Here is a 459,685-nt window from a genome sequence, read left to right as displayed (position 1 = left end):
CGGGGGCGCGGGCGTCGGGCCCGTGCGGGCGCTCGCGGAGGACCTGGTCGCGCGCGGTCACGACGTCGTCGTCGTGCACCGCGCCCGGTCCCGGGCGGACCTCGGCCTCGGCCACGAGCTCGCCGACGCGCCGCTCACGTACCTGCCCGTCGTGGGCCGCCGGGCCGACCTCGGGTACGACCCCCTGGGCCCGGGGCGGCTCGACGCCCTGGTCCCCGACATCGCGTCGCGCGACGTGTTCGTGTGCGGTCCGCCCGCGATGGTCGCCACCGTCGAGGACTCGGCACGCCGCGCGGGCGTGCCGCGGTCCGCCGTCCACCACGAGGAGCTGAGCCTGTCATGACCGGACGCCGCTGGAGAGGGACGATCGTCTACGCGGGCAGCGTGCTCGCGCTCGGGGCCGCCGCGCTCGCGCGGTACGGCGGGGTGCCGGGCCTCGCCGGGGACGGGTCCGCGACGTCGGCTGGTCCCGCCGCCGTCGTCGCGGGGTCGGAGCCCGTGACCCCCACGACCCCGACGCCGGCCCCCTCCACCGCGGGCTCGACGGACCCGGGCACGTCCCCGGCGAGCCCGGGCACCGGCACGCCCGACCCGACGCGGGCGACCGTGACGGGGTCGGTCGTCCAGACGCGGTACGGGCCGGTGCAGGTCGCGGTGACGTTCACCGGGACGCACCTCGACGCGGTGCAGACCGTGCGGTCGCCCAGCGGGGGAGAGAGCTCCCAGATCTCCGCGCGCGCCACGCCGCTGCTCGCGCAGGAGGCCGTGCGGGCGCAGTCCGCGCGCATCGACACCGTCTCCGGGGCGACCTACACCTCCGAGGGCTACCGCGAGTCCCTCCAGGCCGCGATCGACGCGCGGGGCTGACGGTGCGCCGGACGGAGACGGTCATGGGGCTGCCGATGTCGCTGGACCTGCGCGCGCCCGACGACGAGCGTGCGCAGGCTGCCGCCCGCGCGGCGTTCGCGGTGCTCCACGCCGCGGACGCGCGGTTCAGCGGGCGACGCGCGGACAGCGAGCTGTCCCGCCACCGGCGCGGGCTCGTCGCGCGCCCCTCCCGGGACCTGCGCGAGGTGCTCGACCTCGCGGAGGCCGCGCGCGTCGCGAGCGGTGGCGCGTTCGACGTGCACCGGCCGGACGGCACGCTCGACACCGACGGCGTCGTCAAGGGCTGGGCCGCGCAGCGCGCGGTGGACCGGCTCGTCGCCGCGGGGTTCTCCGACCTGTGCCTCAACGCCGGCGGGGACGTCGCCGTCCGTGGCGGGCCGGAGCCCGGCCGGCCCTGGGTGGTGGGCGTGCGCTCCCCGGCGCGCGTGGACGGGCTCGTGGCGCGGGTCGAGCTGCACGACGGCGCGGTGGCGACGTCGGGGACGTACGAGCGCGGTCTCCACGTGTGGGACGGGCGCACGGGTGCCGCCGCGCGCGGGCTCCTGTCGGCGACCGTCGTCGCGCCCGACCTCACGACCGCCGACGTCCTCGCGACGAGCGTCCTCGCGCTGGGCGAGGAGGGGGTCGCGTGGGCGGTGGACCAGGGGGCCGCCCTCGTGCTCGCCGTCCTCCCGGACGGGACTGTCGTCAGCGACGGGCCGGCGGGCCGAGCGGCAGCGTGAGCACGAGACGGGCCCCGTGCGGTGCGTCGGGGCGGTTCGTCGCCTCCACGGTGCCCGCGTGCTGGGCCGCGACCTCCGCGACGAGCGCGAGCCCCAGCCCGTAGTGGCGGCGCCCGCCCTCGTCGGGTGCCGGCCCGGGGCGGCGCGAGGCGAAGCGTGCGAACAGGTCGCCGGCGTCCTCGCCCAGCCCGGGTCCGTCGTCGTCGACGAGCGCCTGCGCGGCCGACCCGGCGCGCCGCACCGTGACGACGACCTCGTGCGTCGCGTGGTCGACCGCGTTGTCCACGAGCGCGGTGAGCGCGCGGCGCAGCGCGGCCGGCGCCCCCGCGACCGTGAGGTCGTCCGTCCCCGCGCGCCGCAGCGCGACGGAGCGCGACGCCGCGCGCGCCTCGGCCGAGCGCACGACGGCGTCGGCCAGCGCCGCGAGGTCGACGGGTACGAGGTCCACGGACCGCGTGTCCGCGGCCGTCAGCAGGTCGTCGAGCACGTCGCTGAGCGCGGCCGTGTCCTCGAGGAGCCCGTCGACGTCGCGCGCCACCTGCTCCGCCGTCCCCGGGCCCGGTCGTTCGAGCCGGCGACGCAGGAGCTGCGCGCGCGTCGAGAGCAGGGTGAGGGGGGTCCGCAGCTCGTGGCTCGCGTCCGCCACGAAGCGCCGCTGCATCGCGAGGGCCTGCGCCGTGGGGAGGACGGCGCGACGCCCGAGCCACCAGCCCCCGACGGTGGCGAGCACGACCCCGACGGCCGTCGCGACACCGAGCGCGAGGAGGAGGCGCGCCAGCTCCTCGCGCGTCTCGGACGGGTCGAGGACGGCCTGGACGACGCCGTCCCGACGCTCCACCGTGAGCACCTCGAACGTGCCTGCCGAGGTCGTCACCCGCTCCCGCGCGCTCGTCCCCGTGCGTGCCACCTGCTCGACGAGACCGAGGTCGGGCAGGCCGGCCGGCATCCCGGGCGACGCGTCGACACCGCGCGGCGAGGCCACGGCGACCCAGATCCCTGGGCCCGCGTCGGTGACCTCGTCGGCCGACGCCGCCGACTCGAGCCGACGGTCGTCCGCCTCGCCGAGCGCGCGAGCCACCACGGCGAGGACGACCGCCGCCACCACGAGCAGGCTCACGAGCACGAGGAGACCCGTCTGCACCGCGAGGCGCCGGCTCGTGCGCCGCAGGAGGTCGCGCTCCGCGCCCGTGATCACAGTGCGCCCCACCGGTACCCCAGCCCGCGCACGGTCGTGACCGCGCGGCGGCCGAGCTTGCGGCGCAGGTAGTACACGTAGGTGTCCACGACCCCCGGGTCGGACGCCTCGGGGAACACGCGCTCCAGCAGCTCGTCCCGGCCGAAGACCTGGTGCGGGTGCCGGGCGAGGACCTCGGCGAGCGCGGCCTCGCGCGCCGAGAGGTCGGCGGTCGTGCCTGCGTCCGTCGTCACGCGGCGGGTCCCGAGGTCGAGCGTGCCGCCCGGGAGGCGGATCGCGCCCGCCGCCGGGGACGCCTGGCCCCGCCGGCGCAGCGCGCGCAGCCGCGCCAGCAGCTCGTCGACGTCGAACGGCTTCCCCACGTAGTCCTCGGCCCCGGCGTCGAGGCCGGCCACACGGTCGGCCGGGTTGCCGAGCGCCGACAGCACGAGCGCGGGCGCCGTGACGCCGCGCGAGCGCAGCCGGGCGAGCAGGTCGAGCCCCTCGACGGCGGGCAGGCCACGGTCGAGGAGCAGCAGGTCGTACTCGCGCGTGAGGCCGAGGTGGAGCCCGCGCTGGCCGTCGTGCGCGACCTCGACGGCGTAGCCCTCGCTCCCGAGGAGCTCCACGAGCATGTCCGCGAGCATGCGGTCGTCCTCGACCACGAGGACCCGTGCCTCGACTGTCATGCGGTTCCGCCTCGTCTCCCGGACGTGTCCATTCTGACCGCCGGGCGGTCGGGCACAACTGCGGCCGACGCACCGCCGCCCGCCCGGAGCGGGTCCTCACGGACGGTCGCGACGTGCGACAGTGTTCCGGGCGTTCGAGCACAGGACGCCCGTCGTCGAGCCGAGAGGCGTCTTGTGGTCGCGTCCTCCGCACCCTCCGACCCCGCGCGCGCCGCCCTCGCACCGGCCGAGGCGGAGCGCCTCGCCGCCGCGCTCGAGCGGCGCGCGATGTCTGCGAGCGAGGTCTCGTTCACCATCGCGGACGCCCGCGCCCCGGGGGTGCCTCTGGTCTGGGTCAACCCGGCGTTCACGGCGACCACCGGCTACGCCGCGGACGAGGTGCTCGGCACCAACTGTCGGTTCCTCCAGGGCCCGGGTACCGACCGCGACGCGGTCGCGAGGATCCGGGCCGCGGTCGACGGCGGCACCACGGCGGGCGAGACGCTGCTCAACTACCGCAAGGACGGCACGCCGTTCTGGAACCAGCTCACCCTCTCGCCCGTGCACGACGAGCTCGGCACCCTCACGCACTTCGTGGGCGTCCAGGCCGACGTCACCGCCCGGGTCGAGACAGAGAGGTCGCGCGAGGCGGCGCTCGACGCCGCGATCTCCGCGAACCATCGGCTGGCCACGACCACCCGGATCGTCGAGCGCCTCGGCGAGCTGCTCGGCACGGAGGACGTGCTCGCCGAGGCGGCACAGGCCGTGGCCGAGGTGTTCTCGTGCTGGGCGGTCGTCGTGACGTACCCGGGTGGGCGCTCGCGCACCGACGTCGCGTCGCACGACCCGGCGCTCGCCGATGCCGCCCGGCGCCTGTCCCGGACACCGGGCTGGGCGGACCGCTCGCTCGCGGCGGTCGACGTGCTCGGGGGCGGCGCGCGGTTCGCGCGACCGTTCGACGTCACGCCCGACCTCGTCTCGCCGCACGCGGACGAGGAGGAGCTCGCCGCCATGCACGAGCTCGGGCTCGGCTCCGCGATGTCCGTCGGGCTGCGGGCCCGCGGCCGGATCGTCGGCGTGCTCGCCGTGGTCAGCGCGCAGCCCGGGTTCTTCGAGGACGAGGACGCCGTGATGTTCGAGGACCTCGGCCACCGGATCGGCCTCCTGCTCGACAACGCGCGGCTCTACGAGCGCGAGCGCGACGCCGCGCACACCCTGCAGGAGCGCATGCTGCCGCGGCTCGGATCCCTCGACGGGCTGGACGTGGCCGTGGTCTACCGGCCCGCGGGAGGTGGGTCGTCCGTGGGAGCCGCGGCGGTCGGCGGCGACTGGTTCGAGGCGATCGAGCTGCCCGACGGCCGCGTGCTGCTCGTGGTCGGGGACGTCGTCGGGCACGACATGCACGCCGCCGCCGCGATGGGTCAGATTCGGTCGGCGCTCCTCACCGTCGCGGCGGACGGCACGACGCCCGAGGAGGTCGTCGAGCGCCTGGACGGGCTCGTGAAGCGCTTCGGCCTCGCGGACGTCGCGACGTGCGTCGTCGCGACGCTCGGGCCGCCCGACGCGGACGGCGGGCGCGAGCTCGTCTACTGCCGGGCCGGCCACCCGCCGCCCCTGCTCCGCACGCCCGACGGCGCCGTCCGCCCGCTCGACGAGTCGCTCACCACGCCGATCGGGGTCGTCACGCCCCGGCCCGTCACGGCCGCCCGGCTGCGACCGCGTGCCGGGAGCGTGCTCGTGCTGTACACCGACGGCCTCGTGGAGTCCCGCGCCCGGGGCCAGCGCGAGGGCGTCGCGGAGCTCGCGCGGGCCCTCGGCCGCGCCCCGGCGGACGCGGACGCTGCCGCCGTCCGGGACCACTTGCTCGACCAGGCCGGGGGCCGTAGCGACGAGGACGACACGTGCCTGCTCGTCGTCCGCCTGCCACGCGGGGACGAGGCCGCGGCATCCGACGGTGGTGCGCCGCCCCACCCCTGAGCGGCGGGCGCTACGGACCCTCGGCGAGCGGCCCCCGCAGCCGCGCCCGGTCGTCCTCGGTCCCGCCCCGGAGCCGACGCGCGAGCGTGTCGCGCCAGCGCGCGGGGAGCGTCGGGAGCGCGGCGAGCGCCGCGGCGGCCGGGAGGTCGTCGCGGTCGAGGTTCATCACCCGGTTGACCTCCCGCACCGTCGCGCTCCGGGCCGGCCGGTCGACGACGACGGCAGTCGCGCCCGCCCGCACCGTGCCGGGCGTGAGCACGCGCAGGTACCAGCCCGTGCGACCCGACGCCTGGACCCGGTCCGGCAGGTCGACGAGGCCGTGGACCGCCGCGAGCTTGTAGCAGGGGCGGCGCGGCATGCTCACCTGGAGGGTCGCCGTCCCGAGCGTGAGCACGTCGCCCAGCAGCAGGTCGTCCTCGGTGAGCCCGCGCGTCAGGAGGTTCTCCCCGAACGCGCCGGGCGGGAGGTCCGCGCCGAGCTCGTCGCGCCACGCCGCGTAGTGCTCGACCGGGTACACGCACACGGCCTTCTCGGGGCCGCCGTGCACGCGCCGGTCGGCCTGCGCGTCGCCTTCCAGCCCTTCCGTCTCCACCGCGACGGGGCCGAGGCGCGGCCGCTTGCGGAACGCCGTCGGCACGTCGCGCCCGCGGTGGGCCACCGTGCCCACCCCGCCGGTGCGCACCTCCAGCACGACGGCGCTCGCGGGCCGCGAGGCGGGCGCGGGGGATCGCGGGTCGCCAGGGCGGGACGGTGCGGCAGGGCGGGACGGTGCGGCGGGGCGGGACGGCACGGTGGCTCCTCTCAGGCGGCGCGGCGCAGGCCGAGGGCGGGGAAGTCGACGGGGACGGCGAGCGCGACGTTGACGTAGTTGGTGAACAGGTTGAGCGCGACGTGCGCGACGACCTCGACCACCTGCTCGTCGGTCCATCCCGCGTCGCGCACCGCCTGGACGTCCTGCGCGGTCACGTGACCGCGCTCGTCCACGAGGGCGAGCGCGAAGCGCAGCAGCGCCTCGACGCGCGGGTCGGACGCGGTGCCGTCCTGCGCGGCGGTGAGGTCGTCGCGCGCGACGCCGGCCTTGCGCCCGAGCGCGGTGTGGGCGGCGAGGCAGTACTCGCACGCGTTCCGGTTCGCGACGGCGACGGCGATCTGCTCGCCGACGGCCGCGCCGAGCGTGCCGGTGCCGAGGGCGCCGAACGCACCCCACATGCTCTGCAGGGCGGCGGGCGAGTTCGCGACCGCCCGGAACATCGCCGGGACGCCGCCGAACGCGGCACGGATCTGGTCGAGCCCGTCGGCGACGGGGCCGGTGGCGGACTCGGGGCTGACGAGGGGGACACGGGACACGGGGATCTCCTCCGGGTGCGGGGACGCCGGTCCCGGGCGGGACCGACGCCGTCCAGCCTGGTCGGTCGCGTCGGACGATGGGGAACGAATCGTCCTCGAAACGTGTCCGATCGTCTGGCATCCTGGGGCGATGGCTCCCGTCGACCGGCTCTCGCACCTGCTCGAGCGGTTCCGCGTGCGGACGCACCTCTTCCACACCGGGCCGCTGTGCGGCGTCACGACGTTCGACGCGCGGCCCGGGCGCGGGTTCCTGCACGTGCTCCGGCGGGGCGAGATGGACATGACCCACGTCGGCGCGGACGGCCGGGTCGAGCGCCGCAGCGTCGACCGCCCGAGCCTGCTCTTCTACCCCCGCCCGCTCGACCACGCGTTCCACAACGCGCCCACCGAGGACTCCGACTTCGCGTGCGCGACGCTCGACGTCGAGGGCGGCGCCACCCACCCCCTCGTGCGCACGCTGCCGCCCGTGCTCGTGCTGCCGCTCGCCGACGTGGCGGGCCTCGAGCCCGCGCTCGACCTGCTCTTCCGCGAGATCGACGACGTCCGCTGCGGCCGTCGCGTCCTCGCCGACCGGCTCTTCGAGGTCGTGCTCGTGCAGCTCTTCCGGTGGATCCTCGACCACGCCGACGACCTCGCGCTCCCGCCGGGGCTGCTCCCCGGCCTCGCCGACGAGCGCCTCGCGCCCGTGCTCGTCGCGGTGCACGAGGCGCCGGGGGAGCCGTGGACGCTCGCGTCGATGGCGCGCACGGCGCACCTGTCCCGGAGCGCGTTCGCCGCCCGGTTCACCGCCGTCGTGGGGCAGCCGCCCGGCGACTACGTGACCGGCTGGCGCCTCACCGTCGCGCAGGACCGGCTCCGGGCGGGCGCCTCCGTGAGCCGGACCGCGACCGAGCTCGGCTACGCGACGCCCGCCGCGTTCTCGCGCGCGTTCAGCCACCGCGTCGGCCGCTCGCCGCGCGCGTGGTTGGCCGAGCGCGCGGACCCGGCGGCGGCGTCCGTGGCATCCTGACGCGGTGCGGTCGAAGGCGCGGGGCGAACGGTGCGGACCGAACCGAGGCGGGTCGAGCCGGTGCGCGTCGAGCCGGTGAGCGAGGACGTCCTCGTAGACCGGGTCGTCGAGCGCGTGCTCGCCGTCGGGCGTGAGCAGCCCCGGGCGGTCCGCCTCCTCGTCGACGGCCACCCCTCCACGCGGCCCGAGGACCTCGCGGATCGTCTGGTCGCGCCGCTGCGCGCGGCGGGTCGGCCGGTCGCGCGCGTGCGCGTGCAGGACTTCTGGCGTTCCGCGTCGCTGCGCCTCGAGCGCGGGCGCGAGGATCCCGACGCGCTCCTCGACGAGTGGGTCGACGTGGCCGGGCTCCGGCGGGAGGTGCTCGACGCCGTCGGGCCGGGCGGGTCCGGCCGCTACCTGCCGAGCCTGCGCGACCCCGCGACGAGCCGGTCGACCCGCGCCGCGTACGTCGAGGCCGAGCCGGGCCTCGTCGTCGTGCTCGACGGCGCGCTCTGCCTGGGGCTCGGCCTCGCGCTCGACCTCACCGTGCACCTCGCCCTGCGCCCCGCGACGCTCGCGCGCCGCACCGCGCCCGACGCGGCGTGGACGCTCGCCGCCTACGGCCGGTACGCGCAGGAGGTCCGTCCCGAGGACGTGGCGGACGTCGTCGTGCGGGTCGACGACCCGCGGCACCCGGCGCTCGTCGTCCGCTGAGTGGCCGTGGCCATGGCCGTGGCTGCGGGTGCGGCGGGCCGGAGCGGGCGCGGTCAGCGGGGGAGGTGCGTCTCGACGAGCTCGACGATCGCCGGGTCGTCGGGCAGGGTGCGCGGCCGGAACCGGTGCACCTCGCCGCCCGGCAGGACGAGGAACTTCTCGAAGTTCCACGTGACGCGCCCCGCCGTGCCGTCCGCGTCGGGCGTCTTCTTGAGCTCCGCGTAGAGCGGGTGCGCGTGGCGGCCGTTGACGCGCACGCGGTCCACCACGGGGAACGTGACGCCGTACGTGAGCGAGCAGAACTCCTGGATCGCCTCGTTGCTCCCGAGCTCCTGCAGGAACTGGTTGCTGGGGAACCCGATCACGGTGAACCCGCGGTCGCGGTACTTCTCCTGCATCGCCTCGAGCGTCGCGTACTGCGGCGCGAGCCCGCACCGCGACGCGACGTTGACGACCAGCACGACGTCGTCCGCGTGCTCGCGCAGGGTGTGCGTCGTCCCGTCCATGGCGTCGAACGGGATGTCGTACAGGCTCATGGGACCTCCTCGGGCGAGGCGCCGGCGCGTCCGGGCCCGTCCCATCCTCGCACCGCGGGTGTGACGTCGTGCGGAACCGGTCCCGACCCCCGGTCGAGCGCGCGCGAGCCTGCCCGTGGCGTGCTGAAGTATGTGCGCGATGCCAGCAGCCGAGAGAAGGGACGCCTCCATGCGCCCGTGGACCCCGAAGACCGACATGGTGCGCCGGTTGTACGTCGCAGGCCGGGAGGCGACGAGCCCGGCCGAGGCGCTCCGGATGTCCCCGCAGGAGCTCGCGGAGGAGTTCGACCGCTGGCTCGAGGGCGTCCGCGCCGCGCGCGAGCAGTAGGAGCGGCGGAATCTCGGTGGCCTCCCGCGCCCGCGCGGGACAGACTCGGGGCATGACGACGCGGCTGCCGGACGACGGCCCGGGCCACGGACACGACGGGGGACCGGACGACGGCCCCGACACCACCTCGCCCGTGACCCGGGCGGTGGTCGGCGTGGTCGTGGGCATCGCGATCTTCGCGTTCGTCGGCGTCGTGGGGTACTTCGCCGTCGTGACGGTCGGGATGCGGTCGTGGGCCGACCAGCGGGGCGCCTCCGCCGAGCGGTCGGTCGCGAGCGCCCCGGCGAGCACCTCGGCCGGCGCCGGGACCGGGCGCGAGACGACGCTCGACGCGTCGAACGAGGCGTACCGCCAGCGCCAGGGCACGCCCGAGCGCGACGCCGAGGCGGCCCGCTCGGTGCCCGCCGTCCGCGCCGCGCTCGACCCGGTCGCGGACGGCTCGGCGGTCGACGCCGACGAGGTCGCGGCGGCGCTCGCCGCCGCGGGGTTCGAGACCGTGCAGGTCGTGGGCACGACGGCGTCCGGCGAGGTCGCGACGACCGTCGGCGTGGGCGTCGCCGTCCCGGGCGGCTGCGTGTTCGGGGGCGTCGCGCCCGACGCCGTGACCCTCGAGGCCGGCGGCCCGATCGCGGACGGTGGCTGCCTGGAGATGCCGGCGCACTGAGGCCCCTCGCACCGGGCGCCCGCGGCCGCGCGCCCGGCCCGGGTGGTCCGGGAGGTCGCCGCGCGGGTCGATCTCGCGACCTGCGGCTCCACCTGGGTACGGTCAGCGGGGCGGGCGACGGAGCCCGCACGGCTGACGGAGGGTGAGAGATGCGGATCGAGGGCGCGGTCGCGCTGGTGACGGGCGGGGCGTCGGGCCTCGGGCGCGCGACGGCGGAGGGCCTGGTGGCTGCCGGCGCGCGCGTCGTGCTGGCCGACCTGGCGTCGTCCGACGGCGCGGCGGTCGCCGCGGGGCTCGGCGACGCGGCGCGGTTCGTCCCCACGGACGTGACGAGCGAGGACGACGTCGCGCGGGCCCTGGACGCCGCGGACGCCCTGGGTGGGGCGCGCGTCGTCGTGAGCTGCGCCGGGATCGTGCTCGCGCAGCGGGTCCTCGGCCGGTCCGGGGTGCACGCGCTCGACGCGTTCCGCCGCGTCGTCGACGTCAACCTCGTCGGCACGTTCAACGTCGTCCGGCTCGCGGCGGAGCGCATGCTCGCCCTCGACCCGCTCGGTCCCGACGGTCCCGACCCCGACGGCGAGGAGCGCGGCGTCGTCGTGCAGACGGCGTCGGTCGCGGCGTTCGACGGCCAGGTCGGGCAGGCGGCCTACGCCGCGTCCAAGGCCGGGGTCGCCGGCCTCACGCTGCCGCTCGCGCGCGACCTCGCCCAGCACCGGATCCGCGTCATGACGATCGCGCCCGGGATCTTCCGCACCCCGATGATGGCGTCGCTCCCCGAGGCGGCGCAGGAGTCGCTCGGGGCGCAGGTGCCGCACCCGAGCCGGCTCGGGCGCCCGGAGGAGTACGCGCACCTCGTGCGCGCGATCGTGGAGAACCCGATGCTCAACGGCGAGGTGGTCCGCCTCGACGGCGCCATCCGCATGGCGCCGCGCTGAGCCGCAGGACCGCCGGGGGCCACGGGCCGCCCGACGCCGACAGGACCCCGGGCTCGCGCCCGGAGGAGAGGAGAGGGACGATGCCGCCGTACACGACGGCGACCGACTTCCGGGCCGACCTGCTCGCCCGCGCGACGGCGGCCCAGCGCCGCGCGTCCGCCCGGAGCTTCCCGGGCGACGGCGGCTCCGTCGCCGGGGTGCGCATGGGCGACGTGTTCGTGCTCGCGAAGAACGCCCTCGACCTGCCGGTCGACCAGATCGAGCTGCTGCTCGAGGACCGGATCCACGAGGTGCGGGCCGGCGGGTGCTCGATCATGGGCAAGGCGGCGACCGCCCGGCGCGTGACGGTCGAGCGGCACGCGGAGCTCGTGGAGCTCTTCCTGCGCCGGCACGACCGCATCGACACGTGGGACCTCGTGGACCTCACCGCGTCCCAGGTGCTGGGGACGTGGCTGCTCGACCGCCCGCGCGACGTGCTCGACGACCTGGCGCGCGCGCCCGACTGGCCGCGCCGTCGCTCCGCCGTCGTCGCGACGGCGGCGTTCCTGCGGCGCGGCCAGGTCGACGACACGTTCCGGCTGTCCGCGGTGCTGCTCGACGACCCGGAGCCGTACGTCCAGAAGGGCGTCGGCTGGATGCTCCGGCACGCGGGCGACGTCGAGCCCGAGCGGCTGCGGGCGTTCCTCGAGGAGCGGGCCGCCACGATGTCGCGCGACGTGCTGCGTGCCGCCGTCGAGAAGCTGCCGCCCGCGGAGCGCAAGGAGTGGCTCGCGCGCTGAGCGCCGGGGTCGCCCTCAGCCCCGGGACGGCACCCGGCCGCAGCAGGGCTCGAGGATCCGCAGCCCTTCGCGGCGGGAGAACCAGACCGTGAGCACGGCGGTGGCGCTGCCGAGGAGCGCGAGGTCGACGAGCAGCACGAGCGGCTCGATCGCGCCCTGCTCCATCGACGAGGCGCTGAAGGGTGCGAGGAGGAACAGGAAGAGGTTGTTGGCGACGTGCACGAGCACGGCCAGCTCGAGCCCGCCCGTCTTCCAGACGAGGAACCCGGTGCAGAGCGCGAACGCCGCGATGCCGATCTGCCCCACCCCGTCGTACCCGTGGCCGACGACGAAGAACGGGACGGGCAGGACGATCCCCCACACGGGCGAGCGCAGCCAGGTGCCGAGCATCTGCTGGGGCAGGCCGCGGAACGCGTACTCCTCGGCGGCGCACTGCAGCGGCCCGAGGAGGAGGATGCACCCCAGGCTCACCAGAAGGGCCGGGGTCACGGTGGGGGTCGCCAGGTCGGACGGCGGCCGGAGCAGGAACCCGCCCACGGTGACGACGCCGTAGAGCGGCACGACGAGCGGCACCGCGCTGCCGACGAGCCCCCACCGGAACCGTCCGGCGACCGAGTGGATCGTGCCGCGGCGTCGACCGCCCCAGCGCACGCCGAGCACGACGGCGGGCAGCAGGAGCGCGATGAGCCCGAGGCCGATCGCCCAGTCCAGCGGGTTGAGCGGGTCGGAGAAGTCGTCGGACGGCGTCGGCAGCCCGGGCCGGTAGGGCACCAGCACGGCGTAGGCGACCGCGACGACGGCGACCGGGGCGAGGAAGGCGAGGTAGAGGAGCGCCGTCGCGCCGAACGTGGTGAGCGGGGTCCACCACCGTGCGGGGCGAAGGTCGACGTGCGCCGCCCGGTGGTAGGCGAAGGTGGTCGCGGTCGTGCTGTCGAGCGTGGGCTGGGACACGGGACCGATGAGCGGCGCGCCGGGCACGGGTGCCGTCGGGACGGGACTCTCGTCGAGCGAGGGGTGCATGCGTCGAGCCTGGTCGGGCGGCTCGGGCCGCGGTATCGGTCATCGGTCTGATTTCCCGTCCTCAGCCGGGGCGCCGGGCTCGTCGGTGCCTACAGTGCTCCGGTGAGCATGTTCGCGCAGCGCCCGGCGTGGCGTCGGGTCCTCCGCGAGACCGGCCTCCTGGCCGCGGTCGCCCTGTCGGGTGCCCTGCTGTTCCTCGGCAACTTCGCGCTCAGCGTCGACACGCCGGGCGCGCAGGACGATCCCGTGCGGTTCGCCGCGCTCCTGTTCCTCGACCTCGCGTTCGGGGTCGCCGCGTGGGTCGTCGTGCTCTGGCGCCGCAGCGCGCCCTTCCTCGTCGCCCTGCTGCTCGCCGTGCTCGCCGTCGTCTCGACGGCGGCGGTGCCGGCGGCCCTCTTCGCGTTCGGGTCGCTCGCCACCCGGCGCCGGGTGCGCGAGCTGGCGCCGGTCGCGGCGGTCTGGCTCGTCGGCGTCCTGGCGGTGGCCGCCCTGGGGATCGACCTGGTCGGCGTGGCGCTGCCGTGGTGGGAGGTCGTGGCCGCGGTGGGCGCGACCGCCGTCGTCCTCGCCGTCGCGCTCGCCGCGGGCATCGCCGTCGGCGCACGGCGGGAGCTCGTCGCCACCCTGCACGAGCGGGTCCGGCTGACCGCGGAGGAGCAGCGCCTCGGCGAGGAGCGCGCGCGCCACCAGGAGCGCACGCAGATCGCCCGGGAGATGCACGACGCCCTCGCACACCGCCTCTCGGTGACCGCGATGCACGCGAGCGTCCTGCGGCACCGGACGGACCTCGACGCCGCGGACCGGGACGAGGCCGTCGCCGCCCTGCACGACAGCAGCCGTCAGGCGCTCGCCGACCTGCGCGAGCTCCTCACCTACGCGCGGGGCCCGAGCCGGTCGGACGACGACCGGCCCCAGCCGACCCTGGACCGGCTCGACGAGCTCGTGGCCGAGACGCCGCTCGCCCGGACGGACTGCGCCGTCGACCTCGAGCGCCTGCCCCCGACCGTCAGCCGGCACTCGTTCCGGATCGTCCAGGAGTGCCTGACCAACGCCCGGCGGCACGCCCCCGGGCAGCGCGTCGACGTCGCCATCAGCGGCGCTCCCGGCCGCGAGCTGGCGATCGTCGTGCGCAACGCTCTCGCGGGCCCGCGGGAGGGTGCGCCCCGACCGGGCCTCGGCGTCATCGGGATGCAGGAACGGGCGCGGGCCGTGGGCGGGTCCGTCAGCGTCCGCCCGGGCGTCGACGAGCACGTGGTGTCGGTGACGATCCCCTGGCCCGCCGCGTGAGCCGCCCGTCGCCCGACGTCGTCCGGGTGGTCACCGTCGACGACCAGCCGGAGGTCCGCTCGGCGCTGCGCCTGATGCTCGGCGGCGAGCCCGACATCGCCGTGGTGGGCGAGGCGGTCGACGGGGACCACGCGCGCGACGTCATCGAGGCCTGCCGGCCCGACGTCGTGCTCATGGACCTGCGCATGCCGCGCTGCGACGGGCTGGTCGCGACGGCGCGCGAGACCGCGCTCCGGCCGGAGACGGCGATCATCGTCCTGACGACCTTCGACACGGACCACCACGTCGTCCGTGCCCTGCGTGCCGGGGCGTGCGGGTTCCTCCTCAAGGACGCGCCGCCCGACGAGCTCGCCCACGCCGTCCGCGCGGCGGCCCAGGGACGGCCCGTCCTCGCGCCCGCGGTGCTGCGGCGGGTGATGACCCTCGCGGCCGAGAACACCCGGCCGCCGGACGCCGCCGCGGTCGACGCCCTCGCGACGCTCTCCCCGCGCGAGCGCGAGATCGCGCGCGCCCTCGCCCGGGGGATGTCGAACGCGGAGATCTGCGCGGCGCTGTTCATCTCGCTCGCCACCGTGAAGACGCACGTCAGCCGGGTGATCGCCAAGCTCGGCGTGGAGTCGCGCACCCAGGTCGCCGCCCTCGTGCTGCGGAACGACCCGGAGCACGGATGACCGCGGCGGGGGTTCCCGCGGCGGACCGGGCGGCGTACGGTGAGCGCACGCGGTCCGGGCATCCTGGCAAGAATCTCCCTTTTGCCTCTCTGCTGTGAAAGTTTGTGCCACACTGGCCCCGTGAGCAGCAGCACGCCCGGGGGGCCGTGGGTCGTCGGGCTCGACGTCGGGGGGTCGGGGAGCCGCCTCCTCGCCCGTCGCCTGCCCGCCGCGGCAGGGTCCGGTGCGGGTACGGACGACGTCGCGCTGTCCGGCCGACCGGTCGCGATCGGGCCGACGGGGAGCGACGCCGCGGACGTCGTGCGTGACCTCCTCGACGCCCTCCGTGCCGCGGTCCCCGCTCTCGCCGCGGACGGCGTCGCCGCGGCCGCGGTCGGTGCGACCGGCCTCGCGTCCCTCGTGCGCGACCCCGCCGAGCTGCACGCCGCGTTGCGCACGGGCCTGCCTCCCGCCGCGGGCCCCGCGGTCGACGGCGACCCGTCCGTCCGGCCCGGCCCGCGCACCGCCGTCGCGGCCGACGCGCTCACCGCGCACCTCGGCGCGCTGGGCGGCCGTCCCGGCGCCGTCGTGGCGGTCGGCACCGGGGCGATCGCGCTCGGCACCGACCTGCGGACCGTGTGGCACCGCGTCGACGGGTGGGGCCACCTGCTCGGCGACCTGGGCTCCGGGTCGTGGATCGGCGCGCAGGGGCTGCGGGCCGCGGTCGCCGCGCACGACGGCCGCGACTCCGGCGGCTCGCCGGCGCTGCTCGCCGCCGCCGTCGCGCGGTTCGGCCCGGTGCCGTCGTGGCCCGGGCAGCTCTACACGCGCCCCGACCGCGCCCAGGTGCTCGCGTCGTTCACGCCCGACGTCGCGGCCGCGGCCCGTGCGGACGACACCGTCGCGCGGCAGGTCCTCGCGGGCGCCGGGACCCACCTCGCGACGACGCTCGCCGCCGCGCTCGTCGACGACGTCCCGCCGCTCGCCGCCGCGACCGGCGGGGTGCTGGGGATCGGCCCGCTGCTGACGGACGCGTTCCGGGCGCGGCTCGCCGTGCTGCGGCCGGACGTCGCGCTCGTCGACCCTGCGGGCACGCCGCTCGACGGCGCGCTGCACCTCGCCGCGCGCCTCGCGACCGAGCCGGGCTCCGTCGTCGAGCACGCGCCCTGGCTCACGCTCGGCGACCACGCCGCGCCACCGACCGCCGTGCCACCGACCGCCGCGCCACCGACCGCCCTGCCGCCGGGCGCGCCCGGCACCGCCCCGCACCCGACCACCGCCGAGGAGACCCCATGACCGCCGACGGCCTCGTCCGCATCCGCCAGGCCCTGCCGAGCCTGCGGCCCGCCGAGGCGCGCATCGCCGAGGCCGTGCTCGCCGACCCGGCGGCCGTCGTGGGCAAGACGATCACGGAGCTCGCCGCGCTCGTCGGGACGTCGCAGGCGACGGTCGTGCGGTTCTGCCGCGCGGTCGGGTACGCCGGGTACCCGGAGTTCCGCATCGACCTCGCGCAGGCGACGAGCCGCCGCGCCGTCGAGCAGGAGCGCGCGAACGTCGCGCACGGCGAGATCGACCCCGACGACACGCTGCACGACGTCGTCACGAAGATCGCGTTCCACGAGGCGCGCACCATCGAGGAGACGGCGCGCATGCTCGACCTCGACGCGCTGGAGCAGGTCACCGCCGCGGTCGCGCAGGCGACGCGGATCGACCTGTTCGGTGTCGGGTCGAGCGGGCTCACGGCGCAGGACCTCGCGCAGAAGCTCCAGCGCATCGGGCTGCTGTGCTTCGCGTCGCCGGACCCGCACGTCCAGCTCCAGTCCGCCGCGCTCCTGGCCGAGGGCGCCGTCGCCGTCGGCGTCTCGCACAGCGGGCTCACCGTCGAGACGAACGACGCCCTGCGCATCGCGCGCGACCGCGGCGCGACGACCGTCGCCGTGACGAACTTCCCCGAGTCGCCGCTCGTCGAGCACGCGGACCTCGTGCTCACCACGACGGCGCGCGAGACGCAGTTCCGGTCCGGCGCCCTGTCGAGCCGCATCGCGCAGCTCGCGCTCGTCGACTTCCTGTTCGTGCGCGTCGCACAGCGCCTGTACGACCGCACGACCGCGAACCTGCGCGCGACGTACGAGGCCGTGCAGCCCCACCGCCTCGGCTACGACCGCCGGACGCGCCCGTGACCGCCGTCGAGACGCCCGGCCTCGAGCTGCGCACGGACCTCCTGACGCGGGTCGCGCAGGCGCACGACGCGTCGCACTACCTCCTGCGGCCCGAGGTCGTCGTGCGCGCGCACGACCGCGACGGCGTCGTCGCCGCGATGCGCGAGGCGTCCCGCCGCGGGCTGCCGGTGACGTTCCGCTCCGGCGGCACGAGCCTGTCCGGCCAGGCGTCGGGCGCGGGCGTGCTCGTCGACACGCGCACGCGCTTCACCCGGGTCGAGGTGCTCGACGGCGGCGAGCGCGTGCGCTGCGAGCCCGGCGCGACGCTGCGGCTCGTCAACGCGCACCTGCTGCGGCACGGGCGCCGGCTCGGCCCGGACCCGGCGAGCGAGATCGCGTGCACGATCGGCGGGGTCGTGGCGAACAACTCGTCGGGCATGTCGTCGGGGACGGCGCGGACCGCGTACCGGACGGTCGAGGCGATGACGGTCGTGCTCGCGAGCGGGACGGTCGTCGACACGGGCGCGCCCGACGCCGACGCGCGCCTGCGCGCCGCCGAGCCCGCGATCCACCGCGGTCTCGCGGAGCTGCGCGACCGCGTGCGGGGCAGCGCGGCGGCGCGCGCGGAGATCGAGCGCCAGTTCTCGATGAAGAACACGATGGGCTACTCCGTCAACGCGTTCCTCGACCACGACGAGCCCGTGAAGATCCTCGAGCACCTGCTCGTCGGGAGCGAGGGCACGCTCGGCTGGGTCGCCGACGTGACGTTCCGGACGGTGCCGCTCCTCGCGCACGCCGCGACGACCCTCCTCGTGCTCGACTCGCTGGAGCACGCCACGGACGCGCTCGTGCCGCTCGTCGCGTCGGGCGCGGAGGCGATCGAGCTGCTCGACGCGGCGTCGCTCCGCGTCGCCGCGGCGGACCCGGCCGCCGATCCCTCGATGCGCTCGCTGGCCTCCGGGGCGGGCATCCACCGGCAGACCGCGCTCCTCGTCGAGTACCGCGCGGCGACCCCCGACGGTCTCGCGCCCTTCCAGGAGGCGGCGCGCGACGTCGTCGGCTCGCTCGCCGGCTTCCTGGCCGTCCCCGCCACGGTGACGACCGACGCCGCGACGCGCGAGCGCCTGTGGCGCGTGCGCAAGGGCCTGTACACCGCCGTCGCGGGCGCGCGGCCCGCGGGCAGCACCGCGCTGCTCGAGGACGTGGCCGTCCCCGTCGCCGACCTCACCGCGACGGTGCGGGACCTCGGCGCGCTCTTCGAGCGCCGGGGCTACGGCGACGCGGTGACGTTCGGGCACGCCAAGGACGGCAACCTGCACTTCATGATCACGCCGCGCCTCGGCGACCGCGCCGAGCTCGACCGGTACGCGGCGTTCAGCGACGACCTCGTCGACCTCGTGCTCGGCCACGGCGGAACGCTCAAGGCCGAGCACGGCACCGGCCGCATCATGGCGCCGTTCGTGCGGCGCCAGTACGGCGACGAGCTCTACGCCGTCATGCGCGAGGTCAAGCGGCTGCTCGACCCGCACGGCCTGCTCAACCCGGGCGTCGTGCTCACCGACGACGACCACGAGCACCTGCGGAACCTCAAGGTCGAGTCGTCGGCGGGCGGGGACGACGCGGCGCTCGTCGACCGCTGCGTCGAGTGCGGGTACTGCGAGCCGGGCTGCCCGTCGCGCACCGTGACGACCACGCCGCGCCAGCGGATCGCGCTGCTCAAGGAGATGGCCGCCGCGCCGCCCGCCGAGCGGCGCGAGCTCGAGCGGCAGTACGCCTACCAGGGCGTCGCGACGTGCGCCGCGGACTCGCTCTGCGTCGAGGCGTGCCCCGTGGGCATCGACACGGGCGTCGTCATGAAGGGCCACCGCGCGCGGTCGCAGCCGCGGCTCGTGCAGCGCGGGGGAGCGGCCGCCGCCGAGCACTGGGGGACCGTGGTCACGGGCCTGCGCGCCGCGCTCGGCGTCGTCGAAGCGCTCCCGACGCCGCTGGTGCGCGTCGCGTCCGACGTCGCCCGCGGGGTCGTCGGGACGGACGTCGTGCCGCGCGTCGACGCCGACCTGCCCGGTCCCGGGCCGCGCCGCGGGACCACGGCCGTCGTGGCCGACGGCGGCGACGCCTCCGCGCGCGCGGTGCTGTTCGCGTCGTGCATGGGCGAGCTCTTCGCGCCCGCCGGGGCCGGCCTGCCCGGGGGCGCGTGCGGCAGGGACGGCGCGGGCCGCCCGGTCGGGGCCGAGGCCGCGTTCCGGGCGCTGTGCGAGCGGGCGGGCGTCGGGCTCGTGGTCCCCGACGGGATCGGCGGGCTGTGCTGCGGCACCCCGTGGTCGTCCAAGGGCCTGCCCGACGGCGCGGCCGCCATGGCCCGCAAGGTCGTGGACGCGCTGTGGGTCGCCACGCGCGAGGGCGAGCTGCCGGTCGTGTGCGACGCGTCGAGCTGCACCCACGGCCTCGCCGAGACGGCGCGCCACCTCACCGGGACGGACCCGCGCGACGAGCAGGCGCGCGACCGGTTCGCCCGCCTGCGGGTCGTCGACGCCGTGACGTTCGTGCGCACCGACGTGCTGCCCGGCCTCGCGGCGCGCGGGGTCGACGTCGCGCGGGCGGGGGACGTCGTCGTGCACCCGACGTGCGCGACCGTGCACCTGGGCGCCGTGGACGACCTGCGGGCCGTGGCGGAGGCCGTCGCCGAGCGCGCCACCGTGCCGACGGCCTGGGGCTGCTGCGGGTTCGCGGGCGACCGGGGGATGCTGCACCCCGAGCTCACCGCGGGCGCGACGCGCGCCGAGGCGGACGAGGTCGCGCACCGCGCCGGCACGCTCCCCGAGGGGCGCTTCGACGCGTACGTGTCGAGCAACCGGACGTGCGAGATGGGCATGTCGCGCGCCACGGGCGAGGACTACGTCCACGTGCTCGAGCTCCTCGAGGCGGCCACGCGCCCCGGCGCTACCGTCTGAGCCGCGCGCGGTCGCGCCTCGGTCGGCGCGCTCGGCGCGGTCGCTGCGACGCGGGGAGGCGGCAGACCGCTCGTCGTGGTGCATAGGGAGAGCTGACCGGTGGACGCCACCGCCGGCACGCCCCCAGGAGGACGACCGGATGGACGGCATCACCGCGATCGCGCAGCGCGTGGCTGCCATCGAGGCGACCCTCAGCCCCGCCCGCGCCGTCGACGTCCGCACCGTCGACGCCCGCGCCGCGGACGCGGTCGCGAGCGGCTCCGGCGCGCGCTTCGACGAGCTCCTCAGCACGGTGCTGGCGGGCTCGACCGGCACCGGCAGCACCCCGGTGGCGGGCGCGACCGGTCCCGACCGGACGCGCACGGTCGACGGCGTCCCCGGCGACCTCGCGGCCTACGGCAACGGGAAGATCCCCCGGACCGCCCTGCAGGAGGTCGGGACGACCGGCCACCGCCTCTGGGCGCCCGCGGGCCAGGCGCTCGAGGGCCTGCTCGCCGAGGCGGCGCGCGACGGCGTCCGCATCGGCATCACGGACTCCTACCGGTCCTACGACGCGCAGGTCGACGTCGCCGCGCGCAAGGGCCTGTACTCCCAGGGCGGGCTCGCCGCCGAGCCGGGGACCAGCCCGCACGGCTGGGGCATCGCGGTCGACCTCGACCTGGACGACCGGGCCCAGGCGTGGATGCGCACCAACGGCGGCCGCTTCGGCTTCGTCGAGGACACCCCGCGCGAACCGTGGCACTGGGTGTACCGGTCCTGACCACCGCGGTCGCGACCTTGTGCGGTAGGCGTCGCAACAACCGCTCGGCCGCGGTCGCGACCTCGAGCCGCCACGCTGGGGGTCTGGTCGGCGGTCACCGGGCCGGCAGCCCCGACCGTGCTCGCAGGTCGTCACCGGACGTCGTCGCGCCCTCGGCGGCGGCGCGACGGGCCCCGTCGACGTCGTCGAGCACGCAGGGCTCGGACAGCCAGAACAGCGTCTCGCGCAGCGACTCGAGGTTGTCCCCGGCCATCAGCACCGCGGCACCGCGCCCCTGCCGGGTGATCCGCATGATCTGTAGCTCTTGCTCGGCCTCGTCCACCAGGGCCGACAGCCTGTCCCTCGCCTCGCTCAGAGCTACCGACTTCATGCGCTCATACTGTCCGGACTACGAGCCTGTGAATAGCCTCATTCTTGCCAAAGAGGCACCCCCTTCTTCCCGTGCTCGCGGCCTTCTCGGCCCACGGGACGCCGGGAGGCCCGCGCAGCGGGCGTGCAGGCCGTCGGCCTCGACGTGCTCGACGGCGGATCGTTGGCGGGATCTCTGCGCGCTCGAGGTCAGTTCCCGAACCCGACAGCGCAGTCAGGATTCGGCTGCGTTCCTGCCTGTAGTCCGTGCATCGGCGGACTTTCGACTTTTGATTGACACCCGACAGAAGCCTCGTAGGATGACGACCGAGTGGTAGGTGAATTTCACCCGACCGCTACGGCCCGACCGCCTCCGCGCGTGCCCCGGTGCACGTGGTGGCACTCTCCGTCCGCACGACGACGTGCGGGGGGATCGCGCTCGACGACGAGACGAGGAGGACCACCGGGCAGGGGGCGCGCAGCCCTCCCACCAGCACAGACAGACCGAGCCGCCCTGATTCCGTCGTTGGCGCGACGGGGGCGACCCGGTCCGGATGACCCCTCACAGGCGACTGAACCTCACAGGAGCGGCATCAGATGAAGGATATCGACCGGCGTACGCGCCGGAACCGGCGGGTGACCGCGGCTCTGGCCGCCGGCGCCCTCGCGCTCACGGGCCTGGGCGCGGCGACGGCACCCGCCGTCGCGCACGACGGCGTCGACCACGGCGCGGAACCGGGCGCCGAGGCGGCGCTCGACTGGTCCAACTACGAGCGCGTGCTGCTGACGAAGGACGTGGGCGAGCCCATCGACCTCGCGATCCTCCCGGACTCGCGCGTCCTGCACACGGCCCGCAACGGCGACGTGCGGCTCACGGACCCGGCGACGGGCGTCACGCGCGTGGTCACGACGCTCGACGTCTACGCGAACTCGGAGGACGGCCTCCAGGGCGTCGCGCTCGACCCGGAGTTCGAGGACAACGGGTGGGTCTACCTCGTCTACGCGCCGCGCGACGCGGACGGCGACGGTGTCGCGGACACCCCGACGGGCAACGCGCCCAACTCGCTCCCGGCGGGCGAGGACGAGAGCTACTGGGACCGCTGGGTGGGCGTGAACCGCCTCGCGCGGTTCCAGTGGACGGGCGACACGATCGACCTCGCGAGCGAGCAGGTGATCCTCGACGTCGAGGTGCAGCGCGGCCAGTGCTGCCACGTCGGGGCGGACATCGACTTCGACGGCGACGGCAACCTCTACCTCACGACGGGCGACAACACGCCCGCGAGCACCCCGGGCGCGAACGGCTTCGCGCCGAACAACGACGCCCCCGGCATGAACCCCGGCTTCGACTCGCGTCGTGGCGCGGGGAGCACGAACGACCTGCGAGGCAAGATCCTGCGGATCCACGTCGAGGACGACGGCTCGTACTCGATCCCCGAGGGCAACCTGTTCGCGCCGGGCACCGAGGGCACGCGCCCCGAGATCTTCGTCATGGGCGTGCGCAACCCGTTCCGGTTCGAGGTCGACCCGGAGACGAACTCGCTCTCCTGGGGCGACTACGGCCCCGACGCGACGAAGGCGGTCGCGGAGACCGCGGGCCGCGGGCCCATGGGCCTCGTGGAGTGGAACGTCGTCTCGCTCGACGACCCGCACAACGCCGGCTGGCCCTACGTCCAGGGCGACAACTTCGCCTACAACGACTGGGACTTCGCGACGAGCACCCCGGGGGAGTTCTTCGACCCCGAGAACCTCGTCAACGACTCCCGCTGGAACACGGGCCTGCGCGAGCTGCCGCCGGCCCGCGCCGCGACGCTCTGGTACGGCGACAACCCGGGCGACCAGCCGTGGGACGAGCTCGTGAACTTCGGCTCCGGCTCCGGCCAGGCGCCGATGGGCGGCCCCGTCTACCACTACGACGCCGACAACCCGTCGACCACGAAGCTCCCCGAGTACTGGGACCGCAAGGCGTTCTTCGGCGAGTTCTCGCAGGACTACCTCGCCGCGTTCACGGTCGACTGGGAGGCGTTCGACGTGACGCACATCGAGGACTTCCTGCCGAACGCCGCGCTCGCCGCGGCGGGCCAGCCGCCGCACGACAACCCGATGGACCTCGAGTTCGGTCCCGACGGCTCGCTCTACGTGCTCGACTACGGCGACGGCTTCTTCCGCGCCAACCCCGACGCAGGCCTGTACCGGATCGACTACGCCGAGGGCAACAAGGCGCCCCAGGCGCGCTTCACCGCGACGCCCACGTCGTCGTCGCAGGCGCCGCTCGAGGTGACGTTCGACGCGTCGACGTCGTCCGACCCCGAGGGCGACGACCTCACCTACGCGTGGGACGTGGACGGGGACGGCACGTTCGACGCCGAGGGCGTCCGGACGACGCACACGTACACGGAGATCGGCGCGTACACCGCGCGCCTGCGCGTCACGGACGCGTCGGGCAAGTTCTCCCTCACGTCGCGCGTCATCTCCGTCGGGAACCAGGCGCCCGAGGTCACGATCGAGTACCCGGCCGACGGCGCGTTCTTCGACTGGGGCCAGGCCGTCCCGTACAAGGTGACCACGACCGACGCCGAGGACGACCTCGGCGGCGGCGAGGCGCCGACGCCGCACCTCACGTCGGGCGACCAGATCGGCGAGTGGCTCGCGGACGCGATCGGGCACGACGTCCTCGTCGAGACGCTCGGGGTCGACGCCGAGACGCTGGGCGAGGCCTCCGGCTTCACCCTCGACGAGCTCGTCGCGATCTCCGGCGGCGCCGTCACCGCGCAGATGGTGGCGGACGTGCTCGAGGCGTACGCCGCCGCGTTCGACGACCCGCAGGCGGGCTCGGGCACCGTGTGCTCGCGCGTCGCGTGGACGTACGGCCTCGGGCACGACGAGCACGCGCACCCCGAGTCCACGGGCACGGGCTGCACGGGCGCGTGGCGCACCGACCCCAACTCGCCCGAGCACGGCCCGGGCGCGCTCCTGTACGGGGCGGTCGTCGTCACGTACACCGACGCGGGCCACAACGGCCTCCCGCCGGCCACGGGCGAGGCGACGCTGCGCCTCAACCCGAAGGAGCAGCAGGGCGAGCACGCGATCGGGCGAGAGGGCGTCGAGGTGTTCGCCGACGCGACCGCACGGGGTGGCAACGCCGTCCGCGGGCTCGGCGCGGGCGACTTCCTGCGGTACGACCCGGTGAGCTTCGCCGGGATCGATGGCGCCGTGGTCCGCGCGAGCGGCGGCGGCGAGCTCGAGCTCCGCTGGGGCGCGGCCGACGCCGAGCCGTTCGCGACCGCCGTCGTCCCCGCGGGCGAGGGCTGGCAGGACGTGGAGATCACGTTCGACGCCCCCGAGGGATCGGGCACGCTGTTCGTGACGTCGTCCGACGAGCTCGCGGTGGACGCGATCACCATGGTGGGCGCGGGCGCGGCGGACGTCACCGCCCCGACCGTCGCGCACACGCTCGCGCCGGAGGCGCCCACGGGCGTCGGCGGCGTGTTCAACGAGCCGGTGCGGTTCTCCGTGCAGGCCACCGACGACGGCGCGGTCGCGAGCGTGCAGTACTCGCGCGACGCGGGCGCGACGTGGACGAACCTCGCGGCGAACCAGCAGTACGGCGTGACGTTCTCGCAGGACGGCGCGTACGACCTGCTCTACCGCGCGACCGACACGGGCGGCAACGTCTCCGAGGCCGGCGCGGTGTCGTTCACGATCGACCTCGACGCCCCGGACGAGCCGACGGTCGCCTCGGCCACGACGGTCTCCGTCGGCGCCGCGCGCGTCTCCTACGGCGCGCCGGGCGAGGCCGTCGTCACGGTCACGGGCGAGGGCGGCACGCCCACGGGCGAGGTCGTGCTCACCACGGGCGAGACCGAGGTCGGGCGCGGGACGCTCGCGGACGGCACGGCGACGATCGCGATCGACCCGTCGCTCGCCGTCGGGACGCACACCCTCACCGCGACGTACGGCGCCGACGGCGTCTACACGGCGTCGGCGGGGACCGTGCGCCTCACGGTGGCCCAGGCCCGGTCGACCACGACGGGCAGCGTGGCGCCGAACCCGGTGAAGCCCGCCGTCGCGGCGAAGGCGACGCTCCACGTGGAGTCGTCGACCGGCGTCGTGCCCACGGGCGACGTGCAGGTGACGGTGCGCAAGAACAACGGCACCGTCGCGTCGCTCACCGGGACGCTCGACGCGGCGGGGGACGTCGTCGTGACGCTCCCCAAGCTCGCGGCGACCGGCACCTACCAGGTGCAGGCCCGCTACCAGGGGTCCGCCGGGGTCGCGCCCAGCACGGTGAACCTCACCCTCACGGTCCGCAGCTGACCGTCCCACCGGTGGCCCGGGCGACCCGCCCGGGCCACCGGCCCCCAGGCGTCCCCGGGTGCGGTCCCGGGGCGGCTCACCTCGAAGGAGAGACATGAGTTCACACCACCACCCGACGGTCTCGGCCAAGCCGATGACCCGTCGCAACCTGCTCAAGGCGCTCGCGGCGTCGTCGGTCGCCGTGGGCGTGGGGGCCGCCCTCGGTCCGTCGGCGGCGAACGCGCTCGGCGGCGCCCTCCCGACGGCGGTCGCGCCGTCCGGCGGGCGCAACCGGCTCGTGCCGGTGAACCGCATCGGCATCCAGCTCTACACCGTGCGGGACAAGGTCAGCTCGCTCGGGTTCCGGGCCGTGTTCGAGGAGCTCGCCGACATCGGCTACTCCGAGATCGAGTTCGCGGGCTACACGCAGGGGAGCGTCGGCGCGATCACCGTGCCGGAGATCCGGCAGCTGCTCGACGACAACGGCCTGCGGGCCGTCGGCGCGCACGTCAACCTCACCCCGGCGAACATCGACGCCGAGATCGAGAAGGCGCTCGCGCTCGGCATGCCGCACCTCGGCCAGGGCGGCCCCATCGCGGGCGGCTACGGCGGCCCCATCCCCAAGGCGCAGTGGCTCCAGGCCTGCGAGACCTGGAACCAGATGGGCGAGAAGGCCCGCGCGGCGGGCCTCAAGCTCTACTCGCACAACCACGCCCAGGAGTGGGCGTTCACCAGCGACGACCCGAACCAGCGCGTCTACGACCTGCTGTGGGACAACCTCGACCCCGAGCTCGTGTTCTTCGAGATGGACGTCTACTGGGCCTACGTGGGCCGCCACCTGTACCCCGGGTTCGAACCGATCGACTACGTCACGCGCGACCCGCGCCGCTTCCCGATCCTGCACCTCAAGGACGGCAAGACGAACGAGTCCAGCGGCAACGGCTACGACATCATCGAGTTCGGCGCCGGCGACATCCCCTACCAGGCGTTCCTCTCCCAGCTCCGCGACCGAGGGCAGCGGTTCGGGCTGTACGAGCAGGACAACGCGGCGACCGTGGCCGAGCCCGGCAACGCCCTCAACTCCCTGGGCAACGCCCGCCGCAGCTACGGCGAGATCTCCTCGCTCCGCGGCTGACGCGGACCGACCACACCTGACAAGGAGCATCACATGAAGTGGAAGTGGAAGGTCCCGGCCGCCGCGCTGCTCGCGGTGGCCACGGCCACGGCGGTCGCGCCCGCGGCGCAGGCCGCCGACGTCGAGTGCACGACCGACCTCGGCGACCGGACCGTCAGCGGCGACCTCGTCGTCCCCGGGGGCGCGGACTGCGTCCTCGGTGGCGCGACCGTCGAGGGCGACGTCGTGGTCCAGCCGGGCGGCTGGCTCGACGCGACGTCCGTGACCGTGGGGGGCGACGTCGTCGCGACCGACGCGTACGGCGTGCTGCTCGACGGCACGAGCGTCGCCGGGGACGTCAGCGTCTACTCGGCGGGCACCCGGAACGGGTTCCTGTACCTCAACGACCTCACCGTCGGGGGCGACGTCGCGGCCGGGGGTGTGGACGTCGAGATCAGCGACTCGACCGTCTCCGGCGGGCTGCTCACGCAGGAGGCGAGCTACGTCGACCTGCTGCGCACGTCCGTGCGCGGCGACGCGACGCTCGACGGCTCCGCGTTCGGCGTGACGGTCGCGGGCGCCGTGGTCGGGGGCACGCTCACCGTGAGCAACGGTGCGCGCGACCTGCTCGTCGGCGCGACGGCGTCCGGCGAGGCCGACGAGTGGGGCAACGCGGTCGCGGGCGACCTCGTGCTCAGCGGCAACGCCGGCAACCTGCGGGTCGCGGGCACGGCGGTCCAGGGCACGATCCGCGCGACGGGCAACGACCCGGCCGCCGTCTTCGGGCCCGGGAACACCGCGGGCGGCGTCGAGGGAGACCACACCGGTGAGGAGCCGGGGGCTGCGCCCGAGGGCGACCAGGCCGTGGCCGTCACCGTGCCGCAGCAGTCCGGGGGCGAGCTCACGTGGTCGCTCGAGGGCTCGTCGCGCCTCGTCGACCTCGGCGTCGCCGACGAGGAGCTCAGCTACTACCAGGCCCAGGGCCAGCTCGTCCCCGTGCGCGTGCAGGACACGCGCGCGGGCGACCCGGCGTGGTCGGTCACCGGCCAGGTGTCCGACTTCACGGCGGGCGGCCAGACGGTCGACGGCAAGCACCTCGGCTGGACGCCGGGCGTCATCGAGAACGGCGGCGACGCGGTCGCCGGCGCCCCGGTCGCGTCCGGGTTCGACGAGGGCGAGGGCCTCAAGCAGGCACGCACCCTCGCGCGGGCCGACGAGGGCCACGCGCGCGGCGCGTCCGTGGTCGGCGCCGAGCTCGACCTCAAGATGCCGCTCGACACCCCGCGCGGCACCTACACCGCGACGATCACGCTCACCGCACTGGGCTGATCCCGCGGGACACCGCAGCCCGGCCCGGCACGGGTCGGGCGACCGGTCGGCCACCACGCACGCCGTGGTGGCCGGCCGGTCCGGCGGCTCTCGTCCGAGCCGCCCCACCTGCACCGACGAAGGACCGAGCGCATGACCCACCGCCGCACCTCTCCCGCCCCCGCGTCCCGCGCCCTGCGCGCGCTCGCCGGGCCCCTGCTCGCGCTCGCGCTGACCGCCGCGCCCGCCGCCGCCGCGCTCCCGGGGGACGCCGCGGCCCCCGGCCACGTCGCGCCCGCCGCGCGGACTGCCGTCGCGACCGACGACGCCCCCGCGCCCGACCCGGAGCAGACCGTGCAGTGGGGCGTGCGTCCGGGAGACACCGCCCAGGGCGTCGACCGGCCCAACTTCGCGTACTCGCTCGCGCCCGGCGGCTCCCTGCGCGACAGCCTCGTCGTCTCGAACCACGGCGACACCCCGCTCGCGCTCGCCGTCTACGCCGCCGACGGCTTCCTCACCGACGACGGCACGCTCGACCTCCTGCCCGCGGGCGAGGAGTCGACCGCGCTCGGGTCGTGGATCGCCCTCGACCAGGCCGAGGTCGAGATCCCTCCGCAGGAGCGCGTCGAGGTCCCCTTCACCGTCACCGTGCCCGACGACGCGACCCCGGGAGACTACGCCGCCGGAGTCGTGTCGTCCCTCGTCGTGGTCGCCGAGGACGGCGTCACGACCGACCGGCGGCTCGGCTCGCGCGTGCACCTGCGGGTCCAGGGCGAGCTCGCCCCGGCGCTCGCGGTCGACGACGTGCGGCTCGCCTACGACGGCACGCTCAACCCGTTCGCGCCCGGCAGCGCGACCGTCACGTTCACCGTGACGAACGAGGGCAACGCGCGCGTCGCGCCGGCGACCGCCGTCCGCGTCTCCGGCCCGTTCGGGCTCGGCGCGACGTCCGCGACCGACGTCGACGTGCCCGAGCTGCTCCCCGGCTCGTCCGTCGAGCGGACCGTCGAGGTCGACGGCGTCTGGCCGCTCGGGCGCGAGGTTGCGACGCTGACGGTCGGCGGCGAGGTCGTGCCGCTGCCCGGGACGGTGCCCGACCCGGAGGTCGTCGTGCCGGGCGTCGTCGCGACCGCCACCACCTGGGCCGTGCCGTGGGTCGCGCTCGGCCTCCTCGCCCTCGTGGCGCTGGTCGTCGTCTGGCGCGTCCGCGCGCGGCGCCGGGCGCGGACCGCCCAGCAGCGCGCGGTCGACGCCGCCGTCGCCGCCGCGCTCGCCGAGCGTGCCGCGGGTGGGGCGGACGAGGCGCGGGCCGAGGACTCCCCGACCGACCCCGACGCCGTGGGCAGCCCGGCACCGGACCACGACCCCGTGGCGAGACCTGCGCCGTGAGGTGACCGGGCCGGAGCGACGGTGGTGGAGACGGCGTCACCTGGCGTGGCTGAGCGGCGCGGCGCCTTCGATACGGTGCGGGGGTGCAGCTCGAGTGGACACAACCGTTCCGGTGGGGCCTCCTCCTGGCTTTCGACGAGCAGGAGTCCTTCGACCTCCCCCCGGACCTCGGCGACGAGGCGATCGCTTCGTCACCTTCCTGCCTGGCGGTGCCGGTGCTCCATGCCGCCGACGTCGACGTCTCGGACGACTGGCCCGAGGACGTAGATCCTCCGACGGCGACGGTCACCGTGACCGTCGTCGTCGGTGAGCCCTTGCCCACGGGGGCCGCGGAGTTCGACGGACAGCTCAGCTGCCCGTCCGGGCGCCTCGCGATCGGGGACGCCGAGAACGAGCGCACCCTCGACGTCCCCCGAGGGCCGCTGCGTGTACAGGTCGACCGAGAGCCCGCTGAGTACGCGAGCCACGTGACGATGCGCATCGCCGCCCTGGAGCCGGACTGACGCCGGGGAACCTCGGCTCGAGTCCGTGGAGCGGTACCAGGCCCCGCGCCTGAGCGACCCCACCACGCGCGACGCGGGCTCAGCCTTCCGGCCGCGTGACGTCGTCGTGCGGGACGAGCACCTGCACCCCCGGCCGGTCGAGGACGGTCGTCGTCGTGGCGTCGAGGGTCTGCCAGGTCTCGTCGCTGAACCCGTTGCCGGTCGACCGCACGAGCACGGCGGACGACCCCGACGTCAGGTAGCGCAGCGCCTCCTCCTGCCACGCGAGGTTCCGACGGCGCGGCACCGGCTCGCCGGCGGCGTCCCGCGCGCCGTGGTCGTACGAGTACCCCGACAGGTCCACGGGGAGCTCGCAGCCGCGCTCGAGGTCGCGGCTCAGCACGTCGAGGACGGCGAGGACCCCGGGGGAGTCGGCGCGGACGCAGCCGTCGTCGGGGAGCGCCGCCGCCACCTCGGCCGTCGGGAACGGGGCGAGGCGCGGCGCGGTCTGCACCGCGGCCACGAGGAGGGCCGTGGCGCCGATGCTCAGGAGCGCCCCCGCCGCGACCCTGCCCGGGCGGGGCAGGAGCGAGCACGCGGCGGCCAGGACGAGGACCAGCGCCGGTGCCGAGAACGCCGCGTACTGCGGGTACGCGGACGGCGAGAGCAGCAGGACGCCCACCTGCACCGCGAGCAGCACGACCCACAGCCGCCCGCGCCGCCCGACCCACGCCGCGACCGCGGCGACCGTCGCCAGCGCCAGCACGGTCCACGCCACCACGAGCTGCTCCTGCTCCGGCACGAGGTCGCGCAGGCCGCCCGTCCCCGTGAGCCACACGAGCCGCTGCTCGAGGTCCGTCGTCGCCGGGGGCCGGGTGAGCTGGTCGAGCACGACCATGCGGACCATGTCCGACCCCGCGGCGAGGAGGAACGGGCCGAGCACCGCCACCAGCGCGACGACGGCGCCCGCGGCCGCGCGGGCCGCGGTGCGCCACCCGGCGACGACCAGCAGCCAGAGGAGCACGACGAGCAGCGGCACGACGCCCCAGATCTTGACCGTCGCACCGAGCGCGAGGACGGCACCGCCCGCCCAGAGCCACGGGCGCTCGCGGCCGGTGCCCTCCTGGCGCCGGTCCAGGCCGCGGAGCAGCAGCACGACCCCGCCGAGCAGGCACAGGGAGCCGAGGGGTTCGAGGAGGGTGAGCCGCTCGGCCCACGCCGCGGCGTACGACAGCGCGTAGAGGACGCCGCCCACGACGGCCGCCGTCGTGCCCCACCGGCGCGCCACGCGCGTCACGAGCACGGCGTTGGCCGCGCCGACGAGCATGATGCCGACGCGCGCTGCGACCAGGGCGTGGTCGTCGCTCGTCCACGTGGTGAGCGCCGCGAAGGGCGTCAGGGCGAGCGTCGAGCCGGGCGGGTGCAGCAGGAGGAAGTCGCGGTAGGGCACGCGGCCGTGCACGAGCGCCACCGCGGCCGAGAAGTACACGCCGTCGTCGTAGCCGCGGTACCCGCCGATCCCGGCCGAGCCGCCGACGAGGTGCCACCGCACGAGGAACGCCAGGCCCGCCACGACGGCGGCCACGACCCACCCCCACCGCGCGGCAGCGGGCGCTCGGCGCGGGGCACGGGCTGCCAGGCTCACACCCGCCAGTGTGCGCCGGGGCCGCGGCGGGCGCGCGACGCGTCCCCCTAGCGGGACCCGACCGGGCGCTCCCGGCCGGGCTCCGGCAGGTCGTCGGCCGGGGCGGGCACCGCCGGGCGCGGCAGGGGCCGGACCTGGCCCGCGACCGCGAGGGACAGCACCGTCGCGGCGCAGATCACGAGGAGCGCGTGGCGGGCCCCGACGCCGTCGACCAGCAGGCCGAGCAGCGGGGGAGCGCTCAGCATCGCGACCGTGGAGAACGACGTCGCGACCGCGACGCGGGGTGCGGCGTGCGCGGGATCGTCGGACGCCGCGGCGATCGCGACGGGGTTCGCGAGCGCGGCACCGCAGCCCCACAGGACGATGCCGACCCACGCGAGCGGGAGCGTGGGCGCGAGGCCGAACACGAGGAGCCCGACGAGCGCCGAGGCGCCCGACGCCCGGAGCACGGCGACGCGACCGAACCGGTCGATGAGCCCGGTGCCCGCGAACCGGAACACCGTCATCGCGCCGACGAACGTCCCGTACGCCACCGCGCCGAGCGCCTCGCGCACGTCGAACCCGTCGACCACGGCGATCGACAGCCAGTTGCCCGCCGAGCCCTCGGAGAGCGACGACGCGAGCAGCACGAGCCCGATGAGGAGGGTGCGCGGCTCGCGCCACGCGGCGAGCGCCGCGCGGACGCCCGCGCCGCGCCGGGGTGCGGGGGCGCCGTCGGCCGCCGCCGTGCGCGCCGCGGCCCGCTCGGGCGCGATCGCCGTCGCGGGCGCGATGAGGAGCGCGCGGGCGGCCGTGACGACGAGCGTGACGACGACGACCTGCGTGGCGATGCCCACGTGCGCCCACGAGAACGCGGCGGCGACGAGCGCCCCGCACGCCGCCCCGATCGAGAAGGCCGCGTGGAAGTGGGGGAGGATCGCACGCCCGACGTGCTGCTCCACCGACGCCGCGCAGATGTTGATGGGGACGTTGGTCAGCGCGCCGCACATGCCGTTGAGGAACGCGCCCGCCGCGAACACGCCGACGCTGCCGGTCGCCGTGCCGAGCGCGACGAGGCCGAACCCGACGACGTTCGCGGACGTCGCGACGACGAGCGTCGTGCGGCTGCCGAAGCGCGCGACGACCGCGCCCGTCACGACGACGGCCGTGAGGGTGCCGACCCCGCCCACGACGAGCAGCGCGCCGAGCTGGCCCGAGCTCAGCCCGAGCGCCTCGCGCACCGACGGCAGGCGGCTCATCCACGACGTGCCGACGACGCCGAACAGCGCGAACTGCACCATGAGCGCCCACCGCGCGCGCGAGACCACGGCGCGGTCCGTCAGGGCGCGCGCCGTCCCGGAAACCGGAGGGTTTGTTGACACTTGCCCGAGTCTACGGAGCGAGCGGGCCCCCGGGCCTCCGTTTTCCGCGGCGGCGACCCGTCAGAGGCGGACGGTCCCCGCGACGCACGTGACGCTCGACCCGCCGACCCAGACGGTCCCGGCGCCGTCGCGCTCGACGTGCACGCGCCCCGCCCGGCCGAGCGCGGCGCCCTGGGCGGCGACGTAGCGCCCGGGGAGGCGCCCGTCGCGCGTGAGCCACTGCCCGACGACGGCGTTGAGGCTCCCGGTGACCGGGTCCTCGGGGATGCCCATGGCGAGCGCGAACCCGCGCACCTCGACGGCGGTGCCGTCGGGGCCGCCGTCGTCCCCGTGCAGGCCGGCGACGCCCACCGAGAGGTCGGGGTGCTCCGCGCGCAGCCGGGTCCAGTCGGGCGTCAGCCCCGCGACGCGCGCGGCGGAGTCGAGCAGGACGACGCGCCAGCCCGGACCGTTGTCGAGCACGCGGTGGTCGAGGACGGCCTCGTCGGGGACGCCGAGCGCGGCGACGATCGCCGCGAGGTCCTCGGCCGGGACCGGCTCGTCGGCCAGCAGCGCGGGCGCGGCGAACGCGAGCCGCTCCGTGCCCTCCTCGCGCCGGATCGTCACGAGCCCGACGCCGCACTCCTGCACGACGACGTCCCCCGCGCGCGGGCTGCCGCCCGCCTCGAGCCACGCGTGGCACGACCCGAGCGTCGGGTGGCCCGCGAACGGCAGCTCGCCCGCCGGGGTGAAGATCCGCAGGCGGTAGTCGGCGCCGCCTGCGGCGCCGTCGGGCGTGGGCGGCAGGAGGAACGTCGTCTCGGAGAGGTTGGTCCAGCGCGCGAAGGCGGCCATCTGCTCGTCCGTGAGGCCGACGGCGTCGAGCACGACCGCGACGGGGTTCCCGAGGGTCGGCGTGCGGGTGAAGACGTCGACCTGGGCGAACGGGCGGGACGCGGTCCGGTCGGCGATGTCTCCGTGGCGTGCGGTCATGCCGTGAGCGTACGTCCCCGCTGATGGGAGCACTTTTGTCGACGGTGCGACGGAAGTTGTAGACACATCGATAGAACGGGGGCTAGCCTGTCCAGCGTTGTCATCGACGGGGCCAGGCAGGGGTTACGCTCCGTGGACTCGTAGTCCGACCGAGTAAGGAGCAACGATGCTCGAACGCACCAGCCTGCCGGTGTCCCGCCGGATCAGGTACCGACGCGGCGCGGCCGCCCTCACCCTCGGCGCCCTGGTCGTCGCGGGCTGGGCCGTCCCCGCCGCGGCAGAGCTCCCCGAGCAGGAGCCCGGCGTCACGCTGCGGACCTTCCAGCTCGCGCAGAACCCCGGCGGGGTCTGCACCCTGAAGTCCGGGCAGACGCCCAACGTCGACAAGCTCATGCCGACCATCGACTGGTCCACGGCCGAGCAGTTCGGCGCCGAGGACAACTTCATCTCGCAGGTGAGCGCGAACCTGCACGTCCCGGCGGACGGCCAGTACCAGTTCCGCGTGACCAACGACGACGGCGCGCTCGTCTACATCGACGGCCAGCTCGTCCTCGAGAACGACGGCCCCAACGACTCGACCTCCGTCGAGGGCAGCGCGACGCTCACCGCGGGCGTGCACGACCTGCGGGTCGACTACTACGAGGGCAGCGACAAGCAGCGCCTCACGCTCGCGTGGAAGACGCCGGGCAGCTCCTCCTTCCAGGTGATCCCGACCTCGGCGCTCAGCACCGAGGCCGGCGTCGTGCGCGTGACCGCGCCCGGCTACAAGTACTGCGAGGGCGCGACCGACACGGCCGGCGACGGCCTGCGGCTCGACTCCGTCAACCCCAACTACGAGCTCGTCGACCTGCGCCCCGCGGGCTTCGAGCCCAAGGTCTCCGGCCTGGCGTTCACGCCGGACGAGCAGCTCGCCGTCGTGACCACGGGCGAGGTCAGCTCCGGCGGCTGGCGCCCCGACCCGGTGTCCGGCGAGGTGTACTTCCTCGACGGCGTCACCACGGCCGACGGCCCCGAGGACGTCACGGCGACGCTCGTCGCGGACGAGCTCCTCAACCCCATGGGCATCGAGGTCGTCGAGGACTCGATCTTCGTCTCGGAGCGGTACCAGCTCACGCAGCTCACCGACCCCGACGGCGACGGCTTCTACGACACGCACACGAAGATCGCGGAGTGGCCCGACGGCGGCAACTTCCACGAGTTCGCGTTCGGCCTGATCCACGACGAGGACTACTTCTACGTCAACCTCTCCGTGGCCATCAACAACGGCGGCGCCACGACGAACCCGCAGCCCGCGGCCAACCGCGGCACGTCGATCAAGATCGACCGCGAGACGGGCGAGGTGAGCTACGTCGCGGGCGGCCTCCGCACGCCGAACGGCATCGGCTTCGGCCCCGAGGGCGAGATCTTCGCGACGGACAACCAGGGTGCCTGGCTGCCGTCGAACAAGCTCATCCACATCCAGCAGGACAAGTTCTACAACCACTACACGAACCCGGCCGGGCCGTTCGACTCGAACCCCGTCGCCCCGCCGGCCGTGTGGCTGCCGCAGAACGAGATCGCCAACTCCCCGGGCAACCCGATCCTCGTCGAGGACGGCGAGTTCGCGGGCCAGATGCTGCTCGGCGACGTCACGTACGGCGGCATCCAGCGCGCGTTCCTCGAGAAGGTCGACGGCGAGTTCCAGGGTGCGGTCTTCCGCCACACCGCGGGCCTCGAGGTCGGCGTGAACCGCGTCATCTACGGCCCCGACGGCGCGCTCTACGCCGGCGGCACCGGTGAGGGCGGCAACTGGGGCGAGTCCGGCAAGCTCCGGTTCGGCCTCCAGAAGCTCGTCCCCGTCAACGAGGACTCCTTCGACATGAAGGAGATGCGCGTGGTCGAGGGCGGCTTCGAGATCGAGTACACCGACCCGGTCTCCGACGAGGTCGTCGAGAACCTCGCCGACGCGTACCAGATCAAGCAGTGGCGCTACGTGCCGACGCAGCAGTACGGCGGCCCGAAGGTCGACGAGCAGCCGCTCTTCGTCACGGACGCCCAGGTGTCCGAGGACCGCACGACCGTCACGCTGAAGATCGACGGTCTCAAGCCCGGCCACGTCGTCTACGTCCGGTCCCCGCGCCCGTTCGCCTCGGCCGACGGCGCGGAGCTCCTCAGCACCGAGGCCTGGTACACGCTCAACTCGCTGCCCGGCTACGTCGCCCCGGCCGACCGTGGCTGGTACGAGGCGGAGCTGGCCCAGCCCCTCGGCGGCTCGAGCATCGGCTCGGACCACAGCAACTACTCCGGCTCCGGCTTCGCCGCGGGCATGACGAGCGTCGGCTCCGGCCGCACGTTCTCCGTGACCGTCCCCGAGGCGGGCACCTACCCGGTGAACGTGCGCTACGCCAACGGCATCCACCCGTACACCGAGCTGCGGTCCAAGAACGTCTCGCTCCACGTGAACGGCCAGGACCTCGGCCAGTGGAACTTCCCGACCACGGGGAGCTGGAAGGACTGGGGCGTGCAGACGCGCGACCTCGAGCTCCAGGCCGGCACGAACACCGTCACGCTCGCGTACGAGACGGGCGACCAGGGCAACATCAACATCGACGTGCTCTCGATCGGCGAGAACCCGGACATCTGCACCCCGGGCGAGGTCGAGGACGGCTACACCGCCCTCTTCGACGGCACCCTCGCGAGCCTCCAGGAGGGCTGGCGCATGGCCGGTCCGGGTGGCTTCGGCCGCCAGGAGGACTGCTCGATCCAGGGCGCGGGCGGCATGGGCCTGCTCTGGTACAACCAGGAGCTCGGTGACAGCTACAGCCTGAAGCTCGACTGGAAGCTCCTCAAGGACGACAACGGCGGCGTGTTCGTCGGGTTCCCGAACCCGGGCGACGACCCGTGGGTGGCCGTCAACAAGGGCTACGAGATCCAGATCGACGCGACCGACGCCGCCGACCGCACCACGGGTGCCATCTACACGTTCCAGGGTGCCGACGCCGCGGCCGTCGAGGCCTCGCTCAAGCCGGTCGGCCAGTGGAACGCGTACGACATCCGCGTCGAGGGCGACCGCATCCGGGTCTACCTCAACGACGTGCTGGTCAACGACTTCACGAGCAGCGACCCGGCCCGCCTGGTCAACAGCTTCGTGGGGATCCAGAACCACGGCAACGGCGAGATGGTCAACTACCGGAACATCCGGTTCAAGGAGCTGACCGACGAGCCCGTCGAGGAGCTCGCGATCTCGACGACGGTCCAGACCCGCTGCCTCGCGGGCAAGGTCTACGTCGCGGTCCGTGCCACGAACGACGACACGGTGCCGGCGGACGTCACGCTCACGACGCCGTTCGGGACGAAGACGGTGACCGGCGTCCAGCCGGGTGCCTCCGCGTACCAGTCGTTCGCGACGCGTGCCACGTCGGTCGAGGCCGGCGTCGCGCAGGTCTCCGCGACCGGTGACGGCCGGACGTTCGAGGCGGACGCCGCCTACGAGGCCGTCAGCTGCGGCTGAGCCGATGACCCGGGGCGGGCGGCGTGAGCCGTCCGCCCCGGGTCGCACCGGGCGGGGGCGGCGGCACGAGCCGCCCCCGCCCGACCCGTCTCGTCCGGCGCCCGGCAGGGCGTCCCCGCAGGGCGGAGCGCGGTCCGACGGCGCTCCCACCCTCGCGTAGGGTGCTCACGTCCGCGCGCTGCCGCACGGACGCACCGCACGAACGTCGTGGGCGAGCCGGCCGAGGCCGACCCCACGACTCCCCGACGAGTTCCCGACGAGGGGAGCACCCATGACGCTCGGACGCCTCCTGCACCGGACCGGACGGTTCGCCGCCCGCCGCCGGGGCGTGGTCCTCGCCGTCTGGGCCGTCCTCCTCGTCGCGGGCGCCGTGCTCGGCGGGGCGGTCTTCGACAAGACCTCCGACGTCGACCCCGCCCCGCCGGGCAGCGCGTCCGCCCTCGCGGCGGAACGCCTCGAGGAGCTCGCCCCCGAGGGGGAGACCGTCGTCGCGGTGCTGTCCGGCCGCGACCACTTCTCCGCCGACCTCCTCGCTCAGGCGAGCGAGGTCATGCACGGCATCCGCGCGATGCCCGGCGTCGTGGAGCTCTCCGACGCCTACACCGGCGGCGGGCTCATCGCCGACGACGCGCAGGGCTCGCTCGTCGTCGTCGAGCTCGACCCCGCGCTGTCCGACGACGAGGCGCTCGCCCTCGCGCACCGCGTCGCCGACGCGCTGCACACCGTCGACACCCCCGAGGTGCTCGTGGGCGGTGCGCTGCTCGCGGAGGAGGCGTTCGTCGAGCAGGCGATCACCGACGCCGCGGTGGGCGAGGGGATCGCGATCGCGGTGCTCCTCGTCGTGCTCGTCGTCGTCCTCGGCGGCCTGCGGGCCGGCCTGGTCCCGCTGCTCTCCGCGCTCGCCGCGATCGCGGTCGCGCTGCTCGTGCTCAGCGGGCTGCTCGGCGTGGTGCCCGTCAACGAGTTCGCCGTGAACGTCGTGACGCTGCTCGGTCTCGGCCTCACGGTCGACTACTCGCTGCTCGTGCTCGCGCGCTTCCGCGAGGAGCGCGCCGCGTCCCCGGGCCTCCCGCTCGACGAGCTCGTCGGGCGCACGCTCGCGACCGCCGGCCGCGCCGTGCTCGCCTCCGGCCTCGCGGTCGCCATCTCGCTCGCCGGGCTCCTCCTGCTCGGTGACTCCCTGCTCTCCGGCATGGCGGTGGGCGGCGCGATCGTCGTGCTCGTCGCGACCGCCGCCGGGCTCACGCTCGTCCCCGCGCTCGTCGCGACGTGGCACCGCGCGATCCCCGCGCCGGGCGCGCGCACCTGGTCCCACCCGTGGACGGGCCGCGGCGGCGCCGGCACGCTCGGCCGGCTCGCGCGCACCGCGCAGCGCCACGCCGTGCTCGTCACGCTCGGCGCGACGGCGCTCCTGCTCGCGCTCGCCGTGCCCCTCGGCTCGCTCACGCTCGGCAGCTCGGAGGTCCGCTCGCTGCCCGCCGACGCCGAGGCGCGCCTCGCCGCCGACGCCACCATCTCCCGCTTCGCCGACCTCGGCGTCGCGCCCGTCACCGTGCTCGTGGAGGGCCCGGTCGACGACCCGGCGGTGCCCGACCTCCTCGACCGGGCCGCCGCCCTGCCCGGTGTCGAGGACGCCATGCAGGACACCGGCTACCCGCCCGAGGTCACCGTCGTCGACCTCACGCCCGACGTCGGCCCGGGCGGTGACGCGACGGCCCAGGAGGCGCAGGACCTCGTGCACGCCGTGCGCGCCCTCGACACCGACCTGGAGGTGCGGGTCGCCGGACCGGCCGCCGAGGTCGTCGACACCCAGGAGCACCTCGCGCAGCGGCTCCCGCTCGCCGCCGGGGTCGTGGTGCTCGCGACCTTCGTGCTGCTCTTCCTGCTCACCGGCTCGCTCGTGGTGCCGCTCAAGGCCCTCGTGCTCAACCTCCTCACGCTCGCGGCGACGCTCGGCGTCCTCGTCTCCGTGTTCCAGCACGGCGTCGGCGCCTCGCTCCTCGGGTTCGAGCCGTGGGGTGCGCTCGACGTCACCACGCCCCTGCTCGTCGGCATGCTCGTGTTCGGCCTCTCCACCGACTACGAGGTGTTCCTCCTGTCTCGCACCGCGGAGGAGTGGCGCGCCCGCCCGCCCGGCGAGGACCCGCGCGTTGCGAACGACCGGGCCGTGCTCCGCGGCATCACCGCGTCCGGCCCGGTCGTCACGACGGCGGCCGTCGCCATCGGCATCGTGTTCCTCGGCTTCGCGGCGGGCGAGCTCGTCGCGATGAAGGAGGTCGGCGTCGGCATGGCCGTCGCCGTGCTCCTCGACGTCACCGTCGTGCGCGGGCTGCTGCTGCCCGCGACGATGACGCTCCTGGGCCGGTGGAACTGGTGGCCCTCCTGGCGCGGGGGAGAGCCCGGGCCTTTAGAGGGGGAGCCCGGGTCCGCCGAGGGAGAGCCCGGGTCCGCCGAGGGAGAGCCTGGGTCCGCCGAGGTAGAGCCGCGGTCGGTCACACGTCGCGCATGACCTCGGTGACGAAGCGCGCGGAGCGCTCGCGGAGGCCGTCGACGCGGAGCTCGACGAACAGCTCGCGCATCGACTCGTCGTCGCCCATCTCGGTGCGGGTGGGCGCCCGGCGGACGTTCTGCGAGCAGAGGAACTGCGTGCAGATGAGGGTGCCGACGGTGTTGCCGCGGCGCCCGGCGGCCCCGGCGCGGCGCGCCACGTAGAGGCTGACGTCGTCCGTCACGACGACGTCCTCGCACCACGCGCACACCGCGCGCTTGCGCCGTCCGCCCGTCTTGGCGTCGGTCGAGCGCAGCAGGACGCCGCGCGGCTCGTCGTCGACCTCCACGACGGCGTACGCGAGGAGCGGGGCCTTGCGGTCGCGCCACCCGAGGTAGTCGAGGCGGTCCCAGTCGAGCGTGTCGAGGTCGGGGAGGGTCGCCTGCGCGGCCTCGCGCTTGGACGCGTTGACGAACGACGCGCGGATCTGCTTCTCGGTCAGGGGGTTCATGGGTTCGCTGCTTCCGTGTCAGGACGGTCCGCGGCCCGGCGGGCGTGCACGACGACGCGTGCTCGCCCGGGCGCACGACGGCGCCGCCGGGGGCGGGGAGGACGGCGTGCCCGCAGCCGTCGCGTCATGACCGGCGCGGCCGGGCGACGACGGGGTCGTCGGACGGCGGTGCGCCACGGAGCGAGGCGGGCGTCGGGGACGACGGCCCGCGGCCCGGTGGTCTCAGCGGGTGACGGTGCGGGGGAAGAGGGCGCCCGAGCAGGCCGCCATGGCCACCTCGCAGCCTGCGGTGCCGTGCATCCGCGTCTCCTCGTCCCGTGCGGCGCGCCGTCGGCGCGATCCTGATCCGTGGTCGTGCCCGTCCGGCACGACGGACGGCTGCCCACGGCAACCGTCACCCTCGATGGTGCGCCTCGGCACCCGCCGCCGTCAACGTGATTGCCGCCCGGGTCGCCGCGTACCCCCGGCGCGACGGCCGACGCCGTCCCTCAGGACGTCGCCCAGACGCCCAGCTCGTTGCCGCTCGGGTCGAGGAAGTGGAACCGACGGCCGCCGGGGAACTCGTACGGGCCCTCGACCACCTCGCCGCCCGCGTCCCGCACGGCGGCGAGCGTCGCGTCGAGGTCCTCGGAGAACAGCAGGACGAACGGACCGCCGCGGGTCACGTCGCCCGACTCGGCCAGGCGCAGACCGCCCGCCTCGTCCGCGCCGGACTCCGCCGCCGTGCGGATCCCGGCGTACCCGGGGCCGTAGGGGACGAACTCCCAGCCGAAGGCCGCGCCGTAGAACGCCTGCGCGGCGGCGAGGTCGGTCACGGGGAGCTCGACGTAGTCGAACGAGTGGTGGATGCCGTGCGCGTGGGTGCTCATGCACCCATCGTGACGCGGGCCACCCACGGTCGGCGCGCGGGCCGCTCGCCGGCACCACCGCGGCGGGTGGCTCCCCGGTGACCTTCGGCCCCACCCGGGTGACGAAGTGCCGGGCCCGGCGAGCGGGTCGCCCGGCCAGACTCGGAGGTTCCGCCGTCCACCGTCCGGGAGGAACTCCGTGCCCGTCGCCCTGCCGTCCCCGTCCGAGACCGCCGCACCCGCCGGGGAGCGGCTGGTGTTCGTGGAGGTGGTGGTGCCGTCCGGGGTGTTCTGGGCGGGGGAGGCGCGGAGCGTGACGGTCCCGGCGGCGTCGGGCACGCTGGGCATCCTGCCGCGGCACCAGCCGGTCGCGGCGTCGCTCATGGCGGGCCGGGTGCGTCTGCGCACCCCGGACCGCCCGACGGCCGAGCTGCGGATCGGGGGCGGGTTCCTCGTCGTCGACCAGGACGAGGTGACGATCCTCGCCGACGACGCGACATGGGTGCGCGCTCGGTAGCCCGCTACGCGGGGTCGGTCGTCGTCCCGAGCTGCACGACGACGACCCGGTGCCCGTCGGGGTCGTGGACGTGCGCGAACCGGTCGCCGGTCTCGGCGTCGGCGTCGGGCCCGACGAACGGCTCGACCCCGGCCGCGGCGAGGCGTGCGAGGGTCGCGTCGAGGTCGTCGACGTAGAGCACGAGGTTGGGCAGGCCGTGGCACACGAGCGGGGCGCCGCCCTCGGGGAGCGGCACGAGCCACAGGCCGGGCTCGTCGACGCGTCCGGGGCCGACGTGGAGCAGGGGGAACCCCTCGGTCTCTCCCTGGAACAACGTGCGGAAGCCGAACCCGTCGGCCCAGAACGCGGCGCTCGCGTCGAGGTCGCGGCAGAGCAGGACCGTGCGCCCGATCGTCGTCGTCATGCGACGAGCCTAGGGCGCACCGCCGACGCTGCGCCGCGTGGGGCCGGCCTCCCGGGGCGCGCCCGCGCCGTCGGGCATACCGTGGACGGCATGGCGACCGACGGCGGCATCCGCAGGACGATCAGCGACCTCGTGGCGCAGGAGCGCGAGCTCCGCGAGCAGCTCGCGCAGGGTGAGATCACCGGGGGCGAGGAGCACGAGCGGCTCCGCGCGATCGAGGTCGAGCTCGACCAGTGCTGGGACCTGCTGCGCCAGCGCGGCGCCGCGCGCGAGTTCGGCGGCGACCCCGATGCGGCGACCGTGCGAGACCCCGGTACGGTGGAGAACTACCTGGACTGATCGCCGACGGCGACGTCCGGCTCCCGTTCCGACCTCAGAAGGAGAACCCCATGACCACGTCCAGCGAGCAGGCGGCGCACAGCCCCCTCCCCACCGGGACCGAAGGGCGCGACATCCCCGGTCACGCGGGCGCGGTCGCACGGTTCGTCGTGGCGTTCGCGCTGTTCGTCGGCGGGCTCGTGCTCATGGGGTCGGGCATGTCCGGCGTCGACGGCGGTGTGTGGCTCTTCGTGGGCGGCCTCGCGGCGGCGACGCTCGCCTTCGCCCTCCCGATGGCGGGCACGGGCACGACCGAGCGCTGACACCCTCGACACGGAGGCCGGGTCCTGACGGGACCCGGCCTCCGGCGTCTCCGGGGTCAGCCGAGCGTGGCCCGGACGGCCTTCGCCGCGGTGACGAGGTGCTCGAGCGACGGCACGGTCTCCTCGTAGCGGCGGGTCTTCAGGCCGCAGTCGGGGTTGACCCAGACGACGCGCGGGTCGATCGACTTCACGGCGAGCTCCAGCAGCTCGGTGACCTCCTCCGTCGAGGGCACGCGCGGGCTGTGGATGTCGTAGACGCCCGGCCCGATGCCGCGCGAGTACCCGGCGTCGCGCAGCTCCGGCACGATCTCCATGCGCGAGCGCGCCGCCTCGACCGACGTCACGTCGGCGTCGAGGCCGTCGATCGCGCCGATGACCTCGCCGAACTCCGAGTAGCACAGGTGCGTGTGGATCTGCGTCGCCGCCTCCACGCCCGACGTCGCGAGCCGGAACGACCCGACGGACCAGTCGAGGTACGCCGGCTGGTCCGCGCGGCGCAGCGGCAGGAGCTCGCGCAGCGCGGGCTCGTCGACCTGGACGATCCCGATGCCGGCGGCCTCGAGGTCCGCGATCTCGTCGCGCAGCGCGAGGCCCACCTGGTTCGCCGTGTCGCCGAGAGGCTGGTCGTCGCGCACGAACGACCACGCGAGGATCGTCACGGGCCCGGTGAGCATGCCCTTGACGGGCTTCTCGGTGAGCGACGCCGTGTACGCGGACCACTCGACCGTGATCGGCGCGGGCCGCGTCACGTCGCCCCACAGGATCGGCGGGCGCACGCAGCGCGACCCGTACGACTGCACCCAGCCGTTCGCCGTGACCGCGAACCCGTCGAGGTGCTCCGCGAAGTACTGCACCATGTCGTTGCGCTCGGGCTCGCCGTGCACGAGGACGTCGAGGCCCAGCTCCTCCTGGATCGCGACGACGCGCGCGATCTCCTCACGCATCGCGGTCGTGTAGTCCGCGTCCGACAGCTCGCCCTTCGTCCACAGCGCGCGGGCGCGGCGGATCTCCGGCGTCTGCGGGAACGAGCCGATCGTCGTCGTGGGCAGCGGCGGCAGGTTCAGGCGCTCCTGCTGCGCGGCCGCACGCTCGGCGTAGTCACCGCGCGCGAAGTCCGCGTCGGTCAGCGCGGCCGCACGCTCCCGCACCGCGGGCACGACGACGCCGCTCGCCTCCGCGCGCGACGCCACCGCCGCGCGGGACGCCTCGATCTCCTCCGCGACGGCGTCGCGACCCTCGGTCAGCGCGCGGGCGAGCGTCGCGACCTCGCCGACCTTCTGGTCCGCGAACGCGAGCCAGTCGCGCAGGCGCGGGTCGAGCGTCGTGCCCGACGCCGTGCCGGGCTCGGCGAACGTCTCGTCCTCGACGTCGTGCGGCACGTGCAGCAGCGACGTCGACGTGCCGACGGCGACCGCGCCCGCACCGAGGCTGCGCGCGGCGGTCAGCGTGTCGAGCTTTGCCGAGAGGTCGGCGCGCCACACGTTGTGCCCGTCGATCGCGCCGACGACGAGCGTCTTCGTCAGGAGGTCGTCGTAGGGCGAGTCCGGAAGGTCCGCACGGACGGCGTCGATCGCGATCGCTTCGACGTCCGTGCCCGCGAGGGTCGCCAGGAAGTCGAAGGTCGCGCCGTCGCCGTCCGGCGACGTCTCCAGCCCGCCGAACGGCGTGGCGACGAGGATCGCGGGCCGCGCGTCCTGCGCCGAACCAGGGGTTGCCGCCGGGTTTGCGGACGAGGCCGCCGAAGACCCCGGGCTCGGCACCGGGCGGAGGTCGGTCGCGAGGGCGCGGTACGCGGACCCCACGGCGGCGGCGAGCTCGGTGAACGGCACGTCGACCGAGTCGGTGACGAGGATCGGCTCGTCGAGCTGGACCCACGGCGCCCCCGCCGCGGCGAGCGCGCGCAGCAGGTCGGCGTAGGCGGCGACGACGTCGTCGAGGCGGTCGAGCGGCGAGTACCCGGCGGGCGCGTCGTCCGCGGCCTTGGACAGCGCGAGGAACGTGACCGGCCCGACGACGACGGGCCGCGTCACGACGCCGGCCTCCTTCGCCTCGACGAACTCGCGCGCGACGCGGTCGTCGACGAAGCGGATCGGGGTGTCCGGGCCGATCTCGGGGACCAGGTAGTGGTAGTTCGTGTCGAACCACTTGGTCATCTCGAGCGGGGCGTCGTCCCCCTGGCCGCGCGCCACGGTGAAGTAGCCCGCGAGGTCGAGGCGGCCCGCGTCGTCGGTCAGCGACGCGAACCGCGACGGGACCGCCCCGAGGGAGGCGGCGACGTCGAGCACCTGGTCGTAGAAGGAGAACGAGCCGGGGACGGACGCGTCGTCGGCGCCGAGGCCGAGGTCGACGAGCCGGCGGACGGTCGCGAGGCGCAGCTCGCGGGCCGTGGCCTCGAGCTCCTCGGCCGAGGTCTTGCCGGCCCAGAACGCCTCGACGGCCTTCTTCAGCTCGCGGCGGCGACCGATGCGCGGGTAGCCGAGCACGGTGCCGGCGGGGAAACCGACCGGGTTCTGGGTAGGGGAGTGTACGGAAGTGGCCATGATCGAAACCTCTTGCTGGTCCGGAGGACCGGTCAGACGGGCGCGCCGTGCGTGGCGGCGCTCGTCGTGGGCAGGGAGGTGCCGGTGACCCACGGCCCGCTGGCCAGGTCCGGGACGAGCGGGGCGGCGGCGGCGCTGGCGCCGCCCCCGGTCCCGCCCGACCCGCCGCCGAGGTGGACACCCTCGAGCAGGTCAAGAGCGGCGCGGTGCTTGTTGAACGTGTACACGTGCAGACCGGGCGTGCCCGCGTCGAGGACGCGCTGCGCGAGGTCGACCGAGTACGCGATCCCGTAGGCGTGCTGCGCCTCCGGGTCGGGCAGGGCGTCGAGCGCGTCCAGCAGGTGCTGGGGCGCGCGCACGCCCGTGAGCTCCTCGACGCGACGGAGCCGCGCGGGCTCCGTCGTGGGCAGCAGCCCGGCGAGGATGGGGATCGTCACGCCGGCCGCACGGGCCTCGGCGACGAAGTCGGTGTACGACGACGCGTCGTAGAAGAGCTGCGTGATCGCGAAGCTCGCGCCGGCCTGCTGCTTCTGCCAGAGGCGGCGCACCTCCTGGGCGCGCGTCGTGCCGGCGGCGGGGTTGCCGTCGCAGAACGTCGCGACGGCGATCGTCAGCGGCCGGGCTGCGCCGCGCAGCGCGACGGCGGGGTCGGACGCGCAGCGCGACGCCTCGACCTCGCGCAGCAGCGCGACGAGCTCGGTCGACGACCGGACGCCGTCGGGCGCGGGCTGCCAGTCCGGCTGGTCGCGCGGCGGGTCGCCCCGCAGCGCGAGGAAGCTCCGCACGCCCTCGTCGAGGAAGTCGGTGATGACCGACTCCACGTCCTCGCGCGACGCCCCGACGCACGTGAGGTGTGCGATCGGCAGCACGGGCGTGCCCTGGAGCAGGCGTCCGACGACCTGGCGCGCGGTCGCGCGGTCGGTGCCCGCGGCGCCGTACGTCACGGACACGAAGTCGGGGTGCGTCGCGACGAGACGGCGTGCCGTCTCCCAGAACTTCGGGGCCGCGTCCGGTCGGCGCGGGGGCATGAGCTCGAACGACACCGTCGGCCGAGGACGGCCCGGACGGTGCGCGAAGGATGCCTCTGAGGTCATGCGTCACTCCATCGACCCTGGCGTTAGCACCTTTGTCCTCGGGAGGCTTCCGTCGGCGGGTTGCTGCGGTGTCGTCGAGCCAGGACTCTCGACCGCTCTGGATGGTTGGCACGATCCTACGACCCATCCGACATGCGGTCGAGAGCGCCCGCCAGGTGAGATGCGGAGGGATCGGCCGGAGGCGTAGCGGCGCCCCGCGCTACGGATCTCAGGCTCTCTACGCTACGAATTTCAGGTTTCCTACGCTACAGATTTCAGGTGCTCGAGCGAGGTCCCAGACACCGACCATGGCGACGGGTCGTCGTCGGCCTTGCAGGTCTCAGGCCCTCCGGCGCTCGGGCACGTGCAGGCGGCGGAGGAACCGGTCGGTGCGCAGCGGCGGCCCGCGCCGGTCGAGGAGCGACACGACGACGACGGTCGCCGTCGCGAGCGGGATGGTCCAGGCGGCGGGCTGGGCGAGCAGGGCGCGCACGACGCCAGGGACGCCGTCGGCCGTGCCGCCGGACGGGCTCCCGTACCCCGCGGCGACGAGCGCGGACGACGCGAGCAGCGCCGTCGCGCACAGGACGGCCCCCACGACCATGCCCGCCACCGCGCCCCGCGCGGTGAGGCCGCGCCACCACACGCCGAGCAGGATGACGGGGGACAGGGCCGACGCCGCGAAGACGAACACCGTCCCGACGCTCGTCACGAGGCCCTGCGGGATGGTGACGAGCGCGAACGCGAGCGGGATGAGCGTGCACGCGACCGCGGACCAGCGGAAGGACCGCACGGTGCCGCCGAACAGGTCCTGGCTCACGACGCCCGCCAGCGCCACCACGAGCCCCGACGACGTCCCGAGGAACGCGGCGAACGCCCCGGCGACGACGAGCGCGGCGAGCAGCTCGCCGCCGAGCCCGGGCACGAGGCGGGTCGGCAGCGTGAGGACGACCGTGTCCGCGACCCCGGGCGCCGCGAGGTCGGGCGCGACGACCCGCGCCACGAGCCCGAGCGTGCTCGACACCATGTAGAACACGCTGATCATGACGAGCACGACGACGGTCGTGCGGCGGGCCGAGCCGCCGTCGGGCGAGGTGTAGAAGCGCACGAGGACGTGCGGCAGGCCGGTCGTGCCGAGCAGGAGGGCGAGCAGGAGCGAGACGGTGGCGTACGCGTCGAGGCCGCCCGGCCCGGCCTCGTGGGGGAACACGGCGGCGGGGTCGAACGTGACGACGGCGCCGCCGGGCTCGAACGCCCCGCCGAGCGCCATGAGCACGAAGACGAGCGGCACCGCGAGCGCGGTGAGCTTGACCCAGAACTGGAACGCCTGGACGAACGTGATGGAGCGCATCCCGCCCGCGGCGACGACGGCGCTCACCACGACCGCGATCCCCACCGAGCCGACCCACGGCGGCACCGCGGCCACGCTCGTGATGACGAGCGCCGCCCCGTGGAGCTGCGGCACCACGTACAGCCACCCGATGACGAGCACGAGCACGCTCGTCACGCGGCGCGCGACCACGGAGTCGAGCCGGGCGTGCACGAAGTCGGGGATCGTGTACGCGCCGCTGCGCCGCAGGGGGCCCGCGACGAACAGCAGGACGAGCAGGTAGCCCGCCGCGTACCCCACGGGGAACCAGAACGCCTCCGCGCCGGACAGCAGCACGAGGCCCGAGAGCCCGAGGAACGTGCCCGCGGACAGGTACTCGCCGCTGATCGCCGACGCGTTCCAGACCGGCCGCACGGTGCGCGACGCGACGAAGAAGTCGCTCGTGGTGCGCGAGATCCGCAGGCCGTAGAACCCGATGAGCCCGGTCGCGAGCAGGAGCAGCGCGATCGCGACGAGGGGCAGCGCGCTGGTCACGGCGCACCGCCGTCGTCGGGACCGGGCTCGTCGGGCCCGCCCGCGCCCTCGGCGAGCGCGCGGTACCGGCGCTCGTTGCGCGCCGCCGCGACCGCGAACACGACCGCGAACGCGACGATCACCGGGTAGAAGCCGTACGCGTGCACGAGCCACGGCAGCGGCACGCCGAGCAGCACGACGTCGTCCAGCGCGGGCACGCCGCTCATCGTCACCGTGAGCAGCGTGACGACCGCGAGGAACGACGCCACGCACGCCAGCCCGAGCCGGAGCTGGGCCCGCACGAGCCCGCGCGTGTAGGCGGTCGCGGCGTCGTCCGGCTCGCCGGAGCGTGCCGTGCCCGACGGCGCCCCACCCCCCGGGACGGCGCCCTCACCGGGGCCGGGGCGAGGGCCGGGGCGCGCCGCGGGGAGGTCGGTGGACCGGACGCGCACGCGCGCGTCCCGACGCGGGTCGGTGCCCGTCACGGCGCGCCCCGGTGCGGCCCGAGGAGCGCCTCGCGCACGGCGGGCACCATGCGGCGGCTCACCGGGACCTCGTGCCCGGCGACGACGAGCGCGGGCTGCGCCCCGCCGAACCGCGCCGCGGTCACGGCCGCGCGGTCCACGAGGTACGACCGGTGCACGCGCAGGAATCCCGCGGGCGCCCACCGCTCCTCGAGATCGGAGAGCGGCTCGCGCACGAGGAACTGCTCGGTGTCCGTCACGAGCCGGGAGTAGTCGCCCTGCGCCTGCACCCACCGCACCGCGCTGCGCCGGACGAGCCGCGTCGTCGTGCCGACCGTCACGACGAGCGTCTCCTCGGCCGGGGCCGCACCGCCCGCCGGGTCGCCGGCAACCGGCGGTGGAGCGGCGGCGCTCGCGGACGGTGCCGCCGCGTCGGTCGCGGGGGTGCGCCCCGCCGCGGTGCGCTCCGCGACCCGTTCGACGACGCGGTCGACCGCGCGCGTGAGCCGCTCGCGCCGCACGGGCTTGAGCACGTAGTCGACGGCCTCGACGTCGAACGCCTCCAGGGCGCGCGCCTCGTCGGCGGTGACGAACACGACCGCCGGGCGGTCGGCGAACCGCGAGAGCGCGCGGGCGAGGTCGAGGCCGGTCAGCCCCGGCATGTGGATGTCGAGGAACGCCGCGTCCACCGTGCGCGACGAGAGCTCGCGCAGCGCCTCGGACCCGCTCGCGACCCCGCGCACGGTGCGCACGCGCGGGTCGCGGCGGAGCAGGGCCACGAGCTCGTCGAGCACGGGCCGCTCGTCGTCGGCGACGAGCACGTCCAGCCCGACGGCGTCGCCCGCCCCGCCGGGGAGACCGCCGGCCGGAGCCGGGTCCGGGGTGGTCACGGCACGCTCACCTCCGTCTCGTGCAGCGGCTGCGACCGCGGGACGCGCAGCCGCACGAGCGTGCCCGAGCCGGGCGCGGTCTCGATGTCGAGCGCGTGGTCGTCGCCGTAGAGCTGGCGGACGCGCGTGTCGACGTTGCGCAGGCCCACGTGCGTCGTGTCGCGCGACGTGAGGAGCTCACGCACGACGGCCGGGTCCATGCCGACGCCGTCGTCCTCGACCGTGATCTCCGTCTGGGTGCCCTCGTCGCGCGCGGTGATGACGATCGTGCCGCCGTGCTCGCGCGGCTCCAGGCCGTGGCGCACCGCGTTCTCGACGAGGGGCTGCACGGAGAGGAAGGGGATGACGGCCGTCAGCGACTCCGGCGCGATCTGCAGGGTGACGGCGAGGCGCTCGCCGAACCGGGCGCGCTCGAGCTCGACGTAGGAGTGGATCGAGCGCAGCTCGTCGGCGAGGGTCGTGAAGTCGCCGCGCCCGCGGAACGAGTAGCGCGTGAAGTCGGCGAAGTCGAGCACGAGGTCGCGCGCCCGCTCGGGGTCGGTGCTGATGAACGACGCGATGGCGCCGAGCGCGTTGTAGACGAAGTGCGGGCTGATCTGGGCGCGCAGCGCGCGGAGCTCGGCTTGCGCGAGCGCCGTGCGCGACGCCTCCAGCTCGGCGAGCTCGAGCTGCGCCGCGCACCACTGCGCCACCTCGCCCGTCGCGCGCACGAGCGGCGGCCGCACGGTGTCGGCGAACGCGACGACGACGCCGGCGACGCGCCCGCCCGCGACGACGGGCGCCCCGACGGCGTCCTCGACGTCGCCGCTCTCGACGTGGCGCCGCCCCGTGGCGAGGACGCGCTCGGCGACGCGCCGCGCGTCGGGCTCGAGCGTCGAGCTCCCGTCGAGGGCGACCGCCCCGTCCGCCGTGACGACGGCGAGCGCGTCGGCGCCGAGGAGCTGGCGCAGGGAGCGGGCCGCGCGGCCGACGTCGTCGCCGTCGAGCCCGTCGCGCAGGTGCGTCGCGGCGCGCGACGCGAGGTGGAGGGTGCGGAACGTCGCCCGGTCGGAGTCGCTCCCGAGCTCGCGCGACCCGCGCGCGAGCCGCCAGGCGAGCACGAGCCCGAGGGTGAGCAGGACGCCCACGACGAGACCGGCGGCGGCGCCGGCGAACACGGGCCCGGACATGCAGTGATCGTATCCAGCGCGGCGTCACCCGCCCCGGTGGGCAGGTAAGGTTAGGCGACCCTATCCCACGACGGAGGAACCTCCTGTGCCGATCTCCCGGACCACGTCGAGCCCGCGCGTGCGCCGCAGCGTCACCACCACCGCCCTCGTGCTCGCCGCGACCCTCCTCGCGGCGTGCTCGTCCGACCCCGAGCCCGCGGCGACCGGCGCGCCGGCGCCGGACGACACCGCGACGGGGTACGCCGTCGAGCACGCGCGGGGTACCGCCGAGCTCGACGCGGCGCCGCAGCGCGTCGTGACGCTCGAGCCCGTCGAGACGGACACCGCCGTCGCGCTCGGCGTCGTCCCCGTGGGCGCCGCCGTGCTGAGCGTCGAGGCGGGCGTGCCCGCGTACCTCGGCGAGGAGGCGCAGGCGATCGAGGTCGTCGGCACCGTGCCCGAGCCGAACCTGGAGGCCATCGCGGCGCTCGAGCCGGACCTCATCCTCGGTACGGAGTCGCGCCACTCCGACCTGTACGACCAGCTCGCGAGCGTCGCGCCGACCGTCTTCATGGCGACCCAGACCGACCCGTGGCAGGAGAACGTGCTCCTCGTCGGGCGCGCGCTCGGCCGGGAGTCGGACGCCCAGGCCCTGCTCGACGCCTACGACGCGCGGTGCGCCCAGCTCCAGGAGGACTACGACGTCTCCGGCGCGGCGCAGCTCCTGCGTCCGCGCGACGGCATCGTGTCCGCGTACGGGCCGCGGTCGTTCGCGGGCAGCACGCTCGAGTGCGTCGGGTTCACGACGCCGGAGCAGGAGTGGGGCGAGGACATCTCCGTGGACCTGTCCCCGGAGCGCGTGACCGAGGCCGCCGCCGACCTCGTGCTCGTCTCGGCCGCCGACCCCGACGACGCGTCCGCGGTGCCCGCGGAGATCCCGCTCAACGCCGCGTCGTTCCCCGACGTGCGCGTCGTGGACCAGTCCTCCTGGATCAGCGGCGTCGGGCCGCTCGGCGGGCAGGCCGTGCTCGACGACGTCGAGCGCTTCCTGCAGGACCGTGCCGGCTCCTGACGCGGCGGCCGGGCCTCCGGCGACCGCCGGGAGCCCGGCCGGGTGCCGGTTCCACCGGTCGCCCAACGTGCTCTTCCCGACGAGGGTCGCGCGCGTGCACGACGTCGGCCCGCGCCTCGTGCGCGTGACGCTCGCCGGGCCGGACCTGGTCGGGTGCGCCGACGTCGGGCTCGACCAGCGCGTGAAGATCCTGCTGCCGGGGCCAGGCGCGGACCGCCTCGCGCGCCGGGCGCGCCTCGCGGACGAGAGCACGTGGCGCCACGAGTGGTCCGCGCTCGACGACGACGAGCGCCCCGTCATGCGCTCGTACACGCCCGTGGCCGTCCGGCCGGAGGTCGCCGAGGTCGACCTCGACCTGTACCTGCACGAGCCCGCGGGCCCGGCGAGCGCCTGGGCGCGGCGGGCGGCGGTCGGGGACCGCGTCCTGCTGTCCGCGCCGCACGCGCGGTACGGCGTGACCGACCACGGCACGCAGTGGGACCCGGGGCCCGCCGTCGGGCACGTGCTCCTCGTCGCGGACGAGACGTCCGCGCCCGCGGTGCGCGGGATCCTCGCGAGCCTCGGCCCCGACGTCCGGGCGCACGTGCTCGTCGAGGCCGACGACCCGGCGGACGCCCCGCTCGGTGACGTGCCCGCGACCGTGCACGTCGAGCGCGTGCCCCGCGCGCGACGCCGGGGCGCCGAGCGGGCGGTGCTGGGCGCCGTCCGCGACTGGGTCGCGGAGCACGGCCGGTCCGCGGCCTCTGCGGGTGACGGCTTCTACGCGTGGTGCGCGACGGAGAGCGCCACGGTCGCGCGCGTCCGGGCCGAGCTCGTGGCGGCGGGCGTGGCGCGGTCGCGCGTGCACGCCCAGGGCTACTGGCACGACCGCGCCCGGCCGGACGCGTCGGTCAGACGAGGAACGCGACCATGACGACGAACGCGACCAGGAAGAACAGCAGCACGCCGACCCCGACGAGCAGGCCCAGCGCGACCGGGTGCGCCTGACGCCACGGCACGAGCCGGGGGTCCATCGCCCGCAGCTGCACGGGAGTGACCGGCTGGTGGACCGGGTTGAGGGGGACGCCGCGGTGCGCGAGGTCGAGCGCGACGGCCGAGAGCTGGTCGCGGTCCCACATCTGCCCGACGAGCAGGGCGAGGCGCTTCGTCGGCCCCACGACGATGAGGTGGTGCGTCGGCGTCATGCCCCCGAACCCCATGCTGTCGACCGTGACGACGCGCTCGATCTCGGCCACCGTGAACCGCCGCGGTCGGCCCCAGCCCTGGACCGTCACCGACCCGTCGCCGAACGTGACGCGGGAGCGGTCGGTGAAGCGGCGCGCGAGCACGTACGTCAGCGGGATCATCGCGAGCACGACGCACGCGTACCCGAGCGCGAGGGCGAGGTTGCGCGTGCTGATCCCCAGGGAGACCGCCGTGAGCCCGAGGATCGGCACGAGGACCGCGGCGAACGTGAGGTTGGCGCGCACCACGCGGCGCTTGGCGTCGTCGTGCAAGGTCAGCTCCGTCACGGGCGGCATCGTCCCACGGCACCGCGCCCTCGCGCGGGGCGGCCCGCCCGGGCGGTGCAAGGTTCGCCCACCGGGCGACACGATCGAGACATGACCCGACGACGTCCCCTGCCCAGGACGACGGCCCTCCCGGTGCTCGCCGTGGCGCTCCTCGCGTCGTGCGCCGGGCCGGGCGCCGACGCGCCCCTCCGCCCGGGGGAGACGGCCGGGCCGGCGCCGACGACGGCCGCACCCTTGCCCGACGGCACGGCGCCCGCCACCGCGGGCGACCTGGTCGGCCGCTGGCAGCCCGGGACCGACTACGTGACGGACCCGCACGTCGTCCTCGCGGAGGACGGCTCGTGGACCGGGACCGACGGGTGCAACGTCGCGGACGGCACCTGGCGAGTCGGCGCCGAGGGGCGCCTGGTCGTCACCTCGGGCGGGCACACCGAGATCGGCTGCGAGGGCGAGCCGGTGCCGGATCTCCTGGCCCGCTCCTCCCGCGCCGGGCTCGACGGTGCCGTGCTCGTGCTGGTCGACCACGACGGCGTCGAGCTCGCGCGGCTGGAACGGGGCTGACTCTCGTACCGCCCGTCCTGGGCTACCGGTAGGCGTCGGCCCGGTAGGCCATCCGCATCACGGTGACCAGACGCTGGTCGTCGTCGATGCGGACCAGGACGCGGAACCCGATCCCGACGTACCCGGCGCGCTGGCCGGCGAGCTCGGCCCCGAGCGCCTTCGTCACCCGGTAGGGGTTCGACGCGAGTGGTTGTCGCAGAAGTGAATCACGGCATCGGCAGGCGTGGCGGGAGCGGGTGGAGCGTGCGGCCGGTGGGCTCACGCGCACCTCTCACCGACCATCGGCGTCGGTCACCGACGCGAGGCCAGCTGCTCGCGCACCTCGGCGAGGCGCAGGCTGCGGCCCCGCGCCACCGCCCCCTCGGCCTCGGCCATCTCGGCCGCGTGGTCAGGGTCGGACAGCCATGCCAGAGCCTCCATGAGCGTCGCGAGGTCTTCCGACGCGATCAGCACCGCCGCCGCCTTCCCGTGACGGGTGATCGTCACCGGTTGGTGGGTGCTCTCCACCTCGTCGACCAGGGCGGAGAGGTTGGTCGTCGCTTTGCTCAGGGGGTATGTCCGCACCCCTGGATTCTCGGTGATCTGCCGACTCGACGTCTCGCCCGAGAGCGAGACGGGGATCGTCATGCCCGGGTAGGTAAGGGTGCTCAGGAGCCGCGGAACAGGCGCTTGCGCGACCGCGGGTGGCCGGGGGAGCCGGCCGGCAGGTCGTAGGCGCTCGTCCACACCGGGACGTCGTCGGGCGGGAGCGCACCGGCGCGGACCGCGGCCTCGTGCAGGTGCCGCGCGACGGCGCCGAAGCTCTCGCGGCACGAGAGCTGGCCCTCGACCAGGGAGAGCGTGACGACGGTGCGGTGCGCGGCGCCGTCGGGCTGGACCGTAGCGACGCCCCGCCCGTGCGAGAAGAACGCCGCCGCACGCGGGGTGACGAGGCGGAGCACGTCGAGGTCGTCGAGGAAGAACGCGCGGGCCGCGCCCCCGACCTCCCACAACGACGCGCCCTCGCGGTGCGCGACGTCGGACGCCCGGCGCTTCCAGCGCAGCGCGCCGAACGCGGCGGCGACCCACCTGGCCGCCGTCACGGGGTCGGTGGCGAGCACGAGGGTGCACGCGGAGAACGTGCCCCGCGGCGGGTCGGACGTGATGCGGGCGGGAGGGCGGGCCACGCCCGTCACCGTGGCCCGCGGAGGTCGGGCCCCTCGCCGAGGGCGGCGAGCGCCCGCAGCAGGACGTCGTGACCGGACCGTGCGGCCCCGGGCAGCCAGGCGGCGAAGACCGCGCCGAACGCGAGCGGGAGGAGCGCGACGAGCCACGGGACCCCGTTCTGGTAGACGGCGCCCAGGGTTGCGATCCCGGCGGCCGCGGCGAGCCAGATCGCCACCAGCACGAGGTCCAGCCCGCTCGGGGCGACCGTCCCGCGCACGCGGACGCCGTCGGGCTCCTCGGTGAGCCGGGCGCGCAGCACGCTGTGCCCGCTCGCGTGCGCGCCGGGGGCCCAGCGGCGGGCGACGAGCACGTCGTCGCGCACGCGGACCCGGACCTCCTGCCCGCGGCGGGGCAGCTCCGCGGCGCGCTGCCGGACGTCGGCGACGGAGACCCGCGGCAGGAGCAGGTCGAGGGGGACGCGGAGCACGGCGCCGAGCCTAGGCCGTCAGCAGCAGCGCGACCCCGGGTTGGCGTCCTGCTCGGCGTGCCGCATGCGCCAGAACTCGCGCTCGGTCATGACGACGCCCCCCGGGTGCACCGCGCGCTGGTGCGCGGCGTAGGTCGCGTACGCGTCGTCGCCCATCACCTGCCGCACGTACCAGCGGACGTGGGCCGCGCCGTCGTGCACGCGGGCCGCCGCGGTGCGGAGCCCCGCCACGACGGTCGCACGGACCGTCGTGGCGGGACCCTGCGTCCCGTGCCGCACCGTCACCGGTGCCCCGTCGCGGCAGGGCGCTTCTCGGGCGGCAGCGCCGCCCACTCCTTCTGGATCGCCTTCTCGGCCTTCGTCGCGAACAGGTCGGCCGGGGCGAACCGGCGCGACGCGACGGGCGGGTCCTCGTGGTTGGCGCCGCCGCCGTCGCGCAGCGCCTTCGCGGTCACGAGGACCGACGCGACGATGACGACGATCGCGAGGACGACGAACACGATCGAGAGCGTGCCCTGGACGAACGTGTTGCGGACGACCGCCTCCATCGCCTCGACCGAGCCGGCGGTGCCGAACGACGTCTCGCCGGCGGCGAGCGCGTCCTTGAACGCGTTGTGGTTGGCCCAGTACCCGACCGCGGGGACGGGGGAGAAGATCTTCTCGATCGACGCCCAGATGGTGATGACCGCGGTGAACGCGAGCGGCGCCGCCACGATCCACAGCCAGCGCTGGTAGCTGCGCCCGCGCTTGGCGACGATCGCCAGCACGACGGCGAGCGCGATGGCCGCGAGGAGCTGGTTCGCGATGCCGAACAGCGGGAAGAACGTGTTGATCCCGCCGAGGGGGTCGGTCACGCCGAGGTAGAGGATGCTGCCCCACCCGGCGACCATGATCGCGGTGCACAACCACACGCCCGGCCGCCACGTGACGTCGCGGAACTTCGGCGACACGTTGCCGAGGGTGTCCTGGAGCATGAATCGCGCGACGCGCGTGCCGGCGTCGACGGCGGTGAGGATGAACAGCGCCTCGAACATGATGGCGAAGTGGTACCAGAAGCCCATCATCGCGGTGCCGCCCACGAGCTGCTGCATGATGTGCGCGAGGCCGAGCGCGAGCGTCGGGGCGCCGCCCGTCCGGGACACGATCGACGGCTCCCCGACGGCCTCCGCGGTCGACGTGAGCATGTCCGGCGTGAGGTTGACGCCCATGAGGCCGAGCCCGTTGACGAACGCGACCGCGCCCTCGACCGTGCCGCCCGTGGCGGCGGCGGACGAGTTCATCGCGAAGTAGATGCCGCGGTCGATGGAGATCGCGGCGACGAGCGCCATGATCGCGACGAACGACTCCATGAGCATGCCGCCGTAGCCGATGAAGCGCGTCTGGCGCTCCTTCTCGACGAGCTTCGGCGTCGTGCCCGACGCGATGAGCGCGTGGAAGCCGGACAGCGCGCCGCACGCGATCGTGACGAAGAGGAACGGGAACAACGCCCCGGACACGACCGGGCCCGTCTCGCCGCTCGCGAACTCGCTGATCGCGGGCACCGTGATCTCGGGCCGCACGACGATCACCGCGACCGCGAGGACGACGATGACGCCGACCTTCATGAACGTCGAGAGGTAGTCGCGGGGCGCGAGCAGGAGCCACACGGGCAGGACGGCGGCGACGAAGCCGTACACGATGACGCCGACCGCGATGGTCGTGCGGTCGAGGTGGAAGAGCTCGGCGCCCCACGCGGTGTCCGCGATCCAGCCGCCGCCGACGATCGCGGCGAGCAGCAGCACGAAGCCGATGACCGAGACCTCGGTGATCTTCCCGGGCCGGATGTACCGCAGGTACACGCCCATGAACAGCGCGATGGGGATCGTCATCGACACGGAGAACACGCCCCACGGGCTCTCGCCGAGCGCGTTGACGACGACGAGCGCGAGGATCGCGACGATGATGATCATGATGAGCAGCGACGCGACGATCGCGGCGGTGCCGCCCACGCGGCCGAGCTCCTGGCGCGCCATCTGGCCGATGGTCCGCCCGCCGCGGCGCATGGAGAAGAACAGGACGAGGTAGTCCTGCACCGCGCCGGCGAGCACGACGCCGACGATGATCCAGATCGTGCCGGGCAGGTAGCCCATCTGCGCGGCGAGCACGGGACCGACGAGCGGGCCCGCGCCGGCGATCGCGGCGAAGTGGTGACCGAACAGCACGTGCCGGTCGGTCGGGACGTAGTCCTTGCCGTCCTCGCGGGCCTCGGCGGGCGTGGCGCGGCGGTCGTCGGGGCGCGTGATGTAGCGCTCGATGACCTTGGAGTAGAAGCGGTACCCGATGAGGTACGTGCACACGGCGGCGAACACGAACCAGATCGCGTTCACGGTCTCGCCGCGGACGACCGCGAGCATGACCCACGCGATGCCGCCGAGCAGGGAGATCGCGGCCCACAGGGCGATCTTCTGCGGCGTCCAGCGGGTGCGCGTCTGTGCCCCGGGAAGTTCCTCGGGCACCGCGGTGGGGGGCAGGGACGGGTCCGGCACGATCTCCGGGTCGTCGTCCGCGGCGTTCCGCGCCGCGCGGGTGTCTGTCGTCATCGAGCCTCTCCAGGGTCGCGTCGTTGCGGTCCGACCACGGAAGGCTAGGAACCGCGGCGGACCGTGATCCACGTCACGGCGGCGGGCGGTCGAGGTGTGCGACGAACGGTGGTCGGTGTGCGACGAACGGCGCGTTCGTCGCGCGTGGTGGCGCTCGTCGCGCTGTCCTGGGCACGTGCCGCCGGGCGGGCGACGCCGCCGCGCGGACCCCTGAGCGGAGGGCTAGTGTCCTGCCGTGGCCGACGACGGCGCGGAGGGCAAGGGCAGCAGGTCGTTGCGGGAGACCGTGACGGTCGTGCTGCTCGCCGTGACGGCCGTGCTCACCGCGTGGAGCGGGTTCGAGGCGAGCAAGTGGGGCGGCGAGATGTCGATCGCGTTCTCGCGCGCGTCGACCCAGCGCATCGAGGCGTCGACGCAGCGCGCGCACGCCGACACCGCCCGGTCGATCGACCTGCAGGTCTTCAGCCTGTGGCTGGAGGCGTACGCGACCGGGGACACGGAGCTGGAGGAGTTCACGCGCGCGCGGTTCACCGACCACTTCCGGCCCGCGTTCGACGAGTGGCTCGCGTCCCGCCCGCTGCAGAACCCCGCGGCGGCGCCGAGCCCGTTCGCGCTCGACACGTACGTCCCGCCGGGAGAGGTCGAGGCCGCCGCGGCGGACGAGCGGGCCGACGCCCTCTTCGCGCAGGCGCTCGTGAACAACCAGCGGGGCGACAACTACACCCTCACGACCGTGCTCTTCGCGCTCGTGCTGTTCTTCGGGGCGTTCGCCGGCCGGTTCCGCTCCGAGCGCGCCTCGTGGGCGATGGTCGGGCTCGCGTGCGTGGTGCTCGTCGTGGGCGTGGGTTTCCTCCTCACCTTCCCCAAGATCGTCTGACGCCCTCGGCCGTGGCCCGCGCCGCCTCGTAGCCTGGGGCGGTGCAGACGCTGACGACGCCCCGACTGACCCTCCGCCCCTGGCAGCCCGACGACGCCGACGCCGTCCTCGACATCTACTCCCGCTGGGACGTGATGCGGTACGTCGGGACGACGCCGCGCGTCCTGGAGCACCGGGACGAGGCGCTCGCGCGCGTCGCCGCGTGGGCCGAGGTCGACGACGGCACGCACGGCGTCTGGGCGGTCGTCCCGCGCGAGGACGACGGTGCCGGTCTGCCGGACGGCGCACCCGTCGGGACGATCCTGCTCAAGTCGATCCCGGCGTCGGGCACGGGCGAGCCGCTGCAGCCGTCGGGCGACACGGAGATCGGGTGGCACTTCCACCCCGCCGCGTGGGGCCGCGGGTACGCGTCGGAGGCGGCCTCGGCCGTCCTCGCGCACGCGTTCGCGCGGGGCCTCGACCGGGTCGTCGCCGTGACGCACCCCGACAACGCGGCGTCCCAGGCGGTGTGCCGACGGATCGGCATGACCCCCCGCGGCAGGACCGACGCGTACTACGGCGTGACGTGCGAGCTGTTCGACGTCACCGCGGCGGAGGGGGCACGGGCGGCCCGACCCGCGTGAGGCGGCGGACCGCACCGAGGACGTCGACGTCGTCGTGCGGCTCGGTGTCGAGCGCGCGGTGGATCGTCATGCCCTCGATGAACGCGTCGAGCACGCGGCATGTCGCGGGGTCGAAGTGGCGGCCCAGCGCGGCGCGGCTGCGACGCATCCAGTCGTTGGTGAGCGTCCGGTAGGCCGGGTCCCGCGCCGCGAGCGTGTAGAGCTCGTGCGACAGGACGAGGTCGCGCTGCGTCGCGAAGACGTCGTGCGTGATGAGCGTCGTGACGGCCTGGACGGCCTCCTCGGGCGTGCGCGCGTCGCCCATGCGGCGCTCGAACTGCGCGGCGGCCTCGCGCGTGAACCGGCCGAACGCCTCGCGCAGCAGGTCGTCCATCCCGGCGAAGTGGTACGTCATGGAGCCGAGCGGGACGTCGGCCGCCGCCGCGACGCGCCGGTGCGAGGTCCCTTCGACCCCGTGCTCCGCGATCACGTCGAGGCACGCGTCGATGATGCGGTCGCGGCGCTCCGGGTCGTGGCGGCGCGCGCGGCCCGTCGGGCCGGGAGGCGCGGGGGTCTCGGTCACGGGTCAGATGTTCTCGCGGATCACGCGCGCCGGGTTGCCGACGGCCACGACGTTCGCGGGCAGGTCGCGCGTGACGACGGACCCCGCGCCCACGACGGTGTTGTCGCCGATCGTCACGCCCGGGCACACGATGACGCCGCCGCCGAGCCACACGTTGTCGCCGAGCGTGATGGGCTCGGCGGCCTCGAGCTTGTCGCGCCGCGGCTGGGGGTCGACGGGGTGCGTGGGGGTGAGGAGCTGGACGTTCGGCCCGAGGAGGCAGTCGTCGCCGATGGTGATCGCCGCGACGTCGAGCGCGGTGAGCCCGGAGTTGACGAACGTCCGGTCGCCGAGGTGCACGTTGCTGCCGAAGTCCACCGCGAGCGGGGGCTTCACCGACGCGCCCTCGCCGAGCGAGCCGAGCAGGTCCGTGAGGATCGCGCGGGCGCCGTCGTCGTCGCCGTCGAGCACCGCCCGGTGGTAGGCGTCGACGAGGCGCAGGCCGCGCTGGACGCCGCGCGCGATCTCCGGGTCGTCGGCGACGTAGAGGTCGCCCGCGGCCATGCGCTCGTAGCTGGTGCGGTCGTCGCCGGCGAAGTAGTCGGTGGTCATGCGCTGGTCTCCTGGTACTCGAGGGTGCGGTCGTGGGGGGAGGGGTGGTGCGGCGAGCTGGTGGCGCGGCGCGGTGCGAGGACGCCGGCGAGCAGCACGACGACGACGCCCGCGAGCGGGAGCACGAGCAGGCCGGTCCGCAGGCTCGTGGCGTCGGCGACGAGCCCGACGATCGGCGGCGACAGGAGGAACCCGAGCCGCATGAGCCACGAGACGAGCGTGAGGCCCGTGCCCGCGCGCAGCCCGGAGAGCTCGTCCGCCTGCTGCATCGCGGCCGGGACGAGGGTCGCGACGCCGAACCCGGCGGCGGCGAACCCGGCGATCGTGCCTGGCACGGAGGGGAACGCGAGCGCGAGGCCCGTGCCGAGCGCGACGAGCGCGCCCCCGGTCCGGGCGACGGCGCGCTGACCGAAGCGGTCCACGAGGCGGTCCCCGACGAGGCGCCCGACGAACTGGGCGCCGACGAGCGCGACGAAGCCGGCGGCGGCGAGCGTCGCGGGGGCGCCGAGCGACCCGGACAGGTAGACCGCGGCCCACGTGCTGCCCGCGTCCTCGACGAGGGTGCCCGCGACGGCGACGGCGACGAGCACGAGCGCGGCGAGGACGGCGGCCGTGCGGCCCCGGGACGCGCGCGCGAGGGCCGCTCCGGCCCCCGCGGGCTCCGCGCTCGCCGGGGCGCCTGCTGCCGCACCCGCCTCGGCCTCGGCCGGGACGGCGTCGGGCGCCTCGCCGTCGAGCCCAGGCAGGCACCAGCGCAGCGCGACGAGCGCGACCACCGCGAAGAGCGCGCCCGTGATCGCGAGGTGGACGCCGAGGGGCAGGCCGAGCGCGATGGCGGCGGCCGCCATGCCGCCGCCCACGACGGCGCCGACCGACCACAGCGCGTGGAAGCCGTTGATGATCGAGCGGCCGTACCGGCGCTGCACGCGCAGGCCGTGCGCGTTCTGCGCGACGTCGGTGAACGCGTCCATCGCCCCCGCCGCGAACAGCGCGACGACGAGCAGCGGCAGGGCAGGCGCCAGGCCCGCGAGCAGCAGCCCGGCCGCGGTGAGCACGGTGCCGGCGACGGCGACGCGCGCCGACCCGAACCGGCGGACGAGCGCCGCGGCGGCGAGCCCGGCGGTGATGGCCCCCGCGGGGAACGCCGCGACGGCGAGCCCGTACGTGGCGTTGCCCAGGTCGAGCCCGGCCTTGATCTCGGGGTACCGCGGCACGAGGTTCGCGAACAGCGCGCCGTTGGTGAGGAACAGCGCGGCGACGGCGACCCGCGCACGCCGGACGTCCGGCGCCGGGCCCGCGAGGATGGGGGGCGGCATGCGGACGATCGTACACACGATGTGTACGCCCGTACACATCCCCGCGGGGTCGGGGCCGTGGTCTGCGCCTAGGCTGGCGGGCATGGACACCGAGGAGCGACTGGCCGTCTTCATCGACTACGAGAACCTCGCGCTCGGGGCGCGCGAGCACCTGGGCGGCATGACGTTCGACTTCGGCCCGATCGCCGACGCGCTCGCCGTGCGCGGGCGCGTCGTCGTGCGGCGGGCGTACGCGGACTGGTCGTACTTCGACGAGGACCGCCGCTCGCTCACGCGCCACCAGGTCGAGCTCATCGAGATGCCCCAGCGCATGGGGGCGTCCCGCAAGAACGCCGCCGACATCAAGATGGTCGTCGACGCGATCGAGATGGCGTTCGAGCGCGACTACATCTCGACGTTCGTCATGTGCACGGGGGACAGCGACTTCTCCCCGCTCGTCCACAAGCTGCGTGAGCTGAACAAGCGCGTCATCGGCGTGGGCGTCGAGAAGTCGACGTCCCGCCTCCTGCCGCCCGCGTGCGACGAGTTCCTCTTCTACGACCGGCTCGAGGGTGTCGACGTCCCCGACGAGCCGGAGCCCCGCTCGGTCCGCGGTGGGCGCGCCGGGGCGACGTCGGGCGGCGCGAAGGCGAAGCGCACCGGCGGACGCACGTCCGGGCGCCGCAAGGCGACCGAGATCGCCGAGCCGGAGGTCGAGACCCCGGCCGCGGCGGCGCTCGCGGAGCTGGGCGAGGCCGTCGGGCGCTCGTCGCGCCGGGGCGAGCCCGTCGTGACCGAGAACGCCGAGGTCGACGGCGAGACGACGCCCGTCGAGCAGCCGACCGACGAGCCCGCGCTCGTCGCGACGACTCCGGAGGCCGACGACGACGCGCCGTCGGGCGAGGACGTCCCGATGGAGGTGCGCGTCGCGCAGACGCTGGCCGACCTCGAGGCGTCCACGAGCGGTCCGGTCACCGCGTCGGTGCTCAAGCGCACGCTGCTGCGCAAGGACCCGACGTTCAGCGAGGCGGACTACGGGTTCCGCAACTTCGGCGAGTTCCTGCGGTTCCTCGCCGACCGGAGCTTCGTGGAGCTCGCGCCCGGCCCCGCGACGGGCGACCCGGAGGTGTCGCTGCCCGCGCAGGGCGACACGGACCAGGCGTTCGCGCTCGTGCGCGACGTGGTCCGCGAGGAGGGCGGCTCGACGGTCCTGTCCGGGCTGAAGAACGCGATCCGCAAGAAGCGCCCCGACTTCAGCGAGAAGGCGCTCGGCTACCGCGGGTTCCTGCAGTTCTGCAAGGCGGCGCAGGCCGCCGGCGCCGTCGACCTCGCCTGGGACGACGACGCCGACGACTACCGCGTGACGGTCGCCTGACGCTCACTCGGCCGTGGCGCCGGGCGCCGGGGACCACCCCGGCGCCCGGCGCGGCGCCCGCTCCCGCGTGGCGCGTCGCGGTCAGCGACCGACGAAGGCGAGCAGCGCCTCGTTGACCTCGGCCGCGTGCGTGACGAGCAGGCCGTGGGGAGCACCCTCGACCTCGACGTACTCGGCGTCCGGCACGAGCTGGCGGAAACGGCGCCCGGTCGCGTCGATCGGGAGGATGTTGTCCTTCGTGCCGTGCAGGATCAGCGTCGGCTTGCCGGCCGCGCGGACGGCCTCGACGTCGGCGCGGAAGTCCTCGATCCAGGTCGGCACGACCGCGTACGCGGCGACGGGCGCGGAGCCGATCGCGGTGATCCAGCTCGCGTGCACGGCGTCCTCGCTGATGCGGGTCCCGAGGTTCTCGTCGAGGTTGTAGAAGTCCTTGTAGAACTGCGTGTACCAGGCGTAGCGGTCGGAGCGCGCGGCCTCGACGATGCCGTCGAACACGGACTGCGGGACGCCCTCCGGGTTGTCGTCGCGCTGGACGAGGAAGGGCTCGAGCGAGGCGAGGAACGCGAGCTTGGCGACGCGCTCGTGGCCGTGGTTCTTCACGTAGCGGGCGAGCTCGCCGGTGCCCATGGAGAAGCCGACGAGGATCACGTCGCGCAGGTCGAGGGTCTCCAGGACGGTGTCGAGGTCGGCCGCGAACGTGTCGTAGTCGTAGCCGCTGCCGACCTTGCTCGACGCGCCGAACCCGCGGCGGTCGTACGTGATGACGCGGTGGCCGGCGTCGAGCAGCTCGCGCTTCTGCAGCTCCCAGCTGTGGCCGTCGAGGGGGTAGCCGTGGATGAGGACGACCGGCTGCCCGGCGCCCTGGTCCTCGTAGTAGAGCTCGATGTCGGTGGAGTTCTCCTGCCCGACGGTGATGTACCCCATGGTCGTGCCCCTTTCGCGAGGTCGGGAGAACGGTCGTTCTCTCGTTGGTCGCTACACTAGAGAACGATGGTTCTCCGCGCAAGCGGTACGACGTGAACAGGAGATGAGCGATGCTCGACGACGCGAGCGCCCGCGCGGCCGTGGTGGCCGCGGCCGACCGGCTGTTCTACGCCCAGGGCGTGCAGGCCGTCGGTATGGACGCCGTCCGTGCGGAGGCCGGGGTGTCGCTCAAGCGCATCTACTCGCTCTTCCCGTCCAAGGACGACCTCGTCGTGGCGGTGCTGCGCCAGCGCACCCGGCGGTGGGACGACGGGATCGCCCAGGCCGCCGCGGGGGTCGCCACGCCCCGGGAGCGGCTGCTCGCCGTGTTCGACTTCCTCGACGCGTGGTTCCGCGAGGACGGCTTCCGCGGCTGCGCGTTCATCAACTCGTTCGGCGAGCTCGGCGCGACGTCGCCCGGGGTCGCCGCCGCGGTGCGCGAGCACAAGGAGTCGTTCCAGCAGTACGCGCGCGACGTCGTGCGCGAGGCAGGTCTGCCCGACGACGTCGCGCTCCAGGTCGTGCTGCTCGCCGAGGGGGCGCAGACGACGGCGGCCATCACGCAGGACCTCGACGTCGCGCGCCAGGCGCGCCGGGCGGCCGAGGCGATCCTCGACGCGGCGGTCCCCGCGACCGCCTGACGCCCCGGGCGCTTCCACCGGCGCCGGGCGCCGGGCCCCGTGCGCGAGGTCGGGGGGAGAGAAGATGGGAGCGATCCCACGACACGCCGAGAGAGCGCTTGCTCGGCGTGTTCGCGCCGCCGTAGGGTCGCGGACGGAGGGCCGAGGAACGGCCCCCGCCCGGTGCAGAGTCGCGCCGAGAGCATGTCCCGCACCGTGGCGAGACGCAGGCGGCACCGCCGCCGGACCTGGAGGAACGATGGACCTCGCACGTCACCGCTCCCTGACCCCGCCCCGCACCCCGACCGGGCGCCGACCACGCGCCCGGCGGCGCCTCGCGAGCGCGCTCGTCGCCGCGCTCACGGCCGCCGCGGCAGCGCTCGCCGTCACCGTGCCCGCGACGTCGGCCGCCGCCGCACCCGGCGACCTCCTGTGGTCCGACGAGTTCGACGGCGCGGCGGGCTCGGCGCCGAACCCCGCCGTCTGGAACCACGAGACCGGCGCGCACGGGTGGGGCAACGCCGAGCTCCAGAACTACACGGCCTCGCGCGCCAACTCCGCGCTCGACGGCCAGGGCAACCTCGTCATCACCGCGCGCCGCGAGGGCGACGGGTCGTACACGTCGGCGCGCATGACGACCCAGGGGAAGTACCAGCCGCAGTACGGGCGCATCGAGGCGCGCATCCAGATCCCGCGGGGCCAGGGGATCTGGCCGGCGTTCTGGATGCTCGGCGGGAGCTTCCCCGGGACGCCGTGGCCGTCGTCGGGCGAGATCGACATCATGGAGAACGTCGGGTTCGAGCCGCACCGCGTGCACGGCACGGTGCACGGCCCGGGGTACTCCGGCGGCTCCGGCATCACGGGCATGTACCAGCACCCGCAGGGCTGGTCGTTCGCGGACACGTTCCACACGTTCGCGGTCGACTGGAAGCCGGGGGAGATCACGTGGTTCGTCGACGGCCAGCAGTTCCACCGCGTCACGCGCGCGAGCGTCGGCGCGAACGCCTGGGTGTTCGACCAGCCGTTCTTCCTCATCCTCAACGTCGCGGTCGGCGGGCAGTGGCCGGGCTACCCCGACGGCACGACCCAGCTCCCGCAGCAGATGAAGGTCGACTACGTGCGCGTCTACGACAACGGCTCGGGCTCGTCGAACCCGGGGAACCCCGGCACCGGCCTGCCCACGGGGACCGGCGCGGTGCGTGCCGCGAACGGCATGTGCATCGACGTCCCGTGGGCGGACCCGACCGACGGCAACCCGGTGCAGATCGTCACGTGCAGCGGCAACGCCGCGCAGACCTGGACGCGCGGCTCCGACGGGACCGTCCGCGCGCTCGGCAAGTGCCTCGACGTGCGCGACGGCTCGACGACGCGCGGCGCCGCCGTGCAGGTGTGGACGTGCAACGGGACCGGCGCGCAGAAGTGGGCGTACGACGCGGGGAGCAAGGCGCTGCGCAACCCGCAGTCCGGGCTCTGCCTCGACGCCACGGGCGGCGCGCCCCTGCACGACGGCCAGCGGCTGCAGACCTGGACGTGCAACGGCACCACCGCCCAGCAGTGGACGCTCTGACACCCGGCTGATCCGGCGACCGCGGCGACCGGCCGCGTGGGCGGGGCACCCCGGGGTGCGTCACCCGCGCGCGGTCGCCGCGTCGTCGGGCGGGTCGACGCGCGGGCCCGGCTCGCCCTGCTCGCCCGGTCCGGGCGGGCGGCCGCCCGGCTCGCGCGGCCCGAGCCTGCTCGCGACCATCGGCAGCACGATCACCGACAGCACGCCCGCGCCGACGAGCGCCGCCCCGACCTGCGACGTCATGGCGCCCTGCTCGACCGCGATCTCCGTGAGCGCGACGAGCAGCGGCAGCGCGGTCGCCGCGTAGAGCGCGGTCTGGACGCGCTCGACCGACGGCAGCTCGCGCCGGAACCACAGGAGCACCGGGCCGCCCCGCACGACCACCATGAGCGCGAAGAACGTCAGCGGCAGCAGCGGGGACGCGACGATGGAGTCGATGTCCAGGCCCATGCCGGAGCTCACGAAGAACACCGGCACGAACACGCCCCACGCGACCGCGTCGAGCTTCTTCTCCAGCGCCTCGACGTCGCCGGGCGCCCAGCGTCGCAGCACCATGCCGCCGACGAACGCGCCCAGCACCGCGTCGAACCCGAGGCCCGCGGCGAGCGCGAGCAGCACGACGAGCAGCAGCACCGTGAGGCGCAGCGTGCTCTGGCCGGTCCCGTGCTCCGCCGCGCTGAAGAGGCGGTCGCCGCCGAGGGCCTTGAGGCGCCCCAGCCGACCCGGCAGCGCGGACAGCGCGACCGCGACGACCGCGAACAGGACGAGCAGGATCGCCGCGACCCCGCTCTCGCGCGTCCCGAGCAGCACGGCCATGGCGACGATCGGGCCGAGCTCGCCCACCGCCCCGACCACGAGCACCGCGCGGCCGAGCCGCGAGCCGAGCTGACCGCCGTCGCGCAGGATGGGGAGCACCACGCCGAGCGCCGTCGTCGTGAGCGCGATCGCCCCCGCCGCGACGGCGTGCGGCGAGTCGTGGCCCACGATCGCGAGGACGAGCACGGCGCCGACGACGAGCGACGTCAGCCACGCCGCTCCGGCCCGCCGACCGACGCGCTCGCGCAGGAGGCTCGGCTCGAGCTCGTACCCGGCCAGGAGGAAGAGGAAGCCCATGCCGAGGTCCGAGAGGAGCGTGACGTCGTCGGGCGTGGCGAGGTCGAGCGCGGACGGCCCGACGAGGATGCCGCCCAGCAGCAGCACGACGACCTGCGGGACGCGCGACCGCACGGGCATGAGGCCCGTGAGCAGCGGCGCCACCAGGGCGACGACGAACACCGGCACGAGCGGGGCGTAGACGTTCACGGACGGCTCCCGGTGGTCGGCGGCGGCGAGCACCAGGATGGCGCAGCGGCCGAGGTCGCGCGCGGGAAGCGGCGGGCGCATCTTGACGGCGGTCGCGGCCCGGCCTAGCGTCGGCCGGGCCGCGTGACGCGCGGCACCTGGATCGGCAGACAGGACCACTGAGCCGGCGCACCGTGGCGCCGGAGCCGCGCCCCGGTGAGCGACGAGCCACCAGGAGGCACCATGACCAGCACCGACGCAGCGACCAGGACGTGGGTCCGCGACCCGCTCGGCGTGTTCACCGCCGACGACTCCCCGGGCGCCCCGGACGCGCGCGGCGGCCTCGTCGTCGAGGGCGGGGTGATCGTCGAGCTCGTCGCGGACGGCGCGCAGCCGTCCGCTCCCGTCCACGAGACGTTCGACGCGTCGCAGCACGTGCTCACGCCGGGCCTGATCAACACGCACCACCACTTCTACCAGACGCTCACGCGGGCCTGGGGGCCGGTCGCCGACGCCCCGCTCTTCCCCTGGCTGCAGCGCCTCTACCCGGTCTGGGCGCGCCTCACGCCGCGCGACCACGAGCTCGCGACGACCGTCGCCCTCGCCGAGCTCCTGCTCTCCGGCTGCACGACGGCGGCCGACCACCACTACGTCTTCCCCGCCGGTCTCGACGACGCGATCGACCTCCAGGTCGCGGCGGTCCGACGGCTCGGGATGCGCGCGACCCTCACGCGCGGCTCCATGACGCTCGGCCAGGACGACGGCGGCCTGCCGCCGCAGTCGGTCGTCCAGGACCTCGACACGATCCTCGCGGACTCGCGGCGGCTCGTGGACACGTACCACGAGCGGGGCGCCGGGGCGCAGGTGCAGATCGCGTTCGCGCCCTGCTCGCCGTTCTCCGTGACGACCGACGCGATGCGCGAGAGCGCCGCGCTCGCGGAGGAGCTCGACGTCCGCCTGCACACGCACCTCGCCGAGACGGTCGACGAGGAGGACTTCTGCCGCGAGCGCTTCGGGATGCGCACGGTCGACTACCTGGAGTCCGTCGGCTGGCTCACGGACCGCGCCTGGCTCGGCCACGGCATCCACCTCGACGACGACGAGGTGCGCCGCCTCGGGGCGGCGGGGACCGGCGTCGCGCACTGCCCGACGTCGAACATGCGCCTCGCGTCCGGCATCGCCCGGGCAGCGGAGCTGGAGGACGCGGGCGCGCCGGTCGGTCTCGGGGTCGACGGCTCGGCGTCGAACGACGCCTCGACGATGATCCTCGAGGCGCGCCAGGCGCTCTACCTCCAGCGCCTCCGGTACGGCGCCGACATCCCCGTGACGCGTGCGCTCGGCTGGGGCACTCGGGGCTCGGCGCGCGTGCTGGGGCGGGACGACGTCGGCGTGCTCGCGGTGGGCAAGCAGGCCGACCTCGCGCTGTGGCGGCTCGACGAGCTGCGCTTCTCGGGCGCCCACGACCCGGTCGCCGCGCTCCTGCTGTGCGGCGCCGACCGCGCGGACCGCGTCATGGTGGGCGGCGCGTGGCGCGTCGTCGACGGCGCGATCCCCGGGCTCGACCTCGGCGCCCTGGCGGCCGAGCACTCGGCGGCGGCCCGGCGCCTCGTCGCGGGGTGAGCCGCGGCCGGCGGGGACGGATCGGGCCGACGCCCGGGCGTCCCCGCCGGCTCAGAGCTCGCGGTAGTAGTGGACGACGGGCAGGGCGGTGAAGCCGCTCGACTCGTACAGGGCGCGCGCGGCGCCGTGGCCCGGGTCGCCGCCGGTCCAGACGTTGGCGTAGGCGCACCCGGCGTCGCGCATGAGCGCGAGGGCGGCCTCCACGAGCCGGCGGCCGATGCCGTCGCCCTGCACGTCGGGGTCGACGGCGATGATCTCCAGGTCGGCGGTGCGGGCGCCCTCCGGCGCGGGCTCGCCGAGCACCGTGGTGGCGAACCCGACGACCCGGCCGTCGCGCTCCGCGACGACCGTCGTCGCGGGGTGCTTCTCGCACGCGCCCCGCACCTCCGCCGCCTGGCTGCGGCGCCAGTCGGGGTAGGCGAGGTCGTAGAGGCGCTCCCCGAGGATCTCGCGCCAGGAGGCGAACGCGTCCTCCCACGCGCGCAGCGACAGCGCGACGACCGCGTCGAGGTCGGCGGGGCGGTAGGGCCGCAGGGTCGTGGTCACCGGTGGAGCGTAGGGAGGACGCGCGACGTGGTGCCAGCGCTTTGCCGCGTCGCGCGGGCGGCGTCACGGGTGACGTCGGGCGGGCGATGTCGGACGGTCGCGACCGTCCCCGCTGGCCACGCACGAGTTGGAGGGCGGGACTTGACACAGGTCACACGAGGCGTTCGAATAGTGGAAGTAGTTTTCCGCCAAGCGGAACGATAGCTGACGAGGAGGTCCGCTATGAATGCGCGAGCCACGAGGGCCACGGACGGCGCCGAACGGCGTCCGGTACGCCCCGAGGACGAGCGGCTGCCCATCGGGTCGACGTTCGGGTACGGGTTCCAGCACGTGCTCACGATGTACGGCGGCATCATCGCCCCGCCGCTCATCGTGGGGAGCGCCGCGGGCCTGACCGGCGCCGAGATCGGGATGCTCGTCGCGGCGTCCCTCTTCATCGGCGGCCTCGCGACGATCCTGCAGACGGTGGGCATCCCCTTCTTCGGGTCCCAGCTGCCGCTGGTCCAGGGCGTGTCCTTCGCGGGCGTGTCCACGATGGTCGCGATCGTCAACGGCGGCGGAGGGATCCCGGGCGTCCTGGGCGCGGTGCTCGTCGCCTCCGTGATCGGCCTGCTCATCACGCCCTTCTTCGCGCAGATCATCCGGTTCTTCCCACCCGTGGTGACGGGCGTCGTCATCACGACGATCGGGCTCACGCTCATGCCCGTCGCGGCCAACTGGGCGATGGGCGGCAACGCGAGCGCGCCCGACTACGGCTCGGTGAGCAACATCGGCCTCGCCGCGCTGACGTTCGCGATCGTCATCCTGCTGTCCAAGGTCGGCAGCGGCACGATCTCGCGCCTGTCGATCCTCATCGCGATCGTCGTCGGGACGCTCATCGCCCTCGCGCTCGGCAAGGCCGACTTCTCCGGCGTGGGCGACGGCTCCGTCGCCGCGTTCCCGTCGTTCCTCGGCTTCGGGGCGCCGACGTTCGAGATCGCCGCGATCATCTCCATGCTCATCGTCATCCTCGTGACCCTCACCGAGACGACGGCCGACATCATCGCCGTCGGCGAGATCGTCGGCACCAAGGTGAACCGCAAGCGCATCGCGGACGGCCTCCGGGCCGACATGGCGTCGTCCATCGTGTCGCCGTTCTTCGGCTCCTTCACGCAGTCGGCGTTCGCGCAGAACGTCGGCCTCGTGGCCATCACGGGCGTGAAGTCGCGGTTCGTCGTGGGGGCGGGCGGCGCGATCCTCGTGATCCTCGGCCTGCTGCCGGTCCTCGGCCGCGTCGTCGCCGCGGTGCCGACGCCGGTCCTCGGCGGTGCGGGCGTCGTCCTGTTCGGCTCGGTCGCGGCGTCGGGCATCCGCACGCTCGCCAAGGTCGACTACTCGCGCCCGATGAACCTCATCATCGTGGCGGCGTCGATCTCGTTCGGCATGATCCCCATCGCCAAGCCCGACTTCTACGACCAGTTCCCCACCTGGTTCGGGATCATCTTCCACTCGGGCATCAGCTCGGCCGCGGTCATGGCGATCCTGCTCAACCTGCTCTTCAACCACCTGAAGTTCGGCACGCCGCCCGACCCGTCGGTGTTCGCCGCCGGGGCGGAGCACGGTGCGAACGCCGTGGACGACGAGGACCTCGACGACCTCCAGGACGACGGCGTCCTCAACGGCTCGACGCGCCGACCGGTCGCCGTCGACGCCTCGGCGCCGACGCCCGACGCCCCGGCACCGGACGGCGACGGACGGCAGACCGGCACCGCCGCCGGAGCGGGCGAGCGCGCCGAAGACCCGGCCGCACCGGGCGACGGCACCGCCGCGCCGCGCCAGCACGCCGTCGCCCCGCTCCCGCGGACCGCGACCCCGTAGCGACGGCACAGCGTCGTGCCCGACGCCGCCCCGCACCCCGAGCGTCCCTCACGCCGGGTGCGGGGCGTCGTCGCGCCCGGGCCGTGTAGCGTCGTGGGTCGGCGTCGAGCACGGCGTCCCGACCCCGACCGCAGGACCGCACCATGAGCACCCCCACGCCCGAACGCCCGGCACCGTCCGCGAGCGGGGCCCCGGCCGAGACCCGGCCGTCGACGACCGACCCGACCGGCGACCCGACCGTCGACCGCGGCGCCGACCCGAGCGCCGACCCTGGCGCCGACCACCTGGGCAGCGGGCTGCGCACGCGGCACCTGACGATGATGGGCCTCGGCTCCGCGATCGGCGCCGGGCTGTTCCTCGGCTCCGGCGTCGGGATCGCCACCGCCGGCCCGGCCGTGCTCGTGTCGTACGCGATCGCGGGCGTCGTCGTCATCCTCGTGATGCGGATGCTCGCCGAGATGGCGAGCGCGCGCCCCGCGAGCGGGTCGTTCTCCGTCTACGCGGAGGAGGCGCTCGGGCCGTGGGCCGGGTTCCTGCTCGGCTGGCTGTACTGGTTCATGCTCGTCATGGTGCTCGGCGCCGAGATCACCGGGGCCGCGCGCATCGTCACCGGCTGGTACCCCGACGTGCCGCAGTGGGGCGTCGCGCTCGCCGTGGTCGTCGTGTTCGCCGTGATCAACCTGTGGGGCGTGCGGCAGTTCGGCGAGCTCGAGTTCTGGTTCGCGTTCGTCAAGGTCGCGGCGATCGTCGGGTTCCTCGTCGTCGGCGTGCTGCTCGTGCTCGGCCTGCTGCCCGGGACGGAGCCCGTCGGCACGTCGAACCTGCTCGGCCAGGGCGGCTTCGCCCCGGAGGGATGGGGCGGCATCGCAGCGGGGCTGCTCGTCGTCGTCTTCGCGTTCGGCGGCATCGAGATCGTCACGATCGCCGCGGCCGAGGCGCGCGAGCCGCGCACGGCCGTCGCGCGGGCGACGCGCAGCATCGTGTGGCGGATCCTCGTGTTCTACCTGGGCTCGGTCGCGATCATGGTGCTCGTGCTCCCGTGGGACTCGCCCCTGCTCGCCGAGAGCCCGTTCGTCGCGGTGCTCGACCTCGCCGGGCTGCCGGGCGCGGCCCGCGTCATGGAGGTCGTCGTCGTGGTCGCGCTGCTCTCGGCGTTCAACGCGAACGTCTACGGCACGTCGCGCATGGCGTACTCGCTGGCGGGGCGGGGCGACGGTCCGCGCGCGCTGCGGCGCGTGTCGCGGCGCGACGTCCCCTGGGTGTCGGTGCTCGTCTCCGTGTTCTTCGCGCTCGTCGCGGTCGGGCTGAACTGGCTCCTGCCGGAGGCGCTGCTGGGCATCCTGCTCAACGCCGTGGGCGCCGCGCTGCTCGTCGTGTGGGTCCTCGTCGCGGTCTCGCAGCTGCGGCTCCGCCGCCGGATCGAGTCGCAGGCCCGCGCGTCGGGCGAGCCGATGACGCTGCGCATGTGGGGCTTCCCGTGGCTCACGTGGGCGGTGCTCGTGGGTCTCGCGGCGCTCGCCGTCCTCATGCTGACCGACGCCGCCGCGCGCGCCCAGCTCGTGTCCACCGCGGGTCTCGTGGCCGTGATCCTCGGCGTGTACCTCGTCACCCGGCGGGGCCGGACGCGGCGCGGTGCGGCGGCGGGGGCGCGCGCCGACGGGTGAGCCGTCGTCCACGGCGTGCACGGACGTGCGCCCCGGACGGTGCACAATGAACGGATGACCTATCGCGTCCTGAGGCTCATCCTGTCGCTGCTCGCCTACGTGCTGCTGCGGCCCCAGGTGACAGGACGCAACAACATCCCCCGCCACGGTGCGGTGATCCTCGCGAGCAACCACCTGTCGTTCATCGACTCGCTGCTCATCCCGATCGTCGCGCCGCGGCACGTGACGTTCCTCGCCAAGGCCGAGTACTTCACGGGCCGCGGGATCAAGGGCCGCCTGTCGCGGTGGTTCTTCACGACGATCGGCATGATCCCCGTCCAGCGCGACGACCCGCGCGCCGGGCAGCGCTCGCTCGAGGACGCGCTCGAGGTGCTCCAGCGCGGCGGCGCGTTCGGGATCTACCCCGAGGGCACGCGCTCGCGCGACGGCAAGCTGCACCCGGGCCGCACGGGCGTCGCGTGGCTCGCGCTCGCCGGGCACGCGCCCGTCGTCCCCGTCGCCGTGCGCGGCACGGACAAGGTCCAGCCGGTCGGCAAGCGGATCCCGCGCCTGCACCGCGTCGAGGTGCACTTCGGCAAGCCCATCGACCCGCAGCGCCAGATCACGGCCGGGACCAAGCCGGCGCAGGCGCGGCGCGAGCTCACGGACGAGGTCATGGCGTCGATCCACCGCATGAGCGGCCAGGACCTCGCGGCCTGACGGCGGTCAGCCGCCGATCGAGCTCAGCCCGAACGCCGTCGCGAACCCGAGCACCGTGACGAGCCCGGTGACCGGTCCGCCGAACTCCGTCGCCTCGGGGATCATCGTGTCGACGAGCATGGTGAGCAGCGCGCCCGCGGCGAACGCCTGGGTGACCGCCACGACGGCGGGCGACGCGCCGTCGAGCGCGAGGTAGCCGATCCCGGCCGCGAGCGCCGAGACGAGCGTCGTCGACCCCCACAGCACCCACAGCCGCGACGGCTTCGTGCCGGCCTTGAGCAGCCCCGCCGTCGCCGACATCGCCTCCGGCAGGTTGGACACGAAGACGGCGGCGAGGATCGCGACGCTCACCCCGCTGCCCCCGATGAGCGTCGCGCCGAGCACCACGGACTCGGGGATGCCGTCGAGCACGGTGCCGAGCGCGATCGCCGCGCCCCCGGTGCCGCCCGCGGCCTGGACCGACTCCTTCTGCACGCCCGTGGAGCGCTTGCGGCCCTCGCCGCCCATCCGGTCGATGATCCGGTCGCCGACGAAGAACGTCAGCGCCCCGCCCGCGAGACCCGCGAGCAGGACGAGCCCGCTCGCGCGGGTCGACGCGTCCTCCACGAGGTCGTAGGCGACCGCGCTGATGAGCACGCCCGAGCCGAACGCCATGACGAGCCCGACGAGCCGCTGGCCCGGCGGGCGCCAGAAGACGAGCGCGGCCCCGAGGAGCAGCGACGACGCCCCGACGAGGCCCCACCAGAACCCGATCACGCTCCCATTGGACCAGCGGGCGTGCCGGGGCGCGCGGCGTCGCGCACGTCGCGGTTCCCCCGTCGAGGGGATGTGCCGCGCGGGCGGCGCGGTGAGACTGGGGGCCATGACGACCGACGCGCGCCCGCCGCGAGGGTGGGGACGGGTGCTCGCCCCGCTGCGCAGCACGGCCACCGTGCGCGCCGGGGTGCTCCTCGTGGTCGGCGGCGTCGTCGCCGGGGCGTACGTGGTGCTCGTCGCGGGGTTCGTGCAGATGTTCGCGTCCCTCCAGACGCCGCGCGTCGCGACGGTCGTCCTGGCGCTCGTGACGGCGGTCCTCGCGAGCACGCCCCCGTTCCTCGCGCCCGTGCGCACGCTCGAGATCGCGGCGGCGCGGACGTTCCTCGACGTCGACGTGCCGCTCCCCGCGGCCGGTGCCGCCCCGCCGGGCGCGGCGACGCGCTGGCGGGCCGCGGCCTGGTACGCGCTGCACCTGGCCCTCGGTGCCGCGGTCGTGGTGGTGGTGCTGTTCGGGGTCCCGGTCGCGACGCAGCTCGTGCTGTCCGCGACGGGCGTCGAGCCGGTGCTGCTCGCCGACTGGCGACCGTGGGAGGCGCTGCCCGCGTGGACGTGGCTGCTCACCGCGGTGCTCGTGCTGCTCGCCGTCCCGTACGTCGTGGTGCTCGCGCGCGCCGTGCTGCGCCAGGCGGCCCTGCCGCTGCTCGGCCCGGACCAGACGGAGCAGATCGCGGAGCTCGAGGCGGCCGCGGACCGTGCGGCCGAGCGGGGCCGGCTCGCGCGTGAGCTGCACGACTCGGTCGGCCACGCCCTGACCGTCACGACGCTCCAGGCGGCCGCGGCGGCACGCCTGCTGGACTCCGACCCGCCCGCGGCACGTCGTGCGCTCGCCGCGATCGAGGAGACGGGCCGCAGCGCGATGGCGGACCTCGACCACGTGCTCGGCCTCCTGCGCGCGGACGTCCCGGGGGCGCCGCCCCGCGCCCCGGCCCGCACGCTCGCCGACCTCGACGCCCTGCTCGACGACGCGCGCGGCACGGGCGCCGACGTGCGGCTCGCGCGGGGCGGCGCCGCGCTGCCCGACGTCCCGCGCGCCGTGTCGCAGGAGGCGTACCGCGTCGTGCAGGAAGCGCTGACCAACGCGCTGCGCCACGCGCCCGGCGAGCCCGTCGCCGTCGAGGTGGCTCCCGGCCCCGGTGACGCGCTGGTCGTGGAGGTGCGCAACCCGCTCGGGGCGGGGACACGGCGTCGGGCGCCCGACGGCGGCGCGCGCGAGCACCGCGGCCTCGCGGGCATGCGCGAGCGGGCCCACCTGCTGCGCGGGGACGTCGCGGCCGGTCCCGCGCCCGACGGCGGCGCCTGGGTCGTGCGCGCGACGTTCCCGCGCGCGGGGTCGCCGCGATGAGCGCGAGCCCGGGCCGGAGCGGTCCTGTGACGGAGACGGTCCGCGTGGTGCTCGTCGACGACGAGCCGCTCGTGCGCGCGGGGCTGCGCGTCATCCTCGACGCGGAGCCGGACCTGGAGGTCGTCGGCGAGGGGGGAGACGGCGCGGAGGTGCCGGGCGTCGTCGCGCGGGCGCGGCCCGACGTCGTGCTCATGGACGTGCGGATGCCGCGCGTCGACGGGATCGCGGCGACGCGGGCGCTGCTCGCGCGCGACGGCGCACCGCGCGTCCTCGTGCTCACGACCTTCGAGAACGACGACCACGTGCTCGACGCGCTCCGGGCCGGAGCGCACGGGTTCCTGCTCAAGCGCGCTCGCCCGGAGGAGGTCGCGCAGGCGGTGCGCGTCGTCGCGCGCGGCGAGTCGCTGCTCTTTCCCGACGCCGTGCGACGCCTCGCGACGGCGCACCCGCCCACGGGCGACGCGCTGCGGAGCGCGCGCCTCACCGAGCGCGAGGGGGAGGTGCTGCGGCTGGTTGCGCAGGGGCCGTCGAACGCGGAGGTCGCGGCCGAGCTCTACCTCGGCGTCGAGACCGTGCGCACGCACGTGGGCAACGTCCTCGCCAAGCTCGGCGTCCGGGACCGCACGCAGGCCGTGGTGCGCGCCTACGAGTCAGGGTTCGTGCGGGCGGGCTGACGCGCGCGCCGACCGCACCGGTGCGACGATCGCGCCATGGACCTCTCCGTGCTCACCCGCCCCGCCCCGCCCGTGCCGCCCGTCGCGACGGTCGCACGCGTCGCGCTGGGGCTCGCCCTGGTCGGGGCCGGGATCAGCCACCTCACGGTCGCGCGCGAGGAGTTCCAGGCGCAGGTCCCGTCCTGGTTCCCCGTGGACGACGACGTGACGGTGCTCGCGTCGGGCGCCGTCGAGATCGCGCTCGGCGGGTCGCTCGTCGTGCTGTCCCGGTGGCGCGTCGCCGTCGGGCTCGTCGCTGCCGCGTTCTTCGTGGTGATCTTCCCGGGGAACGTCGGGCAGTGGCTCGAGCACCAGGACGGGTTCGGGCTCGACACCGACGCCAAGCGGTTCGGGCGCCTGTTCTTCCAGCCCGTGCTCGTGGCGTGGGCGCTGTGGTCCACGGGCGCCCTCCGGGCGCTGCGTCGGGCGCGCCCGCGCGACTGAGCCCCTGACGCGCCGGCCGGCCGCTGCCGGACCGGTCGCGCCGGAGCGCGGTCACCCGCGCGGGGGAGCGGGCTCGCCGTGCCGGGGGATCCGCCGCCGGGCGGGGTCCGGGAGCGTCGAGGCATGAGCACCTCGACACCGCACCCGCCCCTGTCCGACCGCACGCCGGCACCCGCGCCGTCGGCCGACGACCACCGACCGTCCACCCGCGGCGGACCACCCGCCCGTCCCGGGCGGCCGTCCCGTGGCCGCTGGGTCGCCCCCGCCGCAGCGGCGTGGTGGACCCTCGGCGGCGTCGTCGCGCTCGTCGTCACCCTGACCGGCGGCACGCTCGCGGTCGGCGCCGCGAACGACCTGTCGTTCGGCGCCCTGAGCGGCGTCCCGGGCGCGGCCCTCACGCCCTGGGTCGCGGTCCTCGCGCTCGTCGGCGCGGCCACCGCGCTGCGCGCGTGGCTCGGAGCCCGGCGCGGTCCCGTCGCCCGGACCGACCGCGCGGTGACCGTCGCGGCGACCGCGGTCGTCTCGGCCGGGGTGCTCGCCCTCACCGACGCGTCGATCCTCGCCCGGCTCGGGTACCTTCCGGTCACGCTCGTCATGGCGCCGTTCGACCCCGTGATCCGCGCCGCGTTCGAGGACTTCCTCGGCGCCGGGCCGCTCACGCAGCTCGCGCTCCTCGGCGGCGGCGCCCTGCTCGTCGCCTCGACGTGGCGGTTCGTGCGCCGCGGGGCCGGGGCGTGCGCGTCCTGCGGGCGGCGCCACGACGGGCACGACCCGGCGTGGACCACGCCCGCCGCCGCGGCGCGCTGGGGCCGGACCGCCGCGCTCGTCGCCGCCGCGATCCCCACCTTCTACGCGGTCACGCGCATCGCCTGGGTGCTCGGCATCCCGCTCGGCTTCTCGCCCGACGACGTCGCGCAGCTCGCCGGGGACGACGGCTGGGTCGCGGCGCTCGGGCTGGGCGGCTTCGCGCTCGTCGGCGCGGTGCTCACGCTCGGCCTGTTCCAGCGCTGGGGCGAGGTCTTCCCGCGCTGGACGGTCGGGCTCGCGGGCCGCCGCGTGCCGGTCGGGCTCGCGGTGGTCCCCGCGACGGTCGTCGCGGTCGCGGTGCTCCCCGCGGGGCTCTCGCTCATCGTCCTCGGGTTCGGCGAGAGCCGGCTGGCCCTGACGGCGGACTCGTGGGGCGCCGTCGGGCCGACGCTCCTGTGGCCGGTCTGGTCGCTCGCGCTCGGCGCGGCGACCTACGCCTACTGGCTCCGCCGCCGTGGCGCGTGCCGGGTGTGCGCGCGCGGCTGAGCCGGGCGGCGTTGGCCTGGAGCGCGCACCAGGACCCAGAATCAGGAGCGGGTACCGATCGCGCAGAGAGAGGCTCCGCATGTCCGACACGCTCACGCCGCAGGCCGCCGCCGCCCGAGCAGGCGTCAGCCTCGACATGCTCCGCTACTACGAGCGGGAGGGGCTCATCGGGCCGATCGCCCGGACCGCCGGCGGGCACCGGGCCTACGACGGGGACGACCTGTTCTGGATCGGGCTGGTGACGTGCCTCCGCGACGCCGGGCTGGGCATCTCCGAGCTGCGCGAGTTCACGTCGCTCCTGCGCCGCGAGGGGAGCCCCGCGGACCGCGTCGCGTTCCTCCAGGGCCATCGTCGGGAGCTGCACGAGCGCAGGGCGCGGATCGACCTCGCGCTCGGCGTGCTCGACGAGAAGATCGCGTACTACCGCGAGCAGGCGGGAGAGGCCCCGGGGCCGAGCGTCGAGGGGGAGCCGGCTCCGCCGTCGCGCACCGCTTGACCTGGAGCGCGCTCCAGCATCGAGCATCGGGGCATGACCGCACAGCAGAACGCCCCCCAGATCGTCCTCGGGACCATGGACCACGGCACGCGCGTGGAGCAGACCACCGCGTTCCGGCTGCTCGACCGCTTCGTCGAGGCCGGCGGCCACTGGCTCGACACCGCCAACTGCTACGCCTTCTGGACCGACCCGAGCGGGCTGGGCGGCGCCAGCGAGCGCGTGCTCGGTGCGTGGCTGCGGGCGAACCCGGGGGCGCGCTCGGCCGTCGGGCTCGCGACCAAGGTCCGTCAGGACCCGCTCGTCGCGCACGCGTGGCCCGAGAGCGCGGAGGGGCTCTCCGCGTCCGCCGTCCGGGCCGGGCTCGACGGGAGCCTCGAGCGCCTCGGCGTCGACCACGTCGACCTGCTGTGGGCGCACGCGGAGGACCGCACGGTCGACCTCGGCGAGACCGTCGCCGCGTTCGGGGAGGCGGTGGCCGAGGGGCGTGCCACCCGGATCGGCGCGGCCAACCACGCGTCGTGGCGGGTGCAGCAGGCGCGTGACCTCGCGCGTCGGCAGGGCGTGGCCGCGTGGTCGGCGCTGCAGCTCCGGCACTCCCTCGTGCAGCCCCGCCCGGGCACGACGGTCCCGGAGGCGGGCCACAAGCTCCTGGCCCCGGACGACCTCGACCACGCCCGCACGGAAGGGCTCGACCTGTGGTGCTACACGCCCCTGATGATGGGCGGGTACACCCGCGCGGACCGCCCGTTCTCCGCGGGCTACGCCCACCCCGGGACCGAGCGCGTGCTCCGCGTGCTCGACGAGGTCGCCCGGGAGACCGGCGCGACGCCGAACCAGGTCGTCCTGGCCTGGCTGATGAGCCAGGGGATCTCGCCCATCGTCGGGGCGAGCAGGATCGAGCAGGTCGACGAGGCGATGGCCGCGCGCGACGTCACGCTGTCCCCGAGCCAGCTGGACCGCTTCGCCGACGCCCGCTGACCGCTCACGCTCGCTGACCGCCGCCGCAGACACCCCCGGTGCGGTGACGACTCCGAGCCTGCTCCCCGTCGAGCACGACCTTGTTGTCGGCATCGGCCTGGTGACGACAGCAAGGTCGTGCTCGACGGGGCTGCTGCGGCTCGGCGGGGCTACTGCGGCTCGACCGGGCCGTCCTGGCCGGCCACGAGGTTGCCGCAGCTCGTCTCCTGCGCCGTCGTGACGACCGGGTCGTCGGCGGCGGCGCCCTGCGCGACCGTCTCCTCCTCGCCGTTCGTCGCGACCTTCGCGCCCGTGTCGAGGTCGACGAAGGTGCGCGACACCGTGAAGGTGGAGCCGTCGTCGGGCACGGCGTTCAAGCCCGCGAGGCGCAGCGCGCCGTCGACCTCGGTGCAGCCGACGCCCGTGCCGAAGCCCGTGAAGCCCTTGTCGAACGTGTAGGGCTCGTCCTGCGCGTTCTGCGTCGGCGTCAGGGCGCAGTCGGCGGCCGAGAGCAGCAGGACCTCGCGGCCGGTGTCGACGAGCGCGATCGGCGCGGTCCCGTCGCCCGCCGCGACGAGCTGGACGATCGCGCTCGCGGGCTGCGGGCTCGCCGACTCGACGGGTGCGGAGAACGTGGCGCCGGACGCCGTCGTGATGCCGAACGTGCGGTCCGCGCCGCCGGTGAGCCACGCCGTGTCCGGGCGGCCGTCGCCGTCGACGTCGACGATCTCGTGCGTGCCCGCCCCGGCGGGGACGCCGTCGCCGGTGGCGGGGCACCCCTCGGCGGCGGGGGTCGAGGCGCCGTCGGTGGGCGACGCCGCGTCGGTGGGGGACGGGCTCGCGGGAGCGCTGGTCGACGGCGCGGGCGTCTCGAGGGCGGGGCCGTCGTCGGTCGGGCGGTTGACCAGCCACACGACGAGCGCGATCACCAGCACCGCGACGACCGTGACGACGATCCACGGCCACGTGCGGCGCGTCGGCGCGGGCTCGGGGTCGGGCGTGGGGAAAGGGCCTCCGGGCGTGGTCATGTCCTCAGGCAACCACTCCCGCCGGGGCGCGGCATCCGGAACCGCGGAGGACCGACGGCACCGGTCTCAGCGACGCAGGACCTGGGCGAGCGAGCGGGTGAGCGCGTCGCCGTCGGGCCCGTGCGCCGTCGGGACGCCCCCGACGTCGCCCGGCAGGCTGCCGGGCGCGGGCAGCGGCGAGCCGTGCGCGAGGACCTGCTGTGCGGGCGTCAGCTCGCGGATCGCGACGGCCGCGACGTGGCCCGGGTGGCGTCGCGCGGCGCGCGCGTAGATGTCGGGGTCGTGCTGGCCGTCGTCGCCGATCAGGAGCCAGTCGACGTCGGGCAGCTCGCGGAACAGCCGGTCGAGCGACGTGTCCTTGTGCTCCGGGCCGCTGCGGAACCAGCCCGTGTTCGTGGGGCCCCAGTCGGTGAGCAGCAGCGGGCCGGGCGGGAAGCCGTGGCGCTGGAGGAAGCGTCGCAGGTTGGCGGCGGTGTTCCACGCGCCCGTCGACACGTAGACGAACGGGGTGCCGGGCCGCGACGTCGCGATGCCGCGGTACAGCGCCGCCATGCCCGGCACCGGCACACGGGCGCTCGAGTGCCGCACGAACGTGTTCCACGCCGCGATGAACGGGCGCGGGACGGCGGTCACCATCGCGGTGTCGTCGATGTCCGAGACGACGCCGAGCCGGCGCCCGTCGGCCACGACGAACACCCTGCCGGTCGCCGTCGCGCCCGCCGACGTCCGGAACGAGACGTCGTGCCAGCCCGGCGCGAGGTCGACGTCGATCACCCGGTCGAGGTAGCCGCCGCGGTCGGACACGAGGTCGACCGTCGTGCTGCCCACCCGCACGCGGACCTCCTCGCGCGGGGCCGGGGCGGTGAAGAAGTAGCGCCAGCCGCGGCGGTCCGCGGACTCGCGCTCGTGCAGCGCCGGGTCGAACGCGGGGCTCGCGAGCAGCACCCGGCCCAGCACGCGCACGCGGCGCGGGCTCCCGTAGCCGGCGAACGGCTCGACGCGCGGGCGCCACCCGCGGGCCTTCTGGAAGCGGGAGACGACGGCGCGCCACCGGTCCTCGAGCCGCGCGGCCCGGTGGGGGCGCTGGCTCGGGGTGGGCTCGCTCGTGACGGTCGGTACGGGTGCGGTCTGTGGCATGGCTCGCGGCGCTGTCCTCGGTCGGGGGTGGCGGGTCCAACCCTGTCACAGCCTGCCCACGCGCGCGGGGTGTCGCTCGGGGCGGCGGTCGTCGCTCGGGACGGCGGCCGTCGCCGACGAGCGCGTGCGGGCCCGGCGGGCCGTGCCTAGCGTGGCCGCGTGAGCGACGAGACCTCCCGGAATCCTGCGGACCTGCCCGGCCGTCCCGTGCCCGACGGCGTGAGCGACGCGACCGTCGAGGCGCTCGGTGCCCTGAGCGAGGCGCTCGAGACGACGGAACGCGCGCGCGGGCACCTCTACACGTTCCACCAGCTCACCGGCGAGGCGGACCTCGCCCTCGGCGACGCGGCCGAGAAGCTGCGCGCCGCAGGGCACGCCGAGGTCGCGGACCGCATCGAGACGGACCTCGTGGGCCGCAACGTCGTCCCCGGCCGCTGGACGTTCCAGCTCGTCGAGGAGTACGACGACGGCTACTGGTCGGCGTTCCGCGAGCACGAGCGCGCCGCGCGCGACGAGCTCGCGGGCGGCGCGCGGCACCTCTTCGAGGCCAGGATGAAGCAGGACCGGCGCACGGTGGGCCGCCCCGGTCACGAGGCCGGCCCCGACGACGTGCGGTGAGGTCCCGCCGGTCGGCGCAGGTCCCCTGCTGGCGCCACCGATGAGTCCGGGCGCGCTCGTCGGTCCCAGGGGCAGGACCGACGAGAGGACCGCCATGACCACCGCCGACCAGCCGGCCGCCCGACCCGCCGCCCCCGACGCACCGGAGCGCACCCTCGTCCCCGGCTTCAGCTCTCCCGGCGCAAGCCCCGTCCCGTGGGAGACGGTGCGTGGCGCGCTCGAACGGGCCGAGATCTCGTGGATCTCGACCGTGCGGCCCGACGGGCGCCCGCACGTCACGCCGCTCATGACGGTGGTCGCCGACGGCCGCCTCCACGTGACCACCGGGCCCGACGAGCGCAAGGCCCGCAACCTCGCCGAGAACGCACGCGTCGTCCTCACGACCGGGACGAACGCCTACGAGGACGCGCTCGACGTCGTCGTCGAGGGCACCGCCGCGCGTGTCACCGACGCCGCCGCGCTGCACCGCCTCGCCGAGCGGTGGCGCTGCAAGTACGGCGACGACTGGACGTTCGACGTCGGGGACGGCGTTTTCCTCCACGACGGCGACCCGGCGCTCGTCTTCGCCGTGCGGCCCGAGGTTGTGTTCGCGTACGAGCGCACGTCCGAGCACGCGGCGATGCGGTGGCGGTTCGACGCGAGCGACGGCCGGGCGGTGCACGCCGTCAGTGGCGAGGATCCCGGATCGCCGCGGTGAAGAGCGGCCAGCCGGTGTCGTCGGCGGACACCGAGAAGACGTAGGGCCGGTCCACGCGGAAGGAGATGCTCTCCGCCACGCCAGACGCTGCGTCCTCGGCCACACCGATCTCGGTGACGGCCGCCGCGACGGTGCCCTCGGCGTCGACCTGGAGGAGCGCCTGCTGCCAAGCCTGCGAGACGTAGAGCTTGTCGTCGCTGATGCCGCGGAGGTTCGGCGGCGTGACCGAGTCGAGGAGCCCGCCCAGCCCGGCGGCGGAGAGCGCGGGCCGGAAGTCCAGCGGGTCGTCGGCGGGGACGTCGAGCGTCGGCAGGGTCAGCGCGACCGTCTGCCCGGGTGCCGCGGCCAGCGCCTCCCGCAGCGCGAGGAGCTGCTCCGGCGTGACGGACGCCGGATCGACTCCCTCGGGCGGCAGCACGACGTCGGCGTGGAACCCCTCGACGTACGGCAGCCGGACCGCGCGCCACCCGTCGTCCTCGGCGTACGCCCACGTCTCCGTGAGCCGCAGCGACTCCACGTCCACCGTGTCGCCGCCCCGGAGCGTGAAGGGCGACGGCGCCGTGTCGCTCACGTCGAACGGTGCCTTCCACCGGGCGGCGAACAGGACCGCGTTCTGGAGCACGAGGCGCAGGTAGATGTCGGGCTCGATGGCGCTCTCCTCGATCAGCCCGCCCGTGTGGAACCGGAGCCACTCGCTGAGCGGCACGATGCCCGACGACGTCCCGAGGTCCGTGTGCAGCACCCCGGCGCCGTACCCGGCCGCGAGCGACTCGAGGTAGGGCTCGTGGACCTCGGCCTCGTCGTCGAGCACGATCTGGTTCGCGACGTGCACGAGCGGCTTCTCCGGCAGATCGTCCGCCCGGACCTGCGCCGGGTCGCCGTCGTAGGCCTCGAGCGACGCGAGGAGGGCGTTGACCGCGTCCGTCCGCTCCTGGCCGGACGCGCCGAGCGCGTCGTCGAGAGCGAGCGCTATGTCGCCCCGCGCGCCCTCGGCCAGCATCGAGAGCGCGACCACGGCGCTCGCGGGCGACACCACCACGTTCCCCTCGGGCGGTGCCGCGGCGAGCATCGTCAGGCCGAGCCGTTCGGTCGCGTCGACCACGCGCGGCGTGGCACCGGCGTCGGCCACGCGCACGACGTCCCGCGCGGTGTCGGCGGTGGCGACGGGCAGGCCCGGGTCCGCCGGCGCGCCGCCCGCGCACGCCGTGAGCGCGGCCAGCGCTGCCGTCGTCGCCAGGGCGGTCAGCGTGCGCCGCGGCGGGCTCGGCTCCCGGTGCGGTCCTGCGGTCGTCGTCGTCATCGATCCCCCCGGCCGTCGGGGGCGGCGCGCTCGCCGCCCTCTCTCCGACTGTGTCGGCGGGAGCGCGATCCTTGCGCAGCGGTACCGCTGCGGCTCTGACGCGCTCCGCCCCGGTCAGTCGACCGCGGGCCCGAAGCGCTCGGTCTTGATCCGCGCCGGGTCGTGGCCGAGCGCCACGAGCTGCCGTGCGACGGCCTCGACGAACCCCGTCGGCCCGCACACGAAGCACGCGGGGTCGATCTCGGGCGGCCAGCCCCACGCGGCGAGCTCGCGCCGCTCGACGCGGCCGGGCCCGCGCATCGAGCCGAGCGGGGTCGAACGGGTGTGGACGACGTGGACGTCGAGCCCGTCGTGCGCGGCGGCGAGGCGGCCGAGGTCGTCGACGTAGAGCTCGTCCTCCGGCCGCCGCACCGAGTACACGAGCCGGAACGGCGTGCGGTCGCCGGCGTCGCGCCGGGTGCGGAGCATCGCCATGAGCGGGACGAGGCCCGAGCCGCCGGCCGCGAGCAGCACGGGCGTCCCGGCGTCGCGCTCCGGCGACCAGACGAACCACCCGCCGACCGGCCCGCGCAGCTCGATCGCGTCGCCCACCGCGAACACGTCGGTGAGGTAGGTCGAGACCTCGCCGCCGGGGACCCGCTGGACGGTGACCTCGACGCGCGCGGGGGCGCCGCCGTCGGGCACCGTGCCGTCCCGCGGGACGGCGGGCGGACCGCCCGGGGAGGGGTCGTCGTCGGGCAGGGGGGTGCGCGTCGCGGCGCTGCCGATCGAGTAGCTGCGCTCGGCGGTGTAGCCGTCGGGCGCGGTGAGGCGCAGGTCGACGTGCTGGCCGGCGAGGTGGCCGGGCCACGCGGGGACCTCGAGGACGAGCGTCCGCGCGGACGGGCTCTCGGCCCACGCGTCGACGAGCGTCGCGACCTGCCAGCGCGACGGCGTCGCGTACCGCGCGCCGAGGCGGACGGGCGCCTCAGTCACCCTGGTACCTCTGCTCGCGCCACGGGTCGCCGAGGTCGTGGTAGCCGAGCCGCTCCCAGAAGCCCTGGCGGTCCATGGGCATGAGGGTGATGCTGTTGACCCACTTCGCCGACTTCCAGAAGTACAGGTGCGGCACGAGGAGCCGCGCGGGGCCGCCGTGCACGGGGTGCAGCGGGGCGCCGTCGAACGTGTGCACGACCCACGCCTTGCCGCCGAGCAGCTCGGCGACCGGGAGGTTCGTCGTGTAGCCGCCGTAGCAGCCGATCATCGCGAAGTCGGCCGTGGACTCGACCTCGCCGAGGAGCGTGTCGAGCGAGACGCCGCGCCAGGACGTGCCGAACTTCGACCAGCGGGTGACGCAGTGGATGTCGACGGTCGGCTCGTCCTGGGGGAGCGCCAGGAGCTCGGCCCACGACCAGGATCGGGTCACGCCGGTCTCGGTGGTGACGTCGAAGCGCCAGGTCGCGGTGTCGACGCGCGGTGTGGGCCCTGCCGAGAGCACGGGGAACCCGGTCTCGACGTACTGGCCCGGCGGGAGCGCCACGCCCTGCGGGCGTGGCCGGCCCTGGAAGCCGGGGGTGAGGGTGCTCATGGCTCACGGTAGGCGCGGCCCGCCAGGCCGCGCCAGGGGTCAGGCGTCCGCGTCGCCCGGCGGCGGTGCGGCGACGAGGCGCACGACGGCGTCGCGCAGCCACGCGCGGTACCGCTCGCGCGACCAGCCCGCACCGGCCGCGAAGTGCGTCCAGCCCTCCGGCGCGAGGAGGTAGGACAGGGTCTCGGCGGCCTCGTCCCGCGGCGCGCGCAGCCGGAACCCGTGGTCCGCGAGCACGTCGACGCTCGCGCGCAGGTCCGCGCGACGGCGGTCGAGGAGCGCCGCGAGCTCGGCGGCGACGGCCTCGTCGGAGCGGGCCGCCGACGTGAACGCCGACCACAGGGCCGCGACGCGCTCGTTCGCCGCCGCCACGAGCGCGACGAGCCCGTCGAGGAAGGCCTCGGGGTCGGTGGTCCCGGCGACGGCGCGGCCCTCGGGCCGGGCGGCGAGCGACTCCTGGCCCTCGGACCCCGCGAACGTCACCTCGAAGGCCGCGAGGAGCAGGGCGCGCTTGGGCCCGTGCGCCTTGACGGTCTCGAGCGACACGCCCGCCCGCTCGGCGACGCGCGCGAGGGTCGTGCGCTCGTAGCCGCGCTCGGTGAGCTCCTCGGCCGCTGCGCGCACGACGCGCTCGCGGGTGCGCGCGGCCTGCTCGGCGCGGAGGTCGGACGTGTAGGCGCGGGGGACCACTATTGACTACCCCTCTAGGGTGATGAATACTCCTAACGGTTACCGATCTTCTCACACGCCGCCTCCCCCTCGGCGTCCTCGCGCGGACGGCCCGGTCCCCGCGCCCTTCCCGTCCGACCGGCGCGTCCCGCGCCGCCCGAGAGAGGCACACCGATGGCCACCGTCCTGCTCTGCTCCACCCCCGTGCACGCTCACGTCACCCCGCTGCTCGCGGTCACGCGCGCGCTCGTCGCGCACGGCCACGAGGTCCGGTTTCTCACCGGCGCACGCTTCGCCGCGGCCGTGGAGGCGGCCGGCGCCGAGCACGTGCCGCTGCCCGCCGCCGCCGACTTCGACGACCGCGACCTCGCGGCCGCCTTCCCGGGCCGCGCGGGCCGCACCGGTCTCGACGCGATCCGGCACGACATGCTCGAGATCTTCGTCCGGCCGGGCGCCGCGCAGCACCGCGCCGTCGTCGACGCCCTCTCCGCGCGCCCGGCCGACGTCGTGCTCGTCGAGCCCCTGTTCCTCGGCGCGATGGCGCTCGTCGCCACCCCGGCCGACCGGCGCCCTCCCGTGCTCGCGCTGGGCATCTTCCCGCTCGGGCTGAAGAGCGACCTCACCGCACCGTTCGGCCTCGGCGTGCTGCCCGCGCGCGGGCCGCTCGGGGTGCTGCGCAACCGAGCGCTGCACCGGTTCGTCGAGGGGGTCGCGTTCGCCGCGCCGCAGCGCGCCGCGCAGGAGATGGTGCGCGCGACCGGCGCCACCCCCAGCGACACCTTCTTCCTGGGCTGGCCCGCCGACGCGGACGCCGTCGTGCAGCTCACCGTCCCCGAGCTCGAGTACCCGCGGCCCGACGTCGTCACGCCCGTCCGGTTCGTCGGCCCGCCGCGACCCGCCGCCGCGCACGGCGACCTCCCCGCCTGGTGGGACGACCTCGGCACGCGCCGCCCCGTCGTCCACGTCACGCAGGGCACGGTCGCGAACGAGGACCCGCACCAGCTCCTCGTCCCGACCCTGCGCGCGCTCGCGGACGAGGACGTGCTCGTCGTCGCCGCCACCGGCGGGCGGCCCGTCGAGACGCTCGGCACGCTGCCCGCCAACGCGCGCGCCGCCGAGTACCTCCCGTACGACGCGCTGCTCCCGCGCACGTCGGTCCTCGTGACGAACGGCGGCTACGGCGGCGTGCACCACGCGCTGCGGCACGGCGTGCCCGTCGTCGTCGCCGGGAAGACGGAGGACAAGGCGGAGGTCGCGGCCCGCGTCGCGTGGACCGGGACGGGCGTACGGCTGCGGACCAGCACGCCGCGACCCGCCCAGATACGACGCGCGGTGCGCCGCCTGCTCGACGACCCCGCGTACACCCGGGCCGCCGCGCGCCTCGGCGAGCGCATCGCCGTCGCGCCGGGGGAGGACGGCGTCGTCGCGGTCGTGGAGGAGGTCGTCGCCCGGCGCGCCGCGCCCCGTGCCGCACGCTGACGGGGGAGGAGGATCGGGGGATGCCCAGCGACCTGCTCATGCGCATCCATGGCCCCGAGTTCCGCGCCATGTCCGAGCGCGTGCTGGAGGCGACCGCGCTCACCTCGCGGCTCAACGTGCTCCCGTTCGACGACGAGGACGGCAGGGCCCGGCTCCTCGAGCAGATCCTCGGGCGGCCGCTGCCCCCGCGCACGACGATCTACCCGCCGTTCTTCACCGACCACGGCCTGCACCTCGACCTCGGTGAGCGGGTCTTCGTCAACCAGAACTGCACGTTCCTCGACTACGCCGGCATCCGGCTCGCCGACCGCGTGCTGGTCGCACCGCGGGTCACGTTCGTCACCGTCGGGCACCCCGTCGACACCGACGACCGCAAGGTCTGGCTCACCGGCGGCCCGATCGACGTCCACGAGAACGTGTGGATCGGCGCGGGCGCGACCATCCTGCCCGGCGTGACCATCGGTCGCGACGCCGTCGTCGCCGCGGGCGCCGTCGTCACCGACGACGTCCCGCCGCGCAGCCTCGTGACCGGGCCGCGGGCGGACGTCCGCCGCACCTGGTGAGGGGCCGCCGGCTCAGCACTCGACCACGTTGACCGCAAGGCCGCCCGTCGAGGTCTCCTTGTACTTGGTCGACATGTCGACGCCCGTCTGGCGCATGGTCTCGATGACGGTGTCCAGCGAGACGACGTGCGAGCCGTCGCCCTGGAGCGCGAGGCGCGCGGCGGAGACGGCGGTGCACGCGGCGATGGCGTTGCGCTCGATGCACGGGACCTGGACGAGCCCCCCGACGGGGTCGCACGTGAGGCCGAGGTTGTGCTCCATCGCGATCTCGGCCGCGTTCTCGACCTGGGCGGGCGTCCCGCCGAGCACCGCGCAGACGGCGCCGGCGGCCATGGAGCAGGCCGACCCGACCTCGCCCTGGCACCCGGCCTCCGCGCCGGAGATGGACGCGTTGCGCTTGTACAGCGCGCCGATGGCGGCGGCGGTGAGCAGGTACGTGCGCATCGCCCGACGACGGCGGGCCGGGTCGGCGGCGACGTCCGGGTGCGTGCGCAGGAAGTGCCGCCCGACGGCCGGGATGATCCCGGCGGCGCCGTTCGTCGGGGCGGTCACGACGCGCCGCCCGTCGGCGTTCTCCTCGTTGACGGCCATCGCGAAGGCCTGGAGCCACTCGATCGTCGTGTCGGCGCCGCGCTCGTCGGCCAGCTCGAGGCGCTCGCGCTGCGCGCGGGCCCGACGCCGGACCTTGAGCCGCCCGGGCAGGACGCCGTCGCGCTCCAGCCCGGCGTCGACGCACGCGCTCATCGTGTCCCAGATGCGGTCGACGCCCGCCTCGACCTCGGCGACCGGGCGCAGGGCGGTCTCGTTGGCCCACGCGACCGCGGCGATGGACGTCCGCTCGCGCTCGCACACCGCGAGGAGCTCGGCCGCGTTGGCGAACGGGAACGGCACGCCGGCCGGCTCGGTCCGCGGGTCGATCGCCTCGCCCGCGAGCTCGGCCCCGACCTGGGCGGCCTCGTTCGCGGCCGCTGCCTCGAGCTCGGCCGCGGTGAGGACGAACCCGCCGCCGACGGAGTAGTACGCCTCCTCGGCGACCGTCGTGCCGTCGGCGTCGAGCGCGGTGAAGCGCATCCCGTTGGGGTGACCGGGCATGCGCGTCAGCGGCGCGAGGCGCACGTCGTCGCTGGTCATGGTGATGCGGTGGCGGCCCAGGAGCGTGACGGGCGCGCCGTCGCCGAGCTTCTCCCACGACCCGGGCACGCGCGCCGGGTCGCACGTCTCGGGGTCGAGGCCGAGCAGCCCCGCGACGACGGCGTCCGGCGTCCCGTGGCCGACGCCCGTCGCGCCGAGCGAGCCGCACAGCACGACCCGCAGCCCGGCCACGGTGCCGAGCGTGTCGTCCGCGGCCAGGGTCGTGACGAACGCCTTCGCCGCGCGCATCGGCCCGACGGTGTGCGAGCTCGACGGGCCGACGCCGACGGAGAACAGGTCGAGGACCGAGACGTAGGCGCTCATGCCCACCATGGTCGCACCTCGTCCACGATGCGGGCGGATTTTGCTATAGCGAATCGGTCACGAGCCCGCGGGCTCAGTCCGGCTCAGGACGACCGGGCAGGTCGCGAGGTGGTCGTCCACCAGGCCGCACGCCTGCATGGCCGCGTACGCCGTCGTGGGCCCGACGAACCGGAAGCCGTGCTTCTTGAGCGCCTTCGACAGGGCGACCGACTCCGGGCTCGTGCTCGGGACGTCGCCCCACGTGGCGGGCCGGCCGGAGCGCGCGGGCGGCGCGAACGACCACACCAGCTCGTCGAGCGAGCCACCGCCGGCCTGCAGCGCGAGGAGCGCCCGCGCGTTGTCGATCGTCGCCGTGATCTTCTGGCGGTTGCGGATGATGCGGGCGTCCGCCAGGAGCCGCTCGACGTCGGGCTCGTCGAACGCCGCGACCGCCTCGGGCTCGAACCCCGCGAACACCTCGCGGAAGGCCGGTCGCTTGCGCAGCACCGTGATCCAGGACAGCCCGGACTGGAAGCCCTCGAGGACCAGGCGCTCGAACAGCGCGGTGTCCCCGTGCACCGGCACCCCCCACTCGGTGTCGTGGTACTCCTCGTAGAGCGTGTCCCCGTCGCCGAAGCAGCGGGCGCCGGGGCGCGGCGCGGGCGGCGCGTCGTCGGGCACGGCGAGCGGGGTGGACGCGTCGGTCTCGGTCGTCATGCGCCCCACTCTGCCGCCTCCCGCCGACAGTCACGCGGCCCCTGTGGACGGCGCGCGTCCGGGCGCGCGCGCCGAGGAACCTGTGGTCAGGCGTCAGCCGGGGGCAGCGCGACCTCGGCGATCGCGCGCAGCGCGTCGAGGTGCGCGCGCAGAGCGGCGGCGCCGGTGGGCGTGAGGCGCACCCAGGTGCGCGTGCGTCGTCCGGCACGCTCCTTGCTGATCTCGACGTACCCGGCGTCCTCGAGCACCGTGAGCTGCTTCGACAGGGTCGAGTCGGACAGCTCGATGGTGTCGCGCAGGGTCCGGAAGTCCGCCTTCTCGACGCCCGAGAGCGCGGCGACGACGGAGAGGCGCACGGGGGAGTGGATCACCTCGTCGAGCGTGTGGCGCGGGTGGTGGTCGACGGCGGAGCCGTCGCCCGCGGTGGGACGGTGCGTCGTCACGCCGTCACCGCCGCGTCCCGCCGGGCGGGCCGCCACGCCGCGACGAGCAGCGGGACGGCGCTCACGAGAGCCGCGGGCACCCAGTACGCCACGGAGCCGGGCCACACCACCAGCCCGGCGACGAGCACGGCCCCGTAGACCACGGCCCAGGACACGGCGCCGACGGCGATCCGGCGTCGCGTGCCGACGGCCAGGGCACCCTGCCGGGCGGCCCACGTGGCGCCGACGGTGACGAGCGCGACCCAGGCAGCCATCCCGGCGACGAAGCCGACGCGCCCGCCGAGCCCGATCGCGAGCACCAGCCCGACGCTCGCGACGGCCCACCCCGTGAGGTAGAGCCGGACCCACCGCCACCCGCGCGCCCGGGTGGCGGTGGCGAGGCGGTCGGCACGGTCGAGAGCGGCTGCCGCGTCGAGGGGTGCGGTGCGGGTCGTGTCGTCGGTGCTCATGGGTGCCATCGAAGCATCTACTTTCCATCATGGCAAGTGGTTTCCATGGGGACCTCTCCCTATCGTGCACGTCACCGGTCCCGTGCACACTGGTCCCGGCCGTGCCCCGCCCCGGGCCGCACGACGCCGTCGTCCCGAACGCCGTCCCCGAGGAGCACCCATGTCCGACGCCCTGGCCGCGCTCGCCGCCGCCGTCGCGGCAGCGCCCACGAGCGCGCCCCTGCGCGTGCACTACGCGAGCCTCCTGCTCGCCGCGGGGCGTCCCGTCGAGGCGCTCGAGCAGGCGAGCGCCGGGCTGCGGATCGACCCCGCCGACGGCGAGGCGCTGCGGCTCGTGCAGGAGGCGGCCGCGTCCGCCGCGGCGGCGTCGCGACCGGCGGGCGCCGCGCCCGGGCAGGCGCCGGGGGACCCCGCGCCGTCCGGCGACCCTGCGCCGTCCGGCGACCCTGCGCCGTCCGACCACCCGGCGCCGCCGGACCACCCAGGGCAGGGCGCTCCCGCCGGGCCGGGGAGCCCGGCGTCGGGCATCGACTGGGACCGGCTGGAGGACGAGCTCGACGTGCGCGTCCCGCCGCCCTTCGTCGAGGAGCCTGCGGTCGGCCCCACGGGCCCCGCCCCCGCCGACCCGAGCCCGGCACCCGAGCAGGGCCACACCGCCCCCGCACCCGGGGGCGGGCAGCCGTTCCTCGTGCCTGCGCGCGACGACGCTCCCGACGACGGGTCGGGCCTGCTCGAGGTCTCGCGCGAGACGGTGACGCTCGCGGACGTCGGCGGACTGGAGCCGGTGAAGAAGCGCATCCGCGAGGCCTTCTTGGAGCCGATGCGCCACCAGGCCATCGCGCAGGCGTTCGGCAAGTCGCTGCGCGGCGGCCTGCTGCTCTACGGGCCGCCCGGCACCGGCAAGACGTACATGGCGCGCGCGGTCGCGGGCGAGCTCGGCGCGCGGTTCCTCACGGTGACGCTCGCGGACATCCTCGACAAGTACATCGGGGAGAGCGAGCAGAACCTCCACGCCCTGTTCCAGCGGGCGCGGCAGCTCGCGCCGGCCGTCCTGTTCCTCGACGAGGTCGACGCGATCGGCGGCAGGCGCGCGCAGTACTCCGGCTCGTCGGGCATGCGGACGGTCGTCAACCAGCTCCTCCAGGAGATGGACGGCATCGGCTCCGACAACGACGGCCTGTTCGTGCTCGGCGCGACCAATCACCCGTGGGACGTCGACACCGCGCTCCTGCGCCCGGGCCGGTTCGACCGCGTCGTGCTCGTCCTGCCGCCCGACGAGCCCGCGCGCGAGGCCATCCTGCGCCACCACCTCGCGGGGCGGCCCGTCGCCGGGATCGACCTGGGCGCCGTCGTGCGGCGCACCGAAGGGTTCTCCGGCGCGGACCTGGAGCACCTGGCGGCCACGGCGGCCGAGAAGGCGATGATGGACTCGATCGCGTCCGGCCAGGTGCGACCCGTCACGATGGCCGACATGGAGTCGGCGCTCGCGGACGTGCGGCCGTCCACGACGGCGTGGCTCCAGTCCGCGCGCAACGTCGTGACGTTCGCGAACAATGACGGCCGCTACGACGAGCTCGCCGCGTACCTGCGCGCGCGGCGCATGCTCTGAGACGGCGAGGCTGCCGACGGTGACCACGACCACCGACCCGCGCGCCGTCGGCGCGCGCGTCGAGATGCTCGTCCAGATGGGGCGGCCCGAGCGCGCGCTCGACGAGGTCGACGAGGCGCTCGCGACCGTCCCCGACGACCCGCGGCTCCTCCTCGCCGCCGCGTGGGTGCGGCTGCACCTCCAGCGCTCCGCCGACGCGCTGCCCCTCCTGGAGCAGGTGGTCGCCGCCCAGCCCGCGGCCGATGGCGCGCTCTACCTGCTGTCGGTCGCGCGCCAGAACACCGGTGACGTCCCGGGCGCGCGCGACGCCGCACGCCGCGCGCTCGAGCTCGACCCCGACGACGCGCGGTACCACCTCCAGCTCGCCGACGCCCTCCTCTCGGGGCGCGTGCGCGGCGCCGACCGGCGGCTCGCGCGCGAGCGCATCGCCTCGGCGCTCGAGCTCGCACCCGAGGCCCCGGACCGGCTCGCGCAGGCCGCCCGCCTGTGGTCGCGCCTCGGGGACGACGACCGGGCGCGCGCCCTGGTGCGGCAGGGGCTCGCCGTCGCGCCGGAGCACGAGGACCTCCTCTACCTCGACGCGGCCCTCGCGCTCGACGCGAGCCGCAGCGCCCAGGGGTACAGCGGCGTCCTCGCCATGAACCCCGAGCACGCCGAGGCCGGGTACCTGCTGCACCTCAGCGTGTGGCAGCAGGTGCTGCGGCTCGTCGAGATGCCGGTCCTGCTCGTCGGGGCGGTCGCCCTCGTCGTCGCCTTCGCGATGAGCGACGCCCACGTGGGCAGCGTGCCGGTCTGGGGGGTCGTCGTGCTCCTGTGGACGGGCGTGACCGCGCTGCGCGTCCTGCCCGTCCTGCTCCAGGTCCCGCGCGGGCTGCTGCGCCGCACCCTGCGCCGGACCCCGTTCCGCGGCGGCACCGTCGTGGCGATCGCCGTCGGGTGGGCGGGCGTCCTCGCGGGCCTCGCCCTGCTCTACGTCGTGCGCGACGCCGTCGCCGTCCGCTGGTTCCTCGTCGGGCTCGGGGTGGTGCTCGCCCTGACGACCGTGACCTCGGCCGTGCTGCACGCGGCGATGTTCACGCAGGCGCGCGAGCTCGGGTACCTGCCGCCCGGGACGGCGGGAGCCGCGCGGATCGCGGCCCTGCGCGCGAGCCTGCGGGGCGCGGTCGTGCGCCGCGTCGTCGTCCTCGGGATCGTCGCGGTCGTCGTCGGGAGCATCGGCCCGGGCGCGGTCGCGCGCGAGGACGCCCGGCCCGTGGCGGCGCTGGCCGCGGTGGCGTACGTGCTGCCGCTCGTCGTCGGGACGTGGGCCGCGTGGCGCGTCGCGGCCCGGCAGCGCGCGGTGTCCGACGAGCGCCCGCCCGTGAGCACGGCCGCCGCGGTCCGCGCGGGGCTGGGCGGCGCCGTCCTCGTCCTCGCCACGGTCCTGCTGCTGCTCGCCGAGGCGGCCGCGCTCGCCGCGCTGCCCGTCGCCCCCGACGAGCACGACGCCGACGGTCGCTACGTCCAGGAGGAGCGCGCCCCGCGCGACCCGGGCTCGGCGGTGCAGGAGTGCACCGGGCGCCCCGCCGCGCGCCTCGCGTGCCTCCAGGAGAACGACCGGGTCCGCCAGGAGGAGCTCCAGGAGCGGATGGGCGAGCTCGACGTCCCGACGATCGACGTCCCCACGTTCGACGTGCCGGACCTCCCGGATCTCTCGGATCTCCAGGCGCCGGGCTCCACGGGGCAGCAGGCGCCCTGATCCCGGCGCGCCGGGCGGTGCCGGGCCCGCGGCCGTGCGGGTGACCGCGGGCGGTGCGACCGTGGCCGCGTGGCAGGACTCGTGGAGACGCTCTCTCGACCCGTCGGCGCGGCGCTCGCGGCCATGACCGGCACGGTCGCGCGCGTGCGCGAGGGCCGCCCGATGCACGCGCGCGGGGTCGTGCTCCGCGGCACGCTCGTCGTCGCGGAGGACGAGGCGGGCGCGGCCAGCGTCCCGCAGGGCCGCACGCCCGTCACGGTGCGCGTGTCCCTCGGGGTCGGCCTCCCGCGCGGGCTCCCGGACGTCGTCGGGATCGCCGTGCGCTGGACCGACGACGGCGTGCCCCAGGACGTCCTGTTCGCCTCCTCGGGGAGGGGGCGGCTCACGCGCTTCCTCCTCGTGCCGCGCCGTGCGCTCCTGGGCGGGTGGCTGTCGACGCTCATGCCGCTGCGGTCGCCGCACGGTCCCTGCGTGCTCGCCCTGCGGCCCGACCACGACGCGACGCGGGTCGTCGGCACGCCGGTGCTGGAGGTGCTCGAGGCGACCCCGCTCGGCGTCTGGCACCGGTTCGGCGCGATCGAGCTGCACGGCCCCGAGACGGGTTCCGCGCACGACGGCGACGACCCCGAGATCCGTTTCGACCCCACCGGTCACGCGCCGCACCACCTCGGCACGTACGGCTGGGAGGACGCGCTGCGCGCTCGCGGCTACGCGGCAGCGCGCCGCGGCGGCGGGCCGGAACCCGGTAGCGAGAGAAGGGCGGCGGCCCCGGAGTCCTGTCCACCGGGACCGCCGCCCGCGAGGGCGGCGCCGTCGACGTGAGGCCGCCCCCGAGTCGAGGGCCGGGCGGCGAGAGCGCCGCCCGGCCGTGCGCGCCGGTCCGTCAGACCGCCGCGAGCCGACGGCGCAGCCCGAGCCCGACGCCCGCGACGCCCGCGAGCACGGACCCGCCGACCAGCGCCGACATGCCGAGCGACACCCGTCCGACGGGGCTGTTCTCGACGCTGTCCTTGAGCTCCGTCGTGCCGTCGGAGAGGGTGCTCGTGCCGTCCGCGAGCGTGGCCGCGCCGTCGGCGATGCGGGTGCTGCCGTCGTGCAGGTCGGACGCGCCGTCGGCGAGGGTCGTCGTGCCGGCGTGCAGCGTCGCGGAGCCCTCGGCCAGCGCCGCGTTGCCCGCGGCGAGGGTCGTCGCGCCCGTCGAGAGGGTCGTGAGCCCGCTCTGCAGGCGCAGCGTCCCGTCCTCCAGCCGCGTGGTCCCGGCGAACAGGTCGCCCGCGCCCGTGCGCAGCCGCACCGTGCCGGCGGAGAGGTCGCTCGCGCCCGTCGCGGCCTTCGCCGTCCCGGCCTTGAGGTCGGCGGCGCCGGACGCGAGCTCCGACGCGCCTGCGGCGAGCTCGGAGGTCTTGGTGGCGAGCTGGGCGTTGCCGCCGGCGACCCGGGAGGCGCCGTCGGCCAGGCGAGCCGTGCCCTCGGCGAGCGCTGCCGAGGCGTCGGCGGCGTCGGTGTTCCCGGCGGCGAGACGGGCGGCGCCGTCTGCCGACGCCGCGTTCCCGGCGGCCAAGGTCGTCGCGCCGCCCGACACCTTCGCGGCGCCGTCGGCGAGGGCGCGGGTCGCCCCGGCGAGCGAGGCGTTGCCGGCCGAGACCGTGCTCGCGCCAGCAGCGAGAGCGTCGGCCCCTCCGGAGAGCTGCGCCGTCCCGGCGGCGAGGCTCTGTGCCCCGCCGGAGACTGCGGCGGCGCCGGTGGCGAGCCCGGCCGCGCCCTCCGCGAGCCGCGTCGCGCCCGCGTCCGCCTCCTGGGCGCCGGTGGACACCCGTGCGGCTCCGGTGCTGAGGTCCCGAAGACCCGCCTCGAGCCGGGCCGCTCCCGCCGCGGCGCCGGAGTCGCCCGCGAGCCCGTCGCGCAGGGCGGACGCGCCGGCGACGAGCCCTCCTGCGCCGGCGTCGACCCGCGCCGCGCCGTCGCGCACCGAGCCCGCCGCGCCCGCGAGCGCGTCGAGCTTCGCCTTGAGGGCCGGGTCGTCGGTCGCCGCGGCCAGCCCCTGGAGCTGTGCGGCGAGGGAGTCCGCTCCCGCGTGGACCTGGTCGGCGCCCTCGGCCACGGAACGCGTCCCGTCGGCCAGGCGGACGGCGCCGTCGCGAGCCGTGGACAGTCCCGCCGCGAGTCCGGTCGCGCCGTCCCGGAGCTGGACGGACGCCGCCGCGACCTGCTGCGCGCCCGGCGCCAGGAGCGCCGTGCCGGCCTGCAACGAGCTCGCTCCGGCGGACAGCTGCTCGGCGCCCGCCGCGACCGTCGCCGCGCCCGGTGCGAGCGAGCCGGCGCCCCGGGCGGTGGCGGCGACGCCGTCGCGCAGGGTCGACGCGCCCGCCGAGACGCTGCTCGCCCCGGTTGCGAGATCGCGCGCGCCGGACGCGGCGCCGGTGAGGCCCGTGGTGACCGTCGACGCGCCGTCCGCGACGGTGCTCGCCCCGACGGCGAGCCGTGCCGTGCCGTCGGCGAGGTCGGACGCGCCGGTGGCGAGCGCCGAGGTGCCCTCGGCGAGCAGCCCGGCACCCTGCGCGGCCGTCGCGTTCCCGGCGAAGAGCTCGGCCGCGCCGTCCTTCAGGGTGCCCGCACCCGCCGCGATCTGGGACGCGCCGTCGGCGGCACGGGCGTTCCCCGCGGCGAGGCGTGCCGCCCCGGAGTCGAGGTCCTTGCTGCCCGCGGCGAGCCGGGCCGCGCCGCTCGCGGCGTCGCCCGCCCCGGCGGCGAGGCGTGCCGCCCCGGCGTTGAGCTCGTCCGCCCCGGCGGCGAGCTCGGTCGCGCCGTCCAGCGCGGTGGCGCCGCCCGTGGCGAGCTGGGTGGCGCCGTCGGACGCCTTCCGCGCCCCGGCGGAGAGGTCGCCCGCGCCGGCCTCGAGGTCGCCCGCGCCGGCGGCGAGACGCTGCGCGCCGGCCTGGGCCTCGGTCGTGCCGTCGGCGAGGGTCGCGGCGCCCGCGTCGAGCTCGGCGGCGCCGTCGTCGAGGCGGGTCGCGCCGTCGGCGACCTTGCCGTTGTACACGAGGAGGAACGCGACCAGGCCGGCGACCGCGAGGGCCAGCACGGCGAGCGCGACGGAGGTGAGGACCGTGTGCGTGCGTGACGGTCGGAGAGCGTGCTGCGTCATCTGTCGTCCTTCCTCACGCCCGGCGTCGTCGCGGGGCGGTCGGCACGAGGGGAGAGCTGCGGGAGAGGCGGGTACCGGTCTGCTCGGCGCGGGAGTGCGCCGGTGCGCCCGCCACCGTTGGCGGGACGTGGAGTAGCAGGTAGATCCCCAGCGACGCTAGCAACGCCCCGGACACCACGGACAGCGAGTACTAGGTACTTTCGCCGTCACGATTCGGTCACGGGCCCGAAGTATCAGGTACTCCGTGCGCGAGTCCGTCGCTCGGAGCAACGGCCGCCCGTCCGGGGCGCCGGAGACGAGCTCGAGCGCTGCCGTCCGGAGCGGGAGCCGCGCCGCTCCTGAGGCGATCTCGGCGCTCATCGGCGAAGGTAGGGCGGTGCTTGACGACGCGCCCGACCAGCGCGGCTCGACGGTGACGCTCCGGACGGCTGCTGGGACCGGGGCGGAGCGGGGGTCTGGCAGAAGGGGAAGAGGAACAGCACGGAGCGCAGTACGCCGACCGGCGTGTCGTCCTGCCCGGGCACGGCGCGGAAGACCGACGCCGAGCCCGGGACCACCGTCGACGGCTCCGGAGCCCGTCCGCGAGCAGGTGCGGTGATCCGGTGAGGGCGTCGTCACGCGCGGCGCGGTGGGCCGCCGGCCTCACGACCGTGGTCGTCCCGCTGACGGGGGCGGGGTGCTCGTTCCAGAGCTCCGAGGAGGGGGCCGCGGAGCAGGTGGTCACGACCTTCTTCGACCGCCTCGTCGACGGCGACGCCACGGGAGCGGGCGAGCTGCTGAGCGATCCGTCGGTCCTCAGCCCGGTCGCGCTCGACGACGCGGTCTACGCCGAGGCGGTGCGCCCCGTCGAGGCCCGCGTCACCTCCGTGACCGGGTCCGGCCCGGAGTCCTCGGTGGACGTCGAGTACCGGCTCGACGGCGAGGAGGAGACGCGCACCCTCGTGGTCGGCACGGAGACCGTCGGAGGGGAGCCGAGGGTCGCGCTCTGGTCCGACCACGGGCTCCCGGTCGTCCATCCGGGCGTCCCGGTGGAGATCGTGGTCGAGGGGTCGGGCGCGTTCGACCTCGCGACGTCGGGGCCCCTGCGGCTGCTTCCCGGGATCTACGACCTCGAGCTCGCCGGGCCGCAGGACCTCACGACGATCGATCCCGACGGCGGCGACAGCGAGCCGTTCACGGTGGAGTTCCCCGTGGACCCCGACGCGATCCAGCCTCCTCCGGGAGCGGAGCTGCGCTCGCAGATGCTGCACGTCGACCCGGTGCTCCGCGCCGAGGTGGCCACCGAGGCCGAGGCGCGCATCGACGAGCTGCTCGCCTCGTGCACCGCCGCCGGGCTCACGGGCGACGCCTGCCCGCAGAGCGTCGCGGACGGGATCTTCCGCGGGTACGCAGGGGTGGACGTGGCGTCCGCCGTCTGGGCCCAGGACGAGCCGCTCGACCTCGTGACCGGGGAGGAGTTGCGCGCGTCCGCCCCGTACACGGTGAGTGCTCGATGGCCGCAGGGCCCGCTGGAGGTCACCGTGAGGGTCGAGGGCACGGTGCTGCGTGACCCGTCCGGCGCCGTCGTCGTCGAGCTCGACTGAGGCGTCCCTCCCGCCGGGGGGTCGGTCGAACGGCGGACGGGGGCTTCGCCCGAGCGGTGTACGTGCCGACGGAAGATCGGCCAGGAGAGGGCATCGCCCGGCACCCGGGTCTCCCTAGGTTCGGTGGCGTCATCGTCACCGACCCCGAGGGGGGAGCATGATCGAAGCACGCGGCCTGACCAAGAGGTACGGGCCCAAGACCGCGGTGGACGGCATCTCGTTCACCGTGCGTCCCGGGACCGTGACCGGCTTCCTGGGCCCCAACGGCGCGGGCAAGTCCACGACCATGCGCATGATCATGGGCCTGGACCGCCCCACCGCCGGGACCGTCACCGTCAACGGGCGCCCCTACGCCCAGCACCGCTCACCGCTGACCGAGGTCGGCGCGCTGCTGGACGCCAAGGCCGTGCACACCGGCCGCTCGGCCTACAACCACCTGCTCGCGATGGCCGCCACCCACGGCATCCCGACCCAGCGCGTGGACGAGGTCATCGAGATGACCGGCCTGCAGCCGGTCGCCAAGAAGCGGGTGGGCGGCTTCTCCCTCGGCATGGGCCAGCGCCTGGGCATCGCGTCCGCGCTGCTGGGCGACCCCAAGACCCTCATCCTGGACGAGCCCGTCAACGGCCTGGACCCCGAGGGCGTGCTGTGGGTGCGCAACCTCGCGCGCTACCTCGCCTCCGAGGGCCGCACCGTCTTCCTGTCGAGCCACCTCATGAGCGAGGTCGCCCTCACCGCCGACCACATCATCGTCATCGGCAAGGGCCGCATCCTGGCGGACGCCGCCGTCGAGGACGTCGTCGACGGCGGCACCCGGCGCAGCGTCCGGGTCCGTACCCCGCACGCCACGCGGCTCGCCGAGCTGTTGACGCAGGACGGCGCGACGGTCACCTCGGACGAACCCGGCCTGCTCCAGGTGGAGGGTGCCGAGGCGCCGGGGATCGGCGAGCTCGCCGCGGCGTCGGGCGTCGTGCTCCACGAGCTCACGCCGGAGACGTCCACGCTCGAGGAGGCGTACATGCGGCTCACCGCCGACGCGGTCGAGTACCGCACCGAGCCCGCGACCGCCGCGGCCGATCCCGACGACACGGTTCGTCCCACCGCTCTCGAAGGAGCCCGACGATGACCACGGCCACGTTCTCCGCCCCGGCTCCCGCGACGACCCTCCGCACGACGGCCCGCCTCTCGTTCGGCCGCGTGCTGCGGTCGGAATGGGTCAAGTTCCGCTCCGTGCGCTCCACCTGGTGGACGATGGGCTCGACCGTGGTCGTCATGATGCTGTTCGGCGTCGTCATGGCCGCGTCCCTGAACTTCGCGGCTGACCGGCCCGAGCAGGCGGGCGAGCTCGGCAGCGTCTCGACGGTGCAGGCGCTCGTGCTCGGGTACATCTTCGCGCAGCTCGCGCTCGCGGTGCTGGGTGCGCTGAGCATGACCACCGAGTACTCCACGGGCATGATCCGGTCGACCTTCAGCGCCGTCCCCGCACGGCTCCCGGCGTTCTGGGCCAAGGTCGTCGTCGTGGCGGCGGTGTCGCTCGTCGTGGCGGTCGTCGGGCTGGCGGCGTCCTACCTGGTGACCGCGCCCCTGCTGGCGGGCAACGACCTCGTGCCCGACCTCGGCGACCGGGTCGTGCAGCGGGTGCTGCTCGCGTGCGCGGGCTACCTCACGTGCGTCGCGGTCCTGGCCGTCGCGGTGGGGGCGATCCTGCGGCACCCGGCGGGCACCATCTTCACGCTCGCCACGCTGCTCTTCGTGGTGCCGATGATCACGGAGTTCGTGCCCCACGACGGGGTCCAGGACGTCGTCCGGTTCCTGCCCATGAACCTCGGCACCGCCATGATGGCCGTCACCGCGGCGGACGCCGGCCGGGTCGAGGTCCTGACGCCCGGTGCCGCGGCCCTCGCCCTGGGGGTCTGGACCGTGGTGCCGCTCGCCGTGGCGGCCCTGCTCCTGCGGCGTCGCGACGTCTGACCGGCGTCGCGTCCGACCGGCGTCGCGGCTGACCGGCGTCGGCCGGGGTCAGTGGCGGTCGTTCGGCATGAGGGCCCACAGGACCAGGTACGCGATGACCTGGGGGCCCGGGAGCAGGATCGAGACCGCGGCGACGATGCGGACGACGGTCGGGTCCCAGCCGAACCGGCGGGCGATCCCGGCGCACACGCCGGCGATCATCCGGCCGTGGCGCGGTCGGGACAGCGTCGGGCGGTACGCGGCGGTGGAGGCGTCTGAGGTGCTCATGCCTCGACGGTACGAGCGTCCCGGGCGCCCCGGTATCCGGAGGTCCCCCGACCCGACCCTGATCCTCGGGGCGGTGACCCCGAGGGTCGGGGCTCAGCGGGCGAGGGCGGCCTGGAACGCCGCGAGCGTCCGCGGCGTCGCGAGGGCGAACGTCACGGCCGCGACGCCCGGCCCGGGGCGCGATCCGTCCCGGTCCCGGGCTGCCGCCGGGTCGGCGGGCTCGTCGAAGAGGTCGGGTGCGGACCAGCCGCGGACGGCGTCCACCGCCACGCGGGCGACCTCCTCGACGTCCCAGCCGTACGCGCCCGCGCTGATCGCGGGGAAGGCGACGGTCGTGGCGCCGAGGTCGTCCGCGACGTCGAGCGAGCGGGCGAAGCACGACGCGAGGAGCGCGGGGTCCGTCTCGCCGCGGTAGCGGTTCGGCCCGACGGTGTGCACGACCCAGCGGGCGGGGAGGTCGTAGGCGTCGGTGGCGACGGCGTCGCCCACGGGCAGGCCGTCGGGGAGGGTCGTGCGCCGGAGCCGACGGCACTCCTCCAGGAGCCGCGGCCCGGCCGCGGCGTGGATCGCGCCGTCCACCCCGCCGCCGCCCAGCAGCGACGAGTTCGCGGCGTTGACGATCGCGTCGACGTCGAGCGTCGTGATGTCGGCGAGGCGTGCGTCGAGGTCCATCGCTCCATCGTGCCCGGGGACGGGTTGCTCGCCGTCGACCACGGGGTCCGTGGCGGCCTGGCCGGCTTTCTCGACGGCGACCTCGTGCTCGGCGATCCCGGTCAGTCGCGCGAGACCACGACGCTCGAGCTGTGCCCGCCGAACCCGAACGCGTCGACGAGTGCGTGCCGGGCCGACGTCGTGGCCGCCTCCCGGACGACGTCGAGGTCGATCGCGGGGTCGAGGGTGTCGACGTTGAGCGTGGGCGGGACGCGCCCGTCGCGCAGGGCGAGGAGCGCGACGAGGACGCCCAGCGCGCCCGACGCACCGAGGAGGTGGCCCGTCGCGCCCTTCGTGCTCGTGACGGGCGGCGGCATCCCGAGTGCCGCGCGCAGCGCGTCCGCCTCGTTGACGTCCCCGACGGGGGTCGCCGTCGCGTGCGCGTGGACGAGCCCCACGTCCTCGGGGGCGAGGCCCGCCGACCGCAGCGCCATCGTGATGGTGCGGGCCTGGTTCTCGGGGTCGCCGCCGACGATGTCGTACGCGTCCGACGTCAGCGCCGCACCCGAGACGACGCCGTGCACGACCGCCCCGCGGGCCCGGGCGTGGTCCTCGCGCTCGAGCACGAGGAGCGTCGAGCCCTCACCCATGACGAACCCGTCCCGATCCACGTCGAACGGCCGGGACGCGCGCTCCGGCTCGTCGTTGCGCGTCGACATGGCGCGGGCCGCGGCGAAGGCCGCGAGCGAGAACGGCTGGACGCCCGCCTCGACGCCCCCGCACACGACGACGTCCGCCGAGCCGGAGAGGATCATCTCGCGACCCATCGTGATCGCCTCCGAGCCCGCCGCGCACGCGCTGATCGGGGCGCGCGCACCGGCCTTGGCGCCGAGGTCGATCGACAGCCACGCGGCCGGCCCGTTGGCCATGAGCATCGTGACGGTGTGCGGGGAGACGCGCCGGTGGCCCTGCTCGTGCAGGACGCGCGACTGGTCGAGCGTCGTCGCGATCCCGCCGTTCGCGGAGCCGACGACGACGGCGAGACGCGTCGGGTCGACGTCGGGCGACCCGGCGGACGCCCACGCCTCCCGGCCCGCGACGAGCGTGAGCTGCTCCGCCCGGTCGGTACGACGTCGCTCCCGGACGGAGAGCCCCTCGGCGAAGGCGTCGTCGACGCGCGCGGCGATGCGCACGGGCAGGTCGGCCGCCCACTCGTCGTCGATCGCCCGCACGCCCGGCTTCCCGCGCAGCAGCGCGTCCCACGTCTCGGGGGCGGAGCGCCCGACCGGGGTCACCGCCCCGTACCCGCTGACGACGACTCGTGTCATGGTGTGCCCCTTGCAGCCGAGTCGCCGAGAACGGCGACGGGTGTGGTCGATGGGTCTTATTCCAAGTCATCGCAGCGGCCTTTGTCGCCCTCGCAGCTGTGACGGTGCGCACGCCCACGCCCACGCTTACGCCCACGTCCGGACCCACGAGATGCCCGCGGTCGACGCCGTGAACCTCTACCCCTCGCCCACGCGGCGCCTCGCCGCGGGAGGCCGCGCTGCCGTGAGGCGGCGGGTCAGTCCGCGTCGAGCCCGAGCACCCGGCACGCGTTCCCCGCGTAGAGCGCCGGCAGGAGGTGCGCCGGGAGGTCGGCTCCCGAGATGGCCCACCGACCCTGCGGCGGCACGGGGTCACCGGGGGAGTAGGCGAAGTGCTCGTCGGCCGTCTCGAGGAACCGGAAGTGCGTCTCGAGCTGCTCACGCGACAACGGGAACGCGTCGGTGCCGAACAGGACCCGGTCCGGGAAGTCCTCGACGAGCCGACGGAAGCGTCGCGGCTGCCGCCCGAGCTCGCCCAGCCTGCCCGCGATGTCGACGACGAGGTTCGGTGCGGCCCGCAGGAGCCGCGAGACGTGATCCAGGTCCTCGGCGACGCAGCCGACGTGCGCGCCGACGTAGGTGGTCCCCGGAGTCGCGGCGAGCAGACGTCCGAACGCGTCGAGCAGGTGCTCGAACGACGGAAAGCGGGAGCGGTCGGCGAACGACCACGACGGTTGCGCGGTGAGCTCGTCGACGCGTTCGTTGTACCGGTCCGGCGGGTCGAAGAACGCCTTCGGGTCGGCGACGTGGATCAGGACGGGCAGCCCGAGCTCGCCCGCGAGCGCGAGCGTCTCGACGACACGAGGGTCGTCGGGCGCGACGAGCGCGCCGTCGGGGCCGGTGACGGTCAGGCCGAGGTTCTTCCACACCTTGAGGCCGCGCGCCCCGCGCGCCGCGGCGTCGCGGAGCTGCCGCTGCACCTCGCGCTCGCCCCCCACGTGGGCGAGCGCCGTCCAGTCGACCTGGCAGAACGTGAGGAAACGGCCCGGGTGCGCGCGGTCGTACCGGTCGAGGTTGGCCTCGAGCTCGTCGTCCCACAGGCCGTCGAGGTTCACGACCGCGCGCACGTTCGTGCGGTCCAGCAGGTCGAGCAACGCGGGGACGTCGGGCGCGCACCAGTCGGCGGTGAGCCAGCGGCCCAGGTGGTTGTGGACGTCGACGGCGGGCACCGCGGCCCGGGGGACGTCGGTCCGGGGGAGCCGCACGCGAGCGCGGGGCTCCCAGTCGACGAGCCGCAGGTCGGGTGCGGGCGGCGCCGGGGGCGGGCCGGCGAGGTGGAGGGGATCGATCACGTCACGAGCATCGGTCGTCCACGCCCAGATTTCGCGGATGTTACGCGAATCGATCATCCAGAGTGAGCGAACAGGCCATTCTGCGTGACTATCGCGCAGATGCTGAGCAGGATCTCTCGCATCGGGTCCGCACCTCGCGGCACCTGACCACCGCTGGACCGGGGTCACGGCCCCGCCGACGACAGGACAAGCACGTGAGCCCGAGCACCGTCACCGAGCGAGAGATCCACAGCCAGCCCGAGGTGTGGGCCGAGGCCCTCGCGGGCGGGCCCACCACCGGCTCCGTGCTCGGCGCACCCGGCGAGCGCGTCCTCGTACTCGGGTGCGGGACGAGCGCGTTCGTCGCCGAGGCGATCGCCGTCCTCCGGGAGGACGCCGGCCTCGGCGAGACCGATGCCGCGTACGCGTCGGAGTGGCACCCGACGCGTCCCTACGACCGTGTCGTCGTCATCAGCCGCTCCGGGACCACGAGCGAGTGCCTCGAAGCGCTCGCGGCCGTCCCCTCCGGGACGCGCACCGCCGCGGTCGTCGGTGTCGCCGGAACGCCCGTCGCCCTCGCGGCGGACGACGTGCTCGTGCTCGACCTCGCCGACGAGGAGTCGGTGGTCCAGACGCGGTTCCCGACCACCGTGCTCGCCGTCGCCCGCCAGGCGTTCGGGGAGAACCTCTCCGGCCTCGTCGCGCAGGCCGAGCAGGCGCTCGCGGCACCGCTTCCCGTCGATCCGGGCGCGTTCGAGCACTTCGTGTTCCTCGGCCGTTCGTGGGCCTACGGCCTCGCGCAGGAGGCGGCGCTGAAGATCCGTGAGGCCGCGCAGGCGTGGTCCGAGTCCTACCCGGCGCTCGACTACCGGCACGGACCGGTCGCCGTCGCGACCGACGCGACGCTCGTGACCCTGCTCGGCGACGACGACCCGGCGCTCGCCGAGGACGTCCGGCGCACCGGCGCGACCGTCGTGCACCTCGACGGGGACCCGCTCGTCCAGCTCGTGCAGTGCCAGCGCCTCGCGGTCGCCCTCGCCACCGACCGCGGCCTCGACGCGGACGCGCCGCGACACCTCACCCGCTCCGTCGTCCTCGGCTGAGGGCGACCCGAGACAGCCCGTCACCGACGGGGTCGCAGTACCCGGACACTCGACGAAGAGACCGCCCAAGAGACAAGGCCGACAATGTTCCGTCATCCCACCCGCCGCCGTCCCGACCGTCCTCTCACCGTGGCCCGGGGAGCCGCCGGAGCGGTCGTCGTCTCCGGCGCGCTGCTGCTCGCGGCGTGCTCGTCCGGGACGCAGGGCGCCACGACCCTCGACCCCGAGGCCGACGTCACGCTCACGTGGTGGACCGGCCAGGCAGACCAGGCCCAGACCATCCTCACGGGCCTCGCCGAGGAGTTCGAGGAACTCCACCCCAACGTGACGATCGAGGTGTCCTCGGGCGCGCCGTCGACGGAGGACCTGCTGCAGAAGCTGTCGTCCTCGTTCGCGGGAGGCACCTACCCGGACATCTCCTACGCGTTCGGCTCCTGGGCGAGCGAGCTCGCCGAGTCGGAGCGCACGCTCGACATCACCGACGAGGTGAGTGACCCCGACGTCGGCTGGGACGAGTTCTCCGGGGCCGCCCGCGCCACCGCCCAGCCGGACGGCGAGACGACGATCGGCTTCCCGGCCGTCGTGGACAACCTCTCCCTCCTGTACAACAAGACGGTATTCGACGCCGCCGGCGTGGACTACCCGACCGAGGACTGGACCTGGGACGACTTCCGCGCCGCCGCGAAGGAGCTCACGGACCCCGCGACGAGCACGTACGGCTACGCCTACGGTGTCTCCGGCTCCGAGGAGACGACGTGGCAGTTCTGGCCGCACCTGTGGCAGCGGGGCGGGGAGGTCCTCGACGACTCCGGCACGACCGCGACGTTCGACTCCGACGCCGGCGTGGACGCGTTGACGTTCCTGCGCGACATGGCCGTCGAGGACGGGTCGGTCTACCTCGACCAGACCGACACCAAGTTCACGCAGATCTTCGCGAGCGACCAGATCGGCATGGTCACGTCAGGGCCGTGGACGCTGTACGACCTCCAGGTCGCGGGCACGCAGTACGGCGTCGTCCCGCTGCCGGCCTACGACGACGAGCACACGACGATCTCCGGGGCCGACCTCTGGGTCCTGTTCGACCACCAGGACGCGAACCGCGAGCACTGGTCGTACGAGTTCACGAAGTGGCTGACCGACCCCGAGCAGGACGTGCGCTGGAACGTCGTCTACGGCAACCTCCCGCTGCGCGAGAGCGAGATCGGCTCACCGGAGTTCCAGGCACAGGTCGAGGCGATGCCCGGCCTGGACGTCATGGCGCAGAACAGCGAGAACGCGACGATCCCTCGCCCGACCGTGCCGGGGTACGTCAACCTCTCCGAGGCGGTCGGCACAGCGGTCTCGGAGGTCCTCCAGGGCAAGGGAGAACCGCGCGAGGCGCTCGAGCGGGCCGCCGACCGGTCGGACGAAGCGCTGGCGGACCAGTGACGACGACGATCGCGCCCACCCCCGTCCGGCGGCCCCCGCGGCGCCGCCGGACGGGGGAGGCGCTCGCCGGGTGGGGCTTCGTCACCCCCGCGACGCTCCTCGTCGTCGGCCTGTCGATCTTCCCCGCGGTCTGGGCGTTCCTGCTGTCGTTGCAGGACTGGAACGGCTTCTCCACGCCGGAGCCGGTGGGCGTGGACAACTACCGCCGCATGCTGACCGACGCCGAGCTGGGCGCCGCCGTCGGGCACACGCTCCTGTACACCGCGCTGTTCGTCCCGGCGTCGCTCTTCCTCGGGCTCGGCCTCGCGGTCGCGCTCAACCGCCGACTCGTCCTGGTCGGGGTCTACCGCACCCTCGTGTTCCTGCCGTTCGTGGTCTCCGCAGCGGCCACCGGCATCCTCACGACCTACCTGTTCAACCCGCAGTTCGGGTTCGTGAACAACGTGCTGCGCGTCCTCGGCCTCCCCCAGCAGGGCTGGCTCGAGAACCCGTCGCAGGCGATGGTCGTCATCACGATCATGTCGTTGTGGGGGCAGGCCGCGTTCACGACCGTCATCTACCTCGCCGCGCTCCAGGACATCCCGGTCGAGCTCGCGGAGGCCGCCCGCGTGGACGGCGCGAACCGGTGGCAGTCGTTCTGGCACGTGACGTTCCCCCAGCTCGCCCCGGTCACGGTGTTCGTCGCCATCTGGCAGACGATCCAGGCGATCCAGCTCTTCGACCTCGTCTACACGACGACGCGCGGCGGCCCGCTCGGCTCGACCGAGACGATCGTGTACTACCTGTGGAAGGCGGCGTTCAAGGAGCTCGAGTTCGGGTACGCCTCCGCCGTGGCGTACGGGCTGTTCGCCGTGACCCTGCTCATCACCATCGCCGTGACGCTCTACTCCCGCCGCACGAAGGTTGGTGGACTCTGATGCCGACGACCGCTCCCGGCCCTGCCGCTCAGGCCGCGGCGCCCGGCGGACCGCAGGCGGCGCCCGCCGGCGCCCCGGACGGTCCGCTCCTGGCCACCATCACGGCCACCCCCGCGCCGCGGCGCCGGCGTCGGCGCGCATGGCTGTGGCACCTGCTGCTCGTGCCCGTCGCCGCGCTGTTCGCGACGCCGTTCGTGCAGATGTTCCTCACGTCGCTCACGCCCGAGGCGGAGATCAACCGTTTCCCTCCGCGGTTCTGGCCCTCGCAGCTCACGCTCGACGGCTACGTCAAGCTCTTCACCGAGACGGACCTGCTGCGCTGGACGACGAACACCGTCCTCGTCTCGGTCGTCGCCGTCGCGTCGCACATCGTCCTGTGCTCGCTCGCCGGGTACGGGTTCGCGCGCCTGAAGTTCCCGGGCCGCACGTTCGGGTTCCTCGCGATCATGGCGACGATCATGATCCCGACCCAGCTCCTCATGGTGCCCACGTACGTCCTCTTCGCGCGCATCGGCATCATCGACACGCTCGCCGCCGCGATGGTCCCGTGGCTCGCGTCGGCCTTCGGGATCTTCCTCATGCGCCAGTTCTTCCTGTCGCTCCCGCCCGAGCTCGAGGAGGCGGCCGTCCTCGACGGGTGCTCGCGGCTCTCCACGTTCTGGCGGATCATCCTCCCGCTCGCGCGGCCCGCGCTCGCGACGCTCGCGATCTTCACGCTGCTCGGCTCGTGGAACGACCTCGTCTGGCCGCTCATCGCGATCAACGACCCGTCGTCCTTCACGCTCCAGCTCGGGATCACGAACTTCCAGGGCGCGCGCCGGACCGACTGGTCGCTGCTCATGGCGAGCAACGTCGTCGCGACCCTCCCGCTGGTGCTGTTCTTCCTGTTCGCCCAGCGCCAGTTCATCGCCACCATGACCTTCACGGGAGTCAAGGGATGACCACGCCCCACGCCCTGCCGGCAGCAGCCGACCGGACCGCTGCACGACCCGTCGTCGTGGTCGGGGACGCGAACGTCGACCTCGTGCTGCGCGGCGACGTGATCCCGCGATTCGGCCAGGCCGAGCAGCTCGCCGACTCCGGCGACCTCGTCCTCGGTGGCTCGGCCAGCATCGCGGCCGCCGGCGTCGCGCGCCTCGGAGTGCCGACGCGGCTCGTCGCGCGCGTCGGTGCGGACGCCTTCGGGACCTTCACCCTCGACGCGCTGCGCGCTGCCGGGGTGGACGTGTCCGCGGTCGAGGTCTCCCACGACGAGCCGACAGGGCTCTCGGTCGTCCTCTCCACGCCGGACGACCGGGCGATCCTCACGGTCGCGGGCACGATCCCGACCCTCACCGGCTCCCACGCGCTCGCCGTGCTCGACGGCTGGGACGGGCCGCCCGGCGTCGTGCACGTCGCGTCGTACTTCCTCCAGCCGCGTCTCGCCGCGGACCTGCCCGCAGTCCTGGCGTCTGCTCGTGCGCGCGGGTGGACCACGAGCCTCGACACGAACTGGGACCCTGCCGAGCGCTGGACCGGGCTCGCGGACCTGCTGCCCCACGTGGACGTGCTGCTGCCGAACCGCAACGAGCTGCGCGCAGTCGCGGGCGCGCTCGGCGCAGGTCCGCGCGACGCGCCGAGCACCGGCGACCCCGACGTCGCGCTCGCCCGGGCGGTCGCCGCGCGCGGCCCCCGCGTCGTGGTCAAGGACGGCGCGCGCGGCGGGTGGTCCGTGGGACCGGCGGGAGCCGCCGTGCACGCCCCGGGGCTCGCCGTGGACGTGGTCGACACGACCGGCGCCGGAGACAGCTTCGACGCCGGCTACCTCGCGGCCCTCGCGCACGGGATCGAGGACGAGGCCGAGCGGGTGCGCTGGGCGGCCTGCGCCGGCTCGTTGTCGACGCTCGGCCCGGGGGGCACCGGGGCGCAGGCCACGCTGGCCGCGCTGCGGGCCGCGCTCGCATGATCTCCGCGCTCGCCCTCAGCCCGTCGCTCGACGTCACGTACGTCGTCGACGCCCTCGAGGGGATCCAGCGCCCGCGCGAGGTCCGTCGCGTCGGCGGGGGGAAGGCGCTCAACGCGGTCCGCGCCGCAGCGTCGCTCGGTGCCCGCACGACCGCCGTCGCGGTCCTCGCCGGAGGGTCGGGCGAGGACGTCGCGGCGGGGGCGAGAGCCGACGGCGTGGACCTGCGCGTCGTGCCGGGAGAGCACCCGACGCGCACGTGCGTCTCGGTGCTGGCCGCGGCGACCGGTGCGCTCACCGAGATCTACGAGCGTGCCGTCCCGGTGGGGGCGGGCACGCTCGACCGTGCCGTCGGGCTCGCGCTCGACCTCGCCGCGCGCCAGGGCGGGTGGTGGCTGCTGTCCGGCGGGCTCCCCGGCACCATCGCGCCGAGCGTGGTCGGCACCGTCGTCGGTCGGCTGCGGGCGGCGGGTGCCCGCGTCGCCGTGGACAGCCACGGTCCGGCGCTCGCGGGAGCCGTGGGGGAGGGGCCGGACCTGGTCAAGGTGAACCGGGTCGAGGCGGCAGAGCTGCTGGGCGTCCCCGCGGACACCCCGGGTGCGGGGCTCGTCACCGGGCTCCGCGACCGGTCGCGCGGACTCGTGGTCGTCACGGACGGCGCGGAGGGGGCGTGGGCGAGCGACGGCACGAGCGTGCTGCGCGTCCGGCTCGAGGGCCACGTCGGCCGCTTCCCGGTGGGGAGCGGCGACTCCTTCCTGGGCGGGATGCTCGTCGCGCTCGACGGCGGGGCGTCCCTCGCCGAGGCGGTGGCGCTCGGTGCCGCCGCGGGCACGGCCAACGCCCAGGTCCCCGGTGCGGCAGTCCTCGACGCGGCCCTGGCTCGCCGTCTCGTCGGCGAGGCCGCGGTCGAGACCGTGGCGCTCCCGGTGCCCTAGAACCCTGCGGGGTCAGCGCGGTGCGGCCGGTCCCTCGGCCGGCCGCACCGCGGCGACCGGACCGTCGTCGGCCACGACCTGGACGTCGACGCCGGCAGCCGCGATCGCGTCGAGGGCCGCCGGGTCGGCGGACGAGTCCGTCACGAGCACGTCGATCTCCTCGAGATCCGCCATCTTGGCGAGCGTCACGCGCCCCACCTTCGACCCGTCCGCGACCACGACGACGCGCTCGGCGTGCGCGACCATCGCGTGGTTGGTGCGCGCCTCGGTCTCGTCGTGCGTCGTCGCACCGCCGCGCACGCTGATGCCGTCGGTGCCCAGGAACGCCGTGCCGACGTTGATCGCGTTGAACGTGTGCTCGGCGAGCACGCCGACGGCCTCAAGCGAGCTCGACCGGACGAACCCACCCGTCATGATGACCTGCAGGTTGCTGCGCGCGGCGAGCTCGGTCGCCGTCGTCAGGGCGTTCGTGGCGATCGCGAGGTCGGGTCGCGTCGCGAGGGCGCGCGCGACGGCGGCCGCCGTCGTGCCGCCGCTGATCGCGACGGAGTAGCGCCCCGGCGGGAGCAGCCCGGCGGCGTGCTGGGCGATGCGCAGCTTCGCCTCGCGGAACCGGGAGTCGCGCAGCAGCACCGGGACCTCCGTCGTGGGGTCGAGGGCACGCACCCCGCCGTGCGTGCGCAGCACCAGGCCCTGCTCCTCCATGTCCGCGAGGTCGCGCCGCATCGTGGCCGAGGAGACGCCGAGCTCACGGACCAGCTCCGTGAGGCGCGCCGTGCCGTGCTCGTTGACGTACGTGAGCGCCCGCATCATGCGGTCGCTGCGCTTGTGGGAGATCGCGCGGGGCGCGGCGTCCGGTGCGACAGGCATGCGCTTCCTTCCGGCGGTTGCTGGGTGAAGTGTGGGTCTCTCTCTCCCGGACGAGGCAAATCGCTCAATCAGAGTGAGTGTTATCGGCGGAATCTGATCGTATTCTTGCACAGTGCGCTCGACGACGCCGAGGATCGTCGACATGGTCAGCATCGCGTTCGTCGGCGCCGGGAGCGTCGTCTTCACCCGCCAGCTCGTCGCCGACATCCTGCGCTACCCGGAGCTCGCCGACGCGCGCCTCGTGCTGCACGACATCGACCCCGAGCGGCTCCGCGTCGCCGAGGGCACCGCGCGTCAGGTGAGCCGCCAGCTCGGGGCGTCGGCCACCGTCGAGGCGTACGCCGACCGTCGCCGGGCTCTCGACGGGGTCGACTTCGTCGTCAACATGATCCAGGTCGGCGGCATCGACGCGACGTTGAAGGACCTCGAGATCCCCGCGCGCCACGGCCTGCGCCAGACCATCGGCGACACGACCGGCGTCGGTGGCGTGTTCCGCGCGCTGCGTACGTTCCCGGTGCTCGAGGGCGTCGCGACCGACATGCGCGAGCTGTGCCCGCAGGCATGGCTGCTCAACTACACGAACCCGATGGCGATGAACGTGTGGTGGGTCTCCACCGTCGCTCCCGACCTCAAGGTCGCCGGGCTCTGCCACTCCGTCTACTGGACCGCCCACGACCTCGCAGAGCTCGTGGGCGTCCCGGTGGGGGAGACGCGGTACCGTGCCGCGGGCGTCAACCACCAGGCGTGGCTGCTCGAGTGGGACCACGAGGGCGAGTCGCTGTACCCCCGGCTGCGCGAGACGATCCGCCGCGACCCCGGGCTCGAGCGTCGCGTCCGGGTCGAGATCTTCCGCCGGCTCGGCTACTACCCGACGGAGACGAGCGAGCACTCCTCCGAGTACGTGTCGTGGTTCCTCCGCTCCGACGAGCAGATCGAGCGCTACCGCCTGCAGCCGCTCGAGTACGTCGGCATCAGCCGGGGGAACGTCGCGGAGTTCGAGGCGGCGCGGCGCGCGCTCGCCGCCGGCGAGGACCTCGCGCTCGAGGACGGCGCGAGCGAGTACGCGCCCCAGATCATCCACTCCCTCGTGACCGGCACGCGGCGCGAGGTGCACGTCAACGTCCCCAACCACGGCCTGGTCGACAACCTGCCCCAGGATGCGGTCGTCGAGGTCCCGGCGGAGGTCGACGGCGACGGCCTGCGCCCCGTGCCGATGGGCTCGCTCCCGGCACAGTGCGCGGCGCTCAACCAGCCGTACGTCTCCGTCGCGGCGCTGACCGTCGAGGCGGCGCGCACCGGCGACCCCCGGCTCGTGCGCCAGGCCGTGCTCATGGACCCGAACGCGTCCTCGACCCTGACGCCCGCGCAGATCTGGGCCCTGTGCGACGAGCTCGTCAGCGCGCACGGCGACCTGCTCCCCGAGCCGCTGCGCGCCCTCGTGCCGGCGGGTGCGCTGTGACCCTGGCCGCGACGGGCAACCTCGTCGCTGCGGCGGCCCGCGACGGCGGCGCCGTGCTCGCGTTCAACGTCATCACGCTCGAGCACGCCGAGGGCATCGTCGCCGGCCTCGAGGGCGCCGGGGCTCCCGGCATCCTGCAGATCAGCGAGAACGCCGTCCGCTACCACGAGGGCCGCATGACGGCGCTGGTCGCGGCCTGCCGCGAGATCGCCGTCGCGGCACGCGTCCCCGTCTCGCTGCACCTCGACCACGTCCAGGACGTCGACCTCGCGCGCCAGGTCGTCGACCAGGCGTGGCGACTCGGGATCACGTCGATCATGGTCGACGCCGCCCACCTCGACTACGCGGACAACGTCGCCACGACCCGCGACCTCACCCGGTCCGCGCACGACACCACGCTGTGGGTCGAGGCCGAGCTCGGCGAGATCGGCGGCAAGGACGGTGCGCACGCGCCCGGCGTGCGCACCGACCCCCACGAGGCTGTGTCGTTCGTCGCCGCGACCGGCGTCGACGGGCTCGCAGTCGCCGTCGGCAGCTCCCACGCGATGACGAGCGCGACCGCGGAGCTCGACCTCGACCTCGTCGAGCGGATCGCCGCCGAGGTACCCGTCCCGCTGGTGCTGCACGGGTCGTCCGGTGTCCCTGCCGCGATGTTGCGCGACGCCGTCGCACGCGGGATCCGCAAGATCAACGTCGGGACCGCGCTCAATGTCGGCTACACGCGTCAGGTGCGAGACTTCCTCGACGCGCACGACGCCGTCACCGACCCCCGCACGTACCTCGCACCGGCGCGGGGAGCCGTGCGCGACGCCGTCGACCGGCTCTGCACGCAGGTGTTCGCCTGACACCACGAATCGTCCGGCATCTCCTGATCGGCACCCCCACCATGGCGCGCGGGCAGCGTGTCACGACGAGAGGAACGAGCACATGAGACGAACGACGACCGGCCTGGCACTCGGCTCGGCGCTGGTGCTGGCCGCGTGCGCGGGCAGCCCCGCCGTCGGTGGCACGAGCCCCGTCCCGGACACGCCCCGCGCGGCCGGGACCGACGCGTCGGCCGCGGCGGCGGTCGAACTGCCGCCCACGAGCGGGATCCTCGACTACCAGCTCGGTGGTGCGTACGACGACGTCGATGCCGGTTCCGGTCCGGTGACCCCCGACGTCGTGGTGCGCGACGCGACGGCGACGCCGCTCTCCGGCGCGTACAACGTCTGCTACGTGAACGGCTTCCAGACGCAGCCCGACGACGCCGCCCTGTGGCGCACGCACGAGGACCTGCTGCTGCACGACGCCGACGGCGTGCTCGTCGTCGACCCGGACTGGCCGGACGAGTTCGTGCTCGACCCGTCGTCCGCGGCGCAGCGCGAGGGGATCCTCGACATCCTGGGTCCGGTGGTCACCGGCTGCGCGGACGACGGGTTCGACGCGGTCGAGATCGACAACCTCGATACCTGGACCCGTTTCGCCGAGATCGACGAGGCCGGCGCGCACGCGCTCGCCACGGCGTACGTGGACCTCGCTCACGACGCCGGGCTCGCGATCGCGCAGAAGAACGCCGCGGAGATCACGCAGGTCGCGCACGACGACCTCGGGTTCGACTTCGCCGTCACGGAGGAGTGCGCCGTCTGGGACGAGTGCGCCGCGTACACCGGCGTGTACGGCGACCACGTGCTCCAGGTCGAGTACCCGGGCCCGCTCGCGGCCGAGGGACTCACCTTCGCCGACGCGTGCGCCCTGCCCGACCGTGCGCCGCTCACGGTGCTGCGCGACCTCTACCTGGTCCGACCGGACACCGACGTCAGCGGCTTCGACCCGGTCGAGGAGACCGGCGAGCCGTACTCGTACGTGTTCGCGACCTGCTGACACGGGGCGGCGGGCGGTGCCCACGCCGTTCGCCGCGTCGCGTCACCAGCCGTCGGGCGTGAGGAGCTTGCGGATGCGCTTCTCGCTCACCGGGCCGTCGGTGCCGAGCTGCTGTGCGAACAGCGACACGCGCAGCTCCTCGATCAGCCACCGCACCTCGGCCAGGTCGGCGGCGCGGACCGGGTCGGCCGGGCCCTGGGCGTACGCGGCGCGGGCGCGCTGGTAGGCGTCCTCGACGTCGTGCACGCGCCACGCGAGCTCGGCGTCGCGGTTCGGGTTCGACTGCGCCTTCTCCAGCCGGTACGACCCCGCCCGCAGGTAGCGCGTCAGGTGCGGCAGGCGTCGGGGCGGGGTCTGCGAGACGAAGCCGTCGTGGATGAGGCCCGCCGCCTGGTCGCGCAGGTCGGTGAGCGTGTTGAGCAGCGCGAGACTGTTCGACGCGCGGATCTCCGCGTCGAGGTTGCGCGACGCGGTGAGCGCGGCGACCACGTGCCCGACCACCTGGTGCACGTGCTCCTCCAGGTGCGCGCGGACGAACGTGCGCGCGGCCGCGTAGGCCTCGGCGTCGCGGACCGTCGCCGCGTCCGGCTGCCCGCTGCCGCCGCTCGTCAGCGCGATCACCGCGGCGAGCTGCAGGTCCGCGACGAGCGCGTCCGTGTTCCGGTACGGGCTGGCCGCCAACGTGAGCGACTGCGTCCCGTTCCACCGGCTCGTGATGCGCCCGGTCTGCAGCGCCGTCTCCGTCAGCAGCAGACGCCGCACGCCCCGCGCGTGCTCCCGCGCCTGCGCGGTCGCGTCGGCCAGCACGCGCAGCGCGACCGGCTTCCCCTTCGCGTCCTGCTCCTCGACGACCGCCGGATACCCGCGCACCACGACCCCGCCCCCGAGGTCGGTCGACACCGTCGCGGGCAGCCGCCCGTCGGTGAGGTCGTCGGGCCAGGTGGTCAGGTCGGTGCGTTCGCTGACGAGCGTGGCCGTGGCGGGGTCCGAGGGCGGCGGGTCGCCTTGCCGTGGCGAATCGGACGCCGAGGGTGACCCTGCGCCGTCCTGCGCCGTGACCTGTTCGCGGCGCGTCGGCGAGCCGGACGCGGAGGCGGGGGAGGGGGCGTCGGATGCGAAGGGCGTGGCGGGCCTGGCGGGAGCGCCGTGAGGAACGAGCGGCGCGGATGGTAGCCCGAGCACCGACGCCCCCTCCCCCGCCGGACCCGACCCCGGGACCGGCGCACCCGACCCCGAGACCGACGCACCCGACCCGGGAACCGATCCCGAAGCGGCCTCACGAAGAGCAGCACCCACCGCTCCCTTGACCGCCGCGCGGACCGCGGCCTGGTTCTGCGCGGCGAGACGGCGCTGGAGCGCAAGAAGGTCCTTCGACTCGTCGAGCACGACGGAGCCGCCGCGCCCGCGGGTGTCCTCGACCCGGAACGTCATGCGTAGGTGCGCGGGCAGGCGCGCCTCCTGCTCGGGACCCCACGCGTCGTCGGGGATGACGACGTCGCGCAGCGCCCGGACGGCGCGCGTGAACGCGACGTGGAACGGCTCGGCCATGTCGCCCGCGCGGGCCATGTCCTCCCAGGCGGGCGTGTGCTCGCGGAGCCAGGCGACGACGTCGCGCGCGACGTCCGGTGCCGGCACGAGCTGGACGCGGACCGGCTTGGGCAGCGAGCGGATCGTCGCCGTGGCGAGCTCGTCGAGCAGGCCCGGCACCATCCAGTCGAAGCCGTCGGGGACGACGCGGTTGAGCACGGAGATCGGGACGTGCACGGTCACGCCGTCGGCCTCGGTCCCGGGCTGGAACTGGTACGTGAGCGGGAGCGTCAGCTCGCCCTGCGGCCAGGTCTCGGGGAACTGCGACGTGTCGACCTGCTCGGCGTCGGGCACGAGCTGTTCGAGCGTGAAGGTGAGCAGGTCGGGGTCGCGGCGCTGCGCCGTCTTCCACCAGCGGTCGAAGTGCGCGGCGGACACGACGTCGTCGGGCACGCGCTCGTCGTAGAAGTCGAACAGCACGTCGTCGTCGACGACGAGCCCGCGCTGGCGCGAGCGCGCCTCGAGCTCCTCCGCCTCGGCCAGGAGCTTGCGGTTGTCGTGGAAGAACCGGTGGTGGGTCGTCCACTCGCCCTGCACGAGCGCGTGCCGTACGAACATCTCGCGCGCGGCCTCGGGGTCGACCTTCGCGTAGAGGACCTTGCGGTCCGCGACGATCGGCACGCCGTACAGCAGCACCTTCTCGGTCGCGATCGCCGCGCCGCGCTTGGTCGACCAGTGGGGCTCGGAGTACGTGCGCCGCGCGAGGTCGCCCGCGAGGCCCTCGGCCCACTCGGGCTGGATCCGGGCGACGTCGCGCGCCCACAGCCGCGACGTCTCGACGAGCTCGCCCGCCATGATCCACGCCGGCGGCTTCTTGCTCAGCGGCGAGCCGGGGAAGATCGCGAACCGCGCGCCGCGCGCGCCGGTGTACTCGTTGCGGGCCTGCTTCTGCGCGCGCCGCAGCGCCTTGGCGCGGGCCTCGCCCTTGAGGTGCGCGACCGACGACGCCTTCACCTCGCCCGTGTCCTGCATCCCGATCTGCGACAGCAGGCCGGACAGGAGCGCCTTGTGGATCGTGTCCCCGTCCCAGGCGCGCTTGTAGGCCTGGGTGTCGGGGGTTGCGTCGGGGGCGGTGGTCGGGTCCGCGGCGGCTGCCCCCGAGGTGCTCGGGCTACCATCCGCGCCGCTCGTCCCTCGCGTCGCTCCCGCCAGGCCCGCCACGCCCTTCGCATCCTCGGGCGCAGCCGCCGCTCGTCCTGGACCTCGCCGCCCGTCGTCACCGGCCGCGCCGCGTGCGCGCGGCTTGTACGACATGTCGATGCCGAGGGGCTTGGACATCTCGCGGAGCTGGGCGACGACGTCCTGCCACTCGCGGATGCGCAGGAAGTTGAGGTACTCGGCCTTGCACAGGCGGCGGAAGGCCGACGACGAGAGCTCGTGCTGCTGCTCGCGGACGTACTCCCAGACGTTGAGGTAGGTGAGGAAGTCGGAGTGCGGGTCGGTGAAGCGCGCGTGCGCCTGGTCGGCCTGGGCGCGGACCTCGGCGGGGCGCTCGCGCGGGTCCTGGATCGACATGACGGCGGCGATGATCGCGACCTCGCGCGCGACGCCGAGCCTCGAGCCCTCCCAGATCATGCGGGCGAGGCGCGGGTCCATGGGGAGCTGCGCGAGGACGCGCCCGACCTCGGTGAGGCGCGTGACGCCGTCGGACGTGGCGAGGGCGCCGAGCTCGGTGAGGAGCTGGACGCCGTCGCGCACGGCGCGCGTGTCCGGGGGCTCGACGAACGGGAAGCGCGCGACCTCGTCGGGGGTCTCGACGACGCCGACGGAGATCATCTGGAGCAGCACCGACGCGAGGGAGGTGCGCAGGATCTCCGGCTCGGTGAACTCCGGCCGGGAGAGGAAGTCGTCCTCGGAGTAGAGGCGCACCGCGATGCCGTCGGCGACGCGCCCGGAGCGGCCGGAGCGCTGGTTCGCGCTCGCCTGCGAGACGGGCTCGATGGGCAGGCGCTGGACCTTCGTCGCCTTGGAGTAGCGCGAGATGCGGGCCGTGCCAGGGTCGACGACGTAGTGGATCCCGGGCACGGTGAGCGACGTCTCGGCGACGTTCGTCGCGAGCACGATGCGTCGCGAGGAGTGCGCCTGGAACACGCGGTGCTGCTCGGCCGACGACAGCCGCGCGTACAGCGGCAGGATCTCGACGCGCTGCGGGTGCTTCGGGTCGGTGACGCGGTCCTTGAGGTGGCCGGTGAGCGCGTCGGCGGCGTCGTGGATCTCGCGCTCGCCGGAGAGGAACACGAGGATGTCGCCCGGTCCCTCGCGCATGAGCTCGTCGCACGCGTCGACGATGCCGGTCACGAGGTCCTTCTCCTCGGCGCCCGAGCGGCCCTTCGCCTTCGTGCCGCTGCCGGGGGACAGCGGCCGGTACCGGATCTCGACCGGGTAGGTGCGGCCGGACACCTCGACGACGGGCGCGGCGTCGGGCAGCGCGTCGACCACGTACTCCGGCGCGCCGCCGAGCTGGGCGAGGTGCGCGGGGGAGAAGTGCTGCGCGAAGCGCTCGGAGTCGATCGTCGCCGACGTGATGATCAGCTTGAGGTCGGGGCGGCGCGGCAGGAGCCGCGCGAGGTAGCCGAGCAGGAAGTCGATGTTGAGGGACCGCTCGTGCGCCTCGTCGACGATGATCGTGTCGTACGCGAGGAGCTCCGGGTCGCGCTGGATCTGCGCGAGCAGGATGCCGTCCGTCATGACCTTGACGAGAGTGTCCTCGCTGGAGGTGTCGGTGAACCGCACCTGGTACCCGACGACGCCGCCCAGCTCCGTGCCGAGCTCCTCCGCGATGCGCTCGGCGACCGTGCGCGCGGCGATGCGGCGGGGCTGGGTGTGCCCGACCTGACCCGAGCGGCCTCGGCCGAGCTCGAGCGCGATCTTGGGGAGCTGCGTCGTCTTCCCGGAGCCCGTCTCGCCCGCCACGATGACGACCTGGTGGTCGCGGATCGCGGCGGCGATGTCCGCGCGTCGGGCGCTGACCGGAAGCTGCTCGGGGTACGTGATGGGCGGGACCGTCACGTTAGCGCGCGCCTGCGCGGCCCGGTCGAGCTGCGCGCGGCTCACCTGCCGCGGGCCCGACGTCGTCCGCTCGCCCCGCCCGCGACGCGTCGGCTCCGTGGTCGTCGAGGTGCCCGACGCCGTCCGCTCGCCTCGCCCGCGCCCGCGGCGGTTCCCGCGGCGTCGGCGACCCTCGCGCGGGGTGCCCTCGGCGGCGCCGTCCCGCTGGGGAGGGCGCGCGTCAGGTTGGTTCGCTGCGGGCTCGGTACTCACGACGGTCCATTCTCTCAACCTCTCGCAACTTCATTGCTCTCGAGGAGGGGCCGACCCTGGCGCATCGTGCTGTCATTTTGCTAGCGTCGTACGTGGGAGGTGGTTCAGGTGGCGACGCTGACGATCCGAGGGCTCGACGACGACGTGCGCGAACGGCTGCGGGCGCGGGCGGCGGAGCACGGGCGGTCCATGGAGGCGGAGGTGCGCGAGATCCTCACCTCCGCGGTGACAGCCCCCAGCGGGCTGGAACGGGGGCTGGGCACCTTCATCCACAGGTCGTTCGCCGACGCCGGTCTGGCGGTCGAGCTCGACCTCCCCGCGCGCTCAGAGCACGGCCGGGTCGTCGACCTCTCCGACGAACCGGGCACGCCGGACCGGGAGACCGCGGACACGTGATCGTCCTCGACACGAACGTGGTGTCCGAGGTGATCCGCCCGGTGCCCGAGGCGCGCGTGCTCCGCTGGCTCGACGCGCAGGCTCCGCAGGCGCTGTCGATCACGGCGGTCACCGTCGGCGAGATCGTCCACGGGGTGGCGCGGCTCCCCGAAGGGCGGCGCCGTGACCGCCTCGCCGCGCTCGTCGAGGAGCACGTCACCACGACCTTCGCGGGCCGGGTGCTCCCGTACGACGCCGACGCCGCGCGCGTCGGGGGCACCCTCCTGGCGCTCCGCGAGCGAGCGGGGCGGCCGATGAGCCTGGCCGACGCGCAGATCGCCGCGATCTGCCGCGTGCACGACGCGACGCTCGCGACGCGCAACGTCCGTGACTTCGCCGCTACCGGAGTGGACGTCGTCGACCCGTGGGACCCCGGCACGACCTGACTGACGCGGGAGCCCGCGACCGGTTCGGGTCACGGCGGGGTCGCGCGGGCGTAGCGGGTCGCCAGGGTGCGCACGTGGTCGACGAGGGCCGGCGGCTCCGTCACGTGGAAGTCCAGGCCGAGCATCCCGACCCACACCGCGACGACCTCGACGCTGTCGCCGCCGGTGACGAGGACGCAGCGGTCGTCGGCGAGCGGTTCGACCGTGCCGACCGTCGGGTTGATGCGTCGCAGGACCTCGTCGGCGGGTGCGTCGACGACGATCCGGGCGTGCACGGCCCAGCCGGCGCGCGCGACCTCGCGCACGACGAAGTCGGTCAGGTCGCCGGGGAAGTCCACCGGCGCGAACCGCCGCCCGCCTGGCACGCGCAGCACGAGCCAGTCGACGCGGTAGGGAGCCCACGCGCCCGTCGCCGGGTCGCGGGCCACGAGGAACCAGCGGCGCTGCCACGCGACGAGGCGGTACGGCTCCAGCTCGAGCGGCTGGTCGCGGTAGAAGCAGCGCAGGCCCTGGTGGTCGCGCACGGCGTCGGCCAGCGCGGTGAGCGTGTCCGGGTCGACGACCGGGTCCTCGACGTTCGAGTCCGTGTTCGCGGGGCCGGCGGCGCTCGCGGACCGGAGCGCGGCGAGACGACGGCGCAGGCGGTCCGGCATGACCTGCTCCAGCTTGGCGAGCGCGGACGCCCCGGACTCCTCGAAGCCCGCCGTGCCGGTCGCGGCCCGCAGCCCGACGGCGACCGCGACGGCCTCGGCGTCGTCGAGCAGGAGCGGGGGCAGCCGCGCCCCGGCGCCGAGCCGGTACCGGCCGCCCGGGCCGCGCACCGCGTCGACGGGGTAGCCGAGCTCGCGCAGGCGGGCGACGTCGTTGCGGACCGTGCGGTCGCTGACGTCGAGGCGCTCGGCGAGCTCGGCGCCCGACCAGTCGGGGCGCGACTGGAGCAGGCCGAGCAGCATGAGCATGCGGGCCGAGGTGGAGGCCACGGGTCCCTCCTGGGGTCGACGGACGACGCGGGAGAACTCCTCAGAGCACCGCCAGAATAACGGAAGGAAGCGTTCCTGAAGCCTTCCTAGAGTCGGGAGCAGAGCAGGGCACGAGGCCCCGCCCGACCGAGGAGACCACCATGACCGCGTCGCACCTCTCCCCGTCCCTCGAGCACCACCCGTTCTCCGTCGCCGTCCCGCAGGCCGACCTCGACGACCTCCGGTCGCGCCTCGAACGGACCCGGTTCGCGCCCGCCGCCCCCGGGGACTCCTGGGACTACGGGACGCCCGAGTCCTACCTGCGCGACATGGTCGGGCGCTGGACGGCGTTCGACTGGAGGGCCGTCGAGGACCGGGCCAACACGTACCCGGGCTTCCGCACCGAGATCGACGGCCAGCCGATCCACTACCTCCACGTGCGCTCCCGGCACGACGCCGCGACGCCCCTGCTGCTCGCGCACACCTACCCGGGCTCGTTCCTCGACTTCCTCGACATGATCGACCCGCTCGTCGACCCCGTCGCGCACGGCGGCCGCCCCGAGGATGCGTTCCACCTCGTCATCCCCTCCATGCCGGGCTTCGGGTTCTCCACCCCGGTGGTCGGGGACACGGACTGGACGATGGCGCGCGTCGCCCGCGCCTACGACGTCCTCATGCGCGACCTCGGGTACGACTCCTACGGGATCCACGGCAGCGACGGCGGCGCGATGGTCGGCCGCGAGCTCGCGGTCCTCGACCCCAAGGGTTTCCTCGGCGCCCACGTGCTCCAGCTCTTCTCCTTCCCGTCGGGCGCTCCCGGCGAGATGGACGGCCTCGGCGCGAAGGAGCTCGCCGCGCTCGGGCACCTCCAGTGGTTCCAGTCCGTGGGCGCCTACAACACGATGAACGCGTCGCGGCCGCAGACGATGGCCGCGGGCCTCGCCGACTCGCCCGTCGCCGTCCTCGCCTACCACGAGCTGTTCGAGAGCTTCGGTAACGGGACGAGCCTCGTGAGCGCCGACCAGGTGCTCGCCCAGGCGACGCTCTACTGGCTGACCAACTCCTACGCGACCGCCGCCCGCTACCACTACGCGGAGCAGCGCTCGGGCGCCGAGCCGGTCGTGAGCCGGGGCCGGATCGGCGTGGCCGTCTTCGCCGACGACTTCCAGACGATCCGCGCGTTCGCCGAGCGCGACAACGCCCGGATCGAGCACTGGTCCGAGCACCCGCGCGGTGGTCACTACGCGGCGCTCGAGGTCCCGCTCGACGTCGTCGCCGACCTCCGGGTCTTCTTCGCCTGACGCCCGGGACGGTCGAGGACGGGGTGCCGCGCGCTCGACCACGACGTCGCCGTCGTCATCCGGCCGATGACGACGGCGACGTCGTGCTCGGCGCAGAATGGGGCGGTGTTCTCCCGACCCGTGACCCGCCTCGACCTCGTCCCGCGCCGCGTCCGCGTGCACGCCGTCCGGGAGACGTCCGGCGCGCTGCGCCGCCTCACCTTCCGCGACGCCGCCCCGGGCGAGGCCTCGCTCGAGACGCTGCGCGTGCCCGGCCCCGACGACCACGTCAAGGTGTTCCTCCCGGACCCGGCCACCGGCGTCCTGCACGCCCCGACGCTCACGGACGACGGCGCCCTCCAGCGCCCGACGGGCGTCGTCTCGATCTCCCGCGAGCTGACCGTCCGGGCGACGCAGACCGTCGACGGGGTTCCCGAGGTCGACGTCGACTGGGTGCTCCACGGCGGTACCGACCCGGGCGCGCCGCCCACCGGCGAGGGCGGCCCGGCGTCGGCCTGGGCGGCACGGGCGACGGTGGGCGACGAGGTCGTGCTCGCCGGCCCGACGACGAGCCGCGCCGTGCCGGACGGCGTCGGGCGGCTCCTGCTCGTGGGGGACGAGTCGGGCCTCCCGGCGCTCGCGCGCTGGGTGGAGGCGATCGGGGCCGACGTGCCGGTGACCGCGATCGTGGAGATCGGCGACGACGTCGACGAGGCGTTCGTCGAGGACGAGCTCGGGCGCGCGACGACCGAGCTCCTCTACCGCACCGACGGGCCGGGACAGCTCGCCGAGGCCGTCCGCGCGCTCGGCCCGCTCGACGCCGACGAGTACGTGTTCGCCGCGGGCGAGGCGACCGACCTCGTCGCGGTCCGCCGCGCGCTGCGCGGCTCCGGGGCGCGGCCCGACCAGCTCGCCGTCCACGGCTACTGGCGCCGCGGCGTCGTCAACCTCGACCCCGAGGCGCCCCTGGACCCGACCGACCCGGACTGACCGCTCGCCCGTGGGTCAGTCGCCGTGCAGGACGTCGACGGCGAGCCCTCGCCCGGCGACGGCGAGCCGCGAGTCGTTCGTCCACAAGGCTGTGCACCCGTGGACCTGCGCGGCAGCGAGGTGCAGCGCGTCGGGCGTCCGGAGCGACGAGGAGGCGCGCAGGCGTGCAGCCCGCTCGAAGGCCGTGGCATCGAGAGGAAGCTCGACGAACAGGTCGAGCGCGCCCCGGTACCGGTCCTCGAGCTCCGGGTCCCCGGACCGCAGCGGTGCCACGAGGCACTCGAGCCGGACGAGCGGGCTGATCGCGAACTCCTCGTGCCCGTGCCGGGCCAGCAGCTCACGCACGTGCGGGCCGCGCTCGGCGTCCTCGACCAGGTAGATGACGAGGCACGTGTCGAGGTAGATCACTCCCAGCCCTCGCGCGCGGCCTCGATGTCGGCGTCGATCTGGCTCGCCGAGCGGGCGGTTCGTCGCGACGGCGGGTGGTCGTCGAGCCACTCGACGATCGCCGCCCCGGTCCCGTGCGCGAGGTCGGCCCGGACCGGCACGAGCCGCACGAGCGGGACACCACGGCGCGCGATGACCACGTCCTCGCCGGCCGCGGCACGGCTGACGAGCTGGGAGAGGTTGTTCTTGGCCTCGAGCACGTTGACCTGCATCGCCGCTCCTCGGGTCGGTCGTCCTGGCCAGGATACCTGGCCAGTGTGCTCCGCGGAAGTCTCGCGAGGGTCGTGAGGCCCATCCCGCGGCCGTCTGCGGGCGGCGTAACGGGCTGCAGGCGGGCCGACGGCGCGCCACAGTGGGCCCATGACCCGACTCCTCGTGCTCGGCGGTTCCGACTTCGTGGGGCGCGCCGTCGTCGACGACGCCCTGGCCCGCAGCTGGGACGTCACCGTCCTCAACCGCGGCACCACGCCCGTGCCCGACGGCGTCCGGCAGCTCGTGGGCGACCGCACCCGGCCCGACGGCCTGGACGCGTTGCTCGCGGACGACGTCCCGCAGAAGTGGGACGTCGTCGTCGACACGTGGTCCTGGGCGCCCGCGGCGGCGCGCGACGCCGCCCGGCTCCTCGCCGGCCGGGTGCCCGGCGACGACCGGTACGTCTACGTGTCGTCGCGCTCGGTGTACCCGTTCCCGCGGCCGCGCGGAGCCGACGAGACGTCGGAGCTCGTCGACGGCGACCCGGACGACACGACGTCTGACGACTACGCGCGCGCCAAGCGCGGCGCCGAGATAGCCGTGACCGACGCGCTCGGCGACCGGGCGATCCTGCTGCGCGCGGGCCTGATCCTCGGGCCGCGCGAGAACGTGGGCCGCCTGCCGTGGTGGCTGCGGCGCGTCGCCCGCGGCGGCCCGGTGCTCGCCCCCGGGCCCGCCGACCTGCCGCTGCAGTACGTCGACGCGCGCGACCTCGCCGCGTTCGCGCTCGACGCGGCGCTCGCGGGCGCCTCCGGGCCGGTCGACGTCGTCAGCGCGCCCGGGCACACGACCATGGGCGAGCTGCTCGGGGCGTGCGTCGACGCGACCGCCGCCGACGCGGCGGCGGCAGGCAACCCGCCCGCCGAGCTCGTGTGGGTCGACCCGGAGGTCGTCCTCGCGGCCGGGATCGAGCCGTGGACCCAGCTCCCGGTCTGGCTGCCTCCGGGCGAGCTGCACGACGCGCTGCACGGCTCCGACACGTCGCGCGCGGCGGCGCTCGGCCTGCGCCCGCGCGACGTGCGCGAGACGGTGCGCGACACCTGGGCGTGGCTCCGCGCCCTCGATGCCGCGGGAGACGCGACGCCGCAACGCACGGACCGCCCCGCCGTCGGCCTCCCGCCGGACCTCGAGGCCGCCGCGCTCCGCGCCGCCGGCCGCGGCTGACCCGCCGACGCGCTGACCCGCTGACCCGCTGACCCGCTGACCCGCTGACCCGCTGACCCGCTGACCCGCCGACCCGCCGACCCGCCGACCCGCCGACCAGCCGCCGTCGAGCACGAGCCTGCCCGCAGCCGAACACGACGTTGCTGTCGTTCTCGCCCCGATGGCGACAGCAACGTCGTGTTCGGCGAGGGGGTTGGGTCGGTTCGGTGGGTGTCAGTGCTCCGCGAGGAGCTCGCGGACGCGCGGGATCACCTGCGTGCCGTAGAGCTCGATGCTGCGCAGCATCGTCGAGTGGGGGAGCGTGCCGGTCGAGTACTTGAGGTCGAACCGGCCCGCGCCGAGCAGGCGGACGGTGCGGGCGATCTTGCGGGCCACGGTCTCGGGCGAGCCGACGTAGAGCGAGCCGTCGCGCACGTCGTGGGCGAACCGTCCGCGATGGTAGGCGGGCCAGCCGCGCTCGCGCCCGATGCGGTTGTTCATCGCCGCGAAGTGCTCGTAGACCTCCTCCTGCGCCTGCTCGTCGGTCTCGGCGACGTGGCCCGGCGAGTGCACGCCGATCGGCAGCACGGGCGTGCCGAGCTCCTCGACGGCGCGGTGGTAGAGGTCCACGTAGGGACGGAACCGCTCGGGCTCGCCGCCGATGATCGCGAGCATGAGCCCCAGCCCGTGCCGCGCGGTCCGCACGACCGACTCGGGCGAGCCGCCGACACCGACCCACGTGCGCAGGCGCCCGCTCTCGGTCTTGGGCCAGACCTCCTGGTCGGCGAGCCCGGCGCGCGTCGTGCCCGACCACGTGACCGGGCCCTCGTCGAGCAGATGGACGAACAGGTCGAGCTTCTCCTCGAACAGCACCTCGTAGTCGGCGAGGTCGTAGCCGAACAGCGGGAACGACTCGATGAACGACCCACGCCCCAGGATGACCTCCGCGCGCCCGCCGGACAGCGCGTCGAGCGTCGAGAACCGCTCGAAGACGCGCACCGGGTCGTCGGAGCTGAGCACGGTCACTGCGGAGCCGAGGCGGATGCGCGACGTCCGCGTCGCGATCCCGGCGAGCACCACCTCGGGCGCGCTGATGGCGAAGTCCGCGCGGTGGTGCTCCCCGACGCCGAAGAAGTCGACGCCGACCTGGTCCGCGAGCTCCGCCTCCTCGACGACGTCGCGGATGGTGCGAGCGCCGCTGAGGAGCACGCCGTCCGCCCCGGCGGTCACGTCGCCGAAGGTGTCGAGCCCGAGCTCGACCGTCGCGGGGTCCGGTGCGGCCGTCGCGCTCTCGGCGGGGATCGGGGAGGTCGTCTCGTCGGTCATGATCTGCTCCTGCGGTCGGGCGACCGTCGGGGGGCCGGTGCTCTCACCGGTGGCGCGGTCGTGCGCGTCTCAACCGTGCCCGGCCCGCGGATCTTCCGCGACCCGTCCGCGGGCGGCCGGCAGGGACGACGACGGCCGCCGCCCCGGGTGGGACGGCGGCCGTCGGTGCCGCGCCGGCGGACCGGCGGGGACGTCAGTACGTCGCGACGTCGCCGCTCGCGACGAGCGCCGCGATGGCGACGATGTAGATGATGAAGCCGATGGCGCCGAGCACGGTGAAGACGATGCTGAGGATGAGGCCCCACTTGGCGAGCTGGTTGTCGAAGCCCGCCTCCTTGCTCTTCTTGCGCGCGATCGCGCTGACGACGATGCCCGCGATCGCGAAGACGAACGCGAGGACGAAGCCGACGATGCCGAGGGTCTTGCCCGGGTCCTCGATCGGGGCCGAGTAGCCGGCGGGGGCCTGCGGAGCGGCGGGGTACTGCTGGGCCATGGTTCTTCTGCTTTCTGGTGGGGCCGACGTGGTCGAGTCCGGACGGGGCGCGGACGGGGTGCCGTCCGCGCGACTGCGGGCCTCATTGTGGGGCATGACGCATGTGCCTGAACAGGGGGAGTTCTCCCCGGTGACCGTGAAAGAAGGACATACCGGACGCAGCAGGCAGATCAACCCGCCGTCGAGTCGCTCGGGGCGTACAGGCGCAGTGCTCCGCGCCGCATGGTGAGACGGACGGTGACCGGCTCGTCGGGCGCGACGTCGTCGAGGGAGAGCGTCTCGCCGTCGTGCGCGAGCACCACGGGCGGCGACCCGGGGTGCCCGTGCTCGGTGTCGGTGTCGGGGGCGCGGTCCGCGGTGACCGCCTCGCCGTCGGGCCCGACGACCGCGCCGCGTGCGGGGAAGCGGAGCTCGAGCGCGGGGACCGACGTCGCGTCGACCACGAGGTGGCCGCGCACCCCGGGCACGCGCCGCGCGACGCGCGTCCCCGTGTCGCCCGCCGCGACCTCGAGGAACGTGCGCAGCCGGCTCGCGCGCCGCTCGGCCTGGGCCGTGCGGACGTCGAGCACGCCGTCGTCGAGGCGGTGCCGCTCGACCGGCGCGAGGCTCTGCGGGTAGTAGCGGTTCACGCCGGCGAACAGCGACCAGTACTCGCCCTCGTGCCCGTCGACCTCCATGCGCACCCGGTGCGCGCGCCGCAGCACGCGCGCCGCCGCGAGGACGGCCGCCGGCCACTTGCCGAGCCGGTGCTCGTGCTTCTCGCGCTCGGTGACGAGCTCCGGGTAGACACCGGCCGAGAAGGTGTTGAGCACGGTGCGGGGCGGTCCGTCGACCCCGTCGACCTCGAGGTCCGCGACGTCGATCGTCACGCCCGAGCCCGTCCGCACCGCCTCGATCGTCGCGCGCATCGACGTGAGGTCGGCCGCGCGCGCGAAGTGGTTGAGGGTGCCGCCGGGGAGCACGGCGAGCGGGAGGTCGTGCGCGCGCGCCGCCGCGGCCGCGGTCGACACCGTGCCGTCACCACCGCTGATGCCGAGCGCGCGGGCGCCGTACGCGACGGCGTCGTCGTACAGACGGCGCAGGTCGTCGCCCTCGGCGAGCACGTGGAGGTCGGCGCGGGGAAGTCCGTCGCGGACCGCCGCGAGCGGGTCCTCCTTGAGCAGCCGGCCCGAGCCCGCCGCCGGGTTGACGACGACGAAGAGGCCCGCGCCGTCGTCGAGCGCGGGGACGTCCGCGGGCGGCCCCGCCGGGACGTCGGGGCGCTGCTCGGCACGGCCGGGGACGAGCACCCGACCCGCGAGCGCGACCCCGACGCCCAGCGCCGCGCCCGCGGCGACGTCCGAGAACCAGTGCGAGCCCGTGTGCAGGCGCGAGTACAGGACGGCCCCGGCGAGCGGCGTGAGCGCCAGCCCGACCGTCGGCCACTCGATGGCGACGCCCGTGACGAACGCGGCGGCCGACGCCGAGTGGCCCGACGGGAACGAGGGCGACGTCGGCGGGTCCGCCACGCGCCGCCACAGGGGAAGGCCGTCGAGCGACGGGCGCACGCCCCCGAACACGGTCTTGCCGACGACGTTCGCGAGGACGCTCGACACGAGCAGCGAGCCGTAGCCGCGCAGGGCGGCATCGCGCCCGCGCCGCCCGGTGGCGGCGATCCCGACCGCGGCCCCGGCCCACAGCACGCTGTGGTCGGCCCACGTCGAGAGCCGCGAGAGCGCGGTGTCGGCCGCGGCCCCCAGCGCGCGGCGGTTCGTCCAGCGGTTCACCGCGCGGTCGAGGCGGGCGACGCCGGGGAGCGCCTCGTGCGGCTTGACGATCCCGGTGACACGAGGCATCTCGCCATCGTAGGAAGGGCGGTCGAGGACCGCGCGGCGACGCCGCCCCGGGACCCCGCCTGGGCCGGGTGGTCTGGCTCAGGCCCCCGCGCGGCTCGTCTCGCCGCGGAGCGTGTCGATGTGCGCCTGCAGGCGCTCCAGCGCGACGGCGACGCCCTCGCCCGCGTCGTGCGCGAGGTTCGTCACGTGGCGGAGCTGGGCGGACGCCGCGTCGAGCGCGACCTGGGCGTCGGCGAGCGCGACGGCGGCGCGACCGTCGGCAGCCTCGTCGTCGTCGGTCGCGCGCTCGAGCGCGGAGCGGGCCTCGTCCGTCGCGGCCTGGACCGACTCGACGGCGTCGAGCACGTCGTTGCGGAGCACGGGGTGCAGGGCGGGGAGCTGGGCGTGCACGCGGTCGAGGTCGTTCCCGATGGTCTCCGTCTGGACCTGCGCGTCGGCGATGAGCTGCTGGACCTCGGCGGCGCTCGCCGTCGAGCACATCGGCAGCATCATGGACAGCGCGAGCAGGCTCGCCGCGGCGAACCGGGCAGACGTGCGCGTGCGCTGCGGCGTCGTGGGCTCGCTCGTCCTCGCTGACATGGCGACAAGTCTCCCGGGCGAACCTGAGAAGCACCAGGGAATCGAGGGCGAATTCATGGAGATTTCGCACACAGCGCACGCAGGAGGCGTGGTCCGGCGGCCCGGACCGGGTTCCGGTCCGCCGGAGCCTACGGTCAGACGCGCGCGAGCCGACGGCGTCGGGCCGCCGCGACGCGCGTCCCGACGAGCCCGTGCCGCGGGCTGAACAGGTAGGCGAGCGCGAACGCCACGCCCAGCGCGACGACGACCGTCCCGCCCGACGCCGTGTCGAGGTAGTAGCTGACGTAGATGCCCACGACCCCGCACACCGCCGCGACGAGCGGCGAGATCCACAGCATCCGCGAGAAGCGGTCGGTGAGGAGGTACGCCGTCGCGCCGGGCGTGATGAGCAGCGCGACGACGAGGACCACGCCGACGGCCTGGAGCGCGACGACGACCGTCAGCGCGAGCAGGCCGAGCAGCAGCGCGCCGAGCCGTCGGGGCGAGAGCCCGATCGCGTGCGCGTGCGTCGGGTCGAACGCGTAGAGCGTGAGGTCGCGCCGCTTGAGCACGACGACCGCGAGCGTCACCGCGCCGAGCGCCAGCACCTGGAGCAGGTCCGCGCGCGACACCCCGAGCAGGTTGCCGAAGAGGATGTGATTGAGGTCCGTCTGGCTCGGCGTCACGGAGATGAGGACGAGCCCGAGCGCGAAGAGCGTCGTGAACACGACCCCGATCGCGGCGTCCTCCTTGACGCGCGACGTGTCGCGCACCGCGCCGATGAGCAGCACCGCGAGCAGCCCGAAGACGAGCGCGCCGAGTGCGAACGGCGCCCCCACCACGTACGCGAGCACGACGCCGGGCAGCACGGCGTGCGAGACGGCGTCGCCCATGAGGGACCAGCCCACGAGCACGAGCCAGCACGACAGCACGCCGCACACGATCCCGGCGGTCACCGTGACGGCGAGCGCGGTGCGCAGGAACTCGAACGACAGGGGCTCGAGGAGGGTGGCGAGGAGGTCGGTCACGGGGCCACCTCCACGCCGAACGCGAGCGCGAGGTTCTCGGGCCGCAGGACCTCCGCGGGCGTCGAGTGCAGCAGGACGCGGCGGTGGAGCAGCACCGCCTCGTCGGCGAGCTCGGGCAGCGCGTGCAGGTCGTGGGTCGAGACGAGGACGGTCGCCCCGCCGGCCGCGAGCTCGCGCAGCAGCGTGGTGATCGTCGCCTCCGTGCGCTTGTCCACGCCGGCGAACGGCTCGTCGAGCAGGAGGATCGTCGCGCCCTGCGCGAGCCCCCGGGCGACGAACGCGCGCTTGCGCTGCCCGCCCGAGAGCGCGCCGATCTGCCGGTCGGCCAGGTCGGTGAGCTCGACGCGCGCGAGCGCGCGCTCGACCGCCTCCCGGTCCGCGGGCCGCGTGCGCCGCGTGAAGCCCTGGTAGCCGTACCGGCCCGTCATGACGACGTCGCGCACGCTCAGCGGGAACGCCCAGTCGACGTCCTCGCTCTGCGGCACGTACCCCACCGCCTGGGCGCGCCGGGCGCGCGCGGGGGGTGCGCCGTCGACCAGGACGGTGCCGCGGTCCGGCCGGACCATGCCCATGACCGCCTTGAACAGCGTCGACTTGCCCGAGCCGTTCATGCCGACGAGCCCGCACACCGTCCCGCGCCCGCTCGACGCCCCGAGCGTGAGCGTCGCGCCGTCGAGCGCGAGGACGTCGCCGTAGTGGACGGTGAGGTCGCGCACGTCGATCGCGGGCGTGCCCGACGGCGCCCGCCCGCCCCCGCTCACGCGTCACCGCCCGCGGTGGTGCCGGTGAGGCCCGCGACGATGGTCTCGGTGTCGTGGCGCAGGAGGTCGAGATAGGTCGGCACGGGGCCGTCGGGCGCGGAGAGGGAGTCGACGTAGAGCGTCCCGCCGAACGCCGCGCCGGACTCGCGCGCGACCTGCTGCATCGCGTCGTCGGAGACGGTGGACTCGCAGAACACGGCCGGGACGTCGTGCTGCTCGACGAACTCGATCGCGCCGACGACCGACTGCGGCGTCGCCTGCTGCTCGGCGTTGACCGCCCACAGGTACTTCTCCGCGAGCCCGGCGTCGCGCGCGAGGTAGGGGAACGCGCCCTCGCAGGTAACGAGTGCGCGGTGGCCCTCGGGCAGCGCGTCGAGCGCCGTCGTGAGCTCGTCGTGCACGGCGGCGAGCTCGGCGGAGTAGGCCGCGGCGTTCGCCGCGTAGTCGTCGGCGTGGGCCGGGTCGAGCTCCGCGAAGGCGTCGGCCATGTTCTGCACGTAGACCTGCGCGTTCACGGGCGACATCCAGGCGTGCGGGTTCTCCTTGCCCTGGTACTCCTCGGCGGTGTCGTCGCCGAGCGCGATGGGCTCGACGCCCTCGCTCACGACGACGTGCGGCACGTCGAGCCCGTCGACGAACCGCCCGAACCACGCCTCGAGCCCCATGCCGTTGTCGAGGATGAGGTCGGCGTCCGCCGCCTTGCGGACGTCGCCGGGCGTCGGCTCGTAGCCGTGGATCTCCGCCCCGACCTTCGTGATCGACTCGACGCGCAGGTGGTCGTCCGCCACGTTCTCCGCCATGTCGGCGAGCACGGTGAACGTCGTGAGCACGACGGGCCGGCCGTCGTCGGGCGGGGTCGCCCCCGCGTCCGTGGCGCTCGAGCAGCCGCTCAGCGTCGCCGCGGCGAGGAGCGCGACGGCTGCGGCAGCGCGGGATGCGGACCTCCGCGTCGAAAAGTTCGGCATACCGAAAAATCTAGTCGGCACGTCGGCCGCACGCAACGCCGCTTCCACCCCGGTCCGCCGAGGTAGAGCCCAGGTCCCGCGAGGTAGAGCCCCGGTCCCGCGAGGTAGAGCCCTGGTTCAGCGAGGGGGAAGACCAGGGCTCTACCTCGCCAGACCACGGCTCTATCTCGGCAGACCGGGGCTCTACCTCGGGGCGGTCGGGCCCGCCGGGCGGGTCGGGGTGGTGCGGGCGCCGAGACGGCGGCTCACCTCGGCGGCGGCGCGCCCGACGGCGGCGGCGAGCTCCGCGCGGCGGGCGGGCGGGGCGTCGTCGGCCCAGAAGGTGAGGGCGATGCCGGCAACGGGGAGCCCGGTGTGGTCGACGGCCGCGTGCGCGACGGACGCGAGGCCCGGGGTGACCTCGCCGTCCTCCTCCGCCCAGCCGCGCCGTCGGACGCCGCGCAGCACCTCGCGCAGGGCGCCGAGGGTCTGCGGCCCGACGCCGGTGCGGTCGGCGAACGCCGCGGCGCCGGGGAAGAGGGCGCGGACCTGGGCCGCAGGCAGGCCGGCGAGGACGGCGCGCCCGCTCGCGGTGAGGTGCGCGGGGAGGCGCACGTCGACGTCGGTCACGAGCGTGGGGCGGCGCGGCGCGCGCTGCTCGACGAGGTAGAGGACCTCGCGCCCGTTGAGGACGGCGAGGTGCGCGCTCTCGCCGGTCGACTCGACGAGGCGCGCGACGACGGGCCGCGCGAGCCGCGCGAGGGGCGCCTGCCGCGCGTACGCCGACCCGAGCGCGAGCGACGCCGTCCCGAGCCCGTAGCGGTGCTCTTCGGGCAGGTGGGTCACGAACCCCTCGTCGACGAGGACGGACAGCAGGTGGTAGACGGTCGAGCGGGGCAGCCCGAGACCCTGCGCGACGGCGGCCGCGGGCGACGGGCCCGCCTGCGCGGCGAGGAACGCGAGCACGCGCACGGCCTGGCGCGCGGCGGGGACGTCGCTCGGCATGGAGGCCACGGTAGGCCCGTGGCACGATCGAGGCGTGACGACGACGCCCGACGACCAGCGCCTGCGCGACCTCGCGCGCCTGCGGCGCGTGCGCGACCGGATCGACCGCGAGTACGCGCAGCCGCTCGACGTCACGGCGCTCGCGGCCGGCGTGCACGTGTCGGCCGGGCACCTGAGCCGTGAGTTCAAGGCGGCGTACGGGGAGTCGGTCTACGCGTACCTCATGACGCGGCGGATCGAGCGCGCGAAGGCGCTGCTGCGTCGCGGCGACCTGAGCGTCACGGACGTGTGCTTCGCGGTGGGGTGCTCGTCCCTGGGGACGTTCAGCACGCGCTTCACCGAGCTCGTCGGCGTGCCGCCGAGCGTGTACCGACGGCGTGCGGCCGAGTCCGACGCCGGGTCCCCGGCTCCCGCGGAGTCGCGGACGGCCGCGGCGGCGGGCACCGCGCACGGCGCTGCACCGGGCGCGCTGTCGGGCACGGCGTCCGCCGCCGACGCGGATGCCGTCCCCGGCGCGGAGCGGCTGGACGGGCTGCCGGCGTGCGTCGCGCGACGCGTCACGCGACCGGTCAGGAATCGAGAAGCGCAGGCCGGGCGGCGGTCCTAGCGTCGTTCTCATGAACCTCACCATCAACTCCAGCTTCCTGCCCCAGACCGACCCCGACGCGTCGCTCGCGTTCTACCGCGACGTGCTCGGCTTCGAGGTCCGCAACGACGTCGGCTACGAGGGGATGCGGTGGATCACCGTGGGCCCCGCCGACCAGCCGGACACCGCGATCGTGCTGCACCCGCCGGCCGCGACCCCGGGCCTCAACGACGACGACAAGCGCGCCCTCCTGGAGATCGTGGCCAAGGGCGCGTACTTCGGCGTCAACCTCGCGACGCCCGACGTCGACGAGACGTTCGCCCGGATCGAGGCCGCGGGGGCAGAGGTCGTGCAGGAGCCGATCGACCAGCCCTACGGCGTGCGCGACTGCGCGTTCCGCGACCCGGCGGGCAACGAGATCCGCATCCAGCAGCGCTCCTGACCTCCGCACCGCCGCGGTCCCGTCCCGCCGCCCTGTCCTGCGCCGCCGTCACGCACGGCGCGATGAGTCCCGACCGCCCGGCCGGTCCTCACCCCGGGACGTCCACGCACCGCACCCAACCTCGCGCCGACCGACCGGCTCTCCGGCAGACTCTCCCCGGGCTGCCGGGAGCGGGCGGTCGGCGCCGTCGACCGGTCGTCCGACCGCGCGACGAGGCTCGACGACGAGGAGACACGCATGAGCACGGCCACGACGACGGGAACCCCGACCTCGGAGCGCCAGGACCCCGACGCGCACGACGTCATCCGGGTCGAGGGGGCGCGGGCGAACAACCTGCAGGACGTGAGCGTCGAGATCCCCAAGCGGCGTCTCACGGTGTTCACGGGCGTCTCCGGGTCGGGCAAGAGCTCGCTCGTGTTCGACACCGTCGCGGCCGAGTCGCAGCGCCTCATCAACGAGACCTACCCGGCGTTCCTCCAGGGCTTCATGCCCACGCTGGACCGCCCCGACGTCGACGTGCTCGAAGGGCTCACGACGGCGATCGTCGTGGACCAGGAGCGGCTGGGCGCCAACCCGCGCTCCACGGTGGGCACGGTGACCGACGCGAACGCGATCCTGCGGGTGCTGTTCAGCCGGTTCGGCGAGCCGCAGGTCGGGCCGCCCACGGCGTTCTCCTTCAACATCCCCGCGCGCAAGGCGAGCGGCATCATGACGTCCGCCACCGGCGAGAAGACGATCGTCCGCAACGCGATCTACCACGGTGGCATGTGCCCGCGGTGCGAGGGCCGCGGGTCCGTCTCCGACCTCGACCTCACGGAGATCTTCGACGACTCGAAGTCCTTGCTCGACGGCGCGATCAAGGTCCCGGGGTACACCGCCGACGGGTGGATGGTGCGCGGGTTCGCCGAGTCGGGGTTCTTCCCGGGCGACCGGCCCATCCGCGAGTTCACCGACCAGCAGATGCAGGACTTCCTCTACAAGGAGCCCACCAAGATCAAGGCGATGGGGATCAACGTCACCTACGAGGGCCTCATCCCCAAGATCCAAAAGTCGATGTTCTCCAAGGATGTCGACTCGCTCCAGCCGCACGTCCGCGCGTTCGTCGAGCGCGCGGCGACGTTCGCGCCGTGCCCCGACTGCGGTGGCACGCGTTTGTCGGAGTCGGCGCGCTCGTCGAAGATCCGCGGGGTCAACATCGCCGACCTGTGCGCGATGCAGATCACCGACCTCGCCGCGTGGATCCGTGACCTGGACGACCCGCACATGGCGCCCGTCGTCAACGCCCTCGGCGAGAACCTCGCGTCGTTCGTCGAGCTCGGGCTGGGTTACCTCAGCCTCGACCGGCCGTCGGGCACGCTCTCGGGCGGCGAGTCGCAGCGCATCAAGATGCTGCGCCACCTCGGGTCGTCGCTCACCGACGTCACCTACGTCTTCGACGAGCCGACCATCGGCCTGCACCCGCACGACATCGACCGCATGAACGGCCTCCTGCTCCAGCTGCGCGACAAGGGCAACACGGTCCTCGTCGTCGAGCACAAGCCGGAGACGATCGTCGTCGCGGACCACGTCGTCGACCTCGGCCCCGGTGCTGGCACGGCGGGCGGCCGGGTGACGTTCGAGGGCACGGTCGAGGGGCTGCGGGCGAGCGATACCGTCACCGGGCGCCACCTCGACGACCGCGCGACGCTCAAGGAGGAGGTGCGCTCGCCGTCGGGCGCGCTGGAGATCCGCGGCGCGGGCGCGCACAACCTGCAGGACGTGGACGTCGACATCCCGCTCGGGGTGCTCGTCGTGCTGACCGGGGTGGCCGGGTCGGGCAAGAGCTCGCTCGTCGAGGGGTCGGTGTCGCGGCGCGAGGGCGTCGTGACGATCGACCAGAGCGCGGTGCGGGGGTCGCGCCGGAGCAACCCCGCGACCTACACGGGCCTGCTGGAGCCGATCCGCAAGGCGTTCGCCAAAGCCAACGGCGTCAAGCCCGCCCTCTTCAGCGCGAACTCCGAGGGCGCGTGCCCCGAGTGCAAGGGCGCGGGCGTCATCTACACCGAGCTCGGCTTCATGGAGACCGTCTCGACCCCGTGCGAGGACTGCGGCGGACGCCGGTTCCAGGCCGCGGTGCTCGACTACACGCTCGGCGGGCTGAACATCGCCGACGTGCTCGACCTCCCGGTCGCGAAGGCGCGCGCGTTCTTCTCGTCCGGCGAGGGGAAGGTGCCGGCCGCCGCGGCGATCCTCGAGCGCCTCGACGACGTCGGTCTCGGGTACGTGAGCCTCGGCCAGCCGCTCACGACGCTGTCCGGCGGCGAGCGCCAGCGCCTCAAGCTCGCGACCCACCTCGGCGACAAGGGCGGCGTGATCGTGCTCGACGAGCCGACGACCGGCCTCCACCTCGCCGACGTGCAGAATCTCCTCGGGCTCCTCGACCGGATCGTCGACGCGGGCAAGTCCGTCATCGTCATCGAGCACCACCAGGCGGTCATGGCGCACGCGGACTGGATCATCGACCTCGGCCCCGGCGCCGGGCACGACGGCGGTCGCGTCGTCTTCGAGGGCACCCCGGCCGACCTCGTGGCGGCGAGGTCCACCCTCACGGCCGAGCACCTAGCGACCTACGTGAACGCCTGACCCGCTGCCACCCCGCCGCCGCCCGACCCTCCCGCCCCCTTCCCACGTCGCCCGGTGCCGAACAGGTGATCGTGGCGCGTCCCGGGCAGCTGACGCGCCACGACCGCCTGCTCGGCTCGCCGGGATGGCCTGGTCGGCGGCGGCGTCGGCGGCGGCGGCGTCGGTAGCTGCGGTAGAGGGCCGGCTTCTGCGGTCGGGGAGGGGACATGGACGGTTGTCTGGGATCCCAGACTGAACCCGTCCCCGCGGGCTCCCGTCATAGCGGGGCGCGGTGTGTCCTGGGGGCATGGCAGCGACGACGCACTCCCCGGCCGTCTCCGACCACGCCCGCGCCGCGCGCGTCGTCGTCGTGGGCGACGGCCCGCTGACGATCGACGACGTGGTCGACGTCGCGCGGCACGGCGCGCGCGTCCGGCTCGCGGACGCGGCGGTCGAGGCGATGGCGGCGAGCCGCGCCGTCGTCGAGGGGCTCGCGGACGACGACCGCCCGCACTACGGCGTCTCGACCGGGTTCGGGGCGCTCGCGCGGCGCCACATCCCGGTCGAGCGGCGCGCGCAGCTCCAGCTGAGCCTCGTGCGGTCGCACGCGGCGGGGTCGGGGCCGGAGGTCGAGCGCGAGGTCGTGCGGGCGCTCCAGCTCCTGCGGCTCGCGACCCTGGCGACCGGGCGCACCGGGGCGCGCCCCGTCGTCGCGCAGACGTACGCCGCGATGCTCGACGCCGGGATCACCCCGGTGGTGCGGGAGTTCGGCTCGCTCGGCTGCTCGGGCGACCTCGCGCCCCTCGCGCACGTGGCGCTCGCCACGCTCGGCGAGGGCGAGGTCCGGGACGCGACGGGAGCCCTCGTACCCGCCGCGGACGCGCTCGCCGCGGCCGGGATCGCGCCGCTCGCTCTGCGCGAGAAGGAGGGCCTCGCGCTCATCAACGGCACCGACGGCATGCTCGGCATGCTCGCCCTCGCTCTGCACGACCTGCGGTCCCTGCTCACGACGGCCGACGTCGCGGCCGCGGCGAGCGTCGAGGCGCTGCTCGGCTCGGACGCGCCGTTCGCGGCCGACCTCGTGGCGATGCGGCCGCACCCCGGCCAGGCGGCGTCGGCGGCGAACCTGCGCGCGCTGCTCGACGGCTCGCCCGTCGTGGCGAGCCACCGCACGCTCGACGCCGACGGCCGGCCCGAGTGCACGCGCGTGCAGGACGCTTACTCGCTGCGGTGCGCGCCCCAGGTGCACGGCGCCGCGCGCGACACGCTCGACCACGCGACCGCCGTCGCGCGCCGGGAGCTCGCGGCGGCGATCGACAACCCGGTCGTCACGGTGGACGGGCGCGTCGAGTCGAACGGCAACTTCCACGGGGCCCCGGTCGCGTACGTGCTCGACTTCCTCGCGATCGCGGCGGCCGACGTCGCGAGCATGAGCGAGCGCCGCACGGACCGGTTCCTCGACAAGGCCCGCAACGAGGGCCTGCCGCCGTTCCTCGCCGACGACCCGGGCGTCGACTCCGGCCTGATGATCGCGCAGTACACGGCGGCGGGGATCGTCTCGGAGCTCAAGCGGCTCGCGGTGCCGTCGAGCGTCGACTCGATCCCGTCGTCGGCCATGCAGGAGGACCACGTGTCCATGGGCTGGGCCGGGGCGCGCAAGCTCCGCCGTGCCGTCGACGGGCTGGGCCGCGTCCTCGCGATCGAGCTGCTCGCCGCGACGCGCGCCCTCGACCTCCGCTGCGACGCCGGGTCCCTGCACCCCGCGCGGGGGACCGGCGCCGTCCGCGACCTCGTGCGCACGGCCGCCGCGGGACCCGGACCGGACCGCTACCTCGCGCCCGAGATCGAGGCCGTGACCCACCTCGTCGCGACGGGTGCCGTGACCGCGGCGGCGAGCGCCGCCGTCGGGCACCTGGCCTGAGACCCACCCGACCCGAAGGAGCGAGACGACCATGGCCCACGAGCCGACCCACCGCCTCGGCACGCCCGTCCCCGTCCGCGCCCCGCGCGGCACGACCCTCACCGCGCGGTCGTGGCAGACCGAGGCGCCGCTGCGGATGCTCATGAACAACCTCGACCCCGAGGTCGCGGAGCGGCCCGACGACCTCGTCGTCTACGGCGGCACCGGCCGGGCGGCACGCGACTGGCCGAGCTACCACGCGATCGTCCGCACGCTCACGACGCTCGCGGACGACGAGACGCTCCTCGTGCAGTCGGGCAAGCCGGTCGGGGTGCTGCGGACGCACGAGTGGGCGCCGCGCGTGCTGCTCGCGAACTCGAACCTCGTGGGGGACTGGGCGACGTGGCCCGAGTTCCGCCGGCTCGAGGCGACGGGCCTGACGATGTACGGGCAGATGACGGCGGGGTCGTGGATCTACATCGGCGCGCAGGGCATCCTCCAGGGCACGTACGAGACGCTCGCCGCGGTCGCCGCGAAGCGATTCGGGGGCTCGCTCGCCGGCACGCTCACCCTCACCGGCGGGTGCGGCGGGATGGGCGGCGCGCAGCCGCTCGCGGTGACGCTCAACGGCGGCGCGTGCCTCGTGGTCGACGTCGACCGGTCGCGCCTCGACCGGCGCGTGCGCGAGCGGTACCTCGACGTCGTCGCCGACGACCTCGACGCCGCGGTCCGGCTCGTCGAGGACGCGCGGCGCGAGCGCCGGGCGCTGTCGGTGGGGGTCGAGGGGAACAGCGCGACGGTCGTGCCGGAGCTGCTGCGACGCGGGGTCGAGGTCGACGTCGTCACGGACCAGACGTCGGCGCACGACCCGTTGTCGTACCTGCCGGTCGGGGTGGACCTCGCGGACTGGGCCGACTACGCCGCCGCGAAGCCCGACGAGCTCACCGACCGCGCGCGCGAGTCCATGGCCCGGCACGTGGAGGGCATGGTCGGGTTCCTCGACGCGGGCGCCGAGGTGTTCGACTACGGCAACTCGATCCGCGACGAGGCGCGTCGCGGCGGCTACGACCGCGCGTTCGACTTCCCGGGGTTCGTGCCCGCGTACATCCGGCCGCTGTTCGCGCAGGGCAAGGGCCCGTTCCGGTGGGCCGCGCTCTCGGGCGACCCGCGCGACATCGCCGCGACCGACGCCGCCGTGCTCGACCTGTTCGACGACGACCACCTCCACCGCTGGATCCGCGCCGCCCAGGAGCGCGTCGCGTTCCAGGGCCTGCCCGCGCGCATCTGCTGGCTCGGGCACGGCGAGCGCGACCGCGCGGGCCTCGCGTTCAACGACCTCGTCGCCTCGGGCGTGGTGCGCGCTCCGGTCGTCATCGGCCGCGACCATCTCGACGCCGGGTCGGTCGCGTCCCCGTACCGCGAGACGGAGGCCATGGCCGACGGCTCCGACGCGATCGCCGACTGGCCGCTGCTCAACGCGCTCACGGCCGCGTCGTCGGGCGCGACGTGGGTCTCGATCCACCAGGGCGGCGGCGTCGGCATGGGCCGCTCGATCCACGCGGGCCAGGTGTCCGTCGCCGACGGCACGCCGCTCGCCGCGGCCAAGCTCGCGCGCGTGCTCTCGAACGACCCGGGCCTCGGGGTGCTGCGCCACGTCGACGCCGGGTACGACGACGCGGTCGTCGCCGCCGAGCGCGGCGGGCTCCGCGTCCCCGCGCGGGAGACGCCGTGACGGGTCGCCGCGCGGCGGGCACGTCCTCGGTGCCCGGGTCGACCCTCGTCACCGGCATCGGGGAGCTGACGACCAACGCCCCGGGCGGTCCCGGCACGCGCGACGGCGACCCGACCGGCCTGGTGACGGACGCCGTCGTGCTGCTCGACGGCGGCCGGGTCGCCTGGGCGGGCCCGGCCCGGGAGGCGCGGGACGCCGTCGGGCACGCGCTGGACGGACGGGAGCCGGACGTGACCGTCGACGCGGGCGGGCGCGCGGTGCTCCCCGGGTTCGTCGACTCGCACACCCACCTCGTGTTCGCGGGCGACCGCGCCGCCGAGTTCGAGGCGCGCATGGCCGGGCGCCCGTACGAGGCGGGCGGCATCCGGTCGACCGTCGCCGCGACGCGCGCCGCGTCCGACGACGTGCTCCGCGCCGGGCTGGCCCGGCACCTCGACGAGGCGGCCCGCCAGGGCACGACCACGGTCGAGGTGAAGAGCGGCTACGGCCTCACCGTCGCGGACGAGGAGCGGTCCGTGCGGCTCGCGCGCGAGGTGACGCCCGAGGTGACGTTCCTCGGGGCGCACGTCGTGCCGGTGGAGTACGCGGGCCGGGCCGACGCGTACGTCGACCTCGTGTGCGGGGAGATGCTCGCCGCGTGCGCGCCGCACGCCCGGTGGGTCGACGTGTTCTGCGAGACCGGCGCGTTCACGCCCGAGCAGTCGCGCCGCGTGCTCGTGGCCGGGGCCGCCACCGGGCTCGGCGTGCGCGTGCACGCTGGCCAGCTCGGCCCGGGGGAGGGGGTGCGCCTCGCCGTCGGGCTGGGCGCCGCCGCTGTGGACCACTGCACGTACCTCACCGACGACGACGTCGCGGCGCTCGCCGGCTCGTGGACCGACAGCGGGACGCGGCCGAACGGGACGTCGCGAGCCGTCGCCGGGACCGTCGCGACGTCGGGAGCGGGCGCCGGGACCGTCGCGACCCTTCTCCCCGGCGTCGAGTTCTCGACGCGCCAGCCCTACCCCGACGCGCGACGCCTCCTCGACGCGGGCGCCGTCGTCGCGCTCGCGAGCGACTGCAACCCCGGGTCGAGCTACACGTCGTCGATGCCGCTGTGCGTGGCGCTCGCGGTCCGCGAGATGCGGATGACCGTCGCCGAGGCCGTGTGGTCCGCCACCGCGGGCGGCGCGCTCGCGCTGCGGCGGGACGACGTCGGCCACCTCGCCCCCGGCGCCCGGGCCGACGTCGTGCTGCTCGACGCCCCGAGCCGCACCCACCTCGCCTACCGCCCGGGCGTCCCCCTGGTCGCGAAGACGTGGAAATCCGGCCACCCCCACCCCTGACCCACCCCCCTGACCCACCCGGCGTCGAACAGGTGGTCCTGGTGCGTCCGGGTCGCGTGTCGTGCCAGGACCACCTGGTGGGCCGGCCGGCACCGCCTGTTCGGCGGAGGCGCCTACGTCCGCAGCGGCTCCGCGGTCGGCGGGTGGAGGGAGAGGCCGGCCGCGAGCTCCAGGACGCAGAGGGCGGCGAGGCGGACCGTGCGGCCGTCGGGGGCGTCGGCCGTCGCGTCGACCTCGACGACGTCGGCGGAGCGGAGCCGGCCGTCGAGCGCCGCGGCCCGGACGAGGGCGCGCAGCTCCCACGCCGCGATCCCGCCGGGGGCGCTCGCGGGGCAGCCCGGGGCGACGGAGCGGTCGCACACGTCGACGTCCACGTCGAGGTGCACCGGCCCGCCCGCGGCGCCCGCGACCTCCATGGCCGCACGCATCACCTCCTCGGGCCCGCGCCGGCGCAGCTCGTCGACGTGCACGACGGTGATCCCCAGCTCGACGGCGCGGCGCGCGTACTCGGCGGAGTTCGCGAAGTCCGCGATGCCGACCTGCACGACCCGCCGCGGGTCGAGCCCCGCCTCGATGAGCCGTCGCACCGGCGACCCGTTGGACACGCCGTCGCGCAGGTCGTGGTGGGCGTCGAGCGTGACGAGGCCCGCGGTGGCGAGGTCGTCGCCCCACGCGCCGAGCGCGGTCGCGACGGTCACGGAGTTGTCGCCGCCCAGCGCGACGAGCAGCCGTGCGCGCTCCAGCGCGGTCCGGACCGCCGCGCGCGTCCGGGCCTCGCCCTCCGCGCCGTCGGGCTCGTCGACGTCGCCGAGGTCGGCGAACGTGAGCTCGGCGAGGTCGACGGGATCGGCCCGCTCTCCGAGGCCTCGGGCACCGACGCCGGCGACGGGTCGCACGCGGGCGGAGGGGCCGCCGTCGGGCAGGGGGCGGTCGGGGACGAGCGCGGGGCTGTACCGGCGCAGCGCGGCGCGCACCGCGTTGGGTGTCGCGTGGGCGCCGGTCGGCGAGAGCGACGTGCGCCAGGCCGGGACGCCGAGCAGCGCGACGTCGACGGCGTCGCCCGTCGGCCCGGGCCAGTCGCCCGCCCGGGGCCACGAGGGGTCGTGCGGGAGGGCCTGCGCGTCGTCGCTCACGGTCTCGACGCTAGCGGCCCGACGGCGGCCCCGCCCTGCGCGGACGGCACCCTAGTCGCGCGCCGCGTGCACGACGGCGACGGGGTGCGTCGCGTGGTGCAGCACCTCCTGGCTCACGGAGCCGAGGAGCATGCCGCGCAGGTCGCCGCGGCCGCGCGACCCGACGACGGTCAGCGCGGCCCCCGCCGCGGCCTCCCGGAGGGCGACGGACGGCTCGCGGTCGACGACGAACGTCTCGACGAGGACGTCGTCGTGCTCCGCGGTGCGCACGCGCGCGAGCGCGGCCTCCACGGTGCGCGACGCCTCGGCGCGCGCGTCCCGCTCGGCGGCGGTGTAGAACGCGGGGTTCTCCTCCCACAGCGGCCCGGCGGGCAGGCGCCAGGCGCACACCGCGACGACGCGGGAGCGCGTGCGCGCGGCCTCGTCGAGCGCGAACCGGAGCGCGGCGTCGCCGTGCACGGACCCGTCGACGCCGACCACGACGTCGGTCGTGCGCTCCACGTGGTCCACGGACGGCGGCACCACGACGACCGGCACCGGCGCGCGGGCGGCCAGCCGGGTCCCCACGGACCCGAAGAACATCGACCCGACGGACCCGAGCCCGCGCGACCCCACGACGACGAGGTCCGCGTCCTTGGCCTCGTCGAGCAGCGCCTCCGAGGGCGGGCCGGAGCGCAGCAGCGTCCGCACGGGCACCGACGCGTCCACGCGTGCGGCGCGCTCGGCGGCGGCCGAGAGGATGGGGCCGGCGATCTCGCCGAGCTCCTCGACGCTCGGGTAGTACGCGCCGCCGACGAACGGCGTCGCGACGACGGGCACGTACGCGACGTGCAGCACGCGCAGCTCCGCGCCCCGACGTGCCGCCTCGTGCACCGCCCAGTCCAGGGCCTTGCCGCTCGTCGTGCTGCCGTCCACACCGACCAGCACGACCTGCTGCGTCGATCCGCTCACCATGACCACCTCGGTCCTGTCGTCCCCTTCGTGGCGGTCGTCCCGCCACCTGCCACACCTCCTGGATACCGCGCGCGGGCGGTCCGCCGCACCCGGCGACCGCCCCCGACGCGCGGGACGCTCGGCACGACCCACCGGGACGAAGGTCCCGCACCCGCGGCGCCACGGGCGGGCGCGCGCGAGAATCCCCCTCCGACCGGCTACGTTGAGGGCATGGGCTCTCCCCACCCGATCCGCGTGTTCCTGCTCGACGACCACGAGGTGGTCCGCCGCGGCGTCGCCGCTCTGCTCGAGGCCGCCGGTGACATCACCGTCGTCGGCGAGGCCGGCACCGCCGCCTCCGCGCTCGCCCGCATCAAGGCGACGCGTCCCGACGTCGCGATCCTCGACGTGCGCCTGCCCGACGGCTCGGGCGTCGAGGTGTGCCGCGAGGTGCGCTCCGAGCTGCCCGAGGTCGGCTGCCTCATGCTCACGTCCTTCGCCGACGACGAGGCGCTGTTCCAGGCCGTCCTCGCCGGGGCGTCGGGGTACGTCCTCAAGCAGATCCACGGGTCCGACCTCGTCGGCGCGGTCCGCACGGTCGCGGCGGGCGGGTCGCTGCTCGACCCGGCGAGCACCGCGCGCGTGCTGGAGCGCCTGCGGCACGCCGCGGACGAGACGCCGGACCGCCTCGAGGGCCTGTCCCAGCAGGAGCGCCAGATCGTCGCGCTCATCGGCGAGGGCCTGACGAACCGCGAGATCGGCAAGCGCCTCTACCTCGCGGAGAAGACGGTCAAGAACTACGTCTCCCACGTCCTCGCGACGCTCGGCCTGCAGCGCCGCACCCAGGTCGCGGTCCTCGCGACCGAGATGCGCCAGGAGGAGGCGTCCCGCCAGGGCGCCCCGGGCGCGGGCGGTCCCACCGGGGACCGGCAGCACGGTGGCCCGGCGCAGCGTCCCTGACGGCGGGCCCGACCCGCAGGGCGGGACGGGGCCCGAGGGCTCGCCCGCGCACGGTCCGGGGACCGACGCCCACGGACCGGGCGACCGCGCGGCGTCGGGACCTTCGGCACTCCCGGATCTGACACCGCGGCGCGACGATGTGGAGATGGACACAGTCGAGCGGACCGGGACAGGGGCACCGGTGGGGAGCGGGGGGCTCGCGACGGCCGAGCGCCCGCGCGCCTCGGCAGGGCTCGCGGAGCTCACGCCGGAGGAGAGCTACGCGCTCCTCGCGACCGTCCCCGTGGGCAGGATCGTCTACACCGACCACGCGCTGCCGGCGATCCAGCCGGTGAACTTCGTGCTCGACGGCCCGGACGTCGTGTTCCGGACCGCGGAGGGCTCGAAGCTCGCGGTGGCCGCCAGCCGCGCCGTCGTGGCGTTCGAGGTCGACTCGTTCGACGCCGACGCCCGCTCCGGGTGGTCCGTCGTGCTCGTCGGCCGCACGTTCGAGGTCACGGAGCCGGTGGAGCGCGCGCGGCTGCTCGCGCTGCCGCTCGTGACCTTCGTGCCCGGCGCGCGCGACCGCGTCATCAAGGTCGTGCCGCGCATCGTTACGGGGCGGCGGATACTGCGCTGACGCCGGGTGCGCGCACTACGCTCGCTGGGTGACCCCGACGACGACCGAGGTGCGCACCGCGACGCCCGCGGACTGGCCGGGCATCTGGCGGGCGCTCAAGCCCGTGTTCCGCGCGGGGGAGACGTACACGTATCCGCGCGACATCACCGAGGCCGACGCTCGGGCCGCGTGGCTCGACGCCCCAGGGGCGCGCGTCCTCGTGGCCGTCCCGGCGGAGGACGGCGCCCGCGGCACCGTGCTCGGCACGGCGAAGTACCTGCCCAACCACCCCGGTGCCGGGGCGCACGTCGCGAACGCGAGCTTCGTCGTCGGGCCCGTCGGCGCCGGGCGTGGCGTCGGCCGGGCGCTCGCGCGCGCCGTGCTCGACGGTGCGCGCGCCGACGGCTACCGGGCGATGCAGTTCAACGCGGTCGTGGAGACGAACGAGCGGGCAGTCCGGCTCTGGGAGTCGCTGGGGTTCACGATCCTCGCGACCGTCCCCGAGGCGTTCGACCACCCGGTGCACGGGCTCGTCGGCCTGCACGTCATGCACCGGACGCTCTGAGCACCCGGCCCGGCGGGCCGCGCGACGGGCGCGTCAGCCGAGCGGCACCCACCACTCGAGGCGCGTGCCGCCGTCGGGCCGGGCGGTCGCGGTGCTGGACCCGCCGAGCGCGGCGGCGCGCGCCTGCATGTTCCGCAGGCCGGAGCGCCGGCCGCCGGGCTGGATGCCCACGCCGTCGTCGGTGACCGTGAGGCGCGCCTCGTGCGCGGTCACGGCCAGGTGCACGACGACGCGGCTCGCCTGCGCGTGCCGGGCCACGTTGGTCAGGGCCTCGCCGAGCACGACGACGAGCTGGTCCGCGACCTCGGCCGGCAGGCTCGGGCCGCCGTCGGTGACGCCCGCGCCCGACCCCTCGGCCGCCACCTCGACGTCGACCTCGGGCGCGAACCCGAGCACGGTCGTCGCGGCCTCGGCCTGCGCGCGGAACCGGTCCTCGATCGAGGGCGCGTCCGGGTCCGTGGCCGTGTGCAGCGCGAAGATCGTGGACCGGATCTGCCGGATCGTCTCGTCGAGGTCGGAGACGGTCTCCTCGATGCGCGTGCGCGCGTTCGGGTCGCTGACGAGCGGCTGCACGCTCATGAGCGTCATGGCCGACGCGAAGAGGCGCTGGATGACGACGTCGTGCAGGTCGCGCGCGATCCGGTCGCGGTCCTCCAGGACGCCGACCTGCTTCGCCCGGCCGTAGAGCCGCGCGTTCTCGATGGCGACGCCCGCGGCGGCGGCGAGCGCGACCACGGCCGCCTCGTCCTCCGCGGTGAACTCCTCGCACCCGCCCCCGGGGACCTGCTTGTCGGTGAGGTAGAGGTTGCCGAACACCGTGTCGCGCACCCGCACCGGCACGCCGAGGAACGTGTGCATGGGCGGGTGGCCCTCGGGGAAGCCGGCCGAGCGCACGTCGTCGGCGATCTCCGGGACGCGGATGGGCGCCGGGTGGTCGATGAGCTCGCCCAGCAGACCCTCGCCGTGCGGCCAGTGGTCGATCTCGGCGACCTCGTCGTCCGAGAGGCCCAGGGGGATGAACTGCGCGAGGCGCTCGCGCCCCGAGGCGTCGAGCACCCCGAGCGCGCCGTACCGGGCGCCCGTGAGCTCCATCGCCGCGTCGACGATGCGCCGCAGCACCTGCGGCAGGTCGAGGTCGCTCGTCACCGCCACGACGGCGTCCAGCACGCGTTGCCCGGCGCTGGCCGGCAGGTCGGTCGTTCCGCTCACCCGATGCAGTCTCCCAGACCCCGGCGGTCGGGCGGCACCCGTCTCGCCCGGGGTGTGACGTGGGCGACACCGCCGCGCTATCGTGCGTCCACATCTCGGGACGTCCGACGCCGTCCTGCCGCCGGCCGCACGTCGCCGTCGTGCAGGTCCCGGACCACCGGGCCGTCGACGCAGGGGGCCGAAGGGACGCGGTGCCGCATGCCGACCACCGACCAGGGCGCGGACGTCGCCCCGCACTCCGGGGCGCCCGCCGAGGCCGCGGCGAGCGCCCTCGCGGACCTGCGGTCCGCCGTCGGGCACCTGCACCCCGACGACCCGGCCGAGCTCGTCGCGATCGCCGACGACCTGCGCGCGCTCGGCAGCCCGGCCGCCGCGGTCCCGTTCTACGAGGCGGCCGTCGAGCAGGGCGTGCCCGGGGCCGTGTACCGGCTGGGCGTCGCGCACCACGAGGCGGGCGACGCCGCGGAGGCGTTCCGCTGCTTCGAGCTCGCCGGTCTGGCGGGCGACGCGCTGGGGGCGTTCATGGCCGCGCAGGTCGCGGCGGAGCGCGGCGACCTGCACGCGGCCCGCCGCTGGTACGAGCTCGCGCAGGGTGTCGAGGGCGCGGCCGTGCGGCTCGCGCAGGTGCTCGCCGAGCTGGGGGAGCGCGACGCGGCCGACGACGTCCTCGCGGCGACGTCGGGCGAGAGCTGGGAGGCGGCGGTCGAGCTCGTGCGCAGCGGCGCGCTCGCCCCGGACGCCGCCGTCGCGCTGCTCGAGGGGTGGGCCGGGACGGGCGAGGCGCGCGTCGCGGCGACCCTCGCGGACCTCTACGTGCGCGCGGGCCGCGGGCCGGACGCCGAGGACCTGCTCGAGCAGGCGGCGCTCGCCGGCGAGCCGACGGCGCGCACGAGCCTCGGGGTGCTCCGCCTCCGGGCGGGCCGCGTCGCCGAGGCGATGGCCCTGTGGCACGAGGCGGCCGCCCAGGGCGATCCCCAGGCGGCGGAGCTGCTGGCCCGCTTCGGCTGACGCCGGGGTCGCACCGGACCGGGCGGCCGCGGGCCGGGCACGCAGAAAGGCGCCCGGCGGGCGACCGGCTCCGTCGAGCTGTCGGTCGCCCTGCCGGGCGCGGAGGGCGGGACGTGCGGGTGGTCTCCCCACCGCCCGCACGCCCCTCTTCCCCCGGGAGCGACTCCCTGCAGCGACGGCCTCAGATCGTCGCGCGGTATCGGTCGCCCCGTGGCCCGCCGCACACGGCGGGCGGTCGAACCGTCAGACCAGCCAGGCGTTGCGCTGGACGAACGGGATCCTCTTCCACGTCTTGCCGAGCCCGAGCACGCTGCCCGCCCCGAGGAGCGTGAGAGCGATGATCGTGAGCGACATCGTGATGTGGTCGTCGATGATCGGGTTGGTCACGAGCGGGAGCTCGGCCAGGTACATGAGCAGGAGCAGGAGCGTGCCGCTCACCGCGGCGATCCGCATCCCGATGCCCAGGATCAGGGCGAGCCCGATGCCGAGCAGGCCGACCATGAAGAGCACGTCGATGAACGCGTTCCCCGCGAGGCCGCTGAAGAAGCCCGAGAACGTGCCCTCGAGGTTCGACAGGAAGCCGGTGGTCGGGCTGTTCCCGTTGAGCCACGACCGCTCGGCGGGGGTGGCGAACCCGAGCCCGAACGTCTTGTCGAGGAAGGCCCAGAGGAAGTAGAACCCGATCGTGATCCGCAGGACGCCGAGGACCACCTGGGTGGGCCGCGTGGCGCGCTCCGCGAGGCTGAGGGTCTCCGGCTCGGTGCCTTCGACCGTAGGGAGCGGCGCGTTGGCGTTCCGCTCGATCGTCCCCTTCATCACTGTCCCCTCTCATCGACCCGTCCGGTGCGGTCGGGCTCCTGAGACCAAGCAAACCCCTGTGAAGGAAGGGTGGACGTCAGGCAAAAGTCGCCGGGCCCGGGGACCTAGGTCCCCGGCGCGGACGAGGGTCCGGCGATACCGGGCACGGGCCGATCGCGCGCGGCCCGTGCGGTCAGGAGCCCGACGCGTCCTCGAGGTCCGCGCGGAGCTCGTCGACCCGGGTGCGCAGGCTCTCGATCGCGTCGCGCACCGCGGCGTCGGCACCGGAGAGGGAGCCCGCGACGTCGCCCAGCTCGGTGGACGCGTCCTCGAGCGCGGCCTCGGCGTCGGCCAGGCGCTGCTCGGCCTGGGCGCGCGTCTCGTCCGTGGCGGACGCCGCCTCGTCCGCCGCGGCGCGGGCCTCGTCGGCGGCCTCCTGCGCGGACGCGACGGCCTCCTCGGCGCGGGTGCGCGTGTCGTCCGGGAGGGTGCCCAGGTCGTCCGTGAGCGACCGGACGTCCTCGCCGATCGTCTCGACCTGCGCGCCCGCGTCGTCGAGGAACTGCTGGACCTGGTCGCCTGTCAGGGTGAATTCCGGCACGCTCACCGAGCCGTCCTCGGCGCACCCGCCCAGCGCGACGGTCGCGGCGACGGCTGCCCCGAGCGCGAGGGCGCGGGACGTTGACCTGCGGTGACGTGTCGGTGAACTCATGGGGCGATTGTCCACCGCGAACATGAGACCGGGGTGAGAGCCTCGTGGAGGCGGTGTACGGTAGGCGGACGAGGGCACTGTGGCGTGCAGCACACCGATCGTGTGCGCGCGCAGCCGTGACGTCGGGCGCGACGACGCGCACATCCGGCGTGCGGGACCGCAGGCCCGTGGCAGGGCACGAAGCACGGGAGTGAGCGGTGAGCACCACGGCGGAGCACGAGGGCGCGGACGACGCGCCCGTGACGCTCGAGCCCGCGCCCGCCGCCGCCGCGGTGGGCCCGGAGTCGTTCGGACGGCGCGCGCGGGCCGTGTCGCACGTCCTCATCTCGTCGGCGCTCGCCATCACGCTCGCCGCGGCCCTCGCCGGCAGCGCCCAACCCCGCCCGGGCGCGTCGTTCTTCGCGCAGGAGGCGACCACGGCGACCCAGGTCGCGGCGCTATCGAGCACGCTCGGGGCCGGCCTCGACGAGGGCCAGCAGCTCGACGGCGCCATCGAGGTCCTCGCGACGGCCAACGCGCTCGACGACGGCCACGTCTCCCCGCCCGTCGAGCAGGCCCGCGCCGAGCTCGGCATGCTCCTGGCCACCTACCTCGCGCAGCAGGACGCGGCCCGCCGCGTCCCCGCGCCCCTCGTGCCCGCCGGCGACCTCGACCTGGACGAGTCGCTCGACGGCGCGCAGGTCCCCGAGCTGCCGGAGCCGCTCGGCCCGGGTACGGGCGCAGGCGCCGGCGCTGGTGACGACGACACCACGACGGGCACGGACGGCGAGACCGCGGACCCCGCGACCGACCGCCCGGCGCAGCAGCCCGCGACGGTCGACGCCGCCGGGGACGCGGCGGCGGATGCGGTCCGCACCGCGGCGACGCCCACCGCGCCCTCGCCGAGCCCGACGAGCAGCCCGTCCCCCGGCGCGTCCACCGACCCCTCGCCGAGCGTCACCCCGAGCCCCGGCGGCGCGCCGAGCCCGGCGCCCGGCACGAGCACGCCCCTGGACCCGTCCGCCCCCGGCGGCACGGGATCCCCGGGAGGCCCGGGGTCCCCGGGCGACCGGACGCTGCCCGAGGACGAGGTGCCCGCGCCCGACGGGGTGGCACCCGGCGAGATCGACGGTTCCCAGGACCCGGCCGACGGCTCGGCTGACAGCGGTGACGGCGACCACGCCGAGGGCGACGACCACGTGCACGGCGACGTGACGCTGGAGGACGTCCTCGCCTCCGCGACGACGCTCGCCGAGCTGCTCGGCACCGACCTCGTGCCGGTCGGGGTCGTCCCGGCCGCCGGGGCGACGGCGCTCGCGGGCACGACCCTCGCGGAGCGGCTCGCCGAGGTCGTCGAGCGGTACGCGGGCTCGACGGCGCAGTACCAGAACGGCCGCATCCCGCCCGAGGCGCTGTGCGCGCTCGACTTCGCGCCGGGCAAGACCCTGCGCTGCGACGCCGCGGAGCAGCTCGAGGCCCTCGCCGCCGAGTTCGAGAAGGAGTTCGGGTACGCGCTGAAGATCACCGACGCGTACCGCCCGTACGACGAGCAGGTGCGCCTCAAGGCGGTCAAGCCCTACCTCGCGGCCGTGCCCGGCACGTCGCAGCACGGGTGGGGGCTCGCGATCGACGTCGGCGGGAACGTGCCGTCGGGGACGTCGCTCGAGTACGTCTGGCTCCGCACGCACGGCCCGGACTACGGCTGGGACAACCCCGCGTGGGCGCGGCCCAACGGCTCCAAGCCGGAGCCGTGGCACTTCGAGTTCTTCGCGGCAGGCAAGATGCCGACGCGGTACACGCCTGCCGAGAGCAGCGCGCCGTCCACGCCGCAGAAGCCGGCGGGGCCGAGCGCGCCCGCGCCGAAGCCGACGACCCCGCCCGCGCCGCAGCCCCCGGCACCGACGCCCACGCCGACGCCGACGCCGACGGAACCTCCGCCGACGAAGCCCACGGACCCGCCGCCGCCCACGACCGTCGCCGTCCCGGCGAACCTCGTCGGCAATCAGCAGGCCGCCGTGGAGGCAGCGCTCCAGGGCGCCGGGCTGAAGGTCAGCGTCACGACGAAGGTCGACGAGGCCGCGCCCGGGACCGTGCTGTCCGTCGCGCCGGGCTCCGGCACCCAGGTCGCACCGGGAAGCACGGTCGCGATCGTCGTCTCGTCCGGGCCGCCGCCCGAGCCCGAGCCCGAGCCGTCACCCGAGCCGACGGACCCGGCACCCGAGCCCACGGTCGCGCCGACCCAGGCCCCGACGGCCCCCGGGACGGAGCCGACCACCCCCTGAGCCGAGGGGCGTCGTCGGGCCTCGGTGGAACCGTGGGCGCGCCCGGCGCGAGGGCAGCGCCGGGAAAATGCCGTGCGTCTCCTGTGCCGACGGCGTAGCGTCGGGCGCGATGTGATCCTCACCCGCCCCGGCCGCTCCGTCCCGTCGAGCCCGTCGCCGTGGCCCCCGCCGCCCTCCGCGGCGTGCGCGCGCCACCCGGGCACCTGGTAGGTGATCACCCATGGCACGTCCCACCCCTGTCCTGCGCGCGACCGACGTCCGCGTGTCCTTCGCGGGCCGCGCGGTCCTGCGCGGCGTCGACCTCGCCGTCGACCCCGGCCATCGCACGGGTCTCGTCGGCGAGAACGGCGTCGGCAAGTCCACGCTCCTGCGGGTGCTCGCGGGCACGCTCGCGCCCGACGACGGCACGGTGAGCCGGCCCGCGGACCTCGGGTTCCTGCACCAGGAGTTCCCGTACCCGTCGACGACGACGGTCCGCGCGGTCGTCGACGACGCGCTCGCGCGCGTGCGCGGGATCGAGCGCGAGCTCGAGGAGGCGGCGCTCGCCCTCGCCGGCGACCCGGGCGGCGACCCCGTCCCCGGTGCCGAGGAGGCGTACGCGCGCGCCCTTGCGCGCGCCGAGCTCGCCGACGTCTGGGACGCCGACGCGCGGGCCGCGCGCACGCTCGCGGGTCTCGGGCTCGACGTCGAGGGGGTCGCCGGCCGCGAGGTCGGGTCGCTGTCCGGGGGCCAGCGCACGCGGCTCGGCCTCGCCGCGCTGCTCGTGCGCCAGCCCGGCGCGATGCTGCTCGACGAGCCGACGAACCATCTCGACGACGCCGCGGCGGAGTTCCTCGCCGCGGCGCTGCGCGCGCTCCCGGGCGCCGTGGTGCTCGCGAGCCACGACCGCGTGTTCCTCGACGAGGTGTGCACCGAGATCCTCGACCTCGACCCGGTCGCGGAGCCGCTCCGCGGCGCGGGCGGCGGAGACGCGGCGCGCGGCGGGGGAGCGGGGACCCTCTACGGCGGCACGTACGGCGACTACCTCGAGGCCAAGCGCGTCGAGCGCGAGCGCTGGGAGCAGCGCTTCGAGGCGGAGCAGGCCGAGCTCGCGGAGCTGCGGCGCGGCGTCGCGGTGACGGCCCGGGACGTCGCGAAGAACCGTGAGCGGGGCAACCAGGCGAAGATCCTCTACGACTTCAAGGGCGAGCGCGTGCAGGGCCAGGTCGCGCGGCGCGTGCGCAACGCGCAGCAGCGGCTCGACGCGCTCGAGCGCGACCAGGTGCGCAAGCCGCCCCCGCCCCTGCGCTTCGCCCCGCCGAGCGGGGGGACCCGCCTCGCGCCGGGCGGTGGCGACGTGGTCGCGTGGGCGCGGGGCGTCGTCGTGCACCGGCCGGGGCGCGGAGGGCCCGGGGCCGCCCCGGGCGAGCGGCCGGACCGGCTCGACATGGCGGCGTCGGGCGTCCCGTCGATCGAGGTCGCCCGGGGGAGCCGGCTGCTCGTCACCGGCGCCAACGGCGCCGGGAAGTCCACGCTGCTGCACGTGCTCGCGGGCGACCTGGTGCCCGACGCCGGCACCGTGGGCCGGGCGCGCGGGGTCCGGGTGGGGCTGCTCGAGCAGGACGTGCACCTGCACGACGACGACCGCACCCCGCGCGAGCTGCTCGCCCTCGCGCAGGGCGTGGACGCGGCGGACGCGCGCGACGCGGCCGTGGACGCGCACGGCCTCCTCGCGCCGCGCGACCTGGGCCGACGGCTCGCGGAGCTCTCCGTGGGGCAGCGCCGGCGCGTGGTGCTCGCGATGCTCGTCACGCAGGCGCCCGACGTGCTGCTCCTCGACGAGCCGACGAACCACGTGTCGCTCACCCTTGCGGGCGAGCTCATGGAGGCCGTGGAGGAGTGGCCGGGCGCCGTGGTCGTGGCGTCGCACGACCGGTGGCTGCGGCGTCGTTGGCAGGGCGACGCCGTGCACCTCGCCTGACGGCCACGCCGCGCTCGTCGGTCCGGCCGCGGGGTGGGGCGCGGGCGGGCCCGGGAGGTGGAGCACGGGGTGCGGGGTCCGGGAACGCGGTGGCCGTGCGCGGCGCGGCGTGCGTAGGGTCGGGCGGTGGACGACGACCGGACGGGCGCCTCGGTGCCCGACAACGCGTGGAAGCAGGTGGTCGCGTCGCTCGCCGACGCGGGACGGCTCGAGGTGCTCGCGCGCGTCGTGACCGAAGGGCCCGCGGAGGCGGTGCTGTCGGCCGACGAGCGCCGTCGGCTCGCGCCGCTCCTCGCCGCGGGCGTCGTGGTGCGCGAGGAGACGGGCTTCCTGCGGGCGGCGCCCGAGCGGTTCGCGGCCCTGCTCGCGACCGTGCCCACGCCGCGCCCCACGGGCCCCGACCGCTTCCTCACGGACGGACGCCTGCTGCGCATGCCGAAGCGGTGGCGCGACCGCGAGCTCGTCGTGCGGTACCTCGCGGCGCAGGTGCTCCCGCTGGAGGAGCCCGTCACCGAGCTCACGCTGACCAGGCGGCTCGCGGCGCGCGCGGCGGACCCCGTGTCGCTGCGGCGCGCGATGGTCGACGCGGGCCTCGTGCACCGCACGCGCGACGGCGCCGAGTACTGGCGCACCGTCGTGACGGAGTTCGACGACGTCTGACGGGCGGCGGCCTCGCTACGGCAGCCCGTGCGTCGGGGGCGAGGGCTAGGGTCGGTTCTCATGAGCAGCGAGCGCGCCGTGGCGGCGCTGGAGGCGTCGGGCATCGACTTCACCCTCACCCGGCACGGCCGGGTGGGGTCGCTGGAGGAGGCCGCCGCCGCGCGCGGCGTGCACCCGGCGCGCGTCCTCAAGACGATCGTCGTGCGGCGCGCGGAGGACGACTACCTGTTCGTGCTCGTCCCGGGCGACCGGCAGATCTCGTGGCCCAAGCTGCGCGCGCTGCTCGGGGTGTCGCGCCTGTCCATGCCGGACAAGGAGGTCGCGCGCGACGTCACGGGGTACGAGCGCGGCACCATCACGCCGTTCGGCGCCACGCACGCGTGGCCCGTCGTGGCGGACGTGCGCGTGGTCGCCGTGCGCGGCGAGGACGAGGTGGACGTCGCGGGCGAGGCGGCCACCCCGGAGACCCCGGGCGACGGCGACCACCTCGTCTCGATCGGCGCCGGCGAGCACGGCGTGGCCGCGACGGTCGACGGGCAGGCCCTCGTGGCGGCCCTCGGCGCCCAGGTCGCCGACGTCACCGAGCCCCTGTAGCGGGTCCGGGAACGAGCCCTGCGGCGCCGCCCGGGCTGCGCCTCAGCGTGGCGGTCACGGGGCTCCGGGAGGCGCGCGCAGGCACCGGCGCGGTCCGGGTTGTGAGGGTTCGGAGGAAGGTCGCGGTCGACCGTCGCGCGGGCTGGTGTGCGCCCCGCGCCGGGTGCAGACTCTGGGGTGCTCCGGTCACGGTCGCCTGGTCCGACCCACCGCCCGACGGTCACGGCGAGCGGCCGGACGGAGCCGTGAGGCAGGCGCAGGGAACAGGCCACCACCGCCGGACGTTGTCCGGAGGGGCGGCCGACAGCAGCAGGACGACTCGAGAGAAGCGGGAACCGTGGACACAGGCAGCGCGATCGACCGGACGAGCGGGATCGTCTACGCCCCGGCGGACGGCGGCGTGGTCGTGACGATGTGGGGCGAGGTCGACGCGGCGCTGCGCGACCGCGCGAGCGAGGCGATGTCCTACGTGCTCGACACCCGCGGGCGCGTCGTGGTGGACGTCGCCGACGTCACCTTCATCGACTCCTCGGGCATTGCGTTCATCATCCAGCTCTACATGCTCGGCGAGGAGGACGGCCGCGAGGTCGTGCTCCGCGACCCGTCGCCGAGCATCGTCGAGCTGCTCGACATGATCGGCATGGGCGGGCGCATCCCCGTCGAGCGCAGCGGCGCCTCGACGGGCCCGATCGAGGTCGTCGGCGCCGTCTGACACCCGCGCGCCCGCCGCCGCCCCGGGTCCCCGGGGCTGTGGGAGCCGGCCGGTACGGTGCGGGCATGCGCATCCTGCACACCTCCGACTGGCACCTCGGGCGCACCTTGCACGGGGTCGACCTGCTGGAGCACCAGGCCGCGCACCTCGACCACCTCGTCGAGCTGACCCGCTCCGAGGCGGTCGACGCGGTCGTCGTCGCGGGTGACGTCTACGACCGCGCGATCCCGCCGGTCGACGCCGTCTCCCTCCTCTCGGACGCGGTGACGCGGCTCGCCGAGCACGCGCACGTCGTCGTCACGCCGGGCAACCACGACTCCGCCGTCCGGCTCGGGTTCGGCGACCGCCTCCTGCGCCCGGGCGTCCACGTGCGGGCGCGCCTGGCCGACGTCGGTGCGCCCGTCGTCCTGGGCCCGCGCCCCGGTTCGACAGACGGTGACGGCTCCCCGCTGCTCGTCTACGCGCTCCCGTACCTGGACCCGGACACGGCCCGCCACGTCCTCGCGGACGCCGCGGACGCGCCGGACGCCGACGCTCCCGACGCCGAGAGGGCGGGCGGCGACCCGGTGAGGCCGCGGCCGCTCGCGCGGTCCCACGAGGCCGTCATGGGCGCAGCCCTGCGTCGGGTGGGCGCCGATCTCGCGCGGCGCCGCGCCGCGGACCCGGGGGTGCGGGCGGTCGTCGTCGGGCACGCGTTCGTCGTGGGTGGCCTGGCGTCGGACTCCGAGCGCGACATCCGCGTGGGCGGCGTGGACGCCGTCCCGGCCGCCGCGTTCGCGGGTCGCGGGGTGGACTACGTGGCGCTCGGCCACCTGCACGGGCCGCAGCGCGTCACCGTCCCGGAGGTCGGCGGCGGAGAGGTCGGGGGCGGTGTGGCGACCGTCGCCCGCTACTCGGGCTCGCCCCTCGCGTTCTCCTTCTCGGAGCTGCACCAGCGCAAGTCCACCGCGCTCGTCGACGTCCACCGGCTCCGCACGGACGCCGACGCGGCGGTCGAGCTCGTCCCCGCTCCCGTGCCGCGCCGCCTCGCGGAGGTGACCGGCTCGCTCGACGAGATGCTCGGGGAGGCGGGCGAGCCGCACGTCGACGACTGGCTGCGCGTCGTCGTGACGGACCCGGTCCGGCCCGCCGAGCTGTACGCCCGCGTCCGGTCCCGGTTCCCGCACGCGCTCCAGGTGACGCACCGCCCGCCGCGCGTCGCCGAGCGGGAGGTCGTGACCGCCGTCGGGCCGGGGCGCGACCCGCTGGACGTCGCGCGCGACTTCGTCGAGCACGTCTCCGGCCACGCCCCCAGCGACGCGGAGGTCGTCGTGCTGCGCGAGGCGTTCGAGCTCGCGCTCGCCGAGGAGCGCAGCGCCTGATGCACCTGCACTCCCTGACCTTCCAGGCGATCGGCCCGTTCGCGGGCCGCCACCACGTCGACCTCGCGGCGCTCGGCGCGTCCGGGATCTACCTCCTCGAGGGGCCGACGGGCGCGGGCAAGTCCACGATCATCGACGCGATCGTGTTCGCGCTCTACGGCAAGGTCGCCTCCGACGCCGCGAGCGACGACCGTCTCCGTTCGGCGTTCGCGGGACCGGACGTCGAGTCGTACGTCGACCTCGTACTGGAGGTCCCGGCGGGGGTCTTCCGCGTCCGGCGCACGCCCGAGTACCGCCGCCCCAAGAAGCGCGGCACCGGCACCACGACCCAGCAGGCCTCGGTGCGGCTCTGGCGGCTCGCCGAGGTGCCGCCCACCGACGCGCCGGACGCGGTCGAGGACGCCGCGGGCGAGCTGCTCTCCGCACGGCTCGACGAGGCGGGCGACGAGATCCGCCGGCTCGTGGGCCTCGACCGGCGCCAGCTCGTGCAGACGGTCGTGCTGCCGCAGGGCGAGTTCGCGACGTTCCTGCGCGCGAAGCCCGAGGACCGGGCCGTGCTGCTCCAGAAGGTCTTCGGCACGGAGCTCTACCACCGCGCCGCGGGGCGCCTGGCGGAGCTCGCGCGCGCGGCGCGCTCGCGCACGGACGCCGCGCGGCAGGGCGTCGTGGGCGCGGCGGAGCGGTTCACGGGGGCTGCCGGGCTCGGGCCCGACGACGCGCGGCGGCTGCGCGAGGCGGCGGACGACGACGACCGGCTGCGGAGGGCGGACGACGACGCCCCGGCCGCTGCGGAGGCGGCGCCGGGCGTCCACGCGCTCGCCGTCGCGCACGTCGCGCGCCTCGACACCGAGGCCGCGTCGCTGGCCGAGCGTGCGGCGGGGGCCGACGCGACGCTTATCGCCGCGCGTGAGCGGTTCGAGCACGAGCGCGCCCGGCACGACGCGCTGGAGCGGCGAGCCCGGCTGCGGGCCGACGCGGCACGCCTCGACGGGGAGGAGGCGGCGGTGGCCGAGTGTCGCCGTCGGGCGGACGCGGCGGCACGTGCCGCGGTCGTCGCTCCGGCCGCCCAGGGCCTCGCACGCGCCGAGCAGACCCTGCGCGCCGCGCTCGACCGGCTCGCGCTCGCGCGCACCGGGGCGCCCGCCGTCCTCGCCGACGCCGACCCGACGACGCTCGAGGCCCTGCGCGCCGACGTCGCGACGGCGGCCGTCCGCGTGGCGCGGCTCGTCCCGGTGGGGGCGTCGCTGCCCGCGCGCGACCGCGAGCTCGCCGACGGGCGAAAGGAGGTCGCGCAGGCGACGGAGGAGCGCGGTCGCGTGCTGGCCGAGCTCGACGCGCGTCCGGCGCGCCGCGACGCCGTGCGCGCGCGGGTCGCGTCCCTCGCCGAGGCCGCGGGCGAGCTCGGGGTGCTCCGCGAGCGGGCGGACCGCGCCCGGGCGGTCGAGGAGGCGGCGCGCCAGACGGCGGCGCTCGCGACCGAGGCGGCCGAGGCGCACGCCGAGCGGGCGCGGGCCGCGGCCCGGGCGCACGAGGCGGTGGAGCACGAGGCCCGGTTGCGGGCCGCGCGCATCGCGGGTCTGGCCGGGGAGCTCGCCGCGGGCCTCGCCGTCGGCGAGCCGTGCCCGGTGTGCGGCGGGGCCGAGCACCCGCACCCGGCGCCGCTCGCCGAGGACCACCCGGCGGTCGAGGACGTCGAGCGCGCCGAGCGGGAGCGCGCGGAGGCCGAGCGCCTGCTGCACGACGTCTCGGCCCGCGCTCAGGTGCTCGCCGAGCGGTGCGAGGCCCGTCGTCGGGACGCCGACGGCCTGACCCCGCAGGAGGCCGGGCAGCGGGTCGCGCACGCGGAGGAGCTGGTGGCCGCCGCGCGCACCGCGGAGCGTGAGCGCGCCGAGGCCGAGCGCGAGCTCGAGGAGCTGGACGCGGAGACGCGTGCGCTGGAGGCCCGGGCGGCCGGGCTCGCCGAGGCGGTCGCGGGCACGACCGCGCGGCTCCAGGAGATCGAGGCGGCCCTCGCGCGCGACCGCGCCGAGATCCGCTCCGAGCTCGACGCGGCGGGCCCGCTCGTGGAGCTCGTGGACCTGCCCGACCCGCTCGCCGACGAGGGCGGCGCGCGCAACCCCGTCGCCGTCCTCGCGGCCGCGCTGGAGGGACGGGTGCGCACGATCGACGCGCTCGCGGACGCGGGCAGCGCCGTCGCCGCCGCGCAGCGGGCGTGCGAGGAGCGTGCGGCCGACGTCGCCGCGCTCGTCGCGCGGTCGGGGTTCGTGGACGCGGCCGAGGCGCTCGCCGCGGTGCTCGACGACGCCGAGCGGCACGCGCTCTCTCAGCGCGTCGCGGAGCACGACGCGGCGCGGACCGCGACGGCGACCGGCCTCGCGGACCCGGCGCTCGCCGACCTGCCCGAGGACGTACGGGCCGACGTCGCGGGCGCGCGCGCCGCCGTCGACGAGGCAGAGGCCGTGGCCGGGGCCGCGGCGCGGCAGCACGAGCTCGTCGCCCGCCGTGCCGAGGAGGCCCGGACGGCGGCCGAGGGCGTCGGGGCGGCGGTCGACGGCTGGACCGCGGCGCGGGACGCGGCGGGACCGGTCGTGCGCATGGCGGCGCTCGCGTCGGGCACGGGCGACAACGCGCACGACCTCTCGCTCGCGACGTTCGTGCTCGTGCAGCGGTTCGAGGACGTGGTCGCTGCGGCGAACGAGCGCCTCGCCGAGATGTCGTCGGGGCGGTACGAGCTCGTGCGCAGCGCGACGCGCGAGGACGTGCGGGCGCACAAGCGCGGCCTCGCGATGAAGGTGCTCGACCACGTGACGGAGCGCGAGCGCGACCCGCGCACGCTGTCCGGCGGGGAGACGTTCTACGTGTCGCTGTGCCTCGCCCTCGGGCTCGCGGACGTCGTCACGGCCGAGGCGGGCGGCATCGAGCTCGGGACGCTGTTCGTCGACGAGGGCTTCGGCAGCCTCGACCCCGAGACGCTGGAGGCCGTCCTCGCGGCGCTCGGCCGGCTCCGCGCGGGCGGGCGCGTCGTGGGCGTCGTCTCCCACGTCGAGGCGCTCAAGCAGTCCGTCGCGGAGCGCGTCGAGGTCCGCCGCCTCCCCGGCGGCGGCAGCACGCTCAGCGTGCGGGCCTGACCAGGGCTGCGCCGTCCGTCAGGACCGAGGGCGCGGTCCTGGTGACGGCGCGCACACGCGGTCGACGAGCTCGGTCACGGCAGCCCGCAACGGTCCCGGCGGCGCGCCCGCGTCGAGCGCGAGGGCGGCGCGGTCGAACGCCGCGGACAGCAGGAGCGTCAGCGCGTCGAGACGTTCCTCGTCCGCGAGGTCTCGTGCGACGTCGTCGCCCGCGCCGGAGCCATTGCTCGCGCTGCCCCCGCCGGGCTGGGCGCCGAGCGCCGCGCCGAGCCCTTCCCGCAGGGTGCGGCGCGCGTGGCGGGCGTCGAGCGCGTCGGCCTCTGCGGGGCCGAGCACGGCGGGTGCATCGACGAGGAGGAGCCGCGTGCGGCCGGGTTCACCCATCGCGTCGAGGTAGGCGCGCGCACCCTCCACGAGCATCGCGCGGGCGTCCGGGGCGTCCGGGGCGTCCGGGGCGTCCGGGGCGTCCGGGCCGTCCGGGCCGTATGGGGTGTCCGGCGTGTCCGGTCGTTCCGCGGCTGCCGTGCCGGGATCCGCGGCGGTGCGCTCCTCGATCTCCCGGGCGACCGCTTCCGCCTCGGCCTCGGCGACGGCGCGGAAGAGGTCCTGCTTGTCGGCGTAGTGGTGGTACAGCGCGCCGCGCGTGACGTGCGCGGCGGCGGCGATCTGGGGCGTCGACGTCGCGGCGTACCCGGCGCGGACGAAGAGGTCGCGCGCGGCCGCGACCAGGGCCGCGCGGGTCGCGTGGGTGCGTTCGGCGTTGGTCCGGCGGCGCTCTTGCATACCGACAGACTGTAGGCCATCCTCGATACATACAGCCTGTTGGTTTCTGCGACCACCCGGTCGCCGACGACGAGGAGAAGACCGTGCGCATCACGAGCTGGTACCCGGTGCTCATGACCGGCGACGTCGCAGGGACCGTCGCGTTCTACCGCGACCACCTGGACTTCCGGCCGCTCTTCACGAGCGACTGGTACGTCCACCTCCAGTCCGCGCACGACGCGTCGGTGAACCTCGCCGTGCTCGACGGCGACCACGAGACGATCCCGGAGAGCGGCCGGGGTCGCGCGGGCGGGCTCCTGCTCAACCTCGAGGTCGAGGACGTCGATGCCGTGCACGCGCGCCTCGTCGCCGCGGGACTGCCGATCCTGCGCTCGCTGCGCGACGAGGCGTTCGGGCAGCGGCACTTCATCACTGCCGACCCGAACGGGGTGCTCGTGGACGTCATCACGCCCATCCCGCCGACGGGGGAGTTCGTCGAGCAGTACGAGGAGTCCGCCCTCCCGACGGCATAGCCGGCGCGCGCGTCCCCGAAGGTCGCTTGGGGGTTGGGGCTTGGGGCTTGGGGCTCGAGGGCTGGGGTTCACGGTTCAGGGCTGAGAGGCGCAGGACCCCCGGCGCGGGGCGCAGGTTTGCCGCTCACGGCTCGGCCGGACGGGACGGGATGTCACGAACCGGCCCCGTGTCCGTCCCTCTTCGAGGAGCAGTGCGACGCCCCGCCGTCGTCGCGTCCTCTCCCGGGAACGGCCGCGTCCGGCGGCGTCGTCCGGGAGCCGTCGAAGGAGAGCAGCAATGTCAGCAGCATCGTCCCCGCTCGAGCGCGAGCTGCGGCGCATGGAGGTCATCGCGCGCCGGGAGCAGCTCCGTCTCGTCGGCCGCGTCGCCCCGCGCGTGGCGGAGCGCCGCCGCTGGGCCGACGCACCGCGCCGCCAGTCCCCGGCCACCGCCGCCCGCTAGCGGCGGTCGGGGCTCGCGGCCCGGAGAGTCCGGCGGCTCGCCACCGTGCGCGGTCGCGAGCGCGCGCACGTCAGGCCGGTGCGCCGAGGCCCGCGAGCTCGCGCGCCCGGAGCAGCACGTCGTCGAGCATCTGCGGGGTGAGCCGGCCGGTGAACGTGTTCTGCTGGCTCACGTGGAAGCACCCCAGCAGGGTGAGGGTCTGCTCCGGGGGCGGGGGGCCGCCGTCGGGCACGACGCCGGGGAGGGACGCCCCCGGAGTGGGGCGAGGGGTGGCCCGGCGCAGCGTCACCTCCGCACCGTGCGCGAACCGGGGCCGCGGACGCGGCACCGCCCAGCCCTGCTCGGCGAGCGTCGAGAGCAGCGCCTGCCACCCGAAGCCGCCGAGGACGACGGCGACCCGCACCGTCGCGCCCAGCAGCTCGACCTCGCGCGCGAGGTACGGGCCGCAGCGGCGGCGTTCCTCCGGAGTCGGCTTGTTGTCCGGGGGCGCGCACCGCACCGGCGCGGTGACGCGGATCCCGGTGAGGCGGAGGCCGTCGTCGGCGGAGACCGACGTCGCCTGGTTGGCCAGGCCCGTGCGGTGCATGGCGGCGAAGAGGAAGTCGCCGCTGCGATCGCCCGTGAACATGCGTCCTGTGCGGTTGGCCCCGTGCGCGGCGGGCGCGAGCCCGACGACGACGATCCCCGCCTGCTCGTCACCGAACCCGGGGACGGGGCGGGCCCAGTAGTCGTCGTCGCGGAACGATGCCCGCTTGACGTGGGCGACGTGCTCGCGCCAGGCCACGAGTCGCGGGCACGCCCGGCACTCGACGAGGTGGGCGTCCAGCGCCGCGAGCGTCGGCGCCGTCCGGGCCGCGAGCGGGTAGGCGGGGTCGTCGGGCGTCACCCGCCCATCCTGCCCGGACCCCCACCCGCCCGCGTCTCGTCTGCCCAGCACGGGATCGGCGACCGACATCCGCGAGATCCGGTCGCCGATCCCGTGCTCAGCGGGCGGTAGGGCCGTGGTCGGCCGTCAGGTCTGGCGGTTCGTCGGCGCCGTCGCGCCGGCGAGCGCCGCGTTGTCGTGGGGAACGTCGGCAGCCGAGACGGCGCCGTCGTGGGGCGCGTCGGCGGACGGGAGGGTAGGCCCGTCGGGAGCGTCCGGGAGGTCTGTGGCCGGGGCGGGGACAGCGACGGCGGGGTCGGGCGTGCCGAGGGAGCCCGCGGCGTCGGCCGGGAGCGGTGCGCCGAACGTGTGCCGCAGGCCGAGCAGCACGGCCCCCGCGACCACGACGACGCCGAACATCACCGCGGCCATGGTCACCGGCGGTGACCCGCCGAGCAGGCCGGTCACCGGCGCGACGACCGCCCCGACGCCGAACTGGAACGCGCCGATGAGGGCCGCGGCGCTGCCGGCGCGGTGCGCGTTGCGCTCGAGCGCGATGGCCGGGACGGACGGCATGACGAAGCCCGCGGTGCCCAGCGTGAGCACGATGAGCGGGACGAGCCACGCGAGCCCGCCACCGGCGAGCGCGGCGACGAGGAGCCCGCCCGAGAGGACGAACCCGGCCGCGACCGCACCCTGGAGGATGCGCTCGGGCGTGACGCGCCCGACGAGCGCGCCGTTGATCTGGCTGCCCGCCGTCACGGCCACCGCGCCCACGCCGAAGACGATCGCGTACTGCTGCGCGGACATCCCGTAGAAGTCCTGGAACACGAACGTCGACGCGGAGATGTACGTGAACATCGCGGCCATGTAGAAGCCGGCGATGAGCGCGAGACCGATGAACGACCAGTCCCCGAGGAGCGAGCCGTACGAGCGCAGGGCCGCGACCGTGCCGCCGCTGCGGCGGCGTTCGACGGGCAGCGTCTCGCGCAGCCGCAGGAGCACGAGCACGAAGAGCACGGCCCCCACGACGGCGAGCGCGACGAACATGCCGCGCCACGACCCGAGGCGCAGGAACTGCGCGCCGATGGTCGGCGCGAGGATGGGCGCGACGCCCACGACGAGCATGAGCCGCGCGATGACCTTGCCGATCTGGTAGCCCTCGAACGAGTCGCGCACGATCGCCATGGACAGCACCATCCCGGCCGCCGCGGAGAGGCCCTGGACGAACCGCAGGCCCGTGAGCGCGGCGACCGAGCCGGCGAAGACGATCCCGACGGACGCCGCCACGTACACCGCGAGGGACACCAGCAGGGGAGCGCGGCGGCCGACCGCGTCCGAGACCGACCCGATGAGGAGCTGGCCGAGGGCGAGGCCCGCGAGGGTCGCGGTGAGGGTGAGCTGGACGCGGGACTCGGTCGTGCCGAGCTCGTCCACGATGCGCGGGAACGCGGAGAGGTAGAGGTCGATCGTCAGCGGCCCGACGGCGGTGAGCGCGGACAGCAGCAGGACGAGACCGGCGCTGATGCGCCCGGTGCGGGCCGCGGGGCTCGGCGAGGGTGCGGTGCCCGGGCGGGCGGCGACGGGCGCGGTCGGCGCCGGGGTCGCGGGTGGGGTGGAGGCCATGACAGCGGCAACCACCGGTGGTGCGCCGCGTGTTCCCGCACGGCGTACGTGATCGGATGCTGAGACGTGCGGCGGGTCAGGCGCGGTCGGCCCGGGCGGCGGCAGCCCGCGCCGGGCCCGCGCGTGCTCCAGCCGGTCGTCGAGCGCGCCCGCGAGAGTGAGCGCGGCGTCGTGCAGGTGTGCGGCGCGCTCGGCGTCATCGGGCGCGCCGTCCGGCGGCTGCACGACACCGAGTCGTCGCCCTGGCGCACACTGTCGTACTGACGGCGGGGGGCGAGAGCGACGGGACCAGAGCGACAGGACGGGAGGGCGGACGGTGCACCGATCGGCGTGGTGGTGGCGCGCAGGGCTCCTGCTCGTCGTGGTCGGCGTCGGCGTGGCGGTCGTCGCGGCCGACGACGGCCTGCGCTCGGAGGTCCACGCGGCCCTGTCGAACCTGGCGCGCGCCCTCTTCTGACCAGACCGTCCCGCCGAGCACGGGGTTGCTGTCGTCCTGGGCGTCGGAGCGACAGCAACCCCGTGCTCGGCACCCCGGCGGCGCGGGCAGCGCCGGGGTCAGCCCTGGGCGTCGCGCCAGGTGATCCACTCGCGCACGAGGGACAGGTCGTAGTCGGGCCCGCTCGTGCCGACGGTGAACAGGGTCGCGCCCGCGGCGACGAGCGCGTCCGCGGACTCCGCCGGCGGCCGGGACACGGCGACCGAGCGCTCGACGAGCGCAGCGGCGTCGCGACCCACGGCCGCGCCGTGCTCGTCGAGGATCGCGCTCTTGCGCGCGAGCGTCTCCGCGTCGCCGAACGAGTGCCAGACGTCCGCGTGCTCCGCGACGACGCGCAGCGTCTTGCGCTCGCCGCCTCCGCCGACGAGCACCGGGATGTCCCGGGTCGGCGTCGGGTTCGAGGCTGCCCAGCGGGCCTTGATGCGCGGGAGCGCCGCGGCGAGGTCGGCGATGCGGCCGCCCGCGGTGCCGAACTCGTACCCGAACCGGTCGTAGTCCTTCTCGAACCAGCCCGCCCCGATCCCGAGGATCAGACGACCGCCGCTGATGTGGTCGACCGTCCGCGCCATGTCGGCGAGGAGGTCCGGGTTGCGGTAGCTGTTGCACGTGACGAGGGCGCCGATCTCGACGCGCTCGGTCTGCTCGGCCCACGCCCCGAGCATGGTCCAGCACTCGAAGTGCTTGCCGTCGGGGTCGCCCGTGAGCGGGAAGAAGTGGTCCCAGTTGAAGATGACGTCGACGCCCAGGTCCTCCGCGCGCAGCACGGCGTCGCGAACCTGGGCGTAGTCGGCGTGCTGCGGCTGGAGCTGGACGCCGATGCGGAAGGGGTGCCGAGGAGAGGTCATGCTCGGAATCTACGTCCGGGCCGAGAACGACGACACCCCGCGTCGAGCACGACCTCGTCGGCGCCACGAGCGTCAGAACGACGGCAAGGTCGTGGTCGGCGGACCTAGGGTGGGGCGCATGAAGCGACTGGTGGGCCTGCTCGTGACGCTCGTGGTGCTCGTGGCGGTCGCCGTCGTGGCCGACCGGGTGGCGGTGCGCGCCACCGAGCGCGGGGCGGTCACGGCGTTCGAGCAGCAGGCGGACGACGTGTCCGGAGCCCAGATCGACATCACCGGCTTCCCGTTCCTCACGCAGCTCGTGCGCGGCTCGCTGACGCACGTCACGGGCTCCGCGGACTCCGCGTCGTTCGGCGGCTACGCGATCTCCGACCTCCAGGTCGAGGCCGACGGCGTGAGCACGTCGGAGCCGTACCGGATCGCGTCGGGCACGGCGTCGGGCGTCATCGCGGCGGAGTCGCTGCAGCAGGTGGTCGCCGAGCAGAGCGGTCTCGACGTCGACGTCACCGCGACCGGCGGCGTGCTCTCCCTGGGCTTCGAGCTGCTGGGCACCACGATCACGGTCGACGTGACGCCGCGCGTGTCCGGGCCGGCCGAGCTCGCCGTCGACGTCGTCGCGGTCCGCACCGGCCTCGGCACGATCTCGGTCGACGACCTGCCGTCCGGGCTCTCGGGCGCGCTGTCCGACCTGCGCGTCCCGCTCGACCTGCCCGACGGCGTCGCGCTCGACTCCGTGTCCGCCGTCGAGGGAGGCGTGCGCGTCGCGGTGACGGGGACCGACGTCGTCGCCGCGGACCTGGTGGCCTCGTGACCGGGGCAGCGCGACCGTCGTGACCGGGGCGGGGTCGTGAGCACCGAGGCGGTCGACGGGCGCCGCGTCCTCGCGGCGCGCCTCGCCGCGCACCGGCTCCGCTCGCCCGACCTGCCCGACGTGCCGACCGCCGTCGGGCACCTCGTGGCGGTGCAGGGGCAGGAGTTCCACCCCGCCCTGTGGGGCCTCACGCGGCGGCTGCGGCCGGACGCGCGGCCGGGTGCGGCGGGCGCGGTCGCCGCGTGCGACCGCGGGGAGGTGCTGCGCACGCACGTGCTGCGGCCCACCTGGCACCTGGTCCGGCCCGACGACGCGCGCTGGCTCCTCGAGCTCAGCGCGCCCCGCGTCCACCAGGCCAACGGGACGCTGTACCGGCAGGTGGGGACCGCCGGGCACGGGCCGGAGACCGACCTCGTCGTCGCGGCCGTGCAGGAGCGGCCCCGCACGCGCCGCGAGCTCGCGGCGCTGCTCGCCGCGCACGGCCGTCCGCTCGAGGGCATCGCGCTCGGCTACGTGCTCATGCGTGCCGAGCTCGACCGGCTGCTGGTCAGCGGGCCGCTCGACGGCAAGCAGCAGACGTACGCCGCGTTCGACGACCGCGTCCCGCCCGGCTACGGGCCGCTCGGCGAGCGGTTCGACCGGGACGCCGCGCTCGTCGAGCTGCTGCGCCGCTACCTCGCGAGCCGCGCGTACGCGACGGTCAAGGACGTCGCCCAGTGGTCGGGCTTCACGTTCACCGACGTGCGGCGCGCGCTCGACCTGCTCGACGACGAGGTCGTGGCCGTGCCCGGGGCGGGTGCGCTCGACGGGCTGACGCTCTGGCGGCTCGCGGACCCCGGCGACCGCGTGCTCGACCCCGCGCCGTTCGTCGGTGCGCTCGCGCCCGACGGCGACCCCGCCCGGCCGGTCGTCGACCTGCTGCAGAGCTACGACGAGCTCTTCCAGTCCTTCGGCGAGTCGCGCAGGGTCGTCGTGGCCGACGGCGTCGACCTCGGCGACCGGCTCGGGTCCTTCATCCATGCCGTCGCGGTCGACGGCGTCGTCGTCGGGCGGTGGCGCTGGGTCGTCGGGACACGTGACGTCGTCGTCGAGCCGCAGTGGCGCCGCGCGCCGTCGCCCGCGGAGGAGGCGGCATTCGCCGCCCAGGCGGACGCGGTCCGCGCCCACTGGGGCACGCTCCTCGCGTGACGAGCCGCCGAGCACGGGATCCGCGACCGGAACGGCCCCGGGACGGTCGCCGATCCCGTGCTCGACGGGGGCGGGCGGGCTAGAGGGTGGCAGGGTGGTGGGTGTGACGGACTTTGGCGCTCCGCGTCTCGCTAACTGGGCCGGGAACCTCACCTACGGGTCCTCCGGGGTCGCGCACCCCGCGAACCCGGAGGAGCTGGCCGACGTCGTGCGGCGGTCGGCGCGCGTCAAGGCCCTGGGGTCGCGGCACTCGTTCGGGGACGTCGCGGACACGACGGGCACGCACGTCGTCCTCGACCGGTACGACGACGGCCGCGCCCCCGTCGAGGTCGACCCCGCCTCGGGCGTCGTGTCGGTCGCGGCGGGCCTGCGGTACGGCGACGTGACGCGGCACGTCCAGGCGGCGGGGCGGGCGCTCGCGAACCTCGCGTCGCTCCCGCACATCTCGGTCGCGGGGTCGGTCGCGACGGCGACCCACGGCTCGGGCGACGCGGTCGGCTCGCTGGCGAGCGCCGTCGTCGGGCTGGAGCTGGTCACGGGCGACGGCGAGCGCCGGACGCTGCGGCGCGGCGACGCGGACCTCCCCGGCGCGGTCGTGGCGCTCGGGGCGCTGGGCGTCGTGACGCGCGTCGAGCTGGAGACGGTCCCGACGTTCGACGTGCGCCAGGACGTGCACGTCGGGCTGCCGTGGGACGCGGTGACGGCGCACTACGACGAGATCACCGCGTCGGCGTACTCGGTGAGCCTCTTCACGGACTGGGGGCCCGACGGCGTCCAGCAGGTCTGGCGCAAGTCGCGCCTCACCCCGGGGGAGGCCGGCGCGGCGCGGGCGGAGCTCTTCGGTGCGACGCCCGCCACCACGATGCTGCACCCCCTGCCCGGCATCGACCCCGTGCACTGCACGCCGCAGCTCGGCGAGCCCGGCCCGTGGAACGAGCGGCTGCCGCACTTCCGGCTCGACTTCACGCCGAGCAACGGCGCCGAGCTGCAGTCGGAGTACCTCGTGCCGCGCGCCCGGGCCCAGGAGGCGTTCGCCGCGATGCGCGACCTCGGCCCGCGCGTCACCCCGCTGCTCCAGGTGGGGGAGATCCGCACGGTCGCGCCCGACCCCGAGCCGCTGTGGCTCAGCCCGTTCGACGGCCCGGCCGTCGGCGTGCACCTCACGTGGAAGCCCGTGCCCGACGACGTCGCGCGCGTCCTGCCCGACGTCGAGGCCGCGCTCCTCCCGCTCGGCGCGCGCCCGCACTGGGGAAAGCTCTCGCACGCGCTCGTCCACGCCCCGGGCTCCGTCGCGGCGCTCTACCCGCGCGTCGACGACTTCGGCGCGCTCGCGCAGCGGTACGACCCGCAGGGCCGCTTCCTCGGCGGGTACGTCGAGCGCCTGCTCGCGGGCTGAGCGCCGCGCCCCGGCTCGCACGGTGCGCGACCGGTCGCTACGGTCGTCCGAGCACCGAGAGGCTCGCCGCCGCGCCGATCCGCACGGCACCCGCGCGGGCACGGCACGACAGAGGTACCGAGGAGAACTGTGGCAGCGACCGGCACGGCGGGCGGGGAGCCCGCGACGCAGAATCCGCGCGAGGAGTGGACCGGGCAGGTCGGCTTCATCATCGCGGCCATCGGCTCGGCGGTCGGGCTGGGGAACATCTGGCGGTTCCCCGGCGTGGCGTACGAGAACGGGGGCGGGGCGTTCCTCGTGCCGTACCTCGTCGCCCTGCTCACCGCGGGCATCCCCATCCTGTTCCTCGACTACGCGATCGGGCACCGCTTCCGCGGCTCGGCCCCGACGGCGTTCCGGCGGATCGCGCGGTGGCTCGAGGGCCTGGGCTGGTTCCAGGTGATGATCTGCTTCGTCATCGCGCTCTACTACACCGCGGTCATCGCGTGGGCCGTGAGCTTCTTCGTCTTCTCGTTCGACCTGCGCTGGGGCGACGACCCGGCCGCGTTCTTCACGGGCGACTACCTCCGGCTCGCCGACCCGGGCGTGAGCCTCGAGTTCGTCCCGGCGGTGCTCGTGCCGCTGGTCGCGGTCTGGGTCGTGACGATCGTCGTCCTCGCGCTCGGCGTGGCGAAGGGCGTGCAGCGCGCGAACACCGTGTTCCTGCCGCTGCTCGTCGTGGCGTTCGCGGTGCTCGTGGTGCGCTCGCTGTTCCTCGAAGGCGCGGCGGACGGGCTGAACGCGCTGTTCACGCCGGACTGGTCGGCGCTCGGCGACGCCAACGTGTGGATCGCCGCCTACAGCCAGATCTTCTTCTCGCTGTCGATCGCGTTCGGGATCATGGTCACGTACGCGTCCTACCGCCGGCGCCGGTCCAACCTCACGACGCCGGGGCTCGTCGTCGCGTTCTCCAACTCCTCGTTCGAGATCCTCGCCGGCATCGGCGTCTTCGCGACGCTGGGCTTCCTCGCGCACGAGCAGGGGGTCGGCGTGGGGGAGCTCGAGGGCATCAGCGGGCCGATCCTCTCGTTCGTCACGTTCCCCGCGATCGTGTCGCAGATGCCGGGCGGCCCGATCTTCGGTGCGCTGTTCTTCGGGTCCCTCGCCATGGCGGGGTTCACGTCGCTCCTGTCCATCCTCCAGGTCGTGTCCGCGGGGTTCCAGGAGAAGTTCGGCTGGACGCCGCGGCAGGCGTCCGTGCGCCTCGGCGTCGTGAGCGCGGTCATCTCGGTCCTGCTCTTCTCCACCACCACCGGCCTCGTCGCCCTCGACACCGCCGACCAGTGGGCCAACAACGTCGGCATCGTGGGGTCCGCCGTGCTCATGACCGTCCTCGTGCTGTGGGTGCTGCGGCGCGGACCGGAGCTGCGCTACCACCTCAACGCCGTCTCGACGTTCCGCCTCGGCCCCTGGTGGCAGGTGCTCGTCGCCGTGCTGGCACCGCTCGTGCTCGGCTACATGCTCGTGTCCAGGATCGTCACGCTCGTCGTCGACGGCTACGAGGGGTACCCCGCGTGGTACCTCGCGCTCGTCGGGTGGGGCGCGATCGCGTTCATGGTGCTCGCCGCGCTCGTGCTCACGGCGATGCGCTGGCGCCGCAGCCCCGACGACTTCGTCCCCTGGCCGCCGTACCCGCCGGGTGACGCCTCTGCAGGACCGGGCCGGGCGCCGTCGGGCCGCGGGACGGCCGGCCGCACGACTGCCCCGGCCGGTGCCGACGGGGAGGAGACCCGATGACCACCTCGGCCGTGATCCTGCTCGTGCTCGCGATCGTCGTCGTGTGGGGCGGGCTGCTCGTCGCGATCCTGCGACTGCGCGCCCAGCCCGAGCGGGCGGACTACCCGCCCGGGGACGAGGACGACCACCGCGAGGACGAGGCGCCCGCCGCACGCGACACGTAGCCCGCGCCGGCCGCGCCGAGGGCGGGTGCAGTTCGTCACGGTTCGGCCTCGATGTCCCCGCCGGTTTGGTGAGCGGGGCCGAACGGCCCCACACTCGTGCGCAGGTGCCGCGCACCGCCGGGTCCTCTGTTCCCCGTACGTTCCTCTGCCCTCACGGGCCGGGTGCTGACGTAACACGACGGAGACGATCGGTGTCTACGCTGCCCCTGCCCGGCCCCCACCGATCGGAGACACCATGCGTACGACCCCGCGCAAGCTCCCCCTCACCGGCCTCGTCGCGCTCGCCGCGACAAGCACCCTCCTGCTCGCCGCGTGCACCGACGCGTCCCAGACCGGGACGGACGGCAGCACGTCGGGCTCCGGTGACGAGACGTCGGCGGCGCCGTCGTTCGACCCGTCGACCGTCGAGGTCGACGACGCGGCCGCCGCGCTCCTGCCCGAGGACGTCGCGTCCGCGGGGACGCTCGTCGTCGGCTCGAACACCGAGTACGCGCCCGCCGAGTTCATCGACGCCGACGGCAAGACGCCGATCGGGTTCGACATCGACGTCATCAAGGCCGTCGGCGCGACGCTCGGGCTCGACGTCGAGGTCCAGTCGGCCGACTTCCCGGCGATCATCCCCGCGCTCGGCACCAAGTACGACGCCGGGATCTCCTCGTTCACCATCACGGAGGAGCGCATGCAGGAGGCGAACATGATCGCCTTCCTCAACGCGGGCTCCGCCTACGCGGTCGCGTCGGGCAACCCGGACGACATCGACCCCGAGAGCCTGTGCGGCGTGACCGTCGCCGTGCAGACGGGCACGGTCCAGGACGAGGACATCGCCGTGCAGAGCCAGGCGTGCACCGACGCCGGCGAGGAGAAGATCGACATCCTCCAGTACGACTCGCAGTCCGACGCCACGACGAACGTCGCGGGCGGCAAGGCGCAGGTCCTCTACGCCGACTCGCCGGTGATCGGCTACGCCGTCGAGCAGACGGGCGGCCAGCTCGAGCAGCTCGGCGACGTGTTCGACAGCGCGCCGCAGGGCGTCGTCGTCGCGAAGGACGACACGGAGCTCGCCGCCGCGATCCAGGCAGCCCTGCAGTCGCTCATGGACAGCGGCCAGCTCGAGGAGATCCTCGGGGCCTGGGGCAGCGGCGACGCGGCCCTGGAGACCGCCGAGCTCAACCCGTCCGTCGGCTGACGACCCCCTCGCCAGCCCCCGTCCGTCCCGCCGTCCCGCGGGCGCCCACCCGGCGCCCGCGGCCGGCGGCCGGGACGACCGCGCGGACGACGACGACCGCGCGGCCCGGCTCGTCCCCCGAGCCCCGACCCCCCGAGGTGCACCATGACGACCGGTAGCTCCCCCCGCGGCGCCGCCGCCGGACCGGCCGACGACCCGGTCCCCGACCGCATCCACGCCGTCCCCGTCCCGCGGCCCGGCCGGTGGATCTCCGCCGCCCTGCTGCTCGTGCTCGCCGCGATGGCGGCCAACGCCCTGCTGACGAACGAGAAGTTCCGGTGGGACGTCGTCTGGCTGTACTTCCGCGACGTGACGGTCGTGCGCGGCGTGGGCTGGACGCTCGTGCTGACGTTCGGCTCGATGCTCATCGCGATCGTCCTCGCCGTGCTCCTCGCGATCATGCGGCGCTCGGACAACCCCGTCATGCGGTCGGTGAGCTGGGGCTACATCTGGTTCTTCCGCGGCACCCCGATCTACACGCAGCTCGTGTTCTGGGGCCTCATCTCGGTGCTGTACCCGCGCCTGAGCCTCGGCATCCCGTTCGGGCCGGAGTTCTTCGAGTTCCGCACGGCGGACCTGTTCACCGCGTTCGTGTGCGCGCTCATCGGGCTCTCGCTCAACGAGGCGGCGTACCTCGCGGAGATCGTGCGCGCGGGCCTCGGGTCGGTCGACCCGGGCCAGACCGAGGCCGCGAAGGCGCTCGGCATGAAGGACGGCAAGATCCTCACGCGCATCGTGCTGCCCCAGGCCATGCGCGTGATCGTGCCGCCCACGGGCAACGAGACCATCTCCATGCTCAAGACGACGTCGCTCGTCCTCGCGGTGCCGTTCACGCTCGACCTGCAGTACTCGACGAACGCGATCGGCAACCGCCTCTTCCTGCCGATCCCGCTGCTCATGGTCGCCGCCATCTGGTACCTGCTCATCACGAGCGTCCTCATGGTCGGCCAGCACTACGTGGAGCGGTACTACGGCCGCGGGTTCGGCACGCAGGCGCCGACGCGGCGCCGCGGGCGCGGCCCGGGCGGGCGCGGCCGCAAGCCGAACCGGCAGGACCTCATCGCCGCGTCCGGCACGACGAAGGACGACCCCTTCCTGGAGGTGACCCCGTGAGCGGGACGCACGACACGGCATCCGCGGCGCCCCGGACCTCCCCGGAGGCGGGCCGCTCCACCGACGCCACCCCGATGGTGCAGGTCGAGGGCCTGCACAAGATGTTCGGCGACCTGCACGTGCTCAAGGGCGTGGACCTCGAGGTCGCGCGCGGCTCGGTGTGCGTCGTGCTCGGCCCGTCGGGCTCGGGCAAGTCGACGCTGCTGCGCTGCGTCAACGAGCTCGAGGAGATCACGGGCGGCCGCGTCCGGGTCGACGGCGAGCTCATGGGCTACCGCGAGGTCACCAAGGACGGCCGCACTCGCCTGCACCGCCTGCACCCCAAGGTCGTGGCGCGGCAGCGCTCGCGGATCGGCATGGTGTTCCAGCGCTTCAACCTGTTCCCGCACATGACGGCGCTCGAGAACGTCGCCGAGGCGCCCGTCCAGGTGCGCGGGCTGAGCAAGGCGCAGGCGCGGGCGCGCGCGTCCGAGCTCCTGGACCGCGTGGGCCTCGCGGACCGCGCCGACCACTACCCGGCGCAGCTCTCCGGCGGTCAGCAGCAGCGCGTGGCCATCGCGCGGGCCCTCGCCATGGATCCCGAGCTCATGCTGTTCGACGAGCCGACGTCGGCCCTCGACCCCGAGCTCGTCGGCGAGGTGCTGGCCGTCATGCGCGACCTCGCGCGGTCCGGCATGACGATGATGGTCGTGACCCACGAGATCGGGTTCGCGCGCGAGGTCGCCGACACCGTGGTCTTCATGGACGAGGGCGTCATCGTCGAGCAGGGCACCCCGGAGCAGGTGCTGGAGGACCCGCAGCACGAGCGCACGCGGTCGTTCCTCGCCCACGTGCTGTAGACGGCGTCCGGCACCGGCGAGGGAGCCTCACGAGACCGGCCCGGCGCCTGGGCGGACCCTCGACGGGTCGACCGCGGGCAGGCGGGTCGGTCTCGCGCTCAGCCGGCGCGGCGGCGGCGCGGGAGCGCGGGCGCCCCGTGCGTGGGCGCGAGGCGGGGCGAGAGCCCCGTGGGGCGGGCGACCGTGACCATCTCCCCGCTGAGCGCCCTGCCGAGGTGCACGAGCGGCAGCATGTTCTCGTGCTCGACCACGAGGGCGTCGTAGATCGGGGTCTCGCTGTCGGGGGTGGGAGAGGAAGATCGCGTCAGCACGCCTCCCACTGTCGGTGAGGGACGTGTGTTCCGCGACCGGAAGCGGTGACGTGTCCGTGAGGCGTTCGTGGAGACCGCCGGGTCACCAACCCCAGTCGCCCCAGTCCCAGCCGCCCCCGCCGCCGTCCCCGTCGCCGCCGTCGTTCCCGTTGCCGCCGCCGTTCCCCGGCCCGTTCCCCGGACGCTCCTCCTGCTCGCGGTCGTCCTGCTCCTTCTGGCGGTCGTCGAGCTCCTGCGAGCGCTTCGCCGCGTCCTCCTCGGCCTGCGCGACGGCCTCCTCGCGCTCGGTGAGCTGGGCCGTCGCGGCGTCGAGCTCGGCACGCTGGGCGTCGAGGTCGGCCCGCTCGGACTCGAGCTGCTCGCGCTCCGCCGCGACCTCGCTCTGCACGCGCTGCGCCTCGGCCCGCTCGCGCTGCGCCTCGCCCTGCGCCGAGAGCGTGAGGCCGATGCCCACGAGCAGGCCGACCGCGACGCCCGCGAGGCCGACCGCCGTCGGGACGAGCCAGCGCCGCCCCCGCTCCGGCGCGTGGTCGCCGTCGTCGTCGGCCGCGGGCAGGGCGAGCGGCCCCACCGGGACGACGCCGGACCGCCCGGCCCGGGCCGGGACCGTCGGGGCTGCACCCGGGGTGGCGGACGGCGTCGGGCGCGCGGCGGGCGCAGGCGTCGCCGGGCGGGCGGCCGGGCCGGGCGACGGGCGCGCGGCCGGGTCGTCGAGCATCCCGCCGAGCGCGGGCAGGATCATCGTCGAGCTCGCCACGGGGTGGTCCTCCACGGCGCCCGGGATTGGCGGGGCGGCCGGGACGGCGGCCGCGACGCGCGTCGCGTCGGCCTCGGGACCGACCGCCGGGGTCGCGCCCGACGAGCGGGCGCGCAACGACCGGCGGGTCGGCGCGCCGGACCCGACGGGCAGCGGCTCGGTGCTGTGCAGGACGGGCGCCTCCGGGGGCGGCACGGGGCCGGGGACGGGGGCGGCGTCGTCGGCCCAGAACACCCACCCGGGCGGGGGCGGCGGCCAGGACGGGTCCGGGTGCCACTCGGTCGTCGGGGTGAAGCCCGCGGGCACGGGCCACCCTGGCGGCGGGACGAAGCGCACGGCCATGGGTCCTCCTTCGGTGGCGCCCGCCGCGCGAGGGCGGGGGCGCCGGGAGCCGCGGGGCTCCCGGTCCGGCGTGGACGTGCCGCGGCGACGTCCGGCGACGACGCCCGGGCGGGACGTCCGACGGGAACAGTAGGGGAGCCGCGCCCGTCGGCACGAATCGCCGCATCCCGGGCACGGGTCGGCCGGAGAGCGGCGGGCGGGGCCGCCGGGGGCGGGCGGGCGGGCGGTGGAGTGTGGTCGGCGGGGGGCCGGTGGGTCGTCGGTGGGTGCGGCGGTGCGGGTGGGTGGTGCGGAGGGGTGGCGCGGACGCGTGGGTGGCCGCTGGTAGAACGGACGCAGACCGACGGACGGTCGGCGGCGACGGCCGTCGGCGGCCGTCCCGAACCGGAGGTGTGCGTGTTCCTCGTCGACGAGCCGGTGCTGCGGGCCGCGACCGTGGCCGACCGGGCCGGTGCCGGCGCAGCGCCACCCCGCGAGCAGGCGCTCGTGCTGTCGGCGAGCGACCTCATCGTCGCCGCGGACTGCGAGTACCGGCTCCTGTGCCGGCTCGACGAGCAGCTCGGGCGGGCGCCCCGCCGCGACGAGGGCGAGGACGCGATGCTGGCCCGCACGGCCGAGCTCGGCGCCCGGCACGAGCGCGCGGTGCTCGCGGGCTACGAGGCCGAGCACGGCCCGTTCGACCCGGCGACAGGCCGCGGCGTCGTGCACGTCGAGCCGCCGCGCGGCACCTCGTGGGACGAGCTCGTCGCCGCACAGGCGCGCACGCTCGCCGCGGTCGAGGCGGGGGCGGACGTCGTGCACCAGGCCGCCTTCTTCGACGGCGCGTTCCACGGCCGGGCCGACTTCCTCGTGCGCACCGGCACGGACGACGCGGGCGCGGCGCGCTACGCCGTCGTGGACGCCAAGCTCGCGCGCCGCGCCAAGGTCCCCGCCCTGCTCCAGCTCGCGGCCTACGGCGACCAGCTCCTCGCCGCGGGCGTCCCCGTGGACCCGGACGTCTCGCTCGTCCTCGGCACGCGCGAGCGCACGTCGCACCGCCTGGCCGACCTGCTGCCCGTCTACCGGGACCGGCGCGAGCGGCTCGTGCGCCTGACGGCCGAGCACGTCGCGCGCGAGGGCCGCGCCCCGTGGGACGACCCGGCGGTCCGCGCGTGCGGGCGCTGCGCCGACTGCCGCGCCCAGGTGGAGGCGCGCCGGGACGTGCTCCTCGTCGGGGGCGTGTACGAGGCGCAGCGCGCGGCCCTGCACGCGGCGGGGATCCGGACGATCGACGAGCTCGCCGCCGCGACCGACGATACGCCGGTCCCGGCCGGGATGAGCCGGTCGACCTTCGCGCGCGTGCGGCGCCAGGCCGGGCTCCAGCTCGGCACCGGCCCGTCCGACGGCACGGTCGTGTGGGCCGACGCGTCCGGGCCGCACGAGCTGTCGTGGCGCATCGACGACCCGGCGCCCGTGCTCGCCCTGCCGGAGCCCAGCCCGGGCGACCTCTTCTTCGACTTCGAGGGCGACCCGCTGTGGACGGACGCCGGCGGCACGAGCTGGGGGATCGACTACCTGTTCGGGTGGGTCGAGCGCCCGGCGACGCCCGAGGGCCGGCCACCGTTCCACGCCCTGTGGGCTCACGACCTCGCGGCGGAGCGGGACGCGCTCGTCGCGTTCGTCGACCATGTCAACGCGCGCCGCCGCGTCCACCCCGACCTGCACGTCTACCACTACGCCGACTACGAGCGCGCGCACCTGCTCGCGATCGCCGCGCGGCACGGCGTCTACGAGGAGGAGGTCGACGACCTCCTGCGCGACGGCGTCCTCGTCGACCTGTACGCCGTCGTGCGGCAGGCGCTGCACGTTTCCGACCGCTCGCGGTCCATCAAGAAGCTCGAGCCGCTCTACATGGGCGACGAGCTGCGCACCGGAGACGTGACCACGGGCGCCGCGTCCGTCGTCGCGTACGCCGAGTACACCGCCCTGCGCGACGCGGGCCGCAGCGAGGAGGCGGCCGAGCTCCTGCAGGGGATCGCGGACTACAACCGGTACGACTGCGTGTCGACGCTGCGCCTCGCCGCGTGGCTGCGCGAGGCGGCCGCGGGGGTCGCGGACCGTGACGTCACCGGGGATACCGCGGCCACGGCTACGGCCACCGGCACGGCCGCCACGAGCGTCGGCGCCACCACCGTCGCGGCTGCCACGACCGGTGGGGTCGACGAGACCGGGGCCGGGGAGCGCGAGCGGTCCTCCGCGGTGCTGCTGGAGGAGGAGATCCGGCAGGCCGTCGGTGAGGACCGCGCACGGCGCACCGCGGACGAGCAGGCGCTCGCGATGTACGGGGCGGCGGCCGGGTACCACCGGCGCGAGGCCAAGCCGTTCTGGCACGAGCACTACTCCCGGCTCGCGTTCCCGCCCGACGAGTGGCTGGGGCGGCGGAACGCGTTCCTCGTCGAGCAGGCCGAGGTCGTCTCGGGGTGGGAGGTCGAGCCGGGACGGCGCACGTGGTCCCGGCGCCTCGAGCTCGTCGGACGGCTGCCCGAGGGCAGCGACCTGCGCGTGGGCGTCGCCCCGTTCGTGCTCTACGACCCGCCGCTGCCGCCCTGCGCCCGGACGGCGGTCGACGGCGTGCGGGGCTGGCTCACCGGCGGGGCGATCCTCGACGCCGGGCGCCGCGCGACGCCGGCGGGCGAGCGCGACGTTCTGGTGGTGCGCGAGCAGCTCCCGACGAGCGCGGAGCCGTTCGACGCGACCCCGGTCGCGCTCACCCCGTCGCCCGGGCCGGGCACGAAGCCGCTCGAGGCCGCGACCGAGGAGGCCGCACGCCGCGCTCTCGCCGCCTGGCGAGCCACGGGCTCGCTCCCGCGGGACGCCGCGACCGACCTGCTGCTGCGCCGGCCGCCGCGCCTCGTGCCCGCCGGTCCGGCCGCGCCCGACGTCGCCCCGGGCGGAGCCGCCGCAGCCGACGGCGTCGGCAGCGTGACGGGCGGCGCGCTGCCGCCCGTCGCGGACGACGTCGTCGACGCGGTCACGGCGGCCGTCGAGCGGCTCGACGACTCGTACCTCGCGGTGCAGGGCCCGCCCGGGACGGGCAAGACGTACGTCGGCGCGCGGGTCGTGGCGCGGCTCGTCGCGCAGGGGTGGCGTGTCGGCGTCGTCGCGCAGTCCCACGCCGTGGTCGAGAACCTGCTGCGCGCGGTCGTGCTCGGCGCGGGCGTGCCGCGCGAGCTCGTCGCGAAGAAGCTCGCGACGGACGGGCCGTCGCCGCGCGCCGTGTACGCCGAGCTCGACGGCGCCCACCTCGCCGCGTTCGCGACCGAGCCGGGGCCGCGCGTCGTCGGCGGCACCGCGTGGGACTTCGCCGCCGAACGGCTGCCCGCGGGCACGCTCGACCTGCTCGTCGTCGACGAGGCGGGCCAGTTCTCGCTCGCGAGCACGGTCGCGGTCGCACGGGCGGCCCGCCGCCTGCTCCTGCTCGGCGACCCGCAGCAGCTCCCGCAGGTCAGCCAGGGCCGTCACCCGGAGCCCGTCGACCGCTCGGCGCTCGCCTGGCTCGCCGACGGCCACGGGGTGCTGCCCCCCGAGCGCGGGTACTTCCTCGCCACCACGTGGCGCCTGCACCCGGACCTCGCCGCGGCGGTCTCGACGCTCTCCTACGAGGACCGGCTGCGGGCGCACCCGCTCGCCGCGGCCCGCCGCCTCGACGGCGTCGCGCCCGGCGTGCGGCAGGTGCTCGTGGAGCACGCGGGCAGCACCGTGCGCTCGACGGAGGAGGCGGCCGAGGTCGTGCGCCAGGTCGCGGACGTCCTCGACCGGTCCTGGACGACGACGGTCGACGGCGTCGCGCACGAGCGTCCGCTCGGGCAGGGCGACGTGCTCGTCGTCGCCCCGTACAACGCGCAGGTGTGGGCGGTGCGCGGCGCTCTGCGCGACGCGGGCTACCCGGACGTCGAGGTCGGGACGGTCGACCGGTTCCAGGGCAAGGAGGCTCCGGTCGTCATCCTCACGCTCGCGGCGTCGTCCGGGCACGAGGCGTCGCGCGGGCTCGGGTTCCTGCTCTCCCGGAACCGCCTCAACGTCGCGGTCTCGCGTGCGCAGTGGAGCGCGGTCGTCGTGCGCTCGCCCGGGCTCACCGACACGCTGCCCCGCTCGGCCCGCGGTCTGGAGGAGCTCGGCGCCTTCCTGGCCCTCACGTCCTGACGGGCGGCGGTGCCCGGCCGCGGGGCCACCGGAACCGTGCACACCGGAAGCCCTCGCCGGAGCATCCGGCCGGAACCGTGCACACCGGAAGCACCCGCCGGAGCCTCCGGCCGGAACCGTCCGCACCGGAAGCACCCGCCGGAACCACGGGCCGGTGCGCGTCGTTGGTCGGGGAGTGAGCCGTACCCGGCCACGACCCCGGCGCGAGCGCACCGCTCGGCGCCCCCACCCCCGGAGGACGACCCATGGGATTCCTGGACCGGCTCCTCGGCCGCGAGCCGCGAGACGACGGCGGCGCGCCGCAGCACACGGGCCCCTACGGCGCCCAGCCCCCGACGCAGCCCGCGAACCCCTACCCGACGCAGTACCCGGCCCAGCAGCCCGCGTACGGCAGCGCCCCGCAGGACGCTCGGCCCGCGGCCGGGCAGCGTACGCCGGACCAGGTGGCGATCGACCGCTACCGCTACCTGCTGCGCACCGCCCCGCCGGACGCCGTCGAGCAGGCGCACGCCGAGGCCTTCGCGCGGCTCACGCCGGAGCAGCGCCGGCAGGTGCTCGCCGAGCTCGGCGAGCAGGTCCCGGCGGGCGAGCGGGCGACGTCGGACGCCCCGCAGGACCTCGCGCGCATGGCGACGCGGGCCGAGATGCGGCAGCCCGGGACGCTGGAGCGCACCTTCGCGGGCCGGGGCCAGGCGGGCCCCGGGTTCGGCGCGATGGTCGGGTCGAGCCTGCTGGGCACGATCGCGGGCGTCGTCATCGGGTCCGCCGTCGCGAACGCCCTGTTCGGGCCCGCGTTCGCCGACCCGAGCCAGCCCGTGGCCGAGGACGCGGCCGCCGAGGACCCGGGCGCCGGCGAGGACCCGGGTGCCGCCGAGGGCGACGCTGACGGCGGCGCCGTCGAGGCGTCGGGCGGGGAACCCGCGGGCGGTGCCGACGGCGGCTTCGACGACGGCGGCTTCGGCGGAGGTTTCGACGGCGGAGGCTTCGACGACTTCGGCGGCTTCGGCGAGTTCTGAGGCCGCCCCGCCTCGCTGCCCGGAACGCACGAGTGCCCCCGACCGGACGGTCGGGGGCACTCGAGGAACGATCGATCGGTGCGGCGAGCCGCTACCGAGGAGATCGGGTCAGACGGGGCGGATGTTCTCCGCCTGCGGGCCCTTCGGGCCCTGCGTCACGTCGAACTCGACGCGCTGGTTCTCCTCCAGCGTGCGGAAGCCCTGCGACTGGATCGCGGAGTAGTGCGCGAACACGTCGGCCGAGCCGTCCTCGGGGGCGATGAAGCCGTAGCCCTTCTCGCTGTTGAACCACTTCACGGTTCCGGTAGCCATTGTTACTCCTTCAAGAGTGTGGAAACACCCCCCGCGGGCGCAGGGGAGTACATCACGGTGTTCGTCGTCAACTCTTGGGTAACAAGGTCCGCCGGGCACCCGCCGGGTGGCGGTCACGTCGACGCGAGGACAAGCGAGGCACTGCAATCTCGGAGACAACCGTACATGGTAGGCCCCCTCTTGGCCATGGGTTGCCGCGAGCTGTTGTGCCGTCCCCCGCGGCGTCCGCGGTGGCAGGTGCGGGGAGCGCGCGGGGAGGCGCCCGGAAGGCCCCCGGACACTCCCCGTGAGGCGCCCGGAGAGCGTGACCGGGAAGCGCGTCGAGGACTCAGAACGGGACGTTCGTACCGTTCACGGAACGAAACGAGACCCTTGCGTTACGAGTCGGTAACAACTCCCTGCGTCCCACGAAACCCGATCCGCCTACGTTCGCGTCACCCAGGAACGCGGAGGCGCCCCCTCCCGCGGATTCGTGGGTCCGGAGCCCTCCGAGATGCCGCGGAGGGCTCCGGACGGCGCGACCGCGGGGAGGTTTCGTCCCCGGGTGACCTGTGTCACTATTCAGCACGCAATTCAGTGTTGAATTCAGCGATCGACCGCGGAGAGAGGCGGCTTGGCTGCCTCCGCGGGGATCAGGACCACGGAGGTTGGCATGCATCGCACAGCACGACGGGCGAGCGGGGGTGCCGCCCTGCTCCTCGCGGCCACCCTCGTCCTCACCGCCTGCGGTCCCCAGTCCCAGGGCGGCGGCGACGAGACGACCGGGACGTCGACCGAGACCGACGACGGCGGCGGCTCGGCCGACCTGAGCATCGTCCCGTCGGTCCAGATCGACATCGACGGCGCCGAGGTCGAGGCGACCGCGGCCGGCAACCCGGCGGACCCCGCCGGTGACGGCAGCGCCGAGTGCGCCGAGGGCACCTCGATCGCGGTGGCCGGAGCTCTCACGGGCCCGAACGCCGCGCTCGGACTCAACATCCAGTACGGCGCCCAGGTCGCGGTGGACGCGTTCAACGAGGCGAACCCGGGCTGCCAGGTCACGCTCAAGCCGTTCGACACCGAGGGCGACCCGCAGAAGGCGACCCAGGTCGCGCCGCAGATCGTCGGCGACGCGAGCGTGCTCGGTCTGCTCGGCCCCGCGTTCTCGGGCGAGACGGCCGCCACGGGCGACGTGTTCAACCAGGCGGGCCTGCTGTCGCTCACGGCGTCGGCGACGAACCCCGACCTCACGAAGAACGGCTGGACGAACTTCTTCCGCGGTCTCGCGAACGACGCCGTCCAGGGCCCGTCGGTCGCGAAGTACCTCGTCAACACGAAGGACTTCGGCAGCGTCTGCGTCGTGTCCGACAACTCGGACTACGGCATCGGCCTCGCGCAGCAGATCACCGAGGGCCTGGGCGACGCCGCGAACGAGGACTGCGCCGCCGAGGTGAAGACCGGCGACAAGGACTTCTCGGCCGCCGTCCAGATCATCTCCGGCGCCGACGCGGACGCCGTCTTCTACGCCGGCTACTACGCGGAGGCCGCGCCGTTCGTGCAGGGCCTGCGCGACGGCGGCGTCGACATCCCGTTCGTCTCGGCGGACGGCACGAACGACCCGCAGTTCGTCTCGCAGGCGGGCGCCGCGTCGAAGGGCGCGATCCTCTCCTGCCCGTGCGGCCCGGCCCCGGAGGACTTCGCGGCCACCTACGAGGAGACGAACGGCCAGGCGCCGGGCGTGTACTCGGTCGAGGGCTACGACCTCGCGACGATCATGCTCACGGGCATCGCCTCGGGCGTGACCGACCGTGCTGGCCTGATCGACTACGTGGCGAACTACTCCGGTGAGGGCCTGGCCCGCGCCTACGAGTGGGACGACATGGGCGAGCTCGCCTCGGCGCTCATCTGGATCTACGAGGTCCAGTAGTCCGACGACGACGGGCGCCCCGCCCCGACGTCCCCGCCCCGCGCGGGGACCGGTCGGCGGGGCGCCCGTCGTGGACCACGACCTCGTACCCCAGAGAACGAACCAGGGAGCGTCATGCCCGCTCTTGCTGACGCGCTGATGCACAGCGCGACCGCCGGCCCCCTCGTCCACCAGTCCCTCATCGACTTCAACATCGCGGGCCTCGCCCGGAACTTCTGGGGCCTCACCATCGAAGGCCTCACCTACGGCGCGATCTACGCGCTCGTCGCCGTCGGCTACACGCTCGTCTACGGCGTGCTGCGGCTCATCAACTTCGCCCACTCCGAGGTCTTCATGCTCGGCATGTTCGGGCAGTACGCGACGCTCATGCTGCTCGGCTTCTACCCGAGCGGGAACGCGTACGACAAGGGCATCGCCCTGACGGTGCTCTACCTCGGCATCGCGATGCTCGGCGGGATGCTCGTCGCGGGCGGTGCCGCCGTCGGGCTGGAACGCGTGGCGTACCGGCCGCTGCGACGGCGCGGCGCACCGGCGCTCGTCTTCCTCATCACCGCGATCGGGATGTCGTTCATCATCCAGGAGTTCGTGCACTTCGTGCTGCCGAAGCTCACGGGCGGCACGCTCGGCGGCGTCAACGCGCAGCAGCCGATCCGGCTGGTCCAGCCCGAGGTGCAGTTCACGATCGGCGGCGCGCCGGTCACGAACATCACGCTCGTCATCATCCTGTCGGCGCTGGTCCTCGCGCTCGCGACGGACATGTTCATCAACCGGACGAAGTTCGGCCGCGGCATCCGCGCCGTCGCGCAGGACCCGGTGACCGCGACCCTCATGGGCGTCTCGCGCGAGCGCGTCATCATGCTGACGTTCCTCATCGGCGGCATCCTCGCCGGTGCGGCCGCGCTGCTCTACACGCTGCGCGTGCCGAACGGGATCATCTACTCCGGCGGCTTCATTCTCGGCATCAAGGCGTTCTGCGCCGCGGTGCTCGGCGGCATCGGCAACCTGCGCGGCGCGCTGCTCGGTGGCCTGCTGCTCGGCGTCATGGAGAACTACGGCCAGGTCGTGTTCGGCACGGAGTGGCGCGACGTGGTCGCGTTCGCGCTCCTCATCATCGTCCTGATGTTCCGCCCGACGGGCATCCTCGGGGAGTCGCTGGGGAGGGCCCGCGCATGAGCACCTCGACACCTGCACCCGGCCCCGCGCCCGACGGCGGTCGCCCCACCGCGATGCCGCCCGCCGGCCGTGTCGCGACGAAGGACCGGCCGCACAGCGGAGTCGGCGACCGGCTGCGCCTGTGGTGGGACGCCCAGGCCCGGCCCACGCAGTGGGCGATCGGCGTGCCGTTCCTCCTCTTCCTGGCGCTCGTGCCGATCCTCAACATCCCGGTGCTCACCACGGTGGGCACCAACTTCGGCGGGGTGATGGCGCAGTTCGGCATGATCGCGCTCATCGCCATCGGCCTCAACGTCGTGGTGGGCCAGGCGGGCCTGCTCGACCTCGGCTACGTCGGCTTCTACGCCATCGGCGCGTACACGGTCGCGATCCTCACGAGCCCCGACAGCCCGTGGAACCAGACCGACGAGTGGCTGTCGAAGGACTGGGCGTGGCTCGCGGCGCTGCCGATCGCGGTCGCTATCACGTCGTTGTCCGGGCTGATCCTCGGCTCGCCGACGCTGCGCCTGCGCGGCGACTACCTCGCCATCGTCACGCTCGGCTTCGGCGAGATCGTCCGCCTCCTCGCGGACAACCTCGACGAGCTGACGGGCGGCGGCCAGGGCCTGCGCGGCGTCGCCTACCCCCGGGTGGGCGTCACGGAGGAGCTGCCCAACGGCGTCTTCTCCGCGGGGAACGCCGCGGGCACGCTCAACTCGGGCGTGTGGTGGTACTGGCTGAGCCTCGTGTTCATCGTCATCTCGCTGCTGCTCGTGGGGAACCTGGAGCGCTCGCGCGTCGGGCGCGCCTGGGTCGCGATCCGCGAGGACGAGGACGCGGCCGAGATCATGGGCGTCCCCACGTTCCGCTTCAAGCTGTGGGCGTTCGTCATCGGGGCGTCGATCGGCGGTGTCGCGGGCGCGCTCTACGCCGGGCAGGTCCAGTTCGTCATCCCGACGAACTTCAACGTCATCAACTCCGTGCTCTTCCTGTGCGCCGTCGTGCTCGGCGGCCAGGGGAACAAGCTCGGGGTGATCCTCGGCGCGTTCATCATCGTGTACCTGCCGAACTTCTTCCTCGGCCGCACGGAGCTGTTCGGCATCCCGATCAACGGCAACGAGATCGCGAGCTACCGGTACCTGTTCTTCGGGATCGCGCTGGTCGTGCTCATGATCTTCCGTCCGCAAGGGCTCCTCCCCGTCCGGCAGAAGCTCCTCGCCTACGGGCGCGAGCTCTACGTCGCCGCGCGACGCGCGGCGCAGGCCGTCACGCGGGGCGGGTCCGACGACGGCGCCCGCCCGGGCTCCCCGGCGGTCGCCACGGCGTCGGGCGGCTCCCGCGCGTCGCGCGCGACGGGCACGACGACCGGGACCGGCGCAGACGGCACCACGACCGGGGAGGAGACCCGATGAGCACCCACGACCCCGGCGGCATCGGCGCGGGCGGCGAGCACGGCGACGAGCACCTCGCGTCGTCGGGCCGCGCCGACTCCTCGCGTGCCGACCTGTACATGCCCGGAGCCGTCCTCGAGGAGCCGGCGGTCGTCGACGTCGCAGACGTGCGCCCCGAGCTCGCCAACCCCGAGCTCGTCGACGCGATGGTCGCGCCCGACCGCACGGTCCACGCGCGCGTCGGCGAGCCGCTGCTCCAGATGCAGAACGTCACGGTCCAGTTCGGCGGCCTCGTCGCGCTCGACGACGTGACGTTCGACATCCGGCGCGGCGAGATCCTCGGGCTCATCGGCCCGAACGGCGCGGGCAAGACGACCGCGTTCAACGCGATGACGGGCGTCTACCGGCCCACCCAGGGGCAGGTCGTCTTCGACGGCTCCCCGGTGGGCAAGCTCAAGCGCTACCGGATCACGCAGCGCGGCATCGCCCGCACGTTCCAGAACATCCGCCTGTTCAACGAGATGACGGCGCTGGAGAACGTCGTCGTCGGGTCGGACGCGCGGCACCGCACGTCGGTCCCCGGCGCGCTGCTGCGCACGCCGCGGCACCGGCGCGAGGAGCGGGACGCGATCGACCGGGCGCTCGCGCTGCTCGAGTTCGTGGGCGTCGGCGGGCGCGCGACGGAGAAGGCGCGCAACCTCTCGTACGGCGACCAGCGCCGGCTCGAGATCGCGCGGGCCCTGGCGACCGAGCCGAAGCTGCTGTGCCTCGACGAGCCGGCGGCCGGCTTCAACCCGGCGGAGAAGGAGTCCCTCATGGACCTCATCCGCCACATCCGCGACGACGGCTACACCGTGCTGCTCATCGAGCACGACATGCGCCTCGTGCGCGGGGTGACCGACCGGATCGTCGTGCTCGAGTTCGGGCGCGTCATCGCGGACGGCACGCCGGACGAGGTCACGAACGACCCCAAGGTCGTCGCGGCGTACCTCGGCGTGCCCGACGAGGAGCTGGCCGGCCCGGACGGCGTCGGGCCCGCGGCCCCCACCACCGAAGGAGGCAGCGGCCATGCCCCTGCTTGAGCTGCAGGACATGACGGTCGCCTACGGGCGCATCGAGGCCGTGCGCGGCATCTCGATCACCGTCGAGGAGGGCGAGCTCGTCACCCTCATCGGGGCCAACGGCGCCGGGAAGACCACGACGATGCGCGCCATCTCGGGCATCCGCCCGGTGGCGCGCGGCAAGGTGCTGTTCGACGGCAAGGACATCACGAAGATGAAGGCTCACCTGCGCGTGCTCGAGGGCATCGTGCAGGCGCCCGAGGGCCGCGGCATCTTCCCCGGCATGACGGTCGTCGAGAACCTGGAGATGGGCGCCTACGCGCGCACGTTCGCGTCGAAGGCCGAGCACGACGAGACGGTCGAGCGCGTCTTCGACCTCTTCCCGCGGCTCGCGGAGCGCAAGGAGCAGGTGGGCGGCACCATGTCGGGCGGCGAGCAGCAGATGCTCGCGATCGGGCGCGCGCTCATGGCCCGGCCGCGGCTGCTGCTCCTCGACGAGCCGTCGATGGGGCTCGCGCCCATGGTCATCCAGCAGATCTTCCGCATCGTGTCGGAGATCAACGCGCAGGGGACGACGGTGCTGCTCGTCGAGCAGAACGCGCAGCAGGCGCTGTCGCGCTCGCACCGCGCGTACGTGCTCGAGACGGGTGAGGTCGTGCGCAGCGGCGGCGGGCGCGAGCTGCTCGCGGACTCGAGCATCAAGGAGGCGTACCTCGGCGTCGCGTGACGGGTACGCCGTCCCGGCCGGACGCGCCTCCGGGCGGGTCCGCCCGGGTCGGGCGCGGCCGGGGGCGGTCCGGCCTGGTTAGGCGCGCCCAGGGGCGGGCCCGGCCGGGGGCGGGTCCGCCGCCGGGCGCGCTGCCCTAGGCTGGCCGCGTGCCGCTCCGACGACGTGACGCCCGGGACCGACTGACCTTCGAGCTGGTCGAGTCCGACGACGTCGACGCGGAAGACGACGCCCTCGGCGGCCCGGGCCTGGCCTCGCCGGGCGGGCCGCGCGGCGTGCCGTCCGGCGCGACGGGGGGCACGACCTGGACGCCGGGCGCGACGGCGGGCGTCCGTGCCGCCCTCGGGGCGACGGACGGTCCCGCGGGACCCGACGGCCCGCCCGGGCGTGCGTCGGCCGACGACGACCCGGCCGAGAGCGAACCGGCCGAGAGCGACCCGGCCGAGGGTGGACCGCCCCGACGGGGACGGCCTGCGGCGGTCGTCGCGGGGGTCGCGGCGGGGGTCGCGCTCGTGCTGGGCGGCATGCTCGCGGTCGACGCGTGGCAGGGCCGGGCCGACCTGGAGCGCCTGCGGGCCGCGCCCGGCGGCCTGGAGCCGCTGCCCGACGCGCCCGTCGAGCGCTGGACGGCCGACGTCGAGGTCTCCAGCGGGCTCGCGCTCCTGCCCGGGGCGGTCATGACGGTCGAGGACGGGACCGCCGTCGCCCGCTCGCTCGACGACGGGGCGGAGCGCTGGCGCGTCGACGTCGGCGCGTACGCGTCCTGCGGGGGACTGTTCTTCTGGTCGCTGCCCTTCGGCGAGCCAGCCTCCACCCTCGCGTGCGTGGCGCCGGTCGTCCCCGACGAGGATGCCTCGGGCGGCGGCGCGGAGCTGACATTCGAGCGCGAGACCGGGCGCGCCCTCGCGTCGGACTGGACGGTCACGGTGCTCGATGCGGACGGCGAGGTGCTCGGGCGCCGTGACACGACGTCCGACGGCGGCACGCCCGCCCCCGGGCCCGGCGGCACGATCCTCCGGGCCGAGCGCGTCGGCGAGGTGCCGGCGGGCGACGGCGCGGTCGTCGAGCAGGATCCGACCACCGGGGAGGTCGCCGACCTCCCCCTGGGGCGCCCCGCCGTCGTCCGCGTCGAGGACGCGCTCACGGGCGACACGCGCTGGGAGGCCGACGTGCCGTTCGTCGAAGGGTCAGGACAGTGCGTCGGCTGGACCGAGGCGGACGGGACGGAGACGATCCGGGCGGAGCTCGAGAACCTGTGGGCGGCGACCGAGACGCACCTCGTTCGTGTCGAGGGCTGCGGCGTCACGGCGTGGTTCACGCCGGGCGGCGAGCGCCTCGACGACCAGGAGAACCCGCTGGACGGAGTCGTCGCGCTCGCGGACGGCACGTACTACCGCGACCCGTCGGGGTATGCCTCCACCTGGGGCTCGGCGGCGACCGCACCGCGCGACGCGGCGCGCGCCGTCCTTGCGGCGGACGGCGCCGTGCGCTGGGAGCCGCCCGGCCCGATCCTCGTGCCGCGCTCGAGCGACGGCTCGGACGCGCCGCTCCTCGCCCGGTCCGAGGGGGAGCTCGTCGCGTTCGACGGTGACGGCAGCGAGCTGTGGCGCTCGTCGGAGGTGGTGGCGCCCGAGGCGGTGCTCGTCGCCACGCACGACACGGTCGTCGTGTCCGGGGGTTCCAGCACGGGCTGGATGACCGGGCTCGACGCGACCTCGGGGACGGTGCGCTGGTCCCTCGACCGCGAGACGGTCGAGGCCGCGGCCGGCGGGAGCGTCAGCTGGATGGACACCGCCTACACGGACGGGCGGCGCGCGATCCTGCTCGCCTACCAGGACGACGGGCGGACGGAGCTCCTCGCGATCGACCTCGCCGACGGTCACGTCGCGTGGTCCGGTGGTGTCGGGCCGGAGGAGGGCTCCTGGCCCGTTCCCCTCCAGGGCCGGCTCCTGCGGATCGGGCAGTCGGAGATCGCCCGGCTCGGTTGACGACCGGCCTACGCTGAGGGGGTGCCGCTCCGACGGGGAGACGGCGGCGACGGCCGCCGGACGTTCGAGCTCGTCGACACGGCCGGGGTCGACGACGACCTCGACCTCCTCGACGCGCCGCACCCGGTGCTGCTCGGCGGACCGCACGCCGTGCCGCGCGGCACGACCCTTCCACCGCCTCCCGGAGCGTCGGCGCCCGAGGCGTCGGGTCCGGGGGCGCTTCCGCCAGGGGCTCCGCCCGGACCGCCAGGGGCGCCGCGCGTGCCCGGCCGCCGCCGCCGGGTCGTGGCCGCGGCGGTCGCGACCGGGGTGGTCGTGCTCGTCGTCGGCGGGATGCTCGTCGTCGACGCCGCGACGAGCCGGGACGCGCAGGAGCGGCTGGAGACGGCGCGCGGCGCGGTCCGCGCGCTCGACACCGCCCCGACGGAGCAGTGGCGCGCCCCCGCCGCGGCGGACCGCGGGACGGCCTTCCTCCCGGGCCTGCTCGTCACCGTGAACGGCGACGAGGCGGTCGCGCTCGACCTCGACACGGGCGCCGAGGCGTGGCGCGTGCCGGTCGGCGGCGACGAGGCCGTGTGCGGGTCGTGGAGCCCGTGGGAGCGGTCGGCCGTGCCGTCGCGCACGGTGGTGTGCGTCGCCGGGTCGGGGGTCGCGCCGTCCTGGTACGACGTCAGCCCGCCGCCCCGGCCGGGGGAGGGCACCGCGACCGTGACGGTGCTCGACGCCCGGGGGCGGGTCGTGGGGCAGCGGCAGGCGCAGACGGCGGGGGCGCTGCTGGTCCCCGGCCCGGACGGTGGCCTCGTGCGGGCCGAGCGCGTCGGCGAGCCGGGCGAGCCGAGCGGTGCCCCTGTCGCCGTCGACCCCGGTGCGGGCGAGTCCGTCGACGGCGTCGCGGGGCGGGACGTCGTCGTGACGCTCGAGGACGCCGCCACGGGCGCGGTGCGCTGGCGGCGCGAGCTGCCGTTCCAGGACGTCCCGTGGTCGTGCACGTCGTGGGACGCCGAGACCGGCGGGGAGGACGTCGACCCGGAGCGGCTGCTGCTCGTCGCGACGGAGACCCTGGTCGACGTGGGCGGGTGCGGCGTCGCGGCGTCGTTCCTGCCGGACGGCGAGCGGCTCGACGACCCGGACGCCCCGACCGACGGCGCGGTCCCGCTCGCGGGCGGGCGGTTCCTCGTCGACGCGGACCGGCAGGGGTCGGACGGCGCGCTGCGCGCCGACCGCGTGCTCGACCCGGACGGGACGCCGCTCCTCGACGTGCCGGGCGAGGTGCTGGACCCGCAGGCGACCGACGATCCCGCTCCGGGCGTGCTCCTCGTGCGCGACGGCATCGCCCTGCGCGCCTTCGACGAGCGGGGCGCGCGCCTGTGGACGTTCGACGGCGCCCGCGTGCCCGAGGCCGTGTACGTCGTCGCGGAGGGCACGGCCGTCGTCGGGACGGCGAGCACGGTCCTGGGGCTGGACGCGCTGTCGGGCGAGCAGACGTGGTCGCGGTTCGTCGACGACCTCGCGGGCGAGCGCGGTCACGGCGCCGTGGTGACGCAGGCGTTCACCGACGGGCGGTGCGCCTTCCTCGTGCTCGTCGACCCCGCGACGGGGGCGAGCTCGCGCGTCGTGGCCCTCGAGCTGTCGTCGGGGTCGGTCGTCTGGTCGGAGGACCTCGACGGCGGCTGGGGCGGGCTCCTCCCGGTGCAGGGACGGCTCCTGCGCTGGGACGGGCAGACGGTCGCCCTCCTCGGCTGAGGTGCACCGACGCTCACGCGCTGATGTCGTCGGGCTGCGGCACTACCCTGGCGAGATGCCCGACGACCTCACGCAGCCCGCCACGCCGTCTCCTCCCGAGCCCGAGGTGGCCGAGGCGCCCGAGACGCCGCAGGCGCCCGTCGCCCCCCGTCGTCCCGCACCGCGCACGCACCACGGCGAGACGGTCGACGACGACTACGAGTGGCTTCGGGACAAGGAGTCGCCCGAGGTCGTCGCGCACCTCGAGGCCGAGAACGCGTACACCGAGGCGCGCCTCGCGCACCTCGAGCCGCTGCGCGAGCGGATCTTCGAGGAGATCAAGGCCCGCACGCTCGAGACGGACCTGTCCGTCCCGGTGCGCCAGGGCGCGCACTGGTACTACGCGCGCACGGTCGAGGGGTCGCAGTACCCGATCCGGGCCCGCGCCCCGATCGACGCGAGCCTCGGCAGCGACGCGCCGTCGGCCTGGGTGCCGCCCGTGCTGGAGCCGGGCGTGCCCGTGCCGGGCGAGCAGGTGCTCCTCGACGACAACGTCGAGGCCGAGGGCCACGAGTTCTTCTCGCTCGGGTCGTTCGACGTCTCGGCCGACGGGACGCGGCTCGCGTACGCGGTCGACGTCGTGGGCGACGAGCGCTACACGCTGCGGATCCGCGACCTGGAGTCCGGCACCGACCTCGTGGACGAGGTCCCGGGCACGTTCCCGGGCGCCGTCTTCTCCCCGGACGGGCGGTACGTGTTCTACCCGACGGTCGACGACGCGTGGCGGCCCTGGCGCGTGTGGCGCCACGAGGTGGGCACGCCCGCGACGCAGGACGTCGTCGTCTTCGAGGAGCCCGACGAGCGGTTCTGGGTCGGGGTGGGCGTCTCGCGCTCGCAGCGGTTCGTGCAGATCGACGCGGGCTCGAAGATCACGTCCGAGACGTGGCTGATCGACGCCGACGACCCGACGGGCGAGGCGCGAGTGGTCTGGCCGCGTCGCGAGGGCGTCGAGTACACGGTCGAGCACGCCGTCCTGCCGAGCACGTGGTTCCCGACCGCCGAGCACGCGGTCGGCGACCTTCCTGACGAGAATCCGGTCGCCGACCCCGTGCTCGGCGGGGCGGCGGAGCGGCGCGCGGGGGAGCAGCGGGACGTTTTGCTCGTCCTGCACAACGACGGCGCGGAGAACTTCGAGCTCGTCGTCACCGGTGTCGCCGACGTCTCCGCCGGGCCGGGCGACGCGACCGTCGTCGTGCCGCACGACCCCGCGACCCGGCTCGAGGCCGTGGACGCGTTCGCCGGGCACCTCGTCGTCTCCTACCGGCGCGACGCGCTGTCGCGGGTCGGCGTGATCGACCTCGCGAGCCCCGAGCCGCCGCGGCCCGCGGGCCTGCCCACCCCGATCCGCACGGGCGACACCCCGGCGCCCACCGCCGACCTCTGGCACGTGCACGAGGTCGCGTTCGACGAGCCGCTGTACACCGCGGCGCTGGGCGCCAACCCGGAGTGGGACCAGCCGAACGTCCGGCTGGGGTACACGAGCTTCGTCACGCCGTCGACCGTGTACGACCTGCGGGTCGAGACCGACGAGCTCACGCTGCTCAAGCAGCAGCCCGTGCTCGGCGGGCACGACGCCGCGGACTACGTGCAGCGCCGCGAGTGGGCCACGGCCGAGGACGGCACCCAGGTGCCGGTGTCGCTCGTGTGGCGGCGCGACGCCGTCGGGCTCGACGCGACGGGCACGGGCGCCGAGCCGGCGCCGCTCCTGCTGTACGGCTACGGGTCGTACGAGATCAGCATCGACCCGGGGTTCTCGATCTCGCGCCTGTCGCTGCTCGACCGGGGGGTCGTGTTCGCCGTCGCGCACGTCCGCGGCGGCGGCGAGATGGGGCGCCGCTGGTACGACGAGGGCAAGACGCTCGCCAAGCGCACCACGTTCACGGACTTCGTCGCGGTCGCGCGGCACCTCGTCGACGCGGGCTGGACGAGCCCGGAGCGGCTCGTCGCGCAGGGCGGCTCGGCGGGCGGGCTGCTCATGGGCGCGGTGACGAACCTCGCTCCCGAGCTCTTCGCGGGCGTGCTCGCGCAGGTGCCGTTCGTCGACGCGCTCACCTCGATCCTCGACCCGTCGCTCCCGCTCACGGTCGTCGAGTGGGACGAGTGGGGCGACCCGCTCCACGACCCCGACGTCTACCGGTACATGCGCACGTACACGCCCTACGAGAACGTGCCCGACGACGCGTCGCACTACCCGCGGATCCTCGCCGTGACGTCGTTCCACGACACGCGCGTGCTGTACGTCGAGCCCGCGAAGTGGGTCGCGCGCCTGCGCGCCGCGGGGGCGCCCGCGCTGCTGAAGATCGAGATGCACGCCGGGCACGGCGGGGTCTCGGGCCGCTACGAGGGCTGGCGCGAGGTCGCGTACGAGGACGCGTGGGTGCTCGACGTGCTCGGGCTGGCCGACCGGTGACGTGCCCGCGGGCATGAGGCCGCAGACGGAGGGGGAGCGATGACCGATGAGACCGTGCCGCCCGACGCGCGGACGGCGCGCGACGCGACGCCGCCCGGGAGGGCCGTGCTGCTCCTGCGCCCGGTCGGGTACCTCGCCGTCGGGCTCGTGGGGACGGCCGTCGGGCTCGCCCTCCTGGGCCTGTACCTCGCGCCCGCGGCGTACGGGCTGCTCGCGCCGCCGGCGGACCAGGAGCCCTGGGCCGAGCTCGTCGCGTCGCCCGGCGCCGAGCTCGGGCGGCTCGCGGTCGTCGCGCCGGTCGCCGTGGTGCTCGCCGGCACGGTCGCGTGGTACCTGGCGTGCGCCGTCTGGCCGCTCGCCGCGCTGGCGTTCGTGCACGCCGGGCGGGCGCTGCGGCCGTCGTCCCGGGGCGACCGGCTGTCGTTCACGAGCCGGGTCGCGCCGGGCACGACGCTCGGGCCGCCCGTGCCCGGGCCGCTCCCCGTGCCCCTCCAGCCGCAGCGGCGCTCGCCGCTCACGGACACCCTCGTGCGCTTCGCCGTCTGCGGCTGGCACCCCGACCGCCGCGAGGCCGGGGCCGCGGTCCCGGCCGGTGTCGCGTGGGTGCTCGCGAGCGCGGGGGCGTCGACGGCGCTGCCGCCCGGCTGGCGGGTCGCGCTGCTGGTTGCCGCGGTGCCGTTCGCCGCGTGGTCCGTGGTGGCCCTGCGGCGCCGATGGGACTGGCGGTTCCACCGCGAGCGCGTGCGCGCGGCGCGGCGCGAGCGGTGGCTCGAGCGGCACGCCGACGGGTACGTGATGCGCGACGGCCCGCGCGTCGTCCGGTCTCGCCCGCAGTCGGCCGAGCACCGGGCGCGCGTCGAGGCGGAGCGCGCCGAGGCGCGCGCCGCGCAGGACCGCCTCACGAGCCTGACGAGCGACGCGATCGGCGAGCGCCGCGAGGCGGTGCTCCGCGCCCGCCGCCGGCGCGAGCAAGACCAGAACGACCCCCGACACGGAGACTGACCCCGTACCAGGCCGCGAGCATGGGGTGACTGCCCGTCCGAGGTCCCGGACGGGCGGTGGCCGCATGCTCGGCGGCTGGGGGTCAGACGGTCTGGGGGCTGCCGCACTCCGCGCAGAAGCGCGCGCCCGCGGCGTTCGAGGTGCCGCACTCGCGGCACGCGGTGACCTGCGCCAGGCGCTCGCCGCACTCGGGGCAGAACTTGCCGCCGTCGACCTTCGCGGCGCACGACGGGCACCGCGTCACGGCGGCCGTCCGGAGGTCCGCGCCGCCGACGAGGTCGGTCGTGCGGAGCTGCTCCTGGACCTGGTACCGGCGGGCCTCGGCCTGGAGCTGGGCGAGCTCCTCCACCTGCTTGGGCGAGCAGCGCACGCACTGCCCGACGACGTCGTTCCAGCAGACCTCGTGGCACATCCAGTCGCCGCACCCGTGGCACTGGCGGAACGCGTCGCGCACCTCGCCGACGGCGGCGTCGAGCGCCTTGTCCTTCGCCTGCGAGTTGGTCTGGCGGTCCGCGGCCCACGACCCCGCCGCGTAGGAGAGGTCGGCGACCTTGCCCCCGAAGAACCGGCCTGCCGCCTGGACGAGGCTGCTGCCCTTCGCGACGACGTCCGTCCGGTAGGCGGAGCGGTAGCCGTTGCCGCAGCGCTCGCACCGGAACTCGAACTGGTAGCCCCCGGCGTTCGACAGATCGCGGACGTTGTCGGTGAAGGCGATGGGCGTGCTCATGGCGGGGACCTCGGTGGGCTCGTGGGGTCGGCGTCCCCGCAGGCCAGGCCCGCGGGAGGGGGAGTCATGGGGATCCTGTGACCGCTGCGATGCTACCCATCGACCCTCGCCGTCCCGACGGATCACCCGGGTGAAATCGGGCCGAAAGGCGGGCGCGCCGCGGCCGGGGGTTCAGGGCCGCACCAGGCGGAGCGGGGCGTCGGCGGTGCGGACCGTCACGGTCTGGCCCCACGAAGCGACGAGGCGGTCGTCCTCCACGCCGTCGCCGAACACGACGAGCCGGTCCGAGGCGACGGTGAGCGCGACGTCGGCCCCCTCCTCGACGACGCCCTCGGTGAGCGAGACACCCGTCGCGGGTGACGGCCACGCCTCGCGGACGAACCAGCCGAGCCGGTGCTCGGTGCGCCCCGGGGCACGCCGCCCGCCGCGGTCGTGCGCGAGCGACGCCCACCAGCCCGTCGCGCCCGTGCCCGTCGCGACGAGCACGCCCGACGACGACTGGCGCTCCTCGCCCGCCCCGCAGCGCAGCGTGTAGCGCGCGCTCTGGTGGCTGGGGTGCCCGACGAACACCTCGTTGAGCGCGGTGAGGTGCTGGCCGTCGTCGAGGTCGGCGCGGACCATGGTGAGCGCGTCGACGGGCAGGAGCGCCACCCGGTCGGGCGCGCCGCCCGGCGCCTCGGCGTCGCTCCCGAGCCCGCGCAGGAGGGTCGTCGCCGCCGCGACCGGGTGCCGCACGAGCACGCCCGCGTTCACGCCGGGCTCCGGGTCGACGCCGAGGACCGGCTGGCCGTGCAGGTACTTCGCGACGTTCGCGACGAGGCCGTCCTGCCCCACGACCACCACCACGTCCTCGGGCGCGACGAGGAACCGCGACAGGTCCGCGCGCTCGACGTCGGCGCGCGCCCAGCCCGCGGGCAGCGCGGCCACGACGGCGTCGCGCGCGGCCGTGAGGGCGTCGTGCCGCGCCTGCACCTCGGCCAGCGACCGGCCGCGCGACCGGAGGAAGAACTCCGCCTGGCCGCGCGTCCCGTGCCGGTCCAGCAGGTCGTCGAGCTCGGTGCGCCGGTGCACGACGACGGCACGTCGCCGGAGCATCGTCAGGCCGCCTTCCCGGGCGTCGCGGCGGGCGACCCGCCGTCGGGGCCGAGCCCGCGGGCCAGGGTCGACAGCACCCCGGTGAGCAGGTCGGGCGTGATGGTGAGGTTCTGCACGTCGGGCAACGACCCGGCCGCCTCGCGCAGCGCGAGCGCGAGGAGCGTGCCCTGCCCGGCGCTCGCGTACACGTCCATGCGAGCCTGCTCGGCGGCGGCCTCGGCCGCGCCGACGACGCGCACCTGCTCCGCCTTGGCGTCGGTCGCGAGCTGGGCGCGCTCGGCGGTCGCCCGGGCGTCGACGAGGGCCGCAGCCGCCTTCTCCTCGGCCTCGCGCCGCGCGTTCGCGCCCTCCTGGGCGACGAGGCGCTCGCGCCGGGTCGCGAGCTCGATCTTGCTCGCGAGCTCGTTCTCCGCGATCGCCCGCTCGCGCTCGACGGCGAGGGCCCGGCGCTCGTAGGTCGCGCGGTCGGCCTCGGCCTGCACGTGCTCGCGCGCGGGCGTCTGGAGCGCGCGCTCGACGTCCTTCTCCGGCCGCACGGCGAGCACCTGGACGCCGATGACGACGATGCCCGTCGTGGTGAGGCGCGGGTCGGTGGTCAGCGCCTCGGTGAGGACGTCGCGCACGCGCGGCACGCCGGTCGTCAGGGCGTCGGCGAGGGGCATCGCGGCGAGCGCGTCGGTGGCCCGGCTCTGCGCGAGGCGCCCGACGATGCTCGTCACCTGGTCGCGCCCCGCGGTGCTCGTCTCGCCGCTGCCCGGGTCGACCGCGAAGTCGAGGCGCTGCGAGACGGTCACCGGGTCGGCGAACCGGTACGTCACGCCGGCCTGCACGGTGACGTCCTGGTGGTCGGCGGTCACGGCGTGGAAGAAGACGGGGAGCTCCTGGTCGTCGACGGGGACCTCGGAGAGGACCGACGTCGTGGGCCGGAACCAGAACGCCTGACCGACGCCCTCGTGGGCGACCCGCCCGCGGCGCAGGTGCACGACGTGCCCGGTGGGGCTCCCGAGGAAGTGCCGCGTCCACGGATAGGTGCGGATGGTGGCCATGGTCGTCTCCGATCGGTTTTCGTCAATCTGACAATAACGAGCGTAGGCCGCTGCGGGGGTTCTCGTCAACCTGACGCGAATGTGCGACGATGGGCCCATGACCGCACCCGCCGCACCGGCCCCCGACGTCCCGCCCGGCGCGGCCCTGCTGCCCGTCACGGTCGATGTCGTCGCGCTCACCGTGCGCGACGACGCGCTGCACGTGCTCCTCGTCGAGCGCGGCGTCGAGCCGTACCGCGGCGCGCTCGCGCTCCCCGGCGGGTTCGTGCTGCCGGGCGAGCGGCTCGCCCGGGCGGCGCGCCGCGAGCTCGCCGAGGAGACGGGCGTCCGACCGCCCGGGCACCTGGAGCAGCTCCGCACCTACGGCCCGCTCGACCGCGACCCGCGCGGCCCGGTCCTCTCGGTCGCGTACCTCCTGCTCGCGCCCGAGTTCGGCGTCGTGCACGCCGGGTCCGACGCCGGGGGAGCGGCCTGGCACCCCGTCGAGCCCCTGCTCGGGGACGGGCCGGGGACCGGCCTCGCGTTCGACCACGCGCGGATCCTCGCCGACGGCGTCGAGCGGGCCCGCGCCAAGCTCGAGTACTCCGCGCTCGCGACGGCGTTCTGCCCGCCCGAGTTCACCGTCGCCGACCTGCGGCGCGTCTACGAGGCCGTCTGGGGCGTGCGGCTGGACCCGCGGAACTTCTCCCGCAAGGCCACGACGACCGCGGGCTTCCTCGAGGACACGGGCCGCACGACGTCGGGCGGGGCCGGGCGGCCCGCGGCGCTCTACCGGGCCGCGCGCCCGGCGCCGGGCCCGCAGCCGGGCGCCGGACCCGACGCCGCCGCGCCCGACCCGGACGACGCCCCGGCGAGCGTGCCCGCGGTGCTCGACCCGCCCCTCATGCGCCCGCGTCGCTGACGGCGCGGCCGGTCTCGGCATCGGTGCCCCGCACCGACGGGCCGCGCCCGGGGGAGTTCTCCCCCTCGACAGCGCCGCCCGGCTGAGTACGCTCGCGCGCATGTCGACGTACAGCTCCTGGCGCAGCGACCAGGGCAACATGCGGGCCCTGTCCGACGAGCTCGCCGCCCAGGCCGCGATGGCGCGGTCCCGCGAGGCGTCGCTCCACCGCCGCCTGCGTTCGCTCGAGGGCGACCTGTCGAGCCGCGTCGAGGTGCTGACGCGCCTCGTCAACGCGCTCATCGAGCTCGGCGAGGTCCGTGAGGAGCTCGCGCTCTTCACGCCCGCGCGCCGCGCCCGCGACGCGGCGCGCGCCCTCACGCGGGCCGTCGTCACGGGGGAGGGCGACGTGTCCCACCTGCGGAGCTCCCCGGACCTCGTGGACGTGCCCGGCTACTGGCTCGTGCCCGCCGCGCTCGCGGTCGCCGAGCTCCCCGCCGGGCGGCTCGACCGGGAGGCCGCCGAGGAGGCCCTGCTGCGCGACCGCCGTCGTGCCGCGACGTACCTCGTCGCGGTGTGCGCGCTCGTCGGGCAGCCGGGACTCGCGCGCGAGTGGGTGCCGGGGGTGCTCGACGCGCCCGTCCTGCCCGCCGCGGGCTGGGGGAGCGCCGACGGCGCCCCCGAGCCGTCGCCGGGCGCGGGCGAGGGGCCGGACGAGGTGGGCGTCACCGGGGCCGAGCGTGCGCTGTGGGTCGCGGCCGCGGCCGGTCACCTCGGCGGCGACGGGGTGGAGGTCGTGCGCCGCGCGCTCGCGGAGCGGGTCGCGCTGCTCGACGACAACGCGCGCGCCCGCTGGCGGGCCCGGCTCCTGGACGCGGCGCCGTCGCTGCCCGAGCCGCCCGCCGACGGCGCGGCCTGGGGCAGCCCCGAGGCCGCAGGGAACGCGGCCGGGGCGCGCCGTCGGGCCGCCGCCCCCGACGCGCTCCCGCTCCTGCGGTCGTGGACGGCGTGGTCGCGCGCGCTCGTGGCGGGGGAGGTCGCGGTGCCCGCGTCGGACCCCGGACCCCTCCCGACCGGTGCGCCGACGCCCGCCGTCGCACCCGTCGCCGTCGGCCCCGGTGCGTCCGGCGCCGGTGCGGCGGACTCGCCGGCCGCCGGGGGCGCGGACGACCCGGCCGGGACCCCCGAGACGCCCGGCGCGGCGCTGCTCCGCGTCCTCGCGTCGCTCGTGGACGAGGGGGCGCCCGTGGAGCGCGGGCTCCTGGACCGGGCGGCGCTGCTCGACGAGCGCGTCGGGCGAGCACCACGGGAGGACGGGCCCGGGTGGGACGCCCCGGCGGGGACGCTCGTCGACCTGCTCGTCGAGGATGCCCGCGGGACCGACCCCGGGCGCGCGGCGCTCGCGGGCCCGCTCGTCGCCGAGGAGCTCCGGGCCGCGACCCACGCGCGGGCCGCGGAGCTCGCGGCGGCGCCCGCGCCGTCGCGCGAGCTGCGCCTCGGGGGCCGCACCGTGACGGTCACGCCGACCGAGGACGGCGCCGCACCGGCCGCGACGGCCCGCGCGGAGCTCCTCGCGCAACCGGTGGACGGCGTGTCGTGGGGGGCCGTCGGCGGGACCGCCGCGGTCGCGGTGCTCGGCGTCGTGCTCGGCCTCGCCGCCTCGCCGGCGTGGTTCACGGTGGCCGTCGTCGCGGCCGGCCTCGCCGCGTGGCAGTGGTTCGCAGGGGAGCGCCGCGCGCGCGACCAGCGCGCCGACGCGCAGGCTCGCGCGGACCGGTTCGACGCCGACCTCGCCGAGGCGCGCACCGCCGTGGCCGCGTCCGCGGAGCGCGCGCGGACCCAGCGCGAGGCCGTCGCGACCGTCGTCGCGGACCTCGACGACACGCTCGCCGAGCTCGCCGCCCGAACCCCGGCCTGACGCGGGCGGACGGCCGCGCCGGGCCCGTCCGCCACGGCCGCGCCAGGGGCCGTCCGCCCCCGCTCCCGGGCCGTCCGGCCCGGGTGCGGACGGGCCCTTGCGGCGTTCGAACGAGGGCTTCGAACGCCGGATGAACTGTCGGTGAACAGTGGCGGAAGAATCCACAGGATGGTCGAGCGCGCGGCGGTCGTGACCGCACCATGGACGACGTGACCGAGACGCTCCTGCTGGTGCTCGTCGTCGTGACCGCACTGGCCTTCGACTTCACCAACGGCTTCCACGACACGGGCAACGCGATGGCCACGTCCATCGCCACCAAGGCCCTCAAGCCCAAGACCGCCGTCGCCCTCTCCGCCGTCCTCAACATGGTCGGGGCGTTCCTCTCCCTGGCCGTCGCGGCGACCATCGCGAAGGGTCTGGTCGACGCCGACGTCATCACCCTCGAGGTCGTCCTCGCGGGACTCGTGGGCGGCATCACCTGGAACCTCCTGACCTGGTTGCTCGGCATCCCGTCGAGCTCGTCGCACGCGCTCATCGGCGGCGTCGTGGGCTCCGTGCTCGCGGCCGTCGGCACGCAGGGCGTCATCTGGAGCGGCGTCGCCGCGAAGGTGCTCATCCCCGCGCTGCTCGCCCCGCTCATCGCGGTCGGCGTCGCGAGCGTCGGCACGTGGGCCGTGGCCCGCCTCACGCGCGACGTCCCCGAGGACGTCTCCACGCGGGCGTTCCGCTGGGGCCAGGTCGGCTCCGCGTCGCTCGTCTCGCTCGCGCACGGCACCAACGACGCGCAGAAGTCGATGGGCATCATCCTGCTCGCGCTCATCGCGGCGGGCGCCGTCCCGGCCGACTCGAGCGTGCCGTTCTGGGTCATCCTGTCCTGCGCGTTCTTCATGGCCCTCGGCACGTACCTGGGCGGCTGGCGGATCATCCGCACGCTCGGCAAGGGCCTCGTCGAGATCGACACCCGCCAGGGCATGGCGGCCGAGACGTCGTCCGCCGCGGTCATCCTCATGTCGGGCCTCTTCGGCTACTCGCTCTCGACGACGCACGTCGCGACCGGCTCGATCCTGGGCTCCGGCGTCGGGATGCCCGGCGCGAAGGTCCGCTGGGGCGTCGCGGGCCGCATGCTCGCCGCGTGGGGCCTCACGCTCCCGGCCGCCGGCCTCGTCGGCGCGGCCTGCTACGGCATCCAGCACGGCATCGGGGGCGCCGCCGGGACGGTCGTCGTGTTCGCGATCCTCGTCGGGTCGTCGCTGGCCATCTGGATCGCCTCGCGCCGCAAGCCCGTCGACCACACGAACGTCAACGACGCCTGGGAGGAGGGCGCGGTGGACGCCGGGCTCGAGTCCGAGGTCGTCGAGGCGCGCGAGGCCGCGCTCGAGCGTCGCCTCGACGTCGCCGACCCGTTCACCGACGCCGCGCCCGCCCCGGCGCCGACCACCCCGACCACGCCCGCCTCGCGCCAGCGCGCGGGCGTCTGACCGGCAGCCCGGAGGAGAGAACCGTGTTCGTCGAGATCGACTCGCTGCTCAAGGTCGTCGTCGCCGGCCTCGTGGTCGGCGCGGGCCTGCCCGCCCTGTTCGCCCTGGGGGTCCGGCTCGCCGCCGGGCGCGCCGTGCCCGTCGAGGTCGGCGCCCCGGACGGCCGCTTCACGTCCGACGGCCGCACCGTGCGCGTCGAGCGCGCGACCCGCCCCCGTCAGGTCGGCGCCGTCGTGTGCTTCGCCGTCGTGGTCGTCGCGATCGCCGTCGGCATCGCGTTCGTCGCGGGCGGGGGCCACTGACCCGGGACCACACGCTCCGCTGAGTGCAGGAAGAAGTCGCGGTCGGACGTCCCGACCGCGACGTCTTGCTGCACCCGGCGGGTGGGGTCAGGCGGAGTCGCGGACCACGAGGTGCGGCTCGAACAGGACCGAGCGCGCGTCGGCGTCCGGGTCGTCGATCGCGGCGAGCAGGAGCCCCGCCATCTCGGCCGCCATCTCCTCGACCGGCTGCCGGACCGTCGTGAGCGGCGGGTGGGCCTGGCGCGCGACCGTCGAGTCGTCGAAGCCGACGACGGCCACGTCCTGCGGGACGCGGCGGCCCGCCTCCTGCAGGACGAGCGACGCGCCGTCGGCCATGAGGTCGCTCGCGCCGAACACGCCGTCGACGTCCGGTCGCGCGGCGAGCAGCTCGCGCGCCGCGGCCTCCCCGCCCGCGCGCGTGAAGTCGCCCTCCACGACGAACGGCTCCGCGAGCCCGGCGGCCCGCACCGCCTCGAGGAAGCCGTCGCGGCGTCCCCGCGCGAACGGCACGTCCGACGGGCCGGCGACGGTCGCGAGGCGCGTGCGGCCGTCCGCGATCAGACGCTCGGCCGCGATCCGGCCGCCGGCGGCCTGGTCGAGGTCCACCCAGCTCACGCCGGCCGCCTCGTCGACCCCGTCGAGGTGCGTCGACAGCACGACCGGCACGGTGAGCGCGGCGAACCGTGCCGGCAGCGGGTCGCTCGCGCTCGACGTGATGAGCAGGACGCCGTCGACGTGCCCCTGCCGCACGTAGCGCACGACCTGGTCGTGCGCGGGCGGGTCCGCGGGCAGGATCGCAAGGTGGATGTCGCGCGGGCGCAGCACCTGCTGCGCGCCCGCGGTCACGCGCCCGATGTACGGGTCGGTGAACAGCCGCTCGAGGAACGGGCTCGGGGAGCGCTGCTCCGACGGCTCGGACACGACGAGCGCGACCGACCCCGTGCGCCGGGTGACGAGCGTCCGGGCGGCGAGGTTGGGGACGTAGCCCGTCTCGTCGATCGCCCGCTCGACGACCGCCACGATCGCCGGGTCCACCGTCGGCACGCCGTTGATCACGCGGGACACCGTGGCGCGGGAGACGCCCGCGACGGCCGCGACGGCCTCGAGCGTCGGGCGGGGAGCGGGGCGACGGGCAGCCATGCGGTCAGTTATACCGCCGGGCCGTGCGCTCAGCGCAGCCGCTCCTTCGCCGCGAGCACGCGCAGCACGGCCGCGTCGACCTGCGCGGCGAACGCGTCGTCGCTCGACGCGCGCTCGACGACGGCCGCCACCATGGGCTCGACGACGCTCGGGTCCGCGGACGCCAGCACCATGTCGCCGCCCGCGGCGATCGTCAGGACGGCGCGGTCCGCGGGCGACCAGGCCTGCACCTGCTGCGCGGCGGACACGTCGTCGGTGAGGACGACGCCGTCGAACCCCAGGTCGCCCCGCAGCATCCCGTCCACGACGACGGGCGAGAAGGCCGCGGGGAGCGTCCCGTCGATCTGCTGGTAGACGGCCGTGGAGGTCATGACGAACGCCGCGCCGGCCTCGATGCCCGACGCGAAGACGGCGACCGACGCGTCGTCGCGCGTGGTCACGTCGTCGGTGACCCCGGCGTCGGTGTCGGTGTTCTCGGTGACGCGGCCGAGCCCGGGGAAGTGCTTGATCGTCACGTCCACGCCCGACGCCTCCATGCCCGCGCTGAACGCGTTCGCGTGCGACGTGACCGAGTCCGGCGTGAACCCGTAGCTGCGCTGGAAGGCCCCGATCGGCGGGTTCTGCGCGGCCGTCCCCTCGGGCAGGAGGTCCATCACGGGCGCGAGGTTGAGGTTCACGCCCGCCGCGGCGAGCTCGGCGCCCCACGTGGTCGCGTCGGCCTGGAGCGTCGCCGGGTCGAGCCGGGCCTGGTCGGTCGCCGTCGGGATCTGCGAGAACCCGGGCCCGCGCAGCACCTGGACCTTCCCGCCCTCCTGGTCGGTCGCGACGAACAGCGGGGTGCCGTTCGTCGTCTCCGGGGAGACGAGCGCCGTGAAGCCCGCGACGAGGTCCGCCGTCGGGCCGGTCCCGGCCTGCGAGCGGCCCGCGAGGAACACGTTGCCCACGTGCAGGCGCGAGACGGCGTCGTAGCTCACCTGCTGCGGGTCCCGCACGTCGACCCCGACCATGAAGAGCTGCCCCACCTTCTGCTCGAGCGTCCACCCGGCCAGGGGGTCCTCGGGCGGGGTGGACGGCGTCGGCGACGTGCCCGACGGCGCCGGGTCGGCCGGGGCGGACGGCGGGCCCGACGGCGCGGTCTGCGGCGCGGGGGCGGGCCGCGTGAGGTACCAGGCGACGGCCGCCACGGCGGCGAGCGCGGTCACGACGGCGACGACGATCCAGGTGGTCCGGGCACGAGCGGTCACAGGCGACACCTCCGACGCCACGGTAGCCCGACGGCCGCGGAGGGGTGCCGTCCCGAGCAGTGCTGCGACCCCCGGGGGTTATGACCGACGTCACCGCGGGGTTCGCGTCATGATCGGCGTCCCGGCGCGTCTCCTGGGTGACATGGCGTCCTGGCTTCGCGGCCGCGGGGCGCACCCCCCCCGGAACCTGGAGCCCGGCATGACCCCTCGCCCACCCTCCCTCCGCGTCGCACCCGGACGCCTGCGCAGAGCGGTCGCGGCGCTCGTCGCCGCCGTGCTCGCCCTGGCCGGCGCCGTCGTCCTCGTCTCGGGGCCGCAGGCGCGCCCGGCCTCCGCCGCGGTCGGGTCCTGCCCCGCGCCAGGGGACATGCCGAACGTCGGCCAGACGCCCCCGCTGTTCACGGACACGAACGTCACGGTGTGGACCGGGGGGGACTACCTCGCCACGGCGAGCGCCGCGGAGTCGGAGGGGCTGCTCGTCGTCACGGGGGAGGCGACGATCGACGCCCCCGGGAACTTCAGCATCGGCGCGGTCGGCGCGGGGTCGCAGATCACGCCGCCGGACGGCGCGGTGATGCTCGCCGTCGGGGGAGGCCTGGACATCGGGGCGGAGACGAGCGTCACCGTCGGCTCGACGCTGCCGACCGGCGGCGCGGTGGACGTGGGCGCCGCGGTCACGGGCGGCGGGTCGCTCTCGACCGCCGGGACGACGCCGGGCGCGGACGCCCCGGTCACGCAGGGCATGGGCGCGGCCGCTCTCGGCGAGTGGGCCGGCTACGGCGACGTCGTCGCGGAGGCGTCGGCGACGATCGCCGGGTGGCCGGCGACCGCGGCGGGCGTCGTCGCGGGGAACCGGGTGACCTTCACCGGCGTCGGCACCGCCGACCCGCAGGTGTTCACCGTCGACGCCGCGCAGCTCGCGGGCGTCAAGGAGATCGTCTTCGCGAACGTGCCGGACGACGTCGCGATCGCGATCAACGTGACCGGCGACGCCCCGGTGAGCCTGAGCCCCAACTACTGGGAGGGCAACGGCTCGCCGTTCATCAACGACTTCAACTCCAACCCGGGCTTCGGCAACTGGGCCGCGCGCATCCTGTGGAACTTCGCGTCCACGCCGGACCTCGCGCTCGGCCGGGCCGACCAGTTCCTCGGCACGATCGTCGCGCCGGTCGCGGACGCGACGATCACGACGAGCACGAACGGCCGCGTCCTCGTGGGCGGGAACCTCACGTTCGGCGACCCGAGCGTGACCGGCGGGCTCGAGATGCACAGCTACCCGTGGATCGGGCCCGGCCCGTTCGACTGCACCGGGGGCGCGAGCTTCGCCGTGCAGAAGACCGTGACGGGCGAGGCGGCCGCGGACGTGCCCGCGGGCACGACGTTCCAGGTGGAGTACACCTACGAGCAGCCCGACGGCGTCACCGGGGGCGACACGCTCACGGTCCCGATCAGCGGAGCTCTGCTGAACGGGCCGACCCTGCCGGAGGGCACGGTCGTCACGGTCCGCGAGACGAACCTGCCGTCGGTGGCGGGCGTCGAGTGGGGCACGCCGGTGATCCGCGTGGACGGCGAGCCGCTCGGCGACCCGGCGCAGTTCACCGTCGCCGAGGGCCGCACGGTCACGGTCACCGTGGTCAACACGGCGAACGCCGGCGGCGGGACCACCGCCGCGGGCGGCTTCACGGTGGCGAAGGTCCTCGCCGGGGACGCCCTCGGCCTCGTCCCGGCGGACACCGCGTTCCTCGTCGACTGGGAGGCCACGCTGCCGCAGGGCGCGACGTACGACGGCGACCTCACCGGCACCCTGAGCGTGCTCGCGGACGGCGCCGTGGTGGCCGGGCCCGCCGACCTGCCGGTCGGTACGACGGTGACGTTCGCCGAGCGGCTGCCGCTCCCGGTGGTCGACGGCGTCGCGTGGGGCGACCCGGTCGTGAGCCCGGCGGGGCCGGTGACGGTCGTCGAGGGCGCGACGGGCGTCGCGGTGACGGTCACCAACGTCGCGGAGCCCGTCGTCGGCGGGTTCGCGGTCCGCAAGGCCGTCGAGGGCTCCGCCGCGGGCGACGTCCCCGCGAGCACCGCGTTCCTCGTCGATTGGACCGCGACCGTCCCCGCGGACGTCGCCTACGACGGCCCGACCACGGGCACGCTCACGGTGCGCGCCGACGGCACGCTCGTGAGCGGTCCGGCGGACCTGCCGGTCGGCACGGTCGTGACGCTCGCGGAGCAGCAGCCGCTGCCCGCGGTCGACGGCGTCGTGTGGGGCGTCCCGTCGTTCGATCCGGGGCCGTCGGTGACGATGGTCGAGGGCGCGGCCGTCGAGGTCACGCTGACGAACACCGCGGAGGCGGTGCAGGAGGTCGGCGGGTTCGCCGTCCAGAAGACCGTCGCGGGCGGCGCGGCCGGCGCCGTCCCGGGCGGCACGGAGTTCGTCGTCGACTGGACGGCGGAGCTCCCCGAGGGCGCCGAGTACGCGGGGGACACGCAGGGCACGCTCACGGTCCGCGCCGACGGCACGGTCGACGCGGGACCGCAGGACCTCCCGGCGGGCACCGTCGTGCGCTTCGTCGAGCGGCAGCCGCTGCCGACGGTCCCCGGGGTCGCGTGGGGCGAGCCGGTGTTCTCGCCCGCGACGGTGACCATCGGCGACGGCGACGCCGTCGCGGGCGTCGCGCTGACCAACCAGGCCGACGCGCTCGTCGGGGGCTTCTCCGTCGCGAAGACCGTCACGGGCGACCTCGCCGGGAGCGTGCCGCCGGGCACGGAGTTCTCGGTCGCGTGGTCCGCGGCGCTGCCCGCCGGGTTCACCCACGACGGCCCGCTCGCCGGGACGCTCACGGTGCGTGCCGACGGCACGGCCGTCGACGGCCCGCAGGACCTCCCGGTCGGGACGGTCGTGACGTTCACGGAGACCGACCTGCCCGAGGTGGGCGACGTCGTCTGGGGCGCGCCGGTGTTCTCGCCCGCGTCCGTCACGGTCGGTGACGGCGAGGACACGCTCGTCACGCTGACCAACACGACGCAGGACGTGGCCGCGGTCGGCGGGTTCTCCGTCGCGAAGGAGGTCGTGGGCGACCGCGCGGACCTCGTCCCCGCGGGGACGACATTCACGGTCACGTACGCGTACGAGCTCGAGGGCACGCCCGTGGGCGGCTCCGTCGAGGTCCCGGCCGACGGCACGGTCGTCGCAGGGCCGCAGAACCTCCCGGCCGGGACGGTCGTGACGTTCGGCGAGACGGACCTGCCCGCGGTCGACGGCGTCGAGTGGGGCACGCCCGTCTTCAGCCCGCCGACGCTCGTCGTCGGCGACGGGACGGACGCGCTGGTCACGGTGACGAACACGGCCGACCAGGCCGTGGGCGGTTTCTCCGTCGTGAAGGAGGTCGTGGGGGCCGCGGCGGGCTCGGTGCCGGCGAGCACCGAGTTCACCGTCCGCTACGCGTTCGACCGCGACGGCGAGCCCGTCACCGGCACGCTCACGGTGCGGGCCGACGGCCAGGTCGTCGACGGGCCGCAGGACCTTCCCGTGGGGACCGTCGTGCGGCTCACCGAGACCGACCTGCCGACGGTCCGCGGCGTCGACTGGGGCACGCCGGTGCTCACCGTCGGTGACGAGCGGGTGACCGAGGTGACGGTCGGTGCGGGCGCGCCGGTCGTCGTGACGCTGACGAACACCGCGTCGTCGGCCGGCGGCCTCGCGATCACGGGCGGGGACGTCGTCGCCGTGACGACGCTCGCGCTGCTGCTCGTCGGCACGGGCGCCGCGCTCCTCGCGGTCCGCGCTCGCCGCCGCCGCACCGCCTGACGCGCGGGGCGTCGTCGGGCCGGTGCCGGACGGACGACGGGCCGGTCACCTCCTCGCGGGGGTGACCGGCCCGTCGTCGTGCGGGGCGGGACGCGTCAGTCGTGGCCCGCGAGCGTCGCGAGCGCCTTCGTCCACAGGGCGTGGGCGCGCTCGGCGCGCTCGGCCGTCTCGATGTTGCGCTCGACGACGCGCACGAGCGTCCCGGAGTCGTCGGGCTCGAGCGTGATCGCGATGTCGTGGTAGCTCTGCGGCACGTCGGGCAGGCCCATGGTGGGCGAGAAGTGCGTGAAGTGCAGCAGGCGGGGGCGCTCGACGGCCACGACGGTGCCCCAGTCGGCGAACTCGCGGCCCATGTAGTGGCCCTCGAACGTCACGGGGCTCCCGGGCCGGAAGTCGGTCTCGATGTTCATGCCGAGCATCCAGCGGGCGCTCGGGTGCATGAGCTCGGCCCAGACGACCTGCGGGGGGCGGGCGACGTGGGTCTCGACGGTCGTGCTGTGCTCGGTCAGGGTGTGGTCGTTCACGGGTGTCTCCGGGGGCTGGGGGCTGGCTCCTGGGCCCGACGGTAGACCCTCCGGGGGGCACCGGCAGCCGGTAGGTTCGGCGCGTGACCCGACTCGTGCTCGTCCACGGCCGCGACAACCAGGGGCTCGACGCCGAGCAGCTCGACCGCACGTGGACCGAGGTCCTCGACGCGGGCCTCGCGGCGGCGGGCTCGGGCGTCGTCGTGCGCGACGCGGACACGGCGTTCGTCTACTACGGCGACACGCTCGCCGCGCTCGTCGGCGGTGCCGCGACGCCGCCGCCGGTCACCGTGCACGCGGTCGGCGCGCCGCGCGACGGGGACGCCCTTCTGTCCGCGGCCGAGGCCGCGGACGAGGCCGCGTTCGTGGCGGCCGTCGCCGAGGAGGTGCTGCGCGCCGCGGGCGCGACGGTGCCGGTGCGCCCGGAGGGTGCCGGGCCCGGTGGCGTGGAGGGAGACGTCGGCGCGTGGCTCAACCTGCTGCTGTCCGCGCTCGACCGGTCCGTGCCGGGCCTGAGCGGCGCCGTCGTCGCGCTGCTCGCGCGCGACGTCTGGGCGTACCTGCACGACGACGCCGTCCGCACGACGATCGACGACGCGCTCGCCGCCGCGATCCCGACGGACGGGCCCGCCGTCGTCGTCGCGCACTCGCTCGGGTCGGTCGTCGCCTACGCCGTGCTGCGCGAGCACCCCGACGCCGCGCGCTGGGACGTGCCGCTCCTGCTCACGCTCGGGTCCCCGCTCGCCGCCCGGGCGATCCGGGACGTCCTGGCCGCGCGCGCCCCGCTGCGCGTGCCGGCCCCCGTGCGGCGGTGGGTCGCGGCGCGCGACCCCCGGGACGCGCTCGCGCTGCACGGCCTCGGGCCGGCGGCGTTCCCGCTCGACCCGGCGTCGCCGGGGATCGAGGAGCTCGTCGTCGCGAACGCCGCGCCGGGCCACCACGCGGCGGCCGTCGTGCTCGACGGCGGGCGGCCCGCCGGCTACCTCGCCGTCCCCGAGGTCGCGCGCACCGTCGCGGACGCGCTCGACTCCTGAGAGCGTCGTCCCCGCGGGCGGGGGCGGCCCGGGTGCACGACGCCGGGCGGGCGGGCCCCCGGTCAGGAGACGCCGTGCAGACGCGCGTGCAGCGCGCGGACCTCCACCTCGAGCTCGTACGCGGGGCCACGCACGGCGACCCCGGGCGCGACGTCGCCGATCGCGAGCGGGCGCACCGGGCCCGGCGCGACGCCCCACTCCTCCAGCCACCCGACGAGCTGTGTCGTGCTCGCGGCGTAGACGACCGGGCCGAGGCCGACCCACGCGTGCGCCGCGCTGCACATCGCGCAGTGCTCGCCGGACGTGTAGACGGTCGCGTCGCGCCGCTCCTCGGGCGTCAGGTGCGCGGCGGCCCAGCGGGCGATCTCGAGCTCGGGGTGCCGGGTCGCGTCGCCGTCCTTGACGCGGTTGCGGTCCTCGAACCGCACGACCCCGTCGCGGTCGACGAGGAGGGAGCCGAACGGCTCGTCGCCGTCGTCGAGCGCCTCGCGCGCCAGCTCGACGCAGCGGCGCAGGTGCACGAGGTCGTCGGCGGTCGGCAGGGGCAGGCTCTGGTCGCTCATGGCGTCATCCTCGCCCGCTCACGACGCGACCGCGAGGGCGGCCCGCACGTCCGCGACGAACCCGTCCACGTCCCCCGGGGTCGCGTCCCACGCGCACATCCACCGCACCTCGACGCGGTCGGGCGTCTCGCCCGGCCCCCAGTCGTAGAACCGGTGCCGTTCGCGCAGGCGCGCGACCGCCGTGCGCGGGAGCGTCGCGAAGACCGCGTTGACGAGCGTGGGCTGGGTGAAGGCGAGACCCGCCGCCGGGCCCGGGGCGGCGTCGTCGGGCCCGACGGCGGCCGGCACGACGGCGTCCGCGAGCCCCGCGCGCAGCCGCGCGGCCATCGCGTTCGCGTGACGGGCGTTGCGCAGCCAGAGCTCGTCGGCGTCGGCGACCTCGTCCACCTCGGCGACGACGTCGCCGACCGGCTCGAAGAGCGCGAGGAGCTGCGCGGAGACGTAGCGCATCTTCGACGCGAGCTGCATCGTCGACTTGCGCACGAACTCCACGCCGTCGACCGCGGACGGGTCGAGCACGACGACCGCCTCGCCGAGCGCGAGCCCGTTCTTGGTGCCGCCGAACGACAGCACGTCCACGCCCGCGTCGGTCGTCAGGGCGCGCAGCGGGACGCCGAGCGCCGCGGCGGCGTTCGCGAGACGCGACCCGTCGAGGTGCACCCGCATGCCGCGGGCGTGCGCGGCGTCGGCCACCGCCCGGATCTCGTCGGCCGTGTAGAGCGTGCCGAGCTCGGTGGACTGCGTGAGCGACACGACGAGCGGCTGCGCGCGGTGCGGGTCGCCGAGGTCGCCCGCGAACCGTTCGACGGCGGCGGGCGTGAGCTTCCCGTCGGGCGCCGGCACCGTGAGCACCTTGACGCCGCCCACCCGCTCGGGGGCGCCGTTCTCGTCCGTGTTGAGGTGCGCGTGCTCGGACGCCACGACGGCGCCCCAGCGGGGGAGCGTCGCCATGAGCGCGACGACGTTCGCGCCCGTCCCCGTGAGCACGGGGTACGCGGTGGCGTCGGGCCCGAACCGCGCGCGCACGGCGTCCTGCAGGCGCGCGGTCCACGGGTCCTCGCCGTACGAGATCTCGTGCCCGGCGCTCGCGGCGGCGAGCGCGGCGAGGACGTCGGGGTGGGCGGGGGAGTAGTTGTCCGAGGCGAACGAGGTCACGTGCCCAGCGTAGGTCGGCGGGGCGGCCCGGCCGCGCGCGAGCGGGCCGGGGCGCGCCTAGCGTCGAGGAGGGACGCGGTGCGCGTCCCGTGGACCGCGCGCAGCGCGTGAAGCACGGAGGTGCAGCCATGACCACGAACCCCGACCAGCCCGGTACGGGCCCGGGCTCCCCGGCGGAGCCGACGGTGGAGCCGCCGAAGTCGCCGGGACCGCCCCCGGACCCGTCGACGCCGCCGCACGACCCGAGCCACGCCGACCCGGTCCCCGGCGGGCCGGCCGACCCGTCGCCCGACGTCCCCGACCGGCCGTCGTCCCCGGGTCGGCCCGTCGGACCCGACGAGCCGACCCACGGCTGACGCCTCGGGCTCACTCCCCGGGCTCACGCCCTGGCTGACGCCCGGTCGGCACCCGGCCGACCGACCCGCGCACGCCCCAGCCGCGCCCCCCCCCCCCCCCGCGACCCGGGCGGCGTGACGCGCAGCCAGCGGAACCCGTAGCCGTCGAGCCGCACCTCGGCGGTCCCGTCGGGCGCGGGCTCGACGTCGTCCGCGTCGAGGACGTCGACGAGGCGTGCGTCCTCCGGCAGGTCGCCCAGGGGCACCCGCACGACGAGCGGGTCCGGCGACAGGTTGTGCAGCGTCACCATCGAGGCGTCCTGCCAGGTGGTGCGCAGCGCCAGCACGGACGGCTCGGGCGAGTCGAGCACCTGCGCGTCGCCCCAGCCCAGCTCGGGGCACTCGCGGTAGCGGTGCGCGAGCATCCGCACGAACGTGAGCAGCGACTCCGGGTCCCGGCGCTGGTCGGCGACGTTGACATGCTTGGGCGCGTACCCGTCGCCCGGCAGCGGCGCCGCGAGCCGGCGCGCGGGAGCGCGGGAGAACCCGCCGTTCGGCCCCGACGTCCACTGCATGGGCGTCCGCACGGCGAGGCGCCCCGGCACGTCCAGGTTCTCGCCCATGCCGATCTCCTCGCCGTAGAACAGCACGGGCGTGCCCGGCAGCGAGAAGAGCAGCGAGTACACCATCCGCAGCCGGCGCGGGTCGCCGCCCAACATCGGGGGCAGCCGCCGTCGCAGCCCCCGCCCGTAGAGCTGCATGTCCTCCTCGGGCCCGAACGCGGCGAAGACCTCGGCGCGCTCGTCGTCCGTGAGCTTGTCGAGCGTGAGCTCGTCGTGGTTGCGCACGAACGTCGCCCACTGGGTGTCGCGGGGGATGGGCGGACGGGCCGCGAGCGACCCGGCGAGCGGGGTCGCGTCGTGCCGGGCGAGCGCCAGGTACAGCGCCTGCATCGCGTTGAAGTCGAACTGGAGCGTCAGCTCGTTGCTCGTCACCCCGCCCGGGTCGCCGTCGGTCGGGTCGCCGTCCCCGAAGTAGCGCGCCTGCTCCTCGTACGGCAGGTTGACCTCGCCCATGAGGATCGCGTCGCCCGACCGCCGCCCGACGAACGCGCGCAGCACGCGCAGCAGGTCGTGGGGGTCGTCGATCTCGTCGCCCGGGTTCGCGGCCGCGTCGGTCAGCGCGTAGGGGACGGCATCGACGCGGAAGCCGGAGATGCCGAGCTCCAGCCAGAACCCGATCGTCTTGGCGATCGCGTCCCGCACCTGCGGGTTCGCGGTGTTGAGGTCGGGCTGGTGCCGGTAGAAGCGGTGCCGGTACCACTCGCCCGACGCCTCGTCGAGCGTCCAGATGCCCTCCTCCTGGTCGGGGAAGACCACCTGGTCCTTGGTCGACGGCGGCTCGTCGGACCGCCAGACGTAGTAGTCCCGGAACGGGGACGTGGTGGACCGCCGCGCGGCGCGGAACCACGGGTGACGGTCGGACGTGTGGTTGACGACGAGGTCCACGATCACGCGGATGCCCCGGTCGCGCGCGGTCCGCACGAGCTCGACCACGTCGCCCAGGTCGCCCAGGCGCGGGTCGACGCCGAGGAAGTCGGTGATGTCGTAGCCGTCGTCGCGGTCGGCCGTCGGGTAGAACGGCATGAGCCACAGGCACGTCACCCCGAGGTCGGCCAGGTGGTCGATCCGCTGGACCAGGCCGGGGAAGTCGCCGATCCCGTCGTCGTCCCAGTCCATGAAGGTCTCGACGTCGAGGCAGTAGACGACCGCGTTCTTCCACCACAGGTCGCCGGTGTCGCGGATCCTCACGCCGCACCCCCGTCCGGCGTGGCGGCGGCGCACGCCTCGCGCAGCCGGGGCAGGAGGGTCTCGCCGGCCGCGTCGAGGAACGCGTCCTGCTGCTGCCCCACGTGGTGCAGGTACACCTCGTCGAACCCGCACGCGACCATCTCGGCGACGCGGTCCGCGAGCCGCTGGGGGTCGTGCTCGACGAGCACCGTGCCGCGCACCTCCTCCGGGCGCACGAGCTCCGCCACCGCGTCGTACTGCTCCGGGGTCTCGAGGTGCCAGTTGACGCTGGGCGGCAGGAGGTTCGAGCGCCACTGGTCGTGCGCGACGGCGAACGCGGCCTCGTCGTCGGTGCCCCACGCGACGTGCACCTGCAGCGCGAGCGGCCCGCGGCCTCCCGCGTCGCGGTACTCGCCGACGACCTGCCGCAGCGACTCGACGGGCTGGTTCACGGTGGCGAGGCCGTCGGCCCAGTCGGCGTGACGACGCGCCGTGGCGGGGGTGACGGCCGGCCCCACGAGCCGCGGCGCGACGTCGGGCAGGGACCAGACGCGCGCCCGGTCCACCGTGACGTGCCCGTGGTGCGTGACCTCCTCGCCCGCGAGGAGGGCCCGGATGACGTCGACGCACTCGCGCAGGCGGGCGTCGCGCTCGGCCTTCGTGGGCCAGCGCTCGCCCGTGACGTGCTCGTTCATCGCCTCGCCCGAGCCGAGCGCGGCCCAGAAGCGGCCCGGGAACATCGCGCCGAGCGTCGCGATCGCCTGCGCGGCGATCGCCGGGTGGTAGCGCTGGCCGGGGGCGGTGACGACGCCGAACGGCAGCGCGGTCGTCGCGAGCGCGGCGCCGAGCCACGACCACGCGAACCCGGACTCGCCCTGGCGCTCGCTCCAGGGGGCCAGGTGGTCGGAGCACATGGCGGCGTCGAAGCCGACCTGCTCGGCGCGGCGGGCCGCGGCGAGGAGGGGGCCGGGCGGGATCTGCTCGTGGGAGGCGTGGAAGCCGACGGTGACCATGGCGCCCAGTGAACCGACCCTCGCCGTGCCACGCTCGGCGAGGAGGGGGAACGGTGGAGGCTCCGTGGCCGCGCCGCGGGGCCCGGCGCGCCCGGGACTCGCGCCCGTACGCTGACGGGATGCGCCTGCTGACCTGGACGTTCGCCGTCTATCTCGCCGCCGTCCTGGTCGTGACGCTCTGGCCGTCGCCGCAGTCCACCGACGCGCCCGGCTGGGCGACGTCCACGCTCGGCTTCCTCCAGGGCCTCGGGATCCCGATCACGCTGCCGGTGCTCGAGGCGCTCGCCAACGTCGTGATGTTCGGGCCGTTCGGCGTGCTCGGCGTGCCCCTCCTGCGGGGCGCGGCCGCCCGCCGGGGTCGCGCCGTCCCGGGCGTGTGGCGCGCCGTCGGGCTCGTGACGCTCGCGGGCTGCGCCCTCTCGGTCGCGATCGAGCTCACCCAGAACCTCCTGCCCGGCCGCGTCCCGACGGTCCAGGACGTCGTCCTGAACACGGCCGGCGCGCTCCTGGGCGCCGTGCTCGTGGCCGCGGTGCTCGCGGTCGGGGCGGCGCGCCGCACGGCCGCGCCCCGCCGCTGAGCGCTCCCGAGCACTCCTGTGCGCCGCGGCGGCGCCGTCAGGCGATCGTGCCGTCGACGTAGGACCAGCGGTCGCCCTCCCGGACGAACCGGCTGACCTCGTGGAGCCGGCCGCGGTCGGCCGGGTCGGTGCGCGAGCGGTGGTGCGCGACGAACTCGACGACCCCGGTCGTGTCGAACGGGCCGCCCGCCTCGGTGCGCACGACGTCGAGGCGACGCCACTCGACGTCGTCGTCGAGGTCGAGGTCGAGGTCGGCGGGCCGGGTGGAGGGGTGCCAGGTCGCGCGCAGGTAGTCGGCGTCGCCGACGGCGAACGCGCTGTAGCGCGAGCGCATGAGCGCCTCGGCGGTCGGTGCGTGCGGGCCCGGGGCGGCGCCGTCCGGGCCGGGGCGCAGCCCGGCGTGGTACCGGCCGCAGCACGACCCGTAGGTGTCGCCGGAGAGGCACGGGCAGCGTGCGTCGTCGTCGAGGGGGTTCCCGGTCATGCGGCCGCATCCTACGGGCGGGACGTGCGGAGGCGGGCCGCGCACGACGGCGCCCGCCCACCGACCGGTGAGCGGGCGCCGTCGTGCGCGTCAGTCCTGCGGGTCCCAGGGGCCCCAGCGGTCGCCGGGCGCCTGGTTCCGGGTCCACCACTTCGCGGTGTACGTCGTGCCCTCGTACGTCACGCTGTCGCCCTTGACGTAGACGCGGCTCGGCTTCCACGCGCCGACCCCGGCGGAGTCGACCCCCGCGATCTCCTCCCACGGGCCCCACGCGTCGGCACCGGGCGTCTGGCCCTTCGTCCACCACTGCGCGCGCCACACGGCGCCGCCGTAGGTGACCGTGGTGCCGCCCGCGTACGCGGTGCCCTTCGACCAGGCCGGCGGCTCGGTGTACGTCGGCTGGGCCTGCGGGTTGAACTCGTCCGTCACGACCGACTTCGCGGCGTTCGTCACCGGGTCGTCGAGCAGCAGGACGTCGAGGCCCTGCTGGATGTCGTTCGAGATGATCGCGCCGTTGTACCAGTACGCCGACCACGAGCCGCCGAGGATCAGCCGCTCCGCGGACAGCGGGCCGCGGTCGAACCACGCGATCTCGACGGGGTTCGCCGAGTCCGTGAAGTCCCACACCGAGATGCCGCCCTGGTACCAGGCCTGGACCATGATGTCGCGGCCCGGGACGGGGATGAGCGAGCCGTTGTGCGCGACGCAGTTCTCCGTCGCGGCCTGCTCGCGCTCGATCTTGTAGTAGCTCTTGAACACGAGCTCGCCGCCCACGATGTCGTAGATGGCGTCCGCGCCCTTCTCGGGCCCGACGGTCGGGTTGCACGTCGGCGCCCCGCCCCCGCCGAGCTCGTCCGTGAAGACGACCTTGGTGCCGGCGTTGTTGAACGTCGCCGAGTGCCAGAACGCGAAGTTCGTCGTGTCCCGGACGACCTCGGTCACCACCGGGTGCGCGCGGTCGGAGATGTCGAGCAGGATGCCGTCGCCCATGCACGCGCCCGCCGCGAGGTCCTTCGACGGGTAGGTCGTGATGTCGTGGCAGCCCGACGTCGTGCTCGAGCCGTTGCCGCCCGGGTTGCCGCCGTCGGGGAAGAGGACGGGCGTCGAGACGAGCTCCGCCGCGGCGGGGTCGTCGAGCGGGATCTGCACGACCGAGATGAGGTCGTGCGGGGGCTGGCAGTCGGGGAACGCCGCGTTCGGGCTGTACGACGAGACGTAGACGAACAGCTCCTCGCCGTCCTGCGACGGCGCGAGGGAGTGCGTGTGGGAGCCGCACTGCGTCTCGACGGACGCCACGTACTCGGGCGCCGTCGGCTCGGAGATGTCGAAGACCTTGATGCCCTCCCACGACTCCTTGATCGCGGCGCTCTGGGCGACGTTCTCGCACGAGTCGTTGCTGCGCGAGGAGTCGGTGCTGAGGACGAGCAGGTCGCCGTAGACGGAGATGTCGTTCTGGGACCCGGGGCAGACGACCTGGGCGACCTGCTGCGGGGCGGTCGGGTTCGCGACGTCGTACACGGTGAAGCCGCCGTAGTTCCCGGCGAACGCGTACCGGCCCTGGAACGCGAGGTCGGTGCTGTACTGGCCCTCGGGCGCGAAGCCGCCGTTCTTCGGGATGTTGGCGACGTGCGCGAGGTTGGGGCTGCCGGCCGTCTCCCCGGGCGCCAGGACGTCGGTGGCCTGGGCGAGGGGGGCGAGGCGCTGTGCGGGGAGGTCTGCGAGCGAGGCGGCGGCCTGGTCGGTGAGCGCCGCCACCGCCTCGGGGGAGCCGTCGGACGGCTCCGCGGCGGCGGTCGTGGCGACCGCGAGGGTCGAGACGGCGAGGGTCGCCGCCAGGGACGAGGCGAGCAGGACCCGGCTCCGGTGCCGGTGCGTCTGCCGGTGCGTTCTTCGATGCACGAGGGAAACACCTCCTTGGTAGGGTGCTGCAAATTCTGGCGGGCAAATGTGATCTGGACCACTCAAACCGGGCGGTTCGCGACGATCTTTTACACGGAGGGAACAGCGCGGGTGCAGATTTTTCCCAGCCGTAACACAGCGCGGCGCAGCGCCGCGCGTGCCCTGACCTGCGGCGTCACCGCGACCGGCCTCGCGCTCGGCGCCGCGCTCGGTCTCGCCGCGTGCACGCCTGACCCGCAGCCGACGTCGACGCCGTCGAGCGTCGTCGTGCAGCCCGGGCGGCCGGGCGAGGACGCCACGACCGTCGCCCCCGAGGACTACGCGGGCGCGCCCGACGAGGGCTCGTGGAACCAGGCCGACGCCGCGTTCGTCACCGGCATGATCGAGCACCACCTCCAGGCCCTCGAGATCACCGCGCTCGCGCCCGACCGCGCCGGGTCCGACGCCGTCCGGTCGTTCGCGGAGCGCGTCACCGCCGCGCAGGGGCCCGAGGTGCACGCGCTCGCGTCGTGGCTCCAGGCGCGCGACCTCGCCGTGCCCGAGGGCGCGCAGGACGCGGGCGGGACCGGCCCGCGCGCGCCCGACGGTGGCCACGACCACGGCGACGGCACCGCCGGGATGCTCTCGGACGAGCAGCTCGCGGCGCTCGAGGCCGCGAGCGGGCCGGAGTTCGACCGCCTGTTCCTCGAGGGGATGATCCAGCACCACGAGGGCGCGCTCGCGATGGTCGACGTCGTGCTCGTCGAGGGGGAGGACCTCTTCGCGAACGAGATGGCGGCCGAGACGGCAGCCGGCCAGGGCGGCGAGATCGACCGCATGCGGGACCTCCTCGCGCAGCTCTGACCCGTCCGTCCCGGCACGGGGCACCACGCACGACGGCGGCCCGCCCCGGGGTGGGGCGGGCCGCCGTCGTGCGTGCGGGACGGGTCAGCAGGAGAGGTTGTTGCCCGTCGTCGTGCCGAGGATCTGGGCGAACCGCTGGAACGCGGCGATGCGCGACTGCACCTGCGCAGGGTTCCCGCCGTTGCACTCCATCGTGCCGTTGATCGAGCGGATGGACTCGCCGAAGCCGGCGCCCGACACGATCGCCTGGTGCCCGGACATCGAGCCCGCGCCCGACTGCGTGTTCCAGAACCACAGGCCGGTCTTCCACGCGACCGCGGAGTTCTGCTCGACGAGGTACGGGTTGTTGAGCAGGTCGATGCCGAGCGCGTCGCCCGCGGCCTTGTAGTTGTAGTTCCAGCTCAGCTGGATCGGGCCCTTGCCGTAGTAGGCGGACTGGCCCGCCGGGCAGCCGTACGGCTTCGAGGCGTCGCAGTAGTGCGGGTAGTTCGCGGTGTTGATCTCCTTGACGTACACGAGGCCGCCGGTCTCGTGGTTGACGTTGGCGAGGAACGCCGCGGCCTCGCGCTTGGCGACCTCGGTGCCGCCCGTCGTCGCGAAGCCCGGGTAGGCGGACAGCGCGTCGACGAGGCCCTGGTACGTATAGAACGGGTTCCGGTTGGGGAACATCTGGTTGAACTGCGCCTCGGAGACGACGAACCCGGTCGGGTTGCCGGGGTTCCCCGGGTTGCCGGGGTTCGTGCTGCCGCCGCAGGCGCCCTGGCTGCGCCAGACGCCCCACTCGCCGGTGGTGCCGGGCGTGTCGCCCTGGGTCCACCAGCCGGCCTTCCAGTTCTGGCCGCCGTGGGAGACGACGGCGCCGCCCGTGTACACGGCGCTCGCGCTCCAGGGGGCGGCGCACGTCGCGGCGTACGCCTGCTGCGCCGGGCCCGCGACGGACCACGAGAGCGCTCCCGCGAGCGCGAGGACGAGGCCGAGGAGCAGGGCGAGGGGGCGGGAGATCGGCCGGGCGGCGGCCGTCGTGGGCGCCGCGGGGGAGGACGACGCCGGGGCTCGCGTGTGCATCGGTGCACCTTTCGTCGGTGGTCGGGTCGCTTCGAGCCTGACCGCCGCGCGGCGTCGTGGACAACCCCCCTACGCGGAACCCCGTACCCGTGGGAGCCCGAGGTAGAGCCCTGGTCTGCCGAGGTAGAGCTGAGGTCGGGACCACGGCTCTACCTCGGCGGACCAGGGCTCTACCTCGCGGGACCAGGGCTCTACCTCGTGGTGGGGGACGAGCGTCGCGGGGGCGGCGGGGTTGACGTCCGGGTGGGGCGGGTGCGAGAGTGTCCGCCAACCCGGAAACGTTTCCAGGACTGTCGAGGTCGTCAGTCTGGAAACGTTTCCAGAACGACGGTCCTTCGACGACGAGGTGGACGACAGTGACGTCATCACGCGCCACGCTGATCCAGGTGGCACAGCGGGCCGGGGTCTCCCTGGCCTCGACCTCCCGTGCGCTGCACGGGACGGGCGCGAGCCCCGCGATGGTCGAGCGCGTGCGCGCCGCGGCCACCGAGCTGGGGTACAGCCCGGACGCCATCGGGCGCTCGCTGCGCCTCAAGAAGACGTTCCAGGTGGCGTTCGCCGTCGCGGACATCGGCAACCCCGTCTACGTCGAGATGATGACGGCGATCCACGAGGTGCTCGCTCCGCACGGCTACCGCGTCGTCGTCATGACGACGGGGGACACCACGCGGTCCACCGTCGAGCTCGTGCGCAGCCTGTCGAGCGGCTTCGTCGACGCCATGATCCTCAGCCCGCTGCGCACCGACGACGAGCTCGTCGAGGAGATCCGCGAGGCGCCGGTGCCCGTCGTCGTCATCGGCCGCACGCTCGCGGACCGCGGCATCGACTCGGTGTCCACGGACTCCGCGGGTGGGATCGGCGAGGCGGTGCGGCACCTGCTCGGTCTCGGCCGTCGCCGGATCGCGTTCCTCAACGGCCCCCTCGACACGACGCCCGGTGAGGCGCGCCAGCGCGGCTTCGACGCCGCGACGCGCGCCGCCGACTTCGACGCCGAGCGGGTCGAGGTCGCGCCCGCCCTCGACTTCACCGTCGCCGCGGGCCTCGCGACGACGCGCGCGCTGCTCGACGCCACGGACGACGACGCCCGCCCGGACGCGATCGTCGCGGCCAACGACCTCCTCGCCATCGGCGCCATCCGGGCCGTGCGCGAGCGCGGGCTCTCCGTCCCCGAGGACGTCGCGGTGACCGGCATGGACGACACGGAGATCGGCCGCGTGTTCCAGCCCTCCCTGACGAGCGTCTCGCTCGGCTCGACGGAGCGTGGGCGCGTCGCCGCGCAGCTCGTCGTGGACCTCGTCGACGGCGACGCGGAGCCCGGGCGGCACACCGCCGTCGGGCCGCGGCTCGTCGTGCGCGAGTCGACCGCCCCCGGGGGTGGTTCCCGGTGAGCGCACCGACCCTCGCGGGCGACCCCCGTCGCAGCGCCCTGCGCCCCGACCGTGGCCCGGTGCGCCGGACCGGCGGCATGGCCCGTGCCAAGCGGCGCGAGGCGATCGCGCTCGTCATGCCGTCGCTCCTGCCGATCCTCGTGCTCAGCGTCGCGCCGCTCGTCATGGGCGTCGCCCTCGCGTTCACCGACGCGCGGCTCGTGCGCCAGCCGGACTACCAGTTCGTCGGCGTCGACAACTTCGTGCGCCTCGCGGACAACTCGTTCTTCTGGGACTCGTTCCGCATCGGCATGATCTGGGCCGTCTCGGTGACGCTGCTCCAGCTCGTCGCGGCGATGGGCCTCGCGCTCCTGCTCAACTCCGGGCTCCGGCTCCAGGGGCTGACGCGCGTCCTCGCGCTCATCCCGTGGGCCATGCCGCCGGTCGTCGTGGCGATCATGTGGCAGATGATCTACTCGCCCAACGCGGGGCCGCTCAACGCGTTCCTCGGCGCCCTGGGCCTGCCGGACGACATCAACTGGCTCGCGGACTTCTCGACCGCCCTGCCCGCGGTGATCGTCGTCGGGGTGTGGGTCGGCATGCCGCAGACCACCGTGACGCTGCTCGCCGGGCTCCAGCAGATCCCGGACGAGCTCCACGAGGCCGCGGCCATGGACGGCGCGGGCGCGTGGCGCCGCTTCACCGCGGTGACGCTCCCGAGCCTGCGCCCGATCATCACCTCGATCACGTCGCTGAACTTCATCTGGAACTTCAACTCGTTCTCGCTGGTCTACGTGCTCACCGAGGGCGGCCCGGGCGGCCGGACCATGCTCCCGATGCTCTTCACGTACCTCGAGGCGTTCAAGAACCGCAACATCGGCTACGCCGCCGCGATGGGCGTCGTCCTCGTCGTCGTGGTCGTCCTCCTGCTCGCGATCTACCTGCGGTCGCAGTTCCGCTCCGAGAAGGAGAGCTGACCCGTGCGCGCACTCGTCCGCCCCGCCCAGTACGCGGCCCTGGGGTTCTACATCCTGTTCCTCGGCTTCCCGCTGCTCTGGCTGATCTCCGCCTCGCTCAAGTCCTCGGGCGAGCTCAACTCGCTCACCGTGAGCCTGATCCCGCAGGACTGGCACTGGGAGAACTACTCCCAGGCGCTGGCGCGGCAGGGCCTCGTCCGCTCGGCCTGGAACAGCGCGATCGTCGCGGTCGTGTCCACGCTGCTCGTCATCGTCATCGCGCTGCCGGCGTCGTACGTGCTCGCCCGGCTGCGGGGGAAGATCCGCGCCGCGGGCGTCGGCTGGATCCTCGTGAGCCAGGTCTTCCCGGTGATCCTCATCATCCTGCCGCTGTTCCTCATCCTGCGGACCATCGGGCTCACGGACTCGCTCGTCGGCCTCACGCTCGTCCACACCACGTACACGCTGCCGTTCGCGCTGTGGATGATGCAGGGCTACGTGAGCGCCATCCCCGTGGACCTCGAGGAGGCGGGCTCCATGGACGGCGCGAGCCGGCTCACGGTCCTGCGCACCATCGTCTTCCCGCTGCTCATGCCCGGGATCGTCGCGACCGCGATGTTCAGCTTCGTGTCCTCGTGGAACGAGTTCTTCTTCGCGCTCGTGCTGCTCCAGTCGCCCGAGAACTACACGCTGCCCATCACGCTGAAGATGTTCATCGGCGGCGAGGGCAAGGTGGCGCTCGGCCCCCTCGCCGCGGGCTCCGTGCTCGCGGCCATCCCCAGCATCGTCTTCTTCTCGATCATGCAGAAGAAGCTCACCGGCGGCCTGCTCTCGGGCGCGGTGAAGGGCTGACCGTGACCCCCTCCACGCCCGGTCCCGCCCCCAGGCTCTCTCGACCCCACCCCCACCCGAAAGGTAGAACCATGAAGACTCGTGGTGCGTCCATCGCCGCATGCCTCACGATCACGACCCTGCTCGTCGCGTCCTGCTCCAGCGGGGGCGGCAGCGGGGACGACGGCGCCGACGGCGGCACGGTGACGCTGAAGTTCCAGTCGCTGTCCGACCAGCCCGCCGCGATCGAGGCGACCGAGAAGATCGTCGCCGACTGGAACGAGGCGAACCCCGACGTCCAGGTCGAGATCGTGCCCGCCGGCTGGGACGGCATCTACGACAAGCTCATCACCCAGTTCAACGGCGGCGCCGCGCCGGACATCATCCACTACGAGGCCGCGAGCATCGTGCCGTTCGCGGTCGACGGGTACCTCGCGGACCTCTCGGAGTACATGTCCGACGAGCGCCGGGACGACATCCCCGAAGGCATCCTCGACGCCGTGACGGTCGACGACCAGGTCATCGCGTACCCGACCGAGCTGCAGTCCTACATGGTCTTCGCCAACAAGACGATGCTCGACGCGGCCGGCGTCGAGATCCCCACGGGCGAGACGATGACGTGGGACGAGCTGCGGCAGATCGCGCAGGCCACGACGAAGGACGGCGCGTACGGGCTCGGGTGGGGGCTCGCGAGCCCGACGGCCGCGTTCATGGCGATGGCCCCCGGCTTCGGCGGCGAGTACTTCGAGGGCACGGGCGCGGACGCGAGCATCACCATCGGCGAGGGCGAGATGGCCCTGCCGGAGCTCGTAGACACGATGGCGCACACCGACAGCACGGTGCTGCCGGTGACCCTCACGCAGTCCGGGTCGGAGACGCTCGCGTCGTTCTACGCCGGCGACGTCGCGATGACGATCCAGGGCTCGTTCCAGGCCGCGAACATCGCGAACGACGCGCCCGAGGGCTTCGACTGGGTCGTGCTGCCCCCGCTTGAGGGCCCCGACGGCGCCGAGCAGGCCGCGAACCCGCAGACGCTCTCGGTGAACATCGACTCCGAGCACGTCGAGGAGTCCGCGGAGTTCATCGAGTTCTTCACGCAGACGGAGAACCTCGCCGCGCTCAACGAGGCGGACGCGCTCATCCCCGCGACGACGTCGGCCCAGGAGGCCATGGCGGAGTCGCTCGGCGACGAGAACGGCTGGTCGACGATCCTCTCCTCCGGCCAGTACCTCACCTCGGCGCCCTACCTGTTCGTCGACGCGTATGCGCAGTGGAAGGACACCGTCGCGACGCCCGCGTACCAGAAGTTCCTCGCCCAGGAGATCGACGCCGACCAGCTCGCGACCGAGCTCGAGTCGGGCTGGGCCGAGATCACCAAGTAGCACTCTCGGTCGCTCGCCGCGGCACCGCGTCACGGGTCGCGGCGAGCACCGAGCAGCAGCGGCCGGGCGGCCGCGCACGCGACCGCCCGGCCGGGAACCGCGACCCCCACGGGTCGCACCGGCGCGAGGCGCCGAGACGGATCGACAGGGAGTGGATCGTGACCTGGCTGGACGACCGAGCGGTGGCAGTGATCACCGGAGCGGCGGTGGGGGACGCGCTGGGAGGCGCCACGGAGGGCTGGACGCCCGAGCAGATCGAGGAGCGCCACGGCGGCCGCGTGACGGGGATCGTGGAGCCCTGGTACCCGAACTGGCAGGACGCGCGTCCGATCGCGCCCTACCACAAGGGTGACGGGCACATCACGGACGACACCCTCATGACGCGCGCGCTCGTGGAGGTGTACGCGAAGCGCCGCGAGCACCTCGACGCGTACGCGATGGCCGAGGACCTCGTGCCCCTCATGATTGGCGAGCCGCGCTGGATCCCCGAGCTCGAGTCCACGGCCCTGCTGCTCCAGCGCGTGTTCCTCGCGGAGAAGTGGATCGTCGCGCGCCTGCACTACGGGCACGTCGACCCGCGCGAGGCCGGGGTGGGGAACGTCGTCAACTGCGGCGCCGCGATGTACGTCGCGCCCGTCGGGCTCGCGAACGCGGGCGACCCGCGCGGCGCGTACGCCGAGGCGATCGACCTGACCGGCGCGCACCAGTCGAGCTACGGCCGCGAGGCGGCGGGCGTGTTCGCGGCCATGGTCGCCGCGTCCGTCGCGCCGGGGGCCACGGTCGACGACGTCGTTCACGCCGCGCTCGACGTCGCGCACGACGGCACGGCCGCCGCGCTCCGGGCCGTCGTCGAGGCGTTCGACGGATGGACGACGGCGCCCACCACGGACGAGGAGGAGCGCGCCCTCGCGCGGCTGATCCGCGACACGGTCGCGCCGTTCGACTCCGTCGGGCCCGCGTACCGGCAGATGTCGATGGACGCGCGGCGCCCGTCGCGCACCAAGTCCATCGAGGAGCTGCCCGCGGCGCTCGGCTTCGTGCTCGGGCACCGCGGCGACTTCCGCGGCGCGGTCCTCGGCGCCGTGAACTACGGGCGCGACGCCGACTCGATCGCCGTCATGGCCGGCGCGGTGTGCGCGGGCCTCGGCGGGACCGCCGTCGTGCCGGACGAGTGGCTCGACGCGATCGAGGAGGCGAGCCGCATGGACGTCCGAGAGACCGGGCGGCTCATGGCGTCCGCCGCGCAGGACATCCTGCGGGCCGACCGCGAGCGCGCGACCGCCCGCCTGCGCGCGCTCGCCGAGCTCGGCAACGCGCCCGTCGACGGCGCGGCCCTCGCCGCGCGGGCGGGTGACCCGGCGTGAGGCTGACCTGGGCCCAGCCCGAGGACCTGCTCGCGCACGAGCTCGTCCAGGCCGCGGCGGAGGGCAAGGACCCCGCGGCGCTCGCGGACGTGCGCGAGCGCTGGGCCGCCGCGGGCGGGGACCCCGTCCCCGCGGTGAGCGGGGCCGGTCCCGTCCCCGCGGCCCCGGAGCTGCGTGCGCTCGCGCGCGACCTGCTCGTGGAGCTCGACGCGCTGCCCGCGGCGCCCGCGCCGCACGAGCCCCACGACTGGGACGCGATCCTCACCACGCTCCCGGCGGCGCCCGGCCTGCCCACCCGCCCAGGCGCCGTCGGGTCCTCCGCCGGCGCGGGGACCGGCACCGCCGACGCCGCGTACGCGGACCGCGTGCTCGGCGCGTGGACCGGGCGCGCGGCGGGCTGCCTGCTCGGCAAGCCCGTGGAGAAGATCCCGCGCGCCGGGATCGAGGAGATCCTGCGTGCCACGGGCCGGTGGCCGCTGGACCGCTGGTTCACCGCCGTCGGGCTGCCCGACGACGTCGCCGCGCGCTGGCCGTGGAACCGGCGCAGCGCCCCGACGTCGCTCGAGGAGAACATCGACGGGATGCCCGAGGACGACGACCTCAACTACCCGATCCTCGCGCTCGCCCTGCTGGAGCGGCACGGGCGCGGCTTCACGACGGACGACGTCGCGCAGCTCTGGCTCGACGCGCTGCCCGCGGGCCGCGTGTTCACGGCCGAGCGCGCCGCGTACCGCAACGTCCTCGACGCGCGGCCGGTGCCGGAGACGGCGACGCACCACAACCCGTTCCGGGAGTGGATCGGCGCGCTCATCCGCACGGACGTGCTCGGCTGGGTCTCGCCCGGCGACGTGCGCGAGGCCGCGCGCCTCGCGTGGACGGACGCGCGCCTGAGCCACACGCGCAACGGCGTGTACGGCGCGATGTGGGCGGCCGCGCTCGCGTCGGCGGCGATGGTCTGCGAGACGGTGGACGAGGTGCTCGACGCGGCCGACGCCGTCGTGCCGCCGGGCAGCCGCCTGGCCGCGGCGATCCGGCTCGGGCGGGACGCGGGCCGCGACGGCGACGCGTCCGAGGCGGGCGTGCGCGCCGGGCTCGACACGATCCACGCGGAGTACGGCGACCTGCACTGGGTGCACGTGCTCAACAACGCCGCGGTGATCGCCTACGCGCTCACCGCGGGTCGCGGCGCGGACGGCCGCGGCGACTTCGGCGCGAGCGTCGCGATCGCCGTCACCGCGGGCTGGGACACCGACTCCGCGGGGGCGACGGTCGGCGGCGTGGTGGGTGCGCTGCAGGGCGTCGAGGGCATCGGCCAGCGGTGGACGCGCCCGCTCGACGGCCACATCGCGACCTCGCTGCCCGGCGGCGAGCAGAGGATCGTGGACCTCGCGGCGCGGACGGTCGCGCTCGCGACGGTCCCGGTCGTGGTGGCCGGGGGAGCCGTGCAGGGTCCCACGGAGGAGGCGCAGGCATGAGCACGACGGCGGACGGGGAGCAGGGCGCCACGGTCCCGGGCGGGTCAGGACGGGTCGTGGTGGTCGGGTCGGCGAACGTCGACCTCGTCGTCGACGTGCCGCGGCACCCCGGCGGTGGTGAGACCATCCTCGGCGGCGAGCTGCGGCGCAACCCGGGCGGCAAGGGCGCGAACCAGGCGGTCGGCGCGGCGCGCGCGGGCGGTGCCGACACGACGTTCGTCGGCGCCCTCGGGCACGACGACGCGGCCGACCTGCTGCTCGCGTCGCTCGACCGCGGCGGCGTGCGGACCGACCTCGTCGAGCGCGTGGACGCCGCGACGGGCACCGCGCTCATCACCGTCTCGCCCGACGGCGAGAACGCGATCGTCGTCGCGCCCGGCGCGAACTCGCACGTGACGGTCGGCGCGGCGCAGGCCGAGCGGATCGCCGCGGCGGACGTCGTGCTCGCGCAGCTCGAGATCCCGCTCGACGTCGTGCGCGCCGCCGCCGCGGCGCGCCGCCCGGGCGCGCTGCTGGTCCTCAACGCGGCGCCGTCGCGCGAGCTGCCCGACGACGTCTGGGCCGCGCTCGACGTGCTCGTCGTCAACGAGCACGAGGCGGCGGACCTGGCGGGCGCCACCGACGACGCCGACCCGAGCGTGCTCGCGGGGCTGCTGCTGGAGCGCGTGCCGGCCGTCGTCGTGACGCTCGGCGGAGAGGGCAGCCTCGTCGCGGAGCGCCGCCCGGCCGGGCACCTGCTCACGACCGTCCCCGCGATCGCCGTCGAGGCGGTCGACACGACCGGCGCGGGCGACACGTTCTGCGGCGTCCTCGCCGCGGCGCTCGCGCGCGGCGCGGACCTGCCCGACGCCGCCCGGCTCGCCGCCGCCGCGGGTGCGCTCGCCGTGACCCGGCCCGGTGCGCAGGACGCCGTGCCCGACGCGGCGGACGTCGTCGCGCTCGCCGAGCACGCCGCGAACCCCGACCGACCGACCTGAGCCCGTCCGCAGCACGTCCGAGCGCGGGCCCGGCCCGCCGAGGGAAAGGCACCATGACCTACACGTTCGACCCGCTGGTCCCGCGCCCGATCGACCTGCCGACCGAGGTCGCGCTCGACGGGGCGCTCACGCCCGAGCAGTCCCTCGCGCTCGACGAGGCGAAGATCTTCGTCGGCCCGGCCGACCCCGCCGACCGCCCGGCCTGGCGCGAGCGCCTCGCCGCGTGGCGCGACGACGCGCGCCGCCGCCACGGGTACACGGGCGCGGCGTACGACCGCCCGGACGCGGCGTGGGCCGCGGGGTGCTCGACGGTCGCGCAGGTGTGGCTGTGGGACGAGCTGCTGTACTCGTTCGAGGAGCACCGGTTCACGCCCGAGCGGTTCCTCGCCGACGCGCGCGAGCGGTTCGGCGGCCTCGACGCCGTCGTGCTGTGGCACGCGTACCCCGTCATCGGGATCGACGACCGCAACCAGTGGGACTTCTACCGCGACGTCCCGGGGATCGTCGACCTCGTGCAGACGTTCCACGACGCGGGCCTGCACGTGTTCGTCGACTACAACCCGTGGGACGTCGGCACGCGCCGCGGCGACGACGACCTCACCGAGCTCGCCGCCGTCGTGCGCGAGCTCGGCGCCGACGGCGTCTTCCTCGACACGCTGAAGAAGGCCGAGCCGGAGCTCGTCGCGCGGCTCGAGGCCGCGCGCCCGGGCATCGTCCTGGAGGGCGAGTCCAAGCTCCCGGTCGAGCGCATCGAGGACCACTCGTCGTCGTGGGCGCAGTTCTTCGCCGACTCGCCCGTGCCCGGAGTGCTGCGCGCGCACTGGTACGAGCGCCGGCACATGCAGCACCACGTGCGCCGCTGGCACCGCGACCACTCCGAGGAGCTCCAGTCCGCGTGGCTCAACGGCGTCGGCGTCATGGTGTGGGAGGTCGTGTTCGGCGTGTGGGTCGGCTGGTCGCGGCGCGACGCCGCGACCGTGACGCGCCTGGTCACGGTCCAGCGCGCGGCGCGTCCGCTGCTGCTCGACGGGGAGTGGACGCCGCTGGCCGAGCTCGCACCCGAGGCCGAGGCCGCCGGGGTCTACGCGTCGCGCTGGGAGCTCGACGGCGTGACCCTGTGGACGCTCGTCAACCGCGGCGAGACGGACCACGACGGCCCGCTGCTCCCGGACGGCACGCCCGGGCGCGTGCCCGGCCGCGGCATCGCCGCGGTGCTGCACGTGGCCGACGGCGCGGCCGAGCCTGCGTGGCTGCCGCACCTGCGCGACGTGGTCGCCTCGCTCGACGAGACCGCGCCGCACGACCCCGACGCGCGGTTCCCGCACCGGCTCGCGCGACGCCTCGATGCCTCTGTCCCCACGTCCGCTCCGACCGGGGGGACGGACCCGGCCGGGCCGGGGGCCGTCGTCGGGCAGGACGCCGCCCGGGCGACGGGCGCGCCCGGGGCGGGCGCCGTCGTCGTGCCCGCGGGACCGTACGTGCTGACCGTCCGGTACCGCGCGCGCGAGACCGGGATGTACCAGGGCGCGCCGTACGTGGACGAGTGGAAGCCGCTCCCGCCGCGCCTGCACGACGTGCGGACCCTCCAGCGCGACGGCGAGCTCGCCGCCCCGGTGGCGGTGGGCCACGACGTGACGAACGCGGAGTTCGCGGAGTTCCTCGCGGCCACCGGGTACGTGCCCGCCGTCGCGCACCGCTTCCTCGCGCACTGGGTCGACGGCCGTCCCGCGCCCGGCACGGAGGACGAGCCCGTGACCTTCGTCGACCTCGACGACGCGCGCGCGTTCTGCGCGTGGCGCGGCGGGCGCCTGCCCACCGAGGACGAGTGGCAGCTCGCGGCCGAGCAGCCCGGCTGGACGCGCGGCGAGCCCGCCGTGTGGAGCTGGACGGGCTCGGAGCACTCCGACGGCCGCACGCGGTTCGTCATGCTCAAGGGCGGCAGCGACCACCGCGCCGAGGGCTCCGACTGGTACGTCGAGGGCGGGCGCCACGCGGCGGACTACGCGGTCAAGCTCCTCGTCCCGGGCCTGGGGCTCGCGCGCGGCGCGACCGTCGGGTTCCGCTGCGCGTGGGACCTCGCCGCCGACGCTACGGGGGTGGCGGCATGACGGACGCACCGCGCGTCTCGCGCGACCCGGCCGCGGGCGCGCTCGCGGGCCTGCGCGTCGTCGACGCGTCGACGCTGTTCGCCGGGCCCATGGCGGCGATGCACCTCGGCGACCTGGGCGCCGACGTCGTCAAGGTCGAGCACCCCACGAAGCCCGACCCGTCGCGCACGCACGGCGCCGCGAAGGACGGCGTGAACCTGTGGTGGAAGACGCTCGGGCGCAACAAGCGCACCGTCACCGCGAACCTCGGGAGCGACGGCGGCCGCGAGGTGTTCCTCGCTCTCGCCGCCGAGGCGGACGTCGTCGTCGAGAACTTCCGGCCCGGCACGCTCGAGCGCTGGGGCCTCGGCTACGACGAGCTGTCCGCGCGCAACCCGCGCCTCGTGCTCGCGCGCGTGAGCGGGTTCGGGCAGGTCGGGCCGTACCGCACCCGCCCCGGGTTCGGCACGCTCGCCGAGGCGATGAGCGGGTTCGCCGCGATGACCGGCGAGCCCGACGGCCCGCCGACCCTCCCGCCGTTCGGGCTCGCCGACGGCGTCGCGTCGCTCGCGACCGCGTTCGCCGTCATGGTCGCGCTGTCCACGCGCGAGCGCACCGGGCACGGGCAGGTCGTCGACACGGCGATCATCGAGCCCATCCTCGCGATGCTCGGGCCGCAGATCACGCGCTGGGACCAGCTCCGCACCGTGCAGCCGCGCACCGGCAACCGGTCCGCGAACAACGCGCCGCGCAACACCTACCGCACGCGCGACGGGCAGTGGGTCGCGGTGTCGACGTCGGCGCAGTCCATCGCCGAGCGCGTCATGCGCCTCGTGGGTCGCCCCGAGATCGTCGACGAGCCGTGGTTCGCGAGCGGCGTCGAGCGCGCGCAGCGCGCCGACCTGCTCGACGAGGCCGTCGGCGGCTGGATCGCGCAGCGCACTCGCGACGAGGTCGTCGCCGCGTTCGAGGAGGCGCAGGCCGCCGTCGCGCCGATCTACGACGCCCAGGACATCGTCGACGACCCGCAGTTCCGCGCGCTCGGCACGATCCACGAGATCGAGGACCCCGAGCTCGGCCCGATGCTCATGCAGGGCCCGCTGTTCCGCATGTCCGAGAACGACGGCGTCATCCGCTTCACCGGCCGGGCGCACGGCGCCGACACCAACGCCGTGCTCGGCGAGCTCGGGTTCTCGCCCGAGCGCGTCGCCGAGCTCCGGGCCGAGGGGGCGGTGTGACGGGCCGGGGCGACCGGCCGGGCGCCGCGCCGCCGCTGACGCTGCTGTACGTGCCCGCGGACCGCCCCGACCGGGTGGCCAAGGCGCTCGCGTCCGCGGCCGACGTCGTGCTCGTCGACCTCGAGGACGCCGTCGCGCCAGCGCGCAAGGACGAGGCGCGGGCGCACGCCGTCGCGCTGCTCGACGACACGGCCGCCGCGCGCGGCGTCCAGGTGCGGGTCAACCACCCCGCGACGCCGTGGCACGCCGCCGACGTCGCGGCCCTCGCGGGCATGCCGCTCGCCGTCGGGGCGCGTGCGCCGAAGGTCGAGTCCGCCGACGAGGTGCGCGCGCTCGCGGCGGCGCTCCCCGGGCGGGCGCTGCACCTGCTGGTCGAGTCGGCCCTCGGCGTCGAGCGCGCGTTCGAGCTCGCGACGGCGTCGCCGCAGGTCGCGTCCCTCGGGCTCGGCGAGGCCGACCTCCGCTCCGACCTGCGGGTCGACGACGAGGCCGGGCTCGCGTGGGCACGCAGCCGGGTCGTCGTCGCGGCCCGGGCGGCGGGGCTCCCGTCGCCCGCGATGTCCGCGTTCACGCACGTGCGCGACCTCGACGGGCTCGCGGCGTCGTGCCGCGCCGGGCGGTCCCTCGGGTTCTGCGGCCGCACCGCGATCCACCCCGCGCAGCTCGACACCATCCGCGACGCGTTCCTCCCGACCCCGGACGAGGTGGACCGCGCGCGCGAGGTCGTCGAGCGCGTCGGCGACGCGGCGGCGTCGGGCACGGGCGTCGTGGCGCTCGCCGACGGCACGTTCCTCGACGTCGCGATGGTCGAGCGCGCGCGCACGGTCCTCGCGCTGGCGGACCGCCGCCCACGCCACTGACGACCGCCGAGCACGGGATCTGCGACCGGATTCCCCCGAGGACGGTCGCCAACCCCGTGGTCGGCGGGTGGGGGGTAGGGGGATAGGGGGGCAGTCATCACCGGATCTCGACGAGGAGAGACCATGGACGCAGCACGACGGCCGCACCGGCGGCCCGGGAGGACGGCGGCGCTCGCCGCGCTGGCGGTGAGCGCGACGATCGGCGGGTCGGCGCTCGCGCTGCCCGCGACCGCCGCGGAGCAGGGCACGGTCGAGACGGGGCGGGTCGCGGACTCCGCGGCCGGACCGATCGACTACACGGTCTACCTGCCGCCCGGCTACGACGACGCCGCGCAGGAGTACCCGACGCTCTACCTGCTGCACGGCCGCGGCGACACGCAGGCCGCGTGGCAGCAGGTCACGGGCGACCTCGACGAGCTCATCGGGGCAGGCGAGATCCAGCCGATGGTCGTCGTCATGCCCGACGCACCGTGGAACGACCGCGGCTCCTGGTACACGGACTCCCTGTACACCGGGGACGCGACGGGCGCCGGGGCCGGCACCGCCGTCGAGACGGCGTTCACGCGCGACCTCGTCGCGCACGTCGACGCGACCTACCGCACGGTCGAGGACCGCGAGGCGCGCGCCGTCGGCGGCTACTCCATGGGCGGCGCGGGCGCGCTGCGGTTCACGCTCGCCCACCAGGACACGTTCTCCGCGGGCATCGTGCTGAGCCCCGCCGTCTACGTGCCGCAGCCGCCCGCGGACTCCTCGGCCCGCGACCACGGCGGCTACGGCGTCGGGACCGCGCCGTTCGACGCCGACCGGTACACCGAGCTCTCGTACCCGACGGCGCTCGCAGCGCTCGACCCGGCGCTCCCGGTGCACCTGTTCGTCGCCGTCGGCGACGACGAGTGGGCCAACCCCGACCCCGCCGAGGCCACGCACGACATCGACTTCGAGTCCGCGCGCCTCTACAACCAGGCGCGCCGCGTCCCGGGCGTGACGGCCGAGCTGCGCGTGCTCGACGGCGGCCACGACTGGGACGTCTGGCGGCCCGCGTTCCGCGAGGGGGTCGTCGACGTCTCGGCGCGCCTGCGCACCACGCCCGCCGCGCCGTGGGACGCCGAGCTCCTCGGCTCCGCGGGCGACGACCGCGCGGGCGGGATCGCGGCCCTGCCCGACGGCGGGACCGCCGTCGCGCTCAACCTCGCCGGTGCGTGGGACGGGTACGAGCCGACGGGCGGGCTCGACACGGTCGTCGTGCGGCGCGATGCCGACGGTGCGGAGGTCTGGCGGCACGCGGTCGCGACGGCCGCGGACGACCGCGCGTACGGCGTCGTGCCGGGCGCCGACGGCGGCGTGCTCGTCGCCGGGTACACCAAGGGCGACCTCGACGGCGCCCACGCGGGCACGACGCGCGACGACGGGTTCGTCGCGGCCGTCACCGCCGACGGCGAGCGCGCCTGGACGCTGCAGACCGGCGACCCCGCCGCGGCCGACCGTTTCTACGCCGTCGCGCCCGACGGCGCGGGCGGCGCCTACGTCGCCGGGTACACGAGCGGTGCCGTGGGCGACGCGCCGAGCGCCGGGGACAAGGACGCGCTGGTCGGGCGGGTCTCCGCGGCGGGCGAGCTGCTGTGGCTGCGCCAGGTGGGCGGGCCCGGCGAGGACAAGGCGCTCGCGGTCGCCGCCTCGCCCGACGGCGCGGTGTACGTGGGCGGGGTGTCGGGCGGCGGGATGCCCGGGGCCGAGCGCGCGGGCGCGAACGACGGCTGGGTCGCGCGCTACGGCGCGGACGGCGAGCAGGAGTGGCTGCGCGGCGTCGCGACGAGCGAGAACGACCAGGTCAACGGCCTCGTGGCGCGCTCGGACGGGTCGGTCGTCGCCGTCGGGCACACGCGCGGGGCGCTCGGAGACGGCGGCAACCTCGGTGACAACGACGTCGTCGTGCGCGCGCTCGACACCGCGGGAGAGGTCCTGTGGACGACGCAGGCCGGGACGTCGACCGACGACCGCGGCGTGACGGGCGTGCTCGGCGCCGACGACGCGGTGCTCGTCGTCGGCACGACGTACGGCGCGCTGGGCACGGCCGTCGGCGGGGTCGACGTCGTGACGTTCCCCGTCGCGGCCGACGGCACCCCGGGCGAGGCGACGCAGACCGGGTCGCGCGAGCGCGACGGCGCCGACGAGTGGGACGACGCGAACCTCTTCGCGGCCCCCGCACCCGCCGCCGACGGCCGCGACGGCGCCGCGCTGTTCACCGGGCTCACGTACGGCGCCCCCGCAGGCACGACGAACGCGGGCGCCGCCGACGTGTTCGTGGCCCGGACGCCGTGGGACGCCGTCGTGCCCGACGCCGGGGCCACCGGCCCGGCGCTCGACGTCACCGCCGAGGCGCGGTGCCTCGCGGGCAAGGCCTACGTCGCCGTGCGCGCGACGAGCACCGGGGACGCGCCCGTCGACGTCGCGCTCGCGACGCCGTACGGCACGCACGTCGTCGCGGACGTCGCCCCGGGCGCGTCGGCCTACCGGTCGTTCGCCGTCCGCGCCACGACCGTCCCCGCGGGCGAGGCGACCGCGACGGTGGACGGCCGCGCCGTCGTCGTCCCGTACGCCGCCCTCACCTGCGCCTGACTGCCCCCCCGCCCCCACCCCCCGGCCCCCACCCCCCGGCCCCCACCCCCGGCCCCCACCCCCGGCCCCCGCCCCCGGCCTCGCCCCCGCACGCAGCCGAGCACGGGGTCGGCGACCGTTTCCTCGGGATTTCGGTCGTTGACCCCGTGCTCGGCTGCGGTGGTGGGGGTGTGGGCGGGGCGGTGGAGGCGGTGGTGGTCAGCAGGTGAGGTGGTCGCCCGTGGTCGTTCCGACGATCTCGACGTAGTGCCGGAAGAGGCGGACGCGGTTGTTCATCTGGCGGGGGTTGCCGCCCTCGCACTCGAGCGGGCCGTTGATGGCGCGGATGGTCTCGGCGAAGCCGCGCTCGCCGACGATCGCGTCGTGGCACGTCATCGAGGCCGTGCCGGGCTGGGTGTTCCAGTACCAGAGCGCGGTCTGCCACGCGACGGTCGGGTCCTGCTCGACGAGCCACGGGTCGGCGAGGAGGTCGATCCCCAGCGCCTCCCCGGCCGCTCGGTAGTTGAAGTTCCAGCTCAGCTGGAGCGGACCGCGGCCGTAGTAGGCGTCCTGCCCGGCGGGGCACCCGTACGGCTGCGCGGGGTCGCAGTAGTGCGGGTAGTTCGCGGTGTTGACCTCGACGACGTGCTCCAGCCCGTGCGTCTCGTGGCTCACCTGCGCGAGGAACGCCGCGGCTTCGCGCCGGGCCACGCGGTCGCCGCCCGACGTCGCGAACGCGGGGTACGCGACCGTCGCCGCGACGAGCCCGGCGTACGTGTAGAACGGGTTCCGCTCCGGGAACATCGCGTCGAACTGCTGCTCGGTCACCACGAACGTCGTCGGTGCGGTGGTGGTCGTCGGGTCGGTCACGGGGTCCCCCCTCGTCGGCGGCGGGCCGCGACGCCGCGGCCGCGCCCACCCTACGGGATTGGTGAGGAGACCTGCGTAACCGGGGAGTGCCTCGGGAATGGCCGCCGGCCCTCGATCGACACATCCACGGAGACGCCCACGGCGCCGCCGAGCACGGGGATGGCGAGCGGATCGGCGCGGATCCGGTCGCCATCCCCGTGCTCGACGGGGTGGTGGGCGGGGCCAGGGGTCAGGGTGTCAGCGGCAGGTCGTCTCCGGGTAGGCGGCGGTCGTCTCCGTCTGGACGGCCCGTCCGTCGACGTCCTTCGTCGCGACGAGCGTGATCTCGCCCGCGTCGAGCGTCTTGCCCTTCACGGCGAGCGTCTTCTCGGCCGACTCGCCGGCGGGGACCGCCGAGAACGTGTGCTCTCCCGCGGGGGTCTGCACGTGCACGTCGATCGGCACCGTGTCGTCGTTCGTCACGGCCGCCGTCAGCCAGAGCTGCTTGCCCGCGGCCTTGCACGACGGCGTCGCGGTGCCGGAGAAGCGGACCGTCGTCGAGCCCGGCTCGGCGCCGACCGTGGCCGCCGTCGCGGACTGGTCGAACGACGCGTTGCCGAAGGTCGTGAACCAGCCCTGGGCGGTCGCGAAGTCGTCGGTGAAGGCCCGCGACAGGAGCAGCAGGAGCCGCGCCTTGACGGCCGTGAGGTCGCCGCCGGCGATGATGCCGTTGCCGCCCCCGTACGACGACCCCGACCCGGTGCGCGTCGTCGAGACGAACCAGACGCCCTTGTCGCGGACGGCGGCGGTGCGGGCCTGGCTCATCGCGGACGAGATGCCCCCCGCACCCGTCCCCGCGGTGACGATGCCCTGGACGCCCGCGTTCGCGAACGCCGTCACGGCCTCGCCGCCGGCCTGCTGGTAGGACATGAGGATCTCGACGCGCGGGAGCGTCTTCGCGTCGACCTTCGCGAGGTCGAACGGCGTGAACCACTCCTCGGTGTCGCACGCGAGCACGCGCGCCGGGGCGCGGCCGAGCGTGACGTTGTCGCCGTCGATCCAGCCGAGCACGCCGTACTCGCGCGTCTGGAACGTGTCGGTGCGGTACGAGTTCGACTTCGTGACCTCGCGGGCCGCCTGGATCTCGTCGTTGAGCATCAGCACCGTGCCGAAGCAGAACGTCTGCTGGGACGCGGCGACCTTGATCGCGTTGTAGAGGTTCGCGGGCGCGTCCGTGCCGAACACGAGGCTCGAGTCCGGCCCGGCGCCCGACCCCCACGGGCGCATCGAGCCGGACGTGACGACGGGCTTGCGCGACCGCACGGTGAGGTCGAGCCAGTACGCGAACTCCTCCTGCGTGTCCGTGCCGGTCGTGACGACGACGGCGTCCGCCGTCTCGAGCTGCTTCTCCACCTCGAGCGTGAGCGCGTGGAACTGCTCCATCGAGTAGCCGGACGAGCCGGCGTTGCCGAACTGGACGGCGGTGACGTCGGCGACCGCGTCGAGCTCGGGCCGCAGCGTGTTCAGCATGTCCTCCATGCGGTACGTGCCGGCGCGGTAGCTCGTGAACGTGTCGCGGCCGGTCGCCTTGCCGGCCATCGTGCCGCCGGTCGCGACGACGACGACCTTCGGCTTCTCCGCCGCGGCGGTCGCCGTCGCGGTCGCGTACTGCGCGGACCTGATGCCGAGCGGGTTGGCCGGTGCGGTACCGGCCGCGAGCACCGGTGCCGCGGCACCCTCGGCGCGCGCGGCGGCGGCCGACGCCCGGGAGTCGGCGACGGTGTACGCGACCGTCGCGGCGAGGGCGGCGCACGCGAGCACGAGCGCGACGACGGCCGCGACGGCGCGGCCGGACAGGGTCAGGGTGAACGTTCTCAACAGGGGGCCTTCCGTCGGGGGGAACATCTGGCCCGCCCGACGCTAGGGACCGCGTGTTGCCTGGGGATTGCCTGGGCGTAAGAAGTACGGACGTGCCGGTTGCCGCCGGAGCGGTTGACCCGCGCTCCCCACGGGTCCAGCCTGGCGGGAGGGCCGGCGTCGGTCCGGCCCGGTCAGGAGCGGTCATGGACGATCGCGACGCCGCCCTCCTGCGGGCGCACGAGCACGCCGCCGCGTGGCTCGACTCCCTCGCGACGCGCCCGGTCCCGCCCCGGGCGGGCGTCGCCGACGTCGTCGCCGCGCTCGGCACGGACCTGCCGGACGGTCCCAGCCCGGCGGCCGACGTCGTCGACCTGCTCGCCACGGCGTGCGGGCCGGGCCTCACCGCGATGCCGTCGGGCCGCTTCTACGGCATGGTCATCGGCGGCAGCCACCCGGCGGCGCTCGCGGCCGACTGGCTCACGAGCGCGTGGGACCAGAACTCCGCGCTGCGCACGGTCACCCCGGCCCACACGGCCGTCGAGGACGTGACGAGCGCGTGGCTGCTCGAGCTGCTGGGCCTGCCCGCGTCGGGCGCGGTCGGGTTCGTCACCGGCGCCACGACCGCGAACTTCACGGCGCTCGCCGCCGCGCGCGGCGAGGTGCTGCGCCGCGCGGGGTGGGACGTGCGGCGCGACGGCCTCACGGGTGCGCCGCGCGTGCGCGTGCTCGTCGGTGCCGAGCGGCACGAGTCGGTCGACCTCGCGCTGTCGTACCTCGGGCTCGGGGCGCCCGAGGTCGTCGCCGCGGACGACCAGGGCCGGGTCTCGGTCGCGGCGCTCGAGGAGGCGCTGGCCGACCCGGCCTCTACCTCGCGGGACCGGGGCTCTACCTCGCGGGACCGGGGCCCTACCCCGGCGCCCACGATCGTCGTGCTGCAGGCGGGCAACGTGCACTCCGGGGCGTTCGACCCGTTCGGCCCGGCGGTCGACGTCGCGCACCGGCACGGCGCGTGGGTGCACGTCGACGGCGCGTTCGGGCTCTTCGCCGCCGCGTCGCCGACGTACCGCCACCTCGTCGCGGGGTACGAGGGCGCGGACTCGTGGGCGACCGATGCGCACAAGACGCTCAACGTCCCGTACGACTGCGGGCTCGCGATCGTCGCGGACCCGGCGCCGCTGCGCGCCGCGATGGGCATGCACGGCGACTACCTCATCCAGAGCGAGGCGGGCGACCCGCTCGACAAGGTGCCCGAGCTCTCGCGGCGCGGTCGCGCGTTCCCCGTCTGGGCGGTGCTGCGGGCGCTCGGCCGCTCGGGCGTCGCCGACCTCGTGGACGGGTTCTGCCGCCACGCGGCGACGTTCGCCGACGCGGTGCGCGCGCTCGAGGGCGAGGTGCTGCACGACGTCGTGTTCACCCAGGTGTGCGCGGCGTTCGGCGACGACGCGCGCACGCAGGACGTCGTGCGGCGCGTGCTCGACGACGGGACCGCGTGGATGTCCGGCTCGCGCTGGCACGACCGCGCCGTGCTCCGCGTCTCCGTGAGCTCCTGGGCGACGACGGACGCCGACGTCGCGGTGAGCGTCGACGCGCTCGGCCGGGCGGTCGCCGCGGCCCGCGCCTGACGACCGGCCCCGGGCGTCGGTGCGACGCCCGGGGTCGGTGGTGCGTCAGCGCCCGCCGTGCCGGCCGAGGTCGATGCGCACGAGGTGCCCGTCGGGCGGCGTCGTCTCGTCCGCCGGGAGGGCGTTCGTCGTCGCGAGCAGGCCCTTGCCGTCCCACTCGAGGCCCGCGGGGAGCGGGACCTCGACGAGGGTGCTCGGCCCGCGCTTGCCGACCTGCGAGACCTTCCCGCCGAACAGCTCGGCGACGTAGACCGTGCCGTCGCCGGACACGGCGAGGTTGGTCGCTCCGAGGAACCCGGTGGCGAGCCGGCGCACCGCGCCGCGCCAGGGATCGACCGTGTACACCGCGCCGCGCGCCCCGAGGCTCGCGTCCTCGGGCCCGCCGGGGAGCGTCGTCACGTAGAGCACGCCGCGCGGGCCCACCTCGACGTCCGTCGGGACGGGCTCGAACCAGTACGTCTGCCCGACGACGCACGCGGGCCACCCGAGGCCCGCCGCCGCCTCGGCGGTGACGACCGCGGGCTGCGCGGGCAGCACGGCCACCGTCCGGACCCGGCCGCGGTCGCTCACCGACAGGATCGCGTTGGCGCCCGCGTCGGCGACGTACGTGGTCCCGCGGGACGACGTCGTGGCGTACGGGTGGGAGTCCGCGATCCCCGTGTACCGGGGCGGGACGGGCGACGCGGGGACCTGGGCGACGCACGCCGGGTCGGTGTCGCGCAGGCCGTAGGTCACGCCGCCGTCGGGGTTGTTCGCCTGCTCGTACGCGAACGTGTCCGCGAGCACGACGGGCGCGCCCGTCGGGTTGCCCCGCCGGTCGGTCCGCAGCGTCGACACCTCCGACGCGACCGGACCCTCCTCGCCGAGCTGCGTCTCGGTGAAGGTGATCCGACGGCCGTCGTAGGAGACGCCGCCCACCTCGCCGCCGTCGGGCGACGCGTAGAGGACGGTCGGGGTGCCGTCGCGGCCGACGGCCGTGAGCAGCCCGGGGAAGTTCTGGGTGACGTAGGTGGTGCCGCGCGGCCCGACCGCGAGGCTGAGCGGCGTGACGAGGCCGGTCGCGACGTCGGTCACGGTCGGCGGGCGCGGCGAGGGCTTGCCGCCGTGCGCGAGGGCGGGCCCCGCGACGAGCACGAGGGCGGCGGTCGCGGCGGCGACGGCGGCGGGCAGGGCGGTGCGGAGTCTTCTCATGGGTGCTCCTGGTCCGGCGGTCCCGCGGGGGCGAGGGGAGCCGGCGCGCGCTGCTGTCGGCGCGGGCGTCGCCCCGGGGACGAGGGTGAGGTGGTCGTCGGGCCGGACGACGTGGCGCGCCGGGGGCGTGCCGTGCGACCGGCGAGGCGCCGGCCGGGAGTCTGCTGTGCGTCGGCGGTGAGCACAGACCTCCGAGTGTGCACCCGCGGGCGGCGCCGGTCCACCATCGTCGCCCCGGGCGACGAGCACCCGGGGCGACGTCGGGGCCGGTGGGTCAGCCGCGGACGGCCAGGTCCACCCAGACGAGCCGGTGGTCGCTGCTCGGGAACGGGAAGACGCCGGTGAGCCGCGAGAGCGGGTCGGCCTGGACGGGCCAGAACACGCCCGCGTCGCGGACCCGCAGGTCGCGCGACGGCAGCACGTAGTCCGCGCGGAGGTTCCCGGGCGCGGTGTCGGCGAAGTCGGCGGTGTCGAGCGCGGGGTCGCCCCGGTGGGTCGCGTTCGCCCCGCCCTGGAGCGTCGCGGCCTCGACCGCGCCGGCGGACCGGGGCGCCGGGTCCTGGACCCGCCGGTGGTCGAGGAGCTGGTCGATCGCGGCGTCCACGGAGTCGCCGTCGAGCGGGTCGGCGTTCTGGTCGCCCAGGACGACGAAGCTCGCGCCCGGGCGCAGCCCGCCGCGCCGGCCCGCGTCGTCGTACACGTAGCGGGACGTCTTGCCGGGGGTCACGTAGTCCGCCCAGAACCGGATCTCGTCGTGGTTGCGGCGGCCGTTGCGGTCCTCGGGGCCGTCGAACGTGGGCGGGGTCGGGTGCGACGCGAGCACGTGGACGGTCTGCCGCCCCACGCGGACCGGGACGTCCCAGTGCGACTTGCTCGACAGCCGCACGACGTCGAGCTCCTCGGGCGTGAACCAGTCGGCGGGCGCGGGCGTCGCGGGGTCGTCCGGGAGGAGCGCTCCCGGCATGTCCTTCCACAGGAAGTGCTGGAACGTGCGGACGCCGCGCGTGTCGATCGGGTACCGCGAGAGCACGACCATGCCGTACTGCCCCTCGAACGCACCGAAGCCGAACGCGTCGTCCCCGCCGCCGACCACGCCGTCGCCGTTGAGGTCGAACCCGCTGGGCACGCCGGTGTTCGACGGCGCGACGTACGCGTAGCGGTACTCGATCGGCTCGGCGTCGCCCTGGGGGACCTCGAGGTAGTTCTCGCGGAACAGGTCGACCGCGCGCTCGTCGGGCACGTAGTCGAACTCGTTGAGCAGCACGACGTCGGGCCGCGTGCGCTGGAGCACCTCGGCGATCGTCGCGGCCTGCGGGTCGTCGGGGGTCGAGAGGTCGGCCTCGAGCTCGCCCGCGGCGGCGCGGTTGAGGCTCGCGTTGTACGTCGCGACGCGGAGCGTCCCGCGGTCGTGGCCGTGGCGGTCGCCGTGCGCGGCGGCGGGCGCGACGACGGCGCCGGCGCCCGCGACGGCGAGAGCCGCGGCGGCCGCGAGGGCGGGGACGAGCGCGGTGCGTGCTGCGCGCGGCCGGGTGCGGTGCGGGGTCGGGGTGGACGGTCTCGTGGACACGGTGGCTCCTCGTCGTCGGGGACGGTGGTCGTCGAGAGGTTCCCCGCCACCGTACGCACGGGTGCCCACGCCCGGAAGGTCGGGAAGGTGTCGCGCGGGCGAACACCCGGCGCCGGGCCGGGGTGACGATGTGGGTGCCCGGTGGGACCGTGAGACATGGACACCTCGCCGTCCCGACCCGTCCGCACCTACCCGCACGGCGTGCCCTGCTGGGTGGACACCGAGCAGCCCGACGTCGACGCCGCCCTCGCGTTCTACGGCACCCTCTTCGGGTGGGAGTTCGAGGACCGGCTCCCGCCCGGCGCGGGGGAGCGGTACGTCGTCGCCTCGCTCGGCGAGCAGGACGTCGCGGCCGTCGCGACGGGCCGCGCCGAGCCCGGGTGGATCACGTACGTCGCGGTCGACGACGTGGACGCCTCCGCGCGCGGCGTCCCGGACCTCGGGGGCGAGGTCCTCGACGGCCCGACGACGGTCGGCCCGCCGGGGCGCATGGCGACCGTGCGCGACCCCCAGGGCGCGACGTTCCGGCTGTGGGAGCCCGGCGCGCGGCTCGGCGCGCAGCGCGTCAACGAGCCGGGCACGTGGAACTTCAGCGTGCTGCGCACGCCCGACGTCGCGCGGGCCCTGCACTTCTACGGCCCGCTGCTCGGCTGGGAGGTGAGCCCGGACCTCGGGGCGGGGATGGCGCGCGTCGAGGGCTACGGCGACCACCCCGCGCGGACGGTCTACCCCGAGATCGACGCGAACCAGGGAAGCGCCCCGCCGGGGTTCCGAGACGTCGTGGCAGGCGTCCTGGAGGAGCCCGGGCCCGCGCGTCACACGGTGACGTTCGCCGTCGCGGACCGGGACGCCGCGGCCGCGGCGGCCGAGCGCGCCGGTGCGGTGGTGCTGTCCTCGGCCGACACGGGGTGGACGCGCGAGGCGGAGGTCCGCGACCCGCAGGGCGCGGTGCTCACGCTCTCGCAGTTCACGCCGCCCGAGGGTTTCTGACGGGACGGCTGCCGCCGGGCCGCGGCGGGTGCGGCATCATGACGCCGTGAACGTCGTGACGCGCAGCCCGCACGCCCAGGTCGTCGACCGTCTCCGCGCCGCGGACCTCGAGTACGGGCGCGTCGGCCCGACGGACGACCGCGGCTGGACCTTCGCCGAGGTCGACACCGAGGACGGCACGTGCGCCGACGAGGCGGACGTCCCCGCGTCGGTCGCCGAGTCCCTCGCGCGGGTCGACGCGCTCGTGCCGGCGCCGTGGGTCGTGCAGCTCGACGCGGGCTCGGACCTGCTGCCCGAGGGCGTGAGCGCGATCCTCGCCGCCCGCCCGGACGCCGTCGCGCCGCCGGTCGTCGTCACGTGGGCCCCCGCGCAGCCCGGCTCGAGCACCGACCATACGATGCGCCTCGACGGCGACCCGGGCGCCGTGCTCGCGGCCGTCGGCGCGCTCGTGGGGCTGCGCGACGCGACGACGGCCGCGGACCGGCTGCGCGCGCTCGAGCACCCCGACGACCTCCTCGAGGTGTTCGCGGCGGTCGCGGACCTGCCCGCGACGGACTCGGCTGCGCCGGACGCCGTCGTGCAGCTCGTCCGCGCCGACGCCGCGTTCGTCCGCGCCGCCGTCCGCCGGGCGGGCACGACGTGGGTGCGCGCGACCGACGAGCGCACCGTCGTCTGGATCGCCGCACGCCCCGAGGCGCCGACGCCGGGCGCGTCGGACGACGAGGCGCAGGAGGCGTTCCGCTCAGCCCTCTCGGGCGAGTTCCGCGCCCGGTCCACGATCGAGCGCGGCCTGCGCGCCGGGGAGGTCGTCGTCAGCCTGGAACGGACCGGCGGCGGCGTCGCCTGGACGCTCAGCACGCCGGGGCGCCCGTGGGTCTTCGGAAGCTGGAACGACACCTGGACGGACCTCTCGACGTCCGGCCCCGAGGGCGCGTACGAGGCCCTGGTCGAGGCGTTCGGCGCGCCGCGCGACCCGGGCCGGCTGCGCGCGCTGCTCGCCTCGTCGACCTGGCCCGGCGACCCCGTCGCCGAGCTCGCCTACCTCCTCGGGCTGCCCGCCGCGCTCGTCGAGGCCGTCGAGGACCCGGCCCGGTTCCGGCACGGCGCCGAGCGCGTCCAGCCCCTCGGCCCGACGGCGCCGCTCACCGCGACCGAGAAGGCAGCTCTCGTCGCCCGCGCGCCCCGGCGCGGCGCGGGGAGCGCGGCGTGGGACGTCGTCCTGCTGGTGCTGGGCCTCGCGCTGCTCGGCCTCGGGGCGGCGATCCTCGCGACGGACGGCGCCGTCGTCGGGTCGGACGGACCGCCCGGGTGGGACGTCGTCCCGTGGGTCGCGGGTGGCGCCCTCGTCCTCACCGGCTGGGTGCGGGCCGGGTCCGCCCGCGGGGAGCGGCGACGCTTCCTCGCCGACGCGTGAGCGCCCGTCCCCGGTCGGCTCCGACCGGGGACGGGCGACGTACCGGGCCGCTGCGCGCAGCGGCCCGGTCGATGTCAGGCGCCCCGTCAGGCTGCCCGGTCAGCGGCCGTCGAGGTGGTCGACCTCCTCGAGCAGACGCTCGCGCGTGGCCGTGTCGCGCACGAACTTCTCCACGACCTTGCGCACCGACGCCCACCGCCCGGCCTCGACGGCGTCGAGCGCCTTCGTCAGCTGGCCGGGCGGGAGGTCGAGCGCCGCGAGGCGCGAGCGCAGGCCCTCCGGCGTCACGGTCACGACGACGGTCGTCTCCGCGGTCGCCTCGCCGCCCGCGCCCCGCGCGGTCGCCGTCACCGTGTGCTCGCCGAGGGCGAGGTCCGCGGCCGGGACGACCGCCCCGTTGTCCACGGGCTCGCCGTCGACCGTCACGACCACCTCGTCCGCGTCCGTCGTGCTCGCCGCGACGACCAGCGTGCCGCCCCGCTCGACCTCGGTGCCCTCCGCGGGGCTGACGATCGTGACCGTCGGCGCGCCGGGCGCGGGCGCCTCCTGCTCGCGCGCCTGCTTCCACCCGACGAACGCCCCCGCGCGGTCGGTGATGATGCCGTCGACCCCGATCTCGGTGAGGCGCGCCCAGTCGGCCGCGGAGTTCACGGTGTACGGCATGACGGCGACGCCCGCCGCGTTGAGGTCGGCGACGACGCCCGGACGCGCGAGCAGCGCGCTCGCCGACGGGTTGTACATGACCGCCCCGAGGTCCTGCGCCACGGCGACGGGGTCGGCGTCGAGCGCGCCGCGGAGCAGCCCGCGCGGGATCTGCGGGGCGTGCTCGCGCGCGGCGCGCAGCGCGTCGACGTCGAACGACTGGAGCACCACGCGGTCCTCGAGCCCGGCCTCCACGACCATGTCGACGACGCGCTCGACCTCCGCGGACGTCTCGGGCCCCTTGATCTCCAGGAGCAGGGTCGACGACGACCCGGTCTCGAGCAGGTCGAGCAGCTGCGCGAACGACGGCAGCCGCTGCCCGGCGAACGCGGGCGAGAACCAGGACCCGGCGTCGAGCGCGGTGACCTGCTCGCCCGCCAGGACGGCGACGTCGCCCGTGCCGTCGGTCGTGCGGTCGACCGTCTGGTCGTGCAGCACGACGGGGACGCCGTCGGCCGTGGTGTGCACGTCGACCTCGACGTACTCCGCCCCCGTGCGCATCCCGGCCGCGACGGCGGCGAGCGTGTTCTCGGGTGCCACCGAGGAGTAGCCGCGGTGCGCGACGGTGACGGGCAGCTCGCCGTCGCCGCCGACGTACGACGCGGGCTCGATCTCCGTGACGGTCACGTCGTCGACGCTCACGGTCGCCCCGGCGGTGACGAAGCCGAGCGCGCCGTCGCGGGACCGGTCGATCCGCCCCTCCAGCACGGTCCGCCCGTCGAGCGCGTACGTGACGGCCGCGCCCTGCACCTCGACGGACAGGTGCACGTCGCGCCCGGTCGCGGCGTCGGTCGGCGCCGAGCCGGTGTACGGGACGTTCCAGGCGTCCGCGGCGGTGCGCTGGGCGATCTCGACGCCGTTGGGCGCCGTCGTCGTGGTGCGCAGGACCGCCTGCCACCACGGGGTGGTGCCGTCGGGCGCGACGTCGAGGATCGCGCCCGCCCAGCGCGACGCGTTGTCCACGCTCTCGAACCGGAGCGTCGCGTCGAGCCGGTAGTTCTCCGCGGCGCGGCCGAACACGATCCGCGCGGGCGACGACCCGTCGGGTGCGTCGCCGACGAGCCGGCCGTCGCGCACCTGCCAGTCGCCGAGCACGGGCGTCCAGCCCTCGGGGAGGTCGTCGCCGTCGAACGACTCGGCGAGCAGCACGTCGCCGGGTGCGGCGGCGGCCGGGGCCGCGAACGGCGCGGTCGCGGTCGTGGCCGTGGCGGCGACGAGCGTCGTCGCGAGCAGGGTCCCCGCCAGTGCGGCGGCGGTGCCGCGCACGGCGCGGCGTCGGGTGGTCGTCATCGGGTCCTCCGAGCGTCGGGTCGGTTGCCCCGGCGACCCTAGGAACGCGGCGTTGCGCTCCGGTGGACGCCGGGCGACGCCTCGGGGACGGTCAGGTGTCGGGACGCCGCCGCCCCCTCGGCATCCCCCCGAGCCTCACCCGGACGGCTCCGTCGCGCCCGTCAGGAGCCGTGCGACGTCGGACCCCGCGGCGAGCAGCGCGACGGTGCGGCGCGCGATCGCGTCGAGCCGGGCGTCGAGGGCCGCGAGGGTCGGGGCGACGTCGTCGAGCCGGCGCAGCGCCGCGATCGTCTCGCGGACCGCCGGGACCGGGTACCCGGCCGACCGCAGCGCCGCGGTGATCCGCGCCTCCCGGACGGCGGCGGGCGGGTAGGCGCGCGCACCGTGGGTCCCGGCGCGCGTCGCGACGCGCTCGGGAGCGACGAGCCCCTCGCGCTCCCAGTGGCGCAGCGTCGAGGCCCGTACGCCGAGCGCCGCGGCGAGCCCGGTGATGGTGAGGACGTCGTCCTCGTCGCCGGCCGCACCCGCGGGCACGTTCACGGACGGGCTGCCCTCGTCGGGTCCGGCCTCGCCGGTGGGCCCACCCTCCGCGCGGATCGCGAGCAGCGCGCGGCGGGCGACGAGCGCCTCGTCCCGCTCGCGCGCGAGCGTCAGGTGCAGCGCCCCCACGCGCGCTGCGGCGTCGGGCAGGGGGAGCGTGCGGACCTCGCGGAGCACCGCGCGGGCGACGACCGGGCCGACCGCCGTCGCCAGCCCCCGGTACGCACGCAGCGCCAGCACGTGCTCGTCGCCGAACGTGCGGTAGCCGTTCGGCGACCGGCCCGCGGGCGGCAGGACGCCGAGCGCCTCGAGGTCGCGCACCTGCTGGACGGACCAGCCGGTCGCGCGCGCGACGTCGGACGTGCGCAGCACCCGGGGCGTGTCGGGACCGCCGCCCGACCCCCGCGCTCGTGCACCCACGTCGCCCAACCCTCCGGAAGCACGTCAACCTCACACTGGAACCATGAGTATGGAGCAGATCCTCGCCACGGTCCGGTCGCTCGACGGCGCCCTCGTGCTCTCCCCGGGGCCGGGCAGCGCGTTCCCCGAGCTCGCGTGGGGCGACCACTTCTTCTACCACGCCCCCGACGGCGTCGTCCCGCCCGGGCAGCCGTACGGCACCGTCGTCACGAAGGACTACCCCGACGACACCGCGTCGCGCCTCGGCGTGGAAGGACGCTGGAGGGTCAACGTGCACGTCGGGCGCGCCCGGTTCCGCACGCTCCTCGGCGCCGACCCGCGCGACGGCGCGGCGTCGGAGGTGGCGGAGACCGACGTCGTCGTGCCGCACCCGGTCTACGGCGCGCTCGGCTGGGTGGCGGTCGTGGTGCCGGGCGAGCGCACGACCGCGCTCGTCCTCGACCTGCTGCGCGCGGCCCACGACGACGCCCGCGCCCGCACCGCCCGCCGCACCACCCGGTAGCGGAGACCTCCGGCGGCCCGCCGTCGACGACGGGGTTGATCCCCGCCGAGCACGGGGTTGGCGGCGTCCTTCGCCGGCAGAGCGACCACAACCCCGTGTTCGGCGGAGGTCTCTGCCGTGGGGGATCGGGCCGGGTGGCGGTCAGGCGGGGAGCGGGGTGCTCGGGCGAGCGGGGATGGGGGCGGGGCGGGCGGCGACGTGGCCGTGGCCGGCGACGTCGACCCCGACCGCGAGGAGGCGGGGGACGCCGTCGGTCACCTCGACGGTCGAGACGGACGCGTTGGGCAGCGCGACGAGGCCGGTGGGGGCGAGCGTCGCGAGCCACGCGCCGAGGGTGAGGCCGTGCCCGACGACGAGCACGTGCCGGTCCCGCGTCGCGCCCGGGCGGGACGCGTCGTCGTGTGCGGCGACGACGCGCGTGAACACCGCGCGCACGCGCGCCATGAAGTCCCGGCCCGGCTCGCCGCCGCCGACGCCCGGGTGGGTGCCCGCGAGCATGCGGGGCACGAGCTCGGCCCACGGCTCGACGGCGTCGAGCTGCGACTCCGGCCGTCGCTCGTAGGAGCCGAACGACAGCTCGCGCAGGTCGGGGTCGACCGTGAGCGGGAGGTCGGGGTGGTGCCGCAGGATCTCCATCGCCGTGAGGACCGCGCGGCCCTGCGGCGAGGAGTACGCGGCCGCGAAGTCGTGCCGCGCGAGGTGCTGCGCCGTGACGCGTACGCCCGCGCGTCCCGTGCGGGTGAGGGGGGAGTCGCACGCCCCCTGCAGGTGGCGTCGTGCGTTGAGGTAGGTCTGCCCGTGGCGTACGAGCGTGATCGTCAGGGTCATCGTCGCTGTGCCCTCTCCGGTGCGTCCCGGTCTGCTGGTCACGGCCGACGCTAGGGGAGCGGGGTGTCGGGACGACGACCGCCGGGTGACGCCGGGGTGGCGGGTGCCGGAACGCCGTCCCTCAGGAGCGCGCGGTGACCTCGTCGAGGTGCCGGGCGTCGTCGGGCCCAGGAGCGTCGTCGGCGTCGCGCGGACCCGTCTGCTCGGCGTCGGGCGCCCCCGCCTCCTCGGCGGCGCGGGCCTCCGGCTGCTCGGGCACGCGCTCCGCGGGCTCCTCGGGAGCGACGGGCGCGGGCCACGGCTCGTCGGCGACGGCCGACCCGGCGTGCGGTCGCGCGCCCGCGTGCCGGTGCGCGACCACCGCGAGCGGCGCCACGAGCACCCCGCACACCATCCCCCACGAGAGGCCCGCCTCGAGCACGGGGAGGGTGCGGCCGGCGTCGGGCAGCACGCCGCCCGCGGCGAGCGTGGAGGAGACGACGGGCACCGCCGCCGCGAGGGCCGCACCCCCGGCGCACGCGAGCCACACCCCGAGCAGCAGCGCCGCGCGGCCCTCGACCGGCGGCAGGCGTCGCGCGGCGAGCGCCGTGAGCAGCCCGACCGCGAGACCGACGCCGACGGGCAGCAGCAGGTGCACGGGGTCGGCGAGGAGCGCCGCGCGGTCGACGGCGATCCGGGCGGAGGGCAGCAGCAGGACGTCGCGCGCCACGCCCCACGGCGACTGCGGGTCCGCCGCCCCGGGGAGCGTCGTGCGCCCGACGCCCGCGGCCGCCCACAGCACGCCCGTCGCCGTGCCCGCGGCGAGCGCGGCGGGCCACGCGCGCACGCGCGTCGGCGTCCGGGTGTGCCGGGTGCCGGCCGGGTCGTCGTGGCGGTCGGTGAGGGCGCGCGCGACGGCGACCGTCACCGCCACGAGCGGGCCGTTGACGAACCCCCACCAGCCGCCGAGCGCGGTCGCGACGAACCGGGTGATCGTGTCCGCGCGCCAGGCGAGCGTGACGCCCGCGAACCAGGCCGCCGTCGCGGTGAGCGCGGACGCGAGCACGGCCGCGCCCCAGACGGCGAGGAACGCGGCCCAGCGGCCCTCGCCCGCGGGCAGGCGCCGCAGCACGAGGTGCGTGCCGAGCGCGACGACGCCGCCCGCGAGGGCGGCCGTGAGCACGGTGCTGCCCGAGACCTGCTGACCGCCCGTGACGACGCCGGTCGGGTGGGGCAGGAGCGTCCGGACGAGCCCGGCGGGCAGGGCGTGCGTCGCCCCGGCGAGCCAGTCCGCGACCCGCCCGGTGACGACCCAGAGCACCGCGGTGAGCGTCCCCGCGGCGACGACGGCGGGCACGGTCCTCGATGACGGCATCCTGCGAGGGTAGTGGCAACGCGCGGCCGCGCGGACCGCTCAGTTCCGGCGGCGGTCGCCGTCTCTACGCACGGGACCTGCCGCGACGCGCGGCGGGACGACGACACGGAGGACGTCATGAGCGAGACCACGACCCGCACCACGAGCCGCACCCTGGACGTGCCGGGAGCCGTCCTGGCCTACGACGTCCGGACCCCCGCGGCGCCGGGCGACCTGCCGCCGCTCGTCGTCATGGGCTCGCCCATGGCGGCGTCGGGGTTCGGGCAGCTCGTGGACCTGATCGACGACCGGGTGGTCGTCACGTACGACCCGCGCGGCACGGAGCGCAGCACGCTCGCCGCCGACGGCGAGGTGTCGGTCGAGCGGCACGCGGACGACCTGCACGAGGTCGTGGCCGCCCTCGGGCTGGGGCCGGTGGACGTGTTCGGGTCGAGCGGGGGCGGCGTCGTCGGGCTCTCGTGGATCGAGCGGCACCCGGAGGACGTGCGGACGTTCGTCGCGCACGAGCCGCCCATCACGCCGCTGCTGGAGGACGCCGAGACCGCGACGGCGGTGCAGGCGGACATCGTGGAGACGTACCGCCGCGAGGGCTTCGGGCCTGCGATGGCGAAGTTCGTCGCGCTCGTCAGCCACGTGGGGCCGCTGCCCGCGGACTACCTCGACCGCTCGGCGCCCGACCCGGCGATGTTCGGCTTCCCGACGGAGGACGACGGGTCGCGCGACGACCTGCTCCTCGGCCTCAACCTGGCCACCATGCCGTCGTGGGCGCCCGACGGCGACGCCCTGCGCGCGGCGACGACCCGCATCGTCCCGGCCGTGAGCGCCGCCGGGGAGGGCACGCTCGCGTGGCGGGGCGGCGCGGCCCTCGCCGCCCTCCTGGGCGTCGAGCCGGTGACGTTCCCGGGCGACCACGGCGGCTTCATGGTCAACGAGTGGTCGCCCGCGAACGACCCCGCCGCGTTCGCGGCGGCCCTGCGCGAGGCGCTCGCGGGCTGACGGCGCGCCTCGGGTCTCAGTGGAAGGCGGCGAGGGCGAGGCAGCCCAGGCCGAGGACGACGTCGAAGTACAGGCACGCCTCCGCCATCGGCCGGGGGACGACCTCGCCGCGCCGGCGGTGGACGACGTCCCAGGCGGCGTGGCCGGCCAGGGTCAGCCCTGCCACGACGAGACCGACGCCCGGGTCGACGGCGAGCGCCACCACAGCGAGGGACCCGTAGCCGAGAAGTGCGGCCGCCTGGGGGAGCGTCGGTCGTGCCGCGCCGCGCGCGACACCGATCCCGAGCAGCACGAGCGCGGTGAGCCCGATGCCGGCCCACCAGGGGATGCCCGCCACCTCGCTCGCGACCACGACGAGCGAGGCGCCGAGGATGCTCACCCAGGCGACCCAGGGGCGTCCGAGCGCTGCTGCGGCCACGTAGCAGAGCGCGGCCGCGCTCACGCCGATCGCCAGGGTGGTGCGGTCGGCCACGCCGATCGCGAGCAGCAGGACGGCGACGCCGAGGCCGAGCGCGGCGGGCCAGCGGGCCACGACGGCCCGGGCGGTGCTCGTCCCGGTGCTCGTCCCCCGCGCGGTTCCGGAGCGCGGTCCGGTGGTCTGCCGGGCGGTGCGTGGAGTGCTCATGACGTCCTCGACTCTCGTGGCGGTGCGGTCGGGTGACCGCGCTCTCCTGGGAGGACCAGCCTCACCCTGGGCTGCGGTACTCCCCGGGGGTATCGTGGACGGTGTCCGGATCCGTGGACCGGACGTCGGGAACCCGGGGGTGACGGCTCATGGCGGAGCGGTTGGTGGCGGTCGTCGGCTACGCCGGCGCGGAGCTCCTGGACATCGCGTGCGTGACCTCGACGCTCGTCCTCGCGAACCGTGTGGGCGCCGCGCCGCTCTACCGGGTGGTGCTGCTGACCCCGGGCGGGCGACCCGTCGCGTGCGACTCGGGCCTCACGCTCGCGAGCCACGGCTCCCTCCAGCGGTGGGTCGAGCCGGTCGACACGGTCGTCGTGACCGGAGGGCTCGGCCACGAGGAGGCCGGTGCCGACCCGCTCGTCGTCGCGCACGTGCGCCGGGTGGCCGCCCTGAGTCGCAGGGTCGCGTCGGTCTGCACGGGCGCGACCGTCCTCGCGGCGACGGGTCTCCTCGACGGGCGTCGTGCCACCACGCACTGGCGCTACGCCGACCGGCTCGCGCAGGAGTACCCCGCCGTCCGCGTCGACCCGGCGCCCATCTACGTGCGCGACGACAACGTCTACACGTCGGCGGGCGTGACGAGCGCGCTCGACCTCACGCTCGCGCTGGTCGAGGAGGACAACGGTCCGGAGCTCGCCCGCAGGGTGGCCCGCGCGCTCGTGACGTACCTCCAGCGTCCGGGGAACCAGGCCCAGATGAGCGTCTTCACGGCGGCCCCTCAGGTACGGGACGCATGCGTCCGGGCCGTGGTCGACCTCGTCGCCGCGCGGCTCGACGGAGACCTCTCGCTCCCCGCCCTCGCCGCCCACGCGGGCGTGAGCCAGCGCCAGCTCACGCGCCTGTTCGTCCGGCACCTCGGCCGCACGCCGGCGCGGTACGTCCGGCGAGCCCGGACCGAGGCGGCGGCCCACCTGCTCGCGTCGACCGACCGCCCGGTCACCACCGTCGCCCGCGAGTGCGGGCTGAGGTCCGCGGAGGCGCTGCGGCAGGCGTTCGCCGCGGAGTACGGCCTCGCGCCCTCGCAGTACCGGGCCGCGCACCGGCGTGCCGGGCGCCTCGCCCCGCCTGGCGGGACCGGTCCGGGAGCCGCCGGGCTCCGCGGCGCGCGCGGCGAGCAGGAGCGGCTGCCGACGTAGGGAACCCGCGCACGGCCCACCGGGCCCGTCGCGGGTACGTCCACCTACGAGGTGGCGAAGAGCGGCGCGCGGCCGGGCGGCTGCGCGGGCGGCGGGTCCTGGGTCCCGGCGAGCAGGGGCCGCTCGAAGACCGCGTGCTCGGGCGTGAGCTCGAACGGCTCGTCGCCGTGCACGACCCGCAGCCGCTCGCCGGACTCGAGGCGGTACGTGACGCCGTCGGGCCGGACCTCGACGCGCGCCCGGGCGTCGCCGTGGTGGACGGCGAGCGCGAGCCGCGTGAGCCGGGACGGGAGCCGGGGGGCGAGGCGGAGCCCGTCGTCGTCGTGCCGCAGCCCCACGATGCCCGTGACGACGGCGGTCCAGGCGCCCGCGAGCGACGCGACGTGCAGCCCGCCGTCGGTCGAGCCGCGCAGGTCGCACAGGTCGAGGAGCGCGCACTCGCGCGCGTAGTCGTACGCGAGGTCGACGTAGCCGATCTCCGCGGCGACGACCGCCTGCACGGGCGCCGAGAGCGACGAGTCGCGGACGGTCAGCGGCTCGTAGTAGTCGAAGTCGCGGCGGCGCTGCTCGGGCGTGAACTCCTCGGGCGCGGCGTGCAGGGCGAGCACGAGGTCGGCCTGCTTGACGACCTGCCGCCGGTACAGCTCGACGTAGTGCACGTGGTCGTCGAGCGGGAACCGCGCGGTGCCCCGCGACTCGAAGTCCCAGGGGGCGTGCCGCGTGAAGTCCTGCGACTGCTCCGTCACGCCGAGCTGCGCGTTGTACGGGACGACCATCCGGTCCGCCGCGCGCCGCCACTCCGCGCGCTCGTCCGGGGTCACGTCCAGCCGCGCCGCCTGCTCCGGGAACCGCTCGCACAGCTCGTCGGCCGCGCGCAGGTTCTTGCGCGCCATGAGGTTCGTGTACGTGTTGTTGTCCACGACGGCGGTGTACTCGTCGGGCCCGGTCACGCCGTCGATGCGGAAGCCGGCGGCGGTGTGGTGGCCGCGCCCGGCCCACAGCCGCGCGGTCTGCACCACGAGGTCGACGACGACGTCCCGGGCGAGCTCGTCGTCGTGCGTGGCGGCGACGTGCCGCACGGCGGCGAGCGCGACGGCCGACGAGACGTGGAACGCGGCGGTGCTCGCGGGCCAGTAGCCCGACGACTCGCGGCCGCTGATCGTGCGCCACGGGAACGCCGCGCCGGGCAGGCCGAGCTCGGCGGCCCGCTCGCACGCGTGGGGGAGGGTGGTGTGCCGCCAGCGCAGGTGCGCGGCCGCGGCGTCGGGCAGCACGTGGTCCAGCACGGGGAGTACGAACGTGTCCGAGTCCCAGAAGGCGTGGCCCGCGTAGCCGGTGCCCGTGAGGCCCTTCGCCCGCACGCCCACGCCCTTGACCCGCGCCGACGCCTGGACCACCTGGAACAGGCTGTGCCGCAGGGCCTGCTGCATCTCGTCGTCGCCGTCGAGCTCGACGTCGCCCCGGTCCCAGACCGCGGCGAGGGCGTCGGCCTGCTCGCGCTCGAGCGCGTCCCAGCCCGCGTCGACGGCCGCGGCGAGCACGGTGTGCGCGTGCGCGGGGAGCGCGTCGGCGTCGGCGCCGCCTGCGTACGCGGCGAGGACGACGACCTCCAGCCACTCGTCGGCGCGCAGGTCCACGGTGAGGACGGCGGCGCCGCCGCGGTGGTGCCAGCGCGGGCGGACGCCGTCCGCGGCGTCGACGAGGTGCGCGGTCTCGGCCGCGACGCCGCGCTCCGAGCGCACGGTGCGCTGGCGCACCGACGACCCCTCGGCGTCGTGCCGGCACGAGACGGTGACCAGCCCGGGCGCCTCGCGGCCGGGGTCCTGCCCGCCGTGGGCGCAGCCGGGCACCGGGCGCAGGGTGACGGTGACGTCGCCGTGCGCGTGCACGCGCCAGCGCGACGCGACGACCTCGCGCCGGGTGAGCGGGACGAGCCGCTCGTTGTGCAGGGTGACGCTCCCGCCCGACGGCGCGGTCCAGCGCAGCTCGCGCCGCAGCACGCCCCGGCGCAGGTCGAGCACGCGCTCGTGCGCCTCGACCGTCCCGTCGGGACCCGCGGGGTCGGCGGTCCGGACGTCGACCGGCTCCCCGTCCACGGACCAGCCGAGCCGCCACGCGTCGACGACCGGCACGAGGCGCTCCTCGACCTCGGGGTAGGCGTACGCGCGTTCCGCGTAGGTCTGCTCGAACTCCTCGTGCACGGAGGCGACGAGGGTCGAGGGGTCGTCGTCGGGGTCCGCCTCGTCGAGCGTGCCGCGGACGCCGACGTACCCGTTGGCGAGGGACAGGAGGGACGCGGCCGTGGCCGGGTCGTCGACGTCGAGGGCCGACTCCCGGACGGACCACGCGGGGAGGTCGCGAGTCACGCGGTCACTCCACCACGACGCCGTGTCGCACACCCGTCCGGGGCGTGTCCGAGCCCCGTCCAGGGCCGCTCCGGAGACAAGTGTCGATCGGCCGTGGACTTTTGCTTGTTGTCGACACAACTTTCGCCTACCTGTTGACATCCATGCACTGACTGCGGTGTCATGAACCTCGTTGCCCCTGGAACCGACCAGGGGGCCGGACGTCGGCGCAGGGGAGCCCGTCGTCCGGACCGACAGCCGGACGGTACGCACCGACGCGCACCCCGGCGGGGGCCATGGCGGCCCCGGACCTCGCCCCACGGCCGGTCTCCCACCGGCCCGGGTCGAGCCCCGCACGACCGAGCACCCTCTCGACCTTCTGCGACCGCGGGACACCCCCGCACCACCCAGTCCTGCTGCTCAGAGTCCCCCGCACCACCTCGGGGAGCCTCCGCGCGCCCGAGCGCGCCGGCACGCGGGGCGGCGACCGCCGTCCCGCCGGTCCGGCGCGCCACGGACCGCCCGGACGACCCCGTACGCCCGGAAGGAGTCCCCCATGCCCGACCCGACGACCGAGACGGCGCCGAGGCCGCTCTCGAGGCGGGCCCTGCTCGCCGGGGCCGGCGTCGTCGCTGCCAGCCCCGCCGCCGCGCTCCTGCTCGGAGCCGGCGGCAGCGTCGCCGCGGCGCCCCCCGCCGCCGCCGCGACGACCGTCACCGCAGCCACCGGCGTCCGCAAGATCACCATGTACGCCGAGCGGATCTCCGACACGCTCGTCGGCTACGGGCTCGAGCGCGGCAAGGCGACCGTCCCCGGGCCCATCCTCGAGATGTGGGAGGGCGAGACCCTCGAGATCACGCTCGTCAACACGACGGACAAGCGCCTGTCGATCCACCCGCACGGCGTGAACTACGACGTCAACAGCGACGGCAGCACGTTCAACAACTCGTTCAACGAGCCGGGCGAGACGCGGACGTACACGTGGTCGACGGTCAAGATGGCGCGCGACCGCGGCATCTGGATGCCCGGCAGCGCGGGGTACTGGCACTACCACGACCACGCGTGGGGCGAGCACGGGACGCAGGGCCTCGCCGCGGGCCTCTACGGCGCGCTCGTCGTGCGCCGGGTCGGCGACGTGCTGCCGCAGAAGCAGTTCACGATGGTCTTCAACGACATGACCATCAACAACAAGGTCGCGCCGGACACGCCGATGTTCGAGGCGAAGCTCGGCGAGCGCGTCGAGTTCATCTGCATCGGCCACGGCAACCAGCTCCACACCTTCCACCTCCACGCGCACCGCTGGGCGAACAACCGCACCGGCCTGCTCGCGGACCAGTACGACCCGAGCCAGGTCGTCGACAACCGGGACCTCAACCCGGGCGACGCTTTCGGGTTCCAGGTCGTCGCCGGGCTCGGTGTCGGACCCGGTGCGTGGATGTACCACTGCCACGTCCAGTTCCACTCCGACGGCGGCATGGCGGGCATCTTCCTCGTGCGCAACGCCGACGGCTCGATGCCGCCGGGCGCCCAGGAGTCGATCGACCGCTTCCAGGGTCACGGCAGCCACACCATGTCGGCCCCGTCCGGGGCCGCGCCGTCCGGCGCCGCCGCGACGACGAGCGCCCCGGCCACCGCCCCCGGCGGTCCGGCCGGCGGTGGCTCCGGGCCGGCCGTCGTCGACCTCACGGGGCACGCCGGCCACTGACCGTCCGCCGGTGAGGTGGGACGGGCCGCCGGCCCGTCCCGCACCAGCAGGACCCGCTCCCGGTCCGTCCGGGGGCGTCGCACCGATGACGAAGGAGTTGGAGAGTGCTTTCCAGACCATCGACACCCCCCACGAGGGGGCGCTCCCGACCGGGGGCACTACGGGCCCTGACCGTCGGCCTGACGGGCGTCGCGCTCGTCGCGGGCGCCGCCGTCCTCCCGGCGGCGGCCCAGACCGGCGCCACCGCACCGACCACCGCGATCAGCGCGGGCGGGTCCCTCGCGGCGGGGTCCGTCGCCGCCGCGCCGGCCGCCGCAGCCGCGCCCGTGCGCGTGCTCGTGTTCCACGGCGCGCCCGACGAGCAGACCGACCCCGTCGTCGACGCGACGGCGGCGCTCACCGAGATCGGGGCCGCCAACGGCTTCGAGGTCGAGGCGACGTCCGACCCGGAGATGATCAGCGCGGCGACGCTCGGCGAGTACCGCGGCGTCGTCATGCTCTCCGCGGAGGGCATCGAGCTGAGCGGCGAGCAGGAGGCCGCGCTCCAGGCGTACATCAACGGCGGCGGCGGCTTCCTCGGCGTGCGCGACGCCGCGCGCTCGCAGGAGGCCTCGAAGTGGTTCGAGGGCCTCGTCGGCGCCCGGATCAAGGGCGCGACCATGACGGCGGAGAAGGTCGCCGAGGCGACCGGCACCGGCCGCAGCCCGGCCGCCGAGACGCCGGCCAAGGCCGTCGACGGCGACCCCAACACCAAGTGGCTGACGTTCGCCCGCACGGGCCAGCTCACGCTGCGCATGGAGCAGCCCGTCGCGGTGGTGAAGTACGGCATCACGTCGGCGAACGACTCCGCGGGCCGCGACCCGAAGAACTGGAAGCTCCAGGGCTCGACCGACGGGCAGACGTGGGTCGACCTCGACACGCGCGCCGACGAGGACTTCCCGCAGCGCTTCCAGCCGCGCACGTTCGACGTCGCGAACGAGACCGCGTACGGCTGGTACCGGCTGGACGTCACCGCGAACTCCGGCGACGCCGAGGTCCAGCTCGCGGAGCTCTCGATCTACGGCCCCGACTCCGTCGAGCAGCCCGACCCGGAGATCCCGCTCGAGGAGCGCACGGTCGACCTGGTCGACCGCCAGCACCCCGCGACGGCGGACCTCCCGCTCACGTGGGACCGCGAGGACCGGTGGCTCGAATGGGCCGACGACCCGACCGGTGACGTGCACACGGTCGCGACGCTCGAGCCCGGCCCCGACGCCGGCCCGACGACCAACCCGTTCCAGCCCGTCTCGTGGTGCCGCGACTACGACGGCGGCCGGTCGTTCTTCACCGGCATGGGCGGCACGCCCGAGAGCTGGGCGGACGCGACGTTCCGCGAGCACCTGCTCGGTGCGCTCCAGTGGACGACGGGCGTGGTGCGCGGCGACTGCCAGGCGACCATCGCGTCGAACTACAAGGCCGAGCGCCTGTCCCAGGTGAACACGGCCGGCACGCTCGACCAGAACGGCGAGCAGCACGGTCTGACGATCGCGCCCGACGGCACAGTCTTCTACATCGGCCGCGGCGCCTGCCCGACCGGCCCGATCGTCCCGTGGAGCGACCCGAACGTGGGCCTCGGCTGCGGCACGATCCACCAGTGGGACCCGGAGACGGGTGAGGCGAAGCTGCTCACGACGCTCGACGTCATGGGCAACCGCGGCAGCGGCGACGAGCTGGTGAAGAACGAGGAGGGGCTGCTCGGCATCGTGCCCGACCCCGACTTCGCGACCAACCACTGGCTCTACGTGTACTGGATGCCGCACGAGAACATCGACCGCGAGCGTCGCGTCGGCTACCGGACCGTCTCGCGGTTCACCTACGACCCCGAGACGCCGACGATCGACCAGAGCACGCGCGTCGACCTGCTCGAGTGGGAGACGCAGATCCACAGCTGCTGCCACGCGGGCGGCGGCATGGCGTTCGACAGCGAGGGCAACCTCTACATCGGCTCGGGCGACAACAACTCGTCCGGCGGGTCGAACGGGTACTCCGGCAACAACTGGACGCAGGAGTTCGCGGGCATCAGCTTCCAGGACGCGCGCCGCACGTCGGGCAACACGAACGACCTCAACGGCAAGATCCTGCGGATCCACCCCGAGGACGACGGCACGTACACGATCCCCGACGACAACCTGTTCCCGGTGGGCGAGTACCCCGCGGACAAGACGCGCCCGGAGATCTACGTCATGGGCGTGCGCAACATCTCGCGCCTCCAGATCGACCCCGACACCGACTGGCTGACGGCGGCCTGGGTGGGCCCGGACGCCGGCAGCCCGAGCCCCGAGCTCGGCCCGGCGAAGTACGAGACCGCGACGATCATCACGTCCGCGGGCAACCAGGGCTGGCCCTACTGCATGGGCAACAAGCAGCCGTACCGCGACCGGAGCAACGAGGACGCGAGCGTCCTCACCGGCTGGTACGACTGCGACAACCCGAAGAACACGTCGCCCCGCAACACGGGCCTCGTGGACCTCCCGCCGGTACGGAACAACATGATCTGGTACTCGCCCTCGGGCGGCGGGCCGGTCTTCCCGGACCGCGGCAACGGCATCCCGACGTACGAGGACGACGAGGCGACCTACACCATCCCGTGGCTGCGGGGCGGCGGCCAGGCCGTCATGTCCGGTCCGACGTACCGCCAGTCGCAGGTCGACCCCGAGTCCGACGTCGCGTGGCCGTCGTACTGGGAGGGCAAGTGGTTCATCGGCGACCAGTCGAACTCGAACAACCGCGTCGCGGTGACGGTCGACCCGGAGAACCTGGACGCCCCCGTGTTCATGGAGGACCTCCGCCAGATCATCCCGGGCGGCCGCGGTGACGGGCTGCTCCAGAGCTGGATGGACGCGAAGTTCGGTCCGGACGGCGCGCTGTACCTGGTCGACTACGCGGGCGGCTTCTTCAGCCTCGACCCGAACCAGAAGCTCATGCGGATCACGTACCAGGGCGGGGCCCCGACCCCGGCCCCGGCCGCGTCCGCGACGAGCATCCAGGGCGACCCGCTCACGGTGCAGTTCACGGGTGCGCGGTCCGGCGGCGTCTCCTACCTGTGGGAGTTCGGCGACGGCAAGACCTCGCGCCAGGCCAACCCGAAGCACAAGTACCCCCGCATCGGGACCTACGAGGCCAAGCTCACCGTCACGTACGCGGACGGCTCGACGGCCACCGTCACGACCGACGGCTCGCCGTCGTGCACCCTGCCCGACGAGCGCGAGACCGTGTTCTTCGGCGACGTCGACTCCACGGTCGAGAACCTCGACCTCGGCGCCTGCACGATGAACGACCTGTTCCAGGACGAGAAGGAGTGGCGCACCCACGCCCGGTTCCTGGCGCACGTCGAGTCGGTCGCGAAGAGCCTGTACGACGACAGCCGCATCGACGAGCGCGAGCGTGCTCGCCTCGTCGACGCCGCGGCGCGGTCCCAGATCGGCGTGGACCCGGGCGGGTACCGCACGATCTTCGACGGCACGCAGGAGTCGCTGTACGACTGGTTCCAGGCACCGAGCGGCAAGTTCACGCTCGAGCCGGGCGGTTCGCTGAAGTCGAGCGGCGGCCTCGGGATGCTCTGGTACGCGGGCGAGGAGCTCGGGGACTTCTCCGTGAAGCTCCTGTACCGCGACGTCTCCGAGGGCGACCACTACGCCAACACGGGCGTGTTCACCCGGTTCCCGAACCCGAACGACCCGGGCGACGTGCCGTGCGCGGCCAACCAGTCGCCCGCGTGGGTCGCGATCTCGTGCGGTCACGAGATCCAGATCTACGACGGTCCGACGGGCGAGCCGCAGAAGACCGGCTCGGTCTACAACTTCGACCCGCTCGGCCTGAACACCGGCGGCGAGAAGCCGAAGGGCGAGTGGAACGAGTACGAGATCCGGGTGGTCGGCCAGCAGTACACGATCATCCGCAACGGCGTCGTCATCAACGAGTGGGAGAACACCCCGGGACAGCAGTCGTCCCGTGCCGGTGACCCGCCGACCGACCTGCGCCAGTTCGACAGCGGGTTCATCGGGCTCCAGAACCACGGGAACGCGGACCTCATCGAGTTCCGCGACATCCGGGTCGCGGACCTGTAGCACCGCCGGGCGGGGGCGGCCGGCCAGGCCGTCCCCGCCCGTACCCGGCAGAGCCCCCAGAACCACCCCCAGAACCTTCCCGAGACACCCCCCGAGGAGTGCACCCTCATGGAACGACGTACCAGTCCCGGCGGCGTCCGCCGCCGCGGCGCGCGGCGGTTCCTCGCCGCCACGGTCGCCGGGCTCACCGCGACGACGGTCCTCACCGTCGCGCCGGCGTCCGCGTCCCCCGCAGGGACGGCAGCGCCGTCGTCCGTCTTCTCCGTCGCCGACGCCACCGTCGCGGCCGAGCAGGTCCTCACGTGGACCGCGGACAACAGCGTGACCGACTACAAGGCCTTCCCCGCCACGGCCGAGGCGGGTCCCGCCACGATCGTGTTCGAGAACAGCATGGCGACCGGCAGCACGTTCGGAATGAGCCACACGCTCACGTTCGACACGTCGTCGCCCGGCTACAACCACGACGTGAACCTCAACATCCTCGCGAGCCCGTTCGACGCGAACGGCGGGCGGCACGAGGCCCAGGTCACCTTCACCCCGGGCAAGTACCGCTACTTCTGCGCGATCCCCGGGCACGGCGAGATGTGGGGCGAGCTCGTCGTGACCGACGGCGGCACCGGCGGCGAGGACACCACGGCCCCGTCCGTGACCGCGCTCGTCACGGGCGAGCAGGACGGCGACGGCGCCTACGTGGGCGGCGCGACCGTGACGCTCGACGCGACCGACGACGACTCCGGCGTGGCCGGGGTCGAGTACGACCTCGACGGCGCGGGCTGGCAGGCCTACACGGAGCCGTTCGTCGTCGACGCCGTCGGCACGCACACGCTCCAGTTCCGCGCGACCGACGCCGCGGGCAACACGTCCGAGGCGCAGACCGCGACCTTCACCGTCGTCGAGGGCGACGTCGAGGAGGACACGACCGCCCCGGTCGTCGAGCCCATGGTCATGGGGCAGCAGGACGAGTCCGGCGCCTACGTCGGCACGGCCGCGTTCATGCTCCACGCCACGGACGAGGGCTCGGGCGTCGCGTCCGTCGAGTACCAGGTCGACGGCGGCGCGTGGCTCCCGTACACGACCACGGTGCCGTTCACCGAGGTCGGCGAGCACACCGTGTCGTTCCGGGCGACCGACGTCGCGGGCAACGTGTCCGAGGTCGGCTCCGTGACGTTCACCGTCGTCGCCGGCGGCGGCGAGGACGACACGACCGCGCCGACCGTCACCGCCGAGGTCACCGGCACGCAGGACGGCAACGGCGCGTTCGTCGGGTCCGCCACGGCGACGCTCACCGCGACGGACGACGCGTCCGGCGTGGAGAGCGTCGAGTACGACCTCGACGGCGCCGGCTGGCAGCCGTACACCGAGCCGGTCGTCGTCGACGAACCCGGCGAGCACACGCTCGTCTACCGGGCCACCGACGTCGCGGGCAACGTCTCCGAGGAGACCGTCACCGAGTTCGTCGTCGTGGCGGAGGCCGAGGAGGACACGACGGCCCCGATCGTCGCGACCGAGCTCAGCGGCCAGCAGGACGAGGACGGCGCCTACGTCGGCTCCGCGTCCGTGCTGCTCACCGCCACGGACGACGGCTCGGGCGTCGCGACCGTCGAGTACGACCTCGACGGCACGGGCTGGACCGAGTACACCGGGGCCGTCGTCGTCGACGAGCCCGGCCGCCACACGCTCGCCTACCGCGCGACCGACGTCGCGGGGAACGTCAGCGAGCCGGCGACCGTCACGTTCGACGTCGTCGCGGGCCAGGGCGGCGACACCGTCGCCCCGACCGTCGACCACCGCGTCATGGGCGGCGACAAGAACGAGGCCGGCGAGTACCTCGACAACGTGTTCGTGCGTCTCCTCGCGAAGGACGCGGACTCCGGCGTCGCGTCGGTCGAGTACCAGCTCGACGGCGGCGAGTGGACCCCGTACGCCAAGCAGATCTCCGTGCGGACCCCCGGGTCGCACACGGTGACCTACCGCGCGACGGACGTCGCGGGCAACGTGTCCGCCCCGAAGACGGTCACGTTCGTCATCGCGGGCGGCGAGGAGCCCGGCGGCGACACCGACGGCCCCGTCGTCACGGCGGGCGTCAGCGGCAGCCGCACGCGCGACGGCGACTTCGTCGCGAGCGCGCGCGTCACCCTCACGGCGGTCGACGAGGAGTCCGGCGTGGACCGCATCGAGTTCCAGGCCAACGACGGCGCGTGGCAGCGCTACGCGGCCCCGGTCGCGTTCGCGGCCGACGGCCAGCACGTGGTCCGCTACCGCGCGGTCGACGGCGTCGGCAACGTCACGAGCGGCGAGGTGACCTTCACGGTCCTCAAGCTCGTGCGCGACCGCTGCGTCGGGTCGGACATCCGTCCGACCGTCATCATCGACGGCCACGACAGCACGGTGCAGAACTACGACGACGGCACCGGCTGCACGGTCAACGACCACGTCGCCGAGAACGACGAGTACGCGACGCACCGCGAGTTCGTCGACCACGTGAGCCTCGTGACCGAGGACCTCGTCCTCGACGGCGTCCTCGACGACGCCGAGCGGGACCTCGTCATCACGGCGGCCCAGCTGTCCGACATCGGTCGCCGCTGACAGCACCCGTCCCACCAGCACGTCCGACCGGCGAAGGCCCGGACCCGCTCCCTCCAGGAGCGGGCCCGGGCCGTCGTCGTCCCCGGGCCACCCTGAGCCCGACGGACACCCCCCGTCCGCCGGACACTCCCGGTCCGCCGGACACTCCCGGTGCGCCGAGCACGACGTTGCTGTCGCCATGGGAGGGATGCCGACGACAAGGTCGTGCTCGACCGCGCGCAGGGTCGTGCTCGGCCTGCCCCGCGGGGAGGGGCGCGCCGCGCGCCGACGGGCTGTGGGCGGGACGGCCAGGCTGCCCGACGTCGCGCGGCTGGGTCAGGCGGGCGGCTCGCCGTACACCGGGCGGACGAAGGCCAGGACGATCCCGAGCCCGCCGCGCTGGGCGAGGCGCGCGCGGTCCTCCGGGTGGTCGAGCAGGTGCCGCAGGACGCGCGCGACCGCCTCTGGGTCCGTCACGACCACGGGGTCGGGGTCCGGCCCGTGCGCGGGCCGGCCCTGGAGCAGGTCCTCGCCCTCCGCGTGGCGCGACCGCGCGCCGTCGCACAGCTCGACGCGGAGCGACGGGCGCCCCTCGCCCGGGACGACGTGGACGCGCGCGACGTCGTCCCACCGCACGACGACCCGGACCACCTCCGCGCGGCCCACCGGCAGCTCGACCTCGTGCGGCCGCAGCACGACCGCGTGCTTCGACGGCCCGCGCACGTACGCCAGCAGCCCGCCGCCGAAGGCGAGGGCGACGATGCCGATCAGGGCGGCCGCGAACCCCTCGTCGTTCCGCAGGAGCCACACCGCGAACGCCACCGCGCCGCCGCACAGCGCGAGCAGGATCAGCAGCACCGCGAGGTAGTCGACGACGGGCGTCAGGCGCTCGCGACCGCGCACCCCGCCGCGCACGGCGGTCCACACCATCGTCGGCCGGTACGGCTGCCGGGGTCGTCGGCTCCTGCTCACGGAGGACAGTCTGCCGGGTCGGCGCCGAGCACGACGTTGCTGTCGTTCTCACGGCGATACCGCCAGCAACCTCGTGCTCGGCGGCTCGGCGGCTCGTCGGTTCAGGAGCCGCCGAGGAGCATCCGCTTGGCGGCGGTGAACTCGTCGTCGGTGAGGGAGCCGGCGGCGTGCAGGCTCGCGAGCTCGGCGAGCGCCGCGGTGACGCCGTGCTGCACGGTCACCTCGGGGGTGCCCGCGCCGCGGGTCATGCGGGTCGTCGTGTACGTGGTCGTCGTCGAGGACGACGAGCGCGTGGGCGAGCCCCACGCGGGGGCGTCCGCGTCGGTCGTCGGGTCGTCGGCGACCGGTGCGTCGACGACGGTCGCGCCCGCGGCCCGGGCGGCGTCGTGCAGCGCGCGCGTGCGGTCGCGGCGGGCCTGCACCACGACCCGCTCCCCGGGCAGGCGCCAGACGACTACGGGGTCGCCGGGCTGCGGGACCTCCGACGGGAGCAGGTTCGTGACCGGGGCGAGGCGCGTGACCGTCGTCGTCAGCGCCCCGTGCCGCACGCGCACGGCGCAGTGCGCGACGCCGCCCGACTCCGTGCGGTCCGTGACCGACGCCGTCACGACCCCGGCCTCGCGCGTCGCCGCCAGGCGGTCGCGGTGGTACTGCGCGTAGAGCGGGGCGTCGTCGCGCGACCGGCGCAGCGACCGCGCGTAGCCCGCCCACATCGGGCCGAGGAAGACCCACGGGAAGATCGTCCACACGACGTTCCAGAACCACGGGAAGAAGCCGTCGTGGTCCCACGCGTTGACCGTCACGAGCCAGACGAACCCGCCCGACAGCAGCGCGAGCAGCACCCCGTTGCGGATCTTCGTCCCGACGCCCGACGGCGGCTCCATGAGCCCCTCGGGCGTGCGGGGCAGGTCCTCGACAGACTCGTCGTTGCCCACCAGCCGCAGGATGGCCTTCGGGTCCGCGGTCTTGCGCGCGAGCGCGGCGGACGGCGGCAGGGGCGATTCGTCGTGCGGGGCGGCCGGCGCCCCCGTCGTGTGGTCAGACATCACCCCGATCCTACGATCGCCCTGCCCCGCCGGAACCACCCGCCCGCCCCCCCGGTTGCCCACCCCTCTCCAGGCGAACACGGGGATGGCGACCTCTTGCGGCTGTTTCTGGTCGGCAACCCCGTGGTCGACGGGCGGTGAGGGCGTGGTCGTCAGCGGTTGGTGGTCACCGTCGTGCCGGCGGCGCGGGTCGCGGCCAGCAGCGGCTGGAGGCCGAACGCCTGGACCGGGCCTAGCGCTCCCGTCCCGTTCGTCTCGCCGGCCGCTGCTCGCGTCGCGCCCCACGCGAGGTAGTGGGCCGTGAGGTCGTAGGCGTCGGGGCCGTCGAGCCGGGCACGACGCAGCACCTTGCCCTCGGCGTCGCGCGCGACCGCGAGCACGTGCGTGCGCGACGCCGCGCGGGTCGCCTCGTCCGGACCGCCGCTCGACCCGCTGCGCGAGCGGGCGAGCCGTCGCAGGCCGTCGCCCAGCCCGGGGACGCGCAGCGCGGCCGTCGCGACCGCCGTCGCCACGGGCGCGAGCCGCACCGCGGGACCGGACACGCCCAGCGCCACCTCGACGTCGCGCAGCCCCGGCGCGAGGCCGGGGAGCGTGAACGGCTCGGTGCCGCCCGCGGTGACGCCCCGAACGCGCCGGCCGGGGCCGACGTCGAACGTGACGACGCGCGCCGCGACGCGCTCGGTCCGGAGACCGCCGTCGCGCCACGCGTACGACGGCTCGAGCGCCGTCTCCAGCGCGCTCACGCGCGTGCCTCCGCTCACGCCGCCGCCGGTGGGGAAGTAGCCGATCTCCAGGCCCACCGCGTCGGCGCCCTCCTCCTGGAGCGCGAGCGCCCCCGCGAGGTTGCCGGGCACCCAGTCGTGGCCGAACGCCGTGAGCAGCGCCGCACCCGTGCGCCGGGCGCGCGGACCCAGCTCGTCGAACACGCGCCGGATGAACGCCGGCTCGCCCGTCGAGTCGAGGTACACCGCACCCGCGTCGATCGCGGCCTCGACCGCCGGACCGCCGTGCCGCCCGAACGGGCCGACCGTCGAGATCAGCACGTCGCCCGGCCCGACCAGCGCACGCACGGTCCGCGCGTCGTCGACGTCCGCGACCGCGGTCTCGAGCGGCGTTCGCGCCGAGGTGCCCGACGACGGGCTCCCGGCCTCGAGCGAGCCCGTGGGCTCTGCGCGGTGACGGGGCGACGCGGAGGGTGCCGCCGCGGTCCGTGCCGTCGTGGCGAGGTCCGCGGCGAGCGCGTCCAGCCGGTCCGGGGACCGACCCGCGAGCACGGGCCGCGCGCCGCGGGCCACGAGCTCGTGCGCGACGAGCGTGCCCGTGTAGCCCGTCGCGCCGAGGAGCACGATGCGGCCCGTCGCCGGGGGAGGGGTCGGGGCGTCGGTCATGAGGTCACCTCTCGCCGGAACCAGGGATCCCGCGAGACTACGGAGCGGTGCCGGGGCTCGCGCGTCGGCGGGGTCGCGACCGCTGCCTGCCGTGCTCACCCGAGATCGGCGTGGTGTCCTGGCGGTATGGACCGACAGCCCGACGACCCGCGGCGCGAGGACAGGCCGCCCGACGACGGTGGACGGCCCGACGGGCCCCGGCCTGGGCTCGTCGGGGTGCTGTGGTGCGTCGTCGTCATCGTGGCGGTGCTGGTGATCGGCGTCGCGATGGGACTGCTCGACGGTCGCTGACCGTACCGGCCCGCAGTGCCTCACGGCGTGCCCTCGGTGGGGTTCGCCGCGCGCTGGGTGGACGGCGGCGCGGGGTGGCTCGCGCCCGGAGGTCAGCAGCGCCCCGCCCCGCCGACGTCGATATCGACGTCACCCTCCATGACTTCGATACTGACGTCGTCTAGGATGACTTCACTATCGACGTCATCGGAGGCGGTATGGCGGTCCGCATCGAGATCACGAGTCCCGAGCTGCTCGGCTTCGCCTTGCAGCAGGGCCGGCTGCTGCGCGGGACGAGCCAGCGGCAGCTGGCCGACCAGCTCGGCATCGGGCAGAAGTGGGTCTGGGAGATGGAGAACGGCAAGCCCGGTCTTCTCATGGAGCGCCTCTTCGCCATGCTCGACGCGACGGGCGTCCGGCTGTGGGCGGAGATCGACGAACCGGTCGGCGACGACCTCTCCGGGGCAGGCGGGGACGACGTGGAGAAGCTCGATGGCTGACCTCCGCGTCGAGCTGTACGGCCGGCTCGTCGGTCATCTGGTGGGGACGAGCTCGCGCACGTTCGACTTCAGGACGGACCGGTCCGTGCTCGAGCACTGGGCACCGGGCAGCACCGTGCTGTCGGAGTCGGTACCGCTGAGTCTCGTGGAGAACCGCGCCCGCGCGGCTCGGCGACGCAACTACTTCGCCGAGCTCCTCCCGGAAGGCCGCGTCCTGAGCGACCTCGCCGCGCGGGCGCGGCTCAGGGAGGCCGATGTCGTCGGACTGCTGGCGCGCTACGGGCGCGACGTCGCGGGCGCCGTCGAGCTCTACGACCCGGACGTGCCGGGCGAGCCACGGACGCCGCGCGCGACGCCGCTCACCGACGAGCAGGTCGGCGCGCTCCTCCGTGACACCCGTGGCATGCCGCTCGGCAACTCCCCGTACTCCGGGAAGTCCTCCCTCGCCGGGGTGCAGGACAAGATCGTGCTCGCCCTCGTCGACGACGTGTGGCACCAGGTGCACGACGGATACCCGTCGACCCACATCCTCAAGCCTCACTCCACGGCGAACCCGACGATCATCTACGACGAGGAGTACGCGACACGGATCGCCGCACGCCTGGGCCTCACGCACGGGACGCCACGGCTGCACGAGTTCGACGGCCGGACGGCGCTCGTCATCGAGCGCTTCGACCGGTCTCCCGACGCCCCGCGCGGACGCCTCCACCAGGAGGACATGAATCAGGCGCTCGGAGCACGCGGCGACGAGAAGTACCAGGAGATCGGCGGGAAGGTCAGCCTCGTCCGTATCGCGCAGGTCCTGCGGCGCGCCGCAGGTCCGACGGCGGTCGACCAGCTCCTGCGGTACGTCACCCTGACCGTCGCGGTGGGCAACCTCGACATGCACGCGAAGAACGTCTCGATGCTCCACCTCCCGGACGGCTCGGCGCGGGTGGCGCCGATGTACGACGTCGTGCCGCTGCGGCACCAGCCGACCGACGGTCGGCTGGCTCTTGCTGTGAACGGCGTCTACGTCCACAGCGCCGTCACGGCCGGGGACCTCGTCAGCGAGGGGGAGGCGTGGGGAGCGAGAGCATCGGCCGACGTCGTCCGCTCGACGCTCGACGACGTCGCCTCGGTCGTCGCGAGCGAGACGCCGGACTCGCGGGCGCAGCCAGGCTTGCGCGACGAGATCCTTGGCTTCACGCGGAATCTCCTGGCGGGGCGCCCGACGGGATAGGCGGCGGATCAGGACAGCGAGAAGATCACGCGCTCCACCGTGGCGCGGGAGAGCGTGCCCGCAGGACGCACGGCCCAGGCGTCGAGCAGCTGGAGGTACTGGTGATACGCCCATGTCTTGTCGAGCCGGAGCTGGACGCCGGCGTTGGTCGCGATCCAGTCCCGTACGCGCATGTCGAGCACGGGTGCGGCGTCGTCGCTGTCCGGTCCTGCTGTGGCCGTCGTGAAGTACAACCACTTCGTGAAGAACGCCGGCCCGAGGTACGCCACGCGACCGGGCAGGTTCCTCATCGCGTAGAAGCCGGAGAGGGCGCCCTGTGTGCGAGCGGTCCGAGCCGCTGAGCGCAGGCGCTCCAGGACCGTCGGGTCGACCGCGTCGGAACCACCCGTGAGGACGCGGGCCGTGCGGTAAGGACCATAGCCAGATGACCCGTAGCCCCAGATCATCGTGGCGACGAACGCCAGATCGGTACGGTCCGCAGCCTCAGACTTCCGTACGCTCTCGAGGACGGTGGCACGGTCAACTTGCCCAGGGAGCGAGGCGAGAAGGTCGTCGACGTCTGGCACGACCGACAGCCGCCGTGCCCACGGTTCACGCTTCCACGTCATTCCCTTCTGTGGCGGTGGGGGTGCGGACCCGTCTCCGAGGGCCTCGGCCAGATTCTCTGGCGGGGCTGGGAGGTCGTCGAGAGGGCGGAGAAGTGCGGCGTAGGGCGTCGCCGCCTCGGCGGACCTGTCGATCACCATGGGGTCACCGTAGAGGTGGTCGGTGACATCGCTCACCGAGCAGGGGGCGCCGCGCGTCGCGGACGCCGGATGCACTACGGCGAAAGGTCGATGTGCGCCCACGACAGGTCGGCGTCGCCGGCGAGCCGGAGCAGGTCCTCCTGGCGCGCCTGGCCGATGACGCTGCGGTATGCCCCGACCGTCCGGCGCAGGCGTCGGTAGCGCGACACCTCCCTCGACAGGGGCAGCGCGGGGACGTAGCGCTCGATCGTGGCGCCCCCCGGCGCGGCGCACACCCACGAGGGGAAGATCTCCGTCGCTCCATCGGGGCGGTCCTGCGCGGCAGCCGCGAAGGCGGCGGTCCACGGGTCGACCTCGCCCGACGTGAACGCGGTGTCGCCGTACCGTTGTGCGACGTTCTTGCGCACCGCGTGCCCCTTGTACCGGTGGACCCGTCCCTCGCGTTGCTCGAGGTCGACGGGGTTGCCGGGGAGATTCCAGTGCACGACGGCGTGCGAGTACGTGTGGAAGTCCAGCCCTTCCTGGCCGACGGACGTGGACGCCAGCACGAACGGCCAGAACGGTGAGTTGAAGGCCGTGCGGACGTGCTCCTCACGGATCTCCGCGCCCTCGTCCGTGGTGCCGCGTCCGAACCGCGCGGCGAAGTGCGTGCGCACCCGCCGTTCCTCGACGTGGACCTGTCCGTCGATGACGCGGATGTCGTCGAGGGACGATGTCGGCGTCCGCAGCTGCAATGCGCCGCGCAACACCTCCCCGATCCGTGCGGCGCGCTCGTACACCGTCTTGTCCACGAGGCCCTCGGACTCCACGAGGGTGTGGGCGTACTCGTCGAGCACGGCCTGGAGTCCACCGTCCGCGCAGTAGTCCAGCACGGAGCGCCAGTACGCGGTGTCGTCGCGGGTGGCGTCGGCCCGTTCTGCGTCCACGAGCGCCTGCGTCTCGGGGCGGTTGAAGAGGGAACGGAACCCGCCCCCCACCCCGAAGGCGATCTCCCGAACGTCCGCGTCCGACGCCCACCAGCCGGCGGGGGTGGCGTCCGAGGCGGAACCGACAGCCCGCCCGAGTGCGCGCAGCGCGCAGGTCCCAGGAGCGGCGAGCGCCGCGACGGTAAGCACGTCGACGAGGTCGTGGGGTCGCGCCCCGAGCTCGTCCGCACGGATCCCTTGGGCCGCCGCGACGTGCCGCTCGAACGCCCGTGCGTGCCCGGCGCCGTCCGGCTCATCAGCGTCCCCGTCGTGGCCGAGGACGTCGAAGAAGCCGTCCTGGTCGGCCCCGCGTGCGGCGTCGAGCAGGAGCGGCGCCGCCCAGTACCAGCGCTGATCGGCACCCGGACGCAGCGAGGGGTCGCCGGGTGGCAGGGAGGCGAGCATCGACTCGACGTCGGCGCGCACGGCCGCGTCGACCTCACCACGGGTCAGCCGACGTCCTGCGGCTCGTGCGTGCCGCAGCGGGTCGCCGGCGTCGGCGAACGCCACGGACGGGTAGGAGAGGAGGAACGTCGGCATGCCGTCGAGCCGGCCCTCGGAGATCCGGTACTGCAGGCGGGGCGTGGGTGCCGGGTCGCCGTACCGCCGTCGGCCGCCGCTCGCCGCGGTGGCCGCCCGACGCTCCGCCTCGTAGCTCACGACGACGGAGATCGCCTTGGGTGCGACGCTCCAGGCCGAGAACGCGAGCCGCTTGGTGAACTGCGCGAGCGCCGGGTCGGCGAACGGGCCGGCGGGCTCGTAGTACGGGAGCGACGGCGGGAGCCACGCGAGCCGCCATGCCCCGCGGTCGAGCACGTCGGTGACCAGGCCGCGCATCTTGGCGTTGCCCGGGTCGAGGCGCTCGTACGCGTCCACGACGTCGTACGGCAGCAGCCCCCGTGCGTTCGCGAGCGCCGAGGTGACGGCCGGCGCGTGCGCGGCGACGGCATCGTCGAACAGCGTCTTCACCTTGTACGTGCGCCGGTCCATGAGGTTGAGCGTGTACGGGGTCGAGCGCCAGAACTCGAGCATGTCCTGGCGCTGCGCGCCCGACGCCGCGTGCAGGGCTCGGGCGACGTCGTCGAGCGACGCGTGGTCCAGGAGGTCGCCCGCGGTGACCTCGACCCCGGGGAGCGGGCCCTCGCGCAGCATGCCGTCCTTCTCGCGCGTCGCGGCGAGTCGTTCCGTCCTGCAGATCACGCGCCGCAGCTCGTGCTCCACGGCGTCGCGCGCAGTGATCGCCCGCGCGACGGCGGACTCGTCCGTCGGCGCGAGCATCCCCTCGCGCATCGTCGCGAGCCCTGCCCGCACCGTCGCCGCGCGGTCGGCACCGGCGAGGAACTCGACCGTGCTGACGAAGTCGCGGTAGTGGTCCTCCCCGTTGGGCTCGTCGGGCAGCGTGTACATCTTGTACGGCGTCGCGGACAGCAGGAGGGTGCGCACGGCGGTACCGTCCGTGCCCGCGTACCTGACGAGGGAGTGCAGCAGCTCTGCGGCCTCGCTCTCGGCGTCGGACCGCATGAGCTCGCTGAAGCGCTGGAACTCGTCCATGACCACGAGGTCGGGCTCGAGCCGCTCGATGGCGAGCCGTGCGACGGTGGCGCGCATCGCGCCGATGATCCTCGACCGTCGGCGCGAGAGGTCCTTCGCAGGGTTCCCGCGCAGGTAGTTGAACTCCTGGACGCACTCGACCAGCTCGTCGAGGAGCTTCCCGCCGCGCGGCCCCCGGTCGCGCGAGAGCTGCTTGGCGAACTCGGCAGCGAAGTCCAGGTCGAGCTCGTGCATCCGGTGGCGTCGGAAGCGCTCGACGTCCGCGGTGAAGTTCTTGAGGCTGGAGGAGTCGCGGAAGAACTGGAGCCAGCGTCGGGGCCGCACGTCGAGGTCCTGCGACCCGCGCGCGAGCATCCAGTACATGACGACGCGCTCGAGGGCTCGCCCGCCGCCGCTCGTCACCTGGAGCGACGTCCCGGGGGTGAACGAGACGAAATTGAGCTTCTTACCGGCGAGCTCGCCCGTGACGAGCGGCATGAGGGTGAGGCGCTCCGCGTGGAGCGGCTCGTGCCCGCGGAGGGTGAGGCGGGCGAGGTTCTGGCGGGCGATCTGCTGGTTGGAGCAGATGTACACGACGTCGATCCGGTCGACGGTGTCCCACAGCTGGTCGACGGCCTTGGCGATCACGCCCTTCGCAACCAGTGTCTTGCCGAGCCCCACCTCGTCGGCGACGAGAAAGCGGTGGCTCGGGTCGGCGTCGTCCCACAGTCGCGCGTGCACGTGGTCGACGGTGCGCCGCTGGAAGTCCTTGAGATGGCGCAGGACGTCGTCGACGTCGGGCCGCTCCTGCGGGTGGGGGTCAGCGGGCACGACGCGCCTCCTCGACGACGGTCCACAGCTCGGCGAATCCCTCGGGGACCAGGTCGTCGCCGTCGGGCATCTCTGCCAGCCGGTCGACGAGCTGTGCGACGCGGTCCAAAGCCTCGTCGCCGTGCGCGACCGCGCGCACGAGCGGCTCGAACAGGTCCGGCGTCGTGCTTCCCGACATGGCCCACGACGCCCCGGTCGAGTCGCCCGCAGGACTGGCCGCGAACACTGAGGCCGCCGCAGGGTCGGCGAGGAGCAGCGCGAGGTAGCGCGCGACGTCGTCCCGGCTCCGCAGTGCGTCCCGGACCGCGGCGTGCCGGCGCTCGGCGACGTCGCCGTCCAGTCTGAGCACAAGGACGCAGCGCCGGGTCGCACGCGCATCTCCCGTCCCGGCTGTCGTCTCCACGGCGAGGAACGGCGTGACGGCACGGAGGCTCAGGCTGTCCCACGCGACGTCGGAACCTTCGTGAAGCCCGCGTGCGTGCAGGTCGGAGGGCACAGTCACCGGCCACGCGACCGTGGTGGCGCCGAGGACCGGGTCGGGCAGGCCCTGCGTCCCGACGACGAGGCGTGCCGTGGGGTCTCCGCCGCCACGGTCCGAGTCATCGACGTCCACGGCCAGGGTGGCGCGCAGCCCGGATGCCGCGAGACGCCGGTGGAAGTCGTCGATGTCGAGGACGGTGGACTCGGCGGGGTCGACGACCGGCTCAGGCGAGCGCGGCGCGAACGCAGCCAGCACCTTTTCCAGGCCGGGGACGTCCTTCGTACCGTCGAGCGTCGTGCGCACGCCGACGTCGGCGGTGCGGCCGTGCAACGCGACCGCGAGCTCGACGTTCCCGCCCCACGCCGCCGTGGTGAGGTTCGCGCTCCCGGTGACCGTCGTGCTGTCGCGACCGGAGTCCACGACGACCGTCTTGGCATGCAGACCGTCGCGAACGCGATCCGTCTCACGGACAGGACCGGCGGTCGAACGAGGGTCGCCCGGAGAGGCGTCGTTCTCGTCGGAGGACGGGTCCCGCTCGGCCGCTGACGAGAGGGTCCGGGTCGCCCAGCGGTCGAGCGGGATGGTGCCCAGGCGGTCGAACGTCTCCGCGCGGGAGACGAGCGTGCGATCGTTCGCGTCGGGGAGCCTGCGGAGCAGCCCCGCGTCGAGGAATGGACTCATCGCGAGGACGCGGTCCGCGGCGTCGGGGAACGGCCAGGGCACCGTGACACCGTCGAGGCCGAGGGGCAGGACCTCGGCGTTCCGGAACGGTGCGGGCGGAGCGAACCGCGCGTCCGCGATCGTGGCGGCGACGGACTCCACCTGCGCGGCGCGGTAATCGGGCAGCGGGGAGGTCGCCAGCGGGGGGAGAGCGCGCAGGAAGGCGCTGATCGGGCCGGGGTCGACCGGCTCCGCGACCAACTCGTCCTCGTCCAGGACGAGCACGGTGTCCCAGGACAGGTCGAACGTCAGGTTGCGGCTCAGCACGACGAACCGGTGGCGGTACGCGCCGTCGTCGTCGACGAACCGCAAGGTCCACGACTTGGGATGGAACAACCGACCCGGTGCCGGGGCCATGACCGGGTGCACGGCCCCCTCGACGAAGGTGAGCACCGAGCGGTACGACGCCGGCACGCTGATCCCGCCGGCCTGGCAGAAGACCGTCGTGAGCTCGCTGTAGCGCTGGACGGCCTCGAGCAGACCGATCGGGTCCGTCGCGGCGAGGTCGTCGCCGTCGACCTGGGCGCTCGTGTCGAGCATCGCGAAGGTCACGGGAGCCAGGAGCAGGGCGGTGAGGTCGAGCGAGAACGTCGTGGCGATCGCCGCGTCGACGCTCAGGCCGGCGGGCGGGCGGAGCGCGTCGGTGAGCAGGACGCGGGTGTCCGGAGTGAGCATCAGGCGGTGGTCCTTGCGGTGAGGAGCGCGTCGGTCGGCTGCCCACGTCGAATGGTGCTCGGAGGGTCGGGCAGACCAGACAGGAGGTCGTCGAGGAGCCGCCGTGTCACTATCCACCGATAGTCGAGCCGACCGGTTCCAGACTCGCCCTTCCACGCCTCGCGGGCCGATCTGTTCGTAAGGCGTGCGCGTTCGCCCTTGAGACGACGCTCCCGCTGGGTGACAAGGTCGCGTGCTCGCGACGAGTCCTCGACGCGGTCGCCGTCGAGCAGGAGGTCGAGCCACCCGTCGGTGAACAGGCGGGTCGGCAGAGGGATCTTGTCGTTGCGCGAGGTGAGGACGCTCCACAGCTCGCCGCGGTCCCAGCCGTCGAGGGTGCGCGTCTCGACGAGCTCCTCGTGCCAGTCGTCGAGGCGCTCGCGGTAGTGGTCGACGACGTCCGGGATGGCTGCCGCCTCGGCGACGAGCAGGTTGTAGAGGAGCGCGGCACCGTGCATCGCGAGGCTGAACCGCGTCGCGTGGTCGACGACCGTTCGAAGGCCGCGCGGCGCGCCGACCAGCGAGAGCTCCGCGGCCGAGGCGGCGTCGAGATCGACGGCGTCACGGTGCTCGAGGAGCCATCCGAGCAGCGAGCCGCGGGTCGTCGTGCGCAGCCGTTCGAGCAGGGCTTCGGCCTCCTCGGGGCGCAGGTCGAAGGTAGTCGCCCCCAGCAGATCCTCGGGAGGCTCGAGGCCCGCAAGGTCGAAGCCGGTGTCCCGCGACCCGTCACGGGCGCCGGGGTCATCCGCCTCGGTCCGGCCGTGGCTGGCGCTACGCAGGGCGGAGCCGCGGCGCAGGTGCCCGGCGATGCTCGTGTCCCACGTACGCAGCTGCCAGCGGCCGAGCGGTCCCCAGTAGACCTCGCTCGGCATGCGCTTCAGCTTCGCGCGGGCGGTCCGACCGAGGATGCCCTGGTTTCGGCCACGCCCCTCGTCGCGGTAGCCCGCGAGCAGCGACTCGATGAGCCGCACCTCCTCGGCGCGCAGGCGACGCACCGCGTCGTCCGCGGTCGAGGTGCTGCGGACGGCACGATCCACGAGCCACGGGACGAACAGCACGTACCGCAGTCGCGTGAGCAACGTCGACGTCCCGGGGAACAGCGCGTCGGAGAACGTGTCCCGGATCGAACCGATCCCCAGCTCGTCGACCGTGCCCTGCTCCTTGAACAGGTCGACGACCTCGAGCATGCGGCGGCGCTGCGCGTAGTCGGTGTCGAGCCAACCGAACGATGACGCCACGGTCTCCTCCATCTGATCTGCTCCTGGAAGGTTATGAACGGCGCGGTTCTTTCCCTAGGGCGGCTGCGGGTGAAGTTCGAGGCTGCGAGCTCACTGTGGGAGCATCGGGCCCATGATCGACTTCGGCGTCGCCGCAGAAATCGTTGCCGCTGCGGCGACCGCAGCCGCAGCAGGGTTTGCCGGCTACCAGATCTGGGAACTGCGCCGAGATCGGCGTCAGGCCCGCCAGCTAGAGACCGACGGAGTTTCGCTCGCGTGGCGCAACCTGGAGGCGCCGAGCCAGGCGCAGGTAGAACCTCGTGTATGGAAGATCGAGTTTCTCCTGACGAATCCGGGAGCGATGCCCATCAGTGACGTCCGATGCGAAGTCCACTTCGGTGACCCAGTGCGCCGTCACTGTTACGACCGCTCGATCGAACTCCCTACGAAGACCATCGTGCTTCGCGCTGACGTCCTCCCGGGAGGAGGAACGAGAGCGTGGAATCGTCGACTTGAACCCGCCCCGGGAGGTGCGCCCCCCGACAGGTGCTGGGCGACCGTGACCTTCGTCGGTGCAGATGGAGTTGCTCACCGCAACGTCTGGCCGATCTCTCACCGCGGAGAAGGCGTCACAGTGTGAGGCGAGTTGAGACACGTCTCTGATACCCGAATCGCACCTGGGCGGTCGCGCTGACCCCGTACGATGCGAGCGACCAGCGGTAGTCGACGAGCTTCCTCAAGTGGACATGCTCCCCGCCGCACGAATCCTCGTGCTGCCCAGGAGTTTGTCGTGTCCGGACCTGTCCGATACTCAGCCCGCATGCTGGCAGAGCTCGCCGCTTCCGATGTCTCTCTCGTGGAGAAGCATCTCGAAGAGCACTTCGTGCTTCAGGGGCTCGGAGTTCCGAGCGAGTCGGAGCGGCGCTCCTGGCGTCGTTCGCTGCCGGTGCTGGCACGTGACCTAGCGGACGCCGGTCTCCAGGACGTCGAAGTGATCCTCGAGTACCGTCTCCCGCTCTCATCGAAGCGCGCGGACGTGGTGCTGGCAGGAACGGATCCACAAACAGGCGACGAGTCGTACGTGGTGGTGGAGCTCAAGCAGTGGTCAACCGCGCGACTCGATGACGACATCGAGTCGCTCGTCCGAGTCGAGGGTTCACCCCGCAAGCATCACCTGCACCCCAGCGTGCAGGTCGGTGGATACGTAGAGTTTCTTCGGGACTTCACAGCTGTTCTTCATGATGACCCGCGCCGGCTATCCGGGGTTGCGTACCTGCACAACGCTCAGGACGCGCGCGTCGCGGACCTGGCCGACGCTGCGGTGACGGCGACGTACCCGCTGTTCACCGCGTCCTCGCGGGGAGCCTGGCTTGACTACCTGGTGCGCAAGCTGGCCCCCTCGAGCGGGGCCGAGGCGGCGGACCGGCTCCTTGCGTCAACCGTCCGGCCGTCGAGGCAGCTGCTCAAGGTTGCGGCAGCCGAGATCCGTGAGCGAGAGCAGTTCACACTAATTGCCGAGCAGCGAGTTGCCTACGACCTCGTGATGAAGGCGGTACAACGCGCCGCGCGAGATAACACGAAGACCGCTGTCGTGGTCTCGGGTGGACCGGGATCGGGGAAGAGCGTCATCGCGTTGTCCGTCATGGGGGAGTTGGCGCGTCGCGGCAAGACCGTCCTGCACGCCACGGGCTCGCAGAGCTTCACACAGACTTTGCGAAAGGTCGCCGGTAGGGGGTCGGCGGCCACGCAGCGCATGTTCCTGTACTTCAACAGCTTCATGGCCGCGGAGCAGAACAGTCTGGACGCACTGATCCTGGACGAGGCGCATCGGATCCGGGAGAAGTCCGTGAACCGCTATACGCCGAAGGCGATTCGCGAGCAGGCGCGCCCTCAGATCGACGAGCTGCTCGACGTGGCGCGCGTGCCGGTCTTCTTGCTGGACGAGCATCAAGTGGTGCGGCCTGGCGAGAGCGGTACGGTCGAGATCATCCGGCGTGCGGCCGAGGCGCGCGGTATCGGTGTCGAGTACGTCGACCTCTCCGACCAGTTCCGCGCTGGAGGGAGCCAGCTCTACGTCGAGTGGGTGCTCCGTCTGCTCGGCCTCATCGAAGGCGGGCCGATCCCATGGACGGGTGACGACCACTTCGAGCTGAGGACCGCGGGCTCGCCACGCGAGCTCGAAGTTGCTCTCGACGTACGTCGGGCACAGGGCCTCGGTGCGCGGATGACGGCAGGCTACGCCTGGCGGTGGAGCGACCCGACGGAGGACGGACGCCTGGTCCCCGACGTAGTCATCGGTGAGTGGTCGAAGCCATGGAACGTGAAGGGCGACAGAGCGGTCGGGGAAGCTCCTCCGGCGCCGCTGTGGGCGACGTCCCCGGGTGGTTTCGACCAGGTCGGCTGCGTCTATACCGCACAGGGTTTCGAGTACGACTGGAACGGAGTGATCCTGGGACCAGACCTCGTCTGGAGAACGGACCGGTGGGTCGCGCGGAGAGACGAGAACCGGGACCCTGCCTTCCGTTCACGCGCGCAGGTGTCCGACGCCCAGTTCGACGAGCTCGTCCGCAACGTCTACAAGGTCCTGCTGACGCGCGGGATGGTGGGAACGATCATCTACTCGACCGACCCCGAGACCCAGGAGCTCCTGGAGCGGTTGGTCTCGGGCCACGATCGACGGTGACCATACGTCGCCCCGGACGACGAGCAGTGCGCGCCCCTCGCTGCTGTTCCATCACTCTGCGAGTGCTTGGCGGATGCGACGATCGCGACGGTATCCAGCGACGTGAGGGGAGGTGTAGGCGTGCGCTCGGTCAGGGCGATGACGTGCGATATCGGAGATGCCTCGATGATCGTCACGACGCTCACTCTCGGTACCGGGGTCACCCAGACCCCCAGCGGAAGATTCTCCCTCAAGGACGAAGCGATGCGTGCGGTCGTAGAGCGCTTCCTCGACGCGCGGCACGACGAGTTCGAGGATCTCCGCCGCTTGACGGCCGGCGACCCCGACCCGGGCCAACTGTGGGAGACGAGCCTGCTCGGCTCATCCGCGATCCGTCGCCGGTGCGTATCAGTCTGTAGCCGTCGACGGGTCGATCCCGGGCTCGCCGGAGCCGATTCCCAACGCTGACGCGACTGGGCTTTTTCCAGAGCGCACGAGCAGGGCTCCGGGCTCGAAGACCCAGGAATTGAAGCAGCTCGTCGGAGAGCTCACGCGGCGGGCGCGGCGTGCTGAGGCGTCTTCTCGCTGAAGACGTGCCGCGGGCCGGCCGGTGCCCTCCATGCCGACCCTTTCAATCGGACGCACTTCACACGAGCTGGACGCTGCCCTGGTACTCGAAGTGGGTGCTCACCTGATCGGAGACGTCCACGTTCACGAGCTTGTGCGACGCGGGGGAGAACCCGGTCAGGCCGGCTGCGGTCTGGCCCGCCTGGGCGACCCTGTAGACGTATTTCAAGACGGCGTCGTTCATCGAGTGGTAGCCGTACACGGCTTCTTCGACCGCGGCGGTCAGGGGGCCCCAGTTGCTCTTCGCACCGATGGCCGCGCCGAGCAGGTGCACTGCCTGGATGCGCGGCGGGCCGGATCGCGTGCCGAGCGTCTCGGTGGCCACGGCCATCACCCGGGCGCCGAGGCTGTGGCCGATGAGCACGTAGGCGTCCGCGTCGGTGCGGGCGAGGAGGTCGGCAACGATGACGCCGGTCTTGTCGGCGCGGTTCTTCGCGACGTGCCACGGATTCTTGGCGAGGTCGGAGGCGATGAACGCCGGGGTGAACGTGCTGCCGAAGAGCTTGGCTCCTGCCTTGTTGGCAGCGGCAGCGGCACCGCGCACTGCGGTGGAAGCACCGGCCCTCCCCGCGAGTCCGATACCCATCGCACCGAAGTCCTTGAGCTCCTTGGCTCCCCAGCGCACCCGGTACACGGGGGAGTCGGGATACCGGTCGTCGACGATCTTCTTCCAGCCGCCCCACTTCTCCTGATCGCCCTCGGTGAGGAACCCGTTGGCCACAAGGACCGGTACGCCTCCCTTGCCGGGGCGCAGGAGCTCGATGCGGAACGACTTGTCCTCTCGAACGTAGGCGTTCGACACGGACGCACCCAGGGTGCCCCCGACCGCGGCACCGACCGCAGTGACGACGGCGGTGCCGCCGGCCATGCCGAGTCCGCCGGCGGCCAGGGTGCCTCCGCCGAGAAGGGCCAAGCCGTGCGACGTCGCAGCGGCGCCCGAAAGTCCGCCGAACATGCCGAGCGAGCCGATGGCCCCGCCGATGGCCGGTGCCGCGAGGAGCGCCATCGGGGCCGCCGCGGCGACACCGACAACGCTGACGGCAGCGATCTTGGAGGCCTTGCTCAGGTCGGGCTTCTCGTACTTCAGGAAGTCCTCGTAGTCGTGCAGCTCACCGAAGCTGCCCTGCGCCTTCTCGAACCCGGGGATGTCGTGCCGGTGCTCGGCGCAGTATTGGGGGACGCGGATCGCGCCACGCTCGCGGACGGCCATGTTCTCGCAGGCCGGCGCGACGCACGGCAGGGTCGGCGCCCCGCAGGACTGGCAGACGTAGACGGGCATCTGGCCGTTGGGACGATTCGACTTCCGGTGCTCGGTCTTCGTGAAGCAGGAAGAGCACCAGCCGAGCTTCGGCTGGTAGGGCGAGACGTCGTCGGCGACGTCGGCGATCCACTGCGCGACCTTCGCGTAGGCGTCGGCTCGCTTCTGCGCGGTCCTCTTGTTCTCCTCGGCCTGCTTGTGCGCGGCCTTCTGGCTCTCGCGATCGGTTGCGGCGAGCGCATCGGCGTATGACGTGGTGCGCGCCTCGTACCAGGATTTCGCGAAGGCCCACAGGTTGCTCACCAGTGCGGGATTGTCCGCGAGGACGCCGCCGCTGTCGACCGTCGGCTCGACGTCGACGACGTCGCCCTCGAGCACAAGCCGCGCGCCCTGGTCCGAGACCACCTCGACCTTGAGGCGAGTTCCTCCGACGACGTGCGCGTGAATCGATCCTGGCATGGCCGGATGATGTCACGGCCGAACCCTGCGCAGAGGTCCTGAGCGGGTGAAATCGCCAGTGCAAGCGTCGACGAGACGGTGAGTGCATCTGGGGATAGCCGCGTCGTACATGGCGCGGCCTACGCCGATCGCGCCGGCTAGGAGGAGGTCGAGAGATTCGACGGCGGTGCGGTCGGGCCGCCGTCGACGGACTGCGACACCAGCACCGCGAGCTGCACCCGGTTCGTGACGCCGAGCTTCGCGCTCGCCGCGGAGAGGTGGGTCTTGACCGTCGCTTCGCTGACGTAGAGCCGCTGCGCGATCTCGGGGTTGGACAGACCCTGCGCGACGAGTCGCGCGACGTCGAGCTCGCGCTCGGTGAGGGTCGCGACCTGCTGGGCTGCCTCCCTGCGCCCCGCCGCGCCGGGCGCGGCGGTGACCTGTGCCATGACGACGCGCGCGGCGCGGGGCGACAGCGCGCCGTCGCCGGCTGCGACGGCGCGGACGGCGGAGACGATCTCGTCGGGTGACGCGTCCTTGGCGAGGAACCCGGACGCCCCGGCGTGGACGGCGTCGAGGATGCTGGACTCGGTGTCGAACGACGTCATGGCGATGACGCCGGGCGGGTCGGGGAGCGCGCGCACGGCGCGTGTCGCCGTCACGCCGTCGACGCGGGGCATGCGCAGGTCCAGGAGCACGACGTCGGGGTGGTGCGCCTGGACGGCCGGCACGACCTGGTCGCCGTCGGCGGCCTCCGCCGCGACCTCGATGTCGTCGGGCCGCAGGATGGTCCGCAGCAGCCGTCGCACCATCGGGTCGTCGTCGACCACGAGCACCTTGATCACGCCCCGACCCTAGCGGCGCGCGCCCACGGCGCGTCCGCCGCGACCGCCGCGACCGCCGCGACCGCCGCACCGCCCGTCGCCGCGACCGCCGCACCGCCCGTCGCCGCGACCGCCGTCAGGCCGGCGCGCCGTCCTGGTGGCGCACCCACGTCTCGCGGACCTCGGTGAGGTGGTCGAGCATCGCGGCGCGGGCGCCGTCGGCGCGGTGCGCGTCGAGGTTGTCGACGATCGCGCGGTGCGCGCGCGTGACGACGTCGATCCGGCGCGGGTCGTAGGAGAACGTGGCGATGCGCGTCTCCATGAGCCCTTCGCCGAGCACGTCGTAGAGCATGACGAAGAAGTCGTTGCCGGTCGCGACGGCGAGCCCGCGGTGGAAGGCGTAGTCGTTCTTGGACGCGGCGACGATGTCGTCGGCGTGCCCGGGGAGCTGGTCGACGAGGTCGGCGAGGCCGGTGAGCGCGGCGTCGTCGATGCGTTCGGCGGCGATGCCGGCGACGGCGACCTCGAGCGTCGCGCGGACCTCGTGGAGCTGGAGGTAGGGCACGTTCGGGCCGTGGTGGAGGAACATCTGGAGCATCTGGCCGACGTCGTCGATGCTGGTGCGCCCGACGCTCAGGCCGGAGCCGGGCGTGGCGGTGACGATGCCCTTGGCGGTGAGGGCGCGCACGGCCTCGCGCACGACGGTGCGGGAGACGCCGTAGGACTCGCAGAGCTCGCGCTCGGAGGGCAGCCGGTCGCCGGGCTGGAGCTCGCGCGCGAGGATGTCGTCGCGGATCGCGTCGGCGACCTGGTCGGACAGTCGGCGCTGTCGCACGATGCCGCTCGTCGGCAGCGTCGCATCGGGCTCGGGCACCGTTCCTCCTCGGGGTGACGACCGCGCCATTCTGCCTCACGGGGGCCGCCACCTGCCCGGACGCGGTCCCGCTCACGGTCGTGAGACGGGGTTGGCTCAACTGGTATGACAGGATACAGTCACTCAACCTGCTGAGCCGAGCGTCCGACGTCGGGCACCCGTGCCGGCAGGTCTCCCCTCACCCGCACGCAGAGCAACGCGGCTTCCCAGTCGCGGGGAAAGAGCTGTTCCACGATGCGCGCCATCAGATTCGAGACGTCCGGGACCGCCCACGTGGTCGACATCCCGCGCCCGGTCCCCGGCCCCGGCGAGGTCCTCCTCGCCGTCACCTCCACGGGGGTGTGCGGCTCCGACCTGGCCGCCCTCCGCGGCACCCACCCGTTCCGCGTCCCGCCGCTGATCTCCGGCCACGAGGCCGGTGGCCGCGTCGCCGAGGTCGGCCCGGACGTCGCCGACGTGGCCGTCGGCGACCGCGTCGTCGTCGACCCGCAGCGCCCGTGCGGCACGTGCGACCTGTGCACGACGGGCGGCTACCACCTGTGCGCGAGCAAGCAGATGCTCGGCGTCGCCGAGTGGGACGGCTCGTTCGCCGAGCACGTCGTCGTGCCCGCGTACACGCTGGTCCCCGCGCCCGACGGCGTCGCGGACGAGCACCTCGCGCTCGCCGAGCCGGTCGCGGTCGCGGCCCACGCCGTCGCGCAGCTGGGGGAGCGGCGCCGCGGGCGCGCGCTCGTGCTCGGCGGCGGCACGATCGGCGCCCTCGTCGCGCGCGTCCTCGCCGACGGCGGCAGCACCGTGGTCGACGTCGTCGAGCCGCGGGAGCACGTCCACGAGGTGCTGCGCGCGGTCGGAGCGACGGGCGTCCACCTGCCCGACGCCGCGCTCGGGCCCGGCTCGTACGACGCCGTCTTCGTCGCCGCGGGCGTGCCCGCGCTCGTCGAGCGCGCGTTCGAGGCCGTCGCGCCCGGTGGGGCGATCGTCCAGGTCGCGGTGTTCAACCAGCCCGTGCCGGTCCCGGTGGGGCAGCTCCAGGTGCGCGAGATCGCCCTGCTCGGCACGGCCATGTACACGAAGGACGACTTCCGCACCGCGCTCGACGTCCTCGCGCGCCACCCCGGGCTCGCCGACGTGCTCGTGTCCCGCACGACCTCCCTGGAGGAGGGCGCCGCGATCACGACGACCATGGCCGCCGAGGGGCCGGGCGACATCGTCAAGCTGGTGATGGTCCCGTGAGCGGGGCCCGCGCCGTCCGCGGCGTCCTGTCCGGCGCCGAGCGCGCGCTGTTCGTGGTCTCGGGCGTCGCGATCACGCTCGTGAGCGCCGTCCTCGTGCTCCAGGTCTTCATGCGGTACGTGCTCAACAGCCCGACCGTGTGGTCCGAGGAGTTCGCGACGCTCGCGTTCGTCTGGTGCGTCATGACGGCGATCCCCGTCGCGGTCCGCCGCAGCGAGCACATCGCGGTGACGCTGCTCCTCGACCGGCTGCGCGGGAAGGCGCGTCGCGCGTTCGTCGCGCTCGGCTACGCGCTCTCCGCGGGCCTGTTCGGCCTCGTCGCCGTCTACGCCGCGATGATGCTCCCGACGGGCGCGCGCCAGCTCATGACCGGCCTGACCATCGCGACGGGCACGGACATCACGCTGCTCGCCATGTACGTCGTCGTGCCGATCGGCATGGGCTTCTCCTGCGTCTACGCGGTCGAGAAGCTCGTCGAGGCGCTCCGCGGCGACTTCGACACCCCCGACGACGCCGTGGAGGCGAACATCGCCGAGGCGGAGCAGCTCGTCGCGCCCACCTCCCAGGACAAGGACGTCTGACCCATGCCCCTCATCCTCGGAGGGCTCCTCCTCCTCATCCTCGTCATCGGCGCCCCGGTGGGCGTCGCCGTCGGCCTCGCCTCGTTCGCGAGCCTCGCCGCCGAGGGCGTGCCGCCCGAGGTCGGCGCCCAGCGGTTCGTCGCCGGGATGCGCTCCTTCCCGCTCCTCGCGATCCCGCTCTTCGTGCTCGCCGGGTCGCTCATGAACGCGGGCGGCGTGACCCAGCGCCTCATCGACTTCGCCTACGCGATCGTCGGCCGCATCCGCGGCGGGCTCTCGGCCGTCAACGTGCTCACCAACATCACGTTCGGCGGCATGTCCGGCTCGGCGGTCGCGGACGCGTCGTCGGTCGGCCGCCTCCTCATCCCGCAGATGCTGCGCCGCGGCTACGCGCCCGGCGACGCGGCGTCGGTCACCGCGACGGCGTCGATCGTCGCGCTCGTGCTCCCGCCGAGCATCACGATGATCATCTACGGCGTCGCCGCCGAGGTCTCGATCAGCGCGCTGTTCTTCCACGGCCTCTACATCGGCCTCGGGTTCGGCCTCGTCTACCTGGTCACGGGCTGGCTCGTCGCCCGCAAGAAGGGCTACCCGGCCGAGCGCGGCGTGGGCGCGCGCGAGCTCGTGCGCACCGCCGCCAAGGCGCTCCCGGCCCTGCTCATTCCGGTCGTCGTGCTGGGCGGCATCCGGCTCGGCGTCTTCACCGCGACGGAGGGCGGCGCGGTCGCGGTCCTCATCGCCGTGATCCTCGGGGTCGTCGTCTACCGCGAGCTGTCCTGGCAGCGGGTCGTCAAGGCGATGCGCGAGACCACGATGCTCGTCGCCGCGATCATGCTCATCATCGCCATGGCACAGGCCTACTCGTGGGCGCTCGTGACCGGCGGCACGCCGCAGATCGTCGCCGACGCCGTGCTCGGGCTCACGGACAACGTGCTCCTCATCCTCTTCGTCGCGAACGTGATCCTGCTGCTCATCGGCACGGTCGTCGAGGGCAACGCGGCGATCATCATCTTCACGCCGATCCTCCTGCCGATCGTCACCGCCGCGGGCGTCGACCCGGTCCACTTCGGGCTGATCGTGGTCATCAACCTCGCGATCGGGCTCATCACGCCGCCCGTCGGGATCAACCTGCTCATCACGAGCCGGATCGCCGGGATCTCGGCGGAACGGGCGCTGCGCGACATGCTCCCGTGGCTCGGCGTCTCGGTCGCCCTGCTGTTCCTCGTCACGTACGTCCCCGTCCTCACCGGCATGTACTAGCCGGCGCGACGGTCGACACCCGCCACCGGCACCAGCACCCCGGCGGGGAGGGCGTCCCGCGCCCTCGCCCGCCCCGCACACGAAGGAGCTTCCCGTGGGGAAGAGAACCACCGCGCCGCACCGTCGCGTCGCCGCCCTGGTCGTCGCGAGCGCGCTCGCCCTCGGCGGCTGCACGGCCACGACGACGGACACCGAGCCCGACCTGCTGCTCCGCCTCGGCCACTCGTACGGCGCCGGGAGCCTGCAGGACCGCGCCGCGAACCGGCTGTCCGAGCAGGTCGCCGACGCCTCCGACGGCCGCGTGACGATCGAGGTCTACCCCGCCTCCCAGCTCGGGAGCTGGGAGGACATGCAGGAGGGCCTGGAGTTCGGGGCGGTGGACATCGTCGTCGAGTCCGTCGGCTCGCTCGAGCGCTACACCGACCTCGCCGCGATCGAGGGCGTGCCGTTCCTCTACGAGGACGAGGACCAGTTCCTCGAGGTCTGGGACGGCCCGCTCGGCGACGAGATCATCGACGCCATCCGGGAGGACTCCGGGTTCCTGCTGCTCGGCCAGATGTACCGCGGCGGGCGCGTGCTCAACACGCAGCGTCCCGTCACCGAGCTCGCCGACGCGCGCGGCCTCAAGCTGCGCGTCCCGACCCAGCAGACCTACCTCGACACGTGGCACGCGCTCGGCGCGAGCCCCATGCCGCTCGCGCTCAGCGAGGTCTTCCCCGCGATCGAGCAGGGCGCGGTCGAGGGCCAGGAGAACCCGATCGACGTCGTGCGGTTCAACTCGTTCTACGAGGTCGCGCCGCACGTCACGCTCACCGAGCACGTGTTCGGCAACTTCCACTTCCAGGTCTGGGCCGACGCCTACGAGGGCTGGCCCGACGACCTGCGCGCGATCGTGGACGCCGAGATCGACGACGTCTCCTCCTGGTACCGCGAGACGTCGATCGCCGAGCGGCAGGAGAACGTCGACTTCCTGGTCGAGCGCGGCGTCGAGCTGCACGAGATCGACCGCGCCGAGTGGGCCGAGGCGTCGTCCGAGGTGCTCGACCACGTCGACCCCCAGGTCGTGGAGTGGGCCGAGCGCATCCGCTCGGGCGACGCGTGACGCCGTACCGCGGCCCCGAGCCGCGCCGGCGCGTCGACCGCGCCGCCCGCCACGCCCGACGACCCGACCGACCAGAGGAGACACCGATGCGCGGCGCGATCGCCGACGACTTCACCGGGGCCACCGACCTCGCCGGCAACTGGAGGGCGCGAGGTCTGCGGACCGCCGTCGTGCTGGGCGTCCCGGGCCCCGACGACCTCGCGGACCTCGCCGACCACGACGCCGTCGTGGTCGCCCTGAAGATCCGCTCCGTGCCCGCCCCCCAGGCCGTGGAGCAGGCGCGCGCGGCCTACCGCGCGCTCGCCGCGCTCGGCGTCACGCAGGTCTACGACAAGTACTGCTCGACGTTCGACTCCACGCCCGAGGGCAACATCGGGCCCGTCGCGGACGCGCTGCTGGAGGAGACCGGCGCGCGCAGCGCCGTGGTCGTCCCGGGCTTCCCGGACGCGGGCCGCACCGTCTTCCGCGGCCACCTGTTCGTGGGGGACGAGCCGCTCGACCGCAGCCCCATGAAGGACCACCCGCTCAACCCCATGTGGGACTCGCGCGTCGCGAACCTCCTCGCGGCGCAGACCGCGCACCCGGTCGCCGAGGTGCCGGTCGGCGTCGTGCGGGCCGGCGAGCAGGCGCTGCGGGGCGCGATCGTCGCGGCCGAGGCGGGCGGCGCGCGGTACGTCGTCGTCGACAGCATCGACAACGACGACCTCGCCGTCATCGCCCGCGCGACGTTCGACGCCCCGCTCGTCACGGGTGGCTCCGGGCTCGCGCTCGGCCTCGACCCGACGGGCGCGACGCTCGGCGACATCGCCGTCGTCCTGGGCCGACGCGCGGTGCTCGCGGGCAGCGCGTCGCGCGCCACCCAGGCGCAGGTCCGGGCGGCCCTGCCGCACCTGCCGCACCAGAAGGTCGACGTCGCGGCGGCGCTCGCGGACCCGGGCGCGGAGGTCGAGCGGCTCCTCGCGTGGGCGTGCGAGCGCTGGGCGGAGCAGCCCGACCGGCCGGTGCTCGTGTACTCCGTGGGCGAGCCCGACGACGTCGCGCACGGGCGTGCGGTGACCGCCGACGCCCCCGCCGTGGTCGAGCGGCTGTTCTCCGCGCTCGCGCCGCGGCTCGCGGAGGCGGGCGCGACGCAGCTCGTCGTGGCGGGCGGCGAGACGTCGGGGAGCGTCGTCCAGGGGCTCGGGGTGCACGTGCTCGAGGTCGGGCAGCTCCTGAGCCCGGGCGTGTCCTGGCTGCGCGGTCGCCGCCGCGGGGCCGACGACGTCAACCTCGTCCTCAAGTCGGGCAACTTCGGCACCGAGGACCTCTTCGTCACCGCGTGGGAGGAGCTCGCATGAGCGACCTGGTCGAGGAGCTGCTCGCCGCCGGGCGGGGTCTCGCCGCGAGCGGGATGTCGCCCGGGACGTCGGGCAACGTGTCCGTGCGCGTCGGCGACGAGGTGCGCATGAGCGCGAGCGGCACGTCCCTCGCGACCCTCACCGCCGAGCAGATGGCCCGCACGACGCTCGACGGCACCCCCGTCACCGAGGGCGACGGCCCGACGCCGCGGCCCACCAAGGAGTGGCCGCTGCACCTCGCGATGTACGCGCGCGACCCGGAGTACCGCTGCGTCGTGCACCTCCACTCGCCGAGCGCCGTCGCGGCGTCGTGCCTCGCTCCGTGGCGCGAGCACACGGCGTTCGCGCCGGTCACGCCGTACGTCGTCATGCGCGTGGGCAACGTGCCGCTCGTGCGGTACGCCGCGCCGGGCGACCCGGCGCAGGCCGAGCGCGTGCGGGGGAGCGCGCTGCGCTTCCACGGGGCCCTGCTCCAGAACCACGGGTCGATCGCTGCCGGGCGCACGGTCGCGGAGGCCGTCGACCGCGCGGTCGAGATCGAGGAGGCGGCGCGCGTCCGGCTGCTGCTCGGGGACCGGCTCGACGCGCGGCTCCTCACCGACGACGAGGTGCGCGAGCTCGTCGAGGCGTACGGGCAGCCCTGGGGCTGACGTCCGGGCGAGGATGGTCCGGTGCCGACCGACCCGCCGTACGCGCGCCCGACCGCCGACGACCTCGCCGCCGCGCGCGGCCGTGAGATCGAGGACTGGCTGCGGCCGGACCTCGACGTGCTGTTCTGCGGGATCAACCCCGGGCTGTACTCGGCGGCGGTCGGGCTGCCCTTCGCGAACCCGGGCACGCGGTTCTGGAAGGCGATGCACGAGGCGGGCTTCACCGACCGGGTGCTCGGGCCGTGGGAGCGCGACGCGTTCCTCGACGCCGGCCTGGGGATGACGAACGTCGTGCGACGGGCGACCGCGCGGGCGGACGAGCTGACGCCGGACGAGATCGTCGCGGGCGGACGCCGCCTCGTCGAGACGGCGGAGACGTACCGGCCGCGGTGGGTCGCGGTGCTCGGCCTCGGCGCGTACCGCACGGCCTTCGCGGACCGTCGCGCGGCGACCGGCCCGCTGGAGCGGCGCGTCGGCCCCGCGCGGGCGTGGCTGCTCCCGAACCCGAGCGGCCTCAACGCGCACCACACGGTCGCGACGCTCGGCGCGGCGTACGCAGAGCTGCGCGTCGCTGCGGGGCTGCCGGACCGCCGTCGGGCGTGAGCGCCGCGCGGGGCGAGCCGAGCTGTCGCCGTCCGCGCGTGCCTCGGCCGCGACATCTTACTTGTTGACTCTTGCGAGAAGTTGTTGACTTGTGTGAATCGGCCCGGGAGACTCGAGGTCCCGAGGTCGACGCCGTCCCGGGTTCTTGCCCCCTCACCGTCGAGGAGACACCCCATGAAGCTGTCCCTGTCCCGGGCGCGCACGCGTGCCACCGCTGTCACGGGTGCGCTGGTCGCGCTCGGGCTGGTGGTCTCGGGCGCCGCCGCCGCGACTGCCGCCCCGTCAGCGGCGACCGCCGCACCCACGGCAGCCTCCGCCGCCGTCGCCCCGACGATCTCCCCGGTCGTCGACGCCAACTTCCCCGACCCGGACATCCTGCTCGTCGACGGCGTCTACCACGCCTACGCGACGAACGACCAGGGCCGGAACGTGCAGCACCGCACCTCGACGGACCTGGTCACGTGGAGCGCCCCGAACGACGTCGCGCCCGACCTCGGCGCCTGGGTCAGCGAGGCGTGCACCTTCTCGCCGGGCGGCGCCACCGACCGCTGCGTCTGGGCGCCCGAGGTCGCCGCGGTCGAGGGCGGGTACGCCCTCTACTACACGGCGCGTGACGCGACGTCGCCGCGCCAGTGCATCGGCCTCTCGCTCTCCGACTCGCCCGAGGGGCCGTTCGAGCCCGTCGGCGACGACCCGTTCGTCTGCCCCAACGGCGAGGACGGCACCGAGGACCTCGGGGGAGCGATCGACGCCGGGACGTTCGTCGACGGCGACCAGCTCTACCTGCTGTGGAAGGCCGACGGGAACTGCTGCACCGGCAAGACGGCGATCATCTTCGCCCAGCCGCTGTCGCCCGACGGCACCACGCTGACCGGTCCCGCCACCGAGCTGATCCGCGTCGACACGGCGTACGAGGGCCGCGTCGTCGAGGCGCCGACCGTCGTCGAGCGCGACGGCACCTACTACCTCTTCTACTCCGCGAACGACTTCTACGGCGGCGCGTACCGCACGTCGTACGCGACGGCGTCGAGCTTGGCCGGCCCGTGGACCAAGGCGACGACGGAGCTCATGACGAGCGACCGCTTCCAGGGCGACGTGCGCGGCCCGGGCGGGCAGGACGTCGTCACCGCACCCGACGGTTCGGACGCGATCGTCTTCCACGGCTGGAACGCGGCGTTCACGTACCGCGCCATGTACGTCGCGGACCTCGAGTGGTCGGCCGACGGCGTCCCGTCCGTCCCGCAGGCGTCCGACCGCTACCAGGCCGAGGACGGCGTCGTGACGAACGCGCGCGTCGTGGCCGACGGCGGGGCGTCGGGCGGGGCGAAGGTCGGCGGCCTGGACTTCGCCGACTCCTCCGTGACGGTCGAGGTGCACGCCGACGCGGCCGGCCCGGCGCTGCTCGGTATCCGGTTCGCGAACGGCTCGCAGGACGGCTCGACGCGCGTCCCGTCCACCGGGACGCTGGCCGTTAACGGCACGGTGACGGAGACCGTCGTCTTCCCGCACACCACGTGGGGCAACTGGCAGACGTCCGAGCACCTCGTCGACCTCGTCGCCGGAACCAACACGATCACGCTGACGCGCGCGACGTTCTACACCGAGCTCGACGCGTTCGACGTCTACCCCGCGACGCGCGACCCGCGCCCGTCGGCCCCGCCGGTCATCCCGTCCGACGCGACGCGGTACGAGTTCGAGGACGGCGTCATCACGCGCGGCTCCGTCGGGAGCGCCGCCGGGGCGTCGGGCGGGCAGAAGGTCGGCGGGCTCGACTTCCTCGACAGCTCCGTCGCCCTCCAGGTCCACGCCGACGAGGCCGGTCCGTACACGCTCGGCGTGCGGTTCGCGAACGGCTCCGAGCGCGGCGGCTACACGCTCGCCTCGACGAGCACCGTCACGGTGAACGGCGCCGACGCCGGGGTCGTCACCTTCCCGCACACCACGTGGGGCAACTGGCAGTCCGTCACGCACCAGGTCGAGCTCCAGCAGGGGTGGAACACCGTCACCCTGACCAAGCTCACCTGGTACACCGAGCTCGACGCGCTCGACGTCTTCCCGGCCGAGGCGCCGCCCGTCGACCCGCAGGTCACCGTCACCGCGCAGCCCCGCTGCCTCGGCGGTACGCCCTACCTCGCCGTCCGCGCGACGAACGACGGCGACGAGACCGTCGCCGTCGCCCTCACCACCCCGCACGGCGAGCGGGCGTTCGCCCAGGTGGACCCGGGCAAGAGCGCGTACCAGTCGTTCAAGGTGCGCGGAGGGGCGCTCGAGGCGGGCGAGGCGCTCGTCGCGGTCACCGACGTCGCCGGCACGACGACGGAGGTGACGGCCGCGTACGACGCGCTCACCTGCGCGTAGCCGCCTCCTGACCCGCAGACCGCGGTGCCGCCCGGCCGATGGGCGGCACCGCGGTCGTGCGTCCGGGCCGGAGCGACAGGTTCGTGCGCCCAGGGCTGCGCCACAGGTCGAGGCGGGGGATCGTGCGGCGGTCAGGCGCGGGGGCGGTCCCACGGCAGGTGGGCCCGGACGACGAACCGGCCGTCCTCGACGCCCGCCGAGAACGTCCCGGCGAGCGCCTCGCAGCGCTCGCGCATCCCGACGATCCCGGTGCCGCTGCCGGGGACGCCCAGGGCGTCCGCGGTGAGCGCGTTGCGGACCGTGAGGTCGACGCCGTCGCCGGGCCGGGCGCGCACGTCGACGTCCGCGCGGGCGCCCGGGGCGTGCTTCATCACGTTCGTCAGCGCCTCCTGCACCACCCGGTACACCGCGCGCGTGAGCGCCGGCGGCGCGGAGTCCGCGTCCGTGACGAACACCGTCGCGGCGAGGTCGACGCCCGACGAGCGCGCCTCGTCGAGCAGCGCGGCGAGGTCGCCGAGCGCCGGGGCGGAGCCCGTGTACTGCTCCGCGCCGTCGCGCAGCGACGTGATGAGGGACCGCATCTCCTCGAGCGCGCGGTGGGCGGACGAGCGCATGGTCCGGGCGGCGTCGGCCACCTCCGGGTCCTCGGTCGTCACCTCGAGCGCCGACGCCTGCAGCGACATGACCGACAGGTTGTGCGCGACGGTGTCGTGCATCTCGCGCGCGATGAGCTCGCGCTCGTCCTGCCGCGACAGCTCGGTGCGCAGGTGGTCGGTCTGGCTGCGCAGGTCCTCCGCGTGCGTGCGCAGCGTCTCGGCGCGACGGGTCTCCACGGCGGCGGTCTGCTGGGCGACGTGCGCCTGCCCTGCGTAGCGTCGCACCAGCCCCGCGCCGAGCGACGCCGCCATCGCCAGGACGCCGATGACCACGTAGCCGACCGCCCCGAGGTACGACCTGCTGCCGTCCTCGAGCGACGTCGCGGCGAAGATCACGGCGTCGCCGTCGCGGGCAGCGTCCCGCCACAGCGACGCCGTGACGGCGAGGACGGTCGCGGCCACGCACCCGGCGACGACCCGACGCCGGTGCTCGCGGGCGAGCACGAACGGCAGCGCAAGCAGAGGCGCGAGAGCACCGACGGGCGTCAGGATCCCGGCCGCGGCCGTGGCGAGGCAGACGACGACCGGGTAGCGCGCACGCCAGACCACCGCTGCGCACACCCCGGAGAGCACGAACAGGCAGAGGAAGTAGAAGGCGAGCTGTGCCCCGGTGATGGCGTCGCCGTGCCGCATCGAGGAGAACGTGGCGCTGATCATCCCGACGCCGAAGGTCGCGGCGACCGCGCCCACGGTCCCGGCGACCGACCAGAACCGCCGGGCCCGCCCGGGGGCGGGGGCCGCCGTCGGGCGCGCGCCGCCGACGGGGTGCGGCGGCACGTGGCCGATGGGAGTGCCAGCGGCGGCCGGGGCGGTCGGCGCAGCCGGCCGGGTGGGCCCGGGATACCCGGGTGGCGGGGCGCCCGGGTGGCCGGGCGCCGGGTAGCCCGGTGGAGGCGCGGCGCCCGGCGGCACCGCGGGGCCGCCCGGCTGCTGCGGCGGGGGGTACATGCGGCGAGCATACGCACGGGCGCCGACGCCCGGCCTCCGCCGACCGGCTCGCGCGACCGGCCCGGATCTCCTCCGGTCGGCCGGCCCGGACGAGCCGGTCGGGCGATCCGCCGGACGGTGCCGCGCGGCCACGATCGTCCTCGAACGCAGCGACCACGACGCACCGAGGAGACCACGATGTCCGCACCCCACGAGGGCCAGCGCCCCGACCAGCCCGGCGCGTACCCGGCCCAGCCCGGCCCGACGCCGCCCCCGGGCCAGCCCTACTCGTCGCCCCTCGGGCCGGGCGCCCCCGGAGCAGCCGGCCCGACGCCGCACGCCCCCCACCCCGGTCAGGCGGGCTGGGCCGGTCAGCCGGGTCAGCCGGGCATCTCGGGTCAGTCGGGCTTTCCGGGGCAGCCGGGTGCGGCAGCGTTCGCGGGGCAGGCGCCGGGCGTCCCGCCGCGCAAGAGCTGGTTCGCGCGGCACAAGATCCTCACGGGCCTCGGGGTGGTCGTGATCCTCGCTGTGATCGGGGCCGCGCTCGGTGGCGGGGGAGGGGACGAGCCCCAGGCGCCGGCACCGGTCGCGGGGTCGAGCGCTCCCCAGGATCCCGCCGAGCCCGCCCCCGAGGCGCCGGACGAGCCTGCCGAGGAGCCCGCTCCGGAACCCGCGGCGGCCGTGGTCGGCACGCCGGTGCGCGACGGCAAGTTCGAGTTCACCGTGACGTCCGTGGAGACGGGGGTCCCCACCGTCGGGGACGAGTTCCTCAACGCGCAGGCGCAGGGCCAGTTCGTGCTCGTGCACGTGACGGTGACGAACATCGGCGACCAGGCGCAGATGTTCGACGGCAGCAGCCAGAAGCTCGTCGACACCGCCGGGCGCGAGCACTCCGCCGACACCAGCGCGGCGATCTACCTCGGCGACGCGAACTCGTTCCTCACCGACATCAACCCGGGCAACAGCGTCGAGGGCACCGTGGTGTTCGACGTCCCCGCCGACGCCGTGCCCGCGAGCGTGACGCTGCACGACTCCTTCTTCTCCGGTGGGGTCGAGGTGTCGCTCGGCTGAGCGCGAGGCGTCCCCTCCCGCGCCGCCGCGACGTGCCGGAGCCACGGACGGACACGGTCCCGCGCTCGCTGCACCGCCGCGCACCCCGCACCCGGACGCCGGGGGCAGGGGTGCGCGGCGGTGCGCGTCAACCGCCCGGGAGGTCGTCGGTGACCAGGCGCGACCTGGCCTCGTAGACCTGGAGCGGGTCGGCCGCGCTCGTCGTCGTCGCGGTGCCCGTGACGTCGGTCCAGTCGGGAGTGCCGGTGATCCGGAACTGCCCGGACCACGTCGTGGTCAGCGTGATCGTCACCCGGTCCGCCGGCTGGTCGTACGTGTGCGCGACGGTGTGGTGCGGGTACGCGGCGCCCGGGTCGGTTGTCGTCACCGGACCGCTCCCGTCGCCGTAGTCCCAGGTGAACGATCGCGGGGTCGCCCGGATCTGGACCGGGATGCCGAGCAGCGTCGTGTCGAGCACCTGCTCCTTGGGCTCGGTGTAGGTGATCGTCGGCACGTTGACCACGGTCCAGCCGTCCGGCGGCTGCACGACGACGGGCGACGGCGCGATGGTGAGCTGGCGGAACGCCGCCTCGGCCTCGGCGGTGAGGTCCGCCGCGCCGACGCACGAGCCGTCGTCGACGAACTCCCAGCCCGACACCGCGCTGCGCGACCCGTCGGCGGCGTTCGTCCACGTCTGGCGGAAGAGCGGGTCCATGGCGAACTCCTCCGCGGCACACTCCTGGGTGTGGTCGACCGGGGTCTGTCCGCCCGGGCATGCCTGCACCAGCCCCGGAAACGTCGTCGCGGTGTCGCCGTCGAAGCAGCGGTAGGCAGGACCTCGCCGAAACGCCTCTGTAGACGGGCTGTCGTCAGCGGAGCCAGGGGCTCGCTCTCCACCGTCTAGCGTGACATCGCGGCGCCCGTCCACCAGCACGTTGTTCTTCTGCGCATTACCACGGAGCGTTGTTTCGCTTTCTTCGACCGCGCTTGCCGCCGCCGTGGCCGCGAACTGAGCGACTCCAAGGACGGCGAAGGTAGCGAGGATGTGCCTAGACCATCTCGCGGCCACTTTCAGTCCTCAACCGTCAGTGACAGGACCCGCCAACCTGCACCGTCATGCAGCATGTCGATTTGTAGTCGGCCGTCGCTCGGACCACTCTTCTCGACGATCGTTCCGGCGCTATCGGTTCGGACGAGCGCGTCTTGCTTGAACTCGGCCGTGACCGGGTATCCGCCGATCAGTGTGTCGAGCTCGCCGACGTTGATGTTGCTGAGCGCGATTGCTGATCCTGCGTAGTCGTCTCCAGACGACGCGATCTCTGCTGCGTCAGCAGAGACGTTTGTGCAGAACTCGCATGTCTCGGTCCAGGACATCGAATCCCATTCGGTGGTGTCGCCAGTCGTCAAGACGTCGTCGTAGAGCTCGAGGAAGTACTCCGCCGCCGCAGCAGCACCCTCGGCGTCGTCGCGCTCCATGGCCGCGGGTCGTTCGGGCTTAGGCGGCCCGGTCGTGGTCGGCTCGGGTTCGGGTGTCTCCGTGACGGACGCCTCGGCCGACGTCTCGACCGGAGGTGACGGTGCGGGTTCACCCCCGCCGGTGCAGCCGGCGACCAGGCACCCGGCCGTCACGACGACGCCCAGGGCGAGCGCTCGCCGTCGGGCGTTGCTCCTCGACCGGAGCGCTCGGGCGCTCCCCACCGTTCCTGCCGGTCGTCCTCCGACCGGCGCATGACGCGCACGACTCACCAGACCCCCTGCCCGCGAACCGGGCGGCGCGGCCCGGACCGGGCGGCACCGCGCGAACGCCACGAACCTAGCGAAACGCCGCGCGAGGCGGAACCGTCCGTCCCGCCCTGTGGACGACGCGTCACGAGGTGTCCACCACGTGACCGCTCCACAGGTGCGGGTGGCGCGGCGGGCACGGCTCGGTGAACGTTGCCCGACGCCCGTCCCCGCACCCGCCCATTCCCGGACAAAACCGGCGCCGCCGCTTCCTATGCTCCGAGAGGCCGCCCACCCGTAGGACGGGTGCCGCGCCGGCCGTGACCTGCACCCTCGGACGAGCGGACCTGTGCTGTGACCACCGTTCTCACCCCGGAGTCCCCGGGCTCCTCGGGCGCGCCCCGCGGCGCCGCGCCGGGCCCCACCTCCCCGGCCACCGGGCCGGGCACGAGCCGCCCAGGCGCGCCGGGATCGCCTGCCGGCCCGACGTCGTCGGGCACCGACCGCGAGGTCCAGACGCTGCACCGCAGCCGCCTGAGCGCGCGCCGCCGTCGGCGGAACCTGCTGTGGGCGCTCCTGCTCGCGGGCCCGAACGTCCTGCTGCTGCTGGTGTTCGTCTACCGGCCGCTGCTGCAGAGCTTCTACCTCTCGACGCTCCAGTGGAACCTCGGGTCGCCGGTCGCGCGGCCGGTCGGGCTGGGCAACTACGTCGAGTGGTTCACCGCCCCGACGACGGGCCGCATCGTCACGACGACGCTCGTCTTCACGCTCGCGACCGTCGGCGGGGCGATGGTCCTCGGCCTGGGCCTGGCGCTGCTCCTCAACCGCCGCCTCAGGGGCCGCGGCGTCGCCCGGACCGTCGCGTTCGCCCCCTACGTGCTGTCGGGCTTCGCGGTCGGGATCCTGTGGCTGTTCATGTTCGACCCGCGCTACGGGCTGGTCCAGGAGCTGCTCGGCTGGGTCGGCGTCGCGTCGCCGCAGTGGTACACGCAGCGCCCGTGGCCGCTCGTGATGATCGTCGTCGTCTACCTGTGGAAGAACCTCGGGTACGTCGCCCTCATCTACCTGGCGGGCCTCCAGTCGGTGCCGCAGGACCTCAAGGACGCGGCCGCGCTCGACGGCGCGTCGTCGGCCCGGACGCTGCGCTCGATCGTCCTGCCGCTCCTCACCCCGACGACGTTCTTCCTCGTGGTGACGATGCTCCTCGCGTCGCTCCAGTCCTTCGACATCATCAAGGCGATGACGCAGGGCGGCCCGCTCGGCTCGACGACGACGCTCATGTACTCGATCTACGAGGAGAGCTTCGTCAACGGGCGCGCCGGGTACGCGTCGGCGGTCGCCACGGTCCTGTTCCTCGTGCTGCTCGCGGTGACCGCGGTGCAGATGCGGTTCGTCCAGCGGAAGGTCCACTACGCATGAGCGCCGTCGCGCCCGCCCGTCCCGAGACGGCGCCCGCCACGCCGGCCGCCCTCGCGCCCCGCCCGTCGGGCGCACCCCGTGCCCTACGCCGGGCCCTCCAGCCGGGCGGGTACCTCGCCCTGGTCCTCGCGACCGTCGTGCTCGGCGCGCCGCTGGTGTGGATGGTGCTCGCGAGCATGAAGACGCCCGCCGAGCTGTACACCGTCCCGCTGCAGTGGCTCCCGGGCAGCGTGAGCCTCGACAACTACGCGCAGGCCGCAGACTCGATCCCGCTGGGGCGCCTGCTGCTCAACAGCGTCGGGATCACGGTCGTGGGCGCGGGCCTCAAGGTCGCGCTGGGCCTCACGTGCGCGTACGCGCTCGTGTTCCTCGACTTCCCGTTCAAGAAGGTCGTGTTCGGGCTCGTCATCGCGACGCTCATGATCCCGCCGCAGATCACGATCATCCCCAACTACACGCTCGTCGCGAGCCTCGGGTGGCTCAACACCTACCAGGGCATCCTCGTGCCCGGCCTGGCGAGCGCGTTCGGGACGTTCCTGTTCCGGCAGCACTTCCTCACGCTGCCGCGCTCGATCCTCGAGGCCGCCGAGCTTGACGGCGCGGGGCACTGGCGCAAGCTCTGGCGGTTCGTCGTGCCGATGAGCACACCGACGCTCGCGGCCGTCGCGCTCGTGTCGGTCGTGACGGAGTGGAACGACTACCTGTGGCCGTTCCTCGTCATCGACCGGCCCGACAAGATGACCCTCCCCGTCGGCCTCACCCTGCTGCAGAACACCGACGGCATGACGAACTGGGGCGTCCTGCTCGCCGCGACCGTGGTCGTGACGCTGCCGATCCTCGTCGTCTTCCTCGTCCTGCAGCGCCGCCTCGTCGCGGGCCTCACCGCGGGCGCCGTCACCGGCTGACCCGCGCGCCCGCCCGGCCACCAGACTCCCCGGCCCGCCCGCAGCGGTCCGGGTTCCCCGAAGCGCACCGAGACCCGGTGCACGACCTGAAGGAGCACCTGTGTCCCACCGCACCGCACCCGGCGCGCGCCGCCGTCGGGCCCGCGCCGCCGCCACCGCCCTCACGGCGGTCACCGCCCTCGCGCTCACCGCGTGCGCCGGCCCGAGCGTGGCCGGGGCCGACGGCGCCGGCACCGCGGGCGACGACGCGGCGGCCGAGGCCGTCGACTGGTCCGCCGTCGAGCCCGCGTCCGAGATCACGTGGTGGAGCAACCACCCCGGCACGTCGCAGGAGATCGAGCAGGAGCTCATCGACCGGTTCGAGGAGGAGTCCGGCATCACGGTCAACCTCGTGACCGCGGGCGCCAACTACGACGAGGTGGCCCAGCGCTTCCAGGCCGCCTCGCAGACCGACGAGCTGCCCGACGTCGTCATCGCGTCCGACGTGTGGTGGTTCCGCTACCACCTCAACGACCAGATCCTGCCGCTCGACGACGTGCTCGAGTTCGTCGACGCCGACGCGGACGACTTCCAGCCCGCGCTCTACGCGGACTACGAGTACGACGACCAGCACTGGGCCGTGCCCTACGCGCGCTCGACGCCGCTCTTCTACTACAACAAGGACCTGTGGACGGCGGCCGGCCTGCCCGACCGCGGCCCCGAGACGTGGGCGGAGCTCGAGGAGTGGGACGCGTCGCTCAAGCCGCTCGTCCCGTCGGGCGGCTCGACGCTCGGCCTGTCCACCGGGCCGTCGTGGGGCGCGTGGTGGTTCGAGAACATGATCTGGGGCCAGGGCGGCGCGTACTCCGACGGGTTCGACCTCACGCTCGACTCGGAGGAGTCGGTCGCGGGCGGCCAGTTCCTGCACGATCTCTTCCACGAGAAGGGCGTCGCGACGCTCTCCGCGGACGACGCGATGGTCGACTTCTCGTCGGGTCTCATCGCCTCGACCATCGGCTCGACGGGCTCGCTCAAGGGCGCGCTCGACGCGGCGTCGTTCGAGGTCGGCACGGCGTACCTGCCCGACGGCCCTGACGGCGGCGGCACCCCGACCGGCGGCACCGGGCTCGCCATCCCGGCGTCGAAGTCGCCCGAGCAGCAGCTCGCCGCGGCGATGTTCCTCGCGTTCCTCACGAACACCGAGAACACCGCGTACTTCTCGCAGAACACGGGCTACATGCCGGTGCGCACGTCGGCCGTCGAGTCCGACACCATGAAGGCCATCTACGAGGCGACGCCGCAGTTCCGCACGGCCGTCGACCAGCTCGCCGACAAGGCGCGCCCGCAGGACGACGCGCGCGTCTTCATCCCGGGCGCCGACGCGCTGCTCAACGAGGCGATCGAGCAGATCGTCATCGAGGGCGCCGACCCGGCGGCCGCGTTCGAGTCCGTCGCGCCGCGCATCGAGACGGCGTACAGCGAGAACGTGGAGCCGTACCTGTGACGGCGACCGCCCTCGCGCCCACGGGCGCGGTGCCGGAGCGGGCTGCGCGCCCGCGGGTGATCGCGCACCGCGGCAACAGCTCCGTCGCGCCGCAGAACACGCTCGCCGCGTTCGAGGCGGCGTGGCGGGCCGGTGCGCACAGCATCGAGATCGACGTGCAGCTCACGGCCGACGGCGAGCCCGTCGTCATCCACGACGACACCGTGGACGCGACGACGTCCGGCAGCGGCACGGTCGCACGGCTCGACCGCGCGGCGATCCGGGCGCTCGACGCCGGGTCGTGGTTCTCCCCGGCGTTCGGCGGCCAGCGCGTGCCGACGTTCGCCGAGGTCGTCGACCTCCTCGTGCGGCGGCCGGGCACCGACCTGCTGCTCGAGCTCAAGGGCTCGTGGACGGTCGAGCAGGTGCGGCGCGTCACCGGGCCGATCAGCTTCGCGGGCATCGCCGACCGGGTCGTGGCGCAGAGCTTCTGGCCCGAGACGGTCGCCGCGTTGCGCGAGGCCGACCCGGGCCTGCGCCGCGGGCTGCTCGTCGTGGCGCTCGACGACGACGTGCTCGCGCGGTGCGCGGAGCTCGATGTCGTGACGTGCAACCCGATGGGCGCACTCCTCCTGGAGGACCCCGGCCTGGTGCAGCGCCTGCACGACGCCGGTCTCGAGGTCGCGGTCTGGACGCTCAACGAGCCCGCGCACTGGGCCGCCGCCATCGACCTCGGGGTGGACGCGATCATCACCGACCGTCCCGACCGGCTCGCGGGCTGGCTCGCGGCCCGCGGGGTCTGAGGCCCGGACCGGTCCCACCGGGGTCGCGCGCCGGACGCTCGTCGTCCGGCGCGCGGCCCCGGTCTCGCGTCTCGCTCCGTCCGTCTCCGGGAGGTCAGCGCACGACGATCGTCGTGACGACGTCGGTCACGCTAGGCCGGGGCGGCGTCGACCCGAAGCCGAACCGGACCGGCGGGACGACGTCGCGCAGGCCACCGAGCGAGCCGCCGTCCCACCGCGTCCGCGCGGCGAGGAGCGCGTGGACGTCCGTCGCGCCGTAGTGCTCGGTGCGCCCCGGCCCGGCGCTGCCCCGCGTCCGGACCCCGCGCAGCAGCACGCGCGCGACGGGGTCGGTGAGCACGGTCGCGTGCCGCGACGTCGCGACGCGGCGCGGCACCACGCGCAGCACGTGACCCAGGACGGTGCGCGGCCCGACGGCGAGCCGCGCCTCGAGCGGCCCGGCCACCACGTGCCAGCCCGGCAGACGGCCGCGGCCCGGGCGCGCACGCGCCGCGTGGCCGCCCGCGGCAGCGGGCACGGCGTGGGCCGGCTCGTCCGTGACGACGACCGGCACCAGGACGACCCGGTCGAAGCGGTAGGTCGACGCGACGAGCTCCGCGACGGGGCGCGACGGCGCGAGGAGGAGGCGCTCGCCGTCGGGCCGCTCGACCATGACGTCGGCGAACGCGCCGAACGGCGACGCGTCCCAGCGCCCGACGACGACCCGCGTCCCGGACGCCGTGCCCCAGCCCGCGATGCGGCCGCGGAACCGCAGGACGCTCGACATCCCGGCAGCGTAGGCCGCGCCTGGCGGGCACGCCCCCGTTCGGCGCGCGAGCCGTCGCGCGGGGCGGGACGCTCGGGGGAGGCGGCGACCGCCGTCGGGCAGCAGGAGGTGACCCGTGCCGAAGACGACGCGCGACGGCGACGCGAAGCAGTCCGAGATCCCCAGCACGCTGCAGCGCTCGGACGAGAAGGCGCAGCGCACGTTCGCGAAGGCCTACGACGCCGCGAGGGAGCAGTACGGCTCCGAGGAGCGCGCGCGGCGCGTGGCGTTCGCCGCGCTCAAGCACACGCACGAGAAGATCGGCGACCACTGGGAGCCGAAGGACGAGCCCGGCCCGTCCGACGAGCGCGCCGAGGAGGGCGGGCTCGACGCGAGCGCCGAGACCGCGGGCGGCGTCGACGCGAACGCGACCAAGGAGCACCTGCTCGACGTCGCGCGCCGGCTCGACGTCGACGGCCGCTCGACCATGACCAAGGACGAGCTCGTCGAGGCGATCCAGCGCGCCAACGACCGCGCGACCCGCCGCGCCCGCGGCGACTGACCCGCAGACCCCGCGACCCCACCTCTACCTCGCGTGACCGCGCCTCTACCTCGCCGAGGTAGAGCCGCGGTTCCGCGAGGTAGAGCCCCGGTTCCGCGAGGTAGAGCCGTGTTGGCTCTTCGGGGTCAGGCGGGCCGACGGCGGTGGGGGACCCGCACGCGGTCGAGGTCCTGCGCGACGGTGAGCTCGCCGTCGAACACCTCGCGGGCCTCGCGCCAGAACTCCGTCGGGTCGGGGTACCGCTGGGAGAAGTGCGTGAGGACGAGCGAGCGGACCCCCGCCTCGGCCGCGACCGTCGCGGCCTGCCGGGCCGTGAGGTGGCCCCAGCGCTCGGCCTGCTCGCGGTCGCGGTCGAGGAACGTCGACTCGATGACGAGCAGGTCGACGCCGTCCGCGAGCCGGTGCACGGCGTCGCACAGGCGCGTGTCCATGACGAACGCGAACGACTGGCCGGGCCGGGGGCCGCTCACGTCGTCGAGGGTCACGGTCCGGCCGTCGGGCGTCGTGACGCGGCCCGCGCGCTGCAGCTCGCCCACGACCGGCCCCGCGAGCCCGTGACGGGCGAGGAGCGCGGGGTCGAGCGACCGGCCGTCGGGCTCGTCGAGGCGGTAGCCCACGGCCTCGATCGTGTGGTCGAGGCGCTCGGCGCGGAGCGTGAAGCCCGGGTCGGGGCGGCCGGGGACGGGCGGGAGCACGCCGTCCGTCGTGACCGGCTGGAGCGCCAGGTGGCCGCGGCGGTAGTGGGCGCTCGCGTCGAGCAGGTGGTTCACCCACCGCTGGCCCGACGCCGGGTAGGTCACCCCGATCGTGTGCCGCACCCCGTCGCCGCTGATGCGCTGGGAGACGCCCGCGAGCCCGAGGCTGTGGTCGCCGTGCAGGTGCGTGATCGCGATGCGGGTGAGGTCGGTCGCCGACACCCCGGCGAACGTCATCTGCCGCTGGGTGCCCTCGCCGGGGTCGAAGAGGATCGCCTCGTCGTCCCAGAGCAGGACGTACCCGTTGTGGTTGCGCGTGCGGGTCGGGACCATGCTGGCCGTCCCCAGGACGACGAGCTCGCGGCGGGACATGCGCCCAGCGTGCCACGCCGCGCTCGCTGCCGGGCTCGTAGGGTGGCAGGAGACCCCGCACCCGAGAACCGGAGAACCATGCGCCTGCTCCTCGTCCGTCACGGACAGACCCCGTCCAACGTCGCCGGCCTGCTCGACACCGCCCTGCCCGGGCCGGGCCTCACCGCCCTCGGGGCGCGCCAGGCGGCGGCGATCCCGGACGCGCTCTCGGGCCGCGTGGTCGACGGCGTCGCGGTGTCCACGCTCGTGCGCACGCACCTCACGGCGGCGCCGCTCGTCGAGCACCACGGTCTGGAGCCGCTCGAGCTGGACGGCCTGCGCGAGGTCGACGCGGGCGACCTGGAGATGTCCGCCGACCACGAGGACCACGCCCTCTACCTCGAGACGGTCTTCGCGTGGGGCCGGGGCGAGCCCGACCGGCGGGTGCCCGGCGGCCCCGACGGCACCGAGTTCCTCGACCGGTACGACGACGCCCTCGCCGCCGTCGCGCGGACCGGGTGGGAGACCGCCGTCGTCGTGTCGCACGGTGCGGCGATCCGCGCGTGGGCGTGCGCGCGCGCCGCGGGCGTCGACGTCGACCGGCTCGCGTGGACCCCGCTCGCGAACACCGGGCTCGTCGAGGTCGAGGGGGACCCCGCGTCGGGCTGGCGGTTCGTCGGGCTGAGCGACGGGCCGCTGGGCGGCGCGTTCCTCGACGACCTCGTCGCGGAGGACCCGACGGGCGAGTCCGTCGACGAGGAGGAGCGCCGCGCCGCGGCGGACGACTGACCCCTACCACCCGGTCGGAATGACGCGATGATTCGATCATTGCGTCATTCCGACGCATCGCACGGATCTGGCGGTCGTCACGTTCGTGACATACGCTCGACGGATGGCCGACGCACCGCTGCCCGCGCCGAACGAGCGCGCGCTGGAGTCCGACATCGTCACGGACCTGCGCGAGCAGATGACGTACGGGTCGTACCTGCACCTCGACACGCTGCTCGCCGCGCAGGAGCCGGTGAGCGACCCGGAGCACCACGACGAGATGCTGTTCATCGTGCAGCACCAGACGACGGAGCTCTGGCTCAAGCTCGTGCTGCACGAGCTCCTGTCCGCACGCGACCTGCTCGCCGCCGACGAGCTGGGCGCCGCGCTCAAGCGCGTCGCGCGCGTCAAGCACGTGCAGCGCACGCTCACCGAGCAGTGGTCCGTGCTCGCGACCCTCACGCCGAGCGAGTACGCGCAGTTCCGCGGGTTCCTCGGGCACGCGTCGGGCTTCCAGTCGTGGCAGTACCGCGCGGTCGAGTTCCTGCTGGGTAACAAGAACGCGCGCATGCTCGACGTGTTCGACGCCGAGCCGGACGCGCGCGCGGAGCTCGCCCGCCTGCTCGCCGAGCCGAGCGTCTACGACGAGTTCCTGCGGCACCTCGCGCGGCACGGGCACGACGTCCCGCAGCGCGTCCTGGACCGCGACGTCACCGTCGCGCACACGCTCGACGACGACCTCGTCGAGGTCTTCCGGCGCATCTACGACGACCCGGAGACGTACTGGTCCGCGTACGAGACGTGCGAGGAGCTCGTCGACCTCGAGGACAACTTCCAGCTCTGGCGGTTCCGCCACATGAAGACGGTGCTGCGCATCATCGGCACCAAGCGCGGCACGGGCGGGTCGAGCGGCGTCGGCTTCCTCCAGCGCGCCCTCGACCTCACGTTCTTCCCCGAGCTGTTCGCCGTCCGCACCGAGATCGGGCGGTCGTGAGCCTCGGCCGGGCGGGCGACGGCGGCACCTGGCTGCCGCCGCTCGCGGACGCGCACGTGCACCTCGGTCTCGTCGACCCGGTCGCGGCGCGCCGCGGCGGGATCGCCGTCGTGCACGACCTCGGGTGGGTGCCCGACGTCGCGCGCACCTGGCCCGGGCGGCCCGGCTTCCCGGCGGTCGCGTTCGCGGGCGCGTTCCTCACCGCCCCCGGCGGCTACCCGTCGGACCGGTCGTGGGCGCCCGCCGGGTCCGTCGAGGAGGTCGGCTCGCCCGAGGCGGCCGTCGCCGCCGTCGATCGCCAGGTCGCCGCGGGGGCCTCGTTCGTCAAGGTCGCCCTGCACTCCGGCGCCGGCCCGGTGCCCGACGACGTCACCCTCGCCGCGCTCGTCGGCCACGCCCACGCGCGGGGCCGGGACGTCGTCGCGCACGTGGAGGGGCGCGGCATGGCGGCGCGCGCGTTCGAGGCGGGCGTCGACCGGCTGGCGCACGCCCCGTTCAGCGAGCGCCTGCCCGAGAACCTCCTGGCGGCGATGGCCACGCCCCGCCCCGCCGAGCACGACCTTCCACGCGGTCGAGCACGGGGTGACGGGCGAGATGAGCCGGATGGCGACCGTCACCCCGTGCTCGGCGGGGCGGGTAGTGGCCGGGTGCGTCAGGTGAGCCGGGTGAGCTGGGTGAGCACGCTCGACGTGCACGGGTGGGGGAGCCCGACGGCCGAGCAGGACGTCGCGATCGACAACGTGCGGCGGTTCGTCGCGCTCGGGGGGACCGTCGTCTACGGCACCGACCTCGGCAACGGCCCGCTCCCGCCCGGTGTGAACGCCCGTGAGCTGCGGGCGCTCGCGGAGGCCGGACTCGACGCGCACGCGCTCCTCGGCGCGATCGCGCACGACGGCGCCGTACCCGACACCGACGGCGCCGCGACCTGGGTCCCCGGCGACCCGCCCGACCTCGACGACCCCGACGACGTGGCCGCGTGGTTCGCGCGCGCCGTCGTCGTGGCGCGACCCGAGCCCCACGGTGCGCCGCGCGCACCCCGCACCCCGGAGGACCGGCGATGACCCACACGACCGACGCCACGACCACCGACCACGCCGCGCGGTCGGCCGCGCTCGACGCGGCGGACCCGCTCGCGCGGTTCCGCGACGCGTTCGTCGCCTCCGACGAGGTGACCGCCTACCTCGACGGGAACTCGCTCGGCCGACCGACGCGCGCGTCGGCGGAACGGCTCGCGCGGTTCGCGACCGACGTCTGGGGAGCGCGGCTCATCCGCGGCTGGGACGAGGAGTGGTACGAGCTGCCGCTGACGCTGGGCGACCGGATCGGCGCGGTGACGCTCGGCGCGGCGGCGGGCCAGACGTTCGTCGGGGACTCGACGACCGTGATCCTCTACAAGCTCGTGCGCGCCGCGCTCTCGGCGCCGCAGGTCGCGGGCCGCGACGAGATCGTGCTCGACGCCGGGAACTTCCCGACGGACCGGTACGTGCTGGAGGGCGTCGCGCGCGAGCACGGCGCGACGCTGCGGTGGATCACGCCCGACCACGACGGCGGCGTGACCCCGGAGCAGGTGGCGGAGGTTCTCTGCGACCGCACCGCGCTCGTGCTGCTCAGCCACGTCGCGTACCGGTCGGGGTACGTGAGCGACGCCGCCGCGATCACGACGCTCGCGCACGACGCCGGGGCGCTCGTCCTGTGGGACCTGTGCCACTCCGCGGGCGCGGTCCCGGTCGAGCTCGACGCGTGGGGCGTCGACCTCGCGGCGGGCTGCACGTACAAGTACCTCAACGGGGGTCCCGGCGCGCCCGCGTTCGGCTACGTGCGCGCTGACCTCCAGGGCGCGCTCACGCAGCCGATCCAGGGCTGGATGGGGAGCGCGGCGCCGTTCGAGATGGGTCCGGCGTACGCGCCGCACGACGGCGTCCGGCGCTTCCTCTCGGGGACGCCCACGATCGTCGGGATGCTCGCGATGCAGGACATGCTCGACCTCGTCGACGCGGCCGGGATGGCGGCGGTCCGCGCCAAGTCCGTCGCGCTCACCGAGCACGCGACCGCTCTCGTGGACGACCTGCTGCTCCCGCTCGGCGTCCGGTACGCGTCGCCGCGCGACCCCGAGCGCCGGGGGAGCCACGTGACCGTCGACCACGACGCGTTCGAGGCCACGCTCCCGCTGCTCTGGGAGCGCGGCGTGATCCCCGACTTCCGCCGCCCGAACGGACTGCGCCTCGGCCTGTCCCCGCTCTCGACGAGCTTCGACGAGGTGCGCGTCGGCGTCGAGGCGGTGCGCGACGCCCTGGCCGAGGTCCTCGGCGGCCGGCCGAGCGGGCCGACGGTGCCGGGCGGGGCCGGGCCCGCGTGATCCTCGACGACCTCGACTCCCGGCCCGGGAGCACGACGTCGTTGCTGCGCACCGTCGTCGGGCTGTACGTCCGGGACCTGGGCGGTGCGGTCGCGGTGGCGGACCTGGTCGACCTGCTCGGCGCGCTCGGCGTGCCGCCCGCGGGGGCGCGCAGCGCGGTCTCGCGCGTCAAGGCCAAGGGCCTGCTCGTGCCCGAGACGCTCGACGGCGGCCGCGCCGGGTACCGGCTCGCGCCCGACGCTGGGCCGATGCTCGCGCGCGGCGACCGGCGCATCTTCGGGTACCGGCAGCAGGGCGACGACGACCCGTGGTGCCTCGTGTCGTACTCGTTGCCGGAGGAACGGCGCGACGCGCGGCACCAGCTGCGCCGGCACCTCGCGTGGATCGGTGCGGGGAGCGTCGCGGACGGGCTGTGGATCACGCCCGGTCACCTCGTGGACGAGGTCGAGGAGATCCTCGTGGCGCTGGAGGTCCGGGACGCCGCGACGGTGTTCCTCGCGGGGGCGCCGCGCGTCGCGGGGTCGTTCGCGGACGCGGCGGCGCGCTGGTGGGACCTCGACCGGGTCGCGGCGCTGCACCGCACCTTCCTCGCCCGGCACGACGACGCGGGGGCCGACGGCGCCCCGTCCGCTCGAGCGGACGAGCCGCGCGACGCGTTCGCGCGGTGGGTGCGGGCCGTGGACGACTGGCGGCCGATCCCGTACGCCGACCCCGGGCTGCCGTCGGTCGCGCTGCCCGCCGACTGGCCCGGGACGGCGAGCGTCGCGCTCTTCGGCCGGCTCGGGCACGGGCTCGCGGACGCCGCGTCGCACCACGTCCGGGTCGTCGTCGGGCACCGAGGGGAGCACAGTGAGGGGATGAGCGACGTGACGCACGACCTTCCGGCCGCGGTGCGGACCCTCGTCGAGGCGACGAACGCAGGCGACACCGCCCGGTTCCCGACCGCGTTCACCGAGGACGCCGTCCTCGACGACTGGGGCCGCCGCTTCCGCGGCCGCACCGAGCTCGCGAGCTGGGACCGGACGGACAACATCGGCAAGCGCTCGCACTTCGAGGTCTCCGGGCTGCGGCCGGGGGCGACACCCGACGAGGTGCTGCTCGACCTCACGGTCTCGGGGGACGGGTACAACGGGCCGGGCACGTTCACCGTCCGCCTGCGCGACGGGCTGATCGCGAGCCTCGTCATCTCCTGACCTGGGGCCGCGCGCACGCGCAGCCTCTCGCGGATGGTCGGCAGCCCGACATGACCGACAGGTCCGGCCGCTCGTGCGCACGGTGAGGTGGGGTCGATCACACCGGAGCGACTTCACCCGCCACGCGTTCTGGACGCCCGTCCAGTCCGGCCTACGGTGAGAGGGACGGGCCGGTCCCGGTCCGTCGGGACCGACCCCTACCCCACCCGATGGAGCTGTCCGCTCGATGCTGCCCTCACGTCTGTTGCCGCAGTCAACCACTCGTTCCGGCCGACGCCGCACCGCTGCCGCAGCCGTCGTCGCGCTGGCCGGCGCCGCGCTCGTGCTGCCCGCGTCGGGCGCCGTCGCCGCCGACGCACCGGTGAACCCGTTCGACCTGGCCGGGGGGTTCAGCGTCTACGCCCGCGAGGACGCCCACCTCGGCAACCACGAGACGGAGGGCTCGGTCGCGGTCGGCGGCGAGCTGTCCGTCCGTGCCGACGGGGGCATGTACGCGATCCTCCACCAGGCGGCCGGGACTGCCGACTACACGATCCCCACCGTCGACGGCGACCCCACCCGTCTCCTCGTGGGCGGCTACGCACCGACGTCGGGGACGGTCCAGATCACGAACGGCGGTGCGCCCGCGGACCGGGGTGCAGCGCTCCAGGGCTACCTCAAGGTCGTGGGTGACGACCCGGCGTTCGGCACGTACCAGCGCGCCGACTGGGTGCGGTACCGCACGTCGCTCGACGACTCGCCCGCCGTCGACGCCACGAACCAGAAGTGGCCCGACGGCGCCGCGACGGTGGCGACGGAGCGCGGCTCCGTGGCGGCGTACGTCGAGACGGTTGCCACGGGGGCCGCCGAGGTCCGCCGGTGCCTCGCCGACCTCGTGCCGAGCGGCGCAGCGCACGTGCTCTCCGTGACGGAGGACGTCGGCGACCGCGTCGTCCTCTCGGCGCTCGAGGCCGGGCGGCCGAACGTCGTCGACTACGCGGCGATCGCGGACGCGTACACCGTGCAGTTCGCCGACGGCGTGCTCCCGTCGGCCGACGCCCCGCTCATCGTCTCCGTCCCCGCCGGGACGACCGACCTGCAGGGCTCCGTGTTCGGCGAGGCAGGCAAGGCGGCCTCGTTCGTGATGTGGGACTTGTCGCGGCTCGACGGCCCGGTCACGCTCGGCGCCGGCGGGACGCGGCTGGACGGGTCGGTGTACGCGCCGACCGCCGACCTCACGGTCGAGGCGTCCCCGCTCGACGGGCAGGTCGTGGCGCGGGACCTCACCCTGCTCGGCGGGGAGGCGCACGCCTACCTGTTCGCCGGGTCGATCCCGTGCGGCACCGTGCCCGCCGAGAGCGGCAGCCTCACGGTGACCAAGCGTGTGCTGGGCGACGCCGCCCCGGTCGTCCCCGCGGGCACCGCGTTCACCGTCGCGTACTCCGTCGACGGGTCGGCGGGCGAGCTCACGCTCCCCGTGGACGGTACGGCGACCCTCGACGACCTCCCGCTCGGCGCCGAGGTGGTGCTGGGCGAGCCCGACTTCCCCACGGTCGAGGGTGTGGAGTGGGGAGCGCCGACGTGGCAGGTCGACGGTGGCACGGTCGAGCCGGGCGACGACGGCACGGTGCGGGTGGAGGTCGCCGCGGCCGCGGACGTCGCCGTGACGCTGACCAACACCGCCGACCGGCCGCTCGAGCCCACGCCCGCGCCGACTCCGACGACTCCGACGACCCCGACCGACCCCACGGACCCGACCGTGCCCACGACGCCCGACGTGCCGGGCGCGCCCGACGCGCCGGGAGCACCGGTCGACGGTGGCACGGGTGGTCTCGCGACGACCGGCGTGCAGGCCGCCGGTGTCGCGATCGCCGCGCTCCTGCTCGTCGCGCTCGGCACGGGCGTCCTCGTCCTCCGGCGGCGCCGGGGCGCCTGAGCCGCCTTCCCCTCGTCGCAGGCCTCGACGCCGCGTCCCTTCCGGGGGCGCGGCGTCGTGCGTCTCCCGGGCCGGGCGGAGGACGGCCATCTGGCCGCCGCCGCGCGTTCACCGCGACGACGCGTGGGAGCCATCCCCGCTCCCTACTGTGACAGCGCTTCCCACCACGGGTCCGACGCCGCCACGGTGGTCCGACGGTCGTCGCCGCGCGGACCCCTGACCTGCGAAGGAATCCATGAACCCGCACGCCTCCCGGCTGCCCGGCGCGCTCGCGCGCGCGGCGGCGTCGGCGCTCGCCGTCTCGCTCGTCGGCACGGCGCTCGTCGCCGCGACCGCGACCTCGACGGCCGCCGCCGACGAGTCCCTGCTCTCGACGTCCGGCACGACCTGGCGCTACCTCGACGACAGCACGAACCCGGCGGGATCCGCCGCGGACCAGCGCGTGTGGACGACCACCGCCTTCGACGACTCCGCGTGGAAGTCCGCGACGGGCGCGTTCGGCGCGAAGCGCGGCGCAGCGACGGGGATCGGCGCCGCCTTCCCGATCACGACGCTCCTCACCCAGTACGTCGAGGGCACGACGACGGACGTCCCCACGTTCTTCTTCCGCACCGACGTGGAGCTCACCGCGGCCGACCTCGACGGCGTCCCGGCGTTCGAGGGCGAGATCGTCTACGACGACGCCGCGATCGTCTACGTGAACGGCGAGGAGGTCGTGCGCCTCGGCGACGACGACCGGAAGATCACCGAGAACCTCCAGTACCACGGCAACGGCCGCACGGACCCGGTGACGGGCACGTTCGTCGTCCCGGCCGACGCGTTCGAGCCCGGCGAGAACACGATCTCCGTCGCGCTCTACCAGGACGCGCCGACGAGCTCGGACATCTACCTCGACGTCCGCTCGCTCGTCCCGACGCACGGCGAGGTCCGCGACGTCGCCCTCAACGTCGGCGCGGACGAGACGCAGGCCAACGTCGCGTGGTTCTCGACGCTGCCCGGCGCCGGCGAGGTGCAGTGGGCCCGAGCCGACGAGACGGGCGGCGAGGTCGACTGGCGGACGGCCGCGACGTCGTCGTCCCGGAGCGGCGCGGCTGCGGACGGCGCGACGTACCACCACGCCACGCTCACCGGGCTCGTGGAGGACACGGCGTACGTGTACCGCGTGGGCAGCGCGGCGACCGGCTGGTCCGCGCCGTCGACCTTCACGACGGGCACGTTCGGGGACGAGTTCTCCGCGCTGTTCGTCGGCGACGCCCAGGTCGGGGCGAGCGGCAACGCCGCGAACGACGCGGCGCGCTGGGCCGCCAACCTCGACACCATGACCGAGCGGCACCCGGACACCGCGTTCCTCATCTCCGCGGGCGACCAGGTGGAGAACGCGGGCAGCAGCCAGCAGTACGCGGGCTTCCTCGCGCCGCGCCAGATGCGCGAGCTGCGCTTCGCCGTCCAGGACGGCAACCACGACACCGCGTCGGCGCTCTACGACCAGCACTTCGCGATGCCGAACCTCTCGACCGAGCAGCGCCGCGACTACTGGTACGCGTACAACAACGTGCTCGTCGTCGCGATCGACTCGAACGACTCGTCCACGACGCAGATCGCCGGCCACGAGGCGTTCCTGCGCGACGTGGTCGGCACGCACGGCGACGCGTACGACTGGGTCGTCGTGACGTTCCACCACTCGCTCTACAGCCAGGCGTTCCACTCGCGCGACACCGACGTGGTGCGCCTGCGCGAGGCCCTGTCGCCCGTCTTCAGCGACCTGGGCGTCGACCTCGTCCTCGCGGGCCACGACCACATCTACACGCGCTCGTACCTCATGGAGGGCGCGACGCCGGTCGTCCCGGCCGCGGCGCCGGCCGAGGGCGACGTCCTCACCCCGGACGACGGCCAGGTCCTCTACCTGACGGGCAACTCGTCGTCGGGCTCGAAGTTCTACGACTTCGACGGCGCCAAGCCGTGGACGGCGCGCTGGGAGCAGTCGCGCGAGGCCAGCTACTCCGACCTCGACGTCACGCCCACGTCGCTCACCGTCACCACCTACGCGACCGGGTCGCAGCGCGTCGTCGACCGGGTGACGCTCCAGCGCGAGGACGAGGCGGGCCCCGCGCTCGCCGTCGAGACCAGCGCCCGCTGCCTCGCGGGCACGGCGTACGTCGCGGTCCGCGCGACGAACACCGGTGACATCCCGGCCGACGTCACCCTCGCGACGCCGTTCGGCACGCGCACGGTCGCGGCGGTCGCGCCCGGCAAGGCCGCGTACCAGTCGTTCTCGACGCGGGCGGTCGCGGCCGACGCCGGGTCCGTCACCGTCACGGGCACCCTGCCCGACGGCGGCGCCTCCTCCGCCCAGGACGTCGCCTTCCCGGCGGTCTCCTGCGGCTGAGGCCGCTCGTCCTTCCGGTGGCGCGAACGCGCTGCCGGCTCAGGCGGGGTCGTCGAGCGGCTGCACGACGACCCCGCCGAACCGCGCCTCCTGCGCGCGGAGCGCGACGCCGTCGATCCAGACCCGCCCCGCGAGCACGTCGGCCGACGCGGGCGATCCGTCCGGGCGCTGCGCGGTGTACCCGCCCGTGATGGTCGCGTTCGCCAGCACGACGGGACGACCCTCCTCGTCGGTGACGTCCTGCGCGCACCACCCGCACACGTGCCGCGGGTAGCGCGGGTTCTCGCGGAGCAGCGTCCCGCACAGCGGGCAGTGCTGCACGGGGCGCGCGTCGCCGTCGGGCAGGACGAGCGCCTCGGAGCGCACGAGGCCGTCCTGGGCGGTGCGGCGCGCCAGCGCCGTGAGCACGCGGCGGTCGATCCCGGGCCAGCCGTGGACGGCGGTCGCCCACTCGTCGGGCACCGCGCGGGCGCCGTACCGCGCGCCGAGCAGGCTCCCGGCGATCGCCGCGACGGTGTCGGTGTCGCCGCCGACGGCGACCGCGGCCTGGAGCGCCGCCGCCAGGTGGTCCCGGCCCGCGAACCGCGAGCGCTCGGGCGGGGACGTCGTCGCGATCGCGCGCCACGCCGCCTGGAGCGCGGTCACCGTGAAACCGTTCTGCCGGAGGTCGGCCTCGGGCCGGGCGGACTCCGCGTCCGCGATCCGCGCCGACCAGCGCGCCGCGGACTCCGGGTCGAGCAGGTCGAGACCGGCCCGCACGTCGAGCCGCTGCTCCGTCACCGCGACGCGTACCGCCTCGGACCACAGCACGCACGACTCGGCGGCGAGCGGGTCGGTGTGCGTGAGCGACGCGACGGCGCGCGCCGCGCGGGCGGTCGCGTCCCGGTCGCCGAGCGCGACGAGACCGACGACGCCCGTCCGCATCAGCGCGCCGTTCCCCGCCGTGCGGCCGGTCGCCGCGTGCAGCGCCGCGGACGCCTCGCGCAGCCGTGCGGCGGCGGGACCCCGGCGGGCGGCGGCGTCGCGCAGGACCGCGGCCGTCTGCGTCCCGACGTCGGACGCGCCCCCGGTGCGCCACGCCTCGAACGCGGCGGCGACGTCGTCGAGCGGCGTCGCCCCGAACGCGTCGGGCACGGGGGAGAGGACGTCGTGCGCCGCCGTCACGCGCGCGACGCACACCGACATCTGCGTGTCGTCGCTCCACTCGCCCGGCGCGTACGGTCCGAGCCCGCCCCCGCGCATGACCGCGACCTCGTCCCGGTGCCCGGGCCCGGGCGGCTGCGCGAACTCGTACGGCACACCGAGCGCGTCGCCCGCCGCCTGCGCGAGCAGCACGCCCGACGCGCGGTCGAGCAGGCCGTGGTCGAGCGGGTCGAGGGGTGCCGGGCGGGGAACGGGCGTCGTCGTCACGTCGCGATCGTGCCACGATGACCGCATGACGACGCCCGACGACCTCGCCGCCCTCGTCGCCTCCGTCGAGGCGGACGAGCGCGACCTCGTGCTCCGCACGTTCACGCACGACGACGCGTGGCGGCTCGGCTGCCTCCTCGTCGAACTCGCCGACGAGCGCGACCTGCCCGTGACGATCGACGTCCGCAAGGGGCCGCAGCAGGTGTTCCACGCCGCACGCGCGGGCACGACACCCGACAACGACACCTGGGTCGAGCGCAAGGTGCGGGTCGTCGAGCGGTTCGGGGCGTCGTCGTACCTCGTGGGCCTGCGGGCCCGGGCGACGGGGACGTCGTTCAACGAGAAGCACGACCTCCCGCTCCAGGAGTACGCCGCGCACGGCGGCGCGTTCCCCGTCCGCGTGGAGGGCGTCGGGATCGTCGGCGTCGTCACCGTGTCCGGGCTCGCCCAGGGTGACGACCACGCGCTCGTCACCGAGGCCCTGCGGTCGTTCCTCGGCCGCGCGGGCGCGGCCGAGGGCTGACCACCTACTCGCAGGCCACGCCGTCGCCGTCGCGGTCGAGCTTGGGGGCGTAGCCCGGCTCGCCGCGGAGCAGCGGGGCCGCGCCGGCGGCCCGCACCGCGTCGCAGTTCTGGTAGTACGTCGACGTGCTGCCCCCGGTGTCCGCGACCCCGGCCGGGGCGCTGGGCCGGGACTGCTGGGTCGAGCGGGCCGCGGCGGCGGCCGCCTCCGCCTGGGCGACGGCCGCCTCGCGGCCCTCGACGTCGGACACCCGGGTCGCCAGGTCGGCCTCGACGGTCGCGACCGCACCCTCGCGCGCCGCGACGTCGGCCTCCGACGACTGGAGCGCCGTCGCCCGCTCGTCCAGCTCGGTCTGGGCCGCCTGCGCGGCGGCCGTCTGCTCCTCAAGCGCGGTCCGCTCGGCGTCCAGCTCGGCGCGCTCGCCCTCGACCTCGTCCTGCTCGTCGGCCGCCTGCGCGACGAGGGTCCTCGCCTCGTCCAGCGCCCGGCCGGAGCTGCCCTGCCCGACCAGGAGCCCGACGACGAACAGGGCGACGCCCGCCGCGGTCAGCAGGGCTGCCCGGCGCCCGCGTCGAGGCCGCGTGGCCCCGGCCGGCGGCGCGGCGGTCTCGTCGACCCAGAACGTCCATCCCTCCGGCGCGGACGGCCAGGCAGGGTCCGGGGCCCAGCCCGGCTCGGGGCGCCAGTCTCCGGGGGCCACGGGCCAGCCGGGAGGGGCGTTGAATCTCAGGGCGATGCGTCGTCCTCGTCTCGCGGTCACCGCGTCGACGTCGACGGGCACGACCGAAGCCCCGGGGGGCGTGACGTGAACGCTAACGTGGTGTCAGCCGCCTCGGGGAGGGCCTGACGGGGTGAAAGGGACGTCAGTCCCAGCGGATCGGGACGTCCTCGAACGTCGGCCACGTCGGGACGACGTTCACGTACAGCGACTCGAGCGACGCGTCGAGCGGGCGCGGCAGGTACACCTCGTAGCCCACCGTGCGTCCGACGCTCGTCCGCGCGAACAGCGGCTCGGTCTCGAGCTCGCGTGCCCCGCTGCCGCGGACCGGTGCGTACGAGACCAGCGCGCGGGGGTCGACGGCCGACGTGTGCAGCTCTCCTGCACCCGTCATGGCGTACACGCTGATGCGTTCCTCGTCACCGTCCACAGGGCCGAGCGGCGTGAGCTGGAGGCGCAGGCGCATGAGAGATCCGCGGACCACGATCGGCTCGATGCCGACGCGGACCTCCTCCTGGCGGCCGTCCTCGTTCGGGACGACGACCGTCTTCTCGACGACGGGCTCGGTGTCCGTCACGGGCTCCACGCGCGGGCGGTCGCCCGGCACGAGCTCCGCGGTGACGGGATCGAGCTCGTGCTCCTCGACCTCGAGGCCGCGCTCGCCCGGGGTCGTCCCGGAGTAGCGGAGCTCGACACGGCGGTTCTGGGCACGGTCGTCCGCGACGTCGTCACCGCCCTCCTCGACCTTGAGGCGCGTCTCCCCGTACCCCTGCGCCTCGAACGTGACGTCGGGTCGTACCGTCGCGGCAGCGTCGACGACGGCCTGCGCGCGCCGCTGCGAGAGGTCCATGTTGTCCGCCTCCTCGCCCACCGAGTCGGTGTGCCCGGCGACGCTCGCCGTCACACCGTCGGGCAGCTCGGCGGCGATCTCCTGCACGCGCTCGACGGCGGCCTGGGAGAGCTCGGCCGAGCCGACGTCGAACAGGACGTCGGTCTCGAGCGTGACGACCACCTCGTCCGCCTCGACCTCGACGTACTCGAGCGACGTGACGGCACCGGCGAGCTCGAACGTCGTCGCGACCCCCGGGTCGAACCGGGTCGTCGCACGGTCGAGGTCCTCCCGGGCGGGCGCGCCGCCGAGGTCGTCGAGGGTGAGCGGGTCGACGCCCGGGTCGAAGCCCTGCTCGTCCTCGCTCGCCGCGGCCGGGGTGCCGGACAGCGGACCCAGCACGAGCGCGACCGCCAGGGCACCGGCCGCCGTCGCGTGACGGCGCCTCACTCCTCGCTCTCCCAGGTCACGGGCACGTCCTCGAAGGCGGGCCAGGCGTCGTGGAGACGGACGTCCACGGTGCGGGGCTCTCCCTCCGGGCGGGGGAACCATGCCTGGTAGAGCAGCGGCCTGCCGTTGACGGTGTCCGCGGTGACGGGGTCCGTCGAGAGCTTCTGCCCGGACGCGGAGACGACGTCGTACTGCGTCAGCGCACCGACGTCGACGATCCGCGGGTTGTGGTCCTTGCCGAGCATGTCGTACACCGAGTACGTCTCGGCGGAGTCGTCGCCCGCGAAGTGCGGGGTCATGAGGACGCGGAGCTCCACCGTCGAGCCGTCCGCGACGAGGGACACGAGGCCGAGCGTGACCTCGTCCTCCGCCGACCCCGGGACCGGCAGGCGCGTCTCGAGGATCGGCTCGTACTCGGCGGCACCCACCACGACAGGAGTCGGCCCGTCCTCGGCCTCTCCCGTGCACGCACCCAGGCTGAGGGCGGCGGTGAGGCCGAGGGCGCCGACGAGGGCGCGGCGTCGCAGCGTCGACCACCGCGTGCGAGGCAGGGTCGAGCGCGGTCTCCGGAGGCTCGTCATGGCACGGAGGTTAGCCGAACACGCGGCTCCCGTCGGCCACCGGACAGGGGGAGAGGTCCCCATCCGGAGGTCGGACGGGGCCGGCACCACGAGGGTGCCGGCCCCGCCGTCCGACCGCGCAGGGGCGTGCGCGGCCGGGTAGGAGGGCCGGCGCGACGCCGGGCGTCGCGCCGGCGGTGCGGCGTCAGGCCGCGCGGGTGACCTCGATGCGCTGAGGAGCGCGGCCGGCGAACACGCCGGCGACAGTCACGGTGAGCACGCCCGCGTCGTAGGACGCGCGGACGGCGTCGGCCTCCGCCGTCTTCGGCAGGGTGACGGTGCGGCGGAACTCGCCGAACCGGACCTCGCGGACGCGGCGCGCGGCCGGGGCGACCTCGGCCGCCTCGTCGGTGCTCGTCGCGGGCTGCTCGCCCTCGGCCTGCTCGGCGTCGTCGGCCGCCTCGTCCGCCGGGGCCTCGACGACGCGCTGGTCACGACGCTCGCCGCGGACGACGAGCCGGCGACCCTCGAGCTCGACGGTGACGTCGCGCTCCGGGTCGACGCCCGGCAGGTCGAAGCGGGCGACGAGGTCGTCACCCTCGCGGTACACGTCCGCGGCGGGCGCGAAGCCCGTCGGGGCGACGCCCGCGCCGGACGGGCGCGTCCAGAGCTGGCGCACGAGCCGCTCGGTGGGGAGCGGACGGAACGGCGCCACGGTGTAGGTGCTGATCATGGTGGTCCTCCAGGTCGGTCGTGCCACGGGGGCCGTGGCGTCTGACCTGTGCAACCTTGAGCGTGCCCCGCTCAGTCCCGAGTTCGCGCACGACGAACGGGCTCAGCCGCGGCGCGCCGTCCGGCGGGCCTTGCGCGCGGACGCGGCGCGCTCCTCGGCGGCGTCCAGCCGCTCGTCGACCGCGTCGAGAGCCTCCCGCGCGGCGGACTCCGCGTCCCGCGCGTCGCTCAGGCGGGCGCGCAGCGCCTCGCGCTCGTCGGCGAGCCGTGCGAGCTCGTCCTCGACGCGCGCGAGCTCGTCCTCCACCTGCCCGACGGCGTCCCCCGCCTCGCGCGCGCGGGCGTCGGCGTCGTCGCGCTCGGCCTCCAGCCGGTCGACCTCGGCCGCGCTCTCCTCGACCTCGCGCTCGGCCGCGGCCTCGGCGTCCTCCTCGGCGCCGGCCGGGGGCTCCTCGTCGCCGTCGGTCGTCCCGCCGCTGTCCGCGTGCGCGCCCGTGCGCGCGCGCAGCTCGACGACGTCGGCCGGCTCGCCGCCCTCGTCGACGATCCCGAACCCGACGTGCTGGAGCGCCTGCGACAACCGGCCCGCCCGGACGAGCGCGCCCGCGTCCGGGTCCATGACCGCTGCCGTGAGGGTCTCCGCGAGCCGGTCGACCGCCGTCCCGGACACCGCCCGGCCCGCGATCTCGCCCGCGTCGCGGACCTCCCCGACGACGCGCTCCACCCGCTCGCGCCGCAGCCGGTCGAGCGTGCGCAGGCGGGTGCGGTCGCGGTCGGCCGTCGCGTCGCGCAGCTCGTCCCCGAGGCTCACGAGCGCGGCGACGTCGTCCGGCCGCTCGCGCGCCACCTGGTTCACGACCCACGCCGCCACCGTCGGCTTCGTGAGCCGGCCGACGCGCTCCGCACCGACCGCGTCGCCCGACGCCTTGATCCGCTTCGCGGCGGCCGTGCGCGCCACGACGAACTGCTCGAGCGGCAGCGCGAAGAGGTCGTCGACGAGCGCGTCGACGTCGACCGCGTCCTGGCCGGCCTCCTCGGTCGCGGCGCTCGTCGTCCTGCGCGTGCTCATGACGCCCAGCGTCGCACCCCGGGCTCGGGCGTGCGCCCGCTCGCGCCCTCGTGCGCGGCGAGCAGGCGCGCGAACGCCGCCTCGGTGACGACCGGGACGCCGTAGCGGCGCGCGGTGCGCGCCTTCGTCGAGAGGGAGTCGGGGTCGGCGGCGACGAGGAGCCGCGTGCGGCGTGTGACGTAGGGCCAGGGGGAGAGGCCCGCGGCGCGGACGTCGCGCTCCCAGGCCTCGCGCGTCCGCGACATGGAGCCGGTGAGCACGACCTCGTCGCCAGCGTCGAGCACGAACGCGGGCCGGGTCGGGACCGTGGCGCCCAGGACGGCGGCGCCCGGTGCTGCGGCACCCGGGGCCCCGACGTCCGCGACCGCGTCGACCAGGCGCGTCCCGAGCGCCGCCTCGACCGCTCCCGCGACGTCGTCGGCGTCGAGGCCGAGCTGTCCGGCGACCTCGTGCAGCGCCGGGTCGTCGCGCAGCGCCGCGCCGTCGTCCCGGTCGCCCGCGGCGGTCGTCCCGTCGAGCGCGTCGAGCTCGGCCCGGGCGAGCGCGGCCAGGTAGTCGCGGTGCAGGGTCTCGACCGTCGCGCGGTCGAGCCCGGCGTGCCGGGCCTCCGCGAGCAGCGCGGCCCGCTCGGCGTGCGAGACGTAGCGGTCGAGGAGCGCCTCGTCGAGCAGGCGCAGGTACGTGCTCACGTCGCGCCGCGCGTCCGCTCCCGGGGCGCCGGACGGGGACGGGTCCGGAACGGCGGGAGGGTCGGCGAGCGCCGCGAGCCAGTGCCCGCGGGCGCGGCTCGCGCCGCGCAGCACCGGCTCCGCGCCGGGCAGGGCGGCGGGCAGCGACCAGCGGACGCCGTCCGCCGCGGCGCGCGCGACGGCCCAGCACTCGTCGTCGGCCGCGACGTCGAGGTAGTACCCGAGCAGCCCCGCGGTGGCGCGCGCGTCGCCCAGGGCCGAGTGGACGCCGTCGTGCACGACGCCCACGGCCGCGCAGCACGCGGACAGCGCCCGCGAGCCCGTGAGGTAGCGGCTCGCGAGCTGCTGCGTGCACAGGCACGCGACGGGGTCGATGGCCGCGGCGATCCCGGCGCGCCCGATCTCGGCGCGCAGGAAGCGCGTGTCGAACGCCGCGTTGTGGGCGACGAGCACGCGCCCGGCGAGCAGGCGCAGGAGCGCTGGTGCGACGCGGTCGAACGTCGGGGCGAGCGCGACGTCCGCCGCGGCGATGCCGTGCACGTGCTGCGGCCCGAGGTCCCGCTCGGGGTTGACCAGGGTGGACCACTCGTCCTCGACGCGACCGGCGTCGTCCACGAGGACGACCGCGACCTCGGCGACGCGGTCGCCGAGGCGGGGGGAGAACCCCGTGGTCTCGAGGTCGACGACGGCGAATCCGGGCACGGGCACAGTCTGCCCGACGTCGCCCACGACCTGCCCCGGCGCCGCGGCCGTTACGGTCGTGTGAACTCCTCACGCTCGTGCCGCCCGGGGGTTCCGCGCACGGCCCGGGAGGCATACGCTCGCGAGCACACGAGCCTCCGCAGCGTCGCGTCTCGTGTGCGACTCGGCCGCACCCCGACACGACCGGGGGTGGTCCGCGGGGGCCACTGTCGAGGAGGATGCGTGAGACCACGAACGATCGTCCCGTCCGCAGCGGTAGCGGGCCTCGTGCTCGCGGCGCTGACCGCAGTTCCCGTCGGCGCCGAGCCTCTCGGCGCCGCGTCCGGCACGGCCGCCGGCAGCCTGCGGGCCGCCGCGGCCCCGCCCCCGCTCGAGGACCTCGTCACCGGCGACGCGGTCATGCAGAGGCTCCAGGACCTCCAGGACATCGCGGACGCCAACGGCGGCAACCGCGCGCTGGAGACGCCCGGCTACGAGGCGAGCGCCGTCTACGTCGAGGACGCCCTGCGGGCCGCGGGCTACGAGCCCGAGCGCCAGTACTTCACGTTCGAGGACCTGGAGACCGACGAGCTGTCCCTCACGGCGGCCGGCGTCGAGGTGACGTCGGACGTCTACCCGGCCGAGTTCGCGCCCGACACCCCGGACGACGGCGTCACGGGCCCGATCGTGCAGCCCGCCGACGCGCTCGTCCAGGGCTGCACCCCGGACACGTGGGACGGGGTCGCCGTGAGCGGCGCGGTCGCGCTGATCAGCCGCGGCTCGTGCCCGTTCGCCGACAAGGCGCTGTACGCGGCGCAGGCCGGTGCGGCGGCCGTGATCCTGTACAACAACACCGACGGCGCGCTGAGCCCGACCCTCGGTGCCGAGAACGACGCCTGGGTCCCGACGGTGGGCATCACGCAGGCCGCGGGCCAGCAGATCCTCGCCGCGATCGCGGGCGGCGCGGAGCCGGTCGCGACCTACGACCTGCAGACCCACGTCGAGGAGTTCGAGACGTTCAACGTGCTCGCCCAGACCCCGGGCGGACGTGACCACAACGTCGTCATGGTCGGCGCGCACCTCGACGGCGTCGAGGACGGCCCGGGCATCAACGACAACGGCTCCGGCTCCGCCGCGATCCTCGAGGTGGCGGTCCAGCTCGCGGCCGCGACCGACGGCGGCCAGGACGTCGAGAACGCCGTCCGGTTCGCGTGGTGGGGCGCCGAGGAGGTCGGCCTGCGCGGCTCGACCCACTACGTGAGCGACCTCGCCGCGAACGACCCGGCGGCGCTCGACGACATCGCGACGTACCTCAACTTCGACATGGTCGGCTCGCCGAACTACATCATCGGCGTGTACGACGCGAACGAGTCGACCTACCCGGCCCCGGTCGAGGTCCCGCCGGGCTCGGCCGAGACGGAGGCGGTGTTCACCGACTACTTCGACGGCATCGACCAGCCGTGGGTCGACACCGAGTTCTCGGGCCGCTCCGACTACCAGGCGTTCATCGAGAACGGCGTCCCGGCGTCGGGCCTGTTCACCGGCGCGGACGGCTCGAAGACGGCCGAGGAGGTCGCGATGTTCGGCGGCACCGAGGGCATCTTCTACGACCCGAACTACCACTCGCCGGCGGACACGATCGACAACGTCGACGCGACCGCGCTCGACATCATGTCGCGCGCCATCGGGCACGCCGTCGCCGCGCTGTCCGAGGACACGTTCGCGATCAACGGCGTGGGCAACCCGCGCGTCGACGCCGTCGAGGCGCAGGCGCGGTGCCTCAACGGCACGGCGTACGTCGCCGTGCGCGGCGCCAACGGCGAGGACGCCCCCGCGGACGTCCGGCTCATCACGCCGTTCGGCGAGAAGAAGTTCAGCGCCCTCGCGCCGGACAAGAACGCGTACCAGTCGTTCAGCACGCGCGCGTCGTCCGTCGCGGCGGGCACCGCGACGGTCGCGGCCTACCAGTGGCGCGGCGGCGACCCGGTGTACCAGCGGTACGACGTGTCGTACGACGCGATCGACTGCGGCTGACGCGCTGCACGCTGCGGCCGGCGCCCTGACCGGCCGGTGCACCCACGGGGCCGGGACCGTCCTCCTGCGAGGGCGGTCCCGGCCCCGTCGTGCGCGGTGCGCGGGCGGTCGGTCAGCGCTCGAGCGCCTCGAGGACCGGGGTGTCGCCCGCGGTGAAGCGGATGAACCGGCCCACGGTCGAGGGCGTGCGCAGCGCCTGGGCGACCACCATCGCGACGTCCGCGCGCGAGACGCGGGAGGCCGCGCCGTCGGGCACGTCGTCCGCGCCGTCGAGGCCGTCCGGGCCGTCGCCGACGACGCGGATCGCCCCGGTCGGGTCGTCGTCGGTGAGCGTGCCCGGCCCGAGGACGGTCCAGTCGAGGTCGGTGCCGCGCAGGTGGTCGTCGGCGGCGAGCTTGGCGTCGGCGTAGGCGAAGAAGCTCGAGTCGGGGTCGACGCCGTGGTCGGGCACCGACCCGATCCACGACACCATGACGTAGCGCGGCACCCCGGCCGCGACGGCGGCGTCCATGGTGCGGCCGGCGGCGTCGCGGTCGACGGCGTACGTCCGTTCGGGGTCCCCGCCGCCGGCGCCGGCCGACCACACGACGGCGTCGAACCCGTCGAGCGCTGCGGCGATCTCCTCGGTCGAGGCGTGCTCGACGTCGAGCAGGAGCGGCTCGCCGCCCAGGCGGCGGACGAGCGGGAGCTGTTCCTCGGCGCGCACGATCCCCGTCACGGTCGCGTCGTGGTCGACGAGGATCGGGACGAGCAGCCGGCCCACCTTGCCGTGGGCACCGACGAGGGCGATCTTCATGCGGCGGACTCCTGTCTGTGGAGGGTGAGAGTCCACCGTCCTCCGCCGTCGTCCGCGCCGCCACCCGGGGCGGCCCGGGCCCGGGTGCGCCGGGTCCCGGTCAGGGGCGCGTCACGGGCACTGCTTCGCGTTCGGGGCGGCGTCGAGCGTCACGGTCTGCGACGCGCGCACGAGGTCCCCGCCCTCCGGGTCCTGCGCGCACACCGTCCAGCCGTTGGCCGCGCCGGGCAGGGCGCCGGACCGCGCGTCGCGCGCGTCCACGACGACGACCGTCACCGCCCCGCGCTTCTCCAGGTCGGCACGCGCCTGCTTGAGCCGTGTCTCGATGAGGTTGGGCATGGAGAACGCCGGCTCGATCTCGACCGAGACCTCGACCCCGTCCGAGCTGCCCGGCTCACCGGGGCCGCCGGTCGGCTCCCCGGTCGGGTCCGGCGTCGGCTCGACGGTCGGCTCGGAGGTGGGGGTCGTCGTCGGCTGCGACGTGGGCGACGGCGACGGGCTCCCCGGGCCGCCCGGCAGCCCGTCCACGCGGCACCCGGCGAGCGCGGTCACGGCCACGACGGCGAGCACGACCGCACGTGCGCGTCGTGGTGCTCCCACGACTCGCGGCCGCGCGGCGTCGCGCGGCCCGTCGTCGTGCTTGCTGATGCTCGTCCGGTCCGTCATCGCCGACGGGTCCGTCATACGTCCTGCCACTGCACCGCCCCCGGTTGCCCCCTGAAACTGCTTGCGTGATCGAGGGTACGCGACAGGTGCCCGGTTGGCCCGCGCGCGGGCTGCCGTCGGGCGTCAGGGGCGCCCGGTGCCGGTGCGCTTCGGCGGCCGGACGGTCGGCACGTCGCCGACGATCGGGATGGGCCGACGGTGGAACGGGAAGCCGTAGCGCGTGACCAGGCCGGCGAGCGTCGTGAGGCGGTTGCGCGGCCCGATGAGCCCCATGATGTGGACGAACAGCCACGCGAGCCACGCGACGCCGCGCGTGAGCCGCAGCCTCCCGACGACCTCGGCGATGGCCGCGCGCCGGCCGATGACCGCCATGGTGCCCTTGTCGAAGTACCGCAGGGACGTCGTCGGGCGCCCGGCGAGGAGCGCCTCGATGTTCCGCGCGACCTGCTCGCCCGACTGGATCGCGGGCTGCGCGAGCTGCGGCAGCCCGGCGGGCGAGATCGCGATGTCACCCGCCGCGAACACGCCCGGCAGGCCCTCGACCTGGAGGTCGTCGCCGACGACGACGCGCCCGCCCTCGCCGCGCGGCAGGCCCCAGTCGTCGACCTCCTCGTGGGGGTGGACCCCCGCCGACCACACCGTGAGGTCGGAGCGGATGCGCGTGCCGTCGGTGAGGACGACGGCGTCGGGCAGCACCTCCGCGACCCCGGCACCCAGGTGCAGGCCGACGCCGCGACGGCGCAGCTCCTCCGCCGCGTACCGGCGCAGCTTCGGGTGGAACGACTTGAGCACCTCGCCGCCGCGCTGGACGATCTTCACCTCGAACGCGTCGCCGTGGATCTCCGGGTAGGCGGGCCGCAACCCGGCGGTGCGGAGCTCCGCGAGCGCCCCCGCGACCTCGACGCCCGTCGCGCCGCCGCCTACGACCACGACCCGCAGCCCCTCGTCCTTGCCGGGGTTCGCCGCGGCCTTCTCGAGGCGGATGAAGAGCGTGTCCCGGATCTTCATGGCCTGGGACCGCGAGTACATGGGGAACGAGTTCTCCTTGGCGCCCGGGGTGCCGAAGAAGTTGGCCGTGACGCCGTTGGCGACGACGAGGTAGTCGTAGTCGACCCACTCGTCGTTGAGGAGGCGGATGCGGCGCGCCTCGTGGTCGATGCCGACGAGGTGCTCGTGCACGACCCGCACGTTCTTCTGCTTGAGCCGCAGCCCGCGCAGGAAGTAGGTGACGTCGCCGGGGTTCAGGCCGCCCGTCGCGACCTGGTAGAGCAGCGGCTGGAACGTGTTGTAGACGCGGCGGTCCACGAGCGTCACGCGCACGGGGGCCTTCGCGAGCCCCTTGACGACGGCGAGCCCGGCGAACCCGGCGCCGACCACCACGACGTGCGGCAGGGGGGCGGCGGCTGCCGGTGCGGGGGCAGCGGTGACGGGCTCGGGCACGTGGCCTCCTCGGGGCGACGGGGTGGGAGAGCGCCGGTGCCCGCCCGACTGCGTCGCGGACGTCGCCGACGACGTGTGCCAGGTTACGGCGAACCCCGCCCCCACGCCGAACAGCCGACCCCGCCCCCGAGGCAGAGCCCTGGTCGCGCGAGGTAGACCCCTGGTCGCGCGAGGTAGAGGCGTGGTGGTGACCACGCCTCTACCTCGGCGGACCGGGGCTCTACCTCGCGCGTTCGGCGTGCGGGTGTGCGTCGCGGTCAGGGGCGGTGGTGCTCGACGTCGTCGCGGCCCAGGAGGTCCTCGCGGACGACGCGGCGCAGCACCTTGCCGATCTGCGAGCGCGGCAGCTCCGGCACGACGGCGAACGTGCGGGGCAGGGCGTACCGGGCGAGGCGCTTCTCGCCCCACTCGCGCACGGCGGCGAGGTCGACGCGCGGGGGCGAGGCGGCGTCGTCCGCGTCGTCGAGCACGACGACCGCCGCGACGTGCTCGTCGGAGCCGGACCCCGGCACGCCCACGACGGCGACGTCCCGCACGCCGGGCATCCCGCGCAGGTGCTCCTCGACCTGCGACGGGTACACCTTGAACCCGCCGGTGACGATCATCTCCTTGATGCGGTCGACGAGCGTGACGAGGCCGGCGTCGGGGCCGTCGAGGGCCACGCGCACGACGTCGCCCGTGCGCAGCCACCCGTCGTCGAGCAGCTGGTGGGCGGTCTCCTCGGGACGGTTCCAGTAGCCGCGGAACACCTGCGGGCCGCGGACGAGCAGCTCGCCGCGCACGGTGCGCACGCCGTCGTCGGACGGCTCGGACGGCTCGGCGTCGCGCAGGTCGCCGGCGTCGAGCGCGTCGGCGTCGACGACGCGGATCTCGGTGCTGGGGAACGGGAGCCCGAGGGTGCCGGGGCGGCGGTCGTCGGAGCACGGGTTGCCGAGCGAGATCGGCGACGTCTCGGTCATGCCATAACCCTCGATGAGCAGGCCGCCCGTCGCGTCCTCCCAGCGCTGCGCCGTCTCCGCGGTGATGGGCATCGCGCCGGCGAAGGCCAGGCGGATCGAGGTGAGGTCGGAGCCCGCGCCCGCGGCGTCGGCCGCGGCGGTGACGATGCGGTCGAACATGGGCGCGACGCCGGGCAGGAACGTCGCGGGCCGCCGCGCCTGGGCGGCGACGAACGCCTGCGGGTCGAACTTGGGGAACGCGACGAGGGTCGCGCCGACGCGCGCCGGCAGGGTGAGGCAGAACGTCAGGCCGAACGCGTGGAAGAAGGGCAGCACGCCGTAGACGGTCTCGGCGCCCTCCTCGAACGACGCCCACGCCTGGCCCTGAACCACGTTGGCGACGAGGTTGCGGTGCGTGAGGACCGCGCCCTTCGGGGTGCCGGTCGTGCCGCCCGTGTACTGCAGGAGGGCGACGTCGTCGGCGGCGGGGTGCGGCAGCGCCGGGGGGAGGGCCCGCGCGCGCCGGACCAGGTCGTGCCAGTCGGGCACGCCGGCCGGGAGCGGCGTGCGCAGGGCCTCGCGCTGCGCCCGGGCCCGGGCGACGGGCAGGCGCAGCGCGAGGCGGCTGCCGCGCGGCAGGTCGCGCGCGATGTCGAGCCCGACGACGCGCCGCAGCCCGGGCACGTGGGCGCGGGCCTCGAGCACGGCCGGGACCGTCTTGGTCCACACGACCGCGACGCTCGCGCCGGAGTCGGCGAGCTGGTGGGCGAGCTCGTCGGCCGTGTACGTCGGGTTGTGCTCGACCACGACGCCGCCCAGCCGCTCGACGGCGTAGAACGCGACGACGTGCGACGTCGCGTTGGGCAGCACGAGCGCGACGCGGTCGCCGCGCCGGACGCCGAGGTCGTGCAGGGCGCTCGCGGCGCGCTCGACCTGCGCCACGAGCTGCGCGTACGTGGTGGTCGCGCCGAAGAAGTCGACCGCGACGCGGTCCGGCCAGCGCTCGGCCGCGCGGTAGAGAGCGGCCGTGACCGGCTCGTCGGGGACCTCGACGTCCGTCGGGACGCCGGGGGCGTAACGGTCGGTCCACGGCCTCGTCGCCAGAGTGTTCACTACGCCACCGTAACCTACGGTTGCGTAGGTTGTGTGCGGCAGCGGTGTTGTCATCGGTCCTTCGCGTAGGCGAACAGGTCTTTCTCGTGCGTCGTCGCCAGGGCGACGGCGACGCCTGTCGCGCTACCTGCCAGCACGGACAGGACCACGCGCGCACCGAGGACCGTGCCGACCAGCAGGTCACCGTCCCGGCCGAACCACGTGAGCGAGAACGCCGTCCCGACCGCTACCGCCGGAGCGGCCCACAGAGCCGACTCCAGCAGCACGATCGTCCACAGGTCACGTCGTCGCATCCCGTCGTGAAGGGCCGTGGCGAGCTCCACTCGGCGAGCGCGCACGGCGACGAGGGCGACGACGACGGCGACCAGCCCGACGAGGAGCCCGCCGAACCGGGTGGCGCGCTCGTGGAACAGCCCAAAGCCGTCGAGCCCCGAACCCAGCGTGGAGTTGAGCTGCTGCACCTGGGGGACGTCGTCGACGCCACCACCCGGCCGGAGCACGGTGAAGAGCAGCGGGTTCAGGTCCGTGGTCATCGGCCACGCCTCGACCCAGCACTCGTCGAACGGTGCGCGGTACCCGGTGACGCTCACCGCCAGATAGCCGTACCCGTCCCGCCGGCCGTCGCGGGGGTAGGTGTAGGTGCCCGCGAGGCGAGACGACCCGGTCGTCGCGGAGAGCCGGTCGCCGAGCCCGAGGCCGAGCGTCGCGGCGGCGTCTTCGGTCAGGATCAGACCCGGCCCCCCGTCGGTCGTGGCACCGACGACGGCAGGGAACCCCGGGCTCGCGTCCGCGGCAGGCATGGGGGCGCCGGTAAGGGCGACGGCGGCGACGGACTCGTCCGGTCGGACGGTGAGCGCACCCGCCGTGTGCACTCCGGGCAGATCGCGCAACGACTCGCACCGCGCGGCGTCGACCCGGCCCGGTGCCGAGATCGTGAGAATCGACGCACCAGCGGCGCGGAACTCCGTGGCCTGCCTCTCGGCCGCGGCCACGGTCGAGATCTCAGCTCCCAGCGTGGTGAGGACCAGGACCATCAGCACCAGTGCCAGCGTGCCGCAGCGTGCCGTACCTGTGGAAGCGTTGCGCCACGCCTCGCGGAGGACCGAGCGCAGTCTCATGCGGCGGCGTGCAGCGTCAGGTCGACGTGATTCGAGCACGCGTCACGGGTCGCGGCGTCGTGCGTCGCGACGACGATGATCGTCCCGGGTGAGCGCAGCGCATCGAGCGACTCGTTGACGGTGCGGGCGGTCGGCAGGTCGAGCTGGGCGGTCGGCTCGTCCACGAGGAGGAGTCCTGGTTCCGATGCGATCGCTCGCGCCAGCATCAGGCGCTGCGCCTCCCCACCCGAGAGGCGTCGGAACTGCTGCTGCGCGACACCACCGAGCCCGAACCTGCCGAGGAGGTCAGCGGCTCGCCGATCCGCCTCCCGGGGGTGCAGCCCCCGCACGAGCAGCGGGAGCGCGACGTGGTCGTGTGCTGAGCGCCGCGGCGTCCCGTGCGGGTTCTGGAACACCCACCCGGTGCGCCCGACGCCCTCTCGCGCGACAACGCCCTCGCTGGGCGCCTCCCACCCGGCGAGCAGGCCGAGGAGGGTGCTCTTGCCCGACCCCGACGGGCCGGTCAGCGCGTAGGCGTGTCCCGGCCGCAGGTCGAGGTCGAGCCCGCGGAATAGCCACGGTCGCCCGGGGAAGCGGTGCCCGAGGCCGGAGACGGTCACGCGCACGGGGTGTCCTGTCGGGGCGACGTCTCGACGACGGTCGGCGGGATGCCGTCGAACAGCACGAACGTCTGGCCGAGCTCGGATCCCACGACCCGCACCGCGTGCGGGACGGCGCCTGTGGTCACGCAGCTGGTCCCGTCCGGTGCGGTGATCACCGCTGACGGTGGGACGACCGACACGTCCACCGGTTCTGACAACCGCAGTTGGCCGACCGGGGCCTCGTCGCCCGTACCTCCTTGCTGGAGCGAGGGCGCAGCGTCGAGCCGTGCGAGCAGCGATGGGTCGGTGACGGGGGCCTGCGGCTCGACCGCGACGTCGATCCCGTCCACGCGGAGCGTGCGCGCGCCGGCGACGAGGTCGGACGGCGCACCGTCGCGCAGCGTGACTTCGGCCAGCGTGCCGGGCGTGACGGCGAGCTCTGCTCCGGCTTCGAGTCGGCTCCCTATCGTGGCCGAGCACTCCGAGAGGGTGACCGACGGTCCGGGGATCCACAGGATGCGGGATCGCGGGACGGAGGTGAGTGCCGAGGGGGCACCGAGGTCGTCGAGGAGCGTGTTGACCGCCCGGAGCGTCTTCCTGCCGAGCGTCCCGGTGATCTCCACGGGGTGCCCCAGGCGCGTCAGCTCCTCCTGCAGCGCCCGCACGTCGTTGCCCTCGGCGCCGACCGGAAGGTCCCGCCAGAGGGGGAGCGTCGTCGCGAGCGCGACGATCGGCGCGTCGTCGAGCCAGAGCGGCGCGGTCCCGGACTCGATGGCCGAGCCGGGACGGCAGTCGAAGCGTGTGACGAGACCGCTACCGGGCGATACCAGCCCTGACTCCTCGCCGCGGGCGACGGCGAGCCGCACGGAGCGGACGTCGTCGAACGTGGCTGCCTGGACGGTGAAGGTGGTGAGGGGAGCGGGCGGTCGCAGGGCCGAAGGGACGGCCGGGGAGGCCCACGCGGCACCGAGGGCGATCCCGACGGCGACGAGAGTCAGCCCCCCGAGCACCCACAGTCCGGCCTTCGCAGGGCTGCGCTCAGCCACCGGCCAGGCCCAGGGGGTCGTCCGAGCACGTCATCAGGGCGTCCCGGAGCTCGGTCGTGAGAGCAGCGAGGTCGGAGAAGCGGCCCTCCGTGTCCGTGACATAGTCGTCTGCGGAGTAGGCGGCAGGGACGACCCCCTTGCCGACGAGGCACTCCGCCATGATGGTCGGGACGTCGAGGTTGGCCGGGTTCGACGCCATGATGTCGTGCAGCGCCCCGACCGTGTCTGCCCCCGACTCGCGCTCGCACACCTTCACCACCTCGTAGGGATCGCCTCCGTCCGGCAGGTGTGAGGCCTCATACGAGCCGTCGGGCTCGAAGCCCGAGAACGTCACGCCCTCGCCGTCGAGGCACGTACGGAACTTCTCCTCCATCTCGGCGTACTCGGCGTCGGTGATCTCCTCGTCGGCGATCGCCTGGCGGGCGAACTCGGACTCAGCGTCGGCGTAGAACGCGGCGAACTCGGCGGCGTAGGGCCCGTCGAACAGGGGAACCTCCGCCCCCGCACCCTCGGCCGCGCTCGACCCCGCGGACTGCGAGGTGCCGCACGCGACGAGGAGGGGCGAGAACGCGGCGAGTGCTGCCGCGGCGAAGAGCCGCGGGGCCTTGCATCGAGACATGATTCTCCGGTGGCTGGGCGTTCGTCGGGATCGAGCGGACCCGCGCTCCGCCGGTCGTCGCGTCAGCGTGACGACCGGCAGCGCGCGAGCTGTTCTACTTGACGTCGTAGTACGCCTTGTTCCCGAACAAGCGGACCGCGTCCCACTGTCTCGCCCACAGTCCCGCGGCAACCCAGCCGCTGCTCCGGAGGCCGTTGTCCCCGTACGTCGAGGCCTTGTGGACCCTGGAGCCGTGGTGGTAGAGCGACCAGACGTCCTTGGCGTCGGCGCCGTGGTCCCACGTGCCGCCCACGGACGGGTAGCTGATCGCCGCGCTGGCAGGGCCAGCGGCTCCGAGCGCGACACCAGCGACGAGCGTGGCGGTGATGACCGCCGTCATGATCTTTCGCACGAGATTCCCCCTTGAAGCGATAACCGTCCGAGGAAGTATCGTGCGGATGGCAGGAGTGGTGAGATATGTCCGTTATATGGACGAGCCGAGGTGGTCACCACGGGAGGTCGCCATCTTGCCGAGCGTGCGGCGCGGCTCGCTCCGACCGAAGCCCTGTCACCTCCGGTGACGCGTCAGCCCGCCAGGACGCGGTCGAGCGCCGCGCGCCCCACGGGACCCCAGCGGGCCTTGCCGCCGGGCAGTCCGCGGTCGCCGTTCTGCCCCATGAGCAGGAGGAAGAGGGCTTTCAGCGCGGCCAGACCGCGGGCACGCCGGACCGTCGCGTCGTCGGCCGGCGCGTAGGCCTCGAAGAACCGCGCCGCGGTGCCGGCGGGCAGCAGCACCCAGGCGGCGGCGAGGTCCCAGGCCGGGTCGCCCGCGAACAGGTCGCCGAAGTCGACGACGCCCGCGAGCGTCCCGGCCGCGACGACGACGTTCGCGGGGTGCAGGTCCCCGTGCACCCACACGGGCGGGCCTTCCCACGCGGGGGCGGCGACGGCGTCGGCCCAGATGGACCGGACGGCGGCGGAGTCCGCGGGGGAGACGGCGCGCAGGAAGCCCTCGAAGCCGTCCGTGACGTCGCGGGGGTGAGCGCCCCGGTCCGCGGACGACGGCGCGTCGGCGGGTGCTGCGACGTGCAGCGCCCGGAGGAATCCCGCCAGCGCGTCGGCGGCGTGCTCGCCCCGGGTGATCGTCCCGTGGTCCAGCGGCTCGCCGGGGACCCAAGTCATGACCGTCCAGTGCCGCGGGAGACGCGCCGACGGCTAGCCGTGCCGCACCGGCGTCGGCACGGGAAGCGGCAGGCGCGGCGCGAGCACGGGCAGCCACCGCCGTTCCTTGAGCTGGAGCTCCGGCGTCGGGTCCATGCGCTGCACCCGCACGGCCAGGTCGTCGCCGAGCCGCCACATCTGGTTCCCCCAGCCGCCCGCGACCTCGCGGAGCGACAGCCCGGCGAGGTCGGGGTGCTGCTCCGCGAGGGCCTCGCGGACGAGGTCGGCGGTGATCGCGGTCTCCGGGGCGCCCATGCGCGCCCACGGTACCGACGCGCCGTCGGCCGCTGCTCAGGCGGGGCGCCAGCGCGCTCCCCAGCGGCGGGTCAGGCGTCCGCCCGACGTCGCCGCGTGGGCCCGCACGCCCGCCTCCACGGCGTCCGCGACACCGTGCGCGGACGCGTCCGTGTCGGCGAGGAAGCGCACGGTGACGCGCGCCTCGCCGCGGACGACGCCGACGTCGTACGCCTCGACGGTCGCGAGGGCGCGCGCCGCGGCGGCGGCCGCGGGCAGCACGGCCTCGGGGTCGGCGCCCGGGTGCAGGAGTCCGACGGCGAGGGTCACGCGGTAGGACGGCACGGCTCAGGCCACGCCCGGCCGGGGCGCCGCGTCGCTGAGCACGGCGACGAGGAAGTCGGCGTCCGGGGTCCAGGGGCGCAGGTCCCACGTGGCGAGCGCGAGGTCGAGGTGCAGGCCGGCCTCCGTGGCGTCGGCGAGGAGCTGCTCGGGCGGGTACCCGCGACCGGTGCCGAAGCCCACGACGGCGCGACCGCCGGGCGCGAGGTGGGCGCGGAAGCGGCGCAGCACCGCCACCTCGGTGCCCGGCGCGAGGAACGTCACGACGTTGCCCGCGCATACGATCAGGTCGAACGGCTCGGTGACGCCCTCTGCGGGCAGGTCGAGCTCCGCGAGGTCGCCCACGCGCCAGTCGGGGCCCGGGTGGTCGGTGCGCGCGGCGTCGATCAGGACGGGGTCCACGTCGACGCCCACGACGGCGTGCCCGCGCGCGAACAGCTCGGCGCCCACGCGCCCCGGCCCGCAGCCCGCGTCGAGGACCCGGGAGCCGCGCGGCAGCATGGCGTCGACCAGGCGGGCCTCGCCCGCGAGGTCGGCGCCCCGGGCGGCCATGGCCCGGAAGCGTTCGACGTACCAGGTGGAGTGCGAGGGGTCGGCGGCGGTCTTCTGCTCCCAGCGCGAGGGACGGGTGGCGCTCATGCCGCCGACGCTACCCGGGCGTGGGAGAGTCGGTCCCGTGACCTTGGTCCCCACCACCCTCGGCACCACCCTCGGCATCGACCTCGGGACGAGCGGGCTCAAGCTCGTCCTCCTCGGCCGGGACGGGTCGGTCGTCGCGGAGGCCGAGGCGGCGTACGACGTCGGGCACCCGCGCCCCGGCCGCTCCGAGTCGGCCCCGGCGACCTGGACGACGGCGCTCGGCGTCGCCCTCGACGACCTCGCCGCCCGCGCGGCCGGGCTCGGCGAGGTCGCGGTGCGCGCGGTCGGCGTCGCGGGCCAGATGCACGCCGCGGTGCTCGTGGACGCGGCGGGGGACGCCGTCGTGCCGGCCGTCCTGTGGACGGACGCGCGCGCTGCCGACCGGCTCGACCGCTGGCGCGCGCTGCCCGACGCCGTGCGAGCCCCGCTCGCCAACCCCCTCGTGCCCGGGATGACCGGGCCCGTGCTCGACTGGTTCGCCGCGCACGACCCCGCGACGCTCGACCGCGCGGCGCACGTGCTGCTGCCCAAGGACGTCGTGCGCGCGTGGCTCGTCGACGACCCCGTCCTCCCCGTCGCCACGACCGACCGGTCCGACGCCGCGGGCACGCTCCTGTGGGACGTGCCCCGCGACGCCTGGGCGGCCGACGTCGTCGCGCACCTCGACCTGCCGGCCCGGCTCCTGCCGGGCGTGGCGCCGTCGGACGCCGTGGCCGGGACGACCGCCCGGCTCGCGCGGTGGTTCCCGGCGAGCGGGAGCGCGGTGCCCGTCGTGGTGGGCGGCGGGGACACCCCGGCCGCGCGGCTCGCCGTCGGGGCGCCCGGGCTGCACGTCAACCTCGGCACGGGGGCGCAGGTCATGGCCGCGCTCGACCGGCCCGAGCCCGTGCTCGACCCCCTCGTGCACACCTTCGCGGACACCGGCGCCGGCCCCGCCGCGCGGTGGTACCGCCTCGCGGCGGTGCAGAACGCGGGTCTCGCGCTCGGCTGGGCGCTGCGGGTCCTCGGGCTGGGGTGGTCCGACGGCCTCGCGCTCGCGCGGACCGTGCCCGACGGCGCGGGCGGCGTGACGTTCCTGCCGTTCCTCACCGGGGAGCGCGGCGGGGTCGCCGGTCCCGGCGCACGCGGGGCGTGGACCGGGCTGCGCGAGGACACGGGGCGGCCCGAGCTCGTGCGCGCCGCCGTCGAGGGCATGGTGTTCGCGGTCGCGGCGGCGGTCGACCTGCTCGACCCGGCGCCCGCGGCCTCGGCCGTGGCGCCCGTCGCGGGACCGCCCGTGAGCCGTCCGGAGGGCGAGCCGGGTGCGGTGGTCGTGACGGGCGGCGGGTCGCGCGACCCGCTCGTGCGCCGGCTCCTCGCCGACGCGCTCGGCCGGCCCGTCCACCGCGTCGGGCTCCGCAGCGCGACCGCGGTCGGCGCGGCGCTGCTCGCCGCGCGCGGCACGGGCGACCCGGTCGAGCCGGTCGTCGCCACGGACGAGCCGGAGCTCCCGGGCCCGGGCCGGGCGGACGTCGTCGGGCACCTCGCGCGCTGGCGGGAGGCCGCCGCGGCCCTCGCGTGACGCACCCGGGGCCGACCCTGCGAGAATCGAGGGATGTCCACCGCAGCCGCCGTGACCACCGGGACCGCACCCGTCACGGACCTCGCCTCCAGCGCCCCCACGGGCGAGATCCTCGCGGTGTGCCGCGTGCACGCCCTCCTGCCGGACGCGGGGCCCGTCGGCGTCACGGCGATCGACAAGCGTCCCGTCACGGGACCGGTGAAGGTGCGCCGGCTCGGGCTCTACGCGGACCTGCAGGCCGACCGCGCGAACCACGGCGGCGAGGAGCAGGCGGTGTACGCGTACGGGCAGGACGACGCGGACTGGTGGGCCGGCGAGCTCGGTCGCGACGTCCCGCCGGGCCTGTTCGGCGAGAACCTGCGCGTGGAGGGCATCCCGGTCACGGAGGCCGTCGTCGGCGAGCGGTGGGCCGTGGGCACCGCGCTCCTCGAGGTCACCCAGCCGCGCACGCCCTGCTCGACGTTCGCGCGCCGCCTCGGCGAGGACCGGTGGGTCAAGCGCTTCACGGTCGCGAACCGCACCGGCGCGTACCTGCGCGTCGTGCAGCACGGCGAGCTGCGCGCGGGCGACGCGGTGACGGTCTGCTACCGGCCCGAGCACGGGGTGACGCTCGCCGACTGGTTCGGCGCCTGGAACGGTCGCGGCGCGGACCCCGAGCGCGCGGCCGGGCTCGCGCGCCGCCTCCTCGCCGCCCACCTCGAGGGCGACGTCACGCTCACGGACGAGCTGCGCGCCCGCGCCGAGATCGCGGCCGGACGCCGGATCGAGGACTGAGCGTCAGCGCTCCGCGCGGGGGATGCGCGGGCCGCGACGGCCGCGGGGCGGCTCGTTCGGCGGCCACTCGCCGTCGTCGGAGCCGTCGTCGGCGGTGAAGAGCAGGTCGTGCAGGCGCACCTGGACGTTCTCGACGTCCGGCACGTCGTGGAGGTTCAGGCCGGGCTTGTCGGTCGCGTCCGAGATGACGAGGGTGCCGCAGCCGAAGATCCGGTCGATCGGACCCTTCTCGTAGTTGACGTCGTTGATCCGGTAGAGCGGGATGTCGCGGCCGGTGCGCGTGATGATCCCCGAGCGCATGGCGATGCGCTTGTTCGTCACTGTGTACTCCGTGGTGCGCCAGCGCAGCCACGGCACGAACACCCAGACCACCGCCGCGACCAGCGCGAGACCCGCCACGACCCACCGGACGACGTCGTTCGGGACGAGCAGGACCGTGACCACGACGGCGGCGACCAGCACGAGCAGCAGCACGAACGGCCAGAACAGCGCCTTGGCGTGCTCCTTGAGCTCCATGACGACGTGCTCGCCCTCGGTGAGGTGCTTCTCGCTCAGTCCCATGGGCAGCATCGTGCCACCCGCGCTACCCCTGCGCGGCCAGGTTCCAGCCCTCGACCGTGCGCAGCCCGTGCCCGTAGCCGAGGAGGCAGATCGCCGCGGTACCGAGCTCGAACCGCGCACCCAGGGTCGGGTCGAGCCCCAGCCAGACCGTCGCGAGGACGCGGAGCAGGTGGCCGTGCGCGAACAGCACCACGTCGTCGCCGTCCTGGAGCGTCGGCTCGACGCGCCCGAGCACCCGGGCGGCCCGCGCCGCCACCTGATCGAGCTCCTCGCCGTGGTGCCCGTCCGGCGCCGCGAGGACGTTCACGCCGTCGCGGAAGAGCAGCCACTCGCGCCCGAGCTGCTCGCCGACCGCGACCGACGTGCGCCCCTCGACGGGCCCGTAGTCCCACTCGGCGAGGTCGTCGTCGGTCGTGGCGGCGGGGAAGCCCGCGAGGTCGGCGGTCCGGCGCGCCCGCTCCCGGGGGCTCGTGAGCACGACGGCGGGCCGTCGCCCCCGGCGGTCGGCCCACCCCTGGAGCCACACGCCGGCCGCGACCGCCTGCTGCTCGCCGGCGACGGTGAGCGGGACGTCCAAGCGGCCCGTGTGGCGCCCGCTCGCGCTCCACTCCGTCTCGCCGTGGCGGACGAGGACGAGCTGCGGGTCGGGGGAGGGGGCGGTCGGGGTCACGGGGCGGCCTTCCTGCGCGGGGTTCCTCAGCAGGATCACCCCGGCGCGCGGACGGCGCGCGGCGACGGCCCTGCCGGGTGGTGCCGGGACCTCGGTCGACGGGCGAGGCCGGGGTCAGCCGGGGATGCCGTCGAGGCCGTTGACGGCGAGGAAGACGACGAGAGCGCCGAGCAGGACGACGGCGAACCCGGTCGCGACGAGCAGGACGGTACGGGGGCGGACGCGCACGAGGACTCCGGGCCTGGGGGACGGGCGGGCCTCCCCATTCTCGCGCAGCGCCGCGGCGGTGCGGTCCGTGGGTGCTGCGTGCCGGGGTGCGCCGGGGTGCGGCCGGCCGGGGTGGGCCAGGGTGCGGCCGTCGGGTGCGGCCCGCGTTGACACGCCCCGCGAGGCCCGGCAGGGTGGCCGGACGCGTGGTCGGAAAGACCGCGCGGACGAGGACGTCGGCGACCGCGCCGCGGCGGGACGCCGACGTGCCGGTCCGGGGGAGGAACCGCGATGGTGCACGAGACGGCGGACGGGCAGACCGCGTACGGCAGCCCGGAGTTCGACTGGTCCATCCTCACGGTGCCGACGGCGCTCGCCGTCGTGCGGGGGCAGCTCGGCTTCTCGTGGCTTGAGCTGAGCGACCGGCTCGCGACGCTGACGCAGGCGGAGCTCGAGTGGGAGCCCGGTCCGGACGCGCTGCGGGTCGTGCGGCGGGGGTCGGAGCGCACGCCGCGCACGCTCGGTGCGGGCGAGTGGGTGATGGAGTGGCCGGAGGGTCCGGACTCGCCGCAGCCGCGCACGGTGGCGTGGCTCGTCGCGCACCTCACCGAGGCGTTCTTCGAGCGCTGGGAGTGGACGTTCGGGCCGCACGAGCGGCGCCGGGACGCGGTGACCTTCTCGGGGGAGGTCGGGCCCGCCGTCGACGGGCTGCGGCACGAGGTCGAGCGGTGGCGCGCGGGCGTCGACGGCCTGCCCGAGGACGGAGCGTTCACGGTCGGGCTCGGCCAGGCGACGGAGATCGACGCGCAGGCACCGTTCGCCCACCTCGTCGCGCACATGAACCGCGAGCTCGTGCACCACGGGGCCGAGATCATGGTGCTCCAGGACCTGTACCGCGCGACGCACGGCACGGACTGATCGCCCGCCGCGGGAATCGCGCGGCCGCCCAGATGGTTGAAGCGTCACATGACCACGAACAGCCCGGCGCCGACGGACGCCGCCGCCCCCACGGTGAAGATCGACATCTGGTCCGACGTCGCGTGCCCCTGGTGCTACGTCGGCAAGCGACGCCTCGAGACGGCGCTCGGCCGCCTCGCGGAGTCGGGTGACGGACCGCAGGTCGACATCGAGTACCACTCGTTCGAGCTCGCGCCCGACACGCCCGTCGACTTCGACGGCACCGAGGTGGACTTCCTCGCCGGGCACAAGGGGATGCCGCGCGCCCAGGTCGAGCAGATGCTCGGGCAGATGACGCAGCTCGCCGCGGCCGAGGGGCTGCGCTACGACTTCGACGCGCTCCAGCACACCAAGACGCTCACGGCCCACGAGCTGCTGCACCACGCGAAGGCGCACGGCAAGCAGGTCGATATGAAGGAGCGGCTGCTCAAGGCGTACTTCGAGGAGGGCCGTCACGTCGGCCGCGTCGAGGAGCTCGCGGACCTCGCGGCGGAGGTCGGGCTCGACCGCGCGGAGGTCGTCGCGGCGCTCGAGGACGGGCGCTGGGCCGACGACGTCCAGGCCGACATCGACCAGGCGCACGCCTACGGGATCAACGGCGTGCCGTTCTTCGTGGTCGACGGGCGGTACGGCGTCTCGGGTGCGCAGGACCCGGCGGTGTTCGTCCAGGTGCTGCAGCAGGCCGTCGCGGAGCGTGACGCGGCCTGAGCCGCGGCGTCCCGGACGACATCGGGGTGCGGCGTGGAAGCGACGCATCTCACACCCGGTGCGGTGGAACTGCGACTCGGTATCACCCAGACTGGACGCAGCCCGCACCGACGCCGGCCCACACGTGCACCGGCGCCCGTGAATCCCACGAGGAGGCCTCAGATGACGGACACGACCACGAACCTCTACCACTCGATCGCGAACCCGCGCCGCACGACGCTCATGACCGTGAGTGCCGCGGACGCCGCCGCCCCGCACCGTGAGCCCGCGCCGGGCCTCACGCTCGTGGGCGCCGACGACGCCGCGGTGTGCGTCGACGGGTCGTGCGCGCTCCCCGAGTAACCGTGAGTGCCTGAGAGAGCCGCCGGAACGCCTCGTTCCGGCGGCTCTTTCCTGCACCCGGCGGGGGGCGGGGGCCGGTCAGTTGCGGCGGTGGTCCTGGATCGACAGGCGCGGGCCGCGCCGCGGGGCCTGCGCCCGGCCGGAGACCTCGAGGAGCCGCACCACGCGGTAGCGGTGCGGCGCGTACGGCGCGAGCAGCTCGAGCATGCGCTCGTCGTCGACGCGCTCGCCCACGAGCGCCCACCCGACCGCCTTGGCCAGGTGGTAGTCGCCCACGGACACGGCGTCCGGGTCGCCCAGCGCCCGCTGCGCGACCTCGGCCGCCGTCCACACGCCCACGCCGGGCACGGCCTGCAGCCGCGCGTGCGCGGCCGGCGCGCCCTGGACGTCGCGCAGGCGGTCGCACTCCTCGAGGCGCCGGGCGACGCGCGCCGCCGCGACGACCGTCCTCGCGCGGCCCGGGTCGACGTTCGCGCGGTGCCAGTCCCAGGTGGGGACGCGCGCCCAGGTGGCCGCGTCGGGCACGACGAGCATCCCGGCGTCGCCCGCGGGCCCCGGGGCGCGCTCGCCGTGCCGACGCAGGAGCCAGCTCCACGAGCGCCACGCCGCGACGGACTGCACGCGCTGCTCGAGGATCGCCGGCACGAGCGCCTCCAGCACGCGCCCCGTGCGCGGGATCCGCAGGCCGGGGCTGCGGCGGTGGGCGTCGCGCAGCACCGCGGGCGGGGCGAAGCCCGTGTCGTCGTCGTCCTCGCCGAGCAGGCGGGGCAGGCCGTCGAGCACCTCCGCGGCGCCCGGCCCCCACGCGTGCCCGACGACGTCGCACGGCCCGGTCTGCACCAGCCGGTAGGCGGCGGGCCCGCTCTCCGCGCGGGTCGTGCGCCACACGTCGCCGGACGGCGTGCGGCGGAACGTCGGGTCGTAGGGGCCCCGCGCGAGCCGGTCGAGCGTGAGGTGCAGGTCGAGCGGCCGCCCCGACCGGAAGCGACGCGCGAGCGGCGCGCCGGACTGCGCGCTCGCACCGGGTCGCGCCGGAAGCCCAGCCGGCGCGTGAGGGCCAGCCTGCGTCGCCGGGCCAGCCTGCGCCGTCGGCCCGGGCTGCGCGAGGTCGCCGACCGTGCGCTCGGCGGGCGCACGGCCCGTGCTCGGCAGGACGGTCACCCGTCCATGGTCGCACCCGCCGCCGACGCCCCGACCCCCGCCGCCCTCGCCGCTCCTCACCGCCCGGCCGTCGAGCACGACGTTGCTGGCGGCATCGGCCCGTTCGCGACAGCAGGGTCGTGCTCGACCCGGAGCAGGGTCGTGCTCGGCGGGACGGGTCAGTCGAAGAGGGTGTCCATGTCCCACGCCGGCTCGGGCGCGGCCTGACGGGGCGCGGGTGCCCCACGGTCGGCCGCGGCCGGTGCCGGCACGCGGCCCGGTGACCGGGTCGGGTCGCCGAGCTCGGGCACGAGCGTGCCGTCGAGGTCCCCGCGGCCCGCGGCCCAGTCCTGGGCGGCGAGGCCCGCGAGCTGGTCCGCGCGCTCGTTGAACGGGTCGCCCACGTGGCCGCGCACCCAGCGGAAGCGGACGGGCCCCGCGCGCTCGGCGATGACCCGGTCGATCGCCTGGACGAGCTCGAGGTTCTTCACGGGCTGGCCGCCCGCCGTCCGCCACCCCTTGCGCTTCCAGGCGACCACCCACTCGGACGCGCACTTGATCGCGTACTGCGAGTCGGACTCGATGAGCAGCGGCTCCGCGCCCGGGTGGGCGCGCACCGCCTGGAGCAGCGCCGTGAGCTCGGCGACCTGGTTGGTCCCGCTCACGGCGCCGCCGGAGTCGAACGTGCCGTCGTGGTTGATCCACGCCCACCCGATGGCTCCGCCCGGGTTGCTCAGGCACGAGCCGTCGGTGCTGACAGTGATCACAGCGCTCCTCGATCACGGACGATCCCGCCCGCCGGCTGCGGCGCGGGGAGGCGAATGCGTCGGCGCCATTGTCCCCCGCCCGGGAGGGTCGTGGTGCACGTGTCCGACGACGCCCCTCCGGGAGGCGCGCTCGGGGTCGCCTCAGGGGAGAACCGGGGGGATACCCCATGGTGCGGCGGGGCGGCGCCGTCGAGGCTGGGACGCATGGTCGCGTGGGTCGTGGAGCTGTGGGGACAGGTCGAGTCGTGGCTGCTCGCGCTCGTGGACTCGGCGTGGGCGCTCCCCGTGCTCTTCGCGACGACCGCCGGCGACGGGTTCTTCCCGCCGATCCCGGGCGAGACGGTGATCGTAATGCTCGCCGTCGCGGCCCAGTCGGGCGGCGGGGTCGCGTGGGGGATCGTGCTCGTGGTCGCCGCGCTCGGCGCCTGGTGCGGCGACCAGCTCGCCTACGCCCTGGGGCGCGCGCTCGGCACCCGTGCCCTGCCCGCCCTGCGGGGCGCGCGTGGGCGGCGCGCGGTCGAGTGGGCCACGCGGTCCCTCGACCGGCGTGGCGCGTCCGTCGTGCTCGGGGCGCGGTTCGTCCCCGTCGGGCGCACGGCCGTCAACGTGACCGCCGGCGCGGTCGGGTTCTCGCGGCGGCGGTTCATGGCGCTGTCCGCCGTCGCCTCCGCGACGTGGGCGACGTACTCCGTGGTCATCGGGACGCTCGCCGCCGCGTGGGTCGGCGACAGCCCGCTGCTCGCCGTCGTGGTGGGCGTCGTCGGGGGCATCCTGCTGGGCGTCCTCGTCGACACCGTCGTCCGGCTCCGCGCGGCGCGGCGCGAGCGGGCCCTCGCCCCGGCGACGGGACCGGTCCCCGTCCCGGCAGCCGTCGCGGCGCTCGCGGTGCCGGGCGGCGCGCCCGAGGAGACGGACCCCGCCCTCGTCCCGTGCCCCGGCGCCGGGAGCTAGGGCCCGCCAGACCCGCCCCGGGACGGCCGGGACGCACGAGGGCCCCGGCCGACGGCCGGGGCCCTCCGCTCGCTCTTGGACGCGTCGGTCAGGACACGCCGAGCAGGTCGATGACGAAGATCAGCGTCTTGCCGGACAGCCGGTGCCCGCCGCCCGCCGGGCCGTACGCGAGCTCCGGCGGCACGACGAGCTTGCGGCGCCCGCCGACCTTCATGCCCGGGATGCCCTGCTGCCAGCCCGCGATGAGGCTGCGCAGCGGGAAGTTGATCGACTCGCCGCGGTTCCACGACGCGTCGAACTCCTCGCCCGTCTCGTACTCGACGCCGAGGTAGTGCACGTTCACGGTCGCGCCGGGCGTGGCCTCGGGGCCGTCGCCCACGGTGATGTCCTCGACGACGAGCTCGGTGGGCGCGGGATCCTCCGGGGCGTCGACCTCGGGACGGGACAGTCCGTTCTCTCCAGTGGTCATGCTCCGATCCAACCACGGCGGCGGGCGCCCGGTCCGGCGTGCGGAGCCGGACGGCGCTCCGGCGCGGGGTCGAGGTTGGGGTCGTCCGCAACCCCGGTCGGGGGCGCCCCGCACGTCCCGTTCGGCGACGCGCAACACCGCGAGCCCGAAAATCGCCATCATGGAGGCATGCCCACCACACCTGAGCCGCCCTCCGGCGTGCCCGCCGACCCCGCGCGCCCGGGCGCACCCGAGGTGCCGCCGACGGCGGTGCCGCCGACCGTCGTCGGGCACCGGCCCTCCCCGCAGGAGGTGCGGCGGTGGCGCCGCTTCCTGGCCGACGAGCGCGCCGAGGCCGCGGTGTACCGGGACCTCGCGAGCCGCCGGACGGGCGAGGAGCGGGACATCCTGCTGGCGCTCGCGGAGGCGGAGCGCCGTCACGAGCAGCACTGGCTCGACCTGCTCGGCGAGGACACGGGACGGCCGCTGCGCGGCGACTGGCGCACCCGCACGCTCGGGTGGCTCGCGCGGCGCTTCGGCGGCGTGTTCGTGCTCGCGCTCGCCCAGCGGGCCGAGGCGCGCTCGACGTACGCGACCGACGCCGACGCGACGCCCCGGATGGCCGCCGACGAGCGGATCCACGAGGAGGTCGTGCGCGGCCTCGCGACGCGCGGGCGCAACCGCATGTCCGGGACGTTCCGCGCGGCGGTGTTCGGCGCGAACGACGGCCTCGTGTCGAACCTCGCGCTGATCCTCGGCATCGGCGCCTCGGGTGCGTCGAACAGCACGGTGCTGCTCTCGGGCCTCGCGGGCCTGCTCGCGGGGGCCCTCTCGATGGGCGCGGGGGAGTACGTGTCCGTGCGCTCGCAGCGCGAGCTCCTCGACGCGTCGACGCCGAGCCCGCAGGCGTCGGCGGCGCTGCCCGACCTCGACGTGGACGCGAACGAGCTCGCGCTCGTCTACCGGGCGCGCGGCATGGCGCCCGCCGAGGCCGAGGAGCACGCGGCCGACGTCCTCGCGACGTACACGCAGCAGACCGTGATCGCGCCGCCGCCCGGCATCGACGAGCACGAGACGCACGGGACCGCGATGGGGGCGGCGGTCTCGTCGTTCCTCTTCTTCGCGTCGGGTGCGCTCATCCCGGTCGTGCCGTACCTCCTCGGGATGACGGGCTTCCTCGCGGTCGGGGTCGCGGCGCTCCTCGTCGGGATCGCGCTGCTCGCGACCGGCGCGACCGTCGGCCTCCTCTCGGGGACGTCCCCGCTCACGCGGGCCCTGCGCCAGATCGCCATCGGGTTCGGCGCGGCCGCGGCCACGTACGCGCTCGGCCTGGTGTTCGGGGCAACCGTCGGGTGAAATCCGGCGCGTCGAGTGGTGAGCGTCACACTCCCGTGCCTACCGTGACCTCGGACGGGCCCCACGGCCCGCCCCTTCGCTGCACCGACGACCCACGGGGCACACGATGGACGCGACTCACGACGCGCAGGGCAGGCGCGCACCGGCCGCCCGTCGCTGGCTCGTGCGCGCGCTCGTCGCCGGTGGCGGTCTCGGTGCCGGCCTCGCGTTCGCCGTCGCGACCGCGGGCGGCGCGTCCGCCGCGGACGACCCGCTCGGACTCGGCAAGGCCCTCTCGCCCGTGACGTCCACGGTGCAGACCGTCGTCGACCCGGTCGTCCAGGACGTGGTCAAGCCCGTCGTGCGCGACGTCGTCGCACCCGTGGTCCAGCCCGTCGCCCCGGTCGTGGAGAAGGTCGTCACCCCCGCCGCCCCGGTGGTCGAGGAGGTCGCGCGGCCCGTCGCCCCGGTGGTCGAGCAGGTCGTCCAGCCGGTCGCCCCCGTGGTCGAGCAGGTCGTGGAGCCGGTGGCGCCCGTCGTGCAGCCGGTGACCGACGCCGTCGCGCCCGTGACCACGCCGGTGCTCGACGCCGTCGTGCCGGCCGCGACGCCCGTCGTCGAGGCGGTCGCCCCCGTGGTGGACCCCGTGCTCGAGACGGTCTCGCCCGCGCTCGACCCGGTGACCCCGGTCCTGGAGGCGCTGACGCCGGTCCTCGACGTCCTGGCCCCCGTGACCGACCCGGTGCTCGGCCCGATCACGGGCCCGCTCGCTCCGCTGGACCCGCTGACGCCGCTGCTTCCCGGGACCCCCGGCACGGGCACCCCCGGCGCGGACGACCCGCCGGTCGGCGTCCCGTCGACGCCGGGCGCGGTCGACCCGGGCGGCGCCGTGGCCGTGCCGTCGGCGACCGCCGTCCCCTCGCTCCCGCCCGCCGCACCGGCGGCCGCCGAGCCCAGCGCCACCACGACGGGCCGCGGCGGCCCCGAGGATGTCGCCGCAGCGCGGGACGCGCGCGCCCGGACGGCGGCGGTCGACGTCGCACCGACCGGCGCGCCGCCGGGCGCGGCGCTGCCCTCCGACGGGCCGGCCGGCCCCGGGGGCGTCCCCTCCGACGGCGGCCCCGGCACCACTCCCTCGCCCTCCGGCAGCGCGCAGCGCGCCGGGGCGGGCGGCGAGCTCGCGGCGGTCGGCAGCGGTGCCGACGCCCCCGCGCTCTCCTCCTGGACCGCCGTCGTGGACGACGCGCGGTCGAAGCACCCCTCGACCTTCTTCGAGGTTCCCGTCTCTCCTGCCTGACGTGGCTCGCGTCGCGCCCCGAGCGCGGCAGACGCGACCCGGCGCCGTCGTGCGCCAGCCACTTCTGAGCAGGAAAGAGAAACGATCATGCACACCTTCGTCCGGCGCGCGCTGCGCACAGCGCTCGTCACAGGCGGCCTCGTGGTCGTCGGGGCCGGAGCGGCCCACGCAGCGGAGGGCGACCTCCTCGGCGATCTCGGACTGGACGTGTCGGTCGAGGCTCCGCTGAGCCAGGTGACCGAGGTCCTGCCCGACGTCGCGGTCGACGTGCCCGTGCACGTCCCCGTGACCGTGTCCGACGTCGCGGTGGGCGCCCTGGGCGACGCCGCCGTCACGTCCGCGCCGGCACCGGCACCGGCTCCCGCACCTGCACCCGCGCCCGCCCCGGCGGCTCCCGCGGACGTGGACGTCGACGTGCCGGTGACGATCCCGGTGGACGTGTCCGGGGTCGCGGCCGGCGTCCTCGGTGACGCCGCGGTGACCCAGGCACCGGCCGAGCCGGCGCCCGCGCCGGAGCCTGCTCCTGCGCCGGAGCCTGCTCCTGCTACGGGGGCGGACCCGGCGGACGTCGACCTCGACGTCCCGGTGACGGTCCCGGTGGACGTGTCGGGCGTCGCTGCGGGCGTCCTGGGTGACGCCGCGGTGACCCCGGCTCCGGCGGCGCAGCCGTCGGCTCCGGCGGCCGGTGGTGGCGCCGAGGGCTCGACCGGCGAGGAGGCGGCCGGGGTGGACGTCGACGTGCCGGTGACCGTCCCGGTGAACGTGTCGGGAGTCGCTGCCGGTGTCCTGGGTGACGCGGAGGTGACGCCGGCTCCGGCGCAGCCGTCGGCTCCCGCGGCCGGTGGTGGCGCCGACGGCTCGACCGGCGAGGAGGCGTCCGGCGTGGACCTCGACGTGCCGGTGACCGTCCCGGTGGACGTGTCGGGTGTCGCCGTCGGTGTGGGCGGTGACGCCACGGTCGGCGGCGGGACGGCCGGCGAGGGTTCGGGCGACGGGACCGGCTCGACCGGCACCGACGGCTCGGGCCTGCTCGACGGCGTCCTCGGCGAGGACGGCCTCGTCGACGACCTGCTGGGCGACGGCCTCCTCGGGGGCGGTCTGCTCGGTGAGGGCGACGGCCTGCTGGACGGCGTGCTCGGCGAGGACGGCCTCGTGGACGACCTGCTCGGCGGCTCGTCGGGTGACGGTCTGCTCGACGGCGTGCTGGGCGAGGACGGGCTGCTGGGCGACGGCGGCGTGCTGGACGGCGTGCTCGGTGAGGACGGCGTCCTCGGGGCGCTGCCCGACCTGGACGTCGACCTGCCGGTGACCGTGCCCGTGACGGTCTGCGGCGTGGGTGTGGGCCTCCTGGGCGACGCCTCGGCGGGGTGCCCGACGTCCGCCGTCGTGCCGACGGACCCGACCGACCCGACGGACCCCACGGACCCGACCGACCCGACGGACCCCACGGACCCGACCGACCCGACGGACCCCACCGACCCCACCGACCCCACCGACCCCACGGGCCCCACGGGCCCGACCGGCCCGGCGGACCCGGGGACGACCGGCGGTTCGGTGACCCGGGTGCTCAACCCGGTGAGCACGGGGACGGGCACCTCGGCCGGTGCCGCGACCGGTGCGGTGACCGCCGCGTCCGGTGCCGTCACGGCGTCGGGCCCGACCGCCCTCGCCACGACGGGCGCGGGCGGTGACCTGGGTCTGCTCGTCATGGCCGGGCTGCTGACGCTGCTCGGTCTGTCGCTCCAGCGCTTCCGCCGGAAGTCCTGGGTCGCGGACCCGGACGCCTACGCCCCGGTCTTCACCGACCGGAGCTGACGTCCAGAGACGCCAGGACCGCCCGGGCAGCTGCCCGGGCGGTCCTGGCCGCGCTCGTCGCGCGCTACGCGACGGCGAAGACGAGGGCCGCGATGGCGAAGCCCATGACGCCGATGGCCGTCTCCATGACCGTCCACGTGCGGAGGGTCGTCTTGACGTCCATGTCGAAGAACCGGCCCACGAGCCAGAACCCGGAGTCGTTCACATGACTGAGCACCACCGAGCCCGCTGCCACGGCGACGACGACCGCGGCGAGCTCGATCGCGTTGAACCCGCCGGCCTCCACGGCCGGGGCGATGAGCCCTGCCGCGGTGGTCAGCGCGACGGTCGCGGAACCCTGCGCCACGCGGAGGATCGCCGCGATGAGGAACCCGGCCACGATGACGGGCAGGCCGAGGTCGCCGAGCACGTCGGCGAGCGCGTCGCCGATCCCGGTCGCGCGCAGGACGCCACCGAACATGCCGCCCGCGCCGGTGATGAGGATGACCGAGCACACCGGGCCGAGCGCCGAGTCGAGGGTCTTCTCCAGCGCCGTCCCGGAGACGCCGCGACGGCGGCCCAGGACCCAGGCGGCGACGAGCACCGTGATGAGCAGCGCGATCGGCGTCGCGCCGATGGCGCGCAGCGTCTGCACGGCGGGGTTGTCCCCGTCGACGGCTCCGGCTGCGCGCAGCGCGTCGAGGCCGGTGTTGGCGAAGATGAGTACGAGCGGGAGCAGGAGGATCGCGACGACGGTGCCGAACTTCGGCGGGTTCTCGAGCTGGTCCTCGTCGGCCTCGCCGAGGATCGCGGGGATGGGTAGCTCGATGCGGCGTCCGGCGAAGCGGCCGAACAGGTAGCTCGTGACGTACCACGTCGGGATGGCGACGACGAGGCCGAGCAGGATGACGATGCCGATGTTCGCGCCGAGGAACTCGGTCGCGGCGACGGGGCCGGGGTGCGGCGGCACGTAGATGTGCATGACGGAGAACGCACCCGCGACGGGCAGGCCGTAGAGGAGGAGCGAGCCGCCCAGCCGACGCCCGACGGAGAAGACGATCGGCAGCATGACGACGAGACCGGCGTCGAAGAAGATGGGGAAGCCGAAGATGAGGGAGGCGAGACCGAGCGCGAACGGCGCCCGCTTTTCCCCGAACTTCTCGATGAGGAAGTCCGCCATGACCTTGGCGCCGCCGCTCGTCTCGACGAGCCTGCCGAGCATGGCGCCGAGCCCGACGAGGAGCGCGACGGTCGCGAGCGTCGAGCCGAACCCGGCGGTGAGCACCTCGACGATCGACCCCGTCGGGATGCCGGCGACCACCGCCGTGAGCAGGCTGACGAGGATGAGCGCCACGAAGGCGTGCAGCTTGAGCTTGATGATGAGGAACAGCAGGATCGCGATCGCGCCGGCGGCGATGGCGAGCAGCGGTCCGGCGGTCAGGGTCTGTGTCCAGTCCTCGGGGGGCATGGTGTCTCCGTCGACGGTCGGGTCGGGTGCGTGGTGCGTGGTGCAGGGGTGAGGGTCAGGGAGGGCGGCGCGGCTCAGCGCTCGCCCGAGGCGTCGCTCAGCGCGTGCCCGAGGCGTCGCTCAGGCGGGTCCGGGCGAGGATCTCGTCCACGACCTGCTCGGGCGTGGCGGAGACGTCGAGCGTGAAGCCGGGCTCGTCGTCGGCCAGGGGCTCGAGCGTGGCGAGCTGCGACGGCAGGAGCGACGTGGGCATGAAGTGCCCGCTGCGGTGCTGCATGCGCTCGGCGAGGAGCTCGGGGGTGCCGTCGAGATGGACGAAGCACACCTCGCCGCGGGCCGTGCGCAGCAGGTCGCGATAGGTGCGCTTGAGCGCGGAGCACGTGACGACGCCGGACCGGCCGGCCTCCGCCTCGCTGCTCAGCCAGTCGCGGATCGCCTCGAGCCAGGGCCACCGGTCGTCGTCGGTGAGCGGCGTCCCGGCGCTCATCTTGTCGATGTTGGCCTGCGGGTGGAAGCGGTCGGCCTCCGCGTACTCGGTGCCGAGGCGCTGCGCGAGCAGCGTCGCGACGGTGGTCTTGCCCGAGCCGGCCACGCCCATCACGACGAGGTGCTGGGGCAGGGAGTGGTTCCCGGCGTCGTCGGGCCGGTCGGTGGAGCTGACGTCCGTGTCCATGTGTCGACTTCCGTGTCGGGTGGGGGCGTCCGGTCGGGGCGGTGCCTGGGGCCCGGCCGTCCCGGTGACGACCGTCGTGGTCGTCCTCGGCCTCCACTGTGGGGCATTGGTAGCACCTTTGGCAAGTGATTGATAGCACCATTGGCCGCCACTAGGCTGCGAGACATGGCGACGACGGTCCTGCACACCACCGTGCTCGACACTCTCGGACGTCGCATCACCAGCGGCGACGTCCCCGCGGGCACGCCGCTGACCCTGGAGTCGATCGGCTCCGAGTTCGGGGTGTCGCGCACCGTCGCGCGCGAGGTCATGCGGCTCCTCGAAGGGCTCGGGCTCGTGCGGTCGAGGCGCCGCGTCGGGATCGTCGTGCTCGGCATCGAGGACTGGAACGTGCTCGACCCGCGCGTCATCCGCTGGCGTCTCGAGGGCCCCGGCCGTGACCCGCAGCTCCGCACGCTCACCGAGCTGCGGCACGCCGTCGAGCCGCTGGCCGCCGCCGGGGCCGCGCTCCACGCCACGCCCGCCGAGCGCGCCGAGCTCGTCGCCGCGGCCGGTCGCATGCGCCTGCTCGGGGAGGCGGGCGACCTCGAGGAGTTCCTCGCGCTCGACGTCCGGTTCCACGAGATCCTGCTCCGCGCGAGCGGCAACGAGATGTTCGGCGCGCTCGCGGGCGTGGTCGCGGCCGTGCTCAGCGGTCGGACGCACCTGGGCCTCATGCCTGCCTCGCCCGTCCCCGAGGCCCTCGACCAGCACGAGGCCGTCGCGCGCGCGGTCGCGGACGGCGACCCGGAGGCCGCCGAGGCCGCGATGGCCGCGATCGTCGGCGAGGTCCGCGCCGCGCTCGACGGGGTCCCGCCCGCTCCCGCCTGAGCGGCACGCTCCGGCCCCGCCTGAGCGGCGCGTCCCGGTTCCGCGGGCTCAGCGCGGGTGCACGCGGACCTCGGCCGCCTTGACGACGAACCAGACGCGCTCGCCCGGCACCAGGCCGAGCTCGGCGACCGCGCGCGGCGTGAGGTCCGCGGCCAGCCGCGGCACGTCATGCCCGACGGCGGTCGTCGCCCCCGCGGTCAGGTCGCCCGGGTCGTCGTCCACCGCGCGTCCCCACACGCGCAGGAGCGGCCCGTGCGGCTCGACGCTCGTCACGACGACCCGGTACGCGTTGCGCGGGCTGCCCTCGGGTGTCGTGCGGTGCACGGCGACCGCGCGCGGCTCGAACACCGCCACGGCGCCGTCCCCGACCGCGAACGGCTCGTCCGCCGTCCCGTGCACGCGGACCCCCGCGCCGTCGACGGCGACGGTCACCTCGCGCGCGAGGCTCTCCCCGTCCGGGGCGACGGCGGTCGCGGTCGCGACCGGCCCTGCCGTCCCACCCGCCGGCTCGGCCGCCGCCCGCTCGCGCACCGTCCGTACCGGCTCCGGGACGGCGACGTGCGCGACGCTCCCCGCGAGCAGGTTGACGCCCGCGAGACGGGCGGCGAACCGGGACCGCGGGCGCGTGAGCACCGCGTCCACGGGCCCGTCCTCGACGACGCGGCCGCCCTCCAGCACGACGACGCGGTCCGCGAGGAGCAGCACGTCGAGCAGGTCGTGCGTCACGAGCAGGGTCGTGCGCGGGTGCTCGCGCTGCGCGTGGTGCAGCACGGTCCGGACGTGCTGCGCGACGCCGACGTCGAGCGACGCGAGCGGCTCGTCGAGCAGGAGCACGCGCGGGTCGGTCACGAGCGCCCGGGCGATCGCGACGCGCTGCGCCTGCCCGCCCGAGAGGTCGGTCGAGCGGCGCCGCGCGAGGTCCGCCGCGCCGACGCGGGCGAGCGCGTCCCGGGCCTCCTCGCGGGCACGAGCGCGGGGCACGCCCCGGGACCGGAGGCCGAACGCGACGTCGTCCTCGACCGACAGGTGCTCGAACAGCAGCGGGCGCTGGCTCAGCCACGCGAGGTGGCGACGGCGCGGTGGGAGGCGCGAGACGTCGTCGTGCCCGACGGCGACGCGCGCACCCGGGGCCTCGCCGGGCGTGAGCAGGCCCGCGACGACCTGCACGAGCGTGGACTTGCCCGCCCCGTTCTCGCCGAGCACCGCCACGACCTCGCCCGGCGCGACGGTGAGGTCCACGTCGAGCCCGCGCTCCGGCACGACGGCGCGCACGGTCAGCGCGGCCGGGGGCGTCGGGGCCGCAGGCCCGGCGGGTGCCGGGGCCCGGTTGCCCGGCGGGTCGGCCTGAAGGCCAGGGGAGACGACGGCGCGGGGGCGCGGGCCGCCGTCGGGCAGGGAGCCCCGGACGCCTCGCCGCGGGCGCGGGGCCCCGAGCGCGCGCGGCCCGTGGACGACCGCGGTGATGAGGACCGCGACCACGACGAGCACGAACGACAGCGCGACGGCGCTGTCCGGGTCCGCGCTGCGCTGGAGATAGATCTCGAGCGGCAGGGTCTGCGTGACGCCCTGGAGCGCGCCTGCGAACGTCAGGGTCGCCCCGAACTCGCCGAGGGCGCGCGCGAACGCGAGCACGGCGCCGGACAGCAGCCCCGGCAGGACGCGGGGGAGCGTGACCCGCCGCAGGACGGTCGTGGGCCGCGCGCCGAGCGTCGCGGCGACGTCCTCGAGGCGCGTGTCCTGGCTGCGCAGCGCGCCCTCCAGGCTGAGCACGAGGAACGGCAGCGCGACGAAGGTCTGCGCCAGCACGACGGCCGTCGTCGTGAACGCGACCTCGATCCCCAGCACCTCGAGGTGCCGGCCGACCAGGCCCCGGCGCCCGAACGTGTGCAGCAGCGCGATGCCGCCCACGACAGGCGGCAGCACGAGCGGCAGCAGCACGAGGGCGCGCGCGACGCGCTGCCCGGGGAACGTGGTGCGCGCGAGGACGAGCGCCATGGGCGCGCCGAGCACCACGCAGCACGCCGTCGCGGCGAGCGCCGTGCGCAGCGACAGGCCGAGCGCGTCGAGAGCCGCCGGAGAGGTCACGAGCGCCCAGAAGCCGCCGGTCCCGTCCGGCCCCGGCGCCAGCTCCACGCGCCCGACCATCGCCGCCACGGGCACGACGACGAACAGCGCGCCCAGCAGCGCGGGGACGAGGACCCAGCGTGGCAGGCCGCGCATCAGGACCCGCCGGGGCGCGCGGAGGTCACGGTGCGGAGGCGTCGGGCGCGCCGAAGCCCGCGGCGGCGAGCGCGGCCTGTCCGGCGTCGCCGGTCACGAGGTCGACCCACGCCTGCGCGAGCGCGACCTGCTCCGGGCCGGCGTCCTCGGCCGCCGCGACGAGCGCGATCGGGTAGACGTTGAGCGCGGCGCTCGTCTCGGGTGCGTCCACGACCTCGACGTCGTCGCCCGCGAGCGTCGCGTCGGTGACGTAGACGAGCCCCGCGTCGGCCTCGCCCGACGTCACCTTGCCGAGCACGTCGGTGACGCTGGCCTCCTCGCTCACGCGGTGGAGGGTCACGCCCGCGGCCGCGGCGACGGTGTCGGTCGCGCTGCCGCACGGCACCTGCGGTGCGCACACGACGACCTTGACGTCGTCGCGCTCGAGGTCGGCGAAGGTCTCGACGCCCGCGGGGTTCCCGGGCGGCGTGACGATCGTCAGCGTGTTCGTCGCGAACGCGACGGGGTCGGCCGCGTCCCCGGCGTCGACGACGCGCGCCATGGAGCGCTCGTCCGCGGACGCGAAGACGTCGGCCGGCGCGCCGGCGAGGATCTGGTCGCCCAGGTCGGACGACCCGGCGAACGACAGCGCGACGGTCACGCCGTCGTGCTCGTCCTCGAAGTCCGACGCGAGGTCGGTGAACACGTCGCGCAGCGACGCCGCGGCGAGCACGGTGAGGGTGCGGTCCTCGGCCGTCGTGCGCGCGGGGTCGGGGGCGGCGCCGTCACCGGTCCCCGCGCCCGTGGCGCACGCGGAGAGGCCGGCGACCAGGGCCGCCGCCGCGAGCGCCGCGAGAGGGCCCCGGGCGCGGCGGCGGGTCGTCGTGCGGGCGGACGCGCTCACGCGGCTCCTCCGGGGGTCTCGACGATGACGGTCGTCGCCTTGACCACCGCGACGGCGAGGCTGCCGGGCTCGAGCCGCAGCTCGCGCACGGCCTCCGTGCTCATGAGCGACACGACGCGCTGGCCGCCGCAGAGCATCTCGACCTGGGACATGACGGTGTCGCTCACGACGTCCGTCACGATCCCCACGAACCGGTTGCGCGCCGAGCGGGCGACGCCCGACGGGTCCGGCGTCGGGTGCGACTGCGCGACGGCGAACCGCGCGAGCTCCGCGCCGTCGACGACCTTGCGCCCGGCGTCGTCGGCGCTCGCGGCGAGGTCCCCGGCGCCGACCCAGCGGCGGACGGTGTCGTCGCTGACCCCGAGCAGGCTCGCGGCCTCGCGGATCCGAAAGTGCGGCATGAAGACGAGATTAGACCCGCACCTGCGGAGTGTCATGCCGGCGTCGCCGGGTGTGGCACCCTCGACGCGTGAGCGAGACGACCACCCGGGACGACGTGCGCGTCGTCGTGGAGGACCCGACGACCCCGGACGTGCTGGCGCTGCTGCAGGAGCACCTGGACGACATGTACGCGACGTCGCCGCCCGAGAGCGTGCACGCGCTCGACGTCGAGCGCCTGCGCGCGCCGGACATCACGTTCGTCACGGCGCGGTCCGCGGACGGCGGCCTCCTCGGGTGCGGCGCCCTCAAGCAGCACGACGCGACGCTGGGCGAGCTCAAGTCCATGCGCACGACGGCGGCCGCGCGGGGTCGGGGCGTCGCCGCCACGGTCCTCGCGCACCTGCTCGACGCCGCACGCGACCGCGGCCTCGACCGCGTGAGCCTGGAGACAGGCACCGAGGACTACTTCGCGGCGGCGCGACGGCTCTACGCGCGCCACGGGTTCGTGCCGTGCGAGCCGTTCGCCGACTACACCGACGACCCGAACAGCACGTACCTGACGCTCTCGCTCGCCTGACGGGCCGCCCTGCACCGGGGTAGAACCTCCGGTCGCGAGGTAGAGCCCGCCGCGCTCTACGTCGCGACCGGGGGCTCTACCTCGCGACCGTGCGGTGGCGGGGGAGCACCACGTGTCATGCGTCGAGGCGCAGGCGCGCCCCGAGCGCGACGGCGGCGACGACGGCCGCCCCGGCCACGAGGACGAGGTCCTTGAGCACGTACTGGCCCATCAGCGTCACGCCGTGGCCGAACAGCTCGCCGGCGAACAGCACGATCGGCGAGAGGATCCCGGCCAGCGCGACGGCGAGCGCGAGCAGGCCCGCGCGGAGCAGCCGGCCGGTGAGGAGCGTCAGGCCGATGAACGTCTCCAGGACCGCGGTGAGCACCACGGCCGTGGTCCCGCCCACGAGGCCGAGCGTGAGCGTCTCGACGGTCCGGGCGGCGATCGCCTCCGCCGGGCTCGCGCCGGGGAAGAACTTGAGGACGCCGAAGCCGAGGAACACGAGGCCGAGGGCGACGCGCAGGGCGGGCACGGACCAGCGGGTGAGGACGCGCGCGGTCGCGGCGACGGCGGCGTCCGCCCGGCCCGCGAGACATGCGGGCAGGAGGGCGGCGCGACGGCGGCGGGCGGGCGTGGCGTGTGCCGCCGACGGCGCGGACGGGCGGGTGGCGCGGGGACGACCGGCGGTCGTCGGGGCGGTGGTGGACATGCGGGGACCTCTTCCAGGGACGGTCGCGGTCGGGGTTGACCGCCCCGGGAAGGAGGGCGTCGCGGGGCGTCCTGTGGACGACGTCGGGCCGAATTCACCCGCCGACGCGCGTCGACCCGGGCCACCCGGACGGGCCGGCCGGCCTCCGGGGTCAGCGCGAGCGCGGGCGCTCCGAGGGGTCCCAGCCCGGGCGCGGGGCGCGCGCGGCGACCGACGCGTCGCGCGAGCGGTACACGACGTACGGGCGGAACAGGTACGGCACCGGGGCGGAAAAAGCGTGCACGAGCCGCGTGAACGGCCAGAGGATGAACAGCAGGTTCGCCGCGACGATGTGGAGCTGGAACGCCGCGGGCACGCCCGCCATGAGCTCGGGCTGCGGCTGGAGGTACCAGAGCGAGCGGAACCACGGCGAGATGGTCTGGCGGTAGTCGTACCCGAGCCCGTCGGCGAGGAGCTGCGTCTGCACCGTGGCCCACGACCCCAGCAGGATCGACGCCGCGAGGAACACGTACATCGTCTTGTCCATGCGCGTCGTCGCGCGGAAGACGGGCCCGGACGTGCGGCGGCGATAGATGAGGATGAGCAGGCCCGCGACGAGCACGACGGCCGCGACCGACCCCATGTACGTCGCGACGAAGTGGTACGCGACCTCCTGGATCCCCACCGCCTCCGTCCACGACTCCGGGATCACGAGCCCCATCAGGTGCCCGAGGATCACGAACAGCAGGCCGAAGTGGAAGAGCGGCGAGCCGAGCCGCAGCAGCCGCTTCTCGTAGAGCTCGCTGGACCGCGTCGTCCACCCGAACTTGTCGTACCGGTACCGCCAGATCGAGCCCACGACGAACACTGCGAACGTCACGTACGGGAACACGACCCACAGCAGGACCTCTCCGGTGCTCACCCCGTTCATCGCACCGCACCTCCCGTCCCGTCGGGCGCGCCCGCGCCGTACGGCTCGAGCGCGAAGGGCTCCATGCCCACGAGCTCGGCGGGCGGCCCCGCCGTCACGAGCTCGACGTACCGCTGCTGCGTGCGCTCGTCGAGCGGCGGCAGCGTGAGGCACACGGCCTCGACGACCCCGGTCCAGGGGCTGCGCGCGCTCTCGAGCGCCGTGCGCAGCACCTCGATGCCGTCGCGGTGGGACGCGAGCAGACCGGCCGCGATCGTCGCGTCGTCGCCCGTGGTCCGGGCCGAGAACTCGAGCACCGTCGGCAGGTAGTCGGGGAGCTCCGAGCCCGTGACCTCCCACCCGGCCGCGCGGTACGCCTCGACGAACGCGACGAGCGCCGTCCCGCGCCGGCGGGTGTCGCCCGCCGCGTAGTACGAGAGGTACATCGAGCACTTCCGCTTGAGGTCGAACGTCGCGACGTACCGCGCCTGGAGCTCGCGCAGGCCCGGCCCGCCCGGCGTCGTGAGCACGTCGCAGAAGTCCTCCAGGCGCTCGCGGACGGGGCCGGGCAGGCCCGGGGCGGACGCGCGGACGACGTCGACCGCGGCGACCACGTCCTCGTCGGGATAGGCGAGCAGCAGCGACGCGGCCATGTGGGCGGTGCGGCGCTGGGCGGCCGACGTCGCGACGGGCGCCAGGTGGTCGGGCTGCGGCCCCCGAGGTCGTGCCCCGGGCCGCAGCGCGGGGGTCGGGAGCAGGGAGCGCGCCCTCATCGGGTGCCCCCGTCGGGCTCGACGCCGGGACCGCTCGCGGGCGCGGGGCCGCCCGCGGGACCGGCCGTGGGACCACCCGCCGGTCCACCGGGCGGTGGGGGGCCGGGGATCGTGTCGTGCCGCGCGTCCTGGCGCCCGCCCGGCAGCGAGCCCGGGCCGCCCGGCGTGACACCGCCGGGTGCACCCGACACGTCGCCCGGCTCGGGCCCCTCGCCCGGCGGGAAGAGGCCGGGCGGTCGCCCGTTCCCGTCCCAGTTGAGGAGGTTGACGCGGCCGGGGGTCGACGGCCCGTAGGGCGAGTCCGCCGTCTGCCGCGCCTGGAGCACGTGGAAGTTCTCGACCGCGACCGGCACCGGGCTGCCCGACGTCTCGCCGAACGGGCCGCCGCCCGTGAGGCCCATGCCGCCCATCCCGGGGCCGCCGTCGTAGTCGAGGGAACATGACATTTCGTCACGGCTGCCGAGCTCGTCGAGCTCGCGCGCGATCTCGGTGTGCGCGGTCGGGATGACGTACCGGTCCTCGTACTTCGCGACGGCGAGCAGGCGGTACATCTCCTCGACCTGGGCACCGGTCATGCCGACCGCGGCCGCGGTCCGCTCGTCGGCCTCGCGGCCGAGGTTGATGTCGCGCATGTACGACCGCATGGCGGCCAGACGGCGCAGCACCCGTTCGACCGGGGCGGTGTCGCCCGCGGTGAACAGCCCCGCGAGGTACTCGAGCGGGATGCGCATCTTCGAGATCGCGGCGAACAGCGTGCGCCCGTCCTCGCCGTCGTTCCCGGAGGCGGCGACGACGTCGACGACGGGGGACAGCGGCGGGATGTACCAGACCATCGGCAGCGTGCGGTACTCGGGGTGCAGGGGCAGCGCGACCTCGTAGCGCGAGATCAGGTCCCAGATCGGCGAGCGCTGGGCGGCCGTGATCCAGTCGTCGGGGATGCCCTCGGCACGCGCGGCAGCCACGACCTCCGGGTCGTTCGGGTCGAGGAAGACGGCGCGCTGCGAGGCGAGGAGCTCGTGCTCGTCCTCGACGCTCGCGGCCTCGGTGACCTTGTCGGCGTCGTAGAGGACGAGGCCGAGGTAGCGCAGGCGCCCGACGCACGTCTCCGAGCACACGGTCGGCAGGCCGACCTCGATGCGCGGGTAGCAGAGCGTGCACTTCTCGGCCTTGCCGGTCTTGTGGTTGAAGTAGACCTTCTTGTACGGGCACCCGGTGACGCACATGCGCCAGCCCCGGCACTGGTCCTGGTCGACCAGCACGATGCCGTCCTCGGCCCGCTTGTACATGGCGCCCGACGGGCACGACGCGACGCACGCCGGGTTGAGGCAGTGCTCGCAGATGCGGGGCAGGTAGAACATGAACGTCTTGTCCAGCTCCGTGGCCACGTGCTCCGACATGTGCTGGAGCACGGGGTCGTCCTGCATGGTCGCGGTCGAGCCGCCGAGGTCGTCGTCCCAGTTCGCGGACCACGAGATGTTGATGTCACCGCCCGTGAGCAGCGACTTCGGCCGGGCGACGGGCGTGTGCTGCCCCTGCGGCGACGAGAGCAGCATGTCGTACTCGTAGGTCCACGGCTCGTAGTAGTCGTGGATCGAGGGGAGCTTCGGGTTGGAGAAGATCGTCGCGAGCTTTTTCAGGCGGCCGCCGGCGCGGAGCTTGAGCCGGCCCTTCTTCGTCCGCACCCAGCCGCCCTGCCAGCGCTCCTGGTCCTGGTAGGTGCGCGGGTACCCGAGCCCGGGACGCGTCTCGACGTTGTTGAACCACACGTACTCCACGCCCGTGCGGTTCGTCCACGCCTGCTTGCACGTCACCGAGCACGTGTGGCACCCGATGCACTTGTCGAGGTTCATGACCATCGACATCTGCGCCATCACCCGCACGACGCCACCCCCTCCCGGCCGGCCGGCCCGAGGCCGCCTGCTGCGTCCGTCCGCGTCACGAGTACCGCACCTCCTGGCTCCGGCGCCGGACGACCGTCATCTCGTCGCGCTGGTTCCCGGTCGGCCCGAGGTAGTTGAACGCGTACGACAGCTGGGCGTACCCGCCCGCGAGGTGCGTCGGCTTGAGCAGGATGCGAGTGAGCGAGTTGTGGATCCCGCCGCGCAGGCCCGACGTCTCGGCGAGCGGGACGTCGATCGTGCGGTCGGTCGCGTGGAACATGTAGACCGTGCCCTCGGGCATCCGGTGGCTGACGATCGCGCGCGCCACCACGACGCCGTTGCGGTTGTAGGCCTCGATCCACTCGTTGTCCACGACGCCGATCTTGGCCGCGTCGGCCGGGCTCATCCAGATGCCCGGCCCGCCGCGCGACAGCGACAGCATGAAGAGGTTGTCCTGGTACTCCGAGTGGATCGCCCACTTGTTGTGCGGGGTCAGGTACCGCACCGCGACCTCCGCGTGCCCGGCGGACCCCGGGTAGCCCGACGGCGAGGTGTCGCCCACGACGGGCGAGTCGCCGAACAGCCGGTGCATGTCGAGCGGCGGCCGGAAGACCGGCAGGTGCTCGCCGAGCTCGATCATCCAGTCGTGGTCGAGGTAGAAGTGCTGCCGACCCGTGAGGGTGTGCCACGGCTTGAGCCGCTCCACGTTGACGACGAACGCCGAGTACCGGCGCCCGCCGTGCTCCGAGCCCGACCACTCGGGCGAGGTGATGACCGGCGTCGGGCGGGACTGGACGTCCGGGAACGTCACGCGCTTGCCCTGCTCGCCCCGGGCGAGGTCCGCCAGGGGCGTTCCCGTGCGGCGCTCGACGTGCTCGAAGCCCTGCACGGCGAGGCGACCGTTCGTCGTGCCCGAGAGGGCGAGGATCATCTCGCACGCGTGCGTGTCGCGGTCGAGGCGCGGACGTCCGGCGGCGGGGCCGTCGGGCACGAGGCCGTTGCGCCGGCCGAGGTCCGCGACCTCCGGCCCGGGCGAGAACTGCACGCCCTTGGTCGCCATGCCCGCCTTCTCGGTGAGGGGGCCGAGCGCGGCCATGCGCGCGGCGAACGCCGGGTAGTCGCGCTCGACGACCACGAGCTTCGGCATCGTCACGCCCGGCACGAGCTCGCGCTCGGTCACGGGCTGCCCCGAGTCGGTGAGCGCGCCGTGCGGGACGGCCATCTCGTCCGGGGTGTCGTGCGCGAGCGGGGCGGCGACGAGGTCCTCCCGCACCCCGAGGTGCGTCACCGCGAGCTCGGAGACCTTCGCCGCGACGGTGTGGAAGATGTCGAAGTCCGTGCGCGTCTGCCACGGCGGGTCGATCGCCGGGTTGAACGAGTGCACGAACGGGTGCATGTCCGTCGAGGACAGGTCGTGCTTCTCGTACCAGGTCGCGGCGGGGAGCACGACGTCCGAGAACAGCGTCGTCGACGTCATCCGGAAGTCGAGCGTGACGAGCAGGTCGAGCTTGCCGCGCGGCGCCTCCTCGCGCCACGTCATCGACCGCGGGCGCCGCTCGGGGCCGGACTCCGCGGCGTTGACCGCGGCGTCCGTCCCCAGGAGGTGCTGGAGGAAGTACTCGTTGCCCTTGCCCGACGACCCGAGGATGTTCGCGCGCCACACCGTGACGACGCGCGGGAAGTTCGCCGGGTCGTCGGGGTCCTCGCACGCGAACCGGAGGTTCCCGGCCTTGAGCTCGTCGACGACGTGCTGCGCCGGCTCCTTGCCCGCCGCGCGGGCCTCGTCCACGAGGTCGAGCGGGTTGCGGTCGAACGTCGGGTAGCTCGGCATCCAGCCGCGCTGCGCGGACTCGACGAGCGTGTCCGCCGTCGTGCGCCCGGAGAACTGGCCCTGCGCGAGCGGCGACGCGAGCGCGTCCGCGGGCAGGCCGTCGTAGCGCCACTGGTCCGTCGCGAGGTACCAGAACGCGGTGCCGATCATCTGGCGCGGCGGTCGTGACCAGTCGAGGCCGCCCGCGTACTGGGCCCACCCCGTGACGGGACGGCACTTCTCCTGCCCCACGTAGTGCGCCCACCCGCCCCCGTTCACGCCCTGGCAGCCCGTGAGGGTGGTCAGCGCGAGCATCGCGCGGTAGATCGTGTCGGAGTGGAACCAGTGGTTGGTGCCCGCGCCCATGATGATCATCGAGCGCCCGCCCGAGTCGAGCGCGTTCTGCGCGAACTCGCGCCCGATGCGCGCGGCCGCCGCGGCCGGGACGCCCGTGAACCGCTCCTGCCACGCCGGGGTCGCGGGCGTCGCGTCGTCGTCGTAGCCCGCGGGCCACTCGCCCGGCAGGCCGAGCTCCGGCCGGTTCACGCCGTACTGCGCGAGCAGCAGGTCGAGCACCGTCGTGACGAGCCGCCCGCCGACGCGACGCGCCGGCACGCCGCGCACGACGACGCCCGCACCGCCCAGGTGCGCGCCCGCGTCGTCGCCCGGGGCCGGGTCGAGGTCGAACCGCGGCAGCCCGACGGCGACCGTCTCGTACGAGAGCCCGGCCGGGGTAGAGCCCTGGTCCGCCGGGGTAGAGCCGCGGTCTGCCGAGGTAGAGCCGCGGTCGGGCGACACCGGGCGGTCGGGGACCGAGTCGCGGGTGGGCGCGGCCTGCGGCGCGCCCCAGAAGACGCCGTGCGGGTCGGCGACCGAGAGCAGCGGGTCGATGTCGCCGAGGTCGAGGTTCCACCGCCCGGCGTCGGCCTCGCCGTAGCGGTGGCCGAGGCTGCCGTGCGGGACGCGCGGGGTGCCGTCCGCGTCGAGCACGACGGTCTTGAAGCGCGCGTTCGCCGAGCCGGCGTCGTCGTCGCCGGGGCGCCCGACGCCGTCGGGCAGGTCCGCCGCGGTGAGGAACTTCCCGGGCACGTACGTCGTGCCCGAGCCGTCGTCGTGCTCCTCGAGCACGACGAGGTGGGGGAGGTCCGTGAAGCGGGCCGCGTACTGCGCGAACTGCGGGGTGCGGCGCTGCGCGTAGTGCTCCGTGAGGATCACGTGGCCCATGGCCTGGGCGAGCGCGCCGTCGGTGCCCGGGTGCGGGGCGAGCCACTCGTCGGCGAACTTCGTGTTGTCCGCGTAGTCGGGCGACACGACGATCACCTTCTGACCGCGGTAGCGCGCCTCGGTCATGAAGTGGGCGTCGGGCGTGCGGGTCACGGGGACGTTCGAGCCCCACATGATGCAGTACGTCGAGTTCCACCAGTCCGCGGACTCCGGGACGTCGGTCTGGTCGCCGAACACCTGCGGGGACGCGACGGGCAGGTCGGCGTACCAGTCGTAGAACGACAGCATGGTGCCGCCGAGCAGCTGGACGAACCGCGCACCGACCCCGTGGGAGACCATCGACATGGCCGGGATCGGCGAGAACCCCGCGATGCGGTCGGGCCCGTACGCCGCGATGGTGTGCACGTGCGCGGCGGCGACAATCTCCGCCGCCTCGTCCCACGTGGCGCGCACGAGGCCGCCCTTGCCGCGCGCCGCCTTGTAGGCGCGGGCGGTCTCCGGGTCGGTCGTGACCTTGCGCCACGCGAGCACCGGGTCGCCCGTCGCGGCCCGGGCCGCGCGGTAGGCGTCGAGCAGCGCGCCGCGCACGTAGGGGTAGCGCACGCGCGTGGGGGAGTAGGTGTACCAGGAGAACGCGGCGCCGCGCGGGCAGCCGCGCGGCTCGTACTCGGGCGAGTCCGGCCCCACGGAGGGGTAGTCGGTCTGCTGCGTCTCCCACGTGATGATGCCGTCCTTGACGTACACCTTCCACGAGCACGACCCGGTGCAGTTCACGCCGTGCGTCGAGCGCACGACCTTGTCGTGGGACCAGCGGTCGCGGTAGAACACGTCGCCCTGGCGACCGCCCGTGAGGAACACCTGCCGCAGGTCGTCGGACACCTTCCCGCGCTTGAGGTGCTTGCCGAGCCGCAGCAGCGCGTCCTCGACCGGTCCCTCCGACGTCGTCGTCATGCGGCGCTCCCGCCCCCCGGGGCGGCGGGGACCACCGGGCACCACCAGGGGCGGCGCGCCGGCGGCGACGACGGCACGGACAGGTACGACATACGAGCCTCCTGGGCGAGCAGGTGCGGCGGTCGGTCCACAGCCACTATGCCCAGGTCGCCCGGATCGCGCGCGGTGAGCGCGCGCCGTGGTCCCGTCCCCGCCGGGCCGGGCCGGGCCGGGCCGGGCCGGGCTCGCTACCGTGGCGCCATGACCGCACCCACCGGACGGCCCGCGGACGCGACCGTCGCCGTCGTCACCGTGTCCGACCGCTGCTCGCGCGGCGAGGCGGAGGACCGCTCGGGACCTCTCCTCGCGGGGCTGCTCGCGGCGTCGGGCTGGGCGGTCGTCACCGACCTCGTGCCCGACGGCGTCGCCCCCGTCCGCGACGCGGTCGCCCGGGCGGTGGCCGGGGGAGCGCGCGTCGTGCTCACGACCGGGGGGACGGGCGTCGGGCCGCGTGACCTCACGCCCGAGGGCACCCGCGAGGTGCTGGCGCAGGAGGTCCCGGGCATCGCGGAGGAGCTGCGCCGCCGGGGCGCGGAGCACGTCCCCGCGGCGGTGCTGTCGCGCGGCGTCGCGGGGGTCGCGCCCGGCCCGCACGGGCGCGCGCTCGTGGTCAACCTTCCTGGCTCCTCGGGCGGGGTGCGCGACGGCTGGGCCGTCCTGGAGCCGCTCCTGCCGCACGTCCTCGCGCAGCTCGACGGCGGCGACCACTGACGACCAGCCCGTCGGGGCGCGCCGACCAGGCGGTCGCGGCGGGTCCGGGACCGTGACGAGCCAGGACCGCCTGCTCGGCACGGGGCGGGGTCAGCCGGGCGGGGTCAGCCGCCGGCGAACGGGGGGAGGACGTCCACCGTCTCGTCCGCGGCGACCGGGGTGTCGTCGCTCGCCGCGCGGACGCCTCCCACGAGGAGCGAGCAGCGCGGGAGCACGCCGGCGAGCGCCGCGTGCCGGGCGACGACGGCGGCGTGCAGCTCGCCGACCGTCGTCGCGTCGACGGTCTCGGTCTCGGTGCCGGCGGCGTCGCGCGCGCCGGCGAAGTAGCGGACGGTCGCCATCTCTCAGTCCTGCGTCTCGGCCGGGGCCGCGGTGCCGGGCAGCTCGGGCTCGGGCGTCCACGCGAGCGCGAGCTCGGTCGCCCGGTCGAGCACGTCCTGCACGCTGCGGCCCGACCCGTCGTGCGCGGCGAGCCCGGCGACGTAGCCCGCGACGAACGTCGTGAGGGGCGCGGCGGGGCGCTCGATGCCGTGCGCGGCGTCGCGCGCGAGGTCGAGGACCGCGCCGATGTCGACGACCTCCGGGTCGAGGTCGAGGTCCTGCGCGAGCGCGTCGACCCAGCGTTCGAGGTTCGTCATCGTGGCCTCCGGCCGTCGTCGGGGGTGCCGGCGGGCGGGGCGCCGGGCACCGCGGGCGCGCCTGCGGCCAGGCGGCGCTCCTGCTCGCGGGCATCCTCCCACGTGTCCACGTCGTCGGTGGCGCCCGTGTCGTCGGGGACGCCGATCGCGGGCAGGCCGGCGAGCAGGCGCCGCACCGACGCGCCGTGCACGGTCGGCAGCGCGGCGAGCGCGGCGTCGAGCGCGGCGCGCTCGTACAGGCCGACGAGCCACTGCTCCCGTCCGTCGCGCACCGCGTGCACGGCGACCTCGCCGCTCCGGCGGCGGGCGGCGGCGAGCAGCGCGGGCACCGCCTCCGCGGCCCGCGGGACGTCGCACGCGAGCACGAGCACCCAGGGGGCGCGGCCGTCGTCGGGCAGGGCGGCGAGCCCGGCCGCGATCCCGGCGACGGGCCCCCCGAACGGCGGGTCCTCGCGCGTGCGGGCGTAGCGCCCCGGGGCGGCGAGCTCGTCCGGCCCGACGACGACCGTCCGCCCCGCGCCCGCCGTCGCCGCGAGCGCGTGCTCCAGCAGCGGCCGACCCCCGACGACGAGCCCGGGCTTGGGCGTCCCGAGCCGCTCCGCCCGGCCCCCGGCCAGCACGACGGCGTCGAACGCGAGGGACGGTTCGGCACCCCGCGCGGGGATCGGCAGCTCGAGGTGCCGACCCGGCGCGTCGGGTGCCGACCCGTCGTCGGGGTGGGCCGTCACGGCTCGCGGTGCCAGTCGCCGGACTTGCCACCGGTCTTCGCGACGAGGCGGACGTCCGTGAGCTCGACGGACTTGTCGAGGCCCTTGACCATGTCGACGACCGCGAGGCCCGCGACGGCGACGGCCGTCAGCGCCTCCATCTCGACGCCCGTGCGGTCCGCGGTCCGGACGGTCGCGGTGACGTCGACGCCGTGGTCGCCCACGACGAGGTCGACGACCGCCCCGTGGACGCCGATGACGTGCGCGAGCGGCAGGAGCTCGGCCGTCCGCTTGGCGCCCGCGATCCCGGCGATGCGCGCGACGGCGAGCACGTCGCCCTTGGGGACGGTCCCGTCGCGCAGCGCGGCGACGATCTCCGGGGAGCACCGCACGGTCCCGGTCGCCGTCGCGGAGCGGACGGTCGGCTGCTTGGCGGTGACGTCGACCATCCGCGCGTGCCCGCGCTCGTCGAGGTGCGTGAAGCTCATGGCGCCACTCTCGCACGCGGCGCAGCGCACGGCGCCACGCTCGGGGTCGGCCGCGGGCTCGGGTGCGCTCGCGGCCCGCGACCGCGAGGATCGACCCATGCGCAGCTCACTCCTCGACCACGCCGAGCGCTCCGTCGAGCCCGGCAGCTTCCAGCTCCAGAACGACCGCATGCTCAAGGTCGACCTCCGCGGCACGGGCGGGTTCTTCTTCGCGAAGCAGGGCTCGATGGTCGCCTACCAGGGCGACGTCGACTTCGCGTACGAGGGCAGCGGCGGGCTCGGCAAGATGTTCAAGAAGGCGTTCACGGGCGAGGGCATGTCGCTCATGAAGGTCTCGGGCAGCGGCGACGTGTTCCTCGCGCAGGACGCGGACCAGGTCTTCGTGCTCCACCTGGAGGACGAGGGCGTGACGGTCAACGGCGCGAACGTGCTCGCGTTCGAGAGCTCGCTCGCGTGGGACATCAACCGGGTCGAGGGCGCGTCGATGCTCAGCGGCGGCCTGTTCAACACGACGTTCACCGGGACCGGGGCGCTGGCCGTCACCGCGTTCGGCACGCCCGTCGTGCTCGACGTCGACGTCCCCACCTTCGTCGACATGCAGTCCGCGGTGCTGTGGTCGACGTCGCTGCAGTCCTCGATCCGCAAGACGGCGAAGCTCGGGGCCGCGATCGGGCGCGGCTCCGGCGAGGCGTACCAGCTCGCGCTCTCGGGGCGCGGGTTCGTCGTCGTGCAGGCGTCGGAGGGCCACCCGCCGCCCCCGGCGAAGTGACCGAGGCCGGCCCCGGGTTCAGAGCAGCAGCACCTGCACGGGGTCGCCCGGCGCCACGGCCGTGACGTCGGCCCCGACGACGGCGAGCGCGTCGGCATGGGCGAGCGCGCTCAGGCGGTGCGAGCCGGAGCCGCGGGCCGTCGCGTCCTCCTCGGGGCGACGGCCCGTGGGGACGACGCGCGCGCCGTCGGGCTCGGTGTGGCGCACGAGGACGAGCTGCTCGCGCCCGGCCGGCGAGGACCACCCCGCGGCGGCGACGCGCCGGACGAGCGCGCGACCCGGGCCGGGCACGCCGCGCAGCCGGTCGACGACGGGCCGCACGAACAGCTCGAACGAGACGTACGCGCTCACGGGGTTCCCCGGGAGCGCGAGCCACGGCACGCCCCGCCAGCGCGCGAGGCCCTGCGGGCGGCCGGGCTGCATGCCGACCGCGACGAGCCGGGCGTCGGTGACCGCGTCCTGCCACGGCGTGCCCGCGCGGGTCGCGGGGTCGAGCACCTCGCGCACGACGTCGAACGCGCCCGCGCTCACCCCGCCCGTGCTGACGAGCAGGTCGGGCGGGGCGCCGTCGAACGCGTCGAGCAGCCCGTCCAGCGTCGCGCCGAGCGCGGCCGCGGAGTCGCCCACGGCCCCGCGCCGGACCACGCGCGCGCCCGCGGCCCGCGCCGACGCGGCGAGCAGGACCGAGTTGGAGTCCGGGATCCGCCCCGGCCCCGGCGTGGTGCCGGGGGCCACGAGCTCGCTGCCCGTGGAGAGCACCGCCACGCGCGGCGCGCGGTGCACGCGCACGGCCGCGTGCCCGGCGGACGCCGCGACCGAGACGTGCCGCGCGGTGAGCACGGTGCCCGCCCCGACGACGACGTCGCCGCGCCGCACGTCCTCCCCGCGGGACCGCACGTGGGTGCGCGACGCGTCGTGGACCGCGACCGTCGTCGGCCCGCTCCCGGCCGCGCCCGGCGTGAAGCGGCCGGTCGACGTGCGCTCGACGGGCACGACGGCGTCCGCCCCGGGCGGCACGGGCGCGCCCGTCATGATCCGGACCGCCTCGCCCGGTCCCAGGCCGAGGTCGAGCCCGGCCGGACCCGCGTCCCCGGCCGCGACGTCGCCCACGACGCGCAGCACCACGGGCGCCGACGGCGTCGCCCCCGCCACGTCCTGCGCGCGCACTGCGTACCCGTCCATCGCGGACGCGTCGAACGCGGGGGCGTCCAGCGCGGACACGACGTCGGCGGCCAGGACGGCCCCCACGGCGTCCTCCAGCGGGGTGTCCGCGGGCGCCGTCGGGTGGACGAGCGCGAGCGCGTCCGCGGTGTGCTGGACGATCGTCCGACTCGGGTCGCGCGTCATGCCCGCACCGTAGCCGAGCCCGGGTGCCGACCTCGGGAGGGTGGGCTACGTTGGGCACCGGAGTCATGAAGCGGCCCGAAGCCCCCCGAACCTTGGGAGGACGACATGGCCTCGATCCCCGTGACCACCCTCAGCCCCGACCAGACGGCGCCCGTGCGCCCCGCAGCGCTTGCGGAGGTGCTCGCCGTGGGCACGCACCTCCTCGTGGGGCAGTACCGCGTCGAGCTCGGCACCGGGACGTGGTGGTGGTCGGACGAGGTGTACACCATGCACGGCTGGGCGCCGGGGGACGTCCAGCCCAGCCTCGACGCGCTGCGCTCGCGCAAGCACCCGGACGACCGCGCCCGCGTGGTGCGCGCCGCCACGGAGGCGATCCGTTCCGGTCGCCCGTTCTCGTGCGCCCACCGGATCGTCGACGGGCACGGCAAGGCCCGGTCCGTCGTCGTGACGGGACAGGGCCGACGGGACGCGCGCGGTCGCGTCGTCGAGATCGCGGGGTACGTCGTCGACGTCACCCCGACGCACAAGGAGGCGCTGGAGCGCGAGTCGCAGCGCGCCGTCACGCGTGCGTTCGTCGCGCAGGCCGCCGTCGAGCAGGTCAAGGGCGTGCTCATGGCCGTGCACGGCGTCGACGACGTCGCAGCGGGCCAGCTCCTCGCGGAGGCGGCCGGCGAGGCCGGCGTCCCCGTCCAGGAGACGGCCGCGCAGGTCATGCGCGCGCTGAGCAAGGCCGGCGGGGTCGGCCCGACGGCCGAGGCGACGGTCGCGGGCGCGTTCGCCGCCGTCCGTCCGGTCGCGCGGCCCCGCGCCCACGAGGCGCAGCTCGCGCGTCGTCGGGAGCCGGCCCGCTCCTGAGCCGGACGGCCCCGCGCACGACGAGAACGCCACACGAGAAGGAGGAACGACATGACCGACGAGACCACCTTCCCGGCCCAGCAGCAGGAACCCCCGGGCCTCACCGGACGCATGGATCCGGTGCCCGACCACGGCGAGCAGTCCTACCGCGGCACCGGGCGGCTCGAGGGCCGTCGGGCGCTGATCACGGGTGGTGACTCGGGCATCGGCCGCGCCGTCGCCATCGCGTTCGCGCGCGAGGGCGCCGACGTCGCCATCGGCTACCTGCCGGAAGAGCAGGAGGACGCCGAGGAGACGGCCCGCTGGGTCCGCGAGGCGGGCCGCACGTGCGCCCTCCTGCCCGGCGACGTCACCGACGAGGCGACGGCACGGGCCCTGCCCGGACGCGCCGCGGCCGAGCTCGGCGGGCTCGACGTGCTCGTCAACAACGCCGGCTTCCAGATGGCGCGGCGCGAGTCGATCGAGGACGTCACCACCGACGAGATCGACCGGGTGCTCAAGACGAACCTCTACGCGCTGCTGTGGATCACGCAGTCGGCGCTCGAGCACCTGGGCGAGGGCGCGGCGATCGTCAACAACTCGTCCATCCAGGCCTTCCAGCCGTCGACGTCCCTGCTCGACTACGCGTCGACGAAGGCGGCGATCAACAACCTCACGGTGAACCTCGCGGCCGAGCTCGGCCCGCGCGGCATCCGCGTGAACGCCGTCGCGCCGGGACCGATCTGGACGCCGCTCCAGCCGGCCACCCAGCCCGAGGAGAAGATCGAGCAGTTCGGGAAGGACACCCCGCTGGGGCGCGCGGGCCAGCCCGCGGAGGTCGCGCCGGCGTTCGTCTTCCTCGCCTCCCCGACGGACGCGAGCTACGTCTCCGGCACCGTCCTCGGTGTCACGGGAGGCAAGCCCGTGTTCTGACGGGCCCCTCCTCGCCGGGGGAGCCGCGGACGGTGAGACCGCGGCTCGCCCGGGAGGGTCGGAGGGTGGGCGTCCGCGCCCGCCCGGGGGCGGGACCGCCGCGAGAGCGACGGCGCCCGTGAGAGGGTCACAGCCGCCACGCCTTGTGCGGGCGAGACGGCCGCCGCCTCCGCCCCGCCCCGGTGACGCCCGGGCGGGGCCTCCGACGCCGTACGTGCTCCGGCTCGCCGCGACGTAGGCTTGCGGCGGAGACAAGGAGAGCACCATGAGCACCGATCGCGGAACGAGCGGCGAGCCGACCCCGGGAGGGTCCGGAGCACCGCTGACCGAGGTCCCCGTCGTCGACCTGATGGCGGAGGAGGCGACGGTGGCGGGCCTCGTGGCGGACGCCGCCCGCGCGCTCGCCGACGAGCCCACCCTCCAGCAGACGCTCGACCGGGTGGTCGAGCTCGCGGTGGCGATGGTCGACGGCTGCGACGAGGCCGGCATCTCGCTCGTGACCCGCCGCCGCATCGAGAGCGCGGCCGTGTCCGACCCGGTCGTGGCGCGCGGGGACGCGCTCCAGTACGAGCTCGACGAGGGCCCGTGCCTCGATGCCATCCGCGAGCACGCGCTCGTGGAGTCCGGGGACGTCGCTGCGGACCCGCGCTGGCCGCGGTGGGCGCCGCGCGCGGCGGGCGAGCTCGGCGTCGGCTCCATGCTGTGCGTCCAGCTCTACACGTCCGAGAACGCGCACGGCGCGCTCAACATGTACTCCGGCTCGCGCGACGCGTTCGGCCCGGACTCCCACCACCTCGCCTCGACGTTCGCGGCCGTCGCCGCCGCGGCCATCTCGGCCGCGCGGACCGAGGAGCAGCTGCAGTCCGCCGTCCAGACCCGCACGCTCATCGGGCAGGCGCAGGGCATCATCATGGAGCGGTACTCCCTGACGCCCGGCCGCGCGTTCGCCGTGATGAGCCGCGTGTCCCAGGACGCGAACATCAAGCTCGTCGACGTCGCCCGCGAGATCGTCGAGACCCGCCGCATCCCCGGCGTCGGCGCGCCCGCGGGGGACTGAGCCCCGGCGCTCAGCCGCCGGTGGCCGGCTCGTCGGCGCACGGCGCCTCGAGCAGCGCGTCGACCCGGCGTCGGACCGACTCGTCGAGCAGCGGCCCGGCCGGCTCGGCGCCGCCGACCACGCCCTCCACGAGGCGACGGGCGAGCTCGCGGACGGGGACGTTCACGTCGTTCGAGCGCCGGCGCAGCACCTCGAACGCGTCGTCGGGTCCCGTGCGCAGCGCCGCCATGAGCACGCCCTTCGCCTGCTCGATCACCGAGCGCGACGCGTCCGCGGCCCGGATCGACGCGGTCGCCTCGCGCCGCGCGGCCTCGGCGTGCGCCGTCGTCAGGTCGACGAAGTAGCCCACCACGTGCGCCCAGGGCAGCTCCGCGCCCGGGTTCTTTCCCTGCGCCGCGACGGCGAGCGTGCGAGTAGCGCCCGTCGCGTCCACGATGCGGTGCATGGACCCGAACGGCTCCCCGGTCCGCGCGGCCTGCGCGAGCTCGCTCGCGACGCGCTCGCGGTCCTCGGGGTGCTTGTGCGACAGGACGAGGGCGGTCGTCGGCACGACCTCGCCCGGCGCGAAACCGTGCATCTCGTACACCTCGTCGGACCACCACCACGAGTCGGTCGCGATGTCCACGCGGAAGCGGCCGACCGGCTGGGGGTCACCCGGGCCGAGGGCGGCGAGGAGGTCGGCGAGAGCGGGCGGGACGACGTCGTCGGGCTCGGTGGCGTCGGAGGGCAGGGCAGCGTCCATCGATGGGGGTCCCCGGAGATCGAGCAGGACGGAGCCGATTCCTGACCCCAGCAGACTGAAGATTATCCCAGCGTCGGCGCGAGGGAGGAAACCGTGACCACCCAGGTCAGCGACGGGCGGGACGAGTCGGCCGAGGAACGGTCCGACCGGAACTGGGCAGAGCTGCTCCAGGAGCTGCGCGTCATGCAGATGGGCGTGCAGATCCTCACGGGGTTCCTCCTCACGCTGCCGTTCCAGCAGCGCTTCGGGGACCTCGACACCTTCCAGACCGACGTCTACCTCGCGCTCGTCGCGCTGGCCGTGCTGTCGACCGGCCTGTTCGTGACGCCCGTGAGCCTCCACCGGACGCTCTTCCGCCGGCACCGCAAGACGACGCTCGTGACCCTGAGCGACCGGATCGCACGGTTCGGCGTGCTCGTCCTCGCGTTCGTCGTCACGGGGACCGTGCTGCTCGTGGTCGACGTCGTCGTGAACCGCACCGCCGCCCTGTGGTCGAGCGGCAGCGCGCTCGTGCTGCTCGTCGGCCTCTGGTTCGTCCTCCCGCGCCTCGTCGCCCGCGGCACCGCGGCGTCCGACTGACCTCGCGATCGAACCGCCGTCGCGCGAGGTAAGAGGTAGAGCCCTGGTTCGTCGAAGTAGAGCCGTGGTCGCGCGAGGTAGACCCGTGGTCACGCGAGGTAGAGCCGAGGTCACGCGAGGTAGAGCCGGGGTCACGCGAGGTAGAGCCGTGGTTCGCCGAGGTAGAGCCGTGGTCCGTCGGTGAGAACGTGGTGGAGCCAGCCACCGCCCTGAGCTGCCCCCGCGCCGGTCCGGAGGGTCCGAGCGTCGCCCACTCCGGCGAGCAGGTGATCGTGGCGCGTCAGTCGACCGGGACGAGCGCAGAGCACCTGCTCGCGACGACGAGGTCCGGTGCGACGGCGCGGCAACCCCGATGGTGCGTGTGGGGCTGTGCGGTGCGAGCACACCTGACCCCGCGGGCAGTCGCTCGGGCTGGGGAGACAGAGGTGAGACGACGCCGGGCGGGGTGGGTGGTGGTGCCGCGTCGTGGCGGGCCTGGCGGGAGCCGCGAGGAACGAGCGGCGGATGGTAGACGCGGCACCACCGCCCACCCCGCCCACCCGGGGCGACCACGCGCCGTCGGGCATGACCACGGCTCTACCTCGCGCGACCCCGGCTCTACCTCGCGTGACCACGGCTCTACCTCGCGAGCGCGGGGCTCCCCCCGGGAGGCTCAGGAGGACGCGGCGGCGCGGGCCTGGACGCCCCGACGGACGGGACCGAGGGTGAACAGCAGGGTCAGCAGGGCGGTGAGGGCGAGCAGCCCGAAACCCAGGCCGTACGTGCCCTCGAGCTGGTAGACGGCGCCCATGAGCAGCGGCGGGATGAACCCGCCGAGGCCGCCCGCCGCGCCGACGAGGCCCGTGACCGCGCCGACCTTCTCGACCGGCGCGACCTTCGAGACGAGGGCGAACGTGGCGCCCGACGACGCACCGAGCGCGGCGGCGAGGCCGAGGAACGCGATCGTCCCGACCGGCACGAGCGACGGCTGGAACGCGACGACGGCGGCGAGCGCCGTCACGACGGCGAAGCATGCGACGGACACGGGCACGCCGCCGAACCGGTCGGACAGCGCGCCGCCGACAGGCCGCATGACGACGGCGAGCACGACGAACCCGGCGGTGCGGGCCGCGGCGTCGGACGCGGTGAGGTCGTAGGCGTTGACGAGGAACGTCGGCAGGTAGACGGAGAACGCGACGAACCCGCCGAACCCGACGGCGTACAGCCAGGAGAGCTGCAGGGTGGCGGGGAGACGGAACGTCGCCCAGGTGCGGGACCAGAACCCGCCGGCGGGGGCGGTCACCCGGCCGGGCGGGACGCGCAGCAGCAGCCACGACACGACGGCGAACACCGCGAGGACGGCGGCGACGAGGAGGAACGGGGCGGCGTCGCCCCACGCGTCGCGGATGCGGACGGTGGTGAACGCGGAGATCGCGGTGCCGCCCATGCCCATGCCGAAGATCCCGACGGCGGTGCCGCGCCGCGCGGGCGGGTACCACGCGTTGACGAACGGAACCCCGACGGCGAACGCGGTGCCGCCGAGACCGAGGAAGAACCCGCCGACGATCAGCCAGGCGAAGCTGTCCGCGACGAGCCCGACGAACAGCACGGGCAGGATCGTCAGCGCGCTGACCAGGGGGAACATGATGCGGGCGCCGTACCGGTCCGTGAGTGCCCCTACCGGGATGCGGCCGAGCGACCCGACGACGACCGGGACGGCCACCAGCACGGACACCTGCACGTCGGTGAGGTCGTACTGCTGCCCGTACGCCGCGCCGAGCGGGCTGATGAGCGCCCAGGCCCAGAAGTTCACCGCGAACCCGATGGTCGCGAGGACGAGCATGAGGGTCGGGGAGGTGGACGTCGTCGTCGTCGTCGCGGCGGGCCCGGCGGCCCTGCCCGCGTCCTGCTGCGCCATGGCGACTCCTGGGGGGAGGTGCCCGTCGTCGGGCACGGGGGGAGATCGTTGCGTCGAGCACCTCCACGCTAACGACGCTCCCCGCGCCGCGCGCGGGGAACCCCCCGTACCGTGGGGGCGTGCTCGACTGGCTCTTCGGGGGCGTGGCCCTGCTCAACGTGTACGCGCTCGCCCTCGTGGTGCTGCGCGCGCCGCTGTACCGCACGCGCGTGTACCGGCCGATGCTCCTCAACATCGGGCTCTCGATCGCGCCGGTGATCGTGCTGGGGCTCGTCGTCCTCGTCGACGCCGTGCTCATCGCGGGCGGCGCCCCGTCGTGGGCGGTCGTGACGTGCGCCGTCGTCGGGTTCGGCGTCTGGCTGCTGCTCTTGCCGAACGCGGGCTACCTCGTCACCGAGCTGAACTACAGCCACCGGCAGGAGGGCGAGGAGGTCCCGCTCTGGTACGACATCGTGGCCGTGCTCACGCTCGCCCTGTCCGGGGTGATGAACACGCTCGTCAACGTGTTCCTCGCGCAGGCGCTGCTCGCGATCGTGCTCTACCCGGACGACGACGCCCCGTTCCGCCGTCCCGTGTCGTGGGTCGTGGTGCTCGTCGTGCTGGCGCTCGTCTCCGTCGGGATCTACCTCGGCCGGTACGTGCGGTTCAACAGCTGGGACCTCGCCCACCCGGTCCAGTTCGTGCGCAAGCTCGTGCGCCACTTCCGGGCGCGCGGCGCCGTGCTGGACGCGCTGCTCTTCGTGCTCCTGCACACGCTGTTCTTCGCGGTCATGTACGCGATCGTCATGGGGCCGGTCACGACGCTCCTCGTGCGCGGGGCGTGACGGCCCGTGAGGTTCCGGCGACGGCCCGTGACGGCCCCGTAGGATGCGCGCCGTGACGTCGACCGCGCCGAAGGCCGCCCGGGGCGTGCCGCTGCTCCGCGCCGTCGTGGGCACGTGGCCGCGCCGCGTGGCGCTCGCCGTCGTCCTGGGGGCCGTCGTCGGCACGACGGCGGCCGGCGGCCTCGCCCGGCACGACGCCGCCGACGCGGGGCCGGCCCGGGCCGCCGCGGGGGAGCCGGTCGCCACGGGACCCTTCGACCTCACCGTGCGCTCGTGGTCCGTGACGGACGCCGTGCAGGTCTCGGCGCTCGAGGACTCCGGGGCGGACGCGTGGCTCGTCGTGGTCGTCGGCGCGCTCGACACGGACCGCGAGTCGCGCCGGCTCGACCGCACCGCGGTGACGCTCCCCGACGAGCTGCCGGGCGGCCTGGCGCTCGCGGGCGACGCGGAGCCGGACCGCCCGGACCCCACGCTCCTCGTGCGCGACGCGTCGTCGTACCCCGTGCTCTCGCCGGGCCTCGCCGACGACGTCGCGCTCCTGTGGCCCGTGTCGGTACCGGGGGAGGGCGGCGCGGTGAGCACCCCCGACGAGCCGCTGACCGTGACCGTCCCGACGTTCCGGTACCGCGACATGACGGTCGGCGGTGGCCGGCGGTGGGCCGAGACGGGCGCGGTCACGCTCGTGGACGTCCCGGCGGGGGCCGTCCCGCCCGAGATCGTCGACCCGCCCGAGACGGAGGACGGCTGGTGACCGAGGAAGCGACCGCCGTGGCGCCGGACGGGCCCGAGGCGCCGGACGGGCGCCCGCGGCGGACCGGCCGGGCCGTGACCGTGGTGCTGCTCGTCCTCGCCGTGGGGGCGGGGGCCGCGGTGTCGCGCGTCGACACGTGGTGGCCCACGCTCACGCCGACGACGTCGCGCGGCACCGTGGGCGAGGTCGTGACCGCCGGCCCGGTGCGCGTGCGGGTCGACGACGTCCGCACCGGAACGACGCTCGACGACGGGTCCGGCCCGCTGACGACCGACGGCGTCTGGGTCGTCGTGGACCTCGCGGTGTCCGGGACGACGGGCGAGGCGAGCGTCGAGGTGGTCGAGCTGCGCGACGCCGCCGGGCGGGACCACGAGGCGTCGCGCCGCGTGGGCAACCAGGTCCTCAGCACGTTCGCGGACCCGGACGTCCCGGAGGCGGGGACCGTCGCCGTCGAGGTGCCCGCGCGGGCGCTGGAGGGCGACCTCGTGCTGCGCGTGCTCACGGAGCACCAGGACGCGGACCTCGACCGTCCCCAGGCGATCGCCGAGGTCGACCTCGGCCGCGTCGCGCCGCCCGCCGCGGGGGACGCCCTGGAGACGGTGCGGCCCGCGCTCGTCCCGGGCGGGTGGGACGCGTGAGCGCCGGCTGGTGGCGGACCAACCGCTGGTGGCTGCCCGTGCTGGTCGTGGCGCTCGGCGCCCTGGGCTGGCTGACCTGGCGGTCGGACGACGTGCAGGCCTGGTGGTCGGGCGAACCGCGCGTCGCGCACGCGCCGGACGCCGACGGCTGGGCCCAGGTCGGTGACGTGCGGGCCCGGCTGCTGGGCGTCGAAGCGGTCGACGGGCTCGACGACGGGTACGGCGGCCGGATCGAGGTGCCCGACGGCTACACGCTCTGGGCGGCCGACGTGTCGTTCCGCTCCGACGCGCCGCCCGCCCCGGAGGGCGCGGAGAAGACCTTCTCGTCGTGCGCGGTGCTGCTCCGGGACACGGCCGGGCGGGAGTACGCGGCGGGGGCCTCGGCGCTCCCCGGGACGCCGTACCCCGAGGCGCCGGTCTGCACGGGCGCCGTCTCCAGCCGGAGCACGCAGCACTTCCTGACCCCGGACGACGCCGAGCCCGCCGAGGTGCGTCTCGTCGAGCCGAGCCTCCTGCCGGCGTACTGGTCGCTCCCCGTCGCGGACGTCGGCTGACCGCCGCCGTCTGCCTGCCGGTTGACATCTGGTCGTTTAATGAACATAGTTCATGATCAATAAACTTCGACGGAGGTGGTCGCCGTGGGCGTGGTGTCGTGGATGCTGGGGAACCCGTTGCCGTTGCCGGTCGCGCTCGGGGTGGACCTCGCCCTGCTCGCGCTCGTCGTCGCGGTGGGGCTGGTGTGGTCCGACGGCCGTCGGGCGGTGGTCACCGGCTCGGCGGGGCGTCGTGCCGTGCGGCACGCCGCCCTCACGAGCGCCGGCGCGGGTCTGGTCGTCGCCGCGGGGCTCCTGCTGCCCCCGGCCTACCTCGTGCTGGGCGTCGCGACGCTCGGCGCGCGCGGGACGGCGGTGCTGCCCCTCGTCGCGCTCCTCGGCGCCCTGGCCGTCCACGCGGTGGGCGAGCTGACGTGGCCTCGTCCACGGCACCGGCAGCGCGAGGCGCGCCTCGCCGTCCGGTCGGTCGCGGACGTCGCTCCCACCGTCACGCGCCGCCTCGCCTGGGCGTGGACGGCGCTGCTCGTGGTCGCCGCGGTCGCGTTCGGGCTCGTGGCGTCGGGGCCGCGCGCGGTCTCGCGCGTCGTCGGGCCGGCCGAGGCGTACACCGTCACCCCGTTCCCCGGCTGGCTGTGGACGGGGCCCGTGCTCGTCGTGGCCGCGGTGGCCCTGGTCGCTTCCGAAGCGGTGCTGCGCCTCGTCCGCTCGCGTCCCGCGGTGGAGGACGTCGGCGAGGAGTGGGACATGTGGCTGCGGCGGCGGGTCGCCCGCCGTGTCGAGCGTGCGACCCAGCTCGTGCTGGGTCTCACGCTGGGAGGGCTCGTCGCGTTCGCGGGCCTCTCGCTGCGCTGGCTCGGCCTGGGGAACGGGGACGGCGCCCGGCTCGGGCCCGGGCCGAGCGCAGGGGAGATCGTCGCCGGGAACGTCCTCCTCGCCGTCGCGGCGTGCCTCGTCCTCGTCGTCCTCGTGGCGTCGGTGTGGCCCGCGCGCGACCCGGCACCCGCCGCGCGGGCGCCGTTCGCTCCCGAGGCGGTCGCCGCGTGAGCCTCGCCGTCCGGATCGACCTCGACTCCACGACCCCGCACTACGAACAGCTCCGCGCGCAGCTCGCCGCGCTCGTCACGGCGGGCGACCTCGTGGACGGGCAGCGGCTCCCGACCGTCCGCGCGCTCGCCAACGACCTCGGCATCGCGCCGGGCACGGTCGCGCGCACCTACCGCGACCTCGAGGCCGCGGGCCTGGTCACCACCCGCCGCCGCGTCGGGACGCTCGTCACGGCGCCGCCTGCGACGCTCGACCGGGCCGCCGTCACGGAGGCGGCCGCGCGCTTCGTCCGGCTGGCGCGGGACCACGCGCTCACGGACGGGGAGATCCGCGACGTCGTCGCGGCAGCGCTGCTGGGGGACCGGCGCGAGGAGAAGGCGGGCGACGCCACCGCTCGGACCGAGGTCGAGCACCCCGTCACGTCAGGGAGCTGAGGCCGCGCCGACCGTGGTCGGCGTGCTCGGCGCCCCGGTGCCGGCGCCGGTGTCCGGCTCCCCGGCCCGCCGCGCCGCACGCCGCGTGCGCAGCGCGGACGGCAGGCCCAGGCTCGCGAGCAGCGCGTCGGCCGCGGCGGCGAGCAGGACGGTCGTGAGCACCTGCACGACGACGGTCGCGACCGTCTCCAGCGGGCCGACGATCGCACGCCACGCGACGATCCCCGGCTGGCCGACGACCGCCTGCGCGGCGGTGAGCACGACCTGCTCGGCGAGCGTGAGGAGCGCGAACGCGACGCAGAAGAGCAGCACCGCGCCCCAGCGACTGCGCCACAGCATCCCGAGGGCGCCGACGAGGCCGCCGAACCGCCGGCCCGGGTCGAGCATCAGCGCCCACGCCCGCTGGGCGCCGCTCTCGCCGAGCGTCCGGTTGAACCGGTCGACGGCGCGGGCTGTCCGGCCGGTCGCGCCGCCGTCGCCCGGCACCGCGTGGGCGGGGTCGACGACGTCGATCGCCTCCACGCCGTACACGATCGTCCCGAGCGTGAGCCACGCGAGCGGCACCACGAGCCCGGTGACGACGCCCGCGACGAGGAGGGACGTCGTCGGACCCACGGCCTCGACGAGCGGCTTGAGCGCGTCCACGCGGGCGACCACGCCGTCCCACCAGGTCGTCACCTCGACGACGACGACGCGCGTCGACCACCACTCGCGGACGCGACCGACGAGGGCCGTGACGGTGAACGCGCCGACGACGATCCACACGACCTCGCAGTAGCCCGCCGCGATGCGCACCGCGGCGGAGCGGGCGCTGCGCCGGGCGTCGTCGTCGCGCGCGGAGGCGCTGCGGTCGAGGCGCCGCGCGAGGCGTTCCAGCAGGGTGCGGGCGAGCAGCGCGCCCGCGACGACGAGCACGACGGTGAGCCCGAAGCCCTCGGGGACGGGGTTGGCGGTCTCGAACCCCGCCCCCGCCGCGAACGCGTGGTCGAGCGCGGCGGAGTCGATGTACGCCTGCCAGTCGGACGACAGCCCGCCGTAGAACTCGTAGATGACGAGGTAGGGGACGAGGACCGAGGCGATCGAGCCGAGCAGCGCCCGGACCTCGAGCCGGTCCCGCTCCGTGCGCGGCTCCCGGCGCAGGACGTGCAGCATGACGACGATGCCGACGACCGTCGCGAGCGGCGAGAAGCACAGCACCAGCAGGCCGAGCACCCCGGACGACGGCGCGACGGCGAGCGCGGCCCGCAGCGCGAGCTCGTGCAGCACCTGCGCGAGGACGGCGACCGCGACGAGCGCGGGCCAGTGCCGGGCCAGGAGCCGGCCGGCGTCGGCGAGGACGCGCAGGCCGGCGCGCAGCATCGGGTCCTGAGGGGGCGTCGGGCTCGCCGGCGGGGCGGTCACGCGCGCCAGGCTACCGGGCGGTCCGACCTCCCTCGCGCGGAGGGAGGCCGGGCCGGGCGTCAGGCACGCGAGGCGAGGCGGGCGACGACGCGCTTCGCCTCCTTGCCCGCGAAGCGGCGGGCGAGGACGCCGACGCCCGCGGCGACGGCGGCGAAGGTCACGGCCTGGACGACGCCGACCTCCTCGTCGTCGAGGTCCTTCGGGGCGTCGTGCCCGGTGACCTTGGCCCAGACGAACGTGACGAGCTTCTGGGCGGCCCAGCCCGCGGCGAAGGTCAGGGCGACGGTCCCGACCTTGAGGGCCAGGGTCTGCTCGTTCTCGTTCGTGTCGGCCACGAGGGGTTCCTCCGTCGGTCGGGGCGCCGGGCGGCGCCGGGCGTGCTCGCACGACCACCGTAGTGCGAAGTCGCCGCCCACGCGTCGCCCGGCGCGCGCACCCGGCTCAGTCGTGGCTCACCGCGTCCAGGACGGGCAGGCGCGCGGCGCGCACCGCGGGCCACACCGCGGCGACGACGCCCACGACGCCCGCGAGCACGAGCATGGCGCCGAGCTGGGCCCACGGCACGGCGAGGGTCGTGAAGCCCTGGTCCGCGAGCACCGACGGGAGCGCGGCGGCGAGGCCGGTCCCCACGGCGAGCCCGACGGCCGTGCCGAACACCGCGACGAGCACGGACTCGATGACGATCGTCGTCGCGAGCTGGGCCCGCCCGAGCCCGACGGCCCGCAGCAGCCCGATCTCGCGCGTCCGCTCTGCGACGGACAGCGCGAGCGTGTTGACGATGCCCAGCACGGCGACGAGGACGGAGAGCCCCAGCAGGGCGTACACGATCGCGAGGACCGACTCGACCTGGCCGGCGACGTCGGCGGCGAACTCGTCGGCGTCGAGCACGGACGCGACGACGTACGGCGCGACGGCGTCGGTCACCGCGGCCCGCACGGCCGCGAGGTCGGCGCCGGGCTCGGTGTCGAGGAACAGCATCTCCGTCGTCGTCGCGCCGACCGCGGCTGCCACGTCGGGCGGCAGGAGCAGGTCGACGGAGAACGCGTGCGAGTCGACCACCGCGCCGATGCGCACCTCCCGGGCCGGGAGGTCGGGCCGTGCCGGATCGGCGAGCGTCAGGACGTCGCCCAGGGCCCAGCCGTGCTCGTCGAGCGCGTCCGCCATGACGGCGGCCTCGCCCCGCGCGTACGCGGCGAGGTCGCCCTCGGTCGCGGTCGTGCGCACGGAGCGGCCGAAGCCGTCGGCGGGGAACCCGACGACGAGCTGGGGCTCGCCGTCGACGACGACCTGCCCGTACGTCGTGACGTCGACCGCCGCGACGCCGGGCACCGTGCTCACGTCGCGCGCGACCCCGTCGGGGAGGTAAGGCATCGCCGAGCGGACGACGAGGTCGGCCGCGGTCTCCTGGTCGACGATGTCCTGCACGGAGACGCGGGTGGACAGCGCGAGGACGGACGTCGTCGAGACGAGCGCCATCCCGACGACGAGCGCGCCCGCGGTGGCCGCGGTCCGCCGCGGCTGGCGCGTGACGTTGCCGCGCGCGAGGCCGCCGAGCGGGCGGACCAGCGCGACGAACGGCGCGGCGAGGACGGTCAGCACCGGGCCGACCGCGAGCGGGGCGAGGAGGAGCACCCCCGCGACGACGCCGGCCGCGCCGAGACCGAGGAGGGGCGCGCCCCCGCTGCCGACCACGGCCGCCGCGACGACGAGCCCCACGCCCGCGAGCAGCGCGAGGGTCCCGGCGACGGCGCGGGCCCGCCCCGTCCCGGTGGGCCGGACGACGTCGGCGCGCATCGCCTCCACCGGGCGCACGAGCGCGGCGTGCCGCGCGGGCAGGGCGGCGGCGAGCACCGACACGACGACGCCGACCACGAGCGGGACGGCGACCCCCGTGGTCGTGACGGGCAGCGAGCCGGAGAGCTCCATGCCGACGGCGCCGAGCCCGCTGCGGGCGAGCTCCGCGAGGCCGAACCCGGCCCCGACGCCGAGCAGCGCGCCCACGGCCCCGACGACCGCCGCCTGCCCCACCACGGAGCCGAACACCTGTCCGGGCGACGCGCCCACCGCGCGCAGGAGCGCGAGCTCGCGCGTGCGGCGTCGGACGTGCATCGAGAACGTGGTGGTGATGATGAACGTGCCGACGAACAGCGCGAGCGCGGCGAACACCAGCAGGAACGTCGAGACGAACCCGAGCTGGTCGGTGATCGCCTCGCTCGTCTCGGCGCGCAGCTCCGCCCCTGTCAGCGCCTCGGCGCCCGCCGGGAGCGCGGTCGCGACGGCGTCCCGCAGCGCCTCGGGGGAGACGCCGTCGGCCGCGTAGAGCGCGACCGACGGGACGAGGCCGTCGGGCGCGTACGTCGCGGCGGCGGTCCCGGCGTCGAGCAGGACGATCGTCGCGCCCGCCATCGGCGCGGACAGCGAGACCTCGCCGACCACGCGCACGGGCCGCACGGCGTCGCCCAGCACGACGTCGGTCGTGTCGCCCACCGCGAGGCCCGACGCCGCGAGCGTCGCCGACTCGAGCGCGACCTCGCCGCCGTCGCGGGGTGCGCGGCCGTCGACCACCTGGGGGCCGGGGTCGCGGGGGTCGTAGGCGACGCCGATGCTCGGCGCCTGGCTGCCGAGGACCGCGGTCCCGTCCGCGCCCACGAGCACCGCGGGACCGCTCATCTCGGGGAGCGCGAGCGCGACGTCGTCGCGTGCGCCGAGGTCGTGCGCCAGGTCCGCCGGGACGAGGCTGCGCGCACCGCCGACCTGGGCCGACGCCGACGTGAGCGCGTCCCCGGCGGGGGACGCGCCGCGCACGTACGCGTCCGCCTGGACCGACGAGGCGACGATGCCGTCGAACGTGGTGGCGAGCATCGCGCGCAGCGCGAACGTCCCGGTCACGAACGCGACGCCGATCGTCACCGCGAGGACCGAGAGGACGAGCTGCGCGCCGTGCGCGCGCACGCCGCGCAGCGCGATCCGGCCCATCATCGGGCGGCCGCCGTCGCCGGTGCCGGGGTGGCGTGCGCCGGGGCCGGCGCGGCGGGCGTGAGGGAGCCCAGCGTGTCGAGGACCGCCTGCGGCGTGGGGTCGTGGAGCTCGGTCACGAGGCGGCCGTCCGCGAGGAAGAGCACCCGGTGGGCGTACGACGCCGCGGTCGGGTCGTGCGTGACCATCGCGACGGACTGGCCGAGGTCGTCCACGGACGCGCGCAGGAAGCCCAGGACCTCCGCGGCGGCGCGCGAGTCGAGGTTCCCCGTCGGCTCGTCCGCGAGCACGATCGCGGGTCGCGACACCAGCGCCCGCGCGCACGCGACCCGCTGCTGCTGCCCGCCCGACAGCTCGGCGGGCCGGTGCCCCAGCCGGGGGCGCAGGCCCACGGCGTCGACCACGCGGTCGAACCACTCCCGGTCGACGGGCCGCCGGGCGATCGCGAGCGGCAGCACGATGTTCTCCTCCGCCGTGAGCGTCGGCACGAGGTTGAACGACTGGAAGACGAACCCCAGGCGCGTGCGCCGCAGGCGCGTCAGGCGCCGCTCGCTCATCGCGGAGACCGTCTCGCCGTCGACGACGACGGTCCCCGCCGTGGGAGAGTCGAGCCCCGCGAGGCAGTGCATGAGTGTCGACTTGCCCGAGCCGGACGGGCCCATGATCGCGGTCAGGCGCCCCCGCTCGAGGTCGACGTCCACGCCGTCGAGCGCACGCACCGCGGCCTCCCCGCGCCCGTACGTCCTCACCAGCCCGCGCGCGGTCGCGATCGCGGGTCGCGCAGCGCCCTGAGCGCCCTGAGCGCCCTGAGCGCCCTCAGCGCCCTCAGTGGGCGGGCCCTCGCGCGGGGTGCTCCGCTGTGCCGCACCTGTCGTCGTCACGTCCTCGTCCGTCCTCTCGTCGTGCCGCTGCGCGGGAGCGTCGTGGCTCGCCGGGCGGCGCCGTCCTGTGGTGGCCGCCGGGGCTCCCGGCGGCCGTACCGACCCTCCCGCGGCGCGCGTGCCCGCGGCATCGGGGGCGGGCCCCGAACCGCCCCTGGTCCGCGGTCGCCGGTGCTCAGGGTTCTCTCAGGGGACTCTCCGGGTGAGGGGCCGGTGTAGGCTCGCGGTGAACGACAGGGGAGCTCCTGGAGGAGCTGAGAGTGCGGACCACCGCAGACCCTCGAACCTGATCCGGTTAGCACCGGTGGAGGAAGTCGGGAATCTCGATCACCTGCTCGCGCGGTCCGTCGCGCCCACCCGGCGCGCGGCCCGTCGGGCCGGTGGACCCCTCCTGAACGTCCAGGGAGGACACATGCAGCACACGACCACCGTCGCCCGCCGCGGCCGGGCCCTCGCGACCGGCGTGGGCGCGACGCTCGCGCTCCTCGCCCTCGCGGCCTGCTCGGGGGGCGACGGCGCCGGGGGCGACGACGCGTCGTCGGGCCGCGGGGGCACGGTCACCCTGGTGACCCACGACTCCTTCGCGGTGAGCGACGACGTGCTTGCCGCGTTCGAGGAGGAGAGCGGGCTCACCGTCGAGCAGGTCGCGCCCGGCGACGGGGGCGCGCTGGTCAACCAGCTGATCCTCACGAAGGACTCGCCCCTCGGCGACGTCGTGTTCGGGATCGACAACACCTTCGCGTCGCGCGCGATCGACGAAGGCGTCCTCGAGCCGTACACGCCCGCCGACGTCTCGGAGTCCGCCGCGTCGTACGCGGTCGGGGACGGCGGCGAGCTCACCGCCGTCGACCTCGGGGACGTGTGCGTCAACGTGGACCACGGGTGGTTCGCCGACGCGGGGATCCCCGAGCCCGTGACGCTGGAGGACCTGGCGAAGCCCGAGTACCGGGACCTCCTCGTCGTGACCAACCCCGCGACGTCGTCGCCGGGCCTCGCGTTCCTCCTCGCGACCGTCGGGGCGTTCGGCGAGGACGGCTGGGAGGACTACTGGGCGGACCTGCGCGCCAACGGCGTGAAGGTCGTCGACGGCTGGTCCGACGCGTACTACGTCGACTTCTCCGGCTCGGAGGGCGCCGGCCCGCGCCCGCTCGTGCTGTCGTACTCGACGTCGCCCGCGTTCACGCTCACCCAGGACGGCTCCGCGTCGACCACGGGTGCGCTGCTCGACACGTGCTTCCGCCAGGTCGAGTACGCGGGCGTGCTCGCGAACGCGAAGAACCCCGAGGGCGCGCAGCAGCTCCTCGACTTCCTCGTGAGCGAGAGGTTCCAGGCCGACGTCGCCGACCAGATGTACATGTACCCGGCCGACGACTCCGTCGCGCTGCCCGACGGCTGGGCCGAGTTCGCACCGCTCGCCGACGAGCCCTTCGAGGTCGCGCCCGCCGACGTCTCGGCGCACCGCGACGAGTGGATCAAGGCATGGACGGCCACGGTCGTCGACTGACCCCCGGCCCACGAGCGACCACGGCTCTACCTCGCGAGGTAGAGCCGTGGTCGCGCGGGGTAGACCCGTGGTTTCCCGAGGTAGAGCCGTGGTCGCGCGAGGGAGAGCCGTGGTGAGGGGTCCGGGGGTCCGGCGGGGCGGCGTCGGGCGCGGGGTGCTGTGGGGTCTGGCGGCGGCGGTGCCGCTGGCGTTCCTCGGGGTGTTCTTCGCGTGGCCGGTCGTCACGCTCGTGGCGCGCGGGTTCGTCGGGGACGACGGCGGCCTCGACCTCTCGGGGTTCGCGGAGGTCTTCTCCGAGCCCCGCACGTGGCGGATCGTCGGCCTCACGCTCTGGCAGGCCGTGCTCGGCACGGCGCTGTCGCTGCTGCTCGGCGTTCCCGGTGCGTACGTGCTGTACCGGTGCCGGTTCCCCGGGCGGCGGGTCGTGCGCGCGCTCGTCACGGTCCCGTTCGTGCTGCCGACCGTCGTCGTCGGCGTCGCGTTCCGGTCCCTGCTCGTGCAGGGCGGCCCGCTCGGGTTCCTGCGGCTCGACGAGACGTTCGCGGCGATCGTCGTCGCGCTCGTGTTCTTCAACTACTCCGTGGTGGTGCGCACGGTCGGCGGGCTCTGGGAGCACCTCGACCCGCGCGCCGAGCAGGCCGCGCGCGCCCTCGGCGCGACGCCGTGGCGCGCGTTCCGCACCGTGACGCTCCCGGCGCTCACGCCCGCGATCACGAGCGCCGCGTCGATCGTCTTCCTCTTCTGCGCGACGGCGTTCGGCGTCGTGCTCGTGCTCGGCGGCATCCGCTACGGGACGATCGAGACGGAGATCTGGATCCAAACGACCCAGTTCCTCGACCTGCGCACCGCGGCGGTGCTGTCGGTCGTGCAGCTCGTGGTCGTCGCGGCGGCGCTCTCGGTCGCGAACCGCACGCGGGCCCGGCGCGAGCGTGCCCTGAACCTGTCGTCCTCGGCGTCGTCCGCGCACCCCATGCGCCTGTGGCGCGACGGCCGCCCGACGGGCGACCTCGCGCCCGCCGCGCTCACCGCGGCCGTGGTCGTCGTGCTCGTCGGGCTCCCGCTCGGCACGCTCGTGGTGCGCTCGTTCCGCGTCCCGGGCGGCGGCTGGGGTCTCGACAACTACGCGAACCTCGGCACCACGGGCGGGCGCAACGCCCTGTCCGTCACCGTGTGGGAGGCGGCGGGCAACTCGCTGCGCACCGCCGCGCTCGCGACCGTGCTCGCCGTCGTGATCGGCGGACTCGTGGCGCTCGTCGTGTCCCGGCGCCCGCGCTCGCGCGCGGGTCGGCGCGCGATCTCGGTGCTCGACTCGGTGTTCATGCTCCCGCTCGGGGTCTCCGCCGTGACGGTCGGGTTCGGGTTCCTCGTCACGCTCGACAGGCCGCTCGGCCTCGACGTCGACCTGCGCACGTCGGGGCTGCTGGTGCCGATCGCGCAGGCGGTCGTCGCGACGCCGCTCGTCGTGCGCACGGTCCTGCCGACGCTGCGCGCCATCGACCCGCTCCTGCGCGAGGCCGCCGCGACCCTCGGCGCCGCGCCCGGGCGCGTGTTCCGCACGGTCGACGGCCCGATCGCCGCGCGCTCGCTCGGCCTCGCCGTCGGGTTCGCGTTCGCCGTCTCGCTCGGGGAGTTCGGCGCGACGTCGTTCCTCGCCCGCCCGGACAGCGCGACCCTGCCGGTCGTGATCTTCCGGCTCATCGGGCGCCCGGGCGCCGAGAACTACGGCATGGCGCTCGCGGCGAGCGTCGTGCTCGCGCTGCTCACCGCGACCGTGATGCTGCTCGCCGAGCGGTTGCGCGGCGACCGACCCGGAGGAGAGTTCTGATGGTGCAGACCGACCCCGCCCCCGCGCCCGCGGGCACGCCGGAGCCGTCGCGCCCCGGCCCCGGCACCGGGGAGACCGCCGGGCTCGCGGTGCGCGACGTCGTCGTGCGGTACGGCGGGCGCGGCACCGGGGGAGCGCGCACCGACCCCGGCACGACGGCGGTCGCGGGCGTCACGCTCGACGTCGCGCCCGGCGAGGTGCTCGCCCTGCTCGGGCCGAGCGGCTGCGGCAAGTCGAGCCTGCTGCGCGCCGTCGCGGGGCTCGAGCCGGTCGCCGCGGGCTCCGTGGCGTGGGACGGCCGCGACCTCACGGGCGTCCCCGTGCACCGCCGCGGGTTCGGGCTCATGTTCCAGGAGGGCCAGCTCTTCCCGCACCGCGACGTCGCGGGCAACGTCGCCTACGGGATCGCGGGGCTGCCGCGCGCCGAGCGCGACGCGCGCGTGGCCGAGCTGCTCGACGTCGTCGGGCTCGCCGGGTACGAGCGGCGCGCGGTCGCGACGCTCAGCGGGGGCGAGCGCCAGCGCGTCGCGCTCGCGCGGTCGCTCGCGCCGCGCCCCCGCCTGCTCCTGCTCGACGAGCCCCTCTCCGCGCTCGACCGGGGGCTGCGCGAGCGCCTCGCGCTCGACCTGCGCGAGGCCCTGCGCGCCACCGGCACGACGGCCGTCTTCGTCACCCACGACCACGACGAGGCGTTCACCGTCGCCGACCGCGTCGCCGTCATGGACGCGGGCCGGCTCCTCCAGGTCGCGCCGCCCGAGGACCTCTGGCGCGCGCCCGGGTCGCGCCGCGTCGCGGAGTTCCTCGGCTACCAGGCGTTCGTCCCGCACGGGCCGGGGAACCTGCTCGCGGTCGGTCCGCGCGGCCTGCGGCTCGCGGGCGAGGGCGTGCCGTCGTCGGACGACGCGTGGGACGCGACCGTCGTCGGGAGCGTGTTCCGCCGCGGCGCGGTCGAGGTGACCGTCGACGTCGACCTGCCCGGCGCCGACGGCGGTGCGCCCGCCCGGCTGGTGGCGCTCGCGGGCGCCCCGTCGGTCGTCGAGCCGGGCGACCGGGTGCGGGTCGTCGTCGACCCGGCGGGGTGCGCCGTCGTGCCGGCCTGACGTCCGCGGCGGGCCGCCCGTGGCCGTGCGACGAGCGAGAGCGCCGCAGCCGACCTAGCGTCGGGGGATGGACGACGTGACGACCGGTGACCACCCCCCGGAGAAGAACGGCAGCAAGTCCGCGAAGATCCTGTACCGCCCCGTCGGCATCGTCAGCTCCGTCGTGGGCGGGCTCGTCGCCGGGCAGGTGTTCAAGCAGATCTACAAGCGGGTCTCGCCCGGCCACCGCAAGGACGCCCCGACACCCCTGCAGTCGGAGTACCCGCTCAAGGAGATCGTGCTCGCGGCACTCCTGCAGGGTGCGGTCTACGCGGTGGTGAAGGCGCTCATCGACCGCGGCGGGGCACGCGCGTTCGAGCGCTGGACGGGGGAGTGGCCCGGCGACTGACGGTCAGTCGAGGCCCGCGGCGTGGACGAGCAGCGCGACCTGCGTGCGGTTCTCCAGCCCGAGCTTGAGCAGCACGCTCGACACGTGGGCCTTGACCGTCGGGACGCTGAGGAACAGGCGCGCGGCGATGTCCGCGTTCGTCGCGCCGCGGCCGAGCTCGACCGCGACGTCGCGCTCGCGCCCGGTGAGCGCGTCGAGCGCGGCCCGGGCCCGCTCGCGCTGGCCGCCCGCGTCGGCGACCGACGTCATGAGACGCCGCGCGATCTCCGGTGACAGCACGGGCTCGCCCGTCGCGGCCGCGCGCACGGCGGCGACGATCCGCTCCGGCGGCATGTCCTTGAGCAGGTAGCCGGACGCGCCGGCGTGCAGGGCGCCGACGACCTCCTCGTCCGTGTCGAACGTCGTGAGCACGACGACGGCCGGCGCGTCCGGTCGCGCCCGCACGCGCCGCGTGGCCTCGATCCCGTCGACGCGCGGCATGCGCAGGTCCATGAGCACGACGTCGGTCGGGTGGGCGTCGAGCACGGCCGCCACCTCCGCGCCGTCGGCGGCCTCGCCGACGACCTCGATGCCGTGCGCGCCGTCGAGCATGAGGTGGAGCCCGGCGCGGACCAGCGCGTCGTCGTCGACGATCACCAGGCGGGTGCGCGCGGTGTCCGGGGGGACCGGCCCGTCGTCGTGGTGGTCGCTCCCGCGCGGGGCGCCCGCGCGCCCACCCTGCTCCGTCACGCGGCCCACGGTAGCCGGACGTCGAGCACGAACCCCGCGTCCCGCGCCCCGGCGCCGAGGGTCCCGCCGAGCAGGTCGACGCGCTCCCGCAGCCCGACCAGCCCGGTGCCGGTGCCGCCGCCCGCTCGGTCACCGACGCCGCCACCTTCCGGGCCGACACCGCCGCCGGCGCCGACGGGGACGCGGCGCGGGCCGCCGTCGGACACCGTGACCCGGACCTCGCCCGCCCGGGCCACGACGCGGAGCGTCACCGGGCCGCCCGGCGCGTGCCGCCGGGCGTTCGTCAGCCCCTCCTGCGCGACGCGGAAGGCCGCGACCGCGACCGTCGGCGGGACCTCCGCGGACCCCGTCCGCTCGTAGGTCACCTCGCCGCCCGCGTCGCGCGCCTCGACGACGAGCCGCTCGACGTCGTCGAGCGTGGGCTGCGGCGACAGCGCGTCGGCACCGCCGGGCCCGGGCTCGGCGCGCAGCACCCGCACGACGTCGCGCAGGTCGTCGAGCGCGGAGCTCACCCCCGCGCGCACCAGGCCCGCGGCACGGGCGAGCCGCTCCGGGTCGGCGTCCGGCCGGTACTCCAGCGCGCCCGCCGTGGCGGCGAGGAGCGAGAGCCGGTGCGCGAGGGTGTCGTGCATCTCGCGCGCGATCCGGGTGCGCTCGGCGACGCGCGCCTCGGTGACGCGGCGCTCCTGCTCGCGCTCGGCGCGGCGGGCGCGGTCCCGCAGCGACCACAGCAGCTGGTCGCGCGCCTGCGCGTACTGGCCCCAGCCGAGCAGGGCGGCGTGCACGGCGAGGTCGCACAGGAGCCACCAGCCGAGCGGCAGGGCCTGCGGCCGCCACAGCGCCTGCACGGCGTGGCCGAGGAACCCGGCGACCGCGACCGGGAGCGCGGTGCGCAGCGGGTACCAGCGCGCGACCTGCAGGGTCGCGACGGTCGAGGCCGGGGTCGCGGCGCCCGAGTACGCCGCGAGCGAGGCGAGGACCAGCGCGCCGACCACCGGGGCGTCGCGCGGGGTCCGCGACCACAGCAGGGGCAGCGCCGCGAGGGCGAGGACCGCGACGGCGACGTCGAGCCACGGGGCTGCGCCGGCGTCGTCCTGCGCGACGACCCCGGCGGTCGCGAGCGCCGTGAGCACCGCGACGGCGAGCCAGGCCAGCGCGACCACCCACCCGGGGACGAGCGGGCGCGTGCCGTCGCGGCGCGCGGCGGCCGTCGCGAGGACGGGGCGCCCGGCGAGGGGAGGGCAGTCGGTGGTGGTCATGCTCCGGACGCTAGGCGGCCGGTGCGCGGCCGACCACCGACCAAGGTCGGGGGTCGCCGTCCGGCAGGAGGGTCGAGGCCCGACGCCGGTCGGCCCGGCCGCCGCCCTCCGGCCGACGCGAGGCGGGCGCTCGGGCCGCGAGCGTGGGGACGTCGGCACCCGCCGACCGCGGCCCCGGCCGCACGAGAGGCGGCCCCGCCGCGCGACGAAGGAGGAACGTCATGTCCACGACACGGAGCACGTCGAGCAGCGCCTCGGACGCCACCTCGCACGTCCCGGGCCACCCCCGCGCGTCCGTGCCGGACGGGCGGACGACGCGGCGCGGCCCGCGCTGGCTCGTCCCGCCCGCCGCGGCGGTCGTCGCCGCCGTCGTGCTGCTCGTCGGGACGGCGCTCGGCGTCGACCCCGCGGTGCGCACCGCGACCGGGACGCAGACGGTCGGCGTCGTGGCGGCGGTCGTCGTGACGCTCGTCGTCGGGTACGCCGGGTGGGGCGTGCGCGCGCTGCTCGGCCGCCTGCCCTCGGGTGGCCGGCGTGCCTGGCTCGTGACGTGCGGCGTCGTGCTGCTCGTCTCCCTGCTCGGCCCGCTCGGTGCGGTGACGCCCGGTGCGGTGGCCCTGCTCGTCGTCGAGCACCTGACGGTGGGCGCCACCCTGACCCTGGGCCTGCGCCGCTGACCCGCGCCCCCACCTCGCCGCCCCGCCCCACCCCCGCCCCGTCGAACACGGGGTCGGCGACCGTTGTCCGCCGGATCTGGTCGCTGACCCCGTGTTGGGCGGGCGCTGGGGATGCGTTCGGCGTCGGGCGATGAGTTCCATGGGTCCCTACGGTCTGCCCCTCGTCGATCTCCCCAGACCGGAAGGCCGCTCATGACCGCGACGCTCGTGTCCACCCTGTTCCTCTCGCTCGACGGCGTCGCCGAGATCGACCCGGCGTGGCACTTCCCCTACTTCGACGACCACATGGCCGCGGCGGTGGACGAGGACTACCGGGACGTCGACGCGCTCCTCCTCGGGCGCGTCACGTACGACAGCTTCGCCGGCGCGTGGCCCGAGCGGGAGACCGCCGGGGACGAGGACGCGGAGTTCGCCGCGCGCCTCGGGGACCTGCGCAAGATCGTCGCGACGCGCGGCGACCAGGACCTCGGGTGGCGGCACGTCGAGCGGGTCGACGGCGACCTCGTCGACGCGGTCCGCGCCCTCAAGGAGGAGCCGGGCCTCGGCAAGGTGCTCGTCCCCGGGTCGATCTCGGTGGTCCGCCAGCTCCTTGCGGCCGGGCTGCTCGACGAGCTGCGCCTGCTCGTCCACCCCGTCGCGGCGCGCACGGGCGAGCGGCTGTTCGACGAGGGCGAGCCCGTCTACCCGCTGACGCTCCTGCGCTCGGAGACGTTCCCCACGGGCGTCGTGCGGCTCGTCTACGCCCCGGGCGAGATCCCCGGGGACGTCGGCTACGACGACGTCAAGGACAAGGTGCCGTCCGGCGACGCGTGACGCGTGACGGCGACCACCGCGACGTCGTCCTCGCGGCCCGGGTCGTCGAACGCGGCGACGACGCGCTCGCACAGGAGCGCCGGGCTCGCGCCGGCGCTCCGCCCGGCGACCTCGGCCAGCCGGTCCAGCGCGTCCACGAGCGACGCCCCGCGGCGCTCGACGAGACCGTCGGTCACGAGCACGAGGAGGTCGCCGGGGGCGAGCACGTCGTGGTGCGCGGGGCGGGACCGCGGGCTCGGCACGCCCAGCAGGCGCGAGCCCGCCTTGGCCCGGTCGACCGTGCCGTCGGCGCGCACGAGGAGCGCGGGCAGGTGGCCGGCGTCCGTCAGCTCGAGGGCACCGGTCCGGGGGTCGAGCACGCACACGCACACGGTCGCGAACTCGGGGTGGTCCTCGCGCAGCGCCGCGTTGAGCAGGTCCAGGGCGGACGCCGCGTCGTGGCCCTCGCGCAGGTAGGCGCGCAGCGTGACCCGTACCTCCGCCATCACGGTCGCCGCGCGCAGCGAGTGCCCCTGGACGTCGCCGATGACGACGGCCACGCGCCCGTCCGGGAGGTCGAACGCGTCGTAGAAGTCGCCGCCGACGTCCAGCCGGGCGTCCGACGCGTCGTAACGCGCCACGACCTCGACGCCGCCGCTCACCTGCAGCCCCGACGGCAGGAGCGCGCGCTGGAGCGCGAGCGCGATCCGGTGCTCCTCGGTGAACGTGCGCAGGTTCGACAGCGCGACCGTCGCGGCCTCCGTGAAGCGCGCGGCGGCCTCCTGCTCCTCGTCGGACAGCGGCTCGTCGCCGACCTCGATGCCCAGGCCGCCGACGAGCGCCCCCGACGCGTCGACGAGCCAGTGCGTGAACCACGCCGACGGCCCGACGCCCGCCTCGCCGAAGAGCGGCCGCCAGGGGAGGGGGACCTCGTCCGGGCCGAACACGGCGGTCGACGCCCCGGTCGGCGGGAGGACCGCCGTCGGACCACGCCCGCGGACGAGCGCGGCACCCTCCGCGGCGCAGACGGAGCGCAGCACGACCCCGGCGTCCGCGACGACCATCGAGATCACGGCGCGACCGAGGACGGCGCACGCGCCCCGGGCGGCGTGGTCGGCGACGGCCTCGGGGGAGCGCGCTTCGTGCAGGGGGACGAGCGCGTCGGTGAGCGCCTCCAGGCGGCGGGCGGTGCGCCCGGCGCCACGCTGGGCGTCGACGCGTCGGCACAGCGCGCTGATCGTCGCGAGGAACTCGTCGCGGTCGAGCGGCTCGGGCAGGTAGGCGTCCGCGCCGCCCTCCAGCCCGGCGGTGCGCGCGGCGGCGTCGACGTCGGTCGCGGAGACGTGCAGCACCGGCAGGTGCGCGGTCGCGGGGTCGCTCTTGAGGATCCGGCACACCTCGCGGCCCGAGAGGTCCGGCAGGTTCACGTCGAGCACGACGGCGTCGACCGGGGTCGTGGCGTGCGCGAGCGCGTCGCGGCCGGTCCCGGCCTCGACGACGCCGAACCCGGCCCGCCGCAGCCAGCTCGCCATGACGTACCGGTGCGCGGGCGTGTCGTCGACGACGAGCACGGTGCGGTCGGCGTTCATCGGCTGCGCACCTCGCGTCCCAGGGCCGCCACGAGGCGGTCGCGGTCGATCTCGGACTTGGCGAGGAACGGCACGTCGCCGATGCCGGACGGCGGCGGTGCGCTCGACATGAGCACGGCCGCCGTGCCCGGGTGCACGTCGCGGATCCGCGACCGCAGCGCGAGGCCGTCCGTGCCGGGCAGGCACACGTCGAGGAGCGCGACGTCGGCCGGGCCGTCGTGCAGGAGGGCGAGCGCGTGCGTGGCGTCGTGCGCGACGCTGACGCGCGACGCGGCGTCGCGGAGCATCGAGGCGACGACCGACGCGTAGGCCCGGTCGTCGTCGACGACGAGCACGTGCCCGAGCGGGGTGTCGCGCGCGGGGGCCTCCTCGGGCTCCGGGCGTGTGGCGGCGGGGGCGTCCTCGGATGCCGCCGTGAGCGACGGGAGGCGCAGCGTGAACACGCTCCCGGCGCCCGGGCGCGACGTCGCGACGAGCGTGCCGCCCAGCGCCTCCGACGTGCGGCGCGCGTACGGCAGGCCGAGGCCCGTGCCGCGGACGGTCGGCTGGAGGCGGTTGGGCACCTGGACGAACTCCTCGAACACGGCCTCCAGCTGGTCGGCCGGGATCCCGAGACCCGTGTCGCGCACGTCGAACCGCACGGCGTCCCCGTCGGCCGCGGCCCGCAGCACGACCTCGCCCTCGTCCGTGAACTTCACCGCGTTCGTCAGCAGGTTGCGCAGCACGCGGGACAGCAGCCGGCGGTCGGTGACGAGCGTGAGGCCCGGCTCGGCCGCGACCCGCAGGGAGACGCCGGACCGCACGAGCGGCAGGGTCGTGCCGCGCAGCTCGTCGAGCAGCGCCCCGAGGTCGACGGGCGTGGGCTCGACGTCGTCGTGGCCCGCCTCGGCGCGCGCCAGGTCGAGCAGCTCGTCGACGAGCGTGAGCAGCGTCGTCGCGCTCTCGCGCAGGAACCCGACCTGCTGCGTCTGGTCGGCGTCGAGGTGGGAGTCCGCCAGGAGCGAGGTGAGGCCGATGATCGAGTTCACGGGCGAGCGCAGCTCGTGGCTGACGTTCCGCAGGAAGCGGGTCTTCGCCTCGTTCGCGGCGGCGAGCTCGCGCCCGCGCTCGTCGAGCTCGGCGTACAGCGCGACGACGCCGGTGTTGGTCTCCTCGAGCTCCGCCGACAGCTGGTCGTACATCGCGAGGACGCCGCGGTTCGTCTCTTCCAGCTCCTCGTTGAAGCGCCGGAGCTCGTCCTGCTGGCGCGTCAGCTCGTCGAGCGTCCGCACGAGCTCGGCGTTCTGCACGCGCACCTCGTCGCTCGCGTCGGCGACGTGCGCGGCGGCGGTGGAGCGGCGCACGCCCGCGAGCGTCGCCTCGTCCGTGCGCGCGGTGGCGGGCAGCGCCTTGGTGAGCAGCACGCGCGTGCCCGTCGGGTCGACCTGGAGGCCGGGGACGAGCCGTCGGGCGGCCGGGACGCCGCCGTCGCTCGAGTCGCCCTCGACGAGGAACGGCGTCCCCGCGACGATCTCGGCGCGCAGCGTGGCCTGCGGCAGCCCGGGCAGGACGCCCACGACGACGTCGGCCGTGCCGGAACCGACCGCGGACCGCCCGATCTCGGACAGCGCCGTCGCGACGCGCACCTGGTCCTGCGTGTCGAGGCCGAGCAGGCGGCAGATCTCCCGCCCGGCCCGGCGCAGCGCGAGCACGTCGGAGTCCGAGCGCAGCTGGGTGATGAGGAGGGTGGTGCTCACGCGGCCTCCCGGGCGATCGGCAGCACCGCCACGCACGAGTCGTCGCGGCGCACGGCGTGGTCGCGCAGCAGGACGCCCGCGACGACGAGGGGGGAGCGGGCCGCGAGGCCCGGGTAGTCGGCGAGCGACCACCGGGCCGTCAGGCCGTCGCTGTGCAGCACGACGACGTCGCCCGGCTCGACGGGGTACGTCGTCTCGCGCAGCGGCCGGCCGCGCGTCCCGGCGATGCCGGGGTGGCTCACGAGCCCGCGCGAGCGCGCCCCGTGGACGGTCCCGGCGATGTTGCCGAGGCCTGCGTGCCGTAGCACGCCGCCCGCCGCCTGGACCACCGAGACGGCTGCGCCGCGCGTGCCGCCGAGGGCGCCGTGCACGCGCTCGAGGAGCGCGACCGCGCTCCCGGGCGGCGCGTCGAGGAAGGCCCGCACGGCAGCGCCGGAGGCCACCGCGGCGAGCGGGCCGTGGCCGAGCCCGTCGGCGACGAGGAGGCTGGGCACGCCGTCGTCGTGGCGCACCGCGAGGGCGTCGCCGCACACGTCCTGCCCGGTCATGGGGCGGGTCACACCCGTGGGCGCCGCGAGGTCGGTGGTCGCGCCGTGGGCGACGAACGTCGCCGCGATGACCGTCCCCTGGCCGGGCGACGTCCACGCGTCCCACGCCGACGCGAGGCGGGGGAGGGTGCCGAGGCCGATGCCGAGCGTGCCGCGGCTCGAGACGCCGTCGCGCATCGCCGCGGTGATGTCCCGCATGCCGGGCCCGGCGTCGACGGCGAGCACGTCGAGCGCGGCCTCGGCGCCGGTGCGCCGCACGCGGACGAGCACCGCGCCGCCCCCGGCGTGGCGGCACTGGTTGGTCGCGAGCTCGGAGACGACGAGCCCGACCTCCGCCGCGCGCTCGTCGTCGAGGCCGAGGTTCCGCGCGGCGGTGCTCGCGCCGCGACGCACGCTGCCGACCGCGGACGGGTGGTCCACGGTGTACCAGGTCCCGTCCTCGACGAGCGTGCGGCGGTCGTCCGGGCGGTCCGGCTCCGCCGAGGTCATCGGGACCAGGTCGCGATCTCGACGCGCGTGCCCGCTCCCGGCGCGGTGTCGATCGCGAAGTGCTGGACGAGGCGTCGTGACCCCGAGAGCCCGAGCCCGAGCCCGCCGCCGCTGGTCCAGCCGTCGGTGAGCGCGAGGTCGAGGTCGGGGATGCCCGGCCCCTCGTCCGAGAAGACGGCGCGGACGCCCGTCCGCGCCCCCTCCGTGACGAGCTGCACCTCGGCCTCGCCACCGCCCCCGTACACGAGGGTGTTGCGCGCGAGCTCGCTCGCCGCCGTCACGAGCTTCGTCTGGTCGACGAGCGAGAGGCGTGCCTGCTGCGCGAGCGACCGCACGAGCTGGCGCACCTTGACGACGTCGGAGTCCGTGCGGACCGGCACGCGCTCCGCGGTCGTCGGCGGCGGGGTGGTCGTGGTCACCTCTCCTCGCGCTCGGCGGCGGCGAGGAGCACGTCCTCGGCGGACCGCTCCTCGGGGGCGAGGAGCGCGAGGCCGCGCTCGACGTCCAGCGCGGTGCGGACGTCGCCGAGCGACAGGCCGAGCTCGACCATGGTGATGGCGACGGCCGGGCGCATGCCCACGACGACCGTCGTCGCGTCGAGCACGTGCGATATCCCCGCGACGGACGCGAGCATGCGGCCGATGAACGAGTCGACGATCTCCAGCCCGGAGATGTCGATGATCACGCCGCGCGCACCGGTGTCGGTGATCCGCTGGGCGAGGTCCTCCTGGAGCTGCAGCGCCGTGTCGTCCTGGAGGTCGATCTGGATCGAGACGAGGAGCGTCGAGCCGATCTTGAGGATGGGGACGCCGTCGGTCATGCGGGGAGCCCGGCCTGCCGGGTGTCGCGGCTCGCGCGCAGCGCGTCGACGAGCGCGTCGGCGAGGGTCGCCCGCGTGCGGATGTCGCCGAACTCGATGCCGAGCGCGACGATCGTCTGCGCGATCTGCGGGCGGATGCCGCTGATCGTGCACTCGGCGCCCATGAGGCGCGCCGCGACGACCGTCTTGAGCAGGTGCTGCGCGACCTGGGTGTCCACCGCGGGCACGCCCGTGATGTCGATGATCGCGTGCTCGCTGCCCGTGTCGACGAGCGTGTTGAGCAGCTTCTCCATGACGACCTGGGTGCGCGCGGAGTCGAGCGTCCCCACGAGCGGCACCGCGACGATGCCCTCCCAGAGCTTGACCACGGGCGTGGAGAGCTCGAGCAGCTGCTCGGCCTGCTCGGCGATGATCGCCTCGCGCGCGGCCGCGAACGTCTCGAACGTGAAGAGCCCGAGCTGGTCGACGAGGCGCAGCAGCGGGGTGGCGTCCGTGTCGGCACCGGTCGCGGAGTCGAGCCGGTACAGGCCCTCCTTGAGCGCGAACACGCCGATCGCGGTCTCGCGCGGCGTGAAGCCGAGGCGCGCGCGGGCGGACGACACGTCCGCGAGGATGCCCCGGAGCTGGTCGAACGCCGGCTCGGCGAGCGAGACGCCGCCGGCGCGCAGGCCCTCGAGGAGCGCGTCGAGGATCTCGCCCTGCTCGCGCTCGAGCTCGCCCCGCGAGGTGCGGCCGTGGAGCTCGTTCGCTGCAGCCTCCAGCCACGCGCTGCGCACGGCGTCCGCGTGCTCGATCAGGGTCCGAGCAAGAGTCTCGGGGGTGGCGGCGTCGGCCATCGGGGTTCCTTCCACGGTGAGAGCGACGCCGAACGGGCTCGCGGCGGTCGCGCGCCCGCCAGTGTACGCAGGGCGCGGGCGCTCGCAGCGCGGCTGTGGACGCGCGGTCGCGCGCACGACGCCACGACCTCGCGACACGTCCCCGCCGTGAGGCGGACGACACACCGCGGGACGCGGTCCGCGGAGGCGCTCGGCCCGCCTCCGTGCGCACGACCGGCCCCCCCGCGAGCCGCCCGAGCACGGTCGTCCCCGTGCCCGGGCGGGGCGCGGGCTAGCTGCGCAGGTCGAGGTAACGGTCGATGAGGGCCGCGGTGCTCGGGTCCTGCGCCGCGAGGGCGTCCTCGTCGCCCGCGACGGCCGGCGCGATCTCGAGCGCGAGCTTCTTGCCGAGCTCGACGCCCCACTGGTCGAAGCTGTCGATGCCCCACACGACGCCCTGCACGAACGTGATGTGCTCGTAGAGCGCGATGAGCTGGCCCAGGACCGACGGCGTGAGCGCGGGAGCGAGGATCGACGTCGTCGGGCGGTTGCCCGGGAACGTGCGGGCGCTCACGAGGTGCTCCGCGGTGCCCTCGGCACGGACCTCGTCCGCCGTCTTGCCGAACGCGAGCGCCTTGGTCTGGGCGAAGAAGTTCGCGAGGAACAGGCCGTGCACGTCCGCGCCGGGCTGGACCGCGCCGCCGTCGCCCACCGCGTCGACGAGGGGGTGGGCGGGGTTCGCGACCGCGATGAAGTCGGCCGGGATGAGGCGGGTGCCCTGGTGGATGAGCTGGTAGAACGCGTGCTGGCCGTTCGTGCCGGGCTCGCCCCAGAAGATCTCGCCGGTCTCCGTCGTGACCGGGGAGCCGTCCCAGCGCACGCGCTTGCCGTTCGACTCCATGGTGAGCTGCTGGAGGTAGGCCGGGAAGCGGTGCAGGTACTGCGCGTACGGGAGCACGGCGTGCGTGTGCGCGTCGAGGAAGTTCACGTACCAGACGTTGAGCAGCCCCATGAGGACCGGGACGTTGCGCTCGAACGGCGTGCGGCGCACGTGCTCGTCGATCGCGTGGAAGCCCGCGAGCAGCTCGGCGAACCGGTCCGGGCCGATCGCGATCGCGAGCGACGTGCCGATCGCGGAGTCGACGGAGTAGCGCCCGCCGACCCAGTCCCAGAACCCGAACGCGTTCGCCGGGTCGATCCCGAACGCCGCGACCTTGTCGAGCGCGGTCGAGACCGCGACGAAGTGCTGCGCGACGGCGGCCTGCCGGGACTCGTCCGTGTCCTCGATCGCGCCGACCGCCGCGAGCTCCGTCCACAGCCAGTCGCGCGCCAGGCGCGCGTTGGTCAGGGTCTCGAGCGTGCCGAACGTCTTCGACGCGACGATGAACAGCGTGGTGCGCGGGTCGAGGCCCGCCGTCTTCTCCGCGACGTCCGTCGGGTCGATGTTCGAGACGAACCGGACCTCGATGTCCTGGTGCTTGTACGGCAGCAGCGCCTCGTACGCCATGACCGGTCCGAGGTCGGAGCCGCCGATGCCGATGTTCACGACCGTGCGCACGCGCTCGCCCGTGACGCCCGTCCACTCGCCCGAGCGGACCTTGTCCGCGAACGCGTAGACCTTCGCGAGCTCGGCGTGCACGTCCGCGTCGACGTCCTGCCCGTCGACGACGAGGTGCTCGTCGTCGCCCAGCGGGGTCGGCCGGCGCAGGGCGGTGTGCAGGACGGCGCGGTCCTCCGTGACGTTGATGTGCTCGCCCGTGAACATCGCCTCGAGGCGGTCGTCGAGGTGGACCTCCTCGGCGAGGCGCACGAGCAGCTCGAGCGTCTCGTCGGTGACGAGGTTCTTCGACAGGTCGACCGTGAGGTCGGCCGCCTGGTGCGTGAGGCGGCGCGCGCGGTCCGCGTCGGCCGCGAACCAGGTGCGCAGGTCCGGCTCCACGGTGTCGCGGTGCACGGTCAGCGCGGTCCAGGACGGCGTGGTGGTGGGGTCGATCGGGGGCGGCACGGGCTGCGAGGTCATGACCACCAAACTACTGACCGACGTCGGCCCTCGCCCACCCCGACCGTCCCGCGGTCCATGGTCCGGCGGCCTGACGAACGGCGTTCGCAGGTCCCTGGACCCCGGGCGCGTGGGGGCGGGCCGCGCGACGATGGGGGTCGTGCGCCGTCGGGCGCGCACCGGGCGGCGACGCCGTCGCACGGCCCACGAGCGACGATCGGAGGAGGGACCATGGCGGAGGTCGTGCTGTTCCACCACGTGCAGGGACTGACGGAGGGCGTGCGGACGCTCGCGGAGACGCTGCGCGGCGCGGGGAACGTCGTGCACACGCCGGACCTCTTCGAGGGGCGCACGTTCGCGACCCTCGACGAGGGCATGGCCCACGTGCAGGAGCTCGGTTTCGGGACCGTGCTGGAGCGCGCCCGGGGGGCCGTGGACGGCTACGACCTCGGTGTCGTGTACGCCGGGGTCTCCCTCGGCGTCCTCCCGGCCCAGATGCTCGCCCAGACGCAGCCGGGCGCCAAGGGCGCGGTGCTGCTCGAGGCGTGCGTGCCCGTCTCCGAGTTCGGCGACGCCTGGCCCGACGCCGTGCCCGTCCAGGTGCACGGCATGGACGCGGACCCGTCGTTCGCGGGCGAGGGCGACCTCGACGCCGCGCGCGAGCTCGTGGAGTCCACGCCCGACGCCGAGCTGTTCGTCTACCCCGGCGACCGCCACCTCTTCACGGACCCGAGCCTGCCGTCGTACGAGCCGGAGGCCGCCGCGCTCGTCACCGAGCGGGTGATCCGCTTCCTCGACGGCATCCGCTGAGCGGTCGGGCCGCGGCGGCCCCCGGGGTCAGGGCGCGCTGCCGCGGTCCGGTGCGTCGAGCACGAGCTGCCACTCCGCCTCGACGCCCGTGGGCGCGAAGCCCAGCGCGACGTTGATCGCGAGCATGTGCCGGTTCTCCTCGGCGTTCCACGTGTGCACGCGACGCGACGACGGCCGGGCGCGCGCCAGCTCGTCGAGCACGGCGACCTTGACGAGCAGGCCCAGGCTGCGCCCGCGGTGCTCGCGCAGCACGAGCGTGTCCTCCTGGAACACGACCTCGGCCCGGTCGAGGGGGTACGCGACCATCGAGAACGCGGCGAGCGTGCCCGTCGCCGTGTCCTCCGCCGCGGCGACGACGTAGCCGCGGCCCCGGTCGCGGATCTCCCGGGAGAAGGTCCGGACGCGCTCCGCGTCCCACGGGTCCTCCGCGAGGTCGAGGCCCCCGCTCGGGGCGTCGGTGCTCATGCGCGTCTCGAGCACCGCGAGCTGCGCGAGCCACTCCTCGGGGACGTCGTCCGTCCACACGTGCAGGCGGTACCCGACGGCCCGCGCCGTCGCCGCTTCTCGCAGCGGGTCGAGCACGGCGGGCGGCACCGGGAGCGTGAGCACGGAGTGCCGCATCACCTGCTCGAGCGTGAAGCCGCGGTGCAGCGCGAAGGTCGTGGCGTCGTCGTGCGCCGGGACGCGCCCGCTGCCCGTGGGCGCCTCGATCGCACCCGGGCCGGGCGGCGGCTCCGGCGCGAAGGACGAGTCGGACTGGACCACGCGCCGCCCCTCGGCGCGCACGACGTCGAGCGCCGCCTCCCACAGCGCCGCGCCGACGCCGCGGCGCCGGTGCGCCGGGTCCACGCCGACGTAGACGAGCGCCGTGTGCGTGTTGCCCTGCTGCGGGAGCGCCACCATCGACCGGCCGACGACGTCCTCGGGCCGAGGCGTCGTGCCGTGCGGGGCGTCGTCGAGCACCGCGACCCACCGCAGCACGCGGCGGTAGCCGGCGCTGGCGACGGTGGACGCGACCGTCGCGGCGTCGAGCGCGAGGTCGGTGTGGCCGTGGATCGCGCGGTCGATCGCGTCGCCCACCCGGACCGTGCCGTGGACGGCCCACGCGTCGGGCGCGTCGAGGCGCCCGGGGACGGGCTCGATGCGCACGCGCCCGTCGCGGGTCGTGGGGGTGGTCGGTCCTGCGCTCACTCGGCGCCCACCGGCGTCGTCCGGCGCTGCCACGCGGCCCACACGCCCGCGGGGCGGAAGCCGAGGGCGACGTTGATCGCGAGCATGTGGTCGTTCTCCTGCGCGTTCCACGTGTGGACGCGCCGGGCGCCGGGGCGCTGCGCCGCGAGCGCGTCGAGGTTGGCGACCTTGACGAGCATCCCGAGGCGGCGCCCGCGGTGCTCGCGCAGCACGAGCGTGTCCTCCTGGATCGCGAAGTCCTCCCGGCCGCGCGGGTGGACGAGCACGGTGAACGCCGCGAGCGTGCCCGACGGCACGTGCTCCGCGGCGCACACGAGGAACGCGTCGTCGTTCTCCGCCTGCTGCTGCACCCACGTCCGCACGCGCCGCGCGTCCCACGGGTCCTCGCCGTAGTCGACGCCGCCCGTGGGCGCGTCGGTGCTCATGCGCGTGAAGAGGACCGCCACCTGGTCGGCCCAGGCCTCCGGGACCTCGTCGGTCCAGGTGTGCAGGCGGTAGTCGCTGCCCGCCGTGGCCCGGGCGTCCTCGCGGTGCGCGTCGAGGACCGCGGGCGCGACCGGGAGGTCGAGCACCGAGTGCCGCTCGACCTGCTCGAGCACGTACCCGTGGGCACGCAGGAAGCGCGGTCCGGGCGCGTCCGCGGGAACCCGGCCGGCGCCCGTCGTGGCCTCGAGCGTGCCGGGACCGGGCGGCGGCTCCTCGCCGTGGTTCGTGTCCGAGAAGAGCACGGTGCGCCCCGCGTCGAGGTTCAGCCGCTCGCCGAGCGCGAGCAGCGCGCCCCCGATGCCGCGGCCGCGCTCGGCGGGACGCACGACGACGTAGGACTCGCCCAGGTGCTCGTTGCTCGTGACCGGGCGGGTCATGAAGAGGTGCGCGACGACGTCCGCCACCGCGGGCGGGACGCCCTGCCCGTGCCACGCGGCCGCCGCGGGGGAGCGCACGACGACGAACCGGCGCTTCGTGGAGTACTCCTGGTGGGCCATGCCCGTGAAGATCTCGCGGGGCGGCAGCGCGAGGTCGTCGTAGCCGTGCACCTCGAGCTCGTGCTCGCGGCCGACGTCCGCGACGGCGAGGTAGGCCCACGCCTCGGGAGCGTCGAGCGACGCGGGGTGCGGGGCCTCGACGAGCGTGTACCCGCGCGGGAGGGAGACGTCCGGGACGGGAGGGGCGACGGCGCTCATGGGTCCAGCGTGTCCGGCGCACGGGCGGCGCGTCCACGGCAATACGCCCGGGGACGCACGGACGGCCCGGTCCCTGAGGGGACCGGGCCGTCCGGGGAAGCGGGCCGCCGGTGCGGCCGACGCCGTCAGGCGCGCTTGCGGTTGGTGAACCAGGACCAGATGAACACCACGATGATGGAGCCGATGAGCGCGAAGCCCCACGTGCCGAGGTCGAAGAACTCCTCGTTGACGTCGGTGCCGAACACCGCCGAGGCGATGAACCCGCCGAGCAGGGCGCCCACGATGCCCAGCAGGAGGGTGACGATCCAGCCGCCCTTCTGCTTGCCCGGCACGATCGCGCGGGCGATGGCACCCATGATGAGGCCGATGAGGATCCAGCCGATGATGCCCATGTCACGCTCCGTTTCCCGTAGGGACAGATCCGGCCAAAAGGACTCTTGCCCCGAATGACCTGACACCACCGTGGCACGGGCGCCCGGACCTCGCACGCCGACGGCGGTCTGCCGGGGTGCGGCCACCCCGCCGGCACCGCGCCCTGCGCGGTCTCGTAGGCTCGGAGGGTGGTGACGACCGAGGCGACGAGCGCGCGCGTCGACAGCTGGCTGTGGGCCGTCCGCGTGTTCAAGAGCCGCTCGCAGGCGACGGCCGCCGTGAAGGCGGGGCACGTGCGCGTCAACGGCGAGCGCGCGAAGCCCGCGACGAGCGTGAAGGTGAAGGACCGCGTCGTCGTGCGGGGCGGTCCGGTCGAGCGGATCCTCGTCGTCGAGAAGGTGCTCGTGAAGCGCGTGTCCGCGACCCTCGCCGCGACGGCCGTCGACGACCAGAGCCCGCCCCCGCCGCCGCGCGAGCTGACCGTGCGCGTCGCCGTCCGGGACCGCGGTGCCGGGCGCCCCACGAAGCGCGAGCGCCGCGACCTCGACCGGCTGCGGGGCCGGGGCTGACCTCGGGCTGCCGCCGACCCGCGCGACCGCGCCTCGTGCGCCCAGCCCGCCCGACGCGCAGGACGGCCGGCGGTCGCGTGCGAGCACGCGTCCGCCGGCCGTCGGCAGTGCTGTCGGGATCGCTCCCGGGATCGCTCCCGGGATCAGCAGGTCAGCAGGCTCCGAGGTCCTTCCAGACGCCCCACTGGCCGCTCTGCGACGGGTTCTCGCCCGTCGTCCACCACTTGGCCTGGTAGTTGCGGCCGGAGTAGGAGACGTTCGCCCCGCCGACGTAGGCGGCGCTCGCCGACCAGGCGGGAGCCGTGCACGTGCCGGGGTTGCCCGGGTTCCCGGGGTTGCCGGGGTTCCCGGGGTTGCCCGGGTCGGTCCCGCCGCTGCCGATCTTCAGGTCGACGCAGTTGTAGAACGCGTTGACCGTGTTCGACACGTTCCAGCGCGCGAGGATCGTGTGGTTGCCCTCGGGCAGGCCCGTCAGGGTGTGGGAGATGTTGCTGGGCGGCTGCGCGCCGTTCTGGTTGAACGTCTTGAACAGCACGCCGTCGACGAAGTACTCCCACGTGCTCGTGTTGTGCGCCGCGGTGAGCTTCCACTGGAACGTGACCGACGTGCCGGTCTGCGTGCGGGGCCAGGGCTTGCTCGAGTCGTCGAGGATGCTGAAGCCGCTGCCGCCCGAACACTGCATCGAGCCCTTGGGCGCCTCGACGGACTGGGGCTCGTACTTGATCGAGCCGCAGTCGAAGGACGTCGTGCCCTTCGCGCAGTGGTCCTGCCGGCTCGGCGGCGACGTGATCCAGCCGTGGGCGCTCGCGCTCGGCGCGACGGCCACGGGCGCGATGATCGCGACCGCGCCGACGACGGCTGCCAGGAGTACCGCTCTCAGTCTTCGCATGAGATGTCTCGCTCTCCATCCGGTGGTGCATGGGTCCTGCGGCGCGCTTCCTCGCGGGCCGCTTCTCGGATCGGGCACCTCGACGCTACGAAACGCGCGGAGAGCCGGACAATTGGGCAAAGCCCGTACGTGCTTCCGCGTACGCGCGCCGGGCGCGCCCTCGTCGCCGGGTCGGCGACGCACGACGGCGGGTGGTCTCGCCCGTCGGACGAGACCACCCGCCGTCGCGGGGTTCAGCAGGTCAGCAGGCGCCGATCAGCTTCCACGGACCCCATGCCTCGGAGCCCGGGACGTTGTTCTGCGTCCACCACTTCGCCTCGTACACGTTGCCCGCGTAGGAGACCTTCGCGCCGCCCGTGTAGGTCGACGTCGCGGCCCACGCCGGGTCCGCGCAGGTGCCCGGCGTGCCGCCGCCGGGGGTGCCGCCGCCCGGGGTGCCCGGATCGGGCGTGCCCCCGCCGGGGTTGGTGCCGTCGGCCGTGACGGTCAGGTCCACGCAGTTGTAGAACGCGTTGACCGTGTTCGACACGTTCCAGCGCGCGAGGATCGTGTGGTTGCCGAGCGGCAGGCCCTTGAGGGTGTGCGAGATGTTCTTGGGGGGCTGGACGCCGCCGCCGTCGAACGTCGCGAAGAGCTGGCCGTCGACGAAGTACTCCCACACGCTCGTGGCGTGGTTCGCCGTGAGGTTCCACTGGAACGTCACGTCGCGGCCCGTGGTCGTGCGGGGCCAGGGCTTGCTCGCGTCGTCGAGGATCGCGTAGCCGCTGCCGCCGGAGCACTTCATCGAGCCCTTGGGGGCCTCGACGGACTGCGGCTCGTACTTGATGGAACCGCAGTCGAAGGACGTGGTGCCCTTCGCGCAGTTGTCCTGCCGGCTGGGGGGAGAGGTGATCCAGCCGTGCGCCGAGGCGCTGGGGGCGATCGCGATCGGGGCGATGATCGCGGTCGCGCCCACGACGGCGGCGAGGAGCGCCGCGCGGAGTCGCTTCATCGGGGGACTCGCTTCCTAGGTCGGGGAGGGCCGACGTCGTGCGGAGCCCGCACCGTCGACCGTGACGAGGGGGACCGTAAGCAGGTGGAGGACGAGGCTCCAACGCCTACGCAGGGCCGCTCCGGAGTACGGGATGTCCCGTACGCGACGTCCTGCGGAGGGCGTCTTCGTGCGGCTGGACCGGGGTCCGCGACCCCCTCGCGACGTGCCTCGGGCATCCGTCCGGCGGGTGAAAAGTGTGGGGACTACGTAGGGCGCCGGGACGCCGGACGAGACGGCGGCCCGAGCTGGACGAGCGTCCGAGAACGAGGGCGTCGGACGACCCACGGACCCGGGCGTGGGGGCGCGCGCGAGAGCGCGTGCCGGGGTCGCGGCCCGTCAGGCGGGCGCGTCCTCCTCGCGCAGCCGCGGCTCGGTGCGCAGCGCGGGCCGGAGGCCGGACTTGTCGGCGTAGAACGCGCGCACGACGTCCATGTCGGCGCGGACGTCACCGGTGAGGTCGATCGACGGGCCGAGGCCCGTCGTCATCGTGGTGCGGTCCACGTAGCCGAGCGTGACCGGCAGGTGCGCCTCGCGCGCGATCCGGTAGAACCCCGACTTCCAGTACGACCCGGCGCCGCGCGTGCCCTCGGGCGTGACGACGAGCGAGAAGACCTCGCCCGCCTGGAGGCGGCCGACGACGTCCGCCACGACCCGGCTCGGGTCGCGCCGGTCGACGGGGATGCCGCCCAGCGCGCGCATGACCGGGCCCGCGGGACCGGCGAACAGCGTGTGCTTGCCCAGCCAGCGCACGTGGATGCCGGTGCTCCACGCGATCGCGAGCATGAGCACGAAGTCCCAGTTCGACGTGTGCGGGGCGCCGACGAGGAGCGTGGGCCGGCTCGTGTCGTACGGCTGCGAGCGCAGCCGCCACCGGCTGGTCGCCCAGAAGGCGCGGGCGAGGGCTCGGCGGATCACCACGTCACGGTACAGGGTGGGAGCGCGGGGCCGCCGTCGACAACCACAGGCAGCGCGGTTAGTCTCCGGCGGGTAGGGAACTTCCCGCCCTACCTGCTCGGCCCGGACATGTCTGCTCGACCACCCACTGCTCGACGGAGACCAGATGGACACCACTCCCGCCGGAACCCCCGCCCTCCTGCGCACCCTCAACGCGCGCGCCGTGCTCGACGTCCTCGGTACCGGCGCGCAGGTCGCCCGACCCGACGTCGTCGCGGCGACCGGCCTGTCGAAGACGACCGTCGCGCAGACCCTGCGCGCGCTCGAGGCGACGGGCGTCGTCACGGAGGCAGGGCTCGACCGGGACCGTCGCGGCCCGGCCGCGACGCTGTACCGGGTCGACCCGGACTACGCGTTCGGGCTGGGGATCGACGTCGCGCGCGACCGCGTGCGGGTCGCGCTCGTCGACGTCACGGGAGCGATCCGTGCCCGCGCCGAGCGGCGCGACGTCAGGCCGACCCCGACGGCGCGCGCCCGCGCCGCCGCCGAGCTGGCCCGCGCGTGCGTGACCGACGTCGAGGCCCGGCTGCCCGAGGGCGCGAGCGTCGAGGTGACGCGCGCCGTCGCGGCGGTGCCGTCGATCGTCAGCCCGGACCACGCGACGATCCGCCGGGTGCCGGGCTTCGAGAAGGGCGGCACGGACCTCCACGACGCGCTCGTCGACGCGCTCGGCTGCCCGGTGACGCTCGAGAACGACCTCAACCTCGCGGCGCTCGCGGAGCAGCGCGACGGCGTCGCGGCGGGGGTCCGGACCTTCGTCGTGCTGGGGCTCGGCGACGGCTTCGGGGCCGGACTCGTCCTCGACGGTCGCCTCCACCGTGGTGCGGCGGGCGGTGCGGGCGAGGTGTCCTTCCTCCCGCACCCGGGGCGGTCGCTCGGCTCGGAGACGCTCGGGGCGTCGTCGATCGCGGCCATCGCGAAGGAGAACGGCCTCCCGGACGACATCGCCGTCAAGGACCTCGTGGACCGCGCCGAGCACGGTGACGGCGCGTCGTGCGACGTGCTCGACGAGGTCGCGGAGCGCATCGGCGTCGTGGCGGCTGCGGTCGCGCTCGTCGTCGAGCCGGAGCTCTTCGTGCTCACCAACCACGCCGCACGCCCGCCGATCGCCGAGCGCGTGCAGCGGTTCCTCGGCGAGAAGCTGGCCGTGCTGCCCGTGCGGGTCGTCCCGTCCGAGCTCACGAGCGACGCCGTCGTCGTGGGGGCGGCCCGGTCCGCGAGCGACGCGCTGCGCGACGAGGTGTTCCGCGCCGCCGCGGCCCACTCCGCGCCGGGCGAGGGCGGCGACGCCGACGGCGAGCGCGCGGAGGCCGCGTCGTGACCGAGCCGGGCGGCCCGCCGTCGGACCTGGTGTCCCGGCTGGGCCTCGCGGACGACGCGCGCGCCGTGATCCTCAACGCCGACGACTACGGCATGTGCCGGGCCGCGAACCGCGCGATCTCGGAGCTGCTCCTCGCGGGGCACCTCGACTCCGCGACCGTCATGGTGCCGTGCGGCTGGGCGCCGGACGCGCTCGCGTTCGCCGCGGCCCACCCCGTCGACGTCGGCGTCCACCTCGTGCTCACGAGCGAGTGGACGCGCTACCGGTGGCGGCCCCTCACGGGGACGGGGACGTCGCTCGTCGACGACGCGGGGTACTTCCCGCGCGACGTGCGCACCGTCGAGCAGCAGGCGCGCGCCGAGGACGTCGCGGTCGAGCTCGCGGCGCAGCTCGACGCGGCGCTCGCCGCCGGGGTCGACGTCTCGCACCTGGACAACCACATGGGCTCGGTCTACGGGCTCGAGACGGGGCGCTCGTTCCTGCCGCAGGTGTTCGAGCTCGCGGCCCGGCACGGGCTGCCGTTCCGCCTGCCGCGCACGACCGACGGGATGCTCCTGCCGCCCGGCGACTTCCAGCCGCTCCTCGACGAGGCGACCGCGGCGGCCGACGCGCTCGGCGTCGTGCTCGTCGACCGCCTGTGGACGCACCCGTTCGAGCTCGCGGGCGAGGGCACGGACGACGCAGAGGCCTACGAGGATGTCCGCGACGGCTTCCTCGACCTGCTGCGCCGCGTGCCGGCCGGCGTCACCGAGATCTACCTGCACCCCATGCTCGACGACGACGAGCTCGGCGACGTCGCCGACTACGCCGCGCCGAAGCGCGGGTTCGAGCACCGCCTCCTCGCCGACCCGGCCGTCGCGGCCGTGGTCGCCGAGGAGGGCCTCGTCCGCGTCGGCTGGCGCGACCTGCGCGCGGTCCAGCGGGGCGAGCGATGAGCGCGCCGTTCGGGACGCCATCGGGCACGGTGCCGAGCGGGGGGCTGCTCGCCCGCGTGCGCGACCGCCGCCTCGTCGGCGCGGCCACGCGCGCGCAGACCGTCGCCTACGGCGCGTCCGCGTTCCCCGCGAACCTGCTGCTCCAGACGTTCTCCGCGTTCGTCGTCTACTTCTACGTCGACCACCTCGGCGTGCCCGCCGGCTGGGTCGCGGGCGCCATGGTCGCGCACGGCGTCCTCAACGCGGTGCTCAACCCGCTCGTCGGCGCGGCCTCCGACCGGCGGCGCACCCGCTGGGGCCGTCGCGTGCCGTGGATCGGGCTCGGCGTCGTGCCGCTCGTCGTCGCGTTCGCGCTCGTGTGGATGCCGCCCGCGCTGAGCCCCACCGGGCTCGTGGTGTGGTTCCTCGTCGTCGTCGCCGTGTACGACGTCGCGTACGTCGTCGTCGTGCTCAACGTCTCGGCGCTGTTCCCCGAGATCTTCCGCACGACGGCGGAGCGCGCCCGCGGGAACGCGCCGCGCCAGATGTTCGGCCTCGTCGGCATGATCCTCGGCACCGCCGGCGCCCCGCTGCTGTACGGGACGCTCGGGTGGACGTGGATGGCGCTGCTCCTCGCCGTCGTGAGCCTCGGGTTCTTCGCGTGGTCCTTCGCCGGCATGGTCGAGCGCCCCGTCGACGTCGCGGCGGTGCGCGAGCGCGAGGCCGCCGTCGGGCTCGGCGCCCAGCTGCGCTACACGTTCGCGAACCGGGCGTTCGTCACCTACGTGCTCGGCTCGCTGCTGCTGCAGAGCACCACCGCGATCGTGCTCGCCGCCGTGCCGTTCTACGTGCGCTACGTGCTCGGCGGGGCGGAGGCCGACGCGACGTTCCTCCTCGCGCCGATCTTCGTCGCGGCCATCCCGGCGATCGTCGGGTGGTCGTGGGTCGTGCGCCGCATCGGCCCGCGCTCCACGATGCTGTGGGTCGTCGCCGTGTACGGGCTCGCGACGTGCCTCTACCTCGTGCCGACCACCGTGCTCGGCGCCGCGCTCGCGGGCCTCGCCGTCGGCGTCGGCGTGGCCGGGCTCATGCAGGTGCTCGAGGTCGCGCTCGCGCAGGTCATCGACGACGACGAGCGCCGCACCGGCCTGCGCCGCGAGGGCATGTACTTCGGGGCGAACGGGTTCGTCGTGCGCGGGTCCGTGATCGTGCAGGCCGTCCTCGTCGCGGCCGTGCTCTCCGCGAGCGGGTATGTCGAGGGCGCGGGCGACGTCGTGCAGCCCGATGGCGTCGCGACGGGCGTGCGCCTCCTGCTCGGCGGCGTCCCCGTCCTCATCGCCGCGCTGGCCTTCGTGTGCTTCTGGCTCTACCCGCTGCGCGGCCGTGACCCCGAGGGCACCGACGCCGCCCTCGCCGACGCCGACGCGTCACCGACCGCCGCGGACCCCCTCCCGAGGTAGCCCCCCGCCCCGCGAGGTAGAGCCGGAGTCGCGCGAGGTAGAGGCCCGGTTGCGCGAGGTAGAGCCGTGGTCGCGCGCGAGGCGCACACGGCTCTACCTCGGCTGACCCTGGCTCTACCTCGGCGGACCCTGCCTCTACCTGGGCGGGGTGGTGGTGCCGCCGAGGGTGTGCTCGGCGACGGCGCACGGGTCGGTGCCGGCGTCGATGTCGCGGAGGTCGCACGCGACGCGGCGCATGAGGGTGCGGAAGGTGCCGCGCTCGTCGGGCGAGAGCATGTCGAGGAGCTCCTCCTCGGCATCGTGCACGGCGGCGGCCCACCCGGCGAGACGACGGCGGCCCTCGGGCGTCGCGACGACGCGGCGCGCGCGCCGGTCCGCGGGGTTCTGCTGCCGCTCGACGAGCCCGGACGCGACGAGGTCGTCGACGAGGTACGTCATGACGGTGCGGTCGATGCCGTGGTGCTCGGCGAGCGCGAGCTGCGTGGGGTGGTCGCCCTGCGCCACGGTCACGAGGACCTGGTAGCCGCGCGTGCCGTGCGGGACGTCGTCGAGCGCCTGCTCGACGGTCGCGCGGTAGGCGCGCAGCAGGACGCCGAGGTGCCAGCCGAGGTCCTGGAGGCGGCCGGGGAGCTCGGCCGGGCCGGTGGGTGCGGCGGTCGTCGCGCTCGTGCTCATCTGCTCAGGGTACCGCGGGAATGCGGTTGCACCACCTATCTGTTCTCGATATGTTCTGCTCAACAACGTATCTTGAGATCGCGAGGAGCCATGCCCGACTACGGCCACGACCTGCGCTTCGGGTCCTTCGTCACGCCCACCGCCGCGGCGCCCCAGCAGGCGGTCGCGCTCGCGCAGCTGTCCGAGGAGGTCGGCCTGGACCTCGTGACCTTCCAGGACCACCCGTACCAGGCGGCGTTCCTCGACACCTGGACCCTGCTGTCGTGGGTCGCGGCGCGCACCGAGCGCATCCGCCTCGCGGGCAACGTGCTCAACCTGCCGCTGCGCCCGCCGGCCGTGCTGGCGCGCGCCGTCGCGAGCCTCGACCGGCTGTCGGGCGGGCGCGTCGAGCTCGGCCTGGGCGCGGGCGGGTTCTGGGACCCGATCGTCGCGATGGGCGGCGAGCGCCTCACGCCGGGGCAGTCCGTCGACGCGCTCTCCGAGGGCATCGACGTCATCCGCGGGCTGTGGGACACGACGACGCGCGAGCGCCTGGAGGTGGGCGGCACGTACCACCACGTCGACGGCGCCAAGCGGGGCCCCGCCCCCGCGCACGACGTCGAGATCTGGGTCGGGGCGCTCAAGCCCCGCATGCTGCGCCTCGTCGGCGCGCAGGCCGACGGCTGGCTGCCGTCGCTCGCGTACCTGCAGAGCTTCGAGGCGCTCGCGCAGGGCAACGCGACGATCGACGCCGCCGCGCAGGAGGCGGGCCGCGACCCGCGCGCGGTGCGCCGCCTGCTCAACGTCGGCGGCCGGTTCACCGCCGACGGCGGCGCCGGGTTCCTCCAGGGGTTGCCCCGGCAGTGGGCCGAGCAGGTCGCCGAGGTGACGCTCGAGCACGGCGTGTCCACGTGGATCGTCGGCGGGGACGACCCGACGACGCTCGCCGTCGTGGGCCAGGAGGTCGCGCCTGCCGCGCGCGAGCTCGTCGCGGCGGCGCGCGGCGCGGCCGACGGCCCGGCACCGGTCGCACCGACCGACGGCGGGGCCCGCGCATGACCGACTACGGCCACCCGCTCCGGTTCGGCACGTTCGTCACGCCGTCGGCGCAGGACCCGGAGGCGACGGTCGGGCTCGCGCGCGTCGCGGAGGACGCCGGCTATGACCTCGTGACGTTCCAGGACCACCCGTACCAGCCGCGCTTCCTCGACACGTGGACGCTGCTGTCGTACGTCGCGTCCGCGACGGAGCGCATCCACGTCGCGCCCGACGTCGTCAACGTCCCGATGCGGCCGCCCGCCGTCCTGGCGCGCGCGGCGGCGAGCCTCGACCTGCTCTCCGACGGGCGCGTCGAGCTCGCCCTCGGGGCGGGGGCCTTCTGGGACGCGATGGAGGCGATGGGCACGCACCGGCTCACGCCGGGGGAGTCCGTGGACGCGCTCGCCGAGGCGATCGAGGTCATCCGGGCGATCTGGGGCGAGGACGGCGACGGTGAGCTGTTCGTCCCCGGCCGGCACCACCGGCTCGACGGCGCGACGCCCGGCCCGGGCACCACGCGCCGCATCCCGCTGTGGCTGGGCGCGCTCGGCCCGCGGATGCTGCGCCTGGTGGGGGAGAAGGCCGACGGCTGGCTCCCGTCGCTGGGCCGTGTCGGCCTGGACGGGCTGCGCGCGGGCAACGCGCGCATCGACGAGGCGGCGGCCGCCGTCGGGCGCGACCCGCGCGAGGTGACGCGGCTGCTCAACGTGTCGGGCACGTTCGAGGCGGACCCGGGAGCGTCCGGCCTCGGGGGCGCCCCCGACCTCTCCGGGCCGCCCGAGGCCTGGGTCGAGCGGCTCCTGCCGCTCGTCCTCGACGAGGGCGTCTCCACGCTGGTCCTCGCGACCGACGACGAGCGCACCACCCGCCGGTTCGCGGACGAGGTCGCGCCCGCCCTGCGCGACGCCGTCGACGCCGCGCGCGCGGAGCGGGGCACGGACACGTCGCGCGTCGTGCCGCTCGCCGTGCGGGCCGCGCGTCGCGACGGCATCGCCTACGACGACGTCCCCGCCTCGCTCGCGGAGCGCGCCGTCGAGCCGGGCGACGCCGCGTACGCGGGCGTGCGCTCGAACTACCTGCGCGGCGGCTCGCCGGGCCTCGTGCTGCGCCCGCGCGACACCGCGGAGGTCGTCGAGGCGCTCGCCTTCGCGCGCGCCCAGCCGGTGACGCGCCGGGTGCCGCTGTCCGTCCGCTCTGGCGGGCACGGGATCAGCGGGCGCTCGACGAACGACGGCGGCATCGTCCTCGACCTCGCCGCGCTCGACCAGGTGGAGGTGCTCGACGACGCCGCGCGCCTCGTGCGCGTCGGCCCCGGCGCGCGGTGGGGCGGCGTCGCGGCGGCGCTCGCGCCGCGCGGCTGGGCGATCACGTCGGGCGACTCCGGCGGCGTCGGGGTGGGCGGTCTCGCGACCGCGGGCGGCATCGGCTTCCTCGGCCGGGCGCACGGCCTGACGATCGACCACGTGCGCGCGGTCGAGGTCGTCCTCGCGGACGGCTCGGTCGTGCGCGCGAGCGACGACGAGAACACCGACCTGTTCTGGGCCGTGCGCGGCGCCGGGGCGCAGGTCGGGATCGTCACGTCGTTCGAGCTCGTCGCGGACGAGGTGTCCGCGGTGGGGTTCGCGCAGATGGTGCACGACGCGTCGGACCTCGCCGGGTTCCTCGAGCGCTGGGGCGCCACGGTGGAGGCCTCGCCGCGGGACACGACGAGCTTCCTCATCGTGGGGCGGCCGCGACCCGGGCAGCCCCTCGTCGCGCAGTCCATGACGATGGTCGACTCCGACGACCCGGACACCGTCCTCGCGCGGCTCCAGCCGTTCGCGGCGATCTCCCCGCTGCTCGCCCGGGCGACGGCGCAGATCGTGCCGTACGACGCCGTCGTCTCGGCGCCCCCGCCCGGCCCGCACGGGGGGCAGGGCGAGCCCGTGTCGCGGTCCGGGCTGCTGGAGCACCTCACGCCGGAGGCGTCGGCGCGTCTCGCGGGCCTCGTCGCGAGCGGGGACACGTACTTCTTCCAGATCCGCTCGACGGGCGGTGCGGCGTCGGACGTCCCCGCCGACGCGACCGCGTACGCGCACCGGTCCGCGAACTTCTCGGTCGTCGCGATGGGGGCGAGCCGGTCCCGTCTCGACGCGCGGTGGGACGCGCTCGCCGACGTGTTCGACGGGATGTACCTCAGCTTCGACACCGACCTGCGCACCGAGCGCGTGACGGACGCCTTCCCGCCCGCGACCCTGGAGCGGCTGCGCGAGGTCAAGCGCCGCGTGGACCCGACGAACGTCTTCCGCGACAACCTGCCCGTCCTCGGGCCGCACCCGACGGACGAGCCCGCGCCCGCCGTCGTCCCGCCGAGGTAGAGCCCCGGTCCGCCGGCGTAGAGCCCCGGTCCGCCGAGGTAGAGCTCCGGTCCGCCGAGGTAGAGGCGTGGTCACGACCACGCCTCTACCTCGCGCTACCAGGGCTCTACCTCGCGCTACCGGGGCTCTACCTGGGGGCTACCGGGGCTCTGCCCCGGGGTGGGTGCCCGACGGCGCAGCGTGAGCACCGCGTGGACGGCGAGGCCCGCGAGCACGGCCCAGAACGCGGCGCCGATCCCCGCGACGACCGTCCCGCTCGCGGCGACGAGGAACGTCACGACGGCCGCCTCGCGGCCCCGCGGCTCGGCGACCGCGCCCGCGACGGCGGCCCCGAGCGTCCCGACGAGCGCGAGCCCGGCGGCCGCCTCGACGAGCCCGGCCGGCGCGGCCGCGACCAGCGCGGCGAGGCCGGCCGAGCCGACGGCGAGCACCAGGTAGGCCCAGCCCGCGGTGTGGGCGGCGACCCAGCGCCGTCGGGGGTCGGGGTGCGCCTCGGGTCCCGCGGCGAGCGCGGCGGAGATCGCCGCGAGGTTGATCGCGTGCCCGCCGGCGGTGGCGCCCGCGAGCGTCGCGAGGCCGGTGACGGTCATGGTCTCGCGCCACGGTACGCGGTAGCCGAACGAGGCCATGACCGCGACGCCGGGGACGTTCTGCGACGCCATCGTCACCACGTAGAGCGGCACGGCGAGCCCGACGACCGCCTGCCACGACAGCGTCGGGACGGTGAGGTCGAGGCGGGGGACGGCGTCGGCCCAGGCGAGGGTGCCGCTCCCCACGGCCTCGTACCCGACGATCGCGAGCGTGACCGCGAGCGCCGCCGGCGCGGCCCAGCGCGGCGCGAACCGCAGCAGCACGAGCCACGTGAGCACGACGGGCGCGACGAGCAGCGGCGTCGTGACGAACGCCCGGACGGGCGCGAGGCACAGCGTGAGCAGCACGCCCGCGAGCATCGCCTGGGCGATCGGGGTGGGGATCGCGGCGACGAGGTCGCCGAGGCGCGGCCAGAGCGCGGTGAGCAGCACGAGCCCGCCGACGACGCAGAACGCGCCGACCGCGGCGGGCCAGCCGCCCGCGACCGCGCCCGTGCTGACGAGCAGCGCGGCCCCGGGCGTGGACCAGGCGAGCGTGAGCGGGGTGCGGTGGCGCGTCGTCAGCCAGAGGATGCCGACGGCCTGCGTCACGCACAGGGCGAGGAGCCCGGACGCGGCCTGGTCGGGCGTGGCGCCGACGGCGCGCAGGCCGGCGAGCACGACGGCGAACGAGCTCGTGAAGCCGACGAGGGCCGTGACGAGCCCGGCGAGGACGGGGCGCAGGCGCTCCGGGTCGGGTTCCATGCTGCTCCAGCGGACGTGCCGAGCCGTTCTGTTTGCGGAACGCTACCAGAGTGGCCTGGGTCACGGCCGGTAGGCTGCCGCGCGTGAGCGACGGGGGAGCGCAGGCGAGCGCAGGAGCGGGCACAGGGGCGAGCGCGGGGGCGAGCGCAGGGCCGGACGACGCCCCGGGTGGTGGTGCCCCCGCGCCGTCGGACCGCCGCGGGGACGAGACGCTCGCCGCGGTCGCCGCCCAGATCCGGGCGCTGCGGGCCGAGCGCGGGCTGTCGCTGTCGGCGCTCGCGGCGGCGGCGGGCGTCGGGAAGGGCTCGCTCTCCGAGATCGAGCACGGCGCGCGCAACCCCACGCTCGCGACGCTCTACGCGCTCGCCGGGGCGCTCGGCGTCCCGCTCGCGACGCTCCTCGCCGAGCGACCGGGCTCGGAGGTGTCGTCCGAGGGCGTCCGGGCCCGCCTCCTCGACGCCCACCACCTGCCCGACGGCACCGCCGTCGAGGTCTACCACCTGCACCTCGAGCCCTCCGCGGACCGCACGTCGCCGCCGCACGGGCCGGGCGTCGTCGAGCACCTGCTCGTGACGTCCGGCCGCGTGCGCGCGGGGCGTCGTGGCGCGGAGGCCGTGGTGACCGTGGGCGACGAGCTGCGCTGGGTGTCGGACGCCGAGCACTCCTACCGGGCGCTCGACGGGGCGCCCGTCGACGCGGTGCTCGTCATCCGCACGCTTCCGCGACGCGGCGAGCGGCCCGCTACCGCAGGCCCGGTCCCGGCGCCCACGCGCCGGACGTGAACCCCGACGGCGCGCCCGGCGACCACGGGGCCGGCGGCGGCTGCGGGGCCCGGACGAGGAACGCCTGGCGCGCCGTGAGCATGAGCTGCAGCAGCGCGCGCCGCTGCCCCTCGACGCGCCACGCCTCGACGGCGCCGCGCTCGACCCGGTCGTGGAGCAGCGCGAGCTCTGTCGCGGCCTGCTGGTAGTCGCGCATCGCGTGCGCGGCACCCGCGCCACCGGTGCGGCGGGCCCAGTCGCGCGCCTGGCGGCGCGCGGCGAGCGTCGACAGCATCGCGAGGTCGGCGGGCGTGACGAGGCCCGTCGGCACGTAGGGCACGAGCTGGCGCTGGATCGTCGCGACCGTGCGGCGTCGGTCCCGGACGAGCAGGACGACCAGCGTGACCAGCACCCCGAGCCCGGCGAGGTACGCGACCCCGAGCGCGAGCGGGCCGAAGCCGGTCGAGGCGTTCCACAGCATGTGCAGGGCGATGGCCGCGGCGAGACCGCCGAGCGGCGCGAGCACGCGGCGCGGCCCGGGCGGGCTCGTGGCCGCGCTCGCGACGCCGAGGCCCGTGAGCGCCGTGCACAGCGGGTGCAGCAGGGGGGTGACGATGGCTCGCAGCACGAACGTCGGGCCGAGCGTGCCGTCCTGCGCGGCCATGATGAAGTACGTGACGTTCTCGACCGCGGCGAACCCGAGGGCGACCATCGCGGCGTAGATCACGCCGTCGGTCCAGCCGTCGATCTCGTGGCGCCGGAACCAGAGCATCCCGAACAGCACCGCGCCCTTGAGGATCTCCTCCACGAACGGCGCCCCGAACGACGCGACGACGTACCAGCCGACCTCCTCGCCGAACAGCGGCGCGGTGAGCAGCTCCAGGCCGAGCGTGTTGAGGATGCCCGCGACGAGCGTCGCGATCCCCGCGCCCCACAGGAACGCGACGACGAGCGCGCTCGGCGGCTCGGGCTCGAGGCGGTCGAGCGCGAGCACGACGGGCACCCAGATGCCCAGCGGCACGAGCGCGAGCAGCAGCCCGACCGTGAACGTGCCCACCCCGGACAGCGCCGCGAGCACGAGGCCCACGAGCAGGCACAGGCTCGCGACGGCGATCGTCACGATGACGCCGACGCGCGCGCGGCCCGGCGGCCGGCCCTCGAGCACGGCGCGCGGGTCGAGCGGGACGGCGGCACCCGCCGGGCCCAGCGGGTGCGGAGGCTGCTGGGGCGGGGGGACGGCCGGGCCGTGCGGCGGGAAGGTCACGGGCGGTAAGGCTACGCACCCGGCGGCCGACGCGGGAAGGCGCCCGCCCGGCGCGCCGCGCGGCAACCGGGGGAGGTCGCGCCACGCGGTGGCCGGGGGGTGGGGCTACGCCGCGACGTCGTACCCGGAGCGCAGGCCGCCCCGGCGGCGGACGGTCGCGTCGTCGGGCACGATCTCGTCCGGCGGGACGACGGCGCCGGCCTCCACGAGCACCCGGCGCCCGACGCGCGCGCCGCTGCCCACCCGGGCACGGTCGCCGACGCGCGCCTCGGGGGCGATGCGGACGTTGTCGCCGACGCGGACGTCGCGGCCGAGGACGACGTCCCGGTCGATCCAGGTGCCGTCGCCGAGCCGGCAGCCGTGGCCCACCACGGCGCCCTTCTCGACGTAGGTGCCCCACCCGACGGGCACGGACTCGGGGACGCGGGCGTGGGGCGACACGAAGCCGCCGCCGGTGTGACGGTCGTAGTGCATGATCTCGCCGAAGTCGTTCTCGACCTGGACGCGGCGTGCGAGGCGGGCCACCTGACCTCCTCAAGGTCTGTCGACAGTGGTACTGGTGACATAACGACGACGAGGCGCCCAGGATTCCGACGCCGTCACCCCTCCGAGGTAGAGCCCTGGTCCCGCGGGGTAGAGCCGCGGTCCCGCGAGGTAGAGCCCTGGTCGCCGGGCCGACGGCGGAGGTCGCCCCGCCTTTCGTGCCCCGCAGGCGAGAACCGCCCGGGCGACCTCCCGCGGCGGCGCCACGGTCGCCGGGCGCGGACCGACCGCCGTCGTGCCGAGCAGGTGGATTGGGCGCGTCCTGGCCGACGGACGAGCCGGAACCGCCTGCTCGCTCTGCCGGGATGGCCTGGTCGGCCCGCCCCCGTTCCCGACGGGCGACCTGGCCGCCATGGGTGCCCGGCCGACGTCGGGCGCGGTCAGCCTGGACGCCCGCGGTGAGCCTGCGGCGTCGGGCGTGACCTCGGCTCTACCTCGCGGGACCTCGGCTCTACCTCGGCGTGACCTCGGCTCTACCTCGCGACGGCGGCGCCGTCCTGCGGGCCGATGGGTCAGACGGCGCGGGTGGTGCCGCGGACGACGAGGGTCGTGGGGAGGCGGACGTGGGGGTCGCGCGTCCGGCCCTCGACGAGGTCGACGATGAGGCGCAGGGCCTCGGTGCCCATGCGGTGGATGGGCTGGTCGACGGTCGTCAGGGGCGGGGTGGTGAGCGCGGACTCGGGCACGTTGTCGAAGCCGATGACGGAGACGTCGTCGGGCACGCGGAGGCCGAGCTCGGCGGCGACCTCCATGGTGCGGATCGCGGAGAGGTCGTTGGCGGCGAAGATCGCGGTGGGGCGCTCGGGGAGCGAGAGGAGCTCGTGCGCGGGGGAGTCCGCGAGGTCGGGGCGGTAGCCGCCGACGCGCACGAGGTCGGGGTCGAAGGCGATGCCCGCGTCGGCGAGCGCCTCGCGGTACCCCTGCTCGCGCAGGCGCGCGGACTCGAGGTCGGGGCGGCCGGCGAGGAAGCCGATGCGGCGGTGGCCGAGGTCGAGGAGGTGCTGCGTCGCGGTGCGGCCGCCGGCGAGGTTGTCGGAGTCGACGGTCGGGGGGTCGGACGGGCCGCGGTGCGGGTCGACGGCGACGACGGGGATCGAGCTGCCGCGCGCGACGACGGTGGGCGTGACGAGGATGGCGCCGTCGATGAGGGTGCCGCCGAGGCGGGACAGGGAGCGCTGCTCCCAGCCGACGCGGTCGTCGCGGCGCAGGCCGCCGGAGTAGGCGAGGAGCTCGTACCCGGTCCCGTCGACGGCCTCGGAGATGCCCTTGAGCAGCTCGGTCGAGAACGGCTCGAACTCGGCGACGAGGATCCCGATGACGTTGGTCTTGCTGCTCCGCAGGCTCCTCGCGACGATCGACGACTCGTACCCGAGGTCGTCGATGACCTGCTGGACGTGGCGGGAGGTCTCGGGCGCGACGCCGTAGCGACCGTTGATCACCTTGGAGACGGTCGCGACGGAGACGCCGGCGGTGCGCGCGACGTCGCCGATCGTGACTCTTCCCGTGGAGCGCATGGGGATGACAGTAGCCCCTGGCGAGGGCGTCCGGAGGCCCGCGCCACGTCGTGTGTAAAACGTTATCGATATCGATTGACACGACCCGGTCGCGCCTGCCAGAGTCGCTACCGGCGGCCCCACAGCGGTGGCGGCCCGGCGCGCTCGAGGCAGCGTGCGCCCCGGTGCGACTCGACGAAGAGGACGGAACGATGAAGTCTCGGAAGCTCCTGACGGCGACCGCCGTCGCCCTGGCGGGCACGCTCGTGCTCACGGCCTGCGGAGGCGGAGGCGACTCCGGCTCGGACGACGGCTCGGTCTCGATGACCTTCTGGCACAACTCCACGACCGGTGAGGGCAAGGCCTACTGGGAGGAGACGGTCGCGGCGTTCGAGGAGGCGAACCCCGGCGTCACGATCGAGATCCAGGCCATCCAGAACGAGGACATGGACGGCAAGCTCCAGACGGCCCTCAACTCGGGCGACGCGCCCGACATCTTCATGGCGCGCGGCGGCGGCAAGCTGGCCGACGTCGTGGAGGCCGGCCAGGCGATGGACCTCACCGACGCGATCGACGACACCACGCGCGAGGCCGTGGGCGACGCGGCGCTCAGCGCCTTCACGGTCGACGGCAAGGTCTACGGGATGCCGGTCTCGATCCTCCCGGGCGGCGTCTACTACAGCGAGGACCTGTTCGAGCAGGCCGGCGTGACGGCGAACCCGACGACGATCAGCGAGCTCGAGGGCGTCGTCGACCAGCTCAAGACCGCGGGCGTCGCGCCGATCGCGCTCGGCGCGAAGGACGCGTGGCCGGCCGCGCACTGGTACTACTTCTTCGCGCTGCGCGAGTGCTCGCAGGACACCATCAACACGGCGGCGAGCGAGCGCAGCTTCGACGACCCGTGCTGGCTCAAGGCCGGCGAGGACCTCCAGGCGTTCGCCGAGACGGAGCCCTTCAACCAGGGCTACCTCACGACCTCCGCGCAGCAGGGCGCGGGCTCGTCCGCGGGCCTCATCGCCAACCACCAGGCCGCGATGGAGCTCATGGGCGCGTGGAACCCCGGCGTCATCGCGTCTCTCACGCCGGACGAGAAGCCGCTCGCGGACCTGCAGTGGTTCCCGTTCCCGGCTGTCGAGGGCGGCGACGGCGAGCCCGGCGCCATGATGGGCGGCGTCGACGGCTTCTCCTGCTCGGCCCAGGCTCCCGCCGAGTGCGCGGAGTTCCTCAACTTCATCATGTCGAAGGAGTCGCAGGAGGCGTACGCCACCGCGTTCCACACCCTGCCCGCGAGCAAGGAGGCGCAGGGCGTCGTGACGGAGCCCGCGCTCGTCTCGATCCTCGAGGCCTACAACGAGGCGCCGTACGTCACCGTCTGGCTGGACACGCTGTTCGGGCAGAACGTCGGCAACGCGCTCAACACCTCCGTGGTCAACCTGCTCGCCGGCAAGGGCACGCCGCAGGACATCGTCGACACGACGAACGCCGCAGCGGCCAAGGAGTAACCGGAACCATGACCGTGTCCCAGGGCGAGACCTCGCCGAGCACGACGACGCCCGAGGACCGGGCCGGGGGCGGCGCCGGCGCCGTGGCGGGGCCGCCCCCGGCCGCCGCGGCGCGGGCCCGCCGCCCGCGCCGCGGCCGCTGGGGCCAGCGAGCCGAGATCGCGGTGCTCGCCGGGCCGGCGCTCGTCGTCTTCCTCACGTTCGTCATCGTGCCCGTGCTGATGGCGGCGTACTACGGGTTCTTCAAGTGGAAGGGCTTCGGCCCGCCGACGGACTTCGTGGGGTTCGAGAACTACCTCACGATCTTCCGCGACCCCGAGTTCCTCGCGGCGCTGCGGCACAACGGGTTCATCGTGCTCATGTCGCTCGTGCTCCAGGGCCCGGTCGCGGTGGTCGTCGCGCTCATGCTCAACCGGCGCATGCGCGGCCGCTCGGTGGTCCGCGTGCTCGTGTTCGTGCCGTACGTGGTGTCCGAGGTCATCGTCGGCACGGGGTTCAGCCTCATGCTCTCGACGACCGGCGCCGTGAACGACCTGCTGGAGAAGATCGGCCTCGGGTTCCTCGCGGTCGACTGGCTCGCCGACCCCGACGTCGCGATCTGGACCCTGCTGCTCATCATCACGTGGAAGTACATCGGCTTCGCCGTGATCCTCTTCCTCGCGGGCCTCCAGGGCATCCCCGACGAGCTGGGCGAGGCCGCCGCGATCGACGGCGCGTCCTACTGGAAGGCGCAGCGCTACGTCACGCTCCCGCTGCTGGGCCCGACGGTCCGCATCTGGGCGTTCCTGTCGATCATCGGCTCGCTCCAGCTGTTCGACCTCGTCTACATCATCTGGGGCCAGTACGTGGCCTCGACGGCGGGCACGTCGACCATGGCGACCTACATGGTCGCGAACGGCCGCAACGCGGGGAACTACGGGTACGGCAGCGCGGTCGCGGTCGTGCTGTTCCTCATCTCCCTCGCGGTGGCGCTCGTGTACCAGCGGTACGTCCTGCGCCGTGACACCGAGGGCGCGATCACGGAAGGGAAGAAGTGATGGCCACCGTCACCGCCGTACCCGCGCCCGAGCGTCCCGCCGGCGTCAAGACCCCGAAGGAGCCCCGCGGCTCCGGCATCGGACGGGGCGGCCCGCTGACCTACGTGGTCGCGTGGCTGCTCGTGGGCGTGTGCCTCGCGCCGATCGCGTACATCGTCGTCGGCGGGTTCCGCACCAACGCGCAGATCACGGCCGACCCGTCGGGCCTGCCCGACCCGTGGCAGGTCGTCAACTACGTCGAGGTCCTGTCGAGCTCGCTGTTCTGGCAGCAGCTCGGGAACTCGCTCGTCGCGGCGCTCCTCACGACGCTCGGCGTCGTGGTGCTCGGCCTCATGGCGAGCTACGTCATCGCCCGCTACTCGTTCGTGGGGCGCGGGGCGCTCTACGCGCTGTTCGCGGCGGGCCTGATGTTCCCCATGACGGTCGCGATCACGCCGCTGTACATCATGATCCGCTCGCTCGGGCTGATGAACTCCGTGGGCGGCCTCGTGCTCCCGCAGATCGCGTTCGCCCTCCCGACGACCGTCATCATCCTCGTGCCGTTCCTGCGCGCCATCCCGCGCGAGATCGAGGAGGCCGCGTCGATCGACGGCGCGAGCCGCCTCGGCTTCTTCTTCCGGATGGTCGTGCCGCTGTCCCTGCCGGGCGTCATCACCGTGGGGATCCTCGCGTTCGTCGCGAGCTGGAACAGCTACATGCTCCCGCTCTTCATCCTCAACGACGAGACGTCGTACACGCTCCCGCTGGGCGTGCAGGCGTTCGCGTCGCAGTACTCCGTGGACACCGCCCGCGTGCTCGCCTTCACCTCCCTGTCGATGATCCCCGCGCTCGTCTTCTTCTCGCTGTTCGAGCGGCGCATCGTCGGGGGCCTCACCGGCGCCGTGAAGGGCTGACCACGCCCGTCCGCACCCCGCCCCGTCCCGCGCCGCGCGCGGGACGGGGCCACCACCGAAGGAGAACGGTCCCGTGACCGACGTCGTCCCTGCCGTCCCGACGGCACCCCTCGGCAGCCCGACCCCGGGCGCCGACCCCGCGCCGACCCCGCGCCCCGCACCCCCGCAGATGCCCACGGTCTCCGAGCGCGTGCGCGCGCTCCACGCGCGCATGACCCTCGACGAGAAGCTCGCGCAGCTCGTCGGCTACTGGCTCGACCAGAACGGCACCGTCGCCCCGATGCAGTCGGAGATGACGGCCGGCCAGGCCGACGGCGGCCGGCTTGCGGAGATCACGCAGCACGGGATCGGGCACTACACGCGCGTGTACGGCACGCGCCCCGTCGACCCGGCGGAGCGGGCGGCGTGGCTGTGGGCGGAGCAGCGGCGGCTGCGGACCGGGACCCGGCTGGGGATCCCGGCGATCGTGCACGAGGAGTGCCTCACGGGTCTCGCCGCGTGGCAGGCCGCGACGTACCCGACGCCGCTCGCGTGGGGCGCGTCGTTCGACCCGGACCTCGTCGAGGAGATGGCGCGCGAGGTGGGGGAGTCGATGCGCACGCTCGGCGTCCACCAGGGCCTCGCGCCCGTGCTCGACGTCGTGCGCGACCCGCGCTGGGGGCGTGTCGACGAGTGCGTCGGCGAGGACCCGTACCTCGTGGGCACGGTCGGCACGGCGTACGTGCGCGGCCTCCAGGACGCGGGCGTGCACGCGACGCTCAAGCACTTCGTCGGGTACTCGGGCTCCCACGCGGGGCGCAACCACGCGCCCGTCAGCGCGGGGCCGCGCGAGCTCGCCGACGTCTACCTCCCGCCGTTCGAGATGGCGGTGCGCGACGGCGGTGCCCGGTCGGTCATGGCGTCGTACGTCGACGTCGACGGCGTGCCGCTGCACGCGAGCACCGAGCACCTCACCGAGGTGCTGCGCGAGCGCTGGGGGTTCGACGGCGTCGTCGTCGCCGACTACTTCGGCGTCGCGTTCCTCGAGGTGATGCACCGCGTCGCGGCCGACCGCGGCGAGGCGGCGGCGCAGGCGCTCCGGGCGGGCCTGGACGTCGAGCTGCCGACGGGCGACGCCTACCTCGCGCCGCTCGCCGAGCGCGTGCGGTCGGGCGCGCTCGACGAGGCGTGGGTCGACCGCGCCGTGCTGCGCCTGCTCACTCAGAAGGAGGAGCTCGGCCTGCTCGACCCCGGCGCCTACGCCGACGAGCCGCCGACCGCCGTCGACCTCGACACCCCGCGCCAGCGCGCCACCGCGCGCCGCCTCGCGCAGGAGTCGCTCGTGCTGCTCGCGAACGACGGCGTGCTCCCGCTCGTGCGACCCGGGGCCGACGGCGCGCCGGCCGCCCCGCGGCGCGTCGCCGTCGTCGGGCCGGACGCCGACTCGGCCGAGGCGCTCATGGGCTGCTACTCGTTCGTCAACCACGTGCTCGCGCACCACCCGGGCACCCCGGCGGGCATCGAGCTGCCGACGGTGCTCGAGTCGCTGCGCGACGCGCTCGCCGGGGCGGGCACCGACGTCACGTACGTGCGCGGGTGCGCGGTCGAGGGCGACGACGTCACGGAGATCCCGGCCGCGGTCGACGCCGCGCGGGACGCGGACGTCGCGGTCGTCGTCGTGGGCGACGAGGCCGGGCTGTTCGGGCGCGGCACCGTCGGCGAGGGCAACGACGTCGAGTCGCTCGAGCTGCCGGGCGTGCAGCGACGGCTCGTCGAGGAGGTCGTCGCGACGGGCACGCCGGTCGTGCTCGTGCTGCTCACCGGCCGCCCCTACGCGATCGGCTGGGCCCTCGACGCGGGGTCGTCGCGCGGCGGCGTCCCGGCCGCCGTCGTGCAGGGCTTCTTCCCCGGCGAGGAGGGCGGGCGCGCCGTCGCGGACGTGCTCGTCGGCGCGGTGAACCCGTCGGGGCGCCTGCCCGTGTCGCTGCCCCGCGCGGGCGGCGCGCAGCCCTACTCCTACCTCCACCCGGTGCTCGGCGGGCCGTCCGACGTGACGTCCACCGACCCGACGCCGGTGCGGCCGTTCGGGTTCGGGCTGTCGTACACGCGGTTCGCGTACGCGGACCTCGAGGTCGATGCGGCCGTGGCGGCGGGCGGGACGTTCCGCGCCGCGGTCACCGTGACCAACACGGGCGCGGTGGCGGGGGCGGACGTCGTGCAGCTCTACGCGCGCGACGTCGTGGGCTCCGTGCCGCGGCCCGTCGCGCAGCTCCTCGGGTACGCGCGCGTCGACCTCGCTCCGGGCGAGTCGCGCCGCGTGACGTTCCGCGTCCCGACGACGCGCCTCGCGTTCTCCGACCGCCGCCTCGTGCGCGTGGTCGAGCCGGGCGACGTCGAGGTGTGGGTCGGCGCGCACGCGGCGGCCGTCGACTCCGCCCCCGGAGCGGGCGATCTCGGGTCGACGACCGGCGGCGCGATCGTCAACGAGTCCGCGCCGGCCGCGCGGCACGTGGTGCCGGGCGCGGCGACCGCGCGCGCGACCCTCGCGGTCACGGGCCCCGTGCACGAGGTCACCGCCGCGGACGAGCGGCTCGTCGCCGTCGAGGTGTCCGCGCGCGTCGAGGCGGGGGAGCGCGCGTGACGCGCGTCCAGAACCCGGTGCTGCCCGGGTGCAACCCCGACCCGTCGGTGTGCCGCGTCGGTGACGACTTCTACCTCGTCACCTCGACGTTCGAGTACCTGCCCGGCCTGCCGGTGCTGCGCAGCCGCGACCTCGCGACGTGGGAGCACGTGGGGGACGTCGTCGACCGGTCGGGGCAGCTCGACTACGACGGCATCCGGTCGTCGGGCGGCCTGTTCGCCCCGACGCTGCGCCACCACGACGGCACGTTCTGGCTCGTGTGCACGCTCGTGGACCCGGACGACGACACCCGCGGCGGCAACTTCGTCATGACGGCGACCGACCCGGCCGGGCCGTGGTCCGACCCGGTGTGGCTGCGCGACGAGGACGGCGAGCGGGTCGCGGGGATCGACCCGTCGATCTTCTTCGACGACGACGGCCGCGTCTGGCTGCACGGCACGCGTCTCGCGCCCGAGCCGGAGTGGTTCCACCAGACCGAGGTGTGGGTGCGCGAGCTCGATCCCGCGACGTGCACGCTCGTGGGCCCCGAGCACGTCGTGTGGACGGGGGCCGTGCGCGGCGCCGTCTGGGCCGAGGGGCCGCACCTGTACAAGGTCGACGGCACGTACTACCTGCTCGCGGCCGAGGGCGGGACGGACTTCCACCACGCGGTGTCCGTCGCGCGCGCGTCGTCGGTCACGGGGCCGTACGAGGGCAACAAGGCCAACCCCGTGCTCACGCACCGGCACCTCGGGCGCGGCGTGGACGTCGTCGGCGTGGGCCACGCCGACCTCGTGGAGGCGCCCGACGGCTCGTGGTGGGCCGTGCTGCTCGCGATGCGCGTCTACGGCGGCTACCACTACCCGCTCGGCCGCGAGACGTTCCTCGTCCCCGTCGTGTGGGAGGACGGCTGGCCCGTCCTCGCGCCCGGCGAGGGCCGCGTGCCCGACGCCGTCGGGGTCCCGTTCGCGAGCCCGGCGCCCCGGACGGCGGTCCAGGGCGGGGCGAGCGGCGTCGTCCGCCCGGACGACCCGCGCTGGACGGCGGTGCGCGCCCTGCCGCGCGACGTCGCGACCCCGGCGGGCGAGGGCTGGGACCTCCCGGTGCGCCCGACGACGCTCGCCGAGCCGGGCGCGCCCGCGTTCCTCGGCGTGCGCCAGCAGCACCGCGACGTCGACGTGACGGTCACCGTGCAGGTCCCGGCCGCGGCGGGGGAGCGCGCGGGCGTCGTCGTGCGGCAGTCCGAGGACGACCACGTGCGGCTCCTCGTCGACGGCGGCCCGGGCGACGAGCGGCGCGTCGTCGCGGTGCACCGGCGCGGCGGCACGGACGCGGTGGTCGGGGAGACGACGGTGACCGCCGCCCCCGGGGAGCCGGTCGTCGTCGGGCTGCGCGTGCGCGGGCAGGACTACGGGCTCGTCGCCGGGCCCGCGGACGGGCCGGTCGTGGACGTCGCGACGGTCGACGGGCGCACGCTCGACAGCGCCGCCGCGGGCGGGTTCCTCGGGCTCTGGCTCGGCGTGCACGCGACGAGCGAGGGCCGCCCGAGCACGTCCGTCGTGCGCGTCGAGCGGTTCGTGTACGAGCCGGTGGCGTGACGCGTCGCCCGGGCGTGCGGGAGCGTGCGGCCGGGCTACGGTCGGGGCATGTCGAGCGAACGGACACGCACCGAGGTGGACCTGCTGGGACCGAAGGAGGTCCCGGCGGACGCCTACTACGGCGTCCACACGGTCCGCGCCATGGAGAACTTCCGCATCTCGGGGACGACGGTGAGCGACGTCCCCGAGATGGTGCGCGGCATGGTGATGGTCAAGAAGGCGTCGGCGCTCGCGAACCGTGAGCTGCGCACCATCCAGCGCGACGTCGCCGACGCGATCGTCGCCGCGTGCGACGCGATCCTGCGCGACGGGCGGTGCCTCGACCAGTTCCCGGTCGACGTGTTCCAGGGCGGCGCCGGGACGAGCGTCAACATGAACACCAACGAGGTCGTCGCGAACCTCGCGCTCGAGCTCGCCGGGTTCGAGAAGGGCCGCTACGACGTCATCAACCCCAACGACCACGTCAACCGCTCGCAGTCCACGAACGACGCCTACCCCACGGGTTTCCGCCTCGCGGTCCACGAGCTCGTCGCGCGGCTCCAGGACGAGGTGCGGCGGCTCGAGCGCGCGTTCGACGAGAAGGCGTCCGAGTTCGCCGACGTCCTGAAGATGGGGCGCACCCAGCTCCAGGACGCGGTCCCCATGAGCCTCGGCCAGGAGTTCGCCGGGTTCGCCGTCAACGTCGGCGAGGAGATCCGCCGGCTCGAGGTCGCGGGCGAGCTGCTGCTCGAGGTCAACCTCGGCGCGACCGCGATCGGCACCGGGCTGAACACCCCGCCCGGCTACCCGAAGGTCGCGACGCGCCGGCTCGCCGAGGTGAGCGGTCTGCACACCGTCCCGGCCGAGAACCTCGTCGAGGCGACCTACGACAACGGCGCCTACCTCGCCGTCCACTCCGCGCTCAAGCGGCTCGCGGCAAAGCTGTCGAAGATCTGCAACGACCTGCGGCTGCTGTCGTCGGGGCCGCGCGCGGGCCTCGGCGAGATCAACCTGCCCGAGCTCCAGGCCGGGTCGTCGATCATGCCCGCCAAGGTGAACCCCGTCATCCCCGAGGTCGTCAACCAGGTCTGCTTCAAGGTCATGGGCAACGACGTGACGATCACCCACGCCGCCGAGGCCGGGCAGCTCCAGCTCAACGTCATGGAGCCCGGGCTCGCGCAGTCGATGTTCGAGTCGCTGCACCTGCTGACCAACGCGTGCGTCGCGCTGCGCACCAAGTGCGTCACGGGCATCACGGCGAACGTCGAGGTCTGCCGCCGCCACGTGCTCGACTCCATCGGCATCGTCACGTACCTCAACGAGATCATCGGCCACCGCAACGGCGACCTCGTGGGCGCGGAGGCCGCCCGCACCGGGGCCTCCGTGCGCGACGTCGTGGTCGCGCGCGGCCTGCTCACGGCCGAGGAGGTCGACGCCGTGCTCACGACCGAGAACTTCCTGCGCCCTCGCTACACCGGCCGCTACTACGAGCCCGACGAGCGCGGCCTGCCGCCCGCGGGCGAGGAGGGCGAGTCGTCACGCGTCGTCGAGTCCGACGACGCCACCGGCGCGCCCCCGGAGCCCGAGCCCGAGTCCTGAGGCCGAGGGCGACCTGCCCGCCGTCGGGTCGGCCCGAGGGTCGATCCCGCCGCTCGGGTCGATCGCGCGGCGGAGCGGCGTCATCCCCGGACGAGGCGAGCGATCTCCGTGCCGTCCGGGCCGACGAGCACCAGCCGACCGCCGTCCAGGCCGGCACGGGCGGCCGAGGCGACGTGGCCGGGGACGCTCTCTCCCTCGCACCACATCAGGGTCTGGAGGCCCGTGGTCGCGAGCAGGCGACCGCCGTCGTCCAGGGCCCACGCGCCCCCGCCGCCGTTGCACCCGTCGGAGCCGGACCACGTCCCGTCCTCGTGGAAGACGACGTGCGGGTCGGTGGAGGAGCGCGCGGCCGGCTCCCACCGCCCGACGAGGTCCCGCACCTCGGCGGGCGCGAGGCCGCCCGGCAGCGGCGCGGGCGGGTCGAACGCCGCCCGCACGTCGTCGGTCACCTCGGGGGCCTGCGCGAAGTGCTCCGCGGCGTCGGGGATCGGGGCCGGGGCGCCGTCGACCTGGAGCCCGGCGACGACGTCGCCGTCCGCGTCGAGCAGGCGCCAGCCCTCGCCGTCGGGCTCGTAGGCGACCACCGTGCGCAGCCACGGGATCTCGGGGATCCCCGCCGCGCCGCACGCCGCCGCGGCGGCGTACGGGTCCGAGGCGACGAAGGCCCGGCCTGCCGCCTCCCAGCCGCCCTCGACGTACGCGCCGCAGTCGCCCCACAGCATGTACTGCCCGGCGTCGAGCCGCAGCCACGTGTCGGGGCCCTCGCCGTCGGCCCCCGAGACCCGCCACATCCCGACCAGCCCGACGGGGTCCGACCCGGACGCGCCCGGCGCCCCGGGGGTCGCGCCGTCGGGGGCGCCGCAGCCCGCGGCGAGACCGACCGCCAGGAGGGCGGCGATCGTCGCCGCGGACGCACGCACGGTCCGGTGTCCGCTCATACCTCGCTCGTGTCCCGGGGCCGGCGGGTCTTGCAGCCGTGCGCCGGGCGGAGCGGGACGGCGGCTACGACCGGACGCGCACGGCCCGGAGCGCGACGCCGACCGCGAGCACGACGACCCCCGCGACCACGCTCGGGACGGGCAGCGTGACGACCAGCGCGACGCACCCGAGCGCGCCGAGCACCGGGAGGACGCGCGGGTAGAGGCGGTGCGGCGCGGTCTGGCGCAGCGCCGAGAGGTTCGCGACGAGGTAGTAGACGAGCACCCCGAACGACGAGAAGCCGATCGCGCCGCGCAGGTCCGTCGTGAGCACGAGCAGCACGACCGCCGCCCCGACAGCGAGCTCCGCGCGGTGCGGCACCCGGTGCACGGGGTGCACCGCGGCGAACCAGCCCGGCAGGTCGCCGGTGCGGGCCATCGCGAGCCCCGTGCGGCTCACCCCGGCCAGGAGGGCGAGGAGCGCGCCGGCGCTCGCGGCGACCGCGCCGACGCTCACGACCGGTCCCGCCCACGACCACGACCCGGCGGCGACGGCGTCGGCGAGCGGCGCGGCGGACGTCGCGAGCCGGGCGGGCCCGAGCACGGCGAGGAGCGTGACCGCCACGACGGCGTAGAGCACGACGACGGTCCCGAGCGACACGAGGACGGCGCGCGGGATGGTGCGGCGCGGGTCGCGCACCTCCTCGCCGAGCGTCGCGACGCGCGCGTACCCGGCGAACGCGAAGAACAGCAGCCCCGCGGCCTGGAGGACGCCGTACCAGCCGCCGTGCGCGCCGTCGGCGTCGAGGACGGTGGACCATCGCGGCGTCGTCCCCGCGAGGCTCGCGACGACCGCCGTCGCGATCGCGAGCAGCGCGACCGCGACGATCCCGCGCGCGAGGCGGGCCGTGCGCGTCACGCCGCGGTAGCCGACCGCGGCGAGAAGGACGACCGCCGCGGCGGCGACGGGACGCTCCCACCCGGGCGGTGCGGCGTACGCGGCGAGGACGAGCGCCATGGCGGCGCAGCTCGCCGTCTTCCCGACGACGAAGCCCCACCCCGCGACGTAGCCCCACCAGGGGCCGAGGTGCTCGCGCCCGTACACGTACGTGCCGCCGGACGTCGGGTGCTGCGCGGCGAGCTGCGCCGACGACGTCGCGTTCGCGTACGCCACGACGGCGGCCAGGGCGAGGCCGACGAGCAGGCCCGTCCCCGCCGCAGCCGCCGCCGGGGCGAACGCCGAGAACACGCCCGCGCCGACCATGGACGCGAGCCCGACGACGACGGCGTCCGTCGTGCCGAGGCGGCGGGCGAGCGACGGCTGGCCGGGTGCGGTGGTCACCCGCACAGCGTGCCAGCACCAGGTGTCCACGAGGTGTCCGACGGCGGCCCTGCCACCCGCCCCGGGGCGTGGTCCGGAGCGTCCCCGGGAGCCGGTACAGTTCCCGCCGGTGTCCCGTTCCGGTCGTCGTCGACCGGTCCCGACGAGCGGGGGGCGACGGGCTGTGCGCTTCGGCGAGGACGGCGGTGCAGGGGTGGTCTCAGGAGGGTCCGGCGACGGGCGGTGCGCGGGGCGGACGGCGTCGCGCGCGGTGCTCGTGGGGGTGCTCGCGGGCGCGGTCGTGGTGGGGGCGCCGGGGGTCGCGAGCGCGGACCCGGGTGACGGGCTGTCGGAGACGTCGCACGTCCGCTACGAGGTGGACGGCACCGGCCCGGTCCGGGTCCGGGTGACGACGACGCTGCGCAACGAGCAGCCCGACAGCGGCCAGTACTTCTACTACTGGGACGCCTACGGCATCCCCGTGCCGGCGGGGGCGACGGACGTCACCGCGACGAGCGGCGGCGCCACCCTCCCCGTGACGCTCGAGCCGACGGAGGACCCGGCGACGAGCGCGGCGCGGGTCTCGTTCTCGCCCCTCAACTACGGGCGCGAGCGGACCGTGGAGTGGGCCTACACGATCCCGGGCGAGCCGATCCGCTCGGAGGGGTACACGCGCGTCGGGCCGGGGTACGCGACGTTCGCCGTCAGCGCCGCCGGCGACCCGGGGCAGGTCACCGTCGAGATCGTCACCCCGACGTCCATGGACTTCGACAGCACGTGGGACGGGTTCACCCCGATCCTCGACGGCACGACCCGGACGCACCGCGCGACGGAGAGCACCGACGACCTCGGCACGTGGTCGTTCGTCTCCCTCCGGGACCCGGCGCAGGTCGACACGACGACGGTCGACGCGGCCGGGACGGAGCTCGTGCTCGAGAGCTTCCCGGGCGACGCCGAGTGGAGCGCCTTCGTCGCGGAGCAGGTCGGCGCCGGGCTGCCCACGCTCGAGCGCGTCGTCGGGATGCCGTGGCCGGGGAACCTCGAGCGCATCCGCGAGGACGTGTCGCCCGAGGTGCTGGGGTACGCGTGGTTCGACCGCGGGTCCGGCGAGATCGTCATCCCCGAGGACCTCGACGCCGGGCTGCTCTTCCACGAGCTCTCGCACGCGTGGCTCGCCGGGGACCGGTTCGCGGACCGGTGGGTGTCCGAGGGCCTGGCCGAGGTCGTGGGGGAGCGCGTCGCGGCGCAGACGGGCGGCCCGACCGAGACGTTCCCGGCCCCCGCGCGCGACGCGGCCGAGGCGCTCCCGCTCGTCGCCTGGGCGGACGTCGACGTGCAGGACGGCGCCGACGCCACCGAGGAGTACGCGTACGCCGCCGCGTGGACGGCCGTCTCCGCGCTCGTGGGCGGGCTCGACGACGAGACGCTCGGGACGCTCGTCGCCGCCGCGTACGCGGGGGAGAGCGCCTACGACGCCCCCGGCGAGCCGGGCCGTCCCGGCCTGACCGACGGCCGACGCTTCCTCGACCTCGTCGAGGTGCGCGGCGAGGTCGCCGACGCCCAGGCGGCCTACCGCACGTGGGTCGCCGACGCCGACGAGACCGCCCTGCTCGACGCGCGGGGCCCGGCCAGGGAGGCCTACGTCGCCCTCGACGCGGCCGACGGCGCGTGGCTGCCGCCCGCGGGGCTGCGCACCGCGATGACGGACTGGGCGTTCGCGGACGCCGACGCGGCCCGGGAGGCGATCGGGCCCGACGCCGCCGCGGCCGCCGGCCAGGTCCAGCAGGCCGCCGACGACGCGGGCCTGCCCGACCCGGCCGCCGTGCGCACGCAGTACGAGAGCGCCCGCACCGCCGAGGAGTACGCCGCCCTCGCGACCGTGCTGCCGCGCACGGTCGAGGTCGTCGGGACGGTCGGCGACGCCGTCGCCGCGAGCACCGGCGGCGGGCCGTTCGCCGACCTCGGCCGCCTCCTGCTGGACGTCGACGGCTCGACCGCCGAGGCACGCGCTGCGCTCGACGCCGGCCGCCTCGACGAGGCCGACGCCGCGGCCGACGACGCGTCGTCGCGCGCCGCCGTCGCGCCGTGGGTCGGGATCGGTGCCGTGCTGCTCGTCGTCGCGGCGCTCGCGGGTGCGGTCGTGCTCGTGGTGCGCCGCCGTCGTGCGGCCGCCGCCGCGCCCGCCGCGCCGGACGCGGACCCGGGGGTCGAGCAGGACCCAGCGCTCGAGCAGGACTCGGTGGTCGACGGGACGGACGACCCGGCGGACGAGGGGAAGCCGGTCGTCCCCGCCGCGGCGCCGCAGCCCGTGGCCCGGGTGGTGAGCCCGGCGGGGCGACGTACGGTCGAGGGAGTGCGCCCGGTCGACCAGGCGGCCGGGCCGAAGACCAGGAAGGCCCGCTCATGACCGCGTCGCAGCCGCAGGACCGCCGGGGCACCGGCGACGAGCAGGACTGGCGGGACGAGCAGGAACCGGCCCGCGGCGAGCCGGACATCGGCACCGCGGGCGCGTTCCCCGCGCTCGCCAACGACTCGCTGCCGAAGGACCCCGAGGTCCCCACCGACGTCGACCCGGGCGACGAGCGGAGCTGGAGCGGCGACGACGTCGACGACCCGGGCGCGGAGCCGGGCGCCGGCGCGTCGGGCACCGGCCGCTGAGGCCTGCCGAGCGGTCCCGCGGCGCCGGGGCGCGGCGCCGTCGGGGACACTAGGAGCAGCACTGTCTGTCGATGCAAGGAGTCCTAGGTGCCCCAGGGAACAGTCCGATGGTTCGACGCCGACCGAGGGTTCGGCTTCATCGACCTCGGGAACGAGGCCGAGGACCTGTTCGTGCACGCGTCCGAGATCGTCGGTGACGACGGCCCGAAGCAGCTCCGCGAGGGGCAGGTCGTCGAGTTCGAGATGGGCACCGGCGACCGCGGCCCGCAGGCACGGCGCGTCCGCGTGACGGGCGACCGCGCTGCCGACGCGCCCCTGGGCGTGCTCGGCACCGTCGTCTGGTACGAGCCGGCCAAGGGCTACGGCTTCGTCACGCCCGACGGTCGCAGCGACGAGATCTTCCTGCACAGCTCGGCGATCGTCGGGGGCGGCGTCGTCACGGAGGGGCAGCGCGTGGCGTTCCTCGTCGTCGAGGGCGAGAAGGGCCCGCAGGCGGACCACCTGCTGCCGCTCGGCGCGCAGGCCGCGCAGCCCGCGGCGGACGGCGCCGACGGCACCGTGTCCTGGTACGACGACGTCAAGGGCTTCGGCTTCGTCGCTCCCGACGGCGGCGGCGACGACGTGTTCGTGCACGTCAGCGCCCTGGGCCGCGGGCTCACCGAGCTCGCCGAGGGTGCGCGCGTGACCTACGACGTCGTCGAGGGCGACAAGGGGCCGAACGCCCGGAACGTGCAGCTCGTGGGCGGCTCCGGGCGGAGTCGTCCGGCGTCCGGCGGGCGCGTGCGCGGCGGCGAGGGCACGGTCGCGCGGTACGACGCCGACCGCGGCTTCGGCTTCATCACGCCCGACGCCGGCGGCGAGGACCTGTTCGTGCACGTGTCCGTCGTGCGCGGCGGGGAGGAGCTCGAGGAGGGCGACCGGGTCCGGTTCAAGATCCGGCAGAGCGACCGCGGGCCGCAGGCCGACGGCGTCGAGCTCATCTGAGCGAGGGGCGGCGCGGCTCCCGTCGAGCCGCCCTGCCCCGCACCTGCCCCGCACCCGCCCCGCTGCGTCCCACCGCGGCGGGGCGCGGTCGTCCTCGCCGGGGGCCGTGGGGATTGCCCTGGAAGTCGGTGGTGCCGGTCCCTAGGGTCGTCGGATGGACGCCCAGGAGATCCGCTCGGCCTACCTCGACTTCTTCGCCGCCCGGGGGCACGCCGTGATCGAGCGAGCGCCCCTGGTCCTGCGCGAAGACCCGACGACCCTGTTCACGGGCGCGGGCATGCAGCCGCTGATGCCCTACCTGCTGGGCGTGCGCCCGCACGCCGCCGGGCGGCTCCTCGTCGACTCGCAGCCGTGCCTGCGGTCGCAGGACATCGACGAGGTCGGCGACCGACGGCACACCACCTTCTTCGAGATGCTGGGCAACTGGAGCCTCGGGTCGGCCGACGTCGAGCGGCAGGTCCGGTGGTTCGTCGACTTCCTCGCGCTCGTCGGCGTCGACCTCGCGCGCCTCTACGTCACGTGCTTCCGCGGCTCGGCGGAGCACGGGATCCCCCGGGACGACGCGGCGGTCCAGACCTGGGTCACGGTGTTCGCCGAGCACGGCATCGAGGCGTCGGTCGTGGACGTGGGGTCGCGTGCGGACGGGGACCGCGAAGGCATGCGCGGCGGCCGGGTCTTCCTCTACGACGCCGAGGAGAACTGGTGGAGCCGGGGAGGCGGCCTGGAGGGCACGCCCGTGGGCGACCCCTGCGGGCCGGACTCGGAGGTCTTCTACGACCTCGGACCGGAGCTCCACGACCCGTCGACCGGGGAACCCCACCCGGCGAGCGAGGGAGGACGGTTCGTCGAGATCGGCAACCAGGTGTTCATGCGCTACCGCCGCACGAGCGAGGGCTTCGTCCTCCTCGACGAGCCGAGCATCGACTTCGGGGGCGGGCTGGAGCGCATCGCCGCCGCCGCGACGGCGACCCCCGACGTGTTCGACGTGAGCCTGCTGCGCCCCCTGGTCGACCGTCTCGAGGACCTGAGCGGTCGCACCTACGAGGACGACCCGCGCCCGTTCCGTGTGATCGCGGACCACGTGCGCGCCGCGACGTTCCTCGCCGCCGACGGCGTGCGGCCGAGCAACAAGGCGCACGGGTACGTGCTGCGGCGGCTCGTGCGCCGGGCCGTGGTGCACGCGCTCCGGCTCGGGCTGGAGGACCGGTTCGTCGACGACCTCGTCGCCGTCGTGGCCGAGTCGTACCGCGACGCCTACCCGAACCTGGTCGAGCGGCGCGAGGAGCTGAGCGGCGTGCTGCGGGACGAGGAGTCGCGCTTCCGACGCACGGTGCACCGGGGGCTCCGAGAGCTCGACAGGCTCCGGGGCACGACCGTCACGGGCGACCACCTCTTCGTGCTCGCCGACACCTGGGGCTTCCCCGTCGAGCTGGCGGTCGACGAGGTCCGCCGCCGCGACATGCCTCTCGCCGCCGACTGGCAGGAGGGCTACGCGGAGCAGCGTGCGCGCCAGCAGGCGCGGTCCCGGGCGGCCGCGAGCGGGGAATAGTGCGGGTCGCGTGAAGGTTGAGCCTGATGGACTCAAGTTGAGCCGGGTGAGGTTGCGCGAGCACCGACCACGGATCTACCTTGAGTGAAGCAGACTCAACCCGGTGTGCCGAGGCGCAGCAGCGCCGTCGGGCACCCAGAACGACGGAGGCACACACATGGCACGAGCAGTCGGGATCGACCTCGGCACCACCAACTCGGTGGTCGCCGTCCTCGAGGGCGGAGAGCCCACGGTCATCGCGAACGCCGAGGGGTCGCGCACGACGCCGTCGGTGGTCGCCTTCTCCAAGACCGGCGAGGTCCTCGTCGGCGAGGTCGCCAAGCGCCAGGCGGTCACGAACGTCGACCGCACCATCAGCTCGGTGAAGCGCCACATGGGCACCGACTGGTCGGTGGAGATCGACGACAAGAAGTACACCGCGCAGGAGATCTCCGCGCGCATCCTGGGCAAGCTCAAGCGAGACGCCGAGGAGTACCTGGGCGAGCCCGTCACGGACGCGGTCGTCACCGTCCCGGCGTACTTCAACGACGCCGAGCGCCAGGCGACCAAGGACGCCGGGCAGATCGCGGGCCTCAACGTGACCCGCATCGTCAACGAGCCCACCGCGGCCGCGCTCGCCTACGGCCTGGAGAAGGGCAAGGAGGACGAGCTCATCCTCGTCTTCGACCTGGGCGGCGGCACGTTCGACGTCTCGCTCCTCGAGGTCGGCAAGGACGAGGACGACTTCTCCACGATCCAGGTCCGCGCGACCTCGGGCGACAACCGCCTCGGTGGCGACGACTGGGACAACCGCATCGTCGAGCACCTCATCAAGCAGGTGAAGAACAGCTCGGGCGTCGACCTGTCGAAGGACAAGATCGCGCTCCAGCGTCTGCGCGAGGCCGCCGAGCAGGCGAAGAAGGAGCTCTCGTCCGCGACGAGCACCACCATCTCGATGCAGTACCTCTCGATGAGCGAGAACGGCCCGATCCACCTGGACGAGAAGCTCACGCGCGCCCAGTTCCAGCAGATGACGCAGGACCTCCTCGACCGGACGAAGGCCCCGTTCCACAAGGTCATCTCCGACGCGGGCGTCTCCGTCTCCGACATCGACCACGTCGTGCTCGTGGGTGGCTCCACCCGCATGCCGGCCGTGACCGACGTCGTCAAGGAGCTCACGGGCGGCAAGGAGCCGAACAAGGGCGTCAACCCGGACGAGGTCGTCGCCGTCGGCGCGGCCCTGCAGGCCGGCGTCATCTCCGGTGACCGCAAGGACGTCCTGCTCATCGACGTGACCCCGCTGTCCCTCGGCATCGAGACCAAGGGCGGCGTGATGACCAAGCTCATCGAGCGCAACACGGCCATCCCGACCAAGCGCAGCGAGATCTTCTCGACGGCCGAGGACAACCAGCCGTCGGTGCTCATCCAGGTGTTCCAGGGCGAGCGCGAGTTCGCGCGCGACAACAAGCCGCTCGGCACGTTCGAGCTCACCGGCATCGCGCCGGCCCCGCGCGGCGTGCCGCAGATCGAGGTCACCTTCGACATCGACGCGAACGGCATCGTCCACGTCGGCGCCAAGGACCGCGGCACCGGCAAGGAGCAGAAGATGACCATCACGGGCGGCTCGGCGCTGCCCAAGGAGGACATCGACCGCATGGTCAAGGAGGCCGAGGAGCACGCGGCCGAGGACAAGAAGCGTCGCGAGGACGCGGAGACCCGCAACCAGGCCGAGGCGTTCGTCTACTCGACCGAGAAGCTCGTCTCCGAGAACAAGGAGAAGCTCCCCGCCGACGTCGTCACCGAGGTCGAGGCCGACATCGCGTCGGTCAAGTCCGCGCTCGAGGGCGAGGACGCCGACGCCGTGAAGACCGCGCACGAGAAGCTCGTCGCGTCCTCGCAGAAGATCGGCCAGGCGCTCTACGCCTCGGCCGAGCAGGAGCAGGCCGCCGGCAACCCCGGCGCCGCGCAGGACGACGCCACCGCCGCGGCGGGCGCGACGTCCGCCCCGGACGAGGACGTCGTCGACGCCGAGATCGTGGACGAGGAGGACGAGCGCAAGTGACGGCCGACGGACCGACCGACCCGCAGGGCCCCGAGGAGCAGGCCGGGCGCGAGCCCGGCCAGGGCTCCGACGACAAGCCCTTCCAGTTCACGGACAAGCGCAAGGTCGACCCGGAGAGCGGTCGGCCCCGCCCCGAGGGCGAGGCCGGCGGCTCCGCGGGCGACGACGCGGAGACGGACCCGCTCGCGGGCCTCGACTTCGAGCCGTCCGACGAGGCCGGGGTCGACGCCGCGGTCCTCGCGGCGAAGGCCGAGGCCGCGGAGCACCTCGACGCGCTCCAGCGCGAGCGGGCCAGCTTCACGAACTACCGCAACCGGTCGCTGCGCGACCAGGAGGCCGCGCGCACGAAGGGGATCGAGGACGTGCTCACCGCGCTCCTGCCGGTCCTCGACGACATCGACCGCGCGCGGCAGCACGGCGAGCTGACGGGGCCGTTCGCGGCCATCGCCGACAAGCTCGACGCGTCGCTCGAGAAGTTCGGGATCGAGCGCTACGGCGCGGTCGGGGACGAGTTCGACCCCACCGTCCACGAGGCGCTCATGCACCAGCCCGACCCCGAGGCCACCGCCACCACGGTGAACCTCGTCATCGAGCCGGGCTACCGGATCGGGGAGCGGGTCGTGCGCGCCGCGCGCGTCTCGGTCGTCGGCCCGCAGTAGCCACCCCTTCCTCGTGCCCGACGGCGCGGGCGCACCTCCCGCGCGGAGGTGCGCTCCGCCGTCGGGCACGCGAGGATCACCAGCAGCAGACCCACCGGCAGCAGCCACGGAACGAAGGACCAGGACCACGACCACCGACAGGAGGGAGGCGCCGTGACCGGACAGGACTGGATGGAGAAGGACTTCTACGCCGCGCTCGGCGTCCCCAAGGACGCCGACGACGCCGCGATCAAGAAGGCCTACCGCAAGCTCGCCCGCAAGTACCACCCTGACCAGAACCAGGGTGACGCGAGCGCCGAGGCCAAGTTCAAGGAGATCGGCGAGGCGTACGCCGTGCTGTCGGACCCCAAGGAGCGCGAGCAGTACGACGCGATCCGGGCGATGGCGGGCGGCGGCGCGCGCTTCTCCGCGGGCCCCGGCGGTGCCGGGGGAGCGGGCTTCGAGGACGTCTTCGGCGGCATGTTCGGCGGCGGCGGGGGCCCGGGCGGCACCCGGGTGCGCTACTCGACCGGCGGCCAGGGCGCGGGCGGGTTCGAGGACATCCTCGGCTCGATGTTCGGCGGCGGCGCGGCGGGCCAGCAGTTCGGCGGCCCCCGCCCCCGTGCGGGCGCCGACCTCGCGGCCGCCACGACCCTGCCGTTCCGGCAGGCGGTCGAGGGGTCGACCGTGACGTTCACCGTCGACGGCCGCACGGTCACCACGCGCATCCCGCCGGGCGTCCGCGACGGCCAGAAGATCCGGCTGCGCGGCAAGGGCCGCCCCGGCACGGCGGGCGGGCCCGACGGCGACCTCGTCGTCACCGTGCACGTCACCCCGCACCCGGTGTTCTCGCTCGACGGGAACAACCTGCGGATCACGGTCCCGGTGACGTTCCCCGAGGCCGCGCTCGGCGCCACCATCGCCGTCCCGACGCTCGACGGCTCGACCGTCAAGGTCAAGGTGCCGGCCGGCACGCCCTCGGGGCGCACGCTGCGCGTCCGCGGCCGCGGCGTGAAGACCGCGAAGTCGACCGGCGACCTGCTCGTCACGGTCCAGGTCGCCGTGCCGCAGAAGCTCTCGAAGGCCGCGCGCGAGGCCGTCGAGACGTTCGCCGCCGAGACCGCCGGCCAGGACGTGCGCGCCGACCTGGTCCGCCAGGCCGCGGAGTGAGGGGGGCGACCATGATGCCCCAGCAGGAAACTCATCATCTCTCGATCGGTGGGGACTCGGGCGGCGTCGGACGCGCTCCCGCGAGCGACGTCGACCAGGACGCGCCCGTCCTCGTCATCTCGCAGGCGGCCGCGCTCGCGGGCATGCACCCGCAGACGCTGCGCCAGTACGACCGCCTCGGCCTCGTGGTGCCCCGCCGCACCGCGGGCCGGGGGCGGCGGTACTCGCTGCGCGACGTCGCGAAGCTGCTCGAGGTGCAGCGCCTCAGCCACGACGAGGGCATCAACCTCGCGGGCATCCAGCGGATCCTCGCCCTCGAGTCCCAGGTCGAGCGGCTCGAGCGGCGCATCGAGGCGCTCTCGGCGCGCGTCGAGCCGGGCGGCCGCGTGTTCGCCGCCGCGGCGAGCGGCGACGTCGTCGTCGTGCCGCGCGGGCGCAGCGTGCGGCGCGGGGTGGAGGAGGCCCTGCGCGAGACGCTCGTCGAGCACGGCGAGGCGCGCGCGCTCGTCATCTGGCGGCCCCGGGCCGACGGCACCGACAACTGACCTGCGACGCGGCATTTCCGCAAGAATGCCGTGCGCTAATTGCTGCGCATTCCTGCATTTCTAAGCAAGGCCTTCCTTGCTATACACCGAGGAATTCCGGGAATACCGTGGAACGCGGAGACCGACCCACGGCGGGTCCTCGGAGACAGGAGATCGCGATGAGCAGCCTCACGGAGATGCCCCAGGTCGTCGAGTGTTCCATCGACGGCTGCGGCTACAACCACGACCACGGGTGCCACGCGGGCGCCGTGACGATCGCCGGTCACACGGGCGACGCCGAGTGCGCCACGTTCATCCCGCTGGGCACGAAGGGCGGGCTGGAGAAGGTGCTCGCGCACGTCGGGGCCTGCCAGCGCACGGAGTGCGTCCACAACGCCTCGCTCGAGTGCTCCGCGCCGTCGATCCGCGTCGGGGCGGGCGCGTCCGGCGAGGATCGCGCCGACTGCCTCACCTTCACGCCGCGCTGACGCGCGGTCGCCGCCTTGCTCGCGGGCGGTCGGTCACCCACCGGCCGCAGACGCCCCCGGACGCCCCGGACCACGTGCTCGCCCGCGTGGGTCGGGGCGTCGTCGTGTCAGCGCTGGAGCGTGTCGAGGAGCTGGACGGCCGCCGTGTGGGTGCGGGGGAGGGGTTCGAGCCAGACGCGCGGCGGCCGGCGCAGGATCGCCGTCACGCCCAGCGCGAGACCGGTGCGCTCGATGTTGTGGCGGAGCACGGTGCGCACCATGGCGTCGTCGGCGTCCCGCTCGCCGAGCACGACGAAGAGCCCGTTGCCGATCGAGGCCATGGGGTGGCCCTCGCCGAACGTGTGGGTGAGCGCGCGGCCCATCGCCGCCGAGCGCGCGAACCGCTGCCACCCGGTGAGGTCGTCGAGCGCGACGTCGACGACGAGCAGCCCGTGGGTCTGGGTCGCGTCGAGGCCCGCGCGCTCGGCCGCGCCGTACGTCTCGCGGAGCCGGTGCACCAGGTACTGGGTCGTCGCGAGACCGGACTCCGGGTCCAGGACCTCGGGTGCCACGGGGCTGGCCTCGTACCCCTCGGACCAGCCGACCGCCACGCCGCGGACCAGGTCGACGACCGGCTCGCGGTCGTGGGCGCGGTACAGGCAGACGACGTCGTCGATGGCCTCGCCGATCCCGACACCGGCCTCCGCGCGGACGCGGCCGAGCCGCTCGGCGGCGGGCGTCGCGTCCCGCTCCTCGCACAACGCCTCGACGAGCGCGTCGACGGCAGGGTGGTACCAGTCGCCCGGCCGTAGCCAGACGCTGTCGGCGCTCGCGCGCCGCCACCGCTCGCGCACGGCGTCGGTCGCGGGCACGGCGTACCCCTGGAGGTGGTCCATGTAGATGAGACGTGCGGGCGAGCGGTCCATGACGCGGGAACGGCGAGAAGTTTCCAGGACCTCACGTCCCGGGTGAAAGGGGACGAAAGCCAGAAAGCACCGTCGTCGCCGTTCCGGTGGCGGGAACCCTCTGCCCGTGAGATGGACGGGCGTCTACTATGGCCACCGTAGCCTCGGTTCGGGGCGGTCTCCGGGGCGGGTGACGATGACGCAGGCACAACGGGTGGACAGCGAGGCGTTCAGCGACGCCGAGCTCATCACCGCCGTACGTGCAGGGGACACGAGCGCCTACGGGGTGCTCTACGAGCGGCACGCCGGGGCCGCGCGCACGGTCGCGCGCCAGTACGTCCGCTCGAGCGCCGACGCCGACGACGTCGTGTCCGACGCGTTCGCCCGCACGCTCTCCGTGCTGCAGAACGGCGGCGGCCCGGACGTCACGTTCCGCGCCTACCTCTTCACGGTCGTGCGCCGTCTGTCGTACGACCTCGTCAGCGGGGCGCGGCGCACGCAGCCGACCGACGACGAGCGCACGTTCGAGTCCGCGTTCGGCCCGATGGCCTCGACGGAGGACCCGACGCTCGAGGGCTTCGAGCGCTCGACGGTCACGCGCGCCTACCAGGACCTGCCGGAGCGGTGGCGTGCCGTGCTCTGGTACACCGAGGTCGAGAACCTGTCCCCGGCCGAGATCGCCCCGCTGCTGGGCCTCACCGCGAACGGCGTCTCCGCGCTCGCGTACCGCGCCCGCGAGGGGCTGCGCCAGGCGTACCTCCAGCAGCACCTCACGTCCGTGCCCGCTGAGGAGTGCCGCACGGTCAACGCGCTCCTCGGGTCGTACGTGCGCGGGGGCCTCGCCAAGCGCGAGACGGCACGCGTCGAGTCGCACCTCGAGGGCTGCGACGACTGCCGCGAGCTCGTGCTCGAGCTGGGCGACGTCTCCCACGGCATGCGCGCCGTCATCGCCCCGCTCGTGCTCGGCGTGGGCGCGCTCGGTCTCGTCGGGACGGCGCTGCCCACCACGGGTGGCGCGGCGGTCGCCGGCGGGCTCGTGGCCGCGCTCCAGGGCGCGTCCGGCAGCGGGACGGCGAGCGGCTCGGGCGCCGGTGGATCGGGCGGTGCTGGCGGGTCGAGCGCCGGCGGGTCGAGCGCCGGCGGATCGGGCGCCGGTGGGTCCGGCGCGGCGGGCGGTTCGGGTGCTGCCGGCGGGTCCGGTGCGGCGGGCGGATCCGGTGCGGCGACCGGTGCCGGGGCCGGTGCGGGCGTCGGCGGTGGCGCCGGCGCGGGCGCCGCCGGGACCGGGGTGATCGGCGGGGCCGGTGCGGCAGCGGGAGCCGTCGGCGCCGCGGGCAGCGTCGCCGGGGGAGCGGCCGGTGCCAGTGCGGGTGCGGGGGCCGCCGCGGTGGGTGGAGCAGCGGCCGTCGGCGGTGCGGCGGCGGGCGGCGGCGCCCTGGCCGCGGCCGGGGCCGGAGGCCTGCTCGCGCTGGTCGCGTCCGCGCCGATCGCCGCGGCGGCGGTCACCGTGGGCGTCCTCGCGGTCGCCGGGCTGGGCGTCGCGGGCGCGCTCGGGGCCTTCACTCCCGAGCCCACGCCGTCACCGACCTCGCAGTCGTCCCCGACGCCGTCCGGCTCGTCCCCGTCTCCGTCCCCCTCGCCGAGCTCGGGGACGACCGCCCCGACGCCCGACCCCACGACGGACCCGACGTCCCCCACCAACATCCCGCCGGCGCCGACGGACCCCGCCACCCCTGACGCGACGACGGCTCCGCCTGCGGGTGGGGCCGCGCCCGGCGGGACGAGCCCGGTCGGCTCGACGCCCACCGACCCGGCTCCCGGCGGCTCGACCCCCGTCGACCCGGGGACCGGCGAGCCGACGCCCGTCGACCCGCCGCCGGAGCCGGCTCCGGCCGCGCTCGACGTCGCGCTCGGGACCGGTATCGAGATGGAGGCGCGCAAGCCCGCCGACGTGCGCCTGACGGTGTCGAACTCGGGCGGGAGGGCGGCGCAGGACGTCACGGTCGAGGTCGACCTGCCGGCCGGCGTCGAGGCCGTCACGTCGTCGGTCGTCGCGCGCGGCGCGTCGGTCGCCCCCGCGCTGCGCACGGCTGCGCTCCCGTGCGGGCCTGCCGCCGCGGGCGGGACGCTCGCGTGCGCGGTGGGCGTGCTCGCGCCCGGCGAGGCGCGTGACCTCGTCGTCACGGTCACGGCCCGGGGCGGCGGCGTCTACGAGTTCCCGGCGCGCGTGAAGGCGGAGGGCCTGCGCACGGTGGAGCGCAACCTCACGCCGCCGCCCCTGAAGTACGTCGGCGCGGAGGTCCGGCTCGACGACGAGCGCGTGACGCTCGCGGCGAACCCCGGGTCCGCGACGCTCACGCTCACGGCCGCCAACACCGGCGACCGTGATGCCCAGGGCGTCCGCTTCACCGTGCCCGAGCTGCCGAAGGGGCTGTCCCTCCGACCTGTCGACGACGGCTGGACCTGCACCACCCCCGCGCGGGGCGCCGCGCTCGAGTGCGCGAGCGACACCGTGCTGCCCGCGCCGGCGCGCGGCGCGTCCGCCGGGCCGGCGGTCGACCTGGCCGTGCAGTTCCGCGCGGACGGCTCGTTCGTGCCCGAGGTCCAGCAGCGCGACGACGGCGCGCTCCGCGTGCTCCCCGCCGACGTCCCCGTCGAGGTGCGGGCCGGAGCCGACGACCAGGCGGTCACGGCGAGCCGCACCCTGAGCGCGGCGGTGCCGCTCGCGTGGCTCGGGGCCGACGGCGTCCAGGTCCGCGCGGAGAACGCGGACGGCACGGTGCGGTACACCGCCGACGTCGCGAACCGGACGGGCGCGCCCGTCACGGTCGGCCTGGCCGCGCCCGACACGCCCGCGTGGCGCGCGGCCGACCTCCCCGCGCGCACGAGCGTCGGTGAGAACGCCTCGCTGGTCGTCGACGTCAACGCGCCCGCGGTGCCCGCGAGCATGCTCGTGCTCTCGCAGGAGCGGCTGCTCGTCGGGCCGGGCGGCGAGGCGGTCGTCTCGCGGCCGCCGAGCGACGTCCCGCTCGCGCTCGACGGCCAGACGATCGCGCCGGTCGTCCCGGACGCGACGGTCGCGCAGTGCGTGTTCGACCCCGAGAGGGACACGTCGTCCGCCGCCGCGACGCTGACCTTCGACAACTCGGCCTCCACCCTCCCGGTCGAGTTCTCGGTCGACGGGCACCCGGGCCTCGCGCAGACGGTCCCGGCGCGGGCCCGTGCCGAGGTCGAGCTTCCTCCGGCGGGAGCCGCGCCTGCGACGTACGCGCTGCGGGCCGACGGCGACGCGCTCGTCTCGCGCACGGTCGGCGCGGTCGACTGCTTCGAGTGGGACGTCGAGGGCTCGGCGACGACGCGCTGGTCGCCGGAGACCGGGTCGTTCGTCGTCGAGGGCACGTTCCGCAACGACCACGCGGTGGCGGCGCTGAGCGTCGCCCTGTCCGCGGGGCGGCACGGCGCCGCGGAGGCCGTGGAGGTCGCGCCGGGCGCGGAGGCGTCGTTCGCCGTGGACACGGGTTCGCGGGACGTCGCGGCGGGGTCCGCGACGTTCCGGGTGGCGCGCGTCGGTGCGCCCGGTGCGGAGCCGCACCAGGTGCGGGCGTCGTTCGACGCGGCGCGGCACGCGCCGTCGGCGTCGCGGCAGCCCACGGTGGGTGCGTGCGTGTTCGACCCGGCGACGGACACGTCGTCCGCGCCGGTGACGCTGCACCTGGACAACGCGGCGTCGACGGTGCCGGTGACGTTCTCGGTCGTCGGCCGGGACGACCTGACCGAGACGCTCGAGGGTGGCGAGACGCGTGACGTCGTCGTGCCCGGTGGTGTCGGTGCGCAGGGCGCGACGTTCGCGGTCGTCGCGGACGGGGATCTCGTCGCGCGGCACGTGGTCGACGGCGTCGACTGCTTCGAGTGGCGCGTCGAGGGCTCGGCGACGACGCGCTGGTCGCCGGAGACCGGGTCGTTCGTCGTCGAGGGCACGTTCCGCAACGACCACGCGGTGGCGGCGCTGAGCGTGGCCCTGTCCGCGGGGCGGCACGGCGCCGCGGAGGCCGTGGAGGTCGTGCCGGGCGGTGAGGCGTCGTTCGCCGTGGACACGGGTTCGCGGGACGTCGCGGCGGGGTCCGCGACGTTCCGGGTGGCGCGCGTCGGTGCGCCCGGTGCGGAGCCGCACCAGGTGCGGGCGTCGTTCGACGCGGCGCGGCACGCGCCGTCGGCGTCGCGGCAGCCCACGGTGGGTGCGTGCGTGTTCGACCCGGCGACGGACACGTCGTCCGCGCCGGTGACGCTGCACCTGGACAACGCGGCGTCGACGGTGCCGGTGACGTTCTCGGTCGTCGGCCGGGACGACCTGACCGAGACGCTCGAGGGTGGCGAGACGCGTGACGTCGTCGTGCCCGGTGGTGTCGGTGCGCAGGGCGCGACGTTCGCGGTCGTCGCGGACGGGGAGACCGTCGCGCGCCACGTGGTCGACGGCGTCGACTGCTTCGAGTGGCGCGTCGAGGGCTCGGCGACGGCGGAGTGGTCGCCCGCCGAGGGCGGCGGCTCCGTCGTGGTGAGCGGGACCTTCCGCAACGACCACGCGGCGGCGACGCTGCGCGTGCTCCTGGACGGTGGAGACCTCGGTACGACGCGCGCGGTCGACGTCGCACCCGGCGCGGAGGCCGTGCTGACCCTCGACACCGGTTCCCGGCAGGTCGCCGCGGGCGAGGTCGCGTTCCGCGTCTCCCGGCTCGACGGCTCGGGCCGGTCGCACGTCGTGACCGCCGCGTACGACGCCGTACGGCACGCGCCCGCGGTGGACGCGCCGACCGTCGGGGCGTGCGTGCTCGACCCGGCGACCGAGCGGTCGTCCGCCCCGGTCGCGCTGCGCTACGACAACACGCGCTCGACCGTCCCCGTGGTGTTCGCCGTCGCCGGTCGCGACGACCTGACGCGCACGGTCGACGGCGGCCGGCACGCCGTCGTCGACGTGTCCGGCGGTGTCGGGGCAGCGTCGCTGACGCTCGACGTGCTCGCCGACGGCGCGGCCCTCGCGAGCTACAAGGTCCCGGGTGTCGACTGCTTCGACTGGTCCGCCGCGGACGGCGCCGCGGCGGCGACCGCCACGTGGGTCGTGCCGGGCGGCGCGGGCGCGGGCTCGTCGGTCGTGCGCGGGACGTTCCACAACCCGTACCGGGCCACGACGCTGCGGGTCGCAATGACGACGCCCTACGGCGGCGCCGCGCCCGTGGAGGTCGCCCCGGGCGCGACCGCGACGCTCGCGGTCGACACCCGCCAGCGCGACGTCCCGGCCGGGACCGCCACGTTCGCGGTCGAGCGGGCGCACGCCCCCGGCCTGGCGGGGAGCACGGTGACCGCGTCGTACGCCGCGGCGACGTACGCGCCGTCCTGGGCGCGCACGGCGACGGTCGAGGCGCGCTGGCAGGACGGCTCGATCCGGCTCGTGGGCACCCTGACGAACGACACGGCGGAGACGCTGGACGCCCGGATGCTCGGCGGCGCGGTCGGCGACTCCGCCCCGGTGAGCGGCATCCGACCGGGGGAGACGGCGACGTTCACGATCGACACGGGCAAACTCGACGTCAAGGCCGGGAAGGTGACCTTCCGCCAGTACCGCTGGGTGCTCGGGAAGGGGTTCCAGGACTCGACCCTCGCGGCCACCTACCGGGGCGCGGCGTACGTGCCCGACTGGGCGGCGACGCTCACGGCGACGACGCAGTGCGCGCCCGGCGGGGGTGGGGTGGTGCTCACGACCGGTCTGCGGAACGACGCCGACGAGCCGACCCGCGTCGTCGTCCGCACCCCGTTCGGCACGCGCGACCTCGGCGAGGTCGCGCCGGGTGCGAGCGCGAGCGTCGACCTGCCCGCGGGCACCCTCGCGGTGCGGTCCGGTGCGGTGACGTTCGAGCTCTCGCGCACGGTCCTCGGCACCCCGTTCGCGGAGACGGTGACGGCCCGGTTCGACGCGCTCGACTGCGCGGTCGTGGCGCCCGGCGGGAGCCTCGTCCTCGGTGACCCGTACTACGACGCGAAGCGGGGTGACTCGTTCCGCACGGTGTCCGTGCTCCTCGACAACGCGGGCTCCAACGTCCCGCTGACCTTCCGGGTCACCGGGCAGGCGAAGGGCCAGTGGGACCTCGCGGCCGGCGAGCGCCGCACGGTGGCGCTGGGCGAGGCCTCCGGGTCCGGGGCGAAGTACGTCCTGCACGCGGGGTCGTGGTCCGAGCAGCTCGTGGTCGACCCCTTCAGCGCGGCGCCCGCGTGTTACGCCGCGTGGGAGGTCGACGAGTGGTACGGCTTCGGCGACAAGGTGTCCTACGGCGGCTGGAACTACACGGCGCGGATCGCGAACGTCCTCATCCGGCCCGACCGTGACTCGCTCGGGCTGATCTGGCAGCGCGAGGCCCGCTGCGACGGCTGACGCGCCCGACGCCCGTCGCCGGGCCGGTCGGTCACGGCAGGACGTCGGCCAGCGCGTCCTCGACAGGGCGGTCGCCACCCACGAGGTCGAGCACGAGACCGGCCGAGCGGGGCTCGTGGAGCACCGCCGCGAGCACGAGCGCGACGTCGTCGCGCGTCACGTCGGACCGCTCGCCCACGGCGGCGCCGGGCCTGCGTCGCTTGCCGCGCGGCTTGTCGCCGTCGCCCACGGGGGCGAGGGCCACGAGCCCGACGCCCGGGTCGTCGGTGAGACGGCCGGGCCGGACGATCGTCCACTGCAGGTCCGTACGGGCACGCAGGTCGTCCTCCGCGGCGGCCTTCGCCCGCAGGTAGGCCCAGAGCACGTCGTCGACGCCGTCGGGGCGCTCGTCGGCGCGGGCCGCCTCGACGCCCCGCGACGAGACGAGGACGTAGCGCCCGACCCCGGCGCGCTCGGCGGCGTCGGCGAGGAGGGCCGCGCCCGCACGGTCGACCGCGTCCTTGCGCGGCGCCCCGCTGCCGGGTCCGGCGCCCGCGGCGAACACGACGGCGTCCGCGCCCTCGAGCTCGAACGACACCGCGACGGCGTCGTCCTTCTCGAGGTCGACGAGCGCGACGTGCGCGCCGAGCTCCGTGAGATCCGTGATCTGCGCGGCGGACCGCACGAAGGCGACGACGTCGTCCCCGCGCTCCACCAGCGTCCGGGCCAGGCGACGGCCCACCTGGCCGTGACCTCCCGCGATGACTGTGCGCATGGGCCGAACGTATCGCCGCACGCGCGTCCGCGCCCGGCGAGCGGGCGGTGTGCGAGGGTCGTCACAGGAGGGGGTTGCGCTGCCGGGCGCGTGGTCCCCCACGTACCCCCACGTCGACCGCGGCCCGGCAGCGCGGTCCTCAGGCGGCGTCCCCCGAGCCGCCGAGGACGACGGGGGTCTGCGGGTCGAACCGGTAGCCGAGCCCGCGGACCGTGGTGATGACGTGCTCCAGCCCGAGCTTCTCGCGCAGGCGTCGCACGTGGACGTCGATGGTGCGGCTGCCGCTCGCGACCTCGTGGTCGGCCCACACGGTCTCCAGCAGCTCGGCGCGCGTCACGACGCGGTGCGCCGTGCGCGCGAGGTACGACAGCAGCTCGAGCTCGCGGAACGTCAGGCGCGCCGAGCGGCCCTCCACCGTGACCGTGCGCCCCGCGGGGTCGATGACGACGCGTGGCACGGGGGAGAGGGTCGCGAGCCGCTCGCGGAACGCGGCGATGTCCTGGACGGGCGACGTCGTCGCGGTCGTGGGCTCGGCGAGGGCGAGCGCCGTGTACGTCTCGGCGCTCGGCAGCCAGTCGCGCGCGAGCTCGCCCAGGGCCTCGGCGAGCTCGACGAGCTGCGCCTGCGGCTGCTCGCCCGGCGCGGCGTCGACGCCGACGTAGAGCACGAAGCCGGGGTTGCGCCGCGGGGCGGCAGGCTCGGACGCCGTCGGGCGGGGTGCGGGGGCGGGCCGCGGGGCGGTGGGGCGCGGCGGCGTCGTCCGGGCGGCGGGGACGCGTGCCGACGGCGTGCGGCGTGCGGTGCGGGTAGCGGTGAGCGTCATGGGTGGCTCCGGGTGCGTCGGGCCGACGGCGACGCCGGGAGTCCGGCGGGTCGGCAGGGGTCGAGGGCTGAACCGAGGTGCGGGAGAGGGTTCAGGCCTGACAACAGACGCACACGACCGCGCCCGGGAGCACGCCGGACGGCGCGCTGACGGGACGGGTCGAGGTGCTCACGGGAGCGAGCATGGCAGCGGAGCGCACGGCACGCCAAGAGGAGCCGTGGAAGTTCTCAGCATGCGGACCGCGCCGATCTCGCGTTCCGGGCGTGCCGAGCGGGGGCCGGGGCGTCCCGGCGGGTGTTCGTGCAGGTGGAAGCGTCAGACGACGCCGTACAGGCGGTCGCCCGCGTCGCCCAGGCCGGGCACGATGTACGCCTTCTCGTCGAGGCGCTCGTCGACCGCGGCGACCACGAGCTGGACGTCCACGCGCTCGCCGACCGCCTTCTCCAGCACCTGGATGCCCTCCGGCGCGGCGAGCAGGCACACGGCCGTGACGTCGCGCGCCCCGCGCGCGAAGACGTAGTCGATCGCCGCGACGAGCGTGCCGCCGGTCGCGAGCATCGGGTCCAGCAGGAACACGTGCCGGCCCGTGAGGTCGTCGGGGAGGCGGTTCGCGTAGGTGACCGCCTCGAGCGTCTCCTCGTCGCGCTGCATCCCGAGGAACCCGACCTCCGCCGTGGGCAGGAGCCGCGTCATGCCCTCGAGCATGCCGAGGCCCGCGCGCAGGATCGGCACGACGAGGGGGCGCGGCTCCGCGAGCCGGACGCCGACCGTCCTGGTCACGGGCGTCTCGATCTCGTGCGGCTCGACGCGCACGTCCCGCGTCGCCTCGTAGGCGAGGAGGGTGACCAGCTCGTCGACGAGGAGCCGGAACGTCGAGGACGTCGTCTCCTTGTTCCGCAGGACGGTCAGCTTGTGGGCCACGAGCGGGTGGTCGGCGACGTGCAGGCGCATGGTGACAACGGTATCGGACCGCGGGCCGTCCGCCGTACCGGCCGGTAACCGGTCCGCGCACGGGGCGGGCGCGCGGTCGCTAGCCTGGTGCGGCCCGCTCCTACCGACCGGAGGTCCCGTGCCCGACGACGTCGCCCACCCCGGCGAGCCGGCCCACCCGGGCGACCCCGCCCGCTCGGGCGACCCCGCCCACCGGGGCGACCTCGCGCACCCGGAGGAGGGGACGGCGTCGGGCACCGTGCCGCGCGGGCTCGCGATCCCCGCCACGGAGGGTGCGTTCCCGCCCGCCACGGTCGCGGGGCGCCGCCGGACGTGGGACGCCCTCATGGGCCTCGCGCTGCACGAGGCGACCCACGCGCTCGCGAGCGCCGACGTGCCCGTGGGGGCGGTCGTCGTCGGGCCCGACGGGCGGCTGCTCGGCGTGGGGCGCAACCGGCGCGAGGAGACGGGCGACCCGACCGCGCACGCCGAGGTGCTCGCGCTGCGCCAGGCCGCCGCGACGTGGGGGGAGTGGCGCCTCGAGGGCTGCACGCTCGTCGTCACGCTCGAGCCGTGCGTGATGTGCGCGGGCGCGCTCGTGCTGGCGCGCGTCGAGCGGCTCGTGCTCGGGGCGTGGGACCCGAAGGCCGGTGCGACCGGCTCGGTGTGGGACCTTGTGCGCGACCAGCGCGCGAACCACGCCGTCGAGGTCGTCGGCGGCGTGCGCGAGGACGAGTGCGCACGGCTGCTCCGCGACTTCTTCGGCGCGCAGCGCTGACCGCTCCCCTGTCGTCGCGGTCGCGGTGGGGAGGAAGGACGGCGCCGGGTCTACCATCCGGCGCCTCGTTCCTCGGCGCCTCCCGCCAGGCCCGCCACGACCCGGCGCCGTCCTTCCTCCCCACCGCTGGGTCGGTGGCCTCAGCGCGCGAGCGCCTCGGCGAGGGCGGTCAGGGTCTCCGTGGTGCCGGCCTCGATCTTGAGCGTCGCGAGCGGGTCGCCGCGCGTCCAGCCGCGGTTGACGATGACGACCGGCTTGCCGTCCTTCGCCGCGTGCCGCACGAACCGCAGCCCGCTCAGCACCGTGAGCGACGACCCGGCGACGAGGAGCGCGTCGGCCTCGTCGACCATCGCGAACGCACGGTCGACCCGCTCGCGCGGCACGTTCTCGCCGAAGTACACGATCTCGGGCTTGAGGACCCCGCCGCAGAACTCGCACGGTGCGGGCCGGAAGTGCGACGTCTGCTCGATCACCGCGTCCGCGTCCGGCGCGATCTCCACGTCGCCGACGTCGCCGATGCTCTCCAGGAACCCCGGGTTGAGGGCGGTCAGGCGCTCGGCCAGGTGCTCGCGCGAGATGACGCGACCGCACTGCAGGCAGATCACCCGGTCGTAGCGGCCGTGCAGGTCGATGACGTTGCGGCTGCCCGCGTCCTCGTGCAGCAGGTCCACGTTCTGCGTGATGAGCCCGACGAGCACGCCCGCGTCCTCCAGCCGCGCCAGCGCCCGGTGGCCCGCGTTCGGGTGCGTGCGGTGCACGTGCTGCCACCCGACGTGGTTGCGCGCCCAGTAGTGGCGGCGGAACGCCTCGTCCTGCACGAACTGCTGGTACGTCATCGGGTTGCGCGGCGGCGAGTCCGGGCCGCGGTAGTCCGGGATCCCCGAGTCCGTCGACACGCCCGCGCCCGTGAGCGCCGTGACCCGCAGCCCGCGCAGCAGCTCCACCGCGTCCTCGACCGTCCCTGTCCGCGGCGCGGGCTCCGCGCCCGCGGGCGGCTGGCTCGGCCGCCACGCGAGCCGCGACGACAGGGTCGGGACGGCGGACGGCAGGTCGGCGGCCGACGTCGCCACGTGCGCGGGGGAGGCGGTCGTCGGGTCGGTCGGGTCGGTCGGGGACGGTGCGGTCGGGTCGCTGGGCACGTCTCCCACGGTACGACGAGAGCGGGGACAGAACCCCGGCCCGCCGTGGTAGCCCTGGTCACCCCGAGGGAGCCCCGAGGCCCCGCGAGGTAGAGCCGTGGTCGGGCGAGGTAGAGCCCTGGTCCACGCGAGGTCGAGCCGTGGTTGGGCGAGGTAGAGCCGTGGTCCACGCGAGGTAGAGGCGTGGTCCACGCGAGGTAGAGGCGTGGTCCACGCGGGGTAGAGCCATGGTTGGGCGAGGTAGAGCCCAGGTCACGCGACGTAGAGCCGCGGTGCACGCGAAGGAGAGCGGCGGTCGGGTCGGTAGACCTGTGACCACGCCTCTACCTCGCGTGACCGGGGCTCTACCTCGCGGGACCGGGGCTCTACCTCGGCGGAACGCGCGGGCCGGGACTCCGGGCGGGGGACGCGGAGTCAGTACTCGGTGATCGTGCCTGAAGGCGTGCTGCCCTCCGTCGTCGCGCCGTCCTCCGTCGCGCCGTCCCCTGTCGCGCCGGGGCGACGCGCGGCGCCGCCCGGGCCTGCGGTGCCCGACCATTCGCCCGCGACGGCGGTCACCGAGCCGGACGGGGTGGTCACCGTGTAGGTCTCGCCGGTCGTCACGTCGGGGGAGGAGACGACGACGTTCGCCGTCTCCTTGGTGACGGTGAGCTCGGCGACGACGGTGCCGTCCGACGTCGTGACGGTGACGGTGTCGCCGGCGCTCGCAGAGACGTCGGCGGCGAGCCAGCCCTGCTCGGAGTCCGTGGCCGGGACGACGACCATCCCCGCGCTGCCCGCCGCGACGAGCGAGCCGCCGGAGACGGTGAACGTGCCGTTCACGTCGAGCGCGCCGTTGCCGTCGTTCGTCGGGCCCTGGACGACCGTCTCGCCGCCCGTGACCGTGAGCGACCCGTTCGAGTCGATCCCGTCGCCGCCGGCGTCGATCGTGAGCGTGCCGCCGGAGATCGTCAGCGACGAGCCGTCGTCGGCGTCCATGTCGCCGCCCGCCATGCCGCCCGCCCCACCGCCAGGGCCGCCCTGCGGCTGGTCCGCGCCGTCGGGGGGCTCGACACCGTCGGGCAGGTCGTCGCCCTGCGGGGGCTCGGGCATCTCGCCGTCCGCCGGCATCTCCGGCGGGGTGCCGCCCGTCGTCCCGCCCGGCGCACCGTCCGGCGGCTCCGGCATGGTGCCGGCGGCCGAGCCGCCCGCCGAGCCGCCCGCTGCCGAGCCGCCTGCGGCCGTGTCGCCTGCTGCCGCGTCGCCCTCGCCGGTGCCGGTCGTCGACCCGACCGTCGCGTTGAGGCCGTCGTCGCTCGCCGTCACGTCGACGTCACCGCCGGAGATCGTGAGGGTCGCGCCCTCGATGCCCTCGACGGACGTCGTGACCGTGAGGTCACCGCCGGAGACGGTGACGTCGCCGTCGGCGTGCACGCCGTCGTCGCCGGACGACAGCTCGACGGTCCCGCCCGAGACGGACACGGCGCCGTCCGAGTGCAGCGCGTCGTCGGCGGCGTCGACGGTGACCGTCGCGTCGTCGCCGACCACGACGCCCACGTCGCCCTTGAGGCCCTTCGCGGAGGCGTCCTCGCTCACGTCGGCGCCCCTGCCGCCGGCCGCGGTGACGGTCAGCGTGCCGCCGGAGACGACGACTTCCGTCACCGCCTGCACGCCGTCGTCGCCCGACGTGACGGTGACGTCCCCGCCGCGCACGTCGACGAACCCCAGGGTCTTGTCGCCGTCCTCGGTCGACTTCAGCCCGTCCTGCGCGGCGGTGACGTCGAGCGTCCCGCCCGTGACGACGAGGTAGTCCTTGCCGCGCAGGCCGTCGTCACCCGCGTCGACGGTGAGGTCGCCGCCCGCCACGACGAGGCCGTCCTTCGAGACGATGCCGTCGTTCGCGTGCGACGTCACGGTGAGCGCGCCGTCGCCGCCGATCACGAGGTCGGCCGTCGAGAACAGCGCGCCGTCGGGCTCGCCGTCGGCGTCCAGCTCGGAGGGCTCCTCGGCGTCGGTGAGGCTGTTCGTCGAGCCGTCGGCGAGGACCACCGCGACCTTCTCCGCGTCCTGCACGTTCACGGCGGCGTTGGTCGGGGAGGTGATGTCGGCGTCGTCGAGCACGAGCTGGACGAGCCCGTCCTCGGCGGTGTCGACGACGACCTGGCCCTCCAGCGTGCCGCTCAGCACGTACGTGCCGGGGGCGGTCACGGTGACGGTCGCGCCGTCGACGGCCACGCCGTCGCCGTCCACGGTGGCGGTGCCGCCGTCGAGCGCGACGGTCGTCGCCGACGCCTCGTCGACCGCGAGGTCGGCGTCGTCCATCGTCACCTCGGCGTTGTCGGCGCGCGCCTCCTCGGGGGTGAGGCCGGCGACGGCGTCGGACGCGGCGGTCGAGGTTGTGGTGCTCGCGTTCGCGGACGTGTCGTCCGTGGCGGCGTCGCTGCCCAGGACCGAGCAGCCGGCGAGGAGGGCGGCCGCCGCGGCCGCGGTGAGGTACGTGAGGGGTCGTCGGATGCGCATCACAGGCTCCTGTCGTCGTGCCCGGGGGTGCGGGCGGGGTGTCGGGCGAGGTCGTGGCCGGGAGTCCGGCCGGACGTCGTGCCGCCCGGGGAGGGGGTGAGGTGGCGGCGGATCACGCGCCGCCAGGGGCCGTCGGGCAGGTCGGGGCGCAGCAGCGCCAGCCCGGTGCCGTACTTCGAGATCCGCTCGGGGCGGTGCCCGTGCCGCCACAGCAGCCGGTCGAGGTCCGACGGCGTCGAGCCGCCCTTCGTCTCGACGACCGCCAGGTGGGTGACGGGCCAGGAGAGGGGCCGGGCGCCGTCGGGCCGGTCGAGCTCCCACGTGAGCCCGGTGTCGACGGTGGCGCGCGCGGCGCCGTCGGGCCGGGGGAGCAGGAGCGTCGTGCGGCGGTACCGCGACACGAGGCCGGGTGCCAGCGCGTGCTCCGACACGCCGTCGATGCCCTCGGCGGCGAGCGTCCGGTGGACGAACTCCTGCCCGCCGTCGAGCGCCGTCGGGCAGTCGTGGGCGACGCGCTGCTTGAGCGTCGTGCCGCGCGCGGCGCGCGTCTTGACCTCGAGGAAGCTCGTCCCGGAGTCGAGGTACGTGCGCGTGCGGACCTTGAACCGCCGACGGCGGCGCGTCGCCGTGAGGCGGAACGACGCGAGGTCGGGCGTGTCGAAGTACACCGACTCGTAGGCCGCGCTGCGTGCCCCGTCGATCTCGAGGACGCGCGCGGCGGTCGTGCGGGCGAGGGCGTCGAGCACGGCGACCGCGTCGTCCACGGGCAGGACGTACTTCCGGTCGACCCGGGTCAGCAGCGCGGCGGTCCCGACGAGCTCGTCGAGGTCCACCCCGGCGAGCGGGTGCAGGGCGGCGCGCACGCGGTCGTCGGCCGGGAGGGTCTGCGGGCTCATGCGCGCACCCCCGTCCGGGCGGGGAGACCGTCCGGGGCCGTGGCGGCCACGCGGAGCGGCGCGGCGTCGGCCGCGAGCGGGGGGACGTCGTCGGGCAGGACGGCGGGACGGGCGGGGCGCGCGCCCCGGCGCGGCGTCCGTGGGGCGGTCCAGCGGACGTCGACCCAGGTCGTGTCGTTGACGAGGTCGAGCCGCTGCACGCTCACCCCGCGGACCTCGGCGCCGAGCAGCTCCTCCAGGTAGCGCGTGAGCTCGGCCGGGTCGGCGAGGGCGCGGTCGACGACGACGGTCTGGCTCTGCGCGCGGCGCAGGACGCGCGGGTGGTCGACGACGGCCATGACCCCGACGACGAGCGCCATGCCGGCGAGGGACAGCCAGCCGGTGGCCGCGCCGAGGCCGCCGAGGAGGCCCAGCGCAAGGGCCGCGAAGTAGTAGGCGACCTCGGTCTGCGAGAGCTCGGTCGAGCGGAGGCGGATGATCGACAGGACGCCGAAGAGCCCGAGCCCCAGACCGGCGCCGACGCTGCTCGTCGCGAGCGTCGCCGCGACCGCGAGCACCCCCACGTTGACGCCGAGGTACGCGACGACGAGGTCGCGGCGGCGATGCCGGGGGAAGTAGAGGCCGAACGCGAGGACGGTGACCGCGACGAGGTCGACGAGGTACAGGACGGGCTGGGACACGAGGCCTCCGGGAGCCGGGGCGCTGGGCGCCGTGGTCGAGGACGTCCCCATTCCGCCGGTCGAGCCTGTGCGGCCGCTGTGGAGGGCACAGGGTGCGTGTATGAGTTCCCTCGGCCCCCTCGACCGCGCGACTCGCGCTGCTCCGCAGGGTGGTGACCGGCGTCACGACCTCGCGCCCAGGCGGTGATGTTAGCCTCACCTAAGTCACCGACGAGAGGTTGTCATGTCGACCACCACCGCGCCCGCCCCGCGGCGCGCCCGCCCCCAGACGGTCCTCGAGGTCCTCGAGACCGCGTGGCTCTCCCCGCACCTCGTGCGCGTCGTGGCCGGGGGCGACGGGTTCGCCGCGTTCACGACGAACGAGCACACCGACAAGTACGTCAAGATCTACTTCGCCAAGCCTGAGCTCGGCCTCGCGCCGCCCTACGACGTCGCGGCGCTGCGCGACACGCTCGCGCCCGAGGACGTGCCCGTCACCCGCACGTACACCGTGCGCTGGGTCGACGAGGCGGCGCAGCGGCTCGCGATCGACTTCGTCGTGCACGGCGACGAGGGCCTGGCCGGGCCGTGGGCCGCGCGCGCGAAGCCCGGCGACCGCCTCGTCCTCTCCGGCCCCGGCGGCGGGTACCTGCCCGACCCGGCCGCCGACTGGCACCTGCTCGCCGGCGACGACTCCGCGCTCCCCGCGATCGCCGCCGCGCTCGAGGCCATGCCGCGCGACGCCGTCGGGCACGCCGTGCTCGAGGTCGGGACCGAGGCGGACCGCCTGCCGCTCGAGTCGCCCGACGGCGTCGAGGTCACCTGGGTGCTGCGCGGCCACGCGCCCGCCGGGACGACGACGCTCCTGCCCGACGCCGTCGCCGACCTCCCGTGGCGCGAGGGCCGCGTCCACGTCTTCGCGCACGGCGAGCGCGGGGCCATGAAGGCCCTGCGCCGCGTCTTCACGGAGCGCGGCGTGCCGCGCTCCGACCTGTCGCTCTCCGGCTACTGGGCCTACGGCCGCGCGGAGGACCGCTTCCAGGCGGAGAAGCGCGAGCCCGTCGGCCAGATCTTCGAGGACTGAGGAGTCCCATGCACCGCACCAGCACCACCCGTCCCCGCCGCGCGCTCGCGGCCGTGTCCGCGCTCGCCGTCCTCGCGCTCGCCGCGTGCTCGTCCGGCGACGGCTCCGGCGACCCCACGCCGTCCGGCAGCGCGACCGCCGACGGCGCCGCCGACGCCTTCCCCGTGACCATCCCCACGGCGTTCGGCGACGTCGAGATCCCCGAGGAGCCGGAGCGCGTCGTCGCGCTCGGGTGGGGCGACGCCGAGACCGCCCTCGCGCTCGGCGTCCAGCCCGTCGGCGCGAGCGACTGGCTCGCGTTCGGCGGTGACGGCGTCGGCCCGTGGCTCGCCGACGCGTACGACGAGTCGCCCGAGATCATCGGCACCCTCGAGCCGTCGTACGAGCAGATCGCCGTGCTCGACCCCGACGTCATCCTCGACGTGAAGTCGTCCGGCGACCCCGAGCGGTACGAGCGGCTCTCCGAGATCGCCCCGACCGTCGCCATCCCCGAGGGCGGCGAGGCCTACCTCACGCCCATGGAGGACCAGGTCGGCATGATCGCCGCCGCCCTCGGACGCAGCGAGGCCGGCGACGAGCTGCTCGCCGAGGTCGACGACGCGTTCGCCGCCGCGCGCGGGGAGCACCCCGAGTTCGCGGGCAAGACCGCCGTCATCGGGTCCTACTGGGCCGAGGGCTTCGGTGCCTACGTCTCGACGTCCAGCCGCGGCGAGTTCATGCAGGGCCTCGGGTTCGAGACCAAGCCCGAGATCGACGAGGCCGCCGGCGAGGAGTTCTCCGCGAACCTCGGCACCGAGAACGTCGACCTGCTCGACGCCGACCTCACCGTCATCCAGCCCATCGGCTTCACCGCCGCCGACGTCGAGGCGCTCCCCATCTTCCGGACCGTGCCGTCCGTCGCCGACGGCCGCTACGTCGTGTTCGACGACAAGGACCTCTCCAACGCCTTCTCGCTCGGCACGCCCGCGGCCGTGATCTACGCGATCGACAACGTCACCCCGCTGTTCGCCGAGGCGCTCGCCGGGAAGTGACGC

At 75.2% G+C, this 459,685-nt stretch carries 406 protein-coding genes, 2 pseudogenes and 2 riboswitches (1 of these 410 cut by a window edge); of the genes and pseudogenes, 222 read left to right on the top strand and 186 right to left on the bottom strand.

What is annotated here, in order from left to right:
* The 3 genes in view from RSE42_RS18540 to RSE42_RS18530 are tightly spaced (at most 23 nt apart) and all read left to right on the top strand, a layout consistent with a single transcriptional unit that may run on beyond the window.
* Positions 1–343: the 3' end of a ferric reductase-like transmembrane domain-containing protein gene (locus RSE42_RS18540; protein WP_083711507.1), read on the top strand. 1,058 nt of this gene lie to the left of the window's left edge; only the last 343 of its 1,401 coding nucleotides appear in the window; its start codon lies beyond the left edge, outside the window; it ends in the stop codon at positions 341–343.
* The gene (locus RSE42_RS18535; RefSeq protein ID WP_043652828.1) at positions 340–867 is read left to right on the top strand and encodes an FMN-binding protein; all 528 of its coding nucleotides are present in this window, start codon (positions 340–342) and stop codon (positions 865–867) included. Before RSE42_RS18540 ends, RSE42_RS18535 begins: the two co-directional genes overlap by 4 nt.
* Before the next feature lie 23 nt (positions 868–890).
* On the top strand, positions 891–1,610 hold the full coding sequence (locus RSE42_RS18530) for an FAD:protein FMN transferase (RefSeq protein WP_076404591.1): 720 nt from the start codon (positions 891–893) through the stop codon (positions 1,608–1,610).
* Here RSE42_RS18530 and RSE42_RS18525 read toward each other — a convergent pair.
* On the bottom strand, positions 1,576–2,817 hold the full coding sequence (locus RSE42_RS18525) for a sensor histidine kinase (RefSeq protein WP_143311052.1): 1,242 nt from the start codon (positions 2,815–2,817) through the stop codon (positions 1,576–1,578). The genes RSE42_RS18530 and RSE42_RS18525 overlap by 35 nt on opposite strands.
* On the bottom strand, positions 2,802–3,473 hold the full coding sequence (locus tag RSE42_RS18520) for a response regulator transcription factor (RefSeq protein ID WP_043652826.1): 672 nt from the start codon (positions 3,471–3,473) through the stop codon (positions 2,802–2,804). The genes RSE42_RS18525 and RSE42_RS18520 overlap by 16 nt, the downstream gene beginning before the upstream one ends.
* Before the next feature lie 174 nt (positions 3,474–3,647).
* Here RSE42_RS18520 and RSE42_RS18515 point away from each other — a divergent pair, with 174 nt between their 5' ends.
* Positions 3,648–5,429: a SpoIIE family protein phosphatase gene (locus RSE42_RS18515; RefSeq protein ID WP_415297502.1), complete on the top strand. Its 1,782-nt coding sequence runs from the start codon at positions 3,648–3,650 to the stop codon at positions 5,427–5,429.
* A gap of 10 nt (positions 5,430–5,439) precedes the next feature.
* Here the strand turns inward: RSE42_RS18515 and RSE42_RS18510 are convergent, their stop codons facing one another.
* Together RSE42_RS18510 and RSE42_RS18505 are read right to left on the bottom strand one after the other, a co-directional pair.
* On the bottom strand, positions 5,440–6,219 hold the full coding sequence (locus RSE42_RS18510) for an MOSC domain-containing protein (protein ID WP_415297501.1): 780 nt from the start codon (positions 6,217–6,219) through the stop codon (positions 5,440–5,442).
* 11 nt (positions 6,220–6,230) lie between these two features.
* Positions 6,231–6,776 (bottom strand): carboxymuconolactone decarboxylase family protein, encoded by a 546-nt coding sequence (locus RSE42_RS18505; protein ID WP_415297500.1) that lies wholly within the window; start codon positions 6,774–6,776, stop codon positions 6,231–6,233.
* A 130-nt stretch (positions 6,777–6,906) separates the two neighbouring features.
* Between RSE42_RS18505 and RSE42_RS18500 the strand changes: the two genes are divergently transcribed.
* Entirely contained in the window at positions 6,907–7,785 is an 879-nt protein-coding gene (locus RSE42_RS18500) for an AraC family transcriptional regulator (protein ID WP_415297499.1), read from the top strand.
* Positions 7,786–7,845: 60 nt separating this feature from the next.
* Entirely contained in the window at positions 7,846–8,478 is a 633-nt protein-coding gene (locus tag RSE42_RS18495; RefSeq protein ID WP_415297498.1) for a uridine kinase, read from the top strand.
* 53 nt (positions 8,479–8,531) lie between these two features.
* On the opposite strand, the gene RSE42_RS18490 is transcribed toward RSE42_RS18495, so the two are convergent.
* A complete protein-coding gene (locus RSE42_RS18490; RefSeq protein WP_415297497.1) occupies positions 8,532–9,014 on the bottom strand; it encodes a glutathione peroxidase in 483 nt (160 codons plus the stop codon).
* Positions 9,015–9,183: 169 nt separating this feature from the next.
* Here RSE42_RS18490 and RSE42_RS18485 point away from each other — a divergent pair, with 169 nt between their 5' ends.
* The 4 genes from RSE42_RS18485 to RSE42_RS18470 all read left to right on the top strand — a co-directional run bounded on the left by RSE42_RS18485 (position 9,184) and on the right by RSE42_RS18470 (position 11,720).
* On the top strand, positions 9,184–9,342 hold the full coding sequence (locus RSE42_RS18485; protein ID WP_021483806.1) for a hypothetical protein: 159 nt from the start codon (positions 9,184–9,186) through the stop codon (positions 9,340–9,342).
* 52 nt (positions 9,343–9,394) lie between these two features.
* The gene (locus RSE42_RS18480) at positions 9,395–10,006 is read left to right on the top strand and encodes a DUF6993 domain-containing protein (RefSeq protein ID WP_076404224.1); all 612 of its coding nucleotides are present in this window, start codon (positions 9,395–9,397) and stop codon (positions 10,004–10,006) included.
* A gap of 149 nt (positions 10,007–10,155) precedes the next feature.
* Positions 10,156–10,941: an SDR family NAD(P)-dependent oxidoreductase gene (locus RSE42_RS18475; protein WP_074803850.1), complete on the top strand. Its 786-nt coding sequence runs from the start codon at positions 10,156–10,158 to the stop codon at positions 10,939–10,941.
* Between the two features lie 80 nt (positions 10,942–11,021).
* Positions 11,022–11,720: a DNA alkylation repair protein gene (locus RSE42_RS18470; protein WP_137281316.1), complete on the top strand. Its 699-nt coding sequence runs from the start codon at positions 11,022–11,024 to the stop codon at positions 11,718–11,720.
* 15 nt (positions 11,721–11,735) lie between these two features.
* Here RSE42_RS18470 and RSE42_RS18465 read toward each other — a convergent pair whose 3' ends face one another.
* Positions 11,736–12,740, bottom strand: a complete 1,005-nt coding sequence (locus RSE42_RS18465) for a CPBP family intramembrane glutamic endopeptidase (RefSeq protein ID WP_144679396.1) — start codon at positions 12,738–12,740, stop codon at positions 11,736–11,738.
* A gap of 108 nt (positions 12,741–12,848) precedes the next feature.
* Between RSE42_RS18465 and RSE42_RS18460 the strand changes: the two genes are divergently transcribed.
* The 6 genes from RSE42_RS18460 (at position 12,849) to RSE42_RS18435 (ending at position 20,547) form a co-directional block, all read left to right on the top strand.
* Positions 12,849–14,027, top strand: a complete 1,179-nt coding sequence (locus RSE42_RS18460; protein ID WP_415298938.1) for a sensor histidine kinase — start codon at positions 12,849–12,851, stop codon at positions 14,025–14,027.
* Complete coding sequence (locus RSE42_RS18455) at positions 14,024–14,698, top strand: response regulator (protein ID WP_415297496.1); 675 nt, start codon at positions 14,024–14,026, stop codon at positions 14,696–14,698. Before RSE42_RS18460 ends, RSE42_RS18455 begins: the two co-directional genes overlap by 4 nt.
* A gap of 120 nt (positions 14,699–14,818) precedes the next feature.
* Positions 14,819–15,973 carry an N-acetylglucosamine kinase gene (locus tag RSE42_RS18450; protein WP_308821138.1) on the top strand — a complete coding sequence of 385 codons (1,155 nt, stop codon included), beginning with the start codon at positions 14,819–14,821 and terminating at the stop codon, positions 15,971–15,973.
* Positions 15,970–16,857, top strand: a complete 888-nt coding sequence (locus tag RSE42_RS18445) for a MurR/RpiR family transcriptional regulator (protein ID WP_021482220.1) — start codon at positions 15,970–15,972, stop codon at positions 16,855–16,857. The genes RSE42_RS18450 and RSE42_RS18445 overlap by 4 nt, the downstream gene beginning before the upstream one ends.
* Complete coding sequence (locus RSE42_RS18440; RefSeq protein WP_415297495.1) at positions 16,854–19,787, top strand: FAD-binding and (Fe-S)-binding domain-containing protein; 2,934 nt, start codon at positions 16,854–16,856, stop codon at positions 19,785–19,787. The genes RSE42_RS18445 and RSE42_RS18440 overlap by 4 nt, the downstream gene beginning before the upstream one ends.
* 139 nt (positions 19,788–19,926) lie before the next feature.
* Positions 19,927–20,547: a D-alanyl-D-alanine carboxypeptidase family protein gene (locus tag RSE42_RS18435; RefSeq protein WP_137281310.1), complete on the top strand. Its 621-nt coding sequence runs from the start codon at positions 19,927–19,929 to the stop codon at positions 20,545–20,547.
* Positions 20,548–20,641: 94 nt separating this feature from the next.
* Here the strand turns inward: RSE42_RS18435 and RSE42_RS18430 are convergent, their stop codons facing one another.
* On the bottom strand, positions 20,642–20,917 hold the full coding sequence (locus tag RSE42_RS18430; protein WP_415297494.1) for a type II toxin-antitoxin system Phd/YefM family antitoxin: 276 nt from the start codon (positions 20,915–20,917) through the stop codon (positions 20,642–20,644).
* A 614-nt stretch (positions 20,918–21,531) separates the two neighbouring features.
* On the opposite strand from RSE42_RS18430, the gene RSE42_RS18425 reads away from it, so the two are divergent.
* The 5 genes from RSE42_RS18425 (at position 21,532) to RSE42_RS18405 (ending at position 29,502) form a co-directional block, all read left to right on the top strand.
* Positions 21,532–25,209 (top strand): PQQ-dependent sugar dehydrogenase, encoded by a 3,678-nt coding sequence (locus RSE42_RS18425; protein ID WP_415297493.1) that lies wholly within the window; start codon positions 21,532–21,534, stop codon positions 25,207–25,209.
* A 94-nt stretch (positions 25,210–25,303) separates the two neighbouring features.
* Positions 25,304–26,323, top strand: coding sequence for a sugar phosphate isomerase/epimerase family protein (locus RSE42_RS18420; protein ID WP_034651214.1), 1,020 nt, complete (start codon positions 25,304–25,306; stop codon positions 26,321–26,323).
* A 33-nt stretch (positions 26,324–26,356) separates the two neighbouring features.
* Positions 26,357–27,631: a hypothetical protein gene (locus RSE42_RS18415; protein ID WP_051028446.1), complete on the top strand. Its 1,275-nt coding sequence runs from the start codon at positions 26,357–26,359 to the stop codon at positions 27,629–27,631.
* Positions 27,632–27,763: 132 nt separating this feature from the next.
* Positions 27,764–28,999, top strand: a complete 1,236-nt coding sequence (locus RSE42_RS18410; protein ID WP_391513172.1) for a WxL protein peptidoglycan domain-containing protein — start codon at positions 27,764–27,766, stop codon at positions 28,997–28,999.
* An 83-nt stretch (positions 29,000–29,082) separates the two neighbouring features.
* Complete coding sequence (locus tag RSE42_RS18405) at positions 29,083–29,502, top strand: hypothetical protein (protein ID WP_043660404.1); 420 nt, start codon at positions 29,083–29,085, stop codon at positions 29,500–29,502.
* Positions 29,503–29,581: 79 nt separating this feature from the next.
* On the opposite strand, the gene RSE42_RS18400 is transcribed toward RSE42_RS18405, so the two are convergent.
* The 3 genes from RSE42_RS18400 to RSE42_RS18390 are packed head-to-tail and all read right to left on the bottom strand — an operon-like array spanning position 29,582 to position 33,459.
* Positions 29,582–31,126 carry a glycosyltransferase 87 family protein gene (locus RSE42_RS18400; protein WP_415297492.1) on the bottom strand — a complete coding sequence of 515 codons (1,545 nt, stop codon included), beginning with the start codon at positions 31,124–31,126 and terminating at the stop codon, positions 29,582–29,584.
* 47 nt (positions 31,127–31,173) lie between these two features.
* Positions 31,174–32,487, bottom strand: coding sequence for an MFS transporter (locus RSE42_RS18395; RefSeq protein WP_415297491.1), 1,314 nt, complete (start codon positions 32,485–32,487; stop codon positions 31,174–31,176).
* A 60-nt stretch (positions 32,488–32,547) separates the two neighbouring features.
* Complete coding sequence (locus RSE42_RS18390) at positions 32,548–33,459, bottom strand: PhzF family phenazine biosynthesis protein (RefSeq protein ID WP_415297490.1); 912 nt, start codon at positions 33,457–33,459, stop codon at positions 32,548–32,550.
* A gap of 166 nt (positions 33,460–33,625) precedes the next feature.
* Between RSE42_RS18390 and RSE42_RS18385 the strand changes: the two genes are divergently transcribed.
* A complete protein-coding gene (locus RSE42_RS18385; protein WP_415297489.1) occupies positions 33,626–36,949 on the top strand; it encodes a family 16 glycoside hydrolase in 3,324 nt (1,107 codons plus the stop codon).
* A 271-nt stretch (positions 36,950–37,220) separates the two neighbouring features.
* Positions 37,221–39,458, top strand: coding sequence for an MMPL family transporter (locus RSE42_RS18380; RefSeq protein WP_415297488.1), 2,238 nt, complete (start codon positions 37,221–37,223; stop codon positions 39,456–39,458).
* Here the strand turns inward: RSE42_RS18380 and RSE42_RS18375 are convergent.
* Positions 39,442–39,948 carry an FBP domain-containing protein gene (locus RSE42_RS18375; RefSeq protein WP_021483431.1) on the bottom strand — a complete coding sequence of 169 codons (507 nt, stop codon included), beginning with the start codon at positions 39,946–39,948 and terminating at the stop codon, positions 39,442–39,444. The two genes, RSE42_RS18380 and RSE42_RS18375, sit on opposite strands and share 17 nt — an antisense overlap.
* A gap of 488 nt (positions 39,949–40,436) precedes the next feature.
* Positions 40,437–40,817 carry a VOC family protein gene (locus tag RSE42_RS18370; protein WP_415297487.1) on the bottom strand — a complete coding sequence of 127 codons (381 nt, stop codon included), beginning with the start codon at positions 40,815–40,817 and terminating at the stop codon, positions 40,437–40,439.
* Positions 40,818–40,995: 178 nt separating this feature from the next.
* Between RSE42_RS18370 and atpC the strand changes: the two genes are divergently transcribed.
* Positions 40,996–41,313: an ATP synthase F1 subunit epsilon gene (atpC, locus tag RSE42_RS18365; protein ID WP_198285629.1), complete on the top strand. Its 318-nt coding sequence runs from the start codon at positions 40,996–40,998 to the stop codon at positions 41,311–41,313.
* Between the two features lie 4 nt (positions 41,314–41,317).
* Here atpC and RSE42_RS18360 read toward each other — a convergent pair whose 3' ends face one another.
* On the bottom strand, positions 41,318–41,716 hold the full coding sequence (locus tag RSE42_RS18360) for a VOC family protein (RefSeq protein ID WP_415297486.1): 399 nt from the start codon (positions 41,714–41,716) through the stop codon (positions 41,318–41,320).
* A 90-nt stretch (positions 41,717–41,806) separates the two neighbouring features.
* On the opposite strand from RSE42_RS18360, the gene RSE42_RS18355 reads away from it, so the two are divergent.
* Positions 41,807–42,055 carry a DUF2630 family protein gene (locus RSE42_RS18355; RefSeq protein ID WP_144722965.1) on the top strand — a complete coding sequence of 83 codons (249 nt, stop codon included), beginning with the start codon at positions 41,807–41,809 and terminating at the stop codon, positions 42,053–42,055.
* Between the two features lie 50 nt (positions 42,056–42,105).
* Positions 42,106–42,357: a hypothetical protein gene (locus RSE42_RS18350; protein ID WP_021483231.1), complete on the top strand. Its 252-nt coding sequence runs from the start codon at positions 42,106–42,108 to the stop codon at positions 42,355–42,357.
* A gap of 56 nt (positions 42,358–42,413) precedes the next feature.
* Here the strand turns inward: RSE42_RS18350 and metE are convergent, their stop codons facing one another.
* The 6 genes from metE to RSE42_RS18320 form a co-directional block, all read right to left on the bottom strand.
* Entirely contained in the window at positions 42,414–44,897 is a 2,484-nt protein-coding gene (gene metE, locus RSE42_RS18345; RefSeq protein ID WP_415297485.1) for a 5-methyltetrahydropteroyltriglutamate--homocysteine S-methyltransferase, read from the bottom strand.
* 32 nt (positions 44,898–44,929) lie between these two features.
* Entirely contained in the window at positions 44,930–45,991 is a 1,062-nt protein-coding gene (locus RSE42_RS18340) for a methylenetetrahydrofolate reductase (RefSeq protein WP_409141509.1), read from the bottom strand.
* 5 nt (positions 45,992–45,996) lie between these two features.
* Positions 45,997–46,099, bottom strand: a riboswitch (SAM riboswitch).
* Positions 46,100–46,310: 211 nt separating this feature from the next.
* The gene (locus RSE42_RS18335; protein WP_076404247.1) at positions 46,311–47,834 is read right to left on the bottom strand and encodes a cation acetate symporter; all 1,524 of its coding nucleotides are present in this window, start codon (positions 47,832–47,834) and stop codon (positions 46,311–46,313) included.
* Positions 47,831–48,298 (bottom strand): heavy metal transporter, encoded by a 468-nt coding sequence (locus tag RSE42_RS18330; protein ID WP_185981313.1) that lies wholly within the window; start codon positions 48,296–48,298, stop codon positions 47,831–47,833. The genes RSE42_RS18335 and RSE42_RS18330 overlap by 4 nt, the downstream gene beginning before the upstream one ends.
* Positions 48,295–49,104 (bottom strand): LytR/AlgR family response regulator transcription factor, encoded by an 810-nt coding sequence (locus tag RSE42_RS18325; protein WP_076404598.1) that lies wholly within the window; start codon positions 49,102–49,104, stop codon positions 48,295–48,297. Before RSE42_RS18325 ends, RSE42_RS18330 begins: the two co-directional genes overlap by 4 nt.
* 59 nt (positions 49,105–49,163) lie before the next feature.
* Positions 49,164–50,336, bottom strand: a complete 1,173-nt coding sequence (locus tag RSE42_RS18320; RefSeq protein WP_034653820.1) for a sensor histidine kinase — start codon at positions 50,334–50,336, stop codon at positions 49,164–49,166.
* Positions 50,337–50,421: 85 nt separating this feature from the next.
* Here RSE42_RS18320 and RSE42_RS18315 point away from each other — a divergent pair, with 85 nt between their 5' ends.
* Together RSE42_RS18315 and RSE42_RS18310 are read left to right on the top strand one after the other, a co-directional pair.
* On the top strand, positions 50,422–51,387 hold the full coding sequence (locus tag RSE42_RS18315; protein ID WP_415297484.1) for an ABC transporter substrate-binding protein: 966 nt from the start codon (positions 50,422–50,424) through the stop codon (positions 51,385–51,387).
* Between the two features lie 94 nt (positions 51,388–51,481).
* Positions 51,482–52,300 (top strand): siderophore-interacting protein, encoded by an 819-nt coding sequence (locus tag RSE42_RS18310; RefSeq protein ID WP_415297483.1) that lies wholly within the window; start codon positions 51,482–51,484, stop codon positions 52,298–52,300.
* On the opposite strand, the gene RSE42_RS18305 is transcribed toward RSE42_RS18310, so the two are convergent.
* Positions 52,278–52,898, bottom strand: a complete 621-nt coding sequence (locus RSE42_RS18305) for a hypothetical protein (protein ID WP_061269082.1) — start codon at positions 52,896–52,898, stop codon at positions 52,278–52,280. The genes RSE42_RS18310 and RSE42_RS18305 overlap by 23 nt on opposite strands.
* Positions 52,899–52,988: 90 nt before the next feature.
* Here RSE42_RS18305 and RSE42_RS18300 point away from each other — a divergent pair, with 90 nt between their 5' ends.
* Positions 52,989–53,459, top strand: coding sequence for an META domain-containing protein (locus tag RSE42_RS18300; RefSeq protein WP_168944959.1), 471 nt, complete (start codon positions 52,989–52,991; stop codon positions 53,457–53,459).
* Between the two features lie 22 nt (positions 53,460–53,481).
* Here RSE42_RS18300 and RSE42_RS18295 read toward each other — a convergent pair whose 3' ends face one another.
* The 6 genes from RSE42_RS18295 to RSE42_RS18270 form a co-directional block, all read right to left on the bottom strand.
* Complete coding sequence (locus RSE42_RS18295; RefSeq protein WP_415297482.1) at positions 53,482–53,625, bottom strand: type II toxin-antitoxin system RelE family toxin; 144 nt, start codon at positions 53,623–53,625, stop codon at positions 53,482–53,484.
* 125 nt (positions 53,626–53,750) lie between these two features.
* Complete coding sequence (locus tag RSE42_RS18290) at positions 53,751–54,086, bottom strand: type II toxin-antitoxin system Phd/YefM family antitoxin (RefSeq protein ID WP_415297481.1); 336 nt, start codon at positions 54,084–54,086, stop codon at positions 53,751–53,753.
* 20 nt (positions 54,087–54,106) lie between these two features.
* Entirely contained in the window at positions 54,107–54,625 is a 519-nt protein-coding gene (locus tag RSE42_RS18285; RefSeq protein WP_415297480.1) for a hypothetical protein, read from the bottom strand.
* Positions 54,626–54,630: 5 nt separating this feature from the next.
* The gene (locus RSE42_RS18280) at positions 54,631–55,092 is read right to left on the bottom strand and encodes a hypothetical protein (protein WP_415297479.1); all 462 of its coding nucleotides are present in this window, start codon (positions 55,090–55,092) and stop codon (positions 54,631–54,633) included.
* An 18-nt stretch (positions 55,093–55,110) separates the two neighbouring features.
* On the bottom strand, positions 55,111–55,377 hold the full coding sequence (locus RSE42_RS18275) for a YbdD/YjiX family protein (RefSeq protein WP_415297478.1): 267 nt from the start codon (positions 55,375–55,377) through the stop codon (positions 55,111–55,113).
* Positions 55,374–57,671, bottom strand: coding sequence for a carbon starvation CstA family protein (locus tag RSE42_RS18270; RefSeq protein WP_043654433.1), 2,298 nt, complete (start codon positions 57,669–57,671; stop codon positions 55,374–55,376). The genes RSE42_RS18275 and RSE42_RS18270 overlap by 4 nt, the downstream gene beginning before the upstream one ends.
* Before the next feature lie 235 nt (positions 57,672–57,906).
* On the opposite strand from RSE42_RS18270, the gene RSE42_RS18265 reads away from it, so the two are divergent.
* Both RSE42_RS18265 and RSE42_RS18260 read left to right on the top strand, forming a co-directional pair.
* Complete coding sequence (locus RSE42_RS18265; protein WP_415297477.1) at positions 57,907–58,548, top strand: hypothetical protein; 642 nt, start codon at positions 57,907–57,909, stop codon at positions 58,546–58,548.
* A gap of 41 nt (positions 58,549–58,589) precedes the next feature.
* Positions 58,590–59,171 carry a GNAT family N-acetyltransferase gene (locus tag RSE42_RS18260; protein WP_021481589.1) on the top strand — a complete coding sequence of 194 codons (582 nt, stop codon included), beginning with the start codon at positions 58,590–58,592 and terminating at the stop codon, positions 59,169–59,171.
* On the opposite strand, the gene RSE42_RS18255 is transcribed toward RSE42_RS18260, so the two are convergent.
* From RSE42_RS18255 to RSE42_RS18245, 3 genes are read right to left on the bottom strand one after another with little or no spacing between them, the layout of a single operon-like run.
* Positions 59,131–59,733 (bottom strand): TetR/AcrR family transcriptional regulator, encoded by a 603-nt coding sequence (locus RSE42_RS18255; protein ID WP_085387039.1) that lies wholly within the window; start codon positions 59,731–59,733, stop codon positions 59,131–59,133. The genes RSE42_RS18260 and RSE42_RS18255 overlap by 41 nt on opposite strands.
* A gap of 3 nt (positions 59,734–59,736) precedes the next feature.
* The gene (locus RSE42_RS18250) at positions 59,737–60,324 is read right to left on the bottom strand and encodes a sugar O-acetyltransferase (RefSeq protein WP_061268962.1); all 588 of its coding nucleotides are present in this window, start codon (positions 60,322–60,324) and stop codon (positions 59,737–59,739) included.
* Positions 60,321–61,640, bottom strand: coding sequence for an MFS transporter (locus RSE42_RS18245; protein WP_415297476.1), 1,320 nt, complete (start codon positions 61,638–61,640; stop codon positions 60,321–60,323). The genes RSE42_RS18250 and RSE42_RS18245 overlap by 4 nt, the downstream gene beginning before the upstream one ends.
* 82 nt (positions 61,641–61,722) lie before the next feature.
* Here RSE42_RS18245 and RSE42_RS18240 point away from each other — a divergent pair, with 82 nt between their 5' ends.
* The gene (locus tag RSE42_RS18240) at positions 61,723–62,994 is read left to right on the top strand and encodes an NYN domain-containing protein (protein WP_415297475.1); all 1,272 of its coding nucleotides are present in this window, start codon (positions 61,723–61,725) and stop codon (positions 62,992–62,994) included.
* An 81-nt stretch (positions 62,995–63,075) separates the two neighbouring features.
* On the opposite strand, the gene RSE42_RS18235 is transcribed toward RSE42_RS18240, so the two are convergent.
* Positions 63,076–63,918 carry an alpha/beta fold hydrolase gene (locus RSE42_RS18235; protein ID WP_043654451.1) on the bottom strand — a complete coding sequence of 281 codons (843 nt, stop codon included), beginning with the start codon at positions 63,916–63,918 and terminating at the stop codon, positions 63,076–63,078.
* A gap of 110 nt (positions 63,919–64,028) precedes the next feature.
* Here RSE42_RS18235 and RSE42_RS18230 point away from each other — a divergent pair, with 110 nt between their 5' ends.
* Together RSE42_RS18230 and RSE42_RS18225 are read left to right on the top strand one after the other, a co-directional pair.
* Positions 64,029–64,598 carry a TetR/AcrR family transcriptional regulator gene (locus tag RSE42_RS18230; protein WP_043654454.1) on the top strand — a complete coding sequence of 190 codons (570 nt, stop codon included), beginning with the start codon at positions 64,029–64,031 and terminating at the stop codon, positions 64,596–64,598.
* 238 nt (positions 64,599–64,836) lie between these two features.
* A complete protein-coding gene (locus tag RSE42_RS18225; protein ID WP_391513130.1) occupies positions 64,837–66,144 on the top strand; it encodes a ricin-type beta-trefoil lectin domain protein in 1,308 nt (435 codons plus the stop codon).
* Positions 66,145–66,204: 60 nt separating this feature from the next.
* Here RSE42_RS18225 and RSE42_RS18220 read toward each other — a convergent pair whose 3' ends face one another.
* Positions 66,205–67,527, bottom strand: coding sequence for a cation:proton antiporter (locus tag RSE42_RS18220; protein ID WP_415297474.1), 1,323 nt, complete (start codon positions 67,525–67,527; stop codon positions 66,205–66,207).
* 141 nt (positions 67,528–67,668) lie between these two features.
* On the opposite strand from RSE42_RS18220, the gene RSE42_RS18215 reads away from it, so the two are divergent.
* Positions 67,669–69,045: an 8-oxoguanine deaminase gene (locus RSE42_RS18215; protein WP_085387046.1), complete on the top strand. Its 1,377-nt coding sequence runs from the start codon at positions 67,669–67,671 to the stop codon at positions 69,043–69,045.
* Between the two features lie 51 nt (positions 69,046–69,096).
* Here RSE42_RS18215 and RSE42_RS18210 read toward each other — a convergent pair whose 3' ends face one another.
* Positions 69,097–69,591 carry a GNAT family N-acetyltransferase gene (locus RSE42_RS18210; protein WP_085387047.1) on the bottom strand — a complete coding sequence of 165 codons (495 nt, stop codon included), beginning with the start codon at positions 69,589–69,591 and terminating at the stop codon, positions 69,097–69,099.
* A gap of 222 nt (positions 69,592–69,813) precedes the next feature.
* Here RSE42_RS18210 and RSE42_RS18205 point away from each other — a divergent pair, with 222 nt between their 5' ends.
* The 3 genes from RSE42_RS18205 (at position 69,814) to RSE42_RS18195 (ending at position 73,811) form a co-directional block, all read left to right on the top strand.
* Positions 69,814–71,448, top strand: coding sequence for a nucleobase:cation symporter-2 family protein (locus RSE42_RS18205; RefSeq protein WP_415297473.1), 1,635 nt, complete (start codon positions 69,814–69,816; stop codon positions 71,446–71,448).
* A 143-nt stretch (positions 71,449–71,591) separates the two neighbouring features.
* A complete protein-coding gene (locus RSE42_RS18200; RefSeq protein ID WP_415297472.1) occupies positions 71,592–73,112 on the top strand; it encodes an amino acid permease in 1,521 nt (506 codons plus the stop codon).
* A gap of 54 nt (positions 73,113–73,166) precedes the next feature.
* Positions 73,167–73,811: a lysophospholipid acyltransferase family protein gene (locus RSE42_RS18195; protein WP_061268954.1), complete on the top strand. Its 645-nt coding sequence runs from the start codon at positions 73,167–73,169 to the stop codon at positions 73,809–73,811.
* Positions 73,812–73,817: 6 nt separating this feature from the next.
* Here the strand turns inward: RSE42_RS18195 and RSE42_RS18190 are convergent, their stop codons facing one another.
* Positions 73,818–74,567 (bottom strand): ZIP family metal transporter, encoded by a 750-nt coding sequence (locus RSE42_RS18190; RefSeq protein ID WP_415297471.1) that lies wholly within the window; start codon positions 74,565–74,567, stop codon positions 73,818–73,820.
* 106 nt (positions 74,568–74,673) lie between these two features.
* Here RSE42_RS18190 and RSE42_RS18185 point away from each other — a divergent pair, with 106 nt between their 5' ends.
* The 6 genes from RSE42_RS18185 (at position 74,674) to RSE42_RS18160 (ending at position 79,893) form a co-directional block, all read left to right on the top strand.
* The gene (locus RSE42_RS18185; RefSeq protein WP_415297470.1) at positions 74,674–75,969 is read left to right on the top strand and encodes a sensor histidine kinase; all 1,296 of its coding nucleotides are present in this window, start codon (positions 74,674–74,676) and stop codon (positions 75,967–75,969) included.
* On the top strand, positions 75,966–76,643 hold the full coding sequence (locus RSE42_RS18180) for a response regulator (protein ID WP_415297469.1): 678 nt from the start codon (positions 75,966–75,968) through the stop codon (positions 76,641–76,643). The genes RSE42_RS18185 and RSE42_RS18180 overlap by 4 nt, the downstream gene beginning before the upstream one ends.
* Positions 76,644–76,679: 36 nt before the next feature.
* A complete protein-coding gene (locus RSE42_RS18175) occupies positions 76,680–77,126 on the top strand; it encodes a MauE/DoxX family redox-associated membrane protein (protein WP_009864071.1) in 447 nt (148 codons plus the stop codon).
* A gap of 123 nt (positions 77,127–77,249) precedes the next feature.
* Positions 77,250–78,419, top strand: coding sequence for a hypothetical protein (locus tag RSE42_RS18170; protein ID WP_415297468.1), 1,170 nt, complete (start codon positions 77,250–77,252; stop codon positions 78,417–78,419).
* A gap of 79 nt (positions 78,420–78,498) precedes the next feature.
* Positions 78,499–78,915, top strand: coding sequence for a MerR family transcriptional regulator (locus RSE42_RS18165; RefSeq protein ID WP_415297467.1), 417 nt, complete (start codon positions 78,499–78,501; stop codon positions 78,913–78,915).
* Positions 78,916–78,948: 33 nt separating this feature from the next.
* Positions 78,949–79,893, top strand: a complete 945-nt coding sequence (locus RSE42_RS18160; RefSeq protein ID WP_228485134.1) for an aldo/keto reductase — start codon at positions 78,949–78,951, stop codon at positions 79,891–79,893.
* Positions 79,894–80,042: 149 nt separating this feature from the next.
* Here RSE42_RS18160 and RSE42_RS18155 read toward each other — a convergent pair whose 3' ends face one another.
* Positions 80,043–80,900 (bottom strand): hypothetical protein, encoded by an 858-nt coding sequence (locus tag RSE42_RS18155; protein WP_391513112.1) that lies wholly within the window; start codon positions 80,898–80,900, stop codon positions 80,043–80,045.
* A gap of 66 nt (positions 80,901–80,966) precedes the next feature.
* Positions 80,967–82,037: an App1 family protein gene (locus RSE42_RS18150; protein ID WP_085387055.1), complete on the bottom strand. Its 1,071-nt coding sequence runs from the start codon at positions 82,035–82,037 to the stop codon at positions 80,967–80,969.
* A gap of 159 nt (positions 82,038–82,196) precedes the next feature.
* Here RSE42_RS18150 and RSE42_RS18145 point away from each other — a divergent pair, with 159 nt between their 5' ends.
* Positions 82,197–82,655: a hypothetical protein gene (locus RSE42_RS18145; RefSeq protein WP_137281275.1), complete on the top strand. Its 459-nt coding sequence runs from the start codon at positions 82,197–82,199 to the stop codon at positions 82,653–82,655.
* A gap of 94 nt (positions 82,656–82,749) precedes the next feature.
* Positions 82,750–83,352, top strand: coding sequence for a pyridoxamine 5'-phosphate oxidase family protein (locus RSE42_RS18140; protein ID WP_415297466.1), 603 nt, complete (start codon positions 82,750–82,752; stop codon positions 83,350–83,352).
* Here RSE42_RS18140 and RSE42_RS18135 read toward each other — a convergent pair.
* The 4 genes from RSE42_RS18135 to RSE42_RS18120 all read right to left on the bottom strand — a co-directional run bounded on the left by RSE42_RS18135 (position 83,321) and on the right by RSE42_RS18120 (position 86,909).
* Positions 83,321–84,652, bottom strand: a complete 1,332-nt coding sequence (locus RSE42_RS18135; RefSeq protein ID WP_415297465.1) for a serpin family protein — start codon at positions 84,650–84,652, stop codon at positions 83,321–83,323. The two genes, RSE42_RS18140 and RSE42_RS18135, sit on opposite strands and share 32 nt — an antisense overlap.
* 114 nt (positions 84,653–84,766) lie before the next feature.
* Complete coding sequence (locus tag RSE42_RS18130; RefSeq protein WP_415297464.1) at positions 84,767–85,627, bottom strand: ferredoxin reductase; 861 nt, start codon at positions 85,625–85,627, stop codon at positions 84,767–84,769.
* Positions 85,620–86,219, bottom strand: a complete 600-nt coding sequence (locus RSE42_RS18125) for a molybdopterin-dependent oxidoreductase (protein ID WP_043658605.1) — start codon at positions 86,217–86,219, stop codon at positions 85,620–85,622. The genes RSE42_RS18130 and RSE42_RS18125 overlap by 8 nt, the downstream gene beginning before the upstream one ends.
* 39 nt (positions 86,220–86,258) lie before the next feature.
* Positions 86,259–86,909 carry a TetR/AcrR family transcriptional regulator gene (locus RSE42_RS18120; protein WP_232423021.1) on the bottom strand — a complete coding sequence of 217 codons (651 nt, stop codon included), beginning with the start codon at positions 86,907–86,909 and terminating at the stop codon, positions 86,259–86,261.
* A 153-nt stretch (positions 86,910–87,062) separates the two neighbouring features.
* Between RSE42_RS18120 and RSE42_RS18115 the strand changes: the two genes are divergently transcribed.
* Positions 87,063–88,367, top strand: a complete 1,305-nt coding sequence (locus RSE42_RS18115) for a glycosyltransferase (RefSeq protein ID WP_171468560.1) — start codon at positions 87,063–87,065, stop codon at positions 88,365–88,367.
* 20 nt (positions 88,368–88,387) lie between these two features.
* Entirely contained in the window at positions 88,388–88,930 is a 543-nt protein-coding gene (locus RSE42_RS18110; protein WP_415297463.1) for a DapH/DapD/GlmU-related protein, read from the top strand.
* 12 nt (positions 88,931–88,942) lie between these two features.
* Here RSE42_RS18110 and RSE42_RS18105 read toward each other — a convergent pair whose 3' ends face one another.
* From RSE42_RS18105 to RSE42_RS18090, 4 genes are all read right to left on the bottom strand, one after another.
* Complete coding sequence (locus RSE42_RS18105; protein WP_137281271.1) at positions 88,943–90,385, bottom strand: L-serine ammonia-lyase; 1,443 nt, start codon at positions 90,383–90,385, stop codon at positions 88,943–88,945.
* A gap of 57 nt (positions 90,386–90,442) precedes the next feature.
* Positions 90,443–91,081 (bottom strand): DNA-3-methyladenine glycosylase I, encoded by a 639-nt coding sequence (locus RSE42_RS18100; RefSeq protein ID WP_137281270.1) that lies wholly within the window; start codon positions 91,079–91,081, stop codon positions 90,443–90,445.
* Between the two features lie 86 nt (positions 91,082–91,167).
* Positions 91,168–91,524 carry a winged helix-turn-helix domain-containing protein gene (locus RSE42_RS18095; protein WP_051028494.1) on the bottom strand — a complete coding sequence of 119 codons (357 nt, stop codon included), beginning with the start codon at positions 91,522–91,524 and terminating at the stop codon, positions 91,168–91,170.
* A complete protein-coding gene (locus RSE42_RS18090) occupies positions 91,521–91,973 on the bottom strand; it encodes a hypothetical protein (protein ID WP_415297462.1) in 453 nt (150 codons plus the stop codon). Before RSE42_RS18090 ends, RSE42_RS18095 begins: the two co-directional genes overlap by 4 nt.
* Positions 91,974–92,133: 160 nt before the next feature.
* Between RSE42_RS18090 and RSE42_RS18085 the strand changes: the two genes are divergently transcribed.
* The 3 genes from RSE42_RS18085 (at position 92,134) to RSE42_RS18075 (ending at position 96,142) form a co-directional block, all read left to right on the top strand.
* Entirely contained in the window at positions 92,134–93,582 is a 1,449-nt protein-coding gene (locus tag RSE42_RS18085) for an ATP-binding protein (protein ID WP_144679506.1), read from the top strand.
* A 19-nt stretch (positions 93,583–93,601) separates the two neighbouring features.
* The gene (locus RSE42_RS18080) at positions 93,602–95,320 is read left to right on the top strand and encodes a tetratricopeptide repeat protein (protein ID WP_415297461.1); all 1,719 of its coding nucleotides are present in this window, start codon (positions 93,602–93,604) and stop codon (positions 95,318–95,320) included.
* A gap of 69 nt (positions 95,321–95,389) precedes the next feature.
* Entirely contained in the window at positions 95,390–96,142 is a 753-nt protein-coding gene (locus RSE42_RS18075; RefSeq protein ID WP_415297460.1) for a hypothetical protein, read from the top strand.
* A 61-nt stretch (positions 96,143–96,203) separates the two neighbouring features.
* Here the strand turns inward: RSE42_RS18075 and RSE42_RS18070 are convergent, their stop codons facing one another.
* Positions 96,204–98,465 (bottom strand): hypothetical protein, encoded by a 2,262-nt coding sequence (locus RSE42_RS18070; RefSeq protein ID WP_415297459.1) that lies wholly within the window; start codon positions 98,463–98,465, stop codon positions 96,204–96,206.
* A gap of 602 nt (positions 98,466–99,067) precedes the next feature.
* Here RSE42_RS18070 and RSE42_RS18065 point away from each other — a divergent pair.
* From RSE42_RS18065 to RSE42_RS18055, 3 genes are all read left to right on the top strand, one after another.
* Positions 99,068–100,048: a hypothetical protein gene (locus RSE42_RS18065; protein ID WP_415297458.1), complete on the top strand. Its 981-nt coding sequence runs from the start codon at positions 99,068–99,070 to the stop codon at positions 100,046–100,048.
* Positions 100,049–100,205: 157 nt separating this feature from the next.
* A complete protein-coding gene (locus RSE42_RS18060; protein ID WP_415297457.1) occupies positions 100,206–101,174 on the top strand; it encodes an ABC transporter ATP-binding protein in 969 nt (322 codons plus the stop codon).
* Positions 101,171–102,019, top strand: a complete 849-nt coding sequence (locus RSE42_RS18055) for an ABC transporter permease (RefSeq protein WP_415297456.1) — start codon at positions 101,171–101,173, stop codon at positions 102,017–102,019. The genes RSE42_RS18060 and RSE42_RS18055 overlap by 4 nt, the downstream gene beginning before the upstream one ends.
* 48 nt (positions 102,020–102,067) lie before the next feature.
* Here RSE42_RS18055 and RSE42_RS18050 read toward each other — a convergent pair whose 3' ends face one another.
* The 4 genes from RSE42_RS18050 to RSE42_RS18035 form a co-directional block, all read right to left on the bottom strand.
* Entirely contained in the window at positions 102,068–102,286 is a 219-nt protein-coding gene (locus RSE42_RS18050) for a PspC domain-containing protein (RefSeq protein ID WP_415297455.1), read from the bottom strand.
* Between the two features lie 93 nt (positions 102,287–102,379).
* A complete protein-coding gene (locus RSE42_RS18045) occupies positions 102,380–102,958 on the bottom strand; it encodes an O-acetyl-ADP-ribose deacetylase (RefSeq protein ID WP_415297454.1) in 579 nt (192 codons plus the stop codon).
* A 101-nt stretch (positions 102,959–103,059) separates the two neighbouring features.
* The gene (locus RSE42_RS18040) at positions 103,060–104,265 is read right to left on the bottom strand and encodes a beta-ketoacyl-[acyl-carrier-protein] synthase family protein (RefSeq protein ID WP_415297453.1); all 1,206 of its coding nucleotides are present in this window, start codon (positions 104,263–104,265) and stop codon (positions 103,060–103,062) included.
* Positions 104,266–104,501: 236 nt separating this feature from the next.
* Positions 104,502–105,596, bottom strand: coding sequence for an amidohydrolase family protein (locus RSE42_RS18035; RefSeq protein WP_415297452.1), 1,095 nt, complete (start codon positions 105,594–105,596; stop codon positions 104,502–104,504).
* Positions 105,597–105,790: 194 nt separating this feature from the next.
* Between RSE42_RS18035 and RSE42_RS18030 the strand changes: the two genes are divergently transcribed.
* The 6 genes from RSE42_RS18030 (at position 105,791) to RSE42_RS18005 (ending at position 111,900) form a co-directional block, all read left to right on the top strand.
* Positions 105,791–106,678 (top strand): SIS domain-containing protein, encoded by an 888-nt coding sequence (locus RSE42_RS18030; RefSeq protein WP_034651580.1) that lies wholly within the window; start codon positions 105,791–105,793, stop codon positions 106,676–106,678.
* Between the two features lie 129 nt (positions 106,679–106,807).
* Positions 106,808–108,106, top strand: coding sequence for an extracellular solute-binding protein (locus tag RSE42_RS18025; RefSeq protein ID WP_034651583.1), 1,299 nt, complete (start codon positions 106,808–106,810; stop codon positions 108,104–108,106).
* Complete coding sequence (locus tag RSE42_RS18020) at positions 108,103–109,023, top strand: carbohydrate ABC transporter permease (protein ID WP_034651587.1); 921 nt, start codon at positions 108,103–108,105, stop codon at positions 109,021–109,023. The genes RSE42_RS18025 and RSE42_RS18020 overlap by 4 nt, the downstream gene beginning before the upstream one ends.
* A complete protein-coding gene (locus tag RSE42_RS18015; protein WP_081895776.1) occupies positions 109,023–109,964 on the top strand; it encodes a carbohydrate ABC transporter permease in 942 nt (313 codons plus the stop codon). Before RSE42_RS18020 ends, RSE42_RS18015 begins: the two co-directional genes overlap by 1 nt.
* The gene (locus RSE42_RS18010) at positions 109,961–110,968 is read left to right on the top strand and encodes a carbohydrate kinase family protein (protein ID WP_051876523.1); all 1,008 of its coding nucleotides are present in this window, start codon (positions 109,961–109,963) and stop codon (positions 110,966–110,968) included. Before RSE42_RS18015 ends, RSE42_RS18010 begins: the two co-directional genes overlap by 4 nt.
* Positions 110,965–111,900, top strand: a complete 936-nt coding sequence (locus RSE42_RS18005; protein WP_034651590.1) for a 1-phosphofructokinase family hexose kinase — start codon at positions 110,965–110,967, stop codon at positions 111,898–111,900. The genes RSE42_RS18010 and RSE42_RS18005 overlap by 4 nt, the downstream gene beginning before the upstream one ends.
* A gap of 12 nt (positions 111,901–111,912) precedes the next feature.
* On the opposite strand, the gene RSE42_RS18000 is transcribed toward RSE42_RS18005, so the two are convergent.
* Positions 111,913–112,770, bottom strand: coding sequence for a DeoR/GlpR family DNA-binding transcription regulator (locus tag RSE42_RS18000; protein WP_198526183.1), 858 nt, complete (start codon positions 112,768–112,770; stop codon positions 111,913–111,915).
* A 142-nt stretch (positions 112,771–112,912) separates the two neighbouring features.
* Here RSE42_RS18000 and RSE42_RS17995 point away from each other — a divergent pair, with 142 nt between their 5' ends.
* From RSE42_RS17995 to RSE42_RS17985, 3 genes are all read left to right on the top strand, one after another.
* Positions 112,913–114,229, top strand: coding sequence for an alpha-glucosidase/alpha-galactosidase (locus RSE42_RS17995; protein WP_034651592.1), 1,317 nt, complete (start codon positions 112,913–112,915; stop codon positions 114,227–114,229).
* Positions 114,226–115,074: a class II fructose-bisphosphate aldolase gene (locus tag RSE42_RS17990; protein ID WP_061269285.1), complete on the top strand. Its 849-nt coding sequence runs from the start codon at positions 114,226–114,228 to the stop codon at positions 115,072–115,074. The genes RSE42_RS17995 and RSE42_RS17990 overlap by 4 nt, the downstream gene beginning before the upstream one ends.
* 82 nt (positions 115,075–115,156) lie before the next feature.
* Positions 115,157–116,092 (top strand): endo alpha-1,4 polygalactosaminidase, encoded by a 936-nt coding sequence (locus RSE42_RS17985; RefSeq protein ID WP_051876524.1) that lies wholly within the window; start codon positions 115,157–115,159, stop codon positions 116,090–116,092.
* Positions 116,093–116,134: 42 nt separating this feature from the next.
* Here the strand turns inward: RSE42_RS17985 and hrpA are convergent, their stop codons facing one another.
* Positions 116,135–120,733, bottom strand: a complete 4,599-nt coding sequence (hrpA, locus tag RSE42_RS17980) for an ATP-dependent RNA helicase HrpA (protein WP_415297451.1) — start codon at positions 120,731–120,733, stop codon at positions 116,135–116,137.
* Positions 120,734–121,048: 315 nt separating this feature from the next.
* Between hrpA and RSE42_RS17975 the strand changes: the two genes are divergently transcribed.
* Complete coding sequence (locus RSE42_RS17975; protein ID WP_085388609.1) at positions 121,049–121,336, top strand: FitA-like ribbon-helix-helix domain-containing protein; 288 nt, start codon at positions 121,049–121,051, stop codon at positions 121,334–121,336.
* Complete coding sequence (locus RSE42_RS17970; protein WP_144722291.1) at positions 121,333–121,761, top strand: type II toxin-antitoxin system VapC family toxin; 429 nt, start codon at positions 121,333–121,335, stop codon at positions 121,759–121,761. Before RSE42_RS17975 ends, RSE42_RS17970 begins: the two co-directional genes overlap by 4 nt.
* Before the next feature lie 29 nt (positions 121,762–121,790).
* On the opposite strand, the gene RSE42_RS17965 is transcribed toward RSE42_RS17970, so the two are convergent.
* A complete protein-coding gene (locus RSE42_RS17965; protein ID WP_415297450.1) occupies positions 121,791–122,741 on the bottom strand; it encodes a helix-turn-helix transcriptional regulator in 951 nt (316 codons plus the stop codon).
* Between the two features lie 140 nt (positions 122,742–122,881).
* Between RSE42_RS17965 and RSE42_RS17960 the strand changes: the two genes are divergently transcribed.
* Positions 122,882–124,021 (top strand): epoxide hydrolase family protein, encoded by a 1,140-nt coding sequence (locus RSE42_RS17960; protein WP_415297449.1) that lies wholly within the window; start codon positions 122,882–122,884, stop codon positions 124,019–124,021.
* A gap of 105 nt (positions 124,022–124,126) precedes the next feature.
* Positions 124,127–124,990, top strand: coding sequence for a siderophore-interacting protein (locus tag RSE42_RS17955; protein ID WP_415297448.1), 864 nt, complete (start codon positions 124,127–124,129; stop codon positions 124,988–124,990).
* A gap of 15 nt (positions 124,991–125,005) precedes the next feature.
* On the opposite strand, the gene RSE42_RS17950 is transcribed toward RSE42_RS17955, so the two are convergent.
* Positions 125,006–125,398 carry a type II toxin-antitoxin system VapC family toxin gene (locus RSE42_RS17950; protein ID WP_415297447.1) on the bottom strand — a complete coding sequence of 131 codons (393 nt, stop codon included), beginning with the start codon at positions 125,396–125,398 and terminating at the stop codon, positions 125,006–125,008.
* The gene (locus tag RSE42_RS17945; protein ID WP_034651325.1) at positions 125,395–125,649 is read right to left on the bottom strand and encodes a type II toxin-antitoxin system Phd/YefM family antitoxin; all 255 of its coding nucleotides are present in this window, start codon (positions 125,647–125,649) and stop codon (positions 125,395–125,397) included. The genes RSE42_RS17950 and RSE42_RS17945 overlap by 4 nt, the downstream gene beginning before the upstream one ends.
* A 148-nt stretch (positions 125,650–125,797) precedes the next feature.
* Here RSE42_RS17945 and RSE42_RS17940 point away from each other — a divergent pair, with 148 nt between their 5' ends.
* Positions 125,798–126,853: an NAD-dependent epimerase/dehydratase family protein gene (locus RSE42_RS17940; RefSeq protein ID WP_415297446.1), complete on the top strand. Its 1,056-nt coding sequence runs from the start codon at positions 125,798–125,800 to the stop codon at positions 126,851–126,853.
* A gap of 213 nt (positions 126,854–127,066) precedes the next feature.
* Here RSE42_RS17940 and RSE42_RS17935 read toward each other — a convergent pair whose 3' ends face one another.
* From RSE42_RS17935 to RSE42_RS17900, 8 genes are all read right to left on the bottom strand, one after another.
* Complete coding sequence (locus RSE42_RS17935) at positions 127,067–128,158, bottom strand: LLM class flavin-dependent oxidoreductase (protein ID WP_114553215.1); 1,092 nt, start codon at positions 128,156–128,158, stop codon at positions 127,067–127,069.
* A gap of 193 nt (positions 128,159–128,351) precedes the next feature.
* Positions 128,352–128,651 (bottom strand): hypothetical protein, encoded by a 300-nt coding sequence (locus RSE42_RS17930; protein WP_085387084.1) that lies wholly within the window; start codon positions 128,649–128,651, stop codon positions 128,352–128,354.
* 170 nt (positions 128,652–128,821) lie between these two features.
* Complete coding sequence (locus RSE42_RS17925) at positions 128,822–130,486, bottom strand: bifunctional phosphatase PAP2/diacylglycerol kinase family protein (RefSeq protein ID WP_415297445.1); 1,665 nt, start codon at positions 130,484–130,486, stop codon at positions 128,822–128,824.
* A 78-nt stretch (positions 130,487–130,564) separates the two neighbouring features.
* Positions 130,565–131,065, bottom strand: coding sequence for a hypothetical protein (locus RSE42_RS17920; protein WP_415297444.1), 501 nt, complete (start codon positions 131,063–131,065; stop codon positions 130,565–130,567).
* Positions 131,066–131,199: 134 nt separating this feature from the next.
* Positions 131,200–132,072: a metal ABC transporter permease gene (locus RSE42_RS17915; protein WP_061267940.1), complete on the bottom strand. Its 873-nt coding sequence runs from the start codon at positions 132,070–132,072 to the stop codon at positions 131,200–131,202.
* Positions 132,069–132,833: a metal ABC transporter ATP-binding protein gene (locus RSE42_RS17910; protein WP_415297443.1), complete on the bottom strand. Its 765-nt coding sequence runs from the start codon at positions 132,831–132,833 to the stop codon at positions 132,069–132,071. Before RSE42_RS17910 ends, RSE42_RS17915 begins: the two co-directional genes overlap by 4 nt.
* Positions 132,830–133,798, bottom strand: coding sequence for a metal ABC transporter substrate-binding protein (locus RSE42_RS17905; protein ID WP_415297442.1), 969 nt, complete (start codon positions 133,796–133,798; stop codon positions 132,830–132,832). The genes RSE42_RS17910 and RSE42_RS17905 overlap by 4 nt, the downstream gene beginning before the upstream one ends.
* Before the next feature lie 183 nt (positions 133,799–133,981).
* Positions 133,982–134,782, bottom strand: coding sequence for an IclR family transcriptional regulator (locus tag RSE42_RS17900; protein ID WP_415297441.1), 801 nt, complete (start codon positions 134,780–134,782; stop codon positions 133,982–133,984).
* Here RSE42_RS17900 and RSE42_RS17895 point away from each other — a divergent pair.
* The 6 genes and pseudogenes from RSE42_RS17895 to RSE42_RS17870 form a co-directional block, all read left to right on the top strand.
* Positions 134,781–135,173: pseudogene (locus RSE42_RS17895) on the top strand (helix-turn-helix transcriptional regulator); the annotation flags it as partial. The gene RSE42_RS17900 and the pseudogene RSE42_RS17895 sit on opposite strands and share 2 nt — an antisense overlap.
* 226 nt (positions 135,174–135,399) lie before the next feature.
* Positions 135,400–135,810, top strand: a complete 411-nt coding sequence (locus RSE42_RS17890) for a VOC family protein (RefSeq protein ID WP_031316030.1) — start codon at positions 135,400–135,402, stop codon at positions 135,808–135,810.
* Between the two features lie 237 nt (positions 135,811–136,047).
* Complete coding sequence (locus tag RSE42_RS17885) at positions 136,048–138,432, top strand: ATP-binding cassette domain-containing protein (protein WP_415297440.1); 2,385 nt, start codon at positions 136,048–136,050, stop codon at positions 138,430–138,432.
* 286 nt (positions 138,433–138,718) lie between these two features.
* The gene (gene hutH, locus RSE42_RS17880) at positions 138,719–140,332 is read left to right on the top strand and encodes a histidine ammonia-lyase (protein ID WP_415297439.1); all 1,614 of its coding nucleotides are present in this window, start codon (positions 138,719–138,721) and stop codon (positions 140,330–140,332) included.
* Between the two features lie 31 nt (positions 140,333–140,363).
* Positions 140,364–142,043, top strand: coding sequence for a urocanate hydratase (gene hutU, locus RSE42_RS17875; protein ID WP_391513058.1), 1,680 nt, complete (start codon positions 140,364–140,366; stop codon positions 142,041–142,043).
* Positions 142,040–143,365: an amidohydrolase family protein gene (locus RSE42_RS17870; protein WP_415297438.1), complete on the top strand. Its 1,326-nt coding sequence runs from the start codon at positions 142,040–142,042 to the stop codon at positions 143,363–143,365. The genes hutU and RSE42_RS17870 overlap by 4 nt, the downstream gene beginning before the upstream one ends.
* 113 nt (positions 143,366–143,478) lie before the next feature.
* On the opposite strand, the gene RSE42_RS17865 is transcribed toward RSE42_RS17870, so the two are convergent.
* The gene (locus RSE42_RS17865; protein WP_415297437.1) at positions 143,479–144,498 is read right to left on the bottom strand and encodes an arginase family protein; all 1,020 of its coding nucleotides are present in this window, start codon (positions 144,496–144,498) and stop codon (positions 143,479–143,481) included.
* Positions 144,499–144,549: 51 nt separating this feature from the next.
* Positions 144,550–145,449 carry a universal stress protein gene (locus RSE42_RS17860; RefSeq protein WP_170982150.1) on the bottom strand — a complete coding sequence of 300 codons (900 nt, stop codon included), beginning with the start codon at positions 145,447–145,449 and terminating at the stop codon, positions 144,550–144,552.
* 213 nt (positions 145,450–145,662) lie between these two features.
* On the opposite strand from RSE42_RS17860, the gene RSE42_RS17855 reads away from it, so the two are divergent.
* The 3 genes from RSE42_RS17855 (at position 145,663) to RSE42_RS17845 (ending at position 147,554) form a co-directional block, all read left to right on the top strand.
* Entirely contained in the window at positions 145,663–146,391 is a 729-nt protein-coding gene (locus tag RSE42_RS17855) for a response regulator (RefSeq protein ID WP_081599919.1), read from the top strand.
* 145 nt (positions 146,392–146,536) lie between these two features.
* Positions 146,537–147,010 (top strand): pyridoxamine 5'-phosphate oxidase family protein, encoded by a 474-nt coding sequence (locus tag RSE42_RS17850; protein WP_415297436.1) that lies wholly within the window; start codon positions 146,537–146,539, stop codon positions 147,008–147,010.
* 28 nt (positions 147,011–147,038) lie between these two features.
* Positions 147,039–147,554, top strand: a complete 516-nt coding sequence (locus tag RSE42_RS17845; RefSeq protein WP_391513054.1) for a GNAT family N-acetyltransferase — start codon at positions 147,039–147,041, stop codon at positions 147,552–147,554.
* A 33-nt stretch (positions 147,555–147,587) separates the two neighbouring features.
* Here RSE42_RS17845 and RSE42_RS17840 read toward each other — a convergent pair whose 3' ends face one another.
* Positions 147,588–148,763, bottom strand: coding sequence for a GAF domain-containing sensor histidine kinase (locus RSE42_RS17840; RefSeq protein ID WP_232322677.1), 1,176 nt, complete (start codon positions 148,761–148,763; stop codon positions 147,588–147,590).
* Positions 148,764–148,961: 198 nt separating this feature from the next.
* Between RSE42_RS17840 and RSE42_RS17835 the strand changes: the two genes are divergently transcribed.
* Positions 148,962–149,771 (top strand): tetratricopeptide repeat protein, encoded by an 810-nt coding sequence (locus RSE42_RS17835; RefSeq protein WP_415297435.1) that lies wholly within the window; start codon positions 148,962–148,964, stop codon positions 149,769–149,771.
* Positions 149,772–150,014: 243 nt separating this feature from the next.
* Here RSE42_RS17835 and RSE42_RS17830 read toward each other — a convergent pair whose 3' ends face one another.
* Together RSE42_RS17830 and RSE42_RS17825 are read right to left on the bottom strand one after the other, a co-directional pair.
* Positions 150,015–150,587 carry a hypothetical protein gene (locus RSE42_RS17830; RefSeq protein WP_396050000.1) on the bottom strand — a complete coding sequence of 191 codons (573 nt, stop codon included), beginning with the start codon at positions 150,585–150,587 and terminating at the stop codon, positions 150,015–150,017.
* A 175-nt stretch (positions 150,588–150,762) separates the two neighbouring features.
* Positions 150,763–151,281, bottom strand: a complete 519-nt coding sequence (locus RSE42_RS17825) for a hypothetical protein (protein ID WP_158097174.1) — start codon at positions 151,279–151,281, stop codon at positions 150,763–150,765.
* A gap of 197 nt (positions 151,282–151,478) precedes the next feature.
* On the opposite strand from RSE42_RS17825, the gene RSE42_RS17820 reads away from it, so the two are divergent.
* The 7 genes from RSE42_RS17820 to RSE42_RS17790 all read left to right on the top strand — a co-directional run bounded on the left by RSE42_RS17820 (position 151,479) and on the right by RSE42_RS17790 (position 161,957).
* The gene (locus tag RSE42_RS17820) at positions 151,479–153,542 is read left to right on the top strand and encodes a D-alanyl-D-alanine carboxypeptidase family protein (RefSeq protein WP_171468543.1); all 2,064 of its coding nucleotides are present in this window, start codon (positions 151,479–151,481) and stop codon (positions 153,540–153,542) included.
* A gap of 220 nt (positions 153,543–153,762) precedes the next feature.
* A complete protein-coding gene (locus RSE42_RS17815) occupies positions 153,763–155,502 on the top strand; it encodes an ABC-F family ATP-binding cassette domain-containing protein (protein ID WP_415297434.1) in 1,740 nt (579 codons plus the stop codon).
* 126 nt (positions 155,503–155,628) lie between these two features.
* Complete coding sequence (locus RSE42_RS17810) at positions 155,629–156,162, top strand: DUF2087 domain-containing protein (RefSeq protein ID WP_255438033.1); 534 nt, start codon at positions 155,629–155,631, stop codon at positions 156,160–156,162.
* Positions 156,163–156,222: 60 nt separating this feature from the next.
* A complete protein-coding gene (locus tag RSE42_RS17805) occupies positions 156,223–156,756 on the top strand; it encodes an aminoacyl-tRNA deacylase (protein WP_034650291.1) in 534 nt (177 codons plus the stop codon).
* A 337-nt stretch (positions 156,757–157,093) separates the two neighbouring features.
* Positions 157,094–157,468 (top strand): STAS domain-containing protein, encoded by a 375-nt coding sequence (locus RSE42_RS17800; protein WP_021483854.1) that lies wholly within the window; start codon positions 157,094–157,096, stop codon positions 157,466–157,468.
* 65 nt (positions 157,469–157,533) lie between these two features.
* A complete protein-coding gene (locus RSE42_RS17795; protein WP_415297433.1) occupies positions 157,534–158,829 on the top strand; it encodes an exonuclease SbcCD subunit D in 1,296 nt (431 codons plus the stop codon).
* Complete coding sequence (locus tag RSE42_RS17790; RefSeq protein ID WP_415297432.1) at positions 158,829–161,957, top strand: AAA family ATPase; 3,129 nt, start codon at positions 158,829–158,831, stop codon at positions 161,955–161,957. Before RSE42_RS17795 ends, RSE42_RS17790 begins: the two co-directional genes overlap by 1 nt.
* An 18-nt stretch (positions 161,958–161,975) precedes the next feature.
* Here RSE42_RS17790 and RSE42_RS17785 read toward each other — a convergent pair whose 3' ends face one another.
* Positions 161,976–162,740, bottom strand: a complete 765-nt coding sequence (locus tag RSE42_RS17785) for a helix-turn-helix domain-containing protein (RefSeq protein ID WP_415297431.1) — start codon at positions 162,738–162,740, stop codon at positions 161,976–161,978.
* A gap of 83 nt (positions 162,741–162,823) precedes the next feature.
* Here RSE42_RS17785 and RSE42_RS17780 point away from each other — a divergent pair, with 83 nt between their 5' ends.
* A complete protein-coding gene (locus RSE42_RS17780; RefSeq protein WP_034655429.1) occupies positions 162,824–163,252 on the top strand; it encodes a VOC family protein in 429 nt (142 codons plus the stop codon).
* Between the two features lie 277 nt (positions 163,253–163,529).
* Positions 163,530–163,694, top strand: coding sequence for a hypothetical protein (locus RSE42_RS17775; RefSeq protein ID WP_157446563.1), 165 nt, complete (start codon positions 163,530–163,532; stop codon positions 163,692–163,694).
* A 70-nt stretch (positions 163,695–163,764) separates the two neighbouring features.
* On the opposite strand, the gene RSE42_RS17770 is transcribed toward RSE42_RS17775, so the two are convergent.
* Positions 163,765–164,580, bottom strand: coding sequence for a uracil-DNA glycosylase (locus RSE42_RS17770; RefSeq protein WP_034655427.1), 816 nt, complete (start codon positions 164,578–164,580; stop codon positions 163,765–163,767).
* Positions 164,581–164,706: 126 nt separating this feature from the next.
* On the bottom strand, positions 164,707–166,185 hold the full coding sequence (locus RSE42_RS17765) for a multidrug effflux MFS transporter (protein WP_415297430.1): 1,479 nt from the start codon (positions 166,183–166,185) through the stop codon (positions 164,707–164,709).
* A gap of 123 nt (positions 166,186–166,308) precedes the next feature.
* Between RSE42_RS17765 and RSE42_RS17760 the strand changes: the two genes are divergently transcribed.
* Positions 166,309–166,449 (top strand): hypothetical protein, encoded by a 141-nt coding sequence (locus RSE42_RS17760; protein ID WP_170982149.1) that lies wholly within the window; start codon positions 166,309–166,311, stop codon positions 166,447–166,449.
* Positions 166,450–166,501: 52 nt separating this feature from the next.
* Positions 166,502–166,642: a hypothetical protein gene (locus RSE42_RS17755; protein ID WP_157446567.1), complete on the top strand. Its 141-nt coding sequence runs from the start codon at positions 166,502–166,504 to the stop codon at positions 166,640–166,642.
* A gap of 98 nt (positions 166,643–166,740) precedes the next feature.
* On the opposite strand, the gene RSE42_RS17750 is transcribed toward RSE42_RS17755, so the two are convergent.
* Positions 166,741–167,526 carry an LLM class F420-dependent oxidoreductase gene (locus tag RSE42_RS17750; RefSeq protein WP_415297429.1) on the bottom strand — a complete coding sequence of 262 codons (786 nt, stop codon included), beginning with the start codon at positions 167,524–167,526 and terminating at the stop codon, positions 166,741–166,743.
* Between RSE42_RS17750 and RSE42_RS17745 the strand changes: the two genes are divergently transcribed.
* From RSE42_RS17745 to RSE42_RS17710, 8 genes are all read left to right on the top strand, one after another.
* Positions 167,525–168,334 carry a DUF2993 domain-containing protein gene (locus RSE42_RS17745; RefSeq protein WP_415297428.1) on the top strand — a complete coding sequence of 270 codons (810 nt, stop codon included), beginning with the start codon at positions 167,525–167,527 and terminating at the stop codon, positions 168,332–168,334. The two genes, RSE42_RS17750 and RSE42_RS17745, sit on opposite strands and share 2 nt — an antisense overlap.
* A 36-nt stretch (positions 168,335–168,370) precedes the next feature.
* On the top strand, positions 168,371–169,522 hold the full coding sequence (locus RSE42_RS17740; protein ID WP_415297427.1) for a DNA glycosylase AlkZ-like family protein: 1,152 nt from the start codon (positions 168,371–168,373) through the stop codon (positions 169,520–169,522).
* Positions 169,523–169,619: 97 nt separating this feature from the next.
* On the top strand, positions 169,620–170,918 hold the full coding sequence (locus RSE42_RS17735) for an FAD-binding protein (RefSeq protein WP_415298936.1): 1,299 nt from the start codon (positions 169,620–169,622) through the stop codon (positions 170,916–170,918).
* Positions 170,919–171,047: 129 nt separating this feature from the next.
* Complete coding sequence (locus tag RSE42_RS17730) at positions 171,048–172,694, top strand: sodium-dependent transporter (protein ID WP_415297426.1); 1,647 nt, start codon at positions 171,048–171,050, stop codon at positions 172,692–172,694.
* On the top strand, positions 172,691–172,858 hold the full coding sequence (locus RSE42_RS17725) for a methionine/alanine import family NSS transporter small subunit (RefSeq protein ID WP_076404313.1): 168 nt from the start codon (positions 172,691–172,693) through the stop codon (positions 172,856–172,858). Before RSE42_RS17730 ends, RSE42_RS17725 begins: the two co-directional genes overlap by 4 nt.
* A 235-nt stretch (positions 172,859–173,093) precedes the next feature.
* Positions 173,094–174,044: an ABC transporter substrate-binding protein gene (locus tag RSE42_RS17720; protein WP_021483556.1), complete on the top strand. Its 951-nt coding sequence runs from the start codon at positions 173,094–173,096 to the stop codon at positions 174,042–174,044.
* 144 nt (positions 174,045–174,188) lie between these two features.
* A complete protein-coding gene (locus RSE42_RS17715; RefSeq protein WP_061267902.1) occupies positions 174,189–175,196 on the top strand; it encodes an amino acid ABC transporter permease in 1,008 nt (335 codons plus the stop codon).
* 74 nt (positions 175,197–175,270) lie between these two features.
* Positions 175,271–176,035 (top strand): amino acid ABC transporter ATP-binding protein, encoded by a 765-nt coding sequence (locus RSE42_RS17710; protein ID WP_415298934.1) that lies wholly within the window; start codon positions 175,271–175,273, stop codon positions 176,033–176,035.
* Positions 176,036–176,133: 98 nt separating this feature from the next.
* Here the strand turns inward: RSE42_RS17710 and RSE42_RS17705 are convergent, their stop codons facing one another.
* On the bottom strand, positions 176,134–176,346 hold the full coding sequence (locus RSE42_RS17705; protein ID WP_143311064.1) for a hypothetical protein: 213 nt from the start codon (positions 176,344–176,346) through the stop codon (positions 176,134–176,136).
* Between the two features lie 82 nt (positions 176,347–176,428).
* Positions 176,429–177,445 carry a hypothetical protein gene (locus RSE42_RS17700; protein ID WP_415297425.1) on the bottom strand — a complete coding sequence of 339 codons (1,017 nt, stop codon included), beginning with the start codon at positions 177,443–177,445 and terminating at the stop codon, positions 176,429–176,431.
* A 396-nt stretch (positions 177,446–177,841) separates the two neighbouring features.
* Here RSE42_RS17700 and RSE42_RS17695 point away from each other — a divergent pair, with 396 nt between their 5' ends.
* Positions 177,842–181,627, top strand: a complete 3,786-nt coding sequence (locus RSE42_RS17695; protein WP_415297424.1) for a TM0106 family RecB-like putative nuclease — start codon at positions 177,842–177,844, stop codon at positions 181,625–181,627.
* Between the two features lie 245 nt (positions 181,628–181,872).
* Complete coding sequence (locus tag RSE42_RS17690; protein ID WP_415297423.1) at positions 181,873–182,643, top strand: hypothetical protein; 771 nt, start codon at positions 181,873–181,875, stop codon at positions 182,641–182,643.
* A gap of 108 nt (positions 182,644–182,751) precedes the next feature.
* Here the strand turns inward: RSE42_RS17690 and RSE42_RS17685 are convergent, their stop codons facing one another.
* Positions 182,752–182,955, bottom strand: coding sequence for a cold-shock protein (locus tag RSE42_RS17685; RefSeq protein ID WP_009861351.1), 204 nt, complete (start codon positions 182,953–182,955; stop codon positions 182,752–182,754).
* Between the two features lie 652 nt (positions 182,956–183,607).
* On the opposite strand from RSE42_RS17685, the gene RSE42_RS17680 reads away from it, so the two are divergent.
* The 9 genes from RSE42_RS17680 to RSE42_RS17640 all read left to right on the top strand — a co-directional run bounded on the left by RSE42_RS17680 (position 183,608) and on the right by RSE42_RS17640 (position 196,374).
* Entirely contained in the window at positions 183,608–184,861 is a 1,254-nt protein-coding gene (locus RSE42_RS17680) for a branched-chain amino acid ABC transporter substrate-binding protein (protein WP_415297422.1), read from the top strand.
* A gap of 114 nt (positions 184,862–184,975) precedes the next feature.
* A complete protein-coding gene (locus RSE42_RS17675; protein WP_043657230.1) occupies positions 184,976–186,034 on the top strand; it encodes a branched-chain amino acid ABC transporter permease in 1,059 nt (352 codons plus the stop codon).
* Positions 186,031–187,425: a branched-chain amino acid ABC transporter permease gene (locus RSE42_RS17670; RefSeq protein WP_222123589.1), complete on the top strand. Its 1,395-nt coding sequence runs from the start codon at positions 186,031–186,033 to the stop codon at positions 187,423–187,425. The genes RSE42_RS17675 and RSE42_RS17670 overlap by 4 nt, the downstream gene beginning before the upstream one ends.
* Entirely contained in the window at positions 187,422–188,486 is a 1,065-nt protein-coding gene (locus RSE42_RS17665; RefSeq protein ID WP_021483128.1) for an ABC transporter ATP-binding protein, read from the top strand. The genes RSE42_RS17670 and RSE42_RS17665 overlap by 4 nt, the downstream gene beginning before the upstream one ends.
* A complete protein-coding gene (locus tag RSE42_RS17660; RefSeq protein ID WP_021483127.1) occupies positions 188,473–189,192 on the top strand; it encodes an ABC transporter ATP-binding protein in 720 nt (239 codons plus the stop codon). The genes RSE42_RS17665 and RSE42_RS17660 overlap by 14 nt, the downstream gene beginning before the upstream one ends.
* Before the next feature lie 149 nt (positions 189,193–189,341).
* Entirely contained in the window at positions 189,342–191,180 is a 1,839-nt protein-coding gene (locus tag RSE42_RS17655) for a hypothetical protein (protein WP_415297421.1), read from the top strand.
* Between the two features lie 21 nt (positions 191,181–191,201).
* Positions 191,202–192,923: a PQQ-binding-like beta-propeller repeat protein gene (locus RSE42_RS17650; protein WP_409141779.1), complete on the top strand. Its 1,722-nt coding sequence runs from the start codon at positions 191,202–191,204 to the stop codon at positions 192,921–192,923.
* A 55-nt stretch (positions 192,924–192,978) separates the two neighbouring features.
* On the top strand, positions 192,979–195,372 hold the full coding sequence (locus tag RSE42_RS17645) for a S9 family peptidase (protein ID WP_415297420.1): 2,394 nt from the start codon (positions 192,979–192,981) through the stop codon (positions 195,370–195,372).
* Between the two features lie 39 nt (positions 195,373–195,411).
* A complete protein-coding gene (locus RSE42_RS17640) occupies positions 195,412–196,374 on the top strand; it encodes a hypothetical protein (protein WP_415297419.1) in 963 nt (320 codons plus the stop codon).
* An 82-nt stretch (positions 196,375–196,456) separates the two neighbouring features.
* Here the strand turns inward: RSE42_RS17640 and RSE42_RS17635 are convergent, their stop codons facing one another.
* The 3 genes from RSE42_RS17635 to RSE42_RS17625 form a co-directional block, all read right to left on the bottom strand.
* Positions 196,457–197,101 (bottom strand): zinc ribbon domain-containing protein, encoded by a 645-nt coding sequence (locus RSE42_RS17635; protein ID WP_085951360.1) that lies wholly within the window; start codon positions 197,099–197,101, stop codon positions 196,457–196,459.
* Between the two features lie 171 nt (positions 197,102–197,272).
* Positions 197,273–198,196 carry a hypothetical protein gene (locus RSE42_RS17630; RefSeq protein WP_415297418.1) on the bottom strand — a complete coding sequence of 308 codons (924 nt, stop codon included), beginning with the start codon at positions 198,194–198,196 and terminating at the stop codon, positions 197,273–197,275.
* Between the two features lie 2 nt (positions 198,197–198,198).
* A complete protein-coding gene (locus RSE42_RS17625) occupies positions 198,199–199,242 on the bottom strand; it encodes an SPFH domain-containing protein (protein ID WP_255179846.1) in 1,044 nt (347 codons plus the stop codon).
* Between the two features lie 97 nt (positions 199,243–199,339).
* On the opposite strand from RSE42_RS17625, the gene RSE42_RS17620 reads away from it, so the two are divergent.
* From RSE42_RS17620 to RSE42_RS17605, 4 genes are all read left to right on the top strand, one after another.
* Entirely contained in the window at positions 199,340–200,143 is an 804-nt protein-coding gene (locus tag RSE42_RS17620; RefSeq protein ID WP_415297417.1) for an NUDIX hydrolase, read from the top strand.
* Between the two features lie 100 nt (positions 200,144–200,243).
* Entirely contained in the window at positions 200,244–202,040 is a 1,797-nt protein-coding gene (locus RSE42_RS17615) for a hypothetical protein (RefSeq protein WP_415297416.1), read from the top strand.
* A gap of 200 nt (positions 202,041–202,240) precedes the next feature.
* On the top strand, positions 202,241–203,518 hold the full coding sequence (locus RSE42_RS17610) for an inorganic phosphate transporter (protein ID WP_086149942.1): 1,278 nt from the start codon (positions 202,241–202,243) through the stop codon (positions 203,516–203,518).
* A 23-nt stretch (positions 203,519–203,541) separates the two neighbouring features.
* Entirely contained in the window at positions 203,542–203,820 is a 279-nt protein-coding gene (locus RSE42_RS17605; protein ID WP_415297415.1) for a hypothetical protein, read from the top strand.
* 87 nt (positions 203,821–203,907) lie between these two features.
* Here the strand turns inward: RSE42_RS17605 and RSE42_RS17600 are convergent, their stop codons facing one another.
* Both RSE42_RS17600 and RSE42_RS17595 read right to left on the bottom strand, forming a co-directional pair.
* Positions 203,908–204,960, bottom strand: coding sequence for a LacI family DNA-binding transcriptional regulator (locus tag RSE42_RS17600; protein WP_415297414.1), 1,053 nt, complete (start codon positions 204,958–204,960; stop codon positions 203,908–203,910).
* A 29-nt stretch (positions 204,961–204,989) separates the two neighbouring features.
* Complete coding sequence (locus RSE42_RS17595) at positions 204,990–206,204, bottom strand: glycoside hydrolase family 3 N-terminal domain-containing protein (protein WP_415297413.1); 1,215 nt, start codon at positions 206,202–206,204, stop codon at positions 204,990–204,992.
* A gap of 199 nt (positions 206,205–206,403) precedes the next feature.
* On the opposite strand from RSE42_RS17595, the gene RSE42_RS17590 reads away from it, so the two are divergent.
* Entirely contained in the window at positions 206,404–210,006 is a 3,603-nt protein-coding gene (locus RSE42_RS17590; protein ID WP_415297411.1) for a DUF5979 domain-containing protein, read from the top strand.
* Between the two features lie 95 nt (positions 210,007–210,101).
* On the opposite strand, the gene RSE42_RS17585 is transcribed toward RSE42_RS17590, so the two are convergent.
* On the bottom strand, positions 210,102–210,530 hold the full coding sequence (locus tag RSE42_RS17585) for an SRPBCC family protein (protein ID WP_232322684.1): 429 nt from the start codon (positions 210,528–210,530) through the stop codon (positions 210,102–210,104).
* A gap of 83 nt (positions 210,531–210,613) precedes the next feature.
* Here RSE42_RS17585 and RSE42_RS17580 point away from each other — a divergent pair, with 83 nt between their 5' ends.
* Positions 210,614–211,564 (top strand): hypothetical protein, encoded by a 951-nt coding sequence (locus RSE42_RS17580; RefSeq protein WP_085387122.1) that lies wholly within the window; start codon positions 210,614–210,616, stop codon positions 211,562–211,564.
* Positions 211,565–211,626: 62 nt separating this feature from the next.
* Here the strand turns inward: RSE42_RS17580 and RSE42_RS17575 are convergent, their stop codons facing one another.
* Together RSE42_RS17575 and RSE42_RS17570 are read right to left on the bottom strand one after the other, a co-directional pair.
* Positions 211,627–212,127, bottom strand: a complete 501-nt coding sequence (locus RSE42_RS17575; RefSeq protein ID WP_144679615.1) for a nucleoside deaminase — start codon at positions 212,125–212,127, stop codon at positions 211,627–211,629.
* A gap of 18 nt (positions 212,128–212,145) precedes the next feature.
* Entirely contained in the window at positions 212,146–213,282 is a 1,137-nt protein-coding gene (locus RSE42_RS17570; protein ID WP_415297408.1) for a threonine aldolase family protein, read from the bottom strand.
* Between the two features lie 128 nt (positions 213,283–213,410).
* On the opposite strand from RSE42_RS17570, the gene RSE42_RS17565 reads away from it, so the two are divergent.
* Positions 213,411–213,638 (top strand): hypothetical protein, encoded by a 228-nt coding sequence (locus tag RSE42_RS17565; RefSeq protein WP_051028580.1) that lies wholly within the window; start codon positions 213,411–213,413, stop codon positions 213,636–213,638.
* Between the two features lie 23 nt (positions 213,639–213,661).
* Here the strand turns inward: RSE42_RS17565 and RSE42_RS17560 are convergent, their stop codons facing one another.
* Together RSE42_RS17560 and RSE42_RS17555 are read right to left on the bottom strand one after the other, a co-directional pair.
* Positions 213,662–215,428, bottom strand: a complete 1,767-nt coding sequence (locus RSE42_RS17560; protein WP_415297406.1) for an alpha-amylase family protein — start codon at positions 215,426–215,428, stop codon at positions 213,662–213,664.
* Positions 215,425–216,420 (bottom strand): TIGR03885 family FMN-dependent LLM class oxidoreductase, encoded by a 996-nt coding sequence (locus RSE42_RS17555; protein WP_415297404.1) that lies wholly within the window; start codon positions 216,418–216,420, stop codon positions 215,425–215,427. The genes RSE42_RS17560 and RSE42_RS17555 overlap by 4 nt, the downstream gene beginning before the upstream one ends.
* Before the next feature lie 119 nt (positions 216,421–216,539).
* Here RSE42_RS17555 and RSE42_RS17550 point away from each other — a divergent pair, with 119 nt between their 5' ends.
* Entirely contained in the window at positions 216,540–216,998 is a 459-nt protein-coding gene (locus RSE42_RS17550; protein WP_051876684.1) for a VanZ family protein, read from the top strand.
* A 37-nt stretch (positions 216,999–217,035) separates the two neighbouring features.
* On the opposite strand, the gene RSE42_RS17545 is transcribed toward RSE42_RS17550, so the two are convergent.
* Positions 217,036–217,482 carry a YchJ family protein gene (locus RSE42_RS17545; protein ID WP_034653287.1) on the bottom strand — a complete coding sequence of 149 codons (447 nt, stop codon included), beginning with the start codon at positions 217,480–217,482 and terminating at the stop codon, positions 217,036–217,038.
* Positions 217,483–217,572: 90 nt separating this feature from the next.
* Positions 217,573–219,381, bottom strand: a complete 1,809-nt coding sequence (locus RSE42_RS17540; RefSeq protein ID WP_415297401.1) for a carbohydrate-binding protein — start codon at positions 219,379–219,381, stop codon at positions 217,573–217,575.
* A gap of 48 nt (positions 219,382–219,429) precedes the next feature.
* Between RSE42_RS17540 and RSE42_RS17535 the strand changes: the two genes are divergently transcribed.
* The gene (locus RSE42_RS17535; RefSeq protein ID WP_415297400.1) at positions 219,430–220,224 is read left to right on the top strand and encodes a DUF305 domain-containing protein; all 795 of its coding nucleotides are present in this window, start codon (positions 219,430–219,432) and stop codon (positions 220,222–220,224) included.
* Between the two features lie 84 nt (positions 220,225–220,308).
* Here the strand turns inward: RSE42_RS17535 and RSE42_RS17530 are convergent, their stop codons facing one another.
* The gene (locus RSE42_RS17530) at positions 220,309–221,289 is read right to left on the bottom strand and encodes a glycoside hydrolase family 19 protein (protein WP_415297398.1); all 981 of its coding nucleotides are present in this window, start codon (positions 221,287–221,289) and stop codon (positions 220,309–220,311) included.
* A gap of 356 nt (positions 221,290–221,645) precedes the next feature.
* Here RSE42_RS17530 and RSE42_RS17525 point away from each other — a divergent pair, with 356 nt between their 5' ends.
* The 11 genes from RSE42_RS17525 (at position 221,646) to RSE42_RS17475 (ending at position 236,442) form a co-directional block, all read left to right on the top strand.
* On the top strand, positions 221,646–222,677 hold the full coding sequence (locus RSE42_RS17525) for a LacI family DNA-binding transcriptional regulator (RefSeq protein ID WP_021481797.1): 1,032 nt from the start codon (positions 221,646–221,648) through the stop codon (positions 222,675–222,677).
* A complete protein-coding gene (locus RSE42_RS17520) occupies positions 222,674–223,633 on the top strand; it encodes a carbohydrate ABC transporter permease (protein WP_021481798.1) in 960 nt (319 codons plus the stop codon). The genes RSE42_RS17525 and RSE42_RS17520 overlap by 4 nt, the downstream gene beginning before the upstream one ends.
* A 3-nt stretch (positions 223,634–223,636) precedes the next feature.
* Complete coding sequence (locus tag RSE42_RS17515; RefSeq protein WP_021481799.1) at positions 223,637–224,464, top strand: carbohydrate ABC transporter permease; 828 nt, start codon at positions 223,637–223,639, stop codon at positions 224,462–224,464.
* Positions 224,465–224,535: 71 nt separating this feature from the next.
* Entirely contained in the window at positions 224,536–225,825 is a 1,290-nt protein-coding gene (locus RSE42_RS17510; RefSeq protein ID WP_085387130.1) for an ABC transporter substrate-binding protein, read from the top strand.
* A gap of 158 nt (positions 225,826–225,983) precedes the next feature.
* On the top strand, positions 225,984–227,189 hold the full coding sequence (locus RSE42_RS17505) for an ADP-ribosylglycohydrolase family protein (protein ID WP_415297397.1): 1,206 nt from the start codon (positions 225,984–225,986) through the stop codon (positions 227,187–227,189).
* Positions 227,186–228,664, top strand: a complete 1,479-nt coding sequence (locus tag RSE42_RS17500; protein ID WP_415297396.1) for an ADP-ribosylglycohydrolase family protein — start codon at positions 227,186–227,188, stop codon at positions 228,662–228,664. Before RSE42_RS17505 ends, RSE42_RS17500 begins: the two co-directional genes overlap by 4 nt.
* Positions 228,661–229,641, top strand: coding sequence for a ribokinase (locus RSE42_RS17495; protein WP_415297394.1), 981 nt, complete (start codon positions 228,661–228,663; stop codon positions 229,639–229,641). The genes RSE42_RS17500 and RSE42_RS17495 overlap by 4 nt, the downstream gene beginning before the upstream one ends.
* 53 nt (positions 229,642–229,694) lie before the next feature.
* Positions 229,695–231,749: an SUMF1/EgtB/PvdO family nonheme iron enzyme gene (locus RSE42_RS17490; RefSeq protein WP_415297392.1), complete on the top strand. Its 2,055-nt coding sequence runs from the start codon at positions 229,695–229,697 to the stop codon at positions 231,747–231,749.
* Positions 231,746–232,966 (top strand): CaiB/BaiF CoA transferase family protein, encoded by a 1,221-nt coding sequence (locus RSE42_RS17485; protein WP_415297390.1) that lies wholly within the window; start codon positions 231,746–231,748, stop codon positions 232,964–232,966. Before RSE42_RS17490 ends, RSE42_RS17485 begins: the two co-directional genes overlap by 4 nt.
* Positions 232,963–233,826 (top strand): HpcH/HpaI aldolase/citrate lyase family protein, encoded by an 864-nt coding sequence (locus RSE42_RS17480; RefSeq protein ID WP_415297388.1) that lies wholly within the window; start codon positions 232,963–232,965, stop codon positions 233,824–233,826. The genes RSE42_RS17485 and RSE42_RS17480 overlap by 4 nt, the downstream gene beginning before the upstream one ends.
* Before the next feature lie 123 nt (positions 233,827–233,949).
* On the top strand, positions 233,950–236,442 hold the full coding sequence (locus tag RSE42_RS17475; RefSeq protein WP_415297386.1) for an alpha/beta hydrolase-fold protein: 2,493 nt from the start codon (positions 233,950–233,952) through the stop codon (positions 236,440–236,442).
* 198 nt (positions 236,443–236,640) lie between these two features.
* On the opposite strand, the gene RSE42_RS17470 is transcribed toward RSE42_RS17475, so the two are convergent.
* Entirely contained in the window at positions 236,641–237,291 is a 651-nt protein-coding gene (locus RSE42_RS17470) for a chitinase (RefSeq protein ID WP_415297384.1), read from the bottom strand.
* A 237-nt stretch (positions 237,292–237,528) separates the two neighbouring features.
* Positions 237,529–239,148, bottom strand: a complete 1,620-nt coding sequence (locus RSE42_RS17465; RefSeq protein WP_415297382.1) for an asparaginase — start codon at positions 239,146–239,148, stop codon at positions 237,529–237,531.
* Between the two features lie 185 nt (positions 239,149–239,333).
* Here RSE42_RS17465 and RSE42_RS17460 point away from each other — a divergent pair, with 185 nt between their 5' ends.
* Positions 239,334–240,752 carry a pyridoxal phosphate-dependent decarboxylase family protein gene (locus RSE42_RS17460; RefSeq protein WP_415297380.1) on the top strand — a complete coding sequence of 473 codons (1,419 nt, stop codon included), beginning with the start codon at positions 239,334–239,336 and terminating at the stop codon, positions 240,750–240,752.
* A gap of 45 nt (positions 240,753–240,797) precedes the next feature.
* Here the strand turns inward: RSE42_RS17460 and RSE42_RS17455 are convergent, their stop codons facing one another.
* Together RSE42_RS17455 and RSE42_RS17450 are read right to left on the bottom strand one after the other, a co-directional pair.
* On the bottom strand, positions 240,798–241,943 hold the full coding sequence (locus tag RSE42_RS17455) for a ScyD/ScyE family protein (protein ID WP_415297378.1): 1,146 nt from the start codon (positions 241,941–241,943) through the stop codon (positions 240,798–240,800).
* A gap of 274 nt (positions 241,944–242,217) precedes the next feature.
* On the bottom strand, positions 242,218–243,510 hold the full coding sequence (locus RSE42_RS17450; protein ID WP_144722178.1) for an endonuclease/exonuclease/phosphatase family protein: 1,293 nt from the start codon (positions 243,508–243,510) through the stop codon (positions 242,218–242,220).
* 156 nt (positions 243,511–243,666) lie between these two features.
* Here RSE42_RS17450 and RSE42_RS17445 point away from each other — a divergent pair, with 156 nt between their 5' ends.
* The gene (locus tag RSE42_RS17445) at positions 243,667–244,500 is read left to right on the top strand and encodes a VOC family protein (protein ID WP_415297376.1); all 834 of its coding nucleotides are present in this window, start codon (positions 243,667–243,669) and stop codon (positions 244,498–244,500) included.
* Between the two features lie 46 nt (positions 244,501–244,546).
* The gene (locus RSE42_RS17440; RefSeq protein WP_415297375.1) at positions 244,547–245,914 is read left to right on the top strand and encodes a hypothetical protein; all 1,368 of its coding nucleotides are present in this window, start codon (positions 244,547–244,549) and stop codon (positions 245,912–245,914) included.
* Positions 245,915–246,013: 99 nt separating this feature from the next.
* On the opposite strand, the gene RSE42_RS17435 is transcribed toward RSE42_RS17440, so the two are convergent.
* Both RSE42_RS17435 and RSE42_RS17430 read right to left on the bottom strand, forming a co-directional pair.
* Complete coding sequence (locus RSE42_RS17435) at positions 246,014–247,906, bottom strand: glycerophosphodiester phosphodiesterase family protein (protein WP_415297373.1); 1,893 nt, start codon at positions 247,904–247,906, stop codon at positions 246,014–246,016.
* A 135-nt stretch (positions 247,907–248,041) separates the two neighbouring features.
* The gene (locus tag RSE42_RS17430; protein ID WP_396050100.1) at positions 248,042–248,866 is read right to left on the bottom strand and encodes a MerR family transcriptional regulator; all 825 of its coding nucleotides are present in this window, start codon (positions 248,864–248,866) and stop codon (positions 248,042–248,044) included.
* Positions 248,867–248,909: 43 nt separating this feature from the next.
* Here RSE42_RS17430 and RSE42_RS17425 point away from each other — a divergent pair, with 43 nt between their 5' ends.
* Positions 248,910–249,368 (top strand): DUF6194 family protein, encoded by a 459-nt coding sequence (locus RSE42_RS17425; RefSeq protein ID WP_222123587.1) that lies wholly within the window; start codon positions 248,910–248,912, stop codon positions 249,366–249,368.
* A gap of 141 nt (positions 249,369–249,509) precedes the next feature.
* On the opposite strand, the gene RSE42_RS17420 is transcribed toward RSE42_RS17425, so the two are convergent.
* Entirely contained in the window at positions 249,510–250,196 is a 687-nt protein-coding gene (locus RSE42_RS17420) for a histidine phosphatase family protein (RefSeq protein ID WP_144679660.1), read from the bottom strand.
* Positions 250,197–250,317: 121 nt separating this feature from the next.
* Positions 250,318–251,550 carry a hypothetical protein gene (locus tag RSE42_RS17415; RefSeq protein WP_415297370.1) on the bottom strand — a complete coding sequence of 411 codons (1,233 nt, stop codon included), beginning with the start codon at positions 251,548–251,550 and terminating at the stop codon, positions 250,318–250,320.
* 117 nt (positions 251,551–251,667) lie between these two features.
* Between RSE42_RS17415 and RSE42_RS17410 the strand changes: the two genes are divergently transcribed.
* Entirely contained in the window at positions 251,668–252,546 is an 879-nt protein-coding gene (locus RSE42_RS17410; RefSeq protein ID WP_415297368.1) for an alpha/beta fold hydrolase, read from the top strand.
* Between the two features lie 16 nt (positions 252,547–252,562).
* Here RSE42_RS17410 and RSE42_RS17405 read toward each other — a convergent pair whose 3' ends face one another.
* Positions 252,563–253,171 (bottom strand): hypothetical protein, encoded by a 609-nt coding sequence (locus RSE42_RS17405; protein ID WP_415297366.1) that lies wholly within the window; start codon positions 253,169–253,171, stop codon positions 252,563–252,565.
* 149 nt (positions 253,172–253,320) lie between these two features.
* On the opposite strand from RSE42_RS17405, the gene RSE42_RS17400 reads away from it, so the two are divergent.
* Positions 253,321–254,367, top strand: coding sequence for a GlxA family transcriptional regulator (locus RSE42_RS17400; protein WP_076404360.1), 1,047 nt, complete (start codon positions 253,321–253,323; stop codon positions 254,365–254,367).
* 44 nt (positions 254,368–254,411) lie between these two features.
* Here the strand turns inward: RSE42_RS17400 and RSE42_RS17395 are convergent, their stop codons facing one another.
* Complete coding sequence (locus RSE42_RS17395; protein WP_415297364.1) at positions 254,412–256,733, bottom strand: glycoside hydrolase family 65 protein; 2,322 nt, start codon at positions 256,731–256,733, stop codon at positions 254,412–254,414.
* 535 nt (positions 256,734–257,268) lie between these two features.
* Between RSE42_RS17395 and RSE42_RS17390 the strand changes: the two genes are divergently transcribed.
* The 3 genes from RSE42_RS17390 (at position 257,269) to RSE42_RS17380 (ending at position 265,109) form a co-directional block, all read left to right on the top strand.
* The gene (locus RSE42_RS17390) at positions 257,269–258,417 is read left to right on the top strand and encodes a multicopper oxidase domain-containing protein (RefSeq protein ID WP_082774719.1); all 1,149 of its coding nucleotides are present in this window, start codon (positions 257,269–257,271) and stop codon (positions 258,415–258,417) included.
* 104 nt (positions 258,418–258,521) lie between these two features.
* Positions 258,522–262,523, top strand: a complete 4,002-nt coding sequence (locus RSE42_RS17385; RefSeq protein ID WP_415297362.1) for a ThuA domain-containing protein — start codon at positions 258,522–258,524, stop codon at positions 262,521–262,523.
* Between the two features lie 108 nt (positions 262,524–262,631).
* Complete coding sequence (locus RSE42_RS17380) at positions 262,632–265,109, top strand: OmpL47-type beta-barrel domain-containing protein (protein WP_415297360.1); 2,478 nt, start codon at positions 262,632–262,634, stop codon at positions 265,107–265,109.
* Positions 265,110–265,424: 315 nt separating this feature from the next.
* Here RSE42_RS17380 and RSE42_RS17375 read toward each other — a convergent pair whose 3' ends face one another.
* The 3 genes from RSE42_RS17375 to RSE42_RS17365 all read right to left on the bottom strand — a co-directional run bounded on the left by RSE42_RS17375 (position 265,425) and on the right by RSE42_RS17365 (position 268,494).
* Complete coding sequence (locus RSE42_RS17375; protein WP_415297359.1) at positions 265,425–266,060, bottom strand: glycosyltransferase; 636 nt, start codon at positions 266,058–266,060, stop codon at positions 265,425–265,427.
* A 101-nt stretch (positions 266,061–266,161) separates the two neighbouring features.
* Positions 266,162–267,106, bottom strand: a complete 945-nt coding sequence (locus tag RSE42_RS17370) for a hypothetical protein (protein ID WP_415297357.1) — start codon at positions 267,104–267,106, stop codon at positions 266,162–266,164.
* Positions 267,107–267,258: 152 nt separating this feature from the next.
* The gene (locus RSE42_RS17365; protein WP_415297355.1) at positions 267,259–268,494 is read right to left on the bottom strand and encodes a saccharopine dehydrogenase family protein; all 1,236 of its coding nucleotides are present in this window, start codon (positions 268,492–268,494) and stop codon (positions 267,259–267,261) included.
* A 126-nt stretch (positions 268,495–268,620) separates the two neighbouring features.
* Between RSE42_RS17365 and RSE42_RS17360 the strand changes: the two genes are divergently transcribed.
* The 3 genes from RSE42_RS17360 (at position 268,621) to RSE42_RS17350 (ending at position 270,486) form a co-directional block, all read left to right on the top strand.
* Positions 268,621–268,785: a hypothetical protein gene (locus RSE42_RS17360; RefSeq protein WP_171468496.1), complete on the top strand. Its 165-nt coding sequence runs from the start codon at positions 268,621–268,623 to the stop codon at positions 268,783–268,785.
* Positions 268,786–268,982: 197 nt separating this feature from the next.
* Entirely contained in the window at positions 268,983–269,264 is a 282-nt protein-coding gene (locus RSE42_RS17355; protein ID WP_021481977.1) for a helix-turn-helix domain-containing protein, read from the top strand.
* On the top strand, positions 269,257–270,486 hold the full coding sequence (locus RSE42_RS17350) for a type II toxin-antitoxin system HipA family toxin (protein ID WP_415297353.1): 1,230 nt from the start codon (positions 269,257–269,259) through the stop codon (positions 270,484–270,486). Before RSE42_RS17355 ends, RSE42_RS17350 begins: the two co-directional genes overlap by 8 nt.
* A gap of 8 nt (positions 270,487–270,494) precedes the next feature.
* Here RSE42_RS17350 and RSE42_RS17345 read toward each other — a convergent pair whose 3' ends face one another.
* The 4 genes from RSE42_RS17345 to RSE42_RS17330 all read right to left on the bottom strand — a co-directional run bounded on the left by RSE42_RS17345 (position 270,495) and on the right by RSE42_RS17330 (position 277,723).
* Complete coding sequence (locus tag RSE42_RS17345) at positions 270,495–271,232, bottom strand: hypothetical protein (RefSeq protein ID WP_415297351.1); 738 nt, start codon at positions 271,230–271,232, stop codon at positions 270,495–270,497.
* A gap of 74 nt (positions 271,233–271,306) precedes the next feature.
* A complete protein-coding gene (locus RSE42_RS17340) occupies positions 271,307–274,558 on the bottom strand; it encodes a helicase-related protein (RefSeq protein ID WP_415297349.1) in 3,252 nt (1,083 codons plus the stop codon).
* Entirely contained in the window at positions 274,548–276,434 is a 1,887-nt protein-coding gene (locus RSE42_RS17335) for a phospholipase D family protein (protein WP_415297347.1), read from the bottom strand. The genes RSE42_RS17340 and RSE42_RS17335 overlap by 11 nt, the downstream gene beginning before the upstream one ends.
* The gene (locus RSE42_RS17330) at positions 276,434–277,723 is read right to left on the bottom strand and encodes a DUF6361 family protein (RefSeq protein WP_415297345.1); all 1,290 of its coding nucleotides are present in this window, start codon (positions 277,721–277,723) and stop codon (positions 276,434–276,436) included. Before RSE42_RS17330 ends, RSE42_RS17335 begins: the two co-directional genes overlap by 1 nt.
* A 100-nt stretch (positions 277,724–277,823) precedes the next feature.
* Between RSE42_RS17330 and RSE42_RS17325 the strand changes: the two genes are divergently transcribed.
* The 3 genes from RSE42_RS17325 (at position 277,824) to RSE42_RS17315 (ending at position 280,820) form a co-directional block, all read left to right on the top strand.
* Positions 277,824–278,330, top strand: coding sequence for a hypothetical protein (locus RSE42_RS17325; RefSeq protein ID WP_396050136.1), 507 nt, complete (start codon positions 277,824–277,826; stop codon positions 278,328–278,330).
* A gap of 180 nt (positions 278,331–278,510) precedes the next feature.
* On the top strand, positions 278,511–280,373 hold the full coding sequence (locus RSE42_RS17320) for a DNA/RNA helicase domain-containing protein (protein ID WP_396050138.1): 1,863 nt from the start codon (positions 278,511–278,513) through the stop codon (positions 280,371–280,373).
* A 165-nt stretch (positions 280,374–280,538) separates the two neighbouring features.
* The gene (locus tag RSE42_RS17315; protein ID WP_415297343.1) at positions 280,539–280,820 is read left to right on the top strand and encodes a hypothetical protein; all 282 of its coding nucleotides are present in this window, start codon (positions 280,539–280,541) and stop codon (positions 280,818–280,820) included.
* Between the two features lie 178 nt (positions 280,821–280,998).
* On the opposite strand, the gene RSE42_RS17310 is transcribed toward RSE42_RS17315, so the two are convergent.
* From RSE42_RS17310 to RSE42_RS17300, 3 genes are all read right to left on the bottom strand, one after another.
* Positions 280,999–282,696 carry a DUF726 domain-containing protein gene (locus tag RSE42_RS17310; protein WP_415297341.1) on the bottom strand — a complete coding sequence of 566 codons (1,698 nt, stop codon included), beginning with the start codon at positions 282,694–282,696 and terminating at the stop codon, positions 280,999–281,001.
* Positions 282,697–282,833: 137 nt separating this feature from the next.
* Entirely contained in the window at positions 282,834–283,520 is a 687-nt protein-coding gene (locus tag RSE42_RS17305; RefSeq protein WP_415297339.1) for a response regulator, read from the bottom strand.
* 115 nt (positions 283,521–283,635) lie between these two features.
* Positions 283,636–284,373 carry a FadR/GntR family transcriptional regulator gene (locus RSE42_RS17300; RefSeq protein WP_415297337.1) on the bottom strand — a complete coding sequence of 246 codons (738 nt, stop codon included), beginning with the start codon at positions 284,371–284,373 and terminating at the stop codon, positions 283,636–283,638.
* Positions 284,374–284,607: 234 nt separating this feature from the next.
* Between RSE42_RS17300 and RSE42_RS17295 the strand changes: the two genes are divergently transcribed.
* The 8 genes from RSE42_RS17295 (at position 284,608) to RSE42_RS17260 (ending at position 293,497) form a co-directional block, all read left to right on the top strand.
* On the top strand, positions 284,608–285,606 hold the full coding sequence (locus tag RSE42_RS17295; RefSeq protein ID WP_415297335.1) for a zinc-dependent alcohol dehydrogenase: 999 nt from the start codon (positions 284,608–284,610) through the stop codon (positions 285,604–285,606).
* Positions 285,603–286,187: a TRAP transporter small permease gene (locus RSE42_RS17290; protein ID WP_415297333.1), complete on the top strand. Its 585-nt coding sequence runs from the start codon at positions 285,603–285,605 to the stop codon at positions 286,185–286,187. The genes RSE42_RS17295 and RSE42_RS17290 overlap by 4 nt, the downstream gene beginning before the upstream one ends.
* A gap of 3 nt (positions 286,188–286,190) precedes the next feature.
* Positions 286,191–287,447, top strand: coding sequence for a TRAP transporter large permease (locus tag RSE42_RS17285; protein WP_021482371.1), 1,257 nt, complete (start codon positions 286,191–286,193; stop codon positions 287,445–287,447).
* A 94-nt stretch (positions 287,448–287,541) separates the two neighbouring features.
* Positions 287,542–288,549, top strand: coding sequence for a TRAP transporter substrate-binding protein (locus RSE42_RS17280; RefSeq protein WP_170982143.1), 1,008 nt, complete (start codon positions 287,542–287,544; stop codon positions 288,547–288,549).
* Positions 288,550–288,635: 86 nt separating this feature from the next.
* Positions 288,636–289,886, top strand: a complete 1,251-nt coding sequence (gene otnK / locus RSE42_RS17275) for a 3-oxo-tetronate kinase (protein WP_415297331.1) — start codon at positions 288,636–288,638, stop codon at positions 289,884–289,886.
* Positions 289,883–290,536: a class II aldolase/adducin family protein gene (locus RSE42_RS17270; RefSeq protein ID WP_251176666.1), complete on the top strand. Its 654-nt coding sequence runs from the start codon at positions 289,883–289,885 to the stop codon at positions 290,534–290,536. Before otnK ends, RSE42_RS17270 begins: the two co-directional genes overlap by 4 nt.
* Positions 290,537–290,557: 21 nt before the next feature.
* Positions 290,558–291,139 carry a G/U mismatch-specific DNA glycosylase gene (gene mug / locus RSE42_RS17265; RefSeq protein ID WP_144722151.1) on the top strand — a complete coding sequence of 194 codons (582 nt, stop codon included), beginning with the start codon at positions 290,558–290,560 and terminating at the stop codon, positions 291,137–291,139.
* A 174-nt stretch (positions 291,140–291,313) separates the two neighbouring features.
* A complete protein-coding gene (locus RSE42_RS17260) occupies positions 291,314–293,497 on the top strand; it encodes a family 43 glycosylhydrolase (RefSeq protein ID WP_144722150.1) in 2,184 nt (727 codons plus the stop codon).
* Positions 293,498–293,628: 131 nt separating this feature from the next.
* On the opposite strand, the gene RSE42_RS17255 is transcribed toward RSE42_RS17260, so the two are convergent.
* The gene (locus RSE42_RS17255; protein ID WP_415297328.1) at positions 293,629–294,930 is read right to left on the bottom strand and encodes a sensor histidine kinase; all 1,302 of its coding nucleotides are present in this window, start codon (positions 294,928–294,930) and stop codon (positions 293,629–293,631) included.
* 348 nt (positions 294,931–295,278) lie between these two features.
* On the opposite strand from RSE42_RS17255, the gene RSE42_RS17250 reads away from it, so the two are divergent.
* Positions 295,279–296,151: a DUF4352 domain-containing protein gene (locus tag RSE42_RS17250; protein ID WP_415297327.1), complete on the top strand. Its 873-nt coding sequence runs from the start codon at positions 295,279–295,281 to the stop codon at positions 296,149–296,151.
* A 127-nt stretch (positions 296,152–296,278) separates the two neighbouring features.
* On the opposite strand, the gene RSE42_RS17245 is transcribed toward RSE42_RS17250, so the two are convergent.
* On the bottom strand, positions 296,279–296,845 hold the full coding sequence (locus RSE42_RS17245) for a hypothetical protein (protein WP_415297325.1): 567 nt from the start codon (positions 296,843–296,845) through the stop codon (positions 296,279–296,281).
* A gap of 356 nt (positions 296,846–297,201) precedes the next feature.
* Positions 297,202–297,759 (bottom strand): DUF6318 family protein, encoded by a 558-nt coding sequence (locus RSE42_RS17240; RefSeq protein WP_415298932.1) that lies wholly within the window; start codon positions 297,757–297,759, stop codon positions 297,202–297,204.
* A 612-nt stretch (positions 297,760–298,371) separates the two neighbouring features.
* Here RSE42_RS17240 and RSE42_RS17235 point away from each other — a divergent pair.
* From RSE42_RS17235 to RSE42_RS17220, 4 genes are all read left to right on the top strand, one after another.
* A complete protein-coding gene (locus RSE42_RS17235) occupies positions 298,372–299,271 on the top strand; it encodes a carbohydrate ABC transporter permease (protein WP_391514980.1) in 900 nt (299 codons plus the stop codon).
* The gene (locus RSE42_RS17230; RefSeq protein WP_415297323.1) at positions 299,268–300,176 is read left to right on the top strand and encodes a carbohydrate ABC transporter permease; all 909 of its coding nucleotides are present in this window, start codon (positions 299,268–299,270) and stop codon (positions 300,174–300,176) included. Before RSE42_RS17235 ends, RSE42_RS17230 begins: the two co-directional genes overlap by 4 nt.
* Positions 300,177–300,276: 100 nt before the next feature.
* A complete protein-coding gene (locus tag RSE42_RS17225; protein ID WP_053370566.1) occupies positions 300,277–301,659 on the top strand; it encodes an ABC transporter substrate-binding protein in 1,383 nt (460 codons plus the stop codon).
* Positions 301,656–302,441 (top strand): glycerophosphodiester phosphodiesterase, encoded by a 786-nt coding sequence (locus RSE42_RS17220; RefSeq protein ID WP_415297321.1) that lies wholly within the window; start codon positions 301,656–301,658, stop codon positions 302,439–302,441. Before RSE42_RS17225 ends, RSE42_RS17220 begins: the two co-directional genes overlap by 4 nt.
* Before the next feature lie 94 nt (positions 302,442–302,535).
* Here the strand turns inward: RSE42_RS17220 and RSE42_RS17215 are convergent, their stop codons facing one another.
* A complete protein-coding gene (locus tag RSE42_RS17215) occupies positions 302,536–303,207 on the bottom strand; it encodes a hypothetical protein (RefSeq protein ID WP_415297319.1) in 672 nt (223 codons plus the stop codon).
* Positions 303,208–303,322: 115 nt separating this feature from the next.
* Between RSE42_RS17215 and RSE42_RS17210 the strand changes: the two genes are divergently transcribed.
* Entirely contained in the window at positions 303,323–303,748 is a 426-nt protein-coding gene (locus RSE42_RS17210; protein WP_415297318.1) for a ChaB family protein, read from the top strand.
* Between the two features lie 125 nt (positions 303,749–303,873).
* Here the strand turns inward: RSE42_RS17210 and RSE42_RS17205 are convergent, their stop codons facing one another.
* Positions 303,874–304,815, bottom strand: a complete 942-nt coding sequence (locus tag RSE42_RS17205; RefSeq protein ID WP_415297316.1) for a ribonuclease Z — start codon at positions 304,813–304,815, stop codon at positions 303,874–303,876.
* A gap of 78 nt (positions 304,816–304,893) precedes the next feature.
* Here RSE42_RS17205 and RSE42_RS17200 point away from each other — a divergent pair, with 78 nt between their 5' ends.
* The 7 genes from RSE42_RS17200 (at position 304,894) to RSE42_RS17170 (ending at position 314,406) form a co-directional block, all read left to right on the top strand.
* Entirely contained in the window at positions 304,894–305,583 is a 690-nt protein-coding gene (locus RSE42_RS17200) for a histidine phosphatase family protein (protein WP_415297314.1), read from the top strand.
* Positions 305,584–305,686: 103 nt separating this feature from the next.
* Positions 305,687–306,556 (top strand): tryptophan 2,3-dioxygenase, encoded by an 870-nt coding sequence (locus RSE42_RS17195; RefSeq protein WP_076404398.1) that lies wholly within the window; start codon positions 305,687–305,689, stop codon positions 306,554–306,556.
* Positions 306,553–307,617 carry an amidohydrolase gene (locus RSE42_RS17190; protein WP_415297312.1) on the top strand — a complete coding sequence of 355 codons (1,065 nt, stop codon included), beginning with the start codon at positions 306,553–306,555 and terminating at the stop codon, positions 307,615–307,617. The genes RSE42_RS17195 and RSE42_RS17190 overlap by 4 nt, the downstream gene beginning before the upstream one ends.
* Complete coding sequence (gene kynU, locus RSE42_RS17185) at positions 307,614–308,912, top strand: kynureninase (RefSeq protein WP_415297311.1); 1,299 nt, start codon at positions 307,614–307,616, stop codon at positions 308,910–308,912. The genes RSE42_RS17190 and kynU overlap by 4 nt, the downstream gene beginning before the upstream one ends.
* Positions 308,909–310,105, top strand: coding sequence for a PaaX family transcriptional regulator C-terminal domain-containing protein (locus tag RSE42_RS17180; RefSeq protein WP_415297309.1), 1,197 nt, complete (start codon positions 308,909–308,911; stop codon positions 310,103–310,105). Before kynU ends, RSE42_RS17180 begins: the two co-directional genes overlap by 4 nt.
* 226 nt (positions 310,106–310,331) lie before the next feature.
* Entirely contained in the window at positions 310,332–312,020 is a 1,689-nt protein-coding gene (locus RSE42_RS17175; RefSeq protein ID WP_415297307.1) for a collagen-binding domain-containing protein, read from the top strand.
* 235 nt (positions 312,021–312,255) lie between these two features.
* Positions 312,256–314,406, top strand: a complete 2,151-nt coding sequence (locus RSE42_RS17170) for a fibronectin type III domain-containing protein (protein ID WP_415297305.1) — start codon at positions 312,256–312,258, stop codon at positions 314,404–314,406.
* Between the two features lie 39 nt (positions 314,407–314,445).
* Here the strand turns inward: RSE42_RS17170 and RSE42_RS17165 are convergent, their stop codons facing one another.
* Positions 314,446–315,816, bottom strand: a complete 1,371-nt coding sequence (locus RSE42_RS17165; RefSeq protein ID WP_232322689.1) for an ADP-ribosylglycohydrolase family protein — start codon at positions 315,814–315,816, stop codon at positions 314,446–314,448.
* A gap of 25 nt (positions 315,817–315,841) precedes the next feature.
* Between RSE42_RS17165 and RSE42_RS17160 the strand changes: the two genes are divergently transcribed.
* Positions 315,842–316,339, top strand: coding sequence for a heme-degrading domain-containing protein (locus tag RSE42_RS17160; protein ID WP_074803454.1), 498 nt, complete (start codon positions 315,842–315,844; stop codon positions 316,337–316,339).
* A 4-nt stretch (positions 316,340–316,343) separates the two neighbouring features.
* Here RSE42_RS17160 and RSE42_RS17155 read toward each other — a convergent pair whose 3' ends face one another.
* The 6 genes from RSE42_RS17155 to RSE42_RS17130 form a co-directional block, all read right to left on the bottom strand.
* Positions 316,344–317,039: an excalibur calcium-binding domain-containing protein gene (locus RSE42_RS17155; protein ID WP_415297303.1), complete on the bottom strand. Its 696-nt coding sequence runs from the start codon at positions 317,037–317,039 to the stop codon at positions 316,344–316,346.
* A 163-nt stretch (positions 317,040–317,202) separates the two neighbouring features.
* The gene (locus RSE42_RS17150) at positions 317,203–318,336 is read right to left on the bottom strand and encodes an OmpA family protein (protein ID WP_415297301.1); all 1,134 of its coding nucleotides are present in this window, start codon (positions 318,334–318,336) and stop codon (positions 317,203–317,205) included.
* Positions 318,333–318,917, bottom strand: coding sequence for a hypothetical protein (locus tag RSE42_RS17145; RefSeq protein WP_061267845.1), 585 nt, complete (start codon positions 318,915–318,917; stop codon positions 318,333–318,335). The genes RSE42_RS17150 and RSE42_RS17145 overlap by 4 nt, the downstream gene beginning before the upstream one ends.
* Before the next feature lie 184 nt (positions 318,918–319,101).
* Entirely contained in the window at positions 319,102–319,629 is a 528-nt protein-coding gene (locus RSE42_RS17140) for an Hsp20/alpha crystallin family protein (protein ID WP_085387202.1), read from the bottom strand.
* A gap of 102 nt (positions 319,630–319,731) precedes the next feature.
* On the bottom strand, positions 319,732–320,697 hold the full coding sequence (locus RSE42_RS17135; protein WP_415297299.1) for a hypothetical protein: 966 nt from the start codon (positions 320,695–320,697) through the stop codon (positions 319,732–319,734).
* Positions 320,694–322,088 carry an exonuclease domain-containing protein gene (locus RSE42_RS17130; RefSeq protein ID WP_415297297.1) on the bottom strand — a complete coding sequence of 465 codons (1,395 nt, stop codon included), beginning with the start codon at positions 322,086–322,088 and terminating at the stop codon, positions 320,694–320,696. Before RSE42_RS17130 ends, RSE42_RS17135 begins: the two co-directional genes overlap by 4 nt.
* 222 nt (positions 322,089–322,310) lie before the next feature.
* Here RSE42_RS17130 and RSE42_RS17125 point away from each other — a divergent pair, with 222 nt between their 5' ends.
* Positions 322,311–324,101 carry a M28 family peptidase gene (locus RSE42_RS17125; protein WP_415297296.1) on the top strand — a complete coding sequence of 597 codons (1,791 nt, stop codon included), beginning with the start codon at positions 322,311–322,313 and terminating at the stop codon, positions 324,099–324,101.
* 112 nt (positions 324,102–324,213) lie between these two features.
* Here RSE42_RS17125 and RSE42_RS17120 read toward each other — a convergent pair whose 3' ends face one another.
* The 12 genes and pseudogenes from RSE42_RS17120 to RSE42_RS17065 all read right to left on the bottom strand — a co-directional run bounded on the left by RSE42_RS17120 (position 324,214) and on the right by RSE42_RS17065 (position 334,833).
* On the bottom strand, positions 324,214–324,897 hold the full coding sequence (locus RSE42_RS17120; RefSeq protein ID WP_114553396.1) for an SDR family oxidoreductase: 684 nt from the start codon (positions 324,895–324,897) through the stop codon (positions 324,214–324,216).
* 111 nt (positions 324,898–325,008) lie between these two features.
* The gene (locus RSE42_RS17115; RefSeq protein ID WP_415297294.1) at positions 325,009–325,581 is read right to left on the bottom strand and encodes a PASTA domain-containing protein; all 573 of its coding nucleotides are present in this window, start codon (positions 325,579–325,581) and stop codon (positions 325,009–325,011) included.
* 105 nt (positions 325,582–325,686) lie between these two features.
* Positions 325,687–327,003, bottom strand: a complete 1,317-nt coding sequence (locus tag RSE42_RS17110; RefSeq protein WP_228485103.1) for an NAD(P)/FAD-dependent oxidoreductase — start codon at positions 327,001–327,003, stop codon at positions 325,687–325,689.
* A gap of 257 nt (positions 327,004–327,260) precedes the next feature.
* Positions 327,261–329,108 carry an AMP-binding protein gene (locus RSE42_RS17105; RefSeq protein WP_415297292.1) on the bottom strand — a complete coding sequence of 616 codons (1,848 nt, stop codon included), beginning with the start codon at positions 329,106–329,108 and terminating at the stop codon, positions 327,261–327,263.
* Positions 329,105–330,211 (bottom strand): hypothetical protein, encoded by a 1,107-nt coding sequence (locus RSE42_RS17100; protein ID WP_415297291.1) that lies wholly within the window; start codon positions 330,209–330,211, stop codon positions 329,105–329,107. The genes RSE42_RS17105 and RSE42_RS17100 overlap by 4 nt, the downstream gene beginning before the upstream one ends.
* Positions 330,169–330,771 carry an ABC transporter ATP-binding protein gene (locus tag RSE42_RS17095; RefSeq protein WP_232322690.1) on the bottom strand — a complete coding sequence of 201 codons (603 nt, stop codon included), beginning with the start codon at positions 330,769–330,771 and terminating at the stop codon, positions 330,169–330,171. The genes RSE42_RS17100 and RSE42_RS17095 overlap by 43 nt, the downstream gene beginning before the upstream one ends.
* Positions 330,768–331,799 (bottom strand): peptidoglycan-binding domain-containing protein, encoded by a 1,032-nt coding sequence (locus RSE42_RS17090; protein ID WP_170963641.1) that lies wholly within the window; start codon positions 331,797–331,799, stop codon positions 330,768–330,770. Before RSE42_RS17090 ends, RSE42_RS17095 begins: the two co-directional genes overlap by 4 nt.
* Complete coding sequence (locus RSE42_RS17085) at positions 331,792–332,418, bottom strand: hypothetical protein (RefSeq protein WP_043655937.1); 627 nt, start codon at positions 332,416–332,418, stop codon at positions 331,792–331,794. Before RSE42_RS17085 ends, RSE42_RS17090 begins: the two co-directional genes overlap by 8 nt.
* A gap of 94 nt (positions 332,419–332,512) precedes the next feature.
* The gene (locus tag RSE42_RS17080; protein ID WP_085387211.1) at positions 332,513–332,809 is read right to left on the bottom strand and encodes a lactococcin 972 family bacteriocin; all 297 of its coding nucleotides are present in this window, start codon (positions 332,807–332,809) and stop codon (positions 332,513–332,515) included.
* 173 nt (positions 332,810–332,982) lie between these two features.
* Positions 332,983–333,873 (bottom strand): annotated as a pseudogene (locus tag RSE42_RS17075) (aminoglycoside phosphotransferase family protein).
* A gap of 36 nt (positions 333,874–333,909) precedes the next feature.
* Positions 333,910–334,197 (bottom strand): hypothetical protein, encoded by a 288-nt coding sequence (locus tag RSE42_RS17070; RefSeq protein WP_137280835.1) that lies wholly within the window; start codon positions 334,195–334,197, stop codon positions 333,910–333,912.
* Positions 334,198–334,200: 3 nt separating this feature from the next.
* A complete protein-coding gene (locus RSE42_RS17065) occupies positions 334,201–334,833 on the bottom strand; it encodes a class I SAM-dependent methyltransferase (RefSeq protein WP_415297287.1) in 633 nt (210 codons plus the stop codon).
* A gap of 37 nt (positions 334,834–334,870) precedes the next feature.
* Between RSE42_RS17065 and RSE42_RS17060 the strand changes: the two genes are divergently transcribed.
* Both RSE42_RS17060 and RSE42_RS17055 read left to right on the top strand, forming a co-directional pair.
* Positions 334,871–336,394, top strand: coding sequence for an FGGY family carbohydrate kinase (locus tag RSE42_RS17060; protein WP_171468449.1), 1,524 nt, complete (start codon positions 334,871–334,873; stop codon positions 336,392–336,394).
* A 33-nt stretch (positions 336,395–336,427) separates the two neighbouring features.
* On the top strand, positions 336,428–337,168 hold the full coding sequence (locus RSE42_RS17055) for an MOSC domain-containing protein (protein ID WP_081600313.1): 741 nt from the start codon (positions 336,428–336,430) through the stop codon (positions 337,166–337,168).
* Between the two features lie 3 nt (positions 337,169–337,171).
* Here RSE42_RS17055 and RSE42_RS17050 read toward each other — a convergent pair whose 3' ends face one another.
* A complete protein-coding gene (locus RSE42_RS17050; protein WP_043659328.1) occupies positions 337,172–337,729 on the bottom strand; it encodes a PH domain-containing protein in 558 nt (185 codons plus the stop codon).
* Positions 337,730–337,751: 22 nt separating this feature from the next.
* On the bottom strand, positions 337,752–338,399 hold the full coding sequence (locus tag RSE42_RS17045; protein ID WP_415297284.1) for a histidine phosphatase family protein: 648 nt from the start codon (positions 338,397–338,399) through the stop codon (positions 337,752–337,754).
* Positions 338,400–338,897: 498 nt separating this feature from the next.
* Here RSE42_RS17045 and RSE42_RS17040 point away from each other — a divergent pair, with 498 nt between their 5' ends.
* From RSE42_RS17040 to RSE42_RS17030, 3 genes are all read left to right on the top strand, one after another.
* Complete coding sequence (locus RSE42_RS17040; protein ID WP_021483015.1) at positions 338,898–339,524, top strand: DinB family protein; 627 nt, start codon at positions 338,898–338,900, stop codon at positions 339,522–339,524.
* A gap of 48 nt (positions 339,525–339,572) precedes the next feature.
* The gene (locus RSE42_RS17035; protein WP_415297282.1) at positions 339,573–340,271 is read left to right on the top strand and encodes a DsbA family oxidoreductase; all 699 of its coding nucleotides are present in this window, start codon (positions 339,573–339,575) and stop codon (positions 340,269–340,271) included.
* A gap of 162 nt (positions 340,272–340,433) precedes the next feature.
* Complete coding sequence (locus RSE42_RS17030; protein WP_021483013.1) at positions 340,434–340,613, top strand: hypothetical protein; 180 nt, start codon at positions 340,434–340,436, stop codon at positions 340,611–340,613.
* Between the two features lie 78 nt (positions 340,614–340,691).
* Here RSE42_RS17030 and RSE42_RS17025 read toward each other — a convergent pair whose 3' ends face one another.
* A complete protein-coding gene (locus RSE42_RS17025; protein WP_415297281.1) occupies positions 340,692–341,774 on the bottom strand; it encodes a DNA-3-methyladenine glycosylase family protein in 1,083 nt (360 codons plus the stop codon).
* A gap of 158 nt (positions 341,775–341,932) precedes the next feature.
* On the bottom strand, positions 341,933–342,520 hold the full coding sequence (locus RSE42_RS17020; protein WP_076404413.1) for a ribonuclease H family protein: 588 nt from the start codon (positions 342,518–342,520) through the stop codon (positions 341,933–341,935).
* A gap of 204 nt (positions 342,521–342,724) precedes the next feature.
* On the opposite strand from RSE42_RS17020, the gene RSE42_RS17015 reads away from it, so the two are divergent.
* Positions 342,725–343,471 carry a DedA family protein gene (locus tag RSE42_RS17015; protein WP_144722106.1) on the top strand — a complete coding sequence of 249 codons (747 nt, stop codon included), beginning with the start codon at positions 342,725–342,727 and terminating at the stop codon, positions 343,469–343,471.
* An 88-nt stretch (positions 343,472–343,559) separates the two neighbouring features.
* Here the strand turns inward: RSE42_RS17015 and RSE42_RS17010 are convergent, their stop codons facing one another.
* The gene (locus RSE42_RS17010) at positions 343,560–343,940 is read right to left on the bottom strand and encodes an FKBP-type peptidyl-prolyl cis-trans isomerase (RefSeq protein WP_415297278.1); all 381 of its coding nucleotides are present in this window, start codon (positions 343,938–343,940) and stop codon (positions 343,560–343,562) included.
* Positions 343,941–344,108: 168 nt separating this feature from the next.
* Between RSE42_RS17010 and RSE42_RS17005 the strand changes: the two genes are divergently transcribed.
* The 3 genes from RSE42_RS17005 to RSE42_RS16995 all read left to right on the top strand — a co-directional run bounded on the left by RSE42_RS17005 (position 344,109) and on the right by RSE42_RS16995 (position 348,366).
* The gene (locus RSE42_RS17005; protein ID WP_415297276.1) at positions 344,109–345,275 is read left to right on the top strand and encodes a VIT1/CCC1 transporter family protein; all 1,167 of its coding nucleotides are present in this window, start codon (positions 344,109–344,111) and stop codon (positions 345,273–345,275) included.
* 106 nt (positions 345,276–345,381) lie between these two features.
* Positions 345,382–346,551, top strand: a complete 1,170-nt coding sequence (locus RSE42_RS17000; RefSeq protein ID WP_415297274.1) for a hypothetical protein — start codon at positions 345,382–345,384, stop codon at positions 346,549–346,551.
* Positions 346,552–346,638: 87 nt separating this feature from the next.
* Positions 346,639–348,366 carry a hypothetical protein gene (locus RSE42_RS16995; RefSeq protein WP_415297273.1) on the top strand — a complete coding sequence of 576 codons (1,728 nt, stop codon included), beginning with the start codon at positions 346,639–346,641 and terminating at the stop codon, positions 348,364–348,366.
* 64 nt (positions 348,367–348,430) lie between these two features.
* Here RSE42_RS16995 and RSE42_RS16990 read toward each other — a convergent pair whose 3' ends face one another.
* Positions 348,431–349,813 (bottom strand): GntP family permease, encoded by a 1,383-nt coding sequence (locus RSE42_RS16990; RefSeq protein ID WP_415297272.1) that lies wholly within the window; start codon positions 349,811–349,813, stop codon positions 348,431–348,433.
* A 97-nt stretch (positions 349,814–349,910) separates the two neighbouring features.
* Positions 349,911–350,486 (bottom strand): gluconokinase, encoded by a 576-nt coding sequence (locus tag RSE42_RS16985; RefSeq protein ID WP_396050212.1) that lies wholly within the window; start codon positions 350,484–350,486, stop codon positions 349,911–349,913.
* A gap of 165 nt (positions 350,487–350,651) precedes the next feature.
* On the opposite strand from RSE42_RS16985, the gene RSE42_RS16980 reads away from it, so the two are divergent.
* Entirely contained in the window at positions 350,652–351,356 is a 705-nt protein-coding gene (locus RSE42_RS16980; RefSeq protein ID WP_415297270.1) for a FadR/GntR family transcriptional regulator, read from the top strand.
* Between the two features lie 48 nt (positions 351,357–351,404).
* Here RSE42_RS16980 and RSE42_RS16975 read toward each other — a convergent pair whose 3' ends face one another.
* Genes RSE42_RS16975 through RSE42_RS16965 form a run of 3 tightly spaced genes read right to left on the bottom strand, consistent with a single transcriptional unit; the run spans position 351,405 to position 354,860 of the window.
* Positions 351,405–353,576 carry an ABC transporter permease gene (locus RSE42_RS16975; RefSeq protein WP_415297268.1) on the bottom strand — a complete coding sequence of 724 codons (2,172 nt, stop codon included), beginning with the start codon at positions 353,574–353,576 and terminating at the stop codon, positions 351,405–351,407.
* A gap of 25 nt (positions 353,577–353,601) precedes the next feature.
* On the bottom strand, positions 353,602–354,459 hold the full coding sequence (gene modA / locus RSE42_RS16970; protein WP_415297266.1) for a molybdate ABC transporter substrate-binding protein: 858 nt from the start codon (positions 354,457–354,459) through the stop codon (positions 353,602–353,604).
* On the bottom strand, positions 354,456–354,860 hold the full coding sequence (locus tag RSE42_RS16965; protein WP_391512840.1) for a TOBE domain-containing protein: 405 nt from the start codon (positions 354,858–354,860) through the stop codon (positions 354,456–354,458). The genes modA and RSE42_RS16965 overlap by 4 nt, the downstream gene beginning before the upstream one ends.
* 68 nt (positions 354,861–354,928) lie before the next feature.
* Here RSE42_RS16965 and RSE42_RS16960 point away from each other — a divergent pair, with 68 nt between their 5' ends.
* Positions 354,929–355,417, top strand: coding sequence for a GNAT family N-acetyltransferase (locus RSE42_RS16960; RefSeq protein ID WP_244550398.1), 489 nt, complete (start codon positions 354,929–354,931; stop codon positions 355,415–355,417).
* Between the two features lie 115 nt (positions 355,418–355,532).
* Here RSE42_RS16960 and RSE42_RS16955 read toward each other — a convergent pair whose 3' ends face one another.
* The 5 genes from RSE42_RS16955 to RSE42_RS16935 all read right to left on the bottom strand — a co-directional run bounded on the left by RSE42_RS16955 (position 355,533) and on the right by RSE42_RS16935 (position 363,635).
* Positions 355,533–356,108, bottom strand: a complete 576-nt coding sequence (locus RSE42_RS16955) for a DoxX family protein (protein ID WP_222123583.1) — start codon at positions 356,106–356,108, stop codon at positions 355,533–355,535.
* A gap of 151 nt (positions 356,109–356,259) precedes the next feature.
* A complete protein-coding gene (narI, locus tag RSE42_RS16950) occupies positions 356,260–357,009 on the bottom strand; it encodes a respiratory nitrate reductase subunit gamma (RefSeq protein WP_076404640.1) in 750 nt (249 codons plus the stop codon).
* Between the two features lie 5 nt (positions 357,010–357,014).
* Positions 357,015–357,770, bottom strand: coding sequence for a nitrate reductase molybdenum cofactor assembly chaperone (narJ, locus tag RSE42_RS16945; protein ID WP_415297263.1), 756 nt, complete (start codon positions 357,768–357,770; stop codon positions 357,015–357,017).
* Positions 357,767–359,650: a nitrate reductase subunit beta gene (gene narH / locus RSE42_RS16940; protein ID WP_415297261.1), complete on the bottom strand. Its 1,884-nt coding sequence runs from the start codon at positions 359,648–359,650 to the stop codon at positions 357,767–357,769. The genes narJ and narH overlap by 4 nt, the downstream gene beginning before the upstream one ends.
* Positions 359,651–359,705: 55 nt before the next feature.
* Positions 359,706–363,635 carry a nitrate reductase subunit alpha gene (locus RSE42_RS16935; protein ID WP_415297259.1) on the bottom strand — a complete coding sequence of 1,310 codons (3,930 nt, stop codon included), beginning with the start codon at positions 363,633–363,635 and terminating at the stop codon, positions 359,706–359,708.
* Positions 363,636–363,875: 240 nt separating this feature from the next.
* Here RSE42_RS16935 and RSE42_RS16930 point away from each other — a divergent pair, with 240 nt between their 5' ends.
* Positions 363,876–364,385 (top strand): MogA/MoaB family molybdenum cofactor biosynthesis protein, encoded by a 510-nt coding sequence (locus tag RSE42_RS16930; protein ID WP_415297257.1) that lies wholly within the window; start codon positions 363,876–363,878, stop codon positions 364,383–364,385.
* A gap of 104 nt (positions 364,386–364,489) precedes the next feature.
* Here RSE42_RS16930 and RSE42_RS16925 read toward each other — a convergent pair whose 3' ends face one another.
* Genes RSE42_RS16925 through moaC form a run of 4 tightly spaced genes read right to left on the bottom strand, consistent with a single transcriptional unit; the run spans position 364,490 to position 366,218 of the window.
* Positions 364,490–364,726 (bottom strand): MoaD/ThiS family protein, encoded by a 237-nt coding sequence (locus tag RSE42_RS16925; protein ID WP_034655471.1) that lies wholly within the window; start codon positions 364,724–364,726, stop codon positions 364,490–364,492.
* Between the two features lie 3 nt (positions 364,727–364,729).
* Complete coding sequence (locus RSE42_RS16920) at positions 364,730–365,023, bottom strand: DUF6457 domain-containing protein (RefSeq protein WP_157446587.1); 294 nt, start codon at positions 365,021–365,023, stop codon at positions 364,730–364,732.
* Complete coding sequence (locus RSE42_RS16915; RefSeq protein WP_415297255.1) at positions 365,020–365,751, bottom strand: molybdenum cofactor guanylyltransferase; 732 nt, start codon at positions 365,749–365,751, stop codon at positions 365,020–365,022. Before RSE42_RS16915 ends, RSE42_RS16920 begins: the two co-directional genes overlap by 4 nt.
* Positions 365,748–366,218: a cyclic pyranopterin monophosphate synthase MoaC gene (moaC, locus tag RSE42_RS16910; RefSeq protein WP_074803389.1), complete on the bottom strand. Its 471-nt coding sequence runs from the start codon at positions 366,216–366,218 to the stop codon at positions 365,748–365,750. The genes RSE42_RS16915 and moaC overlap by 4 nt, the downstream gene beginning before the upstream one ends.
* Before the next feature lie 97 nt (positions 366,219–366,315).
* On the opposite strand from moaC, the gene RSE42_RS16905 reads away from it, so the two are divergent.
* Positions 366,316–366,987, top strand: a complete 672-nt coding sequence (locus tag RSE42_RS16905) for an AIM24 family protein (RefSeq protein ID WP_168944469.1) — start codon at positions 366,316–366,318, stop codon at positions 366,985–366,987.
* 18 nt (positions 366,988–367,005) lie between these two features.
* Here the strand turns inward: RSE42_RS16905 and glp are convergent, their stop codons facing one another.
* Entirely contained in the window at positions 367,006–368,334 is a 1,329-nt protein-coding gene (glp, locus tag RSE42_RS16900) for a gephyrin-like molybdotransferase Glp (RefSeq protein WP_415297254.1), read from the bottom strand.
* 105 nt (positions 368,335–368,439) lie between these two features.
* Here glp and RSE42_RS16895 point away from each other — a divergent pair, with 105 nt between their 5' ends.
* The 3 genes from RSE42_RS16895 to RSE42_RS16885 all read left to right on the top strand — a co-directional run bounded on the left by RSE42_RS16895 (position 368,440) and on the right by RSE42_RS16885 (position 371,158).
* Entirely contained in the window at positions 368,440–369,189 is a 750-nt protein-coding gene (locus RSE42_RS16895; RefSeq protein ID WP_061267802.1) for a PAS and ANTAR domain-containing protein, read from the top strand.
* Positions 369,190–369,240: 51 nt separating this feature from the next.
* Positions 369,241–370,101: an SDR family oxidoreductase gene (locus RSE42_RS16890; RefSeq protein WP_340698201.1), complete on the top strand. Its 861-nt coding sequence runs from the start codon at positions 369,241–369,243 to the stop codon at positions 370,099–370,101.
* A 265-nt stretch (positions 370,102–370,366) separates the two neighbouring features.
* A complete protein-coding gene (locus tag RSE42_RS16885) occupies positions 370,367–371,158 on the top strand; it encodes a GAF and ANTAR domain-containing protein (protein WP_228074952.1) in 792 nt (263 codons plus the stop codon).
* Positions 371,159–371,168: 10 nt separating this feature from the next.
* Here the strand turns inward: RSE42_RS16885 and RSE42_RS16880 are convergent, their stop codons facing one another.
* Positions 371,169–371,900 carry a PAS and ANTAR domain-containing protein gene (locus tag RSE42_RS16880; RefSeq protein WP_085387232.1) on the bottom strand — a complete coding sequence of 244 codons (732 nt, stop codon included), beginning with the start codon at positions 371,898–371,900 and terminating at the stop codon, positions 371,169–371,171.
* 93 nt (positions 371,901–371,993) lie between these two features.
* On the opposite strand from RSE42_RS16880, the gene RSE42_RS16875 reads away from it, so the two are divergent.
* Complete coding sequence (locus RSE42_RS16875) at positions 371,994–372,479, top strand: DUF6328 family protein (RefSeq protein ID WP_085387233.1); 486 nt, start codon at positions 371,994–371,996, stop codon at positions 372,477–372,479.
* A gap of 652 nt (positions 372,480–373,131) precedes the next feature.
* On the opposite strand, the gene RSE42_RS16870 is transcribed toward RSE42_RS16875, so the two are convergent.
* A complete protein-coding gene (locus RSE42_RS16870) occupies positions 373,132–374,376 on the bottom strand; it encodes an MFS transporter (protein ID WP_409141867.1) in 1,245 nt (414 codons plus the stop codon).
* Between the two features lie 119 nt (positions 374,377–374,495).
* On the opposite strand from RSE42_RS16870, the gene RSE42_RS16865 reads away from it, so the two are divergent.
* The 6 genes from RSE42_RS16865 to RSE42_RS16840 all read left to right on the top strand — a co-directional run bounded on the left by RSE42_RS16865 (position 374,496) and on the right by RSE42_RS16840 (position 378,621).
* A complete protein-coding gene (locus tag RSE42_RS16865; protein ID WP_021482839.1) occupies positions 374,496–375,200 on the top strand; it encodes a DUF1361 domain-containing protein in 705 nt (234 codons plus the stop codon).
* A gap of 52 nt (positions 375,201–375,252) precedes the next feature.
* Positions 375,253–375,951, top strand: coding sequence for a hypothetical protein (locus RSE42_RS16860; RefSeq protein WP_211932780.1), 699 nt, complete (start codon positions 375,253–375,255; stop codon positions 375,949–375,951).
* Positions 375,948–376,589 (top strand): hypothetical protein, encoded by a 642-nt coding sequence (locus tag RSE42_RS16855; RefSeq protein WP_415297249.1) that lies wholly within the window; start codon positions 375,948–375,950, stop codon positions 376,587–376,589. Before RSE42_RS16860 ends, RSE42_RS16855 begins: the two co-directional genes overlap by 4 nt.
* Positions 376,586–377,143, top strand: a complete 558-nt coding sequence (locus tag RSE42_RS16850; RefSeq protein ID WP_170963703.1) for a hypothetical protein — start codon at positions 376,586–376,588, stop codon at positions 377,141–377,143. Before RSE42_RS16855 ends, RSE42_RS16850 begins: the two co-directional genes overlap by 4 nt.
* Positions 377,144–377,227: 84 nt before the next feature.
* A complete protein-coding gene (locus RSE42_RS16845) occupies positions 377,228–378,187 on the top strand; it encodes a hypothetical protein (RefSeq protein WP_170963702.1) in 960 nt (319 codons plus the stop codon).
* Positions 378,184–378,621: a GntR family transcriptional regulator gene (locus tag RSE42_RS16840; protein WP_144722084.1), complete on the top strand. Its 438-nt coding sequence runs from the start codon at positions 378,184–378,186 to the stop codon at positions 378,619–378,621. Before RSE42_RS16845 ends, RSE42_RS16840 begins: the two co-directional genes overlap by 4 nt.
* Here RSE42_RS16840 and RSE42_RS16835 read toward each other — a convergent pair.
* From RSE42_RS16835 to RSE42_RS16820, 4 genes are all read right to left on the bottom strand, one after another.
* Positions 378,610–380,022, bottom strand: coding sequence for a hypothetical protein (locus tag RSE42_RS16835; protein WP_144722082.1), 1,413 nt, complete (start codon positions 380,020–380,022; stop codon positions 378,610–378,612). The two genes, RSE42_RS16840 and RSE42_RS16835, sit on opposite strands and share 12 nt — an antisense overlap.
* Positions 380,023–380,081: 59 nt before the next feature.
* A complete protein-coding gene (locus tag RSE42_RS16830) occupies positions 380,082–380,357 on the bottom strand; it encodes a DUF4235 domain-containing protein (protein WP_009861813.1) in 276 nt (91 codons plus the stop codon).
* A 106-nt stretch (positions 380,358–380,463) separates the two neighbouring features.
* Positions 380,464–383,001, bottom strand: a complete 2,538-nt coding sequence (locus tag RSE42_RS16825; RefSeq protein WP_415297246.1) for an ABC transporter permease — start codon at positions 382,999–383,001, stop codon at positions 380,464–380,466.
* Positions 382,998–383,768, bottom strand: coding sequence for an ABC transporter ATP-binding protein (locus tag RSE42_RS16820; protein ID WP_415298929.1), 771 nt, complete (start codon positions 383,766–383,768; stop codon positions 382,998–383,000). Before RSE42_RS16820 ends, RSE42_RS16825 begins: the two co-directional genes overlap by 4 nt.
* A 336-nt stretch (positions 383,769–384,104) precedes the next feature.
* Positions 384,105–384,209: riboswitch (TPP riboswitch) on the top strand.
* A gap of 82 nt (positions 384,210–384,291) precedes the next feature.
* On the opposite strand from RSE42_RS16820, the gene RSE42_RS16815 reads away from it, so the two are divergent.
* The 4 genes from RSE42_RS16815 to RSE42_RS16800 all read left to right on the top strand — a co-directional run bounded on the left by RSE42_RS16815 (position 384,292) and on the right by RSE42_RS16800 (position 388,696).
* Positions 384,292–385,383, top strand: a complete 1,092-nt coding sequence (locus RSE42_RS16815; protein ID WP_415297244.1) for a thiamine ABC transporter substrate-binding protein — start codon at positions 384,292–384,294, stop codon at positions 385,381–385,383.
* 109 nt (positions 385,384–385,492) lie between these two features.
* Positions 385,493–387,208: an ABC transporter permease gene (locus tag RSE42_RS16810; protein WP_415297242.1), complete on the top strand. Its 1,716-nt coding sequence runs from the start codon at positions 385,493–385,495 to the stop codon at positions 387,206–387,208.
* Positions 387,209–387,210: 2 nt separating this feature from the next.
* Positions 387,211–388,308 carry an ABC transporter ATP-binding protein gene (locus RSE42_RS16805; RefSeq protein WP_415298928.1) on the top strand — a complete coding sequence of 366 codons (1,098 nt, stop codon included), beginning with the start codon at positions 387,211–387,213 and terminating at the stop codon, positions 388,306–388,308.
* A 67-nt stretch (positions 388,309–388,375) separates the two neighbouring features.
* Positions 388,376–388,696 (top strand): DUF4235 domain-containing protein, encoded by a 321-nt coding sequence (locus tag RSE42_RS16800; protein WP_061267789.1) that lies wholly within the window; start codon positions 388,376–388,378, stop codon positions 388,694–388,696.
* A gap of 3 nt (positions 388,697–388,699) precedes the next feature.
* Here RSE42_RS16800 and RSE42_RS16795 read toward each other — a convergent pair whose 3' ends face one another.
* A complete protein-coding gene (locus RSE42_RS16795) occupies positions 388,700–389,332 on the bottom strand; it encodes a response regulator (RefSeq protein ID WP_206158440.1) in 633 nt (210 codons plus the stop codon).
* Between the two features lie 89 nt (positions 389,333–389,421).
* Positions 389,422–390,684: a sensor histidine kinase gene (locus RSE42_RS16790; RefSeq protein ID WP_415297240.1), complete on the bottom strand. Its 1,263-nt coding sequence runs from the start codon at positions 390,682–390,684 to the stop codon at positions 389,422–389,424.
* Positions 390,685–390,905: 221 nt separating this feature from the next.
* On the opposite strand from RSE42_RS16790, the gene RSE42_RS16785 reads away from it, so the two are divergent.
* On the top strand, positions 390,906–391,361 hold the full coding sequence (locus RSE42_RS16785) for a DUF6069 family protein (protein WP_415297238.1): 456 nt from the start codon (positions 390,906–390,908) through the stop codon (positions 391,359–391,361).
* A gap of 192 nt (positions 391,362–391,553) precedes the next feature.
* Entirely contained in the window at positions 391,554–392,174 is a 621-nt protein-coding gene (locus RSE42_RS16780; RefSeq protein WP_415297236.1) for a dihydrofolate reductase family protein, read from the top strand.
* Here the strand turns inward: RSE42_RS16780 and RSE42_RS16775 are convergent.
* The 7 genes from RSE42_RS16775 to pgi all read right to left on the bottom strand — a co-directional run bounded on the left by RSE42_RS16775 (position 392,132) and on the right by pgi (position 400,170).
* On the bottom strand, positions 392,132–393,742 hold the full coding sequence (locus RSE42_RS16775; protein WP_144722066.1) for a fused response regulator/phosphatase: 1,611 nt from the start codon (positions 393,740–393,742) through the stop codon (positions 392,132–392,134). The genes RSE42_RS16780 and RSE42_RS16775 overlap by 43 nt on opposite strands.
* Positions 393,739–395,478: an ATP-binding protein gene (locus RSE42_RS16770; RefSeq protein WP_415297234.1), complete on the bottom strand. Its 1,740-nt coding sequence runs from the start codon at positions 395,476–395,478 to the stop codon at positions 393,739–393,741. Before RSE42_RS16770 ends, RSE42_RS16775 begins: the two co-directional genes overlap by 4 nt.
* Complete coding sequence (locus tag RSE42_RS16765; protein ID WP_415297232.1) at positions 395,475–396,515, bottom strand: ATP-binding SpoIIE family protein phosphatase; 1,041 nt, start codon at positions 396,513–396,515, stop codon at positions 395,475–395,477. Before RSE42_RS16765 ends, RSE42_RS16770 begins: the two co-directional genes overlap by 4 nt.
* The gene (locus RSE42_RS16760) at positions 396,512–396,934 is read right to left on the bottom strand and encodes an anti-sigma regulatory factor (protein WP_076404441.1); all 423 of its coding nucleotides are present in this window, start codon (positions 396,932–396,934) and stop codon (positions 396,512–396,514) included. The genes RSE42_RS16765 and RSE42_RS16760 overlap by 4 nt, the downstream gene beginning before the upstream one ends.
* A complete protein-coding gene (locus RSE42_RS16755; protein ID WP_021483159.1) occupies positions 396,931–397,335 on the bottom strand; it encodes an STAS domain-containing protein in 405 nt (134 codons plus the stop codon). The genes RSE42_RS16760 and RSE42_RS16755 overlap by 4 nt, the downstream gene beginning before the upstream one ends.
* Positions 397,332–398,171 (bottom strand): STAS domain-containing protein, encoded by an 840-nt coding sequence (locus RSE42_RS16750; protein WP_034651659.1) that lies wholly within the window; start codon positions 398,169–398,171, stop codon positions 397,332–397,334. The genes RSE42_RS16755 and RSE42_RS16750 overlap by 4 nt, the downstream gene beginning before the upstream one ends.
* 271 nt (positions 398,172–398,442) lie before the next feature.
* Positions 398,443–400,170, bottom strand: a complete 1,728-nt coding sequence (pgi, locus tag RSE42_RS16745) for a glucose-6-phosphate isomerase (protein ID WP_144722060.1) — start codon at positions 400,168–400,170, stop codon at positions 398,443–398,445.
* Between the two features lie 210 nt (positions 400,171–400,380).
* On the opposite strand from pgi, the gene RSE42_RS16740 reads away from it, so the two are divergent.
* On the top strand, positions 400,381–400,959 hold the full coding sequence (locus RSE42_RS16740; protein ID WP_021483513.1) for a dienelactone hydrolase family protein: 579 nt from the start codon (positions 400,381–400,383) through the stop codon (positions 400,957–400,959).
* Between the two features lie 27 nt (positions 400,960–400,986).
* Here the strand turns inward: RSE42_RS16740 and RSE42_RS16735 are convergent, their stop codons facing one another.
* The 3 genes from RSE42_RS16735 to RSE42_RS16725 form a co-directional block, all read right to left on the bottom strand.
* On the bottom strand, positions 400,987–402,150 hold the full coding sequence (locus tag RSE42_RS16735; RefSeq protein ID WP_415297229.1) for a GNAT family N-acetyltransferase: 1,164 nt from the start codon (positions 402,148–402,150) through the stop codon (positions 400,987–400,989).
* The gene (locus tag RSE42_RS16730; RefSeq protein WP_415297227.1) at positions 402,147–403,331 is read right to left on the bottom strand and encodes a GNAT family N-acetyltransferase; all 1,185 of its coding nucleotides are present in this window, start codon (positions 403,329–403,331) and stop codon (positions 402,147–402,149) included. The genes RSE42_RS16735 and RSE42_RS16730 overlap by 4 nt, the downstream gene beginning before the upstream one ends.
* Before the next feature lie 125 nt (positions 403,332–403,456).
* Positions 403,457–403,723 (bottom strand): GlsB/YeaQ/YmgE family stress response membrane protein, encoded by a 267-nt coding sequence (locus RSE42_RS16725; RefSeq protein ID WP_009865881.1) that lies wholly within the window; start codon positions 403,721–403,723, stop codon positions 403,457–403,459.
* Positions 403,724–403,894: 171 nt separating this feature from the next.
* Here RSE42_RS16725 and RSE42_RS16720 point away from each other — a divergent pair, with 171 nt between their 5' ends.
* The gene (locus RSE42_RS16720; protein ID WP_034651673.1) at positions 403,895–404,272 is read left to right on the top strand and encodes an RNA-binding S4 domain-containing protein; all 378 of its coding nucleotides are present in this window, start codon (positions 403,895–403,897) and stop codon (positions 404,270–404,272) included.
* A gap of 151 nt (positions 404,273–404,423) precedes the next feature.
* Here RSE42_RS16720 and RSE42_RS16715 read toward each other — a convergent pair whose 3' ends face one another.
* From RSE42_RS16715 to RSE42_RS16705, 3 genes are all read right to left on the bottom strand, one after another.
* On the bottom strand, positions 404,424–405,161 hold the full coding sequence (locus RSE42_RS16715; protein ID WP_021483737.1) for a lytic polysaccharide monooxygenase: 738 nt from the start codon (positions 405,159–405,161) through the stop codon (positions 404,424–404,426).
* A 241-nt stretch (positions 405,162–405,402) separates the two neighbouring features.
* Positions 405,403–406,152, bottom strand: coding sequence for a lytic polysaccharide monooxygenase (locus RSE42_RS16710; RefSeq protein ID WP_034651675.1), 750 nt, complete (start codon positions 406,150–406,152; stop codon positions 405,403–405,405).
* Between the two features lie 378 nt (positions 406,153–406,530).
* Positions 406,531–407,112 carry a 1-acyl-sn-glycerol-3-phosphate acyltransferase gene (locus tag RSE42_RS16705; protein ID WP_081895778.1) on the bottom strand — a complete coding sequence of 194 codons (582 nt, stop codon included), beginning with the start codon at positions 407,110–407,112 and terminating at the stop codon, positions 406,531–406,533.
* A 142-nt stretch (positions 407,113–407,254) separates the two neighbouring features.
* Between RSE42_RS16705 and RSE42_RS16700 the strand changes: the two genes are divergently transcribed.
* The 3 genes from RSE42_RS16700 to RSE42_RS16690 are packed head-to-tail and all read left to right on the top strand — an operon-like array spanning position 407,255 to position 410,843.
* Positions 407,255–408,469 carry an ROK family transcriptional regulator gene (locus tag RSE42_RS16700; protein ID WP_415297223.1) on the top strand — a complete coding sequence of 405 codons (1,215 nt, stop codon included), beginning with the start codon at positions 407,255–407,257 and terminating at the stop codon, positions 408,467–408,469.
* A complete protein-coding gene (locus tag RSE42_RS16695; protein WP_415297221.1) occupies positions 408,466–409,404 on the top strand; it encodes a polysaccharide deacetylase family protein in 939 nt (312 codons plus the stop codon). The genes RSE42_RS16700 and RSE42_RS16695 overlap by 4 nt, the downstream gene beginning before the upstream one ends.
* Positions 409,401–410,843: an MFS transporter gene (locus RSE42_RS16690; RefSeq protein WP_415297219.1), complete on the top strand. Its 1,443-nt coding sequence runs from the start codon at positions 409,401–409,403 to the stop codon at positions 410,841–410,843. Before RSE42_RS16695 ends, RSE42_RS16690 begins: the two co-directional genes overlap by 4 nt.
* Before the next feature lie 135 nt (positions 410,844–410,978).
* On the opposite strand, the gene RSE42_RS16685 is transcribed toward RSE42_RS16690, so the two are convergent.
* Positions 410,979–411,518: a MarR family winged helix-turn-helix transcriptional regulator gene (locus RSE42_RS16685; RefSeq protein WP_415297217.1), complete on the bottom strand. Its 540-nt coding sequence runs from the start codon at positions 411,516–411,518 to the stop codon at positions 410,979–410,981.
* Between the two features lie 90 nt (positions 411,519–411,608).
* Between RSE42_RS16685 and RSE42_RS16680 the strand changes: the two genes are divergently transcribed.
* Both RSE42_RS16680 and RSE42_RS16675 read left to right on the top strand, forming a co-directional pair.
* Positions 411,609–412,556, top strand: a complete 948-nt coding sequence (locus RSE42_RS16680; protein ID WP_415297215.1) for an LLM class flavin-dependent oxidoreductase — start codon at positions 411,609–411,611, stop codon at positions 412,554–412,556.
* Positions 412,553–414,892, top strand: coding sequence for an LLM class flavin-dependent oxidoreductase (locus tag RSE42_RS16675; protein WP_415297213.1), 2,340 nt, complete (start codon positions 412,553–412,555; stop codon positions 414,890–414,892). The genes RSE42_RS16680 and RSE42_RS16675 overlap by 4 nt, the downstream gene beginning before the upstream one ends.
* A gap of 116 nt (positions 414,893–415,008) precedes the next feature.
* Here RSE42_RS16675 and RSE42_RS16670 read toward each other — a convergent pair whose 3' ends face one another.
* Entirely contained in the window at positions 415,009–416,226 is a 1,218-nt protein-coding gene (locus tag RSE42_RS16670; protein ID WP_415297211.1) for a benzoate/H(+) symporter BenE family transporter, read from the bottom strand.
* Positions 416,227–416,309: 83 nt separating this feature from the next.
* Between RSE42_RS16670 and RSE42_RS16665 the strand changes: the two genes are divergently transcribed.
* Positions 416,310–417,008 carry a helix-turn-helix domain-containing protein gene (locus tag RSE42_RS16665; RefSeq protein WP_415297209.1) on the top strand — a complete coding sequence of 233 codons (699 nt, stop codon included), beginning with the start codon at positions 416,310–416,312 and terminating at the stop codon, positions 417,006–417,008.
* On the opposite strand, the gene RSE42_RS16660 is transcribed toward RSE42_RS16665, so the two are convergent.
* The 3 genes from RSE42_RS16660 to RSE42_RS16650 all read right to left on the bottom strand — a co-directional run bounded on the left by RSE42_RS16660 (position 416,968) and on the right by RSE42_RS16650 (position 420,308).
* On the bottom strand, positions 416,968–418,251 hold the full coding sequence (locus RSE42_RS16660; RefSeq protein ID WP_228485085.1) for a PrsW family intramembrane metalloprotease: 1,284 nt from the start codon (positions 418,249–418,251) through the stop codon (positions 416,968–416,970). The genes RSE42_RS16665 and RSE42_RS16660 overlap by 41 nt on opposite strands.
* 105 nt (positions 418,252–418,356) lie before the next feature.
* Positions 418,357–418,776 carry a hypothetical protein gene (locus RSE42_RS16655; RefSeq protein ID WP_034652356.1) on the bottom strand — a complete coding sequence of 140 codons (420 nt, stop codon included), beginning with the start codon at positions 418,774–418,776 and terminating at the stop codon, positions 418,357–418,359.
* Between the two features lie 530 nt (positions 418,777–419,306).
* The gene (locus RSE42_RS16650; protein WP_144679847.1) at positions 419,307–420,308 is read right to left on the bottom strand and encodes a LacI family DNA-binding transcriptional regulator; all 1,002 of its coding nucleotides are present in this window, start codon (positions 420,306–420,308) and stop codon (positions 419,307–419,309) included.
* Positions 420,309–420,499: 191 nt separating this feature from the next.
* On the opposite strand from RSE42_RS16650, the gene RSE42_RS16645 reads away from it, so the two are divergent.
* The 6 genes from RSE42_RS16645 (at position 420,500) to aspA (ending at position 429,494) form a co-directional block, all read left to right on the top strand.
* Positions 420,500–421,789, top strand: coding sequence for an ABC transporter substrate-binding protein (locus RSE42_RS16645; RefSeq protein ID WP_043660009.1), 1,290 nt, complete (start codon positions 420,500–420,502; stop codon positions 421,787–421,789).
* An 8-nt stretch (positions 421,790–421,797) separates the two neighbouring features.
* Positions 421,798–422,826 carry a carbohydrate ABC transporter permease gene (locus tag RSE42_RS16640; RefSeq protein ID WP_074803268.1) on the top strand — a complete coding sequence of 343 codons (1,029 nt, stop codon included), beginning with the start codon at positions 421,798–421,800 and terminating at the stop codon, positions 422,824–422,826.
* A complete protein-coding gene (locus RSE42_RS16635; protein WP_043657187.1) occupies positions 422,826–423,719 on the top strand; it encodes a carbohydrate ABC transporter permease in 894 nt (297 codons plus the stop codon). The genes RSE42_RS16640 and RSE42_RS16635 overlap by 1 nt, the downstream gene beginning before the upstream one ends.
* Before the next feature lie 169 nt (positions 423,720–423,888).
* A complete protein-coding gene (locus tag RSE42_RS16630) occupies positions 423,889–426,339 on the top strand; it encodes a glycoside hydrolase family 3 N-terminal domain-containing protein (protein WP_415298925.1) in 2,451 nt (816 codons plus the stop codon).
* On the top strand, positions 426,336–427,916 hold the full coding sequence (locus RSE42_RS16625; RefSeq protein ID WP_415297207.1) for a family 43 glycosylhydrolase: 1,581 nt from the start codon (positions 426,336–426,338) through the stop codon (positions 427,914–427,916). The genes RSE42_RS16630 and RSE42_RS16625 overlap by 4 nt, the downstream gene beginning before the upstream one ends.
* Before the next feature lie 48 nt (positions 427,917–427,964).
* Positions 427,965–429,494, top strand: a complete 1,530-nt coding sequence (gene aspA, locus RSE42_RS16620; RefSeq protein WP_114553743.1) for an aspartate ammonia-lyase — start codon at positions 427,965–427,967, stop codon at positions 429,492–429,494.
* Positions 429,495–429,574: 80 nt separating this feature from the next.
* Here the strand turns inward: aspA and RSE42_RS16615 are convergent, their stop codons facing one another.
* Positions 429,575–430,432 (bottom strand): META domain-containing protein, encoded by an 858-nt coding sequence (locus tag RSE42_RS16615; protein ID WP_415297205.1) that lies wholly within the window; start codon positions 430,430–430,432, stop codon positions 429,575–429,577.
* 64 nt (positions 430,433–430,496) lie between these two features.
* Positions 430,497–431,675 (bottom strand): APC family permease, encoded by a 1,179-nt coding sequence (locus RSE42_RS16610; protein ID WP_415298923.1) that lies wholly within the window; start codon positions 431,673–431,675, stop codon positions 430,497–430,499.
* 271 nt (positions 431,676–431,946) lie between these two features.
* Here RSE42_RS16610 and RSE42_RS16605 point away from each other — a divergent pair, with 271 nt between their 5' ends.
* From RSE42_RS16605 to RSE42_RS16565, 9 genes are all read left to right on the top strand, one after another.
* Positions 431,947–434,139 (top strand): hypothetical protein, encoded by a 2,193-nt coding sequence (locus RSE42_RS16605; RefSeq protein WP_415297203.1) that lies wholly within the window; start codon positions 431,947–431,949, stop codon positions 434,137–434,139.
* Entirely contained in the window at positions 434,136–434,390 is a 255-nt protein-coding gene (locus RSE42_RS16600) for a hypothetical protein (RefSeq protein ID WP_043657787.1), read from the top strand. The genes RSE42_RS16605 and RSE42_RS16600 overlap by 4 nt, the downstream gene beginning before the upstream one ends.
* A gap of 87 nt (positions 434,391–434,477) precedes the next feature.
* Positions 434,478–435,374, top strand: coding sequence for a cold-shock protein (locus RSE42_RS16595; protein ID WP_137280797.1), 897 nt, complete (start codon positions 434,478–434,480; stop codon positions 435,372–435,374).
* 154 nt (positions 435,375–435,528) lie between these two features.
* Positions 435,529–436,923, top strand: coding sequence for an alanine--tRNA ligase-related protein (locus RSE42_RS16590; RefSeq protein WP_415297200.1), 1,395 nt, complete (start codon positions 435,529–435,531; stop codon positions 436,921–436,923).
* Between the two features lie 157 nt (positions 436,924–437,080).
* Positions 437,081–438,964 (top strand): molecular chaperone DnaK, encoded by a 1,884-nt coding sequence (dnaK, locus tag RSE42_RS16585; protein ID WP_021479837.1) that lies wholly within the window; start codon positions 437,081–437,083, stop codon positions 438,962–438,964.
* Positions 438,961–439,623, top strand: a complete 663-nt coding sequence (grpE, locus tag RSE42_RS16580) for a nucleotide exchange factor GrpE (RefSeq protein WP_051028412.1) — start codon at positions 438,961–438,963, stop codon at positions 439,621–439,623. The genes dnaK and grpE overlap by 4 nt, the downstream gene beginning before the upstream one ends.
* Before the next feature lie 153 nt (positions 439,624–439,776).
* The gene (locus tag RSE42_RS16575; protein ID WP_043657778.1) at positions 439,777–440,772 is read left to right on the top strand and encodes a DnaJ C-terminal domain-containing protein; all 996 of its coding nucleotides are present in this window, start codon (positions 439,777–439,779) and stop codon (positions 440,770–440,772) included.
* Positions 440,773–440,915: 143 nt separating this feature from the next.
* Positions 440,916–441,317, top strand: coding sequence for a heat shock protein transcriptional repressor HspR (locus tag RSE42_RS16570; protein WP_051028413.1), 402 nt, complete (start codon positions 440,916–440,918; stop codon positions 441,315–441,317).
* Positions 441,318–441,475: 158 nt separating this feature from the next.
* Entirely contained in the window at positions 441,476–441,784 is a 309-nt protein-coding gene (locus tag RSE42_RS16565) for a DUF1540 domain-containing protein (protein WP_021482763.1), read from the top strand.
* A 107-nt stretch (positions 441,785–441,891) separates the two neighbouring features.
* Here RSE42_RS16565 and RSE42_RS16560 read toward each other — a convergent pair whose 3' ends face one another.
* Positions 441,892–442,689 (bottom strand): hypothetical protein, encoded by a 798-nt coding sequence (locus RSE42_RS16560; protein ID WP_244985581.1) that lies wholly within the window; start codon positions 442,687–442,689, stop codon positions 441,892–441,894.
* A 193-nt stretch (positions 442,690–442,882) separates the two neighbouring features.
* On the opposite strand from RSE42_RS16560, the gene RSE42_RS16555 reads away from it, so the two are divergent.
* The gene (locus tag RSE42_RS16555) at positions 442,883–449,089 is read left to right on the top strand and encodes a sigma-70 family RNA polymerase sigma factor (protein ID WP_415297197.1); all 6,207 of its coding nucleotides are present in this window, start codon (positions 442,883–442,885) and stop codon (positions 449,087–449,089) included.
* Between the two features lie 31 nt (positions 449,090–449,120).
* Here the strand turns inward: RSE42_RS16555 and RSE42_RS16550 are convergent, their stop codons facing one another.
* The 3 genes from RSE42_RS16550 to upp form a co-directional block, all read right to left on the bottom strand.
* Positions 449,121–449,843, bottom strand: coding sequence for an NAD(P)-binding oxidoreductase (locus RSE42_RS16550; protein ID WP_415297195.1), 723 nt, complete (start codon positions 449,841–449,843; stop codon positions 449,121–449,123).
* Positions 449,844–449,982: 139 nt separating this feature from the next.
* Positions 449,983–450,666, bottom strand: a complete 684-nt coding sequence (locus tag RSE42_RS16545) for a winged helix-turn-helix domain-containing protein (protein WP_415297194.1) — start codon at positions 450,664–450,666, stop codon at positions 449,983–449,985.
* Positions 450,667–450,981: 315 nt separating this feature from the next.
* A complete protein-coding gene (gene upp / locus RSE42_RS16540; protein WP_021482058.1) occupies positions 450,982–451,617 on the bottom strand; it encodes a uracil phosphoribosyltransferase in 636 nt (211 codons plus the stop codon).
* Positions 451,618–451,942: 325 nt separating this feature from the next.
* Between upp and RSE42_RS16535 the strand changes: the two genes are divergently transcribed.
* Positions 451,943–452,374 carry a nucleoside deaminase gene (locus tag RSE42_RS16535; protein ID WP_074804208.1) on the top strand — a complete coding sequence of 144 codons (432 nt, stop codon included), beginning with the start codon at positions 451,943–451,945 and terminating at the stop codon, positions 452,372–452,374.
* A 140-nt stretch (positions 452,375–452,514) separates the two neighbouring features.
* Here RSE42_RS16535 and RSE42_RS16530 read toward each other — a convergent pair whose 3' ends face one another.
* From RSE42_RS16530 to RSE42_RS16515, 4 genes are all read right to left on the bottom strand, one after another.
* On the bottom strand, positions 452,515–453,318 hold the full coding sequence (locus RSE42_RS16530) for an NAD-dependent protein deacetylase (protein WP_415298920.1): 804 nt from the start codon (positions 453,316–453,318) through the stop codon (positions 452,515–452,517).
* A 609-nt stretch (positions 453,319–453,927) separates the two neighbouring features.
* On the bottom strand, positions 453,928–456,012 hold the full coding sequence (locus RSE42_RS16525) for a carbohydrate-binding domain-containing protein (RefSeq protein WP_415297191.1): 2,085 nt from the start codon (positions 456,010–456,012) through the stop codon (positions 453,928–453,930).
* Positions 456,012–456,908, bottom strand: a complete 897-nt coding sequence (locus tag RSE42_RS16520; RefSeq protein WP_415297189.1) for a polyphosphate polymerase domain-containing protein — start codon at positions 456,906–456,908, stop codon at positions 456,012–456,014. Before RSE42_RS16520 ends, RSE42_RS16525 begins: the two co-directional genes overlap by 1 nt.
* Positions 456,905–457,588, bottom strand: a complete 684-nt coding sequence (locus RSE42_RS16515; RefSeq protein WP_198526189.1) for a DUF4956 domain-containing protein — start codon at positions 457,586–457,588, stop codon at positions 456,905–456,907. Before RSE42_RS16515 ends, RSE42_RS16520 begins: the two co-directional genes overlap by 4 nt.
* 223 nt (positions 457,589–457,811) lie before the next feature.
* On the opposite strand from RSE42_RS16515, the gene RSE42_RS16510 reads away from it, so the two are divergent.
* Positions 457,812–458,651, top strand: a complete 840-nt coding sequence (locus RSE42_RS16510; protein WP_415297187.1) for a siderophore-interacting protein — start codon at positions 457,812–457,814, stop codon at positions 458,649–458,651.
* Positions 458,652–458,659: 8 nt separating this feature from the next.
* Positions 458,660–459,682: an iron-siderophore ABC transporter substrate-binding protein gene (locus tag RSE42_RS16505; protein WP_415297185.1), complete on the top strand. Its 1,023-nt coding sequence runs from the start codon at positions 458,660–458,662 to the stop codon at positions 459,680–459,682.
* Positions 459,683–459,685: the final 3 nt, after the last annotated feature.

It is taken from the genome of Cellulosimicrobium sp. SJTW-1 (genome assembly GCF_047716875.1).
Classification (GTDB): Bacteria; Actinomycetota; Actinomycetes; order Actinomycetales; family Cellulomonadaceae; genus Cellulosimicrobium; species Cellulosimicrobium funkei.
This window is presented reverse-complemented; position numbering and strand designations above follow the sequence as displayed.

Bases quoted from the DNA above. Each gene is read 5' to 3' on its own strand.
- RSE42_RS17685 (WP_009861351.1), bottom strand. From the start codon at position 182,955: ATGGCTACCGGAACCGTGAAGTGGTTCAACAGCGAGAAGGGCTACGGC.
- RSE42_RS17700 (WP_415297425.1), bottom strand. From the start codon at position 177,445: ATGGCCGTGCGCTTCGTCCCGCCGCCAGGGTGGCCCGTGCCCGCGGGC.
- RSE42_RS17120 (WP_114553396.1), bottom strand. From the start codon at position 324,897: ATGAAGATCGCCCTCGTCGGTGCCCACGGCAAGGTGGGCCGGCTGCTC.
- RSE42_RS16980 (WP_415297270.1), top strand. From the start codon at position 350,652: ATGGCGACGACGGTCCTGCACACCACCGTGCTCGACACTCTCGGACGT.
- RSE42_RS16715 (WP_021483737.1), bottom strand. From the start codon at position 405,161: ATGCGAAGACTGAGAGCGGTACTCCTGGCAGCCGTCGTCGGCGCGGTC.
- RSE42_RS18530 (WP_076404591.1), top strand. From the start codon at position 891: ATGGGGCTGCCGATGTCGCTGGACCTGCGCGCGCCCGACGACGAGCGT.
- RSE42_RS16740 (WP_021483513.1), top strand. From the start codon at position 400,381: ATGGCGGAGGTCGTGCTGTTCCACCACGTGCAGGGACTGACGGAGGGC.
- RSE42_RS17355 (WP_021481977.1), top strand. From the start codon at position 268,983: ATGGCGGTCCGCATCGAGATCACGAGTCCCGAGCTGCTCGGCTTCGCC.
- RSE42_RS16730 (WP_415297227.1), bottom strand. From the start codon at position 403,331: ATGAGCGCCGTCGCCCCTCCCGTCCCGGACGTCTCCCTCCCGCGCGGG.
- RSE42_RS18135 (WP_415297465.1), bottom strand. From the start codon at position 84,652: ATGACGACGACGACCGCAGGACCGCACCGGGAGCCGAGCCCGCCGCGG.
- RSE42_RS17320 (WP_396050138.1), top strand. From the start codon at position 278,511: ATGCTGGCAGAGCTCGCCGCTTCCGATGTCTCTCTCGTGGAGAAGCAT.
- RSE42_RS18360 (WP_415297486.1), bottom strand. From the start codon at position 41,716: ATGACGACGACGATCGGGCGCACGGTCCTGCTCTGCCGCGACCTCGAC.
- RSE42_RS18320 (WP_034653820.1), bottom strand. From the start codon at position 50,336: ATGTCCGGGCCCGTGTTCGCCGGCGCCGCCGCCGGTCTCGTCGTGGGC.
- narJ (WP_415297263.1), bottom strand. From the start codon at position 357,770: ATGAGGGCGCGCTCCCTGCTCCCGACCCCCGCGCTGCGGCCCGGGGCA.
- aspA (WP_114553743.1), top strand. From the start codon at position 427,965: ATGTCGAGCGAACGGACACGCACCGAGGTGGACCTGCTGGGACCGAAG.
- RSE42_RS17945 (WP_034651325.1), bottom strand. From the start codon at position 125,649: ATGCAGGTCAACGTGCTCGAGGCCAAGAACAACCTCTCCCAGCTCGTC.
- RSE42_RS17135 (WP_415297299.1), bottom strand. From the start codon at position 320,697: ATGAGCACGCGCAGGACGACGAGCGCCGCGACCGAGGAGGCCGGCCAG.
- RSE42_RS16955 (WP_222123583.1), bottom strand. From the start codon at position 356,108: ATGTCCACCACCGCCCCGACGACCGCCGGTCGTCCCCGCGCCACCCGC.
- RSE42_RS17140 (WP_085387202.1), bottom strand. From the start codon at position 319,629: ATGATCAGCACCTACACCGTGGCGCCGTTCCGTCCGCTCCCCACCGAG.
- RSE42_RS18245 (WP_415297476.1), bottom strand. From the start codon at position 61,640: ATGCCGCCCCCCATCCTCGCGGGCCCGGCGCCGGACGTCCGGCGTGCG.
- RSE42_RS16550 (WP_415297195.1), bottom strand. From the start codon at position 449,843: ATGCGCACAGTCATCGCGGGAGGTCACGGCCAGGTGGGCCGTCGCCTG.
- RSE42_RS17935 (WP_114553215.1), bottom strand. From the start codon at position 128,158: ATGACCGACGAGACGACCTCCCCGATCCCCGCCGAGAGCGCGACGGCC.
- RSE42_RS17015 (WP_144722106.1), top strand. From the start codon at position 342,725: ATGGTCGCGTGGGTCGTGGAGCTGTGGGGACAGGTCGAGTCGTGGCTG.
- RSE42_RS17985 (WP_051876524.1), top strand. From the start codon at position 115,157: ATGAGACGAACGACGACCGGCCTGGCACTCGGCTCGGCGCTGGTGCTG.
- RSE42_RS18230 (WP_043654454.1), top strand. From the start codon at position 64,029: ATGCTCGACGACGCGAGCGCCCGCGCGGCCGTGGTGGCCGCGGCCGAC.
- RSE42_RS17940 (WP_415297446.1), top strand. From the start codon at position 125,798: ATGACCCGACTCCTCGTGCTCGGCGGTTCCGACTTCGTGGGGCGCGCC.
- RSE42_RS17920 (WP_415297444.1), bottom strand. From the start codon at position 131,065: ATGTCAGCGAGGACGAGCGAGCCCACGACGCCGCAGCGCACGCGCACG.
- RSE42_RS17555 (WP_415297404.1), bottom strand. From the start codon at position 216,420: ATGGTCACCGTCGGCTTCCACGCCTCCCACGAGCAGATCCCGCCCGGC.
- RSE42_RS17445 (WP_415297376.1), top strand. From the start codon at position 243,667: ATGGACACCTCGCCGTCCCGACCCGTCCGCACCTACCCGCACGGCGTG.
- RSE42_RS17425 (WP_222123587.1), top strand. From the start codon at position 248,910: ATGAGTATGGAGCAGATCCTCGCCACGGTCCGGTCGCTCGACGGCGCC.
- RSE42_RS18010 (WP_051876523.1), top strand. From the start codon at position 109,961: ATGACCACGCCCCACGCCCTGCCGGCAGCAGCCGACCGGACCGCTGCA.
- RSE42_RS16905 (WP_168944469.1), top strand. From the start codon at position 366,316: ATGCGCAGCTCACTCCTCGACCACGCCGAGCGCTCCGTCGAGCCCGGC.
- RSE42_RS17335 (WP_415297347.1), bottom strand. From the start codon at position 276,434: ATGCTCACTCCGGACACCCGCGTCCTGCTCACCGACGCGCTCCGCCCG.
- RSE42_RS18225 (WP_391513130.1), top strand. From the start codon at position 64,837: ATGGACCTCGCACGTCACCGCTCCCTGACCCCGCCCCGCACCCCGACC.
- RSE42_RS16505 (WP_415297185.1), top strand. From the start codon at position 458,660: ATGCACCGCACCAGCACCACCCGTCCCCGCCGCGCGCTCGCGGCCGTG.
- RSE42_RS18355 (WP_144722965.1), top strand. From the start codon at position 41,807: ATGGCGACCGACGGCGGCATCCGCAGGACGATCAGCGACCTCGTGGCG.
- RSE42_RS18055 (WP_415297456.1), top strand. From the start codon at position 101,171: ATGACCACGGCCACGTTCTCCGCCCCGGCTCCCGCGACGACCCTCCGC.
- RSE42_RS16935 (WP_415297259.1), bottom strand. From the start codon at position 363,635: ATGACGACGACGTCGGAGGGACCGGTCGAGGACGCGCTGCTGCGGCTC.
- RSE42_RS18410 (WP_391513172.1), top strand. From the start codon at position 27,764: ATGACCCACCGCCGCACCTCTCCCGCCCCCGCGTCCCGCGCCCTGCGC.
- upp (WP_021482058.1), bottom strand. From the start codon at position 451,617: ATGCGCCTGCACGTCGCCGACCACCCGCTCGTGGCCCACAAGCTGACC.
- RSE42_RS17420 (WP_144679660.1), bottom strand. From the start codon at position 250,196: ATGACCCTGACGATCACGCTCGTACGCCACGGGCAGACCTACCTCAAC.
- RSE42_RS17720 (WP_021483556.1), top strand. From the start codon at position 173,094: ATGCGTACGACCCCGCGCAAGCTCCCCCTCACCGGCCTCGTCGCGCTC.
- RSE42_RS16510 (WP_415297187.1), top strand. From the start codon at position 457,812: ATGTCGACCACCACCGCGCCCGCCCCGCGGCGCGCCCGCCCCCAGACG.
- RSE42_RS17900 (WP_415297441.1), bottom strand. From the start codon at position 134,782: ATGCCGAGCGACGTCCCCGCCGCGCGCCAGGCCGTGCGCGTGCTCGCG.
- RSE42_RS17565 (WP_051028580.1), top strand. From the start codon at position 213,411: ATGACCACGAACCCCGACCAGCCCGGTACGGGCCCGGGCTCCCCGGCG.
- RSE42_RS17545 (WP_034653287.1), bottom strand. From the start codon at position 217,482: ATGACCGGGAACCCCCTCGACGACGACGCACGCTGCCCGTGCCTCTCC.
- RSE42_RS16995 (WP_415297273.1), top strand. From the start codon at position 346,639: ATGCACACCTTCGTCCGGCGCGCGCTGCGCACAGCGCTCGTCACAGGC.
- RSE42_RS16680 (WP_415297215.1), top strand. From the start codon at position 411,609: ATGCCCGACTACGGCCACGACCTGCGCTTCGGGTCCTTCGTCACGCCC.
- RSE42_RS16670 (WP_415297211.1), bottom strand. From the start codon at position 416,226: ATGGAACCCGACCCGGAGCGCCTGCGCCCCGTCCTCGCCGGGCTCGTC.
- RSE42_RS18060 (WP_415297457.1), top strand. From the start codon at position 100,206: ATGATCGAAGCACGCGGCCTGACCAAGAGGTACGGGCCCAAGACCGCG.
- RSE42_RS18520 (WP_043652826.1), bottom strand. From the start codon at position 3,473: ATGACAGTCGAGGCACGGGTCCTCGTGGTCGAGGACGACCGCATGCTC.
- RSE42_RS18250 (WP_061268962.1), bottom strand. From the start codon at position 60,324: ATGACCACCGACTACTTCGCCGGCGACGACCGCACCAGCTACGAGCGC.
- RSE42_RS17725 (WP_076404313.1), top strand. From the start codon at position 172,691: ATGACCACCTCGGCCGTGATCCTGCTCGTGCTCGCGATCGTCGTCGTG.
- RSE42_RS17485 (WP_415297390.1), top strand. From the start codon at position 231,746: ATGACGGACGCACCGCGCGTCTCGCGCGACCCGGCCGCGGGCGCGCTC.
- RSE42_RS16775 (WP_144722066.1), bottom strand. From the start codon at position 393,742: ATGAACGCCGACCGCACCGTGCTCGTCGTCGACGACACGCCCGCGCAC.
- RSE42_RS16965 (WP_391512840.1), bottom strand. From the start codon at position 354,860: ATGCCGCACTTTCGGATCCGCGAGGCCGCGAGCCTGCTCGGGGTCAGC.
- RSE42_RS18015 (WP_081895776.1), top strand. From the start codon at position 109,023: ATGCCGACGACCGCTCCCGGCCCTGCCGCTCAGGCCGCGGCGCCCGGC.
- RSE42_RS17195 (WP_076404398.1), top strand. From the start codon at position 305,687: ATGGCCGACGCACCGCTGCCCGCGCCGAACGAGCGCGCGCTGGAGTCC.
- RSE42_RS18500 (WP_415297499.1), top strand. From the start codon at position 6,907: ATGGCTCCCGTCGACCGGCTCTCGCACCTGCTCGAGCGGTTCCGCGTG.
- RSE42_RS18235 (WP_043654451.1), bottom strand. From the start codon at position 63,918: ATGGGGTACATCACCGTCGGGCAGGAGAACTCCACCGACATCGAGCTC.
- otnK (WP_415297331.1), top strand. From the start codon at position 288,636: ATGCGCGGCGCGATCGCCGACGACTTCACCGGGGCCACCGACCTCGCC.
- RSE42_RS17000 (WP_415297274.1), top strand. From the start codon at position 345,382: ATGGACGCGACTCACGACGCGCAGGGCAGGCGCGCACCGGCCGCCCGT.
- RSE42_RS18105 (WP_137281271.1), bottom strand. From the start codon at position 90,385: ATGAGCGCCTACGTCTCGGTCCTCGACCTGTTCTCCGTCGGCGTCGGC.
- RSE42_RS17360 (WP_171468496.1), top strand. From the start codon at position 268,621: ATGGACCGACAGCCCGACGACCCGCGGCGCGAGGACAGGCCGCCCGAC.
- RSE42_RS17625 (WP_255179846.1), bottom strand. From the start codon at position 199,242: ATGGCCACCATCCGCACCTATCCGTGGACGCGGCACTTCCTCGGGAGC.
- RSE42_RS17245 (WP_415297325.1), bottom strand. From the start codon at position 296,845: ATGGACCCGCTCTTCCGCCAGACGTGGACGAACGCCGCCGACGGGTCG.
- RSE42_RS16610 (WP_415298923.1), bottom strand. From the start codon at position 431,675: ATGGTCGGCGCGGGCGTGTTCTCGGCGTTCGCCCCGGCGGCGGCTGCG.
- RSE42_RS18115 (WP_171468560.1), top strand. From the start codon at position 87,063: ATGGCCACCGTCCTGCTCTGCTCCACCCCCGTGCACGCTCACGTCACC.
- RSE42_RS17250 (WP_415297327.1), top strand. From the start codon at position 295,279: ATGTCCGCACCCCACGAGGGCCAGCGCCCCGACCAGCCCGGCGCGTAC.
- RSE42_RS17495 (WP_415297394.1), top strand. From the start codon at position 228,661: ATGAGCACGACGGCGGACGGGGAGCAGGGCGCCACGGTCCCGGGCGGG.
- RSE42_RS17055 (WP_081600313.1), top strand. From the start codon at position 336,428: ATGTCCACCGCAGCCGCCGTGACCACCGGGACCGCACCCGTCACGGAC.
- RSE42_RS17040 (WP_021483015.1), top strand. From the start codon at position 338,898: ATGGTGCACGAGACGGCGGACGGGCAGACCGCGTACGGCAGCCCGGAG.
- RSE42_RS16755 (WP_021483159.1), bottom strand. From the start codon at position 397,335: ATGACCGACGGCGTCCCCATCCTCAAGATCGGCTCGACGCTCCTCGTC.
- RSE42_RS17775 (WP_157446563.1), top strand. From the start codon at position 163,530: ATGTCAGCAGCATCGTCCCCGCTCGAGCGCGAGCTGCGGCGCATGGAG.
- RSE42_RS17615 (WP_415297416.1), top strand. From the start codon at position 200,244: ATGTCGACGTACAGCTCCTGGCGCAGCGACCAGGGCAACATGCGGGCC.
- RSE42_RS17145 (WP_061267845.1), bottom strand. From the start codon at position 318,917: ATGACGAGCCTCCGGAGACCGCGCTCGACCCTGCCTCGCACGCGGTGG.
- RSE42_RS16560 (WP_244985581.1), bottom strand. From the start codon at position 442,689: ATGGACCGCTCGCCCGCACGTCTCATCTACATGGACCACCTCCAGGGG.
- RSE42_RS16570 (WP_051028413.1), top strand. From the start codon at position 440,916: ATGCACCCGCAGACGCTGCGCCAGTACGACCGCCTCGGCCTCGTGGTG.
- RSE42_RS16880 (WP_085387232.1), bottom strand. From the start codon at position 371,900: ATGGACGCTGCCCTGCCCTCCGACGCCACCGAGCCCGACGACGTCGTC.
- RSE42_RS17415 (WP_415297370.1), bottom strand. From the start codon at position 251,550: ATGCCGTCATCGAGGACCGTGCCCGCCGTCGTCGCCGCGGGGACGCTC.
- RSE42_RS18160 (WP_228485134.1), top strand. From the start codon at position 78,949: ATGACCGCACAGCAGAACGCCCCCCAGATCGTCCTCGGGACCATGGAC.
- RSE42_RS16785 (WP_415297238.1), top strand. From the start codon at position 390,906: ATGTCCACGACACGGAGCACGTCGAGCAGCGCCTCGGACGCCACCTCG.
- RSE42_RS17170 (WP_415297305.1), top strand. From the start codon at position 312,256: ATGAACCCGCACGCCTCCCGGCTGCCCGGCGCGCTCGCGCGCGCGGCG.
- RSE42_RS17635 (WP_085951360.1), bottom strand. From the start codon at position 197,101: ATGAGCACGCCCATCGCCTTCACCGACAACGTCCGCGATCTGTCGAAC.
- RSE42_RS17575 (WP_144679615.1), bottom strand. From the start codon at position 212,127: ATGAGCGACCAGAGCCTGCCCCTGCCGACCGCCGACGACCTCGTGCAC.
- RSE42_RS18140 (WP_415297466.1), top strand. From the start codon at position 82,750: ATGACCACCGCCGACCAGCCGGCCGCCCGACCCGCCGCCCCCGACGCA.
- RSE42_RS18040 (WP_415297453.1), bottom strand. From the start codon at position 104,265: ATGACACGAGTCGTCGTCAGCGGGTACGGGGCGGTGACCCCGGTCGGG.
- RSE42_RS17795 (WP_415297433.1), top strand. From the start codon at position 157,534: ATGCGCATCCTGCACACCTCCGACTGGCACCTCGGGCGCACCTTGCAC.
- pgi (WP_144722060.1), bottom strand. From the start codon at position 400,170: ATGACCTCGCAGCCCGTGCCGCCCCCGATCGACCCCACCACCACGCCG.
- RSE42_RS18170 (WP_415297468.1), top strand. From the start codon at position 77,250: ATGAGCACCTCGACACCGCACCCGCCCCTGTCCGACCGCACGCCGGCA.
- dnaK (WP_021479837.1), top strand. From the start codon at position 437,081: ATGGCACGAGCAGTCGGGATCGACCTCGGCACCACCAACTCGGTGGTC.
- RSE42_RS17325 (WP_396050136.1), top strand. From the start codon at position 277,824: ATGATCGACTTCGGCGTCGCCGCAGAAATCGTTGCCGCTGCGGCGACC.
- RSE42_RS16885 (WP_228074952.1), top strand. From the start codon at position 370,367: ATGAGCACCGATCGCGGAACGAGCGGCGAGCCGACCCCGGGAGGGTCC.
- RSE42_RS17765 (WP_415297430.1), bottom strand. From the start codon at position 166,185: ATGGCCTCCACCCCACCCGCGACCCCGGCGCCGACCGCGCCCGTCGCC.
- RSE42_RS18340 (WP_409141509.1), bottom strand. From the start codon at position 45,991: ATGACCTCAGAGGCATCCTTCGCGCACCGTCCGGGCCGTCCTCGGCCG.
- RSE42_RS18165 (WP_415297467.1), top strand. From the start codon at position 78,499: ATGTCCGACACGCTCACGCCGCAGGCCGCCGCCGCCCGAGCAGGCGTC.
- RSE42_RS17530 (WP_415297398.1), bottom strand. From the start codon at position 221,289: ATGCACACGCGAGCCCCGGCGTCGTCCTCCCCCGCGGCGCCCACGACG.
- RSE42_RS17620 (WP_415297417.1), top strand. From the start codon at position 199,340: ATGACCGCACCCGCCGCACCGGCCCCCGACGTCCCGCCCGGCGCGGCC.
- RSE42_RS16635 (WP_043657187.1), top strand. From the start codon at position 422,826: ATGGCCACCGTCACCGCCGTACCCGCGCCCGAGCGTCCCGCCGGCGTC.
- RSE42_RS17365 (WP_415297355.1), bottom strand. From the start codon at position 268,494: ATGACCGACGCCCCGACCCCTCCCCCGGCGACGGGCCGCATCGTGCTC.
- RSE42_RS16890 (WP_340698201.1), top strand. From the start codon at position 369,241: ATGACCGACGAGACCACCTTCCCGGCCCAGCAGCAGGAACCCCCGGGC.
- RSE42_RS17930 (WP_085387084.1), bottom strand. From the start codon at position 128,651: ATGGCCCAGCAGTACCCCGCCGCTCCGCAGGCCCCCGCCGGCTACTCG.
- RSE42_RS18000 (WP_198526183.1), bottom strand. From the start codon at position 112,770: ATGCCTGTCGCACCGGACGCCGCGCCCCGCGCGATCTCCCACAAGCGC.
- RSE42_RS18200 (WP_415297472.1), top strand. From the start codon at position 71,592: ATGAGCACCCCCACGCCCGAACGCCCGGCACCGTCCGCGAGCGGGGCC.
- RSE42_RS16685 (WP_415297217.1), bottom strand. From the start codon at position 411,518: ATGAGCACGAGCGCGACGACCGCCGCACCCACCGGCCCGGCCGAGCTC.
- RSE42_RS17205 (WP_415297316.1), bottom strand. From the start codon at position 304,815: ATGTCCCGCCGCGAGCTCGTCGTCCTGGGGACGGCCAGCATGGTCCCG.
- RSE42_RS17400 (WP_076404360.1), top strand. From the start codon at position 253,321: ATGGCGGAGCGGTTGGTGGCGGTCGTCGGCTACGCCGGCGCGGAGCTC.
- RSE42_RS17790 (WP_415297432.1), top strand. From the start codon at position 158,829: ATGCACCTGCACTCCCTGACCTTCCAGGCGATCGGCCCGTTCGCGGGC.
- RSE42_RS16645 (WP_043660009.1), top strand. From the start codon at position 420,500: ATGAAGTCTCGGAAGCTCCTGACGGCGACCGCCGTCGCCCTGGCGGGC.
- RSE42_RS16800 (WP_061267789.1), top strand. From the start codon at position 388,376: ATGGACGACGTGACGACCGGTGACCACCCCCCGGAGAAGAACGGCAGC.
- RSE42_RS16870 (WP_409141867.1), bottom strand. From the start codon at position 374,376: ATGGCGCAGCAGGACGCGGGCAGGGCCGCCGGGCCCGCCGCGACGACG.
- RSE42_RS18460 (WP_415298938.1), top strand. From the start codon at position 12,849: ATGTTCGCGCAGCGCCCGGCGTGGCGTCGGGTCCTCCGCGAGACCGGC.
- RSE42_RS17435 (WP_415297373.1), bottom strand. From the start codon at position 247,906: ATGACGACCACCCGACGCCGCGCCGTGCGCGGCACCGCCGCCGCACTG.
- RSE42_RS18085 (WP_144679506.1), top strand. From the start codon at position 92,134: ATGTCCGACGCCCTGGCCGCGCTCGCCGCCGCCGTCGCGGCAGCGCCC.
- RSE42_RS17115 (WP_415297294.1), bottom strand. From the start codon at position 325,581: ATGACGGACCCGTCGGCGATGACGGACCGGACGAGCATCAGCAAGCAC.
- RSE42_RS18220 (WP_415297474.1), bottom strand. From the start codon at position 67,527: ATGCGCCCGCCGCTTCCCGCGCGCGACCTCGGCCGCTGCGCCATCCTG.
- glp (WP_415297254.1), bottom strand. From the start codon at position 368,334: ATGACGCGCGACCCGAGTCGGACGATCGTCCAGCACACCGCGGACGCG.
- RSE42_RS18185 (WP_415297470.1), top strand. From the start codon at position 74,674: ATGACGACCGACGCGCGCCCGCCGCGAGGGTGGGGACGGGTGCTCGCC.
- RSE42_RS17680 (WP_415297422.1), top strand. From the start codon at position 183,608: ATGCATCGCACAGCACGACGGGCGAGCGGGGGTGCCGCCCTGCTCCTC.
- RSE42_RS17295 (WP_415297335.1), top strand. From the start codon at position 284,608: ATGCGCGCCATCAGATTCGAGACGTCCGGGACCGCCCACGTGGTCGAC.
- RSE42_RS16525 (WP_415297191.1), bottom strand. From the start codon at position 456,012: ATGCGCATCCGACGACCCCTCACGTACCTCACCGCGGCCGCGGCGGCC.
- RSE42_RS18195 (WP_061268954.1), top strand. From the start codon at position 73,167: ATGACCTATCGCGTCCTGAGGCTCATCCTGTCGCTGCTCGCCTACGTG.
- RSE42_RS17850 (WP_415297436.1), top strand. From the start codon at position 146,537: ATGGACACAGTCGAGCGGACCGGGACAGGGGCACCGGTGGGGAGCGGG.
- RSE42_RS18435 (WP_137281310.1), top strand. From the start codon at position 19,927: ATGGACGGCATCACCGCGATCGCGCAGCGCGTGGCTGCCATCGAGGCG.
- RSE42_RS18100 (WP_137281270.1), bottom strand. From the start codon at position 91,081: ATGACGACCGAGACCGACGCGTCCACCCCGCTCGCCGTGCCCGACGAC.
- RSE42_RS18490 (WP_415297497.1), bottom strand. From the start codon at position 9,014: ATGAGCCTGTACGACATCCCGTTCGACGCCATGGACGGGACGACGCAC.
- RSE42_RS16895 (WP_061267802.1), top strand. From the start codon at position 368,440: ATGGCCTCGATCCCCGTGACCACCCTCAGCCCCGACCAGACGGCGCCC.
- RSE42_RS17670 (WP_222123589.1), top strand. From the start codon at position 186,031: ATGAGCACCTCGACACCTGCACCCGGCCCCGCGCCCGACGGCGGTCGC.
- RSE42_RS16700 (WP_415297223.1), top strand. From the start codon at position 407,255: ATGGACACCACTCCCGCCGGAACCCCCGCCCTCCTGCGCACCCTCAAC.
- RSE42_RS18350 (WP_021483231.1), top strand. From the start codon at position 42,106: ATGACCACGTCCAGCGAGCAGGCGGCGCACAGCCCCCTCCCCACCGGG.
- RSE42_RS17825 (WP_158097174.1), bottom strand. From the start codon at position 151,281: ATGAGTTCACCGACACGTCACCGCAGGTCAACGTCCCGCGCCCTCGCG.
- RSE42_RS18430 (WP_415297494.1), bottom strand. From the start codon at position 20,917: ATGAAGTCGGTAGCTCTGAGCGAGGCGAGGGACAGGCTGTCGGCCCTG.
- RSE42_RS17270 (WP_251176666.1), top strand. From the start codon at position 289,883: ATGAGCGACCTGGTCGAGGAGCTGCTCGCCGCCGGGCGGGGTCTCGCC.
- hutU (WP_391513058.1), top strand. From the start codon at position 140,364: ATGGCCCACGAGCCGACCCACCGCCTCGGCACGCCCGTCCCCGTCCGC.
- RSE42_RS18155 (WP_391513112.1), bottom strand. From the start codon at position 80,900: ATGACCACGCCCGGAGGCCCTTTCCCCACGCCCGACCCCGAGCCCGCG.
- RSE42_RS17805 (WP_034650291.1), top strand. From the start codon at position 156,223: ATGAGCAGCGAGCGCGCCGTGGCGGCGCTGGAGGCGTCGGGCATCGAC.
- RSE42_RS16725 (WP_009865881.1), bottom strand. From the start codon at position 403,723: ATGGGCATCATCGGCTGGATCCTCATCGGCCTCATCATGGGTGCCATC.
- RSE42_RS16920 (WP_157446587.1), bottom strand. From the start codon at position 365,023: ATGACGAACCTCGAACGCTGGGTCGACGCGCTCGCGCAGGACCTCGAC.
- RSE42_RS17380 (WP_415297360.1), top strand. From the start codon at position 262,632: ATGGAACGACGTACCAGTCCCGGCGGCGTCCGCCGCCGCGGCGCGCGG.
- RSE42_RS17885 (WP_415297440.1), top strand. From the start codon at position 136,048: ATGAGCACGGCCACGACGACGGGAACCCCGACCTCGGAGCGCCAGGAC.
- RSE42_RS16590 (WP_415297200.1), top strand. From the start codon at position 435,529: ATGGACGCCCAGGAGATCCGCTCGGCCTACCTCGACTTCTTCGCCGCC.
- RSE42_RS17645 (WP_415297420.1), top strand. From the start codon at position 192,979: ATGCCCGACGACCTCACGCAGCCCGCCACGCCGTCTCCTCCCGAGCCC.
- RSE42_RS16520 (WP_415297189.1), bottom strand. From the start codon at position 456,908: ATGAGCCCGCAGACCCTCCCGGCCGACGACCGCGTGCGCGCCGCCCTG.
- RSE42_RS17230 (WP_415297323.1), top strand. From the start codon at position 299,268: ATGAGCGCCGTCGCGCCCGCCCGTCCCGAGACGGCGCCCGCCACGCCG.
- hutH (WP_415297439.1), top strand. From the start codon at position 138,719: ATGGCAGCGACGACGCACTCCCCGGCCGTCTCCGACCACGCCCGCGCC.
- RSE42_RS17890 (WP_031316030.1), top strand. From the start codon at position 135,400: ATGAACCTCACCATCAACTCCAGCTTCCTGCCCCAGACCGACCCCGAC.
- RSE42_RS16790 (WP_415297240.1), bottom strand. From the start codon at position 390,684: ATGACCACCACCGACTGCCCTCCCCTCGCCGGGCGCCCCGTCCTCGCG.
- RSE42_RS17175 (WP_415297307.1), top strand. From the start codon at position 310,332: ATGCTGCCCTCACGTCTGTTGCCGCAGTCAACCACTCGTTCCGGCCGA.
- RSE42_RS18420 (WP_034651214.1), top strand. From the start codon at position 25,304: ATGAGTTCACACCACCACCCGACGGTCTCGGCCAAGCCGATGACCCGT.
- RSE42_RS17830 (WP_396050000.1), bottom strand. From the start codon at position 150,587: ATGAAGGGGACGATCGAGCGGAACGCCAACGCGCCGCTCCCTACGGTC.
- RSE42_RS17350 (WP_415297353.1), top strand. From the start codon at position 269,257: ATGGCTGACCTCCGCGTCGAGCTGTACGGCCGGCTCGTCGGTCATCTG.
- RSE42_RS18125 (WP_043658605.1), bottom strand. From the start codon at position 86,219: ATGAGCACCCTCACCCCCGGCTTCCAGGGCCGGCCACGCCCGCAGGGC.
- RSE42_RS17345 (WP_415297351.1), bottom strand. From the start codon at position 271,232: ATGGTGATCGACAGGTCCGCCGAGGCGGCGACGCCCTACGCCGCACTT.
- RSE42_RS18375 (WP_021483431.1), bottom strand. From the start codon at position 39,948: ATGAACCCCCTGACCGAGAAGCAGATCCGCGCGTCGTTCGTCAACGCG.
- kynU (WP_415297311.1), top strand. From the start codon at position 307,614: ATGACCCACACGACCGACGCCACGACCACCGACCACGCCGCGCGGTCG.
- RSE42_RS18290 (WP_415297481.1), bottom strand. From the start codon at position 54,086: ATGACGATCCCCGTCTCGCTCTCGGGCGAGACGTCGAGTCGGCAGATC.
- metE (WP_415297485.1), bottom strand. From the start codon at position 44,897: ATGGCCACTTCCGTACACTCCCCTACCCAGAACCCGGTCGGTTTCCCC.
- RSE42_RS17660 (WP_021483127.1), top strand. From the start codon at position 188,473: ATGCCCCTGCTTGAGCTGCAGGACATGACGGTCGCCTACGGGCGCATC.
- RSE42_RS17750 (WP_415297429.1), bottom strand. From the start codon at position 167,526: ATGACCTCTCCTCGGCACCCCTTCCGCATCGGCGTCCAGCTCCAGCCG.
- RSE42_RS17085 (WP_043655937.1), bottom strand. From the start codon at position 332,418: ATGTCTCGATGCAAGGCCCCGCGGCTCTTCGCCGCGGCAGCACTCGCC.
- RSE42_RS18465 (WP_144679396.1), bottom strand. From the start codon at position 12,740: ATGCACCCCTCGCTCGACGAGAGTCCCGTCCCGACGGCACCCGTGCCC.
- RSE42_RS18385 (WP_415297489.1), top strand. From the start codon at position 33,626: ATGCTCGAACGCACCAGCCTGCCGGTGTCCCGCCGGATCAGGTACCGA.
- RSE42_RS18090 (WP_415297462.1), bottom strand. From the start codon at position 91,973: ATGAGCACCGACGACACGACCCGCACCGCACCCCTCGACGCGGCAGCC.
- RSE42_RS16765 (WP_415297232.1), bottom strand. From the start codon at position 396,515: ATGACCTCGGCGGAGCCGGACCGCCCGGACGACCGCCGCACGCTCGTC.
- RSE42_RS17105 (WP_415297292.1), bottom strand. From the start codon at position 329,108: ATGACAACACCGCTGCCGCACACAACCTACGCAACCGTAGGTTACGGT.
- RSE42_RS17640 (WP_415297419.1), top strand. From the start codon at position 195,412: ATGACCGATGAGACCGTGCCGCCCGACGCGCGGACGGCGCGCGACGCG.
- RSE42_RS17310 (WP_415297341.1), bottom strand. From the start codon at position 282,696: ATGCCAGGATCGATTCACGCGCACGTCGTCGGAGGAACTCGCCTCAAG.
- RSE42_RS17815 (WP_415297434.1), top strand. From the start codon at position 153,763: ATGGCACGTCCCACCCCTGTCCTGCGCGCGACCGACGTCCGCGTGTCC.
- RSE42_RS17215 (WP_415297319.1), bottom strand. From the start codon at position 303,207: ATGTCGAGCGTCCTGCGGTTCCGCGGCCGCATCGCGGGCTGGGGCACG.
- RSE42_RS18415 (WP_051028446.1), top strand. From the start codon at position 26,357: ATGAAGTGGAAGTGGAAGGTCCCGGCCGCCGCGCTGCTCGCGGTGGCC.
- RSE42_RS16710 (WP_034651675.1), bottom strand. From the start codon at position 406,152: ATGAAGCGACTCCGCGCGGCGCTCCTCGCCGCCGTCGTGGGCGCGACC.
- RSE42_RS18480 (WP_076404224.1), top strand. From the start codon at position 9,395: ATGACGACGCGGCTGCCGGACGACGGCCCGGGCCACGGACACGACGGG.
- RSE42_RS17630 (WP_415297418.1), bottom strand. From the start codon at position 198,196: ATGCTCCGGCGACGTGCCGTCGTCGTGCACCGGCGCACCGAGCTCGAC.
- RSE42_RS17905 (WP_415297442.1), bottom strand. From the start codon at position 133,798: ATGCCGAACTTTTCGACGCGGAGGTCCGCATCCCGCGCTGCCGCAGCC.
- RSE42_RS18110 (WP_415297463.1), top strand. From the start codon at position 88,388: ATGCCCAGCGACCTGCTCATGCGCATCCATGGCCCCGAGTTCCGCGCC.
- RSE42_RS16925 (WP_034655471.1), bottom strand. From the start codon at position 364,726: ATGGCGACCGTCCGCTACTTCGCCGGCGCGCGCGACGCCGCCGGCACC.
- RSE42_RS17460 (WP_415297380.1), top strand. From the start codon at position 239,334: ATGGACGATCGCGACGCCGCCCTCCTGCGGGCGCACGAGCACGCCGCC.
- RSE42_RS17160 (WP_074803454.1), top strand. From the start codon at position 315,842: ATGACGACGCCCGACGACCTCGCCGCCCTCGTCGCCTCCGTCGAGGCG.
- RSE42_RS18045 (WP_415297454.1), bottom strand. From the start codon at position 102,958: ATGGACCTCGACGCACGCCTCGCCGACATCACGACGCTCGACGTCGAC.
- RSE42_RS18005 (WP_034651590.1), top strand. From the start codon at position 110,965: ATGATCTCCGCGCTCGCCCTCAGCCCGTCGCTCGACGTCACGTACGTC.
- RSE42_RS16930 (WP_415297257.1), top strand. From the start codon at position 363,876: ATGACCGCACCCACCGGACGGCCCGCGGACGCGACCGTCGCCGTCGTC.
- RSE42_RS17050 (WP_043659328.1), bottom strand. From the start codon at position 337,729: ATGGGACTGAGCGAGAAGCACCTCACCGAGGGCGAGCACGTCGTCATG.
- RSE42_RS17200 (WP_415297314.1), top strand. From the start codon at position 304,894: ATGCGCCTGCTCCTCGTCCGTCACGGACAGACCCCGTCCAACGTCGCC.
- RSE42_RS18535 (WP_043652828.1), top strand. From the start codon at position 340: ATGACCGGACGCCGCTGGAGAGGGACGATCGTCTACGCGGGCAGCGTG.
- RSE42_RS16975 (WP_415297268.1), bottom strand. From the start codon at position 353,576: ATGCGCGGCCTGCCACGCTGGGTCCTCGTCCCCGCGCTGCTGGGCGCG.
- RSE42_RS17510 (WP_085387130.1), top strand. From the start codon at position 224,536: ATGAAGACTCGTGGTGCGTCCATCGCCGCATGCCTCACGATCACGACC.
- RSE42_RS16690 (WP_415297219.1), top strand. From the start codon at position 409,401: ATGAGCGCGCCGTTCGGGACGCCATCGGGCACGGTGCCGAGCGGGGGG.
- RSE42_RS17475 (WP_415297386.1), top strand. From the start codon at position 233,950: ATGGACGCAGCACGACGGCCGCACCGGCGGCCCGGGAGGACGGCGGCG.
- RSE42_RS17260 (WP_144722150.1), top strand. From the start codon at position 291,314: ATGAAGCTGTCCCTGTCCCGGGCGCGCACGCGTGCCACCGCTGTCACG.
- RSE42_RS18150 (WP_085387055.1), bottom strand. From the start codon at position 82,037: ATGCCACAGACCGCACCCGTACCGACCGTCACGAGCGAGCCCACCCCG.
- RSE42_RS17835 (WP_415297435.1), top strand. From the start codon at position 148,962: ATGCCGACCACCGACCAGGGCGCGGACGTCGCCCCGCACTCCGGGGCG.
- RSE42_RS17005 (WP_415297276.1), top strand. From the start codon at position 344,109: ATGCCCACCACACCTGAGCCGCCCTCCGGCGTGCCCGCCGACCCCGCG.
- RSE42_RS18270 (WP_043654433.1), bottom strand. From the start codon at position 57,671: ATGACGACAGACACCCGCGCGGCGCGGAACGCCGCGGACGACGACCCG.
- RSE42_RS17675 (WP_043657230.1), top strand. From the start codon at position 184,976: ATGCCCGCTCTTGCTGACGCGCTGATGCACAGCGCGACCGCCGGCCCC.
- RSE42_RS17785 (WP_415297431.1), bottom strand. From the start codon at position 162,740: ATGCAAGAGCGCCGCCGGACCAACGCCGAACGCACCCACGCGACCCGC.
- RSE42_RS18390 (WP_415297490.1), bottom strand. From the start codon at position 33,459: ATGACCGCACGCCACGGAGACATCGCCGACCGGACCGCGTCCCGCCCG.
- RSE42_RS17715 (WP_061267902.1), top strand. From the start codon at position 174,189: ATGACGACCGGTAGCTCCCCCCGCGGCGCCGCCGCCGGACCGGCCGAC.
- RSE42_RS17315 (WP_415297343.1), top strand. From the start codon at position 280,539: ATGATCGTCACGACGCTCACTCTCGGTACCGGGGTCACCCAGACCCCC.
- RSE42_RS17285 (WP_021482371.1), top strand. From the start codon at position 286,191: ATGCCCCTCATCCTCGGAGGGCTCCTCCTCCTCATCCTCGTCATCGGC.
- RSE42_RS16780 (WP_415297236.1), top strand. From the start codon at position 391,554: ATGACCGCGACGCTCGTGTCCACCCTGTTCCTCTCGCTCGACGGCGTC.
- RSE42_RS16640 (WP_074803268.1), top strand. From the start codon at position 421,798: ATGACCGTGTCCCAGGGCGAGACCTCGCCGAGCACGACGACGCCCGAG.
- RSE42_RS18180 (WP_415297469.1), top strand. From the start codon at position 75,966: ATGAGCGCGAGCCCGGGCCGGAGCGGTCCTGTGACGGAGACGGTCCGC.
- RSE42_RS16815 (WP_415297244.1), top strand. From the start codon at position 384,292: ATGCAGCACACGACCACCGTCGCCCGCCGCGGCCGGGCCCTCGCGACC.
- RSE42_RS16630 (WP_415298925.1), top strand. From the start codon at position 423,889: ATGCCCACGGTCTCCGAGCGCGTGCGCGCGCTCCACGCGCGCATGACC.
- RSE42_RS17330 (WP_415297345.1), bottom strand. From the start codon at position 277,723: ATGGAGGAGACCGTGGCGTCATCGTTCGGTTGGCTCGACACCGACTAC.
- RSE42_RS17745 (WP_415297428.1), top strand. From the start codon at position 167,525: ATGCTCGGAATCTACGTCCGGGCCGAGAACGACGACACCCCGCGTCGA.
- RSE42_RS16565 (WP_021482763.1), top strand. From the start codon at position 441,476: ATGAGCAGCCTCACGGAGATGCCCCAGGTCGTCGAGTGTTCCATCGAC.
- RSE42_RS17405 (WP_415297366.1), bottom strand. From the start codon at position 253,171: ATGAGCACTCCACGCACCGCCCGGCAGACCACCGGACCGCGCTCCGGA.
- RSE42_RS17690 (WP_415297423.1), top strand. From the start codon at position 181,873: ATGGGATTCCTGGACCGGCTCCTCGGCCGCGAGCCGCGAGACGACGGC.
- RSE42_RS17995 (WP_034651592.1), top strand. From the start codon at position 112,913: ATGGTCAGCATCGCGTTCGTCGGCGCCGGGAGCGTCGTCTTCACCCGC.
- RSE42_RS17600 (WP_415297414.1), bottom strand. From the start codon at position 204,960: ATGGCTGCCCGTCGCCCCGCTCCCCGCCCGACGCTCGAGGCCGTCGCG.
- RSE42_RS16535 (WP_074804208.1), top strand. From the start codon at position 451,943: ATGGGCCTCGCGCTGCACGAGGCGACCCACGCGCTCGCGAGCGCCGAC.
- RSE42_RS17010 (WP_415297278.1), bottom strand. From the start codon at position 343,940: ATGACCACTGGAGAGAACGGACTGTCCCGTCCCGAGGTCGACGCCCCG.
- RSE42_RS18445 (WP_021482220.1), top strand. From the start codon at position 15,970: ATGACCGCCGACGGCCTCGTCCGCATCCGCCAGGCCCTGCCGAGCCTG.
- RSE42_RS18070 (WP_415297459.1), bottom strand. From the start codon at position 98,465: ATGACGCAGCACGCTCTCCGACCGTCACGCACGCACACGGTCCTCACC.
- RSE42_RS17410 (WP_415297368.1), top strand. From the start codon at position 251,668: ATGAGCGAGACCACGACCCGCACCACGAGCCGCACCCTGGACGTGCCG.
- RSE42_RS18380 (WP_415297488.1), top strand. From the start codon at position 37,221: ATGACGCTCGGACGCCTCCTGCACCGGACCGGACGGTTCGCCGCCCGC.
- RSE42_RS18175 (WP_009864071.1), top strand. From the start codon at position 76,680: ATGGACCTCTCCGTGCTCACCCGCCCCGCCCCGCCCGTGCCGCCCGTC.
- RSE42_RS16545 (WP_415297194.1), bottom strand. From the start codon at position 450,666: ATGACGCTCACCGCTACCCGCACCGCACGCCGCACGCCGTCGGCACGC.
- RSE42_RS18470 (WP_137281316.1), top strand. From the start codon at position 11,022: ATGCCGCCGTACACGACGGCGACCGACTTCCGGGCCGACCTGCTCGCC.
- RSE42_RS16750 (WP_034651659.1), bottom strand. From the start codon at position 398,171: ATGGCCGACGCCGCCACCCCCGAGACTCTTGCTCGGACCCTGATCGAG.
- RSE42_RS17390 (WP_082774719.1), top strand. From the start codon at position 257,269: ATGCCCGACCCGACGACCGAGACGGCGCCGAGGCCGCTCTCGAGGCGG.
- RSE42_RS16675 (WP_415297213.1), top strand. From the start codon at position 412,553: ATGACCGACTACGGCCACCCGCTCCGGTTCGGCACGTTCGTCACGCCG.
- RSE42_RS18050 (WP_415297455.1), bottom strand. From the start codon at position 102,286: ATGAGCACCTCAGACGCCTCCACCGCCGCGTACCGCCCGACGCTGTCC.
- RSE42_RS16825 (WP_415297246.1), bottom strand. From the start codon at position 383,001: ATGATGGGCCGGATCGCGCTGCGCGGCGTGCGCGCGCACGGCGCGCAG.
- RSE42_RS17065 (WP_415297287.1), bottom strand. From the start codon at position 334,833: ATGAGCGCCACCCGTCCCTCGCGCTGGGAGCAGAAGACCGCCGCCGAC.
- RSE42_RS17550 (WP_051876684.1), top strand. From the start codon at position 216,540: ATGCGCCTGCTGACCTGGACGTTCGCCGTCTATCTCGCCGCCGTCCTG.
- RSE42_RS17665 (WP_021483128.1), top strand. From the start codon at position 187,422: ATGAGCACCCACGACCCCGGCGGCATCGGCGCGGGCGGCGAGCACGGC.
- RSE42_RS16985 (WP_396050212.1), bottom strand. From the start codon at position 350,486: ATGGACACGGACGTCAGCTCCACCGACCGGCCCGACGACGCCGGGAAC.
- RSE42_RS18475 (WP_074803850.1), top strand. From the start codon at position 10,156: ATGCGGATCGAGGGCGCGGTCGCGCTGGTGACGGGCGGGGCGTCGGGC.
- RSE42_RS17960 (WP_415297449.1), top strand. From the start codon at position 122,882: ATGACCGCGTCGCACCTCTCCCCGTCCCTCGAGCACCACCCGTTCTCC.
- RSE42_RS18485 (WP_021483806.1), top strand. From the start codon at position 9,184: ATGCGCCCGTGGACCCCGAAGACCGACATGGTGCGCCGGTTGTACGTC.
- RSE42_RS16990 (WP_415297272.1), bottom strand. From the start codon at position 349,813: ATGCCCCCCGAGGACTGGACACAGACCCTGACCGCCGGACCGCTGCTC.
- RSE42_RS17370 (WP_415297357.1), bottom strand. From the start codon at position 267,106: ATGTCTGACCACACGACGGGGGCGCCGGCCGCCCCGCACGACGAATCG.
- RSE42_RS16615 (WP_415297205.1), bottom strand. From the start codon at position 430,432: ATGAGCGGACACCGGACCGTGCGTGCGTCCGCGGCGACGATCGCCGCC.
- RSE42_RS17490 (WP_415297392.1), top strand. From the start codon at position 229,695: ATGACCTACACGTTCGACCCGCTGGTCCCGCGCCCGATCGACCTGCCG.
- RSE42_RS16650 (WP_144679847.1), bottom strand. From the start codon at position 420,308: ATGCGCTCCACGGGAAGAGTCACGATCGGCGACGTCGCGCGCACCGCC.
- RSE42_RS18240 (WP_415297475.1), top strand. From the start codon at position 61,723: ATGGACACCGAGGAGCGACTGGCCGTCTTCATCGACTACGAGAACCTC.
- RSE42_RS17035 (WP_415297282.1), top strand. From the start codon at position 339,573: ATGACCACGAACAGCCCGGCGCCGACGGACGCCGCCGCCCCCACGGTG.
- RSE42_RS17030 (WP_021483013.1), top strand. From the start codon at position 340,434: ATGACGGACACGACCACGAACCTCTACCACTCGATCGCGAACCCGCGC.
- RSE42_RS18215 (WP_085387046.1), top strand. From the start codon at position 67,669: ATGACCAGCACCGACGCAGCGACCAGGACGTGGGTCCGCGACCCGCTC.
- RSE42_RS18300 (WP_168944959.1), top strand. From the start codon at position 52,989: ATGACCCGACGACGTCCCCTGCCCAGGACGACGGCCCTCCCGGTGCTC.
- RSE42_RS16600 (WP_043657787.1), top strand. From the start codon at position 434,136: ATGACCGCGTCGCAGCCGCAGGACCGCCGGGGCACCGGCGACGAGCAG.
- RSE42_RS17455 (WP_415297378.1), bottom strand. From the start codon at position 241,943: ATGAGAAGACTCCGCACCGCCCTGCCCGCCGCCGTCGCCGCCGCGACC.
- RSE42_RS17610 (WP_086149942.1), top strand. From the start codon at position 202,241: ATGGACGACGTGACCGAGACGCTCCTGCTGGTGCTCGTCGTCGTGACC.
- RSE42_RS18370 (WP_415297487.1), bottom strand. From the start codon at position 40,817: ATGAGCACCCACGCGCACGGCATCCACCACTCGTTCGACTACGTCGAG.
- RSE42_RS18205 (WP_415297473.1), top strand. From the start codon at position 69,814: ATGAATGCGCGAGCCACGAGGGCCACGGACGGCGCCGAACGGCGTCCG.
- RSE42_RS17925 (WP_415297445.1), bottom strand. From the start codon at position 130,486: ATGCCTCGTGTCACCGGGATCGTCAAGCCGCACGAGGCGCTCCCCGGC.
- RSE42_RS17590 (WP_415297411.1), top strand. From the start codon at position 206,404: ATGACCCCTCGCCCACCCTCCCTCCGCGTCGCACCCGGACGCCTGCGC.
- RSE42_RS17710 (WP_415298934.1), top strand. From the start codon at position 175,271: ATGGTGCAGGTCGAGGGCCTGCACAAGATGTTCGGCGACCTGCACGTG.
- moaC (WP_074803389.1), bottom strand. From the start codon at position 366,218: ATGAGCTTCACGCACCTCGACGAGCGCGGGCACGCGCGGATGGTCGAC.
- RSE42_RS17855 (WP_081599919.1), top strand. From the start codon at position 145,663: ATGGGCTCTCCCCACCCGATCCGCGTGTTCCTGCTCGACGACCACGAG.